413 protein-coding genes, 1 tRNA gene, 18 pseudogenes and 1 riboswitch (1 of these 433 only partly in view) are annotated in these 461,373 nt (G+C 50.6%); of the genes and pseudogenes, 242 read left to right on the plus strand and 190 right to left on the minus strand.

Annotated features, from left to right (window positions below; translation table 11 throughout):
• From EXW94_RS24695 to EXW94_RS24710, 4 genes and pseudogenes are all read left to right on the plus strand, one after another.
• Positions 1 to 538, plus strand: a pseudogene (locus tag EXW94_RS24695) (nucleotidyltransferase); the annotation flags it as partial.
• Positions 535 to 2,268: a ThiF family adenylyltransferase gene (locus tag EXW94_RS24700; RefSeq protein ID WP_174341253.1), complete on the plus strand. Its 1,734-nt coding sequence runs from the start codon at positions 535 to 537 to the stop codon at positions 2,266 to 2,268. The pseudogene EXW94_RS24695 and the gene EXW94_RS24700, both read left to right, overlap by 4 nt.
• A complete protein-coding gene (locus tag EXW94_RS24705) occupies positions 2,261 to 2,731 on the plus strand; it encodes a Mov34/MPN/PAD-1 family protein (protein ID WP_174341254.1) in 471 nt (156 codons plus the stop codon). The genes EXW94_RS24700 and EXW94_RS24705 overlap by 8 nt, the downstream gene beginning before the upstream one ends.
• 9 nt (positions 2,732 to 2,740) lie before the next feature.
• The gene (locus EXW94_RS24710; protein WP_174341255.1) at positions 2,741 to 3,808 is read left to right on the plus strand and encodes an SAVED domain-containing protein; all 1,068 of its coding nucleotides are present in this window, start codon (positions 2,741 to 2,743) and stop codon (positions 3,806 to 3,808) included.
• A 255-nt stretch (positions 3,809 to 4,063) separates the two neighbouring features.
• Here EXW94_RS24710 and EXW94_RS24715 read toward each other — a convergent pair whose 3' ends face one another.
• From EXW94_RS24715 to EXW94_RS24780, 14 genes are all read right to left on the minus strand, one after another.
• Positions 4,064 to 4,429 carry a hypothetical protein gene (locus EXW94_RS24715; RefSeq protein WP_174341256.1) on the minus strand — a complete coding sequence of 122 codons (366 nt, stop codon included), beginning with the start codon at positions 4,427 to 4,429 and terminating at the stop codon, positions 4,064 to 4,066.
• Entirely contained in the window at positions 4,429 to 4,872 is a 444-nt protein-coding gene (locus tag EXW94_RS24720) for a hypothetical protein (protein ID WP_174341257.1), read from the minus strand. Before EXW94_RS24720 ends, EXW94_RS24715 begins: the two co-directional genes overlap by 1 nt.
• On the minus strand, positions 4,859 to 7,171 hold the full coding sequence (locus EXW94_RS24725) for an N-acetylmuramidase family protein (protein WP_174341258.1): 2,313 nt from the start codon (positions 7,169 to 7,171) through the stop codon (positions 4,859 to 4,861). Before EXW94_RS24725 ends, EXW94_RS24720 begins: the two co-directional genes overlap by 14 nt.
• 671 nt (positions 7,172 to 7,842) lie before the next feature.
• Entirely contained in the window at positions 7,843 to 8,367 is a 525-nt protein-coding gene (locus EXW94_RS24730) for a hypothetical protein (protein WP_174341259.1), read from the minus strand.
• The gene (locus EXW94_RS24735; RefSeq protein ID WP_174341260.1) at positions 8,364 to 10,391 is read right to left on the minus strand and encodes a hypothetical protein; all 2,028 of its coding nucleotides are present in this window, start codon (positions 10,389 to 10,391) and stop codon (positions 8,364 to 8,366) included. Before EXW94_RS24735 ends, EXW94_RS24730 begins: the two co-directional genes overlap by 4 nt.
• 11 nt (positions 10,392 to 10,402) lie before the next feature.
• Positions 10,403 to 12,160, minus strand: a complete 1,758-nt coding sequence (locus EXW94_RS24740) for a hypothetical protein (RefSeq protein WP_174341261.1) — start codon at positions 12,158 to 12,160, stop codon at positions 10,403 to 10,405.
• Position 12,161: 1 nt separating this feature from the next.
• Positions 12,162 to 13,592 (minus strand): site-specific integrase, encoded by a 1,431-nt coding sequence (locus EXW94_RS24745; protein WP_174341262.1) that lies wholly within the window; start codon positions 13,590 to 13,592, stop codon positions 12,162 to 12,164.
• A 90-nt stretch (positions 13,593 to 13,682) separates the two neighbouring features.
• On the minus strand, positions 13,683 to 14,177 hold the full coding sequence (locus tag EXW94_RS24750; protein WP_174341263.1) for a hypothetical protein: 495 nt from the start codon (positions 14,175 to 14,177) through the stop codon (positions 13,683 to 13,685).
• Between the two features lie 2,221 nt (positions 14,178 to 16,398).
• Positions 16,399 to 17,424, minus strand: coding sequence for a RepB family plasmid replication initiator protein (locus EXW94_RS24755; RefSeq protein ID WP_174341264.1), 1,026 nt, complete (start codon positions 17,422 to 17,424; stop codon positions 16,399 to 16,401).
• Positions 17,425 to 18,342: 918 nt separating this feature from the next.
• Positions 18,343 to 20,718 carry an Ig-like domain-containing protein gene (locus tag EXW94_RS24760; RefSeq protein ID WP_174341265.1) on the minus strand — a complete coding sequence of 792 codons (2,376 nt, stop codon included), beginning with the start codon at positions 20,716 to 20,718 and terminating at the stop codon, positions 18,343 to 18,345.
• A 246-nt stretch (positions 20,719 to 20,964) separates the two neighbouring features.
• Entirely contained in the window at positions 20,965 to 23,427 is a 2,463-nt protein-coding gene (locus tag EXW94_RS24765; RefSeq protein WP_174341266.1) for an Ig-like domain-containing protein, read from the minus strand.
• A gap of 174 nt (positions 23,428 to 23,601) precedes the next feature.
• Positions 23,602 to 23,787 (minus strand): hypothetical protein, encoded by a 186-nt coding sequence (locus tag EXW94_RS24770; protein WP_174341267.1) that lies wholly within the window; start codon positions 23,785 to 23,787, stop codon positions 23,602 to 23,604.
• 34 nt (positions 23,788 to 23,821) lie between these two features.
• Entirely contained in the window at positions 23,822 to 25,585 is a 1,764-nt protein-coding gene (locus tag EXW94_RS24775) for a DUF4942 domain-containing protein (protein ID WP_174341268.1), read from the minus strand.
• A 63-nt stretch (positions 25,586 to 25,648) separates the two neighbouring features.
• Positions 25,649 to 26,782: a DNA-binding protein gene (locus EXW94_RS24780; RefSeq protein WP_174341269.1), complete on the minus strand. Its 1,134-nt coding sequence runs from the start codon at positions 26,780 to 26,782 to the stop codon at positions 25,649 to 25,651.
• A 334-nt stretch (positions 26,783 to 27,116) separates the two neighbouring features.
• Between EXW94_RS24780 and EXW94_RS24785 the strand changes: the two genes are divergently transcribed.
• Positions 27,117 to 27,938, plus strand: a complete 822-nt coding sequence (locus tag EXW94_RS24785) for a Dam family site-specific DNA-(adenine-N6)-methyltransferase (RefSeq protein WP_174341270.1) — start codon at positions 27,117 to 27,119, stop codon at positions 27,936 to 27,938.
• Between the two features lie 43 nt (positions 27,939 to 27,981).
• On the opposite strand, the gene EXW94_RS24790 is transcribed toward EXW94_RS24785, so the two are convergent.
• From EXW94_RS24790 to EXW94_RS24805, 4 genes are all read right to left on the minus strand, one after another.
• A complete protein-coding gene (locus EXW94_RS24790) occupies positions 27,982 to 28,824 on the minus strand; it encodes a hypothetical protein (protein WP_174341271.1) in 843 nt (280 codons plus the stop codon).
• A 323-nt stretch (positions 28,825 to 29,147) separates the two neighbouring features.
• On the minus strand, positions 29,148 to 29,897 hold the full coding sequence (locus EXW94_RS24795; protein ID WP_174341272.1) for a hypothetical protein: 750 nt from the start codon (positions 29,895 to 29,897) through the stop codon (positions 29,148 to 29,150).
• Complete coding sequence (locus EXW94_RS24800) at positions 29,894 to 30,094, minus strand: hypothetical protein (RefSeq protein ID WP_174341273.1); 201 nt, start codon at positions 30,092 to 30,094, stop codon at positions 29,894 to 29,896. The genes EXW94_RS24795 and EXW94_RS24800 overlap by 4 nt, the downstream gene beginning before the upstream one ends.
• A 15-nt stretch (positions 30,095 to 30,109) precedes the next feature.
• Positions 30,110 to 31,198 carry a hypothetical protein gene (locus tag EXW94_RS24805; RefSeq protein ID WP_174341274.1) on the minus strand — a complete coding sequence of 363 codons (1,089 nt, stop codon included), beginning with the start codon at positions 31,196 to 31,198 and terminating at the stop codon, positions 30,110 to 30,112.
• 241 nt (positions 31,199 to 31,439) lie between these two features.
• On the opposite strand from EXW94_RS24805, the gene EXW94_RS24810 reads away from it, so the two are divergent.
• From EXW94_RS24810 to EXW94_RS24865, 12 genes are all read left to right on the plus strand, one after another.
• Positions 31,440 to 31,793 carry a pili assembly chaperone gene (locus EXW94_RS24810; RefSeq protein WP_174341275.1) on the plus strand — a complete coding sequence of 118 codons (354 nt, stop codon included), beginning with the start codon at positions 31,440 to 31,442 and terminating at the stop codon, positions 31,791 to 31,793.
• Positions 31,794 to 31,841: 48 nt separating this feature from the next.
• Entirely contained in the window at positions 31,842 to 32,159 is a 318-nt protein-coding gene (locus tag EXW94_RS24815; RefSeq protein WP_174341276.1) for a type IV conjugative transfer system protein TraL, read from the plus strand.
• Between the two features lie 10 nt (positions 32,160 to 32,169).
• Complete coding sequence (locus EXW94_RS24820; protein ID WP_174341277.1) at positions 32,170 to 32,949, plus strand: TraE/TraK family type IV conjugative transfer system protein; 780 nt, start codon at positions 32,170 to 32,172, stop codon at positions 32,947 to 32,949.
• Positions 32,950 to 32,951: 2 nt separating this feature from the next.
• Positions 32,952 to 34,178, plus strand: coding sequence for a type-F conjugative transfer system secretin TraK (locus tag EXW94_RS24825; RefSeq protein ID WP_174341278.1), 1,227 nt, complete (start codon positions 32,952 to 32,954; stop codon positions 34,176 to 34,178).
• A 2-nt stretch (positions 34,179 to 34,180) separates the two neighbouring features.
• Positions 34,181 to 34,642, plus strand: a complete 462-nt coding sequence (gene htdO, locus EXW94_RS24830) for a plasmid transfer protein HtdO (RefSeq protein ID WP_174341279.1) — start codon at positions 34,181 to 34,183, stop codon at positions 34,640 to 34,642.
• Positions 34,629 to 35,993, plus strand: a complete 1,365-nt coding sequence (locus EXW94_RS24835; RefSeq protein WP_174341280.1) for a TraB/VirB10 family protein — start codon at positions 34,629 to 34,631, stop codon at positions 35,991 to 35,993. Before htdO ends, EXW94_RS24835 begins: the two co-directional genes overlap by 14 nt.
• Positions 35,994 to 36,001: 8 nt before the next feature.
• Positions 36,002 to 36,499 (plus strand): transcriptional regulator, encoded by a 498-nt coding sequence (locus EXW94_RS24840; RefSeq protein ID WP_174341281.1) that lies wholly within the window; start codon positions 36,002 to 36,004, stop codon positions 36,497 to 36,499.
• A gap of 101 nt (positions 36,500 to 36,600) precedes the next feature.
• A complete protein-coding gene (locus EXW94_RS24845) occupies positions 36,601 to 37,350 on the plus strand; it encodes a DsbC family protein (protein WP_217436582.1) in 750 nt (249 codons plus the stop codon).
• A 9-nt stretch (positions 37,351 to 37,359) separates the two neighbouring features.
• On the plus strand, positions 37,360 to 38,304 hold the full coding sequence (locus tag EXW94_RS24850) for a TraV family lipoprotein (RefSeq protein ID WP_174341283.1): 945 nt from the start codon (positions 37,360 to 37,362) through the stop codon (positions 38,302 to 38,304).
• Positions 38,305 to 38,312: 8 nt separating this feature from the next.
• Positions 38,313 to 40,991 carry a TraC family protein gene (locus EXW94_RS24855; RefSeq protein WP_174341284.1) on the plus strand — a complete coding sequence of 893 codons (2,679 nt, stop codon included), beginning with the start codon at positions 38,313 to 38,315 and terminating at the stop codon, positions 40,989 to 40,991.
• Between the two features lie 423 nt (positions 40,992 to 41,414).
• Positions 41,415 to 42,620 (plus strand): AAA family ATPase, encoded by a 1,206-nt coding sequence (locus EXW94_RS24860; protein WP_174341285.1) that lies wholly within the window; start codon positions 41,415 to 41,417, stop codon positions 42,618 to 42,620.
• Positions 42,617 to 43,585 (plus strand): ParB family protein, encoded by a 969-nt coding sequence (locus tag EXW94_RS24865; RefSeq protein ID WP_174341286.1) that lies wholly within the window; start codon positions 42,617 to 42,619, stop codon positions 43,583 to 43,585. Before EXW94_RS24860 ends, EXW94_RS24865 begins: the two co-directional genes overlap by 4 nt.
• 551 nt (positions 43,586 to 44,136) lie before the next feature.
• Here EXW94_RS24865 and EXW94_RS24870 read toward each other — a convergent pair.
• The 3 genes from EXW94_RS24870 to EXW94_RS24880 form a co-directional block, all read right to left on the minus strand.
• Positions 44,137 to 44,523: a hypothetical protein gene (locus tag EXW94_RS24870; protein WP_174341287.1), complete on the minus strand. Its 387-nt coding sequence runs from the start codon at positions 44,521 to 44,523 to the stop codon at positions 44,137 to 44,139.
• A 517-nt stretch (positions 44,524 to 45,040) separates the two neighbouring features.
• Complete coding sequence (locus EXW94_RS24875; RefSeq protein ID WP_174341288.1) at positions 45,041 to 45,862, minus strand: hypothetical protein; 822 nt, start codon at positions 45,860 to 45,862, stop codon at positions 45,041 to 45,043.
• Positions 45,859 to 46,806 carry a hypothetical protein gene (locus tag EXW94_RS24880; protein ID WP_174341289.1) on the minus strand — a complete coding sequence of 316 codons (948 nt, stop codon included), beginning with the start codon at positions 46,804 to 46,806 and terminating at the stop codon, positions 45,859 to 45,861. The genes EXW94_RS24875 and EXW94_RS24880 overlap by 4 nt, the downstream gene beginning before the upstream one ends.
• Before the next feature lie 319 nt (positions 46,807 to 47,125).
• Here EXW94_RS24880 and parM point away from each other — a divergent pair, with 319 nt between their 5' ends.
• From parM to trhN, 10 genes are all read left to right on the plus strand, one after another.
• Positions 47,126 to 48,169, plus strand: a complete 1,044-nt coding sequence (gene parM / locus EXW94_RS24885) for a plasmid segregation protein ParM domain-containing protein (RefSeq protein WP_174341290.1) — start codon at positions 47,126 to 47,128, stop codon at positions 48,167 to 48,169.
• Positions 48,170 to 48,185: 16 nt separating this feature from the next.
• Positions 48,186 to 48,902: a hypothetical protein gene (locus EXW94_RS24890; RefSeq protein ID WP_174341291.1), complete on the plus strand. Its 717-nt coding sequence runs from the start codon at positions 48,186 to 48,188 to the stop codon at positions 48,900 to 48,902.
• Positions 48,903 to 49,276: 374 nt separating this feature from the next.
• Positions 49,277 to 49,723 carry a transfer repressor gene (locus EXW94_RS24895; protein WP_174341292.1) on the plus strand — a complete coding sequence of 149 codons (447 nt, stop codon included), beginning with the start codon at positions 49,277 to 49,279 and terminating at the stop codon, positions 49,721 to 49,723.
• Positions 49,710 to 50,132: a hypothetical protein gene (locus EXW94_RS24900; RefSeq protein WP_174341293.1), complete on the plus strand. Its 423-nt coding sequence runs from the start codon at positions 49,710 to 49,712 to the stop codon at positions 50,130 to 50,132. The genes EXW94_RS24895 and EXW94_RS24900 overlap by 14 nt, the downstream gene beginning before the upstream one ends.
• Complete coding sequence (locus EXW94_RS24905; RefSeq protein ID WP_174341294.1) at positions 50,129 to 50,701, plus strand: plasmid transfer protein; 573 nt, start codon at positions 50,129 to 50,131, stop codon at positions 50,699 to 50,701. Before EXW94_RS24900 ends, EXW94_RS24905 begins: the two co-directional genes overlap by 4 nt.
• Before the next feature lie 114 nt (positions 50,702 to 50,815).
• Entirely contained in the window at positions 50,816 to 55,108 is a 4,293-nt protein-coding gene (locus tag EXW94_RS24910) for a hypothetical protein (RefSeq protein WP_174341295.1), read from the plus strand.
• Between the two features lie 250 nt (positions 55,109 to 55,358).
• Complete coding sequence (lepB, locus tag EXW94_RS24915) at positions 55,359 to 55,871, plus strand: signal peptidase I (RefSeq protein WP_174341296.1); 513 nt, start codon at positions 55,359 to 55,361, stop codon at positions 55,869 to 55,871.
• Complete coding sequence (locus tag EXW94_RS24920; RefSeq protein WP_302480552.1) at positions 55,858 to 57,480, plus strand: TrbC family F-type conjugative pilus assembly protein; 1,623 nt, start codon at positions 55,858 to 55,860, stop codon at positions 57,478 to 57,480. The genes lepB and EXW94_RS24920 overlap by 14 nt, the downstream gene beginning before the upstream one ends.
• Positions 57,481 to 57,624: 144 nt before the next feature.
• Positions 57,625 to 58,680 (plus strand): IncHI-type conjugal transfer protein TrhU, encoded by a 1,056-nt coding sequence (trhU, locus tag EXW94_RS24925; protein WP_174341297.1) that lies wholly within the window; start codon positions 57,625 to 57,627, stop codon positions 58,678 to 58,680.
• A gap of 18 nt (positions 58,681 to 58,698) precedes the next feature.
• On the plus strand, positions 58,699 to 61,881 hold the full coding sequence (trhN, locus tag EXW94_RS24930) for an IncHI-type conjugal transfer protein TrhN (RefSeq protein WP_174341298.1): 3,183 nt from the start codon (positions 58,699 to 58,701) through the stop codon (positions 61,879 to 61,881).
• A 26-nt stretch (positions 61,882 to 61,907) separates the two neighbouring features.
• Here trhN and EXW94_RS24935 read toward each other — a convergent pair whose 3' ends face one another.
• Entirely contained in the window at positions 61,908 to 62,783 is an 876-nt protein-coding gene (locus EXW94_RS24935) for a hypothetical protein (protein WP_174341299.1), read from the minus strand.
• A gap of 174 nt (positions 62,784 to 62,957) precedes the next feature.
• On the opposite strand from EXW94_RS24935, the gene trhI reads away from it, so the two are divergent.
• From trhI to EXW94_RS25065, 26 genes and pseudogenes are all read left to right on the plus strand, one after another.
• Positions 62,958 to 64,748 (plus strand): IncHI-type conjugal transfer helicase TrhI, encoded by a 1,791-nt coding sequence (trhI, locus tag EXW94_RS24940; protein WP_174341300.1) that lies wholly within the window; start codon positions 62,958 to 62,960, stop codon positions 64,746 to 64,748.
• Positions 64,749 to 65,134: 386 nt separating this feature from the next.
• Positions 65,135 to 66,025, plus strand: a complete 891-nt coding sequence (locus EXW94_RS24945) for a hypothetical protein (RefSeq protein ID WP_174341301.1) — start codon at positions 65,135 to 65,137, stop codon at positions 66,023 to 66,025.
• Positions 66,026 to 66,078: 53 nt separating this feature from the next.
• On the plus strand, positions 66,079 to 66,456 hold the full coding sequence (locus tag EXW94_RS24950; RefSeq protein ID WP_174341302.1) for a hypothetical protein: 378 nt from the start codon (positions 66,079 to 66,081) through the stop codon (positions 66,454 to 66,456).
• Between the two features lie 61 nt (positions 66,457 to 66,517).
• The gene (locus EXW94_RS24955) at positions 66,518 to 67,507 is read left to right on the plus strand and encodes a hypothetical protein (protein WP_174341303.1); all 990 of its coding nucleotides are present in this window, start codon (positions 66,518 to 66,520) and stop codon (positions 67,505 to 67,507) included.
• Positions 67,508 to 67,562: 55 nt separating this feature from the next.
• Positions 67,563 to 68,624 (plus strand): AAA family ATPase, encoded by a 1,062-nt coding sequence (locus EXW94_RS24960; protein ID WP_174341304.1) that lies wholly within the window; start codon positions 67,563 to 67,565, stop codon positions 68,622 to 68,624.
• 47 nt (positions 68,625 to 68,671) lie between these two features.
• Positions 68,672 to 68,923: a hypothetical protein gene (locus tag EXW94_RS24965; RefSeq protein ID WP_174341305.1), complete on the plus strand. Its 252-nt coding sequence runs from the start codon at positions 68,672 to 68,674 to the stop codon at positions 68,921 to 68,923.
• 81 nt (positions 68,924 to 69,004) lie between these two features.
• Entirely contained in the window at positions 69,005 to 70,117 is a 1,113-nt protein-coding gene (locus tag EXW94_RS24970; protein ID WP_174341306.1) for a DUF3150 domain-containing protein, read from the plus strand.
• A 68-nt stretch (positions 70,118 to 70,185) separates the two neighbouring features.
• Positions 70,186 to 72,075 carry a VWA domain-containing protein gene (locus EXW94_RS24975; protein WP_174341307.1) on the plus strand — a complete coding sequence of 630 codons (1,890 nt, stop codon included), beginning with the start codon at positions 70,186 to 70,188 and terminating at the stop codon, positions 72,073 to 72,075.
• Positions 72,076 to 72,143: 68 nt separating this feature from the next.
• Positions 72,144 to 72,362, plus strand: a complete 219-nt coding sequence (locus tag EXW94_RS24980; RefSeq protein ID WP_174341308.1) for a hypothetical protein — start codon at positions 72,144 to 72,146, stop codon at positions 72,360 to 72,362.
• Between the two features lie 56 nt (positions 72,363 to 72,418).
• Complete coding sequence (locus EXW94_RS24985) at positions 72,419 to 73,711, plus strand: toprim domain-containing protein (RefSeq protein WP_254797890.1); 1,293 nt, start codon at positions 72,419 to 72,421, stop codon at positions 73,709 to 73,711.
• Between the two features lie 70 nt (positions 73,712 to 73,781).
• Positions 73,782 to 75,140: pseudogene (locus EXW94_RS24990) on the plus strand (IS3 family transposase).
• A gap of 282 nt (positions 75,141 to 75,422) precedes the next feature.
• Entirely contained in the window at positions 75,423 to 75,947 is a 525-nt protein-coding gene (locus tag EXW94_RS24995) for a hypothetical protein (protein ID WP_174341309.1), read from the plus strand.
• An 81-nt stretch (positions 75,948 to 76,028) separates the two neighbouring features.
• Positions 76,029 to 76,907 (plus strand): hypothetical protein, encoded by an 879-nt coding sequence (locus EXW94_RS25000; RefSeq protein ID WP_174341310.1) that lies wholly within the window; start codon positions 76,029 to 76,031, stop codon positions 76,905 to 76,907.
• A gap of 102 nt (positions 76,908 to 77,009) precedes the next feature.
• Complete coding sequence (locus EXW94_RS25005; protein WP_174341311.1) at positions 77,010 to 77,930, plus strand: hypothetical protein; 921 nt, start codon at positions 77,010 to 77,012, stop codon at positions 77,928 to 77,930.
• A gap of 67 nt (positions 77,931 to 77,997) precedes the next feature.
• The gene (locus tag EXW94_RS25010; RefSeq protein ID WP_174341312.1) at positions 77,998 to 78,930 is read left to right on the plus strand and encodes a hypothetical protein; all 933 of its coding nucleotides are present in this window, start codon (positions 77,998 to 78,000) and stop codon (positions 78,928 to 78,930) included.
• Between the two features lie 106 nt (positions 78,931 to 79,036).
• On the plus strand, positions 79,037 to 79,984 hold the full coding sequence (locus EXW94_RS25015) for a hypothetical protein (RefSeq protein ID WP_174341313.1): 948 nt from the start codon (positions 79,037 to 79,039) through the stop codon (positions 79,982 to 79,984).
• A 271-nt stretch (positions 79,985 to 80,255) separates the two neighbouring features.
• A complete protein-coding gene (locus EXW94_RS25020; RefSeq protein ID WP_174341314.1) occupies positions 80,256 to 80,528 on the plus strand; it encodes a hypothetical protein in 273 nt (90 codons plus the stop codon).
• Between the two features lie 43 nt (positions 80,529 to 80,571).
• Positions 80,572 to 81,162 carry a hypothetical protein gene (locus tag EXW94_RS25025; RefSeq protein ID WP_174341315.1) on the plus strand — a complete coding sequence of 197 codons (591 nt, stop codon included), beginning with the start codon at positions 80,572 to 80,574 and terminating at the stop codon, positions 81,160 to 81,162.
• Between the two features lie 336 nt (positions 81,163 to 81,498).
• Positions 81,499 to 82,026, plus strand: a complete 528-nt coding sequence (locus tag EXW94_RS25030) for a hypothetical protein (RefSeq protein ID WP_174341316.1) — start codon at positions 81,499 to 81,501, stop codon at positions 82,024 to 82,026.
• 18 nt (positions 82,027 to 82,044) lie between these two features.
• Positions 82,045 to 82,488, plus strand: coding sequence for a hypothetical protein (locus EXW94_RS25035; RefSeq protein WP_174341317.1), 444 nt, complete (start codon positions 82,045 to 82,047; stop codon positions 82,486 to 82,488).
• Positions 82,481 to 83,101 carry a DUF2913 family protein gene (locus tag EXW94_RS25040; RefSeq protein ID WP_174341318.1) on the plus strand — a complete coding sequence of 207 codons (621 nt, stop codon included), beginning with the start codon at positions 82,481 to 82,483 and terminating at the stop codon, positions 83,099 to 83,101. Before EXW94_RS25035 ends, EXW94_RS25040 begins: the two co-directional genes overlap by 8 nt.
• A complete protein-coding gene (locus tag EXW94_RS25045; RefSeq protein ID WP_174341319.1) occupies positions 83,070 to 84,020 on the plus strand; it encodes a DNA replication terminus site-binding protein in 951 nt (316 codons plus the stop codon). The genes EXW94_RS25040 and EXW94_RS25045 overlap by 32 nt, the downstream gene beginning before the upstream one ends.
• A gap of 9 nt (positions 84,021 to 84,029) precedes the next feature.
• The gene (locus tag EXW94_RS25050; RefSeq protein ID WP_174341320.1) at positions 84,030 to 84,830 is read left to right on the plus strand and encodes a hypothetical protein; all 801 of its coding nucleotides are present in this window, start codon (positions 84,030 to 84,032) and stop codon (positions 84,828 to 84,830) included.
• Between the two features lie 15 nt (positions 84,831 to 84,845).
• Complete coding sequence (locus tag EXW94_RS25055) at positions 84,846 to 85,190, plus strand: hypothetical protein (RefSeq protein ID WP_309232522.1); 345 nt, start codon at positions 84,846 to 84,848, stop codon at positions 85,188 to 85,190.
• Between the two features lie 64 nt (positions 85,191 to 85,254).
• On the plus strand, positions 85,255 to 85,698 hold the full coding sequence (locus tag EXW94_RS25060; protein WP_174341321.1) for a hypothetical protein: 444 nt from the start codon (positions 85,255 to 85,257) through the stop codon (positions 85,696 to 85,698).
• A 17-nt stretch (positions 85,699 to 85,715) separates the two neighbouring features.
• On the plus strand, positions 85,716 to 86,069 hold the full coding sequence (locus EXW94_RS25065; protein WP_174341322.1) for a hypothetical protein: 354 nt from the start codon (positions 85,716 to 85,718) through the stop codon (positions 86,067 to 86,069).
• Between the two features lie 72 nt (positions 86,070 to 86,141).
• Here the strand turns inward: EXW94_RS25065 and EXW94_RS25070 are convergent, their stop codons facing one another.
• Positions 86,142 to 87,311 (minus strand): tyrosine-type recombinase/integrase, encoded by a 1,170-nt coding sequence (locus EXW94_RS25070; RefSeq protein WP_174341323.1) that lies wholly within the window; start codon positions 87,309 to 87,311, stop codon positions 86,142 to 86,144.
• Positions 87,312 to 87,487: 176 nt separating this feature from the next.
• Between EXW94_RS25070 and EXW94_RS25075 the strand changes: the two genes are divergently transcribed.
• Positions 87,488 to 87,697 (plus strand): Hha/YmoA family nucleoid-associated regulatory protein, encoded by a 210-nt coding sequence (locus EXW94_RS25075; protein ID WP_174341324.1) that lies wholly within the window; start codon positions 87,488 to 87,490, stop codon positions 87,695 to 87,697.
• Between the two features lie 155 nt (positions 87,698 to 87,852).
• Complete coding sequence (locus EXW94_RS25080; RefSeq protein WP_174341325.1) at positions 87,853 to 88,926, plus strand: hypothetical protein; 1,074 nt, start codon at positions 87,853 to 87,855, stop codon at positions 88,924 to 88,926.
• Between the two features lie 54 nt (positions 88,927 to 88,980).
• Here the strand turns inward: EXW94_RS25080 and EXW94_RS25085 are convergent, their stop codons facing one another.
• Both EXW94_RS25085 and EXW94_RS25090 read right to left on the minus strand, forming a co-directional pair.
• The gene (locus EXW94_RS25085) at positions 88,981 to 89,676 is read right to left on the minus strand and encodes a hypothetical protein (RefSeq protein ID WP_174341326.1); all 696 of its coding nucleotides are present in this window, start codon (positions 89,674 to 89,676) and stop codon (positions 88,981 to 88,983) included.
• A 90-nt stretch (positions 89,677 to 89,766) separates the two neighbouring features.
• Positions 89,767 to 90,537, minus strand: a complete 771-nt coding sequence (locus tag EXW94_RS25090) for a hypothetical protein (protein ID WP_309232523.1) — start codon at positions 90,535 to 90,537, stop codon at positions 89,767 to 89,769.
• Between the two features lie 380 nt (positions 90,538 to 90,917).
• Here EXW94_RS25090 and EXW94_RS25095 point away from each other — a divergent pair, with 380 nt between their 5' ends.
• The 4 genes and pseudogenes from EXW94_RS25095 (at position 90,918) to EXW94_RS25110 (ending at position 94,820) form a co-directional block, all read left to right on the plus strand.
• On the plus strand, positions 90,918 to 91,301 hold the full coding sequence (locus EXW94_RS25095; RefSeq protein WP_309232524.1) for a hypothetical protein: 384 nt from the start codon (positions 90,918 to 90,920) through the stop codon (positions 91,299 to 91,301).
• 461 nt (positions 91,302 to 91,762) lie between these two features.
• Positions 91,763 to 92,169, plus strand: a pseudogene (locus EXW94_RS25100) (IS5 family transposase); the annotation flags it as partial.
• 1 nt (position 92,170) lies between these two features.
• Positions 92,171 to 93,112: pseudogene (locus EXW94_RS25105) on the plus strand (IS630 family transposase); the annotation flags it as partial.
• Positions 93,113 to 93,704: 592 nt separating this feature from the next.
• A complete protein-coding gene (locus tag EXW94_RS25110; RefSeq protein WP_174341328.1) occupies positions 93,705 to 94,820 on the plus strand; it encodes a J domain-containing protein in 1,116 nt (371 codons plus the stop codon).
• Positions 94,821 to 94,973: 153 nt separating this feature from the next.
• Here the strand turns inward: EXW94_RS25110 and EXW94_RS25115 are convergent, their stop codons facing one another.
• The 8 genes from EXW94_RS25115 to EXW94_RS25150 all read right to left on the minus strand — a co-directional run bounded on the left by EXW94_RS25115 (position 94,974) and on the right by EXW94_RS25150 (position 103,750).
• The gene (locus EXW94_RS25115) at positions 94,974 to 95,540 is read right to left on the minus strand and encodes a hypothetical protein (RefSeq protein ID WP_174341329.1); all 567 of its coding nucleotides are present in this window, start codon (positions 95,538 to 95,540) and stop codon (positions 94,974 to 94,976) included.
• 207 nt (positions 95,541 to 95,747) lie between these two features.
• Positions 95,748 to 98,138, minus strand: coding sequence for a DEAD/DEAH box helicase family protein (locus EXW94_RS25120; protein ID WP_174341330.1), 2,391 nt, complete (start codon positions 98,136 to 98,138; stop codon positions 95,748 to 95,750).
• Between the two features lie 152 nt (positions 98,139 to 98,290).
• Positions 98,291 to 98,650, minus strand: coding sequence for a type II toxin-antitoxin system HigA family antitoxin (locus EXW94_RS25125; protein WP_174341331.1), 360 nt, complete (start codon positions 98,648 to 98,650; stop codon positions 98,291 to 98,293).
• Between the two features lie 3 nt (positions 98,651 to 98,653).
• Entirely contained in the window at positions 98,654 to 98,956 is a 303-nt protein-coding gene (locus tag EXW94_RS25130; protein ID WP_174341332.1) for a type II toxin-antitoxin system HigB family toxin, read from the minus strand.
• Between the two features lie 556 nt (positions 98,957 to 99,512).
• Complete coding sequence (gene ltrA / locus EXW94_RS25135; protein WP_174341333.1) at positions 99,513 to 100,844, minus strand: group II intron reverse transcriptase/maturase; 1,332 nt, start codon at positions 100,842 to 100,844, stop codon at positions 99,513 to 99,515.
• A 632-nt stretch (positions 100,845 to 101,476) separates the two neighbouring features.
• A complete protein-coding gene (locus EXW94_RS25140) occupies positions 101,477 to 102,298 on the minus strand; it encodes a hypothetical protein (protein ID WP_174341334.1) in 822 nt (273 codons plus the stop codon).
• 74 nt (positions 102,299 to 102,372) lie between these two features.
• A complete protein-coding gene (locus EXW94_RS25145) occupies positions 102,373 to 103,263 on the minus strand; it encodes a hypothetical protein (protein WP_174341335.1) in 891 nt (296 codons plus the stop codon).
• A 49-nt stretch (positions 103,264 to 103,312) separates the two neighbouring features.
• Positions 103,313 to 103,750: a DUF6530 family protein gene (locus EXW94_RS25150; RefSeq protein ID WP_254797891.1), complete on the minus strand. Its 438-nt coding sequence runs from the start codon at positions 103,748 to 103,750 to the stop codon at positions 103,313 to 103,315.
• Between the two features lie 209 nt (positions 103,751 to 103,959).
• On the opposite strand from EXW94_RS25150, the gene EXW94_RS25155 reads away from it, so the two are divergent.
• From EXW94_RS25155 to EXW94_RS25185, 7 genes are all read left to right on the plus strand, one after another.
• The gene (locus EXW94_RS25155) at positions 103,960 to 104,520 is read left to right on the plus strand and encodes a recombinase family protein (RefSeq protein ID WP_174341336.1); all 561 of its coding nucleotides are present in this window, start codon (positions 103,960 to 103,962) and stop codon (positions 104,518 to 104,520) included.
• 49 nt (positions 104,521 to 104,569) lie between these two features.
• Complete coding sequence (locus tag EXW94_RS25160; protein ID WP_174341337.1) at positions 104,570 to 107,578, plus strand: Tn3 family transposase; 3,009 nt, start codon at positions 104,570 to 104,572, stop codon at positions 107,576 to 107,578.
• A gap of 558 nt (positions 107,579 to 108,136) precedes the next feature.
• A complete protein-coding gene (gene ltrA, locus EXW94_RS25165; protein WP_174341333.1) occupies positions 108,137 to 109,468 on the plus strand; it encodes a group II intron reverse transcriptase/maturase in 1,332 nt (443 codons plus the stop codon).
• 617 nt (positions 109,469 to 110,085) lie between these two features.
• Entirely contained in the window at positions 110,086 to 110,484 is a 399-nt protein-coding gene (locus EXW94_RS25170) for a hypothetical protein (protein ID WP_174341338.1), read from the plus strand.
• Positions 110,481 to 110,855, plus strand: a complete 375-nt coding sequence (locus EXW94_RS25175; RefSeq protein WP_174341339.1) for a hypothetical protein — start codon at positions 110,481 to 110,483, stop codon at positions 110,853 to 110,855. Before EXW94_RS25170 ends, EXW94_RS25175 begins: the two co-directional genes overlap by 4 nt.
• A 1,100-nt stretch (positions 110,856 to 111,955) precedes the next feature.
• Positions 111,956 to 112,759: a DUF4942 domain-containing protein gene (locus EXW94_RS25180; RefSeq protein WP_174341340.1), complete on the plus strand. Its 804-nt coding sequence runs from the start codon at positions 111,956 to 111,958 to the stop codon at positions 112,757 to 112,759.
• Positions 112,756 to 113,964 carry a hypothetical protein gene (locus tag EXW94_RS25185; protein ID WP_174341341.1) on the plus strand — a complete coding sequence of 403 codons (1,209 nt, stop codon included), beginning with the start codon at positions 112,756 to 112,758 and terminating at the stop codon, positions 113,962 to 113,964. Before EXW94_RS25180 ends, EXW94_RS25185 begins: the two co-directional genes overlap by 4 nt.
• On the opposite strand, the gene EXW94_RS25190 is transcribed toward EXW94_RS25185, so the two are convergent.
• The 4 genes from EXW94_RS25190 to dcm are packed head-to-tail and all read right to left on the minus strand — an operon-like array spanning position 113,961 to position 117,362.
• Entirely contained in the window at positions 113,961 to 114,395 is a 435-nt protein-coding gene (locus EXW94_RS25190) for a hypothetical protein (protein ID WP_174341342.1), read from the minus strand. The genes EXW94_RS25185 and EXW94_RS25190 overlap by 4 nt on opposite strands.
• Positions 114,396 to 114,437: 42 nt before the next feature.
• Positions 114,438 to 115,727, minus strand: coding sequence for a DUF1173 family protein (locus tag EXW94_RS25195; protein ID WP_174341343.1), 1,290 nt, complete (start codon positions 115,725 to 115,727; stop codon positions 114,438 to 114,440).
• A gap of 27 nt (positions 115,728 to 115,754) precedes the next feature.
• The gene (locus EXW94_RS25200; RefSeq protein WP_174341344.1) at positions 115,755 to 115,931 is read right to left on the minus strand and encodes a hypothetical protein; all 177 of its coding nucleotides are present in this window, start codon (positions 115,929 to 115,931) and stop codon (positions 115,755 to 115,757) included.
• 12 nt (positions 115,932 to 115,943) lie between these two features.
• Positions 115,944 to 117,362, minus strand: coding sequence for a DNA (cytosine-5-)-methyltransferase (dcm, locus tag EXW94_RS25205; RefSeq protein ID WP_174341345.1), 1,419 nt, complete (start codon positions 117,360 to 117,362; stop codon positions 115,944 to 115,946).
• Positions 117,363 to 117,644: 282 nt separating this feature from the next.
• Here dcm and EXW94_RS25210 point away from each other — a divergent pair, with 282 nt between their 5' ends.
• The 4 genes from EXW94_RS25210 (at position 117,645) to EXW94_RS25225 (ending at position 119,866) form a co-directional block, all read left to right on the plus strand.
• Positions 117,645 to 118,169: a thermonuclease family protein gene (locus tag EXW94_RS25210; protein ID WP_174341569.1), complete on the plus strand. Its 525-nt coding sequence runs from the start codon at positions 117,645 to 117,647 to the stop codon at positions 118,167 to 118,169.
• Between the two features lie 128 nt (positions 118,170 to 118,297).
• Complete coding sequence (locus EXW94_RS25215; RefSeq protein ID WP_174341346.1) at positions 118,298 to 119,110, plus strand: hypothetical protein; 813 nt, start codon at positions 118,298 to 118,300, stop codon at positions 119,108 to 119,110.
• A gap of 40 nt (positions 119,111 to 119,150) precedes the next feature.
• Complete coding sequence (locus EXW94_RS28105) at positions 119,151 to 119,474, plus strand: hypothetical protein (protein WP_217436575.1); 324 nt, start codon at positions 119,151 to 119,153, stop codon at positions 119,472 to 119,474.
• Positions 119,475 to 119,521: 47 nt separating this feature from the next.
• Positions 119,522 to 119,866: a hypothetical protein gene (locus EXW94_RS25225; RefSeq protein ID WP_174341347.1), complete on the plus strand. Its 345-nt coding sequence runs from the start codon at positions 119,522 to 119,524 to the stop codon at positions 119,864 to 119,866.
• A gap of 890 nt (positions 119,867 to 120,756) precedes the next feature.
• Here the strand turns inward: EXW94_RS25225 and EXW94_RS25230 are convergent.
• The 5 genes and pseudogenes from EXW94_RS25230 to EXW94_RS25245 all read right to left on the minus strand — a co-directional run bounded on the left by EXW94_RS25230 (position 120,757) and on the right by EXW94_RS25245 (position 128,613).
• Positions 120,757 to 122,025 (minus strand): ISL3-like element ISKpn25 family transposase, encoded by a 1,269-nt coding sequence (locus tag EXW94_RS25230; protein ID WP_174341348.1) that lies wholly within the window; start codon positions 122,023 to 122,025, stop codon positions 120,757 to 120,759.
• 4 nt (positions 122,026 to 122,029) lie between these two features.
• Entirely contained in the window at positions 122,030 to 125,287 is a 3,258-nt protein-coding gene (locus tag EXW94_RS25235; protein WP_174341349.1) for a type I restriction endonuclease subunit R, read from the minus strand.
• Positions 125,288 to 125,908, minus strand: a complete 621-nt coding sequence (locus EXW94_RS28615) for a restriction endonuclease subunit S (RefSeq protein WP_375336654.1) — start codon at positions 125,906 to 125,908, stop codon at positions 125,288 to 125,290.
• Positions 125,894 to 126,589 (minus strand): annotated as a pseudogene (locus tag EXW94_RS28620) (restriction endonuclease subunit S); the annotation flags it as partial. The pseudogene EXW94_RS28620 and the gene EXW94_RS28615, both read right to left, overlap by 15 nt.
• The gene (locus EXW94_RS25245; protein WP_174341351.1) at positions 126,586 to 128,613 is read right to left on the minus strand and encodes a class I SAM-dependent DNA methyltransferase; all 2,028 of its coding nucleotides are present in this window, start codon (positions 128,611 to 128,613) and stop codon (positions 126,586 to 126,588) included. The gene EXW94_RS25245 and the pseudogene EXW94_RS28620, both read right to left, overlap by 4 nt.
• A 266-nt stretch (positions 128,614 to 128,879) precedes the next feature.
• Between EXW94_RS25245 and tssB the strand changes: the two genes are divergently transcribed.
• The 32 genes and pseudogenes from tssB (at position 128,880) to EXW94_RS25400 (ending at position 168,388) form a co-directional block, all read left to right on the plus strand.
• Positions 128,880 to 129,377, plus strand: coding sequence for a type VI secretion system contractile sheath small subunit (gene tssB / locus EXW94_RS25250; protein WP_174341352.1), 498 nt, complete (start codon positions 128,880 to 128,882; stop codon positions 129,375 to 129,377).
• Between the two features lie 36 nt (positions 129,378 to 129,413).
• Positions 129,414 to 130,964: a type VI secretion system contractile sheath large subunit gene (tssC, locus tag EXW94_RS25255; protein WP_174341353.1), complete on the plus strand. Its 1,551-nt coding sequence runs from the start codon at positions 129,414 to 129,416 to the stop codon at positions 130,962 to 130,964.
• 13 nt (positions 130,965 to 130,977) lie between these two features.
• The gene (gene tssK / locus EXW94_RS25260) at positions 130,978 to 132,327 is read left to right on the plus strand and encodes a type VI secretion system baseplate subunit TssK (protein ID WP_174341354.1); all 1,350 of its coding nucleotides are present in this window, start codon (positions 130,978 to 130,980) and stop codon (positions 132,325 to 132,327) included.
• Positions 132,324 to 133,013, plus strand: a complete 690-nt coding sequence (gene tssL / locus EXW94_RS25265) for a type VI secretion system protein TssL, short form (RefSeq protein WP_174341355.1) — start codon at positions 132,324 to 132,326, stop codon at positions 133,011 to 133,013. Before tssK ends, tssL begins: the two co-directional genes overlap by 4 nt.
• Positions 133,013 to 134,692 (plus strand): OmpA family protein, encoded by a 1,680-nt coding sequence (locus tag EXW94_RS25270; protein WP_174341356.1) that lies wholly within the window; start codon positions 133,013 to 133,015, stop codon positions 134,690 to 134,692. Before tssL ends, EXW94_RS25270 begins: the two co-directional genes overlap by 1 nt.
• A gap of 2 nt (positions 134,693 to 134,694) precedes the next feature.
• A complete protein-coding gene (locus EXW94_RS25275) occupies positions 134,695 to 135,186 on the plus strand; it encodes an Hcp family type VI secretion system effector (protein ID WP_021241774.1) in 492 nt (163 codons plus the stop codon).
• A gap of 164 nt (positions 135,187 to 135,350) precedes the next feature.
• Positions 135,351 to 138,023 (plus strand): type VI secretion system ATPase TssH, encoded by a 2,673-nt coding sequence (gene tssH, locus EXW94_RS25280; protein ID WP_174341357.1) that lies wholly within the window; start codon positions 135,351 to 135,353, stop codon positions 138,021 to 138,023.
• Entirely contained in the window at positions 138,020 to 140,377 is a 2,358-nt protein-coding gene (locus tag EXW94_RS25285) for a type VI secretion system Vgr family protein (protein ID WP_174341358.1), read from the plus strand. The genes tssH and EXW94_RS25285 overlap by 4 nt, the downstream gene beginning before the upstream one ends.
• Positions 140,378 to 140,383: 6 nt before the next feature.
• Positions 140,384 to 140,929, plus strand: coding sequence for a DUF3828 domain-containing protein (locus EXW94_RS25290; RefSeq protein WP_254797892.1), 546 nt, complete (start codon positions 140,384 to 140,386; stop codon positions 140,927 to 140,929).
• 73 nt (positions 140,930 to 141,002) lie between these two features.
• A complete protein-coding gene (locus tag EXW94_RS25295; protein WP_174341359.1) occupies positions 141,003 to 141,473 on the plus strand; it encodes a DUF3828 domain-containing protein in 471 nt (156 codons plus the stop codon).
• Positions 141,474 to 144,251 (plus strand): glycoside hydrolase family 104 protein, encoded by a 2,778-nt coding sequence (locus tag EXW94_RS25300; protein ID WP_254797893.1) that lies wholly within the window; start codon positions 141,474 to 141,476, stop codon positions 144,249 to 144,251.
• A complete protein-coding gene (locus tag EXW94_RS25305) occupies positions 144,241 to 144,690 on the plus strand; it encodes a hypothetical protein (protein WP_174341360.1) in 450 nt (149 codons plus the stop codon). Before EXW94_RS25300 ends, EXW94_RS25305 begins: the two co-directional genes overlap by 11 nt.
• Before the next feature lie 46 nt (positions 144,691 to 144,736).
• Positions 144,737 to 145,240 (plus strand): hypothetical protein, encoded by a 504-nt coding sequence (locus EXW94_RS25310; RefSeq protein WP_174341361.1) that lies wholly within the window; start codon positions 144,737 to 144,739, stop codon positions 145,238 to 145,240.
• Positions 145,241 to 145,462: 222 nt separating this feature from the next.
• The gene (locus EXW94_RS25315; RefSeq protein WP_115197487.1) at positions 145,463 to 145,726 is read left to right on the plus strand and encodes a PAAR domain-containing protein; all 264 of its coding nucleotides are present in this window, start codon (positions 145,463 to 145,465) and stop codon (positions 145,724 to 145,726) included.
• Between the two features lie 2 nt (positions 145,727 to 145,728).
• Positions 145,729 to 146,937: a hypothetical protein gene (locus tag EXW94_RS25320; protein WP_174341362.1), complete on the plus strand. Its 1,209-nt coding sequence runs from the start codon at positions 145,729 to 145,731 to the stop codon at positions 146,935 to 146,937.
• Positions 146,930 to 150,301: an ImcF-related family protein gene (locus EXW94_RS25325; RefSeq protein WP_174341363.1), complete on the plus strand. Its 3,372-nt coding sequence runs from the start codon at positions 146,930 to 146,932 to the stop codon at positions 150,299 to 150,301. The genes EXW94_RS25320 and EXW94_RS25325 overlap by 8 nt, the downstream gene beginning before the upstream one ends.
• Before the next feature lie 2 nt (positions 150,302 to 150,303).
• Complete coding sequence (locus EXW94_RS25330) at positions 150,304 to 151,317, plus strand: hypothetical protein (protein WP_174341364.1); 1,014 nt, start codon at positions 150,304 to 150,306, stop codon at positions 151,315 to 151,317.
• A 55-nt stretch (positions 151,318 to 151,372) separates the two neighbouring features.
• Positions 151,373 to 152,557 (plus strand): tetratricopeptide repeat protein, encoded by a 1,185-nt coding sequence (locus EXW94_RS25335; protein ID WP_174341365.1) that lies wholly within the window; start codon positions 151,373 to 151,375, stop codon positions 152,555 to 152,557.
• 69 nt (positions 152,558 to 152,626) lie between these two features.
• Positions 152,627 to 153,490, plus strand: coding sequence for a PASTA domain-containing protein (locus tag EXW94_RS25340; protein ID WP_174341366.1), 864 nt, complete (start codon positions 152,627 to 152,629; stop codon positions 153,488 to 153,490).
• Positions 153,491 to 153,537: 47 nt separating this feature from the next.
• On the plus strand, positions 153,538 to 155,145 hold the full coding sequence (gene tssA, locus EXW94_RS25345; RefSeq protein ID WP_174341367.1) for a type VI secretion system protein TssA: 1,608 nt from the start codon (positions 153,538 to 153,540) through the stop codon (positions 155,143 to 155,145).
• A 33-nt stretch (positions 155,146 to 155,178) separates the two neighbouring features.
• Positions 155,179 to 156,948 (plus strand): type VI secretion system baseplate subunit TssF, encoded by a 1,770-nt coding sequence (tssF, locus tag EXW94_RS25350; RefSeq protein ID WP_174341368.1) that lies wholly within the window; start codon positions 155,179 to 155,181, stop codon positions 156,946 to 156,948.
• Entirely contained in the window at positions 156,912 to 157,994 is a 1,083-nt protein-coding gene (gene tssG, locus EXW94_RS25355) for a type VI secretion system baseplate subunit TssG (RefSeq protein WP_174341369.1), read from the plus strand. The genes tssF and tssG overlap by 37 nt, the downstream gene beginning before the upstream one ends.
• Before the next feature lie 35 nt (positions 157,995 to 158,029).
• Positions 158,030 to 158,554 (plus strand): type VI secretion system lipoprotein TssJ, encoded by a 525-nt coding sequence (tssJ, locus tag EXW94_RS25360; protein WP_174341370.1) that lies wholly within the window; start codon positions 158,030 to 158,032, stop codon positions 158,552 to 158,554.
• Between the two features lie 4 nt (positions 158,555 to 158,558).
• A pseudogene (locus tag EXW94_RS28385) lies at positions 158,559 to 160,787 on the plus strand (type VI secretion system Vgr family protein); the annotation flags it as partial.
• 540 nt (positions 160,788 to 161,327) lie between these two features.
• Positions 161,328 to 162,170 (plus strand): annotated as a pseudogene (locus tag EXW94_RS28390) (S-type pyocin domain-containing protein); the annotation flags it as partial.
• Positions 162,171 to 162,174: 4 nt separating this feature from the next.
• Positions 162,175 to 162,462 (plus strand): bacteriocin immunity protein, encoded by a 288-nt coding sequence (locus EXW94_RS25370; protein WP_103771521.1) that lies wholly within the window; start codon positions 162,175 to 162,177, stop codon positions 162,460 to 162,462.
• Positions 162,463 to 162,530: 68 nt separating this feature from the next.
• Positions 162,531 to 162,848 carry a bacteriocin immunity protein gene (locus EXW94_RS25375; RefSeq protein WP_302480553.1) on the plus strand — a complete coding sequence of 106 codons (318 nt, stop codon included), beginning with the start codon at positions 162,531 to 162,533 and terminating at the stop codon, positions 162,846 to 162,848.
• A gap of 93 nt (positions 162,849 to 162,941) precedes the next feature.
• Positions 162,942 to 163,478, plus strand: coding sequence for a hypothetical protein (locus tag EXW94_RS25380; RefSeq protein ID WP_174341373.1), 537 nt, complete (start codon positions 162,942 to 162,944; stop codon positions 163,476 to 163,478).
• A 19-nt stretch (positions 163,479 to 163,497) separates the two neighbouring features.
• Positions 163,498 to 163,947, plus strand: a complete 450-nt coding sequence (gene tssE, locus EXW94_RS25385) for a type VI secretion system baseplate subunit TssE (RefSeq protein ID WP_174341374.1) — start codon at positions 163,498 to 163,500, stop codon at positions 163,945 to 163,947.
• Between the two features lie 51 nt (positions 163,948 to 163,998).
• A complete protein-coding gene (locus EXW94_RS25390) occupies positions 163,999 to 165,345 on the plus strand; it encodes a VasL domain-containing protein (RefSeq protein WP_174341375.1) in 1,347 nt (448 codons plus the stop codon).
• Between the two features lie 515 nt (positions 165,346 to 165,860).
• Positions 165,861 to 166,766, plus strand: coding sequence for a hypothetical protein (locus tag EXW94_RS25395; RefSeq protein ID WP_174341376.1), 906 nt, complete (start codon positions 165,861 to 165,863; stop codon positions 166,764 to 166,766).
• Between the two features lie 941 nt (positions 166,767 to 167,707).
• Entirely contained in the window at positions 167,708 to 168,388 is a 681-nt protein-coding gene (locus EXW94_RS25400) for a CPBP family intramembrane glutamic endopeptidase (protein WP_174341377.1), read from the plus strand.
• A 79-nt stretch (positions 168,389 to 168,467) separates the two neighbouring features.
• Here the strand turns inward: EXW94_RS25400 and EXW94_RS25405 are convergent, their stop codons facing one another.
• Genes EXW94_RS25405 through EXW94_RS25435 form a run of 7 tightly spaced genes read right to left on the minus strand, consistent with a single transcriptional unit; the run spans position 168,468 to position 175,188 of the window.
• On the minus strand, positions 168,468 to 168,935 hold the full coding sequence (locus tag EXW94_RS25405) for a tellurium resistance protein TerW (RefSeq protein ID WP_174341378.1): 468 nt from the start codon (positions 168,933 to 168,935) through the stop codon (positions 168,468 to 168,470).
• A 2-nt stretch (positions 168,936 to 168,937) separates the two neighbouring features.
• Positions 168,938 to 170,161: a DUF4236 domain-containing protein gene (locus tag EXW94_RS25410; RefSeq protein WP_174341379.1), complete on the minus strand. Its 1,224-nt coding sequence runs from the start codon at positions 170,159 to 170,161 to the stop codon at positions 168,938 to 168,940.
• A gap of 10 nt (positions 170,162 to 170,171) precedes the next feature.
• Positions 170,172 to 171,128, minus strand: a complete 957-nt coding sequence (locus EXW94_RS25415; RefSeq protein ID WP_174341380.1) for an HpcH/HpaI aldolase/citrate lyase family protein — start codon at positions 171,126 to 171,128, stop codon at positions 170,172 to 170,174.
• A complete protein-coding gene (locus EXW94_RS25420; protein WP_174341381.1) occupies positions 171,128 to 172,210 on the minus strand; it encodes a cysteine protease StiP family protein in 1,083 nt (360 codons plus the stop codon). The genes EXW94_RS25415 and EXW94_RS25420 overlap by 1 nt, the downstream gene beginning before the upstream one ends.
• Positions 172,211 to 172,984 (minus strand): hypothetical protein, encoded by a 774-nt coding sequence (locus tag EXW94_RS25425; protein WP_174341382.1) that lies wholly within the window; start codon positions 172,982 to 172,984, stop codon positions 172,211 to 172,213.
• The gene (locus EXW94_RS25430; RefSeq protein ID WP_174341383.1) at positions 172,977 to 174,119 is read right to left on the minus strand and encodes a phosphoribosyltransferase domain-containing protein; all 1,143 of its coding nucleotides are present in this window, start codon (positions 174,117 to 174,119) and stop codon (positions 172,977 to 172,979) included. The genes EXW94_RS25425 and EXW94_RS25430 overlap by 8 nt, the downstream gene beginning before the upstream one ends.
• Before the next feature lie 10 nt (positions 174,120 to 174,129).
• A complete protein-coding gene (locus tag EXW94_RS25435; RefSeq protein ID WP_174341384.1) occupies positions 174,130 to 175,188 on the minus strand; it encodes an ATP-grasp domain-containing protein in 1,059 nt (352 codons plus the stop codon).
• 324 nt (positions 175,189 to 175,512) lie between these two features.
• On the opposite strand from EXW94_RS25435, the gene EXW94_RS25440 reads away from it, so the two are divergent.
• From EXW94_RS25440 to EXW94_RS25470, 7 genes are all read left to right on the plus strand, one after another.
• The gene (locus EXW94_RS25440; protein ID WP_174341385.1) at positions 175,513 to 176,094 is read left to right on the plus strand and encodes a TerD family protein; all 582 of its coding nucleotides are present in this window, start codon (positions 175,513 to 175,515) and stop codon (positions 176,092 to 176,094) included.
• On the plus strand, positions 176,094 to 177,254 hold the full coding sequence (locus EXW94_RS25445) for a TerD family protein (RefSeq protein ID WP_174341386.1): 1,161 nt from the start codon (positions 176,094 to 176,096) through the stop codon (positions 177,252 to 177,254). Before EXW94_RS25440 ends, EXW94_RS25445 begins: the two co-directional genes overlap by 1 nt.
• 22 nt (positions 177,255 to 177,276) lie before the next feature.
• Positions 177,277 to 177,732, plus strand: a complete 456-nt coding sequence (locus EXW94_RS25450; protein WP_174341387.1) for a tellurite resistance TerB family protein — start codon at positions 177,277 to 177,279, stop codon at positions 177,730 to 177,732.
• A gap of 23 nt (positions 177,733 to 177,755) precedes the next feature.
• On the plus strand, positions 177,756 to 178,796 hold the full coding sequence (gene terC / locus EXW94_RS25455; RefSeq protein ID WP_174341388.1) for a tellurium resistance membrane protein TerC: 1,041 nt from the start codon (positions 177,756 to 177,758) through the stop codon (positions 178,794 to 178,796).
• A 48-nt stretch (positions 178,797 to 178,844) separates the two neighbouring features.
• Positions 178,845 to 179,423: a TerD family protein gene (locus EXW94_RS25460; RefSeq protein WP_174341389.1), complete on the plus strand. Its 579-nt coding sequence runs from the start codon at positions 178,845 to 178,847 to the stop codon at positions 179,421 to 179,423.
• 69 nt (positions 179,424 to 179,492) lie between these two features.
• Entirely contained in the window at positions 179,493 to 180,068 is a 576-nt protein-coding gene (locus tag EXW94_RS25465) for a TerD family protein (protein ID WP_174341390.1), read from the plus strand.
• Positions 180,069 to 180,125: 57 nt separating this feature from the next.
• Positions 180,126 to 181,376 (plus strand): VWA domain-containing protein, encoded by a 1,251-nt coding sequence (locus EXW94_RS25470; RefSeq protein WP_174341391.1) that lies wholly within the window; start codon positions 180,126 to 180,128, stop codon positions 181,374 to 181,376.
• A gap of 25 nt (positions 181,377 to 181,401) precedes the next feature.
• Here EXW94_RS25470 and EXW94_RS25475 read toward each other — a convergent pair whose 3' ends face one another.
• Both EXW94_RS25475 and EXW94_RS28625 read right to left on the minus strand, forming a co-directional pair.
• Positions 181,402 to 182,088, minus strand: a complete 687-nt coding sequence (locus EXW94_RS25475; RefSeq protein ID WP_174341392.1) for an HAD family hydrolase — start codon at positions 182,086 to 182,088, stop codon at positions 181,402 to 181,404.
• A 53-nt stretch (positions 182,089 to 182,141) separates the two neighbouring features.
• Positions 182,142 to 182,285, minus strand: a pseudogene (locus tag EXW94_RS28625) (ISNCY family transposase); the annotation flags it as partial.
• A gap of 86 nt (positions 182,286 to 182,371) precedes the next feature.
• Between EXW94_RS28625 and EXW94_RS25480 the strand changes: the two are divergent.
• The 3 genes from EXW94_RS25480 to EXW94_RS25490 all read left to right on the plus strand — a co-directional run bounded on the left by EXW94_RS25480 (position 182,372) and on the right by EXW94_RS25490 (position 185,162).
• A complete protein-coding gene (locus tag EXW94_RS25480; protein WP_254797894.1) occupies positions 182,372 to 182,995 on the plus strand; it encodes a DUF2913 family protein in 624 nt (207 codons plus the stop codon).
• Positions 182,996 to 183,065: 70 nt separating this feature from the next.
• Positions 183,066 to 183,860: a hypothetical protein gene (locus EXW94_RS25485; RefSeq protein WP_174341394.1), complete on the plus strand. Its 795-nt coding sequence runs from the start codon at positions 183,066 to 183,068 to the stop codon at positions 183,858 to 183,860.
• 366 nt (positions 183,861 to 184,226) lie between these two features.
• Complete coding sequence (locus EXW94_RS25490; RefSeq protein WP_174341395.1) at positions 184,227 to 185,162, plus strand: hypothetical protein; 936 nt, start codon at positions 184,227 to 184,229, stop codon at positions 185,160 to 185,162.
• Positions 185,163 to 185,242: 80 nt separating this feature from the next.
• Here the strand turns inward: EXW94_RS25490 and EXW94_RS25495 are convergent, their stop codons facing one another.
• From EXW94_RS25495 to EXW94_RS25505, 3 genes are read right to left on the minus strand one after another with little or no spacing between them, the layout of a single operon-like run.
• Positions 185,243 to 186,052: a hypothetical protein gene (locus EXW94_RS25495; RefSeq protein WP_174341396.1), complete on the minus strand. Its 810-nt coding sequence runs from the start codon at positions 186,050 to 186,052 to the stop codon at positions 185,243 to 185,245.
• 36 nt (positions 186,053 to 186,088) lie between these two features.
• Entirely contained in the window at positions 186,089 to 186,889 is an 801-nt protein-coding gene (locus EXW94_RS25500; protein WP_174341397.1) for a hypothetical protein, read from the minus strand.
• Between the two features lie 58 nt (positions 186,890 to 186,947).
• Positions 186,948 to 188,294 (minus strand): ISNCY-like element ISLad2 family transposase, encoded by a 1,347-nt coding sequence (locus tag EXW94_RS25505; RefSeq protein WP_174341573.1) that lies wholly within the window; start codon positions 188,292 to 188,294, stop codon positions 186,948 to 186,950.
• 221 nt (positions 188,295 to 188,515) lie between these two features.
• Here EXW94_RS25505 and EXW94_RS25510 point away from each other — a divergent pair, with 221 nt between their 5' ends.
• Together EXW94_RS25510 and EXW94_RS25515 are read left to right on the plus strand one after the other, a co-directional pair.
• Entirely contained in the window at positions 188,516 to 188,833 is a 318-nt protein-coding gene (locus EXW94_RS25510; protein WP_050862635.1) for a hypothetical protein, read from the plus strand.
• A gap of 25 nt (positions 188,834 to 188,858) precedes the next feature.
• A complete protein-coding gene (locus EXW94_RS25515) occupies positions 188,859 to 189,128 on the plus strand; it encodes a hypothetical protein (RefSeq protein ID WP_050862636.1) in 270 nt (89 codons plus the stop codon).
• Between the two features lie 114 nt (positions 189,129 to 189,242).
• Here the strand turns inward: EXW94_RS25515 and EXW94_RS28395 are convergent, their stop codons facing one another.
• Complete coding sequence (locus EXW94_RS28395; RefSeq protein ID WP_174341398.1) at positions 189,243 to 189,773, minus strand: hypothetical protein; 531 nt, start codon at positions 189,771 to 189,773, stop codon at positions 189,243 to 189,245.
• 168 nt (positions 189,774 to 189,941) lie between these two features.
• On the opposite strand from EXW94_RS28395, the gene EXW94_RS25525 reads away from it, so the two are divergent.
• The gene (locus EXW94_RS25525) at positions 189,942 to 190,619 is read left to right on the plus strand and encodes a DUF6884 domain-containing protein (RefSeq protein ID WP_174341399.1); all 678 of its coding nucleotides are present in this window, start codon (positions 189,942 to 189,944) and stop codon (positions 190,617 to 190,619) included.
• Positions 190,620 to 190,723: 104 nt separating this feature from the next.
• On the opposite strand, the gene EXW94_RS25530 is transcribed toward EXW94_RS25525, so the two are convergent.
• Both EXW94_RS25530 and EXW94_RS25535 read right to left on the minus strand, forming a co-directional pair.
• Complete coding sequence (locus EXW94_RS25530) at positions 190,724 to 194,068, minus strand: hypothetical protein (RefSeq protein ID WP_174341400.1); 3,345 nt, start codon at positions 194,066 to 194,068, stop codon at positions 190,724 to 190,726.
• Positions 194,069 to 194,282: 214 nt separating this feature from the next.
• Positions 194,283 to 196,673 (minus strand): Ig-like domain-containing protein, encoded by a 2,391-nt coding sequence (locus EXW94_RS25535; protein ID WP_174341401.1) that lies wholly within the window; start codon positions 196,671 to 196,673, stop codon positions 194,283 to 194,285.
• A gap of 782 nt (positions 196,674 to 197,455) precedes the next feature.
• Between EXW94_RS25535 and umuD the strand changes: the two genes are divergently transcribed.
• Together umuD and umuC are read left to right on the plus strand one after the other, a co-directional pair.
• Positions 197,456 to 197,872, plus strand: coding sequence for a translesion error-prone DNA polymerase V autoproteolytic subunit (gene umuD, locus EXW94_RS25540; protein WP_174341402.1), 417 nt, complete (start codon positions 197,456 to 197,458; stop codon positions 197,870 to 197,872).
• Between the two features lie 7 nt (positions 197,873 to 197,879).
• Positions 197,880 to 199,133 (plus strand): translesion error-prone DNA polymerase V subunit UmuC, encoded by a 1,254-nt coding sequence (gene umuC / locus EXW94_RS25545; RefSeq protein ID WP_254797895.1) that lies wholly within the window; start codon positions 197,880 to 197,882, stop codon positions 199,131 to 199,133.
• Between the two features lie 132 nt (positions 199,134 to 199,265).
• On the opposite strand, the gene EXW94_RS25550 is transcribed toward umuC, so the two are convergent.
• Both EXW94_RS25550 and EXW94_RS25555 read right to left on the minus strand, forming a co-directional pair.
• Entirely contained in the window at positions 199,266 to 199,754 is a 489-nt protein-coding gene (locus EXW94_RS25550; protein ID WP_174341404.1) for a hypothetical protein, read from the minus strand.
• Positions 199,755 to 199,830: 76 nt separating this feature from the next.
• Positions 199,831 to 200,724, minus strand: coding sequence for a DsbA family protein (locus EXW94_RS25555; RefSeq protein ID WP_254797896.1), 894 nt, complete (start codon positions 200,722 to 200,724; stop codon positions 199,831 to 199,833).
• Positions 200,725 to 200,829: 105 nt separating this feature from the next.
• Between EXW94_RS25555 and EXW94_RS25560 the strand changes: the two genes are divergently transcribed.
• Positions 200,830 to 201,441: a hypothetical protein gene (locus EXW94_RS25560; protein ID WP_174341405.1), complete on the plus strand. Its 612-nt coding sequence runs from the start codon at positions 200,830 to 200,832 to the stop codon at positions 201,439 to 201,441.
• Between the two features lie 11 nt (positions 201,442 to 201,452).
• Here EXW94_RS25560 and EXW94_RS25565 read toward each other — a convergent pair whose 3' ends face one another.
• The 3 genes from EXW94_RS25565 to EXW94_RS25575 are packed head-to-tail and all read right to left on the minus strand — an operon-like array spanning position 201,453 to position 203,057.
• A complete protein-coding gene (locus EXW94_RS25565) occupies positions 201,453 to 201,887 on the minus strand; it encodes a hypothetical protein (RefSeq protein WP_174341406.1) in 435 nt (144 codons plus the stop codon).
• A gap of 15 nt (positions 201,888 to 201,902) precedes the next feature.
• Positions 201,903 to 202,280, minus strand: a complete 378-nt coding sequence (locus EXW94_RS25570) for a hypothetical protein (RefSeq protein ID WP_174341407.1) — start codon at positions 202,278 to 202,280, stop codon at positions 201,903 to 201,905.
• 27 nt (positions 202,281 to 202,307) lie between these two features.
• Entirely contained in the window at positions 202,308 to 203,057 is a 750-nt protein-coding gene (locus tag EXW94_RS25575) for a thioredoxin fold domain-containing protein (protein ID WP_174341408.1), read from the minus strand.
• A gap of 145 nt (positions 203,058 to 203,202) precedes the next feature.
• Between EXW94_RS25575 and EXW94_RS25580 the strand changes: the two genes are divergently transcribed.
• Entirely contained in the window at positions 203,203 to 203,733 is a 531-nt protein-coding gene (locus EXW94_RS25580) for a lytic transglycosylase domain-containing protein (protein WP_174341409.1), read from the plus strand.
• Between the two features lie 209 nt (positions 203,734 to 203,942).
• Here the strand turns inward: EXW94_RS25580 and EXW94_RS25585 are convergent, their stop codons facing one another.
• From EXW94_RS25585 to EXW94_RS25605, 5 genes are all read right to left on the minus strand, one after another.
• Positions 203,943 to 207,908 carry a conjugal transfer protein TraG N-terminal domain-containing protein gene (locus tag EXW94_RS25585; RefSeq protein WP_174341410.1) on the minus strand — a complete coding sequence of 1,322 codons (3,966 nt, stop codon included), beginning with the start codon at positions 207,906 to 207,908 and terminating at the stop codon, positions 203,943 to 203,945.
• Between the two features lie 8 nt (positions 207,909 to 207,916).
• A complete protein-coding gene (locus EXW94_RS25590; protein WP_174341411.1) occupies positions 207,917 to 209,332 on the minus strand; it encodes a conjugal transfer protein TraH in 1,416 nt (471 codons plus the stop codon).
• Entirely contained in the window at positions 209,322 to 210,368 is a 1,047-nt protein-coding gene (locus tag EXW94_RS25595) for a thioredoxin family protein (protein WP_174341412.1), read from the minus strand. Before EXW94_RS25595 ends, EXW94_RS25590 begins: the two co-directional genes overlap by 11 nt.
• A 442-nt stretch (positions 210,369 to 210,810) precedes the next feature.
• Positions 210,811 to 211,341 (minus strand): hypothetical protein, encoded by a 531-nt coding sequence (locus EXW94_RS25600; RefSeq protein WP_174341413.1) that lies wholly within the window; start codon positions 211,339 to 211,341, stop codon positions 210,811 to 210,813.
• A 14-nt stretch (positions 211,342 to 211,355) separates the two neighbouring features.
• The gene (locus EXW94_RS25605) at positions 211,356 to 212,147 is read right to left on the minus strand and encodes a trhR (protein ID WP_174341414.1); all 792 of its coding nucleotides are present in this window, start codon (positions 212,145 to 212,147) and stop codon (positions 211,356 to 211,358) included.
• Positions 212,148 to 212,920: 773 nt separating this feature from the next.
• Between EXW94_RS25605 and mobI the strand changes: the two genes are divergently transcribed.
• The 8 genes from mobI (at position 212,921) to EXW94_RS25645 (ending at position 222,871) form a co-directional block, all read left to right on the plus strand.
• Positions 212,921 to 213,391, plus strand: a complete 471-nt coding sequence (gene mobI / locus EXW94_RS25610; protein WP_174341415.1) for a conjugative transfer protein MobI(A/C) — start codon at positions 212,921 to 212,923, stop codon at positions 213,389 to 213,391.
• 10 nt (positions 213,392 to 213,401) lie between these two features.
• Positions 213,402 to 214,121 (plus strand): hypothetical protein, encoded by a 720-nt coding sequence (locus EXW94_RS25615; RefSeq protein ID WP_174341416.1) that lies wholly within the window; start codon positions 213,402 to 213,404, stop codon positions 214,119 to 214,121.
• A gap of 3 nt (positions 214,122 to 214,124) precedes the next feature.
• Entirely contained in the window at positions 214,125 to 217,061 is a 2,937-nt protein-coding gene (gene mobH / locus EXW94_RS25620) for a MobH family relaxase (RefSeq protein WP_174341417.1), read from the plus strand.
• Between the two features lie 198 nt (positions 217,062 to 217,259).
• Positions 217,260 to 219,146, plus strand: a complete 1,887-nt coding sequence (gene traD, locus EXW94_RS25625) for a conjugative transfer system coupling protein TraD (RefSeq protein WP_254797897.1) — start codon at positions 217,260 to 217,262, stop codon at positions 219,144 to 219,146.
• Complete coding sequence (locus EXW94_RS25630) at positions 219,146 to 220,267, plus strand: hypothetical protein (protein ID WP_174341418.1); 1,122 nt, start codon at positions 219,146 to 219,148, stop codon at positions 220,265 to 220,267. The genes traD and EXW94_RS25630 overlap by 1 nt, the downstream gene beginning before the upstream one ends.
• Positions 220,260 to 220,922: a DUF4400 domain-containing protein gene (locus EXW94_RS25635; RefSeq protein WP_174341419.1), complete on the plus strand. Its 663-nt coding sequence runs from the start codon at positions 220,260 to 220,262 to the stop codon at positions 220,920 to 220,922. Before EXW94_RS25630 ends, EXW94_RS25635 begins: the two co-directional genes overlap by 8 nt.
• Positions 220,923 to 220,931: 9 nt before the next feature.
• On the plus strand, positions 220,932 to 222,128 hold the full coding sequence (locus EXW94_RS25640) for a S49 family peptidase (RefSeq protein WP_174341420.1): 1,197 nt from the start codon (positions 220,932 to 220,934) through the stop codon (positions 222,126 to 222,128).
• Positions 222,129 to 222,133: 5 nt separating this feature from the next.
• Complete coding sequence (locus EXW94_RS25645; RefSeq protein WP_174341421.1) at positions 222,134 to 222,871, plus strand: nuclease-related domain-containing protein; 738 nt, start codon at positions 222,134 to 222,136, stop codon at positions 222,869 to 222,871.
• A gap of 18 nt (positions 222,872 to 222,889) precedes the next feature.
• On the opposite strand, the gene EXW94_RS25650 is transcribed toward EXW94_RS25645, so the two are convergent.
• The 6 genes from EXW94_RS25650 to EXW94_RS25675 all read right to left on the minus strand — a co-directional run bounded on the left by EXW94_RS25650 (position 222,890) and on the right by EXW94_RS25675 (position 227,040).
• Positions 222,890 to 223,264, minus strand: a complete 375-nt coding sequence (locus EXW94_RS25650; RefSeq protein ID WP_254797898.1) for a hypothetical protein — start codon at positions 223,262 to 223,264, stop codon at positions 222,890 to 222,892.
• Between the two features lie 26 nt (positions 223,265 to 223,290).
• Complete coding sequence (locus EXW94_RS25655) at positions 223,291 to 223,617, minus strand: hypothetical protein (protein ID WP_174341422.1); 327 nt, start codon at positions 223,615 to 223,617, stop codon at positions 223,291 to 223,293.
• A gap of 451 nt (positions 223,618 to 224,068) precedes the next feature.
• Entirely contained in the window at positions 224,069 to 224,323 is a 255-nt protein-coding gene (locus tag EXW94_RS25660; protein ID WP_174341423.1) for a DUF905 family protein, read from the minus strand.
• Between the two features lie 59 nt (positions 224,324 to 224,382).
• Complete coding sequence (locus EXW94_RS25665; RefSeq protein ID WP_174341424.1) at positions 224,383 to 224,820, minus strand: hypothetical protein; 438 nt, start codon at positions 224,818 to 224,820, stop codon at positions 224,383 to 224,385.
• 43 nt (positions 224,821 to 224,863) lie between these two features.
• Positions 224,864 to 225,160, minus strand: a complete 297-nt coding sequence (locus EXW94_RS25670; protein WP_174341425.1) for a hypothetical protein — start codon at positions 225,158 to 225,160, stop codon at positions 224,864 to 224,866.
• 617 nt (positions 225,161 to 225,777) lie between these two features.
• On the minus strand, positions 225,778 to 227,040 hold the full coding sequence (locus tag EXW94_RS25675; RefSeq protein ID WP_174341426.1) for a DNA-binding protein: 1,263 nt from the start codon (positions 227,038 to 227,040) through the stop codon (positions 225,778 to 225,780).
• A 357-nt stretch (positions 227,041 to 227,397) separates the two neighbouring features.
• Between EXW94_RS25675 and EXW94_RS25680 the strand changes: the two genes are divergently transcribed.
• Positions 227,398 to 228,006, plus strand: a complete 609-nt coding sequence (locus EXW94_RS25680; RefSeq protein ID WP_254797899.1) for an HAD domain-containing protein — start codon at positions 227,398 to 227,400, stop codon at positions 228,004 to 228,006.
• 38 nt (positions 228,007 to 228,044) lie between these two features.
• Positions 228,045 to 228,476 carry an ATP-binding protein gene (locus EXW94_RS25685; RefSeq protein ID WP_174341427.1) on the plus strand — a complete coding sequence of 144 codons (432 nt, stop codon included), beginning with the start codon at positions 228,045 to 228,047 and terminating at the stop codon, positions 228,474 to 228,476.
• 118 nt (positions 228,477 to 228,594) lie between these two features.
• Here EXW94_RS25685 and EXW94_RS25690 read toward each other — a convergent pair whose 3' ends face one another.
• From EXW94_RS25690 to EXW94_RS25700, 3 genes are all read right to left on the minus strand, one after another.
• Complete coding sequence (locus EXW94_RS25690) at positions 228,595 to 229,014, minus strand: hypothetical protein (protein ID WP_174341428.1); 420 nt, start codon at positions 229,012 to 229,014, stop codon at positions 228,595 to 228,597.
• Positions 229,015 to 229,484: 470 nt separating this feature from the next.
• Positions 229,485 to 230,054, minus strand: a complete 570-nt coding sequence (locus EXW94_RS25695; RefSeq protein ID WP_174341429.1) for a hypothetical protein — start codon at positions 230,052 to 230,054, stop codon at positions 229,485 to 229,487.
• Positions 230,054 to 230,272: a hypothetical protein gene (locus tag EXW94_RS25700; RefSeq protein WP_174341430.1), complete on the minus strand. Its 219-nt coding sequence runs from the start codon at positions 230,270 to 230,272 to the stop codon at positions 230,054 to 230,056. Before EXW94_RS25700 ends, EXW94_RS25695 begins: the two co-directional genes overlap by 1 nt.
• Before the next feature lie 752 nt (positions 230,273 to 231,024).
• Between EXW94_RS25700 and EXW94_RS25705 the strand changes: the two genes are divergently transcribed.
• Complete coding sequence (locus EXW94_RS25705; protein WP_174341431.1) at positions 231,025 to 231,351, plus strand: hypothetical protein; 327 nt, start codon at positions 231,025 to 231,027, stop codon at positions 231,349 to 231,351.
• Positions 231,352 to 231,407: 56 nt separating this feature from the next.
• Here EXW94_RS25705 and EXW94_RS25710 read toward each other — a convergent pair whose 3' ends face one another.
• The 4 genes from EXW94_RS25710 to EXW94_RS25725 form a co-directional block, all read right to left on the minus strand.
• Positions 231,408 to 231,866, minus strand: a complete 459-nt coding sequence (locus EXW94_RS25710) for an RES family NAD+ phosphorylase (RefSeq protein ID WP_174341432.1) — start codon at positions 231,864 to 231,866, stop codon at positions 231,408 to 231,410.
• Complete coding sequence (locus tag EXW94_RS25715; RefSeq protein WP_254797900.1) at positions 231,863 to 232,312, minus strand: antitoxin Xre/MbcA/ParS toxin-binding domain-containing protein; 450 nt, start codon at positions 232,310 to 232,312, stop codon at positions 231,863 to 231,865. The genes EXW94_RS25710 and EXW94_RS25715 overlap by 4 nt, the downstream gene beginning before the upstream one ends.
• A 290-nt stretch (positions 232,313 to 232,602) precedes the next feature.
• Positions 232,603 to 234,276 carry a group II intron reverse transcriptase/maturase gene (gene ltrA, locus EXW94_RS25720; RefSeq protein WP_174341433.1) on the minus strand — a complete coding sequence of 558 codons (1,674 nt, stop codon included), beginning with the start codon at positions 234,274 to 234,276 and terminating at the stop codon, positions 232,603 to 232,605.
• Positions 234,277 to 234,832: 556 nt separating this feature from the next.
• Positions 234,833 to 235,012 carry a type I toxin-antitoxin system Hok family toxin gene (locus tag EXW94_RS25725; protein WP_174341434.1) on the minus strand — a complete coding sequence of 60 codons (180 nt, stop codon included), beginning with the start codon at positions 235,010 to 235,012 and terminating at the stop codon, positions 234,833 to 234,835.
• A gap of 185 nt (positions 235,013 to 235,197) precedes the next feature.
• Here EXW94_RS25725 and EXW94_RS25730 point away from each other — a divergent pair, with 185 nt between their 5' ends.
• The 4 genes from EXW94_RS25730 to EXW94_RS25745 are packed head-to-tail and all read left to right on the plus strand — an operon-like array spanning position 235,198 to position 240,954.
• Positions 235,198 to 236,505, plus strand: coding sequence for a site-specific integrase (locus EXW94_RS25730; RefSeq protein ID WP_174341435.1), 1,308 nt, complete (start codon positions 235,198 to 235,200; stop codon positions 236,503 to 236,505).
• Between the two features lie 3 nt (positions 236,506 to 236,508).
• Complete coding sequence (locus EXW94_RS25735; protein WP_174341436.1) at positions 236,509 to 238,044, plus strand: tyrosine-type recombinase/integrase; 1,536 nt, start codon at positions 236,509 to 236,511, stop codon at positions 238,042 to 238,044.
• Positions 238,041 to 240,500 carry a hypothetical protein gene (locus EXW94_RS25740; RefSeq protein ID WP_174341437.1) on the plus strand — a complete coding sequence of 820 codons (2,460 nt, stop codon included), beginning with the start codon at positions 238,041 to 238,043 and terminating at the stop codon, positions 240,498 to 240,500. The genes EXW94_RS25735 and EXW94_RS25740 overlap by 4 nt, the downstream gene beginning before the upstream one ends.
• Entirely contained in the window at positions 240,493 to 240,954 is a 462-nt protein-coding gene (locus tag EXW94_RS25745; protein WP_174341438.1) for a hypothetical protein, read from the plus strand. Before EXW94_RS25740 ends, EXW94_RS25745 begins: the two co-directional genes overlap by 8 nt.
• 28 nt (positions 240,955 to 240,982) lie before the next feature.
• On the opposite strand, the pseudogene EXW94_RS25750 reads toward EXW94_RS25745, so the two are convergent.
• Both EXW94_RS25750 and EXW94_RS25755 read right to left on the minus strand, forming a co-directional pair.
• Positions 240,983 to 242,188 (minus strand): annotated as a pseudogene (locus EXW94_RS25750) (IS3 family transposase).
• Positions 242,189 to 242,613: 425 nt separating this feature from the next.
• Positions 242,614 to 243,645 carry an IS630 family transposase gene (locus tag EXW94_RS25755; RefSeq protein WP_174339222.1) on the minus strand — a complete coding sequence of 344 codons (1,032 nt, stop codon included), beginning with the start codon at positions 243,643 to 243,645 and terminating at the stop codon, positions 242,614 to 242,616.
• Between the two features lie 216 nt (positions 243,646 to 243,861).
• Between EXW94_RS25755 and EXW94_RS25760 the strand changes: the two genes are divergently transcribed.
• The 9 genes and pseudogenes from EXW94_RS25760 to EXW94_RS28405 form a co-directional block, all read left to right on the plus strand.
• Complete coding sequence (locus tag EXW94_RS25760) at positions 243,862 to 245,127, plus strand: metallophosphoesterase (RefSeq protein WP_174341440.1); 1,266 nt, start codon at positions 243,862 to 243,864, stop codon at positions 245,125 to 245,127.
• 30 nt (positions 245,128 to 245,157) lie between these two features.
• A complete protein-coding gene (locus EXW94_RS25765; protein WP_174341441.1) occupies positions 245,158 to 246,240 on the plus strand; it encodes a GTPase-associated system all-helical protein GASH in 1,083 nt (360 codons plus the stop codon).
• 12 nt (positions 246,241 to 246,252) lie between these two features.
• Entirely contained in the window at positions 246,253 to 246,534 is a 282-nt protein-coding gene (locus tag EXW94_RS25770) for a hypothetical protein (protein ID WP_174341442.1), read from the plus strand.
• Positions 246,522 to 247,250: a hypothetical protein gene (locus tag EXW94_RS25775; RefSeq protein WP_174341443.1), complete on the plus strand. Its 729-nt coding sequence runs from the start codon at positions 246,522 to 246,524 to the stop codon at positions 247,248 to 247,250. The genes EXW94_RS25770 and EXW94_RS25775 overlap by 13 nt, the downstream gene beginning before the upstream one ends.
• Positions 247,251 to 247,313: 63 nt before the next feature.
• A complete protein-coding gene (locus EXW94_RS25780; RefSeq protein WP_174341444.1) occupies positions 247,314 to 248,162 on the plus strand; it encodes a hypothetical protein in 849 nt (282 codons plus the stop codon).
• Positions 248,163 to 248,178: 16 nt separating this feature from the next.
• Positions 248,179 to 248,655, plus strand: a complete 477-nt coding sequence (locus EXW94_RS25785; RefSeq protein ID WP_174341445.1) for a hypothetical protein — start codon at positions 248,179 to 248,181, stop codon at positions 248,653 to 248,655.
• A gap of 146 nt (positions 248,656 to 248,801) precedes the next feature.
• Positions 248,802 to 249,560: a hypothetical protein gene (locus EXW94_RS25790; RefSeq protein WP_174341446.1), complete on the plus strand. Its 759-nt coding sequence runs from the start codon at positions 248,802 to 248,804 to the stop codon at positions 249,558 to 249,560.
• Positions 249,553 to 250,179, plus strand: coding sequence for a hypothetical protein (locus EXW94_RS25795; RefSeq protein ID WP_174341447.1), 627 nt, complete (start codon positions 249,553 to 249,555; stop codon positions 250,177 to 250,179). The genes EXW94_RS25790 and EXW94_RS25795 overlap by 8 nt, the downstream gene beginning before the upstream one ends.
• An 81-nt stretch (positions 250,180 to 250,260) precedes the next feature.
• Positions 250,261 to 250,380 (plus strand): annotated as a pseudogene (locus tag EXW94_RS28405) (IS5/IS1182 family transposase); the annotation flags it as partial.
• On the opposite strand, the pseudogene EXW94_RS25800 reads toward EXW94_RS28405, so the two are convergent.
• Both EXW94_RS25800 and EXW94_RS25805 read right to left on the minus strand, forming a co-directional pair.
• Positions 250,373 to 250,667: pseudogene (locus EXW94_RS25800) on the minus strand (transposase); the annotation flags it as partial. The pseudogenes EXW94_RS28405 and EXW94_RS25800 overlap by 8 nt on opposite strands.
• 918 nt (positions 250,668 to 251,585) lie before the next feature.
• Complete coding sequence (locus tag EXW94_RS25805; RefSeq protein WP_174341448.1) at positions 251,586 to 252,470, minus strand: hypothetical protein; 885 nt, start codon at positions 252,468 to 252,470, stop codon at positions 251,586 to 251,588.
• Positions 252,471 to 252,952: 482 nt separating this feature from the next.
• Between EXW94_RS25805 and EXW94_RS25810 the strand changes: the two genes are divergently transcribed.
• On the plus strand, positions 252,953 to 253,342 hold the full coding sequence (locus EXW94_RS25810; RefSeq protein ID WP_174341449.1) for a hypothetical protein: 390 nt from the start codon (positions 252,953 to 252,955) through the stop codon (positions 253,340 to 253,342).
• A 412-nt stretch (positions 253,343 to 253,754) separates the two neighbouring features.
• On the opposite strand, the gene EXW94_RS25815 is transcribed toward EXW94_RS25810, so the two are convergent.
• The 8 genes from EXW94_RS25815 to EXW94_RS25850 form a co-directional block, all read right to left on the minus strand.
• Positions 253,755 to 254,051 (minus strand): hypothetical protein, encoded by a 297-nt coding sequence (locus EXW94_RS25815; protein WP_174341450.1) that lies wholly within the window; start codon positions 254,049 to 254,051, stop codon positions 253,755 to 253,757.
• A 41-nt stretch (positions 254,052 to 254,092) separates the two neighbouring features.
• The gene (locus EXW94_RS25820) at positions 254,093 to 254,593 is read right to left on the minus strand and encodes a DUF3085 domain-containing protein (protein ID WP_174341451.1); all 501 of its coding nucleotides are present in this window, start codon (positions 254,591 to 254,593) and stop codon (positions 254,093 to 254,095) included.
• A gap of 2 nt (positions 254,594 to 254,595) precedes the next feature.
• Positions 254,596 to 254,907 carry a DUF957 domain-containing protein gene (locus EXW94_RS25825; protein ID WP_174341452.1) on the minus strand — a complete coding sequence of 104 codons (312 nt, stop codon included), beginning with the start codon at positions 254,905 to 254,907 and terminating at the stop codon, positions 254,596 to 254,598.
• Positions 254,908 to 255,084: 177 nt separating this feature from the next.
• On the minus strand, positions 255,085 to 255,630 hold the full coding sequence (locus EXW94_RS25830; RefSeq protein ID WP_174341453.1) for a hypothetical protein: 546 nt from the start codon (positions 255,628 to 255,630) through the stop codon (positions 255,085 to 255,087).
• Between the two features lie 36 nt (positions 255,631 to 255,666).
• Entirely contained in the window at positions 255,667 to 255,927 is a 261-nt protein-coding gene (locus tag EXW94_RS25835) for a hypothetical protein (RefSeq protein ID WP_174341454.1), read from the minus strand.
• A gap of 163 nt (positions 255,928 to 256,090) precedes the next feature.
• Entirely contained in the window at positions 256,091 to 256,384 is a 294-nt protein-coding gene (locus EXW94_RS25840; RefSeq protein ID WP_254797901.1) for a hypothetical protein, read from the minus strand.
• Complete coding sequence (locus EXW94_RS25845; protein ID WP_174341455.1) at positions 256,384 to 256,746, minus strand: hypothetical protein; 363 nt, start codon at positions 256,744 to 256,746, stop codon at positions 256,384 to 256,386. Before EXW94_RS25845 ends, EXW94_RS25840 begins: the two co-directional genes overlap by 1 nt.
• Before the next feature lie 239 nt (positions 256,747 to 256,985).
• Positions 256,986 to 257,519: a DUF262 domain-containing protein gene (locus EXW94_RS25850; RefSeq protein WP_174341456.1), complete on the minus strand. Its 534-nt coding sequence runs from the start codon at positions 257,517 to 257,519 to the stop codon at positions 256,986 to 256,988.
• A 215-nt stretch (positions 257,520 to 257,734) separates the two neighbouring features.
• Between EXW94_RS25850 and EXW94_RS25855 the strand changes: the two genes are divergently transcribed.
• Positions 257,735 to 259,135 (plus strand): hypothetical protein, encoded by a 1,401-nt coding sequence (locus tag EXW94_RS25855; protein WP_174341457.1) that lies wholly within the window; start codon positions 257,735 to 257,737, stop codon positions 259,133 to 259,135.
• A 2-nt stretch (positions 259,136 to 259,137) separates the two neighbouring features.
• Positions 259,138 to 259,473 (plus strand): hypothetical protein, encoded by a 336-nt coding sequence (locus EXW94_RS25860; protein ID WP_174341458.1) that lies wholly within the window; start codon positions 259,138 to 259,140, stop codon positions 259,471 to 259,473.
• Between the two features lie 77 nt (positions 259,474 to 259,550).
• On the opposite strand, the gene EXW94_RS25865 is transcribed toward EXW94_RS25860, so the two are convergent.
• From EXW94_RS25865 to EXW94_RS25910, 10 genes are all read right to left on the minus strand, one after another.
• Positions 259,551 to 260,441, minus strand: coding sequence for a hypothetical protein (locus EXW94_RS25865; RefSeq protein ID WP_174341459.1), 891 nt, complete (start codon positions 260,439 to 260,441; stop codon positions 259,551 to 259,553).
• On the minus strand, positions 260,431 to 261,543 hold the full coding sequence (locus EXW94_RS25870; RefSeq protein ID WP_174341460.1) for a toxic anion resistance protein: 1,113 nt from the start codon (positions 261,541 to 261,543) through the stop codon (positions 260,431 to 260,433). The genes EXW94_RS25865 and EXW94_RS25870 overlap by 11 nt, the downstream gene beginning before the upstream one ends.
• The gene (locus EXW94_RS25875; RefSeq protein WP_174341461.1) at positions 261,540 to 262,325 is read right to left on the minus strand and encodes a toxic anion resistance protein; all 786 of its coding nucleotides are present in this window, start codon (positions 262,323 to 262,325) and stop codon (positions 261,540 to 261,542) included. Before EXW94_RS25875 ends, EXW94_RS25870 begins: the two co-directional genes overlap by 4 nt.
• Before the next feature lie 198 nt (positions 262,326 to 262,523).
• Complete coding sequence (locus EXW94_RS25880; RefSeq protein ID WP_174341462.1) at positions 262,524 to 263,132, minus strand: DUF6012 family protein; 609 nt, start codon at positions 263,130 to 263,132, stop codon at positions 262,524 to 262,526.
• 41 nt (positions 263,133 to 263,173) lie between these two features.
• Positions 263,174 to 263,395 carry a hypothetical protein gene (locus EXW94_RS25885; RefSeq protein WP_174341463.1) on the minus strand — a complete coding sequence of 74 codons (222 nt, stop codon included), beginning with the start codon at positions 263,393 to 263,395 and terminating at the stop codon, positions 263,174 to 263,176.
• Between the two features lie 50 nt (positions 263,396 to 263,445).
• Positions 263,446 to 263,649 (minus strand): hypothetical protein, encoded by a 204-nt coding sequence (locus EXW94_RS25890; RefSeq protein WP_174341464.1) that lies wholly within the window; start codon positions 263,647 to 263,649, stop codon positions 263,446 to 263,448.
• A gap of 94 nt (positions 263,650 to 263,743) precedes the next feature.
• On the minus strand, positions 263,744 to 266,125 hold the full coding sequence (locus EXW94_RS25895; RefSeq protein ID WP_254797902.1) for a phosphoadenosine phosphosulfate reductase family protein: 2,382 nt from the start codon (positions 266,123 to 266,125) through the stop codon (positions 263,744 to 263,746).
• 215 nt (positions 266,126 to 266,340) lie between these two features.
• On the minus strand, positions 266,341 to 266,790 hold the full coding sequence (locus EXW94_RS25900; protein WP_174341466.1) for a hypothetical protein: 450 nt from the start codon (positions 266,788 to 266,790) through the stop codon (positions 266,341 to 266,343).
• Between the two features lie 43 nt (positions 266,791 to 266,833).
• Positions 266,834 to 267,634, minus strand: a complete 801-nt coding sequence (locus EXW94_RS25905) for a hypothetical protein (protein ID WP_174341467.1) — start codon at positions 267,632 to 267,634, stop codon at positions 266,834 to 266,836.
• Between the two features lie 412 nt (positions 267,635 to 268,046).
• Positions 268,047 to 268,376: a hypothetical protein gene (locus EXW94_RS25910; RefSeq protein ID WP_174341468.1), complete on the minus strand. Its 330-nt coding sequence runs from the start codon at positions 268,374 to 268,376 to the stop codon at positions 268,047 to 268,049.
• A 237-nt stretch (positions 268,377 to 268,613) separates the two neighbouring features.
• Between EXW94_RS25910 and EXW94_RS25915 the strand changes: the two genes are divergently transcribed.
• Positions 268,614 to 269,063, plus strand: coding sequence for a hypothetical protein (locus EXW94_RS25915; RefSeq protein WP_174341469.1), 450 nt, complete (start codon positions 268,614 to 268,616; stop codon positions 269,061 to 269,063).
• Positions 269,064 to 269,106: 43 nt separating this feature from the next.
• On the opposite strand, the gene EXW94_RS25920 is transcribed toward EXW94_RS25915, so the two are convergent.
• The 5 genes from EXW94_RS25920 to EXW94_RS25940 all read right to left on the minus strand — a co-directional run bounded on the left by EXW94_RS25920 (position 269,107) and on the right by EXW94_RS25940 (position 272,757).
• Positions 269,107 to 270,357, minus strand: coding sequence for a site-specific DNA-methyltransferase (locus tag EXW94_RS25920; protein WP_174341470.1), 1,251 nt, complete (start codon positions 270,355 to 270,357; stop codon positions 269,107 to 269,109).
• Between the two features lie 93 nt (positions 270,358 to 270,450).
• Entirely contained in the window at positions 270,451 to 270,711 is a 261-nt protein-coding gene (locus tag EXW94_RS25925; protein ID WP_174341471.1) for a hypothetical protein, read from the minus strand.
• 195 nt (positions 270,712 to 270,906) lie between these two features.
• Positions 270,907 to 272,088 carry a flavin reductase gene (locus tag EXW94_RS25930; RefSeq protein ID WP_174341472.1) on the minus strand — a complete coding sequence of 394 codons (1,182 nt, stop codon included), beginning with the start codon at positions 272,086 to 272,088 and terminating at the stop codon, positions 270,907 to 270,909.
• A 9-nt stretch (positions 272,089 to 272,097) separates the two neighbouring features.
• Positions 272,098 to 272,394, minus strand: a complete 297-nt coding sequence (locus tag EXW94_RS25935) for a type II toxin-antitoxin system RelE/ParE family toxin (RefSeq protein WP_174341473.1) — start codon at positions 272,392 to 272,394, stop codon at positions 272,098 to 272,100.
• 48 nt (positions 272,395 to 272,442) lie between these two features.
• Complete coding sequence (locus EXW94_RS25940) at positions 272,443 to 272,757, minus strand: hypothetical protein (protein ID WP_254797903.1); 315 nt, start codon at positions 272,755 to 272,757, stop codon at positions 272,443 to 272,445.
• Between the two features lie 558 nt (positions 272,758 to 273,315).
• Between EXW94_RS25940 and EXW94_RS25945 the strand changes: the two genes are divergently transcribed.
• From EXW94_RS25945 to EXW94_RS25995, 11 genes are all read left to right on the plus strand, one after another.
• Positions 273,316 to 273,666, plus strand: coding sequence for a hypothetical protein (locus EXW94_RS25945; RefSeq protein WP_174341475.1), 351 nt, complete (start codon positions 273,316 to 273,318; stop codon positions 273,664 to 273,666).
• 181 nt (positions 273,667 to 273,847) lie between these two features.
• Positions 273,848 to 274,630 carry a hypothetical protein gene (locus tag EXW94_RS25950; protein WP_174341476.1) on the plus strand — a complete coding sequence of 261 codons (783 nt, stop codon included), beginning with the start codon at positions 273,848 to 273,850 and terminating at the stop codon, positions 274,628 to 274,630.
• A gap of 167 nt (positions 274,631 to 274,797) precedes the next feature.
• Complete coding sequence (locus EXW94_RS25955; protein WP_174341477.1) at positions 274,798 to 275,562, plus strand: hypothetical protein; 765 nt, start codon at positions 274,798 to 274,800, stop codon at positions 275,560 to 275,562.
• Positions 275,563 to 275,624: 62 nt separating this feature from the next.
• Entirely contained in the window at positions 275,625 to 276,374 is a 750-nt protein-coding gene (locus EXW94_RS25960) for a class I SAM-dependent methyltransferase (RefSeq protein ID WP_174341478.1), read from the plus strand.
• 96 nt (positions 276,375 to 276,470) lie between these two features.
• On the plus strand, positions 276,471 to 276,695 hold the full coding sequence (locus EXW94_RS25965) for a hypothetical protein (RefSeq protein WP_254797904.1): 225 nt from the start codon (positions 276,471 to 276,473) through the stop codon (positions 276,693 to 276,695).
• Positions 276,696 to 276,877: 182 nt separating this feature from the next.
• Complete coding sequence (locus EXW94_RS25970) at positions 276,878 to 277,087, plus strand: hypothetical protein (RefSeq protein WP_174341480.1); 210 nt, start codon at positions 276,878 to 276,880, stop codon at positions 277,085 to 277,087.
• A gap of 189 nt (positions 277,088 to 277,276) precedes the next feature.
• Entirely contained in the window at positions 277,277 to 279,697 is a 2,421-nt protein-coding gene (locus EXW94_RS25975; RefSeq protein WP_174341481.1) for an Ig-like domain-containing protein, read from the plus strand.
• Positions 279,698 to 280,030: 333 nt separating this feature from the next.
• A complete protein-coding gene (locus EXW94_RS25980; protein WP_174341482.1) occupies positions 280,031 to 280,240 on the plus strand; it encodes a hypothetical protein in 210 nt (69 codons plus the stop codon).
• A gap of 380 nt (positions 280,241 to 280,620) precedes the next feature.
• Positions 280,621 to 280,947 (plus strand): hypothetical protein, encoded by a 327-nt coding sequence (locus EXW94_RS25985; protein WP_000829091.1) that lies wholly within the window; start codon positions 280,621 to 280,623, stop codon positions 280,945 to 280,947.
• A 42-nt stretch (positions 280,948 to 280,989) separates the two neighbouring features.
• Positions 280,990 to 281,475 (plus strand): hypothetical protein, encoded by a 486-nt coding sequence (locus EXW94_RS25990; RefSeq protein WP_174340091.1) that lies wholly within the window; start codon positions 280,990 to 280,992, stop codon positions 281,473 to 281,475.
• Positions 281,476 to 281,496: 21 nt separating this feature from the next.
• A complete protein-coding gene (locus tag EXW94_RS25995) occupies positions 281,497 to 281,913 on the plus strand; it encodes a hypothetical protein (protein ID WP_174340092.1) in 417 nt (138 codons plus the stop codon).
• A 107-nt stretch (positions 281,914 to 282,020) separates the two neighbouring features.
• On the opposite strand, the gene EXW94_RS26000 is transcribed toward EXW94_RS25995, so the two are convergent.
• Positions 282,021 to 282,826 (minus strand): IS5 family transposase gene (locus EXW94_RS26000; RefSeq protein ID WP_174339605.1). Its coding sequence is split into 2 segments (ribosomal slippage): positions 282,021 to 282,473 and positions 282,476 to 282,826, totalling 804 coding nucleotides; the frame shifts between segments, so codons are not numbered across the junction.
• Positions 282,827 to 283,370: 544 nt separating this feature from the next.
• On the opposite strand from EXW94_RS26000, the gene EXW94_RS26005 reads away from it, so the two are divergent.
• Genes EXW94_RS26005 through EXW94_RS26020 form a run of 4 tightly spaced genes read left to right on the plus strand, consistent with a single transcriptional unit; the run spans position 283,371 to position 287,684 of the window.
• The gene (locus EXW94_RS26005; protein WP_174341483.1) at positions 283,371 to 284,414 is read left to right on the plus strand and encodes a nucleotidyltransferase; all 1,044 of its coding nucleotides are present in this window, start codon (positions 283,371 to 283,373) and stop codon (positions 284,412 to 284,414) included.
• Positions 284,411 to 286,144 (plus strand): ThiF family adenylyltransferase, encoded by a 1,734-nt coding sequence (locus tag EXW94_RS26010; protein WP_174341253.1) that lies wholly within the window; start codon positions 284,411 to 284,413, stop codon positions 286,142 to 286,144. Before EXW94_RS26005 ends, EXW94_RS26010 begins: the two co-directional genes overlap by 4 nt.
• Positions 286,137 to 286,607 (plus strand): Mov34/MPN/PAD-1 family protein, encoded by a 471-nt coding sequence (locus EXW94_RS26015; RefSeq protein ID WP_174341254.1) that lies wholly within the window; start codon positions 286,137 to 286,139, stop codon positions 286,605 to 286,607. Before EXW94_RS26010 ends, EXW94_RS26015 begins: the two co-directional genes overlap by 8 nt.
• Before the next feature lie 9 nt (positions 286,608 to 286,616).
• Positions 286,617 to 287,684 carry an SAVED domain-containing protein gene (locus tag EXW94_RS26020; protein ID WP_174341255.1) on the plus strand — a complete coding sequence of 356 codons (1,068 nt, stop codon included), beginning with the start codon at positions 286,617 to 286,619 and terminating at the stop codon, positions 287,682 to 287,684.
• Positions 287,685 to 287,939: 255 nt separating this feature from the next.
• Here the strand turns inward: EXW94_RS26020 and EXW94_RS26025 are convergent, their stop codons facing one another.
• The 16 genes from EXW94_RS26025 to EXW94_RS26100 form a co-directional block, all read right to left on the minus strand.
• Entirely contained in the window at positions 287,940 to 288,305 is a 366-nt protein-coding gene (locus tag EXW94_RS26025) for a hypothetical protein (protein WP_174341256.1), read from the minus strand.
• On the minus strand, positions 288,305 to 288,748 hold the full coding sequence (locus EXW94_RS26030) for a hypothetical protein (RefSeq protein WP_174341257.1): 444 nt from the start codon (positions 288,746 to 288,748) through the stop codon (positions 288,305 to 288,307). Before EXW94_RS26030 ends, EXW94_RS26025 begins: the two co-directional genes overlap by 1 nt.
• Positions 288,735 to 291,047: an N-acetylmuramidase family protein gene (locus EXW94_RS26035; RefSeq protein ID WP_174341258.1), complete on the minus strand. Its 2,313-nt coding sequence runs from the start codon at positions 291,045 to 291,047 to the stop codon at positions 288,735 to 288,737. Before EXW94_RS26035 ends, EXW94_RS26030 begins: the two co-directional genes overlap by 14 nt.
• A 671-nt stretch (positions 291,048 to 291,718) precedes the next feature.
• Positions 291,719 to 292,243, minus strand: a complete 525-nt coding sequence (locus tag EXW94_RS26040; RefSeq protein WP_174341259.1) for a hypothetical protein — start codon at positions 292,241 to 292,243, stop codon at positions 291,719 to 291,721.
• On the minus strand, positions 292,240 to 294,267 hold the full coding sequence (locus EXW94_RS26045) for a hypothetical protein (protein WP_174341260.1): 2,028 nt from the start codon (positions 294,265 to 294,267) through the stop codon (positions 292,240 to 292,242). Before EXW94_RS26045 ends, EXW94_RS26040 begins: the two co-directional genes overlap by 4 nt.
• An 11-nt stretch (positions 294,268 to 294,278) precedes the next feature.
• Positions 294,279 to 296,036 (minus strand): hypothetical protein, encoded by a 1,758-nt coding sequence (locus EXW94_RS26050; protein WP_174341261.1) that lies wholly within the window; start codon positions 296,034 to 296,036, stop codon positions 294,279 to 294,281.
• A gap of 1 nt (position 296,037) precedes the next feature.
• Positions 296,038 to 297,468, minus strand: a complete 1,431-nt coding sequence (locus EXW94_RS26055; protein WP_174341262.1) for a site-specific integrase — start codon at positions 297,466 to 297,468, stop codon at positions 296,038 to 296,040.
• Between the two features lie 228 nt (positions 297,469 to 297,696).
• Positions 297,697 to 298,089, minus strand: coding sequence for a DoxX family protein (locus tag EXW94_RS26060; protein ID WP_010435893.1), 393 nt, complete (start codon positions 298,087 to 298,089; stop codon positions 297,697 to 297,699).
• A 255-nt stretch (positions 298,090 to 298,344) separates the two neighbouring features.
• On the minus strand, positions 298,345 to 298,641 hold the full coding sequence (locus EXW94_RS26065) for a YqjK-like family protein (protein ID WP_010435892.1): 297 nt from the start codon (positions 298,639 to 298,641) through the stop codon (positions 298,345 to 298,347).
• Positions 298,638 to 299,036, minus strand: a complete 399-nt coding sequence (locus EXW94_RS26070; RefSeq protein ID WP_010435891.1) for a phage holin family protein — start codon at positions 299,034 to 299,036, stop codon at positions 298,638 to 298,640. The genes EXW94_RS26065 and EXW94_RS26070 overlap by 4 nt, the downstream gene beginning before the upstream one ends.
• A gap of 2 nt (positions 299,037 to 299,038) precedes the next feature.
• The gene (locus EXW94_RS26075) at positions 299,039 to 299,344 is read right to left on the minus strand and encodes a YqjD family protein (protein ID WP_010435890.1); all 306 of its coding nucleotides are present in this window, start codon (positions 299,342 to 299,344) and stop codon (positions 299,039 to 299,041) included.
• A gap of 29 nt (positions 299,345 to 299,373) precedes the next feature.
• On the minus strand, positions 299,374 to 299,742 hold the full coding sequence (locus EXW94_RS26080; RefSeq protein ID WP_010435889.1) for a DUF1090 domain-containing protein: 369 nt from the start codon (positions 299,740 to 299,742) through the stop codon (positions 299,374 to 299,376).
• Positions 299,743 to 299,885: 143 nt separating this feature from the next.
• Positions 299,886 to 300,269, minus strand: a complete 384-nt coding sequence (mzrA, locus tag EXW94_RS26085; RefSeq protein ID WP_010435888.1) for an EnvZ/OmpR regulon moderator MzrA — start codon at positions 300,267 to 300,269, stop codon at positions 299,886 to 299,888.
• A gap of 2 nt (positions 300,270 to 300,271) precedes the next feature.
• Complete coding sequence (yqjA, locus tag EXW94_RS26090) at positions 300,272 to 300,934, minus strand: DedA family general envelope maintenance protein YqjA (RefSeq protein WP_010435886.1); 663 nt, start codon at positions 300,932 to 300,934, stop codon at positions 300,272 to 300,274.
• Positions 300,935 to 301,278: 344 nt separating this feature from the next.
• Positions 301,279 to 302,055, minus strand: a complete 777-nt coding sequence (gene exuR, locus EXW94_RS26095; protein ID WP_010435883.1) for a transcriptional regulator ExuR — start codon at positions 302,053 to 302,055, stop codon at positions 301,279 to 301,281.
• A gap of 197 nt (positions 302,056 to 302,252) precedes the next feature.
• Positions 302,253 to 303,551 carry an MFS transporter gene (locus EXW94_RS26100; protein WP_174341484.1) on the minus strand — a complete coding sequence of 433 codons (1,299 nt, stop codon included), beginning with the start codon at positions 303,549 to 303,551 and terminating at the stop codon, positions 302,253 to 302,255.
• 475 nt (positions 303,552 to 304,026) lie between these two features.
• Between EXW94_RS26100 and uxaC the strand changes: the two genes are divergently transcribed.
• Together uxaC and EXW94_RS26110 are read left to right on the plus strand one after the other, a co-directional pair.
• Entirely contained in the window at positions 304,027 to 305,439 is a 1,413-nt protein-coding gene (gene uxaC, locus EXW94_RS26105; protein ID WP_108416155.1) for a glucuronate isomerase, read from the plus strand.
• A 17-nt stretch (positions 305,440 to 305,456) separates the two neighbouring features.
• Positions 305,457 to 306,944, plus strand: a complete 1,488-nt coding sequence (locus EXW94_RS26110) for a UxaA family hydrolase (protein WP_174341485.1) — start codon at positions 305,457 to 305,459, stop codon at positions 306,942 to 306,944.
• A gap of 83 nt (positions 306,945 to 307,027) precedes the next feature.
• Here EXW94_RS26110 and sstT read toward each other — a convergent pair whose 3' ends face one another.
• The 4 genes from sstT to EXW94_RS26130 form a co-directional block, all read right to left on the minus strand.
• Positions 307,028 to 308,269, minus strand: a complete 1,242-nt coding sequence (sstT, locus tag EXW94_RS26115) for a serine/threonine transporter SstT (protein ID WP_126815499.1) — start codon at positions 308,267 to 308,269, stop codon at positions 307,028 to 307,030.
• Between the two features lie 256 nt (positions 308,270 to 308,525).
• Positions 308,526 to 309,491, minus strand: coding sequence for a TerC family protein (locus EXW94_RS26120; RefSeq protein WP_174341486.1), 966 nt, complete (start codon positions 309,489 to 309,491; stop codon positions 308,526 to 308,528).
• Between the two features lie 250 nt (positions 309,492 to 309,741).
• Positions 309,742 to 310,740 (minus strand): Gfo/Idh/MocA family protein, encoded by a 999-nt coding sequence (locus tag EXW94_RS26125; protein WP_120158575.1) that lies wholly within the window; start codon positions 310,738 to 310,740, stop codon positions 309,742 to 309,744.
• Positions 310,741 to 310,810: 70 nt separating this feature from the next.
• Positions 310,811 to 311,314 carry a YgjP-like metallopeptidase domain-containing protein gene (locus EXW94_RS26130; protein WP_047347756.1) on the minus strand — a complete coding sequence of 168 codons (504 nt, stop codon included), beginning with the start codon at positions 311,312 to 311,314 and terminating at the stop codon, positions 310,811 to 310,813.
• 83 nt (positions 311,315 to 311,397) lie between these two features.
• Between EXW94_RS26130 and rlmG the strand changes: the two genes are divergently transcribed.
• The gene (gene rlmG / locus EXW94_RS26135; protein WP_032640477.1) at positions 311,398 to 312,534 is read left to right on the plus strand and encodes a 23S rRNA (guanine(1835)-N(2))-methyltransferase RlmG; all 1,137 of its coding nucleotides are present in this window, start codon (positions 311,398 to 311,400) and stop codon (positions 312,532 to 312,534) included.
• Positions 312,535 to 312,673: 139 nt separating this feature from the next.
• Here the strand turns inward: rlmG and EXW94_RS26140 are convergent, their stop codons facing one another.
• The 3 genes from EXW94_RS26140 to lsrR all read right to left on the minus strand — a co-directional run bounded on the left by EXW94_RS26140 (position 312,674) and on the right by lsrR (position 317,466).
• Entirely contained in the window at positions 312,674 to 314,695 is a 2,022-nt protein-coding gene (locus tag EXW94_RS26140) for an NADPH-dependent 2,4-dienoyl-CoA reductase (RefSeq protein WP_174341487.1), read from the minus strand.
• 185 nt (positions 314,696 to 314,880) lie between these two features.
• Entirely contained in the window at positions 314,881 to 316,461 is a 1,581-nt protein-coding gene (lsrK, locus tag EXW94_RS26145) for an autoinducer-2 kinase (protein WP_174341488.1), read from the minus strand.
• A gap of 33 nt (positions 316,462 to 316,494) precedes the next feature.
• Complete coding sequence (gene lsrR / locus EXW94_RS26150; RefSeq protein ID WP_174341489.1) at positions 316,495 to 317,466, minus strand: transcriptional regulator LsrR; 972 nt, start codon at positions 317,464 to 317,466, stop codon at positions 316,495 to 316,497.
• 215 nt (positions 317,467 to 317,681) lie between these two features.
• Here lsrR and lsrA point away from each other — a divergent pair, with 215 nt between their 5' ends.
• The 6 genes and pseudogenes from lsrA (at position 317,682) to lsrG (ending at position 323,368) form a co-directional block, all read left to right on the plus strand.
• Positions 317,682 to 319,169 (plus strand): autoinducer 2 ABC transporter ATP-binding protein LsrA, encoded by a 1,488-nt coding sequence (gene lsrA / locus EXW94_RS26155; RefSeq protein ID WP_174341580.1) that lies wholly within the window; start codon positions 317,682 to 317,684, stop codon positions 319,167 to 319,169.
• Positions 319,166 to 320,198, plus strand: a pseudogene (gene lsrC / locus EXW94_RS26160) (autoinducer 2 ABC transporter permease LsrC). The gene lsrA and the pseudogene lsrC overlap by 4 nt, the downstream one beginning before the upstream one ends.
• The gene (lsrD, locus tag EXW94_RS26165) at positions 320,199 to 321,176 is read left to right on the plus strand and encodes an autoinducer 2 ABC transporter permease LsrD (protein ID WP_063432331.1); all 978 of its coding nucleotides are present in this window, start codon (positions 320,199 to 320,201) and stop codon (positions 321,174 to 321,176) included. It begins immediately after the preceding pseudogene.
• A 1-nt stretch (position 321,177) separates the two neighbouring features.
• The gene (lsrB, locus tag EXW94_RS26170) at positions 321,178 to 322,179 is read left to right on the plus strand and encodes an autoinducer 2 ABC transporter substrate-binding protein LsrB (RefSeq protein WP_042715406.1); all 1,002 of its coding nucleotides are present in this window, start codon (positions 321,178 to 321,180) and stop codon (positions 322,177 to 322,179) included.
• 11 nt (positions 322,180 to 322,190) lie between these two features.
• A complete protein-coding gene (gene lsrF, locus EXW94_RS26175; RefSeq protein WP_108416166.1) occupies positions 322,191 to 323,078 on the plus strand; it encodes a 3-hydroxy-5-phosphonooxypentane-2,4-dione thiolase in 888 nt (295 codons plus the stop codon).
• A complete protein-coding gene (lsrG, locus tag EXW94_RS26180) occupies positions 323,075 to 323,368 on the plus strand; it encodes a (4S)-4-hydroxy-5-phosphonooxypentane-2,3-dione isomerase (RefSeq protein WP_003862606.1) in 294 nt (97 codons plus the stop codon). Before lsrF ends, lsrG begins: the two co-directional genes overlap by 4 nt.
• 91 nt (positions 323,369 to 323,459) lie before the next feature.
• Here the strand turns inward: lsrG and EXW94_RS26185 are convergent, their stop codons facing one another.
• Together EXW94_RS26185 and EXW94_RS26190 are read right to left on the minus strand one after the other, a co-directional pair.
• A complete protein-coding gene (locus tag EXW94_RS26185; protein WP_120158581.1) occupies positions 323,460 to 324,308 on the minus strand; it encodes a dihydrodipicolinate synthase family protein in 849 nt (282 codons plus the stop codon).
• 12 nt (positions 324,309 to 324,320) lie between these two features.
• Positions 324,321 to 325,007 carry a B3/4 domain-containing protein gene (locus tag EXW94_RS26190; protein ID WP_120158582.1) on the minus strand — a complete coding sequence of 229 codons (687 nt, stop codon included), beginning with the start codon at positions 325,005 to 325,007 and terminating at the stop codon, positions 324,321 to 324,323.
• A 42-nt stretch (positions 325,008 to 325,049) separates the two neighbouring features.
• Between EXW94_RS26190 and EXW94_RS26195 the strand changes: the two genes are divergently transcribed.
• Positions 325,050 to 325,652 (plus strand): helix-turn-helix domain-containing protein, encoded by a 603-nt coding sequence (locus tag EXW94_RS26195; RefSeq protein ID WP_108416169.1) that lies wholly within the window; start codon positions 325,050 to 325,052, stop codon positions 325,650 to 325,652.
• A 41-nt stretch (positions 325,653 to 325,693) separates the two neighbouring features.
• Here the strand turns inward: EXW94_RS26195 and EXW94_RS26200 are convergent, their stop codons facing one another.
• Positions 325,694 to 326,665, minus strand: a complete 972-nt coding sequence (locus EXW94_RS26200) for a hypothetical protein (RefSeq protein ID WP_174341490.1) — start codon at positions 326,663 to 326,665, stop codon at positions 325,694 to 325,696.
• Positions 326,666 to 326,761: 96 nt separating this feature from the next.
• Positions 326,762 to 328,141, minus strand: coding sequence for a putrescine aminotransferase (gene ygjG / locus EXW94_RS26205; RefSeq protein ID WP_042715413.1), 1,380 nt, complete (start codon positions 328,139 to 328,141; stop codon positions 326,762 to 326,764).
• Between the two features lie 428 nt (positions 328,142 to 328,569).
• Between ygjG and EXW94_RS26210 the strand changes: the two genes are divergently transcribed.
• Complete coding sequence (locus EXW94_RS26210) at positions 328,570 to 330,090, plus strand: PAS domain-containing methyl-accepting chemotaxis protein (protein ID WP_174341491.1); 1,521 nt, start codon at positions 328,570 to 328,572, stop codon at positions 330,088 to 330,090.
• Positions 330,091 to 330,418: 328 nt separating this feature from the next.
• Positions 330,419 to 331,978, plus strand: coding sequence for a methyl-accepting chemotaxis protein (locus EXW94_RS26215; protein WP_148400534.1), 1,560 nt, complete (start codon positions 330,419 to 330,421; stop codon positions 331,976 to 331,978).
• Here the strand turns inward: EXW94_RS26215 and EXW94_RS26220 are convergent.
• Positions 331,975 to 332,469, minus strand: a complete 495-nt coding sequence (locus EXW94_RS26220) for a PadR family transcriptional regulator (RefSeq protein ID WP_174341492.1) — start codon at positions 332,467 to 332,469, stop codon at positions 331,975 to 331,977. The genes EXW94_RS26215 and EXW94_RS26220 overlap by 4 nt on opposite strands.
• Positions 332,470 to 332,616: 147 nt before the next feature.
• On the opposite strand from EXW94_RS26220, the gene EXW94_RS26225 reads away from it, so the two are divergent.
• The gene (locus tag EXW94_RS26225) at positions 332,617 to 333,381 is read left to right on the plus strand and encodes a siderophore-interacting protein (RefSeq protein ID WP_174341493.1); all 765 of its coding nucleotides are present in this window, start codon (positions 332,617 to 332,619) and stop codon (positions 333,379 to 333,381) included.
• Here EXW94_RS26225 and EXW94_RS26230 read toward each other — a convergent pair whose 3' ends face one another.
• Positions 333,382 to 334,551 (minus strand): DNA repair ATPase, encoded by a 1,170-nt coding sequence (locus tag EXW94_RS26230; RefSeq protein ID WP_010435825.1) that lies wholly within the window; start codon positions 334,549 to 334,551, stop codon positions 333,382 to 333,384.
• A 287-nt stretch (positions 334,552 to 334,838) separates the two neighbouring features.
• Here EXW94_RS26230 and EXW94_RS26235 point away from each other — a divergent pair, with 287 nt between their 5' ends.
• Together EXW94_RS26235 and EXW94_RS26240 are read left to right on the plus strand one after the other, a co-directional pair.
• Entirely contained in the window at positions 334,839 to 336,488 is a 1,650-nt protein-coding gene (locus EXW94_RS26235; RefSeq protein WP_217436590.1) for a ShlB/FhaC/HecB family hemolysin secretion/activation protein, read from the plus strand.
• Positions 336,489 to 336,497: 9 nt separating this feature from the next.
• Positions 336,498 to 346,277, plus strand: coding sequence for a hemagglutinin repeat-containing protein (locus EXW94_RS26240; RefSeq protein ID WP_254797905.1), 9,780 nt, complete (start codon positions 336,498 to 336,500; stop codon positions 346,275 to 346,277).
• A gap of 303 nt (positions 346,278 to 346,580) precedes the next feature.
• On the opposite strand, the gene EXW94_RS26245 is transcribed toward EXW94_RS26240, so the two are convergent.
• Positions 346,581 to 346,766 (minus strand): SymE family type I addiction module toxin, encoded by a 186-nt coding sequence (locus tag EXW94_RS26245; protein ID WP_174341495.1) that lies wholly within the window; start codon positions 346,764 to 346,766, stop codon positions 346,581 to 346,583.
• A gap of 14 nt (positions 346,767 to 346,780) precedes the next feature.
• On the opposite strand from EXW94_RS26245, the pseudogene EXW94_RS26250 reads away from it, so the two are divergent.
• The 3 genes and pseudogenes from EXW94_RS26250 to EXW94_RS26265 all read left to right on the plus strand — a co-directional run.
• Positions 346,781 to 347,713: pseudogene (locus tag EXW94_RS26250) on the plus strand (VENN motif pre-toxin domain-containing protein); the annotation flags it as partial.
• Between the two features lie 440 nt (positions 347,714 to 348,153).
• Positions 348,154 to 348,402, plus strand: coding sequence for a hypothetical protein (locus EXW94_RS26260; RefSeq protein WP_174341496.1), 249 nt, complete (start codon positions 348,154 to 348,156; stop codon positions 348,400 to 348,402).
• Positions 348,403 to 348,609: 207 nt separating this feature from the next.
• Complete coding sequence (locus tag EXW94_RS26265; RefSeq protein ID WP_174341497.1) at positions 348,610 to 348,966, plus strand: hypothetical protein; 357 nt, start codon at positions 348,610 to 348,612, stop codon at positions 348,964 to 348,966.
• A gap of 44 nt (positions 348,967 to 349,010) precedes the next feature.
• Here EXW94_RS26265 and EXW94_RS26270 read toward each other — a convergent pair.
• Positions 349,011 to 349,385: pseudogene (locus EXW94_RS26270) on the minus strand (SymE family type I addiction module toxin); the annotation flags it as partial.
• 361 nt (positions 349,386 to 349,746) lie between these two features.
• On the opposite strand from EXW94_RS26270, the gene EXW94_RS26275 reads away from it, so the two are divergent.
• Positions 349,747 to 350,430 (plus strand): outer membrane protein, encoded by a 684-nt coding sequence (locus EXW94_RS26275; RefSeq protein WP_174341498.1) that lies wholly within the window; start codon positions 349,747 to 349,749, stop codon positions 350,428 to 350,430.
• 92 nt (positions 350,431 to 350,522) lie between these two features.
• Here EXW94_RS26275 and EXW94_RS26280 read toward each other — a convergent pair whose 3' ends face one another.
• Positions 350,523 to 351,098, minus strand: coding sequence for a phage repressor protein CI (locus EXW94_RS26280; RefSeq protein ID WP_109081686.1), 576 nt, complete (start codon positions 351,096 to 351,098; stop codon positions 350,523 to 350,525).
• A 227-nt stretch (positions 351,099 to 351,325) separates the two neighbouring features.
• On the opposite strand from EXW94_RS26280, the gene EXW94_RS26285 reads away from it, so the two are divergent.
• From EXW94_RS26285 to EXW94_RS26400, 26 genes and pseudogenes are all read left to right on the plus strand, one after another.
• Positions 351,326 to 351,664, plus strand: a complete 339-nt coding sequence (locus tag EXW94_RS26285; protein ID WP_174341499.1) for a DUF5347 domain-containing protein — start codon at positions 351,326 to 351,328, stop codon at positions 351,662 to 351,664.
• Positions 351,665 to 351,732: 68 nt separating this feature from the next.
• Positions 351,733 to 351,960: a DUF2732 family protein gene (locus EXW94_RS26290; RefSeq protein WP_174341500.1), complete on the plus strand. Its 228-nt coding sequence runs from the start codon at positions 351,733 to 351,735 to the stop codon at positions 351,958 to 351,960.
• The gene (locus tag EXW94_RS26295) at positions 351,960 to 352,181 is read left to right on the plus strand and encodes a TraR/DksA family transcriptional regulator (protein WP_010435809.1); all 222 of its coding nucleotides are present in this window, start codon (positions 351,960 to 351,962) and stop codon (positions 352,179 to 352,181) included. Before EXW94_RS26290 ends, EXW94_RS26295 begins: the two co-directional genes overlap by 1 nt.
• A gap of 1 nt (position 352,182) precedes the next feature.
• Positions 352,183 to 354,095 (plus strand): replication endonuclease (locus EXW94_RS26300; protein ID WP_254797906.1); only part of this gene is annotated, 1,913 nt, incomplete at its 3' end.
• Positions 354,096 to 354,097: 2 nt separating this feature from the next.
• A pseudogene (locus EXW94_RS28410) lies at positions 354,098 to 354,375 on the plus strand (replication endonuclease); the annotation flags it as partial.
• A gap of 109 nt (positions 354,376 to 354,484) precedes the next feature.
• Entirely contained in the window at positions 354,485 to 354,925 is a 441-nt protein-coding gene (locus EXW94_RS26305) for a DinI-like family protein (protein ID WP_089601086.1), read from the plus strand.
• A gap of 178 nt (positions 354,926 to 355,103) precedes the next feature.
• Complete coding sequence (locus tag EXW94_RS26310) at positions 355,104 to 355,307, plus strand: tail protein X (RefSeq protein WP_174341583.1); 204 nt, start codon at positions 355,104 to 355,106, stop codon at positions 355,305 to 355,307.
• Positions 355,298 to 355,519, plus strand: coding sequence for an HP1 family phage holin (locus EXW94_RS26315; RefSeq protein ID WP_006178624.1), 222 nt, complete (start codon positions 355,298 to 355,300; stop codon positions 355,517 to 355,519). The genes EXW94_RS26310 and EXW94_RS26315 overlap by 10 nt, the downstream gene beginning before the upstream one ends.
• A complete protein-coding gene (locus EXW94_RS26320; RefSeq protein WP_174341502.1) occupies positions 355,503 to 356,012 on the plus strand; it encodes a lysozyme in 510 nt (169 codons plus the stop codon). The genes EXW94_RS26315 and EXW94_RS26320 overlap by 17 nt, the downstream gene beginning before the upstream one ends.
• Positions 356,009 to 356,434 carry an Rz-like lysis system protein LysB gene (gene lysB / locus EXW94_RS28415; protein WP_108416186.1) on the plus strand — a complete coding sequence of 142 codons (426 nt, stop codon included), beginning with the start codon at positions 356,009 to 356,011 and terminating at the stop codon, positions 356,432 to 356,434. Before EXW94_RS26320 ends, lysB begins: the two co-directional genes overlap by 4 nt.
• The gene (lysC, locus tag EXW94_RS28115; protein ID WP_010435787.1) at positions 356,322 to 356,567 is read left to right on the plus strand and encodes an Rz1-like lysis system protein LysC; all 246 of its coding nucleotides are present in this window, start codon (positions 356,322 to 356,324) and stop codon (positions 356,565 to 356,567) included. The genes lysB and lysC overlap by 113 nt, the downstream gene beginning before the upstream one ends.
• Positions 356,530 to 356,997: a phage tail protein gene (locus EXW94_RS26330; protein ID WP_174341503.1), complete on the plus strand. Its 468-nt coding sequence runs from the start codon at positions 356,530 to 356,532 to the stop codon at positions 356,995 to 356,997. Before lysC ends, EXW94_RS26330 begins: the two co-directional genes overlap by 38 nt.
• A 121-nt stretch (positions 356,998 to 357,118) precedes the next feature.
• On the plus strand, positions 357,119 to 357,760 hold the full coding sequence (locus EXW94_RS26335) for a phage baseplate assembly protein V (RefSeq protein WP_174341504.1): 642 nt from the start codon (positions 357,119 to 357,121) through the stop codon (positions 357,758 to 357,760).
• The gene (locus tag EXW94_RS26340) at positions 357,757 to 358,107 is read left to right on the plus strand and encodes a GPW/gp25 family protein (RefSeq protein WP_010435782.1); all 351 of its coding nucleotides are present in this window, start codon (positions 357,757 to 357,759) and stop codon (positions 358,105 to 358,107) included. Before EXW94_RS26335 ends, EXW94_RS26340 begins: the two co-directional genes overlap by 4 nt.
• A gap of 5 nt (positions 358,108 to 358,112) precedes the next feature.
• Positions 358,113 to 359,021 (plus strand): baseplate assembly protein, encoded by a 909-nt coding sequence (locus EXW94_RS26345; RefSeq protein WP_108416189.1) that lies wholly within the window; start codon positions 358,113 to 358,115, stop codon positions 359,019 to 359,021.
• On the plus strand, positions 359,014 to 359,544 hold the full coding sequence (locus tag EXW94_RS26350; protein WP_010435777.1) for a phage tail protein I: 531 nt from the start codon (positions 359,014 to 359,016) through the stop codon (positions 359,542 to 359,544). Before EXW94_RS26345 ends, EXW94_RS26350 begins: the two co-directional genes overlap by 8 nt.
• 11 nt (positions 359,545 to 359,555) lie before the next feature.
• Positions 359,556 to 361,808, plus strand: a complete 2,253-nt coding sequence (locus EXW94_RS28420; RefSeq protein ID WP_242436457.1) for a phage tail protein — start codon at positions 359,556 to 359,558, stop codon at positions 361,806 to 361,808.
• A 67-nt stretch (positions 361,809 to 361,875) separates the two neighbouring features.
• On the plus strand, positions 361,876 to 362,337 hold the full coding sequence (locus tag EXW94_RS26360) for a tail fiber assembly protein (RefSeq protein WP_254797907.1): 462 nt from the start codon (positions 361,876 to 361,878) through the stop codon (positions 362,335 to 362,337).
• A 146-nt stretch (positions 362,338 to 362,483) separates the two neighbouring features.
• Positions 362,484 to 363,677 carry a phage tail sheath protein gene (locus EXW94_RS26365; protein WP_174341505.1) on the plus strand — a complete coding sequence of 398 codons (1,194 nt, stop codon included), beginning with the start codon at positions 362,484 to 362,486 and terminating at the stop codon, positions 363,675 to 363,677.
• A gap of 11 nt (positions 363,678 to 363,688) precedes the next feature.
• Positions 363,689 to 364,207, plus strand: coding sequence for a phage major tail tube protein (locus tag EXW94_RS26370; protein ID WP_014833332.1), 519 nt, complete (start codon positions 363,689 to 363,691; stop codon positions 364,205 to 364,207).
• A 57-nt stretch (positions 364,208 to 364,264) separates the two neighbouring features.
• Positions 364,265 to 364,558 (plus strand): phage tail assembly protein, encoded by a 294-nt coding sequence (locus tag EXW94_RS26375; protein ID WP_010435764.1) that lies wholly within the window; start codon positions 364,265 to 364,267, stop codon positions 364,556 to 364,558.
• Positions 364,555 to 364,713, plus strand: a complete 159-nt coding sequence (locus EXW94_RS26380; protein WP_309232527.1) for a GpE family phage tail protein — start codon at positions 364,555 to 364,557, stop codon at positions 364,711 to 364,713. The genes EXW94_RS26375 and EXW94_RS26380 overlap by 4 nt, the downstream gene beginning before the upstream one ends.
• Complete coding sequence (locus EXW94_RS26385; protein WP_174341506.1) at positions 364,703 to 366,982, plus strand: phage tail tape measure protein; 2,280 nt, start codon at positions 364,703 to 364,705, stop codon at positions 366,980 to 366,982. Before EXW94_RS26380 ends, EXW94_RS26385 begins: the two co-directional genes overlap by 11 nt.
• 11 nt (positions 366,983 to 366,993) lie before the next feature.
• The gene (locus tag EXW94_RS26390; RefSeq protein WP_108416194.1) at positions 366,994 to 367,458 is read left to right on the plus strand and encodes a phage tail protein; all 465 of its coding nucleotides are present in this window, start codon (positions 366,994 to 366,996) and stop codon (positions 367,456 to 367,458) included.
• Positions 367,455 to 368,605, plus strand: a pseudogene (locus EXW94_RS26395) (phage late control D family protein). Before EXW94_RS26390 ends, EXW94_RS26395 begins: the two are co-directional and overlap by 4 nt.
• Positions 368,606 to 368,672: 67 nt before the next feature.
• The gene (locus tag EXW94_RS26400) at positions 368,673 to 368,873 is read left to right on the plus strand and encodes an ogr/Delta-like zinc finger family protein (RefSeq protein ID WP_100166454.1); all 201 of its coding nucleotides are present in this window, start codon (positions 368,673 to 368,675) and stop codon (positions 368,871 to 368,873) included.
• 85 nt (positions 368,874 to 368,958) lie between these two features.
• On the opposite strand, the gene EXW94_RS26405 is transcribed toward EXW94_RS26400, so the two are convergent.
• A tRNA-Ile gene (locus tag EXW94_RS26405) sits at positions 368,959 to 369,034 on the minus strand.
• Positions 369,035 to 369,158: 124 nt separating this feature from the next.
• Between EXW94_RS26405 and mug the strand changes: the two genes are divergently transcribed.
• Complete coding sequence (gene mug, locus EXW94_RS26410; RefSeq protein WP_089601111.1) at positions 369,159 to 369,665, plus strand: G/U mismatch-specific DNA glycosylase; 507 nt, start codon at positions 369,159 to 369,161, stop codon at positions 369,663 to 369,665.
• A 30-nt stretch (positions 369,666 to 369,695) separates the two neighbouring features.
• Here mug and EXW94_RS26415 read toward each other — a convergent pair whose 3' ends face one another.
• The 5 genes from EXW94_RS26415 to rpsU form a co-directional block, all read right to left on the minus strand.
• Positions 369,696 to 371,693, minus strand: coding sequence for a TonB-dependent receptor domain-containing protein (locus EXW94_RS26415; protein ID WP_174341507.1), 1,998 nt, complete (start codon positions 371,691 to 371,693; stop codon positions 369,696 to 369,698).
• Between the two features lie 10 nt (positions 371,694 to 371,703).
• Positions 371,704 to 372,753 (minus strand): YncE family protein, encoded by a 1,050-nt coding sequence (locus EXW94_RS26420; RefSeq protein ID WP_174341508.1) that lies wholly within the window; start codon positions 372,751 to 372,753, stop codon positions 371,704 to 371,706.
• 162 nt (positions 372,754 to 372,915) lie between these two features.
• Complete coding sequence (gene rpoD / locus EXW94_RS26425; protein ID WP_260662717.1) at positions 372,916 to 374,787, minus strand: RNA polymerase sigma factor RpoD; 1,872 nt, start codon at positions 374,785 to 374,787, stop codon at positions 372,916 to 372,918.
• 123 nt (positions 374,788 to 374,910) lie between these two features.
• Complete coding sequence (gene dnaG, locus EXW94_RS26430; protein ID WP_174341509.1) at positions 374,911 to 376,656, minus strand: DNA primase; 1,746 nt, start codon at positions 376,654 to 376,656, stop codon at positions 374,911 to 374,913.
• 115 nt (positions 376,657 to 376,771) lie between these two features.
• Complete coding sequence (gene rpsU, locus EXW94_RS26435; protein WP_001144069.1) at positions 376,772 to 376,987, minus strand: 30S ribosomal protein S21; 216 nt, start codon at positions 376,985 to 376,987, stop codon at positions 376,772 to 376,774.
• Between the two features lie 236 nt (positions 376,988 to 377,223).
• Between rpsU and tsaD the strand changes: the two genes are divergently transcribed.
• Positions 377,224 to 378,237: a tRNA (adenosine(37)-N6)-threonylcarbamoyltransferase complex transferase subunit TsaD gene (gene tsaD, locus EXW94_RS26440; protein WP_010435734.1), complete on the plus strand. Its 1,014-nt coding sequence runs from the start codon at positions 377,224 to 377,226 to the stop codon at positions 378,235 to 378,237.
• 72 nt (positions 378,238 to 378,309) lie between these two features.
• On the opposite strand, the gene ureG is transcribed toward tsaD, so the two are convergent.
• From ureG to plsY, 10 genes and pseudogenes are all read right to left on the minus strand, one after another.
• A complete protein-coding gene (gene ureG / locus EXW94_RS26445; RefSeq protein WP_014071813.1) occupies positions 378,310 to 378,927 on the minus strand; it encodes an urease accessory protein UreG in 618 nt (205 codons plus the stop codon).
• Positions 378,928 to 378,936: 9 nt separating this feature from the next.
• A complete protein-coding gene (locus EXW94_RS26450) occupies positions 378,937 to 379,611 on the minus strand; it encodes an urease accessory protein UreF (RefSeq protein WP_174341510.1) in 675 nt (224 codons plus the stop codon).
• On the minus strand, positions 379,611 to 380,150 hold the full coding sequence (locus tag EXW94_RS26455) for a HupE/UreJ family protein (RefSeq protein ID WP_029741751.1): 540 nt from the start codon (positions 380,148 to 380,150) through the stop codon (positions 379,611 to 379,613). The genes EXW94_RS26450 and EXW94_RS26455 overlap by 1 nt, the downstream gene beginning before the upstream one ends.
• Positions 380,151 to 380,159: 9 nt before the next feature.
• Positions 380,160 to 380,620 (minus strand): annotated as a pseudogene (gene ureE, locus EXW94_RS26460) (urease accessory protein UreE).
• Between the two features lie 9 nt (positions 380,621 to 380,629).
• Positions 380,630 to 382,333: an urease subunit alpha gene (gene ureC, locus EXW94_RS26465; protein ID WP_174341511.1), complete on the minus strand. Its 1,704-nt coding sequence runs from the start codon at positions 382,331 to 382,333 to the stop codon at positions 380,630 to 380,632.
• Positions 382,326 to 382,640 (minus strand): urease subunit beta, encoded by a 315-nt coding sequence (locus EXW94_RS26470; protein ID WP_174341512.1) that lies wholly within the window; start codon positions 382,638 to 382,640, stop codon positions 382,326 to 382,328. The genes ureC and EXW94_RS26470 overlap by 8 nt, the downstream gene beginning before the upstream one ends.
• 10 nt (positions 382,641 to 382,650) lie before the next feature.
• A complete protein-coding gene (locus tag EXW94_RS26475) occupies positions 382,651 to 382,953 on the minus strand; it encodes an urease subunit gamma (protein ID WP_006811999.1) in 303 nt (100 codons plus the stop codon).
• 10 nt (positions 382,954 to 382,963) lie between these two features.
• Positions 382,964 to 383,791 carry an urease accessory protein UreD gene (locus tag EXW94_RS26480; RefSeq protein WP_174341513.1) on the minus strand — a complete coding sequence of 276 codons (828 nt, stop codon included), beginning with the start codon at positions 383,789 to 383,791 and terminating at the stop codon, positions 382,964 to 382,966.
• Between the two features lie 187 nt (positions 383,792 to 383,978).
• Positions 383,979 to 385,445: an MFS transporter gene (locus EXW94_RS26485; protein WP_089599625.1), complete on the minus strand. Its 1,467-nt coding sequence runs from the start codon at positions 385,443 to 385,445 to the stop codon at positions 383,979 to 383,981.
• Positions 385,446 to 385,538: 93 nt separating this feature from the next.
• Complete coding sequence (gene plsY, locus EXW94_RS26490) at positions 385,539 to 386,153, minus strand: glycerol-3-phosphate 1-O-acyltransferase PlsY (RefSeq protein WP_010435699.1); 615 nt, start codon at positions 386,151 to 386,153, stop codon at positions 385,539 to 385,541.
• Between the two features lie 107 nt (positions 386,154 to 386,260).
• On the opposite strand from plsY, the gene folB reads away from it, so the two are divergent.
• Both folB and bacA read left to right on the plus strand, forming a co-directional pair.
• Positions 386,261 to 386,629, plus strand: a complete 369-nt coding sequence (gene folB / locus EXW94_RS26495) for a bifunctional dihydroneopterin aldolase/7,8-dihydroneopterin epimerase (RefSeq protein WP_148400548.1) — start codon at positions 386,261 to 386,263, stop codon at positions 386,627 to 386,629.
• 106 nt (positions 386,630 to 386,735) lie between these two features.
• The gene (bacA, locus tag EXW94_RS26500; protein WP_010435693.1) at positions 386,736 to 387,557 is read left to right on the plus strand and encodes an undecaprenyl-diphosphate phosphatase; all 822 of its coding nucleotides are present in this window, start codon (positions 386,736 to 386,738) and stop codon (positions 387,555 to 387,557) included.
• A gap of 13 nt (positions 387,558 to 387,570) precedes the next feature.
• Here the strand turns inward: bacA and EXW94_RS26505 are convergent, their stop codons facing one another.
• Both EXW94_RS26505 and EXW94_RS26510 read right to left on the minus strand, forming a co-directional pair.
• The gene (locus EXW94_RS26505; protein WP_174341514.1) at positions 387,571 to 388,812 is read right to left on the minus strand and encodes a multifunctional CCA addition/repair protein; all 1,242 of its coding nucleotides are present in this window, start codon (positions 388,810 to 388,812) and stop codon (positions 387,571 to 387,573) included.
• 60 nt (positions 388,813 to 388,872) lie between these two features.
• A complete protein-coding gene (locus EXW94_RS26510; RefSeq protein WP_010435686.1) occupies positions 388,873 to 389,493 on the minus strand; it encodes a TIGR04211 family SH3 domain-containing protein in 621 nt (206 codons plus the stop codon).
• 237 nt (positions 389,494 to 389,730) lie between these two features.
• Between EXW94_RS26510 and EXW94_RS26515 the strand changes: the two genes are divergently transcribed.
• The 3 genes from EXW94_RS26515 to hldE are packed head-to-tail and all read left to right on the plus strand — an operon-like array spanning position 389,731 to position 395,413.
• A complete protein-coding gene (locus tag EXW94_RS26515) occupies positions 389,731 to 391,065 on the plus strand; it encodes an inorganic triphosphatase (protein WP_174341515.1) in 1,335 nt (444 codons plus the stop codon).
• Between the two features lie 21 nt (positions 391,066 to 391,086).
• Positions 391,087 to 393,942, plus strand: coding sequence for a bifunctional [glutamate--ammonia ligase]-adenylyl-L-tyrosine phosphorylase/[glutamate--ammonia-ligase] adenylyltransferase (gene glnE / locus EXW94_RS26520; RefSeq protein WP_174341516.1), 2,856 nt, complete (start codon positions 391,087 to 391,089; stop codon positions 393,940 to 393,942).
• Between the two features lie 40 nt (positions 393,943 to 393,982).
• Entirely contained in the window at positions 393,983 to 395,413 is a 1,431-nt protein-coding gene (gene hldE / locus EXW94_RS26525) for a bifunctional D-glycero-beta-D-manno-heptose-7-phosphate kinase/D-glycero-beta-D-manno-heptose 1-phosphate adenylyltransferase HldE (protein ID WP_032642099.1), read from the plus strand.
• Between the two features lie 113 nt (positions 395,414 to 395,526).
• Here the strand turns inward: hldE and ubiK are convergent, their stop codons facing one another.
• Complete coding sequence (ubiK, locus tag EXW94_RS26530) at positions 395,527 to 395,823, minus strand: ubiquinone biosynthesis accessory factor UbiK (RefSeq protein ID WP_013098757.1); 297 nt, start codon at positions 395,821 to 395,823, stop codon at positions 395,527 to 395,529.
• A gap of 121 nt (positions 395,824 to 395,944) precedes the next feature.
• Positions 395,945 to 396,095: riboswitch (FMN riboswitch) on the plus strand.
• A 106-nt stretch (positions 396,096 to 396,201) separates the two neighbouring features.
• Between ubiK and ribB the strand changes: the two genes are divergently transcribed.
• Entirely contained in the window at positions 396,202 to 396,855 is a 654-nt protein-coding gene (gene ribB, locus EXW94_RS26535) for a 3,4-dihydroxy-2-butanone-4-phosphate synthase (protein ID WP_010435670.1), read from the plus strand.
• A gap of 44 nt (positions 396,856 to 396,899) precedes the next feature.
• Here ribB and EXW94_RS26540 read toward each other — a convergent pair whose 3' ends face one another.
• From EXW94_RS26540 to zupT, 5 genes are all read right to left on the minus strand, one after another.
• The gene (locus EXW94_RS26540; RefSeq protein WP_148400553.1) at positions 396,900 to 397,964 is read right to left on the minus strand and encodes a fimbrial protein; all 1,065 of its coding nucleotides are present in this window, start codon (positions 397,962 to 397,964) and stop codon (positions 396,900 to 396,902) included.
• Positions 397,948 to 398,709 (minus strand): molecular chaperone, encoded by a 762-nt coding sequence (locus tag EXW94_RS26545; protein WP_174341584.1) that lies wholly within the window; start codon positions 398,707 to 398,709, stop codon positions 397,948 to 397,950. Before EXW94_RS26545 ends, EXW94_RS26540 begins: the two co-directional genes overlap by 17 nt.
• A 9-nt stretch (positions 398,710 to 398,718) precedes the next feature.
• On the minus strand, positions 398,719 to 401,157 hold the full coding sequence (locus EXW94_RS26550; RefSeq protein WP_375336653.1) for a fimbria/pilus outer membrane usher protein: 2,439 nt from the start codon (positions 401,155 to 401,157) through the stop codon (positions 398,719 to 398,721).
• Between the two features lie 74 nt (positions 401,158 to 401,231).
• A complete protein-coding gene (locus EXW94_RS26555; RefSeq protein WP_126815535.1) occupies positions 401,232 to 401,792 on the minus strand; it encodes a fimbrial protein in 561 nt (186 codons plus the stop codon).
• 273 nt (positions 401,793 to 402,065) lie between these two features.
• Entirely contained in the window at positions 402,066 to 402,839 is a 774-nt protein-coding gene (gene zupT, locus EXW94_RS26560; protein ID WP_108416215.1) for a zinc transporter ZupT, read from the minus strand.
• Positions 402,840 to 402,970: 131 nt separating this feature from the next.
• On the opposite strand from zupT, the gene ygiD reads away from it, so the two are divergent.
• Positions 402,971 to 403,759, plus strand: a complete 789-nt coding sequence (ygiD, locus tag EXW94_RS26565; RefSeq protein WP_148400556.1) for a 4,5-DOPA dioxygenase extradiol — start codon at positions 402,971 to 402,973, stop codon at positions 403,757 to 403,759.
• A gap of 120 nt (positions 403,760 to 403,879) precedes the next feature.
• Here the strand turns inward: ygiD and EXW94_RS26570 are convergent, their stop codons facing one another.
• The 4 genes from EXW94_RS26570 to tolC form a co-directional block, all read right to left on the minus strand.
• A complete protein-coding gene (locus tag EXW94_RS26570; protein WP_174339330.1) occupies positions 403,880 to 405,037 on the minus strand; it encodes a DDE-type integrase/transposase/recombinase in 1,158 nt (385 codons plus the stop codon).
• A gap of 102 nt (positions 405,038 to 405,139) precedes the next feature.
• Entirely contained in the window at positions 405,140 to 406,300 is a 1,161-nt protein-coding gene (locus tag EXW94_RS26575; protein ID WP_174341517.1) for a glutathionylspermidine synthase family protein, read from the minus strand.
• Positions 406,301 to 406,302: 2 nt separating this feature from the next.
• Positions 406,303 to 406,968 (minus strand): DUF1190 family protein, encoded by a 666-nt coding sequence (locus EXW94_RS26580; protein ID WP_108416218.1) that lies wholly within the window; start codon positions 406,966 to 406,968, stop codon positions 406,303 to 406,305.
• Between the two features lie 194 nt (positions 406,969 to 407,162).
• The gene (gene tolC, locus EXW94_RS26585; RefSeq protein WP_174341518.1) at positions 407,163 to 408,629 is read right to left on the minus strand and encodes an outer membrane channel protein TolC; all 1,467 of its coding nucleotides are present in this window, start codon (positions 408,627 to 408,629) and stop codon (positions 407,163 to 407,165) included.
• 203 nt (positions 408,630 to 408,832) lie between these two features.
• Here tolC and nudF point away from each other — a divergent pair, with 203 nt between their 5' ends.
• From nudF to parE, 5 genes are read left to right on the plus strand one after another with little or no spacing between them, the layout of a single operon-like run.
• Positions 408,833 to 409,465: an ADP-ribose diphosphatase gene (gene nudF, locus EXW94_RS26590; protein ID WP_174341519.1), complete on the plus strand. Its 633-nt coding sequence runs from the start codon at positions 408,833 to 408,835 to the stop codon at positions 409,463 to 409,465.
• On the plus strand, positions 409,462 to 409,884 hold the full coding sequence (locus tag EXW94_RS26595; RefSeq protein WP_003862516.1) for a DUF1249 family protein: 423 nt from the start codon (positions 409,462 to 409,464) through the stop codon (positions 409,882 to 409,884). Before nudF ends, EXW94_RS26595 begins: the two co-directional genes overlap by 4 nt.
• A gap of 27 nt (positions 409,885 to 409,911) precedes the next feature.
• The gene (cpdA, locus tag EXW94_RS26600; RefSeq protein WP_042714985.1) at positions 409,912 to 410,739 is read left to right on the plus strand and encodes a 3',5'-cyclic-AMP phosphodiesterase; all 828 of its coding nucleotides are present in this window, start codon (positions 409,912 to 409,914) and stop codon (positions 410,737 to 410,739) included.
• Positions 410,739 to 411,320, plus strand: a complete 582-nt coding sequence (yqiA, locus tag EXW94_RS26605) for an esterase YqiA (RefSeq protein WP_042714984.1) — start codon at positions 410,739 to 410,741, stop codon at positions 411,318 to 411,320. Before cpdA ends, yqiA begins: the two co-directional genes overlap by 1 nt.
• A gap of 28 nt (positions 411,321 to 411,348) precedes the next feature.
• Positions 411,349 to 413,241, plus strand: coding sequence for a DNA topoisomerase IV subunit B (gene parE / locus EXW94_RS26610; RefSeq protein ID WP_029740698.1), 1,893 nt, complete (start codon positions 411,349 to 411,351; stop codon positions 413,239 to 413,241).
• A 126-nt stretch (positions 413,242 to 413,367) separates the two neighbouring features.
• Here the strand turns inward: parE and EXW94_RS26615 are convergent, their stop codons facing one another.
• The gene (locus tag EXW94_RS26615; protein WP_174341520.1) at positions 413,368 to 415,497 is read right to left on the minus strand and encodes a TonB-dependent siderophore receptor; all 2,130 of its coding nucleotides are present in this window, start codon (positions 415,495 to 415,497) and stop codon (positions 413,368 to 413,370) included.
• A gap of 383 nt (positions 415,498 to 415,880) precedes the next feature.
• On the opposite strand from EXW94_RS26615, the gene EXW94_RS26620 reads away from it, so the two are divergent.
• The 5 genes from EXW94_RS26620 to EXW94_RS26640 are packed head-to-tail and all read left to right on the plus strand — an operon-like array spanning position 415,881 to position 420,543.
• Complete coding sequence (locus EXW94_RS26620) at positions 415,881 to 416,693, plus strand: ABC transporter ATP-binding protein (protein WP_108416529.1); 813 nt, start codon at positions 415,881 to 415,883, stop codon at positions 416,691 to 416,693.
• Positions 416,690 to 417,673 (plus strand): iron ABC transporter permease, encoded by a 984-nt coding sequence (locus EXW94_RS26625; protein ID WP_174341521.1) that lies wholly within the window; start codon positions 416,690 to 416,692, stop codon positions 417,671 to 417,673. The genes EXW94_RS26620 and EXW94_RS26625 overlap by 4 nt, the downstream gene beginning before the upstream one ends.
• A complete protein-coding gene (locus EXW94_RS26630; protein ID WP_174341522.1) occupies positions 417,670 to 418,710 on the plus strand; it encodes an iron ABC transporter permease in 1,041 nt (346 codons plus the stop codon). Before EXW94_RS26625 ends, EXW94_RS26630 begins: the two co-directional genes overlap by 4 nt.
• Positions 418,711 to 418,720: 10 nt before the next feature.
• The gene (locus EXW94_RS26635) at positions 418,721 to 419,671 is read left to right on the plus strand and encodes an iron-siderophore ABC transporter substrate-binding protein (protein WP_108416224.1); all 951 of its coding nucleotides are present in this window, start codon (positions 418,721 to 418,723) and stop codon (positions 419,669 to 419,671) included.
• The gene (locus EXW94_RS26640; RefSeq protein ID WP_174341523.1) at positions 419,668 to 420,543 is read left to right on the plus strand and encodes a MurR/RpiR family transcriptional regulator; all 876 of its coding nucleotides are present in this window, start codon (positions 419,668 to 419,670) and stop codon (positions 420,541 to 420,543) included. The genes EXW94_RS26635 and EXW94_RS26640 overlap by 4 nt, the downstream gene beginning before the upstream one ends.
• Before the next feature lie 29 nt (positions 420,544 to 420,572).
• Here EXW94_RS26640 and EXW94_RS26645 read toward each other — a convergent pair whose 3' ends face one another.
• On the minus strand, positions 420,573 to 421,412 hold the full coding sequence (locus EXW94_RS26645) for an AraC family transcriptional regulator (protein ID WP_010435622.1): 840 nt from the start codon (positions 421,410 to 421,412) through the stop codon (positions 420,573 to 420,575).
• Between the two features lie 166 nt (positions 421,413 to 421,578).
• Here EXW94_RS26645 and EXW94_RS26650 point away from each other — a divergent pair, with 166 nt between their 5' ends.
• The 3 genes and pseudogenes from EXW94_RS26650 (at position 421,579) to EXW94_RS26660 (ending at position 425,907) form a co-directional block, all read left to right on the plus strand.
• Positions 421,579 to 423,393 (plus strand): DUF2264 domain-containing protein, encoded by a 1,815-nt coding sequence (locus tag EXW94_RS26650; protein WP_174341524.1) that lies wholly within the window; start codon positions 421,579 to 421,581, stop codon positions 423,391 to 423,393.
• A gap of 32 nt (positions 423,394 to 423,425) precedes the next feature.
• The gene (locus tag EXW94_RS26655; RefSeq protein ID WP_089599592.1) at positions 423,426 to 424,691 is read left to right on the plus strand and encodes an oligosaccharide MFS transporter; all 1,266 of its coding nucleotides are present in this window, start codon (positions 423,426 to 423,428) and stop codon (positions 424,689 to 424,691) included.
• 27 nt (positions 424,692 to 424,718) lie between these two features.
• A pseudogene (locus EXW94_RS26660) lies at positions 424,719 to 425,907 on the plus strand (glycoside hydrolase family 88 protein).
• Between the two features lie 32 nt (positions 425,908 to 425,939).
• Here the strand turns inward: EXW94_RS26660 and lysM are convergent.
• The 5 genes from lysM to qseB all read right to left on the minus strand — a co-directional run bounded on the left by lysM (position 425,940) and on the right by qseB (position 429,558).
• Positions 425,940 to 426,380 (minus strand): peptidoglycan-binding protein LysM, encoded by a 441-nt coding sequence (gene lysM, locus EXW94_RS26665; protein WP_174341525.1) that lies wholly within the window; start codon positions 426,378 to 426,380, stop codon positions 425,940 to 425,942.
• A gap of 153 nt (positions 426,381 to 426,533) precedes the next feature.
• Positions 426,534 to 426,848, minus strand: a complete 315-nt coding sequence (locus tag EXW94_RS26670; RefSeq protein WP_010435613.1) for a putative quinol monooxygenase — start codon at positions 426,846 to 426,848, stop codon at positions 426,534 to 426,536.
• A 30-nt stretch (positions 426,849 to 426,878) separates the two neighbouring features.
• Complete coding sequence (locus EXW94_RS26675; RefSeq protein ID WP_108416232.1) at positions 426,879 to 427,460, minus strand: NAD(P)H-dependent oxidoreductase; 582 nt, start codon at positions 427,458 to 427,460, stop codon at positions 426,879 to 426,881.
• A 104-nt stretch (positions 427,461 to 427,564) separates the two neighbouring features.
• Positions 427,565 to 428,902 (minus strand): quorum sensing histidine kinase QseC, encoded by a 1,338-nt coding sequence (gene qseC / locus EXW94_RS26680; RefSeq protein WP_174341526.1) that lies wholly within the window; start codon positions 428,900 to 428,902, stop codon positions 427,565 to 427,567.
• Positions 428,899 to 429,558, minus strand: coding sequence for a quorum sensing response regulator transcription factor QseB (gene qseB, locus EXW94_RS26685; RefSeq protein WP_174341527.1), 660 nt, complete (start codon positions 429,556 to 429,558; stop codon positions 428,899 to 428,901). Before qseB ends, qseC begins: the two co-directional genes overlap by 4 nt.
• Positions 429,559 to 429,697: 139 nt before the next feature.
• Here qseB and EXW94_RS26690 point away from each other — a divergent pair, with 139 nt between their 5' ends.
• The 4 genes from EXW94_RS26690 (at position 429,698) to ftsP (ending at position 434,851) form a co-directional block, all read left to right on the plus strand.
• Complete coding sequence (locus EXW94_RS26690) at positions 429,698 to 430,099, plus strand: YgiW/YdeI family stress tolerance OB fold protein (RefSeq protein ID WP_174341528.1); 402 nt, start codon at positions 429,698 to 429,700, stop codon at positions 430,097 to 430,099.
• A 118-nt stretch (positions 430,100 to 430,217) separates the two neighbouring features.
• Positions 430,218 to 432,476: a DNA topoisomerase IV subunit A gene (parC, locus tag EXW94_RS26695; RefSeq protein ID WP_089599583.1), complete on the plus strand. Its 2,259-nt coding sequence runs from the start codon at positions 430,218 to 430,220 to the stop codon at positions 432,474 to 432,476.
• A gap of 165 nt (positions 432,477 to 432,641) precedes the next feature.
• Positions 432,642 to 433,379, plus strand: a complete 738-nt coding sequence (gene plsC / locus EXW94_RS26700) for a 1-acylglycerol-3-phosphate O-acyltransferase (RefSeq protein ID WP_010435607.1) — start codon at positions 432,642 to 432,644, stop codon at positions 433,377 to 433,379.
• Positions 433,380 to 433,438: 59 nt separating this feature from the next.
• Complete coding sequence (gene ftsP, locus EXW94_RS26705; protein WP_010435605.1) at positions 433,439 to 434,851, plus strand: cell division protein FtsP; 1,413 nt, start codon at positions 433,439 to 433,441, stop codon at positions 434,849 to 434,851.
• A gap of 30 nt (positions 434,852 to 434,881) precedes the next feature.
• On the opposite strand, the gene EXW94_RS26710 is transcribed toward ftsP, so the two are convergent.
• Positions 434,882 to 436,357, minus strand: coding sequence for a TrkH family potassium uptake protein (locus EXW94_RS26710; protein WP_174341529.1), 1,476 nt, complete (start codon positions 436,355 to 436,357; stop codon positions 434,882 to 434,884).
• Positions 436,358 to 436,556: 199 nt separating this feature from the next.
• Between EXW94_RS26710 and EXW94_RS26715 the strand changes: the two genes are divergently transcribed.
• Positions 436,557 to 438,731, plus strand: a complete 2,175-nt coding sequence (locus EXW94_RS26715) for a YgiQ family radical SAM protein (protein ID WP_174341530.1) — start codon at positions 436,557 to 436,559, stop codon at positions 438,729 to 438,731.
• A 97-nt stretch (positions 438,732 to 438,828) separates the two neighbouring features.
• Here EXW94_RS26715 and dkgA read toward each other — a convergent pair whose 3' ends face one another.
• The gene (gene dkgA, locus EXW94_RS26720; RefSeq protein ID WP_174341531.1) at positions 438,829 to 439,656 is read right to left on the minus strand and encodes a 2,5-didehydrogluconate reductase DkgA; all 828 of its coding nucleotides are present in this window, start codon (positions 439,654 to 439,656) and stop codon (positions 438,829 to 438,831) included.
• A gap of 105 nt (positions 439,657 to 439,761) precedes the next feature.
• On the minus strand, positions 439,762 to 440,925 hold the full coding sequence (gene yqhD / locus EXW94_RS26725) for an alcohol dehydrogenase (RefSeq protein WP_174341532.1): 1,164 nt from the start codon (positions 440,923 to 440,925) through the stop codon (positions 439,762 to 439,764).
• A gap of 195 nt (positions 440,926 to 441,120) precedes the next feature.
• On the opposite strand from yqhD, the gene EXW94_RS26730 reads away from it, so the two are divergent.
• Entirely contained in the window at positions 441,121 to 442,020 is a 900-nt protein-coding gene (locus EXW94_RS26730) for an AraC family transcriptional regulator (RefSeq protein WP_010435596.1), read from the plus strand.
• A gap of 38 nt (positions 442,021 to 442,058) precedes the next feature.
• Here EXW94_RS26730 and yghB read toward each other — a convergent pair whose 3' ends face one another.
• Together yghB and metC are read right to left on the minus strand one after the other, a co-directional pair.
• Positions 442,059 to 442,718, minus strand: a complete 660-nt coding sequence (gene yghB / locus EXW94_RS26735; protein WP_089599576.1) for a DedA family general envelope maintenance protein YghB — start codon at positions 442,716 to 442,718, stop codon at positions 442,059 to 442,061.
• A gap of 142 nt (positions 442,719 to 442,860) precedes the next feature.
• Positions 442,861 to 444,048 (minus strand): cystathionine beta-lyase, encoded by a 1,188-nt coding sequence (gene metC / locus EXW94_RS26740; protein ID WP_089599575.1) that lies wholly within the window; start codon positions 444,046 to 444,048, stop codon positions 442,861 to 442,863.
• A gap of 252 nt (positions 444,049 to 444,300) precedes the next feature.
• Between metC and exbB the strand changes: the two genes are divergently transcribed.
• Both exbB and exbD read left to right on the plus strand, forming a co-directional pair.
• Positions 444,301 to 445,032, plus strand: a complete 732-nt coding sequence (gene exbB / locus EXW94_RS26745) for a tol-pal system-associated acyl-CoA thioesterase (protein WP_100166417.1) — start codon at positions 444,301 to 444,303, stop codon at positions 445,030 to 445,032.
• A 4-nt stretch (positions 445,033 to 445,036) separates the two neighbouring features.
• On the plus strand, positions 445,037 to 445,462 hold the full coding sequence (gene exbD / locus EXW94_RS26750) for a TonB system transport protein ExbD (protein ID WP_174341533.1): 426 nt from the start codon (positions 445,037 to 445,039) through the stop codon (positions 445,460 to 445,462).
• A gap of 53 nt (positions 445,463 to 445,515) precedes the next feature.
• Here exbD and EXW94_RS26755 read toward each other — a convergent pair whose 3' ends face one another.
• Complete coding sequence (locus EXW94_RS26755; RefSeq protein WP_120158633.1) at positions 445,516 to 445,965, minus strand: cytoplasmic protein; 450 nt, start codon at positions 445,963 to 445,965, stop codon at positions 445,516 to 445,518.
• Positions 445,946 to 446,350 (minus strand): hypothetical protein, encoded by a 405-nt coding sequence (locus tag EXW94_RS26760; protein ID WP_010435585.1) that lies wholly within the window; start codon positions 446,348 to 446,350, stop codon positions 445,946 to 445,948. The genes EXW94_RS26755 and EXW94_RS26760 overlap by 20 nt, the downstream gene beginning before the upstream one ends.
• 104 nt (positions 446,351 to 446,454) lie before the next feature.
• On the opposite strand from EXW94_RS26760, the gene EXW94_RS26765 reads away from it, so the two are divergent.
• Entirely contained in the window at positions 446,455 to 446,958 is a 504-nt protein-coding gene (locus EXW94_RS26765; RefSeq protein WP_042717810.1) for an ESA_00282 family adhesion-associated protein, read from the plus strand.
• A gap of 81 nt (positions 446,959 to 447,039) precedes the next feature.
• Entirely contained in the window at positions 447,040 to 447,528 is a 489-nt protein-coding gene (locus EXW94_RS26770) for a TIGR00645 family protein (RefSeq protein ID WP_010435582.1), read from the plus strand.
• 62 nt (positions 447,529 to 447,590) lie between these two features.
• Here the strand turns inward: EXW94_RS26770 and EXW94_RS26775 are convergent, their stop codons facing one another.
• Complete coding sequence (locus tag EXW94_RS26775; protein WP_174341534.1) at positions 447,591 to 448,631, minus strand: aldo/keto reductase; 1,041 nt, start codon at positions 448,629 to 448,631, stop codon at positions 447,591 to 447,593.
• 230 nt (positions 448,632 to 448,861) lie between these two features.
• Between EXW94_RS26775 and EXW94_RS26780 the strand changes: the two genes are divergently transcribed.
• Complete coding sequence (locus EXW94_RS26780; protein WP_174341535.1) at positions 448,862 to 450,406, plus strand: methyl-accepting chemotaxis protein; 1,545 nt, start codon at positions 448,862 to 448,864, stop codon at positions 450,404 to 450,406.
• A 37-nt stretch (positions 450,407 to 450,443) separates the two neighbouring features.
• On the opposite strand, the gene fucR is transcribed toward EXW94_RS26780, so the two are convergent.
• Entirely contained in the window at positions 450,444 to 451,160 is a 717-nt protein-coding gene (fucR, locus tag EXW94_RS26785; protein ID WP_108416243.1) for an L-fucose operon activator, read from the minus strand.
• 142 nt (positions 451,161 to 451,302) lie between these two features.
• On the opposite strand from fucR, the gene EXW94_RS26790 reads away from it, so the two are divergent.
• Complete coding sequence (locus tag EXW94_RS26790; protein ID WP_174339222.1) at positions 451,303 to 452,334, plus strand: IS630 family transposase; 1,032 nt, start codon at positions 451,303 to 451,305, stop codon at positions 452,332 to 452,334.
• Positions 452,335 to 452,448: 114 nt separating this feature from the next.
• Here EXW94_RS26790 and EXW94_RS26795 read toward each other — a convergent pair whose 3' ends face one another.
• Positions 452,449 to 452,781 (minus strand): YMGG-like glycine zipper-containing protein, encoded by a 333-nt coding sequence (locus tag EXW94_RS26795; RefSeq protein ID WP_042717804.1) that lies wholly within the window; start codon positions 452,779 to 452,781, stop codon positions 452,449 to 452,451.
• Positions 452,782 to 452,941: 160 nt separating this feature from the next.
• Positions 452,942 to 453,808, minus strand: coding sequence for a glutathione-dependent disulfide-bond oxidoreductase (yghU, locus tag EXW94_RS26800; protein WP_174341536.1), 867 nt, complete (start codon positions 453,806 to 453,808; stop codon positions 452,942 to 452,944).
• Positions 453,809 to 453,991: 183 nt separating this feature from the next.
• Between yghU and gss the strand changes: the two genes are divergently transcribed.
• Positions 453,992 to 455,851, plus strand: coding sequence for a bifunctional glutathionylspermidine amidase/synthase (gene gss, locus EXW94_RS26805; protein WP_174341537.1), 1,860 nt, complete (start codon positions 453,992 to 453,994; stop codon positions 455,849 to 455,851).
• 45 nt (positions 455,852 to 455,896) lie between these two features.
• Here the strand turns inward: gss and EXW94_RS26810 are convergent, their stop codons facing one another.
• The 4 genes from EXW94_RS26810 to pgaB form a co-directional block, all read right to left on the minus strand.
• Entirely contained in the window at positions 455,897 to 457,426 is a 1,530-nt protein-coding gene (locus EXW94_RS26810; protein WP_174341538.1) for an HD domain-containing protein, read from the minus strand.
• Between the two features lie 518 nt (positions 457,427 to 457,944).
• Complete coding sequence (pgaD, locus tag EXW94_RS26815) at positions 457,945 to 458,379, minus strand: poly-beta-1,6-N-acetyl-D-glucosamine biosynthesis protein PgaD (protein ID WP_174341539.1); 435 nt, start codon at positions 458,377 to 458,379, stop codon at positions 457,945 to 457,947.
• Positions 458,376 to 459,707: a poly-beta-1,6-N-acetyl-D-glucosamine synthase gene (gene pgaC / locus EXW94_RS26820; protein ID WP_174341540.1), complete on the minus strand. Its 1,332-nt coding sequence runs from the start codon at positions 459,705 to 459,707 to the stop codon at positions 458,376 to 458,378. The genes pgaD and pgaC overlap by 4 nt, the downstream gene beginning before the upstream one ends.
• On the minus strand, positions 459,700 to 461,373 hold the 3' portion of the coding sequence (pgaB, locus tag EXW94_RS26825; RefSeq protein WP_174341541.1) for a poly-beta-1,6-N-acetyl-D-glucosamine N-deacetylase PgaB. Its footprint extends 264 nt past the window's final position; only the last 1,674 of its 1,938 coding nucleotides appear in the window; its start codon lies beyond the right edge, outside the window; it ends in the stop codon at positions 459,700 to 459,702. Before pgaB ends, pgaC begins: the two co-directional genes overlap by 8 nt.

A 461,373-nucleotide genomic window follows, 5' to 3' on the forward strand; every position in this document is an offset into this window, starting at 1 on the left:
CGCTGATGAAACTTATGGTTCGAATAAGCATGACCAGTTTCGGCGTATTGTCAGATACCTCAAGCGCTGGAGAAATTTTACATTTGGCGATGATGTGCGTCGTAAAGTCTACTCAATTGGTATCGCGGTCATGGTCAAAGAATCCTTCGACTCCTCCATCAACGATGAAGGCTTCCCGGATGACCTCACTGCACTGAGAAAGACAATCAACCACATGCTTAACTATCGTAGCTATTTCACTCAGGTTGGTGTAGATAAATATAGTGTTAATGTTACGCTTCCAGTGAGCCCCTACAGAGATATTTTTCATAGCAGCAGTATCGTTACGGGAACACAGTTTCGCAATAAGCTGAGCGCACTGTTGAAAACCCTGAATAAGGTTGCTGATGAAGATCAAGAGTCCAAACAGTGCGAGTTGCTACGAAGTGTATTCGGTGAAGATTTTCCTGAGTGCGCAGAAACATCATCTGCATCGTCAACTGCTGTTAAAACTGTTTTCGCATCTGCCGGAGTAGTGGGGACATCGCAAGGCGCATGAATTATTCAGTCATCCTGGCTCACTTGAATGAATGCGGATACAAGGTATCCGCAATTCCATCAAAGACGGCAGAGGTCGGATTTTTAACCGTCGAACTGGAGATAAACGATATGCCAGTTACTCTTTGGCATATCGCTGTTCCTGAACTCACAAAAATGCCCAGTTTTCTCCTGGCCGATCCATCTGCATTGCCCAGACTTGCGCACACTGCGTTCTATCCTGAAAGCAAATTTGCAAGCATTTGTGTGAATGTACCAGACGCAGTATCAGTGAATTTCGAGTGCCCTGAGCTGGCCTTCGAAGAATCGCTAAAACGCCATGTCTCTTTGTTAAGCCAGGCTTTAACCGATAGTGAATGGAATACAAAGGAATTACTTCGGGAATTTGAAGCTGGCTGGTTGAATATCGTAGAGCCGGACACAACCCCTTTTCTCTGTTTAACTGAAAGCGAAACACCAGAAGAATTGTGTGTTCTGAAGCCGAGAAAAGGCAGCGTAGGTCTGGGAAAATATCATTTAGGGTATGCTGAGGGGGCAGTCCAGGATAATATTTTTTCACCTATCAATCAGCTTCTAAAAGATCGTCAGGCTGCAAAAGGTAACGGATTCGTCATACCGTTGAGCGTGACAAAACCTGCACCATGGAAAAAAGATGAACTTACTGATTGGTATCTAGACCTGCTGTCAGATCTACCGACGAATGTTCAAATGAAATTGACTCAAAAATTTGCTCAAAAGCGATCACATGAATTTTGGTTAGTCTTTAATGCCCAAACCCCCTCTGGAATCACATGGTTTGGAATTCATTTTTCCCAAAAGAACTCCAGCAAAGGTCGAAAAACCTTGCCTTTTAAGCATTCACATATGGCTGAATGGACGCTTGAACCGGTCATCGTATTAACTTTTAATAAAGAAAGGATTATGCCCCGGAGTGGAGCGGAACAATCCCTTACTAGCAAAAAAGTTATGCTTGTTGGATGTGGTTCCGTAGGAGGCGATGTTGCAGATAAACTCGCAGCCTCTGGCGTTGGCCATATAGATTTATATGATCCAGAGACACTTTCACTGAATAACCTTTATCGCCACATTCTGCCACCTCAGTATGTCTCATTCCATAAACCGAGTGCGTTATGGCACAGTCTCACCAGCAAGTACCCATGGCTCGAGATTGGAAGCTACACTGGTAAGCTACTTGATTTGAGGCGTCGTGACTTACTAATGAAGTATGATCTAATCATCATAGCGATAGGAGCACCGACCCAGGAACGATTGTTTCATGATTATTTAATTAAAGAAAAAATTAATGTCCCAGTTATTAACACATGGGTTGAAGGGTATGGCATAGGGGGGCATGCCGTTCTGGCGATCCCTGGAACAAAAGGATGTTTACGTTGTTCATATGTTGACCCAGCTGATTTTTCAAGAGGACTAGCCTCTAACTTGAATTTTTTGGCTCCGAATCAAGATTTGACTAAAAATCATGCTGGGTGTGGCGATGCGTTCCTACCTTACTCATACATAGCCTCGACTCAAACTGCTCTTATTACCGCTAATCTCGGGGTCCAATATCTTCTTAATAAAATTAGAGAATCATCCAGAGTGAGCTGGAAGGGGAGCTCTGAGGATGCGATAGCAAATGGATTCAAATTAAGCGGAAGGTATTACGCATTTACCCGTATATTAGAAGTGCTTCCTTTGTTTAATGAAGAGTGTGATATCTGCAATGGATAATGCTGATGCGCTAATTGTCGATACTGAACATTTTAGTCTCCAGATTTCAAAGAAAGTGATTGGGATCTGGCAGGGATTTCGACAGTTTAAACCAATGGATTCCGAGGCATTTGGAGTGCTCGTTGGCGATAAAGAACTTGAGATTGAACGTTACGGATTAGTTGAAATCACGGTTCCACAGAAAGAAGATCGATGTTCAAGAATGAGTTTTACTCTCAGAGATCCCGAACATCAGCGTATTGTTGATCGCTTGTATAATGACTCTGAAGGTCAATTGATTTACTTTGGTACGTGGCATACACATCCTGAAAAAAATCCCCATGCTTCATACATCGATATAAGGGACTGGAAACAATGTCGGTTACGAAATCCTGTACAAAGGCTTTTTTTTATAATAATCGGAACAGAGAAAAACGCGCTTTACTATTTTGAAGGTGAAAATATTTTGCGACAGGAATTCTGAGGAGGGGAAATGAACAATGCAACACTCATGTATCTGATAAAAATTATTTTTAGGCCGAAAGATCAATTGTCCCGACTGACGTTTGGGGTGCTTAAAATTGGAATGGCGGGATTGGTTGGAGGATGGGGAGTAAATCTTGTTTTCTCCGAAGAATTTCTTAAGAAACATGTTAATATAATCGATGGATTAACGTTTACTTATCAAAAATGCTCTGATCTTGCTCTTTTTTTTGGTGTGATTTTTCTGGTTGCTGGGTTTTGTCTTTGGGGAATTTGTGCTTACTTCGCTCTTCGAGATTTGAATAAGCGAGACATTGCTCTTATTCGTGCGTATGGGTTCGAAAATACGGATTCACAAGCTGCGGAGAAAATACTCTCTTCCAGAGAAAAAGCAAAAATATTAAATGTGGACTTTAAAGCATTTGATTCAAGGGACAAAAATAACAATTTATCCAATGCAGGTTTTATTCGGCAGATAATTCAAGAAAGAATATATCACACCGATGCGACAATTGCTTATGTTGCTGCACTTGGCAGTGTGCCATATCTGTATATGGTTGGTAGCTTCATGACGGATGGGCACTTACCATTAAAGTTGTTTGATTTTGACCGGGATAAAAGAACTTTTCACCCTCTTGACGCACCGCCGACAAATGCAAAGTTAGTAAAATGCTACAGCGGTCAGAATATTCATGATAGTAAGTGTGTGCCATCAAATAATGGAAAGGTTATCGGTCTTGCAATTTCATTCACGATGGAAATTTTAGAAAAAGATCTTCCTGTTGAATTTATTGGCCATACTTTACATGTTCAACTGAATACAGGATTCCGATTTGATAATCTCCCTGCGGAGGACGAGCAAGAAAAAATAGTGAAGGAAATTAGCTATATTATCTCTGAATTAAAAAAACAGGCAGACGAAGTTCATCTTTTTGTCTCTGCACAAGCATCAGTAGTCGTTCGGCTTGGTACTCTTTACCAGGAAGGCTTGCATGGTGTTATAAATATTTGGCACTGGAATTCTATTGCTAACCAATACGAGTGGCACCTAAAAGTTACCAGTAAACATATAAATTAATAATTTTAGCAATATTGGCTGATACTTGTATAAAAAGACTGATAAGCCCTAAGGCAATACACTTGAGGATGAAAAAGAGCCCATTTACATGGGCTATTCCTCTGATGAAGCCTCGAGTGTTCTGCCAGGCTATTTATGGCAGAACACAACCGAGGTCATCCGTATGTCTAGTCAAGGTTACATTAGTCTCTTATCTGCCAAATAGCAAGGAGAAGGATAGGGATTTTATGCCTATCTACTGGAATTCCCAACATATTACTGTAGCATCGTATCGAAATACTTCATTTCTTCCTGGTAGCTTTTTATAAGACAGTTGCTGACTTCGGCCGTTTCTGCATCAGTTCCTTTCGAATCAATCGTTTCCAGTTGGCATTTTTTATCAATCATCTCTCCCCATGATTTTTTCAGACCCAGAATCAATGGTTTATATTCTGGGTTGTTACCAATCTGTGCATCAACCGATTTATTCAAACTCTCTAATGCCGCTTTTACTTCCTCTGCGCTCTTTTGATTAATACTCGCAAGCTGGCTATTTTCTTCCCCGGAAAATGCAGCAGCACTTACTTCCGAATACCCAGTGAACAACAAAAGTAAAGCAATGCTATATTTTAGATGTTTCATTACTCACACCCCAAAGCGGAATCTTTATCACAAGCTATTTTTGCCGACAAATCACTAAGACGATCAATGCCAACGGACTTACAATCATAAACAAATTCCTTTTTGCTATTCAGGTTCGTAACACTAACTCCACGGCTTTCACTCTCATTCTCATAGTTACTAAATATCGTGTACTTATACTCTGCATTTACAAACGAGACATTGAAATAATCGGTTTGAAATCGTGAGTAATGGTTGTATTTAAATCCTGAATAATCACTACCTTTCGATTCATAGTTAAATTCAGTTTTGCGGTCTTTCGATAAGGTGTACCGAAGTACACCTTTGTTTTCATCTAGTTTGATTGTTCCTTTTGCTGTGTTGCATACAAAATATGCATCACTCGCAAACGATGAACCACACAAAAGCATTGCAACCAATGCTAAGAACTTATAATGATGCATTGTAATTTCTCCCCATTTTCAAATCATATCCTTTCTGCCTTGGCCCGTTATATCTTTTAGCAAATGAAAGCCAATCTTTAGTCCGAATAGAGCGCAGTAATACTCTATCAGCCTTAATGAAGCTAACGAATGCTTTTAACTGATTTTTCTCAGACTTACTTAATGCAAAAACGAAATCCTCAGGGCTAGCGTAGCCTGCTGTGGCGTAGTTCGACGCTAAAATCTGAAACTTACCCCAGGATGCTGATTTTAAAGCTGCTTTTTTGTCTAAAGTATACGCTTTAACTAGCTTTGCATACTGTATTGATGTTGCACCATATCCACCCGCAACAGGGTTTGATATAACTTCGAACTGATCATACTTTCCATTTGTATATTTATGAAAATGATGCCTTTCAAATAATATCGCTGGAACATAATCATCGTTATCTTCAAATTTAAAATAGGAGCCGTAAGAACCAGTTTCTGTTTTTGCTACAGCTTTAATTGCTGCAACTTCGCATTCTAATTCTTTTGCTGCCTCTTCATAATCAGTATCGTCAATTTTGTCCCCATTATAGAAGTGAATAAATTCTATAGGAGTTAACACCCCATTAACAGGAGTCCTGGGAAACTCTGCACTTCGTAATATTTCCGGAAACTCAAGCGGATGAAAATGCCATACTGACCGCTGGCTGGCGAACGGCGGCACCTTATCCATCCAGCGCGTCGCATCCAGAAATCCCCCGTTGGCCATCTTCACAACCGGGCTTTCATCCCTGACCTTAAATACCGACGACCAGCGTGTATCATCGCGGGTACTGTGCCAGTCACTGTCGTGTTTCACTATCAGCCGCCGCGCATATTCCGGGATGTTCATCTGATTGGTATGCAGCGCACCAAACAAATACTGGTCCTGTGATTTATCGGGATACGGGCTGGGTGGTCTTCTCTTTTCAGCGTTGTGGATCAGGCTGTCATAAAACATTTTTGCCTGCGCGAACTGTGGTCCTTTTTCACCGTCAAAGTGCGAACTGATGCTTTTCAGGGCGTCAATGAGCCAGTGTTCATCCAGCGTGCGGGTATAATCGGTCGTGTGTTCAGCCTCAATACAGTGAAAGTTTAGCCCGGCTAAATCATGCTGGCTGAGCTGCTCCACATCGTCCTGGTGCATCCACGTATGCGGGCGAGTCTGAAAGTACGTGACCCCGGTTTTATCCGTAAACGGATACGTAGCATCACGCGGGATAATTTTTCCGGCATCGGCACGGGTAATGGCGCTCATCTGCTCAAAGGTACTTTCCTCGCCCTCCCCGTTTCTCAGGTACATCGGGCGTTTCAGCTTCAGCTTAATAAACTGTTTGCCCGTTTTAATCCCCTTCACGTTTGCCACGAAATCAGGCACATGCTCGTCGAGGCTCAGCAGCTCGATATGGGCTTTATAGTCTGTGGTGATAATCTGCGGATGGTTATCTTCGTCAGCCAGATCCTGAGCGCCGAGGAACCCGACCGCATCCCCTGCTTTCACCGTCACTTTCAGCGGCGCAGGTGGCACCACCACATCATCAAACACGCCGTGATTCAGGGCGCTGTGCATCCAGTCAGGCAGACACACGTAACATTCGCCGTCAGGCTCCAGATATTCCGGGCGCATCGAGACCCAGAACAGCTTCCCGGCGGGCTTACCATCCTGAAGATGCTGCACCAGAGCGAACGGCTCCTGCCGTTGTTCCAGCAGAAACGATTTTTGTTGCAGTACGGCAAGCGTGTCGCCCTGAACGAGCGTTCTGGCGTGGCCGTGTTTGTTTGCCAGCACGTCCGGCGCAATTTCGCGGCTGTCATCGTGGCGGGAGTGTTTACGCATCCGCACGCCGTGGCCTTTCTGCGTGACCCGGTAAAGCGGGCGTTTCGGAAATTCTGCCAATGGCGCGATGTGCATGTAAAGCTGGTACAGCGTCAGCCAGGAGGATTCATCCTGCTCGTCAGGCTTATACACTGATTTGACCAGCACAAAGGTGCCGGACTGGCGCAGGGGGCGTTCTTGGTAACACTCGATAGCCGCGTAATCCCGGTTAACCCGCCATGCCACCACCTCGCCGTCCATCATGAACTGGAGCGGTACCGATTTTTCCGGCGTGTCCTGACTCAGCACCGAGGCCGGGGACGATGACATCCCGACATGGATCCCCCCGTGCCAGTAACGATTTACGCCGAGTAACCACCAACCGTGGGCGTTTTTGCGGATGTCGGTCAGCAGCTCGTCATAGTTCTTATAGTCCCGTCCGTCGGCTTTCCGTACCGGATAACGAATGTTCATCATCTTTCCTTAAGTTAAATCCCTCAAAACCTCAATCATCGCAGGGAGTTAAGAAGAAAGGGAGTGAAATTTATGCAAATTTTATTACTAAGATAACTCGCACGTCGTCAGATAAGGTATTGATCGGTTTCTAAGAGTATGACGCTGTAGCCGCCATGTTTAACGAACTCTCTGGAATGTAGGGCGCGGTCAGGGGGCGGTCACTAAGCCCAAAGAGCTTCTGGGAATTAAAAAATACAGAATAACGCGAACTGAGTTTTGCTGGCTGCTCTGTATCTCTAATCTGAGTGACAACGTAAGCAATAGAAAGATGATAGGTGGTTCGCGATAGTGTGCATGAAAGTTTATTCTTAATAAGTACCATCACAGCTAATATTCAACTGATGGGGGATATTATAAGAAAAAGGTGGTTGTTGCGCGTAAAGAATTAAATATGCATGTGGGAATAGATTATCATGGTTATATTTTCATTCCGGATTAATGTTCTACGATATAAAGCAAAACCATTTTTCGACCATACTAATCTTATGCTTTATGTTTCTTACACTGAACTGTCGCTCAGTTGTGTCCCCTTCATCCTGGTGTTGATGCAGCCAACTTTTTTTGGTGATGAACAAATCATTTGCATGCTGCTGTCAGGTGACATGCAATTATGACTTAACATCATATTTCTACTACCTTTGTTGAAGGTTTCGCGGTAAAAAGGTTATGTTCTTGAGACTTCCCATTACGTAATTATCGGGATGCGTGCCAGTTAGTTTTTCAAATTTCTGTTCCAGTTCAGCAATGCGCAGCATTGCCTGATATAAAGCATGTTCAGTCGTTCCTCGTTCAGCACATAGACGTTGAAGCTGTGCTTTCAATTCACTACAGGATTTCCGGTATTGTATTTTTAGCCTCTTCTCATTGTCCCGCTCATTTCGCAATGATTCCAGCGCTTCATGATGATGAGTATTTGCTGTGCTGACCTTGGTTGTTCCAGAATTATACCGGGATATGCATTCAGCGGCCCGCTTGCGAAATTCAGAGTAGGGTTTGTAATACAACGTTCCGCTTCCTACTTTAGCTTCTTTTGCCAGCCTGGCCATGGAAAGTTTTGTTCCGGGTGTAATATTCTTACCTTCGTTTCTGAGCAGGCGAGCAAGTGCCTCTTCAAAGAGCTGCAACTGGATTTCTGTTTTACATAATTTGTTATTCATTTTTCACTCCACTGAATATTAATACTGTTTGCCGGGGTATACGGTTCGAAGTCGATGTCATGATCGGCCATGATTTTTTCACAGGCGCGGATCCCGACCAGTGTTTTAGCAAGCAAGTTTGGTTGATTCAGATTTTGATTGAGTGCCTGCTTATGGCGTCTGATAAGGCGTTCGCGCAAATCAGCCCGTAGCTGGGCATGCTGAGTCATGACGACATCGTGGCCACATAAAACCGGATTGATTAGAGGGTCAATTGTACAATCCAGCCGTTCACAACGAGGGTTAAGGCACAGGCTATGTCCGTTATCTACTATGGTTAATTCACCTTTACGGATAGCCGTATTGATTTCCTCCCGGCTATGAAAAATGATATTGCCCTGGGCTATTTGTTCCCGGATTTGAGTTCCTGCCTTTCCCGAAACAGGTTCGTCTGTAAGATAGAGTCTTACTGCAATATCAGTCATTAGCAACATGTTCATTTCAGCGAGTTCGGCCTGAATTTCGGGATCCTGTTCCATATCAAATGTTCTGGCAACCTCAGCATTGTTCCCATACCAGGCTGACATACTGATGTTTGTATGTGCAAACTGCTGTTTCACCTGTAAAAAAGAACCAAAATTATTGCGCAACAGAAAAATAGCAAAAGTGCGTCTGAACTGATGAGTTGCGATTGGCCAGAGCTTATCCAGGGGGATGCTGATAGTATTCCACTGGCTGTTTAGTGTCTTAAATTCGGCTAAGTGTTCTTGCCTCAGGCAGGCTCCCTGCGAACCATCCTTTGTCGGGGCTGTTGCCACGAGCCTGTCCAGTGCATTCTTCATACTGGATTTTGTCACAACAATATTTTTTCCTCTGACTCCCAGAGCCAGGAAAAGAGATTGCCCATGTTCAATCAATTTGTTTGCAGCGTTGTATCGCCCGGCCTCACTCAACGTAGTAGATTGCGTTTTGAGTTGGGCTCTGCGTGGTTCCGTTATTGCCGCCAGTAAGTCGATCGCTGTTTTTGCTACCGGGGCTGTAACCCAGGCGTGGCGGATCGGAGTGCCCTTATTGAGCTTACTGGTTTTTCCTGCCAGAAGACTGTGAGTGATACCTTTATGTGTTTGTTCCTGGTAAGAATCAGCATCAAGCTCAAACCATTCACCGTAGCGCATGCCGCTGACAGCACCAATAACAGTGCCGCAGGCTGCCAGAATATCGTTATAGAGGACGGTAAGAGTATCTGTGGGGGCATAGATATAATCAGCTTCTTTCGCCAGAGCCATCAAAAAGGGCCTGTGATCGGTCAGGATATTCTTCAGCGCTTTTGATTTGTGTTGTTCTCGTAGCGTCAGGTAGTGACTAAAAAGTGAGACCAGTTTCTGGCGTGAATGGTGCCAAATTTCTATACGGTGTATTGCATGAGAATAAATTTGTACTGCCACAGGTTGTGGGATAGCGAGTGTTTGTTGTGATGTTTTGCTCTTGTCAGCGAGTTTATCGGCAAGTAATGCTATGTTTGTATATGGGAAATTGATAAAACCGTAGCGATGTGCCAGTGATAACGAGGCGAGGAGATGTACAACCCGCCCGACAGCCATTTTTCGGGTACTGACTTCCGCCATTAACTTTTGTTGCATGTGCGGCAATGAAAGCGCTGACATCTCTGGTATTCCACACTGGATACAAAGTTGTGAAAGTTCTGCCCATGCACCGAATCTTCTCGATACACCGGCAATACCTTCGCTGGCGGTACGCCGTTTTTCAAACAGATGGATGTACATTAAGTGCCTGACAGCATTGCGAAAACCTTCCGAAATCCTTTTCCAGTTCCAGATGGCGCTTCCCTGGCTGTTACCCGAGCGGGTGTTAACATAGGCTCTGAAGTCCCAGATATCACTCGTAAAGTAGCTAAGAGGCTGATTATCAACATCGAAACTCACAATAATTTCGTTTAAAGGAAACGACTTATTGCGATGGAGCTCCACCCATTCTGGGGTTGTTATACTTGGGTTATTCTTTCCTGGTTTAAATCGTGCCTGCATTATCAGTTCCCCTACCAGATATCGTACAGGTCTGCCACAGAGTTCTCATCGTCCCACAGAGGATGCGCCTGAACGTTTAATTTGCCGATGGCTTTTGCATATACATCAGGGTAGTCGCGCTCAACTTCTGCGAGCATAATCTGAATTTTGCCCATGACATCATTAATCCGTGTAACCGGAAGGTGGTGATTAATGGCCGGACGCTGAAGACTTTCGGTAAGACTTTCACGGAAGCTCAGCATGCACCAGATATCGTCTACTTCCGCTACCAGTGCCTGAAACTCACACCCAAAGCAATCAAGAAATTTGAAACAGGCAATAGACTCGTCCTGGGCCAGCAGGCCGCTGGCGACCAGTTCCCGTTTCAGACTTTGTGCTTTATCCCCGAAAGGTTGCCTGCACCTGCTCCCCATTTTGGTCGGGGCTGGCTCTGCATCTCCTTTGGCAATGATTTCCATTGCCCTTAGGGGTCTTCCATATTTTGCCTCAACAACTTTTCTCGCCTCATTAATGCTGGCTCCGCGGGCAGTGAGCTCAAGCGCCTCGGCTGCACTGCCCAGTCGATTGCGATTATTATGCGGATTGCCATTCATATAATGCCTTGCCGCAGTTCCTTTAAGGTTGTTAAGCCCCTCAGCAACGGTAGCAATGGAATTAGTATCCGCCATCAACCCGTCGCTCTTACTTTGCCTGAAGCGACCGATTACTGGCCTGACCTGGTGGGGAGCGCGAGCCATGAACCAGTTAATGTAGCTGGATATATCTGCTGAAAAGACAAATCCATCGTACTGACCGTTGTCAAAGCGAGGAAAAAGGTAAGCCTCTTCCGGAAGGTTGAAATATTCAAGGCAGTTAAGATAAACACTAAAGAAATCTTTTCCTCGCCGGGTGAATCCCATATCCCATGTATTTTCTTGCCCTCCCTGCCGATCCTTTTTACTAACCAGTCGATAGAGATTAATTGTTTTATCGAAATGGAACTCCCGCTCTGTAACGTCTCTCCGAAGTAATTTTCTAAGAGGTGAATTATTATCTCCGGTGAAATTAGCGGTGAGGAACAACGCAGTTATCGTGAGTTTATTAAACCAGAGGGTACTGTTATAACTGGAAATATCCCAGTTTGTTTTGGGCTGGTCAAAAGGACAGGTAATTGGTTCCCCCTTTTTTAGCCGACTGGCGAGCACATTAAATACTCTGAACAGGTCACGTGAAACGCCGATTTGTTCTTCATCTGAGTAAGCCTGCGTCTTCTTTTCCATCACATTGTGGCGGGCAACTTTTGGCATCAGGTTGGCCAGTGCTTCGTACCCTGCCCAGGACAGAAATGCTGAAAATCGATCGCTCATCCCACGAATGCATGCATGAGATTTAGCATTATTATTCACCTGGTTGCTTATATGTTGTGCGTAAGAGCTGACAGTTGACTCGGTCAACTCTGCCATACGCAGGGTTGTGTCGCAGTAGCGGAAAAAAAATATAACCATATTGAAATCGGTAAATATGGTGCTTCCGCTTAATATATGAACGCGAGTCGCCAGCCATTCGTAAATGAGCAACACCAGGGGTAAACGTTCGTTATGCTTTTTTGCATTGTTGATGTAGCTTGCCCTTGGAACACCATCATAAAGTAAACGAAAGACGTAAATCGGCCTGCATGCATTGTCTTTACATGCATGGTGCGCTACAGAAAGGATTAAATCATCATCGCCTGGCGTACCAGAATGAATTTGGGGGGAGATTTGCAACGTTCGTGAGGTTAATTTCTTCATCTTAGCCTCTGTGAGGGGAATGCAAATGACTCCATACACCAATGGTGTTGTCGTCTCCGTATATCCGATCCAGACCCTCCTGGTGGATACGGTCAGATTGTCTCGCCAGGTAGTTATCTTCCCAGAATTTAACGTAGAGTGAAGTTGTCTGAGGTGATGAATGACGCAAACGAGCCTGAACTTCTGACTCAACCTGGTCTCTGGTCATGACGGGTTCACCTGGATTCCTTGGATGGCTACCGGGATAAGTAAGTTGCATTAAAGCAATTGTCAGGTACGTGGCATAGGTTGAACGAAGATTATGAAATTTATGCGAAAATGTGGGCATCTTAAAGTCGATGCGAACAGCATTGCGGATTTCGCCCCAGCGGGCATTGAGCGAGTTTTCGTTGTATGGATCTCCCCGGTTATTCAATAATAACGGTGGATACTGACGAGCTAAGGAATCCGGGGTTAACTGGAGGTATTTTGACAAGCGTTTTCTGTATCGTGCGCTTTGCTTATAAGCGTATAACTGCCTCATCAACCAGACCGGTATTTTTATTTCACCTGACTCGCCGCGTTTAGTATGGCAATGATTACCAGGCCCAATCATTACGGTTATTGTGTTTTCATCTACAGAGGTTGGCTGAATCAGTGTGCTGCTAAACGTAAGCACCTCCATTCTTCGCATTCCTGTATATAAAGCGAGGTATATGGCTATTCGAATCTCAGGAGCAATAGTCTTTGGAATATATTTATCATTTATTTTAGTATAACTTCTTCCTTCTTTAAGAACGCCTAGCAAAGATTGTAACTCAGGTCGTTGTTCTTTCAGCAAAGGGCGTAAATGATTCGGGAGCCGGGATTGTTTTACTTTGTCACGTGCAGTAATTTTCAGGTCAGTTGTTTGAACCTTTATATAACGATTTATATGCCCCAGCATCCGCTCATCAGCAATATTAATCTCACTGAACTGGCATGGTGGTCGTTGAAACACATCACCATATCCCATCCAGTAGACATACATGCCGACAACGGCTCCCCGATAACTCTTTGCGGTAGAGCTTGCGAGTCGTCGTTTACCGCTCTGTGGGTCAACTTCATCATGCTGAGCCTGGAGATAATCACGGAACCGATAGAGAGGGCGCATGTGGCTTGCCCTTGGCATATCGCTCCAGGAAAGTTGTTCCCTTTCTAAAAAGGAAAAAAATAGCGTTAACGCTTTGGCAATACAGGAGAGATCCTGGTGCTTATCAACTGCTTTACAATGAATTAAATACTCATTGGCAGCGTTAATTGGGCGATCTTGTGAATCAAAGAGGAGGTACATATTTTTAAGATGTATGCCATCCTGGCCCCAGAATGTTAAGAGCTCACTATCTTTAGACAGGCTAAAGGCAGGTGTTGCCTCAATAAACATATCTCCGACGTTTAAATAACGTACAGGCATAGTAACCTCCCATCGATCCTAAGTTCATTTGAGTGTAGGAGGCTTTGCATCATTACTCGAAAAATTTTTGAGAGATCAAATGTGGGGGTTTTATCTGAGAGAAAAAGTGTGGGGGTGCCAGATATCGTGCCACGCAGAATCATAGGTAACCCCCGCTGGTGGACAATACAGAAAGGCATCAGCGTGAATGATTTCGACACGGGGATCGGAGCTGAAAGCATCCCCGACAAGTTTAATGACATCCAGCTCTCGCTCAACGACTGTTACCTGGGTTACCTCAGGCAGCTGCAATACAGCGTGCAGCACCATGCCTAATCCCAGTCCGTTTATCAGGAGCCTGCCACGGGCATTCTCCAGAAACTCAGCGCAGGTTCGCACTTCCATAGGGGTATTTGACATGACAACATCGCCCGACTTCACAAGGCGGCGATAGCATCCTGCCGGAATAAACGCGTCATTATCCCTCGTATAATCGGCTCTCAGACGTGTTTTATCTGATTCGATCTCGCCGACTTCAAATGTCTCTATCGCCCAGTCTCCCGACACGCCGTCGTGAACAGGAAGGTTGTGAAAATCGAAATCCATATAACCTCTAATTATGTATGGTCAAATGTTCTGCCAGTGAAGCTAGTTTAACCCAAATGACGTTCTGACCTAACAAGGAGACGATTCATGAATTGCAGCTCCATTGAGGATGGGGATCAGCCCAGGTAACTTTGATTAACCTGGTGGAGTATTGAGACCAGTTACATACATCAGTTAAGAAAACCCTTGCCGCATACAAACGCCGGGATTCTTGACTGATGTATGTGAGCTCGCATACATCAGTCAAGAAATGACTGAAAACCATCACATGCTGGTTTGCATACCTCAGTCATAATAGATAGAGGGAAGCCCTGCCGGGAAAGTTACTTTCGGGCCACTCCTGGGGTGTAAGCCTTGTCGACAAGGAGATTAAGACAGGCTGGCTCTCATTTCGATAGACCTCCCCCACCCAGAAGAGCAGATCTTGACTGAGATATGCAGTTTTACATACCGCAGTCACGCAATATAAGGCATCCAGGCGAGCCCAAAGTCACTTCAGCGTCCTCGTGAACTGGCCTTTCATTGACTTCAACCACAGCAGGTATTCTCCAGGACGATGTCCGGTCATGCTGAAACGCTGATCTTGACTGAGATATGCAGCTTTACATACCGCAGTCACGCAATATGAAACATCCAGACGGGCCAAAAGTCACTTCAGCGTCCTCGTGGACTGGGCTTTCATTGACTTCACCCACTACAGGTATTCTCCTGGACGATGTCCGGTCATGAGAAAAGCTGATCTTGACTGAGATATGCAGTTTTACATACCGCAGTCACGCAATATGAAAGATCCAGACAGGGTCCAAAGTCACTTCGGTTCCTTCATGAACAGCCCCTTCATTGACTTACACCAGCGCAGGCATTCTCCAGGACGAGACCCGGTCACACTGAAAAGCTGATCTTGACTGAGATATGCAGTTTTACATACCTCAGTCACGCAATATGAAGCATCCAGATGGGGCCAAAGTCACTTCGGCTCCCTCATGAACAGCCCCTTCATTGACTTACACCTGAGCAGGCATTCTCCAGGACGAGGCCCTGTCATGCAGACACGGGGATCTTGACTGAGATATGCAGTTATACATACCGCAGTCACGCACTATGGAGCATCCAGACAGGCCCAAAGTCACTTCAGCGTCCTCGTGGACGGCCCCTTCATTGGCTTATCGCAGAGCCGACACTCTCCTGGACGAGACCCGGTCACACAGAAACGGGGATCTTGACTGAGATATGCAGTTTACATACCGCAGTCAAGCAATGTGAGCCGACAAGATGGTGCCAAAGTCGCTTCGGCAGCCTCGTGAACAGCCCCTTCATTGACTTACACCAGAGCAGGCATTCTCCAGGACGAGGCCCGGTCATACAGAAAAGCTGATCTTGACTGAGATATGCAGTTTTACATACCGCAGTCACGCAATATGAAAGATCCAGACAGGGTCCAAAGTCACTTCGGTTCCTTCATGAACAGCCCTTTCAGTGGCTTACACCAGAGCAGGCATTCTCCAGGACGAGGCCCGGTCACACAGAAACGCTGATCTTGACTGAGATATGCAGTTTTACATACCGCAGTCACGCAATATAAGGCATCCAGGCGGGACCAAAGTCACTTCGGCTCCCTCATGAACAGCCCCTTCATTGACTTACACCTGAGCAGGCATTCTCCAGGACGAGGCCCTGTCATGCAGACGCGGGGATCTTGACTGAGATATGCAGTTTGCATACCGCAGTCAAACAATATGAAGAGACAAGATGGTGCCAAAGTCGCATCGGCAGCCTCGTGAACCACCCTGCATTGAGTTACACCGGGACAGACGGTGGGGACCGATCTTATAGAAAAGGAGATCATGACTGAGACATGCGGATCTACATACCGCAGTCTCGAAATAAGAAGAGTGCATATGGGGTGAAATTACTCCGACTCCATCGTGAACGGCCCTTGAACTGACTGAAACCAAGACAGGCATCTTCATCAATTAGGTCCAGACACAGAAGAAGGAATCTTGACTGAGATATGCGGATTTACATACCACAGTCACGAAACGCGAAGAGTGCAGGCTTGGCTAAAGTAACTTAGGCTGTGATCTTTGACAGGCGTTTCATTAACCTACATCTGGGCAGGTATTTCTCAGGCTCGGTTCAGCCACACCAAAGCAACGATCTTGACTGAGATATGCAATCTACATATCTCAGTCAAGTCAACGGAAAGAGCTGGCAGGTAAAGCTACTTTTCTGATTTTATTTTGGCCAAAGCAGCGGACAGTTCCTGAGGATTGACACCGGCAAGCTCAAGCGCTTTGATAATTTCGTCATAATCCTGCTGTGGTTCACCTGCCGGATCTTGCGGCTTCTCCGCCGACTTTCGCTTACCGGTCTTGGCGGGAGGAATAAGTTTGGCGTTGCGATAGTGTACATTAAAATACACCGACTTACCGCGCTTAACCTCGGTAAAATCGAGGTAGCCAATTTCTTTAAGTTGATCCATCGCCTTACGCACTATGTGGTTCTGCGTGTATACGTTCGACGTGAGATTGAGCCGGTCACGCAGCCGCTTCATAGATAATGGATACAGGTCAGCAGGCAGGCTCTCAATGAACGTGTAAAGGGCCTGAGCAGACTCTTTACGCTGTAAGGCATCTATCGCTTTCAGACGCAGTAGGACTCGATGATCCATGTTATAGAGTTCAAAAAGCTTTGGCTCTGCTTCTATCTCCACTGTATCTTCAACGACATCGTAAGTGGCCGACTGTACCAGGTGCGTAGTCCAGCCTTTGGTCTCATTTTGAAATTTGAGCGTGACGGATGCCAGCTTAAACAATGCGTTGCCTATCCGGTCTCGCATGATTTTATTGGAACGACGAGTATCAAATCCGCACATCTTTACGAATTCAACGAATGAGAGCTTCAGCCGCCCCCCTACTACGCCATGTTCTGACATAGAGCGAATGATCCCAAGCCACACCTTAAAGTCTGTATCCATGTCGAGGCGCAACCCGGTAATCTGAACATCCTTGTAGCCTTCCGTCTTCGCAATTGACAGCTGGATCAATTCTTCAGTGGCGTCCGTCACATTACGTCGATTGGTTTTGCTCTTGCTCGTAGTTTTCAGTGTGGGGACAAAAAGGCCGATACGCATGAGTGCAACAGGTTGAACAGTTGCCGCACTGTTAACAACAAGACTAACAACTTCGCCCGTCGACTTATTCACTTCCTCAAGATTCAGAGTTAACTCTTTGTTTTCCTCATCCATTATGACACCTGTAGTTGTTCACCCCGGGTAAGTGTAGCCGCATATTCCAGTCAATGGAATTACATATTTCAGTCAATGTTGAAGCATACCACAGTCAACAAAGTGCGTATTGCAGTCAACAATTTGCATACGTCAGTAAATATCGATCCTTTCTCAGCCCAGTAATGGCGAGGTCTACAAGCGATCCGTGATCTGTTTATGATCTCGTTGGGATCGTTATATGGAACTAACTATTGGATCGTGGCTGTGGATTAAAAGGATAAATATCAAGATATGAGAGCACCTGCTCAACAACAGGATCCGCAGAAGACTCCAAAACGGTTCGAGCCAGTGAGTCTTCTCAAAATGAACACGCAGGCCTGCATGTTCTGAACCTGACTCTGTGCATAAAAAAAGATAAGACAAGCCTAACTAAGCATACGTGGTCTCACTTCAGGCATTGAACACCAGCCATACAAGGAAACGCCAGGCTATCTGCCCTTTCCGTTTTATGCACATGATAAGCAAATCATTACATACATCAGTCAATGAAAAGTACATGCCTCTGTCAATGAAATACATACATCAGACAATATTCTTCATATCGCAGTAGACATTTTACATATCTCAGTCAATATGAATTGCCTCTCAGACCAGTCACTGGAAGGGTTGTAGCTGATCACTGATCTGTTTTGATCTTGTCATTGATCGATGTATGGATCTTTTTATTGGATCGTCCCTGTGAATAAAGGGGATAAGTATTAGTACGATACAGCAGAGCATCACAAGGCCATGGAGTAACCATCTACTTGAGCGGATCCTTTTCTGCTAGTCGACGTTACTGTCTGAGTGACAAAAGAGACTTAAGTGCCAGAAGGGGCCCTTTTGCACGCTCAATCCAAGAGGTGCAAAAGGTAGACGGAAAATAGGGGGAAAGGGTCATTCGACCTGGGGGAGCTCTACCATAAAGTCTGCGGCACCACTTATACCGGACTCATTCGGAAATACGGGTATCAGAATGCCATCACCGACACCGAAATTGAGAACGAAATCTTTCGACTCGCCAGGACCTACGTTAACGCCGTTTACAGATACACCAAACTTTGCATCGCGACGAACAGACAGAACGGCATTTTGATTACCAGTTAGCAGTGCACCGTCTTTCTTGCGAATACTGTTTGACTGGATATAGGCCAGCGGTTTGTTATCAGACGTTTTTAGTGACTCACCTACGGCCAGTGTTTTGAGTGTGTTGAACTCAATCATGTTATCCGGCACATAACGGAAATGGCTCGTTTTGGTTGTCGTGTTACCCGCTTCATCAATGGCGATCACGCTCAGATTGTATGCGTCATTTTCGTCACTTGACGGGAAGACCCTGGGGTATTGCAACGCAAAGCTATTTGCTCCGGTCTGATACCAGCCGACATTCACCTTATCAGATGTTGGACCACCATCTAACGTAATGGCGGAGATTGATGGTTTAGTCAGATCGTCCGTAACCTGGATGACAAGATTCTCCAGTCCTTTCACCAGCTGCCCCTCAGCAGGCTTACCTTTGAAGTCAATCGAGATAACTGGAGCGACCGTATCATGAAGAATACCTCCTGGCAGGGTCATAGTGGACACATTTCCATAGCTGTCCTTAACGGCTACCGTGGCGGTATATCGGCCTGATGGAAGTGCTGCATAGTCAAAGGTGAGGATCTTTTGCTGATAGTTAATAACTTTAGTTACAGAGGGCTTCAGTACAGTTTCTTTACCGGTGGCATCTTTCAGCGTCAGGGCAAAGTCCTCTGTCACCCACATAAACTTACGCCAATCGTTCACAGTATCTTGATCTGTGATCTGTAACGTTACTGATTTTGATAAGCCATTGAGTGTCAGCGAGTCGATAGTCGTGGGATTAAAATCCCAGTAAGTATAGAGATAAGAGCTAAGTCCACCCAGGTTCGCCTGTGCACCTGTACCTGTCACGATAGTTTGACTTGGCTCATACCCCCGCCCCGCCGTCTTGCAATAATTCAGCGCCATTGTGCATGAGCTGCCTCCGATTTGAACAGAGCAAGCTCCGATCCCAGAGATCGACACATTTTGGACGTAAGTACGGGGTTCAACACTGATTTTGACGGCATCAACACAATCTGGTGTCACCATTCGCACTGTATCGCTCCCTGTCCAGCTATTTGCCTTCTTTAGGTGGACATCCCCACCTATGTACTGAGGAGCCAGCACAACGCCACTGGCAGGCGTAAATTTGAGGGTCTTAAACTGGAGGGTCCTGTAGATCCCTGCTTTGGTAACCATATCCACGTATCGATAACTTTCGGGATAGCTCAGGGTATGGTCCCAATAGGCAAAATTGCTGTCAGAGCTCGTAGCATTGCCATACCATCCAAACTCGGTGCCGTTAAAATCCGCATGATCCTGGCGTCGGAATTTAATCCTGAACTGAAGTGGATTCGCATATATCGTCATACCGGACGTATAGTCTTCCCACACACCGGTCTGAGCATTCCGAACCTGATACTGGGAGTAAGCAGGTACAGTTCTGTCGATAGCAGAACGATGGCTGATCTCTGAATAGTTTCCTGCCAGATCGTAGATTCGAAAGCCAAAAGTATAAAAATCCTGATCCTTTGGAGCGACCTCTGTCCCCGCAGCAATGGCTGCTGGGGCGAGCGCTGTTTTAGTCTGAGTGTTGAGGTCAGCATTCACCGACCTTCGGGTCCCGCTTGCGTCAATAGCAAACCATTCCGCCTTACTCAGACCTGAACCAGTGTCCGACAAATCCGTCAGGGAAAGTGCCTGGGTTGCTCCCCAGTTACTGAATATATCTATGCTGCCGTTGACCCACCCTGCCCGAATCCACGTTATAGGGCCAGGAATGGTCGGTGGGGTAACGTCGATTGAGAATTTCGCTGTTGTGGTGGAAACGAGCCCGTCTTTATTATCCAGAGTTTCGTTTCTTATACTGAAGGCGCCGTTCCCGAGGATCGGCAGCGAAATTGATTTGCCGTAATACTCGCTACCGTCAGCTGCCGTAATCCTGTCTTTGACGGTCACGATCTCGGTAGTGCCCCGAAACACTTCAACTTTGTCGCTATCCCTGGTAACAATCAGCCGCTCTTTCCTGTCCAGGCCAGAGATAAGATTTACCTTGATGGGGGACGATGGGTTCATCCAGGTACTGGACGATTCCGCATTTGTCACAACCCCACGAGTATTGGTATAGGTGTAATTATAGATCTGAGCCATCGAGCTGAATGGTATTGCAGCAAGCATGGCGGCTGATACGATTGATTTTGCGTTCATATTCCCTCCGGTTAAGTGGGAATATTTTATCGAACAAGCCTTTTTCCCCGGGCTGCTATAGGCACATGATTCAATGCATACAGGTCAGTGAATTGACGAACAAGGCATTTGAACAGTTATCCACATTTCCAGGGGATAACTGTGTGATTAACCTTGTAGATCAAAATTGCAGGGGATATAGGCAGAAAGGATCGCTGTTTAGACGAGGTGCTAGTTGAAAAAAACCGCCCATTCAGGCGGTTACCATTACTTCTGGCTCGCCAGTTCAGGAATTTCGATGATGAACTCGGAAGTCCCTGTTTTGCCAGACTCTGCCGGATAAATTGGAAACGTTCGGGCATCACCCAGCCCCAGATCAAGCACCAGTTCTTTGCTCTCTCCTGGCATGGCCGCAGTTCCGTTGAGGTTAATGCCATACTGAGCATCACGTCTGACGGTTAAAATCGCATTTTGAACGCCGGTTGCCAGCTGGCCATCTTTGCGCCGAAGCGAACCTGTATTCAGAACGGCAAGCGGAATGTCTGTTGAGGTTTTCAGGCTGGAATTGACGGCCAGAGTGCGCAGGTTGTCGAGACGCACCAGGTTATTTGGTAGGTATCCGAATTCAGCTTCATAATCCTTTGCGTTGTTCATCTCATCGGTAGCCGTCATCGTCAGCCGGTAAGTCTCACCTTCGTTAAGTGAAGGGAAAATTCGCGGGTAATTCAATGAATACACGTTATTCCCAAGACTTGCCCAGGACAGTTCAACAAAATCGCTGGTGGGACCACCTCGCATGACAATCCTGCTGATCTTTGGCGTCGTGAGTGCATCACTAAGATTGATGCGCAGGTTTTCCAGCCCCATGACTGTTACGTTCTTATCTACTGGCTTACCTTCGTAGCTCACATTAACCACGGGAGGGGTGCGATCCACGATAAATTGCCTGAATGGCAAAGAACTTGCGTTGGCATAGGTATCCACCGCGTTAATGATCAGGTTATAGCTTCCCTCCGGAATAGATTTCATGTCGAACCGGAAAGTGTTATTACCTGTCGAGACATTTCGGGAGATCTGGGTACCGGTAAGTATTTCTTTGTCTGCCTGGTTCTTGTCACTCAGCCAGACCTTTTTGGCCTTAACCCTGTCGAAATAGCTCCCGTCACCAGGTATGTTGACATAGGCCTCCAGCAGGCTGGTTTTGTCGGTGTACTCGTACCCTGTAACCGTAGTTTTCAGGGCATGCCAGGAGATGTTCTCCCATGCCGGAGTATTGAAAGTCGTTTCCTGAGCGGCTCTGATAGCAAATCCGTCGTGCATGTAGCCAGATGTATTAGGTGCAAGCGTTCGAGAAAGGTTCACAGTACAGGACGTAGCTCCTGCCGGGATATTACAGTTCGTCACGTTAGAGATAAACTGTGCGTAAGGACGGGCTTCGACCGTAAAACGAATTGCTTTGAACTCGATAGGTAGGTCCGCTGCCGTAAACATACTCCAGTTAAAACTGTCAATCCATGTCCCGTCTGCTTTCTGACGTTCAATCTTTTTTCCTGCCCAGGCTGGTGATTTCACTGATGCCGGGTCCCAGCTGAGCTGATTGCCTATATAAGTTAAGTCTCCGCCGCCCCATTGGTAGGTGTTATCCGGGCGGAAAAAGTTACCATCGAGCGTACCCTGGGGTAGTTTTGCTTCCAGATAGATGTAGGCAGTGTCACTGGCGATAATGGTATTGCCGCCGTAGGTATTAACTACCGAAAGTCCGCCGTTTCGGTATTCCTTCCAGTTTGTTCTTGGAATACGGAGCACAACGCGATAGGGATTTTCCAGAACGGAAAGACCCGCTTTGTAAGGTACATATCCGCTGGATATACCGGGTACGTTACTGGTGGCTGAGCGGGAGTCATGCACAGCAAAAGCCGTAATCTCGCCCAGCTGATCGTCATATTTAAACGACTGAGGCGGGACAGTTCTGATATTTCCTGCTTTGTCACTAATAAAGACGTTGAAGGTGAAAGTTTCATTGAGATCGCTTGTGGGCATCGTTTTCGCTGAAGCCATGTCTTTAGCCCAGGTATAGAAGGCTCTATCCTTGGCAGGATCGTAACTCATGGGCTGGTCTGACACGATTGTTCCGTCGGCACGCTTTATAACCAATCTCACCGACTCGATGTCATTTGCATCTGTGACGCCGTCAAGGAAGATATCATATTGACCAGCACCTGCACGTCCAAGCTCCCAGAGAGAGCCATTAAGCACCATGCCATAACCGGCGTCCTGCCGGGGATAAAACGACGTATATGCAGGCTTGGTGACATCAATCTTCACCTTATAGGTGGCTGAACTTACCACCACTTGGTGGATGTCCAGAGTCTCATCCACGATGGTATAGCCGCCTTCACCCAAAGCAGGCAGAACCATGTTTTTTCCGTAATATTCGCTACCGTCTGCCGCAGTGACGCGGTCTGCCACGCCAACTAATGACGTCATCGCCGAATACATGACACTCTGATCGCTGTCGCGGGTGATTTTGATTCGTTCATAGCGGTCAAGCCCGGAGATCAGGTTAAGCGTTAAGGTGCCTGCCGGATTGAGGTAGGTCAGCGAGACAGGCTTAACACTACGGTCTGCCTGGTTGGTGTCTTTGAAGGAGAAACTAAAGACCTGTGCATTCGCCGCACAGGATGTGGCTAGCGCCGTAACTAACATACAGGCCAAGGTCGTTTTACGCATGGTTTACTCCCGGAATAAAGTTTTTCCTATGTTAGCGATTAACGGCGGGCTGATTTGGCAGTAAAAGCAGGAATTTCAATGCGGTTTCAAGCGGAGAAAAAGTAACTTTTGGTGGTAAGTGACCGGGTATGGGGGAAAAGCGCGCCATCGGTCAGTGATGACGCGCTGTTGTGATCAGATTACATCCAGATCGTTGTTGCCATCAACTTCATGGCACTGCGGAGATTCCCCTTTTAGTTGCACGTCTGGCACTTTTTTTCGACTGGGACCGTTACGCTCAAACGTGTCCATGATAAAGGGAACTTCCCCCTCATCCCCCGGCTTCTGCACTTCTAAATTGAGGCTCTCATTTTGGGTCATTGTCTCTCCATTTGGGTCATTGTCTCTCCAGAGGTTATTGGCGTTCGACATAAAGTACACGTACAGAAATTGCGGTATCGTCAAATTGCTTATGAAAAATCTCCCCCCACTGCATAAAGAAGTCATTGGCAGGTAAAAGCTCAAGATTCACAAGAGATAGCGGCAACACTGCGGCCAGACGTCCGCCGGATTCAAGATGTCCAGCAGCTGCTGAAAGATGGAGCTGTGCCCGCTTATCTGCATACGGTGGGTTAAGTGCCACGCAACTGAATTTGCGGCCCGGGTTTTTACTTGACCATGCAAGGAAGTCGTCTTCAATCACGTTCTCATAGCCCTTTGCCCGCAGAACCGCGCAGTTCAGAGCATCGAGCTCAATGCAGACAGTACTCACTGTCGTAGAAACTGCCTGAAGCAAACCACCCTGACCAGCGCTTGGCTCAAGAATTGAATCGTCCTCTCCGGGGCTTAGTAACGACTCAACATACTCGCTGATTGAGCGTGAGGAGGGATAAAACTGATGAGAGACAACGTCAGGAACGTAACCCATTTGAGCGACATAACGTAACGGCTCTTTTGGGTCGTAATCAAACTCAGCGGTGAATTTGTCCAGTCTCGCCCCCATGAAGCGGAGAACATCAGATACGGTTTTCTGGCTTAGATTGTCAGCTGATGATGAATGTGACAGCCAGATAGACCAGACGGCTTTATCTTCCCGGTATCTCTGCTCCACTTTGAGATCACCGATGAGCATTCGGGAATGAAAATCGATGCACTTCTTTAAGGCTGGAAAGGATTTAACTGTTTTGCTGGAATGCGCTGAGCGTTCGGCCGGAAGTGCCAGCGGGACGTACGCCGCCAGAATGTTGTTGAGCTTCTCCGCGATGTCAGGATGTACCTCAATATGCAAAGAACCGTTTTTATACAGGCGAAAACGAAGGCTATTACCGTCGAGAGTGGCCCACTGACCGAACCCCTCGCGTTCCAGTGCCAGTTCCACCATCTTTTTGGTGTCATGGACGGGCATCAATTTTTCACCTCTGAAGAAAGCGCAAACTACCCGAAGCTCGGAAAGTGGTTCGATTCCGGATTTTTTAATATCGGTGACGATATTACCGGATGGGTATCTGTCCCGGGTGCAGGCGCCGGTTGTGATCATCCGCGTTGAAAACCCGAATGATTTGTTCGTTTTGTGATTGGTGCTGAGCGATTTGAATACTCCGTAAACTCGCTCATGCATGAACTGATTACGGTCATTCAGCAGGCTGACAACGGTACTGGTCACAGCTTCAAGCGAAAATTCTGGGATAACCTGCGGAGGGCTAATGTGACGGTCAGCAGTGAACTGTTTGTCCCAGGCGTTTCTGGTTTCGGTATTCATGACGGATAAAACGTCTGTTAGTGCCATGACACGTTTCCAGTAATCTGAACGAAGAGCGTTTTCGGCAAAGAGAGCATCTTTGTCGGTGATCTGGTGGTTGTAGCCTGAAAGATAGCTATAAAAGTTACGTGTTTTGCCAAGCGAAAACAGCGCTGTCAGGCTTTTCAGTTCGATAAGGTCATCATTGTACTCCTTGACCAGGGACGCAATGATATTGAGCTCTTCACGCATTTCAGGAAGTGAGTCTGGCGTTTCCGCAATGGACTGAAGAGACAGACCTGTTGCATGGGGTCTGGAGGGGATGAGTGCAAGAGAGTTCATTATGCTGCCTGATTTGTAATGGAATAAAGCCAGGTTAGCAAATTGATAAAAATCTCTAATAACCAAGGTGAAAAAAAGGCCCCATAACGGGGCCAACACACAGCTTCTGGACAGGACTTATCGAGGTACAACAAATAACCTTGCTACAGGTTGGGGTATAAGTTACTCAGTATCGGAACCATTGTTCTGATCATTGGCTGAATCATCATTTCCGGAATCTGATCCGCCATTTAATTTAGCCTGACGCTTTTCTGCACGCCGCAGCGCTTTGTTTTCAGACGCGGAGATTTCGCTGGCCAGAGAACGGAGCAGCTCAATAGTACTACGGTTCAAGGTCACCGGGATTTCCACATCAACACTGGAATCAGTGATTTCAGGCAGCTCAATGTTGTTCAGTTTCTGCAACAGCTGATCGTTAATCACTTTCACACCTTCCACTACACGCGTAGCGAGAACCGGTGGAATGCGAGGGGCTTTGAAGTCGGACGGACGAAGGCGAACCTGGCCCTGGCGGGTCTTGCGGACAACAACACCTTTGGAAGAGGCTTCTTCAAGCTCGGCGATTAACTTTTCGATTCGCGAGATGGCTTCGGTTTCACCGAACTGGTCCAGCAGGTCGAGGACAGCAACGTAAGAGATGGCATCGGCGTGAATTAGCTTCTTCAGATACACAGGGATAGAAGTCAGACGGATGAGTGCTTTGATTGCTGTTGCACTTTTCCCTTCACGCTGGGCAATGCGTTCCAGTGACCATCCACCCATATCATACAAGCGACGGTATGACTCACCGAGAGCAACTGGTGATAGTGCCATTCCCCGATTGCCGTCGACTGTAGCCAATTCGCAACCAATCTCATCCTCTTTGATTTCAGTAGCACGGATCGTGATGTCATGACCCTCTGCCAGAGCGCCCTGTGCGGCCAGTAAACGGCAGTGGCCCTGTCGAACAAATGGGGTGCCATCGATAATGCGAATACGAATCGGGTCAACATAATCACCGCGAATGAAAGCAGCTTTGATGTTAGCGATATGTTCAGCAACTTCCGGCAGCAGGTAGTAGTCCATGCCCATTCCCATTTCACGGGAGTTAAACCCTGGGGTGATCTGGATAACTCCAGGATGAAGGGCATAAGCTTTCAGCTCAGAAACCTCTGAGCACAGATCAATGTTCATATCACGAAATTGCTTAAGTCCCGAGATGACACGGCCTGTCCCGGTTGTGTTCTGACACGCAACCATAGGTAGTTGGGAGGTGGAAGAATTGGCAGGTTTAACTTCTGTCATAAGGTCACTCATAGTAACTCCGGCGATGATTTGGTGGGGTTTGATATGAGGCGATGGTACATAAAAAATGTGAAATGCAAGTTTGGATAAAAGGGGGTTTTGGTGGTTATTACAGATTTACAAAAAAAAAGTTACTTTATGATGACACCTGCGGCAAAAAAAAGAGTTTTAAATCAATAGAGTAAGTAACATGGTGTAAGAAGTGTAAATTTTGTAAAGACCTGAGAAAAAACAAAATTAACTTTTGGTCGTGAAGTTCACCGGAATTTGTCCTCGTAGCATATTAGCTATCTCATTGGTTTCGTTATGATTGAGCTATGACTCATACTTATATGCGGAGAAATAGGTGAACCAGAGACTGCATCAACCTGTGTTGAAGTGGGCTGGGGGGAAAACAAAACTCATGCCCTTCATACGTACACATTTCCCGCGAGATGAACAACGGCGATGGGTCGAGCCTTTCATTGGAGCCGGGTCAGTTTTTCTGAATATGTTTGCGACAGATGCCCTGTTGTCAGACAGCAATCCGGATCTGATTAACTTTTACCGCTGCGTCAGGGAAAGAAAAGCTGAATTTCTCTCTCAGGTGAAACGACTTGCAGAGCGCACCTTTACAGAGCCGGATTATTACGCTTTGCGCACGGAATTAAACGCCTCATCAGACAGTCTACGAAGAGCCGTTCTTTTCTTTGCACTCAACCGGCTCGGATTCAACGGCCTGTGCCGCTACAATCTGGCCCGAGAGTACTCGGTACCATGGGGACACAGGTCTGGATTCAAAGTGAATGCAGCCAAAGTTGATTACCTCGCATTTCGGCTGTCCGGAATTGAATTGAAGCAGTGTGATTTTGAAGATGCGCTGGTTGATGCGGGTAATCAGGACCAGATTTACTGCGACCCACCGTATGACAAGATTACTAAAAGCAGCTTTGTTTCGTACGACGGGAAACCCTTTGACCAGGCAGCTCATATACGGCTGGCTGACCGGCTGGTTACCGCGTTCCAGAACGGAGCCCAGGTTGCTGTCTCGAACAGTGATACGCCCTTCACCAGAGAGTTGTATGAGGAACGTGGATTTAAGCTCCATAAGCTGAGTGTGTACCGGTCAATCAGTTCTCACAAGGAAACCCGACAGAAAGCAGATGAAATCTTAGCCGTGCTCGAATAGGCCAACATTACCGTAGCTGCCAGGCCAATCCGCTATTAATAGGTCAGGCAGCTGCGCACGACATCTCTTCGATAGTCAGCACATCACAAAATGTGCGCTGTGCATAGGGGATGATCTCCAGCTCTTCAATTACACGTGAATCCCCTCTTCCATCACTCACAAAGCTGATCAGTCCAATCTCAGCCAGAAAGACAAGAGAAGGCATGATGCGGACTTTTTCGAACCCCGGGTGCATGCATTTTGTAAGCTCGCATACCCGGTGAGTGCTTCTGTTCGATTGAAGTAAATAGCTATAAAGTGGAAAAAGGATGGCCCTGCGATTTAAGAGACGTTCGGTAAGGTGTATTTGAATTAGCTCACCGGTAACGTCAAGGAGTGGTAGAATGCGAACAGGGAAAGTCAGTGTGTACGTATCAGAAACTTTGGAATAGGAAAATGCCGACAGGAAACTAAATGAATAGCGCTTTCTGGAATATGGTGAATATTCAGTGAGGGTTGTAGAAAGGCAAGTCAATAGTTCTTCAAGATGGCTGTGCGTAATAGAACCCATCCTTTTACTGCTTCGCATAGAACTGTAGTCTGAAAATGCTAACCGTGACCTGCTTAGCCATTCATTAGACTTGATGTTAATTTCGAAGCTAACGTCATCATGAAGAATGTGCGCATTTAAGCGGATCTGATTATGTGCATGCATCATCAGTTGTAAAAGTGGATAGCGACAGTTTGGGTTACCCTGAATTCCGGTCAAAGAGATGGCAGTAGTGGAAGCTATGGATTGTGAATCCGGCTCATCAATGGCTGTGGGAATAGTAATCTTTCGTTTAGATAACTTACCAGAATATCTTACCGATTTAGCAATAAATCCAAACGTGAGATCCTTATTCATAACTTTCTCCATTCATTTCGTTAGCCATCAATCATCAGTTAACACGCTCAACGTCACCAATCAGACTATGTCTTAACTCTATCCGTAAATGATATCTCATTGCTGAGTGGGAATTCCTGTTTAAAGGCTGGTGGAATTTAGATAATAAATAATCTGTTTTATTTAGATTATCAGTTTGAAGATAATTAGTTTTTCTCATTGAGCATAATTAAAGAATAAATAAAAACTGATTGGGGAAGGGAAAAAGCGGGTTAGATCAAGTGCGTAGCCTGGATAACCGTGAGTGAGTCGGCACGACAGTGCCAGCCAGACAGCATGCACTGTCAGGCTGGCGGAGCGTTTCTCGTCAGACGGCTAACTGAAATGACCGCATACGGGGTCGATTCGAACGAATAAAAGTGACGGAACTTTCCTGCTAAAGAGTAACTTTCACCTAGTTCAACAGCATTCTGACTTTTATCTGTGAAAGCAAATCCTCCAAGGCTCGTCATCCCGGTGTAGGTAAAAAATTTACATCCACTCGATTTAGAATAATGAGCCCTTATCTCCGTAAAGGAAATAATAACTTTGACAAGGTCGCCCTTCTTATACCGGCTGTTAGAATGTTCATCAGACAGAGGTATAGTTGGGGTCGCAGGCGTAACCACTTTAACAATTGCAGGTTCTTCAACATATTGATTAAAAGATGAATTAAAGCTATCCAATTGCTTCGTCGTAAGGAAAAGCCCAGCATCAATCTGGCGTTTCAATCCAACAGCGAAATTCGATTCATCCCCATAAAGTAACTTTAACGCCCCCGAATTTGACTGCTTCCAGTGGTCAAAATCAGGGCACTTCCAAAATGCAGGAATTTCATCAAAAATGCTCAGGCTCTCCATTTTAATCAACCGTTCAATTTCAGGAGTTCGAATGCCGGAACCATTGCATGTAATGCAATTCCCGACATGCCGTTGCTGCCCAAGACAATCCGGACACTCACGTGCAATCAGGGCATAAAACTCCCCTTCTTTTTCGAACACCTTTAATGAAGAGGGAATTAAATAATAGTCATTGGTGAAAAAATATTCTTTCACTTTTCTAGATTCTCCAGACGTTTATTCACTACAGAAAGTGACTTGTAAATAACTTCAACAAACTCCTCATGACCACCATCACAATGATCAAAACGATGACCTGCATTAATCAGTTCAATATTACGTTCTAGAGCCTCTTTCGTAATAAACAGAGACTTCTGGGTTTCAATTACAGAGAATTTTCGAGCTTTAGCCATTGCATCCACCATTTGTTAGTTATTCGTAAGCAGCATATTTCGAATTTCATTTAACTCCGCTACCTTGGCGCTGGGAATGACAATCACAGTCGAATCATCATTTAAAACAGCCAATAAAATTTTTAGTTTGTTTTCATTTAGCCGTAGATTAATTATTTCACCTTCATCATGTAAATCCTTGCAATTTAAATCAGAAAACAGTGACTTATGTTGCTTACTGATTTTTAATTCTGTCACGCAATCATTATTAGTGACGGTAGGAGATAGGTCAGTAGTCAGAGTTAGAAATTCTGACTTCAAGCGTTCTGCCTTTTTTTGTGAAAGGCGCTTAATCCCAAGAGATGACCGAGTTACCGCCTTCTTGGCCCCTTCCCGACCAATCTTACTGCTTTTGATTTCACTGTCACCGCTACATTCGGACTTACCTTTATCAGGATCGTCACTACCGTTATCCGTGTCGAGAGCTGGTTTTGAGTTTGAGCCTGTCTGTACCGGCAAATTAAGATGTGATTTCAAATGTGAGACAACTTTTTCATGGTCATTTGAATACCTGAGCATAATTTCAATGGCGAGTGTCTTTTTCATCTCCCCCATGCTGATCAAGCGTTGCAGTTCGACGGGCATCTCAAGGATTTTGAGCATATTGCGAATCGCGGTTGTTGAACGTTGATAGCGCTGGGCCAGTGATTCTACGGAATACCCAAGGGCCACAGCTTGTGAAAGAGCATGAGCCTGACCAACAGGGTTGAGTCCATTACTACGATTGCCATCTATGTTTTCAAGATACTCTTCGATCTCGTTGTCATAGGTGAGTAGTACGACTGAGATGCTCGGAATATCAGCACCCTCAACGATAGCAAGTCTAAGGGCAAGCGTTCTGCAATGGCCCTGACGTACAACATACCGCCCCTCTTTAAGCACAACTTTAATCAGATCGACGCGTCGGCCCTCTTTGTAAGCTTGTTTGATTGAGGTAATTGTTGATTTTACCGGTTCCAGCTCATAGCAAAGTTTGCCAATGACCGCTTCGCGTGGGTTAAAGCCATTTTCCACTACCAGGGACAATGGATCGACCTCGACAATTTTGTACTCGTCTTTGTTCATGAGGATCTCCTTTTTTTTCAGCATACACGTTCGCGTTCCTTACCTAATAACCCCTGTACACCGAACGTTAAATGAAATGGGCTCACCTCCATAAAGTAACTTTTTTCGCTCAGATTAAGGTGTACAGAATGCGGGATGCTATGCAGTAAAAATGAGGGGGTTTAATGAAATCACTCTGGTAATTAAAAAAGTATCATTCAAATGCAAGAGACTCTACCCAAACCCAACTAGCGGAGTGTTTATGGAACTGACGTTGAAACACGGTATTAATACCGAGAAAAATGTATTTGAAAAATTCATTCAATCAAAAGCCGGGAAAGTTGCGTTATGCCTTATTCTCACGCTTTGTATTTGCTCGTTATCTTATGCAGGCTCAGATGATGGTGCTCTGGGTGATGTCTGGTCGTATATGAGTGAAAGTATGACCGGTGCTCCAGGTAAGATTATGGCAGCGGCAATGCTGTTCTCAGCATTCTACTTCTCTATCATCAAACCAAACCCAGGTATTGCCCTGGTATCAGCATTCATGATGCTGGTAATGGCGAATGGGGAAAAAATTATCAGCACATTTATGGATGCGGGTATCGCCGTTTAAGAAAACCATTCATTGCGATGAGGGGGATCCCCCCCTCTTTGGAAAAATATGTCTGAGCAACAAAGTATCCCGAAACACACGTACCGGTTTCCGTACCGAGTAAATATGCCTCTGTTAATTCTCTTCTGGGATGCAAAGAAACTGGGGGTGGCCTTTCTGTTATTGGCGATTGGAAATATTTTCGAGTGTTTCACTCTCGCAACGTGTCTGGCTGTCGTTTACTGGATAGCTTACAACAAAGCGGCAGAACTTGGGGTCAGAGGCGTGCTCAGACATAAAATGTGGTGGATGGGATTTTTCCCGGGGAAATCGGTATTCAATAGTCGATATTTCACAGACCCATTTATCAGAAATCTTTATTCCTAAGGAGTCTGTTTTGGATATTTTAAAAAGTATAAAGACTGCTCTTGGGTCTACTTCAAACAAAAAAGAAGAAAGTGAAAAAGATAATAAAGAAAAGAAACCTGTTTTTCGTGGCCGTTTTTTTGACACCAAAAAGAATTTTAGCCCGCAAGCGCAAAAATCAGGAGCGGGCATTGCATACAGTGAATTGATTACCAGAAGCAGCAGAATTGTCACGACAAATCAATTATGTGTTGGGATTATCGGGATACTTGTGGTGAAAATCGCATTTCTGTCAAATCCTGTAACGATAGTAACGCCTCCAAACATGACTGAAGAAGTAACTTTGGTGGGTAATAAGGCCTCCGAATCCTACAAAACACAGTGGGCGATGTTTTACAGCACGATGCTTGGGAATATCAACCCTAAAAACATCCAGTTCGTTATGAATTATATACTGGACTCTTTGTCACCTGAATTACAGGCGAAGACGGGAGAGGCGCTTGAAAGCCAAATCAGCATTATGCAAGCCAGGGGCGTAGATCAGACCTTCAGAGCCAATGACATCTATTTTGATCCCAAAAATGACATGGTTTATGTCTGGGGCACGAAAACTACAACGCTTTTGAATGTACCGGACAAGTCGGAATCGTCGAAATGGACGTTTGAATGGGTGATCGGTATGAAAAACGGTCGTCCGCGTATTGCTCACGTAAACCAGTACGCTGGTACGCCAAACATCAAAAAAATCACTGTTAATGGCAAAGAGCAATTGGCAACACTGGATAACCCGCCTCCGTCTACAGGTAAATAGTCATGAAATTAACCAAAATATCGAAGTTTAGTTCTTTGGCCATGGCGGTATTGCTGGCTTCTACCTACTCAGCGAAGGCAGAGGAATACAAACTGCCTGCAACACTTAACAATCCTGTCGTAATGCCTGTTGGTGCTGATGAATTTAAAAACGCATTAACTGAATCAATAGCCCCAAAAACTCAGCCAGCAGCACAGCCAAAGCCGACAACCGATCTCCCAACAGTGACATTGTCCAATGAAAGTAAAAGCTCTCCAGCGGTAACTGCTATTACCAATGCCCTTGAGAAAAACCCGAGCCTTCCGGGTTACACGGCGCAGCAACAATCAGGCCAATTTGATTCCTATGGCCGTGCTGCAAAAGGTGATGCCCAGCAAAATGCCCAGAGTACAGGTGGAGGGTCTAAAGCTGATGCGTTGTATGTGGAAGCCCGAAATCGATATAAGGAAGTACAGCGGGTAAACGTACCCCCTGGTGGAAATATTGTTCTGCCGGTATCGCGCGGTCTTCAGAACAGAATTTCAACTTCCTTTAAGAATGCGTCTGTTAGTACATCTACCTCCGAAGCAGATGCCAATATATTTGTAAATGGTGGGGACGTATTCATTTCCACTAATACTGACAAACCTATTGGCATCATGCTTTCAGAAGACTCTGTACCGGAGTCGACCTACAACTTAACGTTGGTTCCTCTGGATGTTCCTGGCGCGATGATTTCCGTCACGACCGCGTTAAGTCCTAACATGAAGGAAAAGCGTGAAACATCGCTTGACCAGCAGCAATACGCGGAAATGCTGGAAAAATCCCAGCAGAAAGAAATGCAGCCAAGTGATCCAAAACAAGATGATCATAAGCAGCGGGTCATTGATATTCTGACGCCGGTTGCACTTGGAGAAGTGCCGTCAGGATTTAGTCTTCAGCAAGAAAGACTCTCACGTATCCCTGCATCAGAGCAGTCTCCTTGCCATTTCAATATGTATGCCAAATTAGGCCAGCGGCTTGTTGGTGCACGTGAATTGATTGATGTAATTCTCGTGAAGAATGACCAGCCCTATAGTCAGGTAGTCCCGGATCAGCAGTGTGTTACCGAGGGGGTCATTGCGAGCGCTATCTTCGACAAAGCCTTTTTACAGCCAGGAGAAGAGACTGAACTCTATATTGTCCGCGATAAGCTTTTCAAGGAACGTGAATCTCGGGTAACGACACGGCCAAGCCTAATTAAGAGATAGGGATGAGAAAAGTACCTTTTTTGATGGTTATTCTCTTCATATCTTTCGGCGGTGCTGTTTATTGGTGTACAAGGCTTTATTACGTAAGCACATATATTCCAAAGGGTTCTGTGACAATTATACCCAGTGAGTATTGGCATGAAGACCCAGCAACTTTTACAAATAACAAGCCAACGGTCGTACTAAATGACCCGACACTTGAAAGTAAATTTGTTGGAAGCCCGACATCTAATAACCGATTGGCCGGAAGGGATCTGGAAATCAAAGATCATGATGATGAAAAAAGTAACGTTCATCGAGACACTAATTTTGAAACAGTTCCTGTTGAAAGTAATCGCATCCAGGATTCCTGGGTGAAAGCTGGGACACCATATGTAGTCCCACAAATGTCAAAAGCAGAACGAAGTATCAAAATCAAACGATTATTGCCACCAGAAAGCGGAGCGGGACATGGAAATAAATAAGGCATGGGAAAATAAAACAGTCCGTTACTGCACGATGGGTGTGGTAATAGTAATTTTGATTTATATCATCAGCCAGTCAATTTTCAGTGCACCTGAAAAGAAGCAGCCAAGGACGCAAAAGAAAGACCTTGTTACTAATATGCTTATCGATGATACCCAAGCGGATAAGCTCAGCAGTGATGAAAGCAAAAAAATTTACGACGAAATGATTAAGCAAAACCGTCTTGATCAGAATGAAGCAAAGAATGATCGGGAAAAAGCTGAAAAGGCCCAGCAAGAAACAAAAATGCAGGTGGCGGCATTGCAGGCCCAGTTACAGCAAGTCACGCAGCAGCTCAGTGATATGCAAAATAACAGGGGTAACAATAACCGCAATCTTGACTCTGGCTCTGCCAGGGGGACACAACAACTTGTGAATGAGCAAGCCCCTGCCCCATACCAGTTAAATAATAACTCCCCTGTTAACAATCGATATTCCGGGAGTGGGATTATAGAGCCAACTCGAAATAGCCCAATGCGTACTATTACCCAGCATTCTATTAAGACCAGTGGTAATGATGGCGTGATTCAGGTTACTCCCGTATCCGAGACTCGAATTCGGGAAGGTAAAGTCGACAATAGCACTTCAAGCGCTTCAAAAAGAGGCTCAACAACTGATGGTACAAACCCAATCGACAGTAAGGCGAGACACGCAGCAAGGAAAGATGAGCAGTTCCTTCCTGCTACCTCAATCATCACGGGAGTGCTGATTAATGGGCTGGAGGCACCAACCAGCCTTTCTTCAAAAGCCGAGCCCATGCCGGTGACTATGCGAATTAAGAAAGACATCATCATGCCGAATAACTACACCATGGATTTACGTGACTGTAATCTGATGGGATCGGCAGTAGGTGATCTTGCCTCTCAGCGAGCATATATCCGTGCAACATCAATATCCTGTGTTAACTCCAAAGGGAAAGCGTTTGACGTCAAGCTTGAGGCATATGCGGTCAGTGAAAATGACGGTAAGAACGGGATTCGCGGAACGCTTATTAGTCGCAATGGTAATGCGATTGCAGGTTCTGCATTTGCGGGTGGTTTGTCAGCGTTAGCAGGAAGTCTTAGCCCAAGTAAGGTTTCTTCACTAAATATTGACCCTAATTCACAGGCTCAATATCAGACGCCAAATTTTGGTGCTCTGGGAGCTCTGGCAGGGTCTGGTGCCGCAACTGGAGGGCTGAATCGGCTTGTTGACTACTACACGTCGCTTGCTGAGCAGCAGTGGCCAATTGTGGAAGTGAGTCCAGGCCGTGCTATTACCTTCATTGTACAAACCGGTGCAACGATCCCTACAAATCTAGTCAGTCGTTGAGGCATTCCATGAGCGAAGAACATAAAAAAGAAGTGCCCGAAATTAGCGTAGCCGACAAGGAAGTAAGAATCAGCGGAGTAAAAATCCCTAAAAAAGTAGCTTTTGAAATTGATGTCGAGAAGACACTTCGACGCGTACTTTTGTTATGCCTCGTGCTTGCTATTGGGATTTATGCCTATAAAGGCATAAAGAGCCTCGATCTTTCCTCTGTTTTTGAGGCATCACCCAAAATCGCGGTGCTGGACTTACCTGGTCTTAAAAAGGAGTTTTTCACAGCTACCAGGAATACGGATAACAGCAATAATGCGAATACTGAGTTTACTAAGTATTTTACGAAGTTGATGCGGTATTACCGAAATGCAGGTTATTTGGTTATTGATTATTCATTAACCTACTCAATTCCTAATACGGTGAAAATCGTTACTTATATTGACGACGAAGCTCTGAATCAGGGCGTAACATCAATTGATGCTTCCACTCATGATGAAATTGAGGCGACACATTGAAAAAGTTACTTCTATCTTTGGCTCTGACATCAGTTTTAGTCTCACCATTTGCAGTACAGGCAGCGGACGGTATCTTCAATAACACTGATGCTCAGGCTCTGATGTCTAAAGCCAAAGAAGGTGGTGTTACGCCTGATTTAAATAAAATGCTGTCTAAGATGAATAGTTATAAGCCGCGTGACGCAATTTATATTCCGACAGGCGGTCTCTATTTATTTGAAGATGAACGTTCTCAATTAATGGCTGTTACTACAGATGGGCGCTATTCAATTACTGGTGGCAGTCTTCTCGACGTGGTCAAGAGAGCACCAGTTTTGACTGTGGATGAAGTGCGGAAAAGCTATTTCATTAAACTTAGTGATGCGCCATTTCAACTGGACACTGTAGCGTCAATTCCACTTGGAAACCCAAATATTGCCAGACAAGCCGCACTGTTTATCACTCTCGACTGTGACGGTTGTCAGGAACTGGTAAAGTACTTTTACGACAACCGTGAAAAATATCGCGTTGATCTCGTTTTAATCCCCTCCCCCGGTGAGCCGAAGGAAGAATTGCGCCAATTGTGGTGCAGTAAAGAAAAAGGAAAGATTAATAACCTTGATATTTTACGCTGGGTAATGGGCAATAAAACTGGTGTTGATAAGCGTTTGATATCCAAAAAAGAGGCATTGCAGTGCGATGCACAACCTTTGGTGGCTTCGCTAATGCTGGCCGGTATATACAAATTACAAGGAGTTCCGTCTGTAGTTCGTGAAGATGGATTAGCCGGAAATGGCGTACCTAAGGATTTTGACGCCTGGTTAAAGCAGTCGATCACTCCCCTTCTAAAAAACCCTTTTGAGACAAAATAAGGCCACGGTATGAACTTTAAAAAATCACTATTTGCGCTTCTTGTCGTTGGTTCTTCATCTTATCTTACCGGTTGCATCGGCAATTCTGAATCGGAATGTCCTGGAGTCGAAAAAGGCGTCATCTGTAAGGGTCCTCGCGAAGTTATGGAATTGACCAATAATCGTGATGATCTTTTTGGTGATGGGGAGGAAACTGCTGCGGGAAAGGAGAATGGCAATGCCAATGATGGCAAATATCCTACAGAAATTACGCCGCCGGGAGAGATTAAATATCCCAAATCACCAGTACTGATGAATCAGCCTGTAACGTACACAAAGACCACATTGACCCCTGCTGGGCAGTTGCCAGTAATGTACGACAAGAATTTGAAAAATGGTGCACCAACCACCACCATTTCTCCCCGTGCCATTACTGGTACACCTGTATCTGCATCTGCACAAAGCGGCTATTCATACGTAAGCGCTTCGCCATCTGCAAACCCTTTCAACCATCCGGCAGCTGAGATCGTCGATAAAACAACGCGGCCTTACCAGCCAGCTCCTGTACCTCGATACGTGGCACCAAACTCAGATATTGCGCCCGGGAGAGATTTGTACTCAAAAAATAATGGGCAGCCGGTCAATCCCAGCTTAAGTTCAGGCCAAATACAACAGTACAGAACTCAGGGCTACAAACAGGCTGTAGTCGCTCCTGAACCTCTCGCAGTACTTCAACAGGGCAAGGTAATGCGCATTACGTTTGCCCCGTATACAGATGACAATGATGCTCTCAATTTACCCGGATTTGTCTACGTTAACGTGAAACCACAAACATGGATTGCAGGGAAAAATTCCACTGCCAACCCAGCCAGAATAGTGCCCCTTGAGGTACAGGATGCGGCGCGAGAAAACATGCAGCAGCAGCAAAGAGCAACGCAAGCAGTTTCCCCGAATGGTGTGGTTAGACAACTCTGAGGACGAAAATGGAAGCGATTAAGAAATATAACGATGGCCTGGCTCGACACCAACTTGGGGCCTACGTACCCGTTTTCGACCAACTTATAGACACTAATTACTTTCTGATCGATGGTAATCGTCTGGGGTTTATGTTTATTTGTAACCCTTCGCCGGGTGTTTTTGACAATCAGCAGGATGTACTCGCTGAGCTGTTTAAAATGGATTTCCCAACTGACACCATTTGTCAGGTTTCCCTTAGCGCCCTACCCGACCTGACTTTGCAACTCAGCGCCTGGTCGTCAGTTCGTGGTGGTCGAATGACTGGGGAAGATAAGCTTAAAACCGACCTGCTCAATGCTTACCAACTGGATTACTTTGAAAGGAGTATGCATAAGCCGCTTAAACCGGATCACGATTCGCTTTCCCTTCGTGATTTCCAGGTTTGGATCTCATTCTCAATCCCTTTAAAGGGTGCATTGCCGACTGAATCGGAACAACGTCGCGTTGATTCATTGTACTCAGACTTGAAAAGCAAACTGCTGACTATGGGTATGCCTGGCCATAGTGCTAATGCAGAGAGCTGGCTTTATTGCATCGATAAGCTGATCAATCCTGGGCAAAGTTCCCGGTGGTCTGATGGAACCATTGAAGTGAATACGTTCCGACGGCTAAATGAGCAGCTGAATGTCCCTGGACGACGCTATAAAGTTTCAGAGGGGGATTTCTCATCTACTACTTTGAGTGATGATAAAACTGAACACCGCTATTTTAAGCAGCTCTCTGTGGTCAAATTCCCTGAGTACGTGAATTTTGGCTGTATGTACGAGCTGGTCGTAAATTGGCTCAATGGGCGGAAAACGGTCTTCAGTCCTTTCATGATCACCCAGACTGTACTTTTCACTGATCCTTTGAAGTTACAAAAGGAAAATGTTCGGTATAAAGCAATCACGAACAAGCAGGCCAGCATTCCTTCGGTTGTGACCTTTTGTCCACGTTTAAAAGACATGGATAACGATTACATGGCGGTGACTCGCGAACTGGAAGATGGGGCGAAACTTCTTCACAACTACCTTACGTTCACAGTAATGGGAAACAGTGCAGAAGAAGCAAGTGAAGCGGCTGACCAGATGCGTTCATTTTACTTAGAAAGCCGCGTGAATATTGCTGACGATTCATACATTGTATTCCCATCGCTAATGTCCTGTTTGCCGATGTGTAACGACCCCAAAACAATTCATGAGCTGGACCGTTTTGATGTCGTTAGTAACCTCGGAGCTGCCCATATGTCCCCGATATTTGGGCCATGGAAAGGTAATACCGACCGCCCTGTTCTGTCATTAGTCTCTCGTGAAGGCCAAATGATGGGCCTGGATATTTTCAAGACATCTGCAAGTTACAACATGGTCATTGGGGCCACATCTGGTGCCGGTAAATCGTTCTGGACTGCGTATCTGATTAACAATTATTTGGGTGCGGGGCCACGATGCAACAATCTGGTTCACTTCCGACAGGCGTATGAGCACCTTCGAAATAATGATTACAATGCCAATGATCCTGATGGTGCACAGGTTTTTGTCGTCGATGTAGGGCGTTCATACCAGGGTATTGCTGAACAGTACGGTAACAGCCAGTTTATTGATTTTGGCAAAAGCCCGGACTTTACGCTAAATCCATTCGCGTTTCTCACCGATATAGTGCAGGACGAGCGAGCGTTTGCCGATGCTCCTGAATACGGGGGAGAACAAACAGCGCAGGATGCCGAGAAGGACAAGGTATCCCAGACAATCATGGTTCTGAACCAGCTTAAAATAATGGCTTCAGAGAAAGGACAGATCGATGATTTTCAGCAGTCGGTCATGCTTCAGTTTATTGCCGAGGAGTACACCGAATCCCGCAAACTTGGGAAGTCAGGCTCAATTACTGGGTTTGCTAAGCGTTGTAGCGGTCATGCTGACCAGCGCATCAGGGATATCGGCGACCAATTGAAGGCCTGGTGTGATGGTGGGATATACGGTCACCGGTTCACAGAAAATCTGCCACCAATCAATTTTGATAGCCGTTTTGTAGTTCTGGAACTTGAGGAGCTCAAGGGAACACCACACCTGCAAACCGTGGTACTGATGTCAATTATCCAGGCTGCGCAACATGCCATGTTTATCAAAAAGGATGGCCGTCGCAGACTTTTCATCCTTGATGAGGCATGGGAATACATCCGCCCTGATGATTCGACCGGCGCTGGTAACAATGCAAACCAGTTCTTCTCTTCATTCCTTGAGGCCGCATGGCGCCGTTTCAGGAAGACGAACTGTGCAGGAATTTGTATTACTCAGTCGTTTGAGGACTACTTCTCATCTTCTGTTGGGCGTGCGCTTACTGCCAACTCTCCATGGAAGATCATCATGAAGCAGGAGAAGGAAAGTATTGAAGCGATGAAAGCTAAAAAGTACTTCTCTACTTCGGATGCTGAATATGAGCGAATGAAAAATATCCGGACAGTCAAAGGGTCATTCTCTGAGATGCTGGTTCGCTTTGAGAACTACCAGGAAATCTGCCGTCTTTATGTGGACAGGAAAATGGAGCTCTGTTTTACAACTGATTCCACAGATCGTAAAAAACTTTGGGATATTCAGGATAAATACAGTTGTAGCTATGGCGAAGCCATTGAAATTCTCTACGAGCAGGAAATGTCTAACATTGCTGCATAAGCAGTCTTTCATAGCGGGCAAATCAATATAGCGGCCATTCATGGCCGCTTTTTTGTCTTCCTTCCATTCACCGGCTTCAATGGTAGCGAACTTTCAGTTTGTAACCGAAACTATCGGCAAGCCCAATTTCACACCACTTTGATGAATGAATGTACCCTGCATGGTTGCACATTGTACACAGCATGATTGCAACGGGGAGCGTGCGATACTGATTTCTGGGTAATTACATTTAAAAAAGCCTGCTTGATACGGTGTCTGTAACCAAAATGGTTACAAAACCGGTGCCATTCTCCTGCCTGTTGCACATCAAGGTTCGTTAACGCATTTCTTGCACGAGCAATAAATTTCGCACATATCAAAAATATTGCACGTAACAGAAAAGCACGTACAATTCACGTACGCGAAACTAATAAGGGAATTGTGATGAAACGTGATTACGGTGGTGTTGGTACTATTGCTCTTCGTGCAAGCGCTTTACTGAAGTCCATGAGTCAGGACATTGAAGAGCAACGTAAAGAGTTCAATCTGACTGAGTATTACCAGACGTTTACACGCAACTCTGTTGCCAAGCTCCCGAAGTTGAGCCGCCGCATTGTGGAATTGGCCATCAAAGAGATGGAAGACAGTGGGTATGAGTTCAACAAAAAGAAGGTTGGCAATGTAGAGCAGTATGCGTTGACCATTCAGAACGTCATTGATATTTACGGCCATCGCAAAATCCCCAAATATCGCGATATTCATAAAAAGCCGTACGTCATTTTTGTCGTAAATCTAAAGGGCGGCGTTTCCAAAACGGTATCTACTGTGACGCTGGCTCATGCAATGCGTGTTCATCAGGATTTGCTGCGCCATGATCTTCGTATCTTGGTCATTGACCTGGATCCACAAGCTTCCAGCACGATGTTCCTTGACCACACACACAGTATTGGGTCTGTTCTTGCTACCGCCGCTCAAGCCATGCTAAACGATCTGGACACTGAGACGCTTCGTCAGGAAGTAATTCGACCGACTATCATTCCTGGTGTAGATGTTATTCCGGCATCCATCGACGATGGCTTTGTAGCGAGTCAATGGAAAGAGCTTGTTGATGAGCATCTTCCGGGACAGAACCAGTATGAAATACTTCGACGCAATATCATTGACCGGGTTGCTGAAGATTATGATTTCATTTTCGTGGACACCGGTCCGCACCTCGACCCATTCTTGCTGAATGGATTGGCTGCAAGTGACCTTCTTCTCACTCCTACCCCACCTGCTCAGGTCGACTTCCATTCCACCCTCAAATACCTCACGCGTCTGCCTGAAATGCTGGAGCAGTTAGAGGAGGATGGTGTAGAGCCCCGTCTGAGCGCAAGTATCGGATTCATGTCTAAAATGACAGGAAAAGCTGATCATCTGACATCCCATAGCCTGGCTCGCGAGGTTTATACCAGTAACATCCTTGATTCTTCTTTGCCTCGTCTCGATGGTTTTGAACGCTGTGGGGAAACGTTTGACACGATTATCAGCGCAAATCCTTCCTCCTATCCCGGCAGTGCCGATGCTCTTAAAAAGGCGCGCACAGAGGCCGAACGATTCACCAAAGCTGTTTTTGACCGAATTGAGTTTGTCAGAGGAAGTGCAGCATGAAAAAGATAGTTTCTCGTGGACGCGTACTGGGCAATGGGAGTAGTTCAGAATTTGCCCGTATGCTTGAAGGCAGTGAAGGCACCAAAACCTTTACTCTGAAATCTGGGCGTCAGGCAACGTTCATGCTTACCGTAGTGTTGAGTGGGGAGATAGAATCACGCACCTTTGTTGACCCAGGTATTAATGGTCGCGATCAGTCAATGCTCACCCCCGAGTCAGTTAGCGACATTTCACGAACCATTAAGTTACAGCAATTCTTCCCGGCGATTGGGCGCATGGTTGGAGACCGTATTGAAGTTCTTGACGGATCTCGCCGTCGCGCTTCTTGCATTTTCAATGAAACGAAGTTTGAGATTCTGGTAACAAAAGACGATATCAGCCTTGAAGATGCCCGTCAGTTGGCCGTTGATATTCAGACAGCACGAGAGCATACGTTACGCGAACTGGGGAAACGGTTTGAAGTGATGTATGACAAAGGCATGACTAAAGATGAGATTGCCCGGGCAGAAAATATGTCTCCGGCCAAAGTAACACGAGCCTTCCAGGCGGCAGCTGTACCGGATAAAATGATTGAAGTCTTCCCGGTTGCAAGCGATCTCTCTCTTGCGGACTACCAGCTCCTGCTACAAGTTGCCGAAGATGCGAACAGCAAAAGTGTTCATATTGACGATTTGGTTGCGACAGTCCGTAAGCGTATTGCTAAAATCGATGGCGCTGATGGAGACAAATCGAAAATACTTTCGCTCTTCAAGGCGGAAAGTAAAAGCCTTAAACCAGCCCCGGTTAAATCAGTAGCAACGGAAAAATTGTGTGATTTCTCCGACCGTCGTCAGTATGCACGAAAGAAAACAGATCCGAAAAAGCGCCTGGTTGTGTATGAGTTCTCCCGTATTTCATCTGAGATTCAATCTGAAATCGATGAAGCGATTAAGAAAATCATGGCAAAGGTCCCAACCAGCGAGTAATTTGGCAGTCGGGGGGGGAATTGCCCTCCCCTCTGTATAGTCCCACGAAGATTTCACTGTTAAGTCATTGAATTAAAGGGGTTTATTAAGATTCTTTCATAGTGAAAGTCCCACGCTACTACCCCCCTACCCCACCTTTTTAATTACTTATCCATTCTCTTTCAACTTCATCCAGAATCGCCTTGTCACTGAAAGAATGTATGCAGGTATCCAATCACCCAAGGGCAGCAGCCAAGCCAAAGTGGTGACAGACAAGTGAAACATTATGATGTCATGCGAATGCATTTCACCTCGTAAACTTGAGCCATGTAAACGTAGTTGAAAAGTCAGAACAGGCTGTTCAGGAAACGTTAGATATAGTTCTTAGCAGGAGTACTGAGAGTTCAGTTATCGAAGTATTCAATTTAGACATAACTAATTTATCCGAGACACAATCCTATACGGATAGAAGTTGTAGAACTGGAGGGATTTGTGGTGTGAGCGAGAACAGGAAGTAAGAATATGAAGAGAAGAAAAAGGCGCCTCATTTAAGGCGCCAGAGCAATGAAATACTAATGTCCGTTTAAGGCAGGCTCCGACATAAAGGGCCTCAGTTCAATATTAACAACTGAGGCATTGGCATCATTTGTGACCTTCAGAGGTGACTTTCCGGGAAGAGCCATAGTTGCGACATCAGGCCCTGCTACTGCGAAATTATTTTCTGCGCTGGGCTGGACAGTGAAAATCTTAATGGCAACATTCTCATGCCTGTACATTGATAACCCGAACGTTGAACCAGCATCAGAATTGCTAACTTCCACCTGAATTGGCGTAATACCTAAGACTTGGTTAGTTAATATGTTTTTAACAAGCGCACCTTCCGGCTGCGAGACAATCTGATACGTGTATGCATTTGCTGAAAATCCAATAACCAGCAAAAGAAGAAGAGTTAATCTCATTGTGAGTTCTCCGAATCATTGAAATTTAGATACAGTGTCTGGGAAATAGTTACTGGCTTAACCGATTGCACTCCAGGAGTGCTATAGGAAATGATGAAGAACAAATTAAGATACTCACTGCTTTGCTTTTGATAGGAAATCCCGTTAAATGTTTGATTAATAAAATGAGACTGGTCCTCATTGGTGAAGCATAATCCCAGCAAACCAAGAGTAGGTATTTGATAAGTCTTTACGGAACCTGGGGGAATGAAGATCTTACCCCTGCTCGTATATGTGCATCGTGTGCCGGATAAATTTAGGCTGCTGATCTCAAGAAAATTGTGAGTTCCATTTTTGACAACCACCCATGCTTCGGTTCCTGCACTAGCTACCTGAAAGGAAACCTTATCATCAACAAATGATGAGGTATTCCCAACCAATACAGGGTCATAATCAATAGTTGGAAGGTTTTCGATCCTTGATTCAATCGACTGACATGCAGTCAAAAGTAAACATAAAAGCAGAAATCCTGAAAGTTTCATTTCGCACCTATAACTGTAGTTCTCAGGGCTGGTATAAACTGAAGCTCTTCGTTTGGTGATAGAAATAAATTATTTGTCCAGAATTTACTGCCACCAATTTCATCATTCTTGTGAGGAACGAATACCGGCTTTGAAAGCTTAATATGCCTACCCACCAAACCGCTTTTCACGGCGACCAGTCGGTTTCCCGATAGACCTCTGCTTTTAATACGGTCAAAATCCTCTACATTACTGTCTTTAGCGGCTAGATCATTTTGTTCGATAAAACCAAAATCTGAGTAGACCGTTTTGACACCAGGTTCAGCAGAACTGGACAGCTTGAATTTTCCACCCTGATCGGGACCAAAAATGGCCAGTACTTTCTTTGTGTTTTTAGTAACAGATACGATTGCCTGTAATGGCGTATCTCCGAGGTCATTTCTGAAAGCAATGGATAATGTAGACATAGGTTCTACCCACAGAAGCGTTTTGCCGGAATTCGCCTCAGCGACTTTTATTGGTTGTCTGAATAAAAAATTGTTTTTAGCGATGACAGTAAATTCAAATGAAGGGATCACTAAGTTAAGTGATTTGGAATTAGAGCTGTTTTCAATTGTTATAATGTTCTCGTTTGTCATGCTGGTCTTGAGAATTGGCAGATTACGACCATCGAAAAGCCAAACCCCATTTGATTCGTTTGCACTGATTATCATCATGTTGGGACTATTACTTGATTTTGAGATCATCGAGGACTGATTGCCGTCTGCGTTTGCCATTTTTGCACAGGAGAACAAAAAGCTTAAAAGGACTAGAGGCATTGAATGAGTGCAGTAAGTCATAATAGGTCCATTACATGGTTATCGATAGAGTAGAGGTCAAATGTGGAGGTTCTGATATTAAAAATGCCTGGATATCTATTCGTTAATTGATGCAACACTAATTTGTGATCTGATGAAGAACGATACTCAACTAAAGTTAATGCTGGGTGGTGTTCTTTAGTTATTCCCGGGGCAAGATTAGAGAGTCTTGTTGTGGTTAAAAATTCTAGTGATCCAGTGTTGATATGAAGACAGTTGCCAACTAAAAGTGGCTGATTAGACAATGGCTTATCATGAACTTTCCTGATGCTGTTGACCGGATTTCGTCCTAAAATCATCAGGTTGACACCATCAATAAGCTGAGGCGTCATTGCATGGTCCATACCAAAGATAAATTGCCCACGATAGCTGTTGATATTGGATTTATTGAATGATTTCAATGCGTTATATGTATCTGAAAAGGATTTTCTGACGGAGCAGTAATCCGATGAACAGAAGCCGATACGAATAGAACCCGGCAAATCAGCACGTAGCATCAGCGGGAGCTGTGCGGCCATCAGTTTAGAAATCAACTCTTCTAGATAAAATCGATTCACGCTTTTGTGCCATAAACCTCCGTGGCTGCTCCAGCGGTCATTTTCGTACGTGCTTGGATAGAACTTACGTCTGTCAGGATTTTCGGGAAGCAACTTCATAAGCATGACTTCACCAGCACCGGTTGCAGAGTAAAATTGAATTCTCCGTCCAGCAAAAAAGTTACTTTCGATGGCTGTTAGAAGATCCATAGGTTCCGGACCGTAGTCAAAAAGGTTGCCAGTTGCCAGAATTACAACATCCTCGTTTTCTGTCGTAATTGAAGTGATCAGGTGGCAAAGGGCGGAGTAGTGCGCATACGGATCGGCAAGAAAGAAAATCCTTCCTGTGAAATTTGTTAAATCTAACGTTTGAACATGTTCAGCGGCCATAACTTCCCCTAATGCAAGTCAAACAATCATACCTGACCCGAAATAAGAAAATTTTCGCTAAGGCTTGAAATATTGGTCCTTACAGATATTTATGGATGACTTTTATTAAATATTAATCCGCTTATTTTAATTGAAGAAACCAAAGTGGTTACATTAAGAAATCGAGAGAGTAGGGGAGGGGTGGTAGAATGGACAGATTCAATTATAACAATGAGTTACGATATTTTATTGCGTACAAACTGTTGTCAACAAGTACACAATAACGTATAAATAGGAGGTCAAAACTGTGATTGATTAATTAAATTCTGGGGTACTAAAAATGACCGAATTACAGAAAGCAAAACTTGTTGTGGCTGCTTCGGAACAAAATAAATATAAATCTGAGCCCTTGAAAGTAGTCATTGATGATGGAAGTAAAGCTGCGAAATTTGTAATCCTTGATGCTAATGATGAGCTTGTACCTCAGCTTACTCATAACAGCTTCGTACAGGGCTTTCGCGTAAAGCATGAGGGCTTGAATCCATTCAACTATATCGTCGATGGATTAGACCAATATTCGTACCACAGTGAGGCAACTAACGCCCTTGAAACAACTGATGTTTCGCATCAGTATGATGAAATCAGTCGATTGAATGTGCATCATGCGTTACATTATTCTGGGATCAAACCACAGGATGTGCATTTATTCGTGACATTACCTCTGAGCCAGTTTTATACCTCACTCGGGGAAACCAATAATGAAAATATCCAGCGGAAAAAAGATAATCTTTTGAAGCCCGTTGACCGTTATCTCAATGGTGAACGGCACGCATTCAATGTCGTAGCTGTCACAGTGTTCCCCGAATCCTTACCAGCGGTCACACGAGCAGAAGAAATCAATAGCCTTGAGTCGTTTGAAGTCAGTTTAGTTGTGGACCTTGGTGGTACCACACTTGACGTTGCAAGCATTACAGGAAAGCTTGAGCAGATCTCTAAAGTTAAAGGGTTCGACCGCATTGGTTGTTCTATTGTTTATGATGAAATTCGGCGCAAACTTGAGTCCTGCAATTTGAACAGCAGCAATGCATTCATACAGCATCTCATTGAAAAAAGGCAGAATATCGATGAAATCAAAGTTGGAGCTACGCACAGGACTGAGGTTTACGAAGCAATTCAGAATGCAGTAAGTAAACTTCAGACCAAAGTCATTAAAGCAGTCACCGAGGTTGAAGAATTTCCCCATTATGTATTCCTGGTTGGCGGCGGTTCATATTTAGTTTCTTCCGCAGTTGAAAGTCATTTTTCAAACTCTAAAGTTGTAATGGTCGAGGATCCACAGTTCGCACTTTCTCTCGCGATGGCCGACTCTGTTTATGCCAATTAAAGAGTGGATGTATTAGATGCAAGGTGAAATTAATAAAGCTGAAAGAGAAAATGAACGAATTCAAATTCGTGCATTTTGGATTTCTAATAAGCAGACACCACTTGTTTACAAATATTTTAAAAACAAGTCCTTCGCTAATAAGGGGGACATGGTATTTGAAATTAGAGATGCCCTTGCAACAGGAGTTATGTTGAATAACCTTGTTCCTGGATTGGCAAGTTTTATTGGTTCGCTTGGGGATAAGTTAACTCTGGAAAAAGTCATGAGTTTTATTACTCTCATGACAGAACATACAGAGCCTAGTAAAGGATTGAGTAATCATGAGATTGAAGAAATAGTAAACAGACTACATAGTAAGCTGAGTATGGATCGGCAAACGGGTCCTGCGTTAAGTCAAGATGATGAACATCTTCGTCGTTGCACTGGTAATACCAGTTCATCAGAAGGTGCTGATTCGCATAAAGAATCGTTCGATGGTGGCAATAGTCCCTATCCTAAAATTGCAGTGCCTGTCACAATTACAGATAAAGCAGATTATTCGCATTCTTTTAGTAAGAACGATATAAACAGTGAAAATCGCACCAGTCACAGTTCCGAATTTGGGTTCAGAAATGTTGAATCTGTCTCTGGTAATCAGATAGATAGCGCACCCAGTCAGGATGCTTCCTTGAAAAGAACCATTGTTAGGAGAAATCGCCAACCATTGAATCAATTGGGGAATCTAAGCAAGTGAGTAAGTCAGGAGCAGAATAAAAATCTGAATTGCTCTCAAATGCTCCAGCTCTTTGCCGTAAATACCAGCTTACATGCTGGCATTTTTAATGCTATATTCTAAGAATTCCAGACTACTAAATTTTGACCTTCCCAAAACCTGTTCTTCCATGATTAAGTCCAATTGATTGTGGCTTTTTGAATAGTAAGCTCGCAGTAATATTAGTTTACGTTTCAAACTACATATTACATCCATCTTAATTTTAAGGGATTGATACTTTGTTTAATCATTCTTAGTTAAAAGGTTTTAATCTAGAGTTTAGGCAGAAACAAAGAATCTTAGGTACACATTGCATTTTGTGTAACCTGATGATAACTAGAACAAAGGCTGGATAAATGTTAACTCGAAATTCTCTTTTGCATGGTTTGAGGCGAGATCAATTACTCGAAGTTCTTGAGATCTCTGAGTTTCCGATTGTCCCTATCGAAAGCCCGTTCATACAGTCTGAATCGTCTGGCATTACTCCAGTCACCTTTAACATTGATGAATTGCATGTGGCAATTACCCCGATTTCAAACCTTAACTTTGATTGGGCGTGGGCTCCAGTTGATACAATACTCATAGAAGTGATAATTCCACCCGTCGATTTTGAGCGTGTTAAGACAGAAGACAGATTCCTGAGAGATTCAGGTATGGGGTACATACAGTGTGAGCCGGGAGGCGCTTCGATCAGAAGAACAGTAACTTTCGTCGGTGGGATCACTATCGATAACTTATTGCACCAATTGAAACTGATGTGTGTTAGTGCATTATACCTTTTAGGAGAAAATGTTGAGCACTAAATCGACCTTAATTACCGTTGCAATTGGACTCAGTCTTGCTGCAACCCTAGTAATTTTTTCCAATGTTGCTTCAACGAAACCTGATCTGCTGGATTTCACGTCTAGCAAACTGGAAAAAGCGGGTGATTTTAAAGCTTGTGATAAAAGTACTCCCTCACTAAACATACAAATCACAAAAAGTGATGCCATAAAGGTAAATGGTATCAATTCCAAAGTTACTTTTTCCGCAAAAGCGAACCTGCCAGCAAGCGATCTCACCTGTACGGGACTAAAAGCTGAAGAGAGCAGGGAGGTTAGAACTCCTGTCTATTCATTTAATATCAGCAAAAGCGCCGGGGCTCTGGTAATTTCAAACCTAAAATCCTTGCAAACTGAAGAGTCTATGCCGGGCGTATGGGTGTATCGATGACAAGTGAAAAATTGAGCGAAAATCCACTACATCCAAAAAATCACAAAATTCGAATTTTTGGGAAATCTAGCGCATTGGCGTTTGAGATAAATTCGGATAATTCTCAGGGCTCAATTCGCTCTGAATACACTTCTGCATATGACGGCTTCTATCTGAACCTGGAAATTGCCCCCGCAAAAGACCATGGCGAGTTTGACTGGAATTCAGCAAACAGTATTTTTTTTAAATTAACAGAAAATGAAGTGCTGTCATTGACTTCCGTTTTCTTACGAGTCAAACCCACTCTCGAATTCAGAAACAGGAAGACGACTCATCGGGGACACCCCGCCTACAAAAATCTGAACATTACCCCGAACAAAGGGGAGGGGTTGTACTTTAGTGCTGGTGTAATACCAGCTAACGAAAGTAACTTTCATAAGTGTATACATCACATACCAATTAACCAAATGGACTGTCTGAAAGTCGGAATGTTTTTGTTAGGTTACTTAACGCTGAAGATGCCCTGGATGAGCTCAGATTCTATTATCACCGCCTTACGCCTCTCGGAATCAAAACAAATCTCTGTATAAAACCCCGTCATTTCTCTTGGGAGTTTACATAAATTTAAAGCTCCAAAATCCAGATACTTCTGAATTCTTTCGCGTAATGTTAGAAAAATTTTGCGTGATCTACAGGAATTCATCATGAGAAGATCAGGAGTCGGGTTAACCCTGTTGTTATCGTTAATTGCGCCGCTTAAAATTGCCCACGCCGAAGCCATAATGATTTCTGGTAAGTTGAAGGCTGAGGTGCCTGAATTGGGGTTTGACTCGGGGCCCGGTGACTTTGTCGCTTTTGTAAACAACAACACAATTACCGCAACCGGTAACGGAACTGCCTGCAACGTGACCGTTGATGACCGGGCGACCTCCTCGGTTGATAATCTTGCCTGCTTCTTCGAATGGCTACCTAATACATACGGATTGACCTCTAATGGGTTTGCCTTATCAGGTATACCAAATGCATCTGGTGAGTTAAAACTGCCATATCGGGTGTCATATTTCTCAGGATCAGAAAGAAAGAAAGTTGAGATACTCACCGGTGAATATTCAATCAATGCCGTCGTTCCTGTAAAACCAGTCATTCTGGATGTAAAATCCACCGTGAATGGAAAGGTATTGGATGGTAATAATATCTACTCTTATATTAAAGATGAGGCGATCAAGGACATTGCAGTCACCGTCGAACCACGCAATTATGTTCAATTTGTATCTATCGGAAATGGTTCTGCGTGTGAAGTTCCTCTGGGCGGCTCATCTTGTACGATTGATTTAGGAAGCGTTAAATTTAGCGACACAGACGAGCTTCTTGGCAACCGAACGATTTCTATTACTTCAAACTCAAAAAATAACTATTTTGCCCCTCCAGCAGACTACCCCATTGTCCTGAACTGGGACTACCGGCCGCCGGTAGTTGACCACACTTTGTGGAATTTCACAGATGAAGCCAAGACGATCAGCGTCGGCGGAACTGAGGTTTACACGGGCTCGAAAACAGTGGCGGTGGCAGTTAAGGCGCCCCAGCAGGGGCAGGATGGTGAATGGTGGTTACCAACCACTATGACACTTGATTTGGTCCCCGATGGTGTATTTAAACCCGTAACAAAAGTCACTTTAGATGATGGGACTGTAATCGACTTTAAACAGTCATGGGCAACGCCGCTCAGACGAACATTACAGCCTGTTAGCGGGCCTCAAAGGGTCGGTGATGAGTATTTGTACATTTTTGATATTACTGACCTGATAAACGGTTCCTATGCGGCCAGTTTCTCTATTGAGAATAAGAGCAAAAACTCTTCAGTCTATGAAGAGCCCGAAAGCAAACTGATGTTATCCGACGACCCCACGCTGATGGTACTTAAGGATGGTAAGACCCTCGGTAAGCGTGAGCCGGTCTACTTCCTGAATGAAATTATCGTGGCGGCTTTCCAGGGCCAGGCTGGGGTTGCTGATATTAAAATGGTTACCATTGACAACAAGGCTGTCAAATTAACCCCAACAAATTACAAGGGAATCTACTACCTGCCAGCCGGTGACGACCTTGCCGTGAATGAAGACCATGTAATCACCGTCGTGGCCGAAAACCTCTATGGGAAGAATGTTAGCTTCAGCACTGTGTTTACCTATCAACCTACAGGTTTCACGCTCAAAGGGTTGGAGAAGAAAGATCTGAAGCTTTACTCAAGAGTTCGTCAATATACAGAATTACTTAGCCAGACGGCGGGTGAAAAGTGCACGTTGTTCACTACTGAAGAAAACGCCCTGGCGTATCTATCCTGGTATGGTGAAAAGTCAGAGGTTACGGCCTGCTATCCACAGTGGAATAACGTGCCAGACGGTATGGAATTCTATTACAAAGGCAGAACACCTGGACTAACTGGTTTCTTCAACTCAACCGGAGAAAACCTGCTTGATTACTATGTATTAATGGTCAACGGGAAGGGGTCCAAAGCTGTTTCGGCCAAGAACCGCTTTACTTTGAATGCGGAGCTGCCGTTTAACCCGATCATTTCATACAAGAAGAGTAAGACGATGGCGGGTATCAATGCAAATACCGCTTTGGTGTATACAACGGGGGGGGAAGCTGCAAGGATTTTGGCGAAAGTAGTACCTGCTGATATTGGAATTTCCATTTCGCAAAACGGTAGTGATCCAATAAAAACAGCATATAAGAATCGCTCTTCTAGCAGTGACTCCACAACGTTCACACAGCGCATTAAGGTCGCAGCCGCGCCATTGTGGACCAAGAATGTGATGGATATCGATGTAGTCTATACAAAAGACCCGGCACTCCAGACGAAAGATACGCTGAACATCTACACTGTCCCCGATTTCAATATCCGGGCTTCAATGGTTGTGGATGATAAGAAAATCGCAACTACGATGGAGTTACCATTAACGGTGAGCCTGGGAAGGTATTCTAATGCAACCCGCAAGAGTACGTTTGACCGAGTGAACATGGGTGACTGGGATGTAACCATTTACTCACAAAAAAGTGTGTATGGGAAAGACCCAGTAACTGGCCGCTACAAAACAACGTATGAAAGAACACCTTTAACAGATGCCCTGCCGGTGAATGATGCCGGAGAGGTTAAAACGTCCATAAAAATTGAGAACATGGACCTCGGTAATATCCGTCTGGTTGCAGTGGCACAAGTACGATCTCCGTTCTCGGATTTCGTAATGAAGCGTGAGTCCAGTGCTATTGGGATCAGAGTGTATAAAGGAGAAGAGCTGGAGGGGAATCTCTCAAAAAGCCTGATCATTGGCCGAGTTCCGCTCAGTACACTGGTGTCATTCAAGACCAAGAGCACTGCTAACGCCGATGCACTTGCCCCAACGGAATGGCAGTCATCTGCTGATAACGGTACAACATGGCAAGCGCTGGAGGATATGAAAGGTAAGCGCAGCGTTAATATTCGGAAAACAGAAGTAGGTAAATGGCTGTACCGGGCAAAAATGACCAACAAATTTACGGCAAAAGAATCCTACACCGACATTTTAACTGTAGTGACTTATAAGGAGCCGAAATTAAGCATAGATGTTGCAGAAACGCTTGAAGGAAGCGATGTACCGGTGTCACTGATGGATAATGACGAACCCATTCCAGAAGGGACGGCAGAAGTCTTATGGTCTGAAGATAAGGTTAACTGGACTGAAGGTGGCCCGACGTACACTGTGGCAGGCGGGGACGCATTACCTGCGTACATTTATGCCCGTATGCGTTACCTGGATTCGGACGAACTGGCTGAGGAGTCCTCATGGAAAGAGACCTCATCCAAATTGTCGGCCGCAAAACCAAAACGTTTGTCGGTAACAGCAGCTGGTTCGTCTAAAACTGAAGTGGGTGAAAAAGTAACTTTGACTGGCAAGTTCACGAACCCAAACAGCCGCCTGCAAAATGGGAACAACGTCACCGAGGAATGGAAGACTCCTGATGGACAAATCATCAACGGGTCAAATCTCTCAGTCGTCCTGACAGAGGCAATGCTCGATAAACAAGGCTATGCGGCGTTTGAATACAGCGCTTGGCTGACAGATAACAAAGAAAAAACCATCTCGACACGTAAGATCTCGGTTAAGTCGTGGATTTACAAATTCCCTGAAATCAAGGTGAATACAAAACTCAAATACGCAATGTCACCAACGACACTGCATGTGTCGCTAAGTGGGGCGGATGATAATGATTACCCTGGCGTTGCCTACTCCCGAGAGTGGATCTACGATAATGAAAACCTGATTCTAACTAAAGATGATGGCGACGTTAAAGACTTCGCTATTGGTAAACCGGGCAAGTACACGCTCATCGTTGTGTTCAAAGATAACCGCAACAATGAGCAGCGGATAGAGAATACCTTTGTCGTTGATGAGCCTGCACCAATGAAGGTTGAGATGACACCGAAATTCTCAAATAAATTTATGCGAGCACCACTTGATGTCACATTAAGGTCGAATATTAAGCTTTCACATTCGGCAGATAAAATTGATACCGTAACTTATAAAGTTAACGGTGTGCCGGTAGATGGGAGTAAGAATTACTGGTCTCAACTGATCTCTGGTTTAACGGAGAATAAATACACGGTTACGATTGACGTTATAAGTAAGCTTGGGCAGCGGGGTTCAGCAAGTGTTGACTTTGATGTCGTTAAGAATGCTCCGCCTGTTTGTACGCTTAATTACACTGAGACAAACTTGAGTTGGAATTTCACAAATAAGTGTGATGACCCGGATGGGAAGATTTCCCGATTTGAATGGTTTATCAACGGGGAACTTCGGAATGTCTTCGGCAGTTCTGCGACTCTGTCTAAAAATCTTAATCGTGGTAAACAAGATTTGCGTGTAGTGGCATATGACGATAGTGGCGATTCAACTACGCAACACTTAACTGTATATGGACCGGAAGAGCAGGATGCATCAGCCCAAAATGAAGCAGAGTAGACTGTAGATAAATAAGGCATAAGTAAACATAAGCCCGGGCAAAGCCCGGGTTTTTTTCAATTATCCCATTGCAAAAGTAACTTTTAATTGAATGGATTGTATTAAGCGATCAAAAATTTCTGGGTAGGTGAGCATCAACACAACATCGAACTGGTTGGAAATAGGGTGCTTTAATGAAAAATTTTGGCCATATAAAAGGAGATAATAGAGCCAACTAAGAATATTTATATTCCGGGGTGTCGAAAACGTCATGAATACACTGATACCAAACAGGCACGGCATTCTGAAGTTAGAATGGTATTCAGCCCTGAATATTGGGGTGCTAATTCTAGTCACTGTTGCGTTCTTTTGCCGGTTTTCTTTTGGCTATGGTCTTTTGTACGGCTGTCTCCCGGCTGATTTCTACATGATTGATCACAATGATAAGTCGATTCACGAAGGCCAGTTGATCGCCTTCAATATGCCTAAAACAGTCCCGTTTATTAATAAAGGGGAAAGAGTTATTAAAATTGTTGCTGGTGTCGGTGGGGACAAACTTAGAATTTCGATGGATGGAGTGAAGAACGGAAATCGGTTTTATAAAGTTAATGCCGGTAAGATATCCTCTAAATATAAGATCAAACCAGAAGAAATAGAAAGAGAGATTGTAGTTCCGCAGGGAGAGGTTTTCCTTGTCGGACAGACTGAACATTCATGGGACTCGCGATTTTGGGGGCCTGTAAAATTTAATTCTGTAATCGGGAAAACATATGCAATTTTTTAAAGTGAAGTCAGACCGCAAAGCTCTGATTACGGCAATTATTATTCCTTTTGTTGCTGGTGATGCTATTGCTAATTCGCAATATCAAAATGACGCAACGTCTATTTTAAACCAGTCAGCGATCCTTAACTCAAAGCTTTCAGAGAAAGAAAGTCAATCACAGGTACGACTGGCACAAGACGAAACGAAGGCCATGCCAGACAACAAGTACACCTTGGATGCCGAGCGTATAGCGCAGCAGGCTAAGAACAACCAGCAAGATACGGAGGGGGATACCTCACTTTCTTTAGGGCAACTAAAACCCACTGTAGTTGACCGATATATTCAGCAGGCAGAAGAGCTGAGAAAGAACGCGGATATCAATCAGGGTGTTAATCGTGGTTACGTACCCTCAATGAATGCCGATAGTGTACAGGCCGTAATTAATCATACGCAAGATATCCGAGCTCAGAGCAATCAGTCCGAAGCAGTAACTGAAATTATTCAGAAGCGGGACCAATTGCAAAAAGATGCATCTCTACAGGAATCTGCGTTAGAAGCGGTCCAAGATAAACCGCAAGCAATGAAATCTCAATCACGAAACATTGAGAAATTGTTTGGTACTTCTGGAATTACTGCCTCTGATTGGGAAAATAAAATCGATCAGGGTCGTAACGAGGTTCTGTCTACGGAAACAGGAATCACAATCTTTGCATCATTCAGCTTGCCTGATAACGTACTGGAGGATCTATTAAAGACTGCAAGTGAAAATAAAGCGCGTGTTGTTTTCAATGGTCTTAAGAAAGGAACAACCCGTATTACGGAAACTCAGGCGGCTATCAATCAGGTTCTTGTTAAAGCAAAAGTAGATTCGCCTTTAGTTACAATCGACCCAGACAGCTTCAGCCAATATCCAATAAATCAGGTTCCAACCATTATTTCTCGTGAAGAAAACCGTTATGCGAAAATGGTTGGTTCATTCAATGTGGATTATTTCAAGCAGGAAATAAAAAATAAGCCAGGACAGGATTTATTCCCGATTGCGGGTCCTACTTACCCAGTTGAAGAAAAAAGCATTATTACGGAGCTCGAAGAGCGGTCGCAAAAATATGACTGGGAAGGTGCTAAAAAGCGCGCAATTGCCGATACGTGGAAAAATCAATGGATGACCAATCTCCCACCGGCTGCTGAACACAAGGAATGGTTGATTGACCCGACAGTCAGGGTAACGCAAGACGTAAAAGATAAGCAGGGGCGTGTGATAGCCACTGCTGGGGAGCTGATCAATCCGCTTTCCAGATTCCCACAGAGTTTGACCATGATTGTATTCGACCCACTAAATCCCGGCCAGCTTGAATGGGCTGAAAAGCAATATAAGACCCGATTAGGTAGCGGTCAGGTGATGCCTATGTTTACACGAATCGGCCAGGAGAATGGATGGGATAACCTCAATGACTTGAGAGAGAAGTTTAACGGCAAAGTCTTTAAGGTAAATGAACAAATTATTAATAGATTTCAGATTAAAAATACTCCTGCCCTGGTCACAACCGAAACAAACAGATTTCGTGTCACGCAGTATTCAGAAGCAGAAGTTCGCGGTATAGCGACTCAGCAAACAGGGGAGGGGAAATAGAATGAAACTGGGATTTATTATTGGGGCAGTTTTGGCGACATGGCTGACATTAACGTACCCGGATCAAATGCGGATTGCCTTCAATAAAGCGATGGCTTACGTAGAAAGCAGTATGACGTTTTTCAATTCATAGAGAGCTTATCAGTGCAGAACCTTAAAAAGTTACTTTTAGAAATCGTCATAGCGATAGTCTTGTCGCTTTCTTTGCCAGCAATAGCTTCAGCTGCCGGAACAGGAGTCCCTGGGGCAATGTGTCAGTCGGCGGGGGTCTGGCAGGGGCTGATCAAAAATATCTGCTGGAGCTGCATATTTCCGATGAGGATCATGGGCATTGGGGACGCTCCTGAAGGTGCGGCTCCGTCACGGCCTGGGTGTTATTGCACTGACCAGAACGGTATCCCAGAAGTTGGGTGGCAGCTCAGTTTCTTCCAGCCAGTAAAAATCGTTGAGGTTGTAAAAAGCCCGTGGTGCAGCCCGTTCCTTGAAGGGACGATGTTGCAGAAGTCTCAGTTTGATATTGGAAAAAGTAACACCAATCAGCCAATGACGGCGACCGAGGCGGGGTTTTACGACGTGCATTTATGGGAATTCCCCATTATGACGATGTTAAAGCTTCTGATCATTGGTGAGTGTACGGCTGAACCCTACATTGACGCGAGCCTGACATACATAAGCGAAGTGGACCCCATGTGGGAAAGTGACCTTCTGACACTGGTATTGAACCCTGAAGCGGTTGTATTCGCGAACCCAATCGCCTCGATGGTCTGCGCTGCTGATTGCGTTGCAGTCACTGCTGGTAAAGACAATCTAGCGGCCTACTTTTGTGCCGGATGCGATGGGAATCTCTATCCACTTACTGGCCACATCTATGCAAATGATGATGCCGTCAGAACAAGCTCCCTCATCACCCAGAGGCTTTTGACCAAGCTTCATCGCTCAGGGATGTTAATGCGAACAATGGGGGCTGATGCGATGTGCGAGAAGTCCTGGGAGTACTTCACTCCACGCTCTCAATATCGATTATCGATGTTGTTCCCTACGCCTGAGGCCAATGGGCCTGACTGTTGTCACCGCTTAGGTGACTCTGTACATGATTGGTCAACATTAAAGGGCGGAAGGAAGAAAATAGGCATTGATAACTACGTTTATATGCTGTGGCGCTACAATGATTGTTGCGTAAGGTTCATTCCCGGCGCTTAAGAAATCAAGGGGTTAGGTGTGAAATCTAATAAAATTATAGCCTCGGCAGTAATTCTGTCTCTGGTGACTAATACACTGAGTTGGGCATTCTATGTCTCACTCATCAACATTGTAATGACGCCGCGAATTTATGCGGCGGACCAGATTTTTGACCAGCTCGAAAGCAACTTTAACCTGGCAAATCCGAACGCGAACCGTAACGCGACTACCAGTACACAGGAAATAGTTGAGAAGTACAAAAATGCCGATTCGGGTAAAGATATCAGCAGCACGATCACTGAGAAGTATGCGGGAAAAGGCGATTCTCCAAACCTCAATGTCGGGAAGTATGGCTCCTCAAATTCTAACGATAGCGTGTTGGGAAATGCTGCATCAGATGGTAAATCGATAGGTAAAGCCGTATCGCTGCCAAGCATGTCTGGGAACTCGATCAATTCAAATTACACCAAAGAAGGTGCAAAAACCCTTAGTCGCGGGGCTGATGGAAAAATATCAATAAGCAATAACCCAAGTACTACACCCGGGACTAGGACTAACACTGGGGAGATTTTTAGCTCCGAACAAAAGCATAAAGACATTAAGTTTAATGCTGGAGGTCGATATGGGGACGAGGACGGATTCATAGGTGATATCAAAAATAGAAAGAGTCAGTTGTTTGATGCCCAGAGCATGGATGGCGTTGCTTACAGAACACTGGTGAATGCGAATAAAGATAATCCTGCACCGAATGTAAAGCCTAATGACCCAATGTTTAATGCCGGTCGCAATGAAATCGGTAATGCTGTTGCTGGCACAGGCAACTGGCTACAAAATTGCAATACGGAAACTAAAAAAAACACAATCACAACGCATTATCCAGATTATAAGGAGTTTTACTGTAATTCACCTAAAAAGGATAATTTCAACAGTTGCACTATTACTCGCGATTTTTCAGTTCCGGTCTATATTTCGGGCGGTAATGGTGAGATGTCCATGTGTGGGGACAATTGTGTGAGGGTATGGTTTGGCCGTCTGGATGATAACTACTGGACTGACGGTGTTTATGATAATGCCCTGACACTTAAATTTCATAAAGATGCAAAGTTAGCATCAGCAACTATTATTGCGGCAGAATGGGATGACCATATGAGAGTCACCCTTGATGGAAAACAGATCTTTGCTCATATCGATGGCGATTACAGAGAAAATGATTATGAGCAACCGAAAGGTCCATGGGAGTTAAAGAAGTCATGGAAGTTAAAAGCTCCTATAGATATTACTGATAAAGTAGCGGCATCAGTTTACGACGAAGAGGACCATGAAGTAACCATGGCTTCCAGAGTATGGGTCGGCGGTGGTGGGGAAGGCTATTTTCAGGTTGAACTTAAATTTGAAAATATGAAGCTCGAAGATAATCACATCCAGGAACCCGCAGGATGTTATGATGCAGTAAAAGTTAAAAATTCATTTTGTAGGTTTAATAAATTTGCCGATATGGATGTGGGTACTAAGCGATTGCCCAATACAGTCCTTGATATGGCCAAACCACTATATGATGGTGATAAAGGGTATTTAACCTGGAAAACTAATTTAGAGGGTTATTTCTGTGACCCGTTAGCGGAGGATAAAATCTGCTCTTATGATGCAAAGGGGCAGATTATGAAAGACGGGAACGGAAAGGATCTTTGTTATAATTATGATGATATTAAGAATATGCCTGATGCATGTGGGGTATATAAAAATGATGCCGCATGTGTGTTGGATAAACAAACCTGTGCCGAAGGTTGGTTCGATGAAGGCACGAACTCCTGCTACATGTATGAACAAAAATACACGTGCGACAGGGGGCATGATGTAACCCGGGAAGTCGAGTCTGAAACCAACTCCTGCATTGGTATGATTCCCTGCTCAGGCGGAACTTGCGAAACCGGGCCAAAGGAAGAAAACAAGGACTTTGGAAAGGTTGTAGCATATTCAAATATGGTCCAGTACATGCAGGGTGAAGCCAAATGCATTGATCCCAATGACCCGAATACCTGCTCAGTTTTTGAAGGTAAGCAAGAATGGTGTGGCCGGTCTGTAGGCTTTGTAAATGGGTTAGCCAAAACTGACTGCTGCGAAGCACCACAGGGAACTGCGGGCAGCCTGGATGCGATTATGCTGGCAGGTTCTATGATGCGAAATACTAACTGGGAAAGAGTGAACTCGACCTTGGTCAGCTGGACCGGTGGTGAATCAGGTACATGGTCAACAATGGCCAATTCAGTAGGCGAATGGACTGCTTCAGCTGGCAAAACTGTCGGAGAGATGTGGAGCAATGTGACTAGCTCACTGACAAGCGTCTATGAAAACGTTGCAGGTAACCTTGGTCGAACCGTTGGGTCGGCCTCGGGTGGCGCAGCTGGTACCGGTCAATTAGCCCAGGATACTATGACAACCTTTGGTTTAGGTCAGCTTAAGCAAATGGCTATGAACAAAGCCTATGATCTATTGCCCGGAGCAATTAGAGATTTTGTATTTGATGCGGCAAAATCTACTGCCCAAAACGCAGTATTCTCCTCCGTAGTGACGAACTTTATGCTTGCCCTCAATGTCATTGGCTGGATATATACTGCATACCAGGTCACTAAAATGCTTCTTGAAATGCTTGTTGCATGTGACCAGAAGGAAATGGAAGCATCGATACACAAAAATCAAAAGTCCTGCTTTACACTTGATACAGAGCGCTGTGTAAAATATTTAAATGTCGGCTTTACAAAGAAATGCGTTAAGAAAGCAACGGATATGTGCTGCTATAATTCGATGTTGTCCCGTGTGATCATGCAGCAGGCCTATCCTCAATTAGGCATAGATCCAATGAAATCTCAGTGCGTCGGTTTATCGATCACCCAGATTCAGCAACTCGATTTCGATAAGATTGATTTAACTGAGTGGATTAATGATGCTGTCCAAGTTGGCGAGGTACCTGATCAATATAGTACATTTACGGAAGAATCCGTGATGGGGAATCTGCCATTTAAAAATAAAGATTACCAGTTACCGTCTGAGCGAGCTAAAGAGGCTATGGGAGGTGAGGACAATATGATTAAAGCCAGACAGGAAAATTCCCAGGCAATACAGGAGCAAAATGTCGATTGTAGCTATCTTCCAAGACCAGCAATTTGTGAAGTTGGTTCTACATCTGTAGACCCTGTTACAGGAAGAGAGATACCTAAATATTAAAAAAAGGGGCGGAAGCCCCTTTTTAATTACCAGAATTTCTTAATCAGCTTTTTTTCCGGAAAACCTTTGTAACCTAGCTCACCTTTGAACAAGTAGTAGTCCATACCGTTAATAGAAATAGATGGAAGTTGTGGCGAAGTGTAAGGAACGTTTGGACGCATAATGAAACCCTTATACCCCAGTGAGGTTTGGGCTAAATCAGTTTGCATCAAACCATAACGGATTACGGTGTAAGACCCTTTATTCAGTCCTAATAAAGAAATTTCAGTCCCTGTTGCGGGCCGGATTGCCTGGAATTCAAATAAGCGGGTATCAAATGCAACATCTTTAGTCGGCTTGGTCGGAAGAATACATTCGTCGAATTTTGCCATCACAGAATGATTGATTTTGCACTGATCGACAGCTTCAATTCGTTTTGCACTATCAAATCCCCGCTTTGCTGAACTGTCCTTAACAAATCCGAATGTATAACGTGCACCAGCTTTCACGAGAGACTCATCGTCAAATGGCAAATTGTTTGGATTAGGTACGAATGCGACATATTGCTCAGTAGTGATGAATTCCGCATCTTCGGTACTATAAAGGGAAGCCAGAGACATGATGCTAAGGCCAGTCAAACCGCCGGTTACAGCACCCATAGAACCATTGATAAGATATTTGGAAATGCCAGCTTCATCGGAACTACTCGGTGTAACTTCTGCATCTTTAAAAGTCACATCAACACCGGCTAAAGAGTAGGCATTTTTAGCAATGGAATTTTGGGGATTTGCTTTCCAGAAAACGCCGTGTTCAGTGGTAGTCATGGCCGTTTCTGGCGTTTTGCCGGTATTAGTAGAACAACCGGTGAGGGCAGTGGCGAGAACAGTGACAACAGCCAACGTCGGTTTGCGGCTCAGTTTCATTAAAAATTCCTCTTAGGGGCACTGTGATTAATGAACCTATTATTTCATACGGCGCATAATTTCGAATAACCCCCTTGTAAAAAAATTGAAGTTAAGCCGATTAAAATCCTGCAAGTTGGAAACTGGGGAATTTGAAGAGGGTATAATCCGAACAGAATCTGAAATGAGGTAGGTATGGCCAGTCCAACGGCGGAACAACAAAAAATTATTGATAATATCAGTGCAAATAACATGGTTATTGCGGCGCCCGGAAGCGGCAAGTCATTCACAATGATTCAGGGGGTGGTAGCGATTCTGGCCAAGTTCCCGTATGCAAGCATAGGTATGGTCACATTTACACGAGCTGCGACTAATTCTCTTGCAGAGAAATTGAAGAAGCAGCTCAGCCCTGAACAATGCAAAAGAGTCTCAGTTGATACTTTCCACGGTTTTGTTAAAAAGCAGCTGGATGCAGTAAATTGGCCTGGAAAAATGCTTATCAGTTCCGCTCAGAGATCTGTCATCCATCGAGCCATCAAAGAATCAGGTGTCGTTTTTAAATACCCTGAGGCCGAATTTGCAATCGATGCTATTGGCAGGGAAATGGATCCGGATATTATTTCTGTAAAACATACACGGCAACAAATTCATCTCTTTAACGTTTATCAATCGCTTTGCCAGAAGGACAATGTAGCTGATCTTAATGCTCTGTCCAGATTCGTTGTAAGCCAAATGTATTCGGGCAAAATGAGACCTTTGGATTTCACGCATCTAATTGTGGATGAAGTGCAGGACACTGATTCTATCCAGTATGCATGGATTACTCAGCATACCCGGTCCGGTGTGAACACCTGTATTGTGGGTGATGATGACCAGGCAATATATTCATTCCGAGCTTCGGGAGGTGTCAAAATCTTCCAACAGTTCGAAAAAAACTTTAGACCAAATATTTTTTATCTTAACACATGCTTTCGGTGTGAGCCTGAAATATTAGAAGTTGCAGACGCGCTAATAACAAAAAATGTATACCGTTATGCCAAAGATTTGAAGTCATCTAAAAAGGGTGGGGGGAAGGTAATATTCCAGAGTTTTGTGAGCATGGAGGACCAGATTCAGGCTGTGCTTAGATTAATAGAGAAAGACCCCTACGGGTGGGCAATTCTGAGCCGTGGCAATGCTCATCTGGACCAGATAGAAAGCTTCATCACGCAACCAGTAATCAGGTATGGCGGCAAATCCTTTTGGGATGAGAAAGAAACAAGTGATGTCCTTCACCTGATGGCCTTCTTCAGGCATGGGAACGATAAGCGCCTGATGAAACGTGTACTCGCACTTTTTGGTGAACATGAACAGATTCTGGATCAGGTTCATGACAGCATGAAATCGAGAAAAGTTACTTTTGGCGAAGTGAGTATTCCGGGTGAGAGCAGCGTTGAGTCCAGAACACTTCATTCGCATTTCGGCAGGTTTACGCAGAACAGCAATGACAAAAACGAAATATCTAGACGCATTGGAAATCTCGTAAAGTGGATGGAAATGGCTTCGATTAAAATGAAGACAAATAAGGGGACTCCCTCATTAACGCGAATAGCATTAGACACATGCCAACAATGGGCCGAAAAATCCGGATGGGAAAACATGATAAATAGGGCGGCCGCAATGTGTCTTGGACCAAAACAAAAAAATCAGGAATACACTCCGGATAAAGTAGTGCTTTCAACTCTACATGGGTCCAAAGGTTTGGAGTGGCCTAAAGTGATTATTTTAAGTTGCAGTGCTGAGCAAATACCAAGCAAGCGCTCAGTTGGTCCTGAAGCGATTGAGGAGGAAAGAAGGCTACTTTTCGTTGGTATGACTAGAGCGGAAAAAGAACTTTTTGTAATGTGGTATGGCGAACCCTCATTTTTTCTCAGCGAATGTAATGAAGGTAAAGTCAAATCCGCTGCTATGAATCACACTCAGCCGGAAATAAGTGAAAATAATTAGAGAATCATTTTACTTGTCTCTTATATTAAGCTATAAAGTATTTGAACAGATATTTGTTCACAAATTTTCCTGTAGCGCTTGCTACACTTCCAGTTTGCGCTTCAGCGCCAAAATGCCGTGAAAAGCGGCCAGCTTGAACAAAGCTGCATAACATCACCGGAAAAGTTACTTTTTTCCGTTGGTGCGAACTTTCACGTCTATTGGTCATCCGATTTACCAAACCGTAACCATGAAAGCTCCTTCTGGAGCTTTTATAGTTGCGTACTTTTAATGCCAGAAAGTATAAATCAGGCGGTTCATAGCTTACGGGAGATGAATGACAGGCTTTGCCTAAGCGTTGAAATATTAATTATTTCTTCCTTCTAAAATTATAAGGTGACTTGAATATGGCTAAAAATACAGCTCGCAGCAATGTTTTGCTCTCTACTTTTGTTTCTCTTATTCCTGAATTGGAATTGGCAGGTAATGAAAGTAAAAAAGAAGACTTGAGGTCTGTTTTGCTAACGCATGCAGAGAACGATAATGACATTGTTATTATTCATTCCGACGAAGCCCCAGTTGCAATTGAACTTCGGGCTTTGAAGCCACTGTCAAAATTGGGAGAGAATCTTGCCGCAAATGCCCAACTATTTTATGTGTGTATGACTGAAATTACTGTCCAGAAAATCGGATATACAGAGGCTTTGCAGTTACTTAAGGAAACTCCAGTTGTACCCTCATTTAAAACGTTGGACGATCTAAATACTTTCATAGTGAGTGAGTTTGCAAACTTTGGATTAGAAACATTGCTTGATGTCGAAAATCTGGAGTACTCGCTGGAAAAGTCAAACGAACTGCGTAGTCCGCAACTTAATAATTGGCTGTGCGATATCATAGCTCAACGAGACGTTTTATTCTTACGTCAGAGATTTGATAATGCAACTAAAGCTCATTATGATGATGTTGTACAACTCTATGCAGCTGTACGCCCGTTAATGTCAGAACTTGGATTCCCGGATTCACTGAAGGAACATACCTTCTCTGAACTGGTTGTCTTCAGTCCTAAAGGGTGGGATAACGCAATAATGCCAAAAATGGAGTTCCTCGCTAAACGAGAGGCTCAATTTAAAGAAGATGCGAAGAAACAAGAACAACTGGAAATTATCCAGTTAGCCTCGGATCATCCACTTGTCCTGCAACATAGTACCAATGTTGCTCCAAGCAAGTATAAAATGGTTGCACAAGCGGCTCTTGCCCTTGTTGTAGCGGTTTTAGTCTTCAATAAATTTATTTTCTAATCCTGTAAAGGGGAAACCCTTATGGGCTTCTCTTAAGCCTGTAAGGAGATAATATGTCATTTCTTGAATATATAAATGAAGTGAAGGTTTCTGGCATCGTCATAAGTGCAACAGAACGAGAAGTATCTGGTAGTTCTACCGGTTTACTAATCAAACTGAAAAACAGAATGAAGACGGAAAGCGATGGTGAAATTACTGAGAGAGAATATTCTATTCAAATCAAGGTGTCACCGGAACTGTATTCTGAATGTTTCTCAGATGTGCACGCCGGAGATGAGTTGATGGTTGCTGGATATATCGTAGTAGACACAGTGCAATTACCCGGGAGAGAACAACCTCTTGATTATATGCGTGTGACAGCAATCAGCAAATTGGCGCATATTCCAAAGCCAACGAAGGGATTTAGCGCAAGTAGCTTCAGGCAGAATTGATAAATTAATTAACCCAGTGGGGGAGACATCCCTCATGGGATGACTCCCCTCAGGAGATCCCATGAGATTGAAATTCAACAACCCAACAACTAACGTAAACCAGCTAGATTTTTTCTCATTATTTAATCTTTCAAATGAGGATGAAGAAAGTTCGACTGTTATAATTAATAATCGAGTTAATTATAACAAAATATCTGACACTGAATCTGATGGGGCGATTGTTAAATTCGTCCAGCAGTCAGAGTCGCCACTTTCATTTTTGCCTGGTGAAATTCATGCAAAATCGAAAGATCAACATCTGCCTTGCAATGCAATCATCCATAAGATGACTCGGGCATCTGAAAATGATTATCTTTTCAGGATGCCTGAATATGATGCAGATATTGATGCTGCCGTTTTTGATTGGAATTCCGACTCTGTTTTAACGATTTATATCGCTGCAATGGAGGAGTCATTCGAATTTTTACGGTTGATGGTCCTTCAAAAAACACTCTTCTTTGTTAATGAGAATGGAGCAATAGAGGTAAATCCAATACTCATAGCAGAAACACGATGGTATATGTCGGAGGTATTTGAGTTGGCCTGTGCTGCAAACGGAATTGATCCAATTGAATTTCGTCTGCACCTTCGGGACTTCTTGTATAACGAAACTCATCGCTATCGTGAAATGAAAGAAAAGAAAGCTTTGTATAAATCCGATCAATCAATGGTTTTTCATGATTGCTCAGATGGAACGGATTGGGATACCTTTTTTGACCCTGACTATTTCCATTCAACCAGGCAGCTGGCAATAAAATGGAAAGACGCAGATGTTTTAACCCTTTTCATCAAAGCATTTAACGAAACAATGAACCTGTTTGAAACTCTTGTGGTTTGCAACAGGATCACTACGACAGGTACTGACGGCAGTGTCCAGGTCAACCCTGTATTCGAGGTTGAATTCGAATGGATACAGTCTGATGTATTTGAAATTATAGGAAAGCATCTTGGGTATGATGTTGCTGCTGTTAGAAAGCAGATCGCAACAGTATGCAAAATGCAATTCCACTAACTTGCCCCGGCAAACACTCGCTGGGCGCGGTGTTTGCTCATTTTGGAGATTTAAGATGAATAACACCGCAAACGCTAAAAATACTGTTGAGACCAAAGCAGAGGTTGTTAATGTGCCAGCGGATATACTTCTTCCGGCTGCATGTCGTGAACCTTTGCGCAGTAATCAAAAAGAGTTGTTCTACCTGGTATATGCAACTGACCTTTTCGGTATACCAGAAATGGACCCAAATATGATTGTGCCAGTATTTAAAAAAGAGACACCTTACCGCGCCCCTCTGAATAAAGACTATATCCCGAATCCACGGATCCTTGAGCAAGTTGTAAAGCTTTTGGTGACGAAGAATTTGGATTTAAGTCTCTGTCTGAAAGGAGAATCAGGTTCTGGTAAGACCGAAATGGCAATGTACATCAGTCATATGATGAACTGGCCTCTTACTATTAAGCAAATCAACAGCAACATTCGTGCTGATGAGCTTGAAGGTGAGCGGAGTCTAATTGATGGAAATACTGGATTTGTAATGAGTGAGTTGGTGAAGGGCTTTCGTGATGGTCATCTGATTCTTCTTGATGAAGTAGACAAAATCGACCCTGATACTGCCGCAAAATTACACATGCCCATAGAACGCAAACCCTGGTCTGTAAGTGCAAATGGCGGTGAGATAGTTCACCCAAGTGAGTTTACTCGCTTTATGGGTACTGCCAACACGAATATGAACGGGGGGGCTCGTCGGTTTGTTTCGTCGCAGCGTCAGGATGCAGCTTTCATTAAGCGGTTTCTGATTGTTGAAATGGAAAAACCTGATGAGGTTTTTTTGACAAGTGTTCTTATGCAGCGATTCAATCATATCCCAGCAGCGGTTATCGCGAAATTTGTATCGACTGCTGTTGCTGTTAATAATACCGGAGTAGAAGATTGTGTGATGGATCTGCGGCAGATGGTTACATGGGTTGCAACGTCACTGACATTGTCGAACATGACACTGCTCAAGACCTTTGAAATCGCGTTTTCCTCTGCACTGGCACCACATGCGAATGAGCTCGTAACTCAAGCCATAGACCTCACTCTTGGCGAGGTCAAGAACTCGACGTTAGGAGATTTACTCTCAAAAAAGTAACAATTGATGGGGTTAGTTATTCAAGAGCTGATCTTGATTTAAACAGCTTGTCCCATCTTAAATTCCATTATCTTTTAAGTTCAGATGGTGCTTCATCTATAGCGATTGCAAGGGACAATGATGATCTTATTGTTCTTTCACCGTTAACTGAAGACAAAACACGTTATGAAGTTTTGAATTGCACCAAAGATATTCACGATGTTGTAAAGGAGTATTCTGAAGGCGGCTATTCTCCTCAGGGCTACGTCGATTTAGATGTGCTTTTGACTGAGTTTGGTAGCGAACTCATTATTCCTTAAACAATAATTGTCTTAAACCCTCTCGGGAAAACATTTCCCGTATGGGGAGTTTTCCCTTCTTACTTATGTTGGAGAAAACTCATGACTCTTAATACTTCTACTTTAACCTCAGAAAATGCAGCAGTTATTAGCTCAAATTTCATTAAGAAATATCCTGAGCTTTCTGAAGGTGCAGTGATAACTAAGCTTGAAATTAGTGGCTGCCAGGGTGCTCGTCGTACAGGAGAGATTGAACTTTCTTATGATGGGACTGATGTCACAAACCAAAAAAGTGTCGCTAAAAGCGAAGTCCGCTGGATCGATGCTAAAGCACTAAGTTTCAAGAGCACAATTACCAGTAGAATATCATCACTCTGCTCTCGTCTGTGCATTCGCTACAGTCATATGTGGATTTTGCCAGTGAGCAGCATGGAGGAATTTCTTGAGGAAGCTCAGGAGATTCAGCGTGAGTTCGAAGCCGGTATTGAAAAAGTGCTTGAGAACTATGAAGTGCATATTCAGGCTGAGAAAGATCGCAGTCCGAAAATGTCAAACCTGATAGACCAACTCAAGTTATCAAAGGAAGATTTTAAAAAGTCATTCCGTTTTAATCTTGCGCATTTCATACCATTCAATCCGATAAGTGTTGAAGGTGATGAAACTGAAGGGGTATATCAGAATCAATTGCTTGTTGACCTTGCTGATGAAGCTTCAAAGGTTTATTCCAAAATAAGCAAAAATGACAATATGCGATCTAGTACCATTACCCGATTAAAGCAAATGCAAAGCAAAATCATCAGCTTTATGTTTATTCATAAAGAGGCGGCTGTTCTTGCAGATGCTATTAATCATATTATAAGTAATTTACCAGCGGGTGCTATTAATGAGCCGCGTGATGTAGCAGTATTGCATCAATGGTTTTTATTTATGAGTGATGTTTCAATGCTGAAGCGAATCATATCTGGAGAGCAGAAGATTACCGACTGGTTAGAGTCAATTACCCGGTCGTTCAACATGCCAGCAGGTATTACTTCGCAAGCTGATGATATGGACCCTGCGAGTTCTTTACTGAACGCAGATGTATTTGGTTCAAACTCTACAGCTTTGATGTCCGATCCTTCAAAGGCAGCTACAGGTTCTAATTCGATGCAGGTATCAGCTGGTTCCTCAGTTGACCTTGTAGAGGATAGTGGTTTGACCCTTCAAGGTTGGTAGTAAATTAATTTCCCCGGACGGGTACTTCACCTTCCGGGTGAGTACCCTTTTTTTATAAAGGTACTCATATGAAATTTGATTTAAAAAACTCACCACGGCATATTCAGCGGTTAAAAAACATTGCAAATGTTATAAGTGGCATACCAGGGATTGATGTTTATATCTCTTCTCAGGTTAAGGGCCCATATTTTCAACCTTCTAGTAATCTCATTGTTCTTCCTAATGGTGATTACAGTGAAGAGAAATTTGTGAATTTAATCGAGGGATTTATTTGTCATGAGGCAGGGCATGGCCGATATACGGATAATGTTCAGTGGCAATGTGAGCTGGATACTATCCTTACTTCGGCGCCGGGCTTCGTGGAATTTGATAACAACCATGAGGGCGTTTTTGACTCTTTACCTCTTAAAAAAGCGGCGTATGCGAAAGCACGTCGGCTAGGGGGGTTGATCAACCTTTTCGATGATATCCAGATGGAGAGGCATGTTGCAGCAGATTATGCACAGGCAGGTCCGCGTCTGGCAAAAACGTACGAATTGATGGTAGAGGCTGGTTTCATGACCTGCGATATACGGTCTGCCAGTCCTGATCCGGTACGTTTCCTTGAATCCTTTTTGCTTAACACTCTGCGAATTGAGGTTCTAAACCAGGAAGGCAATGCGGCAGTTCTTAACCCGTTTTTCGAATTCGCCAACACACTGCTTGAGCCGATAAAGTCCGAAATTATGAATATCACTCATGCCGCACGCAACAGTTCGTGTACGCAGGATGCTATTCACCTTGCTAAGGAAACTCTGGCGCTGATCGAACGTATGCGTGATGAAGCTAAAGAGCAGCAAAAGGGGAAAGATAAAAGCCTTGATGCTGATAATTCTGATAGCCAACAAGAGCCAGGTACTGAGTCAGATAATGACGCTGGTGATAATGGTGATCAGGATAGTGAGGAAAATGAAGACGAGCATTCGGATAAGTGTGAAGGTGAGACGGACGAAGGTTCTGACGAAGCTGGTAGGGATGATTCACAGGCAGTGACCGGCGAGACAGAGGAAAGTAACTTTTCCTCTGAGCAATGGGAAAAGCTTGAATCACTTCTCAGCGAATTTCTGGAATGTGCCGAAGACAGCCCAGATTATCATGAACACATAGCCGCGATGATTGAAGAAATAGCAGAAGCTTGTCCTGCTGATGTGAAAGCTGAATTTGGCGGCAGTGATTGGGATTTGCCTGACCTTCCAATTGATATTGATGTGTATAACGAAGCTTTGCGTCTGAGTCAGACGGTGAGCGGTGATTTAGCCATGCTTCAACAGGCTAATGTAAGGAACCTGAACAAGACGCGGGATCGCGGTGTAAGCTTTGACCCTGGACGTTTGATTCAGGCGCCTATGGGGGTTCGTGATGTATTCAGGACCCCAGGTACCTCAAAAAGCCGTGGCCATATTGGAATTGTTCTCGTCAGAGACATCTCCGGTTCAATGCAAAGTGAAGATCGTTACATCCATGCTATTAAAGCAGACCTTGCATTGTCTCTTGCTCTGCAAAGTTACTCTAATATGCATGTTTCAAATATACTTTTCCCATACAGGGACAAAACGAGTGAAGTCATAAAATCTTTTGACCAGACTGTTGAAGAAACGATTTCACGCTTTAGCCTCGGTAAGACCGGCGGTAATACTCCGACTGGTGATGCCTTGATGGCAGCCCATAATTTGTTATTAGAAAGTCAGTTCGACAGAAAGATCATATTACTTATTACTGATGGGGAACCATCAGTTACAGCATATTCGGTCAAAGATGTACTGTCATTGGCAGATAGTAACGGAATAGAAATCGCGGGTATTGGCATTAACACCTCAGAACTTGAAGGTTTTAATGAGGGTACTTTCGTAAACGTCGAGGATATATCAAAACTTGCTGTTGAAGTTAACAGGCTGGTTATGAGCGTTCTCACAAATTAAAACTCTACCCAATTGGGGCAAAATGCCCCTTGGGGTTATTTGCTCCTTGACGGTTAATGGAGCAAATTATGAGTAAGATTAAAACCTACCGTGTTGTGCATGAAGTTGAGGGTCCTAAGCATAAGATCCGTATTTTTGGTCGCGTAGGCGAAGTTATAAACGACACCGAACCGAAGGAATTTATTCTCCGTGATGTTTCCATTAACGAGAGTGAAATCCATAAAAGCCAGGTGCTCGTCGGTGACTTTATTGAGCGATTAAAAAAACAGGGCTTCACTGAAGCTTAATTTTATGAGGGCCTTAACCGGCCCTCTTTCTTAAATTCTGCGTTGTGGGTTTCTCCATGTCCTCTGATACGCAGATGGCATTGAGAAACCCACAATGTCAGATAAGAGAGAATAAAATGACTTATGCATCCTCAGCAGTTCAGCGCAGCCCCCAGGAAATTTCGGAACACTTTATTACACTCGTCCATGCCCGTGTAGCGGAAGTGGGTGGGTGGCGTTCAGTGTTCGAACGTATCCCTGCTTTTGATTCAGCTGTCGCCAAAGCGCCTGGACAGGTAGCTTGCCCCTTCACTAATGCGGGTAAGTCGAAATTCAGGTTCCGGAAAAAAGATATGTATACGGGTTGTGCAATTCACAACGACTTCCCGATTAATGCCTTTTGTGACGGTATCGACGTACTGGCTGAATTTTACAAATTGAGCAAAACACAGACGTGCAAGAAGATCCTTTCTGAATTTTTTGGTATGGATTTGACTGCGCCCTTAACCCGTTCTGACATTGAAAGTGAACGGAAATATCACGAAGTCGTGAAGCAAACCGCAGAGCTGTCTGCTGAAGAGATTGCTGATCGTTCTCGTAAACTGGAAGTTATGTATCACTATACTCGCGAGATTAACCTTCAGTCGCCGGTCGCTGCATATCTCAGGAAGCGTGGACTTTCACGTATCCTGGGTCATCTGCCTGCCGATTTGGGCTTTAATCCTCGCATTTACTACTGGGATAAAGCTACTAGTTCGAGTTTGATTTATCCGGGTATGGTTGCCATTCTGCGGGATACTCGCGGACGGGCACTTACCCTTCACAGGACGTATGTAGAGCAGAATGGTGATAAGGCAAATGTAGAGAATCCGAAACTGATGATGAAGCCACCTGCTGATCTATTGGGAGCTTCCATTCAGCTGTTCGACCCACACTATGCGAAGGGCTCAAAGACCTGGACGCTGGGTGTGGCCGAGGGGATTGAAAACGCGCTTTCGGTGACTGAAGCGACCTCAATGCCATGCTGGGCTGCAAGCTCGGCGTGGAGTCTTGAGAACGTAATCATTCCTGATTCCTTACTGCCCCCTCCGGATGTAAAAGCCATACAGTTTTACATCTGGTCGGATAAGGATCGTGCAAATAGCCAAGGCCTGTGTGCCGGTCGTGAAGCTGCAAATAAGCTTCAGACCCGTATGACAGAGTTTCTGGCAAAGCGCTATCCATCTTCCGTGCTGACAGTGACGGTGTTCGAGCCAGGTAGTGAGATCCCTGAAGGTAAAAAAGGGATTGACTGGAACGATGTACTGAATCTGGCTGGTTCTGAAGGATTCCCGATAGTCTGGGAACCTTCAATCCTGGCGCAGCTTTAAACACGATAACTCCCCCGCTTGTGAACTGCACCCCAAAAGTTGGACACCCAACTGAGTAAGGTGCAGATTCATGAAGCATTCATTAGAGCTAAAACTTGCTGTAGTAATGCACTACACGGAAGGTCATGGTGGGCAGGGGGAAACCGCTGCCTACTTCAATGTTGAAATCACATCAGTAAAGAAATGGATCAGGGCTTACCTTAAGCATGGTCTTGAGGGACTAAAGCGAAAGCGAGCCCACACTCCTTACGAAGAAAAGCTAAAGATCGTTCTTGCCACCATCAACGAGGAGTTGTCCCCTCGTGAAGCTGCCGCACGGTTCAATGTTTCTGATGCCTCGGTAATCAGAAAATGGGTTAGTCTGTATAAAGATTATGGAGCTGAATCACTCAACTCCCGCAGAGGAATGCCCAGTACCGTGAGCAATAAAACCCCTTCAGACAGAAAAGAAACAGCGCGTCCTCCTGAGCAAATGACACTAGAGGAACTTGCTGATGAGCTCCGCTATCTGCGAGCTGAGAATGCCTATCTAAAAAAGTTGGAAGCCTTAGTTCAAAGCAAAAAGCTAAAGAAAAAACGCAAATAATCAATGAACTAAGGCATGAACACGGCCTGCGTGACTTACTGCGTGCAGCAAAACTGCCACGTAGCACCTGGTACCATAATCTAAAGCGGCTCACGCTGCCTGACCCTTATGCTGACTTAAAATCTCAAATTAGCGAGATTTACCAGTATCATAAAGGGCGCTATGGCTATCGTCGGATCACTGTCTGGCTGAGAAGGCAAGGCCTCAGGATCAACCATAAAGTCGTACAGAAACTGATGGAAGAGCTGGAACTGAAGGCTCTCATCCGGGTGAAGAAGTATCGCTCATGGAAAGGTGACGTGGGCAAAGTTGCTCCGAATCTCCTTCAGCGGAACTTTGATGCCGAAAAGGCAAATGAAAAATGGGTCACAGACGTAACGGAGTTCGCCGTAGATGGGAAGAAGCTTTATCTTTCCCCTGTGCTGGACCTCTATAACAGAGAGATAATCGCCTACAGCATGTCTGAGAGACCCAGAATGCAGATGATTAACTCGATGCTTGATCAAGCCATGTCGAGGCTTGGAGAACGCGATAAACCGGTGCTGCATTCAGATCAGGGCTGGCAGGCAGTACCAGATGAAACATTATCAGAATGTTTTGCAGTCAAACGGGGTTGTTCAAAGCATGTCACGCAAAGGGAACTGTCTGGACAATGCAGTGATGGAAGGCTTCTTCGGGATGCTCAAGTCAGAGTGTTATTATCTGAACAAATTTAAAAGCACTAAAGAGTTGCGAAGAGCTATCGAGGAATACATAGATTATTACAACCATGAGCGAATCAGCTCAAGGTTAAAAGGCCTGAGCCCGGTAGAATACCGGACTCAGGTTCACTTAGCCGCCTAGCAAATTACTGTCCAACTTTCGGGGGTCAGTTCACTTGCGGGGGGGGGTTATCCTTTTTAATAAATATTTACGAGTCTTTATTAAATAGGAATAACCGCTTTTCTTCGTGAAAATTACCCACAGCTTGGGTGAAATTCACGGCTGAGATGCCTGCTCAGTTTAATAAATGTGCGGTATAACTGGCTACGGTCGGTCATGCGACATGGTTTATCCATTAAATATAAAACCCATAACGGGAGCTTACCGTTATGGTAATGCTCTCATTTTATTTAGGAGAGCATTATGAAAGAAACAATTAAAACTGAAATATTTAATAAACTGGCATCTGTAATTAATTCTCATATTGTTCACAACCCTTCTTCGTTATATCACTTATATGACAATGAAGTTGATATGCGGATTTTGCAACAGAGCCTGGATGAGAATGACAGCACACTGCTTTATATAGTAAGGCCTTCCGGCACCTGTATGTTGCGCTGTGACCGTTATTTCTTCCCTGCATATTATGTTACCAGTCGTGGGAATTATCGGGAGTTCGTATATGTCCACCTTGATCTACGGACTGGTGAAAGTCGTAATATAAGCTGGGAAGAAGCACAAGAGATGCTGTCGAAACCAATGCCACTGCCTGTACGGAATGGCTTAGGTAAATTAGAGTATCTGACTAAAGTAGTAGACGATTTACGTGACAAGGGTTATGCGGATTATTTACCTGCAATCAGCCTTGACCAATTACGTAAATTTGCAAAAGAAGATGAACGACCATCACTTGTCAAATATATTGATAACGTGATGACGTTGATGTGATTTTATTTTGCAGTACTACGTAAAAAGTAACTTTCCCTGATGGGCTCTCCATCAGGAGGCCCTCTTAACTATGGTGGCCTTATGAAATTTACAACTGATCTGGTAACCGCTGTGTTGGTTCAAAATGGCGTCAAACCAGTAAACGTGGATGTAATAACGAAATGCTCGTTTTATCAACCTATTGAAGACTATACCTTCAGAGTGTATTGCGCTGTGTCTCAACTGGTTGGTTACCTTCCCGGCTACATCGCATCATTTGAAGGAAGTGCATTGGCTTTCGACATCGAGCTTGAACTCCGGCAGTTACTCGTGGGGGCTCAAGATCTTTGTGATGAGTATGAGTCGCTCGGCTTTATTTCAGTATGGTTAGAGCTGCACCGTCGCCCGCAAGATCGCCAAGCTTTCTTGAAAAGTACCTTTGATTTACCAGAAGCTCAATGCCACCTGGCAAATCAATTGATAACTGCGTCTGAACCGAAAGTCAGTCAGATGGCCAGTTCCTGGCTGCTGCATATGAGTGATTTTTTAACCTATGTTCGAAATACTTTGGCCGGAGAGATGTTGTTTATGTTTTCTCTTTTCGATGAACTGCGGCAGCTTGCCCTACATCGAAAAAGAACGCAGACCATCAAAACCGTGACTCATGGTTCGGACGTACTGAAAGTCATGCTGGCAGCGCTAGACATTGAGTCCATTGACATGCATCTGCGAAACACTCCAGCAGTGTGGACCAGAAAAAATGCCTCTGATTATATCCGACGGATTCAATCGTATGCTCATTCAGGCGCCCGTACCGGTTACGTTACCTGCCATCGTTTCAATTCAGGTAATGAAATCTGTAGATCACTGCCTGCCTATCTGCGAGCAGGGGAGCACGAAGGGGGCCTGAAGAAAATTAATCGGCTGATAGCTGACACGGTTGTAGGGCGGAACAAAGACATTGGCTTAAGTGATTTCTGATGATAGTCAGGTCTGATTTCTACTGAAATAGCTAACTTAAATTTAACTCTCCTGAGGGACTCTCCCTCGGGGAGTAGTTCCTCATTTTTTGAGGAATCAAAAATGAAATGTATCCAAAATCTGATAGCAGCGACTTTGATTAAAAATGGTTTTGCACAGTGTTCCAGCATCAGCATTAAGCAGGACCTCTTTAAGGCAAACCAATTTGTCGTCGACGTCGATGTCCCCGTCAGTCATTTACGTTCATTTCTTGCAAAATACCTGGCGGCACACTGTCCGGACTATTCAGGTGGTGTCGATGACCATCCTTTAGGGATGTACTGCCGGGAAGCGCATTTACTGTCAGCTGGGCCGATAACTCTGTCGTCGTTGAGATTTTCGGTCCCGTTATCACTGACCCACTTGCGCTTGCTTGGCCATCCACCTGAGCTCTTACATTCAGGACCAAACCGTGAACGTCTGGAGTACGTTTATTATCGTGCTTCGAATGCCGGGAAGGATCTGATACTCGGGCTGGTTGAAAACGGGAGTGGCTTTCTATCCTACATTTTTGACCGGTTGCAGGCATGTCTTATGGCTGTAATGCCATTGGCCAGATTACTGTTGACCAAGGTAGTGGAAAACAGCGAGACACGGGAGCTGTGTAAGTTCTTTAGCGAACGGTCAGCTGTCACAGCCAGAATAATGGTGGTAAAAGTAGGGGCCGATATGGTTGACGATATACTCTGTAAAGGGTGGATTGTAGATACCTTGTCTGAAGCTGATAAATACCTCATCCATCTGAAGCGATATATTTCTGGTCGCGTAATGAAACGCCATATCTATGCTGAACTTCTACGGCCGGATGTGGGGAGACATACAGACAGTTCCTTATCTGGACAATTTTCAGCACCGGTTATTGCGACTGAATATCTTTTGACTGGTGTAAAACGTGATTCAATATTTCAAAAGGCTGTTAACAATTCTGTGAAATCTGTAGAAAGATTACAGAAGTCACGTGAAGAAGATGCCCTTTACATGTAATGCCCACCTAACCCTCAAGGGAAATTGCTTCCCTTGGGAGGCATTCCCATTTTAAAAGGAAGTGCCTATGTTTAGCGGGAACGATATTAAGCATTATATTTGTGCTCAAATTAATACTCTGGGGTTCAATGTTCGCACTGAAAAAACGCGAGTTAACCTTTCGCAATCTGGCGATAATTATGTTGGATTACGGGTAGAGTTTCAATGTACCGAACTGAATAAACTGGTAGATATGTATGTCGACGAGTTGATTAAATCGAATGCTCCTTACCTTCAAACAGAACCTTTAAGGGTGAAGTTGAAGTATTTTCTTCAAGTGTTCGAGACTCTCGGTTATGGCACATTTATACTTAGCCAGTCTGAAGGTTCAAAAGCGGACATCGGATTTTATGACATTTGTGATTTTGTTATGAAGCGAATAGAACTCCTTTGTTCGACTCCTGAATCTATAAGAGATAAGTATATAAGTATGATGGCTGTTGATGGCAAGGTTTTGATTGCCAAACATGCGTTAAAATACTTTTACCGTTCTGAATTTTTAGATTTCATTGGATACTGTCGAGGTAAACTGGTTGAGTTGCTCGGAATTGTTTATTGGACGCTGGTGGATGTGTCGCGCACTTATTCACTTTTGAGTAAGTATGACTACTCCAGAAAGCTTAACGATAGACTGACACTTACCATTAGGATTGATGTTGCGACTTATTCACAGAGTATTCAAAATCAATATGTTGATTGTTCCCTGGTAGATTGGGTTTATCAGCATTCGCGCAACAATGAAGTAATTATTGCGCTTTTTCAAAAAGCTGCTTCAGGTGATTCAGTGCCTGTCGTTATCGATGTTGAGGTAACGACAATAAAGGGTGAGGTGGTTTATTCTACGTCACTTGAAGCTGATGCAGCCTATAGTCGTAAAGCAGTTAAAAAAATCCTTAACCGAAAACAGGTTTTAAAAGATAGTTTTTCGGTAATAAGAAGTCTTCTGGAAGAACGGTGCTGATAAGTAAAGCCGTAATTTCACGACCAACACTTAAAATCTAAACTACCCAGCGGGGAAGCTGCTTCCCCGTGGGGAGCACTTCCTTGCAATTTAGAAGGAAGCCAATATGTTTCATATTAATGATGTTCATAATTATGTTTATGCGGAACTAAGCGGTCTGCCAATCGACTTTAGTGAATCAAGTGTGATTGCATCTGTGCATCACTGTCAGGGTGATGAAGTTTCAATAATTTGTCGACTCAAGGGTTCCGACTTAATGGATGCTGTAGATCTTTATATAAAGAGTACATTCATAGAGTCTCCGCAGAGTTTGACAACACTTGCTCTCAGTAAGAAAATTAAATCCCTTCTTTCGGTTTATGATCAACTAGCTTATGAAGAAATCAGAATAGAAGGAAAACATTATGCCAGTAGCCTGGTGGAGTTCGAACCGATAGTAGATGAGATACTGGCACATAGTAACGATTCAAGCCAAAGGTCTGGTTACGACCTCGTTGCTTACAATAATCTGATGCAAGTAGATGGAGAAGTGCATATTGCACGCTTTGCACTTCAGAAATTCTGGGATACTGAATTTAATGCATTCGTTGAATATCTACAGGAATATTTGTCAGACAGTTTGCGACGGGCTTACGAAACATTTTCAAGTATTTCTTTGGCCTTCTATAGTCTAAGTGATTATGAGTATAGCCGTCGAATTAATAATGGCTTAACTCTGACAATTACTCTGGAAGAAGAGGATCACCCATTGGATTTAGTTGATTGTTATATGGATGAAGAAACTTTGCCTAGCGGTAAGGTCATTCAAAAACGTAACGATGAAACTATTATCAATATTTTTAATAATGTCGCAGATGAGTCTTATGTACCGGCTCTGATGTATATATTATTCACTGATGAGGATGGGGCTGAAATTTCATCTTCATACATGAACACGTATGCCTCAAAAGGAAAAGACGGGAAGGTGAAAATTTCTGACCGTACTATGCTTTTGCGCGAAGCGTTTCATGAACTTAAGGAAAAATTCACACCTGACACTGCACAGGCAGCATAAGCAGGTAGTGACTTCGTTTTAAAATTCTAAAAGGCACGAACTTCCAGTCATGGAGGATCGTGCCTTTTTTTTTGCCCTCAGGCAGGAACTGATGACTCCAGGGGCCAACGGCTGAGCCAACGTCATGGTTTTGTGTCCCCTGTTCGCGCATTGAGGGCAGAACTAGTGAAATTTCGCTGAAGTTGCTTGTGCATCAAAATAGGTCAGGTTAGTAGAAAAAATCCGTTGCCGGGATTTGTATACTGTTTTTATCGAAGTCAAAGGAGCTTTTATGACCCGTTCCAGTACGCAAACTCTGCCTGATTCTGAAAATGCATTTGCGCCGGTTTCGAATGATTTCCTCTATCAACATATAGCATTAAGCATTGAGCGTTTGCTGAATAATCCCGATGATGCTCAACTTGAATACCTGTTTGAGAGGCCTGCTGATATGGTCCGGGAGGACCTTATAGTCAGGCTCCTCCGGGGTGAGCAATATATAACAACAGCAACGTGCAACAATTTCTGTTCAGTAAAGGGTTGCCTTGGGCATGTTCCGGAATAACGTGAGCTATTGCGATGTTAACTTCATTGAGAACATTAAATAAATGTTGAGTGAATCGGTTTTTAACTATGTGATTTATGCCATTACGTCCGTGATAATTCTTTCGGCTTTTTGGGAAAACAAGCAAACACGGTATGCCTCAGCTTTCTTTTGGGGAAGCGTTGTTTTAACAACCATTCTGGTAGCCGCAGCTGCATTGAACTGGTGGCTTTACCGTTCTGCTCTGGGGGGGGTGATCGTTATATTCATCTTTAGTGGGCTATGTATGACACGTTTCCGATTAGTTATATATGCCTTACGCTTTCGAAAACTGACTTTAGAACTCTCCCAACGGGTCCGTGAAGGTTACCGAATTGCTTTAGTGCTTCCCGAAGGTGAAGACGAAAAAGCGGTGCTTCTATCCCGGCTGCAAAGGGTGTTGCCAGTTGGCACTTTCTTGCATGCACCAATGGCTTTGGGTCCGCTGTCGGGAGAGTTGTTAAATCGTCTATCACAACATCATTCAGCATCTACCGGCTATCTGATGGCGTGTGAAGGCCAAATTGCGGCAAGAAGCTGGCTAAGCGTTGTCGAGAATGGTGACCCGGCCACATCCATTGCAGTTAATTTTCATTTGATCCCGGATTTGGAGTGACAAGAGATGACAAGTGAACTCGACGCCCTGCGTGATGAAGAGGCTCCATTTGATACCCGTAATCAGGTTCGCCTGCATTTAAGCCGCAGTACTCACAAAATGCTGGCCGGGGCCAAAATATTCTTCATACCCGGGGGCTAGAAGATGTGACCATCGAGGATTTGCTTAGAGCATGCCTGGAAGAGCAACAACCCATAGACTTGGCCAGCATCTACCTTGAGCACCGCTTGAAGCAACGTGGTGGAAGCATCTGCGACTATTAAGGTGACGGAAGTTATTAGAAGCTGCGCTGGCTGTGATTAGATAACGGCTATATCCGGTAATTCAGGGATCAATATGCAAAATAAGGGTAAAAGAACCGTGGTAGAGCGCATTTTTAAAGAGGAATTAGCGTTGTCCTTGTCATGCTGGATTTTCTCGTCTTCTTTATGCCAGTGGGAGTCACGCATTTTTTATGGCGTGGAGGTTGCTCCAGGGGAGGAGGTCGGTCCCGATTCATGTCGTGAAGCTTTTTTTCGTTTTGTGGTGAATGACGACGGGTTTGATGCAGGTCAGAAAGTTGATGGTCTGGATTTATGTTGTTTTTCGATGCCGGTTGATTCAATCCCTGGCAACGATTCCTCTGACTTTGAACGTATGACGGTACTGACGGGGGAGCTGGTAAACGGCCTGTTGTTGACGCTGCCTGAGTATCTCGATCTGCCAGAGCAACTTGCGTATCAGGTACGTGACGAAATTAACGGTTTCAACAGGCTGGCGGGTGACGGTGTATTCCACGGGTGGGGGACTTCATCTGAGTTGTGGAAAAACGAAATCTATCCCCGCACAACTATTCAACTGATGAATACGGCCGCAATCCATTAGCCTAAAAAGGGGGGAGGCATGCAAAAAAATCTGTTTCTTCTTGAGTGGAAACTTAGGCAATCGCGAGCCTGGGCGGGCTGGATGCTGCTGTGGGCAGGGGTTAGCTTTATTCAGTTGTCAGGGCTATTGATGACTAGCTACCTTCTTGGCCATTCCATTTTGCCGCCAGTCTGGTTGCTGATCTGGCTTTCCCCTTTACTTGGATACCTGATTAAGGTTAGGGCCATTGAACTGAATAACACACTGGTTCAGTCGTTTTACCTGGCAGGCACAAAAGCATTTAGTCGGAAAATCCCGCTTCCACCTGGTAGCTGGTCAGTTGACAGAGTCAACGGTCGCTACCGTCTGAATCGTATAATGCTGGACGGGAAAACCCTGCATTATCCTTATCGACCGCTTCAACTGCCGCTATTTTTGACGCCTGAATTTATAAATTTCCAGGGAGACGGTCGCGATGAGTGACAGCGAAGAGGTTGTCAGTGCGGCAACTTCCTGCCTGTTGTATGTACACCAGCATAAAGAGAGTGCAGGAGCTGGCCATCACAGCTCGAACACCCTGATTCAGGACTGGGTGAATTCAGCAGAACGCCGTAGGCTATGTTCACGCTTCGCCCTGAAGTGCCTTCGGAACACCCTTAAAAAGGCCCGTAAAAATAGAGTGAGTGATTTGACGGGCATCCTCCAATTGCTCATTGAGGGGAAAGGAGTGATACCTGATATAGCCGATTCTGCTTTGGCTCGCATGCAGGATCTGCGCGAAGCATTGACCCGCCGAGGCTGGTGGGTAAAATTCGGCGACCAGAATGACTGGGAGAGGATTGAGCTGCATAAGCAACCAGTCTGTTTCGGACTGCTTTCTGATGTAGAACGGTGCTTTGATTTCCGGGGTCAACAAATCGAGCCACTGACTCTGTATCACACAGGGGAATGCCGGGAGTTTGCTGAATTGGCTTTAAACTACGGATTTCACAATCAGGTTGGTCTGCCGGAAATGGTGGACAATACCCTTGTCTGTCGTTGCTTTATTCATGCAGGAGTGAATCATGACGACCGAAAGACTGACAGAGCTGCATGATGCGATTCTCACTGAGATCGACCGGCTTGGAGAATATCTCGATGCTCATCTACCCGTCCGTTCGACGTTGATGAAGATCCACCCCGTAACACGGCATAACGAGCGGATGCAGGTAATCAACAGTCTGGATGTTGATACCACTGATGATGCATCACCGAAAGCGATCCTGGATGCTCTGAAGCATTTTCAGGTATCAGATATCGCAACACTGTCGACCGAGTCGACCAAAATCACCCAGAAATACCCCGGTATTATTATTGTGCCGGGTGATCCTAAGGTACTTAATCGGCACATCGAAGCTATTAATACAGCCAAAAATACTTTTGCTTCGGCCTTGAGAGCAGTGGCGGCAGATAAATCCCGTCGCTTTGAGAGGGTACACCAACAGTTCCCGGGGCTTATTGTCCAACAGGCAATGCGAAAAATTTACTTTGTAGAGGGGCAACTTAATAAAGTTACTTTTTCATGGCGAATGCACCGTAATCAGGATGTGAAAGACCATTCTCAGCTGATGAGTCTTCTGGAAAAGCGTCTCGCAGTGGCCAAAATGTCCCCTGTAACCAACAGCCCCGAGAAGCTGGGCGAGATTGAGAATGCTATCGAAGCTCTGGAAAATCGTGTGCTGAAACAGGGAGAGTCATTTCGCCTACGTCGCGATAATGCTTTCCCTGTTCCGATTGCCCATCTGTTTGTGAAGCGTCCAGATGATCAGCAACGAGCTGGTGGAAAGTACCTCGATGTGAATTATTTTGTTAAACCGGCTTCGCTGCCGTTTTTCGCAACGGATAGTGACCCGTCAGTGACAGTTCTGAAGACGTGGTATCCGCGAGAACCAGGCAAGGCGCGTAAACAAGATCTGGAGTACACCGACCTCCTGCCCGGGGTGGAGACGGGTATCTATATTGTCAGGGATGCTTGAGGAGAGCATATGCAGTGGATTTCAACCGTTAGCCAGAAAATCGACGAACGCCTGTATATGGTGTTTTTATGGGCCAAGAAATACCATGCTGATTCCATTCACCGGGTGGTTTATACCGTGGATCTGCAAAAGGCCAGACATCCCGCAGACGAAGACCAGGTAAGGGCTGAACTGCTGTGCGGGAACTACTTCATGCTACGCAAAGAGAATCAAATTGCCCGACTCTGGAACGGGCATGAACTAAGCTGGCAGGCCTTCACTCTTGATCTCCAGACGTTGCTCCTTGGAAAAAACGTGCCGGAATCATTACGACCGTTAGCCGACTATATGCAAATGCGCTGGCAGGGGATCACGATGGTACCCATGACCGGCACACTTCGGACGTCGGCAATGGAAGACGGTATCACCTGGGTAAAAGTGGACATGCACTATTACTGGCGTAACGAAGTGGTGGAATCGGTACTGGGACCGGTGCAGGTGACGCAAAAAGCCCTTGTTCGCTTTGGGAATCTTGCCAAACATGATGCCAATGCGAGTGCGCTGCGGATGCTTAGCCGCAGACTGACCTCGGAGTTCTTAACAGAGTTTGAGATGGATGCCGGTGAGCTCAGACGCAAGCAGGAGATGTTTCGGACACCGGACGTCAAAATGTTCTTCCACACGCACTACCCCAGTCAGAAATTGCTGTTGGTTCGCATTCATGGTCAGGAATGGATGATGGTCGATGCGTTTTTGTTCCATCATACCAAACCAAAACATGTCGATAAGACGGCCAAGCGTAAACCCAAAAACAACGTCGCGGTTAACTAAAAAAGGAGTGTATTAGTGCAACTGGCAATTATGATTGGCATTGTCATCTTCATGGCAATCGGTGCATCCATTCTTACCAATTATTGCGTCACGGCGCTGGAAAAACTCTATTTTAAACGAGCGCTGAGCATGGAGTACTTTGCCTGGCTTCGGGTTATGTTCGCGGGCATTTTGTATGTCTTCGTACTGGCTATTCCCACCGTTGAGCTGATCTACACCCTGAAACTGATTTCACTGGCCAATATTGCAATACAGACCATGAAGCTTAATGGGGTCTACAAACTTAAGCGCAGGAATGGCGCTATGCCGGTCAAACCCGTTTCGCCGTTGGCCCGGTTTAATCCCTTTAAAAAGAAATGAACGTCATAACTGCCAGCTCCTGTAAGTATTGGCGTTTAATTGTTAAAAAAATAAAGGGGGAAGCATGAATAAAAGATGCTTGCTAATGTCCATGAGTTTATTGCTGTACGGCTGCGATCAGTTTAGTGAAACTGGGGTGAATACCCTGAAGCAGGATATCGCTCGTGATGCGATGAAGATCCCCTCCATTGTCATCTATCCTGGCTGGACGATGGACGATCATGGCAAGCCTGCAACGGTGTTCGGCACCAACCTCTGTCCGGAGGGTATATTCAGCAACGTGAGTGAGAATGGATGTCTGGTAATTGAACCTGCTGATAAAACCGTCACGGTCAGTGTTCTTGCTGCTAATTCCGGGATCAATAAAGCACAACATGAAACCTGGCTCGTTGAGCGGTCGGGTGCTGCTCCTGATGATGTTATCAGGCTGATGCGTCCGGATAAGACGTATATCAGTGAGTGGAAAGGCACCAGCGGTCAGTGGAGCATGTTGTATTCTGCTGAATGACAATTAAGGCTTGGAAGATGAATAACACGGTATCAGTGGTCAGAAAAAAGCAATATTTAAAAGCGCTGCTAAAAACGATAGTGGCCATCTATGTGGTCATTTTTATAGCCTCTTTTACAGAGTTCCAGATCTGGGTTCATGCCGATAAATACCCGTCGTGGCTGGCAAAACCTCTCGCTATAAAGAATTATCCGCCGTCCATGACCGATGGGGGATTGTTCGAGTATGTGGATAAAGTGTGCGGCCCTACACGGGGTATGATTGCCTTTTCGGAAAAGACCAACGGGCACTTTGTCCGTTGTGATCATGCGCTCTCCGCTACCGCGTTGTGGCACGGTGTGTATCGCATCGTGCCTGAGTCATCGGATTAAAAAACAGGGCAGTACAAGTTACTCGCCTGGAAAAAACGGGCCATCAACCGGGCCCGAACGCGATTTGCCATTTCACGCCTCCCGAAAGGCCTCACGCATAAACAGCGTCATTGCCTTGTTCCCGGCTTCGATATTGCGAATATATCGAAGCACCATTTCCTGACTCGACCAGTTCCCCATTTCCATAATTTGCACCAGCGAGTAACCGTTTTGTGCAAGCTGAATGGCACCGCCTACACGAACGCTGTGACCGGTCCAGCACCGGATCTCGTCCTCATCGGGGTTCAGGGTGAGCCAGAGATCGTAAAACGCCCTTAACAAGGTGTCTTTGCTAAGAATTCCTTCATCATCTGCCTTTTCCTCCTCCTCTTCCTGAACTACCGTCCTGCTGGCCCGATAGGGCATGTTGTGGCGCTGAAGCAGCGTATCGATATCGTTGCCCCGGCTGCGAAGTAGCCAGCCTTCAGGCATATAACCGGTGTCGTGCGCGTTCACCGCCTGAAAGAGAAATTCCGTCGGGTGGGTGCGCCCATCCTTGCCAACCAGGTTCATCAGTCGCAGGAGGCTGGTGGAGAGCTGCGGTGACAGGCGATAGGACAGATTGGTGCTGGCAGTGGTTTTAGTACGGTATACTGACAGGGTGAATTCAAGAGACATATCATCCAGCCGGAGATCCTGGAGCCGGATCCGGCGGATTTCTACTGAGCGGAGGAGCGTCTCAAATCCCAGCCAGATAAGGCACAGGTCACGAAGCTTCCTGACGGAGTGGGTCCCGGCATAGAGGGCTATCAGTTTTTTGAGATCGGGAAGCATAAAGGGCGTTGCCTGACGCGTTACCGTCTGACGCCGGGTTTCATCATTTTTCAGGGTTTCCAGAATGAACCAGATTTCTGAAGAGAGAACGCCAGGTGCATCGAGCCCTTTTTTATGAATGCTGTTTAAAGCCTGGACGCAGCTGACGACGCTACTGCGGCGAAGCCTGCCTCCCAGGTGCTCGACAAAGGATTCAAAGGCTTCCGGGTGTGCCGGTATAGCGCTGGCGGGCCAGCTGGTTTCGTGGGCTGCATTAGCGTAATACCAGTCCCCCCAGACTCGCATCCAGTGCAGGTATGTCTTGGCTGTGTTAAATTTGAGATGAGAGAAATAGCGGACCAGGCGGGTCATTAACCGGCCGTCGGTGTTTAACCGGGCAACCTGCGTTAGCACATCGGCCTCCGCAATACGGTGGGTTATTTCTTTCATAAATCGCGTTGCCTCGCCACTGGATGAATCAACAGTAATGATAACACTGCCTATATCCAGATAAAACAAGCTGACAGCACCAAAAGTAGGATATGCTAGGTGCATAAGACTATGGGACCGGGCATCGCTGATGCGAGAATTAATTATGACGGACAAGTACTAACATAAGGCCAAACATGTCTGAAAGTAAGCAGCAATATCTGATGAAATTCCGTAAATGCTCTACCTTTGAAACTCTCGATCTTGTATTTGAACGCATTAGTGAGAAAACCGCGAATGTCGATTCAATGGAGTTATCCGGCGCTTACGATCACCGTAAGGCCGAGCTGACCATGAAGAAGCTTTACGATAAAGTCCCAGCCAGCGTCTGGGCATTTGTCAGATAATAGGAATGTCGAAAATTAATATATTTTGCATCCGAATAATAAAAAGTAACTTTTTTAATATTCAAACACTGAATTGTGAGTACAAGAATATTGACCCCCTGAGAGAAAATATCTAACTGCCCATTCGATATACTGTCTCCGGAATGAAGAGGGGGATGGCGAATATGCGAAAGAGTTACACCTACGGCATACCGTTCGGTATACACAAAAAAACAGGGCAGATCCTCGATATCACCGAGGTGGAGCGGGGAACGGATTGCGGCTGTATCTGCCCCGGCTGTAAGACAGAGCTGGTGGCCAAGCAGGGAGAGGTCAACCTCTGGCATTTCAGTCACTTGACGGCGCTGCTCGGCGACTGTGATGGACTGATGCAGGCTATCCGGGCCAAGATCATCGAGATCCTGAACGAACAATGTCAGCTGGCGGTGCCGCACGTGCTCGAAGGGTACGAAGGTGGAACCGTCACGCTGGACAAAGTAGAAGAAAGCCAGCATATGTTTGGAGCTACCGCCGATCTGGTGGTCACTATTGATAAGCTCCGGGTCGGGGTATTTCTGGATCTTGACCGAACGCTGGCATCCCGCCTGTCCTTTGAGCAACTCCATCCTTCTGAGCCGGTCGCCGCCCTGCGGATAGACGTGCCTGATCTCGAATTCGAGCTGGGCCGGGTACAACGAGGCGAGCGGCACTGTACTTACAGCGAATGTATCGAGGAGCTCATCACCGGGGATGCTGCGTCCCGCGAGTGGTTGTATCATCCGGTGCTTCATCAGCTCAATGGTGAAAAGCAAAAAATCTATCATGGCCGGGAGCCAGCGGCAGCCGGTCCACTTCGGCAGCGGCTGGCCGACCATGCCATTGTCATGCGGGACACCTTACCTGCCAGCAAGAATGCGTTAATCATGCAGCGTCGGGCGACGATAACCTGTCTGAGTCGGCTGACGGTACGGGGTACCGAGATAGCTCAGACCGACGAGTTTCCACTGTTCCTGCGTTACTTCCGGCTGCACTGCTTTGAGAATTGCGACACAGTGAGCATCGAAAAACTGGCTACCTTCTCAGACATGATAGCAGCCACCGAAGAGGGGCAGCGCCTCACTCAGGAGGAGCGGGACTATCTGGGGGAGCTGGTCCGCATCGGGTACTTTAACCAGCGGCTCTGCGAGGCATTTGTTACGAAAAGCGATGACCCACAACCGGAAAAAGGGTATTCCGGGGAGCTTTTTTAGCGCCATCGGGGCCATCATCTGCCGGTCTGACAGGGATGATGGCCGGTAGCCCCCTTAATTCCACCGGATACTGCGCAGTGCGTCACGCAGCTGCATCCTGACCTTGTCATCGCCGCCCGATTTAAACGAAGTGGTCACGATGGCGGTGGCGTTCCCGGTGGGAACCTGCTGCATCTCAACCTGCCAGACAGCATTTGTTTTGCCATCCGTTCGCTGATAGCGTGTCACGACACTGGCTTTGCCTGCCAGTTCGCCGACCGAGCAGGCAGGGGCGGTGACGATCTTCATTCCCCATTTACCAAGGGATTCCTCCAATGGACCCGCCATAAGGCGGCACATTTCATCCAGATCCGCTTTGCTGGCGCCTTTGATATCTGCGTCGGTCAACCTTGCGGATGAAAATGAGGCCCGAAAAATTCCGGAATTCCTTCGTGCGTCGGAGTCTGAATTAGCGGCAATCGGCGTCAGACTTGGGGGAGTGCCGTCAGCCGGTACACGCGTTTTAATCGCGGTTATCTGGTCAGAAGACAACAGATGCCAGCTTTCAGGAAGCTCAACACTCATGCCATTGCCCACCACATAACGATGATGGCCCGGGGACGGGAGTGCTTCCGGTGCAGGCAGCGGTGAAACCGGAGTGGAGGGTTCAGCCTGCACACGGTCGCGTTGCAGTTCTGCGGCGAAGGAAAATAAAATCTTAAAGGCAATAAAAACGCCGACCACAAACAGAATTTTCTTTAACGTTTTCATTCAGTGTTCCCGGTCATGTACGGAAGAATGGCCCGATTGTGTTCGGGTCAGGGCAGTTAAATAGCGGAATGAAAAAGCCAGACTGGCCAGTTACGACACCTTGTCCCTGAGCCATCGGGTCAGCCCGGTGGACACGATGAGTTCTGCCAGCCGGTTGGGGCCAATCAGGGTGACGCCATCATGCTCACGATCCTCACGCAAAGCCCCCCGGTGCCAGACAAAGAACATCCGGCTGTAGCTGTGGCTTGCCTGGAACAGCGACAGGTATTCAGACAATACCGACTCGTCGGCGACAGACTTCACCTGGACGAAGGCCCGCTCCTGGGTGGTAGGCAGCTCCAGTTCAATATCGACCATCTTCTGTGTCCTGCCAAGGGCGCCGGTTCTCCGCCAGCCACTGGCGGAAAAAATCAGATCCACCAGAAGCTCAAAATCCTGCCAGGTCAGCAAACTACACAGCCCGGAGATAGCCTTCAGGTACTGAGCTTCAGCAAGGTCGGCGGCGATAATCTCTGGTGACAGCTCGTCATTGATTTTGCGAAGAGCGTAGCTGGCGAGGCGCACATCGCAAATGGTCCCCCGGTAGTTCTGGGTCGCGAGAAGCTCACCGCTGAGGACGCTGTGGGAAAGAAGGTGACCGGCCAGACTGATGCTGTGCCAGCCGTTAACTGTCGGTCGCATCCTGCTGCCATCTTCCAGTTCGATGACGTCACCGCAGGGCTGGCACCAGTGCATTAATCCCTGGCTGAAGGTGATGAAGACTATGTCGGGGGTGGCGGTGTAAAACGCCTTTATCTGCCTGACATCACTGGTGGCCGTCGACGGATTATTATTCCTTAGCGGTAACCAGACTTTATGCACGTCCTCCCACTTACCCTCAAGGCACATCTGGTGGGGCGTATCATGGTATCCGAACCGGATAGTGCCGGTAGCAAGACACTCGGGCTCCCATTCACCCCCTTCGCCCAGTTTGATGTATTTCACTTCCCGTGCCTGGACCTTTTCCATTTAGCCTCACGTCGTTGACTGGATTGACTGACTGAATGTTTCAGATTTTACGCCTGAATTCGAATTGACGCTTACTTTCGCATGATCGGTTTAACGGGACCTCACGCGGGCAACCGGCAGATGGAAAGAAACTTCCTGATAGCGGCCAATCCGGGCCGGTAGCGAAAAAAACGGCGCCAGCGAACCAGTACAATGGACGCTGTCGGTTTTCACATTTCACAGAGGGGAAGCGAGTGACGATTACGGAACAGTTTCAGCAGCACGTTGTGGCTCATATGCAAAACCTGAGTGCTGAAGCCCGGGCGGTATGGGCGGCATTTTCTGAAGAGGGCGAGTGTGTCTCGATATCCTGTGAGGTGTACCGGGGATATCTGGGGCGCCACACCAATGCCGAATTTGTTGAGATGGCCACGTCGCACAACGGCATCCGGCCGGAAGAATATTTCATCCCCTGGCTGGCGGGTCAGCACGAGGTCATCGGGACTGTGGCCCGGGATGATGCTTCTCCGGCTCCGGTGTATTTTTTCCAGCACAACGGGGTTTATGCCATGGCCATCAGTGAAACCCAGGTCATGGATATGTGGCTGAGCTGGCCTCGTTATCCGGAAGGCTGGTAATCGGATGCGATACCCGATGCAGACCCGGGCGCCAATCCAGCAGCGGACCCGGGGAAGGGTAAGCAATCTGCATGTCATCATCCCACAAGCCCCTGCTAAGCCCAAGGGAGCTGTCAGGCTTCGCCTGATTTTGACTTTTCCGCCGGTCTTTAAGACGATATCTCTTTGTTTTTTTTATTTCCTCGTTATCTCCTCGAAACACGCGGGGCGCTCGTCAGGGTGACAGTGTTGCATTTTGGGGGAGGTCAGGTACGGGCGAAAATGGTGAAGTTTCTGACGGTGTTGACCTGCTTCTCCTTTACTTGGGATGATGACATGCAAAGTACTAAAAACCTCATGAGCGCGAAACAGTCTGCGGTGCCGGTGACATCGGATATGCTGCGACTAATGAACAGAACTTAGAACCTATCCAAGAAGGGATTGTCAGAATGTCGTAACTGATAATTTCTGAAGGTGAAAAGATGACAGGCAGCAAATGGCGGATCAGCGATGAACTTTGGGAAAAAATGGCACCGCTTATCCCTGAGCACAAAACCTGCCATCCACTCGGTACGCACCGGAAACGCGTTGATAACCGCGCTGCCATGGACGCCATATTCTTCGTCCTCAGGACCGGTTGCCAGTGGAACGCCCTGAACGCCACCGGGATATGTTCGTCGAGTTCTGCACACCGGCGCTTTCAGGAATGGCGCGATGCCGGAGTCTTCGAGCGCTTCTGGCAGAACGGTTTGCTTTCCTGCGGGCATCTGGACAGCATTGACTGGTCCTGGCTGTCAATGGACGGCTGTATGACCAAATCGCCGCTGTCAGGAACAAAAAAACAGGCCGTAACCCCACTGACAGAGGGAAACAAGGCGTAAAGCGCAGCCCTCACCGCTTTGCTCATGTTACATCGCGGTGACCGTGTCAGTGATGTTGCCAGAACGCTCTGCTGTGCCCGTTCATCCATTGGGCGCTGGATTAACTGGTTTACGCTTTCGGGTGTCGAAGGTCTCAAATCATTGCCTGCCGGGCGTTCCCGACGCTGGCCCTTTGAACATATCTGCACGTTGTTACGTGAACTGATAAAGCATTCTCCCGGTGATTTTGGTTATCAGCGCTCGCGCTGGAGCACAGAACTACTGGCAATAAAAATCAAAGAGATAACGGGATGCTGTTTACATGCGGGAACAGTCCGTCGCTGGCTGCCATCAGCCGGGATAGTATGGCGCAGAGCAGCACCGACCCTGCGTATCCGCGACCCGCATAAAGATGAAAAAATGGCGGCAATCCATAAAGCACTGGATGAATGCAGCGTGGAGCACCCGGTATTTTATGAAGATGAAGTGGATATCCACCTCAATCCGAAAATCGGTGCAGACTGGCAGCTGCGCGGGCAGCAAAAACGCGTGGTGACTCCGGGGCAGAATGAAAAATATTATCTGGCCGGAGCGCTGCACAGTGGTACAGGAAAAGTAAGTTACGTAGGTGGCAGCAGCAAAAGCTCATCTTTATTTATCAGTCTGTTAAAGCATCTGAAAACGACATACCGGCGGGCGAAAACAATAACCCTCATCGTGGATAACTACATCATCCATAAAAGCCGTGAAACGTTGCGCTGGTTGAGTGCAAATCCGAAGTTCAGAGTGATTTATCAGCCGGTTTACTCGCCGTGGGTGAACCACGTTGAGCGACTATGGCAGGCACTACACGACACGATAACCCGGAATCATCAGTGCCGGACAATGTGGCAACTACTGAAAAAGGTTCGCCATTTTATGGAAACCGTCAGCCCATTCCCCGGAGCTAAACATGGGCAGGCAAAAGTGTAGCGGTATTCGGCGCAGCTATTTAGCCCGCCAACAACATCCGGAACGCTGGGGTAAAGGAATTCGCAACTGGAGTCCTATATATGAGGTATACCTTAACCCCGAACACGTAGCGGCATAACGTAACTTTATTACAAAAAGCGACAACTACCTTGAAAAACGCCGCCAAACCGTGATCGATTCAGATGCCATTTTGCAGGGGGGAGAGAGTAAAGGAACAATAACCGCTGTTAAGCGGTTACTTTTAATGGCCATTTTAAGTTAAAAGATTTTCATGTCCGGTTAATCCTCTGAAATTGACTCACTTTTTATGTAAAATTATATACGATCTATACTGCCACACCTTTTTCGTTTTTAAGAGGCCTGACCACCACGGTTTCTGTGTTGTCTGTTCCGCGCCAGCACATATCGTCAATATTGCATATCCCCTGAGATTTGTAGCCCAGAGGTACAAGGTAATGCTCCCTGGTGTGTCTGTCACGCACCGGATGCAGAACACAGTTTTGCCCAGTTTTCGGCCATGGGCTGGTATTTTATGGTAAACTTTTGCCCTGATGACAACTCTCTTCAATCTTGGTCATAACAGGGCAAACGAATGGTACAAGGCAGACTCATCAACACCACTCAGGAACAAAACGTTCCGCTCAGTGCTTCCCGACAGCAATACCATATCCTTCAGGCAATGATTGATCGTCTGACAGAGGATATTTCCCGTTGCCGTCTTCAACAGGAGCGGGTCGTCTCCCGTTTTATGCAGGACATCCTGCCGCTGGAGCACCAGTACCTTCAGGCCGCCTATGACAAAACATTCCGGCTACTCACCTTCGCCAGCAAAAAATCCCTCAGTAAACGCGACAGGGCAGCACTGTATATCTGGCTCGACGAAGTGCTTGAAGAACTTTTTTATCACCCGTTTAATGAGCAGCTGGATTTACATACGCTGCGCCAGCAACTAAGCGCCCTCAGTGACCTCCCGGAGAACAAACCAGCCGACAGTGACATTGATGATTTCCGCCGGGAGCTCAGGGACATCTTTGGCAGCGATAATGACCTCAGCGACGATGACCTGTTCAGAATGATGAATGACCCGGACATTATTTTCGACACCATGTGTGGCAAGTCAGAGAACACTACCGAAACCAGTGATGACGATTTTTTCGGGGATGGTGGTTTCGCTGGTGAACACGAACGTGTCCCCGCGGACGTTCCCGACATGATGCTGAAATCTGCGGAAATCACCCGCATGTATAAAAAACTGGCGAGCCAGTTACATCCGGATCGTGAACCCGACCCGGTAAAAAAATCGCACCGTCATGATCTCATGGTCGAGTTGTCAAAAGCCCGCCAGTCCAATGATATCTGGACCATCATGGAGATGTTTCGCGAACACGTTGATCCTGACTATGCGTTCAGCGATACGGCCCTGCCGACCATCAATGCGCTGCTACAACGTCGCATTGATGAGCTTCAACATGAACTGGCTGGCATCACAGATCCCCGCTCACTGTCCGGGATGATATGGGAAAAACTGGGCGGAAAAACAGACAAAGTCATCAATAACCGGTTCAAAAAACATGCCAGTGCACTTTTACGTATGACAGAAGAACAACACCAGCAACGTGATGCGCTACGCTCACTGAAGGTACTGCGGGAATACCTCATCCCATGGCGAGAAGAACTGCAATGGGAGAGTGAATTTGAGTTTTACTGAGCACTGACATATTCATTCCCTAAATGAGTGTAGTGGAAAATACGCACGGAGAGGGAGTAAGGCTGTGGCTATGTGGCTACCGCCGCAGCCACAGGCCATCACCTGATCCAGGTGATGGATTTCATTGGTACAGTTTATTGTGCGACTGGCTAATCACTGTACCTGGACACTGCACTGACGCATCACATCGCGACCACGAGGACTGTTTTGCCATGTCGGTTCGGCATAGAGCGCTATTGCTTCCATCGCTTCCTGGTAGCTTTCTGCGCCCAGAGCGGCGACAGCTTTGCCACCATTTTCAAATGCCAGAAGAGCACCAACAATATTTACCGGGTCCCCACCGGGTTCATGGTCATAAACCTCAGCACTGCCGATACCACAGGTGATCATCGATTTAATGTATGTTGTTACTCCGCTTCCCGGCTCACCATATACAACAACCAGGCGAGGACCCTCCCCCTCAAGAAGGTTTGCTGATACGTCAGGTTCTGGCCATTGCACGGTTGCTGTATGCGTAATCTGATTCTCAGGGCCAAAACAAATCACGCCTTTTTCAGGTAATTTACGATCACTCCTCGTGGGCATAAGGCTGTCTGCACGCTCCAGTAGCATCCCGACCATCTCTTCCCGACTGGCTGAGGTTTTCCCTTCCATCTTGCGCAAAAACTGATGTTTCAGGACGATATTAAGGGCGTTTTTTGACACAGTTATTTTAGGCATTGTGCTTTCTCCGAAAAATTAAGAAATGTCCTGTATTCTGATAAAGTTACAGCAGAACGGCAAATGGCCAATTATTTCTGTCAGGACTTGTATTGAGCAATCAGAACTCTTTAAACCTCGGGCTTCAGCATTCTGCCCGTCCATTAATATTAACATCGCACCAAATCCTTTTTTCATCCTGCCATTCCATTATCTGCTGTCTGCGTCTTACCATAACGTTAATCCGGACGGGATTTCCGGGGCGGACTTTGTTTCATTTTCAGTCTCGATCCGGTACCCCATCGCTTTATAACCCCGCTGACGTTTATCCCACATTCTGAGCAGTGCAGGATAACCTGTATCCACAAAATCGATTATCCTGACATCCGTTTTTCCCGAGTGCTCCCTGTGCAGGCGGCCAGCATACTGTTGTAATGTCCCTTTCCACGAGACAGGCATGGCGAGAACCAGCGTATCCAGTGGAGGATGGTCAAACCCCTCACCGACCAGTTTTCCTGTTGCCAGCAGAATACGTGGCGCATCAGGTGGCAGGGCGTTCAGCTCAGAAATAATCACCGTACGCTTTTTTTTCGATAATCGGCCATGTAGGACAAATGGTGATAGTTTCAGTGAGACCAGTGTGGCTGCTATTTCATCCAGGTGATCTGTGCGTTCAGTCAGCACCAGAACCTTACGCCCCTGTCCGAAAGCGTTCAGGACCTCATCAGCAATAGCCACAGTTCTGTTGTGATCCAGTACAATTTCTCTGAAGACATCCTGTATTCTGGCATCCGATGGCAAATTGCCGTGTGTGGAACGGGTGCGGGATATGACTTCCAGATTATGAGGGCTTTCTTTCGGGCGGGCGGCTGTATGACGAATAGGCCCACAGTGCATAAATATGACGGGATGTAAGCCATCCCGTCTAACCGGTGTTGCTGTGAGACCGAGTACATATCTGGCATGTGCCTCTTTCAGTATCGCATCGAAAGAAACCGAACCAATATGATGGCATTCATCAACGATGATTTGACCATAATTTTTAACAAGCGGGTCTACCTCACCATGCCTGGAAATTGACTGCATCACCGCAATATCAATGTTACCGCCGGGTTTGTGTTTACCACCACCGATAACACCAATACCGTTACTGGTTTGCAGAAACAGCCTGAGACGCTCCTGCCATTGTTTCAGTAATTCAGTCCGGTGTACCAGCACAAGTGTATTGACTTTCCGGTGGGCGGTCACTGCCGACGCAGTGACCGTCTTACCAAAAGCGGTTGGCGCGCAAAGCACACCACAGTCATGGAGCAGTAATTCAGAAACCGCAGCATCCTGATCTGGCCTCAGTTTTCCCAGGAAAGTCACATCACATTCTGTACCTGCGAATCGTTCATCGATTATTTCACTGGTAATGCCGCTGTTGTGCAGCAAAGACAACGCACTGTCCAGGCATCCCCGGGGCAAAGCAATATGCTGAGGATAATTCTCAGCACAGCCTATTACACGGGGCTTGTCCCAGACCGACATACGCATGGCCTGGGCTTTATAAAATTCAGGATTCTGGAATGCTGCCAGCCGGATCAGTCGGTTGACCAGTACCTGAGGTAATTGTGCTTTTTCGAAATAGACCAGATTTGCAAGCGTGATCTTCAGAGGGGCTGGCAAACAAATGTTCAGTCCGGTATCTGATGATTTTTCCGGTTTCCATGGTGTGGCCAAATCTTCTTCGTTGATAAAGGTGACATCCAGAGGGTGGGTATGTCCGGTTGCCTGTAATATCGTCGGTTCAATATCATGCGCGTTCATCGGTACTACCGATGCCAGGAAAGCCCATTGATCAGGATAAGGCCGAAGGGAGGCATCAACAAAAATGCTTCCTCCCGATTCACGCGGCCCTTTTTGCAGGGGCAACGCAATCAGGTTACCGAATCCACCTTTTGGCATACTGTCCTGATTAGGAAATAACCGATCATAAGAGCCCAGTTTGAGCTGTCGGGTCCGGCTACAGGTATGACTGATAATAGCCGTCCCCAGACGGCGGGCATCCCGTGCCAGAACGCGGGACGCAAAAAATACCCAGATATGAGCGCCCTGACGTGACCTTGATACCTCCAGTGCAGCTGGCACACCAAGTTCATTGCAGGACAGCATGAACGCTGAGGCATCGGCCTGCCATTCTGCTTCGTCAAAATCAACGGCTAGAAAATAACAGAAATCGTCTTCCAGCAAAGGATATACACCAATGGTATGTTCTCCGGCCAGATGCCGGTATAAAACTGGATCCGATACAGGAATAAGCTGGCGGTGAGAGCAGTCTCCACATTTTATCCGGGGCTTACCACATATGCCCGGCTGCCATTCATTGGCACAGGCGGGAGAATAGCCTGCTTTACCACTGGTTTTGCTTTCCCATCGCAGGGCCCATACATCGTCCCGTCCCCGGAACAGTCGTCGAAACAGCGCAACCTTGTCATCAGTGGATAAGGCTGATAATTTTTGCACCGGTCCCTGCGGCTTAAGTCGCCACTCAATCCCATGGGTTTCAAGTAACGAAATCAACCGGGCATTTTCTGCCCGCAGTGCCGATAATTCATCGCTGTCAGGTTTGTGAACCATGCTCTGCCGTAAATCCCCGCATAGAATTATGTCTGCCTTACCTCAGGTATTAAGTATCTGGTGATGACAGGAATACCACAAAGTAAGCCGGGAAGAAGTTTATGGAATATGTAAAAAAGGGTGCGCTTACGCGTCACCCTTTTTTAGCACAGTCATAATCCAACCAGGCTTTCCAGCGGGATACCAAGCTGGGAATGCAGGCGACGAATCATCGGTAGAGTAAGCGTACGGGTTCCGTTAAGGATTTCGTAAACCCGGTTAGATTTACCGATCGCCGGTTCGAGATCCTTTGCGCTCAGACCTTGCTGGTCCATGCGGAATTTTATGGCCTCAACTGGTGAAGGTACCCCGACTGGATAGTGTTTTTTCTCGTAATCTTCGATTAAGAGGCACATCACTTCGAAGTAATCGCCTTCCGGGGTATTCAGCTCAGGTTCATTATCGAACATCGGTTCGACTGCCCGGAGGGCGGCTTCATAGTCTTGTTCAGTTCTGATAGGTTTAATGTTCATGGTTCACTCCAGTTCAATCGTATCCGCGTTTATGGCGTCATATTCCTTATGAGTTCCGATAAACTTAACGAAAATCCATCCACGCTGATACGCAATTGCAACTATTAACCGGTAACAGTTTCCTTTGATATTGAAGACCACTCGCCTGTCTTTAAGAATGCTGGCACTGCGGTATTGTTCTTTAATCTCTGCCGGGGTTTTCCAGTCAGCCTTTGTTGCCTCATCCACCCAGGCCCTTAGCGACTGTTCAGCATCGGGGTTCTCCGCCCAGAAGTCCCTTAGTGTTTTCACTGATATTATCTTCATGAAAAGATAATAGTCCCATACTGGGACTAGTGCAAGTCTTTAGTCCCGATATGGGATAACAAAACAGAGCCGTAACTTCGCCAAATATTATTGCCCCTGATGACTGCTGCCACGCTATCCTGCATGTGCTTTTCTCCGGTCTGGGTGTCTGAACAAATTCGACCAAATTGGTGAAGCTCACGAGGGGCTCAAAATGATGCATGCAACAAAATGCTGCCTGTGTATCCATCCATGGTTCCACAAACATTTCACCTTTCGCAAAGGGGAAATTGCTCGTGACAGGTCCACAACCCTCCATTGTTGGGCATTAAGCTACAAATTTTTTTGTCCAAGTAATGCGTCATCGACTTGCTGGAACACATCGACCGAATTTAAGTGAACATCGCTGAATATGACCGGATCCTGTCTATGGACGGCAAAGACTGATCACCGCAGTCAGCGATTAAGGGGGTTGAGTTGAGTAGACCTGCCAGTTACCTGTGCAGGCCCCTCCTCAGAACCGGACGTGCGGAACTACCGCATCCGGCTCCCGACAGACCCGTGTCCCCACACATAATCAGCGTGAATCGAACATTGATCGGGTTTTCCATTTAGCTGGATAACCCAGCAGTTTCAGGATGAGATCCAGTTTTACCCATGTTAACGGATGTCGGCCTCCCTTGCGGTTGAACCATCTGTAGATTATCCGTCTGCTCTGGTGAATAAACTGCCCTACGCGCCGCTGATTATCAGAGATGCCGTGATAATTTATCCAGCCTCTGACTACTCTGATGACGGTATTCAGGGTTTGCCGTCTGTTAGCATTAAGGTTCTTCCACAGGAAATCCCTTAGCCCTTTCAGTTTGGCTGCGAAACGGTCTTTACGGCTGGTAAATTTCAGCCTCCAGTATCCTTTTCGCGTTTTCCCCCAGTAACCGGTAAACCCCAGAAAATTGAACGTCGGCAGACGTTTTCCTGACTGGTTGGCTTTCATTGCTGCAACATGGCCCGCAGGTATTAATTGCGATTTGTCGCCGTGCAACTCCAGACCATACTTATTCAGCCGCTTAGGCAACACTTTGTAAAAGCGTTTAGCCTCACTCGGATACTGGAAGGTGAAAACCATGTCATCGGCATATCTCACCATTTCAGCCCGCCCATGGATCACTGACTGGCTGATTTCATCAAACCACTCATCGATCACATAGTGAAGGTAGATATTGGCAAGTATCGGCGACAGGATTGAACCTTGTGGGCATCCTCGTTCGTTGCTGGATAGTTGTTTACCTGATATGACGGGTGCCGTTATCAAGACCTCAATCAGTCTTAGAAAGCGGCGATCTGCTATCTTCTTCCGCAGCAACTCCAGCAGTTCCCGGTGTGGGATCATGTTGAAATATTTACGGATATCGATTTCTACAATAGCACCGTTCCAGTTACGAAACGTCTGCTGCTGCAAAGCCTTCAACGCTGCATGACAGTTTAACCCCGGACGAAAACCATATGAGCAAGGTATAAATAGCGGTTCGTAGATCCTGCTGAGAATATCGCTGGCAGCAAGCTGAACCAGCTTGTCTTCTATGCAGGAGATAGCTAATGGCCGTTTACTACCGTCCTCTTTGGGTATCTCCGTGATTCTGGCTGCTTTAGGGTGATATGTCCCCCGGCGTATCCGCTTGATGAGATTATTAATATTATCATCAAGATGTTCACCGTAAGCGGTCTTTGTCATACGATCAATACCAACGGCTTTATTCCCGTCCAGCCTCTGGAATTGTCCTTTGAGCATGTCACTACTGAGCAAATGTCCTAAATTATTGAATATCTGCTGTTTGTTGCATGCCGATTTCTCGCCTATGCGCTCAAGTTTCGTTAACCATGATTGCCCGTCGTTGCTGAGTACGGTCATTGTTTCCCCTTTTACGCTCAGTCTGTCTGCCAGCCCTTCGCTCCACGGTCATTACTCGTTTCATCGCTACTATGACTGACTCCGACTTCCAGAAGGTCATCTTTCAGGTCTTGTGTTCGGCACTTGCACCCGAAATACTCAGATTCCGTTGAGAATCTTCTGGATCTCCTGGGTTCCGTCACTTATCTCTGCAAACTCGCTGACGCCTGTGTCCCCGGTGGATACTCTCTTTCGGCAGTTCGCCAGTTTGGCCTCCAGAGAGTTATTGCTTGCCAGATGGACTAATCTGTCAGCACCCACAACCAGTACGATTTCGGGGGTATCACGTTCACCATTTGGTTTCGGCTCGAATGCTTCGCTGTCTACGCTTCACCATGCCAGTTACCTGTCACGGCGCAAGACTCGCTACCCAGTGGCGCTGGCTGCGCCTTCCGGGGCAGGACTTTCACCTGCAAGATAAGTGCAGCTTTTCCCAGCGCACAGCCCAATCGTACGAAAACGTACGCTAAGTACACTTTTTAACCAATGGTTGCTTTCGCCGCATGTGGACATACGGACACAATCGTTCAAACTTCTGAGTTACTGGCATCAGTATGGCTGGAATGCCATGATTTTTCTCTCTAACGCTTCAATTAATCATATTTGTCTGCATGGTATTTCCCTGAGCAATAGTAACACCGGGCTTCAACACTACCATTTTCTGTAGGCCAATAATCAAGTTCTCCCTGAGTTGAAGGGGTACCACATATATCACAGCATCCAGGCAATTCGTCACTTTCCTCATTATCACAAAACGTACAACAATACCCCGTAGATGATTCATTATTAATTACCAATGTATAATGGCCACATTCAGGACAATCAAAACGAATGGGTTCGGCATCAGGGTCCATGCAATCTACTGGATTTTCATTTTCTATTTCATCTGCTTTTTTTATTGCCGTCTGAATTGAAAATGCATACTCATCGGATAATATTTCAAAAGACTTTTTCATATGTGTCGGTATGTATGTCTTTACATCAATTTCTGTGTGCTTATTCAGGAATTCAATTACTGACCTAAATAAACGCCCTAAAGTAGATCTAACATCTGCTACATCCATAGTAAACTTATAATGTTCTATATCATTTCTAAGTTTTTTGACCCACTCCAGATCTTTTCTTAAATCGAGAGATATTGTGTTTGAGTTTTCATTGTTAATAAAATTAACGCATTCCCAAAGGCCAATCGTTTTATCTTTATTTAATTTAGGTGAAAAAGGATCTTTGTAAATCAATAATTCATGCTTGGATGCAACATGATGTTTAAAAATAAGCTCGATGAAATGGGCTAAGTGAAGCACAGCAAATTTATACGATTTATGATCACCATGCTCACCTTCTTCAAATTTCGATAGTGCTTCAGATAAACTATCTAAAGCGTTCTCCAACAAATCTAGTTCATGAATCGACATACCCCCTCCTATAATCAAAAATATCATTTCTTAAGGTAATGCTTTTGGCCGATGAAACTTTCGAAAAGATAAATTTAGATTATAAGGTTCAAGAGTTCATATAACGCATTCAATTCATTATTATCAACGCAAACCCCTTTTCTATAAAGCTCGGGGAATAATTTCTCTGGGGATAGACATGTTGTATGCATCAACTTGCCGTCATCAGTTTCCCCAAGAACTAGAGTCTTCAGATAAGAATGCATGCCCTCAAGGCCAGCATCTTCAGTACGAAAAATAACTTGGGCAGAGGGTATATTAGATGAAATCATGTATTGGGCGTTAGCTACTCTGTAAAAAGACATAATATCACCTAATCGATTACTAGGATTGAAGCAACTGCCATCCTCTTTTATTTTTAGAATCTTTCTCGCATCTATGCAGCCATAAATTGAAGCAACACAAATTGTGATAGTCGGATACCCTTTGTTTAGTTTTAATCGTTCACCTTCCTCTGCAACTGCCCTGGCTAGATTGAGGCGGTCTTCTGGGGGAGGTGTTTTAGAAATTTTAAGATTATTGTAAAACTCTAATAGAGATATGCTTGCAGGGATAGACAGTTCAGCCCTTTCAGCTTTACTATAATCTTCATCCATCAGAATCGGAATCATAGTTTCTAATGCTTCAATTGGCTCAACAATATTATCCTGTCCGATGAAATCAACTATTTGTTGATAGTCATCTTTAAAAGCGAGAACCATTTCATCTGCACTTAATGGATTGATGTAGTCTGTCCCTTTTTCTAATATGGCTAATAGAAAGGAAAAACGATATTTACGACTTTCAATTAAATTAATTAACTGTTCGAGTCGCTCTTTTTTTCTCTCATCTTTATGAAGAGGGATCTTTTTTCGGTCTTTAATGTAGGATATGCTACAAATATCTAACAATACAATCGGGCGAGGGGTGGGGTTGTTTGATAGCATGATAATGGCTCTTGCAATTAGTTAATAGATAGATGCTCAGGTTTATCGATTAGTAGCCAATTTTCTTCAATTCTGAAGATAGCCGTTTTAAACTATTATCCAAGTACTCCATGTTTTCTTTAATCTCTTTTTTCATTAGTTCTATATGATGCTTGAGGTCCGGATTATCTGTTGAACGATGAACCGGGAAATCATCCGTAGATGTAAGGTTGTTATTATTACGACAGTAATCCATTGCAATACAGATCAATGATGCTAAATCTATAACTCGGTGAAGTGGTAACTCTTCTGATTGACGGGACCATTTATCCCCTGGGTTTCGCCAGACCTTGGCCGACAGTTCTGTCCAGCCCGCAGTATTCCATTGAGCGATACCAATGGACAAGCCCATAGCATCGGTATCATCGACATAAGGCCCATCAATTTTGTCGTAATTTGGAACTTCAAGAATTGGCTTGTGCTTAAGGTGTGTTGGGATTTTCATCATTGCCCTTACTTAGTGATGTTTGTGGATTTTATAATTACATAAATTATAAACATTTGTAAAATGAAATTAATGTCAATATAAGCTATACCCTAACCTGACGTCAGGCCTGATAATGAAAAACTGTCAGAGTAAAGTCACTATGACTATTTATTGACACAAGTAATTAAAGGTCATAGATTCTTTTCTGACACATTCAGTATTGGAGGCGTATGAAAGGTCAACGTATTGGCTATATCCGGGTAAGTAGCTTTGACCAGAACCCAGAACGGCAACTGGATCAGACTCAGGTGGATAAAGTCTTCGTCGATAAAGCATCGGGGAAAGATACTCAGCGGCCAGAGCTGGATTCACTGTTGTCATTCGTGCGTGATGGAGACATCGTGGTGGTTCATAGCATGGATAGGCTGGCTCGTAACCTGGATGATTTGCGCCGTCTGGTACAAAAGCTTACCCATAAGGGAGTGCGTATCGAATTTGTTAAAGAATGCCTGACATTCACTGGCGAAGATTCACCCATGGCAAACCTGATGCTCTCAGTGATGGGGGCTTTTGCCGAGTTCGAACGTTCTTTAATCCATGAACGTCAGCGCGAAGGGATCGCTTTAGCCAAGCTACGTGGAGCTTACCGTGGACGGAAAAAATCACTGTCCTCAGAACAACAAATTGAAGTTCGACGGCGAGCAATGGATGGTGAGAAAAAAGCCCAGCTTGCTCGCGAGTTTGGTATTAGCCGTGAAACGCTGTATCAATATCTGAAACAGTCTGATTAACATCTCATTTTTATGTATTCGTATGTGATCCGTAGCCAGGGAGGCACTTTTGGCAGCAGATTTTTTAAACGCGGAACAACGTGCCAGTTATGGTCAGTTCTCTGGTGAGCCTAATGACATTCAGCTTGCTCGTTTCTTTCTGCTGGACGAAGTGGATATGGATTTCATTAACAACCGGCGCGGAAGGGCAAACCGTCTGGCAGTGGCATTGCTGATTGGCAGCGTTCGATTTCTTGGCACATGGCCTTATGACTTGTCAGCGATCCCGACCAACGTACTGTGGTTTGTTGCCCGACAGTTGGGAATATCCGATACGAGCGTTCTGTCCGACTACTCCAGAAGAGAAACCACGCTGCGTGAACATCAGGCACTGATCCGTCGTCAGTATGGCTATCGTGATTTTTCGTGGCCGTGGACTTTCAGATTGAGCCGGTTGCTGTTCACCCGCTGCTGGCTCAGCAACGAACGACCGGGTCTGCTTTTCGATCTGGCTACCAGTTGGCTTCTGCAAAATAAAATACTGTTGCCGGGCGTCACCACGCTGACCCGTCTGATATCCGAAATACGTGAAAAATCAGCAGACAGGCTCTGGTCACGTCTGTCCGGGCTGGCATCAGGCGAACAGTGCTCATTACTTGAAGAACTGTTATTGGTGCCTGATGGAGTACGTACCTCACGTTTTGATCAGTTAAGAAAAGGTCCTGTTGCCATCAGTGGCCCAGCATTTAATCAGGCTGTTGCGCGCTACCTGAAACTGAAAGCATTTGGCATGCAGGATCTCGACTTCACCGGTATTCCTCCGGTGCGTTTCAATGCACTCGCCCGGTATGCTGATATGATTTCAGTGTACAAAATAGCCCGGATGCCGCCCGCAAGACGAACAGCTATGCTGGTTGCCTTTGTCCGTTCCTGCGAAATATCGGCACTGGATGACGCGCTGGACGTTCTGGATGGGATTATCGCTGATATCGGCCGGGAGGCGAAAAAAATTGGGCAGAAAAAACGACTACGGACACTGAAAGACCTTGATAAGTCAGCATTAGAACTGGCACATATCTGCTCGGTGCTCCTGGATGAAAATATTGACAGTGAGTTGATCCGCTCGACGATATTCGGGAAATTTCCTCCGGCTAGGCTGGCCGATACCATCGCATTTATAAACACCATCGCCCGACCTTCTGACGCCAGTTTTCACGATGAAATGGTGGAGCAGTATGGGAGAGTCCGTCGATTTCTTCCCTGTTTGCTGGAGAATATTGAATTCAGCGCCGCTCCGGCAGGTGAAACAACGCTGGAGGCTATACGCTACCTTGCGGCGATCAGGTCAACCCGTAGGCAGTATATTGATGATGCGCCAATGGCGATAATTACCGGCCCCTGGAAACGACTCTGCTATGGCAAAGACGGCCATTTATCCCGACAGGGCTATACCCTTTGTGTTATGAATAAGTTACAGGACAGTCTGCGACGTCGGGATATTTACGTCGCACGGAGCGAGCGCTGGGGAGATCCGCGGGCTAAACTTCTCCAGGGGCTGGACTGGCACACCAACAGAGTGCAGGTATATCGCTCCCTTGGGCATCCTCTCAACGCCGGAGAGGCCGTCAATGCACTGACCCGGCAGCTTGACACTGTGTACCGCCAGGTCGCTAAAAATTTTGCCGATAATCAGGCTGTTTCACTGGATTTCACCGGTAAACGCACGAAGCTGACCATTGCTCATCTGAACGGACTGGATGAGCCGCCGACACTGAAGTTACTCTCGAAACGTATATCTGACCTGCTGCCAATTGTCGATCTGACAGAACTCCTTCTTGAGATTAACGCGCATACAGGATTTGCAGATGAATTTACCCATGCAAGCGAGGCGGGCGCGCGTATGGATGACCTGACCGTCAGTATCTGCGCGGTATTGCTGGCTGAAGCCTGTAATATTGGCATGGAGCCCTTTATTCGACCCAATATTCCGGCGCTGACCCGTTATCGTCTGAGCTGGACCAAACAAAATTATCTCAGGGCAGAAACGCTGGTAAAAGCAAACGCCAGACTGGTTGATTACCAGTCTATTCTGCCTCTGGCTCAGAAATGGGGTGGTGGTGAGGTGGCCTCTGCTGATGGCATGCGGTTTATTGCCCCGGTACGAACGGTACATGCAGGCCCCAACCGAAAATATTTTGGCTCCAGTCGCGGGATCACCTGGTACAACTTCATTTCAGATCAGTACTCCGGATTTCATGGCGTTGTCGTTCCAGGCACGCTAAGGGATTCCATTTTCGTGCTGGAAGGGCTACTGGAGCAGCAAACCGGACTAAACCCGACTGAGATAATGACAGATACAGCCGGTTCCAGTGATCTGATCTTTGGCCTTTTCTGGCTGCTGGGCTATCAGTTTTCTCCCCGTCTGGCTGATGCAGGAGCCTCTGTATTCTGGCGTGTGGATAAAGATGCAGATTATGGCGTGCTGAATGATATCGCCCGCAATGCTGCGAATGCCCGGAAGATAGAGCAACACTGGGATGACATGATGCGCATGGCCGGCTCCCTGACGCTGGGGACAATTCGGGCGTCAGTTTTGATCCGTTCGTTGCTGAGCAGCGATCGCCCTTCAGGATTAACACAGGCCATTATCGAAGCTGGGAAAATAAATAAGACACTGTACCTGCTGAATTACATTGATGATGAGGATTACCGACGTCGCATCCTGACCCAGCTTAACCGGGGAGAAAGCAGACATGCTGTCGCCAGAGCAATTTGTCACGGACAAAAAGGCGAGATCAGAAAGCGCTATCAGGATGGGCAGGAGGAGCAACTGGGCGCTCTGGGGCTGGTGACCAATGCCGTCGTGCTCTGGAATACCATTTATATGCAGGCCGCACTGGCACATTTGCGTGATGAGGGCGAAGTCATTAATGAAGAAGATGAAGTCCGGCTTTCGCCACTGCGGCATGCGCATATCAATATGCTGGGGCACTATACATTTACGCTTGCAGAACAAGTAACAAAGGGTCAGCTCAGACCTCTTAAGCAGGCGGACGAGGCGGATGATTGGCCTTTATGACGGCCTAGTTATCAAGACAATAAAACGCCGATATGGTTAAAAAATATACTTATCGTACGTTTTCGTACGGTTGGGCTGTGCGCTGGGAAAAGCTGCACTTATCTTGCAGGTGAAAGTCCTGCCCCGGAAGGCGCAGCCAGCGCCACTGGGTAGCGAGTCTTGCGCCGTGACAGGTAACTGGCATGGTGAAGCGTAGACAGCGAAGCATTCGAGCCGAAACCAAATGGTGAACGTGATACCCCCGAAATCGTACTGGTTGTGGGTGCTGACAGATTAGTCCATCTGGCAAGCAATAACTCTCTGGAGGCCAAACTGGCGAACTGCCGAAAGAGAGTATCCACCGGGGACACAGGCGTCAGCGAGTTTGCAGAGATAAGTGACGGAACCCAGGAGATCCAGAAGATTCTCAACGGAATCTGAGTATTTCGGGTGCAAGTGCCGAACACAAGACCTGAAAGATGACCTTCTGGAAGTCGGAGTCAGTCATAGTAGCGATGAAACGAGTAATGACCGTGGAGCGAAGGGCTGGCAGACAGACTGAGCGTAAAAGGGGAAACAATGACCGTACTCAGCAACGACGGGCAATCATGGTTAACGAAACTTGAGCGCATAGGCGAGAAATCGGCATGCAACAAACAGCAGATATTCAATAATTTAGGACATTTGCTCAGTAGTGACATGCTCAAAGGACAATTCCAGAGGCTGGACGGGAATAAAGCCGTTGGTATTGATCGTATGACAAAGACCGCTTACGGTGAACATCTTGATGATAATATTAATAATCTCATCAAGCGGATACGCCGGGGGACATATCACCCTAAAGCAGCCAGAATCACGGAGATACCCAAAGAGGACGGTAGTAAACGGCCATTAGCTATCTCCTGCATAGAAGACAAGCTGGTTCAGCTTGCTGCCAGCGATATTCTCAGCAGGATCTACGAACCGCTATTTATACCTTGCTCATATGGTTTTCGTCCGGGGTTAAACTGTCATGCAGCGTTGAAGGCTTTGCAGCAGCAGACGTTTCGTAACTGGAACGGTGCTATTGTAGAAATCGATATCCGTAAATATTTCAACATGATCCCACACCGGGAACTGCTGGAGTTGCTGCGGAAGAAGATAGCAGATCGCCGCTTTCTAAGACTGATTGAGGTCTTGATAACGGCACCCGTCATATCAGGTAAACAACTATCCAGCAACGAACGAGGATGCCCACAAGGTTCAATCCTGTCGCCGATACTTGCCAATATCTACCTTCACTATGTGATCGATGAGTGGTTTGATGAAATCAGCCAGTCAGTGATCCATGGGCGGGCTGAAATGGTGAGATATGCCGATGACATGGTTTTCACCTTCCAGTATCCGAGTGAGGCTAAACGCTTTTACAAAGTGTTGCCTAAGCGGCTGAATAAGTATGGTCTGGAGTTGCACGGCGACAAATCGCAATTAATACCTGCGGGCCATGTTGCAGCAATGAAAGCCAACCAGTCAGGAAAACGTCTGCCGACGTTCAATTTTCTGGGGTTTACCGGTTACTGGGGGAAAACGCGAAAAGGATACTGGAGGCTGAAATTTACCAGCCGTAAAGACCGTTTCGCAGCCAAACTGAAAGGGCTAAGGGATTTCCTGTGGAAGAACCTTAATGCTAACAGACGGCAAACCCTGAATACCGTCATCAGAGTAGTCAGAGGCTGGATAAATTATCACGGCATCTCTGATAATCAGCGGCGCGTAGGGCAGTTTATTCACCAGAGCAGACGGATAATCTACAGATGGTTCAACCGCAAGGGAGGCCGACATCCGTTAACATGGGTAAAACTGGATCTCATCCTGAAACTGCTGGGTTATCCAGCTAAATGGAAAACCCGATCAATGTTCGATTCACGCTGATTATGTGTGGGGACACGGGTCTGTCGGGAGCCGGATGCGGTAGTTCCGCACGTCCGGTTCTGAGGAGGGGCCTGCACAGGTAACTGGCAGGTCTACTCAACTCAGACCCCTTTTTAAACAGATCACCACTTCTTTGTAAAGAACCAAGATGCGGCAAATCAGCGAAGAGATATGGCCCGCCGCATTTCGGTTTTCTCACCGACTGGAAGACCGGACCTTTGCACTGCGCACATTTGAATAGCCGCTGTGGCTGTTATTCCCTCCCAGGTCAACAGCACAAATAACGGCATTATTGTGTTAATGCTGGGCCGGACAATTTATCATTTTGGAACAATGGTTCAATAACAGATAACAAAGCCAGGACTCCTCTGTGGGGTCCGCTTGGAAAACGGACAAAATCCTACGTTATGCCGGTTTTTTAAGTAGGAATGACGGGCCGCTTTGTGCCAGAAGCGGACGCGAAAAGGTGGCAAACCGCTTTTTACTCCGCTGTAAATCGCACACGGTCGCCAAGTAAAATGCAAATGGGTCCATTGAAAATGAGCTTTTCATACAGTGTTAAAAGATTATAATCTTCTTGTAAAATTCAATCTCACACTGACAGTGAAGGTAATCAAATGGCTAAATGTTACTATCCTGGCTGCACATCTCATGCCAGCACTAAGGAACATATTCCTCCAAAGTCGTTTTTTCCTGATTCAAAAAAATTAAACCTTATGACTGTTAAATCATGTAAGGTTCATAATAATGAAAAAACAAAGGATGACATTTACGTACTCGCGAATATTTGTTTAAACACAATTGTTGATGGTGGCAGTGATGCGCAGGAAGTATTTGAGTCCAATGTCAAGCCACAGTTAATGCATAATAACGAATCTCTTCTTAAGAAAGTATTGAAAAATAGATCAAAAAGGCAAGGTGGAATTAATACTTTTGAAGTTGATGTTTTACGTCTCAATTCTTTCTTCGAATGCCTGACTTATGGCGTTATCCAAAAAAAACAGGACGGGAATTGAATATTGAGAACTATTCCGTTAAACACATTTATCTTAACCTTGAAGAAAGAGATAATGATGGGAATTTGAGCCAAATTCATTTAGCCATGAAGGATTATTGGAAAGATAACCTGCTACATAGCACTGAAATTTCTGAAATATTAGAGTTTAAAATTGAGCCAAAAAAAGGGTATAGCACAGAAATTTATAGCGTAAGATTCATGGGGGCCGACTTCATGAAAGCTTTTGAATCAGGTGAATTTAATTCCTCTATAACGGTAATACACAAATTCTACGATCATTTTGTAGTCATATCTTTGCTTACTCGTGTCGCATCATTTAGTAAAACACCTATACATATCAGGATGCCTGATTTTTCTGAGGAAAACTAAATCGTTAGGTGGCATGCATAACAGCCTGCCATCTAATAAAGTCTGTTTTGGAACATATCTATCAATAACGTTCCCTATTAATATTTTTCCCTAATTTTATGACTAAAAACATTCCAAATATAATAATTGCGGTCGAAATGAATACCCTTAAACTTATCGACTCGTTTAAGAAGGGGTCAGTTTGGATATAGAGAATTATTGTACGGCAAGCCTGTTTTTTGAACAGGCCTACCTCTCGCAAAGGGGGGTGCTCCCGCGCTATACGCCGTTTTCCGTGAATTTTCCTTAATCGGATAAGCTAAATGCGATAAAGCAAAAGCGATAGTGGCTGACGCAAAATCAATCCCTCACACACCAATACTGGTTAAATAATGCGCTTAACGTATAAAAATTTCCGATATCCAAACTGACCACTTTAAGGGCAATCATGCCGTTCCTGGCTGTAGCACTGATGTCCATCTTTAGCATTTTAGGGCGTGGGGGCCGTCCAGTGCCAAATTCCGCTCCTCGCTCAAAGCAGCCCGTCACGCCTGCTTATGAAGCAAGCTTAACGTAGGATGTTGTCCGTTTTCCAAGCGGCCCCCCTTAAGCGAATACAACGACCGCATGTGTCAAAATGTCACGCACTTGTCATGTTTAGTAATTTCCTTACTAATTACTAAATACTAAACCTAACCATGATTTGCACACCCTTTACGTGACAATGTCACTTTTTCGCGTTCGGAAAGCATACAATGAGATTTAATTACAGGTAAGTCGCATCACTTGACATTTATTTACATATAACACACTGAAAAATAAGAATTTCACAAATGATTCAATTTAATCCCGTCAGGTCTCTTAGATCTGAGCCGGGAAGTGATAGAATTATGATGAATAGTAAATAGTAAAGCAGTGACTAAAGGCGCGTTTATGTGAAATCTAAAAACATCACCTGATGATTTACGCTGGATTTTAAATTTCAACGCGATGAATGCAGGTGCTGAATTCCGCGCCTAAAAGTCATACGGCACGGCACGCAGCAGCCGGTTGCCGAACCGGGCGGAGCTGGACTGAATTGGCAGTCAGCCCGTGCCAGAAAGATATGAGGGTGATAAGTGATGGCTGAACAACAACTGAAGATGCAATCGCGAGCCGAGCAGCTGGCAGCAATACGCGATACGGCAATGCAGAAATTTGAAGAGGGCATGCAGCTCATTGCAGAAGCCTCAACAATGGCCGGGGTCTGTCTCTTTAGCAGTGAGATCATGAAGCCAAACGCTTTTGGCCTGCCGCAGTCTCTGCCGGGGTCTATCGAGACCGGCCGCAAAGCGCTGGACCGGGTGACGTGGAATAAGCTGCTTAGTGAAACAGGGCTCGACCGGTGCTGGAACCACAAACAGCGCGCAGCGTTTAGCGTGTCACTTCGTACCGATCCGCCGATTGCCTCCATTTCGGTTATCCGTGCAACTCTGCGTGCAGCAGCTGCCAACCGGCCACAGACTCTTGCTGATGGCTTTGTTGGCCTGTTGACCGAACTGGACCGGGGTTTTATCCGTAACCGGCAGAAAAACACCATGCCATCGCGGTTTGTTCTTCGCGGTGTATTCCAGCACACTGATCCGTTAACGTATAACGGGTATAATCCTGACAATCTTGTTTATATTCGGGACTTTGAGAATATCGTGTGCATCTGTACCGGGGTCAGTACGCCAGCCAATGGCACCGATATGGCCGGTAGACTGACCGCTCTGAGAACACAAGAAACTGCCGGTACGCTGGTTAACTCTCATGGCTGGCGCTGCAAGCTGTTTCAGAACGGCAACGTGCATATTCACATTGATTCCCCATCATTGCTGAATGCCCTTAACGATCTCATCAGCCTCTACTTTGCCGGTCAACTCCCGGCCGGAGAAATCGCATGACCTCAGAATTAGATCAGTCTCTTCCCCAGGAGCGTGACGCCGAAGGTAACAAAGCAAAGCAGCCCCGGAACACCGCCACTGGCATGCTTACCTACTTCAGTGCTATCGAGCGCCTTTGTGAAGAGAAAAATATTTCGCCCGAGAACCTGGACCAGTTCTTTAGGGTTCATTGGCTGAGAGATGCCGTCGGCGGTTCGTTCAAACGGGCTCAGGAAATGTTCCTGAAATATATTGAATACGTTGAGACGGTCCCTGAAGAAGCCCGCCAGCTGGCGATACCTAAAGGGATCACTACGGCGGTAGACGACCTGATGTCACTGATAACCTGGTATTACCGAATGAGCTATGAGGAAATTCAGAGTGATAAAGTGAAAGAGCTGGCCTCCCACATCCAGGCGTTGCAGACAGACATTGGAAACCACGAAACGCGACACCGTACGAATGAAGAAGAGATCGGTCACCTGAAAAACATCAACCGACAGCTGACTGAGGAACTGGAAAGATGCACACTGTCGCTGAGTGACACCACTTTAAAATATGAGCAGTCACGGGATGAGAATCTCGAACTTGAGCAACAGAGGAATAAAACACAGTCCGAAGCAGACCGGCTAAAGCTGTCGAATGACAGCCTGACCAGTCAGCTGAAAGAACGTCGACAGGAACTGGCCACTCAGCAGGACTACCTCAAACAACTGGTCAGCGAATCCCGCACCCAGCAGGGTGAGATTAGCAGTCTTCGCAGTGAACGGGATACCCTGAATTCAGCGGTAGCTGAGTTAAACGACAAGTTAGAGGCTGCGGCCACAGCGATGGTCACACTGAAAACGGAACATGCACGGGAGCTCGATTCAGCCCTCAAAAGTCAGGCACAAGCCGAAAGCCAGCTGCGTGACCTTGGTGAGCAATATGAAACGGCAACTTCTGAGCTCGACACGCTGAAAGACAATTACAGGGAAGCCCTTGTTCAGAACGAAACCCTGTCGGGTCAGTTGAGTGAAAAATCCGATATTAATAAGGATCTTGTCGAGGGCATGCAGACACTGAAAGAAGAGTTGTTAACAACCAACTCGCTGTTGACCGCAGAGAAGGCTATTTCGGCCAGTCTGAAAGAGACCGTAGCCATGCTTTCCGGTGCCGCAGCAACACGCACTGTTAAGCCGGTAAAGGGTGTCAAAGCGGGCAGCAAGAAGAAAGATACGCCTTAAACCGGCAAGCTCATCGCTATTTCCGCCAGATGGGATTCGACCAGAGCCTGGTTGCCGGGAACGTAATTGCTGCATGTATCTGCATCAGCAACGAGTACCGGCGCTTCCCCAAACTGATCGGCCGTGATATCAAGAATGAAGTTTCCAGCACAGGTCCGAACCTCAAGCCAGTAATGTCCGTGACCTTTCCCTGCGCTATCAAAATACCCTCCGTCAGCAAGACCGTCACCACCGCGTGGTAACGCGTTGTAGTCGGTGTATTGTTCGATCATGGTTTTCAGTAAGAGCACCGCATAGGCACAGGTCCCGGCAGTCTGCCCGCCCGGTGTAGTCGCTATTAGAATTTGCATAAATATTTCACGCAATCGACTGGCCATGGCGGACAGCTCAGCGGAAACACCCGCAATCGTTTCAGGCTCGTTAATGTTCATCACTATGCTCATGATTAAGGCAGTGGCACACAGTACCGGATGTTATTTCCGGGCAGGAAAGGGCGGCAACTCATCATCGGGTCCCGCTACCGTCGCATCCCAGAACCACCAGCCATACGGCCCGAAGTTACGATTGTAATAGTCGGTTTTAAGTGCTTTTCTCGCCAGATAGGCCGGTGAGGTCATACCAAATACCTCCATCGGAAACGGATCTTTAGCCCGCGTGTCCAACAGGCAGAAATCCGGGAACACCTCACTGAGACTGGCATCATAGTGTAGAGGTTTGACGTAGCTCCGTTGCTCCGCATCCAGTTTACTTGCAACCGTCGCTTCGTAAGATGAGTCCAGTGGTATCCAGTTGTCACTGACCATCATTAAAGCGATTTGCTGCGCACGGACAGAGACTCCTCTCTTCGTCTGTGTCGGTGGGGACGTTACCACGAATACCACAATTTTTCCGCCCTTTCGCCAGGCCGCATATTCTGCCGGAAAACGCTTTTTAACGCTTTGCCATTGGCCCGTTGAAGAGAAAAAGGTTAATGGCAGTCCGCCAAAATAGCGGTAGGGCAGAAACTTCAGTTCGGCTTCGTGTTTGGCTTCATCATATCGGGGGAGGAGCGAAAGCAGAAGCAGGCGCTTGTCCTGACCGTCAGGAGCAGACAGCCTCGCATTTTGCTGTTCTGCGGCTTTTGAATTTGGGTCGGTCCCGATAAAGAGCCGATCTGAAATAGCGGTGCGCCCGCTGCGAATATGGGTACTGGCATCGTTCAGCCTATAGCGAACCAACGAGAAATCCCGCTTACCGGCCATACCGGGGTACCAGAAATTCAGTCGAGCCTCGGACCAGAGAAGACTCAGCAATCCCAGCAACGACATGGTGCTTTGCCCGTTTGCAGGGCGTTGAATGGCTGGCGGCGGTGGGCAATCAGACTGCACAGGAGGATCTTTTTCGGTCAGTCCAATGTCGAGTTTGATAGCCAGCATGCCGTCTTTAGTATCCCGGATAACCCCCGATTCATAACCTTTAAGACCGGTGGATTTATCATCGAGTCCAAAATATTCACACAGGGGATCGTGGTCAGGACCGGAGGAGGGAAAGCGGGCAAGATAATAGCTGTCAGAGCCGGAGATATGGCGGACTGATAGTGATTTTTTCCCCGCCCCGCGACAACAGCAGGTAACGGTGATGTTTGGGCCGTTTCGGTGATGCGACTTCTCCAGCACCGATTTCCAGCTTCGGGCAAATTCATCGCTCGTCTGGAATTCCGGCGTGTACCGTTTCGGTTTATCTCCCTTACCGTCGTCAATCAACACTGCATGTTTCTGGCTCACTGGTGCCTCCTTATTTACGCTTCGCGACTAATAGCCCAACCACCTTAATACGGCCTGTCCGTCATATAAGGTATTTTGCCCGAACTCCTCAAAGAATTCTGCCCATTCGCTTTCCGGTATACCGTGTTGCCTGAAGAGCCGAATCACCTCATCTCTGGAAATGCTCTCGCCTTCAGCCGAATCATAATATGTCAGGTAAGCCATCTTCTTCCCCTTTCAGGCAACACGCTTTAAGGCTGCTTCGCGTATCTCAGCGGCCCGGACTATCCGGGTCTCCAACATTCTGGCCACGGCAGCAAATACCGGAACGATAACGGAGTTACCGAACTGGCGATAAGCCTGCGTTTCCGATACGGGTATCCGAAAAGTTACTTTTCCCGGCTGTTCAAATCCCATCAGGCGGGCGCATTCCCGGGGGGTTAACCGACGCGGACGTCGTCTCATATTATCCGGGTCGCGGAAGTTTTTGCTGCCGATTATGCTATCCCAGCCTCTATCAACCAACGCTTCAGCGCCATCTTTGTGGTACCTTGCAGAGATGGTGCGGGATATAGCGTTTTTATCCGACGGATTCACCAACCCATACCCGAAGCCATTTCCTTTGGCTTTATGCTTTTCGGCGTAACGATACAGGTACTCCCAGAGCTTTTCGCTCAGGATGTATTTGTCATCCACGGACTCATCCAGCAGCGTATGAAACGCAGGCCGATCCGTCGGGAACTCGCTATGGATGTTCTTCAGGCTGAAACCCTCACTCAGGCCCAGATCGCGGCGAAAGCCTACCAGGACGATGCGCTCGCGGTGCTGAGGCAGAAAATGCTGTCCATCAATGATTTTGGGATCAGCTACTCCTGTCACCCCGGCGTCCGCCACGTCATACCCAAGTTCATCCAGTGTCTGCATAATCACCCGGAAGGTATTGCCCTTATCGTGGCTTTTCAGATTTTTGACGTTTTCCAGGACGAACACGCCGGGTAGCTTGGCCCTGAGCACACGGCAGACATCAAAGAAGAGGGTTCCCTGCGTCGAATCCTCAAATCCGTGCTTGCGCCCCAGTGAGTTCTTTTTGCTGACTCCGGCGATGCTGAAGGGCTGGCAAGGGAATCCAGCCAGCAGAACATCATGGTCGGGAATATGGCTGTCGATATGGGCGTATGCCTGGTCTTCACTGATGTCATCCTGGTCGCTCAGCGTCAGTTCCCGGATGTCAGCGTTGAAGACGTGTTCCTGCTCATCGCAGTACCAGTTGGCCCGGTAGGTCCTTGCGGAAAATGCATTCCACTCACTGGTGAGCATACATTTTCCGCCAATCGCCTCAAAGCCGCTGCGGATACCCCCAATACCGGCAAAAAGGTCGATAAACCGAAATTTTGGCCGGGAATACCAGGCTGGGCGTTTCGGGAGCAGGGAGGAGAGCAGAGTAGACTCATCAGGCGATACGACAACGCTATCGGGTGCGGCCGAAAGACACTTTTTGACGCGGTCTCGTGTCCATCCGCTCCCGGTGACTGTATTCAGTACGTCGGCCAGCTTATTCAGATCATAAATAACGGCGAGTTTGTGGAGTAATTCATAATATCGGGCCGCATCCGAGACCTGCTCGTGCGCCGAGTTTGTTAATGCATTCTCAACCATGATATTTGCACCTGCTATTCAAGATGAGCAAAAGGCTAACACGGCAGAATTGGTCGGGATTTCACGATAGCCCGCTAATTTAGCTGTATTTCCTGATGAGCAGTGAGCGGATTAGCTACTTATTAGCGCTCAATCTGTCTGGTTTATCTACACCATGATTTTTAGGGATAAATCTGGGGTCCATAGCCACCTCGGGAACCCTAATCAAGTTGATATAATTGCCATCACGCCGATAGCCGTTTCCGGTCCGCTCACTCAACAGAAGGATGGTCGACTGTGAAAATGTTTCCAAAGTTACTTTTTATATGCCTACTGGGGACCATCCCTGTCGCGGCTTTCGCGGCAGTAGAGTCGTTTGAGGGCAAGGTCGTCAAAGTCATTGACGGCGATACCCTACAGATTCTGGACAATCAGAACTCCAATATCCGTGTACGCCTCTATGGCATCGATGCCCCTGAAAGCAAACAGCCGTGGGGCCAGAAGGCAAAGCAGGCACTCAGCAGTGCCGTAGCCGGTAAAACCGTGAAGGTTGTGGAGCATGGCCTCGACGTATACGGACGTGAGCTCGGCACTATCTGGCTGGATGGATACGACATCAATGCGTCGATGGTCGACAGTGGCCTCGCGTGGGTCTACAGGTTTCAGGATGAAGCTATCGTGCCTGCTTATATCAAGTTTGAAACCGGGGCCAAAAATGCATCTCTGGGTTTGTGGTCTGAAAAATCTCCGGTCCCTCCCTGGGAGTGGCGGCAGATCAACAAGAAAAGTGATAAGCAGGAGAAGAAAACACCGAGGGCAAGCTGGTGAAAAGCGTCTCGCCGTTTGAGCGGTTCTACCAGACAGAGGGAGGCCTGCTTGTCAGCTCTGTCAACGGGATGCAGACGCTGGTATGCCCTACATGCCTGAGGTCTGTCGTGAGGTCAGAAACAGGGGCTATGCTTCCACATATTACGAGCAATGGCCAGGCATGCATTCCTTCTCCGACTGTCATCATCACCAAAGCCATTATCCAGTGTATATCCGCAGGTCAGCGGGTCTTCGTGCGTCCTGTGATGGATGGACAGCGGAAAGTGGTACCGGCGCTCGTGGTGGCCCCTTTAGGCCTTGCTGTGAATTCATATATAAACACTGCCTACGAACCAGCCGGAGCCATCTGGAAAAGCCCGAAGGGATCGCGTATGGGTGTGTTCTTCATGCCAGACAGAGCGGGGCAGGTGAATAAAGTACTCTTCGATTACATAGCCGTGATCAATCCGGAGATCTTCATACCCTACTTCAAAGAATGCTGGGCAACCGGGGAACATGACAATCCACTTACTTTGCTTAATACCCTACTGATGTCGACTAATGCAGCCGCAGAATGGATTAAGTGGCCAGATAAGATTGGCAACACGTCTAAGTGGCGTACGCCAGCGTCTGAATGGTTTGCATGCGATATGATGGCCACAGGAGGGAATACGGTCAGTGCAGCCGTAACCGGCATTGAAAACAGCCAGCTCGGCGAAACTATCTTTATCCTTCAGGTAACAGCAGAAAAATCGACGCACGAATTTCAGCTGGTTCGCTCCCTGGGAAGCACACTTTTGCTAGATAACACGGGGAATGCTGTTCCTCCTGGCTACCGTTCTTTTGAATCCATTCGCTTAGCCTGTATTAATGCGGTACGGTCTTATGCAAAATACAATAAGCCTGTCCAGTCGGAAGACAACCTGGCCATTGCGCCGGAAGTTACCGCCAGCTCGAACTGACTCGTATATGCCAGAGCGCTACCTGGTTCCAAGGAGAACTATGTCACATAATATCGTCACTGTTGAGTTTGGGGATGGATTCAGGCTGTACGCCATAAATGACGGGGGAGGTTGCCACCTATACCGTTTCCTGTTGCGAAAGCATGAAGAGGCTGAAGCCTGGATTTTTGATTCAAAAAGAGTTATACGCGCTGAGCCAGAAAATGCGGAGCTCAGTGAAGAAACTGTAATTCTTGATCCTGATGAGCCATGGGCATTCGTATCCAGGGCATCCCGGGACCGGCTGTGGATCACCGGACCTCGAAATAGTGATGAAGCCATAGCGGAGACTGGCTGGAAAACAGGCGACATGTATGACATCTAACAGGCATGTTTTCTCTTCGCCATCCCACAAAAGGGCACTAACTGAAAATGGCATCGCATTTCATTCACGCGATTTATCAATGCCGCCGTTTTGGTAATCTTTATTTCCGTTTAGCGGACGGTAACTGGTATTGTCGCTTTGCCCGCTCAGGGATTGATGACTACCCATTTCGCGACAGCCACTGGGTGGAACGTATTGCGGGATCTGAAGCTGCCCGAGAATGCGAAGCCCATTACCAACGGCGCTTGCAGTTGTTACCCAATCTACGGATGCACTGGCAACCTGTAGCCTGCGCACTTGGTCGGGAATTTACGGATGCTGAACTACTGGGACTAGATGAAATCTCCGATTTTCAAGGCTCTCACATGGACGGGTTTATAATCACAAAATGACCGCTAAACGTCTAAAATCAACCACCGAGGACGGCTACACCTTCTTCATTACGCATGATGGCACTGAGTATTGCCTTACGGTTGAACCTGCTTATAGGCGTAACGGCACACAAACTTTTGATGGATTTTTCCCACGTTTTTACTCTGAGGTAAAATTTGCAAAGGGTGCTCTGACAAGATTTCTGGGTAAACAAGTCGTTTGGACCGAAGTGGATATCTCATAGGATTTCTGCTCAATCCATAATTACTATGGTTGCTTCAGCTTTAGAGCAGCTGTTATCAGCAGGTGTGCGATAAAAAAGTCTTCAAGCTTTAAAGAATTAATCAACTGAACATTCGAAACAAGCTCCAGATCAGCCCTATCGACTTATAGTGTGAAATCCTGCCTATCAATTCCATATCTGCGATTGAAAAGAATCAATAACATTCATTGCGCGAATGAATTGAATCATTTTGTTGCACATTAAATCGTTAATTAGCAGCCATTTTTTTAGGAATTTTCATCGGTATTTTTTATTAAAATGTAAACCCGAAAAAATTCAACTCTCCTACGAACCCCGTCGTATCTATACGCTCAACTAACCATGACTTAGATCAATTTATTTTCATTTAAGCAACGTTTAACTACCCGTTTGTTTACTGGCAGTTAAAACCTCTGGCAGAACTGTAGAAATCAGGTTGTTTGGGGTTTAAATGCGCAATCTACGGCGCTCTCTTCCGTTAACATTTAGAAGAAAATTCGGCTATTTGCATTCTAGGGTTGGAATTCATCCATTCTAACCCTTGATTCTTAGTCGGACAAAAAGCAGCTTCTGGTTGGATTTTTCTGTTTTTCACCACCCTGCGAAAATCTAACATTGGTTGGATTCTCAGACGCGCCCTCTCTCGCGTTAATCCAACTCTCCACCTTCTGCCTGCTTCAACAATGTCGGAATGTGCGGCCCATACTCGACCTTGCCTCGTCCTGCTCGAATACCACTGCCGACCTTGCGGGCTTCTTTGGAGTACAACGTCTTTGCACGGATGATGTCATAGCTGTAACCCCGACCTAACCGGTTGGACATCTTGATCAAGCCGTTGAGCCCTTCGGTATACCCATTGGTGATTGAGAACGGCGCATCCCAGTAGGCAAAGATGTCGTCGTAATGGTTGTGTACCGTTTTCACCAGTTTTTTGAAAGGCTCCATGCCATAAGGCGGCAGGCTGTTCTCCCAAGCCATAAAGGCGTTCTGAGCGCTCTGCTTGTCGGGTTCGTCGTAGATGCAGAAGAAGGCTTCCTTGAAGTCATAGGCCACGGCAAGTTCTGGGATCGCCTGCTTTACAACCTCCAGCGCCTTTTGCTCCGCGGGCGTCAGGTTGCCGGGCCGCTTCAGGGTTAGCCAGCGAATGGACTTTTTGACGTAAATCCGATCTTCTTTGCTTAACTGTGCCTGATAGTTCTTGCGCTCCGCTTCTAGGGCTTCAGAGGCCATCTTGACGACATGGAACTTGTCGATCACCAGTTTGGCGTTGGGCAGATACTGAGCAAAGGAACGCTTGAAGGGGCGCCACATATCCGTACAGACCCATTCAACCTTGTCAGCATCCGGCAAATCCTTGAAGAAGGGCTTCAAATGCTCTTGAGTACGATGCTCCAACATATCAAAGACGTTGTTGGTTGCCAGATTGGTGATTACACAGCGATACCCGCCGGCCAGGTTCACTTCGTCGATACCCATGATGACCGGGGTTTCGTAACGAACGGTTTGGGAGAGTTCCTCAATGAGATCGTGAGCGATGTTCTTGACGGTGTTCACCGCCACACCGGTTTGCTCGGCTAAAGCATGGAAGGTGGTTCCCAGGCACTGTTGCCGAATAACATCGACCAGCCGTTTGGTGGCTCGGCGTTTGTCATCCAGAAAACTCAACTCCGGCATGGACATTTTTCCGCACGACTCACAGCGAAAGCGCGGGCGCTGAACTTCAAGGCGGACGGGCTCCATGTACAACGGCGTGTCCATGAACTTGTTTTTGCGCGTACCGTGTCTGTGCATAGGGGTGTTGCAGTCCCCACATAACGGCACCTCGACCGTTACCGGCTCAGCAACTATCACAAGGCACTTGCTTTCGTGGCGCATATCGACCGGCTTGATGCCTGGCAGATTCAGCAGGTCAAGCATCGGCTTAATCCATATCCAGGTCGATGTCTTTGCCTTCGCGCAGCAGGTCATACACCATATCAACCAATGCGGTCATGCCCTGACGGTCAGACTTGAGCACCTGGGTTGCCAGCTTCTGATGACTGGACAAAGCACGAACAACCGCTTGCTGCACAGCACCGGGGAGGTTGCCTTTCATAGCCTGCTCACGGGTGTTGCTTTCCACCTGAGCCATGACGACATCGCTTTCACCGGTAATCGCTGAAATCTGATTAACGAAAGCCACCTGATCCTGGATCGGCGTCGCCTCACCAAACAGGCTGTTGAGCCTCTCGATAATCTCTTTGACGAATTTCGGCTTGTCGCCTGCCGCGCCACCACCGCCTGCACCTGCTGGTTGCAATACCGGGGTTTTGCCTTCGTCTTCTACGTCATCGGGTCGAGCATTGATGTCAAAGCCAGTAAGCACCAGGCCTGTCAAGTCCACGGTTTCCGGTGCTTCGTGCTGAAGGCGCTTTTGCAGCAGCTTGGCGAAAGCGGCAAAGTTCTCCAACTCCGGGTCGCCAAAATCAATCAGTTGGGCGATATAGGAATAGGTACGGCAGAAGCGCCCCAGGTCCGACTTGAAGCCCATCAGCGCCTTGATTTGCTCGGCATACTCATCCTGGTGGTGATCGGCAGACTTCATGCCCGCCTCATCACCCTTGGCGCGGGCCTTCTCAAACGCTGCTTCCCAGGTTGCCATGCCATCGCGCAGCATTTTCATCTTGTCGTTATACAAGGCCGTCGCTCCAGCCGTAGCGGCATACAGCGCCTTGTGCTGTGGCGATTTAGTATGGGTGATGTCGCGTATGGTCTTGAAGCGGGCTTCTTTGAACGCGGCCAAGTCCTTCTCGTCGTACAGGCCGTGCTCGTCCAGTCGCTCCTTGATCTCGTAGACCACATTGAGGTCTTGCACTTCGCCGATGTGAGCGCCCTTGTCATAGGTGGCAAAGGCCTTGCGCACGTTCTCCGGATCGTTCACGAAGTCGATGATAAAGACCTCATCTTTCCCAGGTGCCGTCCGGTTCAGGCGGGCGAAGGTCTGCACAATCTCCACATGGTTGGCGATTTTCTTGTCCACATACATGGCGACCAGTTTGGGTTGGTCAAAGCCGGTCTGGAACTTGTCGGCCACCAACATCACCCGGTATTCCGGGCGGTCAAAGGCAAAGCGCAAATCCTGCCCGTGGACATCCGGGTTCATGCTCTGCTCGGTGAACTCCTCGTTCTCATCGACGATAAACACATCATCCTTGAACTCGCTGTCATCCTGGTGCATCACCTGCTTACCGGTCATCTTGCCGGAGAAGGCCACCAGTGAATGAATAAAGCCGTACTCGCTGTGCTGCTCGATATAGCGGTCAAACGCGTTCTTGTAGCGAATGGCAGCGGCACGGGAGCTGGTCACGACCATCGCCTTGGCCTTGCCATCCAGCCGGTGGGCGACGTTCTTGGTAAAGTGCTCAACGATAAACTGTACCTTCTGGGTCACATTGGTGGGGTGCAATGACATCCACTGTGCCAGGGCGCGTTTGGCGGCCTTGCCGCTTACCCGCTTGCTGTCTTCAAGCTGCTTGGAAAGGTTGAAGGCCGTTTTGTAGGGCACATAGCCGTTCAACACATCGAGAATGAATTTCTCCTCAATGGCCTGGCGCATGGTGTACAGGTGGAAGGCTTGCGGCGGGTTATCGTCCGAGGCCGGTTGGCTTGGATCTGTCGGGCGACCGAACAGCATCAAAGTGGTGTGCTTGGGCGTGCCGGTAAAGGCGAAGTAGCTGATATTGTCCGGGCGGGCGCGGGACTTTTGCAGTTGCTCCAGCAGTTCATCCACCGTCATGGTGGACATCTTGCCTTGTCCGCTCATCCCCAGCGCGGCTTGCAGCTTAGCGGCGGTAGAGCCTGTCTGCGAGTTATGCGCCTCATCAATGATCACAGCAAAGTTTTTCCCTTTCAGGGCCTTGTCAGTGATGATGGCTTCCATCGCGTAGGGGAAGGTCTGGATCGTGACCACCACAATCGGCGTGCCAGACAACAAGGCCTCCGAGAGCTGCTTGCTCTTGGACTTGGATGACTTCTGCCGGTCAATGGCGGCGATCACCCCAAACTGATGGTCAATCTGCTTCACCGCGTCCTGAAGCTGGCCGTCCAGCACATTACGGTCGGTGACAATGATCACGCTGTTAAATACCGCGTCGCCGTTATCTTCGCGCAGTTTCACCAAGTCATGGGCCGTCCAGGAAATGGTGCTGGTCTTGCCGGAACCGGCGCTGTGGTCACACAGGTAGGTCATGCCTGCGCCGTTTTCGCGGGCATCGGCCAGCATCTGATTCACTGCCGTCCATTGGTGAAAGCGCGGGAAAATCAGGGTTTCTTTCTTCGACCAGTTGCCCTGAATATCCACCACGTCCTTTTTCTCGACGTAGACAAAGCTATGGAAAATCCGCAGCCAGGCATCCGGCTGGCAGACCGCCTCCCAGAAGTAGGCTACCGGGTATTCCTGGGTACCATCGGCCTTAATCTCACCTGGCGGGTTACCCGCATGTACCGTGCCACTTTCGTCCTTGCGCCCCTTATTGAACGGCAGGAAAAAGGTGTTTTCTCCATCCAGCTTGGTCGCCATCATGATTTCAGAGTCGGACATGGCGAAATGCACCACCGCCCCACGCTTGAAGGTCAGCAATGGCTCCCGGCGTTTGGTCTTGGCGTCATACGGCAGGCGATCATTGCGGTACTGATCCATGGCCGCTTCGCAGGACTGGGTGAAGTCGGTCTTCAGTTCGACGGTTGCCACCGGCAGACCGTTGATAAACAGCACCAGATCAATGGCAAATTCACGGGCCGGGTGATACTTCAGCTCCGGCACCACGCGCAGGATATTGGCCTGGTAGCGCTCAATGACTGCTGCATTGCGCTTGTCTTCCGGTGCGGCCTCGGTCATCTCGATCAGGCCGCAACCGGCAATGGAAAAGCCCTGGCGCAACACCTGCATGGTGCCTTGTTTCTCCAGTGCTTTATCCAAGCGATCCATCAGCACTTCAAGGGTTTTGGCCCCGTTGAGCCGTTCCAGCTTGTCCCATTTTTCCTGCTGGCCGCTGGTTTTGATCCAGCTTTCCAGGTCTTCGGGGTACACCGCCCGCTCGGTGTCGTAGAACTTGGAATCACCCAGCTTCCAGCCCTGCTCTACCAACCGGTCGATGATGTATTGCTGGAAGTGTTTTTCCTGATGTGCTGCTGATTGCATTTATTGTTTTCCTCGCAAATCAATCTGGCCGGTGACAGCGGCGGTGATAAAGGCGGCGCGGCGTTCTTTGAGCAGGGTGATACTTTGTTCCGCCTTGCTAATCAGAGCATCAATGCGGGCGGTTTCGCGGTCAAGGGTGGCGGCGATGGTGGCTTGTTCATCAGGGGCTGGGGATGGCACCCAAAGGCTGGCTATCACCTCTTGATTGATATTCGGCTGGCCCCCGCCCTCAGAGAAGAAAGCCACGATATCGGCTCTGAATGCCATCAACCAGTAATACAAAAACTGGATATTCAAATCGCGTTCACCAGACAGCACACAGCAAGCTTGGTTGGTTGTTGCTGGGATTCCAAGAAACCCTAGGCGACCAATTGTTGCACCATACATGGCAATAGCTAATGAGCCAGCGGGAAAAATTTTCAAGGCTGAGAATTTCTGCATGGCATCTGAGGTAACACACTTCTTTGTTTTAACGACGGTGTTTTCTCTAAGCTCACTTGTTGTTATCCACGGAATGGTTCCTCCCTGATACCATTCATGCTCCTTTGACGGTGGCGTTGTTCCACTCCCAATGGCTTGGAAAGCATGAAAAACCTTCCTATTTAACCACTCCTCTGGCACCTGCCCAATCCACTCAATGCCGGAATCCTTCATCTTGGCGTTGGGGTCTAGTCCCTTTGTGACAGCATGGGTAATCAGCGCCTGGCGCTTTTCCTTCAGTAGCTCGATAAAGCGGGTTTTCTTCTCGATAAGCGCATCAATACGGGCGGTTTCGCGGTCGAGGGTGGTTAGTATTTGCGCTTGCTCAGGCTGATCTGGGTATACAACTTCAATTGAACCGATATGCCACCAATCTGCACGAGGCATTTTGGCTCCCTCGCATCCTGACTCTATTTGATGCGTTACATCAGGAGTTAAAAGCCATTCTTGCAGCCATTTGGGTTCTGTTTTTTCAGCCCTCAGAACCAAAAATTCTGTTGAGCAGCACCCTGCCATCTCTGAAATAATGGCTTTTCGCAAATATGGACGCAGCTTACCGTACAGGACATCCCCTTCATAAAAGATGCCTACAGTTGAATCTTCTGATTGACGAGAGCTTCCATTCGTTGGCTTGTACTGCCCTGATCCTGCTTCTACATCCTCAAGTCCGATATAAATGGTATCAGTAGATACATCATTTCGTCGTTCATTGCGCAATGACGCCAGTCGCTTGACTCTCGCCACCTTCCAATGCTCAGGCACCTGCCCAATCCACTCAATACCGGAATCCTTATACGCGGGATATGCTCTGTACTGGCTCATTCGCTGGCCACCTCCGCCAGTAGCGCGGCAATCTCGGCTTCTACCTGCTTCAGGTCTTCATCAATATCATGCAGCTTGCGCGGCGGCTGGTACTGGTAGAAGAAGCGGTTGAAGTTGATCTCGTAGCCAACGCGGCCCAATTGACCATCCCTGGCATCGGTAAAGCTCTCATCCAGCCAGGCATCCGGCACATGAGGAAGCACTTCGCGGGCAAAGTAGTCGTCGATGTCCTCCAGATAGGGGACGTTCTCGTAATCAGTTAAATCTGTGTCTGGCACCAGCTCGCCGTTGGAATCCGTGACTGGCTCGGCTTTCGGGTCTTTGTGACCAAAGGCGTTGATCAGCGCGGTGATCAATGTCTTGTTGGATTTGACCTTGAGCTGCTTGGCTTCGTCGGACTTGATCGAATTCCTAACAAAGGTTTCTGCCCAGCTATAGGGCTGCGTTTGCCCGATTAGCGGCTTGAGGGCTTCGCGCCAGAATGTCTGATGCGCGTCAGAGAGCTTTTCCCAGGCAGCTTCGGCTTCCAGCCGCTCCATGCCCACCTTATCCAGCTCCAGGGTCATGCGCAGCGGGCGCAGGACCTTGATGCGGCGGTAGCCAAAGGTACGGTAGTCCAGCATCCGGGAAAGCGCACCGGTTTCGCCTGCGGCGTAGATGTCCAGAATCTGGCGGCGCTGCTCATCGCTGACAATACGGCGCTTGTTGCCCTCGTTTCGGATTGAAGTCCACAGGTCGGTGGCGTTGATCAACTGCACCTTGCCTTTGCGCTCCTGCGGCTTCTTGTTGGACAGAATCCACAGGTAGGTGGCGATATTGGTGCGGAAGAACAGATCCGTTGGCAGAGCTACAATGGCTTCAATCAGGTCGTCTTCCAGCAACCAACGGCGGATTTCCGATTCGCCAGACGCGGCACCGCCGTTAAACAGTGGCGAACCCGACAGCACGATAGCGGCGCGGCCACCGCCGTTGATCGGCAGTTCTAGCTTGCTCGCCAGGTGCATCAAAAACAGCATGGAGCCATCGCTAATTTTCGGCAGGCCCGGCCCAAACCGGCCCAGCTCGCCTTTTTTGTGTTCCGCTTCGACGGCGGTTTTGTCCTTCTCCCATTTCTTGCCAAAAGGCGGATTGGACAGGCAGTAGTGGAAACGCTCACCGGCAAACTGGTCGTTGGACAGCGTGCTGCCCTGACGAATGTTCTTCGACAGATCTCGGCCAGGGTCGGACTCCAAACGGCGAATCAGCATACCGGCCACACAAACCGCATGGGTTTCCGGCTCCAACTCCTGCCCGTGCGGCACCAGCACTGGCGGGATCTTGTCGCGGTTACCGTAGTCGCCCACATGGTTCATGGCATCGGTGAGGAAGCCACCCGTGCCACAGGTCGGGTCATACAAAGTACGAATCAAACCGGGGCTGGCCTCAAACAGGGCATCATCCGGGTCAAGCAGCAATGCGGTCGCTAGGTGAACGATGTCACGCGGCGTCATGAAGTCCTCGGCCCCTTCATTGACCTCGGCACCAAAGCGGCGAATCAGGTGTTCGTAGATGTTACTCATCACCCGATCCGGAACCACGTCCGGGTGCAGGTCGATCTTGGCGAAGTTCTGGCAAATCTTGTACAGCAAGCCCGCTTTCTCCAGCCGGATCACCGTATTGCCAAACTCAAACTCCTCGAAGATAGCGCGGGCGTTATCCGAAAACAGGGCGATGTAGTCTTCCAGATTGCGGCGCGTCTTGGTGCTACCCAAGGTGCCGAGGGAGTATTCAGAGGTGTTGTAGAAGGGGTATTCAGCGGTTGAGCGCAGAATGGTATCCAGCTCAACATCGGCATCCTTGAAAGCGTCATGCGCTTCTCTCACCGCCTCGCGGGTCGGCTCCAGCGCACACTCCAGGCGGCGCAGCAAGGTAAACGGCAAAATGATCTTGCCAAAGTCCGTATGCTTGAAGTCCCCCCACAGGTCTTCCGCGTTCTTCCAAATAAAGTCAGCCTGTGAAGCTGCCGATCCCTTAAATTCGTTCATTCTGGACTCCAACCACCTTTTGCACAGAACGGTACTGTAGTCAATCTGCGAATGTCAACCAGATTTTGCACAAAAGGGAATGGATTTCAATTCTTGGCTAAATTTGCGATCCTACCTCAGAATGCAAATAGCCGAAAATTCTTAGGAATTTTCCAATGGAATATTTTGATCTGTCAATTTGATCTCTGTGAGCGTTTTGCTCTATCATCCTTTTGTAAAGAAACTCCATGGGATCTGTCACAACTGTTAAGCATTAAGGGAATGAAATGGCTGAATCGACTTTTCAAAGCGAGATACCGAAGGCTCGCGTTAACATCCGCCTGGACCTGCACACCGGATCTGCTCAGAAGAAAGTAGAGCTACCTTTGAAACTTTTAGCTTTGGGCTCATTTTCTAATGGGAAAGAATCCCGCCCGCTTTCAGAGCGTGAACCTGTCAATGTAAATAAACTGAACTTCGATAATGTATTGTCTGAGTTAAAACCTGAAGTCAGCTACCCAGTTCGCAACACGCTAATAGGTGACGGTTCTGAAGAAAATATTCACCTCAGTTTCTCTGAGATGAGAGACTTTGAACCTGAAGCGGTAGCGAAACAGATCCCACAATTACGCGCCCTGATGGCAATGAGAAATCTGCTTCGTGATTTAAAATCAAATCTGCTTGATAACACAGAATTCCGTAAATCGCTTGAGTCCATTCTAAAAGACCCCGCCCTGAGTGAAGAATTAAGAGCAGAACTGAACGCCCTTGCCCCTGCGGAGTAAGCACAGGGTTCTTACATTAATGGATTAACAGAGAGAATGCTGATGTCTGTAAATACTGAAACACAATCAGTGCAGGGGAATGCGACTGTACTTAAAACTGAGTCTTCTGACAGCGTTTATGCTTCGTTGTTTGAAAAGATCAACCTCACGCCGGTGACAAAGCTGAGTGATATCACTGAATTTCAGGATAACAGCGCAATGGCAGATGCCTCTGCCGATGAGCGCGTCACTGCGGCAATTCAGGTTTTCATGCAGGTCATTACGAAGTCTGGCCAGAAAGTTGAGAAGCTGGATAAATCATTGCTGGATACGCATATCGCGGAGCTTGATTATCAAATCAGCCGCCAGCTCGACGAGGTCATGCATCATCCCGAATTTCAACGCGTAGAATCACTCTGGCGGGGACTGAAGCACACCGTTGACCGCACAGATTTTCGCCAGAATGTGAAAATTGAAGTGCTTGATGTCTCTAAAGACGATTTGCGCCAGGATTTTGAGGATGCCCCGGAGATTATCCAGAGCGGTCTTTATCACCATACATATTCTATGGAATACGATCAACCTGGCGGAGAGCCAATTGCTGCAATAATCTCGTCTTATGAATTTGATTCATCCCCTCAGGATGTCGCGTTGCTGCGTAATATATCAAAAGTCTCAGCAGCTGCGCATATGCCGTTTATTGGTTCAGTGGGACCGAAATTCTTCCATAAATCCAGCATGGAAGAGGTTGCCGCCATCAAAGACATCGGGAACTATTTTGATCGGGCTGAATATATTAAATGGAAAGCGTTCCGTGATTCAGAGGACTCCCGCTACATCGGTCTGACGATGCCGCGTGTACTGGGCCGCTTACCTTATGGCCCGGATACCGTACCGGTGCGTAGCTTCAACTACGTCGAAGAAGTAAAGGGCCCTGACCACGAGAAGTATTTGTGGACCAATGCGTCATTTGCCTTTGCCGCCAATATGGTGAAAAGCTTTATCAATAACGGCTGGTGCGTACAAATTCGTGGGCCTCAGGCTGGCGGCGCGGTCCAGGACCTGCCAATCCATCTGTACGATCTCGGTACCGGCAATCAGGTAAAAATCCCGTCAGAGGTAATGATACCTGAAACCCGTGAGTTTGAATTCTCTAACCTGGGATTCATACCGCTAAGCTATTATAAAAACAGGGATTATTCCTGTTTCTTCAGTGCCAACTCCACCCAGAAGCCTGCATTATACGACACTGCGGACGCGACGGCTAACAGCCGTATTAACGCTCGTTTGCCTTACATCTTCCTGCTATCGCGTATTGCACATTACCTGAAGCTTATTCAGCGTGAAAATATCGGTACGACTAAAGACCGACGCCTGCTGGAGCTGGAGCTGAACAATTGGGTCAAAGGGCTGGTCACTGAAATGACCGATCCGGGCGATGACCTCCAGGCCTCTCACCCTCTTCGCGATGCAAAAGTCATCGTCGAAGATATTGAGGATAACCCAGGCTTCTTCCGCGTGAAACTCTTTGCAGTCCCTCATTTCCAGGTCGAGGGTATGGACGTCAATCTGTCGCTGGTATCTCAGATGCCTAAAGCAAAAGCATAAGGCGGTCGCAGGGATGAAAATTTATCGTCCACTGTGGAACGAGGGGGCTTTGCTGTCCCCTCAGCAGTTCCAGCAGCAGGCAGAATGGGAATCTTTTCGCAGCGCCGGTGCAACAGCACTGGCATCAGCATTTCCCTGGGGTGTGGAAAAGATTGAATTTAATGACAGTCTTCTTTCATCGGGTCTGATCCAGATTACGCAGTTACGCCTCTGGCTGGAAGATGGTTCGCTGATTGATGCACAAAGGAGTGATTTGCCTCCGGCACCACGTGAGTTAGATGCCAGTCATCTGGCAGGTCTTGATGCGGTAACTGTAGTTATCGCACTCCCTCACATGCAGCCGGGTGTGATCAACGTTGAGCAGGAAGGTGTCTCGCCGGATCGACCGCTTCGCTATCGCGAGGAATGGGTAACATTACAGGATGCTTTCGGATCTGAAGAAGAATCCATGGCAGTTGCCCGGTTCAATTTCACCATCCGGTTTGCCCATGAAAGTAATGACTCGTGGAAAGTTTGCCCTGTCGCAAGACTGATCCGGGATGGACATAACGCATGGCGACTGGATCCGTCTTTCATTCCTCCTGTTGCATCATTTGCGGCAAGTCCGGTTCTTCGCGAACGTCTGGTGCTGCTCAATCGCCAGCTACGCTCCCGACGCCAGCGTCTGATGACAATGCGCCGTGAGAGCAACGAAAGACTTGCCGATTTTGCCGTCGCCGATGTTTCCCTTTTCTGGTTGCTGAATGCGCTGAATTCCCACGCCAGGGTGCTGACGGAATACGAACGTTTTCCCTCCCGTCCGCCTGAACAAGTGTGGGCTGAGCTCGCACGTCTGGCCGGAAGCATGCTGACCTTTTCCCTGGACCATGATCTTGACGCCATACCGGGATATGACCACGAGGAACCTGCCAATGCGTTTCCACCGTTGTTTGACTTGATCACGGGTTTGCTGGAAGCAAGTTTGCCGTCCCGTGTCATCGCACTGGAAATGTCTCGTCCGGACGGGCAGACCTGGAAAGCAAACCTTCACGATATTCGTCTGCGTGAAGAAGCCGACCTCTATCTCTCTGTTCGCTCTGATATCCCGGCCTGGCAGGTTGCCGATAAATTCCCGGCTCTTTGTCAGGCAGGTTCGCCTGATGACGTCAATGAGATCTATGGTGTTGCACTCAAGGGTATCCCTCTGATCCCTGTCAGCAGAGTTCCGGCCGCGTTGCCTGTACGTATGGAAAATCAGTACTTCGCGCTTGATATGGAAAGCCCCGCTGCGCATGAAATGCAGGAGCAGGGAGTGTGTATGTTCTACGTGCCTGAGATGCTTGGCGCACTGGAACTTGAACTGTTTGCGGTATTGCGCTCATGAGACAGGATATCGATATCGACCAGCTGATGACGGATACCTGGCTCACCGTCACCATGCTGAAGAAAGGCGCCGTCACGCTCAATGGCAGTGCGCTTTACGACAAGTGCGTTAAACAGGTTGAAAGTGTGCGGGAAGCGCTGGAGCGTGCCGGTTACGACGAGGCCAGCGTCGGACATATTTCCTATGCACAATGTGCTTTGCTGGACGAGGCGGTAATGAGCCGTAAGCCTGAAAAGTGCGAGGAAGGAGAAGAGCCGAAAATTGATGAGGGCCAGGTTGCATGGCGTAAAGCCCCGCTTCAGGCCCGATTTTTCGGATCACTTCGGGCAGGTGAGGCGTTATGGGATCGCATTGCAGAAGTTCTGCGTCAGCCCTCACCGAACCCGGCCGTTTTGACGTGCTATCACCGGGTTATTGCACTGGGTTTTCAGGGGTTATATGGCCTGAAGGCGGTCAGTCAGTCACAGCGGGATGAAGTCGTCAAAGCCCTTTCTGAGCGAGTCTCTCCGCCTGATGCAGGCCTGTCTCTGATTGTTCACCGGATGGGGAAACATCGCTGGAGTCTGATGCGTTCAGTCTGGTTCTGGATAACGCTTGCCATCATCCTGACCGGCGTTATCTGGTGGGGTGGTCATCTGTGGCTTCAGGCACTGTTGTCAGCACAAATACCGGAGCTGCATGGCTAATGCGTAGATCAGTCATTATTCCGGTTGCCCTGCACACCTTAGCAGCTGTTGCCACATTGCTGTGGTTGCTCTGGTATTTCATCCCAACAGGAAACGTGTTTAAAGGCCTGACCACGGTGCTGATCCTCCTGCTGGCAGGCTGGACTGTTTTTAAGAACTGCCGCCGGGAGCAGCCGGTATCCGACACCACCGTTTCAGCTGCTGATCTGCCACTACTCGACACCCAGGGCCCCGTTGTACTGGTGTGTGGTGACAGGCTGGATGCGCTGTTTCAGGAAGGTCCTCTGCGTAAAACAGCTCAGGGCTGGTGGCTCCGGGCCGATGACGTCAGCCGGTTAACAGATGTTGTCCGCAGCATACAGACGCAGTTCCCACGCCAGGTCGGTCAGCTTTCGGTGATGTACCGCTGCCTGCCAGACCATCATCAGGATGAAGCGGTTCTGCGCTCCACACTGAAGACGCTCCGCCAGCAGAGTAAACAGATAAAATCCCTGACGGGTTTTACACTGCCGGTGGTGGTGAGTGCCGAATTCTCCGGACCTGAGACACCGTGGATAATTGTTCGGGGTGACAAGCCGATTGCGTGTCCGGCAAATGATTCGCCGCAGGCATTCATCGACTGGCAGCAGACTGATGACAATATTACGGCGCTTCCCGCGATCAGTCAGGCATTTTCATTTATCCGTAAAACCCTGACTGATGAGCTTGAGAAGCCAGATCGGTTAACGCCCCCTGAACGAGCATTTTCCGTGGTAATGCGCCTCGGTACCGTCCTTCCCGAAGCACAGTCAGTCTGGTCCGACTGGCTATATTCCCGCACCTGTTTGCAGTTTTCCCGGAAACCAGGGCAGACAGCCCCGGCAAGTCTGTTTCCGGATGCGGTTCTGCCGCTGCTGGCTCCTTTTGCATCGACTGTGCAGGGGGGGCACCGTACCCGTCGCCTGATCCTGCTGATGTGGCTGTGTGCCCTGACCGCATTGGGTATTTCTGCACTCAATAACCGTGACCTGATCCGTCAAGTGAGTGCCGATTTACAGCGCTGGAATGCAATCCCAATGAACCACTATCGCCCTAAGGCAGAATCACTGGCCGCCCTGAAGCAGGATGCGCTCCTGCTTGAACGCTGGCAGCGCCAGGGTGAGCCTTTGCGTTACAGCCTGGGCTATTACCCGGGCCAACGACTGTGGCTGGCCTTGCAACAGGCTATCGATACCTGGACGCCTCCACCAGCACCTAAACCAAAACCAGTACCGAAAATTGTTCGTCTCGACAGCATGTCGCTGTTTGATTCCGGTAAGTCCGTGTTGAAACAGGGCTCCACCAAAATGCTGGTCAACTCGCTGGTCGGAATCAAAGCCAGACCAGGCTGGCTTATCGTGGTCAGCGGCCACACAGACAATACCGGCAGCGTTCAGTTAAATCAGACTCTGTCTTTGCAAAGAGCAGAGGCCGTTCGTAACTGGATGCGTGATACCGGAGACGTACCGGAAAGTTGTTTTGCCGTGCAGGGTTACGGTGACAGCCGACCGATTGCATCAAACGACACGCCTGATGGCCGTGCGCATAACCGGCGTGTCGAGATCAGTCTGGTACCGCAGGCCGACGCCTGTCGTCTGCCAGGCGCAAAACATACGTCACAGGATGTACGTGACGTTTCAACTCAAGAAATGGAGAAGTAAACATGGCAATCCCAGTTTATCTGTGGCTGAAAGACGATGGCGGCGCTGACATCAAGGGTTCTGTAGATGTGAAAGATCGCGAAGGAAGCATCGAAGTTGTTGCTCAGGAACATAACCTGTACATCCCGACTGATAACAACACTGGCAAGCTGACCGGAACCCGTATTCACACGCCGTTCCTGTTTACCAAAGAAATCGACTCTTCCAGCCCGTATCTGTACAAAGCAGTGACCACTGGCCAGACCCTGAAATCTGCTGAGTTTAAGTGGTACAAAATCAACGACGCCGGTCAGGAAGTTGAATATTTCAACACCAAACTGGAAAACGTCAAGCTGGTGAAAGTCGCACCGAAAATGCACGACATCAAGGATGCCTCCTTCGAGAAGCATAACCACCTTGAGCAGATCGAGCTGCGTTACGAAAAGATCACCTGGACCTACAAAGACGGCAACATCATTCATTCCGATTCCTGGAACGAACGCACCACCGCGTAAGACCCTGGCGGACAGATCCCCTCTGTCCGCCATTTTTGTTTTGCTCCGCACAGCGCCTGCCAGACGGACGCTTTGCAGAGCAGTCTCACAATTTATCGGCATGAACCTTATGGGCATCGGTTAACGGCCATGGGCGGTAGCGTGCCTGAACAAGAGGGAACGACATGGAACATCATTCAGCAGTCCTGCTACGACGACTTAATCCTTACTGCGCCAGGGCGCTGGAAGGTGCAGCCTCTTTATGCCAGACCCGCGCGCATGCAGAAATCACGCCGGAGCACTGGCTGTTAAAGTTGCTGGAGCAGGGCGAAGGTGACCTGACCGTTCTTGCCCGTCGCTATGAATGGGATATGGATGCCGTCTGGCAGTCACTCCTGAGCTGGCTTGATTCACAGCCACGTTCAGTACGCAGCCGACCAGAGCTCTCTGCCTCTCTCCAGACCCTGCTGAAACAGGCCTGGCTTGCCGCCACGCTCGCCGGAGATGAGCAGATCCGCAGCATACATTTGCTCACGGCCATGATTGATACGTCAGGGCTGACGCGCTGTGAGGGCCTCTGGCCCTTAATGACGCTGACCACCAGCCAGCTGGAAAGGTTACGTCCCTTGCTGGAAACCCAGTCAGATGAGCGTCGTGACGCGGCTCTCGGCGAATCAGCAGGCAATGTCACCATGATGGGTAGAGCAGCGCCATTGGCACGGGAAGGGCAAAACCCACCTGAAAGCGAAAGTGCTCTTCCCGCCGTTTCACAGGAAGAGGCCGTGCTCAATCGCTTTACAGTCGATGTGACTGCCCGTGCCCGGGAAGGAAAGATTGATCCCGTTTTTGGACGTGATAACGAAATCCGTCAGATGGTGGACATTCTCTCCAGACGCCGTAAGAACAACCCAATCCTGGTCGGTGAACCCGGCGTGGGTAAAACGGCCCTGGTTGAAGGCCTGGCGCTGCGCATCGCCGAGGGCAATGTGCCCGAAAGCCTTAAGCCCGTCATCGTCAGGACTCTGGATCTGGGCTTGCTTCAGGCGGGTGCAGGTGTAAAGGGTGAATTCGAACAGCGCCTGAAAAATATCATCGACGCCGTCCAGCACTCCCCGGTGCCGGTGCTGCTCTTTATCGATGAAGCACACACCATCATTGGGGCCGGTAATCAGGCGGGCGGGGCAGATGCCGCCAACCTGCTGAAACCGGCTCTGGCTCGCGGCGAACTGCGCACCATTGCGGCCACCACCTGGAGTGAGTACAAGCAGTATTTCGAACGTGATGCAGCCCTGGAGCGCCGCTTCCAGATGGTCAAGGTTGATGAGCCGGACGATGATACGGCCTGCCTGATGCTTCGTGGCCTTAAATCCCGCTATGCCGAACACCATGGTGTACATATTACCGGCGAAGCCGTCCGCGCAGCGGTGACACTTTCCCGCCGCTATCTGACCGGACGCCAGCTGCCTGATAAAGCGGTGGACTTACTGGATACCGCAGCGGCCCGGGTACGGATGAGCCTGGACACGCTGCCTGAACAGCTTACCCGATTGCAGGCCCAACTGACTGCGCTTGCCATGGAGCAGCAGGAGTTGCTGGAAGATATTTCCCTGGGTAACACCGTTGATGCCAGCCGTCTGCCGCAGATCGAACAACTCACACTGGAGCTCAATCAGCAAAAAGCTTCTCTTCACTCACAGTATGAGACCGAAAAGCAGCTCACCGACTCGCTGAAAGCCTGCCGGGAAGACATCAGCCGCCAGAAAGAGATCTCCGCCTTCCAGCAGGAGCTCTCCCAAATTCAGAATAACAGCCCATTACTGGGTCTGGATGTTGATGTCCGCACCGTTGCGACCGTTATCGCAGACTGGACAGGGGTTCCTCTCTCGTCGCTAATGAAGGATGAGCAAACCGAATTACTGACGCTGGAAGAGCAGCTGGCAACACGGGTTGTCGGTCAGAGTCCCGCTCTGAATGCCATCGCCCAACGACTGAGGGCGTCAAAAACCGGCCTGACGCCGGAGAACGGGCCACAGGGCGTGTTTTTACTGGTGGGGCCAAGCGGGGTAGGCAAAACAGAAACCGCGCTCGCACTTGCTGACGTTATGTATGGGGGTGAGAAATCGCTCATTACCATCAACCTGTCTGAATACCAGGAGCCGCATACGGTCTCGCAGTTGAAAGGCTCCCCTCCGGGGTATGTCGGATATGGCCAGGGCGGCATTCTCACCGAGGCGGTCCGTAAGCGGCCGTACAGCGTGGTGCTGCTGGATGAAGTGGAGAAGGCCCACCGGGATGTGATGAACCTGTTTTATCAGGTCTTTGACCGGGGCTTTATGCGGGACGGGGAAGGGCGTGAAATTGATTTCCGCAATACCGTGATCCTGATGACGTCCAACCTGGGCAGTGATCAGTTGATGCAGCTGCTGGACGAGCAACCAGAAGCCACGGAGAGCGATCTGCATGAATTGTTACGACCGATCCTTCGCGATCATTTCCAGCCAGCACTGCTTGCTCGCTTCCAGACGGTGATATACCGCCCGCTGGCAATAGATGCCATGCGTACCATTGTCGACATGAAACTGGCACAGGTGAGCACGCGTCTGCAACGGCACTACGGGATCTCCACTCACATTGGCGAAAGCCTCATCGACACCCTGACGACAGCCTGTCTGCTGCCGGATACCGGAGCCCGCAACGTGGACAGTCTGCTTAACCAGCAGATCCTGCCGGTTCTTAGTCAACAGTTGTTAAGCCATATGGCGGCGAAACAAAAACCGTCCTCACTACAGCTGACCTGGGATGACGAACAGGGCATTGTACTGGAATTTGATGAACAGGCAGAAGGAGAGGCGTCATGAGCGGAACACTTATCAGGAAAGCAACCGACGCGGTGCAACAGCTGTCAGGCCAGTCTCGTTACCGGGTAGATGTGCATGAATGCAGCGATTTCCTTGATGTTCTGCGTTACAACGCCGTTGAATCCCTTAGCCAGCCATGGCGTTATGACGTGGCGGTTACCTGTTCCTCTAAAGATATCGCCTGTGAGTCGTTATTGCTGAAACCGGCGTCATTTACCTTCCAGACCCCGGTATTTGACGGGACACCGGCTCTGCCGGTACGGACGGTTTTTGGCGTAGTGGAGTCCTTTCGCCGCGTGTCCACCTCGAATGATGATACCCATTACGCGTTGACGATCGTTCCCCGTATTGCCCTTCTGGGCTATACGAAAGGGAGCGAGATCTACCTCAATCAGTCGGTTATAGAGGTGGTTGAACAGGTATTGCGTAAGCACGGCCTGGAAGGGCCTGATTTTGAGTTCCGGCTCTCCCGGGAGTATCCATCCCGGGAGCTCATCACCCAGTGGCGTGAAACCGACCTTGAGTTTATCCAGCGTTTGCTGGCTGAAGTGGGCATTTACTGGCGCTATGAAATGGACAGCCGTCTTGAACAGGATGTGGTTATTTTCCAGGACAGCCAGCAGCAGTATGAATTTGGTGTCACCCTGCCATTGCGTAATCAGGCCGGGATGAGCGACAGCGGGCAGGAGAGTATCTGGAATATTCAGACTGGCTACCATGTCGTGAGCGGGAGTGTGGCCACGCGTGACTACAACTACCGTGAAGCACTGAAACCTCAGGACAGTTCCGAAAGCATTTTCAGTAAGGAAGGGATCACCACCGGGGAAACGTACCATTATGCGGAGCCCTTTCTGACAGAAGGTGATACTGAAAGCACAGAGACCGGAGCGTATTTCGCCCGTCTGCGTCACGAACGCATTCTGAATGCGCAATATCACGTCACCGGGCATTCCTCCAGCCCACATCTGGCTCCAGGTCAGGTACTGGAAACTGACGGAACGCTTCCAGATACCGTAAAAGAAGGCATCGTCATCACCACTGTGCGCACCAGCGGCTCACGAAAAAGTAGCTTTACTCTGACCTTTGAAGGCATCCCGTATAGCGAATCCGTCTGCTACCGTCCGGCTCTACTCAATCGCCCGGTGATATCCGGAACGCTTCCAGCCCGGGTGGAAAGCACACAAAAAGGGGACACCTATTCCTGGCTCGACCCGGAAGGGCGCTACCGTGTGAAACTGGACTATGACCGTAACAGTCCTGAACAGGGTTATGCCTATTTGTGGCTGCGGCTGGCTAAACCCTATGCCGGTGATACCTACGGCTTCCACTCTCCGCTTATCGACGGAACTGAAGTGGCCGTCATTTTCGACAACGGGGATCCTGATCGCCCCTATATCGCCTATGCCCTGCACGACTCAGAACATCCGGACCATGTCACCAGTGACAATCATACGCGGAACGTGTGGCGTACCCCGGCGAACAATAAGTTGCGGATGGAGGATAAGCGCCAGGAAGAGCATATCAAGCTCGCGACGGAATATGGCAAAACGCAACTGAACATGGGACACCTGGTCAATGGCCAGCGAGAAAAGCGCGGCGCCGGTTTTGAACTGCGTACAGACGAGCATGGCGCAGTTCGGGCTGCAAAAGGGCTGTTCCTGACAGCTGATGCCCAGTCCAAAGCCCAGGGGCCGGTGCTGGAAATGGCCCCTGCCATTAATCAGATTAACCAGGCCAACAGTCAGATGCAGGCGCTGAACAGCGCAGCTGTTGCCGCCGGAGCGCTGGTCTGCGACATCAATACCCAGATTAGTCTCGTGACCGACAAAATCAAAGACCTCCAGTCTTCGGTCCTGCTGGGTAGTGCTCCGCAAGGTGTGGCATTTACCTCAGGTGAACATCTTCAGCTCAGCAGTACCCGCAATACCATGATCAATGCCGGTCAGCATCTTGATATCGGTGCGATGAAGAATCTGTCTGTCACGGTAGAAAAAGCCCTGGGGATGTTTGTACATAAAGAAGGGGCTAAGCTGGTTGCTAACCAGGGAGACATCGAGATTCAGGCTCAGCACAACACGATGGCACTGTTTTCTGAAAAACAGCTGACGGTGACCAGTAGTGAAGATGAAATTATTATCAGCACCCCGGAAACGCTTACGCTTAACGGTGGCGGGTCTTACCTGAGGCTGAGTAAGAACGGCATTGAGCATGGTTCATCAGGTGAGTTCATTATGAAGACGTCGGACTATCTGGTACCAGGATCGGGCGCAAATCTCCCCAACGAAACACCCAATTTCAGCCTGACGGATATCACTCAGGAAAGCAAAATCAGCAGCAAATCCTTTAACGACTAAGGGCTGATGATGAATCCATTAATTCCTCATATGCGTAATGTCTTTTTGTTTGCATTTTTGCTTTGTTTATCAAATTTTACACTTGCATCCGGGCAAACGAGCCCAGAAAGCATCGTGTACAATTTTTATAAGTCATATTTGAAAGAAGAATCATCGGACGACAGTCGACTTCTCAGCCAATATGTTTCTGATGAATTAATGAAAAGCATTAACGACTCAATGATGTGTAATTATGATTCTGATGATTCAGTGTCGGCAGAAGAACTCGAAGGGAAATGTTCACAAAAGCGCGAATGCCAGCAGTTTAAAGAGCGTTACATTTGTAACTGGCATGGTGCTTGGGTTGATACTGACGTTGATTATTTTACAAAATCACAAGATATTTATCCTTCATGGAAAGCAAGTATAAGTACCTTTGATGTATCTCAGAAAGAGAATGACTCTTCAGTCAACGTTATTTTAGGGGCGGGTTCCGAGCCTAAAGTTAAATTTAAAGTTACGCTAAAGAGAATTGATGGGAAGTGGAAAATCACCAGCGTAACGGAACAATAATAACGTGGTCACTTACTAAATTTCTCACCTCGACTACTTATACAAACACCAACATATCTACGGAGAGACGTTCATGTTGAAGAAGATTATTTTTGCTTGCTGCTTATTCTGCGTGGCCAATATAGCCTCAGCTTCAGCAAACGATAGTTCAATGCCTCGGGAAATTGTTGCAAATTTTTATCATGATTACCTTGTCGCGTCTGAAGTACCTGATATGGAATCAGCTAATAAACTGACTCAAAAAGCTATTTTTGAATATACAACTGAGCATCTCAGAAGCTTGCGGGATAATGATGAATCGGGTGCTGATTATTTTGTCGATGCTCAGGACATATGTGAAGAATGGAAAGACAGCATTAATGTGGAAACTGTTTCAGAGAATAACCAGGTCGCACAAGTGAAGCTAAAATTAGGATATGGTAAGGGCGTAAACCTGTATGCCGTTAACCTGGTTAAAGAAAACGGGAACTGGTTAATGGATTCTGTTAAGCCCATATCCCATAGTAGTATTTATTGCCCTCGACAAGCAGAGGGGGGAGAATAAATGCTGGACAAGAATGTAGCAGTTAGTGTTTTAAACACTCAAGCCCTGGCCAGAGCGAAAATTAACGCTGAAAATTTTAAAAATGGCATAGATAAAAAGCTTAAGTATGGCGAGTCAAAATGTGCCCGCTATGTTAAAAAAGCATTAATTGCTGGAGGGGCCTCTGTAAAAAACTCAGGAATTGAATCAGCTAAAAATTATGGTCCATGGCTGCTTGAAAATAACTTTAAAGTGGTTGATAACGTCACAACAGTTCGTAGTGGCGGTATATTCACAATTTCTGATCAGCAAGCGGGGGATGTTGTCGTAATCCAGGCAGCACCACATCATGTACACGGTCATATGGCGATGTTTAATGGTACACACTGGGTATCTGATTTTGTCCAGGAAAGGGGGTTTTATCCTGCTCAGGTATACCGAGACCAAAATATAGCCTACAAACTATACCGTTATTCAGACAACAATAGTGCAACCCAAAGCTCTCCTAAAACCCAAAAAGGGAAGATCAACATTGTCTGGCCGATCCCCTCCAACAGTCGGGGAAGTGAGTTCAAAAATCAGGAAGAGATCCTCTCTCATATCGGGGGGGAATCCACCGGGCAGTATATGATTGGTCGCAGTGGGATGTGGCATGGCGGGATCCATATCACGGAAGCAACGACCCCATGGTGCGCTCTTAGTGGCAAGTCGCCTCTCGAAGCACTGGATTTCCCGGTCCCCTTTAAAGGTGAGCAGGCTGTGCGATGCATGGCTGACGGTGAAGTGGTTGCTTATCGTGTCTGCAAGGATTATCTGACGCTGGGATGGGAATCCGGCCCACTGAGCTTTTCCGGTTCATTCGTTCTGGTGAAACACTATATCCAGCCAGGTGAAAAAGAAACCAGCGGGTTACATTTCTATACCCTGTACATGCACCTGGCCCCATATTCTGCTTACACCGTCAATCCGGCAGAAACAAAGTGGACTCTACAGGACTCACTTTCAGCCTACGATCCAGAGTGGGTAATGTCTGCCAGCACAAAGAACAAAGAAGTCAGCGACAGCTATTCAAAAGGCACGATGCCGAAAGGTGCAATTGTAGAATGGAATAAGTCTGACGGAAGTCTCCATACCGTCGCGTTCAATAACCGCGAGTACGGACTGGTGACCTTTGTCAGTCTGTCAGAAGATGCTGTGAAGAAAGGCAAGAAAACATCCTTTAAGCCCGGTCAGCAATACTGGATATTGGTTGATAAGAACAATATATCTCCGGGTACCAGCGGTGTCTCCCAGCCTTCCTGGTGGCAAAAACTAATGCCACCAGCGAAAGAGGCAATGAAATTCGATGAGGTTGTGTGCCCGACACCCTACGCCATCTGCGCCGGTGACCCTGTTGGTCACATGGGGTATTATCAGGCACCTAAGGACGGCGGATATGAAGCGCGATACCAGGTACATATCGAATGCACGAGTATGGATGATAATCTGGAAAAGTTCCTGACCAACCCTGAGCAGGTGGGAGAAAAAAATCCGCTCTGGCTGAAGTACTCGCCGGGCCTTGTGTTGTACAAAAAAGATGTTGCAACAGGAACATTCACAAAGGATACAAGGGTAACAACCAGAGCGGGGACCCTTCCACTGAGTCAGGTGCAAACGGAAGTCGATAAGTCAACCAAACAGGAATACTGGCAGCTACGACCAGAAAATGCCTATGTCCCCAAAGGCCAGGCAGAGCCTCAACTGTTGTCGCAGTATGATCTGGCAAAGCTGGGCTTCAGAACTGAAACCGCAGAACCTTCCAGCTTTGATTATCTGGATGGGAAAAACCAGCCTACTGGATTCTTCCGTAACCTCATCGACTCACTCTATCAGGCCGCGACCGAAGACACGCGGACCAGTCATGCTCTCGTGAAGCATAATTATCAGCGCCTGCTGGATAAAATTGACAGCGGAAGCGACCGTTACTCTCCAATGGAATACTGGAGAGCACTTCATAATCCTGACTATCGTGACGTCGTTCAGAAAACAATCGTAAAACATCCCAGCGACTGGTATTTCAAAAAAGGTGATGCTATCTGGCAACCGTTCCTGAATGCGTTGAAAAAAGACGCTCCGGAGTGGAAGAAATACAGTGAAGATTTTCTTGATAAAATGGCGTGGATGCAAGATGTGACCACGGAAAAACTCGGCCCTTCATTATGGCATATGCATCCAATTGTTTTTTTGAGTTATTTATTCTCAAAAAATATAACTCTAGAAGAAGCCAGAGTAAGGGCTTTCATGAGAATGATCAGGGTATGCGAAGGAACTACGGGTGAACAGGGCTATGAACGATTATTTGGTGGTGAATCATTCATAAGGGATTATCATAAAACTTTCTCAACACATCCACAGATTAAAATCACGAGGACTAATAAGAAGACAGGTAAGATATATATATCTTCCGCAGCTGGTGCATATCAAGTTATGGGATATACTTGGGATGATCGGTCTACTGCCTTTTGGAGAAAGAAATATGGCATTGCCGATTTTAGCCCTGAATCTCAAGATTTACTTTGTGTTGTAATACTCAAGGAAAAAGTACGAGACAATGCATTAAATATGATTATTCAAGATAAAATTAAAGAAGCTATTGAGAATAGTTGCAGTTATGAATGGGCAAGTCTACCACCAGGCAGACATGGTCAACCAATTAAGTCTTTGAACGAATGTTTAAGGAACTATGATGTATTCCTCAAAGAGGAATTGGAAGGGAAAACAAATTTACATATAAAGCGTGGGTTTTTAAATGATTTCTAAAATTATAAAATCAATTATTTTACTAGTATGCGCATTACCAGCTCTAGCATTTGCAAATATCGAAAAAGAAGTGGGCTATTGGGCTGTGAAGTGTGGTGGATTTGGTGGAACTGTGGAAATTGAGCCATCAAATGAAGTAAAGATAAATGTAAATGATAATAATCTTTATATTTCCGGTATTATACAAGAGGATCACAATGGTCAGTTAGAGCTATTTTACAAGGATGTGATTGAAACAATGAACGAGACTATTGACTGGGCTGTTATTTCTCAGAATAAGCCCATTGCTGATATTACATTCAAAAATGGTATCATGCATATGAAATGGATAGGATTCTTTGATACAAAGAATAATAATTACATCTGGAAATCAGAACCGGATTTTGTTGTCGCTTCCGGCGATCGATTTAATGTTGAAATGAATAAGTGTGAGTTTTAAAAATAAAAAAAGTCAATATTATAATGTCATTTGATAGGAGAGCAGGATGGATTTTATCTTTTCTCACAGCCTGATCTGTTCAGGCTGGGTTTCAAAATTGAAACCGCGAGCCTGCCAGGTATTGTTAATAGTTGCGTTTTTACCTATGTATGGCATGGCCAACAGTTTCGACTTGCCCACAGTTCACTCACTAAAAAATGGAACCCAATGTGAAATATCTTTTAATGATAAAGTTGTTTCGAGGCATGAGTGTGAGTATGAATCTCCTTCCTATTTGACATCTTACTCTCTCCTTGCTGACTCTTGGACTGGAGTTTGGATATTCCAGGATTCCCCAATGGGAAATGCTTGTGAGGCTGGAGCAATAAGAATCATCTCCATGGATTCTGAAAATAAAATCCAGGTGCATAAACCAATAGATTACTGCATGGGGTCTGTTGTGGTTAATAATGACGATGATAAAGTTAAAATTAATATTAAAGATGGTAATGATTCTAAAAATTCTGAGGTGTGGATATTTAAAGACAACAAGCTCGCGAAGTTAAAATAGCTACACTTATTATAACCACTGGTCGACTTGATATGTTTTCCCAGCATTACCTCAATTGTATAATTAATTACTTCCATCAGTTGATGGAGCGTGGTTTTATAACACAAACATTTCAATACTCAATGAGTTAAACGACTTTTGAAATAAATTAAATGCTAATAAAATATCCTTATGTTTTTATACTGACGCTATCATTTGAATATTCATGAAAGGTTAAACGTAATGCTCCAGATTATCCGTAAAGGCGATAAAACCACTCACGGCGGCTCGGTACTGACTGCTTCCGAAACGATGAAATTCGGCGGTATTGGCGTTGCCCGAAAAGGCGACAAAGTGTCCTGCCCGGTCGAGGGGCACGGGCCAACAACCATCGTAGAAGGTAATCCTGATTACCTTGATCATGGTATACCGGTTGCATTTCACGGTCACAAATGTGCCTGTGGTTGCACGTTGATCAGTTCATTTGCCGCTGCAAAGGTTGCCTGATTATGCCCGTCTGGCTGGATGCCATCCCTGAAAAGGCCCCTAAGATACCGCGTCCCGGTACCGGGCGTTGGCTGCTCTTCCTCGCGTTTGTCATGCTGGGGGGCATAGCACTGACACTGTGGTGCTGGACATCAGAGCGAACCGGATTTGTCTTCTGGTTCACCGCTCTGGGCCTCCCGTTTTGCACATGGGGGCTTCTTTTCGGTTTACGCAGGGTTGCCTATAAGGCAGAGCAGGTCGGAGCAGAGTCGCGTAATGTCGACCGTGAAACGCTCATCGACAGTGAAATTCTTCGCGGTCAGCGCTGCGCATGGATCCTCGGTACATACATTCAGGCCCCGGCCGGAAACAAAACCGATGACCTGCTTGAGGCAATGAAAGTTGCAGCACCCGCTATCGACTTCTCCCGCCCAAGAGGATGTGACAAACCGGTCAGATACGCGGCATTAACAGAATACCAGGCTGATTTAACAAAAGCCCTGACAGCGGCAGTGACTAAACTGACCACGCGTGTAGAAGGGATCGTTCAGCCGCTTCCGCCGGATCTGCCCTGCTGGCTGGTGCTGGATTGTGATAACGACCTGTATCCACTAATTGAAGAGCAGCTTAAGGTCGAGCTTTCACTAAAGACCGGCAGAATTTTTCGCCTGATGTCCGGAAAAGGGCTGAGCGCATTCGATGCCTGGCTGGACAAGCGATGGGACAATCCGGGCATTCTGGTTGCCATCACGCTGTCGTTACCGGCGTCCCCCCGGGAAGATGACGCAGATGCCGTCTCAATGGTGGTATTGAGCAACCGCAAAGCCCACGCCTGGCCGGATGCCCTCCGCCTTCATCGCCCCGAAAGGGGAGCAGAAACAACGCTCACAAAGACACTCACCCGGGCGATGCTCTGGGCGAAGACCAGCCCCGATGAACTCAAAGGAAGCTGGATCTCCGGTCCTACATTGACCTCTGGAAGCGGCTGGAATAATGCCTGCGAGCAGAGCGGGGTGGCATTTAGTCTTTCTGAGGACAACTTCAGTATCGATCCAGTGCTGGGATACACAGGCCATGCGGCTCCATGGCTGGCTATCACGCTTGCCAATGCTGACGTTGAACAACGCGGGCCGCAGGTTATCGCCGCACAACCCGCCGCTGACAAGGACGACATCTGGGTTGCCGTCATCACCAAAGAAGAAGTTCGCAAGGAATCGCCTAAGAATGTCTAAGGTAAAAGTAAAAACACTCATCGGCTCAGTTGTGACTGTCGCCTTTTTCCTGACAGTCATCGTGGCATTTTTGTTTTATGCCTTTCCGGAAAATGTGGCCTCTGCCACCGGCTTCGGGCCATATGATGGCCAACGGATACTCACTTTCTGCGCCATACTGGTTGCCGCGATATTTTTACTCGGCTGGCTGATAGAGAAGGCTTTCGACCACGCGGGTAAATCCGGGTTGTATTTCCAGTGGGGGCAGAAAAAAGCTGAGAGTGCTGCTCCGTTGACGAACCCAATTCCCAGTGAAGAAGACGACGATGAACCCGTTTTCAGCGAAGACGTCGTGTCCGAACACCTGCGCTTTCGCTATGGACGCCGCTGGAAGCGTAAAGTGCGTCTCCTTTTGGTTATGGGCAACCAGGACGACGTTCACAAAGCTGCTCCCGGCCTGTGTCATGACCTCTGGCAGGAAGGCGACGGCAACGTACTGATTTATGGTGGTGACGCACAATCGCTCCCGGATGAGATCTTCCTGTCAAAACTGAAACGCCTGCGGCCCGATCACCCGCTTGATGGCATCATTCAGGTGATGAATACTTCAACCCTCCCGACGGATAGTGAACGGGATGCCTTTTTGCGTTGCCGCCAGAAAACAGACCATCTGCTTGGCTGGCAGGCCCCTGTCTGGCTGTGGTTGACAGACAAAGCGACAGGCGCTCAACCAGACGCGGAAACGACGCCAGCAGGGGTTATTTTTGGTCCGGAAGGCACGGTAAAAGGGGCACATGAAGCGTTTTCTACACTGGCACAACGCCTGCAAAAATTCGGTATGGCACAGATACTGAAGAATCCGGCACATGACGGCCTGCTTCAGTTGTCCTCACGCCTGCGACACGAACTGAAGGCCAGCCTGACCGTTTTACTCAGCGGGCTAATGCAGGGATCTGCGGCCTGGCGTTTACGCGGGGTCATGTTCAGTCCAGAACTGGCCGGTGCCGGAACGGTGCCGAACACACGTCTCGACACCCCGACATGGAAGGCAGTCATTGATGACTGTGATGCCGTCAGCGGCAGAAAGCTGGGCTTCAACGGGCTGAAGGTTCTGCGATTACTCCTGCTTTCCCTGATCCTTTTATGGGGAGCCGGTACTCTGCTGTCGCTCGTCGTTAACCGGGCTCAGATTTATGAGGCGCAGGAGACGGCAAGGCAGGCAGCGGATACTGCAAAACCCCTGGCTGAACGCCTGCACAACCAGCTCGTACTACAGCAATCTATCGCCCGTTTGCAACATCGTGAAGTAACCGGCGCTCCGTGGTACACCCGATTTGGTCTTAATCAGGACAGCGACACGCTGGCCGCGCTCTGGCCGCTGTATGCGAAAAACAACGCACAGCTGATGAGGGATGCCACCGCAGAGAGTCTCAGGCAGCAGCTGAATGCCTTTGTGCAACTTCCTCCTGCCAGTGATGCCCGTACGCAGGGCACACAGCACACCTATGATATGCTGAAAAGTTATCTGATGCTGGCCCGTCCGGATAAAGCGGACGCAGGCTGGCTGGCAAAAAACGTATTGGTCGCCTGGCCGAAACGTCAGAATGTTCCGGATGGCACATGGCAGGACCTGGCACCGAAACTGCTGGGCTTCTACGCACAGAACCTCCCGGCTCATCCGGAATGGAAAATTAAGCCCGACGCTGAATTAATCAGCACGGTCCGTCAGATCCTGCTCAAGCAGATAGGCCAGCGTAACGCTGAATCCGGGTTATACCAGGACATGCTGAAGCGCGTTGCCAGCAACTGGCCTGATTTGACCCTTGCCGATATGACCGGCGACACCGATGCCTCAACGGTATTCAGCACTGACGAAGTCGTCCCGGGAATGTTTACGCGTCAGGCCTGGGAAGAGCAGGTTCAGGATGCGATTAACGAGGTTGTCAAAACCCGTCGCGATGAAATTGACTGGGTACTCACGGATAAGACGCACCAGTCAGGGAGCGACATCTCCCCGGAGGCGCTGAAGGCCCGTCTGACAGAACGCTACTTTACCGATTTTGGTAATGCATGGCTGAACATGGTCAACAGCATTCAGTGGCAGGAAGCCACATCACTTTCCGAAGCGATTGCCCAGCTCAATCTGATCGGCGATGTCCGCCAGTCACCGCTGGTTGCTCTGATGAACACGCTGGCCTGGCAGGGAAAAACAGGGCAAAAGGGTGAGGCACTGGCTGATTCGTTAGTGGACTCAGCCAAGAAGCTGATCGGCCAGAAAAAAAATGCCAGACAGTTTATCGAACAGGCGCAGGGCCCTAAAGGTCCGCTCGATGGTGTATTTGGACCGCTGATGGGTCTGATGGAAGGTAAAGAGGGAACCGGTAGCAACGGTAATCTCAGTTTCCAGTCCTGGCTTGCCCGTGTTACCCAGGTGCGACTGAAGCTTCAACAGGTCACCAGCGCCCCGGATCCGCAGGCTATGTCGCAGATGCTGGCCCAGACCGTGTTCCAGGGTAAAGCCATCGATCTGACGGACACCCGCGATTATGGCAGTCTGGTTGCGGCAAGCCTGGGGCAGGAGTGGAACGGATTTGGCCAGTCGTTGTTTGTGCAACCGCTGGATCTGGCCTGGCGGCAGGTGCTTGCCCCGGCGGCGGGTAGTCTCAATGCCCGCTGGCAGACAACCATTGTCGATCAGTGGAATAAGGCCTTTGCGGGACGGTATCCATTTAAAGCCACCGGCAGCGATGCCTCACTGCCGTTACTGGCACAATTCCTGCGTAGCGACTCGGGTCGAATCACGACCTTCCTGAAAACTAATCTTGGCGGGATCCTTCATCAGGAAGGAAATCGCTGGGTCGTTGACCCTTCTGCAAGCCAGGGGATGGTGGTGAGCCCGGATTTCCTTCAGGCGATTAACCAGCTGGCAGAACTGTCAGATATTGTGTTCTCTCAGGGCGATGCAGGTGTTCACTTCGAACTGATGGCGCGTCCTTCGAGGGATGTCGCCAGAGTGCAGCTTACCCTTGATGAGCAAAACCTGGATTACTTCAACCAGATGGAAAGCTGGCAGAGCTTCACCTGGCCGGGGAATACCTGGTATCCGGGCGTGTCGCTCAGTTGGCGGAGTGTGAACAGTGGTATGCAACTCTATGCAAACAACCAGGGCAACTGGGGTTTCATTCGCCTGCTGGATAAAGCTCTCATCACCCCTCTGGATGCCAGTCGGACGCAACTGGTGTGGATCACGGCCGACGGCAACCCGCTGAAGTTTGTCATGCGCAGCGAGCTCGGCAACGGCCCGCTTGCATTACTGAAGCTACAGGGATTCACGCTGCCCAGCGCTATCTTTAACGTCGCCGCTGGCGCAGACGAGCTCCAGTAACGATGGGCGGGAAACTTCATCCGGCACTCGCTTTCGCAAAACAGGTGGAAGGCTGGTCCCCGGGCATTTTCAGCAAGGTGGATAAATGGCGGGAGCCTGAATCAGCGGCCCCCTGGCGCTTTATGACGTTTCAACAGTGCCGGGCCTGGATTACTGACTGGCTGAAGCATAATCCGGCGCCCGCAGAAGGGTTTCTTAGCCCCGTACTCATGAAGCGTTTCCCGCCACATATCGTTTATATGGCGCTTGCGGCCTGGCGCACTGGTAAAACACTCCTTCACTGCGATGAATCCCTCTTTCGGATCCTGGGTGAAACCCGTCAGACAGATGCTCTGTCAGGTGAAATGCTTCGCCGCCTGCCGTTCTGGGGATTCTGGCTCGATTTCCCGGCTGACACGGTCTTTGCGGAAGGTCAGGGCGCCCTGATGGGCGCTTTCTTCACCCTTGCCGATCATGATAACCAGACGGATGCGCTGCTCGCCCTGACGCTGGCTCAGGATCCGCTTTCCCGGCAGAACATTCCGTTAGGGATGGAGTACCTCGCCTTAACCAACCCTGTTTCCACGGCCATCAGTCAGCAGGAGAAGGGGATCCATGGATTCTGGAACGCGGTACTGCCGGTGCTGTTCTGGCTCTGCTCTGAGAACAGTGAATGGGGCAGGCAGGGGAAACCCGTCCGGCCAGCCCCCAGACGCGTCGGAAAGCATCAGCGCTTCATTCCTCCGGATAAACCCGTGCAAATTTTTGCGGGTGTCCGGGCCGGTTCGGCACTGAGACAGGCACCGCGAGTATCGGAAGCAAGTCCCTCAGGGGACAGATCCTCCGCGCCCCATCGGCGCCTTCGTCCCCATGTCCGAAAGGCCCACTGGCAAAGCTACTGGAAGGGCAAACCCACTCAGGGTGAAGAGAAAAGTATGTTGCTGAAATGGAAGCCACCGCAAATCGTCAATGGTAAGGATGACGATTCTCTGGAAGCCGTCATCAGATTCATGAAAGACATCGACAAATCCTCCTGAATTAAGATGTGTCGGTTTAATTATATTGAAATATAGAAGTTATTTAAGGATAAACATGAAGGGTGTAATTAAATTAAGTTTACTGGCCTTATCAATCTCATTCAGTTTTGTTGGTTATGCAGAAAGTAAATCTGTAGAGGTCTTAAGTGCTGTCGTTAAAGATCAAAAAATACCTGGAGCGCAGGTTGTTATTCAGCGAAACGGCGAACAATCCATTTCGTCTTTGAGTGATGGCTCTGGGAATGCCCAGATTGGGAATAATGCATCCGATACAAATGACAGTCTGATAATTATCAAAAAAAGTGGATATTCAACCCTGGTGGCGAAATGTCCATGTGGTGGGATGAGCTATGCATTAAGCCCAACAATGAAAGGGCTAGATAGTATGCGCGTGGTTTTGGGGTGGGGAAGTTCACCTTCTGATCTTGATTCACATATGGTATATCCGGGAAATCATATCTTCTTCGACCATAAGTTGGGCGATAATGGAAATCTTGACGTTGATGATACAGATAGCTATGGACCTGAGACTATTACGTTAACCAAACGAGAGAATGGGAAGCCCTATGTTTATGCTGTTCACGACTATAGTGATAAGTCTGATCCAGATACCAAGAATCTCTCCAACAGTGAAGCAAAAGTGTTTGTTTATGTTGGGGAGTCGTTAGTTCGGACATATTATGTTCCTAAAAACCAGTCGGGGAATTTATGGACTGTTTTTAAAGTTAATGAGAATGGTGCCATCGAAGATGTGAACAATATAAAAGGTATTTCTGTCGGTGCCGGTGATATCGATAATGATTTAACGCCACTTTTGAATAGCAACGCAACGTTGCCTCATCAAAACTGGGGAGCTGAGCAAATTGATATTTCAAATGCGCTGAATCTTAAGGGTGAAGAATCATACCGTCGGAAGCAATATGAGGATGCAATTTCGTTTTTCACAGAGTCAGTCAATAACTATTCAGAAAATGGCAAGGCATATGGCAATCTCGGGTTGGTATATCAGAAGGTTGGTCGTACTGCTGAAGCTATATGGGCAAACCGCAAAGCTATTACACTGGCCTCTGGTAAAAATGCAGCAACAATCCGGGCTGGTGCAAATTATAATATAGGGAAAATATACGAAGGCGAAGGCCAGTATAATGAAGCCCTTAATTATTATAAGGCGGCAAAAAATGAAAAGCAAAACCCTGTTTACGATAATGCGATATTAAGAGTAAGCAGCAAAATAAATTAAATGTTAATATTCTTTCCGCATAACGTTTCACATGCGAAACGTTATGCTTTTAAAAACCATGTGGCATCTATGATTTTAAAATATACCAGTCGATTTACACACTGTTTAATATGTGCTTGCAAATTGTTGTTTTTAACAACCACCTTTTCATCCAGTGCGTCGGAAAATATACCTAAAGTATCATCAACGGTAGATGGCTTGCATATTGTCGCCATTAATAAATTGCCAGCAGCGCCTCAGAAAACACCTTCTGATGAGCCTGTATTAAATTGTGATAGAGATCCACCCAGGACTATCGAGGGAAAAGCCGTTTCATCTCTGGGATGGAGAGTGATTAATGAAATCTCTAACGGTGATCTGACTATCGTTGGTTTTTTCAGCAAAGGTGAGGATGGGACAAGCGGATCCTGCTTTGTCAAAGATGGAAATGTGGCAATTTATAGCAAGGGTTCTCTCCAGGCTTTAATTTATGGTGATAAAATCACCGATGGCTCAAATTCGCCTTTGGGTGCAGTTTCCAAAACCAATTTAAATAACACATTTCGTCTGAGAGAATTTTTCCCGGGTATGGCCGCAGTTGCTGATTTGTTTTATGACGGTAATATTGCTCGTGTTCAGCCAATTGCACCGATAGAACCATTCTGTAATGGGATAGCACCTGTACCAAACATTTACGGAAAAGATATTAAAAGCGCCAGAAAATTGCTCAAAGATTATGGATGGAAGCCTGAAAATACCGAAGCGGATCAGAGCGACTCCATTGCCAAAGAGCTAAATTCCGAAGGAATAACCGAAGTGGATTCTTGTTCTGGAACTGGATTTGGATTCTGTAACTTCGATTATCAACGTGAAGGTGGGATCTCTTTGAATGTCATAACAATGGGGGATGATTTTACAGTAACCGATTACGGTGCCCACTGTCCGGAACAATGATCAATGGAAGCGTTTAACTTTTCATTTAGTAATGAATGGGGAAATCAATGAGTTCACCGGAAGATCTGTTAACCGCCTGCGCCACCAGCGAAGAAGAAAGGCAGCGTCTCATCTCCCGGGCAAATGACGCCCTGTCACTCTGGGATAACTGGCTGCACCCTTTCACCTCCGGCCCTGAAACCGGCGACGATCCCGCATACGATGATAATTTTCAGCTGATGCGTGAAGAGATTAATAAGCTTTCGGGTACCGATTCAGCACGGTTGTGCGAACTGGCCCAGAAGTGTCTTTGCGAAAGTGCCAAAGATATTCGTGTTGTCACCTGGTACGTGCAGGCCCGACTCAGCCGCGACGGCGAAAAAGGCTTGTCTGAGGGCTTACTGCTTCTTGTCGCGATGTTGACCCGCTTCGGGCAGGCCTGCCATCCACAACGCCCGGTTGCCCGTAAGGCAGCTCTGGAATGGCTGAACAGTACAAAAATTATCGACACTCTCTCTTTATGGCCGGAAGTCGACAGTAATGATGCCGGTCTGACGGTCGGCGCCATAAACCTGCTTGAGTCTGCCGTTGCCAACTGGCCGGAAGCTGAAAAACCGTCTTTTGCTGGCCTGTGTACTGCACTGGAAAACCGCCTGGCTCGCTCAGGCGGTATGGAGGCGCTGGTCCCCCAGAACAGCAGCGCCCAGGAGCATGGACGTGAACCAGCCCACTCAGACTCACCGCAGCTGTCAGCCGTGAAATCTGGCCGCGATTTGCTCGACCAGGCAAAGTTACTTTCCCGCTGGCTGAGTGAACAGCCGCAGGGCTGGCTTGCCTCTCACCGGCTGATTAAGACTGTGCGATGGGACACGGTCGATCAAATCCCTCCGCTGGACAGTAGTGGGCGCACCCGCCTGGTACCGCCGAAGGCCGAGTACCGGGCCCAACTCAAGCGGCTCTACCTTCAGAAAAACTGGACTGAACTGGTTGAGCAGGCCAGCCAGATGTTTTGCGAGGGAGTGAATCATTTCTGGCTCGATCTCCAGTGGTATCTCTGGCAGGGGCTCAGTCATGCCGGTCACCCGTGGGATGCCTGGGCAGACTCCGTTCTTCTCGATCTGCGGCTGCTCCTTCATCGCCTTCCGGGCCTTGAAGGGCTGGCATGGAATGACGGAACTCCCTTCGCTGATGAAGTCACCACCGCCTGGATCGCTGAAAAAGTGAATGAGGAAGGCCTGCTGTACGGTGATGAACCCGCTACCGTTGTTAACAGCCAGTCAGACGATGTGCTGCTTCTTGAATCTGAAGCTATGGAAAAAGGTGACGCGGAAGGGCCCGAGGCGGCGCTTGCCTGGCTCCAGTCCCGACCGGGGATGGACACACCGCGCCATCGCTGGCTGATACGCCTGCTGATGGCCCGGGTGGCAGAGCAGTACGGACGAAACGATATGGCGCTTCACCTGCTTGGCGAACTGACCACCAGCGCACCACAGCTGACGCTGGAAGACTGGGAACCCGCTCTGTTGTTTGAAGTCCAGGCTCGCCGCCTGAAACTGCTGCGCCTGAAAGCCGGTCGCAGCGAATCCGATAAAGCCCGTCTGATGCCTGAGATGGATACGCTACTGGCGGGTCTGATCGCCATCGATCCGGCCCGTGCCATGGTGCTCTGTGGCTAATGTTTTATTTAATCATTTTCAGGAATGCCGTGCATGGATGATTTAACCCTACGCTACTATGAAGCTGAGATGCGCTACCTGCGTGAGGCGGGTAAAGAGTTTGCCCGAGCCCATCCTGATCGGGCAGCGATGCTTAATCTGGATAAACCCGGCGCCCGCGATCCCTATGTAGAACGTCTGTTTGAAGGCTTCGCCTTCCTGATGGGCCGTTTGCGTGAAAAGCTGGATGATGACCTGCCGGAACTGACCGAAGGGCTGGTGAGTCTGCTGTGGCCGCACTATATGCGGACCATCCCGTCGCTGGCCATTGTCGAATTCTCGCCAGACTGGCGTGGCCTGCGTCAGGCCGAAATGCTGGCTGAAGGCTTCTCCGTGCTTTCACGCCCTGTCGGGCCGCATAAAACCGCCTGTCAGTATCGGACGACCCGCGATGTTCCCCTGCAACCACTGCATCTTGCGGACGCCCGCCTGCATACTGAAACCGATGGCCGCTCTGCTATCCGTCTGCGCTTCGAATGCCCGGAAAAAGTGGACTGGAGTAAAGCCGGGATCGACAAAGTCGCCATATTCCTCAACGCAGAGAGTCCGATCAGTTCAGCACTGCATCTGGCAATGACCCGTCGCGTCCACGCCATGTATGCCCGCCATGCAGGGACATACACCGAACGCCATCAGTTTGATGGCTGGTGCAAACCCATGGGCTTTGATGACAATGACGGCCTGTGGAAGAAAGCAGATACAGCCTTCAGCGGCTACCAGCTGCTGCTGGAATATTTCAGCTTCCGTCCGAAATTTATGTTTGTTGAGCTGCGCGGTCTCGACACCATCGGACTCACTGAAGCCAGCTCCTGGTTTGAAATCGACATCGTGCTCAGTGAGGCCTGGTCATCCGATCTGCCTTTTGAGACGGAAAACTTCCGCCTGCACTGTGCGCCGGTCATCAACCTCTTCACCCTGGAAGCCGACCCGCTGACGCTTAACCCGCTGGATAACGAATACCTGCTCAGGCCGTTGCGTCTTCAGGATGGTCACACCGAGATTTACAGCGTCGATAATATTCATGGCGCGGTGAAGAATGGCAAACACCCCTATGTGCCCTTCACCAGCTTCCGGCACCGTGGCGGAATGATGCGCCACGATGCACCAGAGCGTTATTTCCATACCCGTGTGAAGCGGGGTCCATCCGGGCTGTATGACACCTGGCTGATCCTCGGCGGCCGCTCGTTTGAACTGGAGCAGCTGTCTGAGAAACCAGAGTCGCTCTCGATGCGGATCACCGGTACCAATGGTCAGCTTCCGCGTAAGGCACTGGAGAGTACCCTTCTGGACAGGGTGGTCAAAACCGGGAAGGTGCCCGTCAGGGTACTGAACGTCTCCGCGCCGACAATGCCGCTGTACCCGCCCGCCAACGACCGTTTTCACTGGCGAGTGATGAGCCACCTCGGCTCAAACTTCCTCAGCATGATGGACAATCCTGAGGTGCTGCGGGGAACACTGGCGCTCTACGACTGGACCGATGATGAAATGAACCGCCGTCGGCTCGAAGCTATCGTCGCGGTGAAGCACACCCTGATCCGACGCTTTGAGAAGGGCTTTATGCTTCGGGGCGTGGACATAGAAGTCACACTGAACATGGACAATTTTGCAGGCGAAGGCGATGTGAATCTCTTCGGCGAGATGCTGCATCGCTTCTTCGCGCTCTACGCGGATATTCACCTCTTTAACCAGCTCACGCTGGTGCTGCAACCGACAGGAAAACGACTGAGATGGCGCGAGAATCACAGCCAGCACGTACCGGGCTGACATTAGTCCTGAGCAAAGATATCTGGCGGGCCAATTTTTATCGTTTCTGCCAGTTGCTGGAGCAGGAAAATCCGGACGCGCCGAAACTGGGCACCACCAGCCATCCGGCCAACGATCCGGTACGATTCAGGCCCTGGCCTGGTATGGGATTCCCGGTCAGTACCCTCAAAGCGGTGGAGACCGACGAAGACAACCCGACATTGCCCCCAACGGTCCGTACGACATTTTTGGGGATGTATGGCGTGGACTCCCCTCTGCCAACGTCCTATCTGGACGACATTGCGCAGCGCCGCGAAGGGCACGAGGCGGTCACCTCGTTTCTGGATATCTTCAGCCACCGCATTACCACCCAGTACTATCGGATCTGGCGAAAATACGCCTATCCGGCCACCTTCGAGGCAGGTGGCCGTGATGCCACATCACAGTGTCTGTTGGGACTGGTCGGCCTTGGAATACCGGGCACGGCTGAGCAGGTGGCAACACCGGTTTCCCGCTTTCTGGCCCTGCTGGGCACCATGCGATTACCCACCCGCAATGCAGAAGGCATCCGGGCCCTGGTGAGCCTGCTGGCACCGAATACCCGGGCAATTATCACCGAACCCGACCCGGTTAAGGTCCATATCGATAACCGCAGCGGACTGGGTGCCCAAAATCGGATCCGTCTTTCTCAGCGAGCCACGCTGGGTAAAACGGCAAAAGAAGCATGCAGTCGGGTACTGGTGACACTTGAGACAGAAGATCCGGAGGAAGCAGAAGGGTGGTTACCTGGTAGTTTTCTCCATACCGATTTGCTGGTCCTGCTGCGCGTTTATCTCGGCTACCGCAGTGACGCCCGACTGCGTCTCACCATACCCGTACGATTGCTGCCTGAGCCTCGCCTTGGGAAAGGCAGACGTATCCAGCTGGGCCGCACCGGTTTGCTGGGTCTGAAAGCTGGCAAGCTCAGCAACAGTCGGGAGAGTCTGACCGTCAATCTGGGCTGCTATGAAGGGTTGCAATGTTCTGCGTTACCGTCCGCTGAAGACGGACACTACCGCTTCGAATAACCACGTACTCCCACTCTCAATAAAGGAACTTTTGAATGGCAACAGTAACCCGCTGGTGGGCGCTGACGCTTATTGCCTGTAGCCTGCTCGCTGGCTGCGGTCTGACTCAGACTGTCACGGACGGTACGGTCAGCATCACGAAATCCATCTTCTACAAGAAAATCAAAACGCTGCATCTGGATTTTACCCCGCGTACGGCCATTAACGCCGATGGCGCACAGACACCGCTGGCGACGATGGTGAGAGTCTATCAGCTCAAGGATCGTAAAGCGGTTGATGCCGCCGATTACCAGACACTGTTGCGTAATGCCGATACGGTACTTAAAGACGACGTACTGGCGTCAAAATCGCTGCTGGTGATGCCCAAAGGCAGCGTGACGCTCAATAAGCCCATGGATGAAGACGCTCAGTTCGTGGCTGTGGTGGGATTGTTTAACCGCCCGGATCAGAAGGACAACCGCTGGCGTCTGGTGCTGACCCGTGACGACCTGGATCCGGACAAACCCCGCACGATTGAACTGGGTGATGGCTGGCTCAGCCTCGTGCCGGTGAAGGAGTGATGTGATGGATAACTGGTTAGCGCTTTTTGACGGACAGACCCGATATTTTCTGGATATCAATGACAGTTCAGTGAAGCCGGATGTTCTGCGCTTTTACGGCAGGGAAGCACTGAGCGAACCCTTCCGCTGGGACATCGAGTTCACAACGCTTCAGGCGAACATCCCCCCGGAAGAGGTGCTGATGAAATATGCCTCTTTCCGGATGCGGAGTGGTAAAAGTGTTCACGGCATGGTGACCCGCCTGGAATGGCTTTCCACATCAAAGGACCAGTCTCACTACCGGCTTACGCTCAGTTCGCGCCTGGCGCTCCTGGGATACACCCGACAGTGCGCGGTATATCAGAACCAGTCCGTTCCTGAGGTGGTTGAGCAGGTGCTGCGTAAACACGGTCTGGAAGGTCCTGATTTTGAATTCAGACTGGAGCATACGTACCCGCCGCGTGAAATTATCACCCAGTGGCAGGAAACGGATCTGCAATTCATCCAGCGCATTCTATCTGAGGTGGGCATTTACTGGCGCACGATGATGGATGACGTGCGCGGTCTGGATACCTACATACTGGCCGACAGCCAGCTTAACTACCAGTTTGATGTGCATTTGCCCTACAGCGAGCCCTCGGGGTTGTTCGACGGCGCAGCAGAATCGGTCTGGGATGTCCGGACCTGGCACAACATTGCCACCGGCACTGTCACCACGCGTGATTACAACTACCGGACAGCCACTACGCCGATGAATGCGGCGGTCAGCGTGCGTAATAATGCTGTCACCACCGGAGAGCATTACCGTTACGCGGCACCTTATCGTGAAGCGGGTGATGACGCCAGCCCTGAGCCGGAAACCGAATCTGGCGCGTTCTACGCCCGACTTCACCACGAGCGGGAGCTCAACAGGTCGGCCCGTATTCACCTGTTCAGCAATGCTGCACACCTCACACCCGGGCAGGTGCTGGAGCCGCAGGGCGACGTCATTACGGCCCTGCAAGAGGGTGTGATCCTCACGCTGGTGACATTCCGGGGAGCGCGTGATTCCCGTCTGCATGTGTCGGTCTGGGGTCTGCCTTACACCGAACGTTACTGCTTCCGTCCGGTAGAGATCCCGCGTCCGGTCATTCCGGGTACGATTCCGGCCCGGATCGAAAGTCGTGAAAAAAATGATACCTACGCACACCTGGACGAGCAGGGCCGCTATCGGGTGAAGCTTGACTTCGACCGGGAGGGGACGGAACCCGGTTACGGTTATCTGTGGCTGCGGATGGCGAAACCTTATGCCGGTGAAACACTGGGATGGCATACGCCGCTCATTGATGGCACCGAAGTGGCGATTGCGTACAGCAATGGCGATATTGATCTGCCGTACATCGCCTATGCCTTGCACGACTCCGAACATCCCGACCTCGTGAACCGGGACAATCACACCAGGAACATCCTCCGGACGCCTGCCAACTCAAAATTACGCATGGAAGACAAGCGTGGTGAAGAGCACATCAAACTCGCCACGGAATACGGCAAGACGCAGCTCAACAGCGGAAACCTGGTGGACAGCAAGGGACAACTGCGCGGTAAAGGCACAGAGCTGCGCACCGATGAATGGGGAACCCTGAGAGCAGGAAAGGGACTCTTTGTCGCTGCGGATGCTCAGGCGAAAGCCCAGGGTGATGCTCTTGATATGGATGCCGCGCTAAAGGAAATCGACAGGCTTAATCAGCAACTGCAACAGCTGGAAATGGCCGCTGAAAAGGCTCTGGCGCTGAAGGGGGATGTCGACAGTCAGATACAGATGTTTGAGCAGCGGCTGAAACCGCTCAATGAAGCGGTGCTTTTCTCAGCGCCGGAAGGCATGGCTTTGACCAGCGGTGAAGATATGCAGCTGGCCGCTGGCCGGAATCTTGCGCTTAACGCCGGAGAAGACTTCAGTGCTGGAGTGATGGGCAATGCGACCGCTTTGACCGGGGAGAAGCTGGGGCTCTTTGCCCGCACCGGTCAACTGAGCCTGAAATCCGGAGAAGGGCCAATCGATGTCCAGGCGCAAAACGCTAACATGCGGTTATTTGCTGAGAAGAAGCTGACGCTGAGCTCAGCGAGTGACATCTCCTTTGCAGGAAAAAAACGTATCACCCTAATTGGTGGTGGCAGTTACCTGAAGCTTGAGGCCGGGAAGGTCGAGTACGGCACGACAGCGTCGTATTTGCGCAAAGTGAAGCGGACGATGGCTGCATCGGCCAGTGCTAAACCTACGGAGGCCGTATCCTTGCCGCCTCCGGCGACCATGCGAGAATTCAATCCCGAAACGCTCACCCCGTGGGTGACGCCGGTGTATGCAAAATCCTGCCTGAAGGAGAAAGGCTGCACGGATGCCGGTACTGCGGAAGAGCCCGTTGATAACTTTGGACAGATGACAATTTTTGCCCAGCCTGTCGAGGACGACTGCTGCGGGTACGGTCATCAACATGAGCATGCAGATGATGAAGTCGTTCAGCATGCCCAGTCTGCCAAACGAAGAAAACCTGGCAGCGAGGGGGCAATAGCACCGGCTGAAGCATCTGTCGCGCCGATTGCATTAGGCAGCGGGGCACTCGCTGCCCGAACGGCTACAGGTGTGATGACCCAGGTCTGGGGAGAATGGTCCCTGACCGGCGTATTGGGCGCGGCCCGGGGAATTCCGTATGTAGGCGCGATGATGTCTGCGCTTTACGTTCCTTCTGCGGGTGAGGGGAGTGACAAGGTTCCAGGTCGTGACGAATTCTGGTACGAGGACGAGCTGCGGCAGAAAGCCATCACCGGGGCAAAAGCGACAACCCGGGTGAGGTTCTTCTGGCGCCAGGATGAGCAGGGCAACATGCGGGTCTATGGCGTCCATACGGGTGAAGGTACCCCGTATGAAGGTGTCCGTACGGCAAACATGGTGTGGAATAGTGAGCATAATCAATATGAGTTCACTCCAGCCCACGGTGCCGATGGTCCGCTGATTACCTGGACGCCTGAGAAACCTGAAGGCAGTGACCTTCCCTCACATACCGGCAGCGACATTGAGCCAATAGACCAGGCTACAATACTCGTCACGCCAATTCCTGACGGCAAAGATGAATACACGATTCCTCCTTTCCCGGTGCCGGACGAACGCGATCTTAACGATTACATTCTGGTGTTCCCTGCGGACTCCGGGATTAAGCCGATTTATGTTTATCTGAAGGATGACCCAAGGACTCAGCCGGGAACAGCAAGTGGGACTGGTTCTCAAATTGAAAATGGGAAAAATTGGCTCGATTTATCAGTTACCAATAGTGGCGAGGGCGCTAAAATCCCAGCTCATATTGCTGATAAATTACGAGGAAGGAATTATACTTCTTTCAATGGGTTACGCGAAGACATATGGATAGAAATAAGCAATGACCCAGAGCTCATGGCTCAATTTGGAGAGGATAACCAAGAAAGAATTAGTGGCGGTTTAGCTCCATGGGTTCCTTCTGCTGGATATTATCATGGTCCAAATGAAGTTGTGAAAAAATTTCAGATACATCATGATAAAGCCATAGAAAATGGTGGCGGTGTATATGACATTGATAATTTAAGAATAGTTACGCCGCGATTGCATGATGAAATTCACTATAGAAGGTAAGATGATGTTAGAATTTAAAAACACAATTAACGATTATACTGAAGATGAATTCATCGAATTTCTGCATGAATTCAGACGAGCAACCAGGAAGGATAAATCTCTAAAAGGGAAAGAATTAGATACTTACTTAGATAAGCTCATGGACCATTTCATAGTTATTACTGAGCACCCTAAGCAAGGAGACCTAATAGCCTATCCTGAATCACCAGAAGCTAGGGAACCAAAGAATATTATTAAAATTGTGAAGGAGTGGAGGAAATCGCAAGGGCTTCCGCTTTTTAAAGATAGTTAAAAACCAATGCCAGAACTAAATGTAAATGTACGATAGGCAAATTAACCTAACATTTCCGCTTGCACATTATGAGGAATGCCAAGCTTATTATTATTGACATTAATTGTGTTAAAGATAGATTGGAAGGCTATACCAAAAATGAATTTATGAAAATCTTGAATGAATTCTATTCAGATTTAAGATCCACTCCTTCGCCTAAAGGGCTAGAGCTTGAAGAATATTTAGATACGATCTTGGATAAGATAATATCAGTAGTGGGAACAGTCAAAGCTGGTGATTTTATCTATCACCCAACAAAACCTGAAAATGATTCACCAGAAGGGGTTGTAGAAGAGATAATTAAATGGAGAAAGTCTCAAGGGCTTTCTTTATTCAAAGACTCATAGGACAAACAAAATCATGAACAGAAAATTAACATGGTTGCCGCACAGCAGCCTTAAGTTATAAATTAGCATGACAGTAATGTATATGAGGTTATTATGCCATTGCCAGTTAGATTACATCCATCTGAAATTCATCATGATAAATTGCAATCTATGAATGCAATTGCAGAAGAATTATCGAATCTCATAGATACTGGGTCCGACGAAAAATCTAGCAAAGTGAATGCATTGATAGAAAAATGGAATATCTCTGCTGTTTCTAAGTTTGAATTTAGCGATTTTCGTGACTACCACTCATGGATTTCCACAGAAAATTTTGTTAAGACGGCCCTTTATCAAGCTAAATATCAAGAGGACTTATCTTTCCGTGAGGCGAAACAAATAATAGAATTTATAAGTACAGCTGAAGGTAATGAGGCCTTACAAGGTTATGCTCTTAGTCTGATAGAATTGAATTTCTCAGAGCCACATGCCTCAGACCTATTCTACTATCCTGAAGACTGGTTCAAAAATGATTCAATGTCTGACGTCAATTTAACTAATGATGAGATTTTGGGTTATTTAATGAAAAAATCAGGCCGTTGGTTATCAGACGCACCCGAAATTGATTTGCCTTATCCATTACCAGCATAGAGTGTGGAAAAAAATCAATATGGACCGAAAATCACCTTCATTGTATGAAATTCTTACGGGCAACTTTACAGGGGATCTTCCCCTTGAAGTTGTAAACGAAGAAGACCAGGTCATTTTATCCGTACTGGATAACATCCAGCGAATTTTGAACGCCCGGGCCGGTACCGTATCCCATCTGCCAGATTATGGCTTACCCGATATGACCAAAATTCTGCAAGGCATGCCCGGGACAGCCCACGAGCTGATCGAAACGCTGGCCGGTGTCCTGCTCAAGTATGAACCCCGTTTGCAGTCCCTCAATGTAACTTTACTCGAACAGCAAGTGCCCGGGGAGTTGCGCTACGCCATCGATGCGGAACTGAGAGGTATCGGACTTGTACGGTATGGGACCGAGTTTATGCCAGAGGGTAAAGTGATGATCAGGCATTTGAAACAACAGCAGCATCTGGAAAACCATCAGTTTATCTAATCCATCAGTTTATCTAATCAACTTAGACCCTCATTCGATACGGATTTCACAATGTCCCACACAACCGAACGCCACCTTAAGACCGGAAACGATCCACGCACAATGCCTGATTATTCAGTGCTACGTGAAGAGCTCGCTAAACTATCCCATCCTGCCCGTCCGGATGTGAACTGGGGGAATGTTGAAAAACTGGCATTAAATCTTTTCGATACCAATGGTGTCGAGCTTCAGACGGCGGCGTGGTATACCCTGGCAAGGGCACAGCAGGCAGGTATACAGGGTTTCAATGAAGGTATGGCGATTCTGGATGCCCTGATACGCTATCAATGGTCAGCAATGTGGCCCGCTTCTGCACATGCCAGAATAGAAATACTCAGCAGCCTGAGTAAGCGTCTTCAACAGCTGTTCCGGACTTTATCCCTCCATAGGGCGGATTTACCAAGCCTGAACCAGGGAATAAGGCTTTTGAGCTCAACTGGTGAAGCCTTGCAACGGCTCGAACTGCACAGTGCAAGTGGTTTTGAGCCGCTTCGTCAGATGCTGCAAAACACAATTATCAGGCTGGAAAATAGTGATGTCACGTCAAGCCAGACGGATAGCAATCTAACAGACGTAGCACTACCGGTTAGGGCAGAAAGGCAGAATAGTCAGCGCTGGGTATATGTGGTGAATTCTGAACCAGCAGTTGAAGTTGAAGTAATCAGAAAATCAGCCTCAAGGGTCACTCCATTAGTGGCTTATTTCGGCGGTATTTTAACAGCTGCCGTACTGGGCATAGTCACCTATATTTTCACGCCAATAGTATTCAGCCACCCCGGAGAAGATGCGTTGAATAACTCTCTCGCAGCTTTACCGACCAGTATGCCTCTTCCGGCTGTCGATCAGCTACGCCAGGACGCTCCGGCGTGGCTTGAATCCAGTGATACCTACGCCAAACAATTAACTTCCCGCCTGAACGAACTGAGCACTCTTTCACCGTATTGGCCATTGCAATACGGTAATCAGTTGGTAGAACAAACTCGCCATCTTTACCCTAACGCCAAATTTACAGAGGAGCTGTCGGCGGACTGGCGGTCAAAGCTGCAAGCCAACAGTTTGCCCAATGCCACCATCTCAGGTTGGTACAGGGGAGTATCTGAGCTTCAGACGCTTCAGGACAGACTTAATCAACTCGATGAGAAGAAGGGCAAATACCTGACCGTTAGTGAGCTTAAAACGGCTGTGTTCTCTATATCAAAGTCCTTAAACGAAAGCGTGCCAGTTGAAGAATTAATCCGGCAACTGCAAAATTCACCGCAAGATCAACCGCTGTCCCGAGACCTGCTTAACCGGGCAGATCTACAGCTCAGGCAACTGAATAACTCCTACATACTTGTCACAACCGGGAGTAGGAGATAGGGGGTAGGTAAATTCATAACTTTAAGGTCAGGTATTACGATTTCGATTGTGCATTGGGATACTAAAGCTTCAGATTAAGCAAAGAGATAGACGATTTGACACCACCATATCAAACGCAGACCACCGAGGAACTGATTCATCTTTCTAGGTGCTTTCTGGTCCATATAGCATGGAAGAGAAACGGTCAAGTTCTGGTTTGGCATTAAAGAATCACATTTTGAGCATGAAGCGGTTAAAAGAGGCCATACGTATTAAACTATTCCTTAAATTGTTTTAGTCGTTTCTTGATCTGACTCTGTTATGGCACAGGGCTAAACTTAATTTGACAGGCAGCTCTGTGCCGGGAGCGGACATAGACGGCCCTCGACATATATATATGTTTTTGAGAAAAACTTAATACATTGCATAATTTTTTTTTGATTACATGCTTTATCCTTTCTTTGCTGCTTGACTATTTTTTAGTCAAAAAAATATAGACTATACATCTAAGCCCTCATTAAATAAGGAAATTTGAAATGCCCTTAAGCCACCAAGATATAAAAAATCAGCGTCTACCACGCCCAGTCGTTTTACTCGATATCTGCATCATTTCCCATATAAAATCTCGCACAAATTTAGAAAGTAAAGGAAAAGAGGTTATAAAACGTCTGGATGAGTTAAGCGAGATAGCTAAAAGCGGTAAGTATCGTTTTTCTCTGCTAATGGCCATTCTCGAAAAAGGGACTGATTATAGAAATATGCTAAATGCTAAAAAAATGATTGATATATTTAAGAGTGATTACTCTCAAATCGTCGAGTTCCTTGGTTCTAATAATCTAGTAGAATCTCCAGAGGCTCTGGAGAAGTTAATACCAATATTAATGGATGAGGACACTCCATTGGAGTTACGTGCAGAGTTATCTTTACCAGCATGTATTAAGCTTCTCGACTTCTTTAATCGTGAATTGAGAGTTTATCAGACCCCAGGGAGAAATGAACGTCTTAAATATGCTGAAAGAGTCGCTGAAAAGGCTGAATATTTGGGGCTGAATAAAGGGCATCCCACTATAGCTATATGTATTGCCTCTATTTATGGCTGTCAGGAAGCGCAAAATATTCTGAAAATTAAACCTGACGTTAACGATTTTAATGCCAGTAATGCTCAAGGTGATATTCAATCTTTTTACCGGGTGGCTAAGACTCGCTCTCATCTTGAAAGAATGATTCCAGGTGATAATCTAATATTCTTCACGGCAGATGCTGCGCTTGATGATATGCATACTTGGTTCAAAACAACGGCAATGGATGAATCAGAAGAGGGAACGTTAATGAAGACAACGATTGTGCCTGAAAAATTATTGCCCGCGTTGTATAAAAAAGGAGAATGTATAGACCAGAAGCAACTTGCGAGAATTTATGAGCTCATGGATTATAAGGTGTGAATGAGGATACTGAAATGGCACACTTGGTGGCGGAAAGCCTTGCGTTATAAGCTAGATAGCTTCATGCCTTATTGTGGGTGCATCCAATTTCGCCATGACCTGCTTCTTTTTTTATTGATTTAGAATAGTGCAACAGATTGGTTTGCAGCTTTGTGTAATCTGGGTATTCTCATCATGGATTGTTTGGCCTGGCTGGTAACTGGATTGCGATGAAATTATAATGAAATACTTCCGAATTCCGTTAAAAGTCAGAAAGTTTGCAAAAAATTAAACGTCAGCTCATCGCTCATAGCAGTCCCTTCGTGTTGTTTCGGCAACCAGGTGCCAGCAGCGGACCTCAAATCCCATTTACGCGATTAGCATAATGCGTTTGTGCAACAGACGGTGGCTGTATTACTTGTGTTTTCCGAGAAACTGATGGCAATATTTCCATCCATTATGTCTATCTATCGTTCATACGGACGTTTGAGATGCCATAAATGTAGCATTTTCTGAAATGAAATCAACCTCTGTCAGGGGCGCTCGAAATCCTTTTCTAAAACAATTCTTTGATTAATTAAGCAGGGTGAAGTATAAAGGGCTTAAGCACAACCATTCAAAAATAGTTACTTTTCTTCATCAATCCGGACAAAGTGATTTATGGGATAAAAGCGACAGTTACAGACTTTTGTTTTACTTCGAAACTTAAAGATCATTGGAATGGAGTGATTGAAGCGAATTAATTAATTTTGCTCGCGCCAGCGCTTTACACTCCATTTGATACACTTCACATCGTTTTAACGATAGCAATGGACGGTTAAGCTCAGATCTGGCATCATATTTTATCGATAACACAAGACTATCTGACCTATTGTATAAACGCATGTATAACTTTATTACTGCCAGGGATACATCAGGACTGAGAAACATTGCATTACTCTGCACAAACAATATGGATACTGATGTTGATGTTTAAACAAAGACTTACTATTATTTTATTCACTTTAATGGCTTATGTATTATTTAAATGTTTAAGCAATGCATCTGTTAGCATATATTTCTTTTTGAATATACAAGATCTAATTACCCACATCACCAGTCAGTATTTTTCCTATAACTCTATTTTCTCGTATGCCATAATTTTCATTACCATGGTGATTATGGGGTTAATGTATAATACCGGAATGAATAGAATGGGTCTGGGTGAAGCAGGTGCAAACGGATTTAGACTGGCCCTGATTGTTGTGTTGATACAAGCCCTTTCCTTCCTACTGCCAGAACAAAGTTTTACCACAAACTATTTAAACGTGTCTGCTATCGAATGTATTGGTAAAATTGTTATGGCATTGGTTATGGCTCCTGTAGCTGAAGAAATATTGTTCAGGGGTTTGATACCAGAAGCGTCACACTTCATTTTTGGTGAACGGTACGGTTTATGGGTAGGGGTTGTATTCTCAGCTGTGTTGTTTGCAATGTCACATACCCAGTATGATTTGCCAACTCAGGGTTCTTTCATTCTGCTTTCGTTAGTTTTAGGTTATGCCAGAATTAAAAGCGATGGTCTACTATTGCCCATTTTGCTTCATTCACTGGCAGGTGCAATTGCCATAACTGGCGGGTATATACAACTTACTTTGAACTGACACTTTGGCATGTTACTGAACCGGCATTCCTCTGGTGGAGCCGAAAACCGATGTGCCAGTTCGGGTTCAAACCATTAATTCATGATTTTCTGTTTTTCAAATCACTTATCAGTTCATCAACGATTTTTTCCGCTATATGCTCAACCGCCTCACTGCGTGACACACCTGAAAGTTCGGCAACTTTATCTATTTTTCTGAGAATTCTCATACGTAAAGACAACGAAACAGCCGTTTTTTTATCCTTATCCAGCACGACTTTCCCACCCGACTTACTGGTTTTCAGCTCGGCGTTTAAAGCGAGAGCTTCATTCATACGACGCAGCGTCTTCTTATCCAGTTGTCCCGGGATAACCAGCTGATATGTATGGTTAGCTTTACTGTATTTAATTTCAGCCGAGTAGGAATCCCTGAGTTCTTTGAGTGCCCGGGTGAGTGTTGGTTCAGAACATTCAAGGCGGTTAATAATATCGTGCGCAGCGACTGGCTTTCCTGAGCCGAGTAGGTTAGCAAGTGTAAATATTCGTGCCTGTCTGGTGTTTAGTTGCATGTTCAGTTAAAGCCTGCATTCAAAGTCAGTGGTTCAATTGGCTGAAAAATGAATGTTGAGCTCATCTTTCTGATTACCGTGTGGCTATTCAGTGCTTCCACAGGGTCCACATTTTGTATTCCCATAAAATTAATATTTTCCATCGCCTGACGATTACACCGGCAGGAAATAATGTATTCATCTTCCAGATACCCCGTGCGTTTACTTACCCGTTGGGTAAATCCTGAAATAATCACCGTATCGAAGGGTAACGCATTGAAGGCGATACCAGCCAGACGCATCAGGCATCCATGCACATGACGTGCATAATTTTCTCTCTGTGCCTTCTGGCCCATGGCTTTCTCTGTAATTTCGGTCCCCCGGGCATTCACGCTGTAAATTTTATCAGGCATATCTTCAATCTCGGGTAAATCAACATCAAGCATGACGACGGATTGCTCAGGTTTGACTTCAAATGCCACCAGCGTTTCACGCGGCCATTCGGTCTGTGACAGCACCTCGGACAGCACTGACTCAAACCAGGCGCTGTCACTCAAAAATTGTTGCTGTGCATTTACCTGGGATGCTTCCAGCTTTACTGCGTGTTCATTTGCCTCATGCTGCCAGTTGGCATATTGTTCTGCCCACGCGGCTCGTTGCTGTTGATATCGTTGCAACTGCAATGCATTTTCGCGCTCCGTGTCCGCCAGCTCTTGCTCCCAGCGCAAAAGATTTTCAGCATGACGAGCTGTCCGGGCTGATTCAGATTCAAATAACTTGCCCAGAAAACCTACCCCCTCGTTTTCCTCAGGTTGTGCAGGCATTACCTGGCTTTCCGGTTTAACCGGGCGAACCGGGGCCGGGACCTGAAACGGCTCCATACGATTTCGCAGATAGAGAGACTCCAGTTCGGTCAGTGTTGTGCCCATGGAGGGATCTGGCGTCAGTTCATGAATATTGGTTATCGCGTGTACGGCTGACATTAACGCCAGCACTTCCTCTTCGAGGGCGTGACGCAATGCCGGATCGGATTGGGTGCGCCCTCCGCTTCGTGAACGTGCGGAACGGTCCAGACGAGTACGATAACTGAGCCCCGTTCCCGGGACACCCAGGTTTGCATAGGTACCACGGCTCCCAACAGAAACAGACGCACCACGAGGCCCCACACTCAGGCTGGGGGAACCATTGCTCAAATTAACCCGGACCCCCGGAAGAATGCTGATAGATTTACGGAATCTGAATCCCATTATGACAACCTTATTTTTGCTGAGACATAGGCATCAGTCTGATACCGTCCGGATTTTTCTCGGATGTCAGACCATAAACCCGGGCGCGTTCCAGAATACCTGCGGCCCAGCGTCTGTGCGTTGCGGGTTCACACATTGCGCCCTGGGATTTAAAAACAGCCTGGGTCGAATTAAGAATACGCAGGGCGTCAGAATGCTCACCCGGGGAGACCATTAACGCCTGTTCAATAACATCAATCTGCCCTGGATGGATAGCAGTTTTGCCTACTAGGCCATGCGCCATATCCAGCGACAACTCACGTGCCATCACCGCGTGATCGTCAATATGCTCGCAGACCGGCGCCGTCAGTGCAAAATCACGCGGGGCAAAAACAGACACCAGCATTTTGATGACATACCCCATCGGGCTGTCGTACAGCGTGAGATTACGAGGGCGTCTGAGTGAAACGACATTCATCAGGTCATTACCGCCAATACGTAACGCTATAATTCGTTCGTGGCACGGATGGGACAGGAGCGTGGTTGCCAGTTCGCGCATCTGCACAACATCAAAAACCTCTTCCGTCTCAAGAGTCGGCATCAGGCACAAATGTGTATCGGCCATGATGCCCCACCATACTGGCAAAGAGGAGAGCGTAAATTTCGGCAATACAAAGCCGTCTATCGCACTAAGGTCAAGATTCTCAGCCAGCCATTGACCCATATCAGGATGGCGGGGGCGGATAAATACCAGCGGCCATTCATTATTGCCACTGTTAACTTTTGCGGCATTCAATTGCTGTAGTAATCGTTTAAGATTTTGCAGTGCCTGAGGTATGTCACCCTCGCTGACGGCATCTTCCAGACAGATAACCAGAGATCGCAGACCCGGGATTTTTCTGTGCAGGACAGCATCGGCAATATCCAGTCGGGTGGCAGGCATATAAAGTGTGGCCCCCAGATTCCAGGGCGAAAGACGTTTGTCCATCAGAGCACCTTTTTAATGATTGTGACGGCCCTGTACTGGCCGATAGCGTTACCCATCTCGGTCACCGGGATACCTTTATCCCGGGCCAGCCCAACCAGCAGTGCAACATCGGGATCATCCACCGAGCGGACGAAGACATGGTCAGGCACCCGGCGCAAAACGGCTCTGGTGGCTTCTGCAATCCCCGGCTTGATACGATTGATGCTGTCTACCGAATAATTATTTGCCAGGCTGGAAATAACGTTACGGCTTTGCTGCCATAACCCGGTGTTTTCCCCAGTATCCCAGACCAGCGCCGGTAATTCCTGACCATCAAGCTGTTCACGGAAACGCGCCACGGTTTCGACCAGCATCCGGCTGCATTCATAACCAGTGAGATGATCGCAAACGACACACCCGTGTAGCCCTTCATCGGTCCAGACTGAGCGGGAGATAAGCCCTGAGACGGGTGCGCCCATAATCCCAAAGGGGATAAGCCAGTCATCTGCGCTTGCGGCAAGCCATGAGCATCCACAGGGATCGGCCAGCACGACAAGGCGCGGTTGTTCAGGATACCCGTTCCGACCTTTCAGCGAACGGAGCAGCTCGCCGGTAATCGCGCCTTTACCGGTCCATCCATCGACAAAGACAATGCCCTGTGTACCGTGTCGGGCCTCAATCAATTCCAGTGCAGCAGTATCAATCCCCCTGTCACGGATGATACTTATCCCGTAATGAAAGGAATTCTTCCCCATGGCCCGGAGTGCCTGCTGTAACATCACTCCTAACGGCACACCGGCTCTGACCAGGCTAGCAAGAATAATGGGCTCATCACCAAATCGCTTAACAAGTTCCCGTGCAAGCTGCGATACCTCTTTTGCCAGCCGTGCCGCGCCCATATCAAGGGCGCGTGAAAACAGCTCAAGATGCCACTGCGTAGGAGCAGGCTCCTGACTCAGCATATCGGAGTAATGTTTTTTACCGGACTGGATCAGCTCTTCTTTCAGATCAACAGGCGTCATTTCCATGGTCACTGGCTGGAGTAAAAACTGCACATCGTCAGGCGAGTAGGAGCCTGAGAAGGTCGATAATTCAGGCTGCATTTATTTTTCTCCAAAAATACGGTGTGAAATGGCTTCGGCAAACTGGCTCTGACGAGGCAGACCATACCAGCTACATAGCTTCATGAACCGGTGGTCGCTCAGGCTGTCGCCGAGGCCAATCACCGGGAAAACGCCGTGTTCAGTTCGGAGTTTTTCAAGGAGCCAGGTCACGGCCAGGCCTTTTTCAACCGGATGAGGTAACCAGGCAACATTGTTACTGTTGCGGTGGATATAAAAACCATCGGTTGGGAACAACTGTTCTATTTCGTCTGCAATTGCATTGAGTTCATCAAGGCGGGTGCTGTCGCGATGTTTCATCACCAGATAAATCGGTACGCCGTCATACTCATAATTCAGTCGCGCCCACGCATTAATCCCTCTGGCCTCCATCAGTTCAGTGATTTGTCTTTGCATTCCCGTCAGCCTTTCGTCATACGGGGCAAGACTATGAAGCATATGGGCTTTCCATTCTTCATCCGGTTGCCCCTGAGGAGTAAGGATGACCGCACCGTGAGTGGTGATGGCCCAGGAGCTAAAGGGAATTTGCACACGACTGATTTCTTCCGTACCACGGGCCGTCACCGGGATCAGTTCAGCCTGTTCCAGTAGCCAGTCAACCAGCATAGACTGTTCTTCCGTCATGTAACTGCGGGGGGTAAGGCTGCGGTCCAGCGCACCGGTCCGGAAGGGCTCAAGCGCCAGTTCATCCACCATTTTACGACGGGTCTGGAAAAGCGTGTCATCGAGATCGCTCAATACAACAGGTTTATTCATAGGTCACAATCTCCACAACAGGGGCAACATCGGACAGCGCGGTTAACAGATGCTGATCCACACTTTCAGCTGGCGTCTCGGTACACAGCAAGATACGGTCAAACTGCTGATGAGCAACGTTATAAACAAAGTTAGGGATACCCAGTCCATAGTTATCGGTGAAGGCAATGGCCGACTGGATAGCGAAGCCGGTTGCGATAGGTGAGCGGGTCGTGGAACTGTAGTGAACCGTTGCTCCCTGCGTTTCAAGACGCTCGGATAACAGGAAGGGCTCCCAGACAAACTCTCCAGTGCCCAGAACCAGAATACGTTCTCCCGAAGACGCCACAATATGGCGACCTAAATCCCTGGCAGGGACCGTCATGCCGAGTCTGCCCCAGGACTGCTTGCCCGTCACCGGGACTGCACCACGCGAGGTGACATTGACAAAGGGCATAACAGGAACAGGTGCATCCGGGATCGGGGTCCATTGCCACTGACCACTGACCAGTGAAACGGGGGTCACAGGGAGGGGGCAGCGTTTTGTGAGGGCTTCACCACTCCAGTCAGTGAGTGTCACGGTGACCACCTGCTCAAGGTTTGCCAGGCGCTGAGTACTCCGCAACGCAGCCAGTAAATTGATAAAGGTATTCCCTGTGGTGGCTTCATCATCGATCAGGACAATTGTACGAGCTTCGCAAACACGACGGCGCATTTCCGGCTCATCTGGTAAGTAAATCAGATGATCTGTTGCATGGCTGTGCTCTTCTTTAAATTCGCACAACAGCTCACCATCGACAGGATGACGAGTGGACGTCAGGTAGACAGACTCACTGAACCGGTGACGGAGTTCATCAAAGACACCCGCCCCCAGGCCCACGGCAGTTTCAGCCATACCGATAACGAGAACGGGCCCCGCCATACATTCAGGGATCTGCTCAGCTAACTGGCGATACACCTGGCGCATGACTGAGGGGGACACCGGAATATGACGGCCAAGCACTTTGCTGACAAAGAGAAAAGCGCGTTTGGGATTGCGTCGTTCTGCAATATCAAACAGGTCGTCTAACAAAAAATTCTGCTGCCTGCCTGTGACCTGAATCGTGCCGCAGGAAAGCGTACGGCGATATACAGTCTCATCATTCACTAAAGCCATATTCAATCCTTCAGTTCAGTCGGTTAGTCAGGTGAGTGGGGTACGCGATAACATCAGTTACGGATCGCACAGTGGCCGCAGCGAAATCGCGCTTTGCCATCTCAATAACGTCACTTTTCGACATCAGGCCCAGCTTATGGAAGGCAAACAACCCCGGTAAATTAACCCCACTGTGTTGGGTATAACCAATGCCGCCAGACGGCCGCATATTAGTTTCCAGCAGAACGGGGTTGCCAGTGACGTTATTGCGGGTTTGTACATTGACCAGCCCATCAGCCTTCATCCCACTTGCACAGGCGCAGGCAAGTTCAAATGCTTCACCGCTATTTTCAAGATACTGAAGGGGGCCTTCTTTACGACGGGCAACCGCTGCGAGCACTTCGCCTTTGTCCGCCAGGATATCAACAGAATATTCAGGGCCAGGAAGATAAGGCATTAAAACCAGGGGCGTAAACGTCTCTGTACCGGACAGTGCCGCCAGGTACTGGCGTGGGTGAACAACACGGTTTGCCGGATGGTTAAAAATGTCCATTGACGATGCCGTGTCATCAAAGCGCCAGAAACCCATGCCATAAATACCGGTAACGGGTTTTACGCAGAGCTGCTGGCCTTCAAAAGGGGAATGACTGAGATGATGCTGCAATTCTTCAATGGAATTGATCCGCAGAGATGGCACCACAGGGAGGCGATTTTCTTCCATTACTTCAGCAAAAGTTACTTTGTCATCTGCCATTTCCAGCCATTCTGGTCCGGATGCACCGGTAGTCAGTGATGTACCTGAAGCCTCGATGTCCACACGGTGGTTTCCAAACCACTGACCATGACGTCCGGCATGAAGGGCATTAATACCGCACTGTGCAATCGTGGAAAGGATAAAGGGCAGGCGCTGTTCGGCATCATTAGGCTCTGTCAGTGAAAAGTCTGCGACAGAAAGAATTTCGTTACGTTCATTACGGTGTGAGGCGTAAACCGTCAGGTCAGTCTGCATTTTTGCTGCGAAAGACTTTATTCCCTGGATGATGTCTCTTTGAGACGATAATCCTTCCATTAGCCAAATTTTATTATTCATATTTTCAAATTAACCTGCGGTGAAGAATCTTTTTGGAGAGTGTAATGAGTCTAAAAAGGTCCGCCAAACATGTCAATCATATTATGATTTCTTAAAGCATCCAGAAATGCATAGAGAGACACAGTAATGCAATCCTTGTTTATTCAAAAATTTCAATATCATAACAAAGTTATATTATTTTAAATCCGACCAAGGAAGATAAAAAGTCACAAATCTTTTCCAAAATTGGCTTGCGAGTGAACTACATCATGATATGATTTTCTTCGCAGTCAAAATTTCTTTATTTCTCCTTGTTTCAGTCAATACCATTTTAAGGAAATGAATATGGTTTCATTAAGCAAGAATCAGACGGTATCACTCAGCAAACAATCCACCGCGCTCAGCCAGCTTCAGTTTGGCCTCGGGTGGGACCCCATCAAGAAAAAAGGGTTATTTGGCGGGATGTTCGGTGGCAGCGACTCTATTGATCTGGATGCCGGTTGCGTCTTAATGGACAGCACCGGTAAAACTATTGATACCGTCTGGTTCCGCAAACTGAAATCAACGTGCGGCTCTGTGGTTCACAGCGGTGATAATCTCACAGGCGAAGGTGACGGCGATGATGAGGTTATCAATGTCTACCTCAGCAAACTCTCCCCAAATGTTGAATATCTGGCCTTCACCGTAAACAGTTTCCGTGGACAGTCTTTCAATGATGTCGCTAATGCCTTCTGCCGCGTTGTTGACCAGTCGAATAAAGAACTGGCTCGCTACCAGTTGACCGAGCAGGGCCCTCATACCGGTATCGTTATCGCATCACTGCATCGCAATAACGGTAACTGGGACTTTACTGCTCATGGTCATGCATGCCGCGGTCGTACTATTGACGACATGCATGCTGACATCGTGGCTACGGTGGTCCGCTAATGAACCTGACGCCGGGGGGTAATGCCCCCGTTCCTTCAGAGGAGCTTCGCGTCCGTATTCTCTCCGGGGGACCTGTCGATGCATCCGCTTTTCGTTTGTTTGCAAACGGGAAAGTGCAGGGTGATGCCGATATGGTCTTTTATGGTCAGCCCCGAAATGACGACGGAACCATCAGTCTGGTCAGTGAAGGACATAACACCACCTTTACCGTTTCGCTTAATCGCCTGAAAGCAGATGTACAGAAAGTCGCTTTTACTGTCACCTGTGACGGGGGGCAGGTCGTCGCTGGTCTGCGCAATCTGTCCATACAGGTGGAAAAGGGCAATGACGTTCTGATTGCCGGACCAGTAGAACTGACCGGACGCCAGGAAGCCGCTTTGATTCTGGGAGAGTTTTATCGCCGCAATAATGACTGGAAGTTTCGTTTTGTCGCCCAGGGATTTAACGGCGGTCTTAAACCACTGGCAGAACACTTTGGCGTCGATATTGCTGACACCCCAGCTCCGGTGTCCACCCCACCGGTCGCGACTCCGCCTCCTGCTCCCGCTGCCAGTAAAATCAGTCTGAGCAAGGTCTCTCTAACCAAAGAGAAACCGGCTATCAGTCTTGCCAAGCGCGACAACTTCGGGGAAATTCGCATCAACCTGAACTGGAATCGTACTAACAGCTCATCCGGGCTGCGTAGCATGTTTGGCTCCAAAGGTGTGGATCTGGATTTAGGGGCATTTGTTGAACTCCAGGACGGATACAAATCGGTCATCCAGGCATTGGGTAACGCCTTTGGTAATTATCATCATGAACCTTACGTTCAACTCCAGGGTGATGACCGGACCGGCGCAGTTTCAGAAGGTGAGTGGCTGCATATTAACGGTAAAGAATGGAAAAACATCCGTCAGGTGCTGATCTATGCCTTTATCTACGAAGGTGCAGCCAGCTGGGATAAAACAGATGGCGTGGTCACACTCCATGTACCGGAACAACCACCGATTGAAACCCGTCTGACTGAGGGGGAAAACAAACGCACATTGTGTGCGATTGCCCGTCTCGTTAACGAAAATGGTTCCATTAAAGTCGAGCGAATTAACCAGTACTTCAAAGGGCAGTCCGAGATGGACCGTGCATTTGGCTGGGGCTTTCGCTGGAGTGCGGGTTCTAAATAACACAGCAACCAAGGATTCAAAAATGAGCTTTCTCAACAAAGTAAAAGGTGCTCTTAATTCAGGCCGTGAAGAGCTGACCCGCCAGGTGGGTCGTTTTAAAAATAAGAAATTCATGCAGGGTACCGTCGCGGTATGCGCACGTATTGCGGTTTCAAGCGATGGCGTGAGTGCAGAAGAAAAACAGAAAATGATTGGTTTTCTTCGTTCCTCAGAAGAGCTGAAAGTTTTCGATACCACTGAGGTTATCGAATTCTTCAACAAACTGGTGACCAGTTTCGATTTCGATATGGAAATCGGGAAGGGCGAAACCATGAAACATATCCTTGCACTCAAAGATCAGCCTGAAGCAGCACAGCTGGCTTTGCGAGTGGGTATTGCTGTCGCCAAAAGTGACGGTAATTTCGATAAGGATGAACAGCAGGCAGTCCGTGAGATTGCGACTGCGCTGGGTTTTGATCCAGCTGAATTTGGTCTTTGAGTCCAGACCTTTAAGAGGTAGTTATGGTTTCAACACACATCGGTTTTCCGGCTGAAACGGTCATTGTTTTCATTGTACTGTCAGTCGGGGCCATCTTCATTGACTTGTTTATGCACCGTGACGACAAGCCAATCTCGTTGAAAAGTGCCGCCCTTTGGTCCCTTTTCTGGGTCGTCGTGGCGATGGCTTTTGCCGGATTCCTCTATATTCATCACGGTGCTGAAGTTGCAAGTCTGTTTGTTACCGGTTACGCGCTGGAGAAAGTCCTCTCCGTTGATAACCTGTTCGTGATGATGGCTATTTTCTCGTGGTTTTCAGTGCCGGACCGTTATCGGCACCGGGTGCTTTACTGGGGCATTATCGGGGCCATCGTATTCCGAGGCATCTTTGTTGCTATTGGTACCAGCCTCCTGAGTCTTGGACCGTATGTTGAAGTCGTCTTCGCGATCATTGTGGCCTGGACTGCTGTCATGATGCTCAAAAGTGGCGACGATGAAGATGAAGTTGAGGATTATTCCCAGCACCTTGCCTACCGTATGGTGAAACGCTTCTTCCCAATCTGGCCGAAACTGAAAGGGCATGCATTCCTGCTCTCGCAGAAAGAAGTTGATGCAGAACTGGCGAAACCAGAAAACAAAGACGTGACCATCGGTCGTGGTAAGAAAGCCGCGATGTACGCCACGCCACTGTTTTTGTGTGTCGCGGTTGTTGAGCTTTCAGATGTCATGTTTGCCTTTGACTCCGTCCCGGCCATTATTGCCGTCAGCCGTGAGCCATTGATTGTCTACAGTGCCATGATGTTTGCCATCCTCGGCCTGCGTACCCTTTATTTTGTTCTCGAAGCGCTGAAGCAATATCTGGTCCATCTTGAGAAAGCGGTCATCGTGCTGTTGTTCTTTATCGCTGTAAAACTGGGGCTGAATGCAACAGATCACATCTGGCACCATGGTTACAGTATCGCAGCCACCACAAGTCTGTATGTTGTCCTTGGCGTCCTGGCTGTGGGTATTGTTTTGAGCATTATGTTCCCTGGCAAACCAGAAGTTGAGAAAAAGGAGAGTTAATCTCCTGATATAATTAGATAAATTTAATTAAACGTAAGAGGTTAATGTATGAGTGTTTCTCTTTCCAAAGGCGGAAACGTATCCCTGAGTAAAGCAGCACCTACAATGAAAAATGTCCTGGTCGGCCTTGGCTGGGATGCGCGTTCGACCGATGGTCAGGACTTTGACCTGGATGCTTCCGCTTTCCTTCTGTCACAGAATGGTAAAGTACGCGGTGACGCTGATTTTATTTTCTACAACAACCTGAAATCGACCGATGGTTCAGTGACGCATACCGGTGATAATCGCACCGGTGAAGGTGACGGTGATGATGAATCACTGAAAATTAAACTGGATATGATCCCGGCTGATGTCGATAAAATTGTCTTCGTGGTCACGATCCACGATGCACAGACTCGCCGCCAGAGCTTCGGACAGGTTGCCGGGGCATTCATTCGCCTGGTGAACGATGATAACCAGACTGAAGTGGCTCGCTACGATCTGTCAGAAGACGCGTCGACCGAAACCGCAATGTTATTTGGTGAACTGTACCGTAACGCGGGTGAGTGGAAATTCCGTGCGGTAGGCCAGGGCTATGCGGGTGGCCTGTCTTCCGTTTGTGCTCAGTACGGCATTAATGCGTCCTGAGAAAAGTAACTTTTTACATAGATGGGCCAGTAATCTGGCCCAAACTAAAATGATGAACAGGAGTTTACAATGGCAGTTTCTCTCGTAAAAGGCGGTAACGTTTCTCTGACTAAAGAAGCCCCAACCATGAATGTGGCGATGGTTGGCCTGGGCTGGGACGCGCGCGTGACTGACGGGCAGGCATTTGACCTCGATGCATCTGTATTCATGGTTGGTGACGACGGTAAAGTGTTGTCTGATTCACATTTCATTTTCTTCAACAACAAAATCAGCTCCGATGGCGCTGTTGAGCACCAGGGGGATAATCGTACTGGTGAAGGTGACGGTGATGATGAGCAGGTTAAAATCGACCTGTCTAAAGTCTCTGCTGATGTGAAAAAAATGGTTTTTGCCGTTACTATCTATGATGCGGATGCGCGTAAGCAGAATTTCGGCATGGTGAGTAACAGCTTCATGCGTGTCTACAATAATGACAACGGTGCTGAAATTGCCCGTTTCGATCTGTCTGAAGATGCATCCACCGAAACGGCCATGGTCTTCGGTGAGCTTTACCGCCACGGGGCTGAGTGGAAGTTTAAAGCAGTAGGCCAGGGTTTTGCAGGCGGTCTGTCCGCACTGGCATCCCAACATGGCGTGAATATCTGATAAGTAGAAATGATCTCAACCCCGGATATCCGGGGTTTTTTTATGCAAGGAATGACGATGAAATTGCAATCAGGACAAAATTTACTTCTGCAAACTTCTACACTCGTCCTTAATCTGGATTATCCCACTTCTGCTGGATTTTCAGGGGAACCAGACACCTGCCTGTTTTTACTCAATGAGCATGGCAAGGTAAGCAGCGATCTCGACTTTATATTTTTTAATAACCTGTGCTCGCCTGAAGGCGCCGTATCGCTAACCCCCGAGGCTCAACAGTCAAAGATTTGCATAGAACTGACCAGAGTCCCTGCGAACATCCATAAAATCGCTGTCACTGTTGTCATAGACGGGAATGACACGATAAGTGGTTTACGCCATCTGAATCTGAGTGCGGAAGGTGTGGCATCCTTTGAGGCCGAAACACTGGGTCGAAGTGAGAAAGCGATCATTCTTGCGGAGGTTTATCGCTATCAGGGGGGCTGGAAGATTCGTGTTCTGGGTCACGGCTTTAATGGTGGGCTTGAACCCCTCGCAGTCAGCTACGGCGTTGATGTTGCTACGCCATCTGAACCAGTACCACAGCCGGTTAAGACAATCAGTGTCAGCCTGGAGAAGAAACTTGAAGCCCGGGCACCGAGGCTGGTCAGCCTTGCGAAAAAGGCAACGGTCAGCCTGACAAAGCATAAACTTGATACTGTAGAGGCTAGCGTGGCATTTGTTCTGGATGCCTCGGGTTCGATGACCGGCCAGTTTAAACGAGGGCATGTCCAGTCTGTTCTTGATCGTATAGCGGTACTGGCGGCTCAGTTCGATGATGACGGAGATATGGATCTCTGGGGCTTTGCGGAGCGCCATCGCAAGTATCCGGATGTGACGCTGGATAATCTGGATGGATACATCGCAGCTATCCAGAATACCGGCAAACGCTCAATGTGGGAAATATTGCCAGGGCTTGGCGGTACTAACAACGAGCCACCGGTTATGGAAGAGATTGTTGATTACTACCGTGACAGTAAAATCCCAGTCTATATTGTCTTCATCACTGACGGGGGCATCAGTAAAACCCGGGCTATTAAAGATGCTATTCGCCGCTCAGCAAACTATCCCATTTTCTGGAAGTTTGTGGGCCTTGGTGGCTCTAACTACGGCGTCCTGAAAAACCTTGATGATTTTACCGACCGTAAAATTGACAATACGCATTTCTTCGCGATGGATGATTTTGCGTCAGTGAGTGACGATATGCTCTTTGACCAGTTGCTCGAAGAGTTCAGAACCTGGCACGAAGAGGCGAAGGTTCTTAAGCTTCTTTAAAATTAAAACGTCCTGCGGGGCGTTTTCAATCTTTGAAAGAGGTCGCTTTAAGGCGGGATATCTCCGCTTTCTTCCTGTCCCAGCGGGAATGGAAATGCCGCCAGTGGGCATCTTTCGCCGCCGCCAGCAATTCATAATCACCCCGAGTGTCTCCCCATGCCCGAAGATGATACTGATCCAGAGACCCGTATATAGATTCCAGCCGGTTGATCTTTTGTATGCAACGACAATTGTGCCCTGTAATGCGCCCGGTCAGAATCCCATTTACACTTTCAAGTTCAGTGCCAATCAGCTTGATCCCAAGCCGCTCTGCGAAAGGCGATAGCACAAGCCTTGGTGAGGCTGAACATAGTGTCACCTCTACGCCGGAAGACACTTCGGAAGCTACAGCCAGCAAACCTGACGCTCGCATTAAGCGCTCCCAGTAAAAATCACAATAGAGTTCAGCTTTTTCCTGTACCCATGTTTCCTCGATACCCGTGAGAAACGTTGATATCAACGTCTCTTTGAGCTCATCCCGCGTCAATTTACGCCCCAGACACCTGAGGGAAGGCATAGCAAGTTTAACAAGCCTGCGAGTAAAGCAACGATTACCAAAGGCAAAGCGCAGAAAGGGTATAAAGCTGTCATGGCGGGTAAGGGTTCCGTCAAAGTCAAAAACGGAAAGAACCTTTGTTTCAGCACGAGTTGACGTATTCACATGTAAATTCATTTAGAAGGAGAAAGTTAATCCGAATTTTATCACCTTCTGAGAGGGACAAAAAGTTCACTGACCCGCGTCGGACCGAAATCATTATAGTGCTCGCGATAAATATTCAGTGCGTATACGGCCAGCCCCTGAGGCAACTGATTGCTGGATTTACCACGATGACGGCTGGGCATGCCAGGCGGACCATCTCCATGATAACGTGTGGAAATGATATAGCTGAGTCGTCCCGATTTTCATGTTATCCTTCGGTTTTTCAAAATTCCTCCTGACAGTCACGGAGAATGTATTGTCTGAACCATCAACTAAACGTCCTGATACGGAACTCGCACATCTGGCCTGGTGCATCATCGTTGCTGTAAAACTTGCACGAAAAGAAAGAAAATCACTCACTTCATTGCAAACACACATGTTCATAATGCAATGGCTGGCAACTGCTCAGAAACGCAAACTCTTTCCGAAATCGCTTGCGTCGGACATTATCTGGTTACAGGAACAGGGAAGACTTTATGGCCCCTCCGCACGTCTTTTTAGCAAAGTGGAATACATATGGCTGGCAAGTTCAGGTGAGTTAGCCAGTCAGAGCACACTGTTTCGATTTACCTGCATGATTGACACGCTACGCACGATGGGCTGGCAGGACCACCTGTTATCGGATGCTGAGTGGCAAGATGGCTGGAAATCCGGCACTGAAGTATCAGCAGTGTATACGCAAAAATCCCAACTCCATTGCTCATTTACAGAAACGGGAGAGCTAATTCACCCACTTGAGGTGCGCGTATCTGGTGTTCCTGACGGGATATTTCCATTGCTGGAGCAATGCAGGCTCACAATGGAGAAACATCCTGTAAGTATGGGATATACGGTTTTGATGCTACAGCCAGAAACTAACAATATTCCCGAAGGGATTTAGGTGCTTTATGGCGTCGATTTAAGTATTTTTTAACTAGCCCCGGTATAGAGCGTCGAATTAGGAGAAGTATGTGAGCTTCGATTATGAACTAGCTTATCAACAGGTAAAACAATATCTTGGCAGGCATCAGGACTCATTTATCCAAGAAATTAACCTTGAGAACGATATTAATAAGCGATTATCATTTCCTTCCGAGGTTTTTTTTGCATCTATTCTGCAAAAATGCATTGGTAAAAAAAATGGGCTGATTGAGCAAACTGGAGAAAACCATCCCGATATTATAATGAAGATGAATGGCATTCGTTTTAATTTCGAAGTCACCTTAATGACCCAAGAAGATGAAAGATTCCGATATAAAAGTATCAATGCAAGAGAAAATGCAGTTACGGACAAGCCCAAAACACAACTAACCTCCAAAATACTTGATAAAACAAGACAATATGAGCGCTGGTTCAAAAAAGGCATTGTAAGCAAGAATGATGTAAATATCATAGCTGTTGATTTAGGTGACATTTTTCCTTTTACACCAACAGCAACGCTACTTGACGCAGCGATATTTATGAAAAGTGATGAGTATGAGATACTTAATGATAATTACGGGCGTAAATTTAAAATACCTCAGTCTCGCGGACACTTGGTTAAAACAGACTGTGATGGTAGAGAGTCTAATATACACTTAGACCATGTATATGATGGGTTAAAACACATAGATGCTTTGCTTACTTTCACTAAAATCAATATTCCTGAAAGTAGTAATAATTTCAACATCATAAATATTAACAACAATGAAAATATTAATAGGCTCTCATCCCTGATTTCACCACATTACCAAACTACAATCAGCCGCTGGGGAATATTATGGTGAAATACCTAATGTTTGTTATCGACAATCTACCCCTGATCGACACTTTTTTGTGCTTCAGCCAACAAACTGCTAATTCACCCCTTAGGTGGTAAATTATGCTGTAAGTCATTAAATGGTATCACGAAGTACTTTAACTTACAGCTTCAACCGATGTTCACCACAGGAATGGAAATGAATCACAGGAAATGGATCAGCGATTAAATCTGTTGCTCCGGTGTAAATCCCAGTGCGCACCTCAAAATAAAATAATCATATAAATCAATGACTTTGTCAATGCAGTTTTAAAGTGTCACCTCTTGGTACAAGATAGAAAGGGCACTTTCTGTTAGTATGTTCCTTCATTATTTAAAATGAGTTGATTGAGAGATGGAATATCAGTTAGGTTTAAAAGAAAATGCATTGGATAGTTTCAATGAGGCTCTGGTCAAGTTTGAGTTGGGGCAAAGTGGGGATATACGACAGTTTAAATTTGCCATATTGCACATATCCCATTTCTTAGAGCTCGTATTAAAGCTTTATATTACATCTGTAGATGAAAATATTTTATTCAGCAAATGCTTTAGGCATGTTGAGAAACGTTCGAAAAAAGATGCAATTGATCTTCTTGATGCATATAATTTGCTCTGCGAAGAAGGATTTGATTTTGAAGAACTATTAAGAGACATCCCGTTCCCTCATACTATAACACTTGATCAAGCACTGTCTTTTTCACAATGTGAAAAGTGTAGCAAAACTGGCGTCCAATTTGTAGATATTGATTTCTGCAAAGATATAGAGTGGATTAAAGGCCTAAGAAATAATATCGAACACTATCAATTCAGATTACCTCCTAAAGAAGCAAGATTGTGCATAGGTCGACTTGTTCGGGGTGTAGCAGAGTTTATTGATATCTTTGATTTATTTGACTTGGAAAGTGAAGTTGGCGCACATAATTATAAAATATTTTCTATTTTAGCTGACGAGTACACTCATTTATTACAAGAGGCAGAAAAAGAGGTCGAAGAAAAAGAGGCTGAGGCATTTCGTGGGGTCAGGCATAAGTTTTATGCTCTTATCGAATGGAATGTATATGAATGCCCCGAATGCTCTAACAACACTATGATACCATCAGAAACATCGAGCACTGGATACAAATGTACATTTTGTGCTAATGAAGAAAGCGATGAAATTGAAATCCCGTGTGATTGTTGTGGAACAATGGCTGTTGCTGACGAAATGGAAACATGGCAAATGGATGATGGGTTAGTAGAAAATCGCTGTTATTTTTGCTCTGGTCAATATTACGCTGATAAAGATGATTGATTTTAAGGCCAAATAACTTCTTCTGTTGCATCGCAGAAGCTATCCAGTCATCCACTAACACATTATTATTTCAGATGATTTTATAGCCAGGAAAGCTCTTTCTTGACCTTTCCTCTCTCTGTTGATCCATTATGTTTTTTGATAAAAACTTTATACGCTTTCGAATCAAGAGAAGGGCTAGCAAGAATGGTAATAGGTGAGTGGCAGAAAAATGGTTTCACCGCTTTAGATAAATCCAAATGAAAATCGAACGATGAAATAGAGAAGAAAAATTGACCATCCTGTTTTTTATTCGCTGGGAATATTGCACCGAATCGTAATGACCAAAAGGCAGGAACAACTTCGACTTTAAAATTTAATGGGTGTTTATCTTTATCGTAAAGATATAACCTAATTTTCTCTTTTAATTCATCTTGGATTTTTATTGGAATATAATGTTGCTTCCATTCAAATGTTCCTCGCCAAAACATACTTATGGCGAAATAATACAATTTATCTATATCTATATCTATATCTATACCGTCAGAGAAACCTTGCCCTATAGATATTTGAGGAGCTAATTTCCCAGAGGCATTCCAAACCGGAATTAGTTTTTTATACAATATTTTGTACAACTTAGATACATCTGATTTGTCAGTCTTGGGAAGGCACATTTCAGAGAAGTAATCTTCTCCGTTCACCTTAAGCTTAAGCTTAAGTTCACATTTAGAGCATAGCAAATTACTCGTGAGTTCCATAGGCAATACATAGGTATCGAATTTACTATCAATATAATTAAGTTTATTCCCTTCCTCTACCATACGTCTAAAACGCCGATATACGTGTTGAGGCATAAAATGACTCTTACAAACCTGCGAAACAGTGAGTTTGCACATAGGACATTCGATCATGTTTTTTCCTTATTAATATAAACTATTGTTAATATCTTATTTTTCACTCTTAATATTTGCTAACCAATCTATTGCACCAGGCGTCCTTATCCATGGTTTCATATTATGGTTTACATAATCAATGGCTTCATCCATTTCGCCTAAAGTTATATATCCCGAGTTAGATTTAGGCTGCAAGCGGCACTTTGATAACAAACCGGGGATGTGTCTATTGGAACCGATCGCAATCTTAGCTATATCATCTGCATCCGGGGATGACTGCCTGTAAGCGAGGAGGGCTCGCGCGTACTGAAGATACGGGCGCATATCTTCTGAATAATCATCCAGTAGTAAGACTAGATCGTCCACCATCTCCAGTTCAAGGTAATAACTCGTTAATAAATGACGAATCCCCTGGTTATCATTGGGATTAAGTTGCAGCATTTCGCGGCAATGAGCCATGGCCGGGTAGAAGTTACCAGACTCCCACAATGCATCAGCCAAGCCTGCTTTTGCTCTCATATATGGACGTGTTTCGACAAATCCCCAGAAACGTCCTGCGAACTCCTGAAAATCCTCGCCCAGAGCAATGCTGGCTGCGTACAAAGCCGTCTCCAGATTCCCGATTTTTGACTCAGGAGGTTCTTGAGATATCTCGCAGTAGAATGAGTATGCGTCAGCACAGAGCGGGGATTTCTTGATAGCTTTTCTGATGAGTTTCAGCACAACGTCCAGGTCATCCGTTTCCCAGGCATCGAACATGAACTCCTGAGCCGCAGCCAGATCCAGATGTAATTGCTCAGAACTGACAGCATTTTTATACAAATCAACGCGCTTTTTAGTCGGGAATTTAATCATCTCAAGTATCCTTTTGGGGGCTCACTGTTCCGGTACTTTGCAGCACTGATGGTCGATTCTATCGCTTTGAACTTGCCACAAACAAGCTCGGGTCTGCCAGAACGGGATTGATAGCCCGGAGCTGTTCCTGGACGCGAACCTGAGCCTTACGGCTGGGCGATTTTTTGCTTCGTTCCCGTTTGCCTTCGCTTTCCCGCTCATCCTGTTTTACCTGAGCCAGTCTGAGTACTGTCCCGAGACGTTTGTTATCAACAATCTGCCCCTGGTCGACACAGGCCAGCTTATCAAATGCCTGGCACTTAAGGCTCCGGTGCCCATAGTGGAAGGCGAGGGTGCCATCGGGATAATCCAGTACTTTAATTTTTTCACCGGCAAGACGGCTATTTTCTTCTGTTGGGTCCATGAGATAAAGGATCTTATCGTACTGGAATGTCAGTGATTTCGACACGGTACGAACATCATGCCAGGCAAAGATGTCTCTTAACTCACCGGGGCTTTCCTGCACCGGACGATGCAAATCTTTCGGGAACCTGGCCGGACGTGAGAATCGGCGGTTAAAGTCTGCAATGAAAGTGGCAAGCCAGGCATTTGCAGCCTCAATGCCGGTAATACCTTCCAGACGCATTTCTTTGATCAGTCGATCCTGAAGAGTCTGATTCGCACGTTCCACGCGGCCTTTAGCTTCAGAGCTGTTGGCACATATAAGCTCGATTGCCAGGTCATAGAGCACACGTCCGAACTGGGTAACGGTGGTATTGCGGTTCTCCGGACCACTGACGCGAAATATTGCGTGTTTGTCACTGTACAGCGATACCGGTTTCCCATGCTGCTCAATGTATTCCCGGGTTGCCAGCATGTAGTCAAAGGCTGTTTCTGACTCGCTGAACCGCAAATGCATCAGGCGGCCGGTGGCATCATCGATAAATACCAGAAGGCAGCATTTTGGCGCACGGCCTTCAAACCAGTCATGGTGGGAGCCGTCGATCTGGATAAGTTCACCCAGGCAATCACGCCGATGCCGGGGTTGATAAACCCGTGACTTGCGACGAGCATGCGGAACCCAGAGTCCGTCCGACGTCATCCAGTTGCGGACAGTCTCGATTGAAAGCCGGATATCATGACGCTCTCTGAGTTTTTCTGCGGCCAGTGTGGGTCCAAAGTCGCTGTAGTTTTCACGTATCAGCGTGAGTACGCGTAGTTTGAGAGATTCGGTCAACCGACGGTTGCTGGGTTGACCGCGTTTGCGGCTGACAAGTCCTTCAGCACCAGAAACCCGGTAACGATTGATAAGCCGTTGCGCCTGACGTTCTGAGATGCCAAGCTGTGACGCTGCATCGCGACGACGTAGGCGCTTTTCACAAACAGCCTGTATCACTGGCAAGCGATGAATCTCTTTATCTGACATGGTCACCAACATCCGTTGAGTCCCTTAGAATTGCATTCAGTTTAGCTTACTCTAAGGTGACGTTTCTATCTGGATAAAAAGTGACATTACTAAATAGTTCTAACAGACTTAGTGCGCATAACGAGGATTATGTGAAATCATCGTTAAGTAGTCGATTTATTTGGAAGAGACGTCGCCTTTAAGTTAAAATCACCCATACACAATATCGACTGGAGCAACTCATGGCTGACACCAACCTCCCCCCGGGTTATAAAAAATGCAAAGCATGTCAGCAAGTAAAACCCTTTGAACAGTTTGGAAAAGAGCTCAAGGGCAAATTTGGCCTCAAGAGCAAATGCCGAGCGTGTATCAGCGAGAAAAACAAAAAGTACGCAGCAGGCCCAGGGGCAGAAATAAAGACGCAAAATAATAGGACCTATCAGGCCGATAACAAGACTGAGCTCGCGCAGAAAATGCGCGTTAAGCGTGCGAAGGAAAAATTTGGTGATAGGTATTATTCCCACCTCGCATCTTTAGAGGCCATGAAAAAGCTCAAATAATGTAGATAAAACTAAGGACTTCACGATGAAAGTAAAAGAGCTACAGGCAATGTTAGCTGGGTACGATCCGGACGCTACTGTATTGATTTCTGGTTTTGAGACAACCGCTAGCCTTTGGGTTGCTGAAGCTGATACCGTAACTAATTGTGCTTCAGTGTTGCAGCCAGAAACGCCAATGCTTGGCAACCGGAAACTCTCTAGTGATGGTGATGCATCGGTGTGGATCGGGTGGCGCAATGACTATAGAACAGATACTTTTCTCCATGCTTTAGCTACACCAGAAGACTATGAGTAAATTCCTTGTAGGAACTAAGACTCAAAGCCTTGCGTGTCAACGCAGCCCGATGGCGGCGTTGACGGGACAAACTGCTCTACAGTTACTTGATAACACAGCTTACAAAACACCCGATTAACTGAACCACTCCGGATGCTTTTGCTTATCGCCTCCCAAGACATGGGCCGTGTACTCCTCAACCTCTGCCGAACTAAGCATGACCCCATCAGCATTAATAATAAATGGCCGGAACTTCACCGCATCTTTATTGAATTTAGAATCCGCATAAACATTAATGATAAAATGCAATCGCTGTTCAGAAGAGACCTGACGTCGCCACGCCTGAAAACATTGTGTCTGCTTAATGTAGTTGGTCAGCAAAGGGGCATACGCTTTGTTTTCCTCAGGACTCAACTTCTGGCTTCTTACAACTTTATTGATGATTGTAGCAACCCCCGCAACCACCTCTTCAAAATTTACCCTGGTCGTGACTCTCGTGTTATTAAAATCATTTTGAGATAACGACACTAACCATGTTTTCTTAAAACGCCAATCTCTGAAATACACGAAGTGCGATGATACAGGCGTTGCATGGTTGAACTCGTCCAAATTCCAGCCAAATCCCTCCATCGTACATTTGCTAATCTCTTTATCAATTAAATCCATAATACAACCCCTGCGTTTTGCTTTGCTTAAATATTGAGTGACTTATATTCCCGACCTAATAGATATGCTAGCATAATCGAAATAATCACAAACACTATCTGCACACCGAAATTTAAAATAACTTATACAGAAGTTAATAACGCAGGCGTCTAATTTAATGGAGTTAGCATGGTTAACATTCATTTAATAACAACATGTGCGAAAAGTAAAAATGGCGACGTGAAAGACTCTATATTTCCAAATGATATTACTGATATCCGCAAGGCATTTTCAGAATGGTCATCGATGGTCAGACACCGGTACCAGCAACGCAAAGACATTACTGACGCAAAAAATTTGTATCGCGGTGCTCACTGGAAAACAGCGTTAGAAATAAGCAATCACTTTCCGAATGTCTCACTTTGGGTTATTTCCGCCGGTCTCGGACTTCGCCATAGTTCCGATCCCACGATGCCCTATGAGGCAAGCTTCTCATTCATGCCCCACGACTCGTCAGACGTATGGGCATTGCATATTCGTGAACCGATTTTGCCAGGCCGCATCTGTTCGCTTTCTGAACTTCTCGGCACCCACAACGCAGATCGGTTTGTTCTGGCAGCATCCCCCCTCTATCTGAAGGCGATAGAGCGCGACCTGCTTGAAGGTATCAATAAGTTATCAGATCCGTTTACGCAGATTACTATTGTCACAACTAAAGCCTACGCCGGTAACCTGCTGCCGTATGTGAAATGTGCAAATCAGTCCATGATGGGCGAGCTGGGTGCAAACATGACGACCCTCAATATCAAACATGCTAAGCGCATTCTTGAAAGCAACGCCTTCGAATCAGTTCTGTACATCAGTTGAAACGCCAGTAGGTGAAAAGTAACTTTTCACCTACTGGCCCGGTAACCCGTCATTACCAGGTGGCAAAGCGGGAAATGACGTCCAAACAGATAGGATGAAAATGTTTACCACGCTCGTTTAATGACCCTGGTAACTCCGGGTGCAGGCTGGTGCCATTCTACGTTTTCAGCTGAGCTACGGATTCGGGTTGATCCCCGCCCGATATTTCTTAAGGCTTGCTCCTCTGAATCCATTCGGTATGTTCGTACTTCAAAATCGTCTGGGCAGATACTCCCGAGTACTTCCTGGATCGTCAATTCTTGCTGGCTGATATCGTACCAATGCGATAGCAATACTGATTTACCATCCCGGTCCACCGGCTGTTTATTGAAATGGTCACGTTCAAACTCCCACACGGTAACCGGCGATAATCCCTGCGGCCGAGGGTTATGAATAACCTCATCAATCATAATCGCACCATCGTCATCGATGAAAGACGGAGTCAAATATAACTGGCCATTTTTGCTGAAATTAGCCTCCAGCCAGCTCCACTGATCATTCAACATCGTTGGCATCTCATGAGTTCCTCCCGCTGCCCAGAGGCTATAGGAAGCCTTTCTGTTACTGTCAAACAAAGCCGACTGTACCTCTCCTTCCGATTTTGTAAAAATGCCCAGAACTGGTGGCACTCCGGCTTCTAATTTGGCCAGCATTTTCTTCTCTACTTCATCTGCATACTTAAAGTTAGAGAGGTACTCTTCAAGAAACAGCTTCCGGAGCTCCTCATTCGGGGCATAGTGCAGTAACCAGTCTTGTGGCGATTTGGTACCAATGTAGAGCAAGTGTGCCTTTCCTCGCACCCGCTCTACGCCAACAGGAATCATCAGATTTGGAAATTCAGCTGCTGTTGTCTCTTCATTAATTTCTTCAAATGCCTCAAACCATTGCCTCATCACCTCAGTGAAGATGTCAGGATCTGAGATCCCCACAAAACGCTGAAGGGCCTCTGGGCCAGCACTGCAAAGGTCAAACCATGATTGTTTTTCCTGATAACTCGCAAATGCCGTTTTCTTACCAGCCCATTCCGCCACCAGCTGTGGCTCTTCATACAGGGTATTTTCCGACGGCGTGATGTTATTCATTTTGACCCAGTCCTTACTGACCTGGCGGATGGAACCTTTTGTGTTTGATGCGAGCTGTAACTTGTGAACCCAGGCATGTGCTTCCAGGCGGTTATCGCATTCATATGCGGCAGGCGTGGCATATGCCAGTAACTTTCCAGTGGCATTTACCGATAAGCGAATAAGCCTGAAGCCCTGCTGTTCCAGGAAATATTTCACGTCAGGGTATCGAGCCATAGCAGCTCCACCAAGCTGGAAAAGCTGATTCAGCAGACCTTCCCTACCCTTTTGTGTTCCCATCGCCACAGAGAGTGGCTCACCACGGTTATTTGCACGAAACGTGATGATGCACTTATCGATGAGGCCCGGGCGGCTTTCAGGTGTGCCGATATGGCCATCAATGAGTGCCTGGTTTAGTTCCATACGATAGCTATGTTCTTCCAGGCGCTCCTGATGGATGAATTTCAGCGCCATTTTAAACATCCGGATGTAGAAGATGTGATTGCTGCGGAACTTCCGACGTCGGATATACCACTCAAGGTCTTCCGGAAGAATGGTATCCATGCACAGATACCCCATGGTCTCCCTGACCTGGTACTTCGACATGTTAACCTTACAGCTAATGATTTTGTCTGTTGAATACCGTCTGCACGAAACATTAGCGATAACGTCCTCGCCCTGACGGCTGGCAATGACGATCTCGTAATCCTTAAGCGGTTTCGCTTTCCAGCTCCAGCCCCGATAGCTGCTATAAGCACTGTCCTCCTGAGTGGCGCCCGGTGCTGTTTGTGGCGAAATAAGCTCATTCCAGGCGCAAAGTACCCGTGATCCGGACTGCAATGCTGAATTAGATCGGGCGATGAACTCTGAAAGAGACGGCCGAAGTTCAGGGGCGGCCAATAAACCACTGCCATCATTGTCGTGGAGGAAGGTCATGAATTGCCCCTGGAATTCCATACTCAGGAAGCTATAAGGGGTTTGTTTATCATAGAAAGACCCAAACAGCTTCAACCGATGATCCAGCCCGCAAATGAGGATCAAAAAACGACGATAGTGCAAGGCCATCAGGTCATGAGCCTTAAGCCGGTCCGTATAACTGACATCTTCAAATTTAATGGTGCTCCCATCCATACCCCGGAAGTGCGATTGCTGTTCGCTTTCGGATGGAAACAGTTGGTTTGCCCCGAGATGGCTTTCTACTGATGAAAAGACCTGATAAATGTTCTGCCCATCCCTTACAAGAAGGAAGACCACTTTATTCTGACTATTTCGGGCCTGATTCTCCCAAGGATCGCGATAATCAATATAACGACGTGTAGTTGCCATACAGACAATAGAGCGCTCCGACGGGAAAATTTGTTCCACCAGCGAGGTGTTTGATTTCAGTACCTGATGGAATCGCTCCATGCTGGAAAAATCAAACCATTCATCAAGGTCTGCCCATACTGCAAGCTCTTCGTCGACCATGAGTTTGCTCTGAACGATCTGAAGCGGAATGCTCTCAGGTGCTGACTCACCTTCGCAAATCGTCACCACTTCCACATCTTTGCCGATGTAGAGCTCCAGACTACCTACTCCATCCTGAATTTTCTTCACATGCTCCCGGGATGCTTCGGACGTCGCGATCATCGCGGCGCCCTGCTCCTCAAAATATGGTGTCATTCGCTGAATCGCCAGGGTGATATCATTCGACCTGGATGAGATGGTTCGGCTGATAATCTCGTTGATCCGCCCTTCCTGTCTGGCCGCATTACGGATTTCATCGATACGTGCTTCGTTCAAATCCGATGACAACGCATTTTGGACACTCCCCACTGCAATCGAGGCAATCGCCTGGGATTGAGTAGTAAGCGCAAGAGCACCACCGTTCATGCTCGCCGGTTCTGGATGACTCTGTTCCTTCTCAAACTGTTCAATTGCAAAGCTTCTGAGTGCTTTGGGGTTGCCTACAAGCCCGGTGAGATCAGCCTGAAGTCTGGCTACTTCTTCCTGCACATGCAGCAGCTCGGCCGCACGGATCTGCTTATGTTCAGGCTGGAACTGGAATCGGTTTAAAAAGTCCTGTGTCAGAAAGCGATGCTCTGTCATCGTCTTTCCTCTTTCATGAACCTTCCCCTGACTATCGGTTACCTGAATGGTAATTGTCTTGCCAAACACGCGTGGGTGAGAGCGCAGAATGACGGTATGCAGTTCGTCCTCGACATAGCGTAAGGAGACAATAAGCAATGTCTCACCGGCTTTAATTCCTTCCTCCGGGATATCGTCCAATGCTGACCAGAACTCACCTGAGACCAGAGATTGAAAACGTTCAATGCGTTCTACGCCATGTTTGATGACCAGCTCACCCATCGTAATCTTCCTTACCAAACAATATTTGAAGGAAGTCTATCAGGATGAGCCTAGCCTCTAATAAGCTGTGCGGCCCTAAATGCCTATCCTGCTGCGTATAAATATCCTGTCAGGGTGTGCAACAGACATATCAGCCACGAGTGAGAGGGTCCAGAAGTGTTTATTGATGCATGCATGGAAGGTGCGGCCAGAGACCGCACCCAAAATGATGGACCTACAACTGAGGGAACTCGATTGCAAAAGTGGCCGTGCCGGAATAGCCGCTTTCAGCAGGTATCACCGGATAGGATCGCTCCTCTCCATTCCCCATATCTAACGACAGTGACTTTGTCTCTCCCGGCTGAACAGTAACTCCGGCAACGGTGACACCGAACTGAGCATTTTTCTGAACGGTCAGAGTCCCGTTCAGCAGCCCAGTGATGATTGAACCGTCCTGCCGACGCAATACGCTGGTTCGAATAATGGCAAGCGGTGTATTGTCTGTAGCTTTCAAAGCGACAGCTGTAGCCAGCGTCTTTAAGTTATCCAGTAATATCAGATTGGCTGGCTGATACGTGAAGTTAAGCGTTTTAATAGTCTGGTTTCCCGACCCATCAATCGCCAGAGCCTCAAGATGATACGTTTGGTCTGACTCATCCGTATTTGGGAAAATTCTAGGATATTCAGGAATATAGACATCTTTGCTAATGGATGTAAAAGCCAGTGTGACCTTTTCTGAGTTAGGGCCGCCTGCCAACTTGAGTGACGTTAAGGAGGCATCCCCAGAGGCATCAGTAACGCTTATCCGCAGGTTCTCAAGCCCCTTTACCAGTACTCCCTCAGCATCGGCACCATTGAAAGTAAAGCCGATAACGGGAAGCGTAGTATCGATGTTCAGAGGTGTATTTAGCGATTTGGTACTCTTGTTTCCAACCAAATCCGTAGCTGTCACATCGAGCACTGTATAATTACCATCCGGCAGACCGGCATAAGAGAACGTAGCATTTTTCGTTTTAAAATCGCTCTCCGTCACAGATGTTGGCGTCAGCGTTAAAATTTCTTCACGAGAATTTTTAAGCGTAGCTTGAAAAACTTTGGTGTCCCAGTAACTGATATTCCAGGCATTGACCCGATCATTATCGGTTGCAGTCATGGAAATTGTTTTTGCTGCTTTGTTAATCTGAGCACTGTTAATGACTGGAGCATTGTTATCCCAGATTACGGAGAAATTACCGGCCAGCGAGTCGTAAATATTGCTACCATCTTTTCCGGAATAAAGATGGATATATTCGAATCCCTTACCGCTGGTGTACGCGAAATTGACCGCCATTTCGCAGCTGGTTTGCCCCACAGGTATAGTACAAAACCAGTTTGGTTCCTTAACCGTTCTGAATTTCTGTACATAATTTCGTTGCTCTGCGGTGACCTTAATGCGTGAAATAGTCCCCGTCTGTATGCTGATTGACGCTTGCTTCAGCCACTCGTTTGTTTCACTGCGATACATTTCCTTAGCCACTATCTTAGGAGCCATCTCCAAAGAAGATGCAGGGGAGAAATTAAAATAATTGTTATGAATTCGTCTGACCCCACCGGCCAGAGTTTCAAACTCATAATAGGTATCACCAACGCTGGGATAGATATATTTAAATGTGAAAATGTTATAGTTATTATCTGAAGTCTGATACTTGCTGTCAGCCCAGCCATATTTTGTTCCATTAGTGGAAACAAAATCACTTTTCTTCCTTAAAACTCTGATGGAAATTGGATTTTGATATACCTCCATACCAGATTCATAGGTCTCCCATAAGCCAGTATTCGCATTCTGTACCTGAATAAGATCGTCTGGTTTAACCCTATCAATTACACTCCGTCGACTCAGTTCACTCCTGTTACCAGCTTTATCATACAGGTATATGCCTATCGTATACTCAGACCGGGCATCCGGGGCCATCGCACTACCGCTTGCATCATCAATCTGTACAGTGACACTGCCATCGACAGTGTTAATTTTTGCCCCCTTTCTGCGCTCCACTCCAGCAGAGTCAGTAATAAAATACTCTGCTTTATCAAGCCCAGAGCTTTTGTCGCTCAGGCCATTGAACACTATTGCCTGAACACTTGCGTACTGCATTCCAGGTGGGAGCGAGGTAAAGATCGCTTCACTTCCGTAGGTCCAGCCATTTCTCGTGTAGGTGATGGTGCCTGTTACTGGCGGGGTACGGTCTATTGCAATTGGATAATCCTGGCGAGAAACCTCTTTCCCTTGCAAATCGGTGATGATTTCTCTCAGCGTAAAATTATCTTCACCCATTGCTGGCACCGTAAGAGTCTTACCATAATAATCAAACCCGCCAGACGATGTTGCTCGGTCATTAACAGTGATCAGGCCGCTTTTTGTACTCCAGATAGTACTACCATCACTTCTCAGCAAGGCCAGGGTGATGTAACGATCAAGCCCCGAAATAACCGAAACATCAAAGCTCGTTACCGGGTTGATCCATTTCACTGCCGGGGTTACGGTTTTCTTTGCATTTAGCGTATCTTTAAAACTCAGTTCTGCAACCTCAGCTAAAGCACTAATACTGAAGCTTGAGAGAGCAACAAACAGCGCCACGTTCTTTTTCATGGGGGTTCTCCTAATATTGCCCTCATGATACGTATTTAAAGTTTGAGTTTTGTTAGATATAGGCTTTAATTGGCCCGTCAAAGCGGGAGCTTTCGTTAATTTGATAAAGCTGAGTTATCTACCATTTAAGTTACGTCTTACACAAGTTTTTAATGAATATGAGCCATCTACCCGACCATCTTAATGACCTTCACCGTGCACTGCTTCAGGTGGATGATGCACCTCTCGAATGTGATGGTCATTCTCTGATGGTCAGCCTGGCCCTGACACGTGAAAACATTCCTCACCAACGCGTCATAGGCCAAGTTAGCGGGCTGGATAGTGACTTCGTGCTCTCTCCCCATTGCTGGATAATGCTGGACGGGTATATCGTGCATTACCGGCTGCGTATGTGGATTCACCTGCATTTTGGTGTAGAGATGGCAGCCAAGGCACCGCACGGCATATTCCCCTGTAGTTCATCCCGGATGCAGTATCGCTACCAGCAGATACAGCACCTACCCGCGACACCTATGGACGAAGGTCTCCTGGATATAATAACTGATGGATACTCCAGCAGGCTTAAGATCCCTCAAAGTTGTATCAGCTGGTTCTCACCGAAAGCTGGCTACCCGCTAAAGACGTGATCAATCAGTCTGCTGGCGCCGGGCATAGTGTTAAACACTGCCCTAATTTCACCAACCATGAACCACGTCTTTCAGGCTGGATCGGTGAGAAGGTTTGATCTTTCTGCCGATGGCGGCGATACTGTTTATATATACAGTTAAGTTCCGGACCTTGCCATGAAAGTTACTTTTGAAATCCCCGCAGCCCTACCCCCACTCCATTCTCCATTCTTTTCTGACCTCATCAGCTGTGGGGTAATGAGTCCCTGTGCCGGACACGAGGATAATGAGCTTAATCTTCATGAGCATGTAGTAAAAAATCGGCCTAGCACTTTCTTTGTCCGTGCAAACGGAAACTCCATGAAAGATGCCGGTATTTGCGATGGGGCAATTCTGGTTGTCGACCGCTCACTGACGGCAACAGAGGGCTCAATCGTCATTGCGCTGGTAGATGGAGAATTTACTGTCAAAATGCTTCAACTGCACCCTGAGCTCATGCTGATGCCCTGCAATCCTGCATTTTCACCTATCCGGGTTGATCCGGAAGAGCTGGAGATCTGGGGGGTTGTAACCTTTGCGGTAAACCAATACTAATATGTATATGCACGTTGACATCAATGGGGCTTATGCCGCATTTGAGACAGCAATGGCACCACAACTTAGAGGTAAGCCATTGATTGTATTGAGCAATAACGATTCAATGGTGATCGCGATGAATCAATTCGCCAAGGACCTAGGAATCAAAAGAGGGGCGCCTCTCTTTAAATGCCAGGACCTGATCAAAAGGCACCACATCGCCATTCGAAGCTCAAATTTTACTTTATATGAGGACTATTCCAACCGGTTCCACGAGACTCTTGAGGGATACGCCAGCAGAACTAACCGATACTCAGTTGATGAAAGTTTTATGTCGCTTGCCGGAATGTCTCACCTCGTCGATTTTGAGCAGTATGGGCGGGAGATAAGGGCAACGCTACAACACAACCTTTCTCTCACCTGCGGCGTCGGAGTGTCAAAATCAAAAACATTAGCAAAATTAGCAACATACGCAAGCAAAAGATGGAAGGCGACCGGTGGGGTCGTAGTGCTGATTGATCCACACCGGATACAAAAATTGCTGTCGCTGGTGGAAGCAAAAGACATTTGGGGGATCGGCAGAAAACTCAGCGAGCGCCTCGGCGAGATGGGCATCAAAACCGGTGCTCAGTTCATCAATACTGACGTGCGCCTTATAAGAAAGAAGTTTGGCGTACAGATGGAAAGGACCTGGCGGGAGCTCCATGGTGAAGCTTGTTATTCGCTGGACGAATCCCCTCCTGCCCGACAACAAATTATCGTTTCCCGCAGCTTTGGACGCCGTCTGACCGAGCGTCACGAACTGCATGAGGCTGTTTCATTTTTTACCGCCAGAGCAGCAGAACAACTGAGATTAGATGGTTCATGGGCGCGTCAAGTAATGGTGTTCATCCAGAGCAGCCATTACGCAAAAGGTGCGGAGCGCTTTAGCACCAGCGGAATTGAACTTATTACATCCACACAGGACACCCGGGATCTGAACAACGCAGCTGTTTCTATCCTGAACCGCATATACCGGCCTGGAATCGCCTACGCAAAAGCAGGAGTTGTGCTGTCATCGATGACTGATGGCACTGAGCAACTTAGTCTGTTTGATGAAAGACCGGTGAGAAAAGGCAGTGATGCCCTGATGAAGGTGATGGACCGTATTAATCGGCAACATAGGGGCTCCGTGTTCATGCTGGCTGAAGGCATCGAACAGCCATTCAGGATGAAACAGGCCCTGCTATCGCCACGCTACACCACACGCTGGGATGAACTGCCAATCGCCCGCTCTTAAGTGAGTATAAAGTGTGGGCAGGGTCCGGGTTGAAGCAGAGCCGATGATCGGAAGTACCAAACAACCTGAACCCAAGCTTGATCAAATGAACTATTATGGTAATTAAAATCTGTGGTTTTACTCTAGAAACATTCAGTTATCGTTACGCCTTTCTAAATACCATCCTTGGTTCTCACAACCTTTACTCAGTATTAATAGCCATTGGATATTGCTTCCATCTTTCTCGCCCATATCTACCTTTGCCTCTCTATTGTCAGGTGATTCCAACGGGGCCAAGTATAAATAACGTTCTCTTGCTATATAACGAGCAACCCGTTTGCTGGTATCAGCATCTAATTCCGCCGACCCGATTGGTGTGCGTGTTAAATTATATCCTTCGCATCTCAATCCATAATCAAGTACACCGAGCAAGTGTAGATACATTTGAGTATGCGCAAAACGTTGAACTTCCAAAGCAGTTTCCCGACTTCTGAATTTCGGTCGGAATTCTTTTTGATCTCTTATCCGTAATAAATCCTCATATTTATCGCGGCAAAGTTGATTTAGTACTATTCCATCATGATACCGGCCATACGCCAGTGCCATCACCGCCAATGTCAAAAAAACCAAAAATATCGTCATCCACGATCCTTCCAAGCCTGAACGTTTAGTCAGAACACAACAAAAAAATTATGCGTGATTGTTTACCCTGCCTTAATCAGCCACGGGCCTTTTGAATAGCGGCCTGCAATGCTCCTATATCAAGAGCGCCTGGGATAAACGACGTTGTTTCAGCAGTCGGCTTCTTCATATTGATGATGATGAATCCTGGTGTTCCGGATACACCCAGCGAGTCACCGAGTTGCATGTTTGCTGAAATTACGTTCTCAAATCGCGTTTTATCTTTATCCGTTAGCGCAACATCAAAACCAGATTTCTTCACAACCGCGTCAAATTCAGCGAGGTTGAATTCGCGTTTAGATGTATAGAATGCGTATGCACTGGTCATAACGTTGTTGTGGTATTTACGGTAACCGTCTGCACCATATTTATGAAAAATATAGAGACCGGTAGCAGCCCCCATTGCGGAGACAGGATTAGTCCCGGCAAAGATCGGGAATTCCTTGAAGAAGAGTTTCACGTCTTTATTCTGGTCTAAAACCGTATCTACGACCGGCGACACACGCATACAGAAATGGCACTGATAATCAAAGAACTCAATTACGGCCACGTCAGCATTGTCCGGTCCGATATTTGGCGTTTCAGTTGTATCAAATAGTGCTGGGGCATATGGAATCAGTCGCTCAAGTGATGCGGTCGCTTTTGCATTTTCCAGCGCGTTGCCTGCCTCCACGAGTTTCTGCGGATGCTTGATCAGATAATCAGCGGCAATTTCCCCAATTTCTTCCGGGGTAAACATCCGGGCTCCGGTTGAGGGCGTGAAAGCGTTGCGATTAGCGGATGACTCAAGTTCCGATACCATCTTCTGATTACTGTTTACACGTTCCATAATGAGTTGCTGCATAAAAAACGTGGCAGTGGCCGTGACGCCAACTGTAATTAAAATGGGCACAATCAGTTTTAATGGACTTGCCGGTTTAGATTCTTTCATACGCACCTTTATGTCATTCAGACTATTAGAGAACAATGTGAAAAGATTATACTCAAGCTGAAGCGACTAATTATTCGCTATAAAACGAATTTAAGGGTCTGTGAGATGCTCAAGAAATGGCTGACACTATTGCCTGCAATGTTTTTAAGTGGCTGCGGTTATCACTTCCAAACCGAAATGGAAGCCTATGACCTAGTACCCCGACCGGTTGGTCATAAGCAGATCGAGATAATTGCGCCTGATGATTCAATACAGTCCCGGGTGTTTGAAAATGAATTGGCTACCGGTTTAACTAAAAAAGGATTTGTCATTTCCAGCGGACAGTCTGATTACGTGCTGTCGTTCACATATTCCCGTCCTGTGGAAAATAAGCAATACAGTACTGAACCTGTAACTGGGGTGATCGGATATGTGATGACGAAAAAAAAACAACATTCGGATAAAAAACGAGAGTCAAACACCGAATATGAGTATGAACCCGTAGAGGGCGTGGTAGGTACGGAAACCTATTCACGTCTTCATTACGTGCGTCAGTTCAGCGTGAGTATGCGCGTAGGTACTCCTGCCGGAAAAGAAGTGCTATCCGTCATCATGAAAAGCAACGCACCCGTCCCGTCTGATAATGCCGCATACACTGCCATGATCAATGCATTAATCGATAAAATGGATACGCCACTTCGTTCTGGTTTTTACAGTACCGTCATCCCCTGGAACTGATGTATGCAGGGCTAAAACCGGGATTGGTGATTGATGTCGTAAAGTCGATAAATGTCCCCCCACGATATCTCAGTGGACTTATTTATATGGATGTACTGCAACTGTCTTTTTACCCCCGAAGATACAAGAGGATTGGACATAATGTCCCGAAGCTTGGCGTCACTTACGCCCTTTTCCGGGTGCAGGCTATGCATTTTGTTCAGAAGGACTGCCAGAATGGCCATCAACAGGAATAACATACCCACCAGATAATCAAGTCGAGCTGGCAGGACAAAGCTCACGATCCCTGTGAGGGACATGCAGATAAACCAACCAACGAGTAGCAAAGGCACTTTTTTCCGCGCAGATTGAAACTGCAAGGCAATCACCGGGTCATTGAGATACTCCCGGTCAGGCAGGCCTGTGGCTTTTAAAACAAGGCTATCAAGTGCCAGTGCAACATTCATTGAAAGTCCCTTTTTTCAGGCGAATCGAACGTTCCCCGTCTGCATCAAGTGTAACAATGGCGTTTGTACCAATTCAGGTCGAATCACCTTCAGCTGACGGATCGGCGCCAACTCATCAGATTGATGTATCTGGCTTGTCCCGGGGCCTTTATGAGTGCTGTCGTTATTGACCTTGAGCTTGTCGTTCTTCAGATAACTTTCCAGCTTACGAGCCAGATCTTCACTGGTTTTTGATGATACCGTTAAGTTCTCTGAAGCAGCGGTAGTCGCCGATACTTCACGGATCTGAACGCTGTCCGACAGCTGGCATGCGCCGTTCGCACAGACAGTGGCCATAACGGGTTGTGAACTTACGGCCATCAACAAAAAGATATTCAACATTTTCACTTTCATAATCACCTCATGACGTCGTTCATAAAGTTACTTTTTATCCGAGCTCATCTGATTAACCAGATTATCGGCACTCACCCAGCCATTGAAAACCAATGGCTTCCCGGTCAGCGAGACCATAGTTGGCGTTCCTCTGAGCGGAATAGTTGAAGCAATCTGGAATTGCGATTTAATGGTTTCCAGGCATGACTCACTGGCCCTGCCAGCCGGTACCGTCGAAGGTACGCTCATCGCATCATTCAGCGCTTTGTTTGGTGTAGGCGAACACCAGACTTTGGCCATGTTATCAGCAACAACAGAATTTAAGCCCGCCCGGGGATAGGCCAGAAACTGAATAGTGATCCCGGCATCAAGATAGGACTGAATATCATGATGCAACTTTTGGCAAAACCCACACGTTATATCGGTAAACACCGCCAGCTTATATTTTTCATTAGTGGACTTATACTCAATAGTTTTGGTTTTTGACGCAAACGAACGAACAGCCATTAATACGGCCTGCTCAGTCGTGTTTTCTACTTCCTTTCCATTCACATGGAATAAACTCCCCGTAAAAATATAATCACCGTCGCTGGTAACATAGCTGATACCCTCACGCGAGACGACCGTAAAAATGTCATTAACCGGAGAGGGTTCAATATGCTCCACTGACAAGCCGACATTTTTAAGTTTACTGAGCGCCACCTCTGAAAGGGTTGAAGTGGATGCTCCAGAAATACCGCTAAAAGCTGAAAAAGATAAAGCCAAAGTGAGGGTTGCTCTTTTAAAAATGCGCTTCATACCACCTCCATAAATGTGATGAAGATAGTACCATGCGATATTTTTTCGCCTTTCCGCTTACGGAACAAATTCAGGGGTTATTCTGCCGGATAAGGAAATCTACCTGTGGGAGAATATACCTATTCGCTACCCAGTGGAGATACCCGTGTTTAGTCCTCCTGATGATGTGAAACCAATCCCCGTCCCGGTTGAGATACGGACACAGTGCATACGCGATGCCGCTAACTACTTTGGTATCGACTCAGAACTGGTTTATACCCTTTTCGATAATGAAGGTGGAAAAGTCGGTACGTTCAGCCGCAATACAAACGGCAGCTATGATATTGGGCCGATGCAAATTAACTCATCAAATCTGCCGGAGATAGCGGAGCATTTTCCGACTGTTACCTGGAAAGTACTGGCCTATGATGCCTGTGCCAGCTTTTGGGTAGGCACCTGGTGGCTGTACCGTAAAATTGTCGACCGAAACGGGAATGTATTTGAAGGCATCGGAGACTACAACAGTAAGACCCCCAAAGTTCGGGCAAAATACATTTTCAATTTTATGGTGCGCTATAACCGTCGGATCCAGCAACGAAACGGTATGAATGAGCTCTATCGATGGACTCAACCAATCACCACATACCAGGGTCATATTGCAAACAACGGTGATATGCCTCCAACAGCCCCTCAATAGCGTCAGGCTGGCGTATTAACCAGCCCCTTCCGCCCCATCCGGCAGCGGCACACATGACATGTTATACCCGATGCATTGAACCCTTTGCTTTACACATAATATCCGGATTTTTCTTCCAGGAACCCAAAGTAACTTTGTAAAATTCACCAGCCCTTTACACATAAAAAAACCGCGCTCTTGCGCGGCTTTTCCCATCATGATAACTAAGCCTACCGTTTGTTTTCTTCGAGCCAGTTGCTCAATTTGTCCATTCGGCTTGAATAGTTTTCGTTGTAATTGGATAAATTTGATTTAGCAAATTCTTCAAATCGACCGGCCGCATTCGGACCATAATCAGGCGAGTCTGACAACTGCTGCTTAATCGCCATCAGGCTCACATGCTGTCCTTCCTGATAATTCCCGATGGCCGGTTGTGAATTAACACCAGAGAAGCGATCTGAAAGGGAACTCACAGCATCAGAGTTTTGCATGTACTTCATCACCTTCCCTCCGAGGTCCGCAGGCATTTCACTCACATTGCTGGCGCTGGTGGCCAGTCCTGTTGAGTTTTGAATCAAGTCACCGCGTTCGAGGAATTCACTGGCCCCTTTTGCGCCAATTTGAGTCAGCCCATTTGAAACCGCCTGATTACCATCCCGCCAGGCGTTCCCGAGTTTATTTGTAAAAGAGCCGTCCGTAGCATTTTTCTGAATAAGTTGCCCCACCGCGTAATCAAGTGCGTTCGTACCACGTCCTGTCCCGGAACTGCCGTCTGAACCCACCCCGCCAATGCTGCTGCTCACTACAGACAGTAAACTGCTGCCATTACGATTGTAAGTATCAAAGCCTTTATCGATGGCTTTCAGGTCCCCCCGCTCCAGATTTACTCCCCTGCTATGAAGCGTATCCAGAAGTTTTTGTGCGTCGTTCTCGTACTGACGCTTCTCATCTCCGGTTGCCCGGTTTGCAGCCCCCTGAGTAAAGACTGCCTGCTGAGCCAGCTCAATGTTTTTATCTTTATCAGACATATCCTTGTTATTCAAAATCCTGTCGGTAAAAGCTGGAATATTATTGCTCAGGAATCGTTCCTCGTTGTTTCTATACCGATTATTGAGGAAATTGCGATTCGCATCGCCACCAGAGTTAACAGGGATTCCGACCGTTGCTTCTGCGGCATTTTCAAATGTTGACTCAGTACGTGCAGATGCTTCTCCTTTTGCTCCAAGTTTGCTGAGTGATCTGTCTGAAATGGCAGGAGCAGAAGACGGTAATTTATCAGCCACAGATCTGTCGCTTTCTGAGAAATTCTCATTTTGACCATCCCGATGGTTCTGTCGAACGGCGCGTTCTCCGGTACCTCCAACGTTCTGCGCTGTAACTCCACTCCTGCTACTGCCCATCGGTTGCTGGTTTGCTGCCTGCTGCCCACTCTCTAGAGTGGTGCCGACGGCACCTTTCATATCGTTACCCAATCCTTCAACTGCACCAGCTCCCATGACGTTGCCAGTACCGATGCTTTGAGGAACTTTAGACTCCATACCGGCGATAGTTTCCGTACCGGTGCTTCCTCCTCCCAGCTTATCAAGCTGGTTGATAACCGGATTAAGTTGTTGAGCATTGGCTCCAAAGTCCGCAATAAAGTTCTTCAGCAGCCCGGAGGTTTCATTCAGGTCTTTCACGTTGCTGGCCGCAGTCTCACCACGGGCCGTATCGATGGCAATTTTGTCATCACTGAAATCGCGAACGGTCGCGACAAGGGCATCGCTGCGTTGTAAATTTGAACCAAGTTGGTTACTGGCTTTAAAGGTGTCATTGTAACCAGTGAACTTGGACATAAAGGCGTTTTCATCCAGCCCATTTTTACGCGCAAAACTACGGACATCATCATCGCTGAAGCCCTTGTTACGCAGAGAGTCCGACAGCATATCGAGGTTGATAGACTGCTTCGTATCGATACCAGCCTGACTGTTTGCATTGGCATTTGTCGCGACAGATGTGGACAAATTCTGAGCCATGGATTGAGAGGCCTGATTCATCTGAGAGAAGCCTTCTTTAAATGCACTGGTTTGTGCAAAGGCATCCGACCGCACATTAGAAATATTCTGGGAGAATTGCTCTGTCGCCTTGGCGTTTTCTGAAAATTTCGAACTGATTGCTTTGCTAAGGTCTGAACTCATTTGGCTGGATTTGGTATCAACACCAGAAACGCTACCAGTAGCTCCCAACTGAGCACTTACAGCTGATCCTATTCCCGCTGAACCAGCATTCCCGGATAAGCCAGCATTCAACACTGCTGAGCTAACCGTGTTAGCCACTTGCTGTTCATTAAGCCCATATTTTGATGCAATATCTTTCGATACGCTGCTCCCAACTTCATCAGCGTACGATTTCGCATTTTGCAGGCTTGTTGAGAACTGGCTGTTTGAGCTGCTCGATCTACCTAATTCATTCATACGGCTATAAGCAGACTGATAAGAGTTTTGAGCTGAGCTCATAGCTGCTGATGTCTGACTGGCAGACTGCCCCTGTGCAGCGCTAAGCCCACTCCCGACGTTCCACGATCCAAGACGTTCCAGATTGGATTTCACTGATCCTCCATCAAGGGAACCCTGGCCCGTGCTCATCAGATTTGTGCGGCTGACATCACCGAATGCGGATTTCCCACTATTTGGTGCATCCCAGACCTGAGGGGTCAGGTGACCATTGTTAACAGGAGCATCCGGCGTAACACCCTTCGTGGCGTTCATCATTGGATGAATTGATTGCGTCATCAGGAAAAGAGTCAGAACCGGGATCAGAGCATAGAGTGCTGAGGCTACTGATAGGTAGGAACTATACGTTTCGGCCAGCCCAGGAATACCCATCCATGTTACGGCATTATTATCTGCGCTCATCGAGCTCCATGTATCAAGATCGGCGGTGACTACTTTTTTGACGTAGGCGTTAACCATCACTGCTGTCAGTGGCCAGATATTGACGAATACAATCAGCTGAAGATACTTCGCGGCTGCGGCCACACCATTCCCACCCAGAGCGAGCAACATCAGGAGTGCAAACGGGGCGACCATATAGCTGAACATTTCAAGGAAGGCAATGGCTGCACCTGACAGCTGCATCCAGAGCTGCCCCTGCGATGCCATATTATTGGTGCGCTTCAGCGAAGCCTCAAAGAGCTGCATATCCGAAGAAATACCCAAAGGAGTCCGGTATTTGCTTGCGCCACTTTTTAGTTCGTTCATCACAAAAAGTGCCGTCACGGCATCGTGAGATGACATCACATTACCGTGCATCCCATTAGCAGAAGCCATAACATCAGCAAAGCTGGTTCCACTGCCACCGCCACTCGCCTCGTCCGGGCTAATAATCCCGTTAACCTGAGCCAGTTTGCTCATTGTATTCTTGGCCTCCGGCGTCCCGGTGATGCGCAAGACCGTAGCCCAGGTATCTTTGCACGGCTTAGAAACGCTTCCGTTGGCGCCGACGACATTGGCGCTGGCATTTTTTAGACCAGAGTTAACAGCCATCGTTATCTGAGCAAGACTGTTTTCAACTTCCGAGGAGAAGATCGTATTAAAAATTGTTTCTTTACCGGCAATCTTTGCGCTGGAGTTTTGCGTTGCATTCAAACAGTTGTAGGCGACTGACTGGATGGTGGCACATAAATTCATTGGCCCAAGCCCAGATTCCGGTTCCGGGAAAAGTGAACAATAGCCCTGAGAATCACCACCCCACTGCATGAACTTCATAAACTTGATCATTGGCCCAAGCGTCAAATCATCATCCAAAGTGGACGCGGACAGATTTACCGGTGAGAGCGGGTCGAACGCACTTTTATAATCCTTAAGCAGTCCCTGGCTAAGATTGGTCGTTACCGTGGCCGTTGCCGCAATGAAGATCGGAATATCATCAACATTCCTGACCTCACCCGATTTGACAGATTCAATCGTCACATCGACACGCACAGTTGCCATCATGAAAAGGATAAGACCAAGAAACCATGAAAATACAGGTAGCTCAGTCTTAGTCGGATTCAATACCCACAACCAGGTCTTGTAAAAGAGATTCACACCGGCAAGCACAGCGGCGGTTGTCATGAACTCTTTGACGCCGGTATATTTTGAAAAGATAAGAGCTATCCCGTTGAATGCCGACCAGACAAAATCGATGTCGCCCAACGTATAAATATTATAATCCATAGCAGGCCTCAGTAACGTTGTGCGCGTTTGCTTTCCGCATATGCCTGACGCTTAAGGCGTCGGTCATCCCATGTAGAGATAACTTCGGAGTCGCTCCCTACCGCGTCTTTATTCAATTTCGAGGCCGCATCTATCTGCTTACGCAAATTATCGACCATCCGGTTGAGGTCATCTTTGCGGCTGGCAAGCGCTTCTACTGGAATGCTCATCGTGGTAATTTTTGCTTCAACCTGCCGGAGCATGTTAATGACGAGGCTGGTCGCAGCCACAGAACTGATGTCCTGGATATAGGAATACCCTTCGGGGGTTTCAAACGTATAAAGAGACTCCAGAATGGTAGGGATTCCAATGAAATTAATAATGCGTAACTCTTCATCAGAAACCTGCTGGTTCTGAATCACCTTCGTCTGCACATTGAGCAACAATTCTGCGATAGTGTCTTTGAGTCCTTTAAAATTCGCATCCACAACTTCTTTCATGACCAGACACTGAGCCTTTTTGTCCTTTGTCGTATCCGGGGCTGGTGCACACTTCAGCATTTTCACGCTGCCACCTGTCGGAGGACCCATTATAAAATCACTCACCGTCATGGTTGATGGGCGGATCTCAAATCCGGCGCGCTCACCTTTGTCATCCCAGTTCACGATTGCGGTACCGGCTAAAGACATCAATTGTTCAGCAAGGCGATAGCCTGAAAGCTCGGTAACACCTCCGATATTCATCGAGCCCTTGTCGATCTCCATAAACGCCATATAGAAAAGATTGCCTGAGAATTTCTCATTGAAACCATCAGGGTCTTTGGCTTTGGCCTGCCTGGTTATTTCTTCCGGTGCCTTCGTCATGGAAGAACCGAAATCCGGGATCAACCCATTGACGGAGTTCAAAATGGAGGCAGGTCCGGAACTGACTTTGTTTGCATAGTCTGAAGGAGGACCAGCTGTCTCAGCGAGGAAGGAGTAAGTCGCGTTACAGCTGTCTTTCGCAAATTTATTCAACGCCTGAAGTTTGTTTTGAATATCATTAATTGTGGCTGCACAGTCGGCGCAGATTGCAGAGACTGCGACATTAAATGCATAGATCGCAGCCCCCTGTGCGATGCCTCGTGCCACCTGAACTAGTTGGTCACCATTGATCATGCTGAAAGAACCAAGAAATACGTCTATCCCGTTACAGCCTACTGAGGCTTTAGGAAATGACATAGATATGAGGTTCGTATTGACGTTGGTTTGACGATAAGAGAAGGACCCACCTACCACGCCAGTACGAGTTGCCGTTTCAAACGTAGCCGGTGAGGTTGTCGTCATCATGCCATTAAAAATATTTCTCATGGCGTTATCTGCATATGCACTCTGATTACTGCTGGAGGCCAAGATAAGCAATGGCAAAAGTAACTTTTGCACACCACGGCGTAAACTATTGGTCATGACCGCCCCCGAACGTACCAGTTGCATTCATGTAATGAACTGGATCAGCAGTAGGCATGTCATAACCTTCCAGTTTTTGATCCATAATTCGCTGTAACAGGAATGGGTCGGTATCCAGTTCTTTCTTCTCCACGGAAATCACGCCATCGTCGCCGATGGTATATTGGCGCTTAACATCGAGTGTGGACTGGAAAGCTACATCGTCAATCAGCTTCATGCCTTTGGCCGCCAGGATAATGGTGCTTTTCAATTCATCTGCCGAAATCATTCCTTCACTTATTCTTTGTGCGCTCGTTCCGTCTTTTGATACCAAAAAGATTGTCGGAACTTCACGAATTTTGAACCGTTCAATAATCTGAGAATTAGGGACTGAAAAATCGGGGAAGAGACCATTATGCAGAGCCATCCCATCCATACTGATTGGTAAAATGTCTACAGAGTAATAGTTCTGCATAAATGAAAGAATATTGCTTTCTTCATGGCAAAACTGGCATGTGCTTTGGAAAAAGAAGAACAGTCCCGATTTAGTGAAAATATCCTTCATTACCGACTGTTGGTTTTTTTCAACAATTTCCCGGTGAGCATCCAGAGCAACCTTTTCAACCGGCTGCCTCCTCTTCTCCGACATCATTGGATTTTTTAAAAAGTAATCTTTTGACTTATCTGAGAAACGGGTACTGATGTCGAGCATTAACCGCTGGGCCGTATAGTAACGCGACAAGTTCTCTGGCGTCGGGTTATCCATAGCCTGGGTCAGAAGGTGCGGCATATTTTCTTTGAGCCACTTTGAGTTTAAATCAATTTTCTCATCTTCCGATTTAGATGACGAAGCAGTCGGTGGAACAGTATCTTTTTCCTCTTCAGGAAATTCTTTACGCACCGGGTCGTCATACCAGAAAAAACCTTTTTTAAAAGCCTGACCGGAAACAAAAGGTGTGTCTTTTATCAGAGGTTGATCCGGTGCTGCATGTACGCCATGAATAACAACAGACAACGCCAGTAGTAACTTCGAGGGCAAAGCCTTATACGAAACCATAACAACACTCCTCATTTCATGATGCCTCATTGTGACACACAAAAAAAAGCGGATTATCAGTTATGGACCTGTGATTCTATGCGCAAAGGGTAGGAATTCAGTGGGTGCCAATCCGCCACAGTGACATCATAAAGGGCGTCGGAGGATCAGGAATTAAGTAGCGTTAAACAATAAGGAGTAGCTTAAAAGAAGAGCAAACTGAATTACCACTGCAACGGGCTTTGGACATTTAAAAAGTCATGATAAGACAGAATGCCTAACAGAACAGATTTTTATTCGAACAGAATACAGGGAGGATTGAAAGTCTTATCATTAAGGATCCAACATAGGCGCAAGCATCAGAACTTATTCAGATATGGAATATCCCAGAACGTTAATGCCCTGCCTTAGAGTGTGTAATGTTGAAAGTAGTAATCAGATGATTACATGCTGATGATATCTTCTAATTAGCACCTGTATCGTATTCGAGTTCTTCCGATGTATACCTGGACAATGCAGAAGAGATTGTTGTCAGTCGACAACGTGAACAATGAGAATCATTTGTGGAGGAAACAATATACGGGCGCTCACATTGCTCGCACCTGCCCAGCCCTTCAATATCATTAAGTGAACATAAGGTTTCGATTAATTTGTTCAGCTCCGGAGCACGAATATAATAGCCCAAAGCACCCATAACGCTCAATACGCGGTTGAAATCGATGTGTCGAAAACTCATTTGGGGATGAAGTGGGTCAAACCCGAAGTAATTTACTGATATATCGATCACAGCGGAAAAAACCCGGCGATTATAGGAACTTTTACACCACGTCCGTACGCCTTTTTTGAGAATAGTTTTACACGCATCGTTAAACTCAATTCCCTCGGCAACATTGCTTCCGTACAAGATTCTTATTGTGCTTTTATTTGCACCCATCTCCATAGTTCTGGTTGCATTAAGCATTGTCGTTGCTTTGTTAAAATCAACCTTTGCCATTTTTGTTGATAATCCTACAAGTTTATTTTATGGGAGAGAGAGTCAAACACGTCATGACGATGACTTGTAAAAAGCGTGTCATAACGAAGAAGCTCAATTAAGTCTTCACTGACTATACCAAGTTTTACATCTGCTGCAATTTCATATGCCCAGGCAAAAATCTTTGTATTTATCACAACGCCATCTTCTCTTGGGCCCTGGCCTAAAGTAATAACGCGCGGGAAAAGATAAAGGTCATTAATGTTTTTCAAAGACGACATGCCTAAATCTTTAATTGCCTCACAGGTACCCGGCTTGAGTCCAAATAAAATACTCACGAGCTCTGGTGAGATCACAGTGCAAAAAATGATTTGCATTAGGTAATCATTCTGCACGTCGACACATTTTTCACGCAGTTCCTGAAGTCTTACAGGATTGTAATCACCTTTACTGCCATTTAAATATGTAACAGACTCACCAGCACTAAAGATGCTTGAATTAATTTCATCTGGATCAATTGAAGAGATCACATTAGAGTCGTCTTCCGTAATCGCTTTAAAAAATGTATCCCACTTAATTTCTCTTCCGTTTGAACGTGGAGTGAGAATACTTCCAGGCCGTCTGATTAGTTCAAAAGCTGAATCCGACGCAAACCTAAAGTTCGGCCCAAATAAGCGTTTTTGCAGTACCGGTGTTCCAGTTTGATAACAGGCCGACCCATGCAAAGGCAAATGCATAAGAAATGATCGATAGCTACGAAGAATTGAAACTTCAGTACGAAAAAGTCGACTAAGCAAACTATGCATTAAGTTATCTGCGTCAGCCATGCGGTTAACCCCTTCCAGCAATATCAACCCGTATCCCGAGGTGGGTTGTAATTTTTTTGGTTTGCTAATTCTACGAAAAGTAACTTTGGAATTTGTTTGAGGCCACAAAATGTCGCAAATCATACAAACTACCCATTGACATTACTTGTAGCACTTATTTACCAAAAACGATACATAATTTTAAGATTAATCCCAAGTATCTTGCGAAGTGTGAAGTAGATAAAACATCCCCCCCAACTATCCCGGTTGATATGATTTCAGATAAGTAATCTCACGGTCAAAACAAACAATCCCAAAACATCATATATAAACCCACCAAAAAATTAATAACATAGAGTTACTTTATTGTTATTAGTCACACTATATGTGCCTCAGATAGAGACATTTTTATCAGAAAAGTGACTCTATGCACCGTCACACATAGAGTGACTTTTCAAAAAAATCACACTATGCATCGAAACCTATAGAGTGATCTTTCACCAAAAAATCCTACTAGATATATATGTAATTTATTGGATAACACCACAAACAAAATTCGCTGCTCTTCGACAGGAGGCAGCACATCAAAAGTTACTTTTCTTTTCCGTTCACACAACTGGGTTTTCAGCTGCATTCCCCGAAGACGGTCCGTCATTAGAGGGCGTTCATGATACCGGCATTAAGTCTCTTGAATCCGGCAACTCAAATAGACCAAAAAATTCACGTAAAAATCTATCGATACTAAAAATTATGACGTTGGGATTTCTGTAGAGTATCGGGAAATGGGAGGGATTATGGTTAGTGCAAATTTGATTGAAACAATCGAACTAACGCGTAAAACGCTGAAAGAAAATATCAACGCCTTGTATGCGGAGGCAGAGTCTGTAGTTAATGATTATTGGGTCGCGTGGAAAGAACGCAACAAATTAGAAATTAATACCCCCCACCCCAGCAGTGAGTTGAAGCGATCATATCTGGGTACGTATGCACCACGACTGGTTGTCATTGGTCATGGGAAAAAAAAGACTGTTCACTGGTATCAATTCAAACCGTTTAAAAAAAATGCTCCAAACCATATGTCCAAAAAGGTGGATTGCAAAGCAGGCGGTTATACAAAAAGTTGTTTTATTAATCACGCAACATGGGAATGGGAGATGATTGAAAGTACCGAGAATAAACTCAAGCCTTACAGAGATCTTCTGGAGTATTACCATGTGCAATATATCGAGTTAGGTAGAAAACTTCGACACTTAAACGCAAACTAAAGGTGACCCTATGTCAGATGCAACTTTGAATAATGTAAAAGATGCCGATGTTGTTACAGTAAAAGCTAATCGTAACCAAGTGCGGTACGATGTTCATGCCACTCGTAATCAACCAGGAATGGCGTCCGTTGTAATTGTGCCTGGAACGCCAGAATTCAATCGTTTCCTGATCTCAAAGGCCGGTTCTGCCGTTCGAGGATTTAATGATGTAAGCATTGCTATTTCAACACTGTTCAAAACTGTTGACCCTATTAAGCACCCAGAACTTGTTACATCTATTCAGGAATGGTTTGACACCCTTCATTCAGAAAATGATCAACTGCGTGAAAAACTTGTTTCGTTTTTACAAACCATTACCACAGACAACAATGACCCCTTCTTATCCTCAATTCACTATACTCCGTATAAATACGACCCTATTCAATTGAACTTCAACAACGCAAACACAATGCGCTTCTATAAATACATTCATGATATGAATTCGCATTTAACAACAATGGCTAAATACAATGCATTAGGCCTGCTGGCCATAAGCGATTATAACGTCATGGCTCACAATATAATCAAAAGCATCTCCATGTATGTTGAACGCGTGAAGCGCACCCTCAATGTATCCCGACGCAATGAAGGTCCTTATAACCCGGAAGTGTTCATTGAGAAGGTGAAGCAATATAAAAGTGTTCAGGCATACATTGGAGCCGAATTGCTTTCAAAATCTGTTAAGGAGTAAGTGATGAGCTTCAGGACCACACTTAAAAAAATTGGGATGATGTGGACAGGCCGGATTTCTATTCGTGACGAGGTCGCTGAGTATTCGGCTGATTTGGATTCTCCATTTGCTCAAATTAATGGGAAAGACAAATATTCCGTTCCTGTTCATCCGAATCAGGAGGTCCTGAAGCTAATTGAATACCCTGCCCGACCAAGCGGCATTCAAAGTTTTAATGAGCAGTCTATTCTTTCTCTGTACAGAGAAAAGCTGCAAACTGTTCAAATGCTATTAGCCATCGGCGATAGTGATATCAGGGAAGATGCCTTTTCATTTACTAATCTCGTGCTGAAACCGCTCATCGAATTTATTCGATGGGTTCATCTTCTACCCGCATCTGAAAACCATCATCATAACGGTATAGGTGGACTTTTCTCCCACAGTCTGGACGTGGCAATACTGTCTTTAAAAAATGCTTATCACTCTGAACTTCGCCCAATAGGTTATCAGGATGAAGAAGTTCAACGTCGAAAAATCTATCTTTATGCAGCCTTCATTAGTGGGCTCGTTCACGATGCAGGAAAGATTTATGACGTCGACGTAATAAGCGTAAATGTAGAGCCACCACAAACGTGGACACCCAGCAAACACAGCCTTCTGGATTGGGCACGTGAAAATAATATTTATGAATATGAAATTGTCTGGCGCTCGCGCATACATAATCAACATAATATCTGGTCAGGGATTTTCCTTGAGCGAATTTTAAACTCTGTGTGTCTCGCATATCTGGATTTGGTTATCAAAGAACGTGTTTATTCAAAGATGCTCTTAGCTCTGAACTTTTATAACGACGGAAATGACTACCTCTCCAAATGTGTAAGAAAAGCTGACTATTTTTCTACCGGCACTGATTTGAATGTTATGCGAGACCCAGTAATGGGTCTGCGTTCGAACGACGCGGCAGCTCGTGCTTTAGGGTCGCTTAAGCATAATTTCCAAAAGCTAAATATTAATGATTTTAAATCCAAACCCATGCACCTGATCATCATTAATGGTGAGGTGTATTTAAACGAAAATGCATTTCTGGATTTCGTCCTTGCCGATTTTGAGAAAATGAATTTCAACTTTCCTCAGGGAGATGCGGGAAGAACTGTACTTACGGAAGCACTGGTTCAACGTGGTTATGTTGAACCATACAATGATGAACGGGTTGTCCACTACTTCATTCCTGGCGTTTTTAACGATGATGATATTGCCAGGATCTTTGTTAAAGGGATAGCGAATCTTGAGTTTTATAACCTGCTTAAACTTAAGTGGGTAGGGCTTGTCTTTGACTCCTACAAAATCCCCGACTCTGTCCCGGGATTGTTTAGCATTAACGCTAACAAAGATTTCCTTTATGTTGACGAAAAAAGGTCATTGGCTGAATTCAGGAGACCCGTACCCGGCCGGGAGGACGTCACTAAAATATCTGACACTGTTGAATCATTGGCAGCGGATATACGCACAGTCAATCCCGCACCTCTCGAACCTGTAAACGAAATTATAGATGAGAGCCTACAGTCGGAAGAAGGGACTTTGCATTCTCAACCTGAAAATGTTGACACGGCTCCTCACTATGGGAACACCGATATAAACGCCAATGATGGCCATTGCGATGCCATGTCTGCCCTTGGCGAAGATCTCATCACCAGTAGTGATGGTCAAAATTGCGAATTGCAACCTGATGATGCAGTCGAAGAACAGGACACAGCAGCAGCCAGTCTACAGGCGATGATTACAGCGGCACCGTTACCGCAGCAACTTCTCAAGTTCGTTGATTCAGTCCCGTACCTTGTCGTGGATGAAATCAAGACACTTCTGCCAGCCCTTGAGGACAAATCTTTTTGTGCCGAGCCATTTTTCCAAAAAACCTACAGAGATGGAGCATTATCAGGGCACTGGATTGTCAGGGATGTTCATGAGGTTCGCCTGGTCCAATTGGGCGACTGCTGCGCAGGCATCCATATCGGGGAACGTTCTTCTCAAAACACCACTGAACTGAAGTCACTCCTCGAATCATCCATGTATCAAACTCTGAGCATCGAACCCCAAACCTCAGATAATTATGACGACGACTATTCTCGTGATGCGGCTTTGGAGCTCCCCCCTCAACGCCTGAATAGTGATACTGCCAGCAATATGCATTTAAACAATAACCTTGCCGAAGTCAGCGAGCAATTCACGACGGACTACGAGTATTACGCCGTAGATCAGGCGGACGAAGAGTGCAGTACTCCTGAAGATTCATATCAAAGCTGCTTTAACTCCTCAGATATACCACCAGCACACGGACCTGAATTAAATACTGCTCCTCACGACCCCATAAGTCCGGGTGATGGCGCTATCCAACCGGCAGAACAGACCACCGTTGAAATCAGCCACAAACCGCACCTGAGTCCTGCATTGGCTCGCCTGTTTGCTGTGCCAACAGCCTGTTTAACTGAAACACAGGAAGACGCTGCTAAAGACATGGCTGGCTCAATACCTGAAATGCAACGCCCTTCTTCTGAAGTCGAGAGCACCAAGTTAACTACCCCTGCATCTGAATCGGCAGTAACTGGAACATTTACCTTACTGACAGAAGGGTCACCGACGCACGAAGAATATGAGCAGATCGCGCACCAGCTAGCTTCCGTCGTTATCAAAATGAAAGAGTTCTTTAACAGTACCCGAAAAAACCGATTTACCCTGCTGGTAGACGAAATGCTTTATATCACCCAGGCCGGTATCAAGCGATTTGAAACGGAACTGGAAGAAGGGAGCGCCAGTGTATTTATTCAACTCCCCGTGTACCGGGTCAACAGTGGTGTTATCAAAAACACGAAGTGTTTCCAGTTTGATATGAACCAACTGCTTGCCGCATCAGACCGTATAAACATTGACCTCTCTTCACTTCTTGATGATTTGCTGGAGCAATAATGGCCAACTCAAAACGAACAAACCTTCATGCACAAGAGAACCTGTACAGGCCGGTACTCGAATACCGGAGTGCTACAATTTTGCTTTTCAGCGCCCTGGTGACCCTCATTCAGGGTTATCAGTCCGACGGTTCTGCACCGGCGCCCATTGTACTGGTGACCGCCACCAGCCTCTTTCTCTTGTGCCTATGGCGTTGTTATGCTGCAAAACCCTATTTCAAAGCCCACTGGCGGATCTTTAAGCGACAATTTTTGTTTATTAGCCTTGCGCAACTTAGGGGGATTAACAAAAGTGACTTTTTCTCGAACGAGAGAAAATACAGAACGTTGGCTGAAGAGTATGCGAAAGAAAATAAGGCAATGCCTGAGCGAAAAACCTATTTGTGTGATGGCTACCCTTGGGGGGGCCGAGCACGCAGACCGGGCTTACCAGATCAACAACCTCTCAAGCGATTTACGGGAGATAGCGTTACCATTCGTTTTAAAACCTATCACCCGGCATTTTGCCTCATTGGCACGGTCAATGGGTGGAAGCAATGCGTTATTCGCAGTAGATGAAAGAACCCCGACGTTTGTTACCGAAAGCAACTGGTTCGGCCATACGCTGATAACCGGAAACGTGGGTACCGGCAAAACAGTACTGCTACGTCTCCTCAGCGCCAGTATGCTGCACATGGGCCATGTCGTCGTTTTCCTGGATCCCAAGAACGATGCCGACTGTCGTGAAGGGCTGAGAAAAGAGGCTGAACATTTAGGGTTACCTTTCTATCAGTTCCATCCAGGCAGGCCATCAACTTCAGTTTGCATTGATGTCTGTAACTCGTTTGTGAACGTCAGCGATCTTACCTCTCGCATACTAAGCCTGGTTAGTGAACCCGGGAAGGTTGACCCGTTCGTGCAGTATGCCGAATCTCTGATTTCGACGATCATCTCAGGGATCCGTATGATTGATAAGAAGCCATCAATCAAACTCATTTACCGTAATATGATGAACCAGCAGGCCATCATCAATTTAACGGTCAAGGCGCTTGAAAGTGCCTACGCGAAGTTCTATGGGCACGATCAGTGGGTAGAGAAAGTGAAGTACACGCCTAATGAGCCTCTTCCCCTGCGAGCAAAGCGCTTGTTTGAATGGTATACCGCACACTTCATGAATTACGAAGGTCAAGAAAAGCTGGAGTGGCTTGATACTGTCGCAAAGCTCATTGACTACTCAACCTCAAGTGCCGAGCACATGGGTAAAATGACGGCCGGTATAATGCCTCTGTTCAGTCGCCTGACTGAAAGTCCCCTGGATGAGCTGCTGTCGCCAAATGACAGCACAAACAATGGACGCGAAGTCGTCACCAGTGATGGTATGTTCAGTTCCGGTGGGGTTCTATACATTTCGTTAGATGGCTTATCAAACCCAGAAACCGCACGTGATATCTCCCAATTGATAATGTCAGACCTTACAGCCTGTGCAGGCAGTCGGTACAACTCCGGCGATGGTGACCTCTCAGCCCATTCACGGATCAGTATTTTTGTTGATGAGGCACATTCTGCCATCAACAACTCCATGATTAACCTTCTGGCACAGGGGCGAGCAGCCAAAATTGCGCTCTTCATTTGCACCCAAACCATTTCCGATTTTATCGCATCAGCTAATGAGGAAACCGCTAACCGAATTACGGGTTTGTGCAACAACTACATCAGCCTGCGTATAAATGACAATCCAACCCAGACTTTAGTCGTCGAGAACTTCGGAAAAAGCCCTATAAGCACAAATATGGTCTCTTATTCGACCGGGACCGGGACAACTTTATCGCATAATGATTTCAGCGGTTCTATCTCGGAAAGAAAGCAAACAACGCTTGAAGAAAGCATTCCGAAAGAGCTTTTGGGGCAGGTGCCAAACCTGCATATTGTGGCAAGACTCCAAGATGGTCGAAAAATCGTCGGTCAGATACCCATTGCGGTATCAGAAAAAGCGATGAAACCCTCAACGAGACTTATCGAGATGATTATCCGGAGCCCTCGAAAAGTTACTTTGCGAAAAAATCTGAACATTGCCGAAATCGATAAATATCTAAGGAAAATGCATTGATGGATGATTTCATTACTCTCAGTTGGCAACAATGTTTCAACGGCCCGATGAAAGTCAGCAAGAGCAAATCACTCATTAAACGGCGATTCCAATCTATTGGGCTGAATTTTATTACCGATGAGCAAACTCTTCATCGAATTGGCCAATTAGAAAAAGGTGTCACCAGGCACGTTGGGCAATTCTGCTTATCCAACAATGCAGACTCGCTTATGCAGGCGGCAATCTTGCTATCAGACCTTTTTCTGCTGAAGGGCGAATTGAAGGCCCGTGATCGGTACGGCGATATCGTGACATTCTATTGGTCAATTGCTCTTGGACCTGCCCAGGAGTGGATGCAGACACATCTCAACGGCGAGCGATTTGATCATCAGTTTGTCTCGTTCAAAATATTCTTTGACGAGCCACCAGCACGCACCGAGCCACCAGCACGTGCCTTGATTGTTAATAGCAATCAGTTGAAACTGGGTGGCTATCTTCTTCCTTATTTTGTCGATTTCTCCAAAGCTGCTTCAGCATTCATCAATGTGCCCGCAGATCTGACATTTGCACGGCAGCAACGTTTGAAATCACCCGTGCATCCTTCCACTACATTCGACCATATTGTTGCGATTGAGGACTCTCCATTCCTCTCGCGACTGAAGTATAAGTTGGTCGATGCTATAGATAAATTGCCGGATCAGGCTTGCCAGTATTCCAGTACTTTCAATTACATTATCGACAAAATCGTGATCGCCCAGCTGAATTCTGCACACGAACCGTTTAACAGCCCGGACGTTTGCAGTGCAGTTGTATCAAAATACACTGACACACTGCTGACCCTTCCAGTGTTTAATACCAAGGTTAATGAGCGGTACCGCAGCTGGACGCCCTGGGAGTTCAACTTTGGCGAGTTTGCGAGAATGGCATCAAAAAGCGAAAGTTCAGTCTACTTACCTGTAGACGGGCAGATAAGCTGGAAAAGTGAAGCATTGAAGCAGTTCGCTGAACACACATTAATCCGCCAAATCATCCCAAGCGAATTCCACTGGCATTTGGGCATCCCGACTATGTGGCGCAATGAGTACCATGACCATACTCATCGTATAGCCATGATGAAAGAATGGGGGTCTAATCATGTCTGATCCTACGGCCTCAAGAGGCTATGTCATTCGTTTAATGGCATGCATGTTGCTTTTTGCCTATCTCGTTTACAACGTAGCAATCCAGCCTACGGAGGAATTGAGCAAACAAATTAGTCTGGAGATTAATGCCAGCCAACGCATTATCCCATCAGATAGATGGAAATCTGTCCTTTCTAACACAGAGGCTTCATACAATGTGCTGGTTGAGAAGTATCGCCTTATCGATAACCTGAACAATATTCTTATCCCCGACAACACAAAGCCAAGTCGGGGAATTAACCTGACTGTGGACAAAGCCTCATCATTTCTCTACACAATGGCAAAGAACATTCCGCTTCTTATTTTTCAGACATTGTATCGCTGGAATTTGCTGGTGGGATGGCTACTGATCTTCCTTCCATTTTTAATTGCCATGCTGGCAGACGGCATGTACCAGTGGAAGCTGAAACGATATGTATTCGGCAAAGTGACAGTCCAGTTCTACCGGGTATGGTTCAGGGCATTCTGGTTGATAGGTTTTCTTACAACCATCTATCTGGTTACGCCAAATATGTCGCTATTTAACAATGTCGCGCAGCTTTTCCCACCAGCAGCCCTCTTTATACTGGGCATTTCCTTGAATCGCCTTTGGGCCAATTATCAGAAACTCATGTAAGGTTGATAAATGTTCAAACATAATAAAGAAACACCTGCCAGTCTTAAGCAAGCATTCAATCATCAGGCTAACCGATTCTATGGGATGTTTCGTGTCAGTGCGACGGCAAAGATTGCAATGTCCGGACTGGCTATTATCGCTGTAGGTTACTCCTTCTATAATCTCTACGATCAATATCAGGAGAATGAAGGATTGCGTGACCATTTCGCAGTCATTCGTTTGACCGGTGAAATGTCTACGGGTTCAGATACCGGTGACGGCACCGTCATCGCCACAGCACTTGGAAAGGCTTACCGAAACCCTCATGCCAAAGCAATCATCATTGAAGCAGAATCCGGGGGAGGTAGCCCGTCTGATGCTATAACCATTTATCGGCAGATTAACGCACTGAGGAGCCACCAGCAAAAAATCAGCGTGGAAAAATATGTCGGCGGGCGGTATGTTTCGGACGATGAGGTTGACGTTCCTAAGCCTCCTGAGTCATTTAGCCAACAGAAACGAAAGCAGGACGAGCTGGAGAAGGTGAAAGCTAATACCCTGTCGATCATTGCCACCGGGCAGGGTACTTTTATCAAAGACGCTCGCTATCCTTATAAACCAATCATCGTCAGTGTGAAATCTATCTGCGCATCAGCCTGTTATTACGCGGTCTCCCCGGCTGATGCTATCTACGCTGATAACAATGCCCTGATTGGCTCAATCGGAGTCCGTATGGACCACTGGGATGTCTCTCAAGTGATGAAAACCATTGGCCTTAAAAATGAGCCACTGATTGCCGGTGAGAATAAGGACTCACTCGATCCCTATCATCCTATGAGTGAAAAGACTCGCGACTTTATGCAAACGCAGATCCTGGACAACATGCATAAACAGTTCATCGCCGATGTAGAGCAGGCCCGGGCCAATAAAATTCTCAGCCCTTCTGATGCAGAATCTGTAGCGCTCTACAGCGGACGGGTCTGGCCAACACCCACGGCTATCAAATACGGACTGATCGATGCCGATGTGACTCCGGTCGAAGTGCGCTCTCGCCTCTCGGCGATGTACGGCATTCAGCGCTTCAAGAACTACAACGAGCCTCAACGAAATCTGCGGTCCGCACTCGGTATGTTAGCTTCACTGACAACGTCGGTAGAAAGTCTTACCCAGAGCGCCAGCAAGCTCGCAGATTCAGTTGATGCCACCAGCCACCCCAAACTGAGGTAAGAGTTATGGACTATCTCTTTCAGGTATGGCAGCTGCTGGGGGTAGTTCTTATCGGTTTACTCTTGACCGTTCTAAACTGCCTGAAAAGCTTTATCCTGACGGATATTGTTGAGCGGAGAGCCGCCAGGCAGATCGCCAGAAAACTTCCTCACTGTGCCGATGGGTTAATGAGTGATTTGACGCTCAATCTTGAGTCCGTCGGTACCACGCAGATTGACCACATCCTTATCGCTCCGCATGGGCTCTATGTCATTGAGCAAAAGAACTATAGCGGACGTTTGTTGGGGAATGTGACTGACAGGCATTGGACGAAGTTTGGCGGCTCAGCAAAGGTCTTAAAATTACAGAATCCGTTCCGCCAAAACTACAGCCATATAAAAGCGATTCAGAACGCGCTCGTAGGTATTGAGTTCGAGTGCATCAACGTGGTGATTATCAACGGTAAGTGCCAGTTTGCGGGCACATCGAAGCCTGATTGGCTGTGTATGGGTATTGAAGATTTTGTCAGAAAAGTAGAGGTGCGAAGAAACATCATAATCTTCCGGCCTGATGCGCTTAAGTATATGAAAGACCAGCTGGCAGTTATGCGTCGACCACCGGGCTTATACACCGATTTAAAGCATATCCATTTTTTGAGTCAGAAATTTAAGACAGGAATGAAATTAGATCAGGCCATTACGTTGAGCGTACTGAATTTTCTGGCGTCAATTATAATTCGGCTAAGGCAAATATTGAAACCCTAAAGGCCCAGGCAAGGGCCTCTAAGGGTTTAGTGCGGGGATTTTCTGCCACGCAGCCTGCATCGATTGCATAACCTCTCCAATGGACTGTGTGGGCCTCAGCACGGTACTGGTCAGTTCCACATCGACCTGTTCAAACTCTACCGGTACCAGCATTAAATACACGCGAGTCCCTTTTAGCTGGTAGGCCAGCAATACAACCGGCGCCGTCTTTCCGTCGCTTACAAACTTCTCTACATCATTAGCCCAGTCCCGAACCATCGCATACGCCTGCGGCATGTAGCGGCTATCAAGATCGCCTTTAGGTCGTTTGAATGGCACAATTTCTGGCGATTTAAATACAGATTTTGTATTAACCATTTTGTTGTCGCCCTTAAATTCAAAATTCTGATTCAATCAATTTCACTACGCAAAGGCCATTATTAATCCCTATCCATACCATAAACATGATGAAGTGGATTAGCTGAGTTCCCAATTGCATCAATCATGTTCATGTGGTCTTTTAAGGCTTGTTCAGTCATTTCATCACCCAATGACTTTACGCGTACGGCAGGTTCGACCTGATTTTTAATAATTGGTTGGTCAAAAACCACCAACGGCTCCACTTCGATAATGCGCCCCTTGCTGATTAAGCGAACCGTCTGCGGATTTGAGGTAGCGTCACCTGTTTTACGGGCTTTCAAAAAACGGATGACTCGACGTGCAACGTAACAAATGATGATGAATAAAATGACGTTCGATACACTCATGATGACCTCCCCTTTTGCTCTATGGTTATTATACGCAATCTCTGTCTCTGGCTAACAATCGCTGCGCATTAAACATAACCACCCTGCCAGATTCTGCACGTGTCGTCATCACCCATTGATTTTTCTACCGGCTGCACGCTTCCATTCAAACCAAACCGACAAGTTTACACCCGTCCAGTTTAAGCCAGATAGCACGACATGCCGCATATGGATGCACCTTTAATATGGACGGTCACATTTTTAGGTTTACTGCCGCAGCGCGATCCTCCCGCTCCGTCAGCCAGCTGCATGCTTATGGGTGCCCTCCATCTGCATTCGCACAAAGCATCGCGAATTAGGGCCCCTGATTGGGGAAGGACGTCTGATAACCAGCGCCTATCCTATGCAACCACTCTATATACCATGAAAGCTCTCTTCACGGTTGCGGGGGGTTTATCCCGGGTTCATAAGGCTAATCCTGAGTCTCATCTGTACAGGCTTTGATCCCATCCTCTTTTAAATGGTGATTTAAGTCCGCTGACGCATCCGGGGCAAAATTCCAGTAACGCCACATCATCGGCCTGCACTCAAATGCGTGATTGCGGATAACGATACAAAAATGGCCAGCTGGCTGTACATCCTCAATTGTAACGTTCCGATAGTGCGCCACGACCGCTTGCGCTTCGCTCATTGAAATTGTGGAACCATGCTCAAACAAATGGCTCATTACAAACCTCTGATTCAACTTTAATTGTCACACCAGCTGACAGGTAACCGGCCGGATCCTTAATAGGACAGGTACAGACCGGTCGCTTCATAAAACGCGGTACTAAGATACATACCAGCAAGATTCAGACGGCAGGCGAGCAGTTCCGCTTTGTCTTGCTGTGCATTAAAGAAATAGATGTCATGACAGTCCTGACCTTCCTCTTTGAAAATGCGAAAGACGTTAATCTTTTCGTCGCTGTAGAACTCGACGTGAACGCCATAGCGGACTGTGCCATCATCAAACTGAGCCACCCGGCGAGCGGATTTCAACTGAACCCAGCGGGGAAACTCTGTCACATAATCACGCCCTGGCATTAATTCGTTAAAAATGTGGTCGACGGTTTCAACCTGCTTCTGACGGTCGAAATCAAAAAGGCCAGCCCCGGTATTACGGTAGACCGGCTGAATGACGCTGACGTGCTCCAAAAAAGTCGTGTCACGATCTTTACTGAACATGGCAAAGCTCCTCTCGGGCCGGGGCCCGGTTGTGTATACGGGGTTATCTCCAGCGTTCCACCAGCTGGTTAAATGCGGGTCTGGTGAGCACCGGTCTGAAGAGCAGAGGTATGACGGCCACGTTGGGCAGTTTGTTCTCACACCAGGCATTGAAGATCTCCTGCCAGACACCGGCATACCGCCCCGCTTTTGCGCGGATCTGCTTTTGCGTCGTGCAGTTTGCAATGGCGGCTTGATACAGGCTGTCGTTTTCAGCGCCAGAGAGTTTCTGCAAAGCCCGGTAAATAGCGCCGTATTCAGCGTCGGTTGAATCATTGGCAAACGTAAGTGATGTGCTCATATCGGCTCCTTTCTCTTAATTTTACCGGTACCGACGGTCTGGCTAACAAGGCGATATAAAAATTGTTGAAATAAATTAGGGGGTTAATTCGGACAGCTATAAAAATAAGGATGGAGCATCGACCTGACAATTCAGTGCCGATAGCTCGTCTTTCCGCTTTTAGCTGTCTGACCGCTTGCCAGCCTGCCCTGAACAAATCTTCACATTGCCGGTTGCTGGAGTTCCCTATGGCGCCAACGGGTCATTCTGAAGTGGAGATATCGGACAGACATACAAAGCGTGGTAAGTTTTTGTCTGAGGGTGGATCTTGCCCTGGATCCAAGCCATGAGAGATGGGCAGGCTTGTCCAGATGAAAGCGCCCTTTCCCGGATGCGCCATCGATGTGCTGTTGTGCTTTTAATGCAGGGGGAGAGTCTGAGGAATGCAGGAGGAGAGTCTGAGGAATGCAGGGGCAGGCTAATGCGTGCCTTTGAGCACGGGCTGAGTTGATACAGCGGCTAGCCAGACCAGTGGCTATTTTTCTCCTGGTGTCACGTTGTTCATGGTTCACAACTTTTAAAGTGCGAACAACGGGAAAATGTTCCGGCCCATCCAACTGACTGGACCGGAGTCTGCTTCATGCTTTCCCTTTGTTTTGCTTTTCCTTATGCTTGCTCAGGAAGGTTTCCAGGTCAGCATGGGCGTTGATAATTGCCGTCATTTCGTCATGCGAGAGTTCCAGGGTATAAGTGTCCTTGCTTACTGACTCACCTTGCTTAAGAACAGCTGCTTCAGCGATGCGTCCAAACAGCGGGATCGCGGTGTCCGCAATAGTTGTCACGGTTTTCTTATTCAGCACACTGGACAGGGAAATGGGCTTGTTTTCCGCTGGCGGGGTAGGCTCTTTGTTCGCTGGAGGCGTGTGCCCACCAGCAGTCATACCATCAGAGTTCTGCCCGTTTTCTGAGTTCGGTCCGCTTTCGTCTTCAGCACCATTCTGATCATCATTTCCGCTGACGTTACCGGCGTTGATGTTCCCGGTTTCGTTCTCACCGTCCAGGTTTTGTGCCGGTAGATTGTTTTCTTCATCATTCGGCTGCTGAACGGGCCCTGGCTTCACCACGGTTTCCTTAGTACTACCGGTAGTGAGGCTGACGGCTTTGACATGCTTCAGGGTGCTAGCAGTGGCTTTACCGTAGACTTCAATGGCTTTGCGAATGTTATCAATTGCCGCCTCGCCGCTAAACAGGTATTCATCGATAGCGACGTACATGGCGACTTCTTCGGCCACCAGCATTGCCTGAAGCTCAATTGGCAGGTCCAGAACGCGGACCATCTGGCGAAGATGCTGCTCAGACTTCCCACGTTTTTTTGCCAATTCAGCAAAAGTGTACGGTTCTTCCGGATCGTCCAGCAGACGTTTAATCGACACGGCCTCAGCCACTACTGACAATGACAGGGAGGTGTTGCCACCCAGAGTGAACAATTCTGCTTTAGCGGCGCTACCACGGAATTCCTCCGTGCGGATTTCACTGATACGCGGACGGCCTTCAGCCTCAAGCCGACGGTTCGCAATAGCAATGCCACGGATTCGGCAATGACCCTGACGCAGAGCAGGCTTACCATCGATGATTTGCAAAACGACAGGCGTTACCGACATCGGGTCTTCGATGTAAGCCTCAGCGAGACTGTTCAGATGATCAACCACGGCTGGCATCGAGTAATAGGCTTCGCCCATCCCGGCAGTACGGGTGTTGAATCCTTCAATTTCTACGATTACCGCAGGGTCGATTACCAGTCCGTTGGCTTTACGTTTGCCATTGCCTGTACGTTCGATATAGCCACGCAGGCTTACTTCGGGGGTGGAAGGTTTGGTTGCTTCAGGTGCGATTGCAGTCATTTTCGTGTTCCTTAATTTCAGTGGTTTGTGTAACCACAATACACAGTCAGACTCATTCTCTAATAATGTGTGCCGAAAAAAAGTTACTTTTTTTCTGATTAGTAAACGGGCAAATAATACTGCATGGCGCCAATCTAAAAATCGACGTTAAGTGCCTGTTTTTGCATTGTAGCGATACTCGCCCAGAAGAGCTCTGCCAGGGAGGTGTCGAAAGTTACTTTTCCGGTTGCCTGCCTGACCAGCTTTACAAGGGTAGATGGCGATAATCAGGCCTCTTCAGCCCTTGCACATAGTTGGTGTAGGGGCTGAAATGCAGAAAAAATGCCCACTCTGTGGCACCGGGAACTCCTCGTCAAAATGATAACCTGTTTAAAACGTCATGATGAGGCCTCGCTGATGATTTCCACCGTTATCAAACCGTTATTACGCCTGTTCCAGTCGTCAGGGTCTTCGTCCCTGCCCCCGGCGACATCCGCTTTAAAAGTGGAAATGCCTGTTGCAGGTCTGTGGCGACCTCTTCCGGCGAAGCACGTCGTGTTGTTCCTTGATTTTGACGGGGTATGTCACCCTTGCCAGAATGAAACCTTTGATAGGATGCCCTTGATAGAGCGTCTGCTGACCCAGTGTCCATACATGGTCATCGTCATTTCCAGTTCCTGGCGGGAGTCTGCCAGTGTGGGCTACCTGAGGTCATTATTTCCGAAGACGTGTGTCGACCGGGTTATCGGGGCGACTGGCTCGCTTTATCTCAGACCGGGTCAAATCGGGGTTCGGGCGGCGGAGTGCGAAGATTTTGCCTTTACGCACCGGATCAAATCCTTCATCTGTCTGGATGATGATGCGTCCTTGTTTCCTGCGGGATACTCTCACCTGCACCGAACGGATTATTACAGCGGACTGACGGAAGCGGATGTCACGAAGCTCAGTGCCCGGTACCTGACGCTGATGCGTCGATGGGGCAGTTGAATTGATAGTGGGAAAAAGGAATTTCACCGGAGGCTGTTATGCACCAACACGCTATTGATGTATTGCAAAATCTTGACCGTCACATCCTGGTCACGGGTGTTTCGGGTTCAGGGAAAACTACTCTGTTAGCAGAACTGCGAATGGTCGACAGTGACACCCGGTATTATCACTTCCCGGATTTGAATGCCGGAAAACAATGCTGGGAGCTTTGTGACGACAACTTTGATGATTTTGATTTCCTGAACACGCCAGAGCGAACCTTAATTCTTGATGGCGTCACGGCAGGAGATACATCAGGTAATTCAAAGGTTCTGCACTTTATCAGGACAGCCAGAAAGCACGGGAAGCGCCTTATTGTTGTCGCATACCCGACAGATGCCATGCAGATAAAACCGCTTTTCGGTGCGGTTATTACTTTATCCGACGGTATTAAGGGCGAAAGAAACTGCGCTGTAGAGCTCCTTTCCTAAAGAATGGCCCCGTAGTTTGTACGAGGCCATTGCCAAATGCGCGATGATGGTCATTTACTGAGACGCGATGTTCTTTCCGGTTGCGAATAAACCCTTCCCTGGCTGGCAGGAAACCCTGTCAGCTGGAGAGGTGGTTAAAGTTACACCACGCTGAGAAGGGCTCAGTACTTTTAATGCCCCAGGTATATGAGATGGTGCTGAGCAGATTCTCCCCCTGATCCATCATCGCTTTCTGATGTGCCAGCGTGGCATTGGCATCCGTCGCTTCGTAGGTTGCCCTGTCCATGACGGCCTTCAGTTCTGGTGAGGCATGGCGGTACTGCGGGGAATTTCTCATCACACGGGTAGCTTCATTCCGGGCGTCCTCCGGCGGCACAGTATTGGCCAGCATGTTTTTGAACTGCATCGCAGCCACTGCAATTGGGGTCCGGGTGGTTTCACAGAATTCTTTCACCGTCTTCTGGTCAGAAGAGGTCCCGGCTTGAGCCTGGAATGCACACATCGATACGAGTAAAAATCCGGCAAGTTTACGTTTCAAATTTCATTTCCCTCTGGTTGTGGTCGTTGCCGAATGTTTTCCGGCGGGTACGTCATATCTATCGGCAGCAGCAGGTCTTCTCTTCAGCCTAAAACGCTGTCCCCCTGCCTGTCTGATTGGGTTACGTCATCCTGCATGTCGCGAAGACGCGCCTCATATATCTCACCCCCGACGGTGAGGCCGTCGATGCTCAGTCCAACAAGGAGTTTCAGGCTCTTGCTGTACGAAAGAATAACCAGCTTGTGCACGGCCATCGTGTGGCACGAGGCTCTGAAATTTGAGCTGTGAATATCCTGCCCTCGCTGGCCATTAATGAGCGACAGCAGTCGAGTACTCGCTACAGACGAAGTGTGTCCCCTGACCTTAAGGGCATAGAGGACGAAGAGTATGTCTTTCTGTATTGCGGAAATTCGCATAATTGATGGGCAGGCCTCTGTGTGTTCGTACCGATACGCCAGCAAGTCAAAACGTTAATTGGCACGCTGGCTGGCCGTGGTCAGTCTGAATTTATAACCGCACCCGCTCTCAAATCTCGCGACAGCAGTGGTCCCGGCATCGATGTCCTTTGCTGCGTCGTCCAGATAGTCAGCTAAGCGACTTATCGGGAATGACATCGTGCACTGGGCGGACAGCGTGAGCAGCGAATATGGCTGGGGGGCAGTGATGCCGACAGGATGAAGCGGTGGGAATTGCTCAGTTTCGTCCTGCGGGAAATCGCTGCGTATTTCAGACAGATTGAAAGTTAATATTGCCCGCTGCTCATCGAGTCCAGAATGACCGGTAGTGCTGCGTTCAACCAGATCGTCACCAGGGGTGGGTAGTGGCAGCTGCCTTACCATCACAGCTCTGGCCCGCATACTCTGCGCAATATCACGTGAGAAGCATCCGGCATCGGCCGTTATTACGAGCTGAAGGCGTTTTAGTGGGTAGACCTGTGACCGGCCGGACGAGGGGATGATCGGCGAACTGACGCGCTTAACCAGGCAATAGCCGGTCAACCACACAATTGCAGCAGCTGACCACACAAGCTCAATCCACATTAACGAACAATTCCCTTACTGTATGTCATCGGGAAAGGCTCACCGTCAGTACTGGCTACATCAAAAATCGGGTCATTAATGGGTACAACCTTGCTCTCTGAGTCCGTATTTCCGGTCAGGCGGCGGTACTCACTTTCACAGAACTCCGCCAGACGTCCCATGACTTCGTTCAGCATGTCACCTATGACGTCGTTCTTCACTACGCTAAATTTTGGCATAATCAGATGCGCCTTCTTCTGTTAACACTACCTGTCTGTCCATGCTACCAACACCCGTTTCACGGCTAACAACCGTGCCGAAAAATCAGGGAAAATTCTGTTTCCTACCCGGAGATCTTACCGGATGAAGCGAGCAACTTTTTCCGGATTAGGGCCGAATTTAGTGGATATAACGGACGCATACAAAATCAGGAGGGCCTTCCCTGCTATTGACCAAGTTCGGGCCACCGAATACCAACTGGCGGTTTAACCGGATTCTTTCTCCGTCTGCTACATTCTTCCTGGGTAGAAGGCAAATGTTCCGTTCGGTGCAACCAGAAAAAGATGGTGTTCGTGCGTGGTTCAGCTGTGTTTCGGCCCAAACGGGCACCACAAAATGTTGCATGCGCCAAAATGTTACGTGTTTATTTATGCCAGAAGTGCATGGGAGGCGCGGTGCGCCGGAGGCTTCGCAGCGCCAACGAGGGCATAGAAACGCAATAGCTTCAGCCGAAATCATCTCCCGCACTGTAAAGCCAGTTTTTGGCAACAGCAGACCAGAAGCGGAGCATAACCGTCCGGTACTCGCCACTTTTCGCCCGAAACGCACCAGAAAGACCATTTTCTCCGCCACTTGGACAAACAGGTTGTTCTGTCCAGATCTGCTGGCAGTGCGAGATCTCGCCTGGTAATCTGGTAATATTAAGTCTGTGTTCATTATTTAAGCGGTGAAAATGATGGAATATTTCAAGATTTTCAGTAACGGAAAACAGATGTGGTGGAGTCAGGACGGGGCAGCATACACCGATGAAGATAATGCCGGTTTCTGGCCTGAAAGTGCGCTTGCGGCAATGGGGCTGGATGATATACAGACCGCCGTCCGATTTGAGCCTCCCGCGCAGACGTTAGCACTTATTGAGCGTGGCCTCTATGAGTTTGGCGATCTATCCCCCGTTGACGGTTGTAGTAAAGGTGAATCTGAGCGTATCGAGCTGCGCCGGGAACGGGATGAACGCTGGCAGAGTGAAATAGACGATATGGAAACTGAAACCATCTTGCCCTATAACCCGGCATGGATGCATCAACTCCCCCACAACTGAGCCGCAAAAGCGGCCTTTACAAGTAGGCCGCAACTCTCATCCGGAACAGGACCGGGCTACTTCAGACGGGTGTCAAAACTGAAGGGGATCGTTCGGACGGTTTTCATCAGGCCCGGTACATCTGGGTGAGCCGGATTAAGCAGGAAGTTGTATTCGACCGGGGACAACGCACTGGGTATCCGCAGGGCCACAGATTGTGCATCCTGCACCCAACTGTCGCCGTAGTGAGCCAGAACGGCTGGCGCGTCTTCATCGGCCCAGCCGGAAGGAAGCATCGCCATATCAAACGTCATTATCTGGTCTTCTGGTACATCTATACTCAGCAGCGTGAAACTATCGAGCAGCTGCGGGGCATTCAGATGCACCAGTGTTTCCAGCATCGTCAGTGACGCGGCCTCGGAAAGATAGACCATTGCTGTACCCACACTGTTCCATCGTCCACCGGCCTCTTTCGCACCCAACCCGGACCACGCCGAAGTGAGATAGCGGGTCTTGGTCAGCCGGTATAGGATCATGAATACACGCCATGTTCGATGCGGGTAATAAGACGCATCACTTCCAGCGCCCCGGTTTCCGATGCCAGAACGTCAGCGGGCTTTTGCCAGTTCAGGGCCCGGTTTTTCTCGTTCAGCCATTGTTGGGCTTCCTCTTTATTGCCCTCAAACAGTTCAACGGCCTTCGCGAGTACCCGGATAATCCGAACAATTCGCTCACTCTGGTCGGCTGTAAACCGATCCTTTATACTGCGGTTAAACGTAGTGTTCGGAATTCCCGACATTTTGCGCAGTTCGCCCGGGGATATATGTGCCCAGACAGAAATTTGCTTAGCAATTTCGCCTTCCAGACCCAGGTTGATTTTATCCATCAGAGCGATGCCGTCCTGTTCCTTCAGGCCGGTGACGCTCCAGAGATCATGTGGCGGATTGCGAGAGACTGAAGGGGTAAACACTTTCATAGTCATAAGTGGCCTCCATTTGGTAATTTGATTATACCATATGGGCTAAGAATGGCGAGATATTCAGCAGCGAGTGACTTCAAAAGTAAAAAGGGCTTCCCCGAAGAGAAGCCCTTTCAAAAGGTGCCACAGGACTTTGCCAGACAACATCTTGACCGAAAAGCGGGGGGTTACCCCCCCACTTTCAGCTATTTACCGGATGTCGGGTAGCAGCAGCACATTGCTATGCCACCGCCCCCTAAGAACGGTACGTGCGAGTTTCCCCGCATACCGCTCAAGCCTTTGAAAGCCCTCTTTCAACTGGGGCCGACTTCATTACTGTGTAGTTGCCGATGGCAATTTGGATGCAGCAGGACTAGGTTTTCCAGATTGTCACTTCCGCCAAGAGATTTCTTGAGGATGTGATGAATGTTCCATCCAGTCTTTCGAGTTATAGGTTGTTCACACAGAGGGCAGCGTGATCCTTGTTTTCTCCATATTACGAGGATCTTCTTCTGACCTTGTCGGGATTCTCTCCAAGAGTAGTCTAGTCTCTTTTCAAAATATTCTTCCCATTCAGGATCATACGGATTTGCAGCACCCTTGATTTTCACATGGTGGTACATATTCACGGCACCTGCCCGTTGGAGTACGTATTTTCGTCCATCAGGGTCGACGCCATAAAACATCCCGTTCCGCCTTTTGATAGTCGTATGGTATTTACGAAATATCCATCGGCGACTCCGTCCGGGATGCCTTCTCGCGCACCATTGCCATATTTTCCGCCAGATTTGATGATCAGCATTGTTGAACGCTTTTGCCGAGGCCACATGTCGATGATAATTCGCCCACCCTCTGATCAAAGGGTTTAGCTTATAGATCAGCAACCATGCAGGAACGGTTTTATTATCTTCAATAATACCTCTGACCTTACCGAGGAAGGATTTCACGTTTTTCTTCGCTGGTCTGATAATAAGCTTCCTATCAAAGCGTCGAATGTGTTGCCCCAGAAAATCAAATCCATCAGTGATATGCGTGATGACTGTTTTCTCATCCGATAGTGTCAGTCCTCGCTTACGCAGGAAGGATTGCACTAAATGAAGCACCTCATTTTCCAGAATTTCTTTTGAACATCCGGAAATGATGAAGTCGTCCGCATAACGAACCAGGTGGACTTTATTCTTCCATGATTTCTTGGAGCGTTTCTTTCCAAAACGAATTTGAAGTTCTCCCTCCAGCCCATCCAGGGCCATATTTGCCAGCACCGGAGATATAATCCCTCCCTGTGGCGTTCCGGAGAGCGTTTCGCTGAAAGTACCTTTCTCGATGGTTCCGGCTTTCAACCACTTACGAAGTATGCGCTTGTCCATAGGGATATGTTCAAGTAGCCATTCGTGATTGATGTGATCGAAGCAACCTTTAATGTCGCCTTCTAGCACCCATTTCGATGCGTATCGGGAGCTGTACATATTGCATACCTGCTGAATGGCGTCAGCCGTGCATCGCGCAGGTCTGAAACCATAACTGTTGTGGTCTGCAAGTGTCTCCGATACGGGTTCGAGTCCGGATAGGTGTAAGGCCTGCATTGCCCTGTCCAGCATTACGGGAATTCCTAATGGCCTTGTTTTGCCATTAGGTTTTGGTATATGGACTCTCTTGAGTGGTCGGGGTCTGTACCCCTTACTTTCGAGTCTAAACACCGCAGCCCATTTTGCTTCCGGGGTGTTCCAGATTTGTCCGTCAACTCCGGGTGTATTACGCCCGTTGTTTTCAGTAACTCTTTTCACTGCCAAAGCTCTGGCACTGAAGGAGCGAACCAACAATCGCTGCAATCTTTTGACTGTGCGCCATTGCTGGTTACATGTTGCCTTCGCGATCCTTGACTGAATAGTCTTAACGTGCCGGTGGGCTTGTTTCCAGTTGATGGAATGCCATCCGGTATCGTTGATGGCCGCAGTTACGCTTTTCGTCGTAATTTCCTTACCTGCCATCCCTGAAGACCTTCTCAGATGTCACGCGAACAAAGACCCGATGGAAGTCTGCCCGGTTTCCCGATGAGGCAAATTTTGAACCTCTATCCACACGATTACAGTATGGCATTCGCTTTCTCCATCCTCCTTTACCTGCATCCACATCAGGTTATCTTACGATTTCCCTGCCCATAGGGCGTAAATACAGGCTTACCAAGTTCCGAACAACATACAAACGAACGGGTTAGATTCTGTCTATCCGCCGGGGGAGTTATAGTCCATGTATTCCCACTACGAACAGGAATAACCATACCCCTTACCTTTTGGTGCAAGCCTGACAGCATCTTTGGCTTGTTTCATGTCACGACGTTTAAACGACAGTTCACTATGTTAATCGTACCGTTCAGCCTAGCGCCTTCGCCGCACGATGCTAGCAGCGATCAGTTCCTCTCGCGATTTACTGAAGCAATGTTTGCTAAGCTACATTGTTCCAAGGGCTTCAGACAGAGCCGTTGCCAGCTTTGCCTGCCTCGGTAGGCTACAACTAATGGAATAGTTGGTTTTGTATAAATATCTATCAAAACAATATGTTGAACGACTTCTTGTCGCACTCGTAGTCCATTACAGCAACAAATTCCCGTCCTCCGTCTTTCAGCCGAACTTCGCAGAGCGAAGCTCGGGTAAGCCAGGTGAATACCAGCAGTGTTAAGCACACTATCAGTAAGCACAGTAAGACGGTTAGTTGCGGCTGTTTCATGGTCTACTTCTCCTTGCCATTTGGCAGGTGAAAAGCTATCCTGGATGGTTAAATTCTATAGATAATGTAATGAAATTCTGTAACCCCAACCATAAAGGCATACCAAGAAGACAAACCTAAATTCGTTTGTCTTTTTTTGTTGAAGCTATAATTTGGTTTCACATTAGATATTAATGGTAATTCATATGCGTCAATTTAGTGCCAAGAGGAACTACCTTCTGCTGCACGACGACGGAACGATTCATTACCCCTTCAGCAAGTTTCTCACCGACGAATTCGACAATCCAAACACTCAGGAACTGGTGGGCCAATCGCTGCGAATTCTGCACCGATTTTTTGTGGCCCACGGGATTGAATTGGCAATCCGTATGCTGGAAAAGCGCTGCCTGACTTATGACGAAATTAAGCGTCTCTCAGGGCTTTGCTACCGACCACTGGGAGAGATTGAAAGACTTTCCAATGCCAGGGTCGTGTTAATCACCAGTGCTAAAGCAGGCAGGCCACCGGAAGATATGCTCGGTGCCGTAGAGGCAAACACAGCTGCAAAGCGCCTAAATCACATTGCCAGCTACCTGAAGTTTTATCGGGAAGTGTTTTTAGATCCGCACATCCAGTCCGACACTTTACGTAGTGAGTTGATCACCGCTTATGACCAGACGCAGGAAAAGTTGAAGCGTGAGGTTGCTGGTACCACGCAGAACCATTACCTGACAATCCAAAGCCTTCCGTCTCATCGCTTCCTGCAAATTATCCAAGCCGTTGTCCTGGAGCCGGAGACACTGTTTCTGACCGAGGGGGGCAAACCATCAGCTACCCTCCTCCGGGACAGAGCCATGTTTCTGCTTGCGTGTGAAGGCTTGCGTCCCGGCGCTCTTGGCAACCTTACACGTGAAGACTTCCGCCTTAACAGTGGTCACCTCGTCCTCAAAGACAACTCAAAGAAACGACCTGGGCGGCCGACAACAGGTATGCCGGTTCTGAAAGGGGCCAGTAGCAAAATGGTTGCTTATGCCTCCGAGACGATGATCTCGCTATGGCCTTTTACAGTGAGTGCCATCACCGAATACCTCGATAAAGAACGCGCCCCGGTCCTTGCCAAACATTTGAAAAACAGAAGTCTCACTTTTCTCTTTCTGAATGAAAAGGGCGACCCCATTAAGCACCGCTCCACGCTTACAAGTATGTTCAATCGGGTCGGCAAGCGGCTAGCTCAGCTAGGAATGCTGGATGTTGGTGACGATCCCTTTTTCCACAGTGAAAAACAGTACAATTTTTATGCTTATGTCTTGCGCCATTCAGCTGCTAGTCTCTTTATTGAGCTAAAAGGCACTGACGGTGACGCATTGGATAAGATGAAAAGTCGATTTGGCTGGACGCTGCATAGTACACAGCCTCAACGCTATGCCGCTCGCGCCTTAAGTGAGCAAGCTAACATGGAGCTAAAGGCGTTATACCGTCAATTGGTAGCCGATGTGCAAAAAAGTAAGGGCTAATCCATGAGCATAATGCACCAACTAGTCGGTAACACGGTTGCGGAATGGGATGAAGCAGTTCCGCTTGTTTGGACCATGAGTGAGACCACCGGCCCGAAGAATGATCGGCGAACTCAGACAGAATCTTTCGATCTGAGAGAACTATGTGTCGGCTATGAGAATACCTTCCTCCTCACGTTAAAAGAAACCTTGATTGCACGTCGGAAACGCATTGCGTTCTTAACGGTAAAACAAGAGATAGATCAAATTCGAGTCCTGCTGCGAAAAATTCAATTACAACAGGTGGGTAATCCCAGAGTCACTCATATTGATCACGCTTTTCTTCTCATCCTACGCGCAATACGCCAGGATGTTTCCATTCGAGGCCTCACATCGTTCAGACAACTGTATTCCGAAAACCGCGAATCACCGCTGTTTGCCCATGACCTCTCCCCTGACGATTTCCCGGTGAGGAAGCCCGTTAAGGGTTATCAGGGAGTTAAAATCGATGCGATCCTTTCCAAAGCGCTCTCACGCACCGCACAAGTGGAAATTCTGCGGCGAAGCGAAGATGCCTTCGAAAGCGGTACCATCGACATCGGACATTTCGCCTTTCTGCATCTGGCCTTTCACACATATTGCAGGCCATCCAGCTATCACCGCCTGACGCTGGCCGATCTTCAAATCGACGTTAACCCCGAAACGCAAGTCAAAACCTACTCTCTGTTAGTCATTCCCAGGAAAACCGGCATAAGTACCAACAGCCTAGAAAAGATTACCTACCAGCTCGATAGCACTGTAGGTGAACTGCTTGAAGCACAACGCATTCAGGTCATCAAAGTCTGGGGACATCTGGTTACCAACGATGAGATAGGCAAATTAGCTCTGTTTCCGGCACGCGGGGTTGGCCCAGATAGTCACTGGAAAGCAAACCACGCTCGGGCGCACTTCGGCGAAACAGACGACTCCACCTTCCGACGTGGATACCTGGAACCGATTCTGAAATTACAGGAATCGATCACCTTTGATTTCAACGGGCTGCGACATACTGTCGGAACACAACTCGCCGTCGCTGGCTGCTCGGCAACAACTATCGCAGCAGTACTCAAGCACGCCTCTCCTAAGAACTGCCAGACATATGTCGATATTGCCTTTCAGGGTCTGATAAACACGCTGAGCGAGGCGATGGAACCGGCCTTTGAAACTCACTTCCCGGTATTTAGATCAAAAAACGACCCAGTGCCTCCAGAAAAGGCTATCAACAGCATCGAACTGGCAACTGGACACCGTGAACTGACTGGCGAGTGCGGCAAGACCAATGCCTGCCAGTACGCACCACTTGCCTGTTACGCTTGCATTCGCTTCACGCCCTGCTTTGATGCCGATCACAGCATCAACTTACGTCTTGTAGAGTCAGAGATCATCAAATATGAAAGCGGCAACCTCCCTTTTCGCGAGCTTGCCAGACAGTTCAAGGAAGCAAGACGCTACATCATACTGGTCGTGGCGGCGGCCAGTCAGTATCAAAATAGCCTCGCTATACAGAAGGCGATCCCATGAACGGACACGTTGCACTTGACCGCTTTAAGTACGAACAGGCTCTAAAGACATGGCAGTCCGATTGCCGACAACGTATGGCACAGCGGTATCCTACTGTTCCGTTTGATGCAGACTATTGGCTCCTGAAAGGCGTCACCGTTACGGACTCACCTAATTTTTCCTTCACCCCGGCTCTACTCGCCTTTCCCGACAAGCACTCAAGTTTTTCCGAGGTGTTGAGATGTGTTGTCGCTGAACTCGTGCTCGGAGAGAAAATCAAGGACATAAGAGATTACGCTCGTAAGTTCAGCCTGATTCGGTTTGCCCCTGTAGACACTGTGTTTGACCTCGATAATGCTGCCCTACGATCAATCGAAATGACCGTACTTCAGCGAGCCCGGAACAATCCGAGCTCAGCCCAAAGAACATTGGTATCGCTTATTCAACTCGGCCGAATTCTGGATACGTTTGCAACCAAAGGCATCACACCGCGCCTGCGATACCGCATGAAGCTGGAAACCCAGCGGGAACTGAATGCATTGCGAAAATCCTATGTGACGCAATCACGGCAAGCCAAAGCCGCCGCGCTCGACAAGATGATCGAGGCGCTTAATGAAGCTTTTAACGCCCTGTTTGCCAAAGATCCACGTCTGTCTGCTGGGGATCGAGTCGCACTTGCGACGATGGGTATGGAGCTGTGTGCCCCATCGCGCATCAATGAAATTCTTTGTATGAGCGTTGAGGATTATGTGACTGTCGACGACTACGCTCAACGTGTGGCGGATAAGGAAGTCGACAAAGTGCACGCGGCGCATCAGATGTTGCTCGTTACCATGAAGGGCAGCAAGGGTGCGCAGTGGAGCGCGAAGCCAGTGCTTAACTTTATGATTGAGCTTTTCCACTATTGCCTGAAGGTCATTCAGGAACATGGAAAGCGCTCCCGAATGCTTGTCGAGTGGTATCAACAACACCCCGCTCAGCTCTACCTCCCTACCGAATTGGAGCATCTGCGCAACACTAATCTCACAACACGCTCTCTCGCTAAAATATTGGCCTTATCTGCTCAGGAGGCCGATTCATCGCAATATATGGCGAGGTATCTGATGAGAGGGCTCGGAAACAAGCGATTCAAAGTACCGAATCCGGAACCTATAACAAAATACGGAACATTGGCCACAATGGCAGAAGTTGACGCGGTCCGCTGGGACGACATTGAGCCGCTTCTGCTAACCAAAGTCCACAAGGCACTGGAGAACTGTCGCGTCGTTACGGACGGAAACCACTACAGAGGCGATCTGGCGAAAATGCTTTTCCTTTTTGATCACAATGGATCGCTCTATCTACCCGGCGCGATCAAATACGACTATCTGAAGCGACGATTAAAGCAAACGCCAGCAGAACGACAAAACATTAAGCAGCCCACTCTCTTCGAAAAACTCAAGATAATGATGCCCATTAACGGGGTCACGCAGTTTGCGGAAATCAATACCCACGACCCGCGATTCTGGCTGACAACCATGGCCCTGACCTACGGCGAAAAGCTCTCTAATGTGCTAATCAATAAGTGGGCCAATAGACTTAGCGTCGCACAGCTATGGCACTACGACTTCCGCTCAGCGGAAATGAATGCAACAGCGAGTACTATGCCCACTCCACTAGAGCTGACAGAACTCTCGAGAGGACTTACGTCCTGCCATCAGTTGGAAGACAAGTATGGGCCTAGGCTCGATATTGTAACCGTCCAAGACGCGGGGATCAGCGGGACGACTTTGGACGCTATATCAGCCGCGACGGAAGATAGGCCGGTTGCCAGGACAAGCGAACAAATTATTATCCTTTACCCTACCTGGTACGGATTCTGCTCACATCAGCACCACGAGAAGCCCTGTCGCGCCTACACCTCATGCTTACCCTGCAATAATAGTCATTTGGTCAAAGGGCACATACCCACCAATGATCGGACGAGGGCTCGAGCAAGCGAACTACACGCTGCCATTCTGAACATCGTTGAACAAACAATAACCATCCACAACCGCGAGGTTGCTGATGACCAGGAAGCCCTGACCCAGCACATTTATCACCTGGTTGAACGTGGGCTGACCCATGAACAAATGACTGATGAACTGATCGCGCGCTTCCACGAAATTAAGCACCTTATCAAGGATACTGTGCTTAAAAACATGCTCCATGAGGCATTTGTGGCTACAGGCTTTGTTGAAAAGCTCGATGATCCGATGTACGCCAGCGGTGCCTTGATGAAGTACCACAACCCAACACATCATGCCGCGCCCGGAGTGGAAAGGGCGATGGATGCCCATGGAGGACATGAACAGGTTGAAAAGGAGCGACTTGCCATGATTGAGAAGTACCCACAGTTTGATCCAACATCACGGGGCCTAAAAGATCAGCTTTCCCATATCGCACATACTGACGATAACAACAAATATGATAGTAGCGAGGACACCACAGATGAGTGAGTCTACCGGCAAGCCAGGGCGTAAGGAAATTCTGACCGAAGAGTTGGCATTGAAGATTGCCAGAATGGTCTCACTATTCCCGGACTCACAGATACCGGTCACATGGGAAAATGTCATGATCCACTCGAAGAAAAAGTATGGTCATGCATTCAACCGACAAATGCTCAGCCAGAAAGAATGGCATGGACGCAAGCTCATTGCCGAAGCTTTCAGTGAAGCTAAGCACATCCAGCGCCGGATGCACAACGACACAGCTCCGAAATACAAGACTGCGGCGCGCTCCGTCCTTCAGAAGAAGATAGGTGAACTGGAAGCAAAAAACTTGGCACTTCGCGAAGAATTGGAAATGGTCAGATCGCAACAGGTCGATAAACTGGATGCTTTTCTGAATACCACAAGTAAGGAGATCGACCTGCGTAAACTGCTTAGCGCATTTTATGAGGCAGAGAAATGAGAGAAGAGCTGTCAAGGGTATGTAGTGGTCAACTAATACTGGCCACCGCATTAGACTGTAACCAATACAGTCGCTCTGATTCATTTGGCGTTAAGCCGCCGTTGTACCAGTGAGGCCGCACGGCGCTGTAATAGCCCGTGATATAGCGGATAATCGCGCTCTGGGCTTCGCTGAAGCTGTTATAGCCCTTCGTCGGCACCCATTCGTTCTTCAGGCTCCGGAAGAACCGCTCCATTGGGGCATTATCCCAGCAGTTTCCCCGTCGACTCATGCTTTGCTTTATCCGACAACGCCACAGCGCCTGTCGGTACTGGCGGCTGGTATAATGGCTGCCCTGGTCGCTGTGGAACATCACATCTGTCGGGCGGCCTCGTAGCTCCCAGGCCATTTGCAACGCTTTGACCGTCAGCGTTGAGTCCGGCGACGTCGACATCGCCCAGCCCACAGGCTTGCGGGAGAACAAGTCCAGCACCACCGCCAGGTAAGCCCAGCACTTACCTGTCCAGATGTAGGTCACGTCGCCACACCAGGTCTGGTTTGGTGCCGTAGCCGCGAACTGACGGTCGAGAAGGTTTGGTATTTCAACGTGCTCGTTACCTCCGCGCTTGTATTTGTGGGCAGGCACCTGACAGCTGGCGATATCCAGCTCTTTCATCAGTTTACCGGCCAGCCAGCGGCCCATTTTGACGCCAGAGTCCCTGGTGACGATGGTCGCGATGCTTCTGGCACCGGCAGAGCCGCCGCTGGCGTTCCAGGCCTCCATGACCTGGCTGCGCTTAACCACGCGCTCCCCATCGGGTTCATTCGAGGTGCTCTGCCAGTGCCTGTAGCTGCTGCGGTGCACCTCAAAAATGTGGCACAACGCGCTGACCGGGTATCGCGCCCTCAGTCTGTGGACTACCGTAAACCGTTGAGTGAGTCCGACATTAAGAGCGCCGTAGCCTTTTTTAGGATTTCGTTTTCCATTTCAAGGCGTTGAACTTTCTTCTTCATCTCGCGCAGCTGAATCTGCTCAGGCGTAAGCGGCAACCCGGCGGGAGTTTTACCCTGCCGCTCGAGCCGCAGTTTAGTGACCCAGCGGGTAATGGCCGAATGGCTGACATTAACCGCCTCAGCGGCTTTTAAGTACGTATACCCATGGTCGAGAACCAGCTTTGCCGCTTCGAGCTTAAATTCTGCCGTGAAATGTTTACTCATTAGGTCACCTGTCGTGTTGGTGAGGTGAGCATATCACCTCCGATCAGGTGGCCAGTATCAGTGTGCCACTACAGTATGTGGAATAAATGGGGGGGTCCATAGCGATTATGTCACGGGATAAATGCCACAAAAGCCCTTGGCTGTTCGCAGTGACCAAACGCTTTCAACTGCGTGTGAGTTATTACTGAACCAGCCTAGACTACCTCATGGTAGAGCAGTATTTCACGCTCAAAGTCACCCGATGTTCTTTGGGCCGCACAGTGCCTGAAGCTGAAGTTGCTACCTGCCAGCTCTTAACATGGACCTGCCCATCCTGAAGCCATAAAGCGTGTTGAATATTTTAAAGCATGAAGTGAACGTTTTAAACTCTATTCAGATGGACAAATTACGCAAACCACTACAGCCTCCAGCATTTTTTCAGCCAGAGCAATACTTTAGGCTAAATAGCTGCGCCTAATACCGCTACACTTTTTCCAGTCCATGCTGTCCTCCCGGGAAGGGACTGACGGTTTCCATAAAATGACGAACCTTTTTCAGTAGCTGCCACATTGAACGGCACTGATGATTACGCGTTATCGTGTCATGCAGCGCCTGCCATAACCGCTCAACATGGTTTACCCACGGTGAGTAAACTGGCTGATAAATCACTCTGAACTTCGGGTTCCCTTTCAGCCACCGCTGTGTTTCATGGCTTTTATGGATAATGTAGTTATCCACGATGAGCGTGATGGTTTTTGCCCGTCGATATGTGCCTTTCAGGTGCTTCAGCAGGCTGATGAAGAGTGCCGAACTCTTGCTGTTTCCACCCACATAGCTGACTTTGCCCGTGCCGCTGTGCAGCGCTCCGGCCAGATAGTATTTTTCATTCTGCCCCGGCGTTATCACGCGTTTCTGTTGTCCGCGCAACTGCCAGTCTGCACCGATTTTGGGATTAAGGTGGATATCCACTTCATCCTCATAAAAGACCGGGTGTTCTGCGCTGCATTCGTCCAGTGCTTTATGGATTGCCGCCATCTTTTCGTCCTTATGCGGATCGCGGATACGCAACGTTGGCGCAGCCCTGCGCCATACCAGTCCGGCAGAGGGCAACCAGCGACGCACAGTGCCTGCATGCAACTGACACCCGGTTATCTCATTGATTTTTATTGTCAGTAATTCGGTGCTCCAGCGTGAACGTTGATAACCAAAATCGCCGGGAGAGTGCTTTATCAGTTCACGTAACAAGGTGCAAATATGCTCAAAAGGCCAGCGTCGGGAGCGTCCTGCCGGTAAGGATTTGAGGCCTTCCACACCCGATAACGTGAACCAGTTAATCCAGCGTCCAACAGATGAACGGGCGCAACAGAGCGTTCTGGCAACGCAACTAACACTGTTACCCCGGTGCAGCATCAGCATAGCGGTGAGTCTGCGGGCATAATTTTTATCGCGTGTTTTATGGATAGCTTTTTGCATCAGGCGGCGTTCGTCGCGGGGTATTGGTGCTATGATTGGCATCGCTCAGTCCGGTTGGTGATTTGTTTTGATTTGGCGATTGATCAGATCGCACAATTCGGGCTGAGTTCCCTTTAAGTGATCTACTATTCGGCGCAGCTATTTAGGATGTTGTTATTTTATTAACCTAGAAAGCATATCCATAGACTTAGATTTGTTCATGAACACGCAGCTTTAGTTATCAATTATTTGATTTATAAGAATCTTAAGAGGGCTTCTATGTTACTCCTGCACTTATCTGATATCCATTTTCGGCTCGATGAGATAAACACCCCCATGGATCCCAACCGACATCTGCGCAACGAATTGGTTATGGACGCGAGGGATATGTGCAGAAAACTGGGCAAGTCACCTTCTGCAATATTGATATCAGGAGATATTGCTTTTGCAGGACATCCTGAAGAATACAAATTTGCCTTGACATGGCTTGAAACACTGGCGCAAGAATGTGGAACGAACATTGAGAGTGTCTTCGTTATCCCAGGGAATCATGATGTTGTTCGCAAAACTGCCGGAAGGCCGATAGTGCAGATGTTGCACAATACGATCAAACAATCTCCTCCATTTGCACGTGATGGGCAGATGCGAAGCCTGCTTATGGATGAGGAAACAAGTCATCCTCTCTACTCATCATTGGATGAATTTAACTCATTTGCAGTTCAGTTTTTTTGTGACGTCAAAGCGCCTCTTAGGACTATCGCTACACGTGATCTAAGGATGAACGATGGTTCGATACTGAGACTTAATGGGCTAAACTCTGCTTTGGTATCAAGTCATGCAGATAAGAAAGGTGACTTGTATGTGGATCCTGCGTGTTTTCAAATAGCGAGAGAAAGGGGGGTGGAACATGTTGTTCTCTGCCACCATCCATTTACTTGGTTAGGACACGGGGAGGAGTTAAAAAGCCACTTGAATGATGTTGCTCGAATTCAACTTTTTGGCCACGAACATTCTAGTCGGATTGAACTTCAAGATGATACTGTCCGAATTGCGGCTAGTGCGGCCCACCCAGACCGTGTCGAGCCAGGCTGGGAGCCTGGATATAATCTCCTAGAGGTAAGTATAGGAAGTTCGATCAGTGGGGAAAGAGAGTTGGATATAGCTGCACATATTCGAATATGGCAGTCAACTCCTGGTCAATTCAGAGCCAAAATGCGCAGAAATGACGATGTTTACAGAAAAAAGATCCCTCTAGAAAGCTGGGCTCCTGCCGCCCAATCAGTGATTACATCAAACAACGAGTCCATGCCACTATCTAAGGTTCCGGATTCAGCGAGTGATCCTATGGATAATTTACGAAATGTAAGCATAAAGTTTTTTAAACTTACATTAAGCCAAAAATCTGCTATAGCTGGAAAACTTGGCCTTCTAGAAGAGGAAGACAGAGATCAACCTGATTTTGAGCGGTTCCGGCGAGTCTTCATAAGAGCTCGAGATCGAGGTATGATTGAGGAGTTGGAAAAGGAAATTCGTTCTATATCGTGAATTTTACCCTCAGTGATGGAGAATATAGAAATGGGTAGTTATAGCTTTGCCGATCAATACAGAGCAGCAAATATTGCTCCCGGCCCAGAAATTATTAGGCTTCGCCAAGAGGCTGTTGAGAAAATTCTGCCAGATTTAGATGATGATAAGATATTAGATTTGACCAGACTTTATTTTGGAATGGATTGTTCCACAGATAATAATTGGTTTAGAGATGCTTTTCTTGAAACAGATTCTAGCTTCAGTCTGATTGATAATAAACGCGAGGCATCTGTATTATCAGTTTGTTTACTTTCAGCAGCAATCGCTCAAGGTGAAATAAATGCCGCTTTGATTCCAGTCGTTGCATCAGCATGCGGACATAGAGTGCCGTTGTTACAAGCAGATTTTATTCAGGAAGCTAAACAAGCCCTAATAGATCATTCATTTAATTCAAGAAATTCTGCTCGTGCAGATATAAATACAATTAAATCACCAGCAAAAAGTAAAGCTGGAATCGAGATTGATAAGTTAGCGGAAGCAATAGATATAGCAGCTTTAGCTGATATTGTAAAAAACTCATCAAACGAAGCAAATGAGGCTCTTCAGAAAAGTGTTACTCAGATTTTTGGTGTTCTAAAGCCATTAGTTAATCAAGTATCCGAATTGAGAGAAGAAGTCAGCATGTTGTGGTGGCTTATTGGTAATCATAGCCGAATACTTGATAAACCATTTGCGGATCTAGATATCGGAGTTGCTGCTATTATGGCAGGACTGGATTTAGCTGCATTAACACATGGTGATAATGGTCCTGTTGCAGCCCCTGCTCTACTACAACGAGTTATAAACTCTCGGACAAAACCATCAAAAAAATCTCTTTCTATAGATCACACTGTAAATTTACTTCCTTCAGATTTACATCAGTCATTAGAGATTATTGATAATTACTCTAAAATTTCCGATCTTTGCGTAATCACTACAGCAATCATTAAATCTCAAGAGATAGGACAAGGTGAGGGATGGTACCAAGCATTTAAGAAAACAACATCTTTAGATGCACAAATTCAGCTGTCTCCTTTAAATCTTGCAGTACAAATATATCAAGAAGCGCTGCTTATCTCCAAATTAAGCTGAGGTGTGTTCATAATGGATGCTAATTCACCGTGTGCTAGAAACGACTGTAGTTATTCGACAACAGGAATCTGCCTTGAGGGTCACTCCCCCCCTGAATCATGCTCATTTATCGGTATAGATGATTCCCATTTAGTGGATTTAGATGGATATGAAGGTGACGAAAACGAAGACGAAGTTGTCGATGAAGCACTGTTAGATAATGATTTCGTATCTTTATCATCGGGAGAGACTTTAACAATTCCTGATGTAGATCATTTTTATTGTCTAAGCCTGCAAAGTTTGTGGCAATTATAGGCGAGCTTGACAGTGGTAAAACCACTTTAATTTGTTCTTTGTACGAGTGTTTCTTGAAAGGGAGATTTTCTGATTATTCGTTTAAAGGCAGTAGAACTTTGATTGGTTTTGAGAAAAGAGCTCATCATTCTCGTATTGATTCTGGTAGGGTTATGCCGGAAACATTACGCACATCTTTTTTTGATGGTTTGAGATATTTTCATCTTTCTATTGTAAAAGAAGAAACAGAAAATGTAGAGAATAAATATGTTGATTTAATGTTATCAGATAGAGCTGGTGAACAATATCAGCAAGCAAGAAGCAATACAGAAAGTATAAAAGAGTTAATTGAAATTAAAAAATCTGATTACATTGTATTATTACTCGATGGCGCAAAACTAGCCAATCCATTTCAGCGGCATAGCGCCATGCAAGCTGTTCGAAGAACATTATGGTCCTTTCTTGATGCGGATGCATTGTCATCAACCTCCAAAGTTCAAGTTGTAACCACTAAGCTTGATTTATTACGTGACATACCGCAAAAAGAAACATTTGATGAATTAATTCAAGAGTTTAAAAATAGTCTAATTAATGATTTAGGATCAAGATTAGGTGAATTATCTTTTAGTGAGGTATCTGCGAGAGATCCTTCAGCACAGTTTCCATTAGCCAGTGGGCTTGATAACTTAGTTAAGGAATGGTGTTCTGCGAAACCAATTACAGTTAAAAAGAAATAAAATATCAAAAGTTTGTATCTGAATTTGATCGTTTATTTCTACGAACAGTTATGGATTGATTTTATGATCACGATGCAACATACAATTATTGGTATGCCAGGTTCAGGTAAGACAACTTATCTAGCAGCCTTATGGCATCTATTAACATCTAATGAAGTAAATAGTAAGTTTACCTTAAATCGTTTAGTCGGGGATCGTACATATTTAGATAAAATTGCTGAGCTTTGGCAAAATTGCGAGGAAGTGCCTCGAACCTCATTAGCCGCAGAGACGAAAGTTTCAATTGAGGTAAAAGATTGTAATACCGGTAAAAATGCCCTTTTAAATTTCCCTGAATTTTCTGGTGAATCATTTGAGCTGCAACTTGCATCTAGGAAGTGTAAGAAGGATTATGTTGAGGGATTTGATGGCAGCGGAGGGATATTATTATTTGTTACAGCCGATAAAGTTACTGATGGAATGTCAATTCGTGATGTTGCACCTGTTATTCAGGGTCAAGATATAACGGAAGTTCCAGAGGAGCATACAGAGTGGGATCATAAAATGGTTCCTAGTCAAGTAAGTCTGGTCGAGTTATTACAGTTTTTACAAAATAAGCCATTCAAAATCTCAAATAGAAGGTTATCCATTATTATATCTGCTTGGGATGTAGTTGAAACACAATCATTAACATTATCACCTTCGGTATGGTTAGAGAGAGAGTTTCCATTTTTTTTCCAATTTCTAATGAATAACCGAGATCATTTTGATTTTCAGATATTTGGCATTTCAGCACAAGGGGGAGATGTAACCAGCGATTCAAGAAACGAGTTGGCACTTAAAGTTCCCAGTAAGCGTATTGTTTGTATTGGTGAAGATACTGAGCCGCATGATCTTACAAGTCCAATTGCTTGGCTAATGTCGAAAGAATAAAATGGTAGGTAATATAATGAAAGAGATAGAAATCCATCAATGTATTTATGGATATGAGAATGGACATCGTTTGTTAGCCACTTCAATGAGCCTGCCTCCAGATGTGGCTACAACTCTTTTATTATTAAGTGATTTAGCTCCCGGTTTGATGTTGCCATCAAATGGGGGATATTGGACTGGAGTGCCACTCTCAGGTGCGAAGGTTTACGCCTTAATGTATACTTGGATGGCATACGAAATGCCAAGGCCTGGGTGCGTGTGGTCGCATGTATTGTTAATTCCATTTCCTGAGATGGCAAGATTACGCGACTTATCCATTCTTATTAAATATATATCACGGCCTAATCTTGATTTGGGATTTGATATTTACAACAGCTCAATAACTTTAAATCATAAAGATATTGAAAGTATTAATAATAAAAAAATATCAGCACTGAAAGTATTGGTGAAGTTATCAATGCAGCATACAATATTAGCGGTAAGGTTAAGATAGAATCTTCCATTAATGATTTGGATGAATCTATTTTTTGCATATGGTCACAGCAATGGCCCAGACTAAGACGTTCTTTCTCATTTAGAACTGCATCATATCCATATGAAAAAACCTTAGATAAGAATAATAGGTTTGATGTTTCAATTGTGAAAAACTCGAGTAATATTCCATTTAAAAAAGTGACTTCTACATTAGAAAAACCAGCCGCTTGGGAAAAAATCGCGATCAATGATGCTATGTCTTCAGATGGGACGATATTTAGACAATATTTATGGCGCTATGGCACAGATATTCTATCTGGACGAAAGAGTTTTAAATGTATTTCTGACCTATATTCTTACACCTTTGAGAGTGAGTTGAAAGGTGAGCTTCTTTTTAACTTCCTAAGGAAAGTGATTTATTATTTCCCTTCTTTAAATGAAGCTAAAACTCTAAAATCTGACATTGTATTCAATGGCAGGCTCTCATATTTCCCATCCGTAGACAAGTTAGACTTGGTCGTCTTTTATATACTAAATAATATTCAGGAGTCATTGCCGTCATTAACTGATGATATTTTACACTCTATCAATTTTGATTGTGATAGAGTAGATGAAATACTAAATATTGGAGAAGTTTGTGTTGGTAATGAAAGTGTTCTATCTGCTTCATTGTTGAATGTGATTTCACTTAAATTTAAAAGTGATAACTTATTTTCTTTAACAAGACCAACTCCAAAGCTGAGAGGTTATTTATTATCAAATAAACCTTCATTAATGGATGGCAATGAATTTGCAGATACAACAATAGATGAGAAAATGAATTGCATTGATTTAATACCACTTGATGATTTATCATTGGCAAAATCCATGATGTTAAGAATGCTAAATATCGATGATAATAAATTAGTATTAAAAAATGTATAATCGTTTTAAAACGTCAATTTCTGATTCTGTTTTTTCATCTTTTGAAGAAAATTGCCTGAATAAATCAAATGTTATTTCTGACGCTTGGGTTAAAATTATTGATGATAATCCAGAGTACATTATTGAACATGGTTTAATATCAAAATCAAAATCAACAACAGCATTGTGCAAATACTTTACTGTACTAAGGTATTCTGATTTGCTTTTATCTGTTGATATAAAAGACTGGTCTGCGTGCTTAAAGTTTGCTGTTGATAATGCAGAAGGAAAGAGAAGAGTTGAGTTAATACTATACCTCTTCGAATTAGGACTTAAAAAACCCACTAGAGATTGCGAAGTAATATTTGAGAGTTTCTTTGATGAAGTTCATGGCTATTTTGAAGGCTATGATTCTGAACACTATAATCATTTTATAGATAAACTTCCTGATCTGGGATGGTATTCAAACTGGGATAGTTGTAAGAGGCTACGCGTTGCTATTGTAAATACATATGTATTGAACAAACTGAGTCCCTCAAGCTTTATGCATTTGACTCGTAGTAAATATATATATTCCGAGCTTTTGAGGATTTTATTGGATACTACAGAAGGCAAGGATTACCTTGATAAGTTAATTTAATAATTGGCTATGTTGAATCAATTAAAATTTTTCTGAGTTGGGGGAGTTGATCATGCATCCCCTGACAAAGCAGGCAATACCGTGTCAAAGTTCAGAACCACCAACTGGCACAACTAGAACAGAGCCCTTATCAGCAGTAGTTCCATAACTTTCTGGCTGGATGATGAGGCGGTTCAGGCTTGTTGTGAGCCCGCAACTCCACGGCTTCCCGCTTCTGGCCTGACGTCAGTACTTTCTGCTGAGGGCCACCTGAAGCACCTCCTTATCTAGGATGGCTCCGGCAAGCAACTTCTTGAGTCGAGCGTTAGCCTCTTCAAGTGACTTCAGTCGCTTCACCTCAGGGACGTTCATACCGCCAAACTTCTTACGGCAAGTATAGAAGATAGCGTCTGGAATAGCGTGCTGCGGCAGAGTTCCCTGAAAGAAACCCCAGCTTCGGCCTCGTGGAGAACACTGATGATCTGTTCGTCGGGAAAACGCTTCTTCATAGAGATGTCCTCACGTCGCTGATGAAGACATTACTATTAATCAACGGGGAGCAGGTCATATCCAACAAAACTATGGCTCACATTAAAATGTAAAAAAATAGAGTTTTTTGCACGTGAGTCGTCAATTAAATAACATTGAGTACCCTATACGTAATAAAATATACATATAAAAATCGACTCACGTACCCGTTCTATGTATCTCACAGCCAGTGGGACAACTCAAATTCACACTATTTTTCCGCCATACCGTTTTGATGTTGACTAGACATAGGGATTGCCTCGGGTTAATTGAAAAATTACTCGGGGCTTTCTTCTTTATGCTACAACCAACAGTAAACCGCAGACCGGAGCACAAAGCCTCCAGCACCGTCGCTATTATACCCTTTTGCTACTCATCCCTAACACTATTTCTGCAAATAAATCAAAATTATGACTGAGTTAAGGCGAGATGGTTTGCGCCAAAAAAACCTGCTTTGCACTCACAGGTTAAAGTGGGCTGCGCCGGATTTAACTCGCAACCACATCGTGAAACACGCTGATGAGATCGCGAGGTTGGGCATACCCCTCGTGAGGCATGATAGCTGCGAATTACGCCCCTTTCCCATTTTTCTCGGCCAGCTGATGCAGTTCTCTGTAGAGCCGGTTAGTTAAATGCCAGGTCAGGCAGATACAAGCTGCAAGCACCGCAAGCGCCCCGCTGTCAGGCATAGTATTGCCATGCTTTCCCTTCGTTTAAGCCAAAAGCCAGATAGCGGAAGGGCGATACCATTCGCCGCTCCGCCTGAGGTGTAGCACACCTTACTTTTCCCGGTTGCAAATTGGTGTATTTAGAGTTACCTGACTACCTGATTATCTTTTACGTCTACATAACAAAAAAGTAAGATTACGGGTAGCGAACAACGCACATGATCAGCGATTTTAAATAATACGTCCTTGCTTGTTGTCCTGCATGTGCTTCCAAATCTCATCGAAAACTTGTCCATTTGCATAACCCATATAACCTATAGAAAACCTGTCGAATTCTTTCCTGAGAGATTCTTTGCTTTTTAAAGAGTCATTCAGTAATTGGCGAGCTCTCTTAAGATAATTACGTTTTTCGGTTGGATTCATTTTCTTCCATGTATCACCCATTAAACTAATGGCCTGCGTAATTAAGGCCTCTTTTCTTTTCTGGAACGCTTTACCTTTATGGTTTCGTTGCATGGCTTCATGAAATGCCCGATGAAACATATAATCAGAATTATACGTATAAAGCTTTGATGAATCCAAAAGGTTCGCAGATTGAGTTAAATCTCCTGTTAAGAGTACGCTTTCGTAAAATGCAAATGCTGCATCCTCAACATCGCCAGCAGGAATAGAATCCAAGGGAGCTATACAAAAATAAACTGGTGTGAAATTTTTGATTGTGTGATTTTTGAATATAAAGTGATAGCCATGACAAGTCCCAATAAATGTGACCAGTTCATTCCCCATTAACTGATTTATTTTCCTGAATTCATTCGCAAGCTCGCCCCATTGGATTGAGCTTTTGTCAGGAAGTACCATTGACTCAGGATTCCCATGAGCTTCAATGTGGATGATTGGTCGAAATCCCATATCAGAAATTGAAAACCTAATATCGTCTATTGCTTCGCGGATCGACTTCGAATCTTGAATTTTTATGTAGGAGATACCATCTCGATAACCTTTGTCGGATAAGTTTTCGTGAAGGTGTATAGCCGTTTGGTACTCATTATCGGATAGGCAGTCTAGAATAATAATTTTGTTGAATTTAATGTTCTTCTGGAATGAAGCATGTTTCATTTTCTCCCCCTTAGAAATATGCTTGCAAGATTTTCGCTAAACGTCAGTACAAAACTATGTCATTTGTTAATGATTCATATACTATTAAAATTTAGTTGCTTTTTGTCAATTTTTTAATTGAAATTTACAACCTCCATAGTTAGCACAGGGATACAATCGGCATAGAAGTACTCATGCACTAAATCGGGCTTTCGCGTGGTTGCACTCCATCAGGAAAGTTGCAGTCCTTCGTTTGATTGCGAATAAGGGCTATGTAATATCATCCCAGACATACCGTTTTTAGAGTAAATATCACAACAGCCCGACATTGTGATGTTTAAAAAGACATAAACCGAACTCAAAGATATTAAAGAGCTCTGAATAACAACAAGACGACAGCTTTTTGAATAATATTTCTCTTTTATTTTGGTTTCACTATTAGCCAGTTCGACCTAATTGGTATGCTCTTTATCAGAAGCAAACAACAAGTACTGGGGATAAATATGAGTCAATTAAAACTGCTAACTCGTGAACAGTTCGAAGCATTATCATGGTCCGTCGGCGACGTCGTCCTAAACGGTTTTGAGCACAATGAAGAGGCGTCGTCCGCCTGGGGCAGCGTCTTTATTAAACGAACTTCTGATCTACTCAGCGAAGAGGATGATGAAAATCTCCCTCTGATTTGGTTTGATTTCACGGTAAACTTTACTAAAAATGAGAAGGACATCGTTAACATTGAATTTGAGGAGCTTCAGGAAGATCCATATGCCCTCAATTTAATCACATTTTGCGATGCCGATATTTCGCACACACCACAACTCATTGAAGCGGTGGTTTTGAATTCAAACTGGCAGGAGCATGTTATCCAGAATATTAAAGCTGAAATTTTCTGACAGTAGATCCTGCCCAAACTCCTCGCAAACATCAGATATTTTTCAATTAGGGAGGCAGCCCCAAGGTAATTGGGGCTGTCACCAACTTAAAATTCAAATGGGTAGTTTTTTCAGAGCCGATTACACAGCCAGCTACAGGCGGCTGGCAACGTGCTCGACTCATTATGATGAAAGATACGCCTATGCTGAAACCCGCAGGACGGTGGCGGTCCAGCGGCCATCACTGCAAGGTGGCTAAACTGGATCAGGATGGTGCGAGCTCCATGGACTGTTGATTTGCCATTTAAGACAGGCGTGCCTGATAGGCCCAGAGTGAAATCGGAAGGGGAAAACTTGTCAGCCAGGCTCGCCTCGGCCGGGAAAAGTATGTCCCGGCCTTCAGCACAGCACTTTAAAATGGACCAGAACCGGTTTAATCGGATCTGTCCGCGTTTTCATTGAGCGCTTCATATCCGGCTGCGCTCAGCGCAAGCATGTAATATTGCCCTTTCTCCAGACATTCCGGCCGCCTCACCAGCTCGATCAATCCCAAACGAAACAGCACCGGGGAGCTGCGGCATGAAACGTGATCGGGTTGCCCCATAAAGCTACGATGTTCAAGGCAGCGTCTGAAGTCACCTGAAATTGAATATTTCGTTCCGGATGCCATCCGTCGCAGGACATAGACCTGTGCCATTGTCAGCCTTTTCGTACTGGATTGTGCTGCCATATTCCCCTCTGATTCGATGGCGGGTCGCATTCCGCACGGTATTAGGGCCCTTCCGCGCACAACAGACTGACCGACGTTTCGGTGACCTTTACCCGCAGTTCGCTGGCCCCGGTCCCTACGACATGCTCAAGCCAGGCAACGGGAATGGTCATACTCCCATCATCCCCACCCATCGTCGCTACTGAGGCTGTGTGCCAACCGCTATCCGTACGGGGATCCATGCCTCGAGCATAGGCCAGCGAGCCACGGGAAGCTGGTGAGCCAGGCAGGATCGCATTCGTCAGCAGGTAAACTCCATTGCTGTTCACCAGAAGCACTCTGGGGCCCAAAGCGTCAGGCTTAATATACTTCGCTGAAGGATCGAAAATCGTCCCTGCCCGTACAGCCTCGTCTTCGGTCTGCCCTTCGGCATTACGCCTTAACCCATCGTGAAAGCAGGAGGCGTCGGAGAGCTCGTCTACAGTTGCCTGAAACGCTGTCGATGAATGCAGCTCATCGAGCAGCTTTTTAACATCAGCAGTGGTGAAGACCAGTGTGCCCATGGCTACTCTCCCGCTTGAGGGCTAAGCAACAGGTGGCGTGTCGCCAGAAGCAGCGCTGCGACATCATCAGGCGACATTGGCCCCTTTGAATCCACAGCGAGCTGTAATCGCTGAACACAGGCATTAACAGACTGGGATGAAAGCAAGCTCAGCTTCTCCAGGATCGCCTGAGCTTTGACAACTGCCGGATATAACGCTTCTGAATTAGTGTTATTTTCGTCGTTATCAAAAATGATTTCGGACTCACAATGGATATTATCTTCGAGCCAGTTTTCGAGAATATTAAGAATGGCCACTACGCGTTCAATTTGCATATTATCGTCCTCTGTTGAATTACAGCAACGATAACAAAGTTACTTTTCTGCCTAATAACCCAAGCTAAAAATAGAGTAATGAAAAGGAGGAAACCGAGGATGTTTTATTTCAGACGCATCAGGTTTTATCTTGCAACCGTACCATCAGACTTAAATTCAGGAAAACACCGTAATACATCAGGTGAATGCCAGGACACATAATCCTTCTGGCGAGATACGCATTTCTCCCGACAGACGCGTCAATCCCCAGTAGGTAATAAGGCCCGAGAGTTCGAGCTGGCGGGCAATGCGGGTGCAGGATTTCCGGCCCTTGTACCACCTGAAGTGTTCAGGCTTCTCTTCTGTACGTCTGACGGATACTCCCGCTGCAATGGACTGGAGTAGGTCCCTCTGAGCCTGCGTCAGGGTGACACTGAACAGTGCTTCCGATAACACCCCACGTTTGGCCAGTGTGCGGCAGCGCCCCTGCATCCATTCTTTAAATTCCGCTGTGGACTCGACCTTTGCCACATCAACTCGACGCCAGGCCAGCACGGGACCAGCATCCCTGGGTGGGCGAAGAAATTCGGTAATCGCTTTGTCGGTCCAGAGCCTGTCTTTTAATCCGGTTTTGCTGATCCAAACAGCATGCCATTTTTCACGTTGAGCCTGCCGTTGAGCTTCCCCGTATGCCTTGCGTTCAGCTTCGCTGTAGAGATGCCAGCGTCCATTATAATAGGTCATTGCGTTTCCTCAGGCGTTCACCGGCTACCGTGGTTCTCATTCACCAGCAGGGTCGAAGACGAAGTCCTGCTCAAGCAGCAGCAATCCTTTTTCGGTTATCTCGGTTGGGTGGGCAAACAGCCTGGTAGTTTTTCCGGTATGGTCCAGGTCGAACGCACAGCCACATTCGCTGCATTCATCAGGTCTTCCATATAAACCCATTTCTTTAACAGTCTCAATCTGCACGTTCACTACAGATTGACAGCCAGGACAGTTCGCCGACATTACGGATCCTTCAGGCCACTTCAGTTTACTCATGGTTTCGTCCTTGCTGGTATGCGGTGTCAGATGGCACCGCAGATAGATTTCAGATTCAATGAGTATATCCGGATTGGCAAAGAGAAAATGGGAATTAGACCCATCCTCTGATCCGTTCCCGTACGTGAAAGTCATTAGCCCTGAGTAATGGTCAGTGCGGGGGTCAGGCCTCTGAGAACGCAGCAACGAGCTGGTCGCATGCCTGAGTCAGCCCTGCCCTTGTATGGCTACGCAAAGCAACGGCCAGCGATTCCCTGAGCAATGTTTCATCGCAGCCGTCCGCCGTAAATTGCGCCACCTTAGTTTCAAGACGAGTCCTGGCCTCATAGAGCTTCGAATCTGGATTGTTGCGCATAAACCGCAGCATATAATCGGCGATGATGCGCACCGCTGCACGTTGAGGATCAGGGATTAAACGGGCCTCACGCGGCGCTAATGGCAGGGATTTAGCTGACATCAGTTTACCTCCGGGCAAAACGGCTTTGACTGGTCTGCCTGAAGGGTCTCTGCACTTACGAATTTTTTCTTCATAAAGAGATACATTGCCCCTTCATGCGAAAACCGGCACTGATTTTCCTGAATAACCGCGTCCAGATAAGTCATGTCGCCCCGCAGGCGTTTCAGAGACAGCAGGCGTGAGACAATCCGGGGGATATGGTGGGCACTGTTTATCACCGCATGCAGGTTATGACGGTAGTCTGACTTTGCGAGCTTTAGGCTGGTTTTGAATACCATGTGTTCGACCGCAATTACGCTGGCACGGGCGACTACCTGCTGTTCTGGGGTAAGTTGATTAAATTCGAAAAGTTCCGGGGCCATCTGGCTCTCCTTTGGTGGTCTTTTCGATATTTTAAATGACGGCTTATTCTGGCTAATAACCTCTGGATAAAAAACCGGAATTATTGCCATCCAATATAATCACACACCCACCGCACCCATTTGTTTGACGAGCTAATTAGATCAGAGCCGGTCCAGATTAAATAAGTATCTCAAGGTAAAGTAACTTTCCCGTGAACATTAACTTCATTCGCGAATGCCTTCATTACCATTTGCCCGGTCTATAGCGAATCAAGCAGGTCCATTACGTGTTTTCTATGATCCGTGCTTTGGGCAACTCCGGTGAAATTCACGCGGACGAAGTACTCTACGATGTCACGACGAGTGGCATTGCCAAGCTCAATTGCCGGGAGTGAAGCTCGTCCAAAGGACAGCTGCTCGCCCCGTGTCAGTTCGGACCACTTTACCGGACCATCAGGCAGCATAAGGCTAATTTTATCGGTGATGAACAGCTGTAGCGTCGTGATACGTTGCTTTCCGTCTACCACTTCGATGTAAGGCCCGTCAACGTTGCCCCAGTTTGCTTTTTTGGCCAGTGCAATATGACCGAGTGGAAAGCCCAGAATCGCCGTCATCAGGAAGTCCTGCTGCTCTTTTTCACCCCATACATAGTCACGCTGGTAGCCACCCTCTAAAAAAAGCGCACCATGCTGTAACCAATGAATATAACTGTCAATACAGACGGCCTTTTGCGTAGGGGAAAAGCGGTGTAATGCACGAATGCGGTTTTCCGGAATACTCTCTGTGATGGCCATATGTCGTCCCGTTAAGTTCCATCTTGATTGCCTGGAGTATGAGCATAACAAATCAGGCCCAAAACCAAACAGTGCAAAGCCTGTTTCCGTAAAGTCTCAGGGTCAAAATAAGGATAATTTTGCTGAAATCGGGAAAATATAAGTTAGCGTCCGGGACATTATCGGCCTTATCGCTATGATGACCGCATCAGGTACTCACCAGAGAAGGCAATGAGATGATTAACAGCAACAACGCCACAGAGCGCGAAGCGGGTACGCAGTTCTTTGGGCGGCCACCGCTTTTAAACGATGACGCCATCCTGGATAAAGCTAACGCCTTGGTTGTGCTTCTTGCACCGCAATTTCCAACGGCGAAAGCTGACGTTCAGGTGACTGACACACATAATGCACGTAAGTCCGTTAGGGAAATGGTCGCCTATGGGATAAACGAGCAACAATACCCTGGGTATGTTACGACTGAATCCTACAAAGAATTGGTGGCTTTGGTCGCGGCACTGAATTTGCTCGCCCCTAAATGGAAGCTGCAAATCAAAAAATACCAGACTGAGAAAGATCTGACTCTGGGATTCTATGATTACCTCTATCAAGCGGATCATCCCAGTCGGGTTGCCGGTGACGTATTAAAAAGCCATTTTTACCTTCTAGGCCAATTTAATGAATCAGCAGCAGTAAGCCTCAGTAATACTGAAGCCTTTCTTGTTGAAATGGAGCGTCTTTGGCCACGAGTTAACAAGGACCTCTTTAGCCCTTACTTTGATTACAACACCGGAACGGCAGAAATCCGTCAACAGCTGGACAAGGTCATTGACCATCGGCTCCAGGCCTATGCAGTAACGGTGCACAGTGTGCAGGAAGAAAACACTACCCTCGCTTTTCACCGGCACATGAGCAAGAACATGGTATTAAATGGATTCATTAACAGCGGTCTCTACCACCAATGGGAAAGCGTTCAACTAACCAGCATTATCAGTGCTTTCAATCAATGGGCTGAAACGGAAGAACCGTTTGAAATTTCAACAGCGGATGAGAACGATTGGCGCATTGCGTATTCATTTGCTGCTATCCATGCAGTAGATCGCCCTAGTGGCTTTGACTGGTGGGCGCAAATCCAAAGAAATCTTCAACAAAAATACATCCAGCGCATGCTGCAATACGTGCGTTACGTCCGGTATGCCAAAACCGAAAAGGGTAAAAGCCTTTCGCTACGGCTGATAAGTCGGGGCAGCACAAACAAAGACCTGGTGCTTTACCCGGCACTTCTGAGGATCAGCGAGAAAATCTACGACCCCGATGCTCAGGTGATGTGCGAAAACGCTGCCAAGGTACTGGCTGAAATGAGCACCAATGCTGAGCTGATAAAATTCATGGGCAATATTTTTGGCGTTCTGTCTTGCTTTGAAGGAAATGAGGCAGACTTAAATGTTCAGATGATGTCCTACTGCGAAAATCGCAAAAAGCACTGGGAGTTCAGGACAAACTTCATGTGCAAACTCCTGCGCCTGGATTACGACCAAATGGAATCCTTTCTTCAAGAAATGGATGAAATTCTGTCTCCCGACTGCGCAATTCTTCAATCAATGCTTGATCAAAAACTCGAATTATATCAGAGGAATTAGTTATGAATCTTAAAGGCAGTGTGACCATTGAAGTATTCGACGACAAAGGAGTGGAACTGGAGGTTCTTGAAATTAATGCCTCTGAGTTCGGCCTTGAGGAAAGCGGCACCCGCAATTATGACGGTGTTCGTGCCTACAGAGGACTGTTCGTCTACTTCAACAACGAGTACGAGTTCGATGTGCTGGTGGAAGCAGAGGAAATGAACCATTCTATTACTTCTTTTGAACACAGTCTGAACAAGCACAATAGTAAGTTCGGGGTGAGACTGGGCATGGATAATCTGGAAGTTTATCCAACTAGTGCTGAAGTGGAATACGACGAAGACGACTGGCATTGATTTCTGAAAGGCTACCCGGCCAGTGCCTTGGCCGGGTAGCCTGACAGCAAGCTGCTACATTAGCAGACTACCAGGTATCATATACTCAGGCTTGATTTCAGGAAGTTAACGCGACGACTCATCTGCCTGAACCACAGTAAAATACTTGCCCCCAGCAGTAATAGCCCACTACCGGTCAGCCCTCCCTGCTTACCTGTCTCAGAGAGATAGGCTGATTTGGATCGCTGGTTTGCCTGATATTGCTTAGCCTCGTCCGTCACAACGTCATTGAAGGCCGACATCTCCAGCGCATAGCGAACTGGTCCCGGCACCGTAGCAAAAGGTTTCATGGTGTTATATCCGTCAACCACTCGTTTGATAACGGGAACATCCGGCTTGTCCTCTTTCACACCCGCCTGTGCAACCACATAATCAAATGGTAGATATCCGGCCTGTGCTTTAGAGTTTGATGACTTGAGATAACTGATAAGTTTGGTGTAATCACCATCATCAATCAATTGCTCAACTGTTTTATGAGCATTCCCGCCCGTGCTTTTAAAGGAAGAATCCTCAAGCAAAACTCCAAAAATCTTTGGTACAATTAACAATGAGCCAGCCATTAGAATTAAAGTAATATCGAATTCGCCTCTCGTAATTTTATACAGTGACAAAACAAAAAACAGGGTAGCCGGTATATACACGACAGGCCCATCCATAATAGAACTGAGCGAATCAAAGACCGAACCGAATTCTTCAAACCCACCAGCGAAAGATGATTCAGAACTTAAAACAGATGCAGGGACATCCAATTTAAAATCAGTTATTTTGAGATTAAATATAAAAGAGCAGATTATACCGGCCAGTCCTGCGGCTGCCGTCAGTCCGCCGATAACCGCAAGCGAAACCCCCGCCCGCTTAATGTACGAGGTCCGTTTAGTAAGTGCCTCAACCTCTTGCACAATATCGCTACTCAGGATACTACTCGCCATGTCTGACCCCTTTGGCAGTCAAACGGGCACGAAGGTCTTCACGCATGGCCAGAACCTGTTTTTCGGTCTCCCGAAGCTTAGTGGCACCTTCCTGTTGGATTTTAATAACATCACCGACTGTCTGGATCAGCGTATCCTGAACTTCTTTCAGTGTGCTGACGTCGATGACCAGGCGCTGATTAGCCTTCATGGTCATCACCGCATTTCGCTGGAGCAGCTTCGCATTACTACGGAGCAGTTCGTTATTAGCGTCGTCGATGTCATTGGCCAGGTTCACAGCGTTTTTCTGGCCGTTTAACGAAATGGCCAAAATGAACTGACGCTTAAAATTCGGAACAGTGATTTCCCTGACGCTATGGAATTTGTCGATGAGACTCTGATTGTTGGCCTGGATGATACGCACCATCGGCAGCACCTGCATGGCGGAGTGCTGGGTGACGACCAGGTCGCCAATTCTCTTATCGAGGTTGGCAATAAGCGTATCAAGGTCAGCGAGCTCCTGGTATTTCGCCGGATTATTGCCAATGTCTGCTCGACGAGCATCCGCCGTCTGTTGCAGTTCGGCCAGACGCATCTTTCCTGCGGCAATATGCAGACCAATAAGGTGATGCTCTTTGACCACTTCATCAAACATATTCTGAAGCGCACCGTTATTGTTACTCATGGCATTCTGCGTAACAGCGACCTCGGAAACCAGCGCATCAATCTGCTCACGGGTTGACGCAAACTGGGCTGCAAAGTTCTTTCCACGGGTGCGGATTTTGTCAATCAAGGGCCCGATAACCGGTAACGTTGAGCGGCTTTCGGTCAGGTTGGTAATGTTCACGTTACGGGCGAGGTTGACGATTTCCGTCAGTTTTGTGCCGCTTTCGTCCAGATCCTTATTGCGGATCTGGTCCAGCAGGCTGTCAGCATAGCCTGCCGTGTTCTCAGCAACATCGCGACCAAACTGATAGACCGTATCGGGATCTGCTGCGTTAATACGTTGAGCAATGGCCTGAATTTCTGGCTCATCCTGAACCTGAAGCCCAAACTTCTCCAGCTCGGAGGCCGTCAACACAAATGGCGCAACTTCACTACTACGCGTGGATTGTCCGATCATTTATCCATTCCTTCTAAATTAGTATGCAGGCTCGACAGCAACGCCTGGTGCGCCTGAGAGGCCTTTGCGATGACGGTGGGATCGATGTTCTTTATCGTTAACAGAGACAGGGTGTGCTGTCGCCACACAGGAACCAGCACTTTTGTGGTTTCAATGAAGCGATCGACCAGGTCGAGACACTGGGCCCGCGTCATTTTCATCTGCATGACCGCCATTTCATTGGATGCCAGCAAGGTTGCCAGATTGGCTACCTTACGGGCGAATCGCTCCCGGGGACGGTCAAAGCCGAAGTCGCCATGGTCCTGGGTTTCCCCAGCGGATCCAGCACTGAGATAATCACGACCGGCCTGAATGTAAACCTGAAGCCGTGCAATTTCGACATCATAGATTTCTTGCAACTCATCCAGTACCGCGAGCGTTTCGTTGACCCGCCCAAGGTGTTTATTCCCTTCCACAAGAAGCCCTTCGACAGTATCGCGGGCTTGCTGATAGCGAACACGTTTCTCGATATGCTTTCCTGTGAAACGCGCATACCACGAAGGGTTCTTCGCGATGGTGCGGGGATCTGCTTGTGTCAGCGCACTGACAATACTGCTGATGGTTTCGGATAAGCCGGTTACGGCAGCGGATTCCATCAGGGACGAATAGCGATCCATCGCGCCAGAGGAGACAGCCGAATCACCGTAATGGCCTACCGCTTCTGCATCCAGTAGCAGTCCGGGGATTATCTCTTCTTTCAGCTCAGCGACTGTAGGAATGCCTGAGTCCTCTGTACCGTTCATAATGACCTCAAAAGTAAATTCAGTTACACCAGGCTCAGCCGCATCAGATAACCGGCATCCCGTCAGCCCTTTGTGGTGCTGTCAAATGTAAAATGATGTTATCAGAGTAAAAAAATTCTCAATTAACCCGCATGACCCAATAAATGTCGGTATCAGCGGGATTGCGAGGATTGACAGGTCGGCATTACTTCCCCGCCATCACCCGGCAATAACGATAGCGTCCTCGAGCTGGGGTAAGCGGCTTCCGCGCAAAAATTTCGTATGGTTGAGGCGCTTTGAAGACATCGTCATAGCCCGGAAACCCTGCACTCGCGAGCGAACCAGTTCGCCCCAGTAATATGTCTCCCAGACATCATTGACGAGGTCTGGCTGACCTAGCAGCCTGGACTCCATTTTTGGTTCTATATCGACCGGAGCCAGACCTTCATAATCCCTGTGGACCCGGCGTCCTTCGGGTTCGTCTACTTTATAGAAGGCTTCAGCCAGCAGAACATCATGTGAGACCAGATCAAACTCTGCATCGTCAACGTAGGTCTTCAGGCTGTAAGTGAGCTTGCCAAACCCTTCGATAGCCCAGACCGCCTCCATCGTAAATTCCGCCAGGGGCCGGGGGACCTGTACCAGAAAACCGTTCAGGGCTTTTCGCCCCTTCAGCATCCCAACGCTGTAGGTCTTGTTGGGGTATGGCTTCATGGTCGTCAGTTCACGGGTCGTGAGACTGAGCGAAATTTCCGGAACCGACACCGACTCCAGCGTACAAAGGTTTGCCATAGGGTGAAGAATTTTGGGAACCAGATGCAGATACACAATGACCTCCTGTTCAGCGTCGGGGATATTTAAGAGCCGTATCAGACCTGCTCTTCGGCTTCAGGCTGGTTGATAAAGCCGTACTTCACACCGCCAGGGATACCCAGCGCACTGGCGACGGAGTCACACAGGCGAGACAGATCGTTGAGAGTCATCGGATATTCAATATCGACCGAAAACAGCTCGCCTGCGTTGGCAGCATCTTCCACGTTTTCATGACGTGAGCTGAAAATGGCCACGATTTGAGAATCAGGTGCACACATGATTTATTTCCTTCTGAGTAAATAGCCTCCCACCAGCGGGAGGCTATTGATTAAGATTCGGGGGCGTCTTCAGCGGGCTTTTTACGTTCCACAGCACGGGCGAACAGCGTCCCGATGACGATGAAAAGCACCACGAGACTGTAAAAAACAGAGTCTGAAATATTGTTCGTTAACTCAGTAAAACTGCGGAGTCCAAGCAAAAGCAGACACAAAAAAAGCACACCACGGACCAGGGGAGAAAAGTAACTTTTCATAGCGTTTACCTTAACGGGTTAGATTGCGTCACAATTACAACACAACGATCTGAATGAATTTTTCGCTATAACCGGTCATATTGGTGCTATCCCATCACCGCTCAGGCTTTCTTGCGTTATGCAGGTGAATTAGCCGCTTAAGCAGCGGCTTTAGCAGACCTGACAGGGCTTCAGGTTGCGCATCTACATTGCGAAATCCCGTTCGGTTTGAGCGCCCTGCCTGAGTCAGAAGACGCAGATCCCAGAGCGTTTCCGTGAAGGCCACTTCTGACCCGGCCTGAAGGCACTGCATAACCGTGGTGAGGGAGAGTTTTCGCATCAGCCGGAAGTACCGCCGGTCTGCCGGTGGCTGATGGATGGATCCCTCTCTCTGAAGCCGCAAATTGCTGTACGTTAAAATGGCGTCCATCAGTCGCAACTTGATGGCGGCAGCGTCGGCTACTGCGTGCTGTTGCTCTTCCCGCTGGGACTCCTGCCTAAGCCAGTTGCCAAGCGCGGTATGGTTATACCGATGCAATTCGGCGCACAGCGCCACCCAGCACCAGAACCGCCACTTCTTCATTTGTCCCTCAATCCGTCGGGCAACCAGCATCCGGTATGCGGCATCATCCAGAATCTTGTACTGCTGGCTGTGTAGCAGTTCCGGGAGAGTGCGGTTATCGGTCAGCCCCATTCTCTGGTAGCGTTGACCCCGCTGGGCCAGCTTGTGATAAAGCGACCCCTTCCCCTTCGCCAGACGAATTGCCCCATATCGCAGCAGATAGTGAGCCGCATAGCAGGCTGTCAGTCCCCCACTGGAGATACGCTGACACAGGCCATCGTACTCATGCCAGATGATCCACGACGCGGTCGCGGCATCCACCGTGACTTCATCTTCCTCATCAAACGACACGATGGATTTTTTTCCGGTTGCTGTGGCGAGGGTTCGGGCGGCTCGTTCGTCACGCTCTCCCTCGAAATAGGTGGAGGCAGTAAGCGGATCGGTCAGTCCGTCGCGGTCGGTGTCATGCTGGCTTCCAGGTACACGAAGCCAGAGAGGCGCAGGCATAGGGGTCCGGGGAACAGCGGTCAGGTCGGGTTCATCATCGAGAAGGTCGAGCTCCCCGTGCTCCCAGACCCGGCGGTAGATGGCTATGGCCCGAAACGGTTCCGGGTTATAGCAGTGCAGGGACCAGAGGAAATCAATGTAGAGAACGATCTGCTCTTCCACCAGGCGAAACTGTGGCGAGCTCATACGACGGTTGTGCGGCGTATCGGGCAGTTCGCCAGAGTGGAGCTTCTCACTTACGTCATTGGCCCTTCTGGCTTCGGCGTAGTCCAGGCTGCAACACACATGGAACAAACGTTCGGTCAGTCCGGAAGAAAACACATTGGGCTGAAGGCGAATATAGCCGCCTTCAAACAGGGTCCGTCCGACATAGTCACGCAGGCTCCAGTCATACTGGATTTTTGTCAGGTAGCGTTGCAGTCGATTTAATCCGGCCTGATACCCGTACTTCTCCGGGTTGGTGTTGATCAGGGTCTCCATCGAGCGGTCAATACCGATGGCGGTACACAATGAACATCCGTAACGGGCCCCACAGGCAGACGGAGAAGAGGTAGTTTTCTCCGGACTCCAGATACATTCTCCGGTCGCATCCTTGTAGAGCTCGGCCAGGACAAAATTATCCGGCTGAAATCCCGGCAGCGGGAACCGGGCATCCGACCCGCTGGCGGTGAGGAATGTCCAGATGTCCTGTGTCGTCCACTCCTTTACCGGGTACAGTTCACCGCCGTGGGCGGTACGGGTCACGTGGGTTGCCTGTCCGCCCATACGGGCAATGTTACCGGCTCGCTGGTGGCCTTCTGCATCACGGGAACCCAGCATCAGACAGACACGACCACGCACTGATTCAGGAAGACCTTTCAGGTAACGGGCCTTCGCCTGCCGCATCGGGTTGATTTTGAAATCGTTTGAGCACAGCCGCGAGGCAGAATTGGTGTACGTAGGGAGACCACGCCCGGTGAGAACGCGACCTACCCAGCTTTGGGTCAGCGAAGGGCGAGATACGATGATCGTCACCGGCAATGCCTGCGCATCAATAAACGCCTGGAGTGAGGCGAGCATCTGCGTGGCATGGTAATGCATCTCAGGATTCTCGATGAGCGTGTCGGCGGTCTGGATGAAATGGTGCTGGCTGACGTTTGTGCCGCTGCGGACAGCCCGCACCAGTGCCATGAGAAACAGGTGCAGTACAGCAGTAGAGTCTTTACCTCCGCTAAAACCTACAGAGCAGGTCCAGCCGTCAGTGATGGCTTCATAGATGGACGCTGTGGCGAGGCTTATCCGGGAAGCAATACTGACCGGCTCCCGCGCATCGGTATAATTCAGATCTACGTTGGTTTGCAGCGTGTGCCAGACAGCAGACCATTTATCCTCAATTAACAGTGGTGCATTCGCCACCGTATTAACGAAATGGTCTGCTGTCTGATTCATATTATATAAAACCGACTCAGTGTACATATTTCACCATTCACAAATAACAGCTCTGTGCATTCCATTTATTTAATCTTGCAGCACGAAAGATAGCAATAGCACATTAAACAAATAGTTAATTTAGCAGGCGTCTTATTTAATAATTAGAACTCATGGGATTTGCCGATGAAATATACGGGCGCATTTTAACCCGTATATTTCAGACGAGTTTGAAATTATGCGTAAACCACTTCGTTGAATAAATACTCAGGGTTATCCAGTGCAGTAAGTGGAATACTCGGGGTATGCAGTGCCATATCATCACCGCAGTGGCGAGGTGTTGCCGCCAGCACGAAGCTCGACGCAAACACCCGGATAAGCGGAGCATCCACCCGTACTACATCATTTTGCAGTAACGTGTTTAATGCGGCATGTTGCTGGTCATTAATCAATAACGCCAGACTCTCGACCTGCATGGCGTCAAGCGCGGTGTCTTCATCGCAGTTAGACCAGACAGACCCATATTCCGACACCTCCGCCAGCAACAGATTGTTGTCTTTCACCCAGGCGGCAATATTACGGATGCGTGAGGCCAGTGCATCATCGACCACGATGGAAACCAGCTCCGGGTAGCCAGAGGCAAATTCATTCACACAGGATACGGTTGATACGATGAGCTTTTGCATGTGTTCTCCATAGCCCGCCAATGTCGGCGGGCGCGTTTAGGGATTAGCAGGTGACAGGGCAAAGGGAGTCGAACGACGGCAGCAGCTTGCAGATCCCGTCGTACTCAAACGCAGTCAGTTCGGAGACTTTATCGAGTCCGAGTGAGGTGTTTTCTTCTTCGTCCAGAACGAAATAATCATTCTCCCCTGGCTGTGAACCCGTCATACTGACGAGCTTCGCCAGTGCGACAGCACGAGCGTCATCGGTCACTTTGTAGGTCAGCAGGTACGATGCCGGAATGCTTCTTTCATTCTGATAGTGCATCACGTTGCAAAGGGCGTATTTCACTTCATCAAGGTGAGCCTGCTGCATCGTCTGAAGGTAGCGATAGCGATTCAGATAATCATGACCCTGGGCAGTGACAACGACATCAACACCACCAAATTCGTTAATACGCGGCTTGTCGCAGGTGAATGCCGCACTGATTACTACCATCTCAGGCCGTTCAAACACAGCCAGGACAGCAGTGGTAACTGCAATGGCGACATCCACATCAATAGACTGCTCATGGAACACATTAAGTCCGTCGTTGCAGACTTCCGTACCCAGCTCCATACACAGGTTATTTTCGGGGCAGTCCGGCTGGGTAAAAGTCGGATCCTGGCTATCAACCTCAGGATGTTCCAGCACAATACGGGTAATGAGCTTTTCCAGCACCGTCATGGTGTCAGGTGATTTGTTCAGCAATGCATTGCCTTCTTCAGGGGACGCTTCAACAATAAAGGCAATTGCCTCTTGCGCGATTTCTGCTTGCTCAGCGCTGCATGGAATAAGGAAAGAAGCTGATGTGTAGTTATTAGCCATAATAGTGCCCTTATATGTAATTGTCGTTGTTTCGATAAGTTCATATTACCGGGAGTTGATCGATGGCTAATAACAAGAGGGGGAAATAGTTAAAATAATTTCAGCATTGAATTCACCCTATTATCTCCATGCCACCCTGAATGATTTAACCGCGATGGAACAGGAGAATCATGAGACTGAGTATTTAAAACTGACAGCGGCATACGTATATTTTCTTTACCTCGCCAGCACTCGAATAATTAAATGCCTTGAGGTATGGGACTTGCTGAGTCCGCTTCAGGTAGGCTGTCTTCTGTGACTTCGCCAGTTCTTGCAAAATCGGGCAGGCGCTGATAGCAATTATTGCATCAACATTTCCTTTTCCGGATGCCTTCCTCTCGCTTCCCGACTTCGACTAAATAATCGGACTTGCTCAACTCGGACGGTCAAGCGTATCCAGATAGTTGAGGGGGTTTCCGAGCGCCCCCATCAGGCGCATGATTTCGCCCGTTGTCACAGTTTGCAGCGTTTCAGAACGCCCGAAGCGACGGTAATCCTCAACGGACATCGTGCGCCAGTCAGGATGCGGCGTTTTACTGCAAAGCATCCAGTTTGCGCTGGCATCTGGCCTGCGAAGCACATAGAAGTCAACGGAGCGAGTCAGCCCGGAACCAAAAGCCACCTGAGCAACAATTTTGGCCTGTGATCCGTCCTCACGAATGAGGGTCTGAGTAATTTTAGTGATCAGTTCCGGCGTATCCATGACAGCTCCTGTTAGTGAAAAATATCTAAGGATGCACGTATCGCTGAGCTTGATGACCATCGCGAGCAACCCTGTGCTGATTATGTCAAAACGAAAACGTCAGCTAATAACCCCGGACGAAAACAAGCAAACTATATAACTTGCGGGCAGCAGAGTGCCTTTGGCGTTACGTCCACTGTGCTAATATCCGACTTAGTTTGATTTCGTAGGCTTTTTACAGAGTAATCGGGGATGTCGATGGATTTATGGGCATGGTTAGACGAAAAATATCCGCCGTTCGATCCACTCGCCAGGATCGACGTTGAAGGTCAGTCAGTGAGGTATCTTTCCGCGCCTGACGCGCTGAATTATGAACATGAGCCGGACTATGAGGCGTTGCAGAAAATCCCTTCTCTACTGCCACCAGAAGAGCACATGATAAGAAAAGCCGTCAGTATTAATGTTGTGCATACGTTGTTGAAACAAAACCGCCATGTTCTGGAATACATTTTCGCGTTATCAGAAACTTTGTACACCAACAGGCTTTTACGGCAATCAGAGCGGTATCTGACAGACTGTCTGACCCTATCGCCCGTGCATAGAGCTTCTCTTGTCCGCGTCCTGAAAGAGAATAGTCCGGGACGCATAAATTTGATGTCGCCTCATTTGCAAAAGCTGGTGGCTGAATTAAATAAAACCGACTCCTGATACAACAGCCTGGCAAAAGGCCAGGCCGGGTCTGCCTTAAGGGTTATTTCTGGTAGTCGAGCACCAGAGCATCGAGCAGCGGGCTGGACTGATACCCAGGCGCACCGATGAAGAGATTGCGAGAAATCGCCAGCCATTCCATGATTTTCTCGGTTGCCAGCCAGCGTCGTCCGAGGCGCTCTGCGGCAATTGGGGTCTTAAAGAGACCAGCGAATGGTTCAACAACCAGATCGCCCGGTTCACTCAGAAACTCAATCAAAAATGACGCAAGCCGGGTAGGCGATGATGCCCCATGCAGCGGCATTCCGGACTCACGGGCAATTTTGTGGCAAAACCGCGTATCCGCACAGGCATTACCAAACTGAAAAGTATTTTTGGCAATAGTCCCTTCCGTGCTTGCGCCGTAGGAGCCGTGACGGAGCTGGTAGGCTCCATCGCCGTAATTCGTCACACGCTGTTCTCCGCCCGCTGCCAGCAGCTTCAGGTGTTGTTCAGAGTGAGGTTGCAGAACCCGGCGGTTATCGGATTTTACGTGCGTGGCATCGTTGGTAAACCACAGAACATATTCATAGGATACCGCGAGCTGGACGCGATGTTTGCAAGCCCAGTGGGTCGGTGACGGCGGCTTGGCGCGGTTTACCCAAATCAGCCTGTCCATCAGCTCCAGCCCAAGATTTTCGCACAGCGCCAGTGTGAGCTTTTCGACATACAGTGATCGGGAAGGCCTGCCCGGATTGAAGGCGTCCTGCGTAATATTCAGCGTGATCGACCCACCCCTGACCAGCCGTTTTACAATAGGCTCCAGCGTCTGCAAGATGAAGTCGATATACGCCTGCTCCCCCCTGGCTGAACCTGCTCCGTATGCCCTTGCATGTCGCAACAGGTAGGGTGGTGAGGTGACACACAGCGTCACTGGTTCATCTAACTGGGTAAACACTTGCTGGGCATTGCCGAAGATAGCGACACCGAGATCGGTTGAAAATCCGATCAGCGCCATTTTCTTCCAGCATTCATGCAACTTCTTCTCTGTTTTGAGTGCATAACGCCACACACCCCGATCACCAGGGACATGCTCGATTACACCGGCTTTACGTAGCGTCTGCTGATACCAACGCACTTTGTGTTTAACGGCACTGGTTTTCATCTGGCTGCTGCCAAAAGATTTCTGCGCCTTCAGTTCATCATCGGTCAGGCCGATAGACTGCTGTAGCATTGAATACAGCTCTTCATTCGATACCGGAGCATCCGCCTGTTCATAAAGGTGGGCAATCAGGTCAGTCGTTATTGATTTCATAAATGCTCGCGACGGCAGCGGGGAAATACACCCGAACACCGGTTTGATGATCGGGTACAAAATTGCCCGGAATTATATCCGGGCGCGGCATTTCTAAAGGTAAGTGCGGAGTACGGTTGCATGGTCGGAGGAGATCTCAACACAGCGTTTGACGCGATATAAATACTCGCCGTTGAGATCGGTAACACAGGTGTCATCTTCCCAGCAGACATCTTCGTCTTCCTCGTGACATTCAGCTTGCAGAGCCATTTTAGAGGCTTCATGTGCATCCTGTGCATCAACTACGTGAAGGGACGATTTTTCTACCTCGCCGGAAATGATGCAGAGTTTTACAGCAAAATGTTTGATACTCATGATTGGCCTCGGATGTTAGTCGGGGTTAAAGGCTGTTTCTTATTGTTGATCTTACCTGCCCACCTTTGCTGGCTAATAACCCAGACCAAAAATTCTCAGTCGTTTACCGAAAAAAAATCATGTGGTCTGCTGACTAACTGGCAGAACCGGAACGATGAAAAGTAACTTTTCCGGCTGCTGCAAGGGCATTACGCCCTACTCCCATCGGTAGAGGGAAAAGTAGTCATGATTTGCTGCCAGGTAGGCCAGCAAGGAATCCATGGTTTCACGGGCATAAGCCGTGAGGATAAAACGAAAACCGTCAATGGTTTCGATATAGCGCACACCGTTCGCGGTTAGTCCTGCATTGACTACTTCAGCGGTCATCATAAACTGCCCCTCCGGGAAGTCTGGCGACAGATAAACGAACCCGGTGGTTCCACCTGAAGGCGTAGCGTTAAAAATGACGCCGTTGAACATAACCCCATGTCGAGCAGGCGTCAGGTCGGTTGCATCCTGTCCTTTTTTCAGGAGTGCCTGTATGAGGCTTTTTTCCTCACTGGATGCATATGGACGTCGGTCGTCTTCAGTACCTGGACGGGAGTAAATCCCCACCACGGCCAGGAGACGAAGCTCATTCCTGATAGCAGGATGACAGCTTGCCCCTGCCCTCCCCTGAAGCTGGACGCCATAATCCTCACACAGCATCAACACCAGACGCAGTTGCTCCTTACTGACCACGGTGGAAAGCGTCAGACCCTGGCTACAAACCGTCAGTTCCTGAATCTCTTTGCCCGTGTCAGAACGGTAGGACTCCAGAGCAATCTGTGGCGGCTTATTTAACAGCAGCCTCTCCCCGTTAAGCCGGTAGCGCCGATTCGGGAAAGACTCCTGCAAGACCGTGTTAATTACCGCTGACGACTCTTCGCCAGCGGGGGCGACGACATAAATTTGAAAAGGGATGTCCGTGTAGGGGTCGAGCTGAACAGGATAGAGGCGGGGTGGGTTAAGTCGGGCGCATTCCGCATTGATCATGGCTGCCCATTCTGGATCGGTAGCTGCCTCACTGAGTGGCAGATTTAGATCATCACAGAAGGCCACAATTTGTTTCATCTGCAACGGTGAAACCGTTCCGGACAAATTCAGCCCGTGAGTGGACATGACAAGTTGCCGGGAGCTTATCAGTGGCTCTTGCGACAGCGAATGCAACGACAGCGTGGTGCGGCTGATTGTCGGGATGACCATTGTGCTTGCCTGCCCCATCAGCTTAAATCGCCCGTCATGCGCCTTTTGTAACAATTGCGAAAGAACGAATTGAGCCTGCTGACGTGAGCTGGCCTGGATATAAAATAACGCATCCATTTTAAAATCAGTTGCTGAAATCCCATATAGTTTCATTTTATATTCTCAGTGAATGAGCGATTTATAATCATGTGCAGATAAATGCACGTTATGCGCTCCGTCCTGCCATTCAAAAAAAAGTCTATATTTTGAATTTACTCGAATGGAAGAATACCGATTACAGGTCATTCTCAAACGTTCATAACGGAGACTGTTGGATGTCAGTTCCTTTTCAGAACTGACCTCATCAAGCGTTTTAAGTCGGCTCAGAATAGAGTTCGTAATATCTGATGGGATACCTGGCTGACCTTTCCCTTTACGGAAGATTTTCTCCAGACGGCTATCTTTAAATGAATGGATCATGTTGACCTCCATAAAGTAATACTAATGAATAAGCACTGATGCTTAGGGTTATTTAAATCCGAGGATTTTTTCTGCTACCGCAATTTGCTTATCAGACAGCGGGTGACGGCGGGAGAGTGTGTGCTTCAGGCTATCCAGGAAATTACTTTTCCCCGAATGCGCTGAAATCGCATCCAGAAGCGTCTGGTGAGTCTCACACCAGATAGAAAACTGGGAGTAGCGAGCCTGAGCCGCGTTCTGACGCGCTTTGAATTCTGCATCAGCCACCTTACGGGCAGCGGCAGGGTAGCTCCTGCGAAGGGCTTCCGGCGTGTATGCAGTGCGGGTGGTAATGAGGCTGTAGCCGGTCGCATTACATGCCATGCAGCGGCTTTTATAAAAGTGCTTACGCTCACCACGCCCATTGCATTTACTGCACAGAACCCGAAAGGTATATTCTGCCGTGCCCTTTACATCATCAATGCACTGAATGGATGATTCTAAAACTTCAATTCCACTGCGATCATAGTATTTTGTCATTTTTCATCACTCCGGCATCCGCTTTGATATGTACAGAATGTCAGAGGCGTCGCGCTGGCTAATAACCAACACGGAAAATAAATAAAATAAATCGTAAAACATTAAAACCAACGCCTGCTATTTTAATTCCTCACTCACACAGCGAATTCCTGAAAAAGCAACTTACACATACATTAATAAATGTTCTATAAATATCCCCAGTGAACTTTCAAACATTAAAAGCATATAAATGGCGTAGTGAATTTATATACATCGTCCGGTGAAAACATCATGCTGAACACGCCTGACATCACCGGTTATAAAGGTGACACGAGAAATTTATGCCTTTTCCCGGTTGTAGTTCCCTATACGTCTGGCAGTGACCTGGCAGGCAACCCCAAAGTAGAAAATCGGAGATAACCAATGAACGCAGATGAACGTCACCTGAAAGAGCAGCTAATAGCCCGGGCGGCTGCAACCGGCATTGTTGATGCTGGCTTTCGAGTCTCAGTGAATGACGGCGAGGCCACTGTACTGGTGAGGTCTGATAGCGTGGAGGCCATCCTCGCCGCCATGTTCTCGACAGATACGGATACCCTTCAGGCTTATGCTCCGCCGGAAGAGCCGGGGGGGCAATGGACGCGTATCGGGTTTGTTGAATTTATCTACGGTAACGATGGCTGGGACGTCATTGCCGATAACTCCCTCACACTCGAAGGTTGCCTTAAGGACGCCACTGCCCTGTCAGCCCGATTAGAGCGCGAGTCCAGCTGATTACAATGGGGAAGGTAGCTCCCTCCCCTATAATTACTTTCCGTATATTCACGGCGGATACTCTGTCTTAAAAAAGACGTATCGAGATATAATTTAATTTCCGACTATATTCCACGAAGGTTATTAGCCAGAAAGTCTGAAATGGTAGCGTGAAGTTATCAGATCAATGGAGATAACCAACATGCCTAAATATTTAACCCCTTCTGACTTTGCTGAGATTGTATGCGGATTGCTGGTGCAACCTGCTCGCCTCGATGCATTTTCCACACCAGAAGCTCACCAGGCTTTTCTTGAAGAGATGGGCCAGCTCGTTACCCGTCACTGCGGCGGGAAGATTGACGGCGTCATGATGCCGGTTGGAGTTAGCGAAGAAGAAAGCAAAGCGGCGTACCTGTCATGCCCTGAAACCACGCCGTATCTCGTTGTAAGTCCGGATGCGTCACTTCCCTCTCTGACACACAATGTCTGGCGCTACAGTAATCCTGCGGGATGGCTGGATGTGGTGCATGGAACGCCGGATACCTCTCCCGATGATCTGCCATCCACGACAGACTGCACTGTAGTGAGAACTGCATTACAACGCCTGCTCATCCCGGTTGAAACGGCTCAATGCAACCTGAAACAGCACGTTGTTAGGATGCAGGACTGCCGCTACACCGAGAACGATGAGCAGCCTGCGGAAGATAAAATTTTTACGGTTACTGCCGCGCTGGGGGGCAACGCGCAAATCGTCGTTCAGAACCATCACGGGAGATGTGTCTTGGGCGCTGTTCTGACCATTGAAAACGACACTCCGGCACTGCACATTAATCCCGGAGATGCGGATTTGACGCACCTCCATATCCATGCGGCCCACGGCGGGCTTGTGCTGGCAACAGGTTCATCTGACACCAATTTTGCTCTGGCCCCCGTGGATTGCTTCACCTACGGACGTTCCGGGTTGCTGGTCAGGACCGATTCATAATTATCGTGAATGCTAAACCTTTATTATAAATCTTCGGGTCCGAATTAATTCGGGCCTTTTTTATGTCCATTCATTCGTTTTTTTTATTTATTTTTTGCAAAGGTTATTAGCCGCCAGACTCTTTTTCTTAAAATAGCGATATCGAAACAAACCAGGACAGAAATATCATGGCTAAATTAGTAACCCCACTTGAGCTTACCGAAATTATCGCAGGGCTGTTATTAAAGCCGGAGCTACTCGGCGAACTGGATACCCCGGAAAAACACCGCGCCCTGTTTCTGAACCTGGGTGAAGTTGTGGCCACGCACTGCGGTGGACTGATTTCAGATGTAACCATTCCGGAAACGGACGGCACTGCTGTTGATGGTGGTCTTCTGAATGGCAAGCCGGTCCACTATCTCGAAAAACCGGAAAGTACACCGTATCTGGTTGTTCACGAAAATGAGTGCCTTCCTTCGCCTGATCAGAACGTATGGATGTATGTGGATACGGAGGGCTGGGTTGAAGAAGGACAGGATCTGTCCGTTATTCCAACACCCGAAAAATGCGAGTCCGTCCGTCGTGAACTTCGCCAACTGGTTTCCCCCACGATTGAGGGCGAATTAATGCTGACGATGCAGGACTGGCGGCTTCAGGAAGAAGAACTGCCGGTGGAAGACAGTAAGGTCTACACAGTGAAAGCGACTGCGGGTGAAAACCTGAGCGTGGAGGTTTGCGGACCGGACGGAGAGTCATGCTTTGGTTTTATGCTCGAAGTGAATCAAGGTGTTCCGGCGCTGCACATCAACGACGGCCAGAATTGCGCCCTGCATCTCCATGCCGCCCATGGTGGAGTCGTTATCGCCCCTGATGCCTCTGATGGCCGCTTTGACGTCGCCCCGGTAGACCGTTTCTCGTATCAACAAAAAGCAATGCTAATCGCATTTAACTGATCTGCCCCCCAATGCCTGTCACCTGCCTTCCGGCAGGTGAATAACCTTTAACTGGAGACACTATGCAAATTGCAACTGACGTACTGACGGCCCTGGGCCAGGCCCGGACTGAGGACAACCGATTGTTTCTGTCCGCACAGCTTGATCGGGCGCTGTACCTGAAAACCAACAAGGTGCTGGATGCCGCCGGGGGGAAATGGAATCGTAAGGAAAAGGCCCATATTTTCCCTTCGGATGCAGGTGAGCGTATTGACCAGTTACTGATGACCGGCGAAATTACCATTCCCCGGGACGAATTTAATTATTTCCCTACACCGCCAGACATTATTGCCGCCATGATTGCCGGTGCTGCACCGGTATCCGGTGACCGAATCCTTGAACCAAGCTTTGGCGATGGTCGAATCATTCGTGCATTGCAGACAGCGGCCCCGGGCGCTCGCATCACCGGCATCGAGCTGATGTCCGAACGCTTTGAACTGGCAAATACGGACGCGAAGCTTCACGCATCCGCTACGCTAATCAATGCTGATTTCCTCAGCTGGCAGCCCGAGCAGAAATTTGACGTCATCCTGATGAATCCACCATTTTTTAAACGCTCAGATGTGAAACATGTTAATCATGCTCTTGATATGCTTGTAACCGGCGGGCGCTTCGCCTCGGTCATGCCATCGAGCATCAAATTCCGCGAGGACAGCATGACGGTTGCGCTGCGTAAGCGGATCATCGCACTGGGGGGGAGCATTACAGACCTGCCTGCCGATACGTTTAAATCCGTCGGCACCCGGGTTAATACTGTGATGGTAAAAATCTGACGCGACAACTACCGCAACCGGAATAAGCGGGTCTCGATACCCGCTCATCACGTGCGAGAGAGCATATTTATGGATAATGTAGAATTAGAGACGAGCGTGTCCCCAGAATTTCAGCAGGTATATGACTTCCTTAAAACCCACTACAAACCCTCCCGTTTTGAAGAGCGTAACGGCGAAATCTGGGGCTATGACTATTCTCGCCGCATTACCCGCAATGCCCTTGTAGATCTGGAGAAATACGGTAAGTCGTTTGTCTCCCGGTTTGAGGACCGGGCCGGAGAAGGCTTTTCGTTCGGGCGTGAGCTGGTCGCTTTGCGGTGAAGGCTTTTCACTAAGCCCCTTAGCTATGGAGGCATATACTTTGCCTGCACCAAACGGCAAGCATTGCAGCCTCCTTAATCATGCGGCGCATGATTAAGGAGGAATGCTCATAAGGCTGTCCAGGTCTGCTGGTAGCGTTGCCAGGAATGGTATAATTATTTTGACCAATAAAGGAGTCTCTGATGGCTGATGATCAACAACAACGAATTGACCGGGCTATCTCGCTGGCCTGTCAATGGGGCGGTACAGACGAACTACATCATTTGCAATGGGTCGTGGATCAGATGGTGCGTGAGCTGGCTGGCGACCGTTATGACCAAATTGTCGCAGATGCTATTGCGGGAGAAAATGGCCCTAATACCTATAAGTGGAATACCGGTATCGCGCCATAACACATCAGTCGAATAGTTGCACCTATTCCTCCTGAGTGGTGCATATGGCCTTTTATATACGTCTTGATTAAAACCCACACCTATCCGGCCATTGAATTACAACGTATTTGGCCGCCTTGCTGACTTTGGCTGCTTTCTGACTTGTTTACAATGTCGTCAACAAAAGACGACTTTAAACGGAGTCAGACGATGAAGCACATTTTTAAGTTGGGTGTTGTGACAGGGCTTTTGGCATCAACCCAGGTATCAGCACAAATTTATGAGTCAACGTTTACCGATACCAACAACGTAGTCGTTCACGCCCCGTCCACACAACTTCTGTTGAACCCGGCGTCTACCGTAACGCTGACGCTGATCTCCGGACTGGATCGCTTTGTGAACGTCAAAGTGACCCGGGATACCGGGGCACAGCTCTACAATACCACCACCACCCGTACCGGCGTGGCTGATCGCCTGAAGGCAGCTGACGGCAGTGAATTCTATGGGAAGAAAGTAACTTTACCCGCGCTCGGGGAAGGGAAAGTAAACGTACAGGTAAATATTCTGGATCTGAGTCAGTCCGTTGTGGCCACGTATAACTACAACTGGACCATAGACACGACTCCACCGGCTGCAAATGCCCTGACGGCATCCGCCTCACTGGGCACAGGCACTGGCACTGTATTCAAATTGGGGCTTGAAGCAGTGGCGCAGTACAGCTTTTTATCAACGGGCATCAGTGATGCAGTGGGGATCGATAAAGGCATCTTTGAAATCTATCGTGCTAATGGAACCCTTTTCAGCTCGACTCCGATGAAATACAACGTCGGCGACAAGACGATGTACCTGCCCTACACCTTCGCAAGCGTGAAGCAACCTGGTATCCCTGACAGCAACCTGGACGAAGAATTTCAGGCAAAGGCAAAAATCTACGACACTGCCGGGAATATCCGCACATTACCGACCCAAAAATTCCGGTTTGATAATACTGTCGGTGAGATAACGCTTTTCGCCGTTCATGATCCCAATGACACAACGAGCGTGGTACCCGGGTTGAAAAACTATCCCGCTTATAAAGCCGGTATGATGGTCAATGAAAACCCTGTCAGGCTGGTTTATAAAATTCCTAAATCCAACTACCGGGCATATGCAGAGGGTGGACTGGAATTTATTAACTCTTACTCGGCTGCAAAAGAAATCGCTTCTGATGCCACCTACAGCTATGTCGAAATGACTCTACCATTTGGCGCCTTCAATGGGGATATGGCGCGTATGGCCAACTTCGGTCAGTGGGGAGGCTACTTCCCGGCCTACACGATGACGCTGAACCCGAATGCAAACAAGACACCTGCATTTACCGGCACCTGGGAGGACTTTCAGGACAGCAAAGGTACCTGGTATAAGTCGAAGGACTTCGAGACAGTTCTGTCTTCCAGGCTGCCGATTAAAATCGTCCGGGCAAGATTTAATGTAGAAGCCCGTCCATTTGAGCAGGAAGTTGGAGGCCGTCTGACCTGCCGCATCCCGGCAGGCCAGACAAGCTGTGAAGCCCCTGAGAATTTTGATATGGCAGTAGGCACACAGGGGTATAACCGGACCCTCTATTACGTGCGCAGTGTCGCCAATCCTATTCTTCGCTCCGAGCAGTGGGTGATGACACGGTGGAACAACCAAATCGTTCCTGAAATCGGAGCGATCACCTACAGCCCGACATCGAAGATACTGACCGTTGAGGCGCACCTCGACAAAGATAATGACTGGTTCGACGGTTTCAGGCTCCTCGGGTTCTACCTCACCGATAAGAACACCAATCAACGCATGACGCCTGTGGGAGTTGAGAAGTCCAGAAATGCAGGGAATTACACGATTGAGTATGACCTCTCCCGGCAGTCTGAAGGGCAATATAACGTTGAAGTTAACATTCAGGATCGCTTTGGCAACCAGACAAACAAAACCTTCGGTGTGATTGCGCTCGATGCCACGGCCCCAACGGTCGCTATCTCCTTCGACGGAAAGCCGGTTACGGATGATACCGTCGTTTATGGACTGGAAAACCTGCGTATTGCGCTGAGCGACAACTTAACCACACCGCGCATTACCCGCCTTCAGCTGACTGGCGGACCAACTTCAGATAATGTTGAACTCAGTTGGTCCCCAGTGGGCAAAGACATCTATTCGCCTGAATATCCACGAATTTTCCCCAATTTTGAACCCTCTGAAAACTATGCCCTCAGCGTGACGGTATCGGACAGCCAGTCCAACACAAAAACCTACACTCAGAAGTTCAGTTATCTGCCGAACAACCTGGTTCAGTTGCATAACCTTCGGACCCTGGCAGTAAAATCGGCGCTCAAAACCTCTGATAACGTGCCGCTCGCGTACCTGTCCACCAATATGCTGCGCAAGACCAACGGTGAAATAGCCAAAGGCTTGCAGAACGCGACCCTCTCAGTGCGTAAGGATGCTGACTTCGGGATTGCGTTTAATGGCGCGGAAGCGGCTCCAGGGGAGTCAGTGGATGTCAGTATCGACATGGGCCTGGGCGATAATCTTCTCATGCCGGTTTATCCGTCAGAGAACGGCAAGACAGGAACCGCAGAGTTCATGATCCAGATTGATGAGTTGAAGTAACCACTAAAAAGCCGTCAGCCAGCCTGACGGCCCCATCCTTTGGTTGATCTGTTTCCCACATTTACTTGTTACCCCATCCAAACCAGCGCCTTCTCTGCTTACGCGGAAACATATCTCCGGGATTGCGTCCTACAGAGTCTGCACACAGTGTTGCGTTAAGGTAACCATCTGAACTTCCCCATGACAGGATAGCTGGAAAAAGCACCAGCAAAATCAGAGCATTGGCAATACGGAAAGCACTGAAAATTTGCATTAAGTTATTTTGCATGTAACAATTTATTAACGGCGAGGATTAAAAAACCTCGCACTTTCTTCGACCTTTGGAAAAGGATCATGCGCAAACTCTATAAAGAAGAAATGGCTTTTGCTAAGAAGAAGCTGGCACAGCTGGAAAATATTACTCAACGGATCGATGACATGAACGATCAGTGGGAAGCGGAGATTGGACAGGAAAATCCGGGACTGTCCGACATAAAGAAAACCCTTCAACAGGTCCAACGTAATATTTACGAGCAAATAGGCCAGTGGAATCGAACAGCCTGACAATGACCGGCAGCTTGCACGGCAAGCCGCCGCCCTGCTCTACGCTTTCACGTACGCGTTAAGCCTTTTATCCAGTTCCTGTCTCTGTAAAAGATTCTGCTCGCACTCGTGCTTCCCCCAGCAACCCTGCCAATTCGCCAGATAAAGATACTTCTGTTCAAGCGCCTCCATACCATCAAGATTACTGGCGGAGAGGTCGTGCCAGACTACCCCAACACTTTTTTAAAAAAAGCTCTCGATTATTAAGAATATCAATGCAATGGTTTAATTTTGTATCTCGATTTTGGGATGGTGCAGCTCTCGAAAATCTGAGTTATCCTGAGATACCCTTATACATGAAAGGGGTTTAACAGTGCTGGCCCCCCTTTGAGATAAATGGAATGAAGAGACGTAAACTCGATAAATGGCTTAAAAAATTCGAAGATAAACACGGCTTAACAACAGGCGATCCAAATGTCGTTGGTTATGCCTTGTTCAACAAGGATAAACGTGCATTTGTGAGCCTTACTGATGGCGATTACGAACCCACCGACATTTACACCGGTGATCTTGACGACGCCTTCCTGACTGACAATATGGGTGAAGCCTTCGGTGTCATGATGGCGTTGGAACATTATGATAACATTAGCATTGTTCCGGTGATCTATAACGAGTTGTTCGGTTTGACTGTGAAACCCGGTTCACTAGATGCATTCAAACCAGACTGAATATTTCAAGACTATTTGTTGAATAATTGTAAAGGACTGAAAATGACTTCCAAAGATGACCTGATGAATATGTTACACCAGTCTGCTTCTGATCAAGAAGCTGGTGTGGCACGAGAAGCCAATGACATCAAAGAGTTTCAGGAAAGTGTACGTACTCTTTTCATCGAATTACGTTCATGGCTTGAAGACATGCCTGTGAAAATTGAAAGAAATCGTACGAATATTCATGATGTTACGACGCGAAATACAAATTCTTACCCGATGGATTTCATGAAGATCTCAAACGGAAATAAGCACCTGGAATTTCGTCCAGAAGCGCTTTATCTGATGGGGTCGAAAGGCGAAGTTGAGGTTCGATTTACTGGCGTTAGTCGTAATTTGAAATTCAATCTGTACATGCAGGATTCATTTGGGGGCGGTAAGAGTGAACCAGGTGTATGGTCACTCGTTGATGGTAACAACCGGGCAGGAAATCGTCGCCCGTTTACTAAAGAGCTGTTCTATTCATTGGTATCAAATCTGGTGTAAAAAGGCTTATAGAAGGCAAAAATGAATCGTTCAAGTAATAATGAAATTGGTGGGATGCTTGTAGTGCTGGGTGGTTTACTGCTCGTCGGTTTTGCGGTCTGGATCATGAAGACGTTTGATGTACCATTTGGCATAGCAACTGAAAGTGGCATCAAAATTGTTGTCTGGGCGCTGGCAGTCACTGGTGCCCTTTTCTGGAGCCACCACTCAGATTTTAACGTAATCAAATTCACAGCGCCGTTTATGGTTAGCATGTTCTGGTACAGCCTTTTTCCGGTGCTGGATTATAACGCCGGCATTCGCGATGACTTCCCTATTCAGATGAACATTAGTTGGTACGGTACCGCGTTCTGGCAGTTCGTAATCTTCCTGGCAATAAATGTGATCGGGTACGGAATTATTTACTATTTCCACAGACGTAACAATTATTACTGGTGATTTGGTTCGCGCAATGACTTTATATGTACATAGGCCGGTGTTCGATTCTCGCAGTGGCCTATTTAACTATTCTGGGTTTGATGGATGTACATAATTCAGCTTAGAGCCTATCTCAATAGGACTTTATTCCAGACAATAAGACCACAGGCAAAATGCAACATGGCCTCGTAATTTTCAGTCTTCTTTTCCCATCGTGTCAGAACCCGGCGAAAGCGATTCATCCAGCTATGAGTTCTTTCGACAACCCAGCGATGGGCTTTGAAGTCCGTGTTTTTACTGGCATCTGACTCTTCTTTACGGGACTGGATATGCGGCTCGTAGCGGCGGCTCTGCAGATATGTTTTCAGCCAGCCTGCATCGTAACCTTTGTCCAGGCAGAGTCTGAGTTTTTGCCCCGGACGACCCGTCTGAAGGGCATCGAGCGTATCCGCAACCAGTTTGATGTCGTGCGTGTTCGCTGCTGAGACAACCAGCGACAGAGGAAGCCCGCAGGCGTCCGTCAAAAGGCTGCGCTTTACGCCTTGTTTCCCTCTGTCAGTGGGGTTACGGCCTGTTTTTTTGTTCCTGACAGCGGCGATTTGGTGATACAGCCGTCCATTGACAGCCAGGACCAGTCAATGCTGTCCAGATGCCCGCAGGCAAGCAAACCGTTCTGCCAGAAGCGCTCGAAGACTCCGGCATCGCGCCATTCCTGAAAGCGCCGGTGTGCAGAACTCGATGAACATATCCCGGTGGCGTTCAGGGCGTTCCACTGGCAACCGGTCCTGAGGACGAAGAATATGGCGTCCATGGCAGCGCGGTTATCAACGCGTTTCCGGTGCGTACCGAGTGGATGGCAGGTTTTGTGCTCAGGGATAAGCGGTGCCATTTTTTCCCAAAGTTCATCGCTGATCCGCCATTTGCTGCCTGTCATCTTTTCACCTTCAGAAATTATCAGTTACGACATTCTGACAATCCCTTCTGGGATAGGTTCTTATTGCTAAAGCAATCATAACCAATTGTATTGAAATGATTTTTTTGAATGCTCATCAAACTTTTTTGAGCTAATTTTTAGTTCATAACTATGTAAATCCCCAGCTATAGCCTTGAAATTCTTGATTTTCCTTTGTATATCAATGCCATTGAAGTGATTTTCTTATACCGAAATCTTCGTCAGAACGCGACTCTCATGTCTTTAAAACATCTACCATATCATTGCCATTCAGTGAGCACTGGTTTTTTTTGGATTTTCTGCGCCGCCACGGAGAACCATCACCTACAGAGATAGTTTGTAGCACTCTGAGGTAAATTTCGCTTTAAGCAAGAAGGGGTGAGACCAGATGAAAAGTAATGTTAATAATTAACAATGCAAACTATTACTTATGTAAATCAGAATTAGACTAAATTTTTCCTTATCACTTGAAATCAAGCGAAGCGGCTCCATTTGAGGTTATGTTCACAACTAATGCGGGGCCAATATGAGTCTTCAAAACAAATTTAAGAATTTTCATGATGCTATCAAGTTAGGAAGGAAGGACCTGGAGTACACGACGGCCCGCCTCAAGGACGATAGCATTACTGCCGATATCGTTGAACGATTCAAAGAAGATGGATATCCGGTTATTGAGGATTTCATTCAAGGGTCTTTGGCGACCTTCACAGGGATCCGGGAAAAAGGGCAGGATTTCGATATTGACCGTGCAATCGTAATCGAAGCGGAGCTGGCTCCGGAAAACCCAATAACGCCTAAACTCGCTGTACTTGAAGTGCTGGAAGGCCGAGGTTTTAAAAATGCTAAGATCAAAAAACCTTGTGTGACTGCTGATTACAAGGCTGATGACCTTCATATCGATATCCCAATTTACCGCAAGTACAATAACGGCGAATACGAATTGGCCGTTGGCAAGAGACATTCAACTGAGGATAATCGTGAGTGGGCCAGAGCAGCGCCACGTGAGCTTATCGACTGGGTGAATAATTATGACGCTGATGAAACTTATGGTTCGAATAAGCATGACCAGTTTCGGCGTATTGTCAGATACCTCAAGCGCTGGAGAAATTTTACATTTGGCGATGATGTGCGTCGTAAAGTCTACTCAATTGGTATCGCGGTCATGGTCAAAGAATCCTTCGACTCCTCCATCAACGATGAAGGCTTCCCGGATGACCTCACTGCACTGAGAAAGACAATCAACCACATGCTTAACTATCGTAGCTATTTCACTCAGGTTGGTGTAGATAAATATAGTGTTAATGTTACGCTTCCAGTGAGCCCCTACAGAGATATTTTTCATAGCAGCAGTATCGTTACGGGAACACAGTTTCGCAATAAGCTGAGCGCACTGTTGAAAACCCTGAATAAGGTTGCTGATGAAGATCAAGAGTCCAAACAGTGCGAGTTGCTACGAAGTGTATTCGGTGAAGATTTTCCTGAGTGCGCAGAAACATCATCTGCATCGTCAACTGCTGTTAAAACTGTTTTCGCATCTGCCGGAGTAGTGGGGACATCGCAAGGCGCATGAATTATTCAGTCATCCTGGCTCACTTGAATGAATGCGGATACAAGGTATCCGCAATTCCATCAAAGACGGCAGAGGTCGGATTTTTAACCGTCGAACTGGAGATAAACGATATGCCAGTTACTCTTTGGCATATCGCTGTTCCTGAACTCACAAAAATGCCCAGTTTTCTCCTGGCCGATCCATCTGCATTGCCCAGACTTGCGCACACTGCGTTCTATCCTGAAAGCAAATTTGCAAGCATTTGTGTGAATGTACCAGACGCAGTATCAGTGAATTTCGAGTGCCCTGAGCTGGCCTTCGAAGAATCGCTAAAACGCCATGTCTCTTTGTTAAGCCAGGCTTTAACCGATAGTGAATGGAATACAAAGGAATTACTTCGGGAATTTGAAGCTGGCTGGTTGAATATCGTAGAGCCGGACACAACCCCTTTTCTCTGTTTAACTGAAAGCGAAACACCAGAAGAATTGTGTGTTCTGAAGCCGAGAAAAGGCAGCGTAGGTCTGGGAAAATATCATTTAGGGTATGCTGAGGGGGCAGTCCAGGATAATATTTTTTCACCTATCAATCAGCTTCTAAAAGATCGTCAGGCTGCAAAAGGTAACGGATTCGTCATACCGTTGAGCGTGACAAAACCTGCACCATGGAAAAAAGATGAACTTACTGATTGGTATCTAGACCTGCTGTCAGATCTACCGACGAATGTTCAAATGAAATTGACTCAAAAATTTGCTCAAAAGCGATCACATGAATTTTGGTTAGTCTTTAATGCCCAAACCCCCTCTGGAATCACATGGTTTGGAATTCATTTTTCCCAAAAGAACTCCAGCAAAGGTCGAAAAACCTTGCCTTTTAAGCATTCACATATGGCTGAATGGACGCTTGAACCGGTCATCGTATTAACTTTTAATAAAGAAAGGATTATGCCCCGGAGTGGAGCGGAACAATCCCTTACTAGCAAAAAAGTTATGCTTGTTGGATGTGGTTCCGTAGGAGGCGATGTTGCAGATAAACTCGCAGCCTCTGGCGTTGGCCATATAGATTTATATGATCCAGAGACACTTTCACTGAATAACCTTTATCGCCACATTCTGCCACCTCAGTATGTCTCATTCCATAAACCGAGTGCGTTATGGCACAGTCTCACCAGCAAGTACCCATGGCTCGAGATTGGAAGCTACACTGGTAAGCTACTTGATTTGAGGCGTCGTGACTTACTAATGAAGTATGATCTAATCATCATAGCGATAGGAGCACCGACCCAGGAACGATTGTTTCATGATTATTTAATTAAAGAAAAAATTAATGTCCCAGTTATTAACACATGGGTTGAAGGGTATGGCATAGGGGGGCATGCCGTTCTGGCGATCCCTGGAACAAAAGGATGTTTACGTTGTTCATATGTTGACCCAGCTGATTTTTCAAGAGGACTAGCCTCTAACTTGAATTTTTTGGCTCCGAATCAAGATTTGACTAAAAATCATGCTGGGTGTGGCGATGCGTTCCTACCTTACTCATACATAGCCTCGACTCAAACTGCTCTTATTACCGCTAATCTCGGGGTCCAATATCTTCTTAATAAAATTAGAGAATCATCCAGAGTGAGCTGGAAGGGGAGCTCTGAGGATGCGATAGCAAATGGATTCAAATTAAGCGGAAGGTATTACGCATTTACCCGTATATTAGAAGTGCTTCCTTTGTTTAATGAAGAGTGTGATATCTGCAATGGATAATGCTGATGCGCTAATTGTCGATACTGAACATTTTAGTCTCCAGATTTCAAAGAAAGTGATTGGGATCTGGCAGGGATTTCGACAGTTTAAACCAATGGATTCCGAGGCATTTGGAGTGCTCGTTGGCGATAAAGAACTTGAGATTGAACGTTACGGATTAGTTGAAATCACGGTTCCACAGAAAGAAGATCGATGTTCAAGAATGAGTTTTACTCTCAGAGATCCCGAACATCAGCGTATTGTTGATCGCTTGTATAATGACTCTGAAGGTCAATTGATTTACTTTGGTACGTGGCATACACATCCTGAAAAAAATCCCCATGCTTCATACATCGATATAAGGGACTGGAAACAATGTCGGTTACGAAATCCTGTACAAAGGCTTTTTTTTATAATAATCGGAACAGAGAAAAACGCGCTTTACTATTTTGAAGGTGAAAATATTTTGCGACAGGAATTCTGAGGAGGGGAAATGAACAATGCAACACTCATGTATCTGATAAAAATTATTTTTAGGCCGAAAGATCAATTGTCCCGACTGACGTTTGGGGTGCTTAAAATTGGAATGGCGGGATTGGTTGGAGGATGGGGAGTAAATCTTGTTTTCTCCGAAGAATTTCTTAAGAAACATGTTAATATAATCGATGGATTAACGTTTACTTATCAAAAATGCTCTGATCTTGCTCTTTTTTTTGGTGTGATTTTTCTGGTTGCTGGGTTTTGTCTTTGGGGAATTTGTGCTTACTTCGCTCTTCGAGATTTGAATAAGCGAGACATTGCTCTTATTCGTGCGTATGGGTTCGAAAATACGGATTCACAAGCTGCGGAGAAAATACTCTCTTCCAGAGAAAAAGCAAAAATATTAAATGTGGACTTTAAAGCATTTGATTCAAGGGACAAAAATAACAATTTATCCAATGCAGGTTTTATTCGGCAGATAATTCAAGAAAGAATATATCACACCGATGCGACAATTGCTTATGTTGCTGCACTTGGCAGTGTGCCATATCTGTATATGGTTGGTAGCTTCATGACGGATGGGCACTTACCATTAAAGTTGTTTGATTTTGACCGGGATAAAAGAACTTTTCACCCTCTTGACGCACCGCCGACAAATGCAAAGTTAGTAAAATGCTACAGCGGTCAGAATATTCATGATAGTAAGTGTGTGCCATCAAATAATGGAAAGGTTATCGGTCTTGCAATTTCATTCACGATGGAAATTTTAGAAAAAGATCTTCCTGTTGAATTTATTGGCCATACTTTACATGTTCAACTGAATACAGGATTCCGATTTGATAATCTCCCTGCGGAGGACGAGCAAGAAAAAATAGTGAAGGAAATTAGCTATATTATCTCTGAATTAAAAAAACAGGCAGACGAAGTTCATCTTTTTGTCTCTGCACAAGCATCAGTAGTCGTTCGGCTTGGTACTCTTTACCAGGAAGGCTTGCATGGTGTTATAAATATTTGGCACTGGAATTCTATTGCTAACCAATACGAGTGGCACCTAAAAGTTACCAGTAAACATATAAATTAATAATTTTAGCAATATTGGCTGATACTTGTATAAAAAGACTGATAAGCCCTAAGGCAATACACTTGAGGATGAAAAAGAGCCCATTTACATGGGCTATTCCTCTGATGAAGCCTCGAGTGTTCTGCCAGGCTATTTATGGCAGAACACAACCGAGGTCATCCGTATGTCTAGTCAAGGTTACATTAGTCTCTTATCTGCCAAATAGCAAGGAGAAGGATAGGGATTTTATGCCTATCTACTGGAATTCCCAACATATTACTGTAGCATCGTATCGAAATACTTCATTTCTTCCTGGTAGCTTTTTATAAGACAGTTGCTGACTTCGGCCGTTTCTGCATCAGTTCCTTTCGAATCAATCGTTTCCAGTTGGCATTTTTTATCAATCATCTCTCCCCATGATTTTTTCAGACCCAGAATCAATGGTTTATATTCTGGGTTGTTACCAATCTGTGCATCAACCGATTTATTCAAACTCTCTAATGCCGCTTTTACTTCCTCTGCGCTCTTTTGATTAATACTCGCAAGCTGGCTATTTTCTTCCCCGGAAAATGCAGCAGCACTTACTTCCGAATACCCAGTGAACAACAAAAGTAAAGCAATGCTATATTTTAGATGTTTCATTACTCACACCCCAAAGCGGAATCTTTATCACAAGCTATTTTTGCCGACAAATCACTAAGACGATCAATGCCAACGGACTTACAATCATAAACAAATTCCTTTTTGCTATTCAGGTTCGTAACACTAACTCCACGGCTTTCACTCTCATTCTCATAGTTACTAAATATCGTGTACTTATACTCTGCATTTACAAACGAGACATTGAAATAATCGGTTTGAAATCGTGAGTAATGGTTGTATTTAAATCCTGAATAATCACTACCTTTCGATTCATAGTTAAATTCAGTTTTGCGGTCTTTCGATAAGGTGTACCGAAGTACACCTTTGTTTTCATCTAGTTTGATTGTTCCTTTTGCTGTGTTGCATACAAAATATGCATCACTCGCAAACGATGAACCACACAAAAGCATTGCAACCAATGCTAAGAACTTATAATGATGCATTGTAATTTCTCCCCATTTTCAAATCATATCCTTTCTGCCTTGGCCCGTTATATCTTTTAGCAAATGAAAGCCAATCTTTAGTCCGAATAGAGCGCAGTAATACTCTATCAGCCTTAATGAAGCTAACGAATGCTTTTAACTGATTTTTCTCAGACTTACTTAATGCAAAAACGAAATCCTCAGGGCTAGCGTAGCCTGCTGTGGCGTAGTTCGACGCTAAAATCTGAAACTTACCCCAGGATGCTGATTTTAAAGCTGCTTTTTTGTCTAAAGTATACGCTTTAACTAGCTTTGCATACTGTATTGATGTTGCACCATATCCACCCGCAACAGGGTTTGATATAACTTCGAACTGATCATACTTTCCATTTGTATATTTATGAAAATGATGCCTTTCAAATAATATCGCTGGAACATAATCATCGTTATCTTCAAATTTAAAATAGGAGCCGTAAGAACCAGTTTCTGTTTTTGCTACAGCTTTAATTGCTGCAACTTCGCATTCTAATTCTTTTGCTGCCTCTTCATAATCAGTATCGTCAATTTTGTCCCCATTATAGAAGTGAATAAATTCTATAGGAGTTAACACCCCATTAACAGGAGTCCTGGGAAACTCTGCACTTCGTAATATTTCCGGAAACTCAAGCGGATGAAAATGCCATACTGACCGCTGGCTGGCGAACGGCGGCACCTTATCCATCCAGCGCGTCGCATCCAGAAATCCCCCGTTGGCCATCTTCACAACCGGGCTTTCATCCCTGACCTTAAATACCGACGACCAGCGTGTATCATCGCGGGTACTGTGCCAGTCACTGTCGTGTTTCACTATCAGCCGCCGCGCATATTCCGGGATGTTCATCTGATTGGTATGCAGCGCACCAAACAAATACTGGTCCTGTGATTTATCGGGATACGGGCTGGGTGGTCTTCTCTTTTCAGCGTTGTGGATCAGGCTGTCATAAAACATTTTTGCCTGCGCGAACTGTGGTCCTTTTTCACCGTCAAAGTGCGAACTGATGCTTTTCAGGGCGTCAATGAGCCAGTGTTCATCCAGCGTGCGGGTATAATCGGTCGTGTGTTCAGCCTCAATACAGTGAAAGTTTAGCCCGGCTAAATCATGCTGGCTGAGCTGCTCCACATCGTCCTGGTGCATCCACGTATGCGGGCGAGTCTGAAAGTACGTGACCCCGGTTTTATCCGTAAACGGATACGTAGCATCACGCGGGATAATTTTTCCGGCATCGGCACGGGTAATGGCGCTCATCTGCTCAAAGGTACTTTCCTCGCCCTCCCCGTTTCTCAGGTACATCGGGCGTTTCAGCTTCAGCTTAATAAACTGTTTGCCCGTTTTAATCCCCTTCACGTTTGCCACGAAATCAGGCACATGCTCGTCGAGGCTCAGCAGCTCGATATGGGCTTTATAGTCTGTGGTGATAATCTGCGGATGGTTATCTTCGTCAGCCAGATCCTGAGCGCCGAGGAACCCGACCGCATCCCCTGCTTTCACCGTCACTTTCAGCGGCGCAGGTGGCACCACCACATCATCAAACACGCCGTGATTCAGGGCGCTGTGCATCCAGTCAGGCAGACACACGTAACATTCGCCGTCAGGCTCCAGATATTCCGGGCGCATCGAGACCCAGAACAGCTTCCCGGCGGGCTTACCATCCTGAAGATGCTGCACCAGAGCGAACGGCTCCTGCCGTTGTTCCAGCAGAAACGATTTTTGTTGCAGTACGGCAAGCGTGTCGCCCTGAACGAGCGTTCTGGCGTGGCCGTGTTTGTTTGCCAGCACGTCCGGCGCAATTTCGCGGCTGTCATCGTGGCGGGAGTGTTTACGCATCCGCACGCCGTGGCCTTTCTGCGTGACCCGGTAAAGCGGGCGTTTCGGAAATTCTGCCAATGGCGCGATGTGCATGTAAAGCTGGTACAGCGTCAGCCAGGAGGATTCATCCTGCTCGTCAGGCTTATACACTGATTTGACCAGCACAAAGGTGCCGGACTGGCGCAGGGGGCGTTCTTGGTAACACTCGATAGCCGCGTAATCCCGGTTAACCCGCCATGCCACCACCTCGCCGTCCATCATGAACTGGAGCGGTACCGATTTTTCCGGCGTGTCCTGACTCAGCACCGAGGCCGGGGACGATGACATCCCGACATGGATCCCCCCGTGCCAGTAACGATTTACGCCGAGTAACCACCAACCGTGGGCGTTTTTGCGGATGTCGGTCAGCAGCTCGTCATAGTTCTTATAGTCCCGTCCGTCGGCTTTCCGTACCGGATAACGAATGTTCATCATCTTTCCTTAAGTTAAATCCCTCAAAACCTCAATCATCGCAGGGAGTTAAGAAGAAAGGGAGTGAAATTTATGCAAATTTTATTACTAAGATAACTCGCACGTCGTCAGATAAGGTATTGATCGGTTTCTAAGAGTATGACGCTGTAGCCGCCATGTTTAACGAACTCTCTGGAATGTAGGGCGCGGTCAGGGGGCGGTCACTAAGCCCAAAGAGCTTCTGGGAATTAAAAAATACAGAATAACGCGAACTGAGTTTTGCTGGCTGCTCTGTATCTCTAATCTGAGTGACAACGTAAGCAATAGAAAGATGATAGGTGGTTCGCGATAGTGTGCATGAAAGTTTATTCTTAATAAGTACCATCACAGCTAATATTCAACTGATGGGGGATATTATAAGAAAAAGGTGGTTGTTGCGCGTAAAGAATTAAATATGCATGTGGGAATAGATTATCATGGTTATATTTTCATTCCGGATTAATGTTCTACGATATAAAGCAAAACCATTTTTCGACCATACTAATCTTATGCTTTATGTTTCTTACACTGAACTGTCGCTCAGTTGTGTCCCCTTCATCCTGGTGTTGATGCAGCCAACTTTTTTTGGTGATGAACAAATCATTTGCATGCTGCTGTCAGGTGACATGCAATTATGACTTAACATCATATTTCTACTACCTTTGTTGAAGGTTTCGCGGTAAAAAGGTTATGTTCTTGAGACTTCCCATTACGTAATTATCGGGATGCGTGCCAGTTAGTTTTTCAAATTTCTGTTCCAGTTCAGCAATGCGCAGCATTGCCTGATATAAAGCATGTTCAGTCGTTCCTCGTTCAGCACATAGACGTTGAAGCTGTGCTTTCAATTCACTACAGGATTTCCGGTATTGTATTTTTAGCCTCTTCTCATTGTCCCGCTCATTTCGCAATGATTCCAGCGCTTCATGATGATGAGTATTTGCTGTGCTGACCTTGGTTGTTCCAGAATTATACCGGGATATGCATTCAGCGGCCCGCTTGCGAAATTCAGAGTAGGGTTTGTAATACAACGTTCCGCTTCCTACTTTAGCTTCTTTTGCCAGCCTGGCCATGGAAAGTTTTGTTCCGGGTGTAATATTCTTACCTTCGTTTCTGAGCAGGCGAGCAAGTGCCTCTTCAAAGAGCTGCAACTGGATTTCTGTTTTACATAATTTGTTATTCATTTTTCACTCCACTGAATATTAATACTGTTTGCCGGGGTATACGGTTCGAAGTCGATGTCATGATCGGCCATGATTTTTTCACAGGCGCGGATCCCGACCAGTGTTTTAGCAAGCAAGTTTGGTTGATTCAGATTTTGATTGAGTGCCTGCTTATGGCGTCTGATAAGGCGTTCGCGCAAATCAGCCCGTAGCTGGGCATGCTGAGTCATGACGACATCGTGGCCACATAAAACCGGATTGATTAGAGGGTCAATTGTACAATCCAGCCGTTCACAACGAGGGTTAAGGCACAGGCTATGTCCGTTATCTACTATGGTTAATTCACCTTTACGGATAGCCGTATTGATTTCCTCCCGGCTATGAAAAATGATATTGCCCTGGGCTATTTGTTCCCGGATTTGAGTTCCTGCCTTTCCCGAAACAGGTTCGTCTGTAAGATAGAGTCTTACTGCAATATCAGTCATTAGCAACATGTTCATTTCAGCGAGTTCGGCCTGAATTTCGGGATCCTGTTCCATATCAAATGTTCTGGCAACCTCAGCATTGTTCCCATACCAGGCTGACATACTGATGTTTGTATGTGCAAACTGCTGTTTCACCTGTAAAAAAGAACCAAAATTATTGCGCAACAGAAAAATAGCAAAAGTGCGTCTGAACTGATGAGTTGCGATTGGCCAGAGCTTATCCAGGGGGATGCTGATAGTATTCCACTGGCTGTTTAGTGTCTTAAATTCGGCTAAGTGTTCTTGCCTCAGGCAGGCTCCCTGCGAACCATCCTTTGTCGGGGCTGTTGCCACGAGCCTGTCCAGTGCATTCTTCATACTGGATTTTGTCACAACAATATTTTTTCCTCTGACTCCCAGAGCCAGGAAAAGAGATTGCCCATGTTCAATCAATTTGTTTGCAGCGTTGTATCGCCCGGCCTCACTCAACGTAGTAGATTGCGTTTTGAGTTGGGCTCTGCGTGGTTCCGTTATTGCCGCCAGTAAGTCGATCGCTGTTTTTGCTACCGGGGCTGTAACCCAGGCGTGGCGGATCGGAGTGCCCTTATTGAGCTTACTGGTTTTTCCTGCCAGAAGACTGTGAGTGATACCTTTATGTGTTTGTTCCTGGTAAGAATCAGCATCAAGCTCAAACCATTCACCGTAGCGCATGCCGCTGACAGCACCAATAACAGTGCCGCAGGCTGCCAGAATATCGTTATAGAGGACGGTAAGAGTATCTGTGGGGGCATAGATATAATCAGCTTCTTTCGCCAGAGCCATCAAAAAGGGCCTGTGATCGGTCAGGATATTCTTCAGCGCTTTTGATTTGTGTTGTTCTCGTAGCGTCAGGTAGTGACTAAAAAGTGAGACCAGTTTCTGGCGTGAATGGTGCCAAATTTCTATACGGTGTATTGCATGAGAATAAATTTGTACTGCCACAGGTTGTGGGATAGCGAGTGTTTGTTGTGATGTTTTGCTCTTGTCAGCGAGTTTATCGGCAAGTAATGCTATGTTTGTATATGGGAAATTGATAAAACCGTAGCGATGTGCCAGTGATAACGAGGCGAGGAGATGTACAACCCGCCCGACAGCCATTTTTCGGGTACTGACTTCCGCCATTAACTTTTGTTGCATGTGCGGCAATGAAAGCGCTGACATCTCTGGTATTCCACACTGGATACAAAGTTGTGAAAGTTCTGCCCATGCACCGAATCTTCTCGATACACCGGCAATACCTTCGCTGGCGGTACGCCGTTTTTCAAACAGATGGATGTACATTAAGTGCCTGACAGCATTGCGAAAACCTTCCGAAATCCTTTTCCAGTTCCAGATGGCGCTTCCCTGGCTGTTACCCGAGCGGGTGTTAACATAGGCTCTGAAGTCCCAGATATCACTCGTAAAGTAGCTAAGAGGCTGATTATCAACATCGAAACTCACAATAATTTCGTTTAAAGGAAACGACTTATTGCGATGGAGCTCCACCCATTCTGGGGTTGTTATACTTGGGTTATTCTTTCCTGGTTTAAATCGTGCCTGCATTATCAGTTCCCCTACCAGATATCGTACAGGTCTGCCACAGAGTTCTCATCGTCCCACAGAGGATGCGCCTGAACGTTTAATTTGCCGATGGCTTTTGCATATACATCAGGGTAGTCGCGCTCAACTTCTGCGAGCATAATCTGAATTTTGCCCATGACATCATTAATCCGTGTAACCGGAAGGTGGTGATTAATGGCCGGACGCTGAAGACTTTCGGTAAGACTTTCACGGAAGCTCAGCATGCACCAGATATCGTCTACTTCCGCTACCAGTGCCTGAAACTCACACCCAAAGCAATCAAGAAATTTGAAACAGGCAATAGACTCGTCCTGGGCCAGCAGGCCGCTGGCGACCAGTTCCCGTTTCAGACTTTGTGCTTTATCCCCGAAAGGTTGCCTGCACCTGCTCCCCATTTTGGTCGGGGCTGGCTCTGCATCTCCTTTGGCAATGATTTCCATTGCCCTTAGGGGTCTTCCATATTTTGCCTCAACAACTTTTCTCGCCTCATTAATGCTGGCTCCGCGGGCAGTGAGCTCAAGCGCCTCGGCTGCACTGCCCAGTCGATTGCGATTATTATGCGGATTGCCATTCATATAATGCCTTGCCGCAGTTCCTTTAAGGTTGTTAAGCCCCTCAGCAACGGTAGCAATGGAATTAGTATCCGCCATCAACCCGTCGCTCTTACTTTGCCTGAAGCGACCGATTACTGGCCTGACCTGGTGGGGAGCGCGAGCCATGAACCAGTTAATGTAGCTGGATATATCTGCTGAAAAGACAAATCCATCGTACTGACCGTTGTCAAAGCGAGGAAAAAGGTAAGCCTCTTCCGGAAGGTTGAAATATTCAAGGCAGTTAAGATAAACACTAAAGAAATCTTTTCCTCGCCGGGTGAATCCCATATCCCATGTATTTTCTTGCCCTCCCTGCCGATCCTTTTTACTAACCAGTCGATAGAGATTAATTGTTTTATCGAAATGGAACTCCCGCTCTGTAACGTCTCTCCGAAGTAATTTTCTAAGAGGTGAATTATTATCTCCGGTGAAATTAGCGGTGAGGAACAACGCAGTTATCGTGAGTTTATTAAACCAGAGGGTACTGTTATAACTGGAAATATCCCAGTTTGTTTTGGGCTGGTCAAAAGGACAGGTAATTGGTTCCCCCTTTTTTAGCCGACTGGCGAGCACATTAAATACTCTGAACAGGTCACGTGAAACGCCGATTTGTTCTTCATCTGAGTAAGCCTGCGTCTTCTTTTCCATCACATTGTGGCGGGCAACTTTTGGCATCAGGTTGGCCAGTGCTTCGTACCCTGCCCAGGACAGAAATGCTGAAAATCGATCGCTCATCCCACGAATGCATGCATGAGATTTAGCATTATTATTCACCTGGTTGCTTATATGTTGTGCGTAAGAGCTGACAGTTGACTCGGTCAACTCTGCCATACGCAGGGTTGTGTCGCAGTAGCGGAAAAAAAATATAACCATATTGAAATCGGTAAATATGGTGCTTCCGCTTAATATATGAACGCGAGTCGCCAGCCATTCGTAAATGAGCAACACCAGGGGTAAACGTTCGTTATGCTTTTTTGCATTGTTGATGTAGCTTGCCCTTGGAACACCATCATAAAGTAAACGAAAGACGTAAATCGGCCTGCATGCATTGTCTTTACATGCATGGTGCGCTACAGAAAGGATTAAATCATCATCGCCTGGCGTACCAGAATGAATTTGGGGGGAGATTTGCAACGTTCGTGAGGTTAATTTCTTCATCTTAGCCTCTGTGAGGGGAATGCAAATGACTCCATACACCAATGGTGTTGTCGTCTCCGTATATCCGATCCAGACCCTCCTGGTGGATACGGTCAGATTGTCTCGCCAGGTAGTTATCTTCCCAGAATTTAACGTAGAGTGAAGTTGTCTGAGGTGATGAATGACGCAAACGAGCCTGAACTTCTGACTCAACCTGGTCTCTGGTCATGACGGGTTCACCTGGATTCCTTGGATGGCTACCGGGATAAGTAAGTTGCATTAAAGCAATTGTCAGGTACGTGGCATAGGTTGAACGAAGATTATGAAATTTATGCGAAAATGTGGGCATCTTAAAGTCGATGCGAACAGCATTGCGGATTTCGCCCCAGCGGGCATTGAGCGAGTTTTCGTTGTATGGATCTCCCCGGTTATTCAATAATAACGGTGGATACTGACGAGCTAAGGAATCCGGGGTTAACTGGAGGTATTTTGACAAGCGTTTTCTGTATCGTGCGCTTTGCTTATAAGCGTATAACTGCCTCATCAACCAGACCGGTATTTTTATTTCACCTGACTCGCCGCGTTTAGTATGGCAATGATTACCAGGCCCAATCATTACGGTTATTGTGTTTTCATCTACAGAGGTTGGCTGAATCAGTGTGCTGCTAAACGTAAGCACCTCCATTCTTCGCATTCCTGTATATAAAGCGAGGTATATGGCTATTCGAATCTCAGGAGCAATAGTCTTTGGAATATATTTATCATTTATTTTAGTATAACTTCTTCCTTCTTTAAGAACGCCTAGCAAAGATTGTAACTCAGGTCGTTGTTCTTTCAGCAAAGGGCGTAAATGATTCGGGAGCCGGGATTGTTTTACTTTGTCACGTGCAGTAATTTTCAGGTCAGTTGTTTGAACCTTTATATAACGATTTATATGCCCCAGCATCCGCTCATCAGCAATATTAATCTCACTGAACTGGCATGGTGGTCGTTGAAACACATCACCATATCCCATCCAGTAGACATACATGCCGACAACGGCTCCCCGATAACTCTTTGCGGTAGAGCTTGCGAGTCGTCGTTTACCGCTCTGTGGGTCAACTTCATCATGCTGAGCCTGGAGATAATCACGGAACCGATAGAGAGGGCGCATGTGGCTTGCCCTTGGCATATCGCTCCAGGAAAGTTGTTCCCTTTCTAAAAAGGAAAAAAATAGCGTTAACGCTTTGGCAATACAGGAGAGATCCTGGTGCTTATCAACTGCTTTACAATGAATTAAATACTCATTGGCAGCGTTAATTGGGCGATCTTGTGAATCAAAGAGGAGGTACATATTTTTAAGATGTATGCCATCCTGGCCCCAGAATGTTAAGAGCTCACTATCTTTAGACAGGCTAAAGGCAGGTGTTGCCTCAATAAACATATCTCCGACGTTTAAATAACGTACAGGCATAGTAACCTCCCATCGATCCTAAGTTCATTTGAGTGTAGGAGGCTTTGCATCATTACTCGAAAAATTTTTGAGAGATCAAATGTGGGGGTTTTATCTGAGAGAAAAAGTGTGGGGGTGCCAGACATCCTGCCAGACGCCGTCTACGAGTTGTCCCATTTTTTACTCCTCCGTCAGATAGCAAAAGCGAGGAGATATCTCCTCGCTTTGGGTTCAATCAGTATAGCGTGCTTACCACTTCTTATTCAGAAGGCGGTCGATGCTGTATGCGCCTGGGCCAGTGATGGCCAGCAGCAGGAAGCCACCCGCGATGGTCAGGTTTTTCATGAACATCAGAGAGTTCACGCCTTCCGCAAAGTTGCTGTGGAACAGGAAAGCCGTCAGCAGGGTGAAGCCTGCGGTGAACAGCGCGGTGGTACGGGTCAGGAAGCCGAACAGCACTGCCAGGCCGCCGCCGAACTCAAGCAGGATGGTCAGAGGCAGCAGGAACCCCGGCACGCCCATGGCTTCCATATATTGCTGGGTACCCGCGTAACCGGTGATTTTTCCCCAACCTGCTACGATGAACAGAATTGGCATCAGAATACGTGCTACCAGTACACCAACATCTTCTAATTTTTTCATTTTACTCTCCAGAAAACCACATAAGCGGCTGAACTTTATTTGTCTGCAATTCCGGGTAGATACCGCGGCTCTGCTGTCGATGGAGAGGATAATAAACGGGGCGGGGGACAATTGTTAGCAAGGAAAACTGTCAATCTTTATCAAAGATATTGAGTAAGCGTGGGGAGGGATTTTTGCCGGGTGGCGGCTGTGCCTTACCCGGCCTACGGATAAAATGTAGGCCGGGTAAGGCACAGCCGCCACCCGGCAAGAAGGCTAGCGTAACTGCTGCTGCCGCAACGTTGCTTTCACCAGACGCCAGGCGCTCCAGGCACCAAAGCCGCGACGTGCCCAGCGGATCAGCATATTAGGATGACGAACCGTCCAGATAGCCATCACGCTGCTGCCCACCAGCGCCCAGGAACGCAGGCTCAGGAAGGTGTTCCAGCCCCGGTCGAACGGACGTGTTGCCTCGATCCAGTCGCGACGACCGGCGGACAGATCCAGCCGTTGCTGTTGGATCTGGCTTAGCAGATACGCTTTTCGCTTTTGACGTTCGGCTTTATCGCTCACGGCTTGTCATCCTCCAGCAGCGAACGATCGTTAGCCAGCTCCTGACGCGTGTGGCGCAGGAAGGTGGACCTGCGTGCTTTACGCATTGTCCAGATGCCGCCAATCAATGCCGCAACCAGTAACACCACCGTGGTGGCGATCATCGCGTTAAGACGATACTGCGGGTCGATAGCCCAGATGATTAATACCATCAGGCTCATCAGACCGAACGCGGCGAAGAGCATGGTGAGCCCGAGCATGAGCAGCATCTGGAAGAGATTGGCTTTCTCCTCTTCCAGTTCAACCACTGCCAGCCGGACGCGCGTTTCGGCAATGCCGACCAGCGTGGTTAATATACGCTGGCCGATACCGAGGACGTTATTAGCAGGCCCTTGTGCGTGACGAGGATCTTCCATAATCAACGACGCGTCAGCAGGACACCCAGCACTACACCAACGGCAGCGCCAATACCCACACCCGTCCACGGATTGTCGCGAACATATTCGTCAGCGCGCGCGGCGGCTTCACGGGTCTGTTTAGCTAACGCATCGCCGGTTTCACCGAGGCGATAACGGCTCTCTTTCAGCGCCTGCTCTGCTTTGCTACGAAGTTTGCTGACCTCTTCTTTCGACTTATCGGCAGAAGAGCTAAGTACCTCTTCCAGGGTGTCCGCCAGTGATTTCAGTTCAGCGCGCAGGTTTTCTGACGTAGTATCTTTTGACATGATTCTCTCCTGTTGAGATTTCCGTTAACTCAATAATCGCGAGCTTCCAGCGCTTTCAGGTCGTCCTGCGCTTCTTTCAACTTCTTCTCGCGCTTGGCAATTTTTTCCGCATCCCCTTTCTCTTTCGCTTCCTGCAGGTCTTGACGGCGCTCGGCTATCTCGTCCTTCTGTTCAGCGATTTTTTTCTGGTGATCGGCACGCAGCTTACTGTCGGAACAGTTGGCTTTCACTTCGCTTAACGCTTTCTTCAGGCCATCAACGCGGTGCTGATTGTTATGCTTTTCGGCATAGCCGATCTCGCGCTGAATATCCTGTTCTTTCTCCTGACAGAGAGAGGTGGCGTATGAAGCTGTGCTTAAAGACAAAAGGGCCAGAGCCAGGGTAATGCGGAATTTCATTATCGAAACCTTCCATTGTGTTACGGCGTGAGCCGTGATCCAGAACTATGCGGAGAACATCTGAGGGGTGCTCCGCGTACTTAAGCATAGTAAGTAAACGGCGTAATCACCAAAGTGAGTGAAAAGATTCGGAATCCTGGTAATTAACCAAACCGATGCGACGTATCGCGTAGCAGCGACATCCAGGAGGCAACATGGCTGTCGTCTTCCTGCTGCGCAATGATATAACCCTGCGGCAGCGTTCTGTCGAGCACGGCTTTTGCCGCTGCACTCTGCGCGCTGGAGTCAAATTTTATCAGCAGCACGTCGTCTTGCGGCGTAATGCTTTTAAAGCGGATCCCGTTGGCGTCCAGATGATGCCAGATGGAAAAACCATCCGGCACGCTGGCGCCCTGATTCACCGGACGTATTGCCAGCGTCGATTCCTGATGCTGCAGCGCAGCCCATGCCAGGATCAGGACGCTGAACATCATCAGCGCGATCATGGCGTAAGAGACGCGACGCAGGGCGAGCGGGGAGATAACCATGGTTAACCCCTGGCGCCGTATTTCTTTTTCCACAGGACAACCAGCGAGCCCACCAGGCCAAAGACCAGCAGGACCACCGGTAACAGCATCAGGCAGGACATCAACTGATCTTCATACTTCATGAAGACCGGGGTTTTGCCCAGCGCGTAGCCCAACGTGGTGAGGATCAGTACCCATAACAGGCCGCTCATCCAGTTAAAGAACTGGAAGCGGGTACTGCTCAGACCGGACAGCCCGGCGATGGTGGGCAGCAGAGTACGGACGAAGGCGATAAAACGGCCCATCAGCAGCGCCGAAAGCCCGTGCTTATGGAAAAGATGGTGCGCGCGCTGGTGGTAATGCGCCGGAAGATGCGAAAGCCAGTTTTGTACGATCCGCGTGTTGCCCAGCCATCGCCCCTGAATGTAGCTCACCCAGCAGCCCAGGCTGGCCGCAATGGTTAACAGCAATACGGTTTGCGGGAAGGCCATCGCCCCTTTCGCACAGAGTACGCCGACCAGCACCAGCAGACTGTCGCCCGGTAAAAAGGCGGCAGGAAGCAGTCCGTTCTCGAGGAACAGAATCATAAACAGGACAAAATAAAGCATGCCAATCATGGAAGGGTTGGCCAGCGTTTCGAAATCCTGAGCCCACAGGGCATTCAGTAGTTGGGTCAAAAGTTCCATTCAGTGTTCCTGGAAATCGGTTAACGTCACGCCTGTAATCCGGGAAAAACAGCACGGCGACATTGTTATGATTTCATTATGGTCGCTCGCGGACACATTGGTGTGTGGCCAACACTGTTCCCTGTTAATTGGCTGGTTAGCAAGCACTAACTTACAAAATAACGAAGTGAATCCAATTGTAACAAAGCCCGACGTTCTGCGTCACAGAATTTGCAGGGGTGAAGTGATTTTGGCGTAAGGCCTGGAAGGGAGCGAGGGATTTTACAAAGGCTGACACTATATATGTTTTGCTTACCCCTGTTCGCCATCAGGCGCAGCGAAGCGCCTGCCAGCAGAAAGGGAGACTATTTTGCCTGACTGGATGCGGTATCGAGATGAACCACGGGATTATCGGCAAAAAGATAGCGGTCAGCGTTAAATTCGAAGTCGTCGCTGGTCTCGTTGAACAACATCAGTTTGGTGTTTTCCAGGTGCTGCCACATTGCCAGTTTTGCCGCATGCGGATCTTTGCGAATCAGTGCCTTAAGGATTTGATCGTGATCGTCGCACCAGTTATCCACGGTGCGCGAATCGATATGATCGTGCAGTTTCTTCCAGTACGGGTTATGAACGCGCTGAGTCCACATTTTTTCCACGATTGCGGCCAGCGCCGTATTCTGCGTGGCCAGCGCCACCTGGACGTGGAACTGAAGATCCCATTCTGAATCGCGGAAACATTTTTCTTTACGCGCGTTTTCCTGGATCTCCATCAGCTTCATGATGTCCTGCTTGGTGACCTGCGTAGCGGCGAATTCGGCAATATTACTCTCGATCAGCTGGCGAGCCTGGAGCAGCTCAAACGGACCGTAGCTGGCAAATTCCAGATTTTCGTCCGGTGCCGGGGAGTGCTTTGCCTGGTTGGAGATCACATGAATGCCGGAGCCTTTGCGTACCTCAACGTAGCCTTCCACTTCCAGCATGATGATGGCTTCGCGCACCACCGTACGGCTCACGCTCTTTTCATCCGCAATAAAGCGCTCAGCGGGAAGTTTATCACCGACAAGATAGACGCCTTGCTCGATGCGATCTTTCAGCTCGGCAGCAAGTTGTTGATATAAACGACGTGGTTCGGTGATTTCCATATGCGCTCCAGGCAGGGTACGGCGGATGATTTGTTATACCACTTTTGCGAGCCAGTCTCCAGATTTCGCCATGAAAAAAGCCGCTACTGAGCGGCCTTTAAATGCCGGGTGGCGCTGCGCTTACCCGGCCTACGATTTTATTGGGTTTTGTAGGCCGGGTCAGGCGAAGCCGCCACCCGGCTCCCGGCACAACAATGCTAACTCTGCGTAGCCGGTCCCCCAAGGGACTCTTTCGCCAGTTCGTCTGCGGATTTACTTTTCAGCACCGTCCAGATAACCACCGCACCCATCAGGTCGAAGATAGCCAGCACCGCGAACAGCGGGCTAAAGCCAATGGTATCTGCCAGGGCACCGACCACCAGCGCAAACATGGTGCTAGCGGTCCATGCCGCCATACCGGTCAGGCCGTTGGCCGTTGCCACTTCGTTACGACCGAAGACGTCAGACGAGAGCGTAATCAGCGCGCCGGACAGGGACTGGTGCGCAAAGCCACCAATACACAGCAGGGCGATAGCCACATATGGGCTGGTGAACAGGCCGATCATGCCAGGGCCGATCATCAGCAGGGCGCCCATGGTGACGACCATTTTACGGGAGACAATCAGGTTCACCCCAAACCAGCGCTGGAACAGCGGTGGCAGGTAGCCGCCCACGATACAGCCCAGGTCTGCGAACAGCATTGGCATCCAGGCGAACATCGCGATCTCTTTCAGGTTAAAGCCGTACACTTTAAACATGAACAGCGGGATCCAGGCGTTGAAGGTACCCCAGGCCGGTTCTGCCAGGAAGCGCGGCAGGGCGATACCCCAGAACTGACGGGTGCCCAGGATCTGCCAGACGGTCATTTTTTTGCCGTTGTTGGTCTGATGCTGTGATTCCTGACCACCAATGATGTATTCACGTTCTTCTTCAGAGAGTTTTTTCTGGTCGCGCGGGTGTTTATAGAACACCAGCCACGCCATTGCCCATGCAAAGCTCAGTACGCCAGAGATAATGAACGCCATCTGCCAGCTGTGCATCACGATGGCCCAGACCACCAGCGGCGGCGCAATCATTGCACCAATCGACGAGCCGACGTTGAAGTAACCTACAGCGATGGAACGCTCTTTTGCCGGGAACCATTCGGAGCTTGCCTTCAGGCCCGCCGGGATCATGGCGGCTTCAGCCGCACCGACCGCACCACGCGCCAGCGCCAGGCCGCCCCAGCTGCCTGCCAGTGCAGTTGCACCGCAGAAAATCGCCCATGCTACGGCGAAGAAGGCATAGCCGATTTTGGTACCCAGAATATCCAGAACATAGCCTGCAACAGGCTGCATGATGGTATAAGCCGCGGAATAAGCCGCAATGATGTAGGAGTATTGCTGCGTGGTGATGTGCAACTCTTCCATCAACGTTGGAGCCGCTGCTGCCACTGTGTTACGCGTCAGGTAGCCCAGCACGGTGCCGAGCGTCACCAGTGCGATCATATACCAACGTAACCCTTTAATTTTACGCATGTAAAACCTCATCGTTATGTTATTTCCGTGCCAGAACACGGTAACAACTCAACCGTTGCCGGGAGTTGTTCAGTAACGGGAGGGGCATAACCGGGAGATGTCCCGGAACGGCCCGAACCTTGCCATAAGTCATCGTGCATAAGTCGGTTTCCGTACCGTTAAATCTGATGTTCTTGACACCAGCAATGCATTCCGTCGGCGTAGTGTTTGCGACGGCGAAACGATAACTTGTCATACAACTTTAAAAGGTGAGTGACATCACAAATGTGTGAATCTTTGTAGGGATATTCCGCGGTGCGAGCAAAGCCAGCATTGGCGCGGTCTGTGAGAGGGTTTACTCCATTTGGGGTAATTTTTTTGTCGACGTTTATTGATCTGACTCACGAAAAAAACTTCGGCGGGTGGAAATTGGTGTGATAACTTTGCAGCATATGAACATACGCTTTCTGACGCTCCCGTAATGAGGAAGACGATAATGACGCCGTTTATGACCGACGATTTTCTGTTAGATACCGAATTTGCTCGCCGCCTGTACCACGACTACGCAAAGGACCAGCCGATTTTCGACTACCACTGCCATTTACCGCCGCAGCAGGTTGCCGAAAATTACCGATTCAAAAACCTGTATGATATCTGGCTGAAGGGTGACCACTATAAATGGCGCGCGATGCGCACCAACGGCGTCGCTGAGCGCCTGTGCACCGGCGATGCCACCGATCGCGAGAAGTTTGACGCCTGGGCGGCCACCGTTCCGCATACCATCGGCAACCCGCTATACCACTGGACGCATCTTGAACTGCGTCGTCCGTTTGGTATCACCGGTAAACTGCTTTCTCCCGCGACTGCGGATGAAATCTGGGATCAATGCAACGCGCTGCTGGCGCAGGAACAGTTCTCCGCACGCGGCATTATGAAGCAGATGAACGTGAAGATGGTCGGCACCACCGACGATCCTGTCGATTCGCTCGAGCACCACGCCGTCGTTGCGAAAGACACCTCTTTCGACATTAAAGTGCTGCCAAGCTGGCGCCCGGATAAAGCCTTCAACATTGAGCAGGCCACCTTCACTGACTACATGGCGAAGCTGGCGGAAGTGTCCGATACCGATATTCGTCGTTTTGCTGACCTGCAAACCGCGCTGACCAAACGCCTGGATCACTTTGCGGCGCACGGCTGTAAAGTCTCTGACCACGCGCTGGACGTGGTGCTGTTTGCCGAATCAAACGAAGCCGAGCTGGACAGCATTCTGGCGCGTCGTCTCTCCGGCGAAGACTTGAGCGAGCACGAAGTGGCGCAGTTTAAAACGGCGGTGCTGGTGTTCCTCGGCGCGGAATACGCGCGTCGCGGCTGGGTACAGCAGTACCATATCGGCGCGCTGCGTAATAACAACCAGCGCCAGTTCAAACTGATCGGTGCGGATGTGGGCTTCGACTCCATCAACGACCGTCCGCTGGCGGAAGAGCTGTCCAAACTGCTGAGCAAACAGAACGAGCAAAATCTGCTGCCAAAAACCATCCTCTACTGCCTGAACCCGCGCGATAACGAAGTGCTGGGTACCATGGTCGGCAACTTCCAGGGCGAAGGGATGCCGGGCAAGATGCAGTTCGGCTCCGGCTGGTGGTTCAACGATCAGAAAGACGGCATGGAGCGTCAGATGACGCAGCTGGCGCAGCTTGGCCTGTTAAGCCGCTTTGTCGGCATGCTGACCGACAGCCGCAGCTTCCTGTCCTATACCCGTCATGAATATTTCCGCCGCATTCTGTGCCAGATGATTGGCCGCTGGGTGCACGCGGGCGAAGCGCCAGCGGATATCCAGCTGCTGGGCGAAATGGTGAAAAACATCTGCTTTAACAATGCGCGTGACTACTTCGCCATTGAACTGAACTAAGGCCGTCTGAGGTTGATATGCAATACATCAAAATCCATTCGCTGGATAACGTGGCCGTCGCGCTGGCGGATTTGACCGAAGGAACGAACGTCACGTTCGACGGTCAGTCGGTCACGTTGTGCCAGGCCATTGGGCGTGGACACAAGTTTGCCCTGATCCCCATTGCGAAAGGGGAGAACGTGGTGAAGTACGGTTTGCCCATCGGTCATGCGCTGGCGGATATTGCACCGGGTGAATATATTCACTCCCACAATACCCGCACCAATCTGAGCGATCTGGACGAGTACAGCTATCAACCTGATTTCCAGGCGGAAGCCGGACAGGCGGCAGATCGTGACGTGCAGATCTACCGTCGCGCCAGCGGCGAGGTGGGGATCCGCAATGAACTGTGGATCCTTCCGACTGTCGGCTGCGTGAACGGGATTGCGCGTCAAATTCAGACGCGTTTCCTGAAAGAGACCAATGATGCCGAAGGCACTGACGGCGTGCATTTGTTCAGCCATACCTACGGCTGCTCGCAGCTGGGTGACGACCACATCAATACCCGCACCATGCTGCAAAACATGGTGCGCCACCCGAACGCAGGCGCGGTGCTGGTGATTGGCCTTGGCTGCGAGAACAATCAGGTTGACGCTTTCCGCGACACGCTGGGGGAATTCGACCCTGAGCGCGTGCATTTTATGGTGTGCCAGCATCAGGACGACGAAGTGGAAGCGGGCGTGGAGCAGCTTCATCAATTGTATGACGTCATGCGCCATGACAAGCGCGAGCCGGGCAAGCTGAGCGAGCTGAAGTTTGGTCTGGAGTGCGGCGGGTCTGATGGTCTTTCAGGCATTACCGCTAACCCGATGTTCGGCCGTTTCTCCGACTACGTCATCGCTAACGGCGGCACCACGGTGCTGACCGAAGTGCCGGAAATGTTCGGCGCGGAGCGTATTCTGATGAGCCACTGCCGCGACGAAGAGACGTTTGAGAAAACCGTCACCATGGTGAACGACTTCAAACAGTACTTCATCGCCCATAATCAGCCGATTTATGAGAACCCGTCGCCGGGCAACAAGGCGGGGGGGATCACCACGCTGGAAGAGAAATCCCTCGGCTGCACCCAGAAAGCGGGCGCGAGCCAGGTGGTGGACGTGCTGCGCTACGGCGAGCGCCTGAAAACGCACGGGCTGAACCTGCTCAGCGCACCGGGCAACGATGCGGTCGCCACCAGCGCGCTGGCGGGTGCGGGTTGTCATATGGTGCTGTTCAGTACCGGTCGCGGTACGCCGTACGGCGGGTTTGTGCCGACGGTGAAAATCGCCACCAACAGCGAGCTGGCGGCAAAGAAAAAGCACTGGATCGATTTTGATGCGGGCCAGCTGATCCACGGCAAAGGGATGCCGCAACTGCTGACGGAGTTTGTGGACACTATCGTGGAATTTGCCAACGGTAAGCAGACCTGTAACGAGAAGAACGACTTCCGCGAGCTGGCGATTTTTAAGAGTGGTGTGACGCTGTAAATGTTATGTCGGGTGGCGCTAGCGCTTACCCGACCTACTAAACCCTGTAGGCCCGGTAAGGCGTAGCCGCCACCGGGCTTTTTTTACCCGCGCAATGCGTTCTTCGCTAAACGCGCGTCTTCCGCCTGACAGGCCGCTGCGGTGAACAGCACGTCGGTAGAGGAGTTCAGCGCGGTTTCGCAGGAATCCTGCAGCACGCCGATGATAAAGCCGACGGCCACAACCTGCATCGCGATCTCGTTCGGGATGCCAAACATATTACACGCCAGCGGGATCAGCAGCAGCGAACCGCCCGCCACGCCCGATGCGCCACAGGCACACAGCGACGCCACCACGCTCAGCAGCAGTGCGGTCGGCAGATCCACCGGAATACCCAGCGTATGCACCGCCGCCAGGGTCAGCACGGTAATAGTGATTGCTGCGCCCGCCATGTTCACGGTTGCACCCAGCGGGATCGATACGGAATACGTATCGCGGTCCAGGTTCAGCTTCTCCGCCAGCGCCATGTTGACTGGAATGTTCGCCGCCGAACTGCGGGTGAAGAAGGCGTACACGCCGCTCTCGCGCAGGCAGGTCAGCACCAGCGGATACGGGTTGCGGCGGATCTGCCAGAACACCAGCAGTGGGTTAATGACCAGCGCGACCAGCAGCATACAACCGACCAGAACAACCAGCAGTTGCGCGTAGCCCCACAGCGCGTCGAAACCGGTGGTTGCCAGCGTCGAAGAAACGAGACCAAAGATCCCGATAGGCGCAAAGCGAATCACCAGTTTCACCATAAAGGTCACGGCGTTCGACAAATCGTTGACCAGGTGTTTCGTGGTGTCGTTACCGTGGCGCAGCGCGAAGCCCAGACCAATCGCCCAGACCAGGATGCCGATGTAGTTTCCGTTCATCAACGCCGTGACAGGGTTAGAAACCATGCTCATCAGCAGGCCGCGCAGAACTTCCACAATGCCGGATGGCGGCGTGATATCACCGGCCGCGCTGGTCAGGTGCAGCGTGGACGGGAACAGGAAGCTAAACACCACGGCCGTTAAGGCAGCAGAGAAGGTTCCCAGCAGATACAGGAACAGAATAGGGCGAATGTTGGTTTTTTGTCCGTGCTGGTGGTTAGCGATTGACGCCATCACCAGCATCAGAACCAGTACCGGTGCGACGGCCTTCAGTGCGCCCACGAACAGCGTCCCGAGCAGTCCCGTGGCTTCCGCAGCGGGTTTTGACACCATCGCCAGCAGAATACCCAGTACCAACCCGACCAGAATTTGTTTTACAAGACTGCCCTGCGCCAGGCGCGCGAACAGACCGCGTGATTGTGTGCTCATACGTTATTCCTGAGTGAAATTGCGTTCCATCCTGGATGTGCTCTAAGTCACATTTGTGTCCGGATGTAAGTATTTGTTTGCCTGGTTGAGTATCAGGGAAAGCAGCGAAAGGCGGAAGCGTAAAATGCTGGATTTTACGTGTTGCGTCATGTTTTTTAACTATTGGTTAACGAAAATGCCGGGTGGCGCTGCGCTTACCCGGCCTACGGAGTGACGTTGTAGGCCCGGTAAGCGCAGCGCCACCGGGCAAAACGCATTAAGCCTGCTGCTTCTTATCGTGCTGGCGGTTAACCCAGGTATTGATAATCAGCGTCACGATCAGAATGCCGAACACCACGCCGAGCGAAATGGCGATCGGGATGTGGTAGAAATCGACGATCAGCATCTTGATGCCGATAAACACCAGGATCACCGACAGACCATACTTCAGCATCGAGAAGCGTTCTGCCGCGCCCGCCAGCAGGAAGTACATCGCACGCAGGCCGAGGATCGCAAACAGGTTAGAGGTCAGCACGATGAACGGGTCGGTAGTGACCGCAAAGATAGCCGGGATGCTGTCCACCGCAAAAATCACGTCGCTAAGCTCAACCAGGATCAGCACCAGCAGCAGCGGGGTGGCAAACAGCAGGCCGTTTTTGCGCACGAAGAAGTGCTCGCTCTCAATCTTGTCCGTCATGCGCAGATGGCCGCGGATCCACTTCACCAGCGGCTTATCGCCGATACCGGTATCGTCTTCTTTCGCCAGCGCCATTTTGATACCGGTGAACAGCAGGAACGCGCCGAAGACATACAGCAGCCATTCGAACTGGGTAATCAGCCAGCTGCCGGCGAAGATCATGACGGTACGAAGGACAATGGCACCCAGCACGCCGTACACCAGCACGCGACGCTGCAGGGCTGCAGGCACGGCAAAGTAGCTGAACAGCATCAGCCAGACGAAGACGTTATCAACCGCCAGGGCTTTTTCAATCAGATAGCCGGTGAGGAAGGCGAGCGCCTGAGGATCGGCCACCGCGCGGCCTTCGGTCGAGGCCAGATACCACCAGAAAGCGGCGCAGAAGAGGAGTGAGAGGGTAACCCAGACCAGCGACCAGACGGCGGCCTGCTTAACGCTCATGCCGTGCTCGCCACGACGACCCTGCAAAAAGAGGTCGATCGCCAGCATGATGAGCACGACAACCGCGAATCCGCCCCACAACATTGGAGTGCCGACAGAATGCATACTATTTTCCTTACACATAAAAAACAAAAACGGCCATGGTCAGAAGACGATAGCCGTTAGCTTTTTATGCATAGACCTCGCCTTCCGGCAAGGTCTCACTTACAACCACGAGGGTTGCCCGGCGACCGGATGCGTGTTTAACGCATCGTAATGACGATCCACCGGCGAAGAAGTTACTCCCCTTTGCAGGTAACAAAATATGTCAGACCATTGGTTTCGTCAATGGTCTGCACGGTTTCATTACACAGTTTTACGCGATAGCTTCCGCGCTCACGTCGTCTGCCGGAAACACCACGCCGGTCTGACGGCGGATCTCCGTTTGCAGTTTCGCCGTGGTGCGGCTCACCGCGAGGCCCGGGTGATTCACTTCGTTGTCTTCCACCAGACGGGCGAAGACCTCTGCCTCATAGAGCATAGTGTTAATATGCTGAGGCTGCGTCAGCTCCTGCGCTTTACCGCCGCGCGGCACAAAGCTCACTTTCTGACACTCGGAGATCTTCTCGATAACCAGCGCGCCCGCTTCGCCCTGAATTTCGCTCGGCAGCACCGAATCGCTCACCTTGGAGTGCTGCAGCGTCACGCTGAAATCGCCGTAGTCCAGCACCGCTAAACCGTGCGCATCCACGCCGCTTTCCAGCAGGCTGGCGGTGGCCGTTACGCCATGCGGCTCGCCCCACAGCGCCACGGCGGAGGCCAGACAATAGAAACCGATATCCATAATCGAGCCGTTAGAGAAGGCCGGGTTAAAGGTGTTCGGGTTCTCGCCGTCCAGGTAGCGCTGGTAGCGCGACGAGTACTGGCAGTAGTTGATAAAGGCTTTACGCACTTTGCCAATTTTCGGCAGGGACTGCTGCAGCAGCAGGAAATTCGGCAGGCTGGCGGTTTTAAACGCTTCGAACAGCACCACCTGGTTTTCGCGGGCAAGCGCAATGGCCGCTTCCACTTCCTGAATATTCGATGCCAGCGGCTTCTCGCAAATCACATGCTTTTTATGGCTGAGGAACAGCTTCGTTTGCGGGAAGTGCAGGGAGTTCGGGCTGGCGATATAGACCGCGTCAATGGCGTCGCTTTGCGCCATCTCGTCGAGCGAGGTGAAGAGATGCTCAACGAGGTAGTCGTTAGCAAAACTCTGCGCCTGCTCGAGGCTGCGGGAATAGACCGCGGTAAGCTTATATTTGCCGGTTTCGTGGGCGGCGTCGACGAACTGGCGCGTGATCCAGTTCGTTCCAATGACTGCGAAACGTATCATAAACGTTTACGTACTCCGTAGCGGGGAACCTTTAGCCACTGTAGCACGTCATCATGACAATTCGCGTGCGCTATTCCGCATTACTATTTAACGATAAATGCGTAAGCCATAGCCGGGTATCAAACTCCAGCTGGTGGTACTGCGGCTCCATGTGGCAGCACAGGGAATAGAACGCTTTGTCGTGCTCTTTCTCTTTCAGATGCGCCAGCTCATGGACGACGATCATCCGCAGAAAGGCTTCCGGCGCGTTACGGAAAACCGTCGCAACGCGGATTTCGGCCTTCGCCTTCAGCTTGCCGCCCTGCACGCGGGAGATGGCGGTGTGCAGGCCGAGCGCGTTTTTCAGCACGTGGATCTTGTTGTCGTACATCACCTTGTTGATCGGCGGCGCGCTCTTGAGATAACGGCTTTTCAGATCCTGCGTATACTGCCAGAGGGCCTTATCGGTCGCGAAATCGTGCGTGCCCGGATAGCGTTTTTCCAGCACTGCGCCGAGCTTCTGCTCGGCAATCAGGCTGCGAACCTGAGTCAGTAAATGCTCCGGATAGCCCTGGAGATAAGTAAGTTGGTTCATCAACGCCCCAAATCGACAATAAAACGGGTATACTCACGCACCCTTTTCAGGGATACGCCAAATTTTACCATTCAGGAGGGCCGATGAGCCACTTAGACAACGGTTTCCGTTCACTCAACCTTAAACGTTTCCCGGAAACGGACGACGTTAACCCGCTCATGGCGTGGGAAGCGGCGGATGAATATCTGCTGCAGCAGTTGGATGAGACTGAAATCCGCGGCCCGGTTTTGATCCTGAATGACGCGTTTGGCGCGCTGGGCTGCGCCCTGGCGGAGCACACGCCATACAGCATCGGCGATTCCTACCTGAGCGAGCTGGCGACGCGTGAAAACCTGCGTCACAACGACATCGAAGAGTCCAGCGTGAAGTTCCTCGACAGCACCGCGGACTACCCGCAGGCGCCGGGCGTGGTGCTGATTAAGGTGCCAAAAACCATGGCGCTGCTGGAGCAACAGCTGCGCGCGCTGCGTAAGGTCGTGACGCCGGATACGCGCATTATCGCGGGCGCCAAAGCGCGCGATATTCACACCTCGACGCTGGAGCTGTTCGAGAAAGTCCTCGGCCCAACCACCACCACGCTGGCGTGGAAAAAAGCTCGCCTGATCAACTGCACCTTCAGCGCGCCGGAACTGGCCGACGCGCCCGAGACGCTGAGCTGGAAGCTGGAAGGGACCGACTGGACCATCCACAACCATGCGAACGTTTTCTCCCGCACCGGGCTGGATATCGGCGCGCGTTTCTTTATGGAACATCTGCCGGAAAATCTGGAAGGTGAGATTGTCGATCTGGGCTGCGGCAACGGCGTGATTGGCCTGACGCTGCTGGCGAAGAACCCGGACGCCAGCGTGGTGTTCAGCGACGAATCGCCTATGGCGGTGGCCTCCAGCCGTCTGAACGTGGAAACCAACATGCCGGAAGCGCTGGACCGCTGCGAGTTTATGATCAACAACGCGCTGTCGGGCGTAGAGCCGTTCCGCTTCAACGCCGTGTTCTGCAACCCGCCGTTCCACCAGAAGCACGCCCTGACGGATAACGTCGCGTGGGAGATGTTCCACCACGCGCGCCGCTGCCTGAAAATCAACGGCGAGCTGTACATCGTGGCGAACCGCCACCTGGACTACTTCCACAAGCTGAAGAAGATTTTCGGCAACTGCGTCACCATTGCGACGAACAACAAGTTTGTGGTGCTGAAGGCGGTGAAGCTGGGACGTCGTCGTTAAGATTGTTTTGCCTGGCGGCGCTTCGCTTGCGCAGGCCTACGTAGTGTGCGGTCTGATGCCCGGTGGCGCTTCGCTTACCGGGCCTACAATGGCCTCGGACTCGTAGGCCCGGTAAGCGAAGCGCCACCGGGCGATGCAGTTAAATACTCAGCGCCAACTTCGTCCCCTGCGCAATCGCCCGCCGCGCGTCCAGCTCCATCGCCACATCGCACCCGCCGATCAAATGCACCGTTTTACCGGCTTCGCGCAGCGGATCCGCCAGATCGCGCTTCGGCTCCTGCCCGGCACATAAAATGACATGATCCACGCGCAGCAGCTGCGGTTCGCCGCCGATCGTGACGTGCAGCCCCTCGTCATCGATCTTCTGGTAGCTGACCGCCGGGATCATCTTCACCCCGCGTGATAGCAGGGTGGTGCGGTGGATCCAGCCCGTGGTTTTGCCCAGCCCTTCGCCCGGCTTGCTGGCTTTGCGCTGCAGCATCACGATCTGGCGCGGGCTTTTCGGCAGTTGCGGCCCTTCCGGGCGTAGCCCGCCGGACTGGCTCAGGCTGGTATCGATACCCCATTCCACGCAAAACTCGGCAATGTTCTGGCTGGTGGCCTCGCCCGGCTGGCTTAAGTACATCGCGGTATCAAAACCGATCCCGCCGCAGCCGATAATCGCCACCTTCTCGCCAACCGGCGCTTTGTCGCGCAAAACGTCCAGATAGCTCAACACCTTCGGATGATCGATACCCTCGATCGCAGGCAGGCGCGGTACGATCCCGCTTGCCAGGATCACCTCGTCGAAATCGATCAGATCCGCCGCGCTGACAAACTGGTTAAGCCGCAGATCGACGCCTGTAAGCTCGATCATCCGGCGGTAATAGCGCAGCGTTTCATAGAACTCCTCTTTGCCGGGGATCTGTTTGGCGATATTAAACTGCCCGCCAATCTCCGCCAGCGCATCAAACAGCGTCACGCTGTGCCCGCGCGAGGCGGCATTCACCGCAAACGCCAGCCCCGCCGGGCCTGCGCCCACCACGGCCAGGCGTTTTTTATTGACCGCCGGAACGACCGGCATTTTGGTTTCATGGCAGGCGCGCGGGTTAACCAGGCAAGAGGTCACCTTGCCGACGAAGATCTGATCCAGACAGGCCTGGTTACAGCCGATGCAGGTATTAATCTCATCCGCACGGCCGCTTTGCGCTTTGGAGAGCAGTTCGGCATCCGCGAGGAACGGACGCGCCATCGACACCATATCGGCATCGCCGCGTGAAATCACATCGTCCGCCACCTGCGGATCGTTAATGCGGTTAGTGGTGACCAGCGGAACAGACACTTTGCCCTTCAGCCTGCGCGTTACCCAGCTGAACGCCGCGCGCGGTACCGGCGTGGCGATGGTCGGGATGCGCGCCTCGTGCCAGCCGATACCGGTGTTGATAATCGTGGCACCTGCGGCTTCAATCGCCTGCGCCAGCTGCACGGTTTCGTCGAACGTCCCGCCGCCTTCCACCAGGTCGAGCATCGACAGGCGGAAGACGATAATAAAGTCCGCGCCCGCACGTTCGCGCACCGCGCGAACCACCTCCACGGCAAAGCGCATCCGGCGGGCATAGTCGCCGCCCCATTCGTCGTCGCGCTGGTTGGTGCGGGCGGCGAGGAATTCGTTGATCAGGTAGCCTTCTGAGCCCATCACCTCAACGCCGTCGTAGCCCGCCTCGCGGGCCAGCGCCGCGCAGCGGGCGAAGTCGTCAATCAATGCCAGGATCTCGTCGTGGGTGAGAGCGTGAGGTTTAAAGCGGTTAATCGGTGCCTGAAGAGCCGACGGCGCGACCAGGTTCGGCTGATAGCTGTAGCGTCCGGTGTGCAGGATTTGCAGGGCGATTTTACCGCCCTCGCGGTGGACCGCGTCGGTCACAATGCGGTGGTGCGGCAGCTGTGACGCATCGTTCAGGACCGCGCCGCCCTCCATGCCCACGCCGGAAGGGGCAGGGGCCACGCCGCCGGTGACTATCAGCGCCACCCCGTGGCGGGCGCGCTCGGCATAGAAGGCCGCCAGACGCTCGGCCCCGTCCGGATGCTCCTCCAGCCCGGTGTGCATCGAGCCCATCAACACGCGGTTTTTGAGTGTGGTGAACCCCAGATCGAGGGGGGCGAATAACGACGGGTAGCGGCTCATAGTCTCTTCCAGTGTAAAATTATTGTTATGTGGTCGGATGAGTTACTAATTTAGCCAGCGGCAGCGGAAAGGTAAAAGCGGGATCGAATGATTGTGATAGATCTCAAAGAACTTCCCCGGTGGCGCTGCGCTTACCGGGGCTACAAAACCGTAGGCCGGATAAGCGCAGCGCCATCCGGCGTTTTTTACGGCGCCGTTGCCCGCACCAGCCCCGGTGCCTGCCACATCGACGTCGTCAGCCCGCTGTCCACCAGCCCCAGCTGGTCGGCGTACACCGCCTGCCACTTCTGCATCATGCCGTCGTACAGCTCGCGGTGCTGCGGGTTCGGCGTGAACTCGCGGCTCCACTTCACCAGCCGCTCGCCCGTCGAGGCCATATCCGCAAACAGCCCCGCGCCCGCGCCTGCCGCAATGGCGCAGCCGAGCGCTGTCGCCTCTTTCACCTCCGGCACGCGCACCGGCAGCCCGGTGACGTCGCTTAATATCTGGCTCCAGAGTGCGCCCTTAGCCCCGCCGCCTGCAAACACCAGGCTCTCAAATGTCACGCCGGAAAAGTGCGAGATCTGCGCCAGGTTGCAGGCCGAGACAATCGCCGCGTTCTCTTCCAGGGCGCGGAACAGCGTCGCTTTGTTGCACTTTTCCGGGTCGATGGAGAGATTAATAAACGACGGTGCGGCGTGGTACCACTGCTTAAAATGCATCGCGTCGGAGAAGATCGGCATCACCCCGTGGGAGCCCGCCGGCACGCGGCTCGCCATCTCTTCCAGCAGGGAATAGGTGTCCATCCCCATCCGCTCGGCAATCAGCTTTTCCTCCGCGCAGAAGGCGTCGCGGAACCAGCGCATGGTCAGCCCGGTAAAGAAGCTGATCGACTCCGCCTGCGCCATGCCGGGGATAACGTGCGGGTTCACGCGGATGTTCATCTCGGGGTCGGTGCGCACCTGCGGCAGGTTTACGACCTGCTGCCAGAAGGTACCGCCCAGCACCGCCGTTTGCCCGGCGCGAACCACGCCCAGCCCCAGGCAGCCCAGCTGCACGTCGCCGCCGCCCATCACCACCGGCGTGCCTTCGCGCAGGCCGCTCTGCTGCGCGGCCTCTTTGGTGATAGCGCCCAGCACGGTGCCGGTCTCTTTCACCGGGGAGAGGATATCGGCGCGCAGGCCGGCCATGTCGAGCAGCGCCGGCCGCCAGTCGCGGGAGAAAAGATCCAGCATGCCGGTGGTGCCCGCGTTAGACGGGTCGACCGCCAGCTCGCCCGAGAGCTTCGCCGCCAGCCAGTCGCTGATCATGGTGATGGTGGCGGCCTTGCGGTAAATATCCGGACGATGGTGTGCCAGCCACAGCAGGCGCGGCATGGCGCTCAGCGCCAGCGTCTGGCCGGAAACCTCATACACTTCGGATTCAAAACGGTCGTCGTGGATCTCTTTGAGTTCGGCCACCTCGCGGCTGGCGCGGGCGTCGACGTTGGCGCAGGCCCAGATGGCCTCGCCGTTGCGGTCGTACAGCACGATCCCTTCGCGCATCGAGCAGCAGGCGACGGACTGAATATCCGCCGCGCTCAGGTCTGCACGCGCCAGCGCCTGATGAATACACTGGCAGGCCAGCCGCCAGTTGGTCTCGAGGTCGAACTCCATCGACCCCGGCACGTTCTCCACGCTCAGGTGCTTCCACTCGGCCTGGCCGACGGCAATCTGGTTGCCCTGTAAATCGAAAATCACGGCGCGAACGCTGCCTGTCCCTGCATCTAACGCTAAAAGGTAACTCATGAGCTTGCCTCATTGTTAGCGCAGGGCAGACTCTTATCCGGCCAGAGCCAGCACCGCGCGGGCTGTCGTCTCCTCCGTCACCAGGCCATTGATACGGCGGCCCTTCAGTGCGGCATAAATCGCATCGGCTTTCTCTTCCCCTCCGGCCACGCCAACGATGGTGGGCAGCTGCGCCAGTTCATCGAGCGTAACGCCCAGCAGTTCTTTATGGATCTCCAGCTCCTCAACGCATTCGCCCTCGGCATTGAGGAAATAGCCGAGAATGTCGCCGACCGCGCCTTTGCGGGCGTACATCAGCTGTTCACCTTCGCTGATATAGCCGGAGCGCAGTATCGTGGCGTCACGGCGCTGGTTCACCGAACCAATGCCGACTACCGCCACGTCGGCGGCGGTGGCGGCGAGGATCACGTCCCGCACGCTGGTCTCGCGTTTTAAGATCCCGGCCACCTCGGCAGATGACACGCGAAGCGGGGCGGGGATCATGCTCACGCTGCAGGCCGCGTCCAGCTGGCCGATACCGGTCATATAGGGCCCCACGCCGCCGGAGAGCGTCACCAGGCGGATCTGCTGCGAGCTGATAAAGCCGCTCAGGTGCTGGAGGCTGCTCATGGTGGTTTCACCAAACCCCACCGCCAGCAGCTGGCCGGGCTCCAGTACGCCCATCAGCGACTGCGCCGCGCCAATACCCAGCCGCACGTTCATCGGCGGCGTATTTAACGCCGGCATCACGCGCACCAGCTTCAGGCCAAAGCGCTGCTGTAGCTCGGTCTCCAGCGCCAGACAGCCCTCGTAGCGGGAGTTGATCTGTACGCGGATCACCCCGGACTGGCGGCCCTTATCCAGCAGGCGAGAAATCTTCAGACGCGGCAGCCCGAGCCGCTCGCCGATGTCGTTCTGGGTCAGCCCGTCGTGGTAATAGCACCACGCCACGCGCGCCACGAGTTCCTCTTCCGCCAGTGCCAGCCCGGCAAACCGTCCTTCTTCCGCAGTGCGTTTATCGCTCATAGTTGAACTCTTATAAAAATTTAGATCATATGTTCGTGATGGCGCGGAGGGAAAGTGTGAGCCACGCGACAAAACGGATCTTTTAGATCGTTTCTGGTTTATCTGTATCTCAATCGATAAAACTGTGATCCCTGCACGGTTGTAAATATAGTTCACCGTCTACGCTTTTGAACATTATTAAATCTAAAAATCATTTGTTCAATAGCGGAGCGATGATGACACCACTTCTCGACGCGCGAAATATCAGCAAGCAGTTCTCAGGCGTGCCGGTTCTGAAAGGCATTGATTTCACGCTGCTTGCGGGCCAGGTGCACGCCCTGATGGGCGGGAACGGCGCGGGAAAATCGACGCTGATGAAGATCATCGCCGGGGTGGAAACGCCGGACAGCGGTGAACTTTCTGTCGAGGGGCAGTCATATGCGCGGCTCACGCCCGTGCAGGCGCACAGGTTAGGCATTTACCTGGTGCCGCAGGAGCCGCTGCTGTTCCCCAACCTGACGGTGCGGGAAAACATCCTGTTTCGCCTGCCGCGCGAGCGCGATCGGGAAAAGCGCCTGGCGGAGAAGCTTCAGCAGCTCCAGTGCCAGCTGAACCTCGATGCCGCCGCCAGCACCCTGGAAGTGGCGGATCAGCAGATGGTGGAGATCCTGCGCGGCCTGATGCGCAACGCCAGGATCCTGATCCTCGACGAACCCACGGCCTCCCTCACGCCCGGCGAAACCGAGCGGCTATTTCGCCAGATCCGCGCCCTGCAGGCACTCGGCGTCGGGATTGTTTTTATCTCGCACAAGCTGCCGGAAATTCGCCAGTTGGCGAGCCACGTCTCGGTGATGCGCGACGGCGCGGTGGTGCTGAGCGGCGAAACCGCGCAGTTTGACGACAGCGCCCTGATCGCCGCCATGACGCCGGTAAGCCGCGATAAATCTCTCAGCGATACGCAGAAGCTGTGGCTGGCGCTGCCGGGCAACCGCCGCACCCAGCCGCAGGATTTCCCGGTGCTGCGGGTGGACGTTCTCACCGGGGAAGGGTTTATCGATCTCAGCCTTGAGATCTACGCCGGGGAGATCGTTGGCCTGGCCGGGCTGGTGGGATCCGGGCGCACTGAGTTTGCGGAAACGCTCTACGGCCTGCGGCCTGTGCGCGGGGGCCGCGTCTGGCTGGAAAATCAGGAGATCACCGGCGAGCCGGTAAGTTCACGTCTGGAAAAAGGGCTGGTCTATCTGCCAGAAGACAGGCAGGTGTCCGGCCTGTTCCTCGACGCGCCGATCCGCTGGAACACCGTGGCGCTGAACGAACCGTCTCTCTGGCAGCAGCGCAAGCGGGAGTCTGCGGTGGTGGAGCGTTACCACCGGGCGCTGGGGATCAAGCTTAACCATGCGGATCAAACCGTACGCACGCTCTCCGGCGGCAACCAGCAGAAGGTGCTGCTGGCGCGCTGTCTCGAGGCTAATCCTTTACTGCTGATAGTCGATGAACCGACGCGCGGGGTGGACGTCTCGGCGCGCGCCGACATCTATCAGCTGATAAAAAGCGTGGCGGCGCAGAACGTGGCGGTGCTGATGATCTCAAGCGATCTCGACGAGTTCCCGGGCCTTGCGGACCGGGTGCTGGTGATGCATCAGGGCGTGCTCAACGGAGAGCTGCCGCGTCACGCCGTCAGCCTCGACAAGATGATGGCGCTGGCGTTCGGAGGGCAATCATGAAGACCTTACTCAAAAACCGCGAGCTGAGCGCGTTTCTCGCCATTCTGGCGCTGTTCGCCGTGCTGGTGGCGCTGAACCCGTCTTACTTCAGCCTGCAGACGCTGGGGATGATCTTCGCCAGCGCGCAGATCCTGATCCTGCTGGCCATCGGTGCCGCGCTTGTGATGCTGACCCGCAATATCGACGTGTCCGTTGGCTCCACCGTGGGGCTGTCCGCCATCGCCGTGGGTGTAGCGCTGAACAGCGGCTACAGCCTGCCCGTTTCCATTCTCTTCGCGCTGTCGACTGGCGCGCTGGCCGGGGCGTTCAACGGGTTTCTGGTGGTGGGGGCTGCGCATTCCGGCGATTGTCGCCACCCTCGGCACGCTGGGGTTGTACCGCGGGGCGATGCTGCTCTGGACGGGCGGGAAGTGGATTGAAGGACTGCCGCAAGCGCTAAAATCCCTCTCTGAGCCTGCCGCCATCGGCATTTCACCGCTCGGAATAGTCGTGTTGATTATCGCGGCCACAGGCGCGTGGACGCTGTCGCGCACCGCGTTCGGTCGTGATTTCTACGCGGTGGGGGATAACCTCGCCGCCGCGCGCCAGCTGGGCGTGGCGGTGAACCGCACCCGCATGCTCGCCTTTACCCTCAACGGCATGCTGGCGGCCTGCGCCGGAATTGTCTTTGCCGCGCAGATTGGCTTTGTGCCGAACCAGACCGGCAGCGGGCTGGAAATGAAGGCCATCGCCGCCTGCGTGCTCGGCGGCATTTCGCTGCTGGGTGGCACGGGCACGCTGGTTGGTGCGCTGCTCGGGGCCTTCTTCCTGACGCAAATCGATACCGTGCTGGTGCTATTCAGGCTCCCGGCGTGGTGGAACGACTTTATCGCCGGGCTGGTGCTGCTGGGCGTGCTGGTGCTCGACGGACGTCTGCGCCAGGCGCTGGCGCGTCACCAGCGGGCGCTGAAGTATGGCCGCTTCCAGCCGGGCAACAGAGGGGGAAAGCACGTGACCCCTTTTCCAAAACGCAAAAAAGAGGTGGCGTAAATGAGGCTTAACTGGGAAAGCGCGCTGCTCATTTTACTGGTGCTGGAGATCCTGCTCTTTGGCGCCATCAACCCGCGCATGCTTGATATCAACATGCTGCTGTTCAGCACCAGCGACTTCATTTGTATTGGCATTGTGGCGCTGCCGCTCACGCTGGTGATTATCAGCGGCGGGATCGACATCTCCCTCGGATCGACCATCGGCCTGTGCGCCATTGCGCTGGGCGTGATGATGCAGGCGGGATGGCCGATGGCGGTCGCCGTTCCATTGACGCTGCTGCTCGGCCTGCTGTGCGGATTATTTAATGCCGCGCTTATTCACTACACCGGCATCAGCCCGCTGGTGATCACCCTCGGCACGCTCTACCTCTACGGCGGCGGCGCGCTGCTGCTCTCCGGCATGGCGGGGGCGACGGGCTACGAGGGCATCGGCGGCTTCCCGGACAGCTTCACGGCGTTCGCTAACCTCACGGTGTTGGGCATGCCGATCCCGCTGGTGCTGTTCGCGGTGATTACGTTTTTCTTCTGGCTGATTACCCATCGCGGGCGCTTTGGTCGTCACCTGTTTTTAATCGGCCAGAATCCTCGCGCGGCGCGCTATGCGGCGCTGTCGGTGAACGGCATGCCCTATGCGCTGTACGGCCTGGTGGGCGTGGCCTCGGCGGTTGCCGCGCTGGTGATGGTCTCCTATTTCGGCTCCGCGCGTTCGGATCTGGGGCGCGATTTACTGATGCCCGCGCTCACCGCCGCCGTGCTCGGCGGGGCGAATATCTACGGCGGGTCAGGTTCGGTTGTGGGTACGGCGCTGGCGGCGCTGCTGGTGGGCTACCTGCAGCAGGGTTTACAGATGGTCGGCATCCCTAACCAGGTGTCGAGCGCGCTGTCAGGGGCGCTGCTGGTTGTGGTGGTGATGGGACGTTCGCTGAGTCTGCACCGCGAGTGGGTGCGTTCTCTCTTTAGAAAACTATCCGGAGCGTAAGATGAAAACAAAACTGTTCGTCCTGGCAATGGCCCTCAGCTTCGCCTCGGCGCAGGCGGCGGACCGCATTGCCTTTATCCCGAAGCTGGTGGGCGTGGGCTTCTTCACCAGCGGCGGCAACGGCGCGAAAGAGGCGGGGAAAGATCTCGGCGTGGACGTGACCTACGACGGCCCGACCGAGCCGAGCGTCTCCGGCCAGGTGCAGCTCATCAATAACTTCGTCAACCAGGGCTATAACGCCATTATCGTCTCCGCCGTGTCCCCGGACGGCCTCTGCCCGGCGCTGAAGCGCGCGATGCAGCGCGGGGTCAAGGTCCTGACCTGGGATTCCGACACCAAGCCGGAGTGCCGCAGCATCTACATCAACCAGGGAACGCCGGAACAGCTGGGCGGCCTGCTGGTTGAGATGGCGGGCAAACAGGTCACCAAACCGAACGCTAAAGTGGCGTTCTTCTACTCCAGCCCGACCGTTACCGACCAGAACCAGTGGGTGAAAGAGGCGAAGGCCAAAATCGAGAAAGATCATCCTCAGTGGCAGGTCGTCACCACCCAGTTTGGCTATAACGATGCCACCAAATCTCTGCAAACCGCCGAAGGGATCTTAAAAGCGTATCCGGATCTGGATGCCATCATCGCCCCGGATGCCAACGCGCTGCCAGCAGCGGCGCAGGCGGCGGAAAACCTGAAACGCGAAGGGGTGGCGATTGTCGGCTTCAGCACGCCGAACGTGATGCGTCCGTACGTTGAGCGCGGCACGGTAAAAGCCTTCGGCCTGTGGGATGTGGTGCAACAGGGCAAAATTGCGGTCAATGTCGCCGATCGCCTGCTGAAAAAAGGCGATCTTAACGTCGGCGACAGCGTGGACGTAAAAGACATCGGCGCGCTGAAGGTCGAGCCGAACAGCGTGCAGGGCTACCAGTATGAGGCGAAGGGCAACGGCATCGTGCTGCTGCCGGAGCGCGTGGTGTTCACCAAAGAGAACATCAGCAAATACGATTTCTGACGGGGGAGCAAATGGCTGATTTAGACGACATCAAAGACGGCAAGGATTTTGGCATCGGCACGCCGCAGCAGAATGTGCCTTACACCCTGAAGGGCTGCGGCTCGCTGGACTGGGGCATGCAGTCCAGGCTTTCGCGCATCTTCAATCCGCAAAGCAACCGCACGGTGATGCTGGCCTTTGACCACGGCTACTTTCAGGGGCCGACCACCGGCCTTGAGCGTATCGATCTCTCTATCGCGCCGCTGTTTGGTGAAACCGACGTGCTGATGTGCACCCGCGGCATCCTCAGGAGCCAGGTGCCAGCCTCGACGAACAAACCGGTGGTGCTGCGCGCCTCCGGCGGTAATTCGATTCTGGGCGAGCTGTCGAACGAGTGCGTGGCGGTGGCGATGGAGGACGCGCTGCGCCTGAACGTCTGCGCGGTGGCGGCGCAGGTGTACATCGGCAGCGAGTTTGAGCATCAGTCGATCAACAACATCATCAAGCTTGTCGATGCGGGCGCGCGCTACGGCATGCCGACGCTGGCGGTGACGGGCGTCGGCAAGGAGATGGCGCGTGACGCGCGCTATTTCTCGCTCGCCAGCCGCATCGCCGCCGAAATGGGGGCGCAGTTCGTCAAAACCTACTACGTGGACGAGGGCTTTGAAAAAGTGACCGCCAGCTGCCCGGTGCCGATCGTCATCGCCGGGGGCAAAAAACTGCCAGAGCACGAGGCGCTGGAGATGTGCTGGCGCGCGATCGACCAGGGGGCATCCGGCGTGGACATGGGGCGCAACATCTTCCAGTCCAGCGCGCCGCTCGCCATGCTGAAGGCGGTGAAGAAAGTGGTTCACGAGAACTGGAACGCCCGCGATGCGTTCCAGTTCTGGCAGGAAGAGAAACAGGGAGAAGCAAAATGAACGTGACGCTGGTTGAGATCAACATCAAGCCCGAGCGGGTGGACGAGTTTCTGGAGGTGTTTCGCGCCAACCACGAGGGGGCAATCAAGGAGCCGGGAAACCTGCGCTTTGACGTATTGCAGGACCCGAGGGTGAAAACCCGGTTCTTTATCTACGAGGCCTATAAAGACGAGGAGGCGGTGCTGGCGCATAAGCAAACCCCGCACTATCTGGCGTGCGTGGATAAGCTTGAGGAGTTGATGTCGGAGCCGCGCAAGAAACGCAGTTTTGTGGGGTTGTTGCCGGAGTAGCGGATTTGCCCGGTGGCGCTGCGCTTACCGGGCCTACGGGGGGCGGGACGGTGCGGTAGGCCGGGTAAGCGTTAGCGCCATCCGGCGTTTTTCAGGCCAGCTCAAGAGCCGCAAGTATCCCGGCGAGCGCTTCACGCGGCTCACCCTGAACCGCCTGTAACGGGAACGGCAATGCAGGTGCAGCTACTTTCCCCATCATCTCTGCTGCCGCCGCGATAACCCGTAAGCTGCCGTATCGACGGAACAATTCCCACAGCGGCTCCAGCCGCTCGGATAGTGCCGCCTCTTTCGAACGGGCAATCGCCAGCGCTGTTTGCGGAAACAACCCGCCGACCACCGAGTACCAGACGTCAAACCCGGTATGCAGGGCGGAGGCCGCTCGCCAGTCACCGGCGATGCCCAGCGTGACGGTATCAGGAAGACGAGCGCGTACCTGCGACAGGTCTTCCGGCACGCGGCCAAGCTTTATGGATCCAATATTCGGCAGGGCCGCGACGGCAAATAACAGTTCATCGCTAAACGAAAAACCGGTAGTAGCGGGATTATCGTAAATGCACAGCGGTACGGAGATCTGGCGGGTCACCGTTTCATAGAGATTAAACACTTCGTCTTCCGTTAATCGCTGGTACGACACGGGTGCCAGCAGCACGCCGGAGACGCCTGCCGCCTGCGCGTCGTCAGCCAAACGCAGAATATCGTCCAGCCGTAATGCCCCGATGCTGACGATGACCGGAATGTCATCAGCATGCGCCACCGCGCAGCGTGCGATCCGGCCGCGCTCTTCTACGGTCAGATAGGCATAACTTCCCGTTGAGCCCAAAATGCCCAGTGAATCCACGCCAGCGTCGACCACGGGGCGCAGAAGATTGATGAAGGACTGCTCGTCAAACGTTCCCTCTTTCAGGGGCGTTAACGGAAACGCGCTTAACCCGTGAAACATCGTGTTGTCCTCTTACAGCGTCAGCAGCTGAACCTGAGCCGTGGCTCCCGGCATCAGCCGCTGCAGGTTGTTGACCAGCTCTTCTCCCGCCTCTGCCAGTGCCTCAAGCGGCATCGACGGCAGGCTTTCAAGAATAAACCACATAGATTGCGCCCGGCTGTCCAGACGGGTACGCACTCCCTGTCGCCAGTTCCAGCGGCGGCAGGTGACGCCGAGGTCGTCGCGCCAGATAACCTCGCCAGCATCCGGGTATTCCACCACCGGCTGGCCCTCTTTAAAGGTATCAAACGGCTCGCTGCCGTCGGCCAGCGTCAGGCGTGGCGCACCCGAGTACGCCGCCAGATTTTCCCCACCCACCGGAATGGCATAGCGAATGCTCACCGCATTATAGATATCCACGACCGGATCCAGCGATGGCAGCGAACCGTCTTTCAGCACCCTCTTGCGCAGGGCCGCGGCGGAACAGGGCGTGCGTTTCGGTTTCGCGCCGAACGCTTTAAACACCTCATCCCAGTCTGAAAGGTGTGCATCAGCCCACTGCACATCGTCATTCAACATCTGCTGGCTGGCCTGCGCCAGCGCGGCGGGCGCAACCTCCGGTTGGGTAATCGGCGCGGCTTCAACCAGAATGCTCAGCGCCCGAAAGCCGGGCGCAATGTCGGCAAGTCGCGAATCTATTGACGGCGTAACGAGAGACATAAATAATCCTGTATTGACTGTTTTATACTATGGTAGTGACCAATGACTGAAAAAGTCAATATAATGACTGATTCGGGTGCCGATGTTGCCCAGGTAAGCCTGGCCGTGGCGAACCGCATCCGCAACTGGCGTAAAGAGAAAAAGCTGTCGCTGGACGAGCTGTCCCGCCGAGCCAGCGTCAGCAAAGGCATGCTGGTGGAGATCGAAAAGGGCGCAGCCAACCCCAGCATCGCCATTTTGTGCAAGCTGGCCGCCGCGCTCGGCATCTCGGTGGCGGATATCGTCAACGTCTCCAGCGAGCCGCTGGTGCACATTATTGAAGAAGCGGCGATCCCGGTTCTGTGGCAGGGCGCACAGGGCGGTTACGCCAGGCTGCTGGCAGGCACCGCGGGCCCGGACATGATTGAATTATGGCAGTGGGAGATGCAGCCGGGGGAGCGCTTTACCTCTTCGGGGCATCCGGCGGGAACCTTTGAGCTGCTGCACGTGAACGAAGGCGTGTTGACGCTGACGGTGGACGAGACGGTTACGCAGGTGAATGCTGGCGCGTCGGCGGTGGCGAAAACCGAAGCGGCGCACGGTTATGCGAACGAAGGGGAGAGCGTACTGCGCTTCACTATGACGGTGGCGGAGTTTCACCGTTAAAAAGCAGCCCGGTGGCGCTACGCTTACCGGGCGAACGTCTTTCAGGAATGATGATTCTGCAACGTAGCGAGCAGGCTGTCTGCACTGTATTGTCTGAGGAGTTTTTCATCTCTTGCAGGCAGGTCGCTTTGAAGAAATGCGTCCAGACCCTCGGTATCGACTCCGTTATAAATAAAAATACGGGCGGGATCGTACAGCGCCATCGTTTTAATCGACGCATTGGTGGTGATCAGCTTCTTATTCAGAACCAGTGCTTCCAGTGCGCGGAGTGTTAAACCATTTTGCTCAGGTTTGTTTATTTCCAGCATAATTGAGCAGTGTTTGGCTTTTTTAATATTGTCCAGATAGCTGAGTTTTTTATTCTGACAATTACTGGGATAGTTATCCTGATTATTGTACTTATCCAGCAGGTAAAAATCTGTCTCATAACCGCTATTTTCAAGTACCGGTGTCAGGGTACGAAGAACATCTGCCCGAATGGGTTCATAGCCACCGACAAAAAAGCAGCTTTTATTTTCAGCTGCGCTCTCTTTTTGAAATTGCTGGATTTCTTGCCAGCTAAACGGCAAAAACTGCTCGATAGCACGCAAGTTATAGCGCTCGCAATCAGCAGGATCAAAGCTATAAATAGCATCAAAGACGGGCCGAACGGTCTCGATGTAATCCGCATCCTGCGCCAGTTGTCCAAGAAAACGACGTTTGCGCGTCAGGGCATCAATGGAGTCGCGCAGAATCAACACTTTTTTACATGGCATGCTGGCGACATAATCCAGGAAAGGAAAGACGCTGTAGCCATTACAAATCGCGATATCATCCCGTTTGATTGCCGATAATTTAACGGCACAGTGCGTGCGTTTATGCCATTTTTTTAACGCCTCGCCTGGCAGTAGGGCATTGATCGATTTGTAGCGTCGCATAATGCGATTAATTTGCTTTACGGGATGATCCTTAGCAAGCGAGTTAAGCATCATGATTTCGAAAGGATTGACCCATTCCAGGAAAAAATAGCGCATGGTCCCTCAGGAGAAGATAGCCGATATTGCAGGAATGATATCGTATTCTGCCAGACGGGTCATTAAACACCCCCTCCCGCGGAGGGGGTGTTTATATTACGCCTCTTCCACACTCACCCTGAGCGCTGCCAGCGCTTTGCGCGCCGCTTTCAGCACCTGCTCACACTGCTCAATCGTCAGCGTCAGCGGTGGCTCAATGCGGATGGTTTTCGAGTTGTTGAGCGTCCCGGCCACCAGCACCCGCTGGCGGAACATCTCGCTCGCGAAGCTGTAGCCGATTTCGTTGTCGACAAACTCGATTGCCATAAGCATCCCTTTACCGCGCGCCTCTTGCACAAGGTCCGGGTATTCCCTCCCCAACTGGCGGAAGCCGTCCAGCAGCATGTCGCCTTTCTGCTCCGCCTGCGCGGGCAGGTTTTGCTCCAGCAGCACGTTGATGGTCGCCAGCGCCGCCGCACAGGCCAGCGGGTTGCCGCCAAAGGTGGTGGTATGCAGGAACGGGTTGTCGAACAGCACCGAGAACACCTCTTCCGTTGCTACCGTTGCGCCTATTGGCATCACGCCGCCGCCGAGCGCCTTCGCCAGGCACAGGATGTCCGGCTGAACGTTTTCATGCTCGCAGGCAAACATCTTGCCGGTGCGCCCCATGCCGGTTTGCACTTCGTCGAGGATCAGCAGCGCGCCAAACTCATCGCACAGCTGACGCACGGCGGGCAGATAGCCCTGCGGAGGCAAGATCACGCCGCCTTCACCCTGAATCGGCTCCAGGATCACCGCTGCCACATCGTCGCCGGTTTTACGGCATTCACTCAGCACGGTGCGCATGGCGTTAATGTCACCGAACGGCACGTGGCGGAAGCCCGGCAGCAGCGGCATAAACGGTTTGCGGAAGGTGGATTTGGCGGTCGCCGACAGTGCACCCAGGGATTTCCCGTGGAACGCGCCGCTGGTGGCGATAAAGGTGAATTTCCCGCGCGGCGACTGGTACGCTTTGGCGAGTTTAATCGCCGCTTCGACCGATTCCGTGCCGCTGTTGCTAAAGAAGCTGTACTTCAGTTTGCCGGGCGTTAAGGCCGCCAGCGTTTTCGCGAGCATGGCGCGAAGCGGGTCGAGCAGTTCCTGGCTATGGAGAGGTTGTTTCGCAAGTTGATTCTGTACGGCGGAAACCACAACTGGATTACGGTGCCCCACGTTGAAAATACCAAAACCCCCCAGGCAATCGATAAATTCCTGTCCCTGGGTGTCGACAAGCGTGTTCAGACTTCCCGCTTGCCACTCTACGGCTCCGTAATCCCCGCCGGCGGTAACAGATTTGCGATACTCAAGAAAACCAGGATTCACATGCTCTTTAAAGTAATCGATGACCTCTCGGTTAAGTTGTTTCATCTCCTCATGATCGAGCGTTCGCTTCTCAATGAGATTCAGTGCGTGCGCGGTACAGGCAAGAGCCGAGGCGCTGGAAGGTAACCTGTTCAAAATGTGCTCCCGGGGATCGCGTATCACATGATACTGCGTTAAGTATTGCAGGGATTACGCCACTTCAGCGGACTTAACGAAAATCGGGATAAACACCAGGTTAAAATAATGTTGCGCAATATTTAATCATGCCGATACCAGCCTGATGGGATGAAGGGGAGAGAGGGGAGAACGCGATGGATGGGGGTCAATTGCACCGGAGTGGTGCGAAAGATGCCACTTAAGTGGGCGTTAATAGATCATGCTTTGCGGGTAATTTCTCTACGAAAGTATTTTAAATCAATCGATTAGAAAAGCGTACAGAAAGTGCGGTTTAGCCGAAATTTGCGATCTCGATCGAATTTAACAACTAAAGATAAATTTGTAACCGCCGAAAAAACAATAAACCACAAAATTAACACTCGAATAACCTGCAAGGAATGCCCGCCATGTCCTCTCCATCCTTTGTCACCCAGAATGAATTCCCTCTGGATAGTGACACCACGCTTATGTCGACCACCGATCTCCAGAGCTACATGACCCATGCCAACGACACCTTTGTGCAGGTTAGTGGCTATACGCTCCAGGAACTGATGGGACAGCCGCACAATATGGTGCGTCACCCCGACATGCCGAAAGCGGCCTTCGCCGACATGTGGTACACGCTGCAACAGGGGGAACCGTGGAGCGGGATTGTCAAAAACCGCCGCAAAAACGGCGACCACTACTGGGTGCGAGCGAACGCCGTGCCGATGGTGCGCCACGGGAAAATGACCGGCTATATGTCGATTCGCACAAAAGCGACGGCGGAAGAGATTGCGACCGTGGAGCCTTTATATAAGGCGCTCAATGAAGGCCGTTGTAAAAAACGTATCCATAAAGGGCTGGTGGTGCGCAAAGGCTGGCTCGGGAAGTTACCGGCTATGCCGCTGCGCTGGCGGGTTCGTAGCGTCATGGCGGCGCTGTTTGCGGTGATGGCTGCCACGCTGGCGTTCACTTCTGCGGGGTGGCCATCGCTCGTGGCTGCTGCCGTCGTGATGGTTGTCGGGACGATGCTGTTCGAGCAGCAGATTGTCCGACCGGTGGAAAATGTCACGCGTCAGGCACTGAAGGTCGCGACCGGTGAGCGTAACAGCGTGCAGCACCTGAACCGCAGCGACGAGCTGGGGCTGACGCTGCGCGCGATCGGACAGCTGGGGCTGATGTGTCGCTGGTTAATCAATGATGTTTCAAGCCAGGTGGTGAGCGTGCGCGATGGCAGCGATAAGCTGGCGCAGGGGAATGACGATCTCAACGACCGCACGCGTCAGACCGTCACCAATGTGCAGCAGACCGTGGCGACGATGAATCAGATGGCCGCCTCGGTACAAAGCAACTCTGAAACCGCTGCCGAAGTCGATAAGCTCTCCGTGGCGGCCAGCAACGCGGCGACCAAAGGCGGAAATGCGATGCAGACGGTGGTGAAAACCATGGATGATATTGCTGACAGCACCCAGCGGATCGGCTCAATCACTTCGCTTATCAATGACATCGCTTTCCAGACCAATATTCTGGCGCTGAACGCGGCAGTGGAAGCGGCACGAGCGGGCGAACAGGGCAAAGGCTTTGCGGTCGTGGCCGGTGAGGTTCGTCATCTCGCCAGCCGCAGCGCCAGTGCGGCCAACGATATCCGTAAGCTGATTGACGCCAGCGCCAGCAAGGTACAGTCCGGCTCCGATCAGGTTCACGCGGCAGGCCGCACAATGGATGACATTGTTGAGCAGGTGAAAAACGTCACGCAGCTTATTGCCCAGATTAGCCACGCCACGTCTGAGCAGGCTACCGGGCTGTCCGAGTTAACCCGGGCCGTTGCCGAACTGGACAGTATCACCCAGAAAAATGCGGACCTGGTAGAGGAGAGCGCGCAGATCTCCGCCATGGTGAAGCACCGTGCGGGACGTCTCAAAGATGCCGTGACCGTGCTCCATTGAGCCAGTAATGTTCCAGAAAAGCCGTTTATGCCACCAGGTATAAACGGCGTTTTAATGTGATTATCTTTAATGTTTATTGTTAATATAATATTAAATAACTAAAAAAATCCCCTCAGTTATTTATGCCTGCCTAAGTCAGTTTTCCCCGATGCTATTTCAGAAATGCCCTCTCTGGTGGTTACGCAACGATCGATGCGCCAAAATTAATAGGCTGTACCTATCCATTGTGATGGTTATGAAATAAAAAAACGATCAAAGTCATAAAGTTAGCGCGCTCGTTACCGATAACGGTGATCGTCTGAGAAATAATCACATCGATGGAGTAAATATGTTCTTACATGACGTAAAGATCGGCACGAAATTATTTCTGGCGTTTGGGTTCTTTATTGTTCTGATGATCGTCAGTGCGAGTGTCTCATTGCTGAGCCTGAATCGGGCGAACAACGGGATGCAGACTATCATTACCCACGATTATCCCACCACGGTAAAAGCCAACCAGCTAATCGACAACTTCCAGGAATTTATAAGCACGCAGCAGCTTATGCTGCTGGACGAGCAGGGCACCTACACGGGGCAATCTCAGCAGCGTCTGAAAGAGATCAGCGAGCACATTACGGTGATCCTGGGCGAGTTGAACAACGCGTTGCAGGATCAGAAGTCTCAGCAGGTACTGGCGGATATCCGCAGCGTGCGCCAGCAGTATCTGGACTCGCGCTACCGCATTTTGCAGGCGGTACAGAACAACAACCGTGCGGGCGCTATCCAGGAGATGATGACCAACACCCTCACCGTGCAGCAGGCTTACAAAGCGAAGGTGCAGGCGCTGATCGCCATCCAAAACAACGAGATGCAGAGCGCGGGCGCGCAGGTGGACGGTGATTTCCGAACCAACCGCATGCTGCTGCTCCTGATCACGCTCTTCAGCGTGGCGGCGGGCAGCCTGATCGGCTGGTTTATCGTACGCTCCATTACCCGTCCGCTGGGCGAGGCGGTGAGCTTTGCAGAAGCCATTGCCGATGGCGATCTGACCGGCAGCATTACGTCTCACGGTAAAGACGAAACCGGCCTGTTGCTGCATGCGCTGATGGAGATGAAAACCCGTCTGCTGGAGATTGTGCAGCAGGTGCAAACCGGCTCGGAAAACATCTCCAGCGCCGCCGCGCAGATTGTCGCAGGCAACCAGGATCTGGCCGCGCGCACCGAAGAGCAGGCCAGTTCCGTCGAGCAGACGGCAGCCTCGATGGAGCAGATCACCGCGACGGTGAAAAACACCGCGTCGCACACTGGGGAAGCGACCACCCTCTCTGCCGATGCCGCCACGGTGGTGAAAAACAACGGTGAGATGATGAAACAGGTGACCAGCAAAATGCGCCTGATTAACGAAACATCCAACCGGATGTCCGACATTATCGACCTGATCGACGCCATTGCCTTCCAGACCAATATTCTGGCGCTTAACGCGGCGGTCGAGGCGGCACGTGCGGGAGAGCACGGGCGTGGCTTTGCGGTGGTCGCGGGCGAAGTGCGCCAGCTGGCGCAGAAAAGCGCCTCTTCGGCGAGTGAAATCCGCCAGCTGATTGAAAGCTCCACCAGCCAGACCCAGGACGGGATGAACCTGGTCGAAAAAGCCAGCGGGCTGATCAACGGGATGGTCGGCAACGTGGAGGAGATGGACCTGATTCTGCGTGAGATCCGTCAGGCCAGCCATGAGCAGACGGAAGGCATCTCGCAGATCAACAGTGCGATTGGCCTGATTGACGCCACCACCCAGCAGAACTCTGCGCTGGTGGAGGAGTCCGTTGCGGCGGCGGCATCGCTGAATGAGCAGGCGATGCACCTGAAAGAGCTGGTAAAAGTGTTCCGCGTGAGCGAACGCGCGCTCGCTTAATCCAGCTGGGAGATCTCCAGCGCCGCGCGGTCGATCACCCCGACGATCTGCTTGAGCTGCGCGTCGCTGAGCTCTCCCTGATTCACCTTCAGGTCCAGCACCGCTTTGAAGTTTTCCAGCGCCCGCTTCATCTGCGGGTTTTTGCGCAGTTGGAAGCCGACGCTGCGCGCTTTGATGCGCATCTGGATCTGTTCCAGCTGTTCCCGGTTTTCATCCAGCCAGTTTTGCCCTTCAGCAGTTATCGCAATTTTCTTACGACCGCTCTCTTCTTCCGTAATGGTGATAAACGTCTGATCCTGCAGATAATCCAGGGTTGGGTAGATCACGCCCGGGCTCGGCGTGTAGTTCCCCTGCGTCAGGTTCTCGATCTCTTTGATCAGCTCATAACCGTGACTGGCATTGCGGGTCAGAATATCCAGGATCACCAGCCGTAGATCGCCGTGGCCGAAAAAGCGCGGTCGGCGTCCACCGCCTTCATGTTCGTGTCGCATAGTGACTCTCTTTATTTGATATATCTAAACTATATCTTAGATATATTCAGATGCAATCTAAAAGATCTTGCATTCCTGGTTAATAGCAATCATTATCATTAAAAAATCAATTTCGATATATCGTATTCACCTGAGAAGGGCATAAAAATGACATCAACCCGTTACCCTCAACGTGTCCGCAATGACCTGCGCTTTCGCGAGCTGAACGTGCTCCGCGTCGAGCGCGTCAGCGCTGGCTTCCAGCGCGTTGTCCTCGGCGGTGAGGCGCTGGAAGGCTTTAGCTCCCGTGGTTTCGACGACCACACCAAGGTCTTTTTCCCTGCGCCGGGCGCGACCTTTGTTCCGCCCGTTGTCACCGATGAAGGCATCGAGTGGGGCGACGGCGTGCGCCCGCAGGCGCGTGACTATACGCCCCTGTTCGATGAGGAGAAAAATGAGCTGGTGCTGGATTTCTTCGTTCATGATGGCGGCGTTGCCAGCAGCTGGGCGGTAGCGGCCAAACCTGGCGACAAACTCACTATCGGTGGGCCGCGCGGATCGCTGGTGGTGCCGGAAGATTACGCCTGGCAGCTGTACGTGTGCGATGAGTCCGGGATGCCCGCGCTGCGCCGCCGTTTAGAAGGCATCGCAAAACTGCCGGTACGCCCGGACGTTCATGCGGTCGTGACCGTGGGTGACGGATCTTATAAGGCCTATCTGGCGCACCTGAGTGAATTCAACATCACCTGGATTGTGGGCCACAACCCGCAGGCGGTGGCCGATCGTCTGGCGACGCTGGCCGTGCCCGAAGAGGATTACTTTATCTGGCTGACCGGGGAAGGGAAGGTGGTGAAAAACCTGAGCCGCCAGTTTGAAACCGACACGATTGACCAACAGCTGGTGCGTGCCAGCGCATACTGGCACGCTAAATAGTCAGGCTGCGGACTCCAGCTGCGCTTCGCTCACCTGATGTTCGAGCGAGGCGCGGACCTCATGCAGCGCCTTCTCCTGCTGGGCAAAGTAGGCTTCCATATTGTTCAGCGACGACACCAGCAGCCAGGATTCTTCTTTCTCCAGCTCCGCCAGCTCGTTCACTAAGGTGTCGATTTGCTCGCGAACCTGCGCCATTTTTTTGCGGATACGCTCCAGATCGTTCAGCCTGTCGCTCGCCATCATTGGCTCAAAGCCCTGCTGCAGGCGTGCCACCAGTGAACGGATCGCTTTCACATCCCCGCGCTGTTTGGCCTGGTTGAGCTGCACCATCATGGTGTTAGCTTCTTCTTTCAGATCGTCTGCCACCAGATCCGGGTGGCACAGCTTGCTCGCCTGACGCCACAGGCGTTTCAGCTCGTTCCGATCCTCTTCCGAGAGATCTTTCCCTTTGCGTAGACGCACTTCGGCATCGTGATGCTGCTCGCGATACTTCTCGTACTCTTCGTTAGCCTCATCGCGCGCCTGGCGCGCGGGCTCTTCTTCACGCGTTAAGCCGCTCTCCAGTTCCAGCGCTTCGGCCAGAAGATTGGCAATCAGGTTGCTTTGCTGCTGCAGCTGTTTACGCGCCTCGGCAGCCTGTACGGAATCGGCCGGGAGATCGCGCCAGCGCTGGGTGAGCGTTGCCAGCACCTCCACGGCCTGCGCCATATAGCGCTGACAGCGGCGATAATCTTCTTCACGACGACGCGCCTCCGCCTGCTGACGACGCAGGTTTAGCTCCGCCAGCGTTTTACGCAGGGCGAGGATCTGCTGCATCAGCGGCCCGAGACGGGAGAAATAGAGATCGTTGAACTCATCAAGCTGCTGCACGCGGGCGTTGCGGCGGTCAATCAGATCGCGCAGACGCTCTTCCAGCGCCTTCAGCTCCAGCTTGCTGGCGGCCACCTGCGGGTCACGCCACGGGGTCACGGCGCGCTGGCCCTGCAGCCACGCGGTGATGGCCCTGATGGCTGCGGTGTAGTTCTTATTCTCAAGCGCCACGACGATTGCCTGTAGCTCCTCGTCAAACGCTTCATTTTTCAGCCGCGTCAGCTGGCTCTGGATGATGTCGTCATCTTCCAGTTCGATGGCATTTTTTATGATTTCTAGCCGTTTGATCGGTGTGCTCATGATGCCTTTCGCTTTGGCGCTTAAGTATTTGAGTTAAGGTTAGTTGTTGTAAAAGCTACAGGAAATAATACACACGGATGATGATCGGCGCGACAGGGGATTTCTTTAATCTTGCTTCAGATATACCCCTACAAAATCTGAAAATGCGCCAGAAATATCCTTATTCTCTTTGTTGATATTTACACTATTTACTTTTTGAAATAAGTTGCTCGTTTTTTAACAGTCAAGTTTGAAAACGGACTTTAAGCGGAGAGTAAAGAGTGTTAGGGAAAACATCAGCATGCGCGCTGTTGGCGGCCATCCTGTTACTGGCGCCAGGGATCGCACTCGCCGCCCCGTTGTCACCGACTGACCGTAATACCATCCAGCAGCAACAGCAGCAGCTGCTGGATGAGAGCCAGCGTCAGCGTGAATCGCTGGAGCGCAGCGTGGTGGTACCGCGTCCCGTTCAGCCCGACAGTACCGCGACTCCACAAGGCCCCTGTTTTGCTATCTCGCGCATCGAACTGACGGGTGCCAACCTTCTGTCTCCGTTAGCTAAAGAACGGCTGGTTGCGCCGTGGCTGAATCAGTGCCTTGATATTGCTGGCTTAAATGCCCTGACTAACACCGTTTCCGACTGGTACATCAGCCGGGGTTATATCACCAGCCGCGCGTTTTTAACCGAGCAGGATCTCTCCGGCGGCGTACTCCATCTTGCCGTGCTGGAAGGAAAGCTTCAGCACATTCGCCTCGAAGGTGTACCGGACCGCACATTGAAAATGACCTTCCCCGGGCTTGAGGGGAAGATCCTTAATCTGCGCGATATCGAACAGGGCATGGAACAGCTCAACCGGGTACGTCAGCGGCCCGTTGAGATTGAAATTTTGCCCGGCGACAGGCAGGGCTACTCGGTGGTTAATCTGACCGCCACGCCAGAGTTCCCCCTTAGCGGCTCCGTCAGTTTTGATAACAGCGGACAAAAGAGCACCGGGACCGGGCAACTTACTGGCGCGTTGTACGGAAATAACCTGCTGGGTCTGGCGGATAAGTGGTTTATCAGCGGCGGGCGCAGCAGTGATTTTTCCAACAGCAAGGATGCTCAAAATTTTGCAGCAGGCGTCAGCATCCCTTACGGCTACGGACTGCTGGACTACAGCTACAGCTGGAGCAACTACCTCAGCACTATTGATAATAACGGCTACCTCTGGCGGTCAACGGGGGATACCGAAACACACCGTTTGACGGGCTCCTGGGTATTGTTCCGCAATGGCGATATCAAAACCGGCGTGTCGGCGGGCATCACTCACCGCATCAACCGGAACTATCTCGATGATGTTTTGCTGGCCACCAGCAGCCGCAAACTTTCCAGTGTTTCATTGGGCATTAACCACACGCAAAAAATCGCCTCGGGCGTGGCGACCCTGAACCCAACCTTTACGCAGGGCGTGCCGTGGTTGGGTGCGGAAGACGATAACGACAAACAGGGTGATGTGCCAAAAGCCGAATTCCGCAAATGGAGCCTGAACGGCAGCTTTCAGCGTCCCGTGGCGGACAAACTCTGGTGGCTCACCAGCGTCTATTTTCAGTGGTCGCCGGACAGGTTGTACGGCAGCGAGCGTCTGACGCTGGGCGGCGAAACGTCCGTTCGGGGCTTTAAGGAGCAGTACATCTCCGGGGATAACGGCGGCTACTGGCGAAACGAGCTGAACTGGTCGCTGTTTACGCTGCCGTGGGTCGGCGATGTTGGCGTACTTGCCGCAATTGACGGCGGCTGGCTGAAGAAGGACGGCCAGGATCGTTACGCCTCCGGCACGCTGTGGGGAACCGCGTTGGGGCTTACCGCGACGAATCGCGGGTACTCTAGCCAGTTTACCGTCGGCACACCGGTGGACTATCCGGACTGGCTGGCACCGGATCACCTCGTGATCTATTACCGTTTTTCAGTGGCTTTTTAAGGGACAGGGATGATGGAAAAGGATCAGGTTCGTTTTTCACAACGTGCGCTTAGCGCATTACTGAGCGTATTGCTGGCAACCCAGCCGCTGCTGCCTGCGGTGGCCGCCACGATCGCCCCGTCCGGAAATACGCAGATGGATAAAGCGGCCAACGGTGTTCCGGTCGTGAACATTGCCACGCCGAATCAGTCCGGTATTTCCCATAATAAATACCACGATTACAACGTCGGCAAAGAAGGGCTGATCCTGAATAACGCCACGGGACAGCTGAACCAGACCCAGCTTGGCGGGATTATCCAAAACAACCCCAACCTGAAAGCCGGGCAGGAAGCCAAAGGGATCATCAACGAAGTCACCGGCGCGAACCGCTCACATTTACAGGGCTACACCGAAGTGGCGGGCAAGGCGGCAAACGTTATTGTGGCGAACCCCTACGGTATCACCTGTAACGGCTGCGGATTTATTAATACGCCGAATGCGACGCTCACCACGGGGAAACCGGTGCTCGACGCCCGCGGTAAGCTGCAATCGCTTGATGTGACGAAAGGTGCGGTCACCATCGAAGGCGCCGGGCTGGATGGCAGCCAGAGCGATGCCGTATCGATTATTTCCCGCGCGACCGAGATCAATGCCCAGCTGCATGCGAAAGAGGTACGTGTGGTCGCCGGGGCGAACCGCGTCGCGGCGGACGGCAGCGTCAGCGCGTTGAAAGGGGAAGGTGACGCGCCGAAGGTGGCGGTAGACACGGGTGCGCTGGGCGGGATGTACGCCAACCGTATTCGTCTGGTGTCCAGCGAAACAGGGTTGGGGGTAAACCTGGGGGATCTTAACGCGCGTCAGGGCGATATTACGCTCAGCAGCGCGGGGAAAGTGGTGCTGAAAAACACGCTTGCCAGCGGCAGCACCCGCGTTTCTGCGAAAGAGGTGATGTTAACCGGCGACCATAAAGCAGGGGGTAACCTCACTGTCTCCGGGCAGAGCGCCCTGACGCTCGACCAGGCCCATATCGCCGCCGAGAAAAATCTTCAGTTAGCGACCAACGGTACCCTCACGCAAAACGGCGGCGCGTTCACTGCGGGAACCGACACCACCTTGACGGCAAACGCCCTCACCCAGAGTGCGGATGCCCAGGCCGGTGCCGGTCGTAACCTTGCCGTGAACGTGGCAGAAAACGCGGCGCTTAAGGGGAAAAACATCGCCGGGCAGGATGCCACGGTTAACGCGAAAACGCTGGAGACTGGGACGCAGCTGACCGCATCACGCCATATTTCGCTGGAGGCGTCCCAGCGTGCCGCGATTAACGGCTCTGTCGTTGCGGGTCAGCAACTGTCGGTGAAAGGCGGTGAGCTGATGCAGCGCGGAAACGTCAGCGCCTCAGATATCTCGCTCAGCGGTCAGGCGCTGACTCAGGAGAGCAGCAGCAGAACCAGTGCCAGCGGGAATATCGCGCTCTCCACGTCAGGGAACACCCTGCTGAAAGGCAGTACCATTGCCGGAAAATCTCTTGCCATAAACACGGGGAACCTGATCAACAGCGGGACGCTGTCCGCAGGGACGGATGCCACGCTGAAGACCGGGACATTCAGCAATACCGGCACCGTTCAGGGCAACAGCCTGAACGTTTCAGGGACCGACATCACCAGTTCCGGCACCCTGAAAAGCGCCTCCACGCTGGGTATCAACGCGCGCAACGCCACGCTGTCTGGTGACACCGGCGCGAAAGGTAAAACGACCGTTATCGCGAGCGGTAAGCTGGATAACAGCGGCGCGCTCGTCAGCGATGACACGCTGACGCTGAAGGCTGCACAGGTGACAAACAGCGGCACGCTTTCCGGTGCCCGAGGGCTTGCTGGCTCAGCAGACGCGTTCATCACCACCGAAAAGTCAGTGACCCACAGCGATGGCGATCTGGCGCTGAACAATACGGCTACCGCCCTTGCAGGCGAAACCAGCGCGGGCGGCTCCGTGAGCATTCGGGGTCAAAGCCTGACGACCACGGCAACGGCACAGACGCAGGGTAACAGCGTCAGCATGGACGTACAGAATGCGCAGCTTGATGGGACGCAGGCTGCGAAAGATGGGCTTATCCTGAACGCCACTGACGCTCTCAGTCACGGGGGGAAATCTTCTGCGTCAGCCCTGAAGATTGAAACCACGAATCTCAATAACAGGGGGACGCTGACGGCGTCTTCGCTCGCCATCAGCAGTCCTGCGGTCATTAACAGTGGTTTGATCCACGCGGGGCAGACGCTGTCACTGGTTACCCGTCTGCTGGATAACCGCAGCAGCGGCGTGCTGTACAGCCCGGCGGCACTCACCCTTTCAGTTTCTGACGTGAAAAACAGCGGCATTATCACCAGCGATGCCGGGCTGTCCCTTTCCGGTTCGCGCCTGTCCAACCGCGGTGAGCTGAGTGGCGCGTCACTCCTTGTTGATTACGATACGCTGAATAACAGCGCGGGAGGCCTGCTGCTGGCGCAGGGGGCAAACCGCATCACGGCACAATCGGTGTCCAGCACGGGCAGTATCGTGGGGAACACGCTGACGCTGAATGCCGATCGCCTCGACAGTCGCGGTCTCTTGCAGGGGGATACCGCGTTATCCGTGACCGCCGGAGTGCTGGATTTAGCGGCAGGCTCGCGCACGCTTACGGGCGGGAACCTCACCTTTTCAGGCACCACGCTGACCACCGCTGGCCAGCTGCAGGGGCAGAACGTCAGTCTTCGCGGCCGCGACTGGAATAACAGCGGAAGCTCGCTGGCGACCGGCTCCTTTAATGCCTTCACCACCGGGACATTCAGCAATACCGGTGAACTGATGAGCCAGGGCGACATCACGCTGAATGCGGGCAATACCGTTAACAACGGCAATCTGTTATCGGCTGGCACGCTCTCGCTCACTGGGAATACGCTGCGCAACAGCGGAGCGGTTCAGGCGAACCGTGTCACCGCGCATCAGGACAGTATCACGAACAGCGGCACGCTCACCGGGATCGCCGCACTGACGCTGGCTGCTCGTCTGGAGATGGCTGCACCGCTCCTCTCGCTGGTGAATGAAGCATCGGGATCGCTGCTGACGGCGGGTGAGTTGACGGTGACGACCGGTGACCTCAGTAACGCCGGGCAATGGCAGGGTAAACGGGTACTTATTCATGCGCAGGCGCTTACGAACGGCGGTGCGATCCAGGCGGCAGATGTACTGGATGCGCAGATCGACACAAATCTTATCAGTACGACGGGCAGCAAAATCACCTCAAACGGAGAACTGGCGCTCTCAGCACTGACGCTTGCAAACAGCGGGCAGTGGATAGCCAAGGATCTGACGCTGAAGGCGAATACGCTGACAAACAGCGGTGAAATCACCGGGGTTGATGCGCTTTCCGTCGCGCTGAACCAGACGCTGACCAACCAGGCAGGCGGGAAATTACTCACGGCTGGCGTCCTGTCGATGAATGCCGGTAATGCGACGAACGCCGGACAGATTCAGGGTAAAACGACCGCAATCACAGCCGGGCAACTGATCAACAGCGGACGGCTTCAGGGTGAAGCGCTGACGCTGGATGTTTCCGGGGCGCTGAACAACACCGCTGGTGGTGTTCTGTTGAGCCAGAACGCGCTAAAGGCCTCGTCCGCCACGCTGAATAATCAGGGGACGGTGCAGGGCGGCGGTGAATCCACGGTGAACGCCACCACCCGTTTACAGAATGACGGCAAAATTCTCTCCGGTAGGAAGCTCACGCTGACCGCGCCAGAGCTGGCAAACGGTAGCGGCGGGCTGGTTCAGGCCGTCACGCTGCTGCTGGATGTGGTGAACGCCGTGAATGGCGGAAATGTCCTGGCGACGGGCAGCGCTGAGCTGCGTGGCAGCTCGCTCGATAACCGCGGCACGTTTCAGGGTGCGGATTTGGGGGTGAAATACCGGAACATCACCAACAGCGGCACGGTGCTGGGTACTGCCTCGCTGACGGTAGCAGGTGACGCTCTCACCGATACCGTCAGCGGTAAACTCTACAGCGGGGGCAACCTGCTGCTTGATGTCGGCCACTTCAGCGGTCATGGTCAGGTGGTTTCCCTGGGCGACGCGACGCTGAAGCTGGTCAATGCGCTCGTGAACACCGGTACGCTGGCCGCAGGTAAAACGCTGTCGGTCTCCTCGCAAAACGCCATCATCAATAGCGGCGTGATCCAGGGCAATGCCATCGCCCTCAGCGCGGGCGGAGCATTCACCAACAGCGGTACGCTCACCACCGGTAACGGCAGCAGCACGTTCAGCGCGCAAAGCCTGCTGCTGAATGCGTCCGGCTCGCTTCAGGCGGGCGGAGACGTGCAGCTTACCTCGCGGGAAAATATCACCATCAACGGCTTCACCGGTACCGCGGGCAGCCTGACGATGACCGCAGCAGGTACGCTGCTTAATACAGCGCTGATTTATGCGGGCAATAATCTCTCCCTGTTTGCTGCGCGTATTCACAATATTTACGGCGACATTCTTGCTGATAACAGCCTCTGGATGCAGAGGAATGCTGTCGGTGAGGCAAATGAAGAAGTGATTAACCGCTCCGGTACGATTGAGACCACACGCGGCGATATCACCGTGAATACCCGCCATTTGCTCAATGAAGCCGATGGGCTGACTGTCAGCCAGTCAGAACGGGAATACCCTGATGCCATTCCTGCCGCAGATGAACACTACATCAGTTATGACCTCAACGGCAGACCTTCGGATTTTGTCCTCTTGCTTGAAGACTGGAAAAACGATGGCAGTAAGGTTGTTTTTGACAGGTATGAGCGTTGCGCCGGAAGTGGTGCAAATGGCAGTGGACAGTGCAGTGACAGGGTTGATTACCGCCTCACAGGGGAAGATATCCGGCAATTCCTGCTGAGTGAGTCCGTTGTGTCCGTATCAGCCACCGGCAGTTCCGCCCGAATGGCTGCCGGACGCGACATCATAATCAATGCAGGGACGCTGGATAACCGTGCTAGCCATATTCTTGCGGGACGTAACGCCGTTCTTACGGGAGGGACGCTGAATAACCTCTCTGCCGAAGGTGGACGTCGCGTTACCTACGTTCAGGCTGAATATCGTTGTGAGTGGTTTTATCAGGACTGCAACGACAGCAAATGGCAACCTCTGACGCACTATGCAGACGGAAGTTGGGGCTGGTTTGATGAGGACTATGGCTGGTATGGCTGGGTGCCTTATCTCCTCGGTGAACGGACGACAGAATTTGTGGCCGATGGCGGAGTATACCGCTCGGTTATCAGTGCTGGCGGTAACGTCAGTGCGAACTTTAAGAGTGACATCAGCAATACCAACGTCACTGCCAACGCGGGGGGATTCAATAACACTATTCATGCCCCAACGCTGAATACACTTACGCCTAAAGCTATCGGTGAGGGGTTGAACAGTGAGGCATTGACTCCAGGTAGCAGCACAAACATGAGTGCCCCCGACCTTCTGGATAATCTCACCGACGCCCTGAAAGACATCGTCGGCGGTTCATCCCTTTCCGACCAGAACGGCAGCAGCGGTAACTATCCGCTGCCGTCCGGTGATAACGGTTACTTCGTGCCATCTACCGACCCCGATAGCCCGTATCTGATAACGGTGAACCCTAAGCTTGATGGCCTCGGGAAGGTGGATAACAGCCTGTTTGATGGACTCTATGGCATGCTCGGCATCAAGCCTGGCGATGCACCGCGTGAGACCAACAGTGCCTACACCGATCGGAACCAGTTCCTCGGCTCGGCGTACTTCCTCGACCGTCTGGGGTTGAACCCGGATCGCGATTACCGTTTCCTCGGCGACGCGGCATTCGATACCCGTTATGTCAGCAACGCCATTCTGAACCAGACCGGCAGCCGGTATATCAACGGCATCGGTTCCGACCTCGATCAGATGCGCTATCTGATGGACAGCGCCGCCACGCAGCAGCAGGCGCTGGGCCTGAAATTTGGCGTGGCGCTGACGGCCGCGCAGGTTGCCGCGCTTGACCACAGCCTGCTGTGGTGGGAAGCGGCGACCATTAACGGCCAGACGGTGATGGTCCCGAAAGTTTATCTGTCACCGAAGGATGTCACCGTTCACAGCGGCAGCGTGATCGGCGGTAATAACGTGCAGCTGGCGGGCGGCAACGTCACCAACAGCGGCAGCACCATCACGGCGCAGAATGTCCTGTCCATCGACAGCAGCAACAGCATCAGCAACCTCAACGCCGGGCTCATCAGCGCGGGCGGCGGGCTGAACCTGAGCGCGCTGGGGGATATCAACAACATCGGCTCCGCCATCAGCGGTAAAACCGTCGGGCTTGAGAGCCTTACCGGCAGTATCAACAATGTCACCCGTACCCAGCGGTGGAATGTTGATGCGGGGAACGTGCATGTTGGCGGTACGGATGTGGGCACGACGGCGTCCATCACCGCGATAGACGGGCTGGTGATGCGCGCCGGACAGGATATCAACGTGACGGGCGCAAACGTGTCGGCGGGCGGTAGCCTGGGCATGGCGGCAGGGAACGATATCATCATCACCGCCAACGAGATGGCGACGAGCGAGGGACGTTCCGGGCGCAACCGCACGACAACAGAGACGGCGTCCGTCACGCATCAGGGCAGCACTTTGACCGCAGGCGGCGACCTCACCCTGCAGGCGGGTAACGACTTGAATGCCCGCGCGGCGGCGATGGCCGCAGAGGGTGATGTGGGGATTCAGGCCGGACGCGACGTGAACCTGCTGGCGGAAGCCACCACCACGCGCAGCAGCAGCCAGGGCGGTAAGAAAACCGTTATCGATGAGTCCGTACGCCAGCAGGGCACGGCAATCGCCAGCGGCGGCAACACGGTCATTCTTGCCGGGCGGGACGTGACCGCACAGGCGGCAGAGGTGACGGCGCAGGGTGATATCGGCGTGGCAGCAGGTCGCGACGTGAACCTGACCACGGCGACGGAGAGTGACTACCACTTTAAGGAAGAAACCAAAACCAAAAAAGGGTTCCTCAGCAAAAAGACCACCCACACCATCGAGGAAGACAGCGCGACGCGGGAGAAGGGCTCACTGCTGAGCGGCGACAACGTGACGGTGTCGGCGGGGAACAACCTGCGGGTGTCAGGCTCGGCGGTGGCGGGTGACGGCGACGTGGCGCTGTCGGCGGGCAACAACGTGGACATCGTGGCGGCCACCAACACGGACACCTCATGGCGCTTTAAGGAGACCAAAAAGTCCGGACTGATGGGCACGGGCGGTATCGGCTTCACCATCGGCAGCAGCAAAACCACCCACGACCTGCGCGAGCAGGGCACGACCCAGAGCGAAAGCTTCAGCACGGTCGGCTCGACGGGCGGCAGCGTCAGCATCACGGCGGGCAAACAGGCACATATCGGCGGGGCGGATATCATCGCGCAGAAGGATATCCATCTTACCGGCGACAGCGTGGTGATTGAGCCGGGGCACGACAAACGCACCCGCGATGAGACGTTTGAGCAGAAGAGCAGCGGGCTGACGGTGGCGCTGTCGGGGGCGGCGGGGAGCGCGGTGAATAACGCGGTCACCACGGCGCAGAGCGCGAAGCAGAGCAGCGACTCGCGCCTTGCCGCACTTCAGGGCACGCAGGCGGCGCTTTCCGGCGTGCAGGCGGGTCAGGCCGTGGCGCTGGACCAGGCGAAGGGCAGTTCGGACAAACGCAATAACAACACCATCGGCGTCAGTGCGTCGGTGGGGGCACAGTCGTCAAAATCCTCATCCCATATGCAAAGTGAGACGACGACGGGCAGCACCCTGAGCGCGGGCAATAACGTCACAATAAAAGCCACCGGAAGCGACATCACCGTGGCGGGGAGCCAGATTAAGGCCGGGAAGGACGTGACGCTGGATGCGGCCCGGGACGTGAACCTGATTGCCTCGCAGGACACGCAGCAGACAACGGGTAAAAACAGCAGCAGCGGCGGCAGCCTTGGTGTCGGCGTGGGTGTCGGCTCCGGTGGGGCGGGCATCAGCATCTCGGCGAACGCCAACAGCAGCAAAGGGCATGAGAAGGGCAACGGCACCTGGCAGAACGAGACCACGGTGGATGCGGGTAACCGCGTGACCATCAACACCGGGCGCGACGCGACGATTGCCGGGGCGCAGGTGAGCGGCGAGGCCGTGGTAGCGGATATCGGGCGTGACCTGACGATAGCCAGCACGCAGGACAGCGACCACTACAACAGCAAGCAGAACAGCGTCAGCGGCGGTGTGGGTTACACCTTTGGTGCCGGCACGGCTTCGGGCAGCATCAACGTCAGTCGCGATAAAATGACCAGCGACTACGACTCGGTGCAGGAGCAGAGCGGGCTGTTTGCAGGCAGCGGCGGGTTTGACGTGACGGTGGGCAAGCATACGCAGCTCGACGGTGGGGTGATTGCCTCGACGGCGACGGCAGATAAAAACCACCTCGACACGGGGACGCTGGGCTTCAGCGATATCCACAACCAGGCGGACTTTAAGACCGAACATCAGGGCGCGGGCATCAGCTCGGGCGGCAGCATCGGCGAACAGTTTGCCGGGAATATGGCGAACGGACTGCTGGCCGGGGGCGGCCACAGCGGACACGCGGAAGGGACGACGCAGGCGGCGGTGAGCGAGGGCAGCCTCATCATCCGCGATAAGGAGAGCCAGAAGCAGGATGTGGCTGACCTGAGCCGCGATGCGGAGCACGCGAACGGCAGCATCAGCCCGATATTTGACAAGGAGAAGGAACAGCAGCGCCTGCAGGAAGTGCAGCTGATTGGTGAGATTGGCTCGCAGGCGGCGGATGTTGCGAACACTTATGGAGAGACAGAAGGGCTGAAGGCGGCCAGGGAAGAACTGGCGAAAGAGGGCGTGACTGAGCCGGGAGCGGATGCCAGCGACGCACTGAAAAAGGCCTATCAGGATGCGCTGCGCGGGACCGATGCGTACAAAACCACGACGGCGAAATACGGCACAGGCAGCGACCTGCAGCGGGGTATCCAGGCGGCGACGGCAGCGCTTCAGGGGCTGGCGGGAAGTGACCTGACGGCAGCGCTGGCGGGGACCTCGGCACCGGAGCTGGCAAACTATATCGGACATGGTTCCGGACTGAGCGATGAGGCTGCGGTGGTGGCGCATGCTATCCTGGGCGGTGCGGTTGCGGCGCTGCAGGGGAACAGTGCCGCAGCGGGTGCTGCGGGCGCGGCGACGGGAGAGCTTGCGGCGAAGGCGATAGCGGGTATGCTGTACCCTGATGTCAAAGATTTGTCGACGCTGAGCGAGGAGCAGAAGCAGACGGTCAGCGCGCTGGCAACGATATCGGCCGGGATGGCTGGCGGGCTGGCGGGAGACAGTGCGGGGTCAGCGGTTGCCGGGGGGCAGGCCGGGAAGAATGCGGCTGAGAATAACTCGCTGAGTAAGAACAAGCCGCCGGTCAATATCTTTGACATCAACCAGTTGAAACCAAATGCGCTGGATGCTGACGGGGATCCGCTTAAGGGCGGTGGTGGAAATTCGGGAAGCGCTTATAACCCGACTGGAAGAAGCGGTAATCCTATGAATACAAAAGGCTCTAATTCACCAGCGGTAATTGGTGAACGAACCTATTCAGCTCACGCAGTTGATCGTATGCAAGGGCGCGGTGTACCACCTTCTGCTGTAGAAAACACAATCAAGGCCGGAGTAACCTACCCAACAAATTCTGGAACTACAGGTTATTATGATTCGACCAACAATCTCCGTGTGATCATTAACTCTAAAACAGGCGATGTTGTAACAGTAATACCCGGAGCACCAACAAAATGAGTAATCGAATATTATATGAGAAGATTAGAGCTGTTTTACTAAACGAATGGGATCCTATAGGGATCAACGGTCTAATTGAAGCTAATGATGAATATGACGCATATGTACAGCCTATCTGCGAGTTAATATGCTCAGGAAAGGGCGTTGACGATATTTATTACTATCTACACTGGGTTGCTACTGAGTATATGTGCTTGGATGGCGATAGTGATTTGGATCGTAGGGTTGCCGAAAAGCTATTTTATTTACCAAAAACTCATTAGAAAGGAAGATCCCGGCCCCAGTGCCTGGATCTTTTGATCGTCAGTCTTTAACCGGCTCGATCACCAGTCTTCCCTGCTCAACGCTGACCGTGACCGGCGTGTCGGTGCTGAATCCTGCTTCTTCCAGCAAGTTGCCATTCAGGCGCAGGCTGGGGCTACGGGAATACCAGGTGGCGGTGTAGTTGTTGTGGTAAAAATGCCGGATGCTGACATAACCGATTTTCATCCCCCTCTGTGCTCCAGGCGGACTTTAAGACGTAGCACCAGGGCGCTGGCATCAGTTCGGGCGGCAGCATCGGCGGGCAGTTTGCCGGGAACATGGAGAATGCCCTGCTGGCCGGAGGCGGCAACAGCGGTCACGCGGAAGGGACGACGCAGGCGGCGGTGAGCGAGGGCAGCCTCATCATCCGCGATAAGGAGAACCAGAAGCAGGATGTGGCTGACCTGAGCCGCGATGCAGAGCATGCGAACGGCAGCATCAGCCCGATATTTGACAAGGAGAAGGAGCAGCAGCGCCTGCAGGAAGTGCAGCTGATTGGTGAGATTGGCTCGCAGGCGGCGGATGTTGCACGTACTCAGGGCGAGATAAATGAGCTGAATGCGGCCAGGGAAGAACTGGCGAAAGAGGGCGTGACTGAGCCGGGAGCGGATGCCAGCGACGCACTGAAAAAGGCCTATCAGGATGCGCTGCGCGGGACCGATGCGTACAAAACCACGACGGCGAAATACGGCACAGGCAGCGACCTGCAGCGGGGTATCCAGGCGGCGACGGCCGCGCTTCAGGGGCTGGCGGGCAGCGACCTGACGGCAGCACTGGCGGGGGCATCGGCGCCGGAGCTGGCAAACTATATCGGACATGGTTCCGGGCTGAGCGATGAGGCTGCGGTGGTGGCGCACGCGATACTGGGTGGCGCGGTTGCGGCGCTGCAGGGGAACAGTGCCGCAGCGGGGGCGGCCGGAGCGGCGACCGGTGAGCTTGCGGCTAAGGCGATAGCGGGTATGCTGTACCCTGACGTCAAAGATTTATCGAAGCTGAGCGAAGAGCAGAAACAGACGGTCAGTGCGCTGGCAACGATATCGGCCGGGATGGCAGGTGGGCTTGCCGGAGACAGTACGGGATCGACGGTGGCCGGGGGGCAGGCCGGGAAGAACTCGGTTGAGAATAATGCGCTGGGTGATAAGGATAAGAAGCTTCCGATAATAGATATCCGTCCGGGCTGGCTGAAACCGGGGGTTCTGGATGGGGATGGAGAGCCTCTTGGCGCAGGTGGTGGGATAGCTAAAGGTGGAAACCGTGCTGTTAGTTCCCTGGAAGGGGCGAAACTAAAAGAATACTATCGACAGGCTGAGAAATATGGGCAGGCTGGAGTTAAGGAGTTGGAGAATGGAAATTATCGCTTTTATGGTGATATGACGCCTTCCAGAACAACTGGAGAAATGGCAGGGGCCAGACTGGTTAGAGAGTGGGATCCAAAAACAGGCCAAACCAGAACCTGGTATGAAACACTCGATCATGCTGGAAATATTCGTAGTGTGGCTCCGAAACCTGTTACCAATGATAAGAACCACCATATTTTTGATGCTGATGGTAATTATCAAGGAAGGAGATAAGTATGAACGCATTTCCATCGCGTTATGAAATTGCTAGCGTAATTAATAAGTTAAAATCGGGTGCGCTAGACAGAACCAATGTTGCTCAATGGGCTTTTTCAATTATTGATGCGGATGATATTCGAATCACAGATCAAGTTGCCTGGAAAGTGATTCAAAGCTTAGGTGCTGTCGATCTTCCTTCCTCAGATCGAGATTACTTGTATGGTATTGATGATTTTGATGATTGGTTGCGATTATTAGAATCATGATGTTAGAGATCCCGACCACCGAGCCGGGATCTTGTTTTTAATCGTCAGGCTTACCAACAATGTCCGTTCCCGTGCTTAATTATTGGCAGATAGCCGGTGTTGTTACGTGCTCCCGGAAATCATCCTGCTACAGGTGTCAATGGTACACATGGTGAAACATATGTACCACCAGAGCAGACTCTATGCTGCCAAAAAGGTAAGAGCAAAATGATTACTGATGTTGAGCTTCATGAATTTGAACAATCCATATTTACCGGGGTAACGGTGGGTGTGGGATCTTTAGTTTTGCTGTTTTCATCAGGCGCTAGAGTAATGATCCAGTGCCCATTTCAGTGTTGGGAAAAAGATCGTTTGCTTACAGGGCATGGTGAGGACTTATCAACCAGTAAGTTTTTATTTCCCTTGCTTAACCAGGTAGTCAGGAGGTGTTCTGTTCTTGATGGTGAAATATTGAGTCTATTCTTCGATAATGAAAAATATATAAATATCTATCCTGAAAATAACGGATTTGAGTCTTATGTTATTACTACCAGTCACGGAGATTATCCGGTAATTATTTACTGATAGTGATCCCGGTACTTACGCCGGGATCTTCTTTTAAACGTCACTTACTCTCGCTTAATCACCGGCACATCACCCAAATCATTCAGCGCTCCAGGAAATGTCTTCAACCACTGCGCCACTTTCTTTTTATTGATATTCACCACACTCATGCCTTCAAGGCATCCCCATAACTCACGCGTATGTTGCGGCGTAATGACAATACAATCCTTCATGACCCGGATTTTGACTGGCATGCCGTTGATAAAACCTGCATTTGCGAGCCATTTTCCACTAAGGGGAAGGTATCTACAGTCCACCCGTGAATAAAGCTCACAACAGGCAGAACTGTCTTCCTGCGTTTCCGCACGAGGATGAAAAGGGGCAGCATCAGTCCGGTTGCCGTGCGAACGGCAGATATCATTTTTGCGTATCAGATCGCGGACTAAATAAAATTCAGTAGATGATAAAAAGTTAATTATGGAGAATTCGAGGCAGCTTCAGGAAATTTAATTGTCTACCGTCGCCTTACTCGATAAATATCAATAACACCCATTTCGTACTGTCCATCTATCCTGGCAGTGCTACCTTATCACCGTTAATCGAATCTTGTAACTGATTGAAATAGCAAGAAACAGAGTAAAAAATGAGACAAATCCCTACGTAAAATTACCAGGTAAAACGCGTATTCATCCTAATAGTTTGCCCTTTCGGGACTGCCTATGATTCGTCTCACTGAGTGTGTTTTCCTGGCATCGGCGAACGAGGGTTCGACGAGCGGAATAATTTTCCAACGGAGTGAAGATGAATATGAAAGCGATTTTAGTAGCCCTGCCGATCGCAGCAATCCCGGTTACCGTTATGGCGGCAAATACTGAAGCAGGCTATTACGGTTCTGCAAAATACCTGCAGATCGAGCAGCGAGCGAAAGAGATGGATACCAGCGCTCGCCCGGGTGTCGGGCAGTTCACCGGCGGTAAAGAAAAAGAGCATTTTGGCGGAGCGGCGATTGCTGCGGGCTATCAGTTTGGTAACGGCTGGCGCACCGAAGGTGAGTACACCTTTAAGCAGAAAACTGAATACACCAGCGGCTCCAGCACATTCGCTAATAGCTATAACCATCTCCAGACCGAAACTGAGCTTCTGATGCTCAACGTGTATCGCGATTATGAGCTGGGTTACGGTGTTTCCGTGTACGGTACCGCAGGGCTCGGCGTGAGTAAGATCAAAGCGGGCGGCTGGCAGGGCAACGCCGGACGTGAATACGCCTCAACGACACAAAGCAACCTGACCTACGCGTTAGGCGCGGGCGTCAGCTATATGCCGGTTGAGCGTCTGTATGTTGATTTGGGCTACCGCTATATCGATATGGGCAAGATCGAAAGCGGATATAATAACTTCACTAATGCGCGTGGCTTAAAAGACGAACAGATGAAAGCACACATCGTCTCTAGTGAATTTACCCTTGGCATGCGTTATGTCTTTTAACCTGTTGTAAGCGTCACTGCCTTAAAAACAGGGCCAACGCCGCGGGAGTGCGGGGTTGGCTTTTTTTCTTGCGTGCAAATACCTGCACGCCCTCAGTTAACCTCGCTGTAAATCCCCACCACGCGACCCACCGTTTTGATCTCGTCGATACCGCATTCAAAGGGAACCTTGCCCCCCGCCACGTGGAGCTTTTTACCCGGCAGCAGCGTTAAGTCGCGGATGCTGGTGGTGCCTTCAATCTCAACCAGCCACAGACCGTCGGTTAACGACGCCTCTTTCTCGATAAAGTGCAGCTTGCCCTCCGCCCGGACGGCGATGCCGCGCGCCAGCGGTTTGCTAAAGACAGCAGAATCGATACTCAAAATAGTATTTTCTTCCAATCTTCCATCACTAAGGGTGAACGTGGAAACCGAAACGGGATCTCCCGGCGCGGGGTTACCTTCAAACTGCGCACCTTGCCCGGTCATTAGCCAGCGAAGGCTGGCACCGGTGTCCAGTGCACACTGAACCGCAAAGTCGTAAGAGACGGTACCGCGCGCGTAGCGGTTCTGAAGCGAGCTGGCGGCGATATTAAAGTGCCGGGCCAGCTGGATTTTCTGCGTGAAACCATATACCTGACAGATTCTATCGAGTAACTCTTCATTATTCACTTGAGAATCTAAAATCAAAATACGTTCCTTTGGGTGTTTACTAATACTCATTTGGGTATTAGTATCATTACAAATTCGGGCAATCAGCGGCAGACGTTGGCAAACAGAGGCTAATGATTGCAGACAGTATCAAAATGGGAATCATGCAGCATGGCTTGTGAAATCGCAATCCTCAAACGGCGGAAAAAGCCGTGCTGTGCCCGTTATCAGCGCATTAGCGTGCGTGAGTTTACGCGAGGGGAAATATGGCGATAGAAGCTGCCCGTGCAAGGGTTCCACTTAGCGTGGGGGCGCGTCTTAGCGGGCTTAACCACGTCGCTGAACTGCGCGCCCGATACGGGTGCGATAGCGGAAAAGAGCTGGCGCGGTTTATGGCCGAGCTGCGCGATAAGCGCGATCCCTGTTTTGAGGAGAACTGCAGGGCGCTGGCCGCCATCTTTTTCCTGGCGAGATTGCCCGTCGCCCGCCACGATTGTGATATCAGCGAGCTGACGACCGAGGAGAAACGGGCGCTGATTACCGCCATGAACCATTTTCGTGCTGTTGTGAGTTTATTTCCTGAACGGCTGACCATGCCGATGTAACCCAACCCAAAAACGAATGGCGTAAGCCCGCCGGGCACCCTATTGCCTGAAATTAAGGAGAACGCGTGATGCGAAACAGTGAAAACCACCCTTATCCGATCGGAAATGAAGAACTGAAACGCCTGCTGAAGGAGGCAAAAACAGAGGAGCGATGCGCGCGAGCCCGCGCGGTCTCCCAGCGCCTGGAGGCGCTGGCAAGCCATATCTTTAAAACCGGCATGAGCGGAGAAGACGTTGCCGAACTGCTGTGCCTCGAAGCGGCCCGCTACGAGCGTGAATCACAGGAGCTGCACTGATGGCCGATTTTATCGATCTTGCGCAGGCGCGCGAGCAGGAAGACAGAGAGCGGCACATTAATCACGCCCGCAGACGGCCCGCATCACCTTCGCGTTTCCTCTGCGAGGACTGCGAGGCCCCGATACCCGAAGCGCGCCGCATGGCGGTGCCCGGCGTGGCGCTGTGCTTCACCTGCCAGGAGATCGAGGAGATGAAAAATAAACACGTTCGGGGAGGATGAGTTGGCTACGTCATTTGAGTATCCATGGAACGCTCCTCGGTCGGCCGTTGTCAGCCCCTACCTTACCCATGCCCAACTGCAGCGCCGCGATCGCCTTTTCGCGGCGCTGCAGCAGGCAAGAATTGCCCTCTCACAGCAACCTGACTGCGTGCGCGTTGACGTCTGGCGCACGGTCGACGCTCTCGAACAGCGTCGGGGCAGCCCGCAGGCCAATGCCTTTTTGATCCGCTTCTGCAACAGGATACTGCCCCGCCTGCGGCAGGTTTCTGAACGCTATGCCTGCGCGGGCCTGCACGATGCGGTCTCCCGGGCTGTATTTGAAGGCCATTTCGACACCCGACTTCTGCAATACCTTGCCTCGCGGATGGTCGAGCTGGTTGCCCGCTATAACCGACTTCCCGATATGTCCCGTGCGGATATCGACCTGCTGGCCGCCGATATCGCCAGCTTTATTCGCGGCGAGCTGGCGAATATTAACGATGCTGACATGGGTGAATACCAGACGCTGTACGTCTGGTATCAGCGCGCCGGACTGATCGCACGGCAGTTTAACGTATCGCCCCCGCACTGGGAGCGGGTGACGACGACGTTTTTCAACAAAGATGATGTTGCCGCGGCGGTGATCCGCCTGTTTTCCGAGGCGTGGTGGCGCGGGCGATTGCGTCGGATCGCGGCCGCCTGGCGCGAGCATGTGCAGATTGCCCTCGGCAACGTCAGCAAAAAGAGAACGGCGTATGCGAGCAAGCGCTGCGTGACGGAATGGCGCGAGCAGAAGCGCCGCACCCGCGAATTTCTCAAGGGCATGGAGCTGGAAGATGAAGAGGGCAATCGCATTAGCCTGATTGATAAATACGACAGCTCGGTAGCCAATCCGGCGATACGTCGCTGTGAACTGATGACCCGCATTCGCGGCTTCGAAAACATCTGCCAGGCGCTGGGCTATGTGGGCGAGTTCTATACGTTAACCGCGCCCGCGCGGTATCACGCGACCGTGAGCGCGGGCTACCCCAACGCGAAGTGGGACGGGGCGAGCCCGGCGGATACGCAGCGCTACTTCACGCGGCTGTGGGCGCGCATTCGCGCAAAGCTGCACCGGGAGGGGCGGCGCATTTTTGGTATCCGCGTTGCGGAACCCCATCATGACGGTACGCCCCACTGGCACATGCTGATGTTTATGCTGCCGGAAGATGTCGAATGTGTACGCCAGATTATAGGGGACTACGCGCGGGAGGAGGATGCCGCTGAGTTGCAGAGCGAAAGCGCCAGACGGGCGCGCTTTCACGCGGAGGCGATCGATCCGCAAAAAGGCAGCGCTACCGGCTATATCGCCAAATACATCTCAAAGAACATCGACGGCTATGCGCTGGATGGCGAAACCGATAATGAAAGCGGCGGGCTGCTAAAGGAGACGGCGTGCGCCGTGTCGGCCTGGGCAGGGCGCTGGCATATTCGCCAGTTTCAGTTTATCGGCGGCGCGCCGGTAACCGTCTACCGCGAGCTTCGCCGACTGTCGGACACCGAGGCCGCGTGCGGTCTGAGCGTCGAGTTTGCCGCCGTCCATGACGCGGCGGACGCCGGGGACTGGGCGGGTTACGTCACCGCACAGGGCGGGCCGTTTGTGCGTCGCGATGATTTGCAGGTGCGCACGCTGTATGAACCGCGCGCCGAATGTAACCAGTACGGCGAGGAGACCGTTCGCATCCGCGGCGTGTACGATTCCGCCGTCGGTGCGGGCAGCCCGGTGTTGACCCGGCTCACGCAGTGGAAAATTGTGCCGAAGCGGGCCGCTGAGCTGAAGGATGCACCTGCGCCTCCTCGGAGTTCTGTCATTAACTGTACGGTGAGCGATCCCTCTCAACCCCTTAACCGGCGTGCGAGACGGGCATTAACCGAACGCATCAAACGCATCCGGCCNNCCGGCGCAGCGGCACCCTTTGTCTATGAGCGGGATCCGCAAAACGGGGTCCCGGAGAGGGTGATTGACGAGATAAGGCTTGCCACCGGCATAGCCATCTCCCGGGGAGAGGCCCTGCATCTGATGGCGGGCGGCGTGAGCCGCTTTAACGACAAATGGTGCAGAGGCGCCGCTGACGGATCGCTCTTTCCGGCGGCGCGTTCTTATCAGGAAAAGGCGCGAAAAATCCTTGAACGTATTGGGCATTTAACGGAACTGCTCACCCAGCGGGTGCGCTAATCTCCATCGATATCATGTACATACCGTGAAGGGTTTTGATTTTTCGCTTCACTCTTTTTATGAATACGTGATACTGTATGTTTATACAGTATCACGTGGTGGAGGTTGTGTGGACAGAGAGTTGAACGAGCAGGTCATGATTGAACGAGTCGAGATGATTGCGCGACTGACGACAGAAGGAACCTGTCAGGAAAGAGATCGTGAAATTGCCCTGAATTTAATTGCTGAGATTGCGAGAGGGAATTTAATCAAAAACAATGCGTTTACCGTTGTTTTCTCGGCATCGCCTGTTCCAGAACGAATCAAAAAAGAAAGCAATGTGCGGGTTAATATCACGCTGGATAAAGATCAGCACGTTGGCCCGTCCATCGTGGCGGCATTCCAGTGCGAACTCACCCGCAGGATTAGGCCCCTGTTCCCGTCAACGCGGGTGACGGTGAAAGAAGGCTCCATGACCGGCGTTGAGCTGCTCGGCGTTGACGGCGAGGCCGAACGCGAAGCGCTGGACACCATCCTCCGCGAAGTCTGGGAAGACGAGAGCTGGCGCTAGCCTCAGCCTCTTTTACCGGCACGACGCGCGTCATTCAGATTTTGTGCTCGCCAGGCGGCCGCTCGCGGCTCGTGGACGGCCTGTTGTGTCCGCGATTGTCCATCCGCCAGCGCTAGCGGAAAGGGCGCTGGCTCTGGAAACTCTACCGTACCTGGTAATCCGGATGTTGGAGCGTCTGATGAAGATCTATGCAATGCAGGGCGATACGCTTGATGCCATCTGTGCCCGTTATTACGGGCGCACGGCAGGCGTCGTCGAAACCGTTCTGAAAGCCAATCCTGGCCTCGCTGAGTACGGCGTTGTTCTGCCTCATGGCTGCGAAATAGACATGCCTAAGGTGGATAGCGCACCCAGAAAAGAAACCGTGAACCTATGGGACTGAGTCTGGAGAAAATCACCACGTTTATTGCCTACTGGCTTGCCGTGGCGTTGGCCTGGTTTGGGGCGATGTCTCCTGAGAAAGTCGCGCTCTACGTGGGAAGTCTCTGCGCCATTTTTACCGCGCTGACGAATTACTGGTTTAAGCGAAAAACCTGGCGCTATCTCAAATCGTTAGGCCTCGATAAGAAGAGCATTCGTGAACTCAATCATTAAGCGTTGCAGCATCGCCAGCGTGCTTGCGCTGGCGGTGCTCATGCCGGACTTTCGGCTACTGAAAACCTCGCCCGAAGGGCTGGTGCTGATCGCCGATCTCGAAGGGTGTCGTCTGTCGCCCTACCGGTGTAGCGCGGGCGTATGGACGTCAGGCATTGGCCACACGGCCGGTGTCGTGCCGACGAGAGACATTACCGAACGTGACGCGGCGGCGAACCTGATTGCCGACGTCATGAAGGTTGAGAAACGGCTTGCCGCCTGCGCACCGGTGGAGATGCCGCCCCGTGTCTATGATGCGCTGGTCAGTTTTGCCTTTAACGTGGGAACCGGCGCCGCCTGCCGTTCGACGCTGGTGTCGTTGATAAATCGCAAGCATTGGCCGCAGGCGTGCGGTGAGCTGACCCGCTGGGTGTACGTCAACGGGAACAAAAACGCTGGGCTTGAAAACCGTCGCGCCCGTGAAAAGGCCTGGTGTCTGAAGGAGGGCCGATGAGAACGCTTCTTCTGATGCTGGCCGCGCTGGTGGCCATGACCCTGTGGTATCGACATGACAATCAGAACCTGTCCCGCTCCCTGACCAAAACCAACCAGATCGTCCGCGAACAAAAAAGCGCGATCAACACGCTGAACCAACAGCTTAGCGTCTCGCAGCGGCTGGCCAGAGAAAATGAAAACGCGCAGGTCAGGCTCCGCGATGAGCTTGCCGCTGCCGGAGAAACGTTGGCCAGACGCGAAGTGGCCATTGGGAAGTTGATAAATGAAAATGAAGAGTTACGCCGCTGGTATACCGCTCAGCTGCCTGATGCTGTCCGCAGGCTGCACGTCCGCGCCGCCTGCGCCTCCGCCGCACATTGTTTACCACGCTTGCCCGAAGGTGAGCCTCTGCCCGATGCCGGCAAGCGAGCCCGCCACTAACGGCGATCTGAGTGCCGATATTCGCAGGCTTGAGCATGCCCTTACTGCCTGCGCGTTGCAGGTTGAAACCATTAAAGACTGTCAGGATACACGCGATGCACAAACTCAAGAGCCTGCGTCAGGCCTTAATTGACGCTGTTCCACAACTGCGCGCAAACCCGGAGCGCCTGGCGATGTCCGTCGGGAGCGGGAATATCGATGCACGCCTGGCGTCCTCGCTCTCGTTTGAAAAGAAATATGAACTGAAGGCGAAAGTCAGCGGTTTTTCCGGCGACAGCGAGGGCATTTTTGTTCCGGTGCTGGACTGGCTTCGGGAAAACCAGCCGGACATGTTTACCCTCGAACAGGGGCAAAAAAATGGCTTTCTCTTTCAGGTCGCCTTAAATGAGGATGAAACGGCAGAGATCGGCTTTAGCCTGCAGCTGACCGAGCGCATTCTGGTTTCCCAGGAGGAGGGGACCTTGCTCGCCACCTATTCCCCGGAGCCGCCGCTGCCGGAACCCGTCACGCGCCCGATGGAGCTGTACATCAACGGTGAGCTGGTGAGCCGCTGGGAGGTGTGACTGCGCTGATGGCCAGCCCGCAGCCCTGTTGGCTGGCCAGTCGGCAATACTGCTTGTTGTTTCATCCCGCATCAAACCCCGTCTCGTTGCTGCCGAACGCCCTGCGCGGCATTCTCTTCTTATGAATACATTAACCTCCATACACGGCATCGCTCGCGCGATCCGCAATCTTATTCGTGTCGGTGTTGTGACCGATGTCGACCTCAAAAGAGGGCTCTGTCGCGTTCAGTCCGGTGGGATGAACACCACCTGGCTGAACTGGATGACCTGCCGCGCTGGCCGTTCGCGCGTGTGGTGGGCACCGTCCGAGGGCGAACAGGTACTGCTGCTGGCCATCGGCGGAGAGCTGGATACCGCCTTTGTGTTGCCGGGCATTTTCTCTGACGAGCATCCGGCACCGTCGACGTCACCCGATGCGCTTCACGTTAGCTTTCCCGACGGGGCGGTTATCGAGTACGAGCCCGGGAGCGGGGCGCTGACGGTAACCGGCATCAAAACGGCAGCCATCACCGCATCGGAATCACTGAGCGCGACCGTACCGGTGGTGCTCGTGAAATCCGCGACCCGCATCACGCTTGATACACCCGAAGTAGTGTGTACCAACAAGTTAATTACCGCCTCGCTTGAGGTGCAAAAGGGCGGGGTGATGGCAGGAAATATCCAACACTCTGGCGGTCAATTCACCTCCAATGGGGTACAGGTGGACAACCATGCCCACGGCAGTGTGCAAAGCGGCGGAAGCTGGACTAAGGGGACACAATGACGGTGCGCTACACGGGAATGAACAGTCAAACCGGGCTCAGCATTTCAGAAGCTGAACATATCAGGCAAAGCGTGCGCGACATTCTGGTTACGCCCGTTGGCTCGCGGGTCATGCGTCGTGAGTACGGCTCCTTGCTGGCGGCGATGATCGACCGGCCCCAGAGTCCGGCGCTGCGCCTGCAAATTATGGCCGCCTGTTACTCCGCGATCCAGAAGTGGGAACCGCGGATGACCCTGACGGCAATCGCGTTCGAACGCTCGGAGAATGACGGGACGTTGTATGTCGATATCACCGGCACGCGACCAACGTCCGATCGCTCCTTTTCTATCACCATTTCACTGAGTTAAACCCTATGGCTATTGTTGATCTGAGCCAGCTCGCCGCGCCTGATGTCGTGGAGGAGGTGGATTATGAGACGCTGCTGGCAGAACGTAAGGCCACCTTTGTCTCGCTCTATCCTGAGGCGGAGCAAGAGGCGATCGCACGCACGCTGACCTTAGAGTCAGAGCCGATCGTGAAGCTGCTGCAGGAAAACGCGTATCGGGAAGTTATCTGGCGCCAGCGCGTAAATGAGGCCGCGCGTGCGGTCATGCTGGCCTACGCCGCGGGCAGCGATCTCGACCAGATTGGGGCAAACGCTAATCTTCAGCGTCTGGTGATTACGCCCGCCGACGACACCACGTTCCCGCCCACGCCAGCGGTCATGGAATCCGATACCGACTTTCGTCTGCGGATCCAGCAGGCGCCGGAAGGGCTAAGCGTGGCCGGTTCGACGGGCGCTTATCAGTTCCATGGCCGCAGCGCGGATGGGCGGGTGGCGGACATTTCCGTGATTAGCCCCCAGCCTGCGAACGTTACGGTTTCCGTGCTCTCCCGGGAGAATAGCGGCGTGGCGTCCGAAGCGCTGCTCACCGCCGTTCGCAATGCACTGAACGATGAGAACGTCAGGCCCGTCGCCGATCGCGTTACCGTCCAGTCAGCCAACATTGTCGACTACAGCATTGTGGCCTCGCTGTTCTTATTCCCTGGCCCTGAAAGTGAACCCGTGCTCAACGCGGCCAGAGCCCGGCTGCAGGCCTATATCACGGCGCAGCACCGGCTGGGGCGCGATATCCGCAAGTCTGCTATTTACGCTGCACTTCATGTGGAAGGGGTGCAGCGCGTGGAGCTGACGGCGCCGGCAGCCGATATCGTGCTCGATGAGACGCAGGCCTCATGGTGCAGCCAGTACAGCGTAACCGTAGGGGGGAACGATGAGTGATACCCGTCTTCTGCCGGTTGGTTCGTCGCCTCTTGAGGTGGCTGCCGCGCGCGCCTGCGCGGAGATCGAAAAAACGCCGGTGCCGCTGCGCCATCTCTGGAGCGCAGATACCTGCCCGGCAAACTTGCTGCCGTGGCTGGCCTGGGCGTTCTCGGTCGACCGCTGGGATGAGAACTGGCCGGAGGCCACCAAGCGTGACGTGATCCGCGCGGCGTGGTTTATCCATGCCCACAAGGGAACGATAGGCGCCGTGCGTCGCGTAGTGGAGCCGCTGGGTTATCTGATTAACGTCACCGAGTGGTGGCAAACCAACGATCCGCCCGGCACCTTCCGCCTTGATATCGGCGTGTTAGACACGGGCATCACCGAGGAAATGTATTACGAGATGGAGAGGCTTATTGCTGATGCAAAGCCTGCCAGCCGTCACCTTATCGGCCTGAATATCATCCAGGACATCCCGGGTTATCTCTATACCGGCGCCCTGAGCTATGACGGCGACATCATCACGGTTTACCCCGGATAAGCGAGAGCACAATGACAGTGAAATATAAAACGGTTATCACCAAAGCCGGTGCGGAAAAACTGGCTGCAGCAACCGTCCCGAACGGGAAGAAAGTGAACTTTACAGCGATGGCGGTCGGCGACGGTGGCGGAGCGTTGCCGGTGCCTGATGCCAGCCAGACAAAGCTGGTGAAGGAAGTCTGGCGCCACGCGCTGAATAAAATCAGCCAGGACAAGAAGAACAAAAACTACGTTGTGGCAGAGCTGCTAATCCCGCCTGAGGTTGGCGGTTTCTGGATGCGCGAGATGGGGCTGTATGACGATGCCGGAACGCTGATTGCCGTCGGGAACATGGCTGAAAGCTATAAACCCACGCTGGTGGAGGGCTCGGGGCGCGCGCAGACGTTGCGCATGGTCATCATGGTCAGCGATATCGCGTCCGTCGAGCTGACGATAGACACCTCAACGGTAATGGCGACGCAGGATTACGTTGACGGGAAGCTCGCGGAGCACGAGCAGTCGCGCCGCCATCCGGACGCGACCCTTGCTGCGAAGGGCTTTACACAGCTCAGCAGCGCCATTGACAGCGCCTCCGAAGTGCTCGCTGCAACGCCGAAAGCGGTGAAGGCAGCGTACGACCTGGCGAAAGGGAAATACGCGGCTCAGGACGCCACCACGGCGCAAAAGGGGATTGTCCAGCTTAGCAGCGCGACTGACAGTGTGTCTGAGGTACTGGCGGCGACGCCAAAGGCGGTAAAAGTCGCTAACGACAGCGCCGCTGCGGCCAATAAAAATGCCAGTGAGCGAGTCAGCAAATTCGGCGACAGTATGACCGGAACGTTGAATCAGGACGCCATAACACAGTCAACCTATAACTTAACGGCACTTTCTAACGCGACGACAGGCAATAAAAATTATCTGCGTAAAATGCGCGGCGGAGCGACGGACACTATCTGGCATGAAACCGTTCAGGGGGGCGAATACCGTCTGGCGACAGGCAGTACCGATTCGCAGGAGGAGCTGGCGATTAGCACTAATACCGGCCTGAGAGTGAGAGGTAATTTAACCTCACAACTCGGTGGATTTTATTCAGGGAATACGAAAAAACTCTCTTTTTATTCATCTAATACCTCTGACAAGAATGCAGCCTTGCGACTCTGGGGTAATGTAGACCGGCCATCTGTAGTCGAACTGGGGGACGACACCGGCTACCATTTATACTCACAGCGAAATAAAGACGGCTCGCTGTTGTTTCAGACAAACGGTGCGGGGCAATTCAGCGGTTATTTACGTTCAAGTGGGGAAGTGCAATCTCTTTCAGCCAATAGCTATCGGATTGCATATGGGGACTACGGCTGCTTCTGGCGTAATGATGGTTATAATCTTTATCTGATGCTGACCAATAAGGGCGATGCCTACGGAAATTACAATGCGCTGCGTCCTTTACGTGTGAGTCTTGAAACCGGGGCGTTGCAATCCGAAACACCTTTTACTGTAGGCAATACCATCTACGCCTCGAAGGAAATTACAGCGGGTTATAGCAATTCATTTGCATGGGCCGAGCAGTACAAAACAAAGGCACCATTTTATAATACCTATTCAACAACTGGAGCGAGTGAATACCACCCGGCGTTCAAACAGCAGGCAAGTATTACCGGGATCAATTCATGGGCTTTTTCCATGGGGTCTCTTGTTGCCGATACCGCTCTTTCATGGCATCTGCACATGAAAGGCAGCGGCGGTCAGGATGTTAACTATAAATGGGATACCAGCGGTAATTTTTCTGCGCCAGGACAAATTATACCGGGCAGTTTTGCTAATTTTGATGGGCGTTTTTATACCAAAACGCTGGCTGATACGCGCTTCCTGCTACGCGACAGTGCCTCTTATGCTGGCTTTGCGAACGGTGATGCGTCAAGGCCGTATATGAGGCATGAAGCCAGTAACGCTGTTGTTACATTGTTAAAGGTGGGAGATTCGTATACCAAAGCTGAAAGTGATGGGCGTTATTACACAAAAGCACAATCTGATGCAGGTTATATGCCTAAAACTAGCGCATATACCAAGGCTGAAAGCGAAGCTCGCTATCAAGGCAAAGGCAGCTATATAACAGGCATTCGTTTTGGTGCATCCGCTGAATATCAAGAGCGTGGGAACACTGAGCGCCTGACCGGTGGGGTGATGACATCTTTTGCTGACCGGGGAAGTTCTAATTACTGGATTCGTCTTCGTCCGTTGCAATATCAGATCAATGGCGGCTCATGGGTTACTGCGGCCTACGCATAAGGATAACTAATTCGATGTTAATGAAAAATTTCACTGCCTCAACAAAAAAATGGATGGCTTTACAGTCATGGTATTCACTGATGAGGATGGAAATGACTGGTATGCATCACAGACCAAATTTTCGGCCTCCTCTTTAAAATTTATGTTTGATGGAAAAGGCAATATTGTTGCCGCTTCATGGGATGCCTCCATGCTGGCACCTGAAAATCTGTCCGTTTCGGAAATTGAAAAAAATAGTGTGCCGGAGAATTTTTTCGAGCCGGAAATACGCTGGGTATTTGATGGTGAAAAAATCATCCCGTTTGTTTATTCGCATGAAGAACTGCTTCAACTAGCAAAAGACGAGCTCGAACGCTTACTTAGCGAGGCAAGAGAAAAAATAGTTGTACCTCAGACCAGGTTAATGGCAGGCAGAACGCTGACGGAGGGACAGTTAAACCTGTTAAACGCCTGGCTTGATTATATTGATGCTCTGGAGGCCTGTGATATCACCGTAATACCCGTTAGTTTCCCGGATCCCCCGCAGTAATTTAATTTGAAAAGACGAAATAACTCCAGCCCTCTGTTAAGAGGGCTTTTTGTTTGTTGTGTGAATGACAGATGGAACATGATGAAGTGCATGGAATGAGAGGGTGGCAGAAAATAGTTTTACACCTTAACCACGGAGTTAAACAGATGGGCGACTATCACCACGGCGTGGAAGTCATCGAAATCAACGATGGCACGCGCACCATTTCCACCGTCTCGACGGCAATCATCGGTATGGTCTGTACGGCCAGCGATGCTGACGAACAGACATTCCCGCTTAACGAGCCGGTGCTCATTACCAATGTGCAATCCGCCATTGCGAAAGCCGGTAAACAGGGGACGCTGTCCGCTTCCCTTCAGGCTATCGCCGACCAGTGCAAGCCGTTCGTTGTGGTTGTCCGCGTGGCCGAAGGTATCGACGATCCGGAGGATCCTGAAGCGGCACAGAAAGAGACTATCTCTAACATCATCGGTACCACCGACGAAAACGGTAAATACACGGGCCTGAAGGCGCTTCTGACCGCAAAAACCGTCACCGGCGTTAAGCCGCGTATTCTCGGCGTTCCGGGGCTGGATTCGCTGGAAGTGGCCACCGCGCTGGCCGCGACGTGCCAGAGCCTGCGTGCGTTTGGCTATGTTAGCGCATGGGGCTGTAAAACCATTCCTGAGGCGATCGCCTACCGCAAAAACTTTAGCCAGCGTGAGCTGATGGTCATCCATCCGGACTTCCTGGCGTGGGATACCGCGACGAACGCCACTAAAATGGCCTGGGCAACCGCGCGCGCGCTTGGCCTGCGCGCCAAAATCGACCAGACCACCGGCTGGCATAAAACCCTGTCAAACGTGGGCGTCAACGGCGTCACCGGCGTGAGCGCTTCCGTATCCTGGGATCTGCAGGAACAGGCCACCGATGCCAACCTGCTTAACCAGGCTGGCGTGACGACGCTGATTCGCAATGACGGTTTCAAATTCTGGGGCAACCGCACCTGCTCTGACGACCCGTTATTCCTGTTTGAAAACTACACCCGTACCGCGCAGGTACTGGCCGACACCATGGCGGAAGCGCACGCATGGGCAATGGATAAGCCCATTACTCCAACGCTGATTCGCGACATCATTTCCGGCATTAACGCCAAATTCCGCGAGCTGAAAACCAACGGCTACATCGTTGACGGCTCCTGCTGGTATGACCCGGAATCCAATGACGTGTCGACCCTGAAAGCGGGGAAACTGTATATCGATTACGACTACACCCCTGTTCCGCCGCTGGAGAATCTGACCCTGCGCCAGCGCATCACCGATACCTATCTGGCCGATCTGTCAGATTCGGTTAACAGCTAAGGAGCTGAAGTATGGCGTTACCACGCAAACTTAAATATCTGAATATGTTCAACGATGGCCTGAGCTACATGGGCGTGGTTGAGTCCGTCACCTTACCGAAGCTGACCCGCAAGCTGGAGAAGTATCGCGGCGGCGGTATGCCGGGCTCGGTCTCCGTCGACCTCGGCCTGGACGATGATGCCCTGGCGCTGGAGTGGACCATCGGCGGTCTCCCTGACGTCGCGCTGTGGGCGCAGTATGCCTCTCCGGGCGCGGACAGCGTGCCGCTGCGTTTTACAGGCTCTTTCCAGCGTGACGACACCGGTGAAATCTCAGCGGTCGAGATTGTGATGCGCGGCCGTCACAAAGAGTTTGACGGTGGTGAGAACAAGCAGGGTGAAAGCGGCACCACCAAGATGTCGACCGAGTGTGCTTATTACCAGCTCACCATTGATGGCAAAGAGGTCATCGAGATTGACATCATCAACATGGTGCTGAAAGTCGACGGTGTCGATCGTCTGGCGGAACATCGTAAGGCCATCGGCCTGTAACTTCTTAACCGGCCAGAATTGCTGGCCGGTTACTCCCCTTTTTTTGAGAGTAACGAGATGGAAAATATCAACGAAAGCGAAAATCCTCACACCGTCATGCTTGATAGCCCCGTTCAGCGCGGTGAACAAAAAATCGAAAAAGTGACCGTCGTCAAACCCAATGCCGGCACCCTGCGTGGCGTCTCGCTGGCGTCGCTGGCGCAATCCGATGTGGATGCCCTGATTAAGGTACTGCCACGGATGACCTCTCCCGCATTAACCGAGCATGAGATTGCGCGTCTGGATGCCTCCGACCTGCTCTCTTTTGCCGGGAAGGTGGTCGGTTTTTTGTCACCGACTTCGGCTCGCTGAAATTTCCTGAAAACCTGTCGGTCGACGACCTGATGGCGGATATCGCGGTGATCTTTCACTGGCCGCTGTCAGAACTGTACTCCCTGAGCGTGACCGAACTCCTTATATGGCGCGAAAAGGCGCTGCAGCGAAGCGGAAACCACCATGAGCAATAATGTCAGACTTCAAGAGCTGCTGAGTGCCGTTGACCGGGCCACCCGGCCGCTCAAGGCTATCCAACATGCCGGCCTCTCTCTCGAGGGCGAGATCCGTGATTCGCAGGCGGCGCTGCGCGCGCTTGATGAGCAGGCGGGGCGTATTGACGGCTTCAGGAAAGCAAACGCCCGGCTCGCCATGACGGAACAGTCGCTTGACCAGGCCAGACAGCAGGCCGCGGCGCTGGCGGTGCAATTTAAGAACACGCAAAACCCCACCCAGGCGCAGGCAGATGCGCTGTCCGCTGCCCGAAAATCAGCAGCCGACCTTAAGCTCGAGTACAACAGTCTGCGCTACGCGGTACAACGGCAGCGCACTGAACTCGCTCAGGCGGGAATAAATACGCGCACGCTCTCGTCGGACGAGCGTCGTTTACGCACCCACATCAGCGAAAAAACGCAGCAGCTTAACCGACAGCGTGATGCGCTGGCCCGCGTCAATCAGCAGCAGGAGCGGCTGAATACCGTTCAGACTCGCTACGAGTCAGGCAAACGCGTGGCCTCGCGGGTGCATCAGTTGGCTAATGCGGGCGTGGGTATGGCAAAGGCAGGTTTTGACCAGACGTCCCGGTTTATGGCCCCTGGCATCAGTTTTGAGAAGCAGATGTCATCCATTCAGGCGAACCTTGGTCTGGCGAAGGGCGACGCTCGGCTTGAGGCCATCCGACAGCAGGCGCGGGAGGTCAGCGCCAGCACCGGCGTCCCTGTCGATACGATCGCGCTGGCGCAGCGCGAGCTGGCCCAATCCGGTTTTGACGCCGATGGGCTGCTTGCGGCCACCGCGCCAGCGGTCAACCTTAGCCTGGCGGGGAATGTCGACGCGGCAAGAGCGGCCGATATGATCGCCAGTACGCAGGCCGCGTATGGTCTGGCCGATCAGGATGCGGGGCGCATCGCAGACGTTCTGACGCGCGGTTTTACCTCTTCGAAGACCAGCCTCGCTGAGATGCAGGACGCCGTCACCTCCGCTGCGCCCGCTGCGGAGGCTTCCGGTCTGGGGCTTGAAGAGACCACCGCGCTGCTCGGCGTCCTGGCGGAAAAAGGGATGAAAGGTGCCGCTGCCGGGGACGCGCTCAGCGCGATGCTGCGCCATGTTCAGACTCCGGATGCCATAAAAGCCGCAGGGGTGCTGGCTTCCGCTGCGGGTGATGGATCGCTTAATGAAAAACGTCAGCAGTTGCAGGCGGCGAAGGGCAGTACCGCGCTCGCGGCTTCCGTACAGACCGATAATCTTGACGGCGATATCAACCGGTTCCAGGCCGCGTGGAGCGGGTTAAAGATAGATTTATTTGATAACGCGGACGGTGCCCTGCGCACCCTGATCGCCACCGCGACCGGGTGGCTCGGTACGCTCTCTCTCTGGGCGAACGCTAACCCTGAGCTGACGCAAGGTCTGGTCGGCGTCGTTATCGGCGCGCAGGCGTTTGCAGGCGTACTGGGCGGGTTAGGCATGGTCGTCGCGCCGGTTTTGTCTGGCCTGAATATGATCATCACCGCCGCAGGAATGTTGGGTACGGGATTCAGCGTGGTGGGGGGCACAATCATGACGGTGCTGGGAGCCCTTAGCTGGCCGGTTATTGCCCTTGGCGCGGCGATTGCCGCCGGTGCCTTGCTGATCTTTAAATACTGGGAGCCCATCAGCGCCTTCTTTGGCGGCGTGATTGAGGGGCTTTCTGCGGTCTTCGCGCCGCTGGGCGAGCTGTTCTCCCCGCTATTAAAGGCGTTTGATTTCATCGCAGAAAAACTGAGCGGGATCTGGCAATGGTTCACCGAGCTGATTGCGCCGATCAAGGCGACGCAGGAAACGCTCGACAGCTGCAAAAATGTTGGCGTGGCGTTCGGTCAGGCGCTGGGAAATGCGCTAATGGCTCCGCTTGATCTCTTTAACAGCCTGAGCGGCAAGGCCAGTTGGCTGCTGGAGAAACTCGGCGTCATAAAAAAAGAGTCGGGCAATATCGACCCGGTCGTGCCGAAAGAGGGTACCTCCTCTGCTGACGCTGGCAGTGCCTGGGACCCGGCGTCACCGGTTTACGGCGGCTTCATGGGATACCAGCCAACGGCTGCCGTGGGAGGGCGTTCATACGTCGATCAGAGTAAAAGCGAATACAACATTACGCTGCAGGGAAGCATGGCCTCCGGAACGGATCTGACTCGTCAAATCCAGGAGGCAATAGAGAACAGTGAACGTGAGAAAGCGAGAAAGCAGCAAACCAGCTTTACGTACGGTTGAGGAGAGAGAAAATGTTAATGGTGCTGGGTCTGTTTGTCTTTGAACGACGAACCTTACCGTATCAGACAATGCAGTTTACAAAGGGCTATCGTTGGGCATCCAACGATCGCATCGGGAAGCCCAAAGCCTGGCAGTATCTTGGCGAAGGTGAGACCTCCTTCAGCCTGTCCGGGTTACTTTACCCGGAGCTCACGGGAGGGCGGCTTTCTCTTAAGGCGCTTGAGCTGATGGCCAATGAAGGGCGGGCATGGCCGCTGATAGATGGCACCGGCATCATTCACGGCATGTTTATCATTGAGAAAGTCACGCATACGCATTCGGATTTTTACAGTGATGGCACTGCGCGAAAAATTAATTTTACGCTGGAGCTGAAACGCGTGGACGAATCGCTAATGGCGATATTTGGCGACCTGAAAACGCAGGCTGAAGAGCTGGTGACGAGCGCACGCAATAGCATTGGAGGGCTGGTGGGATGATCACCGAAATGAATATCCGGGCGGGTGGGAAAATCGCCCCTGATTTTATGCTCAAGCTTGACGATCGTGATATCACGCAAAACGTCAGTCCTCGTCTTATCAGCTTATCCATGACCGACAAACGCGGGCTGGAAGCCGATCAGCTGGATATTCAACTCGATGATTCCGATGGACGGTTAGTGTTGCCTGCCCGGGGGGCTACGCTCTCGTTATGGCTGGGATGGGAGGGCGCCCCACTCCTACAAAAAGGGAACTTCACGATCGATACGATTGAATTTCAGGGCGCACCGGACAAGCTGACCATTAGGGGATGCAGCGCGGATTTCCGCGGGAAGCTAAACGTTCGGCGCGAGCAGTCGTGGCATGACACGACGATCGGCGCGATCGTTAACACCCTCGCTCAACGTAATCAGTTGACCGCCAGCGTCGCGGCGGAACTTTCATCCATTGCCATTTCGCATATCGATCAGTCTCAGGAGACAGACGCGGCGTTTCTCACCCGCCTGGCTGAACGCAACGGTGCCTTTGTTTCAATCAAAGCCGGCAAGGTTATTTTATGAAGGCGGGCCAGGCCGTGACGGCCAGCGGCAAAACGATTCCCTTAATGGTGATCGAGCGTGGGGATGGCGACCGGCATCTTTTTTCCGTCGCCGATCGTGAAAACTATTCTGGCGTGACGGCCAAATGGCTGCAAACGCGCGATCCCAAAAAACAGAATACTCAATTGAGTATCAATCGGTTACCTGACGGGCAGGTGCCAGAAGCATTAACGCACCCGGAGGCCGCCGCGCCGACAGCAGGAGCAGGAAAAGCGCAGCCGCCGCAGGAGATGCTGGTGGGATCGGCGGAGAACGTGTTTGAGCTCACTACGGTCTATGCCTCTGAAGAGCAGGCTCTCAGGGCGGCAGAGGCAAAGTGGCGTGCGCTCCAGCGGGGGACCGTGAAATTTTCCATCCAGCTGGCGCTGGGGCGAGCCGATCTGTTTCCCGAAACGCCGGTGCTTGTAAACGGTTTTAAACGCGTCATTGACGAGCAGGCGTGGATCATCAGCGAGGTGGTTCATACCCTCAGCGAGAGCGGATTTACCACCAGGCTTAACCTCGAGTTGAACGCCACCGACGAACGATTTTCTGTCGACAGTGAGTAATTGATTTGCCTTTACGTTGTTTTTGAGTATTATAAATTCACAAAATGTGAATTAAACGGAGGGGTACATGTTTCATTGTCCTAAGTGCAAGCATTCCGCGCATGCGCGTACCAGTCGCTATTTAAGTGAAAACACCAAAGAGCGCTATCACCAGTGCACCAATGTTGACTGCAGCTGTACGTTCGTGACGATGGAGTCCGTGGAGCGTCTGATCGCAACCCCTGGAGACGCTGGGAATGCGCGAACGGCTTCGCTGGCTCACGGTTAGCGGCTTCGCTTCCGACCGTTGAAAAAAACCAATAAAAAAGCCACTCGCTAGAGTGGCTTAATTATATGATTCTACAGCTAAAATTTGGTGGCCCCTGCTGGACTTGAACCAGCGACCAAGCGATTATGAGTCGCCTGCTCTAACCACTGAGCTAAGGGGCCGTGGCGGTGAATTATAAAGTAACTCCCCGCAGCAATCCAGCCATTCACTCCTGCCTGCTGTTTTTATAAACAATGCATAATCAATCCTTTATACTTCCATAACGATGTATCAGTGGGAGTAAAGATGATTAACGACATTCTGGCCCCTGGCCTGCGGGTAGTATTTTGCGGTATCAACCCGGGGAAATCCTCGGCGCACACCGGTTTTCACTTCGCTCATCCGGGAAATCGCTTCTGGAAGGTGATCTATCAGGCAGGTTTTACCGACAGGCTACTTAAGCCAGAAGAGGAGCAACACCTGCTGGATACGCGCTGTGGGATCACCATGCTGGTCGAGCGTCCTACGGTGCAGGCAACCGAGGTCAATCTGCATGAACTACGCAGCGGCGGGCGGGAACTGGTCAAGAAAATAGAGGATTATCAGCCCGCTGCGCTGGCTATCCTCGGCAAGCAGGCTTATGAGCAGGCATTCAGCCAGCGCGGGGCGCAGTGGGGTAAACAGAGCATTCGCATCGGTGTAACGCAGGTGTGGGTGCTGCCAAACCCAAGCGGATTAAACAGGGCAACGCTGGATAAGCTGGTTGAAGCCTATCGCGAACTGGATGAGGCGCTGATGGTGCGCGGGCTGTAGCTGCCGGAGCCAGAGGCTCCGGCAACACTGTCAGAACTCGAAGCGTGCGCCCATGTTGTAGCGGCGTCCTTCCAGCAGGGAAGACTGGTTATAGGACGTTTTGTAAATCGGGTTCACGTCGAACAGGTTGTAAACCCCCGCCATCAGCGTGATGCGCTTGTTGAGATGGTAGCGTGCGCCTAAATCAACCAGCGCATAGGCCTCTGTGGATGTCGATTTCCCGGTGTTCGGCGTGTTGCTGCGCCAGCTGGCTTTGGTCCACAGCTCAAGATCGTTAAGCGCGTTCCACGTCAGGGAGAGGTTGGCCATGCTGCTCGGGAATTCGTTCAGCGCTTCCCCCTTGTACTGACCGCTCTTTTGCTCGCTGTGTGTATAGGTGTAGTTCGCGTTAGCCTTCAGCGCGGGCGTGACCTGCCAGTCACCGTTCAGCTCCAGACCATAAATTTCCGCGTCGCTGACGTTGAAGTACTGGGAGACCTCTTCCGCTTCATAGCCGTTGTACACACACTTCTCCGTAGCCGTTGCGGTACAGATGGTGTAGTCGCTGATCTTGTCTTTAAATTTGGTGAAGAACACGGTGGCATCCAGCGCCAGCGCGTCCTCTTGCCAGTAAACGCCCAGTTCGGTGTTGACGCTCTGCTCGGGCTTAAGGTCGTTGTTACCGATGCCAATATAGGAATAAGGATACGAACCGTAAACGCTGGTGAAGCCTTCGTTGTTCTGGCGCAGATCCGGTTTTTTATAGCCCGCAGAGACGCCACCTTTCAGCGCCCAGCTTTCATCAATCGTCCAGTTACCGTAGAGTTTTGGCGTCACGTGGTAGCCAAAATAGCTGTCGTGATCGAGACGTGCTGAGGTGGTGAGGGTGAAGTCCGGCACCATCATCCAGGCGTCTTCGGCGAAGACCGCCCAGCCGTTACGCGTGATTTTGCTGACTGGCGTGACGCCCGGTACTTCCTTGTCTGCAATACCGAAGGTGTCGTCCAGCTCGTTGCGGGTGAAGTTAATCCCCAGCGTCAGCTTGTGATCGCCAAGCGTAAAGGTGTTCGCGCTATTGGCCTCGTAGTTACGCTGTTTGATGAACTGCGAGCTCATCCCCGGAACGCGATATTCGGTTTTGGCGTTCTCGTAGCTGACGAAGTTCTTCGCTTCCAGCAAATCGTCACCGTACCAGGCGTGCTGAGAAAGCGACGCAGCATCGCGGTCAAAATCCCATTCCCAGGCTTTATCGTTGTGTGATTTTACCTGATGTCCTTTAACGACATTTAAATCCCACAGTTGGGTATCGGTCGGCGACATGTTGATGGTCGCGTCCAGATTTCCGGCCTGGTGCTTTACAAAGCGCTCATCGTTCTGGCTGTCGTCATCGCGACGGTCCAGATAATCCGCCGCCACGCTCACCCCGAGTTTGCCGGGAATAATCGGCCCCATCAGGAAGGCGTTGGTCTGGTTGGTGTTGCCGTACTCGCTCTTCTCCTGCAGGAAGTAGTTATCTTCCAGTACGCCGGTCCATGCATCCAGGTTGTAGCCTTTTTTGGTGATGACGTTCACCACGCCGCCAATGGAGTCAGAGCCATACAGGGAGGACATCGGCCCACGGATCACCTCAATGCGCTCGATAGCGGCAAGCGGAGGTAAAAAGGCCGCTTCGGTGCCGATATGGTGCCCGTAAGGGCGGGATTCGCGGGTACCCTGTTTGATACCATTGACCATATAAGAGGTGTAGGTCGAGTCCATGCCGCGCATTTGCACATCACCCGTTGCCAGGCTTCCGTTACCGTTGCCCACTAATACACCGGGCATCTCACGAAGCGCCTCGGTGACGTTCTGGTTCGACCGGGTGTTAAGCTCTTTTTCACCGACGACAGAGATGGTAGCCGGTGCTTCGCGGCGTTCCTGCGCGAAACCGGTAGCGGTGACGACAAGCTGATCTTCATCTGCCGGGGTAGTTTCCTCGGCGAAAACAGCCGCAGGAAGGGTGGCGAGGGCGAGCGACATCGCCAGCGCCGTTCGTGTCTGGTTCATCACATCGCACTCCTCAGAATGGGGTTAAATCGAGTTTGAGCACATAGTCAGCCTTGTTGGCCTTTTCATCCTGTTTCACGCTGACGAACAGCGTTTTGTTGTCAGGGGAAAGCACCATGCTGTTTGGCATCGCCGCCGTTGTGACGGTGTGTTTCAGGCTGTAGGTGTTGGCATCGATAACGCTTATCTGACGGGCATTGCGATGGGTAACATACACTTCATCGCGCGCAGGGTTGTAGACCGCGGCAATAGAGTTCGGTGTTGGAACGCGATGAACAATTTTGCCGGAGTCGAGCTGGACAACCAGCACGTCAGGGGTGTTGGTATCCGCAATAAAACCAACGCCTTTGGTGGTGTTCAACGCGATGTTCAGGAAGTAGTGTTTAGGTTCAGCGGGGTCAACCTTTACGCGGGAGAGAACCTGAGAGGTTTTGCCATCCAGGGTAATTAGCTCGCCTTTGCCGGTTACAGCGTAAACTTTATCGCCTGCTTCATCGACCGCAAAACCGACCGGATCCATCTGTTTGTGGGTCAGCAGCAACGTCTGTTTTTGCGTGTCGACGACCCACAGCACGCCTTTGCCTTCGCTGCCGATGCCGGAGACATACAGGCGGTGGTGTTTCTTATCAAGAACCACTTCGCGGACGTGTGCTTTATTCTCAGCATCCGCAAGCTGGAGGGTTTTCACTTCTTTGTTGGTGCGGGTATCGAGCAGTGTCACTGAGCCATCAAGCGCGTTGCCTAACCACAGGATATGACTGGCATCATCCAGTGAAACCGCAAACGGGCGGCGCTGGGTAGTAATGCGCTCATTAACGTTTAGTGAATCGACCGCAAGCTGGAACACTTCACCGGCGGTTTTGTCTTTCTCGAAAGAGGGGGCAGAGGCCGCGTAGACTGCCTTTTGTCCAGCGTCATAAGCCAGTTCGTAAACGCCGTGACCCAGCGGCTGAGAGATAAACTGATCTTCCGTGAAATCCTTTGCCAAAACAGAACCCGCGTGAAGTGCCAGGGAAATCGCGAGCGCACAGAGGGATTGATTTTTTAATGTTTTGAAATTCATGTAATTTTTCTTTACAGTAGTTTACGAAAAGAAAAATGATAATGAAAATAAATATCATTTACAATTGCATATGTAAGCGGTCACCCCTACTAATTTTTGTACTCCCGGTAGAAAATCCCCAAAAAAAAACTCCCCGCAGGGAGTTTTTGCTGTCAGGACAGATTAGTCGTCCAGGAAGCTACGCAGCACTTCAGAGCGGCTTGGATGACGCAGCTTACGCAGCGCCTTCGCCTCGATCTGACGGATACGTTCGCGGGTAACGTCGAACTGTTTACCCACTTCTTCCAGCGTGTGGTCGGTATTCATATCGATACCGAAACGCATACGCAGTACTTTTGCTTCACGGGCGGTCAGGCCAGCCAGAACGTCGTGCGTGGCAGCACGCAGGCTCTCGGTGGTGGCAGAGTCCAGCGGCAGCTCGAGGGTGGTATCCTCGATGAAATCACCCAGATGCGAATCTTCATCATCACCGATTGGTGTTTCCATGGAGATTGGCTCTTTGGCGATCTTCAGCACTTTACGGATCTTGTCTTCCGGCATCAGCATGCGTTCAGCCAGCTCTTCCGGCGTCGGCTCGCGGCCCATCTCTTGCAGCATCTGGCGGGAGATACGGTTGAGCTTGTTGATGGTCTCAATCATATGCACCGGAATACGGATGGTGCGCGCCTGGTCTGCGATAGAGCGGGTGATCGCCTGACGGATCCACCATGTCGCATAGGTAGAGAACTTGTAACCACGACGGTATTCAAACTTATCTACCGCTTTCATCAGACCGATGTTGCCTTCCTGAATCAGATCCAGGAACTGCAGACCACGGTTGGTGTATTTCTTGGCGATAGAGATAACCAGACGCAAGTTCGCTTCAACCATCTCTTTCTTCGCACGGCGGGCTTTCGCTTCGCCGATGGACATACGACGGTTAATGTCTTTTACCTGCTCAATGGTCAGGCCAGTTTCTTCTTCGATCTGCTGAAGTTTCATCAGGCCGCGCTGCACATCGTCTTTCACATCATGCAGTTTTTCTGACCACGGTTTGTTCATCGCGATAGCCGCGTTGAACCAGGTCTCGCTGGTTTCGTTGCCGGTGAAGAGGGTGATGAAGTTCTTCTTCGGCATTTTGCACTGTTCAACGCACAGCTTCATGATGATACGTTCCTGGGTACGCACGCGATCCATCATAACGCGCATGCTGTTCACCAGGTAATCGAACTGTTTTGGCACCAGGCGGAACTGTTTGAACACTTCAGACAGCTTCAGGATCTCTTCCTGAGCGGCGGCATGACTGCGGCCTTTCGCTTTGATGGTGTCACGCGTGACTTCGTACTGGGTACGCAGCTCACCGAACTTCTCACGTGCCAGCTCAGGGTCGATGCTGTTGTCGTCGTCGCTGTCGTCTTCTTCTTCCTCATCTTCGTCTTCGTCGTCATCCATCTCTTCCTGAGACAGTTCTGAACCGACGTGAGTGGCGGTAGGCGCCATATCTTCTTCAGCGTTCGGATCGACAAAGCCGGTGATCAGATCGGACAGGCGAGCTTCTTCAGCTTCAACGCGATCGTACTGTTCCAGCAGATAGGTGATGGCTTCCGGGTATTCAGCAACAGAACACTGAACCTGGTTGATCCCGTCTTCGATGCGTTTAGCGATGTCAATTTCGCCTTCGCGGGTCAACAGTTCAACGGTACCCATTTCGCGCATGTACATGCGGACCGGGTCAGTGGTACGCCCGATTTCAGATTCCACGCTGGACAGTACCTGTGCAGCAGCTTCTTCCGCATCTTCGTCAGTGTTGTTGGAGGTTTCAGCCAGCAACAGATCATCGGCATCCGGTGCTTCTTCCATCACCTGAATACCCATGTCATTGATCATTTGGATGATGTCTTCGATTTGATCTGAATCGACGATATCTTCCGGCAGATGGTCATTGACCTCGGCATAGGTCAGATAGCCTTGCTCCTTACCGCGTTGGACAAGAAGTTTCAGCTGTGACTGCGGGTTTTGCTCCATAAGACGGTATCCACACTTATTTCGTTTGATTGGTGTCGGCGATGGGGCTGCCAACCTTTAAAGCGAGGGCGTACTTATATTTTTGCCGCTGCCTCTCAGTGCGGCTGCCGGGGGCTTCCCGATCGATATTCGGCACTTAAGCCGTTAAATTTTTTATTTCTTCGCCAGTTCCTGGTTAATCATCCAGAGCTCCCGGCGTTCTTCGCTGCTCAAACCGTGTGTGCGCTCGCGAGCTATCAACTCTTCCTGGCGCAACTCAAGCATCGAATCAAACATATGGTTGAGCGAGTCGGTGAACGTTTTTTCTGCAATGTCCTTATCTGCTATATCGTCCCACATCGACAATTTTTCAAGGGTAGCGGCCTCTTTTGTGCCGCGATAATGTTCTAAAAGTTGTCCGGTGGTCAGACCTGGCTGAGACAAACAAGTGTTGACCAGTTCTGAAAATAAGCCAAGTCCGGGCAATTTTTCGTGGTTCAAACCCGCCAGCGACGGCACTTGCGGAGCAAGCTCGGGGTTTTGCACCAGTAACCCTATCAGTATACGCATGGTTGTGCGTTTTAGCTGAGGCGCGGCGCGAACCGCACCGTTTTCAGCCTGTTTAGGCATTAAACGTTCAAGCTGGCTATCGTCCAGAATGCCGAGCTTGTTGCCTAGCTCCTGACGCAGATAGATGCGCAGCGTTTCGCCAGGCACCTGGCTGATTAACGGCAGCGCCAGCGTACTGAGCTGCGCGCGCCCGTCAGGGGTACTCAAATCGACCTGCGGCATCAGGCTGTTAAACAAAAACGTGGAGAGAGGCTGAGCCTGCTCCATCCGCGCTTCAAACGCCGCTTTGCCCTCTTTACGCACCAGCGTATCCGGGTCTTCACCGTCGGGCAGAAACATAAAGCGTAGCTGACGCCCATCGGTCATATAAGGTAGCGCGGTTTCCAGCGCTCGCCAGGCGGCGTCACGTCCTGCGCGGTCACCGTCGTAACAGCAGATGACGTTGTTGGTCACCCTGAACAGCAGCTGAATATGATCGGCAGTCGTGGACGTACCTAACGACGCAACCGCGTAGTTGATGTCGTACTGCGCCAGCGCCACGACGTCCATATAGCCTTCGACGACCAGCAGACGCGGAGGTTCCGCATTATTCTGCTGCGCCTCATAAAGACCGTACAGCTGGCGGCCCTTATGGAAAATATCGGTTTCCGGGGAGTTGAGGTACTTCGGCAGGGCATCACCCAGCACGCGACCACCAAAACCAATTACCCGGCCTCGCTTGTCGCGGATCGGGAACATCACCCGTTCACGGAAGCGGTCGTAGCTTCGTCCCTGGTCGTTGGTGACCAGCATGCCTGCATCGATGAGAGACTTACGATCTTCGCTATTGCCGCCAAAACGCTTTAACACGTTGTCCCAGCCGGGCGGGGCGTAACCAATAGCGAAACGCGCAATGACATCGTCGCTCAGTCCGCGCTTGTTCAGATACTGACGCGCAGGCTCAGCCGCAGAGTGCTTAAGAGACTGTTGGTAAAACGAATTCAGGCCATCCATCAGTTGATACAGCGTTTGCCGTTGATGGCGCTCGATCTGACTTGGCCCACTGCCTGCTTCATACGGCACTTCAAGGTTATGCATCGCCGCCAGCTCTTCGACGGTTTCAACGAACTCGAGCTTGTCGTAGTTCATCAAAAAATCGACGGCATTACCGTGTGCGCCACAGCCGAAGCAATGGTAGAACTGCTTTTCACCGTTTACGGTGAAGGAGGGGGTTTTTTCGTTATGGAACGGACAGCACGCATGGTAGTTCTTGCCCTGCTTTTTTAGCTTTACCCGCGCGTCGATGAGATCGACGATGTCGGTTCTGGCAAGCAGGTCATTGATGAAAACGCGTGGGATTCTTCCGGCCATATGCCCCAAAATTTTAAGCGACTTATAAACGAAAACAAGCCGCGCATTCCTTCCGGAAGCACGGCCTTACGACTATTACTCTGTCTGTCAATTGAGGGCTGAGGCCCTCAACCAATTAGTACAGACGAGTACGGCGTGCGTTTTCGCGAGCCAGTTTCTTCGCGTGACGTTTCACAGCGGAAGCTTTAGCGCGCTTACGTTCGGTCGTTGGTTTTTCATAAAACTCACGACGACGAACTTCAGCCAGAACACCTGCTTTCTCGCATGAACGTTTGAAGCGACGCAGTGCTACGTCGAACGGCTCGTTTTCACGTACTTTAATTACCGGCATGTAACTCTCACCTTTAATAAATTCGGTTTGCCGCTGGCATCAACGCCAGCTTATTTCAAAATGGTGCGGAATTTTACTGCAAATGCTGCTGCTTTGTAAAGCACCGATGCGATTTTGAAAGGGACTTTAATAAGGGTGAGGAGTATACACGAGCCTTCTTCCTGGGGCGAACAAAGTTTTACATCAACCCGCCCAGGCTCTACACTGCGCGGTATTGAAACGAGGTAAAACAAGTCATGCGTGTACTGGGTATTGAAACATCCTGCGATGAAACCGGCATCGCCATTTACGACGACGAAAAAGGGCTGCTGGCCAACCAACTGTATAGTCAGGTGAAATTGCACGCTGACTACGGCGGCGTCGTGCCGGAACTGGCCTCTCGTGACCACGTGCGTAAAACGGTTCCCCTGATTCAGGCGGCGCTGAAAGAAGCCGGATTAACGGCAAAAGAGATTGATGCAGTGGCATATACCGCAGGCCCGGGCCTGGTTGGCGCGCTGCTGGTTGGCGCGACGGTGGGGCGTTCGCTGGCCTTCGCGTGGGATGTGCCGGCCATTCCGGTTCACCATATGGAAGGGCATCTTCTGGCGCCGATGCTGGAAGAGAATCCGCCTGAGTTCCCGTTTGTGGCGCTGCTGGTTTCCGGGGGGCATACGCAGCTGATTAGCGTAACGGGCATTGGCAAATACGAGCTGCTGGGCGAGTCGATCGACGACGCCGCCGGTGAAGCGTTCGATAAAACCGCCAAGCTGCTGGGGCTGGATTACCCGGGCGGCCCGATGCTGTCAAAAATGGCGTCGCAGGGAACGGAAGGGCGCTTTGTCTTCCCGCGCCCGATGACCGACCGTCCGGGGCTGGACTTCAGCTTCTCCGGGCTGAAAACCTTCGCGGCCAATACTATCCGCAATAATGATAACGACGAGCAGACGCGTGCCGACATCGCCCGTGCGTTTGAAGATGCGGTGGTGGATACGTTGATGATCAAGTGCAAGCGCGCGCTGGATCAGACTGGCTTTAAGCGTCTGGTGATGGCGGGTGGCGTGAGCGCTAACCGTACGCTGCGCGCGAAGCTTGCAGAGATGATGCAAAAGCGTCGTGGAGAAGTGTTCTATGCGCGTCCTGAATTTTGCACCGATAACGGCGCGATGATCGCTTACGCGGGTATGGTGCGCCTGAATGCGGGTGCAACGTCCGACCTCAGCGTGTCCGTGCGTCCGCGCTGGCCGCTGGCGGAACTGCCTGAGGCGTGAGTTTTTTTGCCCGGTGGCGCTGCGCTTACCGGGCCTACAACATCCACATGTGCCAACGTGCAATAACCCACACTACACCCGCAGCATCCCTTTCTCTTCCAGAAACGCAATGATCGTCGCCAGCCCGTCACCCGCCTTCAGGTTGGTAAACGTCCATGGACGCTCGCCGCGCATGCGGTTGGTGTCGCGCTCCATCACCTCCAGCGACGCACCGACGTACGGCGCGAGATCGGTTTTGTTGATCACCAGAAAATCGGATTTGGTGATCCCCGGTCCGCCCTTGCGCGGAATTTTTTCCCCTTCGGCCACGTCGATAACGTAAATGGTCAGATCCGCCAGCTCCGGACTGAAGGTCGCGCTCAGGTTATCGCCGCCGCTTTCCACGAAGATCAGATCCAGATTGCCGAACTTCTCGCTTAACGCTTCCACCGCCGCCAGGTTCATTGAGGCATCTTCGCGGATGGCAGTATGCGGGCAGCCGCCCGTCTCCACGCCCACGATGCGCTCCGGCTCCAGCGCGCCCGCCTCGGTCAGGATGCGCTGATCTTCTTTGGTGTAGATATCGTTGGTCACCACCGCAAGATGGTAGGTATCGCGCATCGCCTTGCAGAGCGCTTCCAGCAGCGCGGTTTTGCCCGACCCTACCGGGCCGCCCACGCCCACGCGCAGGGGATGTTTGTAATCAGCCATATTGACTCCTCAGGAACGGAATAGTCGTGAATATTGGGTTTCGTGGCGCGCGGAGGCGATGGCGGACAGCGGCGTTGCTGCCCCCAGCGCGTCGTCGCGACGTAAAAATGCCTGTTCAAAACCAGCGGCGTAGTCGTCGCTCAGTTCGATAATCAGCTGCTGCGCGGCCTGTTGCCCAAACGGCACCAGCTTGACGCCCGCCATCACCGCGCTCTCCATCCAGCTGTAGCCGAGGCTCAGCGCCAGCTCGCGCGCGCCAATACCCCAGCGCACGCCGAGCCAGGCCATGCCGCAGAGCTGGCTTTGCATACACAGCGGCAGCCATTCGGGCGGACAATCCGGCTCCCAGCGCTTAATCAGCCGCGTAAAGGCCGCCCCGCGGTTTCGCTCTTCTTCTCGCAGCTCGCGCGTTTCCCGGCAGGCGAGAAGGTATGCCGTCCAGCGTTTTGCACTTGTAAGATCGCGTTGCTCACAGGCCTGATAAAGACGGATAAACAGCGGCAGATCGACGCAGAAAAAGCTCTGTTCCATCTGCTGGATTTGCCAGCGTTTGAACGCGTCGGCGTCCGTGACCCAGCCCGCCTCAACGGCCCACTCCAGCCCCTGCGACCAGGTAAACGACCCGACCGGCAGGCTGCTGCTGGAGAGCTGCATCAGGCGCAGCCTCTGACGGGCGTGCTCCATCAGCTCATCAGCGCCAGCAGGGCGGAGACAATCAGCCCGCCGCCGAAGGTTTTACGCAGGCCGTCGTGACGGCGCAGCAGCAGCCCTGCGGCAAAGCTGGCGCACAGCACCGTGGCGCTGGCGAGCATGAAGCCGCTGGTGAAGAGCCAGAAGCTGTGGCCGGACATCTCCACGCCGTGCGCCCAGCCGTGGAACATCGCCAGGGCAGGCACCGCCAGCAGCAGGCGGTTTTCAGTTTTAAACATCATCACGCCGGATACCGCCAGCGAGGCGATAATCAGCATCTCCATGCCGCTGAAGCCGCCGAGCAGGCTGCCCGCAATCGCGCCGACAAGCATCATCCCGAGGGTGGCAAACGGCAGCAGAAGCTTGCGTCCGCTCAGGGCAGAGAGCACGCCCGCACCGGTGAGCATCAGCAGGTGATCGAGCCCGGTCAGCGGATGCAGAAAACCGGCCTGAAAGCTGTCGGTGCCGTGGCCGGGGTGGGCGAGCGCCGGAACGGAAAAGGCCAGCAGTAACAGCGGTAAATACTTGCGCATGATTAATCCTTAATGTGAATGAGCGTGAGAATGACTGTGGGCATCGCTGGTATAAGCGCCCGCTTCCGGTTCAAACGCCAGAGTAGCGAACGTTACTTCCAGCCCGAACTGGCACAGCATGTCGTCGAGAACGTGGTCGTGGTGATAGCGCAGCTCGCCGGGCATGATCTGCAGCGGCACGTGGCGGTTGCCCAGGTGGTAGCAGGCGCGGGCGAGCAGGAACGGATCGGCGCAGCGCACCACGGAAACCGACTCCGGAGCGGCGATCACCTCGACAACCTCGCTGCCGTCGTCGGTAGTCAGCAGGTCGCCCCCGCGCAGCAGCAGGCCGCGCGCGGCAGCATCAGCCCGGCTTCGCGGCCGTCGTTCAGCGCTACGCGGGCGCGGCTTTTCACCCGTACGTCAATCGGCAGCGTGACGCTGGCGGTGACGGGGTGGGCATGGTCCAGGCGTTGGGTTAAGTAGATCATCATTACTCCTTAAAACAGGAAATAGCGTTGCGCCATCGGCAGAACGTCAGCCGGTTCGCTGGTTATCAGTTCACCGTCGACGCGCACCTCGTAGGTTTGTGAGTCGACGGTGATATTCGGCAGCAGGCCGTTGTGGATCATGTCCGCCTTTTTCACCGTCCGGCAGCCTTTCACCACCGCGGTGGCGCTCTGCAGGTTGAGCTGCTGCGGGATGCCGTTCGCACTGGCGGCCTGCGAGATAAACGTCAGCCGGGTGGCGTGGCGCGCGGCGCCCAGCGAGCCAAACATCGGGCGGTAATGCACCGGCTGCGGCGTAGGGATCGAGGCGTTGATGTCGCCCATTGGCGCGCAGGCGATCATCCCGCCCTTGACGATGGTGGCGGGCTTGACGCCGAAGAACGCCGGGGACCAGACCACCAGATCCGCCAGTTTGCCCGCCTCAATCGAACCGACTTCGTGGGCGATGCCGTGGGTGAGCGCCGGGTTGATGGTGTATTTGGCGACGTAGCGCTTCACGCGGACGTTGTCGTTCTCGCCGGTCTCTTCCGGCAGCGCGCCGCGCTGGACCTTCATGCGGTGCGCGACCTGCCAGGTGCGGATAATCACTTCCCCGACGCGGCCCATGGCCTGCGAATCTGACGAGGTGAGCGAGAATGCGCCGATGTCGTGCAGCATGTCTTCAGCGGCGATGGTTTCACGACGAATGCGGGATTCCGCAAACGCCACGTCCTCGGCGATATCCGGGTCAAGGTGGTGGCAGACCATCAGCATGTCGAGATGCTCGTCGATGGTATTGACCGTGTAGGGCAGCGTCGGATTGGTGGAGGAGGGCAGAATATTCGGGTGCGCGCAGGCGGTGATAATATCCGGCGCGTGGCCGCCGCCCGCCCCTTCGGTGTGGAAAGTGTGGATGGTGCGCCCGGCGATAGCTGCCAGCGTGTCTTCGACAAAACCGGACTCGTTCAGCGTGTCGCTGTGCAGCGCCACCTGAATATCCATTTCTTCCGCGACTTCCAGCGAGCAGTTAATCGCCGCAGGCGTCGCGCCCCAGTCCTCGTGGATCTTCAGCCCGATAGCGCCGGCGGCAATCTGCTCGCGCAGGGCGTCCGGGTTGGAGCCGTTACCTTTGCCGAGCAGGCCGATATTCACCGGCAGCGTATCGGCAGCCTGCAGCATGCGGGCGATATACCACGGTCCCGGCGTGCAGGTGGTGGCGTTGGTGCCCGCCGCCGGTCCGGTACCGCCGCCGATCATGGTGGTGACGCCGGAGACCAGCGCCTCTTCCGCCTGCTGCGGGCAGATCCAGTGGATGTGGGTGTCGATCCCGCCGGCGGTGACGATCTTCCCCTCGGCGGCAATCACTTCCGTTGCCGCGCCGATCGGGATCGTCACGCCGGGCTGAATGTCCGGGTTTCCGGCTTTGCCGACGGCGAAGATCCGCCCGTCCTTGACGCCGATATCGGCTTTTACGATCCCCCAGTGATCGACGATCAGCGCGTTGGTGAGAACCAGATCCACGCAGCCGTCTGCGGTCATCTGTCCCTGACCCATGCCGTCGCGGATCACCTTCCCGCCGCCGAACTTGACCTCTTCGCCGTAGATCGTGAGATCGTCCTCCACTTCGATCCACAGCTCGCTGTCGGCCAGCCGCACTTTATCCCCGGTAGTGGGGCCGAACATATCGGCATACGCCCGGCGTGAAATCTCAACCATGTTTTACCTCTCCCATCACGTCACCGCGAAAGCCGAAAATCCGCTGGGCACCCGCGACCTGCACCAGCGTCACTTCCCGCTTCTGGCCGGGCTCAAAGCGCACGGCGGTGCCCGCCGGGATGTTCAGCCGGTAGCCTTTGGTGGCTTCCCGATCGAACTTCAGCGCGGGGTTGACCTCGTAAAAGTGGTAGTGCGATCCGACCTGGATCGGCCTGTCGCCGTGGTTTTCGACAACCACGCGTTGGGTTTCACGCCCGACGTTGAGGGCAATGTTTCCGGGCTGGACCTGATATTCACCTGGGATCATCACGCGCTCCTTAAACGATCGGGTTGTGGACGGTGACGAGCTTGGAACCGTCCGGGAAGGTGGCTTCGACCTGGATATCCGGGATCATCTCCGGCACGCCCTCCATGACCTGGTCGCGCCTCAGGACGTGGCGGCCCGCCTCCATCAGCGAGGCGACGGTTTCGCCATCGCGCGCGCCTTCCATAATGAAGGCGCTGATCAGCGCGACCGATTCCGGATAATTGAGCTTTACCCCGCGCGCGAGGCGGCGTTCGGCAACCAGCGCGGCGGTGAACAGCAACAGCTTGTCTTTTTCTCTGGGGGTCAGTTCCATAACGTTTCTCTTATGTCTGCCAGATACGCGGCGAACAGGCGGGTTTGGTAGTGAGAAGCGGGCGAAGCGACTGCCAGATATCGCGCATCACCCGCTGGCAAATCAGATTGTCGTGGGAGAGAAAACGCACCGACAGCAGGCCATCGGTGAGCGTTGCCCCGGCATAATTTTCCAGCGGTGCGAGCCGCTCGCGCACCGCGTCGAGATGTTCTTCCCGGGCTGGGTAGAAGAGCAGCGTGCCGAGCCACGGATGCCCGGCGACGGGCGAGAGATCGCCGTCGCTAAGATGCTGGCGCTCAATCAGGCGCGGCTCGTCATCTACCCACACCTCAAGGCGGCTCTCCAGCGTGCCGTGGCTGAAGGTTTCGTTTATTACCGGGCGTCCCAGGCAGTACAGCTCCCAGGCCAGCAGCGTGCTGGAGGCCTTCAGGTGGAAGACGGAGCGCAGCGCGGCGTTCGCGCCGGGAAAAATAATCGTGTCCTGCGGCAGCCACTCGAGTGTGGATCCATCATCGAGATAAAAGTGCTGATTGAGGCAGGCCTGCGGGCCGCTGCTGCGATAGAACTTACTGGCGCCGGGCATGGTGATAAGCGTATGGCTTTTGGCGTCCAGCCGAACGGAAATGTCCAGCGTATCGCCGCCCACAATCCCGCCGGGCGGGTGAAGCAGATAAAGGTGGCAGGTTTCCCCTTCGGGGTAAAACGGACGCTGGACGGTGAGCGGCCCGACGTGATGAGCGGAGTACAGGAGGGTTTTCTCAGGGGTGTGACAAAACTGCAGGGCAAGCGATGCCTGCCAGCCTTTGTATGAATTATCAGTGACCTGAGCTGCTAACATGCTGCATCCATCTGCTCATCATCGGGGTCGTTTCAGTATGCCCTGGCAGAAATGAAGGCTGTCATATGAGTCGCTTATGGATAAAAAAGCTCATGTGATTTTCGCCCGGCGGCGCTACGCTTGCACGGGCCTACAAGATAATGCGCAGTGTAGGCCGGGTAAGCGCAGCGCCACCCGGCAGGAAAGGCTAGCGATAATCCTCCGCATCCACATCATACCCGGACGGCTCCCAGCGGATCGCCAGCAGCGACGCCAGGCCGATAAACGGCGCCAGCGCAATCACCCAGAACACAGCGGTGTCGAGAGACGCAACGAGCAGCGGGAACAGGAACAGCGACAGCGTGGAACTGCTGCGCATCAGCGTCTGGTTGAGCCCCACGCCGACGCCGCGCAGCGAGGTCGGGTAGCTCAGGGAGGCAAACGTCATGGTATGCGCACCCGGGCCAAAGCCCTGACCGAACAGGAATAGCGCCAGCATCGAAACAGCAAGCACCCCTTCAGAGGCACCTTCCGGTCGGCCTATCAGCGCCAGCCCGAGCAGTGCCACAAGCTGGCAGGCATAGCCCGCGAGCGACATCCGCCACGCGCCGAAGCGTGGAACATAGCGCACCGCCAGTAATCCGCCAACAAACGCAAACAGCAGGTTCAGCACCAGCGAGATCAAAATGGTGGTGAGCATCGACTGCACGAAGAAGCTTGAAATAATCACCGGCAGGCCAAAGGCCACGGCGTTATAGGCAAACGAGGAGACCACCGACAGCAGCGTGGCGAGGGTGGTACGCCGCAGATAAATGCCCCGGAACAGGTTGAGGTAGTTCGACCATTTTGCCTTGTTAACCACCGGCGCGGGCTGGTCAAGGGCATCCTGCGGCACGTGGGCGTTGATGTTGTACGACTGCCGCAAAATGGATGCCGCCTCTTTCAGGTTGCCCTGATTCGCCGCCCAGACCGGAGACTCGCTCATGTAACGGCTGCGAATGGCGATAATCACCAGCGCGGGCACCGCGCCAAAGCCAAGGATCAGGCGCCAGAGCCAGTCGCTGTGGCTTTCCGGTAGCACGGCGTAGAAGAAGAGCACCAGCAGGTAGGAGACGCTGATGGCCGCATACCAGGTAGGGCACCACATCGCGACGCTGGAAGCTTTGTTTCCCGGACCTTTCAGTCTGGCGAACTCGCTGAGAAACGCCATCGCCACGGGAAGGTCGATCCCCACGCCGAGCCCCATCACAAAGCGCGCGCCCGCCAGCACATATTCGTTCGGAGCGAGAGCACAGGCGATAGCGGCGACGACGAAGAAGACCATATCGGCCATAAACACGCGGTAGCGCCCGATTTTATCCGTGAGATAGCCGCCGAGCAGCGCCCCGACGATGGCACCGAAGGTAATGGCCGACGCCACCATGCCGGTGCCGGCAGGGGTTAAATTGAATTCGCGGGTAATGTCCTTGATGCCAAACGCCAATGCGCCGAGATCGTACGCGTCGAGAAAAATACCGCCCAGCGCGATACCGACCACGATACGGGCGTTGGCCCGGCCCTGAGAGCCGTCGTTAACCAGACGTGAAACGTCCGATGCGCTGCGCACCCACTTGATGTCGCCGTCCGGGGTGCTTCCTGCCGTTGAAAGGGGAGTTGTATCTGTGATTTCTGCCATTTTTCTTTTTGTGTGGTTGTGTTGTGTCTCTAACAGTTACCACAGGCAGAAGGTGACCAAAATCACATTTGGTTATAAGGCATAACGAACGCTTTATTTAGCGTCTTTCTTCTTACGCTTGAGCTTCGTCCAGATCTTGGTTTCCTGACGACGCCACAGGCGCTGAATATTGTCGTGATGGCGCAGCAGGATCAGGCAGGAGAGCATCGACACCGGGAAGGTGAACTGGGGTTTAAACCACCAGACGTAGAACGGGGCAATCAGCGCGCTGACGATCGCGCCCAGCGACGAGTAGCCGCTCAGAAGAATGGTGAGCAGCCAGGTCCCGGCCATCACGCCGGTGAGATCCCAGCCGATAGGTGCAATCGCACCGAAGGCCGTCGCAACGCCTTTCCCGCCTTTAAAACCAAAGAAAACGGGCCAGATATGGCCGACGCAGGCGGCGATGGCGATAAGACCGAGCCAGAACGGCGTGACGCCCAGCGCATACGCGCCCCAGACGGGTAGCATCCCTTTCAGAACATCAAAAATCAAAACCGCTACGGCTGCTCCCTTGCCGCCAATTCGTAGTACATTGGTCGCCCCCGGATTCCCGGAACCACTTTCGCGTGGGTCAGGCAACCCGGCGATGCGGCAGACCAGAATGGCGCTGGAGATTGAGCCGCAAAGGTAGGCGAGGATAATCATTCCAGGCGCGATTGCACTCATAACGCTGTTCCGTTTTGAAAATGTATCTGTATTCTCAGCATCTGTGGATAATACGCATAATTCGCCGGAAGTGGTATCCGGTTTAGCCAAAAAGCAGGCAGGTCGTGATGGATATTGTATTTATAGAGCAACTTTCGGTAATCACCACTATTGGTGTTTACGACTGGGAACAGACCATTGAGCAGAAGCTGGTGTTCGATATCGAAATGGGCTGGGATAACCGCGCGTCGGCAAAAAGCGACGATGTGAATGACTGTCTGAGCTATGCCGACATCAGTGAAACGGTCATCAACCATGTGGAAGGGCAGCGTTTTGCGCTGGTGGAACGCGTGGCGGAAGAGGTGGCGGAGCTACTGCTGACCAAATTTAACTCGCCATGGGTACGCATCAAGTTAAGCAAACCGGGGGCGGTAGCGCGCGCTGCCAACGTAGGCGTGATTATCGAGCGTGGCAATAATCTGAAAGCAAAGATTTAACGTCATAATCGCTAAACCATTTTAGGTTATACCGGTCATAAAGCTGTATCTTTCACGGTTGTCCACGTGGGACACCGTTTTTTTATATCTTTTTAGGGGTTTATAGATGAGCGATATGCACTCGCTGCTGGTGGCGGCAATACTGGGTGTGGTCGAAGGATTGACGGAGTTTTTGCCGGTTTCCAGTACGGGCCATATGATTATCGTCGGCCACCTGCTGGGCTTTGAGGGCGATACCGCAAAGACGTTCGAAGTGGTGATTCAGCTGGGTTCTATTCTGGCGGTTGTGGTGATGTTCTGGCGTCGTCTGTTTGGCCTGATCGGCATTCACTTTGGACGTTTGCCGCAGCGTGAAGGGGAAGGCAAGGGCCGTCTGACGCTGATTCACATTCTGCTCGGCATGGTCCCGGCGGTCGTGCTGGGGCTGGTATTCCACGACACCATCAAATCGCTGTTTAACCCGATTAACGTGATGTATGCGCTGGTGGTTGGCGGTTTCCTGCTGATTGCAGCAGAAGTGCTGAAACCTAAAACCCCGCGTGCGGAAGGTCTGGATGATATGACCTACCGTCAGGCGTTTATCATTGGTTGCTTCCAGTGTCTGGCGCTGTGGCCGGGCTTCTCGCGTTCAGGGGCGACCATTTCTGGTGGCATGCTGATGGGTGTGAGCCGTTATGCCGCGTCGGAATTTTCATTCCTGCTGGCGGTGCCGATGATGATGGGTGCCACCGTACTCGACGTCTATAAGAGCTATCACTTCCTGACGGCTGGCGACATTCCGATGTTCGCCGTGGGCTTCATCACCGCCTTCATCGTGGCGCTGATTGCCATCAAAACCTTCCTGCAGCTGATCAAGCGTATCTCGTTCATTCCGTTCGCGATCTACCGCTTTATCGTCGCGGCTGCGGTGTACGTGGTCTTCTTCTGATGACCAACGGCCCTCAGTCTTTTGGCTGAGGGCAACGCTTTTCCTTCCATGCCGCAACGGCTTCTGTCCTGCGTTTCGTCAACTCTTCCCGAATTTCCGGTCCTTTGAATCCTGCTTCAACAACATCTTTCGTGGGTACGGCTTTCGCCACGTCCCAGGCTTCACGCAGCAAACGGCCTTGTGGGTAATCGCAGGCCTCAAACCCGGTGCGACCGAGCACGTCGGCTTCGCTGGTCAGGGCGATCTGCTCCACGCGCTGGGGTTTACGCCAGGCGTCGATATTATCGAACAGCTTAACGATGGTGGCCGGTTTCAGGATCGGGAAGGTATGGATGAGATCGTGGAACTCTGCCACCAGTTTTGCCAGGTCGCGGATCTCATTCGGCACGCGCAGCCGCTGGCAAATGCCTTCGACCAGCTTCACGCCTGCCGGACCGTGTCCGTGATGGCGCGGCCAGAACGCCTTCGGCGTTAACCCTTTGCCGAGATCGTGGCACAGAGTGGAAAAACGCACGTCCACGTCCGGGCTGAGCATGGCGGCCATGCTGAGCGTCATCAGGGTATGAATACCGGTATCAATTTCCGGGTGCCATTTCGCCGGGGCGGGGACGCCGAACAGCACGTCGATTTCCGGGAACAGCACTTTCAGCGCGCCACAGTCGCGCAGCACCTGGAAAAAGACCTGCGGGTTGCGGGTCGTGAGGGCGTTTTCCGTCTCTTTCCAGACGCGTTCTGGCGTCAGGTGTTCCAGTTCGCCCGCTTCGGTCATCGCGGTCATCAGCGCCATGGTTTCATCAGCGATACGGAAACTGAGATGCGCATAACGCGCGGCGAAACGCGCCACGCGCAGCACGCGGAGCGGATCTTCAGAAAAAGCCGGGGAAACGTGACGTAAAAGACGGTCGCGCAGATCGTCCTGACCGCCGTAGGCATCAATGATCTGGCCGTGCTCGTCCTGCGCAAGGGCGTTGATGGTGAGATCGCGGCGCAGCAGATCCTGCTCCAGCGTCACATCCGGGGCGGCATAGCAGGTAAAACCGGTATAGCCAGAGCCGGATTTTCGTTCGGTACGCGCCAGGGCGTACTCTTCACGGCTTTTAGGATGAAGAAAAACGGGAAAATCGCGGCCTACCTGCTGGTAGCCCGCGTCGAGCATCTCTTCGGGGGTGGCACCTACCACCACCCAGTCTTTATCTTTGACCGGCAGACCTAACAACGCATCACGTACCGCACCACCGACCAGATAACTCTTCACACCAACGCTCCCGTTTTCTCTTTTCGCAAGATAATACGTAAGTGTGGCAGAGAAGACGAGTTAGTTCATCCAGCGGTCTTTGCGCTTACGGCTTGGGATCAGCATTGGCAGCACCAGACCCAGCACCAGACCGACGCCCAGCACGCCGCCGCCATACATGAACCACTGCATGATGATGGTGCGCTGTTTATCATCAAGCTGCAGGTTGGCGGCATTCACTTTCTTCTGCGCGACAATCAGCTCGTTTTTCAGCTTCTGGTTCTCTTCCTTCAAACCGTTGATCACACCGTCGCTCTGGGCCACTTTCTGCTGCATTTCTGCCGTGCGCTGGTTCCAGGTGTTATCGATGTTGGTCAGCTTATCGGTCAGGGTTTTCACCTGGTTTTCCAGGTCCGGCACGCGGGTGCGCAGGCTTGGCACGTTGCTCAGCTCTTTCAGCGGGATCCAGGAGGTGCGGCCGGAGCTGTCGCGTACCTGACCGTAGTTGGTGTCTGCATTGGTTTGTAACAGAACCACTTCCTCGCCGGCATTTACCGTGCCCACGAGGCGATAATTGTCCCCAGGGCCACTGCGTACCCAGGTGTTCAGTTCATCAGAAACGTAACGCTTCTCTTCAGCGTGGACCGCGGTTGCGGCGCTAAAAGCGAGTAAAGTAAGTCCAATCAGGCGTAATTTAAGCATATCAGTCGTTATTTTCATAAATAGTGGAACGATAGTAGTGGTATCAGTGTCTCTACGCAAAGGATTCGTCATCAATCGGAATCATCTGTGTCGTGATTTCCACCTCTTCAAACTTTTACGCCCGTCAAATTGCTCATTGCGTGGTAATTTGGCGCAAAATACTATGTACTGACAAACAAATGGCGAGGAAGTTCGCCTTCATCGACGCGTCTGTGACGCAGGCAAAAGTACAAGGCTATGGCACAAGAAATCGAATTAAAGTTTATCGTCGAAAAAGACAGCGTTGACGCGCTCCGTCAGCATCTGCACACGCTTTCCGGCGAACACCATGAACCGGTACAACTGCTTAATATCTATTACGAAACGCCGAATAACTGGCTGCGTCGTCACGATATGGGCCTGCGCATCCGTGGCGCGAGCGGGCGCTACGAGATGACGATGAAAATTGCCGGTCGCGTGGTGGGTGGTTTGCACCAGCGTCCGGAATACAATATCGACATCAGTAAGCCAGAACTTGAGCTTGAACGTTTTCCGGCTGAGGTCTGGCCGGAAGGTAAACTCCCGGCAACCTTATCCGCAGAAGTACAGCCGCTGTTCAGCACCGATTTCTGGCGCGAAAAATGGCTGGTGACGGAAGGCAAAAGCCGCATTGAAATCGCCCTCGATCTGGGCGAGGTGAAGGCGGGGGAGTTCCAGGAACCGATTTGCGAACTGGAGCTTGAACTGCTGGAAGGCGACGCCAACGACGTGCTGAAGCTGGCGCGCAAGCTGGTGAACCAGTCTGGACTGCGTCAGGGAAGCCTGAGCAAAGCCGCGCGCGGCTACCACCTGGCGGCGGGGAATGCGCCGCGCGTGCTACACCTGGCGGCGGGGAATGCGCCGCGCGTGCTGAAAGAGACGACCATTTTGCACGTTGCACCGAAAGCCAGCGTTGAACAGGGTCTGGAAGCCGCGCTGGAGCTGGCGCTTTCCCAGTGGCAGTACCACGAAGAGCTGTGGGTGCGTAATGTGAAAAACGCGAAATCCCACGTGCTGGCGGCTATTGCCCTGGTACGTCATACCCTTGCGTTGTTCGGCGGTATCGTTCCTCGCAAAGCGAGTGCTCACTTACGCGATCTGCTGACGCAAACCGAAGCGCTGATGCTCTCGGACGTATCCGCGCAAACGGCGATCTACAGCCCGCAAACCGCCACGGCAAAACTGGCGCTGACCGAGTTTCTGGTGACGCGAGGCTGGCGTACTTTCCTTGATGCAAAAGCGCAAACCAAAATCGCGGAAAACTTTAAGCGTTTCGCGGATATTCATCTTTCCCGCCATGCCGCCGAACTGAAGACCACGTTTGCCTACCCGCTGGGCGATCAGTATGGCGATCAGCTTCCCCGTCTTTCGCGCAATATCGACAGCATGGTGCTTCTGTCTGGAGCCTATGACGGCGTGAAGGCGCAGGCCTGGCTGGAGAACTGGCAGGGGCTGAAACACGCCATTGAAACCCGCCAGCATATTGAGATTGAGCATTTCCGTAACGAGGCCATTTCGCAGGAGCCGTTCTGGCTGCACAGCGGAAAACGTTAACTCTGGCAAGGAACCCCAATAATGCCGCTTTCTTCGCAATTACAGCAGCAGTGGCAGACCGTTTGCGAACGTCTGCCCGAGTCATTACCGGCCTCATCGTTAAGCGAGCAGGCAAAGAGCGTGCTCGCCTTCAGTGATTTTGTGCAGGAAAGTATCGCCGCCAACCCGGACTGGCTGGCAGAGCTTGAGAACGCACCGCCACAGGCGGACGAGTGGCGGCATTATGCTGGCTGGCTGCAAACCGCACTCGAAGACGTAGCGGATGAAGCGACGCTGATGCGCGTGCTGCGCCAGTTCCGCCGTCGGGTCATGGTGCGTATCGCCTGGGCGCAGTCCCTGGAGCTGATAAGCGAAGAGAGCACCTTGCAGCAGCTAAGCGAGCTGGCGCAAACGCTGATTGTCGCCGCGCGCGACTGGCTCTACGCCGCCTGCTGTAAAGAATGGGGTACGCCGTGCAGCGAGGAAGGGGTTCCTCAGCTGCTGTTGATTCTGGGAATGGGCAAGCTCGGCGGCTGTGAGCTGAACTTCTCCTCCGATATCGATCTGATTTTTGCCTGGCCCGAGAACGGCTCCACGCGCGGCGGCCGACGCGAGCTGGACAACGCCCAGTTCTTTACCCGTCTCGGCCAGCGTCTGATTAAGGCGCTGGATCAGCCCACGCAGGACGGTTTTGTCTACCGCGTGGACATGCGCCTGCGTCCGTTTGGCGACAGCGGCCCGCTGGTGCTGAGCTTTGCCGCGCTGGAAGATTACTACCAGGAGCAGGGGCGCGATTGGGAGCGCTACGCGATGGTCAAAGCGCGGATCATGGGCGACAGCGACGACGCTTACGCCAACGAGCTGCGCGCCATGCTGCGCCCGTTCGTGTTCCGTCGCTATATCGACTTCAGCGTGATCCAGTCCCTGCGAAATATGAAAGGGATGATCGCCCGTGAGGTGCGTCGTCGCGGTCTGAAGGACAACATCAAGCTCGGCGCGGGCGGCATTCGCGAAATTGAATTTATCGTGCAGGTCTTCCAGCTTATTCGCGGCGGGCGCGAGCCATCGCTGCAGTCCCGCTCGCTGTTGCCGACGCTGAGCGCCATCGAGCAGCTGCACCTGCTGCCGGAAGGCGACGCGCAAACCCTGCGCGAGGCCTATCTGTTCCTGCGCCGTCTGGAAAATCTGCTGCAAAGCATCAACGACGAACAGACCCAGACTCTGCCGGGCGACGACCTGAACCGGGCGCGTCTGGCCTGGGGCATGCGCGTGAATGACTGGGCTGCGTTAACCGAGCGGCTGGATGCCCATATGGCGGGCGTGCGCCGCATCTTTAACGACCTGATTGGCGATGACGAAAGTGAGTCGCAGGACGATGCGCTTTCCGAGCACTGGCGCGAGCTGTGGCAGGACGCGCTTCAGGAAGATGATACGACCCCCGTGCTGGCGCACCTGAGTGACGATGCCCGTCATCGCGTGGTGGCGCTAATCGCTGATTTCCGTCTTGAGCTGAACAAACGCGCCATTGGCCCACGAGGCCGTCAGGTGCTGGATCACCTGATGCCGCACCTGCTGAGCGAGGTCTGCTCGCGGGCGGACGCGCCGGTGCCGCTGTCGCGCATGATGCCGCTGCTGAGCGGGATTATCACGCGTACCACCTATCTGGAGCTCCTGAGCGAGTTTCCGGGGGCGCTCAAGCATCTGATTTCCCTCTGTGCCGCGTCGCCGATGGTGGCGAACAAGCTGGCACGTTACCCGCTGCTGCTGGACGAGCTGCTCGACCCGAACACGCTGTATCAGCCCACGGCGACGGATGCCTACCGCGACGAGCTGCGTCAGTATCTGCTGCGCGTGCCGGAAGAAGATGAAGAGCAACAGCTTGAGGCGCTGCGCCAGTTTAAGCAGGCGCAGATGCTGCGCGTGGCGGCGGCGGATATCGCCGGAACGCTGCCGGTGATGAAAGTGAGCGATCACTTAACCTGGCTTGCGGAAGCGATAATCGACGCGGTGGTGCATCAGGCGTGGATGCAGATGGTGGCGCGCTACGGCCAGCCGAAACACCTGGCCGACCGTGAGGGTCGCGGCTTCGCGGTGGTGGGCTACGGCAAGCTTGGCGGCTGGGAGCTGGGATACAGTTCTGATCTCGATCTTATTTTCCTGCACGATTGCCCGGTTGACGTGATGACCGACGGCGAGCGTGAAATTGACGGGCGCCAGTTCTACCTGCGTCTGGCGCAGCGCATCATGCACCTGTTCAGCACCCGCACCTCGTCGGGCATTTTGTATGAAGTGGATGCCCGTCTGCGTCCGTCAGGCGCGGCGGGCATGCTGGTCACCTCGACGGACTCCTTCGCCGATTACCAGAAGAATGAAGCCTGGACGTGGGAGCATCAGGCGCTGGTGCGTGCACGCGTGGTGTATGGCGATCCGCAGTTAAAAACGCAGTTTGACGTCATCCGCAAGGAGGTCATGACCACTCCGCGTGACGGCAGTACGTTGCAGACCGAAGTGCGCGAAATGCGCGAGAAAATGCGTGCGCATCTCGGCAATAAACATCGCGATCGCTTTGATATTAAAGCCGACGAGGGCGGGATTACCGATATTGAGTTTATTACCCAGTATCTGGTGCTGCTGCATGCGCACGACAAGCCGAAGCTGACGCGCTGGTCGGATAACGTGCGCATTCTGGAACTATTGGCGCAAAACGACATTATGGACGAGCAGGAGGCGCAGGCTTTAACACGCGCCTACACCACGCTGCGCGACGAGCTGCATCACCTGGCCTTGCAGGAGCAGCCGGGGCATGTGGCGCTGGATTGTTTCATCGCTGAACGCGCTCAGGTAACGGCCAGCTGGCAGAAGTGGCTGGTGGAACCGTGCGTAACAAATCAAGTGTGATATTATCGCGCGCAAATTGTGAATCTTTCTGGAGTCAGGAATGAAAGTAACACTGCCAGAGTTTGAACGTGCTGGGGTAATGGTTGTTGGGGATGTGATGCTGGATCGCTACTGGTACGGCCCGACCAGCCGCATATCTCCGGAAGCACCGGTACCGGTGGTTAAGGTCGACACCATTGAAGAGCGTCCCGGCGGCGCGGCAAACGTGGCGATGAACATTGCCTCTTTGGGCGCGCAGTCGCGTCTGGTGGGCCTGACCGGCATCGACGATGCGGCGCGCGCGCTGAGCAAGTCGCTGGCGGACGTGAACGTGAAGTGCGATTTCGTTTCTGTTCCGACCCACCCGACGATCACGAAACTGCGCGTGCTGTCGCGTAACCAGCAGTTGATCCGCCTCGACTTTGAAGAAGGTTTTGAGGGCGTCGATCCTGAGCCGCTGCACGAGCGTATCAATCAGGCGCTGGGCAATATCGGCGCGCTGGTGCTGTCCGACTATGCGAAAGGTGCGCTGGCAAGCGTGCAGACGATGATTCAGCTGGCGCGTAAAGCCAACGTCCCGGTGCTGATCGACCCGAAAGGGACCGATTTTGAGCGCTATCGCGGTGCGACGCTGCTGACGCCAAACCTCTCCGAGTTTGAGGCGGTAGCGGGCAAGTGCAAAACCGAGGAAGAGCTGGTTGAGCGCGGCATGAAGATCATTGCTGATTTCGAACTGTCCGCGCTGCTGGTGACCCGCTCCGAGCAGGGGATGACGCTGCTGCAGCCGGGCAAAGCGCCGCTGCATATGCCAACCCAGGCGCAGGAAGTGTACGATGTGACCGGTGCCGGTGATACGGTAATTGGCGTCCTGGCGGCGACGCTGGCGGCGGGTAATTCCCTCGAGGAAGCGTGCTACTTTGCCAACGCGGCGGCGGGCGTGGTGGTCGGTAAGCTCGGGACGTCTACCGTTTCGCCTATCGAGCTGGAAAACGCCGTGCGCGGTCGTGCGGATACCGGTTTTGGCGTCATGACCGAAGACGAGCTGAAGGTGGCCGTTGCCGCCGCGCGCAAGCGTGGTGAAAAAGTGGTGATGACTAACGGCGTATTTGACATCCTGCACGCGGGCCACGTTTCGTATCTGGCGAATGCGCGCAAGCTGGGCGATCGCCTGATTGTGGCGGTCAACAGCGATGCGTCGACGAAACGCCTGAAGGGTGAAACGCGTCCGGTGAACCCGCTCGAGCAGCGCATGATCGTGCTCGGCGCGCTGGAAGCGGTGGACTGGGTGGTGTCGTTTGAAGAAGACACGCCGCAGCGCCTGATTGCCGGTATTCTGCCGGATCTGCTGGTGAAGGGCGGCGATTATAAGCCGGAGCAAATCGCGGGTAGCGAAGAGGTCTGGGCCAACGGCGGTGAAGTGATGGTGCTCAACTTTGAGGACGGGTGCTCAACCACCAACATCATCAAGAAGATTCAGAAAGACAGTCAGTAAAAAACGGGCCAGCTGGCCCGTTTTTTTATGTCGGGTGGCGGCTGCGCCTTACCCGACCTACGCGTTCATGTAGGCCCGGTAAGCGAAGCGCCACCGGGCATATCAGGCCGCACTTACGCCTGGTCATCCACTGGCGGAATCGCCGGTGCCGGTTTCACTTCTTCCGGGGTATTGCGGTTTTCCAGCTCGGTCAAACGCTGTTCCAGCAGTGCCAGCTTTTCGCGGGTGCGCAGCAGAACCTGCGTCTGCACGTCGAACTCTTCACGGCTCACTAAATCAAGGCGAACCAACTGCGCCTGCAGCGTCTGGCGGATTTTCTTCTCAACGTCATCACCAAATTCACGAATGCCTTTTGGCATGGACTCGTGAACCTGACGCGCAATTTGCTCAATTTTCTTCGGGTCAATCATAGTGGCTTCCCTTGATAAAACGGTGTTGATGAACATTGTAGCGCGTCATGCTCCAGGATAAAGCAGATTTGTTTGAAGCTTATGCATTGCCCAGGTTAATCAATAGCGTTATAGTTATCTCGCTTATTCTCAGGGCGGGGCGAAATTCCCCACCGGCGGTAAATCAGCTTAACGCTGAAAGCCCGCGAGCGCTTTGGGTGAATACTCAAAGGTCAGCAGATCCGGTGTAATTCCGGGGCCGACGGTTAGAGTCCGGATGGGAGAGAGTAACGATCCAGTCGGGCATGGGCCCGCTCACGTTATCTTTTTGCCGCTTATACGGCGCTCCTAAGACTGCCCTGATTCTGGTAACCATAATGTTAATGAGGTTTTTTTACCATGAATCAGACGCTACTTTCCTCTTTTGGCACTTCAACTCAACGTGTTGAACATGCACTGGATGCACTGCGCGAAGGCCGCGGTGTGATGGTGCTTGACGATGAAAACCGTGAAAACGAAGGCGACATGATTTTCGCCGCCGAAAACATGACCGTTGAACAGATGGCGCTGACCATCCGTCACGGCAGCGGCATCGTATGCCTGTGTATTACCGAAGATCGTCGTAAGCAGCTCGAGCTGCCGATGATGGTCGAAAACAACACCAGCGCCTTCGGTACCGGTTTTACCGTGACCATTGAAGCGGCGCATGGCGTGACCACCGGTGTCTCTGCGGCTGACCGTCTGACCACCGTACGTGCAGCGATTGCCGATGGTGCTAAGCCGTCCGACCTGCATCGTCCAGGCCACGTCTTCCCATTGCGCGCGCAGGCGGGCGGCGTGCTGACCCGCGGCGGTCACACCGAAGCGACGATCGACCTGGTAACGCTGGCAGGCTTCAAACCTGCAGGCGTGCTGTGTGAACTGACCAACGATGACGGCACCATGGCGCGCGCGCCGGAGTGCATCACCTTTGCCCGTCTGCACAATATGCCGGTGGTAACGATCGAAGATCTGGTTGAGTATCGCCAGGCGCACGAGCGCAAAGCCAGCTGAAATGGCTGATGTGAAAAAGCCGGGGAAACCCGGCTTTTTTGTGTCTAGTGATAGTTAATTTTGAACAGCACTACCGTTTCGAACGGGCCGGACTGAATGGCTTGACCCTCTACGGGCGATAGCTCTGCCGTGTAGGTTTGCTCATATTGCAACGTGCTGCCCGTAAAATCAGCATACTCTTCATAGTGGTTGAAGGTGTAGGGCTGCTGCGTTTCGTTAAGGATCCGCAGCTTTAAGCCGTTCCCGACCAATAACGCCGTATCGTCGGTGCTGAGTGACTCTGTGGTATAGAACGACGAATCCATTTTGAACCCATCTGAACATTGCGCATCCTGCACTTTGGTTGTTCGTACCGAAAATGTGCGAGTGCGCGTCTGCTGATTCACAATGTCGCGCGCGCTAAAAGTGCCGAAATCAATCTCCTGGTTCTCAGGGTAAATACTGAACGTCGCCCCGCAGTCCAGAACGGTAATATTTTGCAGGCCGTTAATATGATATTTGAGGTTTTTCGCGTCCACCATCTGGTTAACCCCACCTTTTCCGTCAAACTGCACGACGATGTAATCCCCCAGAGAGCTGACGTAGCCGTGGGGCGGCATCGCTTTGATTTTGACGTATAAACGCAGGCGAGCGACAAAAGTACGTGAAGTGTGAATATCGTCCGGGTTACCGGAACAGATGCGATTTTCCCATCCCATTTGTCGAATCTGGTCAGGGGTATAAATTGTGATGTTTTGGTTGTCCAGACACTGTCGGGTATCGACGCCGTTGGGCTGGCCTGTTGCATCGTAGTCTATCCCTTCATAGGTTACCCCAAGTTCATAATAGGGATCGGTAGCAGAAGGATATGGGTTCACCCAGCCAAAAACGTCTTCAGGTTGAAAACTGCTTGTGACGTTGTGATCGCACGTCACCGGGATTTTGATGTCATCTGACTCCCAGATTTTTTCACCCACCTGCGCATTACTGGGAATAGCAAACGGAGAGATCGTTTTGACCTCTTCAACGGGGCCGCCGGAACCGCCCAGGTAGCAGTCAAGTGCCAGCGCGTCTTTTAAAGGCAGCACTGAGAGCAGCAATATAAACAATACCTTAGCGAGATTTTGCATCTTTTTCGATCTTCCTTTCGCTGAGCGTGCACTGCGCCGTTCCCGCACACTGCACGTCGACCTTTTTCAGCGCACCGTAATCGTCGATGTAACCGATGCTGTAATAATTACCGTGATAGTCACCCGTAGACGTGGTTGCTGTAGCGAAAGGCGCGATCATCAGGCTGTCAAAGCCCGGGAGCATGGTCTTAGCATTCTTGCTGAGCCACGCGAGGGTGATGTAATACGGCGTGGGGTTATGCACGGTCATCCCTTTGGCATTGGCTGAAATTTCCATGCGCATTTCCGCCAGCTCACCGGGCTTTTTGGTAATCGCTTTTGGACGCCAGAACAGTTTGATCCTGCTCTGCATCGCGACCTGCATGACGCTGCGTTCCTCGCTGGCGCTGCTGCTTTTCGGCGGCACTTCGCGCAGGTTGAAATAAAACAGGGATTCTCTGTCTTTCGGCAACTGGCTGGTGGCTGCTTGCTTAACGAACCTGATCTGCGACGCGGAGCCCGCTTCAAGGCGTTGAATGGGAGGGAGCGCCATGAAATGCGTGTCTTCTTTCCGGCCTTTTTCATCTTCAATCCAGGAGAGCGCCAGATAAGGCAACGCCTTGCTCTGGTTTTCAACCTTCAGGCTGCTGGCTTTGTCGCTTTCCGGGAAGACAATGCGCGTGCGGTCGAGGTTTACGGCCGCGTGGGTGGTGAATGCTGCGCCGGCCAGCATCAGGCACAGGCTTTTGAGTAGGGTTAATTTCATCATGGTTTCTTACTGACATGGCAGTATCAACTGCATACTGTTTTCAAGGTGTGAAGGTAACGCGAAGCGACACTGCTGATTGTCTCCCCACGTTACGCGGAACTGTTGTTCTGGCTCTACGGCACCGAGCCAGACGTGGCCGTCATCGGCGACCATGGCAATCTGCCGGTCGTTTTCCTGCAGGCGAACAACCGCACCCAGCGGCGGCGTGCCGGATGCGGTGCGTAAGATGCCTGTAATATCGTTGCCTGCACGCGTGGCAATCTGACGGAATCCAATCGCGCCTTCTGTCCAGGTTGAGGTGACGACGCGGGTGTCCACGTCCACGCCATCGGGCAGGTTGTTCATATTGACCTGCACGCTGGAGGGCGAATAGCTGGAGATGGACGGTAAAACGCCAATGCCAAACCGGTTTGTTTCATCCCGCGACATGTTCAGCGGGATGTTGCCTACGCCGTCGGTGCTGACCATCACGCGCGGTTCATTACCGTAGCTGCGGCGGTGCAGGGCGGCACCTTTCGCCGTTGCAGTAAACGAGCCGTTCCAGCTGGCGCTCAGGGAATTGTATTCATTAGCCTTATAGCTCCCGGAAAGATTCAGATCGCCATAAGGGGAATAATGTTGATAGTTGCCGCCCACCTGCGCACCAGCATCTGACTTCTCGCTCTCGGTGCCTGCGGAAACACCCCAGGTATTATTGCGGTCTGATGTGTCATACCACGATACGTTCTGGCTGAGACTGTCGCTGTTGCGCAGGTCGTAATTCAGTCGATGATCGGGATCGAGCGGCACGCTCAATGAGAGATAGAACTGCGTATCGTCGTCTTCATCTTCATAATGCGTTTTACTCCACGACAGGGTGACGCCCAGGTTTTTCCAGCGACCCAGGTCAAAGTTGTAGCCAGCGGTCACGCTGCCCGTTGTGGAAGGCGAGTCGTTCCACCAGGTTTGACGCAGCATGTTTACATAGAGGTTGAGTGATAACGCCGAAATGTATTGGCTGGCCGTCACGCTGAGCGTCTGTTTTTCGGACTGCCGATCGTTATTGTCATCATCCAGAAAACGGGCGTAGCTCAGGAACTGAGGGTCTGAGTAGCGATAGCTGGCGAGCGTAAGCTGACTGCCTGTGGTATCGAAACGTTTACTGTAGTTAAAGCGGTAGCTGTAGCCCGTCTGGCTATTCTGATTGGGCAACTGGCTGGTAGCCTGTGTGACGTCAAAAGAGAGGGCACCCAGGTACTCCATGTTTTGTCCGATGCCGGCAGCGACGGAACGGTAATGGTCGCCATCGGCGAGCGTACCGCCATAGAGGGAGGTTTGTGACAGCATCCCCCAGGAGAATTCACCGCTCAGAAACGCGTTATCTTCAACGTCATGCGAAGCGTCTTTGCGCGCTTTCCCGGTCGCCAGCTTGTAGCGAACCTGACCTTTGCGGGTTAAAAACGGGACCGATTCTGCGGAGACCTGGAAGGTGCTGACGCGCCCGTCTTCTTCCGTTACTTTGACGTCCAGCGTGCCCTGGACAGACTGGTTAAGATCCTGAATTACAAAGGGACCGGGCGGGACCTTGCTCTGGTAAATCACGCGATCGGCAAGGCTGACGGTGACCGTGGCGTTGGTTTGCGCTATCCCGGTAATTTGTGGCGCGTAACCCCGTAGCGACCACGGCAGCATGCGCTCATCGCTAATCAGGGATGCACCGGTATAGGTGAAAGCATCAAAAATAGCGGACTGGAAATCTGTTTCCCCTAGCGTAAGTTTGGCGCCGAGCGACGGGAGAGGGCGGAACATATAGACACGTGAAAAGCGACCATCATTTTCTGAACCCGTGTCAGTATGGGTTTGCGTGTACTGATAATCGCTGCGCAGCCGCCAGGCATCCATATTGGCACCCACCGTTCCGTAAGTGTTCGCATTGTCGGTACTGCTGCCATCATTTGGCTGATAATGGCTGGCAAAAATGTTGTAATCCAGCAGCACGCCGGGCACGCCGTTTTCCCAGGTTGAGGGCGGCATCCAGTCGGCAGCGCGGTACTGTAGCCACGCCTGGGGGATAGTGACTTTTAATGTTTGGCTGGCTTGCTCAAAGGTAAATTTAATATCCGGTTTGGACGTAAAGTCGACGCACCCGTCTTTTTCAGGCAATGCGCTACGGATGGAGTCTTGAAGTGCAAACGTATCGGCCAGCTCGGGTGGAATACAGACTTGTATGCTATTTTTTATCTCCCGCCAACGAAGCTCCCAGCCGTTCGCCAGCGGAATATCATTAATTGAAACGCTAACGAAATAGTTGCCTGGCGTGACGGATATTTGATCTTTAAAAAGGGATAAATCAACGCTGCCACGCTGATCTTTATCAATGGCATTGATGTTGAATTCGGTAGCGGAGCCAAGTTTCGTCATTAACAGGGACGTAATAATAATTATCCATTGTAATTTATATGTCATCGTCCTGTTACTCAAAAAATATAGATTGCCGGCTGCATTAAATGCCAGCCGGTTTATACCGTGACGTGATGTTATTATTTGTACATCAGAACATAGTTGGCAGTTGCTTCAACCTGACCCGCCGTAGCGGTTTTGCCTGCAAGCACTTCCATTAATGCTTTGAAGTGAAGAGTCTGAGTCGTTGAACCTGCCAGCAGGGCAACTTCATTAGCTGCACCCAGCGTAATGTTGGCTTCGGCGTTATCCAGCAGACGAACGCCAACGTTCTGAGCACCGCTTGCATAGGTGTTGCTCATCAGGCTGGTGTCAGTTGCGTCTGTTGCTGCGCTGGTGAAGGTGACATCGACTTTGGTAATTGGAGTGTCAGTCTCATCGGCCGGATCGTCAAGCTGGCAGTTTTCCAGATTGATATCAACCGGAACAGCGGTAGATTTCTTGTTGGCATTGATAACTGCTGTGGTCACTTCACCGAGATCCACTTCTTTATCAACGCTATCTGGTGCAATGTTGCAAGGCGCATCAATAACTACACCTTTGAATTTGATTTTGCCAGAACCCTGATCGTCAGCAAATGCAGAACCCGAGACAATGGCAGTCATTGCAACCGCTAACAGTAGTTTTTTACCCATATGCATGAAAATATCCTTTTTCAAATGAATTCATAAACTGAATATTAAATTTCAGAATACTCGCAAAGTATACGGGCTAAAGAGGTGAGGGGGCGATTAAATTGGCTAAAACTCATTTTAAGGAAATATTAAATTATAATTACTGGTTATTGTAAGCGGTGCATATAGTTACTGTTTTACCCGGAGATATTCGAAATAATTAAAGAGAATAAAAATAATGTAGATTGTCTTCGACAAAATAAGGAAATAATGCCTCCGCGTTTAACGGAGGCAAAACGCTCAACCAATACCTGCTGTTTGCAGCAACACCAGGCTCAGGCCCATCACCGACATCCCGCACAGTACGCCATAGCTGGGGTTGTTATTCGGATCGATCTCTTTTGCCAGCGGCATCAGTTCATCCACAGAGAGGGCGACCATAATCCCCGCGACCGCCGCCATAATGGCTGCTATCACGACCGGAGACACCAGGCTGCCGAGGATCAGCCACGCCAGCACCCCGCCGAGGATTTCGGCCATCCCGGAGATCCCCGCCCAGAATACGGCCGTGCGTTTTGAGCCGGTCGCAGCATAAACCGGTCCGGCAACGGCCAGTCCTTCAGGGATATTGTGTAAGGCCACCGCCAGGGCGATGCCAAAGCCCATCTCCAGATTGCTGCTGGCCGTCACGTAGGTGGCGACCCCCTCCGGGAAGTTATGCAGGCTGATACCGAGCGTCAGCAGAATGGCGGTACGCTTGATATTGCGCGGCAGGGGGGTAACGTTTTTCTGCATTAAATCCTGCGGATGTGCATGAGGCAGCATGCGGTCGAGGGCAAAGTAGCCCAGCAGGCCCAGTACAAACATGCCGTAGCCCAGAATGGGCGACATGCCCCTGGTACCCAGTGCCGCAGGGAGCATCTCCATTAACGAGATGAGCAGCATAATCCCGGCGGCAAAGCCCAGTGAGAAGGCCAGCACGCGATTAGACGGTTTTTGTCCGAGCACGCCGAGGATCGCGCCAATAAAGGTGGCTGCCCCCGCCAGTATTGTCAGAATTAAAGGTACTGACATTCATCCCTCCTTACGCTGTACCTGATATTCAAATTTCCTGATGATGATCTTCATGCTTATCTGCGTTTATCTGCACGCGATCGCGCGTAATGTAGCACCATCAAATTGCCAATATCTCTAAGGATATCACCATGACTTCTTCACGTATGCCAGCACTGTTTTTAGGCCACGGTAGCCCAATGAACGTTCTGGAAGATAACGTCTATACCCGCGCCTGGCGTCATCTGGGCGAGACGTTGCCGCGTCCGAAGGCGATTGTGGTGGTATCTGCACACTGGTTTACCCGTGGTACGGGCGTCACCGCGATGGAAGCACCAAAGACCATCCATGATTTCGGCGGCTTCCCGCAGGCGCTGTACGACACGCATTATCCTGCGCCGGGTTCGCCTGAACTGGCGCAACAGCTGGTTGATTTACTGGCTCCCGTTCCGGTCACGCTGGATAAAGAAGCCTGGGGCTTTGACCACGGCTCCTGGGGCGTGCTGATTAAGATGTACCCGGATGCCGATATCCCAATGGTGCAGTTGAGCATCGACAGCACCAAACCTGCCGCCTGGCATCTGGAGATGGGCCGCAAGCTGGCAACCCTGCGTGATGAAGGCATCATGCTGGTGGCGAGTGGTAACGTGGTGCATAACCTACGTACGGCGCGCTGGCACGGTGAGAACACGCCGTACCCGTGGGCAACCTCGTTTAACGACTACGTCAAAGCAAACCTGACGTGGCAAGGCCCGAGTGAGGCGCATCCGCTGGTGAACTATCTGGATCACGAAGGCGGTTCGCTCTCTAACCCTACGGCGGAACACTTCCTGCCGCTGCTTTATGTATTAGGCGCATGGGACGGTCAGGAGCCGATTACCATTCCGGTTGATGGTATTGAGATGGGCAGTTTGAGTATGCTGTCGGTGCAGATTGGGTAAAAACATGCCGGGTGGCGGCTTCGCCTTACCCGGCCTACATGTCGCGCGTAGGCCCGGTAAGCGTAGTGTATGACCGGATACATAGGTGACAGATCAGACCGGGAACATAGGTAACACTTTTCAGTCTATCCGGAGCACACTCTCGGTTTTTCGGTCGTAGTACGCAAGCGTTATTCCGTTAAAGATGATGGCCTCAAGGCCATCATCCTGTTCTTCCAGCATGATGTACTCATCAGTCAGCGCTTCACTCAGGAACACCGTCCCCTTTTTCCCCATATAGAGTGTCCCCCGCGATTTTACCCTGTAGACCGTACCGCCTTCCGGATACGCGTATTCAGGAACACGGCCATCCCAGTGTCGGTTCGAGGGGTGCCATACCGTTCCGGGCGTTGCACCCGCCAGAGCTTCATGCGGCCTTTCGTGGTTAAATTCTTCCCGGTAGTCACTGAACCACCGCTGTTGTTCTTCCATCGTCATGAAGGTGTTGCCCTGTTTCACCGCACTTTTCAGGGAGCGGTGCATTCGCTCATGACGGCCATTTTCTTCCGGATGCCCCTTCCTGATACGCTCAGGCCTGATGCCCAGCTTGATTAGCCAGACGGCAAGACGACTTAGTCCGGCTATCCCTGTTCCCGCGAAGGGCTGACCGTTATCGGTTCTGAGCACTTCCGGCAGACCGTATTCCAGGAACGCATCCGTCAGGCACTGTCTGACGAAGGGCTCACTCTCCCGGTCGGTTCCCCGGCAGCTCAGAAGATACCGGCTGTGATTGTCGGTCAGGGTGAAGGGATGGCAGTACTCTCTGCTCAGCAGCCTGAACTTGCCTTTAAAATCAGCGCTCCAGACCTGATTGTTCTCACTGATGGTGGTCAGGGGCTGGCGATTGCCCGGGGTCCTGCGTTTTCGCTTTTTATCCGGAACCAGGCCTTCACGCTTGAGGATATCGCCGATAGTGCTGGCAGCAGGTACGGTAAAATCGACATGATGATTGAGCAGCCACATCCGCAGTTTTTTCGGACCCCAGTCAGGGTGTTTTTGCCTCAGGGCCGTAAGCTGTCCGGCGATATCATCAGGAACCGTCCGGGAGTGGGAGTGTGGCGCGCGCGACCGGTCAGAGAGAGATGACAGGTCAGCGGGGTCAAAACGCTGAAGCCATTTATAGCCGGTTTTACGGCTGATGCCAAAAAGACGGCAAAGCGCGGAGAAGGAGTCCGTACCTGCATGGCAGGCACGGATAAAATCAAGGCGTTGCATAGGTCGGGTCTCAGTCCAGGGCATAGCGAGTCTCCTCTTCTATGCCAGTTATAACTGTTACCCATGTATCCGGTCTAAAGTGTTACCCATGTTTCCGGTTCATACCGTAGCGCCACCGGGCAAGTCTTACTCCACAAAAATATGCGGATAAAACCGTGACAGATCCTGGGTGATCAGCGCGCGATCTTCGCGAATACCAATCCCGGCTGGCTGATCGTTGATGAGCCAACTGCCAATCAGGGTATAGCTGTCGCCAAACTTCGGCAGTTGCCAGAACTCCTGGACGATCATCCCTTCTTCGCCGTAAGGTCCTTCAACCGCTTCCAGCGTTTTGCCGTTTTCGATGATGGAGACGTTTGCCCCCTCGCGGGAGAAGATCGGCTTAACGACGTATTTTTCCATTTGCGGGTGATCGTCTTCCGCAAAGTACGCCGCCAGCAGGTTCGGATGGTTCGGGAACATCTCCCACAGCATCGGCAGCAGGGCTTTGTTGGAGATAATGCTCTTCCACGCTGGCTCCAGCCAGCGCACGCCAGCGTCTTCCAGCTTGGTGGAGAACATCTCGCGCAGCATGTACTCCCACGGGTAGAGCTTGAACAGGTTGCTGATGATCTGGTCCTGCGTGTCGGTAAACTGACCTTTCTCCCCCAGACCAATATCTTCGATATAGAGGAACTCTGTCGCCACTTCCGCTTCTGCTGCACAATCCTGCAGATACTGCACCGTTCCACGGTCTTCTTCCGTGTCGCGGCAGCAGGCGAGGTGCAGCAGATTGAAGCCGTGCTGTTCGCGCAGTTCGGCGAAACGCTCAATCAGCTTTTCCTGCAGGCTGTTGAACTGGTCGCTTCCTTCCGGCAGGTTTCCAGCATTGATTTGATCTTCCAGCCAAATCCACTGGAAGAATGCCGCTTCATACAGGGAGGTTGGCGTATCGGCGTTATTTTCCAGGAGCTTAGGTTCACCCACGCCATCCCAGGCGAGATCGAGGCGAGAGTAAAGTGAAGGTTGGTTCGTTTTCCACGACTGGCGTACAAAGCTCCAGGTGTGCTTCGGAATGCGGAATTTGGTCATCAGCTCATCGCTGTCGATAACCTTCTCAACAACCTTCAGGCACATCTGGTGCAGCTCTGCGGTGACCTCTTCCAGCTTTTCAACCTGGGCAAGCGTGAGCTTATAGTAAGCATCCTCACACCAGTACGGCTCGCCGTACATGGTATGGAAGTTAAAACCGTACTCGGTGGCTTTTTCGCGCCAGTCCGGGCGCTCAACAATACTGACTCGTTCCATGATCAGCCGCCCATTGAGCGAGTAGAGGTACCGGTCGCGCTACGCTGCATGGTGGTTTGTTTCGCCACAGACTCACCGAAGCCGCCACGGGTGATGGTGCTGGTGGTCGCTGGCTTAGGTGCCATCGCCGTTTTAGGCACGGTAGTGGTACGGCCAGGCGTTGCTGCACCGTAGTTTTTACCGGTGGCGTCGGTGTATTTACCGTATGCCGGGCTGTTTGGGTTTTTGGAGCTAAACAGCGGCTGCTGCTGGTAGCCCGCGCCGCCGCTCATCATGCGGCCCATCATGTAGCCCGCCATCAGCGGCATCCAGAAGCTGCCGCTGGACTGCGCCTGCGCCTGGTTTTCCGGTGCCATGCCTGCCTGAGCAGGCGCCTGCTGGCACTGGCCTTCGCCGAATTCCGCCACGCAGTCTTCGCGCGAAGCATATTTCGGTGCGGTACGTTCCGCTTCTTTCAGCGCGCTGTTATAAGCCGTCGTACATTCCGCGGCTTTACCGGTTGCGGCCGAGCAGTCGTCCGCGTTTTGATACATCGAGACCGTTTCGTCGCTTTGCTCACAGCCTGCCAGCATAAAGACGGCGGTGACCGCCAGTGCAACTGGGGTGAGGTGACGTGCGTTCCAGCTTTTGCGGAACGACGCGTGATTCATCGTTTTTGTCCGTTTCATGTTTGTCTTCCAGGACCCAGTGGTAATAACGCTCAGGATAGAGGATGAGTGGTTGAAAATGAAGCGAAGAGGGGCGGAATCAGGGGGATCTTTACGTTGGCTTACGTTCGGATGTGATTTTGCGCCGGGTGGCGCTGCGCTTACCCGGCCTACGATCAAGTAGGCCCGATAAGCGAAGCGCTATCGGGCAATGCTTAGTTACGGAACGGATTACTGCCGGTGTTGGTACGTGCTGCCGCTGGTTGTGCAGCAGGCGCGCCACCTTCAGCGTTGTAGTTATCCACCGCGGCAACCTGCTGCGGGTTCTCCGGTGCAACGCTTTCCGGTGAAGTCGACACTGGTTTGCCCAGCGTGCTGTTCAGCATTTGCAGATCCTGCTCGTTAAGCGTACCCAGCGCCTGCTTGATATTCAGCTGGTTAATCAGGTACTGGTAACGTGCGCTGGAGAGCTGCTGTTTCGCGTTGTACAGCGTGGTGGTTGCGTCCAGGACGTCAACGATGGTACGGGTACCGACGGAGTAACCCGCTTCGTTCGCATCCAGAGAGCTCTGGGCAGAGACAACGGCCTGTTTATACGCGTTGATGCTGCTGATCGAGGCGTTCACGTTGTTGAAGGAGGAACGCACGGTCTGCACCACGTTGCGGTGGGCGCTTTCCAGCTGCTCGCTCGCGCCAACAAAGTTGTACTGCGCCTGTTTCACCTGCGAGTTAACCTGACCGCCCTGGTACAGCGGCAGAGAGAAGCTCAGGCCCACTTTGTTCTGGCCCATATTGCTGTCGTCATACTGGGACGTATTGGTTTTAGAGCCGCTATAGCTGGTATCAGAGACACCGGTTGACGCGCTCAGGCTCAGGGTTGGCAGGTGGCCGTCCTGCGCCTGACGGATTTGTTCGCGGGCCAGGTCCTGGCTCAGACGCGCCTGCAATAACGCCAGGTTGCGGTTTTCCGCCTCTTTCAGCAGGGCGTTTACGGCCTGCGGTTTATCCGTTTTAAAGCTGTCCACGTTCAGGGACGCCAGCTCTGGATAGTAGTTACCGGTGACCTGACGCAGGGATTCCAGCGCGTTATCGAGGTTGTTACGGGCAGTCACCTCGTTAGCCAGCACGGTGTCGTACTGTGAGCGGGCGTTCTGCACGTCAGTAATCGCGACCAGACCCACGTTGAAACGCTGGGTCGTTTGATCTAACTGACGGTAAACCGCCTGTTTCTGCGCTTCGGTATAGGAGAGTGCGTCAATCGCGCTCAGCACGTTGAAGTACGCGGTGGCGGTATTGAGGATCAGCGTCTGCTGATCGGTCTGATACGTCACATCCTGAATACCCGCGCTCTTTTCCTGCAGGGTCAGGGCGCGCCATTTGGACATGTCAAACAGCGTCTGGGTTAACTGCAGTGATGCGCTGGTGGCATTGGAGTTAACGCCGTTAGCGTCGCGAAAACCGTTGCTGTAGGTGTAATCTGCACCTAAACCTAACTGCGGCAGCAGCGGGCTACGCGCTTCGTTAATCTTTTCAAACGCAGCATCACGATCGGCCGCTGATTTACGTAAATCAGGGTTGCCCAGACGTGCCTGCTGGTAGACCTGTAACAGGTTTTCCGCCTGGCTCATTGCACTGAAGCCCGTCAGGCTCAGGCCGATAAGGATGGGGAGCAATTTCTTCATTTGCATTCCTTGTTGTGAAGCAGTATTAGCGCTGATCTAATTAAAAATAATTGCCGATTCTAACAGAATCATCCACACCAAAAGGTTGGCGTTACGTGCCATCTGGCGGTAATTTGCACCAATCTATCATATAGCCTTACAAACGGCAGCCAAACAGCCTTGAAATTCATCATTTCATCACCATTGCTACCAGGACATGATTTATGCAAAAAACAGAGAAGTTGCCCGTCACATTCGCCAAAAACGATGTAGAAATTATTGCACGAGAAACGCTTTATAGCGGTTTTTTTTCAATGGATCTTTACCGTTTCAGGCATCGCCTGTTTAACGGCGAGATGAGCGGCGAAATCAGACGCGAAATTTTTGAGCGCGGGCATGCTGCAGTCTTGCTACCCTTTGACCCAGTGCGCGATGAAGTGGTGCTGGTTGAGCAGATCCGCATCGCCGCTTATGACGTCAGCGAAAGCCCGTGGCTGCTGGAGATGGTGGCCGGGATGATTGAAGAGGGCGAATCGGTCGAGGACGTTACCCGGCGCGAAGCGCTGGAAGAGGCGGGTCTGGTTGTCGGCAGAACAAAGCCCGTGCTCAGCTATCTGGCAAGCCCGGGTGGCACAAGTGAACGCTTATCCATTATGGTGGGCGAAGTGGACGCCACGACCGCGGAAGGGATCCACGGTCTGGCAGATGAAAACGAAGATATTCGGGTTCATGTGGTGAGCCGGGAACAGGCTTACCAGTGGGTAGAAGAGGGGAAAATCGACAACGCAGCGTCTGTCATCGCCCTGCAATGGCTGCAACTGCATTATCAGACATTACGAAACGAGTGGAAAAAATGAAGCGCTATACGCCTGACTTCCCAGAAATGATGCGCCTGTGCGAAACCAATTTCGCACAGCTGCGCCGCCTGCTGCCGCGAAACGACGCACCCGGCGAAACGGTAAGCTATCAGGTGAGCAACGCGCAGTATCGGTTAACGATAACAGAATCAACGCGCTACACTACTCTGGTAGAGATTGAGCAAACGGCCCCCAGCATTAGCTACTGGAGCTTGCCGTCGATGACGGTGCGCCTTTATCACGACGCGATGGTCGCTGAAGTGTGTTCGAGCCAGCAGATCTTTCGCTTCAAAGCGCGGTATGATTACCCGAATAAAAAGTTGCATCAACGCGACGAAAAGCATCAAATTAACCAGTTTTTAGCCGACTGGCTAAGATATTGTTTAGCACATGGAGCAATGGCGATTCCGGTTTGTTAGCGTCATAAACCTACCTAAGGACACCATTTGGAAAGCCTGTTGAACCTGACTGTTGCTGGTGGGGCGCCAGTCAGGATATTACAAATCACCGATACCCACCTGTTTGCCGAAAAGCATGAAACGCTGCTGGGCGTGAATACCTGGGAGAGCTATCAGGCTGTACTCAACGCGATTCACGCCGAAAATCGCGCCTGCGATCTGATTGTCGCAACGGGCGATCTGGCGCAGGATCAGTCCTCCGCGGCCTATCAGCATTTTGCTGAAGGCATCGCGAGCTTCAGCGTGCCCTGCGTATGGCTGCCCGGCAACCATGATTTCCAGCCTGCCATGTACAGTTCGCTCCTGGAGTCGGGTATCTCCCCGGCGAAGTGTGTTTTTGCAGGGGATCACTGGCAAATTTTACTGCTCGACAGCCAGGTCTTTGGCGTCCCGCACGGTGAGTTAAGCGAGTTTCAGCTTGACTGGCTCGAAACCAAACTGGCTGCCGAACCGGCACGCAATACGCTGCTGTTGCTTCATCATCATCCGCTGCCAGCGGGCTGCAGCTGGCTCGATCAACACAGCCTGCGTAACTCAGCGGCGCTGGACAGCGTGCTGGTGAACTTCCCTCGCGTGAAAAATCTGCTGTGCGGACACATTCATCAGGAACAGGATCTCGACTGGAATGGCCGCAGAATGCTCGCCACGCCGTCCACTTGCGTGCAATTTAAGCCGCATTGCGCCAACTTCACCCTGGACACCATCGCCCCAGGCTGGCGCTGGCTGGAACTGCATGCCGATGGCAACCTGACGACAGAAGTGTGCCGTTTGTCAGGCGCAAAATTCCGCCCCGATACCGCTTCAGAAGGCTATTGATGTCTACGCTTCTCTATCTTCACGGGTTCAACAGCTCGCCGCGCTCCGCGAAAGCGACGCAGTTTCGCCACTGGCTGAGCGAGCATCATCCGCACGTTGAGATGATTGTCCCGCAACTGCCGCCCTACCCGGCGGAAGCGGCGGAGATGCTGGAATCGATCGTCCTCGAACACGGTGGCGAATCCTTTGGCGTGGTCGGTTCATCGCTGGGAGGATATTACGCCACCTGGTTGTCGCAATGCTTTATGCTGCCCGCAGTGGTGGTTAACCCAGCGGTACGGCCATTTGAGCTACTGAGGGACTTTCTTGGCGAAAACGAGAACCCCTACACCGGCCAACAATATGTGCTAGAGTCACGCCATATTTACGATCTCAAAGTTATGCAGGTCGACCCGCTTGAAGCGCCGGATCTCATCTGGCTGCTGCAGCAGACGGGTGATGAAGTGCTGGATTACCGCCAGGCAGTGGCGTATTACGCATCCTGCCGCCAGACTATAGAAGAGGGCGGAAACCATGCTTTCACGGGCTTTGAGGATCATTTCACCCAGATTGTCGATTTTCTTGGACTGCACAGCCACTGACAATCAATGCGAATTGCTAGTTTAAATCATGACGCAAACCTATAACGCTGATGCCATTGAGGTCCTCACCGGGCTTGAGCCGGTTCGCCGCCGCCCGGGGATGTACACCGATACGACGCGCCCAAACCACCTGGGCCAGGAAGTTATTGATAACAGTGTGGACGAAGCGCTGGCAGGCCATGCCAAACGCGTTGACGTTATCCTGCACGCCGATCAGTCGCTGGAAGTTATCGACGACGGGCGCGGCATGCCGGTGGATATCCACCCGGAAGAGGGCGTGCCTGCCGTTGAGCTGATCCTCTGTCGTCTGCATGCGGGCGGTAAGTTCTCCAACAAAAACTACCAGTTCTCCGGTGGCCTGCACGGCGTGGGCATTTCCGTCGTGAACGCCCTGTCCAAACGCGTGGAAGTGAACGTTCGTCGCGACGGCCAGGTCTATAACATCGCCTTTGAAAACGGCGATAAGGTGCAGGATCTGCAGGTTGTCGGCACGTGCGGAAAACGCAACACCGGCACCAGCGTCCACTTCTGGCCTGACGAAAGCTTCTTCGACAGCCCGCGTTTTTCCGTTTCTCGCCTGACGCACCTGCTGAAAGCCAAAGCGGTGCTGTGTCCGGGCGTGGAAATCACTTTTACAGACCACGTTAACAATACCGCGCAAACCTGGTGCTACGCCGATGGTCTGAACGACTACCTGTGCGAAGCGGTAAACGGCCTGCCAACGCTGCCGGAAAAACCGTTTGTCGGTAACTTTAGCGGCGATACAGAAGCCGTGGACTGGGCGCTACTGTGGCTGCCGGAAGGCGGCGAGCTGCTGACCGAAAGCTACGTTAACCTGATCCCGACCATGCTGGGCGGTACGCACGTCAACGGCCTGCGTCAGGGGCTGCTGGACGCGATGCGCGAATTCTGCGAATACCGCAACATCCTGCCGCGCGGCGTGAAGCTGTCTGCGGAAGATATCTGGGATCGCTGCGCCTACGTGCTCTCCGTGAAGATGCAGGATCCGCAGTTTGCCGGTCAGACCAAAGAGCGTCTGTCGTCACGTCAGTGCGCGGCGTTCGTTTCCGGCGTGGTGAAAGATGCGTTTACCCTGTGGCTGAACCAGAACGTTCAGGCAGCAGAAATGCTGGCTGAAATGGCGATCTCCAGCGCCCAGCGTCGTCTGCGTGCCGCGAAGAAAGTGGTGCGTAAAAAGCTGACCAGCGGCCCCGCGCTGCCGGGCAAGCTGGCGGACTGTACCGCGCAGGATCTCAACCGTACCGAGCTGTTCCTCGTGGAAGGAGACTCGGCGGGCGGATCGGCCAAGCAGGCGCGCGATCGTGAATATCAGGCGATCATGCCGCTCAAGGGTAAGATCCTGAATACCTGGGAGGTCTCTTCTGATGAAGTGCTGGCCTCGCAAGAAGTTCACGATATCTCGGTGGCGATTGGCATCGATCCGGACAGCGACGATCTGAGCCAGCTGCGCTACGGCAAAATCTGTATCCTCGCGGATGCGGACTCCGATGGTCTGCATATCGCCACGCTGCTGTGCGCGCTGTTCGTGAAGCACTTCAAAACGCTGGTGAAAAACGGCCACGTTCACGTGGCGCTGCCGCCGCTCTACCGTATCGATCTCGGTAAAGAGGTTTACTACGCGCTGACGGAAGAAGAAAAAGCGGGCGTGCTGGAACAGCTGAAGCGCAAGAAGGGCAAACCGAACGTGCAGCGCTTTAAAGGGCTGGGCGAGATGAACCCGATGCAGCTTCGCGAAACGACGTTGGATCCGAACACGCGCCGTCTGGTACAGCTAACGATCAGCGACGAAGACGAACAACAAACCAACGCCATGATGGATATGCTCCTTGCCAAGAAACGTTCGGAAGACCGACGTAACTGGCTGCAGGAGAAAGGCGATATGGCGGATATCGAGGCCTGATGCTGAAAAAGCCCTGCGATGCAGGGCTTTTTTTTGCCCGGTGGCGCTGCGCTTACCGGGCCTACGATCGATCCCCTCGCCCCTCTGGGGAGAGGGTTAGGGTGAGGGGAACGCCTCGCACTGACGTCAAAACTCCATCTTCACCGTAAACTGCACTTCGCGCGGATCGCCAATCTGGTTGCCCAGGTTGTTGGTCGCAATGGACGACGTGTAGTAGGTCTTATCAAACAGGTTTTTCACGTTCACCTGCAGCGTCACCGGATACTGCAGCTTCATCTTATACGCCGCAAACGCATCCGCCACGAAATAGCCCGGCAGATAGTAATCCGCACCGTTGGTTGCGGAACGACGGCTTACGCCATGCCCGCCGCCGCCCAGCGTCAGCGTATTCCCGGCAAACGCATTGTGAATATCGTAGGTCAGGAACAGGGAGCCGGTATGGCGCGGCACGTTTGGCAGCGGTTTGCCCGCATAGTCCGGGTCTTCCAGCACCTTCGCGTCGGTATAGCCGTAGCTGGCAATAATGTTGGTGTTCTCAGTCAGCGACCCCGCAAGATCCACTTCTACGCCCTGAGATCGCACGCGGCCTGCGGTTTTGGCGATGGTTTCATCACCCACGCTTTCGGTGTACAGCACGTTGCGCTTGTGGATATCAAACAGCGCAATATTGGCGGTAATGCCGTCGAACAGGTCAAACTTAGCACCGATTTCATACGCATTAGACGTTTCCGGCGGCAGGTCGCCGATGTAGCTCGCAATGGACGACTGCGGCATAAACGTCTGGGAATAGTTGGCAAATAGCGAGACTGCCGGGGTGAGCTTGTACACCAGCCCCAGCTTCGGCGTCCATTGGTCGTCGCGGCTGTCGGTATTCACGTTAAACGGACGGCCTTTGCCCGCGTACTGGGTGTAATACTGGTAGCGCAGTCCGGCGACGGCGATCCATTTATCGGTCAGGTACAGCGCGTCCTGCGCGTAGGCGGAGTAGCTCTCCTGCTTGATGGTCTGGTCGCTGTCGGACGCCGAGACGGTGGTGCACTTGTCGAGATTCCCATACGTCGGATTGTAGATATTGAAACCTTTGACGTTTTTACAGCGCATCATATCCGTGCGCAGCAGATCGTAATTCTCATACGACACACCGGTCAGGATCTCGTTGTAGAAACCGGCGATATCCACGTTCCCCTGCAGATCCGCCCGCGTCGTATGCATCCGCTGGGTTGAGCCCTGGGTGGCATCCACGCGGCGGGTCAGGTTGCCGGTTTTTGAATCGTAGGCCATCACGCGCGCCTGGTTATCGCTGTACTTATCCTGGCTGTAGCTGTAGTCGAACTTCGCAGTCCACTGGCTGTTAAGACGATATTCCGCGTTGAGCTGCGCGAGATCGGACTGCCCGTCGGTGACGTTAAACGATTCGTCAAAGCGGGTTTTGCGATCGACGTCGACAGCTTTTTTGGTGTTGAGATCGAAGATCGTTCCGCGATCGAACGGCGTTTTATAGTCGCGATGCGAATAGAGCACGGTCACGGTGGCGTCATCGCCAAACCAGGTGAGCGACGGGGCGATAAAGGTGCTGCGTTCGGTGCCGAAATTGCGCCAGTAGTCTTCGTCCTGATATTCCCCCGTCAGGCGATACGCCAGGCGCGTGCCGTCAATCGGGCCGGTGACGTCAAACTGACCGGTGCCGCCGCCAAAGCTGGATGAGGTGGCAGAAATTGAGCCGCCGAAGGTTTTCTCCGGGCGTTTGGTGACGACGTTAATCAGGCCGCCGGGGTCGAGAATACCGTACAGGGTCGAGGCCGGGCCTTTCAGCACCTCTACGCGTTCGGTTGAGGCGTTAAAGCTGCGCGGCAGCACGGTGCGCAGGCCGTTGGTCATGATCGAGCCGTCACGGTTCGCGCCGAAGCCACGGCGCACAAAGGCATCCTGCGTGCCGCCCAGGGTGTTGGTCTGCACCACGTTGCTGACGTTATACAGCGCCTCGTCGAGCGTGGTCGCGTTTTGGTCTTCCAGCACGTTATTGCTGACGGTATTGACCACCTGCGGGATGTCCAGCATCGGCATGTTGGTCAGCGTGGCGGTGGAGGTGTTCAGGGGCTGATAGCCGCTGGTGGCGTCGAGGGTCGCATTCGGATCGGCGGTAACGGTCAGGGTCTCGCCGTCGTTTGCCGCTGCGTGTACCAAAGGTGCCATAAACAACAGAGAAAAGAGCGCGCGCCCTTTTACCCCAGAGAATGAAGGTGTGAACTTAGCCATTACATCTGTTTTCCCAGAATATCCGGCGAAACAATCTTCGCGGAAAAATGTGTGAGTCATTGCCCTTACGGTCTGTTCGTTAGCCTGAATGGCATCGAACTTGTAATTGAGAATCATTCAATCATGCGGGATTGTAGTAGTAAATGGAAAAAGTAAAAAAATGACTACAGTGATTTCCGTACCGTTAAAATCAAAGTGATTGATATTTAACTTATTGAAATGGATTGATATTTATTGATTTAACTTTGCTTTACCTGTTGCGTTCACCCCTGGTTTATCCAGGGCTTTTATTCACTTGACTACTACATGGCGCAGCGGCAAACTTCTCAAAAGAGAATGAGTTTTATTTTTATTTATTGGTTTTTCATTACGTTGGCATTCACGTGGCGCATAACACGACAAAACCGGGACTGGTTCTGGAGAATCTTTCTGCGGGTTATCACAAAAAAATCATCGTTGATGATATCTCCCTCGCGATCCCGCAACGGAAGATGACCGTTCTGGTGGGGGCGAACGGCTGTGGCAAATCCACGCTGTTGAGCACCCTCGCGCGTCTGCTACAGCCGCTTGGCGGCAGCGTCGTGCTGGATGGCAAAGCCATTCATGAACAGCCGACCAAAGCGGTCGCCCGTCAGCTTGGCATTTTGCCGCAGTCTCCGCTGTTGCCGGAGGGGTTAACCGTTTTTGAACTGGTTTCGCGCGGGCGCTTTCCCTGGCAGAACGTTATGCGTCAGTGGAGTGATGAAGACGAGCTGGCGGTGGAGGAGGCATTACGCCTGACCGGAACGGCAGAGTTTGCTCATCTGCCGGTTGAAAGCCTGTCCGGCGGTCAGCGTCAACGCTGCTGGATCGCCATGGCTCTGGCGCAGCAAACGCCGTATATCCTGCTGGATGAGCCCACGACGTATCTCGACCTTCGCTATCAGGTGGAGATCCTGGAACTGCTGCACACCCTGACCCGCCAGCACGGGCGCACCGTGGTGGTGGTGCTGCACGATCTCAACTTCGCCGTGAACTACGGCGATTCGCTGGTCTTTTTACGCCAGGGCAAAGTCGAGGGTGTATTACATGAAGGTGACACCTGCACGCCGTCGCTGATCAAAACGGTGTTTGACGTCGACGTACATATGTCCGTTAACCCAATGACCGGAAAGCCGTTCTTTATGCCGTTTCGAAAGGTCGCAGAACAACCATGATGCGCACCTCTCTGGCATTCCTTGTATTCACATTGCTGCTGGCGATGGGCGCGATTGCACATCTGGGCATCGGCGCGCGCTTTATCGCTCCCCGGACGGTAGTGGATGCATTCTTCTATTTTGATCCGCGCAATTTCGACCATAACGTGATTATCAGGCTCCGGCTGCTGCGTCTCTGCGCCGCAATGGTGACGGGCGCCGCGCTCGGCGTGGCGGGCGTGCTGCTGCAGTCGGTGATCCGTAACCCGCTCGGCGAGCCGCATATTCTGGGGCTGAATGCAGGGGCGGCGCTGGCGGTAGTTATCACCAGCGCGCTGGGGCTGTCGCTGCCGTTTGGTCGCCCGCTCGTTGCCGCCGTTGGCGCCGCGGCGCTGTTTCTGCTGGTGCTGACGTTCTCCTCGTCTGGTCGCACCGGGCTGACGCCGATGAAAGTCACGCTGTGCGGCGTGGCGATGTCGGCATTTGCTTCATCGGTGACTGCCGCGATATTAATCCTTGATGAACAGACGCTGCTCGCCATGCGCACCTGGCTGGCGGGAGATTTAGCGGGGCTCAGCGCCGGGACGATAGGGAGCGCTGCAGGGGTTGCTGCCGCTGGCTTTGTGCTGGCGCTGTGGCTCTCGCCCTCGCTCAACATGCTGGCGCTGGGCGACAGAATGGCGCAGGGGCTTGGCGTCTCATTGCTGAAGACGCGCCTGTTCGCGCTGCTGGCGATTGCACTGCTCTGCGGCGCGGCGGTCTCCATCGCCGGACCGATTGGTTTTATCGGCCTTGTGGTACCACAGCTGATCCGCCGCCTGGTGACGGTGGACATCCGCGCAATGGTGCCGCTTTCGGCCCTGTGTGGGGCGCTGGTTCTCCTGCTGGCGGATGTTGCCGTCCGCACGCTGTTTACGCCGTATGAGCTGGCAACCGGCGTCATGACCGCGCTGGTCGGTGCGCCCGTCTTTATCTTCCTGGCGTCGAGGATGTTCAAATGAGCCGGGCGGGACTGCGTGCGCTACGCGTCGGCCCCCTTTCGGCGCTGGTTCGTCCAAAAGCGCTGGCATGCCTGGCATTGTTATCGCTGGCTGCCTTCTTGCTGCTCAGTTTTGGTCTGACCCACGGCTCGCTGCCCATTCCTGCCTCTGCCATCGGGCGCGCGCTGTTTTATCCGCAGACGCTGGAAGCAGAGACGCATTACATCGTGATGGATATCCGTCTGCCGCGCCTGCTGATGGCGGTGCTGTGCGGCGCGATGCTCGGTATGGCGGGGGCGGCGATGCAGTCCATCACCCGCAATGGCCTTGCTGACCCCGGGCTTATCGGCGTGAAAGAGGGCTGTAGCGCGGCGGTGCTGTTGCTGATTTTTCAGTTCCCGGCGCTTAGCCTGTACTGGCGACCGCTGGTTGGCATGGCCGGTGGGCTGCTGACCGCGCTGCTGGTGGTGGCGCTGGCACGCGATATTACCCGTCCGCGATTCATCCTGGCGGGTATCGGCGTGTCATGGGCGTTTGCCGCCGCAATGGGCGTTTTTATGACTACCGCGGACGTGCGCGACGTGCAGACCGCGATGCTGTGGCTGGCGGGAAGCCTGCATGCGGCAAACTGGATGCTGGTCAGCATTGCGGCAGCCTGGACGCTTCCCGCGTTCGCGCTGCTGCTCTTTACCGCACGCGCCGCCGACGTGGCGTTGCTGGGTAACCACACCGCGACCGGGCTTGGCGTGCGCACTTCACGACTTGCCTTGCTGCGCGTGCTTGCACCGGTCGTGCTCACCGCGGCCTGCGTCTCCTGTGTGGGGAGTATGGGTTTCGTGGGGCTGATTGCGCCGCATATGGCGCGCCTGCTGCTGCGCGGTGGGCAAACAGCATTGCTGACGGGAAGCGCCGTGCTGGGCGCGCTGCTGGTGCTGCTGGCGGATAACGTCGGGCGTCTGGCATTTTTGCCGCTACAGCTGCCGGCGGGGATTGTGATTTCACTGATTGGCGGGCCGTTTTTCCTGCTGCTGCTCTGGCAGCGTCGGGACCGATTTTAGAGGGAGTGTGATGCGCGTACTTTTGACAATGCTGTTGCTGGTAGGGTTTGTAGCGAGTGCGGCGGAACCGACGCAGAGGTTTACAGACGATCTGAACCGCAACGTGGTGGTGCCGGTGCATCCGAAGCGGATCGTCTCGTTGCACGATTTGGATATAACCATCCCGCTGATTGAGCTTGGGGTACCCCCGGTTGCCAGCCATGGCCGCACCCGACCGGACGGCAGCCATTTTCTGCGTTCCAGCGGCATGTTAACCGGCGTCGATTTTGATAATTCCGATATCAAATTCATCGGCACTGCGGATATCGACATTGAAGCCATCGCCGCCGCGAAGCCGGACCTGATCATCACCGAGCCGACCCGTAACACGCCGGTAGAACAGCTGGAAAAAATTGCCCCGACGGTGAGCATCGATCACCTCGACGGCGGTGCGCCCGAAATCTACCGCAAGCTGGCGCAGCTCACCGGTACGCAGGCGCGGCTGAAGGTTCTGGAGCGTCGCTATCAGGAGCAAATCAAGGCCCTGAAAGCGACTATCGACACCCGCACGTTAACCGTGTCGGTGATTCAGGCCAATCAGGGAAAAATCAACGCCATGCACAGCTACCACTCGCTTGGACGCGTGCTGCGCGACGCAGGATTCACGTTTCCACCGCTGATTGAGAGCATCCCGGACGGTGGGCGTATCGACGTCAGCGCCGAGCGCCTGCCGGAGCTGGATGCCGATTTCGTCTTCGCCACCTGGCGCGGCGATACCGGCGGCAAGCCGCAGGACGAGCTGGCGGCGATGGACGCGGTGATGCCGGGCTGGTGTCAGTTCCTCAACGCCTGCCGCACCGGGCATTACGTGCTCATCTCTCGCGAGGAGGCCATCTCGAACTCGTTCGCCTCGTTAGGCCTGATGGTCGCGCAGGTGCAGTCGCAGATTGCGGGACGTCCGCTGCCGGAGGCATCACGGTGATCCGCAAAGTCGATGTGTACGGTGACCGCTTCCGTTCGCGGGCGAACCAGCTCACGCCACGGCTGCTGCTGGTGGCGCAATACATCAATGAGAACCGGGAAGCGGTCATGGAGCAGACGGCGATGGAGATCGCGACGATGCTTAACACCTCGGATGCCACCGTTGTTCGCGCTATCCAGGCGCTCGGTTTTGCCGGATTGCGCGATCTGAAGCAGACGCTCGAGCAGTGGTTCGGCCCCGTGGTGACCTCCAGCGAGAAAATGTCTACCACGGTGAATACGCTGACCAGCGATGTGAATACGAGCATCGATTTCGTGCTGGAGGGGCATCGGCACACCTGCGAGGTGCTGTCTGAACCACACAACCGCTATGCGATGGCGCAGGCCGTGTCGCTGCTGGCACAGGCGAGGCAGGTCGCTATTTTTGGCATTGGCGCATCCGGTATTCTGGCCGATTACACTGCCAGGTTGTTCAGCCGTATGGGACTTCCTGCGATCCCGCTCAACCGCACCGGGATAGGGCTTGCCGAACAGCTTATTGCGCTTCAGCGCGGCGACGTGCTGATCATGATGGCGCAAAAATCCGCGCACCGGGAAGGGCAAACCACGCTGCGCGAGGCGAAACGTCTGGGCATTCCCACCATTTTGCTGACTAACGCGACCGACTCGCGATTCAGCAAAGAGGCCAGCGTGGTGATCCACGTTCCGCGCGGCGGCGAGAAGGGCAAAATCCCGCTCCACGGCACGGTGCTGCTGTGCCTTGAAATGATTATTTTGTCCGTCGCCTCCACCGAGCCACAGCGCACTATTAAGTCGATGAAGCGCATCAACGAGTTACATCGTGGATTAAAGCCCGGGAAGAAGAGTGGTTGATTTTCCCCCTCTCCCTGTGGGTGAGGGCGTCAAACCGCACGATGGTTCTTCCTGTACTGCAGCGGCGTCTCGCCAATCCCTTTTTTAAACGCGCTGATGAACCACGTCACGTCGGAGAACCCCGTCTGCGCCGCGATGTCTCGCACGCTCGAATCCGTGTGAAGTAAACACTCGCAGGCCTTACGCAGCCGTAACGTGTTGAGGTAGTCGTGGATCTTCTCGCCCGTCTCCGCATGGAATTTTCGCGACACGTAGCTGCGCGATTTGCCCAGCTCTGCGGCCAGCGCGTCCAGGCGGAACTTCTCCTGATAGTGCTCATCCAGCCAGAACATCACCTGGCTGGCGATCCCCTGGCTGCTGCCCGGCGTGCCGTCGCGATCGTCGGGCAGCATGGCAAACAGGCCGATCAGCAGCCCGGCAATGGCCTCGCTGTTCATGGGAGACTGATAACAGCCCAACAGATGATCGACATGGTGATGGCAATGCGCCAGGTCAGCGACCCACGCCTCACCGCCGCGGCGTGAAAGCCGCTCCAGACGCTGCCGGGTTTGCGGGAAATCACGCAGGTTTTTCAGCACGGCGTGATGATCGAGATGAATGATGGTGCGACGGTAAATGGCCTCCGCCTGCGCGTCCACCATCACCTTGTGCAGGGTAAAGGGTGGGAAGAAAAACAGCCGGCCGGGGCGCATGGTGTAATGCCGGTTGTCGACAATCGCGACGCCAAACCCTTCTTCCACATAGAGAATTTCCAGACACTGGTGCCAGTGGTGGTAACGCACGGTATTGGCGAACAGGCGGCTAAACGACACCACGGTGTCGTTTAGGGTAATCAGCTCAAGATGATCGGACGTTGGCGTGTCGCGCATAGTGCAATAGATCTCAACTTTTTCCCGTCAGATGCTATTTATAAACCACCTTTTTAAATTTTCTTAACTGTAGGTTTATTCATCGTTCTCACCTGTGACGCGGCTAACATTTCTGCCCCTTGCGGATTCTCTATGCTTTGCCGCAGTTGATTACGAGGGCAAACCTATGTGGGCGGCAAACAAAGAAAAATCAAATCCGTTGTCTTCACGCCGGGACGTGGTGGCGTATTTAAACGGGATGCTGGGCGCGCTGGATAAGCAGTTTCCGCCGGGCAGTTCACGTTTTTCGCTGGGCGAGACCTGCGCGCATTACGCGACGGATATCGCGCAGATGGAAGGGCTTTCCCGCGCGCTGTGGGGGCTGTTTCCGCTGATGGCGGGCGGCGAGGGCGAGTCGTGGAGTGAGAAATACCTGGACGCCATCAAACTGGGCACCGATCCGCAAAGCGCGGGCTACTGGGGTGAAACCGGCCCCTACGATCAGCGTCTGGTGGAGATGGCGGCCTACGGTCTGGGGCTGTCCCTGCTGGGTGACAAACTCCTCAAGCGCTTCACCGAGCGCGAAGTGATGAACCTCCACGCCTGGCTCAGCCAGATTACCGACGCGCAGATGCCGGACAGCAACTGGAACTACTTCGCCATCATGGTCCAGCTTGGATTCAAGCGCGCCGGGCTGCCGTATGATCAGCGCGCCATCGACCATCGCTTTGCGCTGATGGACGCGTACTATCTGGGCGACGGCTGGTATTCCGACGGTCCGGGGCGTCCGAAAGATTATTACATTTCAATGGCCTTCCACTTCTACGGGCTGATCTACGCCGCCCTGAGCGGCGACGAGGCGAGGGCGGACGTGCTGCGCGAGCGCTCGCGTCTGTTCGCGCAAGACTTTATCTACTGGTCCGCTGCTGATGGTGCCTCGGTGCCGTTTGGCCGCAGCCTGACCTACCGTTTTGCGATGGTCGCGTTCTGGAGCGCGGTGGCTTTTTCCGGGCTGGATGTGTTCACGCCGGGCATCGTGAAGGGCATTATTCTGCGCCATCTGCGCTGGTGGCAGCAGCAGCCGATTACCGATCGCGACGGCATTTTGACCCTCGGCTTTGCCTATCCGAACCTCGCGATGTGCGAGGACTATAACTCGCCCGGTTCGCCGTACTGGGCGCTGAAAACCTGGCTCATTCTGGCGCTGCCGGAGACGCATCCGTTCTGGCTGGCCGATGAAGAGCCGCTGCCCGCGCTGGCTGAAAAGCACGTGATTCCGCATGCCCGGCAGATCCTTATCCATGCGGAAAAGTCGCAGCACGTCACCATGCTCACCGCCGGTCAGCTTGAGCTGAATAACTACGTCAATACCGACGCCAAATACACTAAATTTGCCTACTCCAGCCGCTTTGGTTTCACCATTGAGCGCGGGCGCTTTGGCCTGAAGCATGCGGCCTGTGATTCCATGCTGCTGCTGGCGGACGGAGACGATTACTACCGCGGTCGCCGCGAATGCGAAGCGGTGCGGGTGGATGAAAATTACCTCTACTCGCGCTGGTCGCCGTGGCACGACGTGCATATCGACACCTGGCAAGTGCCGTTCGGGGAATGGCATCTGCGCCTGCACCGCATCAACAGCGCACGCGCGCTGCAAACGGCCGAGGGCGGGTTTGCGGTGATGAAAACCGAACACCAGATCCGCGAGCGTGGCTGTTATCTGGCAGCCGAGAACGGCAGCAGCGTGATTGTCGATCTGTCGCCTGCCATCACGCGCCTGCCGGACAGCATCGTTACGCCGCCGAACAGCAGCATCATGTTCCCGGCGTGCGCCACCATTCCGCTGTTAAAAACCGATATCCCTCAAGGCGAAAGCTGGCTCTGCTGCGCCGTCTTTGCCAGCGAAAAGCAAAAACTTGCGGCCAGGCCGCACCTGAATATCACCCAAAACCAGGTCGAGATCCGCGAACCTGGAGGCGAACGTCTACTGTCGTTCACATTATAACAATTCTGACCCTACACCTCGGCGAGGATGGTATGAAAAATACATCGATAACCAACAGAACCGAATATTACAAAATCAGCAGCTTTATTTTTCTCTATTTCTTTACCTGGTCCGCCAGTATTGGTCTGCTGGCTATCTGGCTCGGTCAAAAAGCGAATCTCAGCGGGGCGGTGATCGGAACCGTATTCGCGGTGAACGGTATTTTCTCCGTTATTCTCAAACCCATCTACGGCTATATTCTCGATAAAATCGGCATGAGCAAATACCTGCTCTATTTTGTGGTCGCCATGTCGGCCCTGATGGCGCCGTTCTTTATTTACGTCTATCAGCCGCTGTTAATCTCCAACACCATGTTGGGGATAATTATCGGCGCGCTCTATTTGAGCTTTGCCTGGTATGCGGGCGTGGCGGCGTGTGAATCCTATTCTGACCGCTTCAGCCGCCTGAACGGCATGGAGTTCGGGCAGATCCGCATGTGGGGCTCGCTCGGCTGGGCGGTGGCGTCGTCCTTCTCCGGCCTGCTGTTTAACCTCTCGCCTGCGTATAACTTTATTATGGGCAGCGTGACCTCTGTGGTGATGCTGATTGTCCTGCTCAGCCTGAAAGTGAACACTAACTCCGTTCACGCCGGTGAGGTGCTGACCAAAGAGAAAATCGCCCCTTCGGACGTGTACGCCCTGCTGCGCAGCCGTAAATTCTGGGCGTTCTGCCTGTACGTGGCGGGCGTGGCGTGGATGATGTTTATCGCCGAACAGCAGTTCTCGCGCTATTTCGTCACCTTCTTTGACGATATCCACCAGGGCAACGCGGTGTTTGGCTATTTGGGCACCGTGCAGTCCGGCATGGAGTTCGTTATGTATATGGTGATCCCGCTGTTCGTCAACTTTATTGGTGCCAAGCGCGGGCTGTTAATTGTCGGTCTGGTGGTGGGTGCGCGTCTGATTATTTCCGGCATGTGCGATTCACACCTGTTAATTTCCGTGCTGAAGCCCCTATACGGCCTGGAAATCTGTCTGCTGCTGGTCTCGGTGTTTAAATATATCGCCGAGCATTTCGATAAGCGCGTGAACGCCACCATGTATTTACTGGGCTATCAGGCAATGCTGTACGTCGGTAACGTGGTCATCTCTTCGCCTGCGGGATATCTGTATGATCGCATCGGCTTTGAACAGACCTATATCATCATGGGCGCCACGGCGCTGACCTTTACCCTTATTTCTGCCTTCACGTTATCCGCCTGTCAGAGCAAATGGCGCGGGCCCCGCACGCTGAACGTAGCAGAAACCTCTACCCGATAATTACGCCGTCAAAGAAGGAACCGAAATATGTTAAGTCGTATCAAAGAGGAGCGCCTGCCCGCGATTGCCGCGCCCGTTGACCCACGCGCATTTAGCGATGAACTGAGCGCGGCTCGCGGCCATGTCCTCGACCTGATTAGCCGTCATTTAACCGAATTCGGCGAGCAGTTCCCGGCGGAAACCTGTAAGGACGGTTTTTACCCGCTGACCGATAACGTGGAGTGGACCACCAGCTTCTGGACCGGCCAGCTCTGGCTGGCGTGGGAAATGAGCGGCGAGGCGAAATTTCGCGCGATGGCGGAAAAGCACGTACGCTCGTTCGGCCTGCGCATCGCCGGACGCAATGACACCAACACCCACGACCTGGGCTTCCTGTACACGCTCTCCTGCGTGGCGGCCCTGGCGGCTGACCGGGAACCGCGAGGCGCGCGGGTTCTCCCTGCTGGCGGCGGAAGCCCTGCTGGAGCGCTTCCATGAGAAGGCGAAGATCATTCAGGCGTGGGGCGATCTGGCCGATCCGGAACAGGCCGGACGGATGATCATCGACTGCAACATGAACCTGCCGCTGCTTTACTGGGCGACGGAACAAACCGGCGATCCGCGCTTTGCCGAGGCTGCAAAAGCGCACGTGATGCAGGCGGCGACGTACCTGATCCGTGAGGATGCCTCGACGTTCCACACCTACTATATGGATGTGAACACCGGCGCGCCGCGCTACGGCAATACCCAGCAGGGCTATGCCGACGACTCGTGCTGGTCGCGCGGGCAGGCGTGGGGCATTTACGGCTTCCTGCTGAGCTATATCTACACCGGTGACGAGACGATGATCGCCCTGTCGAAGCGGCTGGCGAACTATTTCCTCAACCGACTGCCGGAGGATTCTGTCTGCCACTGGGATCTGGCGCTGGTGGGCACCGACGCGCTGCGCGATTCGTCCTCGGCGGCCATCGCGGTATGCGGGCTGCTGGAACTGGTGAAGCATCTGCCGGTTACGGATCCGGATCGCGAGCGCTATCTGGAGTGGGCGAAAGGGATCATGTCGTCGCTGACGAAGCACTATCTGATGGGCAAAGACGAGAAGGGCAACGGGCTGCTGAAGCACTCGGTGTATCACCTGGCGAGCAACAAAGGGGTGGATGAGTGCGCAAGCTGGGGGGATTACTTTTACGTTGAAGCGCTGGTGCGCTTTACGCAAAGCTGGAAATCGTACTGGTAAAACAGTCGGGGGAGGTGCCCCCGACTCTGCGGTTACGCTTTCGGGATGCGCAGCGTCTGGCCTGGATAAATTTTATCCGGGCTGGAGAGCATCGGGCGGTTCGCCTCGAAAATCTTGTTGTACAGGTTGGCATTGCCATACACCGTTTTGGAGATGGCGCTCAGGGTGTCACCTGATTTAACCGTGTAGTAGGTCGCTTCATCTTCGGCATCGGTGGCGGTGATGTTGTTCTCCACCTCGCTCACCCCTGCGATGTTCCCCACGGCAACCTGAATCTTCTCTTTCTGCTCTTGCGTCAGCCCGTCACCCGTCACGCTGGCTTTGCCGTCGGTAACGGTGACCTGGACTTTATCCGCGCCAGGAATATTCAGCTTTTTGAGGTGCTCGCTGACTTTGTCGCTCTGACCTTTATGATCGGTCAGGTTATCCCATAACTTTTCGCCTGCTTCTTTCACGAAGTTAAAAAGACCCATTCCATCCTCCTGTTAACAATGAAGTCAGAATAAGCATAGCAGTTGGGCTTTAAGGTGATAAAAAAAGCCCGGTGGCGCTAGCGCTTACCGGGCCTACGGGGCAGGTTTTGTAGGCCGGGTAAACGCAGTGCCACCCGGCAAATTCCACGAACCTTAAACCCCTTGCTCCAGAATACGGATATGGGTATCCAGCACGTCACCTTTTACCGCCTCACTCCACGCTTTCATGTGCGGAGTCTGCAGGTGCGCCTCGAGGTGCGCCACGGTTTCCCACAGTTCAACCATCATTATTGAATCCGGCGCGGTCGCCTGGAAGCTGGCATCAGTGGCTGCATCCACCAGCGGCGCATAGCCGTGGCAGCCTTCCTCTTCAAGTACAGTCGGGATAATCTTCGCGAACTGATCCAGCACCGCCTGGCGGTGATGTTGACCTGGACGAGTACGAATTTCAGCAATTACGGTAAGCATGGTTAACTCCTTCTAATTCCAGGTTACCAGTTAAGCAAAAATTTCCGCGAGATGCTTGCGATATTCTGCGATATAGCTCGGGACATCAGGCATTTTAATCACGTCGTTAACGATAAACGTCGGCAGCGGATCCATGCCCAGGAACTGGTTCGCCTTGTGGAACGGCAGATACGCACCGTCTACGCCCACGCCTTCGAAGAACTGATCTTTCTCGGTGAAGGCTTCCATCGGGGCGTTCCAGGTCAGGGAGAGCATATATTTTTTGCCCTGAATCAGGCCGCCGGAACCGTATTTTTTGGCGGCGTCTGAACGGGTACGACCGTCGCTGGCATACAGCGAACCGTGGCCTTCAGTGAACACGTCATCCATGTATTTTTTCACGGTCCACGGCGCGCCCATCCACCAGCCCGGCATTTGCCAGATCACCACGTCGGCCCACAGGAAGTTCTGCACTTCGGCTTTCACGTCATAATCGCTGTCCGCGCGCACGACCTTAACATCATGCCCGGCGTCGCGCAGGAAACCGTCCGCGACCTCGGTCAGGGTGTCATTCAGCTGGCCTTTAGAGTGCGCGAACTCTTTCGCGCCGTTGATAATCAGAATGTTGCTCATTATTTGTCCTCGGTGTTGAGAGTATGTCGGGGATTCTACGCGCGAGGACGGAGCGGAAAAATAAGCAAAATGTGCAAAGTCTTTTGCACACAGCGCAATAATGCCTACCAGCTGACGTTGACCTCAACGCCCCCTTCAGCCGCATTAGCCAGCGAGACGCGCATACCGTGGAGGGTGGCGATGCGTTTAACAATCGATAACCCCAGCCCGCTTCCGGTGGCATCTTGCCCCGGTGGACGATAAAAGCGCTCGCCAATACGTGCCAGCGCGTCGGGGGAAATCCCGGGGCCGTTGTCACGCACGGTGAAGCGGTGACCGTCCAGCGTCACGTCCACCACGCTACCGCGCGGGCTGTAACGTACTGCATTATCCAGCAGGTTACGTACCAGCAGGCTCAGGAGCAGCTGTTGACCCGCGCGTTTCACCTCTGGCGCATGGATATTCAGGCGCACATCAATGCCCGCCTGCTGCGCCGGATGATAAATATCCATCACCGCGGACTGCAGTAAATCGGCCATGACAATCGGCTCGACGCCGTCCAGGTTATCCAGCGAATCCAGGCGCGACAGCGTAAGGAGCTGATCCACCAGCCGGGAGGCGCGGTCGATACCCGCATGAAGCTGAGAAAGGGCCTTGGACTGCGCCTCGGGATCGTCCTGATACAGCTGCGCCACGTCGGTTTGCACCTTCAGGGCGGCTAACGGGCTGCGCAGCTCGTGGGCGGCATCGGAGGTAAAGCGGCGCTCGCGGCTCATCATCTCTTGCGTGCGCATAAACAGGTGATTCAGGGCGTCGAGCAGCGGACGCACCTCAGTGGGGACACCCTCCGTTGGGAGTTTATCGGTGGCATCCGGCGTGCGGGAGCGCAGGGTTTGCGCCAGCTTTTTCAGCGGCTTCAGCTCGCGGCTCAACAGCAGGATCAGCAGCAGGAGCATGACGGGCAGCGCCACCAGCCACGGCGTAAGCTGAGAGCTCACCACGTCCAGCGCCATGTCCTGGCGGTACTCCCACTCCTGCCCGACCACCACGCGGTATTTACCGTCCGGCGACGTCAGCCATAAGAAGCGCCATTCGTCGTTGTCGTCCTGAAGCCGTCCGTCAGTAAACCCGTCGCGGCGGTAGTGATACGGAATATCGCGCCCGTTTTCACCGTCGTTGAGGATCATGCTGCCGTCGGCGCTAAAGATGGCGAAGGCCAGCGCGTCATCGTCCAGATGCCCGTGTTTGGCTTTTTTGGGCACCTCGCGCATGCGCTCCGGCGCGCGGAGTTCGTCAAGATCCATCGTCAGCAGACGTTTGGCAAACAGCATCTGCTGGGTATCAAAGAGCTTGTCGAGCTTATGCGTCGTTTGCTGCCACGCGACAAGACTGGCGGCAAACCAGGCCGTCAGGGAGAGCAGCAGGAAGAGCAGCGTCAGGCGGAGTTTCAGGCTCAGTTTCATGCGTCACCCAGGGTGTAGCCGATGCCGTGCACGGTGCGGATAAACGCGCTGCCGAGCTTGCGGCGAAGATGATGGACGTGAACTTCCACGGCGTTGCTGGAGACGTCGTCATCCCAGTTATAGAGCTTTTCTTCAATTGCTGTGCGGGGGAGCACGCGGCCCGCATTGCGCATCAGCAGCTCCAGCAGGGCGAACTCTTTTGGCTTGAGGGTCAGCGTTTCGCCGTCCAGCGTGGCGACCAGGCTCGTCGGGTCGAGCGTGACCTTACCGTGACGCAGCTCGCTGCGGGTCTGGCCGTGGCTGCGGCGCACCAGCGCTTCAAGGCGCGCGGCCACTTCGATCAGGGCAAACGGCTTGCAAAGGTAATCGTCCGCGCCCAGGCGCAGCCCCTCGACGCGCTGGTTCAGCGCATCCCGCGCCGTCAGAATCAGTACCGGCTCGCTGCGCCCGCTTTCGCGCCAGGCGCGCAGGATCTCCAGCCCGTCGATCTCCGGCAGCGTCAGATCCAGCACTACGGCATCATAGGGCGCGCTATACAGCGCGGCCTGACCGGTTTTCCCGTCGGTAAACCAGTCCACGTTAAACCCCATTTTGCTCAGGCCCGCTTTGATGCCGTCGCCGATGAGCCTGTCGTCTTCTACCAGTAAAATGCGCATGTTCCCTCCTTGATGCGGTCAGTAAACCCTCTGAATCAACATGCTGTACAGTAAAAATAAATAAATTTTCCCCTTAAGAAGTTGTTAAGGATTACCCTGTTTAATGGACTGCGAAACCACATTAAAGGGAGAGATTAAGATGAAAAAATTCGCTGCACTTGCTGCCATCATGATGATGACCACTGCCCCTGTTTTTGCCGCGCAGGGCGGATTTAACGGCCCGTCCGCAACCGCGACCCAGACGCAAACCCAGCAGGGCGGTTTTGTGGATAACAATGCCAACCTGACGACGGTGGCAAAAGTGAAGGATCTGAAGGACGATGCCTGGGTGAAGCTGCGCGGGAACATCACCGAGCGCCTATCCGATGACCGCTACACCTTCCGCGATGAAACCGGCACGGTGGTGGTTGAGATTGACCACAAGCGCTGGAACGGCGTGACCGTCAGCCCGCAGGATAAGGTCGAACTCCAGGGTAAAGTCGATAAAGACTGGAACGAGTTTGAAATCGACGTGAAGCAGGTCATCAAGCTGAACAAATAACCCGAAAAGGGCCGCCTGTGCGGCCCTTTTTCTTTGTGACTCAATTCGTCAGATGAGGTAGTATCTGCGGCAATATTGCCTGAAACCCTTCGGTTTCTGAGTTGAGGAATCACACGTAATGAGCGATATGGCAGAGCGCCTCGCGCTACATGAATTCACGGAAAACGCCTACCTGAACTACTCCATGTACGTCATCATGGACAGGGCGTTGCCGTTTATCGGGGATGGCCTGAAGCCCGTTCAGCGCCGCATCGTCTATGCGATGTCCGAACTGGGCCTGAGCGCCAGCGCCAAGTTCAAGAAATCCGCCCGTACCGTCGGTGACGTACTGGGTAAATACCATCCGCATGGTGACAGCGCCTGTTATGAAGCGATGGTGCTGATGGCGCAGCCGTTCTCTTACCGCTACCCGCTGGTGGACGGGCAGGGGAACTGGGGGGCGCCGGACGATCCGAAATCCTTCGCGGCGATGCGTTATACCGAATCCCGCCTGTCTAAATATGCCGAAGTGCTGCTGGGCGAGCTGGGTCAGGGAACCGTTGACTGGGTGCCAAACTTCGACGGTACGATGCAGGAGCCGAAAATGCTGCCTGCGCGTCTGCCGAACATCCTGCTGAACGGCACCACCGGTATCGCGGTCGGTATGGCGACGGACATTCCGCCGCACAACCTGCGCGAAGTGGCGAAAGCCGCCATCACCCTGATTGAACAGCCGAAAACCTCGCTGGACGAGCTGCTGGATATCGTGCAGGGGCCGGATTACCCGACCGAAGCCGAGATCATCACCTCGCGCGCGGAAATCCGCAAAATCTACCAGAACGGTCGCGGCTCCGTACGCATGCGCGCGGTGTGGAATAAAGAAGACGGCGCTGTGGTGATCACCGCGCTGCCGCATCAGGTCTCCGGTGCCAAAGTGCTGGAGCAGATCGCCTCCCAGATGCGCAATAAAAAACTGCCGATGGTGGACGACCTGCGCGACGAATCGGATCACGAAAACCCGACCCGTCTGGTGATCGTCCCGCGTTCTAACCGCGTGGACATGGAACAGGTGATGAACCACCTGTTCGCCACCACCGATCTGGAAAAAAGCTACCGCATCAACCTGAACATGATTGGCCTTGACGGTCGCCCGGCGGTGAAAAACCTGCTGGAGATCCTCACCGAATGGCTGACGTTCCGCCGCGATACGGTGCGCCGTCGTCTGAACCACCGTCTGGAAAAAGTGCTTAAGCGCCTGCATATCCTCGAAGGTTTGCTGGTGGCGTTCCTCAACATCGACGAAGTGATTGAGATCATTCGTACCGAGGACGAGCCGAAGCCCGCGCTGATGTCGCGCTTTGGCATCAGCGAAACCCAGGCCGAAGCCATCCTCGAACTGAAGCTGCGTCATCTCGCCAAACTGGAAGAGATGAAGATCCGCGGCGAGCAGAACGAGCTGGAAAAAGAGCGCGATCAGCTGCAGGCGATTCTGGCGTCCGAGCGCAAGATGAATACCCTGCTGAAGAAAGAGCTGCAGGCGGATGCTGAAGCCTTTGGCGACGACCGTCGTTCTCCGCTGCACGAGCGCGAAGAAGCGAAGGCGATGAACGAGCACGACATGCAGCCGTCCGAGCCGGTGACCATTGTGCTGTCGCAGAGCGGCTGGGTGCGTAGCGCCAAAGGCCACGATATCGACGCGCCGGGCCTGAGCTATAAAGCAGGCGACAGCTTCAAAGCGGCGGTGAAAGGCAAGAGCAACCAGCCGGTGGCGTTTATCGATTCCACCGGCCGCAGCTACGCCATCGACCCGATCACGCTGCCTTCCGCGCGCGGACAGGGTGAACCGCTGACCGGCAAGCTGACGCTGCCGCCGGGCGCGACGGTTGACCATATGCTGATGGAAGCGGATGACCAAAAACTGCTGATGGCCTCCGATGCGGGCTACGGCTTTATCTGTACCTTTAACGATCTCGTGTCGCGTAACCGCGCCGGTAAAGCGCTGATTAGCCTGCCGGACAACGCCCACGTGATGACGCCGCTGGTGATTGAGAACGAGAGCGACATGCTGCTGGCGATCACCTCTGCCGGACGTATGCTGATGTTCCCGGTCAGCGACCTGCCGGAGCTGTCGAAAGGTAAAGGCAACAAGATCATCAACATCCCGTCAGCGGAAGCGGCGAAAGGCGAGGATGGCCTGGCGCACCTCTTCATTCTGCCGCCGCAGAGCACGCTGACGATTCACGTCGGCAAGCGTAAAATCAAACTGCGTCCGGAAGAGCTGCAGAAGGTTGTTGGCGAGCGCGGTCGTCGCGGCTCGCTGATGCGTGGCCTGCAGCGTATCGACCGCGTGGAGATTGACTCTCCTGCGCGCAGCACCGCGGGCGACAGCGAAGAGTAACGTAACGCCTCCCCCCTCCGTTCCGGAGGGGGGCATTTCACGAAAATTTCCCGTAAAATCGTTGTTAATTCGTGCGTTGCGATTAACAATACGCGCTCGTAATAAAGTCCTTACCTGGCCACAGGTGAAGTATAATTGTCAGCTGTCAGGGCTTCAGAGGTCGCTATGCTATACATTGTTCGTCTCATTCTTACCGTTATCTACTGCATTCTGGTTTGTGTTTTCGGCTGCATCTATTGCCTGTTCAGTCCGCGTAATCCTAAACATGTCGCCACCTTTGGCCATATGTTTGGCCGCCTTGCGCCGCTGTTTGGTCTGAAGGTGGAAAAACGCCTGCCGGAAGGCGCGGAGCAGTTCGGCAACGCCATCTATATCGCTAACCATCAGAACAACTACGATATGGTGACCGCCGCAAACATCGTACTGCCGCCAACCGTGACGGTGGGGAAAAAGAGTCTGCTGTGGATCCCGTTTTTCGGTCAGCTCTATTGGCTGACGGGTAACTTGTTGATTGACCGTAATAATCGAGCCAAAGCACATGGCACTATTGCGGAAGTGGTGAATCACTTTAAGAAACGCAAAATCTCAATCTGGATGTTCCCGGAAGGGACGCGCAGCCGCGGCCGTGGCCTGCTGCCGTTTAAGACCGGTGCGTTTCATGCTGCAATTGCGGCAGGTGTTCCAATTATTCCCGTGTGTGTTTCTAATACTTCTAATAAGATTAATCTTAACCGCCTGAATAACGGGTTGGTCATTGTCGAAATGCTGCCGCCGGTGGATACCAGTAAATATGGCAAAGATCAGGTGCGCGAACTGGCAGCCCATTGCCGTGAGCTGATGGCTCAGCATATTGCGTTGCTCGACAAAGAAGTCGCAGAGAGAGAAGCCGCCGGTAAGATCTAACCCGGCGTTATAAGGGAAAACGAATTCCCGCGTTGTTAGTCGTTTCAGATGGAGCTTATATGTCATTCAGTCGGCGTCAGTTTATTCAGGCTTCGGGGATCGCCCTTTGTGCAGGTGCGATACCGCGGACAGCCAGCGCCGCCGGGCAGCAACAGCCGCTGCCCATTCCGCCGTTGATTGAATCCCGTCGCGGGCAGCCGCTTTTCCTCACGCTACAGCGTAGCCACTGGTCCTTTACTCAGGGAACGCGCGCGCAGATATGGGGAATCAATGGGCGCTACCTTGGCCCAACCATTCGCGTGTGGAACGGCGATGACGTTAAGCTGATTTACAGTAACCGGACGACTGAAAATGTTGCGATGACCGTCAGCGGGCTGCAGGTGCCGGGGCCGCTGATCGGCGGCGCGGCGCGCATGATGTCGCCAAACGCCGACTGGGCGCCCGTCCTCCCTATCCGCCAGAGCGCGACCACGCTGTGGTACCACGCCAATACGCCGAACCGCACCGCCCAGCAGGTCTACAACGGCCTCGCCGGGATGTGGCTGATTGAGGATGAGGTGAGTAAATCGCTGCCGATCCCGAATCACTACGGCGTGGATGATTTCCCGGTCATTATTCAGGATAAACGCCTCGATAACTTCGGTACGCCGGAATACAGCGAGCCGGGCAGCGGCGGCTTCGTCGGCGATACGCTGCTGGTCAACGGCGCGCAAAGCCCGTATGTTGAAGTCTCGCGTGGCTGGGTGCGCCTGCGTCTGCTGAACGCCTCCAACTCGCGCCGCTATCAGCTGCAGATGAGCGACGGCCGCGCGCTGCACGTGATTTCAGGCGATCAGGGTTTTTTACCCGCGCCGGTTTCCGTTAAACAGCTGGCGCTCTCGCCGGGTGAACGTCGTGAAATCCTGGTGGATATGACCAACGGGGATGAAGTCTCCGTCACCTGTGGTGAAGCGGCGAGCATTGTTGACCGCATTCGCGGATTCTTTGAGCCGTCGAGCATTCTGGTCTCTACGCTGGTATTAACCCTGCGCCCGACAGGTCTGCTGCCGCTGGTGACCGATAGCCTGCCAATGCGTCTGCTGCCGCAGGAGATCATGAGCGGCTCGCCGGTGCGCAGCCGCGATATCAGCCTGGGCGACGATCCGGGTATTAACGGCGCGCTGTGGGACGTCAACCGCATCGACATTACCGCGCAGCAGGGGACCTGGGAGCGCTGGACGGTGCGTTCAGACATGCCGCAGTCGTTCCACATTGAAGGGGTGTCATTCCTGATCCGCAACGTCAACGGCGCAATGCCGTTCCCGGAAGATCGCGGCTGGAAAGACACCGTCTGGGTGGACGGTCAGGTTGAACTGCTCGTCTACTATGGTCAGCCTTCATGGCCGCACTTCCCGTTCCTGTTCCACAGCCAGACGCTGGAGATGATGGACAGGGGATCTGTGGGGCAGATGCTGATTAATCCGGCACCTTAACCCCAACATTCCCGGTTCGCCGGGAATGGTTTATGCCCGCCAGAAAAAGCGCGAGAACAGGATCAGCACCGGGTAAATTTCCAGACGCCCTAAGATCATCGCCGCGCACATCAGCAGTTTTGCCCCTTCTGTTAACGTGCCAAACGTTGACGCCGTCTCGCCAAACCCCAGCCCCATGTTGTTGATGCAGGCGGCAACCGTTGCGAATGACGTAAACAGGTCGTAGCCCATCAGATTGAGCGACCAGACAAAAAAGCCTGTGATCATCACGTAGAGAAAAAAGAAGCTCCATACCGAGCGCACGACGCGGTCATTCACCACGCTTTTGCCCACCTTGACGCTCAGCAACGCCCGTGGATGCGCCAGCTGGTTCATCTCCTGGATAGACTGTTTGAACATAATGAGAAAACGCAGGGCTTTGATCCCGCCGCAGGTCGAGCCTACGCAGCCGCCAAAAAAGCTGGCGCTCAACAGCAGGAAAATGGTGTGTGCAGGCCATTGGGCATAATCGGCTGTCGAAAGGCCGTTATCGGTCATCATCGAACTGGCAAGGAAGAAGGCGTGCACCAGGCTATCGGTGGCGTTGTACATCCCGGCGTGCCAGACCTGCCAGGCGGTGATGACGATAATTACCGCGGCGGCGCTCAGAAAGAATTTAACCTCAGGGCTGCGGCGAATCGGTTTCAGGGTGCGTCTGACAATGGCGACGTACCAGAGGGTGAAGTTGAACGCGGAGAGCAGTGAAAACGCCCCGGCGACAAGCTCAATGGCATGGCTGTCATAAAACCCAATGCTCTCGCTGCGGGTGGAGAATCCGCCCAACGACACGGTCGAAAGCCCGTGACAGAGGGCGTCAAAAAAGGACATCCCCGCCAGCCAGTAGGCCAGGGTGCAGGCCACGCCCAGCGCGAAGTAGGTCACCCACAGGGTGCGCGCGGTATCGGCAAGGCGGGGAGTCAGACGCTCCTCCTTGAACGGCCCCGGCATTTCGGACTGATAGAGCTTCATGCCGCCGATGCCCAGCAGCGGCAGGACCGCGACGGCCAGCACGATGACGCCTAACCCGCCGATAAAATTCAGCTGAGCGCGGTAATAAAGGTACGATTTGGGCAGGGCACTGACGTCCCCGATCACTGTTGCCCCTGTGGTGGTGATCCCGGATACCCCTTCAAAGAGCGCGTCGGCAAAGGAGAGCTGCAGCCCGTCATCCATCCAGAGCGGCATGGCGCTAATGACTGAAAACAGCAGCCAGAACAACACGATAATCACAAAACCGTCGCGGGTACGTAGCTGTATGCCCGCGTGACGTGTAGCCCGCCATGCCAATCCGCCAAGGCTAAAAAAGGTTAAAAAGGTGGTCAGAAAGGCAAAGTAGGTCCGCTCTTTATTCAGCAGGGCGATAACCATCGGCGGCAGCATGGAAAGGCTGTACAGCAGAACCAGAAAACCGCAGAGGTGAAGGACAACCCGCAGCTGGGATACATGTAACGAATCGTTGGGCTTCACAACAGAGCTCCGCGCAATAACACGTTCCGGGGCAACTCACCGGAAAATAGAGTGAATATTATGATTCAAAATTATCAGGGCGCCGTATTTTAACGACTTCTATGAATATCTGCCTGCTTCATGCATCCTTTTCTTCAAATCTGGCGGATGAACAGCGTATAATCCCGCTCCTTTTGTCTATTTTTTCTTCGGAAGCATTATGAGCGCAATTTCCCTGATCCAGCCGGATCGTGACCTCTTCTCCTGGCCCCAGTACTGGGCGGCCTGCTTTGGACCGGCGCCGTTCCTGCCGATGTCCCGGGAAGAGATGGACCAACTGGGCTGGGATAGCTGCGACATCATTCTGGTCACGGGCGATGCCTACGTTGACCACCCGAGCTTTGGTATGGCGATTTGTGGTCGTATGCTCGAAGCGCAGGGCTTCCGTGTGGGGATCATCTCCCAGCCTGACTGGAACAGCAAAGACGACTTTATGCGTCTGGGTAAACCGAACCTGTTCTTCGGTGTGACCGCAGGCAACATGGACTCGATGATCAACCGCTATACCGCCGACCGTAAGCTGCGCCATGACGACGCCTACACGCCGGATAACGTGGCGGGAAAACGCCCGGACCGCGCCACCCTGGTCTATACCCAGCGCTGTAAAGAAGCCTGGAAAGACGTCCCGGTGATCCTGGGCGGCATCGAGGCGAGCCTGCGCCGCACCGCGCACTACGACTACTGGTCAGATACCGTTCGCCGCTCGGTGCTGGTGGATTCCAAGGCCGACATGCTGATTTACGGTAACGGCGAGCGTCCGCTGGTGGAAGTGGCGCACCGTCTGTCGCAGGGTGAACCGGTGAGCAGCATCCGCGACGTGCGCAATACCGCGCTCATGGTGAAAGAGGCGCTGCCGGGCTGGAGCGGGGTGGATTCCCGCATCATTGATATGCCGGGCAAAATCGACCCTATCCCGCACCCGTACGGCGAAGATCTGCCGTGTGCCGATAACAAACCGGTTGAGCCGAAAAAAGCGGAAGCGAAGGCTATCGTTGTGCAGCCGCCGCGCCCGAAACCGTGGGAAAAGACCTACGTGCTGCTGCCGTCCTACGAGAAGGTGAAAGCCGACAAGGTGCTCTACGCGCACGCGTCCCGTATTCTGCACCATGAAACCAACCCGGGCTGCGCCCGCGCGTTGATGCAGAAGCACGGCGAGCGCTTTATCTGGATCAACCCGCCGGCGATCCCGCTCTCCACCGAAGAGATGGACAGCGTCTTTGCGCTGCCGTACAAGCGCGTGCCGCACCCGGCGTACGGTAACGCCCGTATCCCGGCGTATGAGATGATCCGCTTCTCGATCAACATCATGCGCGGCTGCTTCGGCGGCTGTTCCTTCTGCTCCATTACTGAACACGAAGGCCGTATTATCCAGAGCCGCTCTGAAGATTCGATCATCAATGAGATCGAAGCGATTCGCGACTCGGTGCCGGGCTTTACCGGCGTGATCTCCGATCTCGGTGGCCCAACCGCAAACATGTACATGCTGCGCTGCAAGTCGCCGCGCGCGGAGCAAACCTGTCGTCGCCTCTCCTGCGTCTATCCGAGCATTTGCGAGCATATGGATACCAACCACGAGCCGACGATCAACCTCTACCGCCGCGCGCGCGACCTGAAGGGCATCAAGAAGATCCTGATCGCTTCCGGGGTACGTTACGACATCGCCGTGGAAGATCCGCGCTACATCAAAGAGCTGGCGACGCACCACGTCGGCGGCTATCTGAAAATTGCCCCGGAGCACACTGAAGAAGGCCCGCTGTCGAAAATGATGAAGCCGGGCATGGGCAGCTACGATCGCTTTAAAGAGCTGTTCGACACCTATTCGAAGCAGGCGGGTAAAGAGCAGTATCTGATCCCGTACTTCATCTCCGCCCACCCGGGCACGCGCGATGAGGACATGGTCAACCTGGCGCTGTGGCTGAAGCAGCGTCGCTTCCGTCTGGATCAGGTGCAGAACTTCTATCCGTCACCGCTCGCCAACTCGACGACCATGTATTACACCGGCAAGAACCCGCTGAGTAAGATTGGCTACAAGAGTGAAGAGGTGGTGGTGCCGAAAGGGGATAAACAGCGTCGTCTGCATAAAGCGCTGCTGCGTTACCACGATCCGAAAAACTGGCCGCTGATCCGTCAGGCGCTGGAAGATATGGGTAAAAAACACCTGATCGGCTCGCGACGCGACTGCCTGGTACCGGCCCCGACGCTGGATGAGATGCGCGAAGCGCGTCGCCAGAACCGCAATACGCGCCCGGCGCTGACCAAGCACACGCCGATTGTGCATCAGCGTTCGAACGGTGGGGCGGGAACGAAGAAGAACGTAAAACGTAAGACGGGTTAAACCTGTAACAATGCCCGGTGGCGCTGTCGCTTACCGGGCCTACAGGTCAGCGCGTAGGCCGGGTAAGGCGAAGCCGCCACCCGGCTTTTTTACGCACTTAACCGCCAAACTGATCCGGATCCGGGCCTAAACGTTTACCTTTATCCAGCTTCGCAATCTCACCCAGCTCATCTTTATCCAGCCGGAAGTCCCAGACGTCGAAGTTCTCGGCGATGCGCGACGGCGTGACCGATTTCGGGATCACCACCAGTCCATTATCCAGATGCCAGCGAATGACGATTTGCGCCGGGCTTTTGCCGTATTTATCCGCCAGCTCACGGATAATTTTCTGATCGAATACCCCTTCGCCGCCCTGCGCCAGCGGGCTCCAGGATTCGGTCTGGATCTTATGCGTGGCGTTCCAGGCATGAAGCTGGCGCTGTTGCAGCAGCGGGTGCAGCTCAATCTGGTTGATGACAGGCGCAACACCGGTTTCATCAATCAGACGCTGCAGGTGATGCACCTGGAAGTTACAGACGCCGATGCTTTTCACCAGCCCCTCTTTTTGCAGGTCAATCATCCCTTTCCAGGCATCAACATAGTGATCGATAGCCGGAACCGGCCAGTGCATCAGCCAGAGATCGACGAAATCGAGCTGGAGCTTTTCCAGGCTCTCCTGCAGGGCTTCGCGAGGGCGCTTTTGATCGTCGTTCCACAGTTTAGTCGTGATGAATAACTCATCGCGGGGGATGCCAGCGCTGGCCAGTGCGGTCCCCACGCCGTCCTCGTTTTTGTACGCGGCGGCGGTATCAATCGACCGATAGCCGACTTCCAGGGCTTTATGAATGGCGGAGACGACCTCGTCGTTACCGGCTTTCCATACACCTAGCCCCAACTGGGGCATCACGTTGCCGTCCTGCAGCTTGATTACGGTTTGGTTTGCCATTTTTCCTCCTTCAGGTGCGCATCGTCAGAGGGGGACTCCGACGATGGGGTGTGCATTAAGTCTGGACGAAATGTCAAAAAACGAAAGTCGGGAGGGCAAAAACGCTTAGCGCGCCGCTTCGTAAATGCGACGGCTGACGTCCAGCGTAATGTCGCCGTGCTCGCCCAGTTGGGTCATGCCGTGCTCTTCAAGTTTTGCCAGCAGAGCAGGGATGGAGCTGCCGTCCAGACCGTAGCCAGACAGACGCGTTGGCACGCCCAGACCTTCAAAGAAGCTGCGGGTCGCTTCGATGGCGGCATCAATACGCGCATCGTCAGAACCCTCGGTGATGTTCCACACGCGCTCGGCGTACTGCAGCAGCTTGGCACGCTTGGTGTCGCGTTTTTCATTCCACAGGGCAGGCAGAACGACCGCCAGCGTCTGGGCGTGATCCAGACCGTGCATCGCCGTCAGCTCGTGGCCCAGCATGTGGGTCGCCCAGTCCTGCGGCACGCCAGCGCCGATCAGGCCGTTCAGCGCCTGGGTTGCCGCCCACATCACGTTGGCACGCACGTCGTAGTTTTCCGGTTCTTTAAGCGCTTTCGGGCCGTCTTCGACCAGCGTCAGCAGAATGCCTTCCGCGAAGCGATCCTGGATTTTGGCATCGACCGGATACGTGACGTACTGCTCAACGGTATGAACAAAGGCATCGACCACGCCGTTCGCCACCTGACGCGCAGGCAGGGTGTAGGTATACACCGGATCCAGAATGGCAAACACAGGCTGAACGTGTTCGTTCATAAAGGCCTGCTTGTCACCGGTCGTTTTACGGGAGATCACCGCGCCCTTGTTGGATTCAGAGCCGGTCGCTGGCAGGGTCAGCACGGAGCCCATCGGGATGGCGCTTTTAATGTCGCTGCCGCGGGTTTCCAGAATGTGCCACGGATCGATGACGTCAGCGTAGTGCGCTGCCGCCGCGATGAATTTGGTGCCGTCCAGCACGGAGCCGCCGCCGACCGCCAGCAGGAAGGTGATGTTGTCTTCGCGGGCGATTTTCACCGCGTTCATCAGCGTTTCATAAGACGGGTTTGGCTCGATGCCGCCGAACTCACGCACGTCCAGTCCGTCCAGGGCGCTGTAAACCTGATCCAGCACGCCGGTTTTTTTCACGCTGCCGCCACCGTAGGTGATCAGCACGCGGGCGTCAGCGGGGATTTGCGCGCGCAGGTCGGCGATGGCGTCTTTACCAAACAGAATGCGGGTTGGGGTGTGAAGATTAAAGTTGTTCATTGCTCGTTCCCTTTAGTGGGTGAAAAACCGTGGTGGCGCAGAGGGCTACCTGATGCTGCACATTGTGGCCGCCCGGGGCTATCCTCTCAATGCACATTCCTGCCGATGTCTTGCCCATTTCTACAGAGCGCTGGAGAAAGCGCGGAAAACGACGCACACTGTCAGCGTCGGAAACCGTACCCGGAGTAACGTAATATGAACCGTGAAGCGATCTGCCATCAGCTCACTACGCAGATTAAAAGACTGATAGATAACGAAAAGGGTGTCAGTAACCTGCTTCCTGACATTCGCCTGCTCTACGGCACGCAGCCCGGGACGCGCACGCCGGTGATGTACCAGCCGGGCATCGTTTTTCTCTTCTCGGGCCATAAAATTGGCTATATCAACGAGCGCGTGTTCCGCTACGACACCAATGAATACCTGCTTCTGACAGTACCTTTACCCTTCGAATGTGAAACCTTCGCGACAGAGGCGGTTCCACTGGCCGGTATTCGCGTCAACGTCGATATTCTTCAGCTGCAGGAGCTGCTGATGGAGATTGGTGAAGACGAGTTTTTCCAGCCTTCAATGGCGGCAAGCGGGATTAACTCAGCGACGCTGTCGGAGGAGATCCTCTGCGCCATTGAACGTCTGCTGGACGTGATGGAAAGGCCGCTGGACGCGCGTATTCTCGGCAAGCAGATTATCCGTGAAATTATTTACCATGTGCTGCTGGGGCCGGGAGGCGGTGCGTTACTGGCGCTGGTGAGCCGACAGACCCACTTCAGCCTGATCAGCCGCGTGCTCAAGCGTATCGAAAGCCAGTACACGGAAAACCTCAGCGTCGACCAGCTGGCGGCGGAAGCGAACATGAGCGTCTCGGCGTTTCACCATAACTTCAAATCGGTGACCAGCACCTCGCCGCTGCAGTACCTCAAAACCTACCGTTTGCACAAGGCGCGGATGCTGATGATCCACGACGGCATGAAGGCCAGCGCGGCGGCGATGCGGGTGGGTTATGAAAGCGCGTCGCAGTTCAGTCGGGAGTTTAAGCGCTATTTCGGCGTCACGCCGGGAGAAGATGCGTCGCGCATCCGAACCATGCAGGGAGCTTAGGCTTTTTTCCCTCTCCCTATGGGGAGAGGGTGAGGAGATCAAGCGCTGCAGTACTTTTTCTTAATCACCACCGCAATCGTCCCTACCAGCCCCGCCACCAACAGGAACATCGGCAGCACCATCAGGAAGGTCATCACCTGGTCTTCATGCTGTTTCACAAACGGGATCATGTTCAGCGCGTAGCCGAGTGTGGTGACTACACCAACCCACAGCAGGGCGCTCAGCCAGTTGAAGAACTGGAAACGGCGGTTCGACAGGCCGGAAATGCCCGCCATGGTGGGCAGAAGCGTGCGAACAAATGCCAGGAAACGCCCGGCGAGCAGCGCCAGCAGGCCGTGCCGGTCAAACATGCAGGTCGCACGCTGATGATATTTATGCGGCAACTGCGCCAGCCAGCCTTTTACGACGCGGGTATTCCCAAGCCAGCGGCCCTGTAAATAGCTCAGCCAGCAGCCCAGGCTGGCGGCTGACGTGAGGATCACCATCGTCGGCGTGAAGTCCATCACTCCCTTGCCGATTAACGCGCCTGCGAGCAGAAGCAGGCTGTCACCGGGGAGAAACGAGGCTGGCAGTAATCCATTTTCCAGAAACAGCGTCGCGAACATCACGAAGTAAACAATCCCCACGACGTGCGGATCCGCCAGCGCGGCAAAATCGTGTTGCCAGAGCGCCGCAATAATATCTTGAATAACAGCCATGGACTTTCCTGTGGAACAGCAGATATAACGCTATTGTACTCCCGAATTGGCCCGCTGGGGTTGATCGCGGACGCAACTCATGCAGACTTTTCTGCTTGCAGTGTTCACAAAAACGTCCAGGAGTACATTTTCAGCCTGCACTCTACACGATACGTTCAAACCCTGCTGACAAATCCGCAATTAAATCGTCCACATTTTCTAAACCAATATGCAATCGAATCAGCGTGCCGCTGAAGTCCACTTCGCCGCCGGGGCGCAGGGCCGCAATTTGTTCCGGCTGGTTAGGCAGGATCAGGGATTCAAAGCCGCCCCAGGAGTAGGCCATGCTGAAGAGGGTAAAATTATCCAGATAGCTTGCCAGCTCGTCGTTGTTCAGCCGCTTTTTCAGCACGAAGGAGAACAGGCCGCTGCTGCCCGTAAAGTCACGTTGCCAGAATTCGTGACCTTTACTGCCCGGCAGCGCAGGGTGATTCACGCGCTCCACCTGCGGATGCTGCGCCAGCCACTCGGCAACTCTCAGGCTGCTTTCATGGTGTTGACGCAGACGAACTCCCAGCGTGCGGATGCCCCGGCTGGTCATGTAGGCCGTGTCTGCGTCCACCATTTGCCCCATCAGATAGGCGTTTTCACGCAGCTGATCCCAGCAGCGCGCGTTGGAGACCGCCGTGCCAATCATGCCGTCCGAGTGCCCAATCAGGTATTTTGTCGCCGCCTGAATCGAAATATCAATATCGAATTCCAGCGCCTTAAACAGCACGCCTGCCGCCCAGGTGTTGTCGATCATGATAATCGCATCCGGCGCTTTGCTGCGCACGGCCTTCACGATGGCAGGCACGTCGTGCACTTCCATGGTGATTGAGCCGGGAGATTCCAGGAACACAATGCGCGTGTTTGGCTGAATAAGTTCGGCAATGCCTTCCCCGATCAGCGGGTCAAACCAGCCGGTGGTCACGCCGAGCTTACTGAGGATTTTGGTGCAGAAATCCTGGCTTGGCTCGTAGGCGGTGTTGGTCATCAGGATATGATCGCCCTGTTCCACAAACGCCAGAATGGTGTTGGCAACCGCCGCCGCGCCGCAGGGGAACAGTGCACAGCCCACGCCGCCTTCCAGCTCGCACATGGCTTCCTGTAGAGAAAAATGGGTTAGCGTGCCGCGACGACCATAAAACAGGCCGCCTTTCGCGCGATTGCGCGTGGCGATTTTTTTCTCCTCAACCGTATCAAACACCAGCGAGGAAGCGCGTTGAATCACGCTGTTTACCGATCCCTGGGTGTATTTCTTGCTGCGTCCTGCCTGCACCAGCGTGGTATCAAGATGCTTCTTTGTCATGTTCGCTAACCCTGTTTTTTATACGTCTGGACGTCCAGACTACCACGATTGTAAAAATGTGCACCCGGATGCTTATCGAATAAGCAGAAAATATTATGAAAAATACGCATAAGAAATTTTTACTGCGTAAGCGCAAGGAATGTGAGCGAAAATTACGGCACTATGTAAATACTAATGAGAACTACTATCAATTCGACGACGTTTTGATATTATTACGCTCAGATTTTGTGATTTGCGTCCTGGAGATACAGAGTGGGTAATAATTTGATGCAGACGGATCTCTCCGTTTGGGGCATGTATCAACATGCTGACATCGTGGTTAAGATTGTGATGATCGGCCTGATTCTGGCGTCCGTTGTCACCTGGGCTATTTTCTTCAGCAAGAGCGCCGAGCTGCTTTCTCAGAAGCGCCGCCTTAAGCGCGAACAGCAGCAGCTGGCCGAAGCCCGCTCTCTGGATCAGGCTTCTGATATGACCTCATCCTTCCATGCGAAAAGCCTGACCAGCATGTTAGTTAATGAAGCACAGAACGAGCTGGAACTCTCCGCAGGCAGTGAAGATAACGAAGGCATTAAAGAACGTACCGGCTTCCGTCTGGAACGCCGCGTAGCCGCCGTCGGTCGTCATATGGGCCGCGGTAATGGTTATCTGGCGACCATCGGGGCGATTTCTCCTTTCGTCGGCCTGTTCGGTACCGTCTGGGGCATCATGAACAGCTTCATCGGCATCGCGCAGACTCAAACGACTAACCTGGCGGTGGTTGCACCAGGCATCGCAGAAGCGCTGCTGGCAACGGCCATTGGTCTGGTTGCCGCGATCCCTGCGGTCGTAATCTATAACATCTTCGCGCGTATGATTGGCAGCTACAAAGCCACGCTCGGTGACGTTGCTGCACAGGTTCTGCTGCTGCAAAGCCGTGACCTGGACCTCAACGCCAGCTCCGTTAAACCGGTGCATGCGGCCTCTAAACTGCGCGTAGGTTGATCGTATGGCAATGCGTCTAAACGAAAATCTGGACGATAACGGTGAAATGCATGAGATCAACGTGACGCCGTTTATCGACGTCATGCTGGTTCTGCTGATTATCTTTATGGTGGCAGCGCCGCTGGCGACGGTCGACGTGAAGGTGAATCTCCCGGCCTCGTCCAGCCAGCCGCAGCCGCGCCCGGAAAAGCCTATCTATCTGTCGGTGAAAGCGGATAAATCTATGTTCCTGGGTAACGACCCGGTAACGGATGCGTCAGTCATTCCGGCGCTGGATCAGCTGACCGGCGGCAAGAAAGACACCACCGTCTTCTTCCGTGCAGATAAGACCGTCGACTATGAAACCATGATGAGGGTGATGGACACGCTGCATCAGGCGGGGTACCTGAAGATAGGTCTGGTCGGCGAAGAAAAAGCGACCGCGAAATAAAACGAAGAGCTGACGAAAGTCAGCTTTTTTTTGCAAAACGCTAAGCCTGTCGTTTACTTCTGCAAGGGGTCGGCGTGCACGTCTTCGTCAAGCGCGACGTGGGTGACGTTTGAGGTGTGATAATCCCCCTCAGACAGTTTACGGGTCAGGCGCAGCGTCGCGGTCTCTCTCGCCAGCAGATACTGATAATTGGCCTCCAGACGTCCCAGAAGCTTCTCTTTCAACTCCGGGCGCTGCTCGATGATGGCATTCATCACGGCACCGTAGATCTCTTCTTTCACCTGTAACGGGTATATTTCGCGGCGGTTCTGCCATTTCAGGCGCACGAGCGTGGCCGGGATCGATACCAGATCCTGGGTAATACGCGTCATCTCTTCATTTTTACTCTTTTTTAATGCTTCGAGATTTTGCTTTAAGATAAATTCATCGCTTTTTTTATCATCTAAAGTCAAATAGACATTATTATCATTAACTGGTTTCACGTTAATCTTCCCCGAAGTCATAAAAAATTGGGGCATTTTTTTCTCGAGTAATTAAATTAAGCCAAATTTCATTACCCATTTCGTTTATTTCTTTGGTCTTTTCAGCCATTATTTGACTGAGCTGCTGGGCATCTATTTCACCTTCGGCTTGCAGGTCATTCAGCAGGTGCGCTAAGGCTTCAATTTTCACAGCGCGAAATAAACGGTCTTTAATATGGCGGTCGTGCTCCTCCAATACCATATTACGGGATTTGCCCGTTCGGGAAACACCAATTAATATGTCAGACTCGAAATCGGAGAGCTTTCTTTTTCCCTGAGTAAAATTAGCCTCTTTTTCTTCTTTCGTCGGTTGCTGTTCCACAGGCGCAATGTGGTACTTAGCCGGGACGAGACTGTCGGGCAGCATTTTTTAATTTCCTTTAATTTCAACAGGGTGGGGTTGGTAAAGGCGTGAGATTCGTTGACAATAACATGAGGCAATTTTAAAATCAAAAAAAATGGAGCCTACCCATGAACAGCATTTTCTTTACGGTCATCACATTACTATTACTGACCGCTGGTGTGCTTTTATTGATGCAAGAGTTCAATAAAACGAAAGTGTCGAAAGACGCCAGTGAACCGCCGCAACCTGAGTTGATGACAAAAGAGGAAGGAGAAGATCATTTCTCTGTATTGATGAACTCGGTGACACCGGTTTGGTACTGGCGGGTGAACCATGAATATATCGACTTTTTGCACGCGACAATTAAGCGGATGAAAATGTCAGAAATTAATGACACGCCGGGGTTGTTTGAAGCGCAGCGTCGTTGCAGCGACCTGAATTCCGCTGTCTATAAATATTATGACAATATCAAAAAGCGCTGTCTTAATGGCGAGAAAGTCTCGTATTCCGACCTGGATGTATTAAACCTGCGTCAGTGTTTTCGCGAGTTCAGTCTGGAAGCCTACCCGGAGCTGGTGGTATTGGTCTGGCCGGAGTACGCGCGACCGGAGGTTAACCCGGAAGAGGTGTAGGCGTGGTGTTGGTTAGTTGTTGCAAACAGTAAGCGTCGTTGAGATATACTGCCCGCTGGTTTCGATTGCAGACAGGACTCTATGGAACGCTTTTTTGAAAACGCAATGTACGCCTCTCGCTGGCTACTGGCACCCGTCTATTTTGGCCTTTCTCTGGCACTGGTCGCGCTGAGCATAAAGTTCTTCCAGGAAATTTTTCACGTCTTACCAGACATCTTCTCCATCGCCGAAGCGGACCTGATTCTGGTGCTGCTGTCGCTGGTGGACATGACGCTGGTGGGCGGATTGCTGGTGATGGTGATGTTCTCTGGCTATGAGAACTTCGTTTCCCAGCTTGATATCGCCGAGCACAAAGAGAAGCTCAACTGGCTGGGTAAAATGGATGCCTCGTCGCTGAAGAACAAAGTGGCTGCGTCGATTGTGGCGATCTCCTCTATTCATCTGTTACGCGTGTTTATGGACGCGAAAAACGTCCCGGATAACAAACTGATGTGGTATGTGATCATCCACCTGACGTTTGTGCTGTCTGCGTTTGTGATGGGGTATCTGGATAAGATCAGTAAGAAATAATTTCCCCCTCACCCTAACCCTCTCCCACAGGGAGAGGGCCGGGGTGAGGGCATCAGACCGCACTATTTATCCGACGACGCCTGCCACAGATTCAACTCCCCATCCGCCACATGCTGGTCAATCCGCTTGAGTTCGTCCTGCGTAAAGCGCAGGTTTTCCAGCGCCTGAACGTTCTCCTCCAGCTGTTCCGGACGGCTCGCACCTATCAGCACCGACGTCACGCGTTCATCTTTGAGCAGCCAGCTCAACGCCATCTGCGCCATGGTTTGCCCACGTGCATGCGCCATTTCATTCAGCAGGCGCAGGCTGTTCAGGTTGGCTTCGGTCAGCATTTTTTCCGTCAGGCCGCGCACCTTTTTGCCTTCGCGCTGCATGCGTGAACCTTCAGGAATTCCGTTCAGGTATTTCCCGGTCAGCAGGCCCTGCGCCAGTGGGGTGAAGGCGATACAGCCCGTCCCGTTTGCTTCAAGCGCATCCAGCAAACCGGTCTTGTCGACCCAGCGGTTAAGCAAGTTGTAAGATGGCTGGTGGATCAGCAGCGGGATTTTCCACTCGCGCAGCAGCTCGGCCATTTTCTGCGTGCGCTCGGTTGAGTAGGAGGAGATGCCCACATACAGCGCTTTGCCGCTTTGTACGGCGTGCGCCAGCGCTGAGGCCGTCTCTTCCATTGGCGTGTTTTCATCCACGCGGTGAGAATAGAAAATATCCACATACTCCACGCCCATACGCTTCAGGCTTTGGTCGAGACTGGCGAGCAGATATTTACGTGAACCGCCGGAACCATACGGCCCCGGCCACATGTCGTAGCCCGCTTTGGTGGAGATAATCAGCTCGTCGCGATACGCGGCAAAATCTTCGCGCAGGATGCGGCCAAAATTCTCCTCGGCGCTGCCCGCCGGTGGCCCGTAGTTATTGGCGAGATCAAAATGGGTGATGCCGAGGTCGAAAGCTTTATGCAACAGCGCCCGCTGGGCATCCAGCGGCTGGACGTGACCGAAGCTATGCCACAGTCCCAGTGACAGCGCGGGCAGACGCAGGCCACTTTTCCCGCAGTAGCGGTACTGCATATTCTCATAGCGGCCGGTGTAAGGGTGCCAGGACATGATGTCTCCTTTCTTATAGATGAATTTTCGAAACAGCGTTTTCATTCTGAACTTATCACATCACCCATTACATCACTAAGCGTGGGCATAATGGTTAACGGCAGCTGTGTGACCTGTGAAGCCACACTAATTAAAAATAATCACAAAAGGTTATAATTTCCGCGCTCCCTGCCGATAACGAGAGTAGTACTCGCCTTTGGGCGAACTCACCCTCTCGGCAAGGAAGATTTATGAATATGCTCCGTAATTTCACGATCCGCTTCGTCATGCTGACGATTCTTGGGATCTTTTGTTTAATGTGGGCGGGGGTTGGGCTATACAGCACCTGGTCACTGTCTCGTGTTTCTGATGGTAACGAAGTGGATCGGCAGCTGGTCAAACAGATGACGGTACTCAGTCAGGGTAACGATCAGTATTTCCGATTCGTCACCCGTTTGAGCCGCGCAATGGACGTCAAAGCCGCAGGCGGCACGCCGGACCTGGCCTCTGCCCAACAGGCGCTGGATAACATGAGTAAGAAGCTGGCCGAAATGAAGGCCATCTCCCCCGGTCCCATGGACGAACAGGTTTCTGCTCAGGTCATTAGCAGCTGGCAGGCGCTGCTCGATCGGGGCGTAACCCCGCAGATGCAGCAGGCTAAGCAGTCGCTGGACGGCTATCGTCAGCAGGCCAACAACGTCACGCCACCGCTGAGCCGCGCGTTTGGTGCCGCGGCGGAAAACTTTAACAACGCCGCCGCGAAGTCGCTCGACAGCACCCGCGTGGTGGTGGACGGCCTGACCAGCATGACCCGCACGGTGATTATCGTCGCCACGATTATTGGCCTGCTGATCCTGCTTTTCACCGACCGTTACCTGGTGGCGATGCTGGTGAAACCGCTGGCTCGTATTCGCCAGCAGTTCCGCCAGATTGCCCAGGGCGATCTCAGCCAGCCGATTGAGCCGTTTGGCCGCAACTGCGTGGGACAGCTGGTTCCCTTACTGAGCGCCATGCAGGACAGCCTGCGTGAAGCGGTCAGCACCATCCGCTCCGGCAGCGAAAATATCTGGCGCGGTGCGACGGAGATCTCCAGCGGGAACAACGATCTCTCGTCCCGCACGGAAGAGCAGGCCGCCGCGCTGGAAGAGACCGCCGCGAGTATGGAGCAGCTTACGGCGACGGTAAAACTGAACGCCGAAAGCGCACGTCAGGCCAGCGAGCTGGCGGACGTGGCTTCGACGACCGCCAGCCGTGGCGGTTCGCTGGTAGAAGACGTGGTCACCACCATGAGCGGTATTTCTGACAGTTCGAAGAAGATCGCGGAAATTACCACCGTGATTAACAGCATTGCGTTCCAGACCAATATTCTGGCGCTCAACGCAGCGGTTGAGGCAGCGCGCGCAGGGGAACAGGGGCGTGGCTTCGCCGTGGTTGCGGGTGAAGTGCGTAATCTGGCCAGCCGCAGCGCCAATGCCGCAAAAGAGATTGAAGGGCTGATCGCGGACTCCGTTTCCCGCGTCGAGCAGGGCGCGCAGCTGGTGAACGACACCGGCACGACGATGGAAGCGATTCTGCGCGACGTGACCGAGGTGACGACCATCATGAAGCAAATTGCGTCTGCGTCAGAAGAGCAAAGTAAGGGCATTTCTCAGGTGGGCATCGCTATCACCCAGATGGATGGCGTCACTCAACAGAACGCCTCGCTGGTTGAAGAGGTTTCCGCGGCGGCCGCCGCGCTGGAACGCCAGACTGAAGAGCTTCAGCGCTCGGTGCAAAAATTCCGCCTCACCGCATAGCCTTATCGGGTCGGGTCGCCTGTCGCGGCCTGACCCCTTATCCCCCTGAAAGACGATCCCGCTGAATCACCTGCGTCACCTGTGACAGTTGGCCTATCCTTACCTCACTTGACCGCTGGAATTTGCTTTTATCAATCAGCAGCAGCGACTGGCCTGCGCGGCTTAACAGCAGTGATTTAAAGACCGCGTTATGCTCCACCGGATCCCACAGCGTGCCCTGCTCATCAACGCCTTCGCAGGAGAAGATAAACAGGTCAATCTCCAGCCCTTTAAGCTGTGTAAGCAGCGCCGGATTGACGTAGCAGCGATACTTGCGATCAAGCGTGCCGCCGGAGCAGATAAGCGTGATCCGCTCGCGTTTTGCCATCTCATGACAGATCGGCAGGCTATTGGTAAAGACGGTGAGTTCGATATCCGGGAGCTGGCGCGCCAGGTGAAAGCAGGTCGAACTGGCATCGAGGGCGATGGTCATCCCTTCGCTGATCCAGTCCAGCGCGTGACGGGCGATATCGACTTTATCGGCGTAATGGCTTTTTAAGCGCGCGCCAAACGGCTCTCCGCTGTCGCGGCTGTTCGGATGGATAAGCCGCGCGCGGCCGTGCTGGCGCAGGATCTTACCCTGCTGCTGAAGGGCATTCAGATCGCGACGGATCGTCTCCCTGCTGACGGCGAGTGTTTCTGCCAGCGCGTCAGTGGTTAGCCAGTCGCAGCAGCCCAGCAGTTCAAGAATGTTCTGCTGTCGGGTCAGCTTCATGCGTCAGCCCATTCTGATAGAAATAAAAATGATTCTTGCTAAATAGCTGCGCCGAATAGTAGATCACTTAAAGGGAACTCAGCCCGAATTGTGCGATCTGATCAATCGCCAAATCAAAACAAATCACCAACCGGACTGAGCGATGCCGATCATAGCACCAATACCCCGCGACGAACGCCGCCTGATGCAAAAAGCTATCCATAAAACACGCGATAAAAATTATGCCCGCAGACTCACCGCTATGCTGATGCTGCACCGGGGTAACAGTGTTAGTTGCGTTGCCAGAACGCTCTGTTGCGCCCGTTCATCTGTTGGGCGCTGGATTAACTGGTTCACGTTATCGGGTGTGGAAGGCCTCAAATCCTTACCGGCAGGACGCTCCCGACGCTGGCCTTTTGAGCATATTTGCACCTTGTTACGTGAACTGATAAAGCACTCTCCCGGCGATTTTGGTTATCAACGTTCACGCTGGAGCACCGAATTACTGACAATAAAAATCAATGAGATAACCGGGTGTCAGTTGCATGCAGGCACTGTGCGTCGCTGGTTGCCCTCTGCCGGACTGGTATGGCGCAGGGCTGCGCCAACGTTGCGTATCCGCGATCCGCATAAGGACGAAAAGATGGCGGCAATCCATAAAGCACTGGACGAATGCAGCGCAGAACACCCGGTCTTTTATGAGGATGAAGTGGATATCCACCTTAATCCCAAAATCGGTGCAGACTGGCAGTTGCGTGGACAACAGAAACGCGTGATAACGCCGGGGCAGAATGAAAAATACTATCTGGCCGGAGCGCTGCACAGCGGCACGGGCAAAGTCAGCTATGTGGGTGGAAACAGCAAGAGTTCGGCACTCTTCATCAGCCTGCTGAAGCACCTGAAAGGCACATATCGACGGGCAAAAACCATCACGCTCATCGTGGATAACTACATTATCCATAAAAGCCATGAAACACAGCGGTGGCTGAAAGGGAACCCGAAGTTCAGAGTGATTTATCAGCCAGTTTACTCACCGTGGGTAAACCATGTTGAGCGGTTATGGCAGGCGCTGCATGACACGATAACGCGTAATCATCAGTGCCGTTCAATGTGGCAGCTACTGAAAAAGGTTCGTCATTTTATGGAAACCGTCAGTCCCTTCCCGGGAGGACAGCATGGACTGGAAAAAGTGTAGCGGTATTAGGCGCAGCTATTTAGTTTATCGGGACTTGTAAATATGCCGTTGAAAAACGAGAGGATATAAAGCGAGAGAACGCCGGGCAAGCACCGTAGCGCCCGGCGTAAATTATCAGTGCGTGGCTTCACCAATCAGCGCGCCAGCGCCTGCGCCAACGGCTGCACCTTTCAGTACGCTATTGCCCGTCACTGCTGCTGTACCCGCCCCAACGACTGCGCCCACGGCACCGCCCTTACGCGCATCTTTGCCTTTTTCACCGTTTTTAAACATGGCACCCGTACCCGCACCAACGACCGCGCCGCCTACTGTGGATTTCAGGTCTTTGCCCGTGGCGGCACCAATCGCCGCACCGGCAACGGCGCCAGCGGCAGTTTTGTCCATCGCCATACCCGAGGTAGAAATAATGAGGGTGCTGATAACCAGCGCTGTTTTGATGAATTTCATAACAGATCCTTTGTAATAGCTGTTGGTTGATACTTCGCTTCTCACGGCCAGGCGTGAGAGAAGAGGGCGAATAGTGCCAGTAATACCGGCTCAACCTTTAAGCTAATCATGCCCTGGGCAAGGATCGTTATTACCGGGCGGTGGCCCGCCCGGCAGAGCGTCAGGCCTGACGCTTATCTTCCGTATTCGTCTCGAAGTCGCTCGCCGCGTGGCGTTCGTGGAGCTGCTCGTTCAGCTCGCCGCTGGTGCGGTTAACGATGCGTCCGCGCTTAACGGCATGGCGATTCGCCACGTCTTTCGCCCAGCGCTGCACGTGAGTGTACTTCTCTGCATCCAGGAATTCGGCGGCGTTATAAACGCTGCCCAGCGCCACGCAGCCGAACCATGGCCAGATGGCGATATCCGCGATGGTGTACTCCTCGCCCGCCACGTAACGACCGCGCGCCAGCTGTTTATCCAGCACGTCGAACAGGCGCTTGGCTTCCATGGTGAAGCGGTCAATCGCGTACTCAATTTTCACCGGCGCGTAGTTGTAGAAGTGGCCAAAGCCGCCGCCGAGGAACGGCGCCGCGCCCTGCAGCCAGAACAGCCAGTTCAGCGTCTCGGTGCGTCTCGCCGGATCTTTCGGCAGGAAGTGACCGAATTTCTCTGCCAGGTAAAGCAGGATATTGCCGGATTCAAATACGCGCGTCGGCGGGTTTGTAGAGTGGTCACGCAGCGCCGGGATTTTCGAGTTCGGGTTCACGTCGACAAACCCGCTGGAGAACTGGTCGCCTTCGCCGATGCGGATCAACCACGCGTCGTACTCCGCGCCCGTCACGCCCAGCGCCAGCAGCTCTTCGAGCATGATCGTCACTTTCTGGCCGTTAGGTGTTCCCAAAGAGTAGAGCTGCAGTGGGTGAGAGCCTACGGGCAAATCCTTCTCATGCGTCGCGCCGGAGATCGGGCGGTTAATATTGGCGAACGCGCCGCCGCCGTTCTTTTTCCATTCCCACACTTTCGGTGGCTGATACGTGTTGTCTGACATGTTGGCCTGCCTTTTTAGTGATGTGTTGAGGGAGTTTAGCAGGAGATGAACCGACCGTTTAACGATGTGAGCGCAATGGTCAGGGGAGGTGTATGATAAATCCACCTCTGTCAGGTTAATTACAACGTGCAGACGACGACAACCCTTAAAAATATTGCCGCCTGCCTGTTTTAGGTTGGATACATGCGTAAAGGAAAGTTAAGCAGTGATGCGCCATTCGGGACGTTGTTAGGCTATGCGCCCGGTGGCGTGGCGATTTACTCTTCAAATTACGGCAGTCTGGACCCGCGAAAATACCCGGAAGACGCAGATTTTCGCAGCTATATCGGCAACGAATACATGGGCCACAAGTGGCAGTGCGTTGAGTTTGCCCGCCGTTTCCTGTTCCTCAACTATGGCTTTGTGTTTACCGACGTCGGCATGGCGTGGGAAATCTTCTCCCTGCGCTTTTTGCGTCAGGTGGTGAACGATAACATCCTGCCCCTTCAGGCTTTTGCCAACGGTTCGAAACGCGCGCCGCGCGCCGGGGCGCTGCTGATCTGGCAAAAGGGCGGCGAGTTTCACGAGACCGGCCACGTGGCGGTGATCACCCAGCTTCTCGACGATAGGGTGCGTATTGCGGAGCAGAACGTGATTCACTCCCCGCTGCCGCTCGGGCAGCAGTGGACGCGCGAGCTGCGTCTGAGCGTGGAGAACGGGTGTTACACCATCCATGACACCTTCAACGACACGGAGATCCTCGGCTGGATGATCCAGACCGACGACACGGAACACAGCATTCCCCAGCCGGAAATCGACGGCGAACTGCTGAAAATCAGCGGCGCGCGGCTGAAAAACAAACGTCAGTTCGACGGAAAATGGCTTAACGAAAATGACGCGCTGCAGCAGGCATATATCCGCGCCAACGGCCATGTGATCAACAAAGATCCCTGCCAGTACTTCACCATTACCGAAAGCGCCGAGCAGGAGCTGATCAAGGCCACCAACGAACTGCACCTGATGTACCTGCACGCGACGGACAAGGTGCTGAAAGACGACAGCCTGCTGGCGCTTTTCGACATCCCGAAAATCCTCTGGCCGCGCCTGCGCCTCTCCTGGCAGTGGCGCCGCCACCATATGATCACCGGTCGTATGGATTTCTGCATGGATGAGCGCGGCATTAAGGTTTACGAGTACAACGCGGACTCCGCGTCCTGTCACACGGAAGGCGGGCTGATCCTCGAAGAGTGGGTGAAAAACGGCTATCGCGGCAACGGGCACAACCCGGCGGAAGGGCTGCTGGAAGAGCTGACCGGCGCATGGAAGCACAGCCACGCGCGGCCGTTCGTGCACATCATGCAGGACAACGATGTCGAAGAGGACTATCACGCGCTTTTTATTCAGCGTTCGCTGATGCAGGCCGGGTTCGAGACCAAAATCCTGCACGGGCTGGAGGCGCTCAGCTGGGATGCCGCCGGACAGTTGATTGACGATGAAGGCCGCCATGTCAACTGCGTGTGGAAAACCTGGGCGTGGGAGACGGCGATAGAGCAGATCCGCGAGGTCAGCGAAACCGAATACGCCGCCGTGCCGATCCGCACCGGGCATCCCGAGGGCGAGGTGCGCCTGATTGACGTTCTGCTGCGCCCGGAGGTGCTGGTCTTCGAACCGCTGTGGACCGTGATCCCCGGCAACAAGGCGATTCTTCCGGTCCTGTGGCAGCTGTTCCCGAATCACCGCTACCTGCTCGACACCGATTTTGAGGTTAACGACCTGCTGAAACAGTCCGGATACGCCGTCAAGCCGATTGCCGGACGCTGCGGCAGCAATATCGATCTCATCAGCGCTCAGGACGAACTGCTGGACAAATCCAGCGGCAAGTTTGTTGACCGTAAAAACATCTACCAGCAGCTGTGGTGCCTGCCGAAGGTCGACGGCAAATACATACAGGTCTGTACCTTTACCGTGGGCGGGAACTACGGCGGAACCTGCCTGCGCGGCGATGACTCGCTGGTGGTGAAAAAAGAGAGCGATATCGAGCCGCTAGTGGTAGTGCACGATTAGATATCAATCGTAGCCCAGATGTATCTGGGCTACATGATTCCTTATTTATTTCATGGGTAGATAGTTTTCTACTATTGCGTTGATTTCGGAAGGAAGGCTTTCTTTAAAATAAGAAAAGTTAGTTGCATTTCTATCAATAAATACACGGATTATATAATGGATAGTTTGATACTGATTAAGTTTATACCCACATTCATCAAGACGTTTTGCTGTATAGCTATTGTTAAGGTTTTTAACAAGAAGTTTAACCTCTGTTTTTTGTATATCCTTAAATGCTACATCTGTTTGTATATCAATGCAAAATTGATCTTTATTGAAATGTGAGTTAACTAGTTTATTTAATTCATCTTTAATTGATGCGATGAGTTCTTTCGAAGTTGTATCATTTATAGTAACGTTTTTAACGTAATATTTTTTCTCGAACACTTTTGACCAAGGACGTCTTTCGATAATGTCATTGAGTATTTTTTTATTGCTCGAAATATTGTTTGTTTTATCTATCCACAATCCCAGTTTTTCATTGAGAAAATGGTCGTCGCTACAATCAAGATAGAAATCAGACATTAGATGTTCCGGGTTTTGCCCTGAAGCTTTTTTTGTTCGCAGTTCGTCAATGATAAGATTCTTCTGGGCGGTGGACTTCATATTCTCGCAAAGTTTATTAAGCATTGATGAAATGGAACGATTAGTTTTATGAAAATAAATTTGAGAAAAAAGACTTGATCTTGCTCCAATGAACTCGACAACAGAGTCAATTCCGCTCTCTTTATAAGCTAGAAAAAGTTTACCTTCTGATTCTACAGGTACAATAGACATAAAAAGTCTATTGTAGTCATAAATCCCACTCTTTACACCTGAGAAATAACTGTCTCTTAGCAGATAATCCATCCTGTCGGCATCAATTGGGCAGGATGATATGATAGATGTTAATAAAGGAAGTAAATCAATTTCATTTTTGCCAATTTTGCACGAAATTTTTCTGTCGCCATATTCTTTTTCAATAATTTTTAAAACATTTTCTGTGTTGATGTTTCCCAGAAGATTTTTTTCTTTATTTATGTCAGCGAAAATCATTGATGCAAAAATTAAAGAGATATGCTCATGCTCTACGGGAGTATCGTCTTTTTCTATGAGGTTGAATATTTCATGATGTTTATTTTTTAAGAAAGATTTTAGTTCATTCTTTGTCGGCATAAAACTTTCAAACTGATGCGACATTGGACCATGCCCTACATCATGAAGGAGTGCAGCTAATCTTAATTCTTGTATATGACAACTGGGGATTTCATTGATATAACAAAAGACATGCCCATCTTGATATTTATTATTATATCTAATGGCATTGAGTCGAAGGTTTTCTATTATTTCATATGATAAATGTAGAACACCTAATGAGTGTTCGAATCGGCTATGAACAGCGGATGGAAAAACTTTATACAGAAAAGAGTTTTGTTTAATGTTTCTTAATCGTTGAAATAAAGGGTGGTCAATAACTGCCATTTCTAAATTCGTAAGTCTTATAATCCCGTGTATTGGATCAAGGATTTTACGAGTTAAATCATTCTCGAATTCCATTAATGGCTCCAAAGATATTGGCTGTGCTTTAAAGTGTGATATGTAGAAAACAATGCTTGTCAACTAACTGATTTATAAAATCATTAATATAGGATATGAGGTTTTAAGCAATTTTGAATTCTGGTTATGTGAAGTTGATCAAGATTTTGATGCTAAAAAGTACTTTGTGTATCATTTTTAACAGAGCCTGAGTCACAGGTAACATCTTACAGTGAGTACTTTTTCTAAAAGATGAGAAGTATGATTTTGAGATTTTACGTTTATTCATATGAAAAGAGTGTGTTTTTGAGTCGGTTTTGCTGCATGGATACTTCAGTGAGAAAACGAAATGGTTATTTTGGAAATACTTTTTGACGGTGTAATTTGTTATTTTTGAGTTAGATATATTTATGTTGAAAAGGAGGATTAGCTGGTGGTGAAAAAAGAGAGCGATATCGAGCCGCTGATTGTGGTGAAGGATAAGTAACGCACACCCGCTATAACAAAGCCCCCGCAGGGTATCCTGCGGGGGCTTTTCGTTACTGTTCTTCCTCTTCCAGCTGCCCGCTTACCTTCAGATCGATGATGCGGCCAATCCGATCGTGATACACCGTCAGCAGGTTGTACTGGCTCATCTCGGAGATGATCTGCGGTGAGACATTAAAGCTGCGGGCCAGCTCCTCCTGGTGAAAATAGCCCGGCTGACGACGTCTCACGTGGGCGCGGCGGCGGTTGTACTGATACCACAAAATCAGCAGCCAGCCGTTGAGCGCGGCGAACAGCAGGTAGAGCAACACCGTATTAAAGGACGCGATAATCACGCCCCACCGGTAGTCGCTCTCATCGGTTAGCTGCATCCAGAGCCTGGCATACAGGAAAAACAGAAAGCCTCCCCACGCCACCAGCGTTAACGCGGCATCGAAAAGACGTGGTAAGAGACGATGCTCGGTCAAAATTAAGGTATTTTCGTTCATTGAAGGCTTCCTTTTCCCCGGTCCGGACTGATCCAGCGCGCGCGGGCACGCTGACGTTTAAGCATGACTTTTGGAAATGCGACGAGGGTGGTGAACAGGCCAATCATCCAGTACACCATCGGGAACCAGATCACCCAGAAAAGCGAGCTGGCCACTCTTCGTTCATAGCGCCGCTCGATGTACAGGCTGACCAGGAACTGCAACAGGCACATCACCCCCAGCAGCAGCCCGGTAAACTCCGGTGGAAAAAGGCTCTCCACGGTCAGCCTGGCGGGAATAGGCGCGACATGGCTGATGATGAACAGCAGCACCGTCATCGCGTACGCGAAGGCCCACAGCGTTGACAGCGCGTACTCCATAAATAGCGGCCACATCCGGTGATGCTCCCAGCGCACAATCCTGCGAAGGTTGACCAGAAACACCTCCGCGCCGCCCTGGGCCCAGCGCAGACGCTGTTTCCACAGGCCCTTCAGCGTCTCCGGCATCAGGATCCAGCACAGCGCCCGCGGCTCGAAGAAGATATCCCAGTGGCGCAGCTGGAGCTTCCAGCTGATGTCGATGTCTTCGGTGATCATGTCCGGGCTCCAGTACCCGACGTCCGCCAGCGCCTGTCGGCGAAAGGCGGCGATGACGCCGGAAACGGTAAAGACCCGGCCATAGATCCGCTGTGTCCGCTTAATGAGACCAATGATGGAGGAGAACTCCCCCACCTGAATGCGGCCAATCAGCGTGGAGCGCGTGCGAATGCGCGGGTTCCCGGTCACCGCGCCGACGTGGGGGTACTGAATCAGCGGGGCCACCAGATAAGCGGCGGTATCGCGATCGAGAAGGGCGTCGCCGTCAATGCAGACCAGCAGATCGCCCCGGGCCGCTGCCGCCCCGGCTTTGAGCGCCAGCGCTTTCCCCTGGTTCTCCGCGAGGTTAATCACCCGCAGGCGCGGCTGTTCCTGCGCCAGCGCCTGCAGCACCTCAGCGGTGTTGTCAGACGAGCCGTCGTTGATGGCGATAACTTCGATATTTTCATACCGCTGCTCCAGCGCGGCGCTGATGGTCTCCCGCGCATTTCGTCCCTCGTTGAAGCAGGGGATAAGAATGGAGATGAGCGGCTCACCGGCGAGCGTCGGGGCAGGCGTGTCTTTATCCCACGACCAGTGGCGTTCAAGCTGATACCAGAAATAGAGGCCGCCGGTTATCCAGAGCACCGACATGAACAGCGGCCAGAAGAACACAAAATCCAGAATCAGTTCGCCGGTAAAGAGGGCGGCCACGCCCAACGGCAACCCGAATACCAGACATAAAATAGAGAATGCGATAATGCGATCAGTCATTGTCAGGGTACCAGTAAGAAGAAAATTCAGACCTGATGCGCGAGATATCAGGTTGGTTGTTGAGGAAGTCGTCGGGGTAGTAACCGTAATTTTTGACGCCGTTCAGCTGGAGCACGCGCATCCACTGCGCAAGCTGGCTATCGGCAACGGCGCGCTGCGGTTTCTGGTTCCAGTCCCTGGCCTGCAGCTCAAAAATCGTTTTATCGAGCGCGCCGGGGCGCGCGGCGACCGCGTTAACCAGACGCGTCAGCCAGGCATCGCTCTCGTCTGCCGGGACGGACTCCATCAGCGGCATGGCCATTGGTACCGTCCAGTCATATTCCGCCAGAAAATCATCAAGATTCTGCGCGAACCACGCTTCGCTTTCGGGCTGCAGAATGGGTAAGGCGAACATGTTGCGGGCGGTTTTTATCTGCGGGCCACGGATGTTTTTCACCGCCTGGCTCAGAGTGCGGGTAACGCTGATAAGCCGCTGGCTCTTCTGGCGAGTCGTGTCCTGTCCGGCATCGTCCACGTCCGTCAGCGCCGCATCGTCATGGAACAAAATCCCGTTGAAGCTGGCATAGCGGGCCAGATCTTCATAGATGTCCGTCACCTGCTGGCGCACCTGCGGATCCCACGGGGAGAGCCGGATATAGGGCTCGGTGGCTTCGCGCAGCTGGCCGGTTTGACGATCCCGGCGCTGCACGCGCGGCAGGGAAGGATCGAGATCGAACGAGAGCACCGGCATCCACGCGAAGACTTTTACCCCCGCGCGGGTTTGTAGCTGCCAGGCGACAAAATTAAAGAGATCGGCCCGAACCGGCAAACGACGGTTCGGGAAATAGAGCGCCGTGATCCTGCCGTCGCCCTGCGGGTCGGCAAACGCCTGCAGGAAAACATGGCTGATTTTCATGTCATAGACCCGCTGGATCAGCCTGTTGATGTTTTGGGTCTGCTGGGCCGGATCGGGATCGTAAACGTAGTCGAGATCGACGTGCATGACGCGCACGGGATCGTGCTCCTGAACCTGGCTGACCGTACTGGCAAACGCCTTGAGCGAGGGATTTCCGGCGATCAGCAGGCGGGGGATGTTGCCCAGATCCTGCACATTTCCCAGCCCGTCCTCAAGGGTAAAGGCCAGCTGATAACCCTGCTGCCTGGCGATAGCGAGCGAGGTACCGCTGGCGGCGCCGTAAGGCCAGACCCAGGCGCGCGGCGCTTTGCCCGTCACCTGCGTGATTTTTTCAGTCACTTTGCGAACGTCATCGCCGATCCGCTGGTTGAACTGCTGGTCGGTTTCATAGCGTCCCGTTGCTTTATCATAAAAGCGATTGGCGATCGCCGGTTCGCGGCTGCCCTGCGGGTTAGCCTGAATGCCGTAATGCGAGGCCCAGGTATGCGAGCCAATCTCAATCAGCGGGGACCGGCTAAGCTCGCGCACCATGTCCCACGTTGCGAAGCGATCGCGGGGCGTCATCAGGCCGCCAAAATTCACCTTTTGATTCGCTGGCGTATCGACCCAGCTGCCCACCGGCGCCCACAGCGCAGGGACGTTCCACGCCTGAAGCAGCGGCCAGACGCGGGTGTAGAAGCTGCTGTAACCGTCGTCAAAGCTGAGCAGAACGGCCTTTGGCGGCAGCGTTTTTTTCCCGTCATGCGCATCGAGAATGTCCTGCACGCTGAT

The sequence above is a fragment of the Enterobacter sp. JMULE2 genome (assembly GCF_013337145.1).
Classification (GTDB): domain Bacteria; phylum Pseudomonadota; class Gammaproteobacteria; order Enterobacterales; family Enterobacteriaceae; genus Enterobacter; species Enterobacter mori.

Coding starts and splice junctions, on each gene's coding strand:
- EXW94_RS24700 (WP_174341253.1), top strand. CDS start 535: ATGAATTATTCAGTCATCCTGGCTCACTTGAATGAATGCGGATACAAG.
- EXW94_RS24705 (WP_174341254.1), top strand. CDS start 2,261: ATGGATAATGCTGATGCGCTAATTGTCGATACTGAACATTTTAGTCTC.
- EXW94_RS24710 (WP_174341255.1), top strand. CDS start 2,741: ATGAACAATGCAACACTCATGTATCTGATAAAAATTATTTTTAGGCCG.
- EXW94_RS24715 (WP_174341256.1), bottom strand. CDS start 4,429: ATGAAACATCTAAAATATAGCATTGCTTTACTTTTGTTGTTCACTGGG.
- EXW94_RS24720 (WP_174341257.1), bottom strand. CDS start 4,872: ATGCATCATTATAAGTTCTTAGCATTGGTTGCAATGCTTTTGTGTGGT.
- EXW94_RS24725 (WP_174341258.1), bottom strand. CDS start 7,171: ATGATGAACATTCGTTATCCGGTACGGAAAGCCGACGGACGGGACTAT.
- EXW94_RS24730 (WP_174341259.1), bottom strand. CDS start 8,367: ATGAATAACAAATTATGTAAAACAGAAATCCAGTTGCAGCTCTTTGAA.
- EXW94_RS24735 (WP_174341260.1), bottom strand. CDS start 10,391: ATGCAGGCACGATTTAAACCAGGAAAGAATAACCCAAGTATAACAACC.
- EXW94_RS24740 (WP_174341261.1), bottom strand. CDS start 12,160: ATGAAGAAATTAACCTCACGAACGTTGCAAATCTCCCCCCAAATTCAT.
- EXW94_RS24745 (WP_174341262.1), bottom strand. CDS start 13,592: ATGCCTGTACGTTATTTAAACGTCGGAGATATGTTTATTGAGGCAACA.
- EXW94_RS24750 (WP_174341263.1), bottom strand. CDS start 14,177: ATGGATTTCGATTTTCACAACCTTCCTGTTCACGACGGCGTGTCGGGA.
- EXW94_RS24755 (WP_174341264.1), bottom strand. CDS start 17,424: ATGGATGAGGAAAACAAAGAGTTAACTCTGAATCTTGAGGAAGTGAAT.
- EXW94_RS24760 (WP_174341265.1), bottom strand. CDS start 20,718: ATGAACGCAAAATCAATCGTATCAGCCGCCATGCTTGCTGCAATACCA.
- EXW94_RS24765 (WP_174341266.1), bottom strand. CDS start 23,427: ATGCGTAAAACGACCTTGGCCTGTATGTTAGTTACGGCGCTAGCCACA.
- EXW94_RS24770 (WP_174341267.1), bottom strand. CDS start 23,787: ATGACCCAAAATGAGAGCCTCAATTTAGAAGTGCAGAAGCCGGGGGAT.
- EXW94_RS24780 (WP_174341269.1), bottom strand. CDS start 26,782: ATGAGTGACCTTATGACAGAAGTTAAACCTGCCAATTCTTCCACCTCC.
- EXW94_RS24790 (WP_174341271.1), bottom strand. CDS start 28,824: ATGAATAAGGATCTCACGTTTGGATTTATTGCTAAATCGGTAAGATAT.
- EXW94_RS24800 (WP_174341273.1), bottom strand. CDS start 30,094: ATGGCTAAAGCTCGAAAATTCTCTGTAATTGAAACCCAGAAGTCTCTG.
- EXW94_RS24805 (WP_174341274.1), bottom strand. CDS start 31,198: ATGAACAAAGACGAGTACAAAATTGTCGAGGTCGATCCATTGTCCCTG.
- EXW94_RS24810 (WP_174341275.1), top strand. CDS start 31,440: ATGGAACTGACGTTGAAACACGGTATTAATACCGAGAAAAATGTATTT.
- EXW94_RS24815 (WP_174341276.1), top strand. CDS start 31,842: ATGTCTGAGCAACAAAGTATCCCGAAACACACGTACCGGTTTCCGTAC.
- EXW94_RS24825 (WP_174341278.1), top strand. CDS start 32,952: ATGAAATTAACCAAAATATCGAAGTTTAGTTCTTTGGCCATGGCGGTA.
- htdO (WP_174341279.1), top strand. CDS start 34,181: ATGAGAAAAGTACCTTTTTTGATGGTTATTCTCTTCATATCTTTCGGC.
- EXW94_RS24835 (WP_174341280.1), top strand. CDS start 34,629: ATGGAAATAAATAAGGCATGGGAAAATAAAACAGTCCGTTACTGCACG.
- EXW94_RS24840 (WP_174341281.1), top strand. CDS start 36,002: ATGAGCGAAGAACATAAAAAAGAAGTGCCCGAAATTAGCGTAGCCGAC.
- EXW94_RS24845 (WP_217436582.1), top strand. CDS start 36,601: ATGTCTAAAGCCAAAGAAGGTGGTGTTACGCCTGATTTAAATAAAATG.
- EXW94_RS24850 (WP_174341283.1), top strand. CDS start 37,360: ATGAACTTTAAAAAATCACTATTTGCGCTTCTTGTCGTTGGTTCTTCA.
- EXW94_RS24855 (WP_174341284.1), top strand. CDS start 38,313: ATGGAAGCGATTAAGAAATATAACGATGGCCTGGCTCGACACCAACTT.
- EXW94_RS24860 (WP_174341285.1), top strand. CDS start 41,415: ATGAAACGTGATTACGGTGGTGTTGGTACTATTGCTCTTCGTGCAAGC.
- EXW94_RS24865 (WP_174341286.1), top strand. CDS start 42,617: ATGAAAAAGATAGTTTCTCGTGGACGCGTACTGGGCAATGGGAGTAGT.
- EXW94_RS24870 (WP_174341287.1), bottom strand. CDS start 44,523: ATGAGATTAACTCTTCTTCTTTTGCTGGTTATTGGATTTTCAGCAAAT.
- EXW94_RS24875 (WP_174341288.1), bottom strand. CDS start 45,862: ATGACTTACTGCACTCATTCAATGCCTCTAGTCCTTTTAAGCTTTTTG.
- EXW94_RS24880 (WP_174341289.1), bottom strand. CDS start 46,806: ATGGCCGCTGAACATGTTCAAACGTTAGATTTAACAAATTTCACAGGA.
- parM (WP_174341290.1), top strand. CDS start 47,126: ATGACCGAATTACAGAAAGCAAAACTTGTTGTGGCTGCTTCGGAACAA.
- EXW94_RS24890 (WP_174341291.1), top strand. CDS start 48,186: ATGCAAGGTGAAATTAATAAAGCTGAAAGAGAAAATGAACGAATTCAA.
- EXW94_RS24895 (WP_174341292.1), top strand. CDS start 49,277: ATGTTAACTCGAAATTCTCTTTTGCATGGTTTGAGGCGAGATCAATTA.
- EXW94_RS24900 (WP_174341293.1), top strand. CDS start 49,710: ATGTTGAGCACTAAATCGACCTTAATTACCGTTGCAATTGGACTCAGT.
- EXW94_RS24905 (WP_174341294.1), top strand. CDS start 50,129: ATGACAAGTGAAAAATTGAGCGAAAATCCACTACATCCAAAAAATCAC.
- EXW94_RS24910 (WP_174341295.1), top strand. CDS start 50,816: ATGAGAAGATCAGGAGTCGGGTTAACCCTGTTGTTATCGTTAATTGCG.
- lepB (WP_174341296.1), top strand. CDS start 55,359: ATGAATACACTGATACCAAACAGGCACGGCATTCTGAAGTTAGAATGG.
- EXW94_RS24920 (WP_302480552.1), top strand. CDS start 55,858: ATGCAATTTTTTAAAGTGAAGTCAGACCGCAAAGCTCTGATTACGGCA.
- EXW94_RS24935 (WP_174341299.1), bottom strand. CDS start 62,783: ATGAAACTGAGCCGCAAACCGACGTTGGCTGTTGTCACTGTTCTCGCC.
- trhI (WP_174341300.1), top strand. CDS start 62,958: ATGGCCAGTCCAACGGCGGAACAACAAAAAATTATTGATAATATCAGT.
- EXW94_RS24945 (WP_174341301.1), top strand. CDS start 65,135: ATGGCTAAAAATACAGCTCGCAGCAATGTTTTGCTCTCTACTTTTGTT.
- EXW94_RS24950 (WP_174341302.1), top strand. CDS start 66,079: ATGTCATTTCTTGAATATATAAATGAAGTGAAGGTTTCTGGCATCGTC.
- EXW94_RS24955 (WP_174341303.1), top strand. CDS start 66,518: ATGAGATTGAAATTCAACAACCCAACAACTAACGTAAACCAGCTAGAT.
- EXW94_RS24960 (WP_174341304.1), top strand. CDS start 67,563: ATGAATAACACCGCAAACGCTAAAAATACTGTTGAGACCAAAGCAGAG.
- EXW94_RS24970 (WP_174341306.1), top strand. CDS start 69,005: ATGACTCTTAATACTTCTACTTTAACCTCAGAAAATGCAGCAGTTATT.
- EXW94_RS24975 (WP_174341307.1), top strand. CDS start 70,186: ATGAAATTTGATTTAAAAAACTCACCACGGCATATTCAGCGGTTAAAA.
- EXW94_RS24980 (WP_174341308.1), top strand. CDS start 72,144: ATGAGTAAGATTAAAACCTACCGTGTTGTGCATGAAGTTGAGGGTCCT.
- EXW94_RS24985 (WP_254797890.1), top strand. CDS start 72,419: ATGTCCTCTGATACGCAGATGGCATTGAGAAACCCACAATGTCAGATA.
- EXW94_RS24995 (WP_174341309.1), top strand. CDS start 75,423: ATGAAAGAAACAATTAAAACTGAAATATTTAATAAACTGGCATCTGTA.
- EXW94_RS25000 (WP_174341310.1), top strand. CDS start 76,029: ATGAAATTTACAACTGATCTGGTAACCGCTGTGTTGGTTCAAAATGGC.
- EXW94_RS25005 (WP_174341311.1), top strand. CDS start 77,010: ATGAAATGTATCCAAAATCTGATAGCAGCGACTTTGATTAAAAATGGT.
- EXW94_RS25010 (WP_174341312.1), top strand. CDS start 77,998: ATGTTTAGCGGGAACGATATTAAGCATTATATTTGTGCTCAAATTAAT.
- EXW94_RS25015 (WP_174341313.1), top strand. CDS start 79,037: ATGTTTCATATTAATGATGTTCATAATTATGTTTATGCGGAACTAAGC.
- EXW94_RS25020 (WP_174341314.1), top strand. CDS start 80,256: ATGACCCGTTCCAGTACGCAAACTCTGCCTGATTCTGAAAATGCATTT.
- EXW94_RS25025 (WP_174341315.1), top strand. CDS start 80,572: ATGTTGAGTGAATCGGTTTTTAACTATGTGATTTATGCCATTACGTCC.
- EXW94_RS25030 (WP_174341316.1), top strand. CDS start 81,499: ATGCAAAATAAGGGTAAAAGAACCGTGGTAGAGCGCATTTTTAAAGAG.
- EXW94_RS25035 (WP_174341317.1), top strand. CDS start 82,045: ATGCAAAAAAATCTGTTTCTTCTTGAGTGGAAACTTAGGCAATCGCGA.
- EXW94_RS25040 (WP_174341318.1), top strand. CDS start 82,481: ATGAGTGACAGCGAAGAGGTTGTCAGTGCGGCAACTTCCTGCCTGTTG.
- EXW94_RS25045 (WP_174341319.1), top strand. CDS start 83,070: ATGACGACCGAAAGACTGACAGAGCTGCATGATGCGATTCTCACTGAG.
- EXW94_RS25050 (WP_174341320.1), top strand. CDS start 84,030: ATGCAGTGGATTTCAACCGTTAGCCAGAAAATCGACGAACGCCTGTAT.
- EXW94_RS25060 (WP_174341321.1), top strand. CDS start 85,255: ATGAATAAAAGATGCTTGCTAATGTCCATGAGTTTATTGCTGTACGGC.
- EXW94_RS25065 (WP_174341322.1), top strand. CDS start 85,716: ATGAATAACACGGTATCAGTGGTCAGAAAAAAGCAATATTTAAAAGCG.
- EXW94_RS25070 (WP_174341323.1), bottom strand. CDS start 87,311: ATGAAAGAAATAACCCACCGTATTGCGGAGGCCGATGTGCTAACGCAG.
- EXW94_RS25075 (WP_174341324.1), top strand. CDS start 87,488: ATGTCTGAAAGTAAGCAGCAATATCTGATGAAATTCCGTAAATGCTCT.
- EXW94_RS25080 (WP_174341325.1), top strand. CDS start 87,853: ATGGCGAATATGCGAAAGAGTTACACCTACGGCATACCGTTCGGTATA.
- EXW94_RS25085 (WP_174341326.1), bottom strand. CDS start 89,676: ATGAAAACGTTAAAGAAAATTCTGTTTGTGGTCGGCGTTTTTATTGCC.
- EXW94_RS25110 (WP_174341328.1), top strand. CDS start 93,705: ATGGTACAAGGCAGACTCATCAACACCACTCAGGAACAAAACGTTCCG.
- EXW94_RS25115 (WP_174341329.1), bottom strand. CDS start 95,540: ATGCCTAAAATAACTGTGTCAAAAAACGCCCTTAATATCGTCCTGAAA.
- EXW94_RS25120 (WP_174341330.1), bottom strand. CDS start 98,138: ATGGTTCACAAACCTGACAGCGATGAATTATCGGCACTGCGGGCAGAA.
- EXW94_RS25125 (WP_174341331.1), bottom strand. CDS start 98,650: ATGAACATTAAACCTATCAGAACTGAACAAGACTATGAAGCCGCCCTC.
- EXW94_RS25130 (WP_174341332.1), bottom strand. CDS start 98,956: ATGAAGATAATATCAGTGAAAACACTAAGGGACTTCTGGGCGGAGAAC.
- ltrA (WP_174341333.1), bottom strand. CDS start 100,844: ATGACCGTACTCAGCAACGACGGGCAATCATGGTTAACGAAACTTGAG.
- EXW94_RS25140 (WP_174341334.1), bottom strand. CDS start 102,298: ATGTCGATTCATGAACTAGATTTGTTGGAGAACGCTTTAGATAGTTTA.
- EXW94_RS25145 (WP_174341335.1), bottom strand. CDS start 103,263: ATGCTATCAAACAACCCCACCCCTCGCCCGATTGTATTGTTAGATATT.
- EXW94_RS25150 (WP_254797891.1), bottom strand. CDS start 103,750: ATGATGAAAATCCCAACACACCTTAAGCACAAGCCAATTCTTGAAGTT.
- EXW94_RS25155 (WP_174341336.1), top strand. CDS start 103,960: ATGAAAGGTCAACGTATTGGCTATATCCGGGTAAGTAGCTTTGACCAG.
- ltrA (WP_174341333.1), top strand. CDS start 108,137: ATGACCGTACTCAGCAACGACGGGCAATCATGGTTAACGAAACTTGAG.
- EXW94_RS25170 (WP_174341338.1), top strand. CDS start 110,086: ATGGCTAAATGTTACTATCCTGGCTGCACATCTCATGCCAGCACTAAG.
- EXW94_RS25180 (WP_174341340.1), top strand. CDS start 111,956: ATGGCTGAACAACAACTGAAGATGCAATCGCGAGCCGAGCAGCTGGCA.
- EXW94_RS25185 (WP_174341341.1), top strand. CDS start 112,756: ATGACCTCAGAATTAGATCAGTCTCTTCCCCAGGAGCGTGACGCCGAA.
- EXW94_RS25190 (WP_174341342.1), bottom strand. CDS start 114,395: ATGAACATTAACGAGCCTGAAACGATTGCGGGTGTTTCCGCTGAGCTG.
- EXW94_RS25200 (WP_174341344.1), bottom strand. CDS start 115,931: ATGGCTTACCTGACATATTATGATTCGGCTGAAGGCGAGAGCATTTCC.
- dcm (WP_174341345.1), bottom strand. CDS start 117,362: ATGGTTGAGAATGCATTAACAAACTCGGCGCACGAGCAGGTCTCGGAT.
- EXW94_RS25210 (WP_174341569.1), top strand. CDS start 117,645: ATGTTTCCAAAGTTACTTTTTATATGCCTACTGGGGACCATCCCTGTC.
- EXW94_RS25215 (WP_174341346.1), top strand. CDS start 118,298: ATGCTTCCACATATTACGAGCAATGGCCAGGCATGCATTCCTTCTCCG.
- EXW94_RS28105 (WP_217436575.1), top strand. CDS start 119,151: ATGTCACATAATATCGTCACTGTTGAGTTTGGGGATGGATTCAGGCTG.
- EXW94_RS25225 (WP_174341347.1), top strand. CDS start 119,522: ATGGCATCGCATTTCATTCACGCGATTTATCAATGCCGCCGTTTTGGT.
- EXW94_RS25230 (WP_174341348.1), bottom strand. CDS start 122,025: ATGCTTGACCTGCTGAATCTGCCAGGCATCAAGCCGGTCGATATGCGC.
- EXW94_RS25235 (WP_174341349.1), bottom strand. CDS start 125,287: ATGCAATCAGCAGCACATCAGGAAAAACACTTCCAGCAATACATCATC.
- EXW94_RS25245 (WP_174341351.1), bottom strand. CDS start 128,613: ATGAACGAATTTAAGGGATCGGCAGCTTCACAGGCTGACTTTATTTGG.
- tssB (WP_174341352.1), top strand. CDS start 128,880: ATGGCTGAATCGACTTTTCAAAGCGAGATACCGAAGGCTCGCGTTAAC.
- tssC (WP_174341353.1), top strand. CDS start 129,414: ATGCTGATGTCTGTAAATACTGAAACACAATCAGTGCAGGGGAATGCG.
- tssK (WP_174341354.1), top strand. CDS start 130,978: ATGAAAATTTATCGTCCACTGTGGAACGAGGGGGCTTTGCTGTCCCCT.
- tssL (WP_174341355.1), top strand. CDS start 132,324: ATGAGACAGGATATCGATATCGACCAGCTGATGACGGATACCTGGCTC.
- EXW94_RS25270 (WP_174341356.1), top strand. CDS start 133,013: ATGCGTAGATCAGTCATTATTCCGGTTGCCCTGCACACCTTAGCAGCT.
- EXW94_RS25275 (WP_021241774.1), top strand. CDS start 134,695: ATGGCAATCCCAGTTTATCTGTGGCTGAAAGACGATGGCGGCGCTGAC.
- tssH (WP_174341357.1), top strand. CDS start 135,351: ATGGAACATCATTCAGCAGTCCTGCTACGACGACTTAATCCTTACTGC.
- EXW94_RS25285 (WP_174341358.1), top strand. CDS start 138,020: ATGAGCGGAACACTTATCAGGAAAGCAACCGACGCGGTGCAACAGCTG.
- EXW94_RS25290 (WP_254797892.1), top strand. CDS start 140,384: ATGATGAATCCATTAATTCCTCATATGCGTAATGTCTTTTTGTTTGCA.
- EXW94_RS25295 (WP_174341359.1), top strand. CDS start 141,003: ATGTTGAAGAAGATTATTTTTGCTTGCTGCTTATTCTGCGTGGCCAAT.
- EXW94_RS25300 (WP_254797893.1), top strand. CDS start 141,474: ATGCTGGACAAGAATGTAGCAGTTAGTGTTTTAAACACTCAAGCCCTG.
- EXW94_RS25305 (WP_174341360.1), top strand. CDS start 144,241: ATGATTTCTAAAATTATAAAATCAATTATTTTACTAGTATGCGCATTA.
- EXW94_RS25310 (WP_174341361.1), top strand. CDS start 144,737: ATGGATTTTATCTTTTCTCACAGCCTGATCTGTTCAGGCTGGGTTTCA.
- EXW94_RS25315 (WP_115197487.1), top strand. CDS start 145,463: ATGCTCCAGATTATCCGTAAAGGCGATAAAACCACTCACGGCGGCTCG.
- EXW94_RS25320 (WP_174341362.1), top strand. CDS start 145,729: ATGCCCGTCTGGCTGGATGCCATCCCTGAAAAGGCCCCTAAGATACCG.
- EXW94_RS25325 (WP_174341363.1), top strand. CDS start 146,930: ATGTCTAAGGTAAAAGTAAAAACACTCATCGGCTCAGTTGTGACTGTC.
- EXW94_RS25330 (WP_174341364.1), top strand. CDS start 150,304: ATGGGCGGGAAACTTCATCCGGCACTCGCTTTCGCAAAACAGGTGGAA.
- EXW94_RS25335 (WP_174341365.1), top strand. CDS start 151,373: ATGAAGGGTGTAATTAAATTAAGTTTACTGGCCTTATCAATCTCATTC.
- EXW94_RS25340 (WP_174341366.1), top strand. CDS start 152,627: ATGATTTTAAAATATACCAGTCGATTTACACACTGTTTAATATGTGCT.
- tssA (WP_174341367.1), top strand. CDS start 153,538: ATGAGTTCACCGGAAGATCTGTTAACCGCCTGCGCCACCAGCGAAGAA.
- tssF (WP_174341368.1), top strand. CDS start 155,179: ATGGATGATTTAACCCTACGCTACTATGAAGCTGAGATGCGCTACCTG.
- tssG (WP_174341369.1), top strand. CDS start 156,912: ATGGCGCGAGAATCACAGCCAGCACGTACCGGGCTGACATTAGTCCTG.
- tssJ (WP_174341370.1), top strand. CDS start 158,030: ATGGCAACAGTAACCCGCTGGTGGGCGCTGACGCTTATTGCCTGTAGC.
- EXW94_RS25370 (WP_103771521.1), top strand. CDS start 162,175: ATGTTAGAATTTAAAAACACAATTAACGATTATACTGAAGATGAATTC.
- EXW94_RS25375 (WP_302480553.1), top strand. CDS start 162,531: ATGAGGAATGCCAAGCTTATTATTATTGACATTAATTGTGTTAAAGAT.
- EXW94_RS25380 (WP_174341373.1), top strand. CDS start 162,942: ATGCCATTGCCAGTTAGATTACATCCATCTGAAATTCATCATGATAAA.
- tssE (WP_174341374.1), top strand. CDS start 163,498: ATGGACCGAAAATCACCTTCATTGTATGAAATTCTTACGGGCAACTTT.
- EXW94_RS25390 (WP_174341375.1), top strand. CDS start 163,999: ATGTCCCACACAACCGAACGCCACCTTAAGACCGGAAACGATCCACGC.
- EXW94_RS25395 (WP_174341376.1), top strand. CDS start 165,861: ATGCCCTTAAGCCACCAAGATATAAAAAATCAGCGTCTACCACGCCCA.
- EXW94_RS25400 (WP_174341377.1), top strand. CDS start 167,708: ATGTTGATGTTTAAACAAAGACTTACTATTATTTTATTCACTTTAATG.
- EXW94_RS25405 (WP_174341378.1), bottom strand. CDS start 168,935: ATGCAACTAAACACCAGACAGGCACGAATATTTACACTTGCTAACCTA.
- EXW94_RS25410 (WP_174341379.1), bottom strand. CDS start 170,161: ATGGGATTCAGATTCCGTAAATCTATCAGCATTCTTCCGGGGGTCCGG.
- EXW94_RS25415 (WP_174341380.1), bottom strand. CDS start 171,128: ATGGACAAACGTCTTTCGCCCTGGAATCTGGGGGCCACACTTTATATG.
- EXW94_RS25420 (WP_174341381.1), bottom strand. CDS start 172,210: ATGCAGCCTGAATTATCGACCTTCTCAGGCTCCTACTCGCCTGACGAT.
- EXW94_RS25425 (WP_174341382.1), bottom strand. CDS start 172,984: ATGAATAAACCTGTTGTATTGAGCGATCTCGATGACACGCTTTTCCAG.
- EXW94_RS25430 (WP_174341383.1), bottom strand. CDS start 174,119: ATGGCTTTAGTGAATGATGAGACTGTATATCGCCGTACGCTTTCCTGC.
- EXW94_RS25435 (WP_174341384.1), bottom strand. CDS start 175,188: ATGAATAATAAAATTTGGCTAATGGAAGGATTATCGTCTCAAAGAGAC.
- EXW94_RS25440 (WP_174341385.1), top strand. CDS start 175,513: ATGGTTTCATTAAGCAAGAATCAGACGGTATCACTCAGCAAACAATCC.
- EXW94_RS25445 (WP_174341386.1), top strand. CDS start 176,094: ATGAACCTGACGCCGGGGGGTAATGCCCCCGTTCCTTCAGAGGAGCTT.
- EXW94_RS25450 (WP_174341387.1), top strand. CDS start 177,277: ATGAGCTTTCTCAACAAAGTAAAAGGTGCTCTTAATTCAGGCCGTGAA.
- terC (WP_174341388.1), top strand. CDS start 177,756: ATGGTTTCAACACACATCGGTTTTCCGGCTGAAACGGTCATTGTTTTC.
- EXW94_RS25460 (WP_174341389.1), top strand. CDS start 178,845: ATGAGTGTTTCTCTTTCCAAAGGCGGAAACGTATCCCTGAGTAAAGCA.
- EXW94_RS25465 (WP_174341390.1), top strand. CDS start 179,493: ATGGCAGTTTCTCTCGTAAAAGGCGGTAACGTTTCTCTGACTAAAGAA.
- EXW94_RS25470 (WP_174341391.1), top strand. CDS start 180,126: ATGAAATTGCAATCAGGACAAAATTTACTTCTGCAAACTTCTACACTC.
- EXW94_RS25475 (WP_174341392.1), bottom strand. CDS start 182,088: ATGAATTTACATGTGAATACGTCAACTCGTGCTGAAACAAAGGTTCTT.
- EXW94_RS25490 (WP_174341395.1), top strand. CDS start 184,227: ATGGAATATCAGTTAGGTTTAAAAGAAAATGCATTGGATAGTTTCAAT.
- EXW94_RS25495 (WP_174341396.1), bottom strand. CDS start 186,052: ATGATCGAATGTCCTATGTGCAAACTCACTGTTTCGCAGGTTTGTAAG.
- EXW94_RS25500 (WP_174341397.1), bottom strand. CDS start 186,889: ATGATTAAATTCCCGACTAAAAAGCGCGTTGATTTGTATAAAAATGCT.
- EXW94_RS25505 (WP_174341573.1), bottom strand. CDS start 188,294: ATGTCAGATAAAGAGATTCATCGCTTGCCAGTGATACAGGCTGTTTGT.
- EXW94_RS25510 (WP_050862635.1), top strand. CDS start 188,516: ATGGCTGACACCAACCTCCCCCCGGGTTATAAAAAATGCAAAGCATGT.
- EXW94_RS25515 (WP_050862636.1), top strand. CDS start 188,859: ATGAAAGTAAAAGAGCTACAGGCAATGTTAGCTGGGTACGATCCGGAC.
- EXW94_RS28395 (WP_174341398.1), bottom strand. CDS start 189,773: ATGGATTTAATTGATAAAGAGATTAGCAAATGTACGATGGAGGGATTT.
- EXW94_RS25525 (WP_174341399.1), top strand. CDS start 189,942: ATGGTTAACATTCATTTAATAACAACATGTGCGAAAAGTAAAAATGGC.
- EXW94_RS25530 (WP_174341400.1), bottom strand. CDS start 194,068: ATGGGTGAGCTGGTCATCAAACATGGCGTAGAACGCATTGAACGTTTT.
- EXW94_RS25535 (WP_174341401.1), bottom strand. CDS start 196,673: ATGAAAAAGAACGTGGCGCTGTTTGTTGCTCTCTCAAGCTTCAGTATT.
- umuD (WP_174341402.1), top strand. CDS start 197,456: ATGAAAGTTACTTTTGAAATCCCCGCAGCCCTACCCCCACTCCATTCT.
- umuC (WP_254797895.1), top strand. CDS start 197,880: ATGCACGTTGACATCAATGGGGCTTATGCCGCATTTGAGACAGCAATG.
- EXW94_RS25550 (WP_174341404.1), bottom strand. CDS start 199,754: ATGACGATATTTTTGGTTTTTTTGACATTGGCGGTGATGGCACTGGCG.
- EXW94_RS25555 (WP_254797896.1), bottom strand. CDS start 200,724: ATGAAAGAATCTAAACCGGCAAGTCCATTAAAACTGATTGTGCCCATT.
- EXW94_RS25560 (WP_174341405.1), top strand. CDS start 200,830: ATGCTCAAGAAATGGCTGACACTATTGCCTGCAATGTTTTTAAGTGGC.
- EXW94_RS25565 (WP_174341406.1), bottom strand. CDS start 201,887: ATGAATGTTGCACTGGCACTTGATAGCCTTGTTTTAAAAGCCACAGGC.
- EXW94_RS25570 (WP_174341407.1), bottom strand. CDS start 202,280: ATGAAAGTGAAAATGTTGAATATCTTTTTGTTGATGGCCGTAAGTTCA.
- EXW94_RS25575 (WP_174341408.1), bottom strand. CDS start 203,057: ATGAAGCGCATTTTTAAAAGAGCAACCCTCACTTTGGCTTTATCTTTT.
- EXW94_RS25585 (WP_174341410.1), bottom strand. CDS start 207,908: ATGGATTATAATATTTATACGTTGGGCGACATCGATTTTGTCTGGTCG.
- EXW94_RS25590 (WP_174341411.1), bottom strand. CDS start 209,332: ATGACCAATAGTTTACGCCGTGGTGTGCAAAAGTTACTTTTGCCATTG.
- EXW94_RS25595 (WP_174341412.1), bottom strand. CDS start 210,368: ATGGTTTCGTATAAGGCTTTGCCCTCGAAGTTACTACTGGCGTTGTCT.
- EXW94_RS25600 (WP_174341413.1), bottom strand. CDS start 211,341: ATGGCAAAGGTTGATTTTAACAAAGCAACGACAATGCTTAATGCAACC.
- EXW94_RS25605 (WP_174341414.1), bottom strand. CDS start 212,147: ATGGCTGACGCAGATAACTTAATGCATAGTTTGCTTAGTCGACTTTTT.
- mobI (WP_174341415.1), top strand. CDS start 212,921: ATGGTTAGTGCAAATTTGATTGAAACAATCGAACTAACGCGTAAAACG.
- EXW94_RS25615 (WP_174341416.1), top strand. CDS start 213,402: ATGTCAGATGCAACTTTGAATAATGTAAAAGATGCCGATGTTGTTACA.
- mobH (WP_174341417.1), top strand. CDS start 214,125: ATGAGCTTCAGGACCACACTTAAAAAAATTGGGATGATGTGGACAGGC.
- traD (WP_254797897.1), top strand. CDS start 217,260: ATGCTGCAAAACCCTATTTCAAAGCCCACTGGCGGATCTTTAAGCGAC.
- EXW94_RS25630 (WP_174341418.1), top strand. CDS start 219,146: ATGGATGATTTCATTACTCTCAGTTGGCAACAATGTTTCAACGGCCCG.
- EXW94_RS25635 (WP_174341419.1), top strand. CDS start 220,260: ATGTCTGATCCTACGGCCTCAAGAGGCTATGTCATTCGTTTAATGGCA.
- EXW94_RS25640 (WP_174341420.1), top strand. CDS start 220,932: ATGTTCAAACATAATAAAGAAACACCTGCCAGTCTTAAGCAAGCATTC.
- EXW94_RS25645 (WP_174341421.1), top strand. CDS start 222,134: ATGGACTATCTCTTTCAGGTATGGCAGCTGCTGGGGGTAGTTCTTATC.
- EXW94_RS25655 (WP_174341422.1), bottom strand. CDS start 223,617: ATGAGTGTATCGAACGTCATTTTATTCATCATCATTTGTTACGTTGCA.
- EXW94_RS25660 (WP_174341423.1), bottom strand. CDS start 224,323: ATGAGCCATTTGTTTGAGCATGGTTCCACAATTTCAATGAGCGAAGCG.
- EXW94_RS25665 (WP_174341424.1), bottom strand. CDS start 224,820: ATGTTCAGTAAAGATCGTGACACGACTTTTTTGGAGCACGTCAGCGTC.
- EXW94_RS25670 (WP_174341425.1), bottom strand. CDS start 225,160: ATGAGCACATCACTTACGTTTGCCAATGATTCAACCGACGCTGAATAC.
- EXW94_RS25675 (WP_174341426.1), bottom strand. CDS start 227,040: ATGACTGCAATCGCACCTGAAGCAACCAAACCTTCCACCCCCGAAGTA.
- EXW94_RS25680 (WP_254797899.1), top strand. CDS start 227,398: ATGATAACCTGTTTAAAACGTCATGATGAGGCCTCGCTGATGATTTCC.
- EXW94_RS25685 (WP_174341427.1), top strand. CDS start 228,045: ATGCACCAACACGCTATTGATGTATTGCAAAATCTTGACCGTCACATC.
- EXW94_RS25695 (WP_174341429.1), bottom strand. CDS start 230,054: ATGTGGATTGAGCTTGTGTGGTCAGCTGCTGCAATTGTGTGGTTGACC.
- EXW94_RS25700 (WP_174341430.1), bottom strand. CDS start 230,272: ATGCCAAAATTTAGCGTAGTGAAGAACGACGTCATAGGTGACATGCTG.
- EXW94_RS25705 (WP_174341431.1), top strand. CDS start 231,025: ATGTGGTGGAGTCAGGACGGGGCAGCATACACCGATGAAGATAATGCC.
- EXW94_RS25710 (WP_174341432.1), bottom strand. CDS start 231,866: ATGATCCTATACCGGCTGACCAAGACCCGCTATCTCACTTCGGCGTGG.
- EXW94_RS25715 (WP_254797900.1), bottom strand. CDS start 232,312: ATGACTATGAAAGTGTTTACCCCTTCAGTCTCTCGCAATCCGCCACAT.
- ltrA (WP_174341433.1), bottom strand. CDS start 234,276: ATGGCAGGTAAGGAAATTACGACGAAAAGCGTAACTGCGGCCATCAAC.
- EXW94_RS25725 (WP_174341434.1), bottom strand. CDS start 235,012: ATGAAACAGCCGCAACTAACCGTCTTACTGTGCTTACTGATAGTGTGC.
- EXW94_RS25730 (WP_174341435.1), top strand. CDS start 235,198: ATGCGTCAATTTAGTGCCAAGAGGAACTACCTTCTGCTGCACGACGAC.
- EXW94_RS25735 (WP_174341436.1), top strand. CDS start 236,509: ATGAGCATAATGCACCAACTAGTCGGTAACACGGTTGCGGAATGGGAT.
- EXW94_RS25740 (WP_174341437.1), top strand. CDS start 238,041: ATGAACGGACACGTTGCACTTGACCGCTTTAAGTACGAACAGGCTCTA.
- EXW94_RS25745 (WP_174341438.1), top strand. CDS start 240,493: ATGAGTGAGTCTACCGGCAAGCCAGGGCGTAAGGAAATTCTGACCGAA.
- EXW94_RS25755 (WP_174339222.1), bottom strand. CDS start 243,645: ATGCCAATCATAGCACCAATACCCCGCGACGAACGCCGCCTGATGCAA.
- EXW94_RS25760 (WP_174341440.1), top strand. CDS start 243,862: ATGTTACTCCTGCACTTATCTGATATCCATTTTCGGCTCGATGAGATA.
- EXW94_RS25765 (WP_174341441.1), top strand. CDS start 245,158: ATGGGTAGTTATAGCTTTGCCGATCAATACAGAGCAGCAAATATTGCT.
- EXW94_RS25770 (WP_174341442.1), top strand. CDS start 246,253: ATGGATGCTAATTCACCGTGTGCTAGAAACGACTGTAGTTATTCGACA.
- EXW94_RS25780 (WP_174341444.1), top strand. CDS start 247,314: ATGATCACGATGCAACATACAATTATTGGTATGCCAGGTTCAGGTAAG.
- EXW94_RS25785 (WP_174341445.1), top strand. CDS start 248,179: ATGAAAGAGATAGAAATCCATCAATGTATTTATGGATATGAGAATGGA.
- EXW94_RS25795 (WP_174341447.1), top strand. CDS start 249,553: ATGTATAATCGTTTTAAAACGTCAATTTCTGATTCTGTTTTTTCATCT.
- EXW94_RS25805 (WP_174341448.1), bottom strand. CDS start 252,470: ATGAAACATGCTTCATTCCAGAAGAACATTAAATTCAACAAAATTATT.
- EXW94_RS25810 (WP_174341449.1), top strand. CDS start 252,953: ATGAGTCAATTAAAACTGCTAACTCGTGAACAGTTCGAAGCATTATCA.
- EXW94_RS25815 (WP_174341450.1), bottom strand. CDS start 254,051: ATGGCAGCACAATCCAGTACGAAAAGGCTGACAATGGCACAGGTCTAT.
- EXW94_RS25820 (WP_174341451.1), bottom strand. CDS start 254,593: ATGGGCACACTGGTCTTCACCACTGCTGATGTTAAAAAGCTGCTCGAT.
- EXW94_RS25825 (WP_174341452.1), bottom strand. CDS start 254,907: ATGCAAATTGAACGCGTAGTGGCCATTCTTAATATTCTCGAAAACTGG.
- EXW94_RS25830 (WP_174341453.1), bottom strand. CDS start 255,630: ATGACCTATTATAATGGACGCTGGCATCTCTACAGCGAAGCTGAACGC.
- EXW94_RS25835 (WP_174341454.1), bottom strand. CDS start 255,927: ATGAGTAAACTGAAGTGGCCTGAAGGATCCGTAATGTCGGCGAACTGT.
- EXW94_RS25840 (WP_254797901.1), bottom strand. CDS start 256,384: ATGTCAGCTAAATCCCTGCCATTAGCGCCGCGTGAGGCCCGTTTAATC.
- EXW94_RS25845 (WP_174341455.1), bottom strand. CDS start 256,746: ATGGCCCCGGAACTTTTCGAATTTAATCAACTTACCCCAGAACAGCAG.
- EXW94_RS25850 (WP_174341456.1), bottom strand. CDS start 257,519: ATGGCCATCACAGAGAGTATTCCGGAAAACCGCATTCGTGCATTACAC.
- EXW94_RS25855 (WP_174341457.1), top strand. CDS start 257,735: ATGATTAACAGCAACAACGCCACAGAGCGCGAAGCGGGTACGCAGTTC.
- EXW94_RS25860 (WP_174341458.1), top strand. CDS start 259,138: ATGAATCTTAAAGGCAGTGTGACCATTGAAGTATTCGACGACAAAGGA.
- EXW94_RS25865 (WP_174341459.1), bottom strand. CDS start 260,441: ATGGCGAGTAGTATCCTGAGTAGCGATATTGTGCAAGAGGTTGAGGCA.
- EXW94_RS25870 (WP_174341460.1), bottom strand. CDS start 261,543: ATGATCGGACAATCCACGCGTAGTAGTGAAGTTGCGCCATTTGTGTTG.
- EXW94_RS25875 (WP_174341461.1), bottom strand. CDS start 262,325: ATGAACGGTACAGAGGACTCAGGCATTCCTACAGTCGCTGAGCTGAAA.
- EXW94_RS25885 (WP_174341463.1), bottom strand. CDS start 263,395: ATGTGTGCACCTGATTCTCAAATCGTGGCCATTTTCAGCTCACGTCAT.
- EXW94_RS25890 (WP_174341464.1), bottom strand. CDS start 263,649: ATGAAAAGTTACTTTTCTCCCCTGGTCCGTGGTGTGCTTTTTTTGTGT.
- EXW94_RS25895 (WP_254797902.1), bottom strand. CDS start 266,125: ATGAATCAGACAGCAGACCATTTCGTTAATACGGTGGCGAATGCACCA.
- EXW94_RS25900 (WP_174341466.1), bottom strand. CDS start 266,790: ATGCAAAAGCTCATCGTATCAACCGTATCCTGTGTGAATGAATTTGCC.
- EXW94_RS25905 (WP_174341467.1), bottom strand. CDS start 267,634: ATGGCTAATAACTACACATCAGCTTCTTTCCTTATTCCATGCAGCGCT.
- EXW94_RS25910 (WP_174341468.1), bottom strand. CDS start 268,376: ATGGATACGCCGGAACTGATCACTAAAATTACTCAGACCCTCATTCGT.
- EXW94_RS25915 (WP_174341469.1), top strand. CDS start 268,614: ATGGATTTATGGGCATGGTTAGACGAAAAATATCCGCCGTTCGATCCA.
- EXW94_RS25920 (WP_174341470.1), bottom strand. CDS start 270,357: ATGAAATCAATAACGACTGACCTGATTGCCCACCTTTATGAACAGGCG.
- EXW94_RS25925 (WP_174341471.1), bottom strand. CDS start 270,711: ATGAGTATCAAACATTTTGCTGTAAAACTCTGCATCATTTCCGGCGAG.
- EXW94_RS25930 (WP_174341472.1), bottom strand. CDS start 272,088: ATGAAACTATATGGGATTTCAGCAACTGATTTTAAAATGGATGCGTTA.
- EXW94_RS25935 (WP_174341473.1), bottom strand. CDS start 272,394: ATGATCCATTCATTTAAAGATAGCCGTCTGGAGAAAATCTTCCGTAAA.
- EXW94_RS25940 (WP_254797903.1), bottom strand. CDS start 272,757: ATGGCATGTAATGCGACCGGCTACAGCCTCATTACCACCCGCACTGCA.
- EXW94_RS25945 (WP_174341475.1), top strand. CDS start 273,316: ATGAACGCAGATGAACGTCACCTGAAAGAGCAGCTAATAGCCCGGGCG.
- EXW94_RS25950 (WP_174341476.1), top strand. CDS start 273,848: ATGCCTAAATATTTAACCCCTTCTGACTTTGCTGAGATTGTATGCGGA.
- EXW94_RS25955 (WP_174341477.1), top strand. CDS start 274,798: ATGGCTAAATTAGTAACCCCACTTGAGCTTACCGAAATTATCGCAGGG.
- EXW94_RS25960 (WP_174341478.1), top strand. CDS start 275,625: ATGCAAATTGCAACTGACGTACTGACGGCCCTGGGCCAGGCCCGGACT.
- EXW94_RS25970 (WP_174341480.1), top strand. CDS start 276,878: ATGGCTGATGATCAACAACAACGAATTGACCGGGCTATCTCGCTGGCC.
- EXW94_RS25975 (WP_174341481.1), top strand. CDS start 277,277: ATGAAGCACATTTTTAAGTTGGGTGTTGTGACAGGGCTTTTGGCATCA.
- EXW94_RS25980 (WP_174341482.1), top strand. CDS start 280,031: ATGCGCAAACTCTATAAAGAAGAAATGGCTTTTGCTAAGAAGAAGCTG.
- EXW94_RS25985 (WP_000829091.1), top strand. CDS start 280,621: ATGAAGAGACGTAAACTCGATAAATGGCTTAAAAAATTCGAAGATAAA.
- EXW94_RS25990 (WP_174340091.1), top strand. CDS start 280,990: ATGACTTCCAAAGATGACCTGATGAATATGTTACACCAGTCTGCTTCT.
- EXW94_RS25995 (WP_174340092.1), top strand. CDS start 281,497: ATGAATCGTTCAAGTAATAATGAAATTGGTGGGATGCTTGTAGTGCTG.
- EXW94_RS26005 (WP_174341483.1), top strand. CDS start 283,371: ATGAGTCTTCAAAACAAATTTAAGAATTTTCATGATGCTATCAAGTTA.
- EXW94_RS26010 (WP_174341253.1), top strand. CDS start 284,411: ATGAATTATTCAGTCATCCTGGCTCACTTGAATGAATGCGGATACAAG.
- EXW94_RS26015 (WP_174341254.1), top strand. CDS start 286,137: ATGGATAATGCTGATGCGCTAATTGTCGATACTGAACATTTTAGTCTC.
- EXW94_RS26020 (WP_174341255.1), top strand. CDS start 286,617: ATGAACAATGCAACACTCATGTATCTGATAAAAATTATTTTTAGGCCG.
- EXW94_RS26025 (WP_174341256.1), bottom strand. CDS start 288,305: ATGAAACATCTAAAATATAGCATTGCTTTACTTTTGTTGTTCACTGGG.
- EXW94_RS26030 (WP_174341257.1), bottom strand. CDS start 288,748: ATGCATCATTATAAGTTCTTAGCATTGGTTGCAATGCTTTTGTGTGGT.
- EXW94_RS26035 (WP_174341258.1), bottom strand. CDS start 291,047: ATGATGAACATTCGTTATCCGGTACGGAAAGCCGACGGACGGGACTAT.
- EXW94_RS26040 (WP_174341259.1), bottom strand. CDS start 292,243: ATGAATAACAAATTATGTAAAACAGAAATCCAGTTGCAGCTCTTTGAA.
- EXW94_RS26045 (WP_174341260.1), bottom strand. CDS start 294,267: ATGCAGGCACGATTTAAACCAGGAAAGAATAACCCAAGTATAACAACC.
- EXW94_RS26050 (WP_174341261.1), bottom strand. CDS start 296,036: ATGAAGAAATTAACCTCACGAACGTTGCAAATCTCCCCCCAAATTCAT.
- EXW94_RS26055 (WP_174341262.1), bottom strand. CDS start 297,468: ATGCCTGTACGTTATTTAAACGTCGGAGATATGTTTATTGAGGCAACA.
- EXW94_RS26060 (WP_010435893.1), bottom strand. CDS start 298,089: ATGAAAAAATTAGAAGATGTTGGTGTACTGGTAGCACGTATTCTGATG.
- EXW94_RS26070 (WP_010435891.1), bottom strand. CDS start 299,036: ATGGAAGATCCTCGTCACGCACAAGGGCCTGCTAATAACGTCCTCGGT.
- EXW94_RS26075 (WP_010435890.1), bottom strand. CDS start 299,344: ATGTCAAAAGATACTACGTCAGAAAACCTGCGCGCTGAACTGAAATCA.
- EXW94_RS26080 (WP_010435889.1), bottom strand. CDS start 299,742: ATGAAATTCCGCATTACCCTGGCTCTGGCCCTTTTGTCTTTAAGCACA.
- mzrA (WP_010435888.1), bottom strand. CDS start 300,269: ATGGTTATCTCCCCGCTCGCCCTGCGTCGCGTCTCTTACGCCATGATC.
- yqjA (WP_010435886.1), bottom strand. CDS start 300,934: ATGGAACTTTTGACCCAACTACTGAATGCCCTGTGGGCTCAGGATTTC.
- exuR (WP_010435883.1), bottom strand. CDS start 302,055: ATGGAAATCACCGAACCACGTCGTTTATATCAACAACTTGCTGCCGAG.
- EXW94_RS26100 (WP_174341484.1), bottom strand. CDS start 303,551: ATGCGTAAAATTAAAGGGTTACGTTGGTATATGATCGCACTGGTGACG.
- uxaC (WP_108416155.1), top strand. CDS start 304,027: ATGACGCCGTTTATGACCGACGATTTTCTGTTAGATACCGAATTTGCT.
- EXW94_RS26110 (WP_174341485.1), top strand. CDS start 305,457: ATGCAATACATCAAAATCCATTCGCTGGATAACGTGGCCGTCGCGCTG.
- sstT (WP_126815499.1), bottom strand. CDS start 308,269: ATGAGCACACAATCACGCGGTCTGTTCGCGCGCCTGGCGCAGGGCAGT.
- EXW94_RS26120 (WP_174341486.1), bottom strand. CDS start 309,491: ATGCATTCTGTCGGCACTCCAATGTTGTGGGGCGGATTCGCGGTTGTC.
- EXW94_RS26125 (WP_120158575.1), bottom strand. CDS start 310,740: ATGATACGTTTCGCAGTCATTGGAACGAACTGGATCACGCGCCAGTTC.
- EXW94_RS26130 (WP_047347756.1), bottom strand. CDS start 311,314: ATGAACCAACTTACTTATCTCCAGGGCTATCCGGAGCATTTACTGACT.
- rlmG (WP_032640477.1), top strand. CDS start 311,398: ATGAGCCACTTAGACAACGGTTTCCGTTCACTCAACCTTAAACGTTTC.
- EXW94_RS26140 (WP_174341487.1), bottom strand. CDS start 314,695: ATGAGCCGCTACCCGTCGTTATTCGCCCCCCTCGATCTGGGGTTCACC.
- lsrK (WP_174341488.1), bottom strand. CDS start 316,461: ATGAGTTACCTTTTAGCGTTAGATGCAGGGACAGGCAGCGTTCGCGCC.
- lsrR (WP_174341489.1), bottom strand. CDS start 317,466: ATGAGCGATAAACGCACTGCGGAAGAAGGACGGTTTGCCGGGCTGGCA.
- lsrA (WP_174341580.1), top strand. CDS start 317,682: ATGACACCACTTCTCGACGCGCGAAATATCAGCAAGCAGTTCTCAGGC.
- lsrD (WP_063432331.1), top strand. CDS start 320,199: ATGAGGCTTAACTGGGAAAGCGCGCTGCTCATTTTACTGGTGCTGGAG.
- lsrB (WP_042715406.1), top strand. CDS start 321,178: ATGAAAACAAAACTGTTCGTCCTGGCAATGGCCCTCAGCTTCGCCTCG.
- lsrF (WP_108416166.1), top strand. CDS start 322,191: ATGGCTGATTTAGACGACATCAAAGACGGCAAGGATTTTGGCATCGGC.
- lsrG (WP_003862606.1), top strand. CDS start 323,075: ATGAACGTGACGCTGGTTGAGATCAACATCAAGCCCGAGCGGGTGGAC.
- EXW94_RS26185 (WP_120158581.1), bottom strand. CDS start 324,308: ATGTTTCACGGGTTAAGCGCGTTTCCGTTAACGCCCCTGAAAGAGGGA.
- EXW94_RS26190 (WP_120158582.1), bottom strand. CDS start 325,007: ATGTCTCTCGTTACGCCGTCAATAGATTCGCGACTTGCCGACATTGCG.
- EXW94_RS26195 (WP_108416169.1), top strand. CDS start 325,050: ATGACTGAAAAAGTCAATATAATGACTGATTCGGGTGCCGATGTTGCC.
- EXW94_RS26200 (WP_174341490.1), bottom strand. CDS start 326,665: ATGCGCTATTTTTTCCTGGAATGGGTCAATCCTTTCGAAATCATGATG.
- EXW94_RS26210 (WP_174341491.1), top strand. CDS start 328,570: ATGTCCTCTCCATCCTTTGTCACCCAGAATGAATTCCCTCTGGATAGT.
- EXW94_RS26215 (WP_148400534.1), top strand. CDS start 330,419: ATGTTCTTACATGACGTAAAGATCGGCACGAAATTATTTCTGGCGTTT.
- EXW94_RS26220 (WP_174341492.1), bottom strand. CDS start 332,469: ATGCGACACGAACATGAAGGCGGTGGACGCCGACCGCGCTTTTTCGGC.
- EXW94_RS26225 (WP_174341493.1), top strand. CDS start 332,617: ATGACATCAACCCGTTACCCTCAACGTGTCCGCAATGACCTGCGCTTT.
- EXW94_RS26230 (WP_010435825.1), bottom strand. CDS start 334,551: ATGAGCACACCGATCAAACGGCTAGAAATCATAAAAAATGCCATCGAA.
- EXW94_RS26240 (WP_254797905.1), top strand. CDS start 336,498: ATGATGGAAAAGGATCAGGTTCGTTTTTCACAACGTGCGCTTAGCGCA.
- EXW94_RS26245 (WP_174341495.1), bottom strand. CDS start 346,766: ATGAAAATCGGTTATGTCAGCATCCGGCATTTTTACCACAACAACTAC.
- EXW94_RS26260 (WP_174341496.1), top strand. CDS start 348,154: ATGAACGCATTTCCATCGCGTTATGAAATTGCTAGCGTAATTAATAAG.
- EXW94_RS26265 (WP_174341497.1), top strand. CDS start 348,610: ATGATTACTGATGTTGAGCTTCATGAATTTGAACAATCCATATTTACC.
- EXW94_RS26275 (WP_174341498.1), top strand. CDS start 349,747: ATGAATATGAAAGCGATTTTAGTAGCCCTGCCGATCGCAGCAATCCCG.
- EXW94_RS26285 (WP_174341499.1), top strand. CDS start 351,326: ATGGCGATAGAAGCTGCCCGTGCAAGGGTTCCACTTAGCGTGGGGGCG.
- EXW94_RS26290 (WP_174341500.1), top strand. CDS start 351,733: ATGCGAAACAGTGAAAACCACCCTTATCCGATCGGAAATGAAGAACTG.
- EXW94_RS26295 (WP_010435809.1), top strand. CDS start 351,960: ATGGCCGATTTTATCGATCTTGCGCAGGCGCGCGAGCAGGAAGACAGA.
- EXW94_RS26310 (WP_174341583.1), top strand. CDS start 355,104: ATGAAGATCTATGCAATGCAGGGCGATACGCTTGATGCCATCTGTGCC.
- EXW94_RS26315 (WP_006178624.1), top strand. CDS start 355,298: ATGGGACTGAGTCTGGAGAAAATCACCACGTTTATTGCCTACTGGCTT.
- lysB (WP_108416186.1), top strand. CDS start 356,009: ATGAGAACGCTTCTTCTGATGCTGGCCGCGCTGGTGGCCATGACCCTG.
- lysC (WP_010435787.1), top strand. CDS start 356,322: ATGCTGTCCGCAGGCTGCACGTCCGCGCCGCCTGCGCCTCCGCCGCAC.
- EXW94_RS26330 (WP_174341503.1), top strand. CDS start 356,530: ATGCACAAACTCAAGAGCCTGCGTCAGGCCTTAATTGACGCTGTTCCA.
- EXW94_RS26335 (WP_174341504.1), top strand. CDS start 357,119: ATGAATACATTAACCTCCATACACGGCATCGCTCGCGCGATCCGCAAT.
- EXW94_RS26340 (WP_010435782.1), top strand. CDS start 357,757: ATGACGGTGCGCTACACGGGAATGAACAGTCAAACCGGGCTCAGCATT.
- EXW94_RS26345 (WP_108416189.1), top strand. CDS start 358,113: ATGGCTATTGTTGATCTGAGCCAGCTCGCCGCGCCTGATGTCGTGGAG.
- EXW94_RS26350 (WP_010435777.1), top strand. CDS start 359,014: ATGAGTGATACCCGTCTTCTGCCGGTTGGTTCGTCGCCTCTTGAGGTG.
- EXW94_RS28420 (WP_242436457.1), top strand. CDS start 359,556: ATGACAGTGAAATATAAAACGGTTATCACCAAAGCCGGTGCGGAAAAA.
- EXW94_RS26360 (WP_254797907.1), top strand. CDS start 361,876: ATGGTATTCACTGATGAGGATGGAAATGACTGGTATGCATCACAGACC.
- EXW94_RS26365 (WP_174341505.1), top strand. CDS start 362,484: ATGGGCGACTATCACCACGGCGTGGAAGTCATCGAAATCAACGATGGC.
- EXW94_RS26370 (WP_014833332.1), top strand. CDS start 363,689: ATGGCGTTACCACGCAAACTTAAATATCTGAATATGTTCAACGATGGC.
- EXW94_RS26375 (WP_010435764.1), top strand. CDS start 364,265: ATGGAAAATATCAACGAAAGCGAAAATCCTCACACCGTCATGCTTGAT.
- EXW94_RS26385 (WP_174341506.1), top strand. CDS start 364,703: ATGAGCAATAATGTCAGACTTCAAGAGCTGCTGAGTGCCGTTGACCGG.
- EXW94_RS26390 (WP_108416194.1), top strand. CDS start 366,994: ATGTTAATGGTGCTGGGTCTGTTTGTCTTTGAACGACGAACCTTACCG.
- EXW94_RS26400 (WP_100166454.1), top strand. CDS start 368,673: ATGTTTCATTGTCCTAAGTGCAAGCATTCCGCGCATGCGCGTACCAGT.
- mug (WP_089601111.1), top strand. CDS start 369,159: ATGATTAACGACATTCTGGCCCCTGGCCTGCGGGTAGTATTTTGCGGT.
- EXW94_RS26420 (WP_174341508.1), bottom strand. CDS start 372,753: ATGAATTTCAAAACATTAAAAAATCAATCCCTCTGTGCGCTCGCGATT.
- dnaG (WP_174341509.1), bottom strand. CDS start 376,656: ATGGCCGGAAGAATCCCACGCGTTTTCATCAATGACCTGCTTGCCAGA.
- rpsU (WP_001144069.1), bottom strand. CDS start 376,987: ATGCCGGTAATTAAAGTACGTGAAAACGAGCCGTTCGACGTAGCACTG.
- tsaD (WP_010435734.1), top strand. CDS start 377,224: ATGCGTGTACTGGGTATTGAAACATCCTGCGATGAAACCGGCATCGCC.
- ureG (WP_014071813.1), bottom strand. CDS start 378,927: ATGGCTGATTACAAACATCCCCTGCGCGTGGGCGTGGGCGGCCCGGTA.
- EXW94_RS26450 (WP_174341510.1), bottom strand. CDS start 379,611: ATGGAGCACGCCCGTCAGAGGCTGCGCCTGATGCAGCTCTCCAGCAGC.
- EXW94_RS26455 (WP_029741751.1), bottom strand. CDS start 380,150: ATGCGCAAGTATTTACCGCTGTTACTGCTGGCCTTTTCCGTTCCGGCG.
- ureC (WP_174341511.1), bottom strand. CDS start 382,333: ATGGTTGAGATTTCACGCCGGGCGTATGCCGATATGTTCGGCCCCACT.
- EXW94_RS26470 (WP_174341512.1), bottom strand. CDS start 382,640: ATGATCCCAGGTGAATATCAGGTCCAGCCCGGAAACATTGCCCTCAAC.
- EXW94_RS26475 (WP_006811999.1), bottom strand. CDS start 382,953: ATGGAACTGACCCCCAGAGAAAAAGACAAGCTGTTGCTGTTCACCGCC.
- EXW94_RS26480 (WP_174341513.1), bottom strand. CDS start 383,791: ATGTTAGCAGCTCAGGTCACTGATAATTCATACAAAGGCTGGCAGGCA.
- EXW94_RS26485 (WP_089599625.1), bottom strand. CDS start 385,445: ATGGCAGAAATCACAGATACAACTCCCCTTTCAACGGCAGGAAGCACC.
- plsY (WP_010435699.1), bottom strand. CDS start 386,153: ATGAGTGCAATCGCGCCTGGAATGATTATCCTCGCCTACCTTTGCGGC.
- folB (WP_148400548.1), top strand. CDS start 386,261: ATGGATATTGTATTTATAGAGCAACTTTCGGTAATCACCACTATTGGT.
- bacA (WP_010435693.1), top strand. CDS start 386,736: ATGAGCGATATGCACTCGCTGCTGGTGGCGGCAATACTGGGTGTGGTC.
- EXW94_RS26510 (WP_010435686.1), bottom strand. CDS start 389,493: ATGCTTAAATTACGCCTGATTGGACTTACTTTACTCGCTTTTAGCGCC.
- EXW94_RS26515 (WP_174341515.1), top strand. CDS start 389,731: ATGGCACAAGAAATCGAATTAAAGTTTATCGTCGAAAAAGACAGCGTT.
- glnE (WP_174341516.1), top strand. CDS start 391,087: ATGCCGCTTTCTTCGCAATTACAGCAGCAGTGGCAGACCGTTTGCGAA.
- hldE (WP_032642099.1), top strand. CDS start 393,983: ATGAAAGTAACACTGCCAGAGTTTGAACGTGCTGGGGTAATGGTTGTT.
- ubiK (WP_013098757.1), bottom strand. CDS start 395,823: ATGATTGACCCGAAGAAAATTGAGCAAATTGCGCGTCAGGTTCACGAG.
- ribB (WP_010435670.1), top strand. CDS start 396,202: ATGAATCAGACGCTACTTTCCTCTTTTGGCACTTCAACTCAACGTGTT.
- EXW94_RS26540 (WP_148400553.1), bottom strand. CDS start 397,964: ATGCAAAATCTCGCTAAGGTATTGTTTATATTGCTGCTCTCAGTGCTG.
- EXW94_RS26545 (WP_174341584.1), bottom strand. CDS start 398,709: ATGAAATTAACCCTACTCAAAAGCCTGTGCCTGATGCTGGCCGGCGCA.
- EXW94_RS26550 (WP_375336653.1), bottom strand. CDS start 401,157: ATGACATATAAATTACAATGGATAATTATTATTACGTCCCTGTTAATG.
- EXW94_RS26555 (WP_126815535.1), bottom strand. CDS start 401,792: ATGCATATGGGTAAAAAACTACTGTTAGCGGTTGCAATGACTGCCATT.
- zupT (WP_108416215.1), bottom strand. CDS start 402,839: ATGTCAGTACCTTTAATTCTGACAATACTGGCGGGGGCAGCCACCTTT.
- ygiD (WP_148400556.1), top strand. CDS start 402,971: ATGACTTCTTCACGTATGCCAGCACTGTTTTTAGGCCACGGTAGCCCA.
- EXW94_RS26570 (WP_174339330.1), bottom strand. CDS start 405,037: ATGCCCTGGACTGAGACCCGACCTATGCAACGCCTTGATTTTATCCGT.
- EXW94_RS26575 (WP_174341517.1), bottom strand. CDS start 406,300: ATGGAACGAGTCAGTATTGTTGAGCGCCCGGACTGGCGCGAAAAAGCC.
- EXW94_RS26580 (WP_108416218.1), bottom strand. CDS start 406,968: ATGAAACGGACAAAAACGATGAATCACGCGTCGTTCCGCAAAAGCTGG.
- tolC (WP_174341518.1), bottom strand. CDS start 408,629: ATGAAGAAATTGCTCCCCATCCTTATCGGCCTGAGCCTGACGGGCTTC.
- nudF (WP_174341519.1), top strand. CDS start 408,833: ATGCAAAAAACAGAGAAGTTGCCCGTCACATTCGCCAAAAACGATGTA.
- EXW94_RS26595 (WP_003862516.1), top strand. CDS start 409,462: ATGAAGCGCTATACGCCTGACTTCCCAGAAATGATGCGCCTGTGCGAA.
- yqiA (WP_042714984.1), top strand. CDS start 410,739: ATGTCTACGCTTCTCTATCTTCACGGGTTCAACAGCTCGCCGCGCTCC.
- parE (WP_029740698.1), top strand. CDS start 411,349: ATGACGCAAACCTATAACGCTGATGCCATTGAGGTCCTCACCGGGCTT.
- EXW94_RS26615 (WP_174341520.1), bottom strand. CDS start 415,497: ATGGCTAAGTTCACACCTTCATTCTCTGGGGTAAAAGGGCGCGCGCTC.
- EXW94_RS26625 (WP_174341521.1), top strand. CDS start 416,690: ATGATGCGCACCTCTCTGGCATTCCTTGTATTCACATTGCTGCTGGCG.
- EXW94_RS26630 (WP_174341522.1), top strand. CDS start 417,670: ATGAGCCGGGCGGGACTGCGTGCGCTACGCGTCGGCCCCCTTTCGGCG.
- EXW94_RS26635 (WP_108416224.1), top strand. CDS start 418,721: ATGCGCGTACTTTTGACAATGCTGTTGCTGGTAGGGTTTGTAGCGAGT.
- EXW94_RS26645 (WP_010435622.1), bottom strand. CDS start 421,412: ATGCGCGACACGCCAACGTCCGATCATCTTGAGCTGATTACCCTAAAC.
- EXW94_RS26650 (WP_174341524.1), top strand. CDS start 421,579: ATGTGGGCGGCAAACAAAGAAAAATCAAATCCGTTGTCTTCACGCCGG.
- EXW94_RS26655 (WP_089599592.1), top strand. CDS start 423,426: ATGAAAAATACATCGATAACCAACAGAACCGAATATTACAAAATCAGC.
- lysM (WP_174341525.1), bottom strand. CDS start 426,380: ATGGGTCTTTTTAACTTCGTGAAAGAAGCAGGCGAAAAGTTATGGGAT.
- EXW94_RS26670 (WP_010435613.1), bottom strand. CDS start 426,848: ATGCTTACCGTAATTGCTGAAATTCGTACTCGTCCAGGTCAACATCAC.
- EXW94_RS26675 (WP_108416232.1), bottom strand. CDS start 427,460: ATGAGCAACATTCTGATTATCAACGGCGCGAAAGAGTTCGCGCACTCT.
- qseC (WP_174341526.1), bottom strand. CDS start 428,902: ATGAAACTGAGCCTGAAACTCCGCCTGACGCTGCTCTTCCTGCTGCTC.
- qseB (WP_174341527.1), bottom strand. CDS start 429,558: ATGCGCATTTTACTGGTAGAAGACGACAGGCTCATCGGCGACGGCATC.
- EXW94_RS26690 (WP_174341528.1), top strand. CDS start 429,698: ATGAAAAAATTCGCTGCACTTGCTGCCATCATGATGATGACCACTGCC.
- parC (WP_089599583.1), top strand. CDS start 430,218: ATGAGCGATATGGCAGAGCGCCTCGCGCTACATGAATTCACGGAAAAC.
- plsC (WP_010435607.1), top strand. CDS start 432,642: ATGCTATACATTGTTCGTCTCATTCTTACCGTTATCTACTGCATTCTG.
- ftsP (WP_010435605.1), top strand. CDS start 433,439: ATGTCATTCAGTCGGCGTCAGTTTATTCAGGCTTCGGGGATCGCCCTT.
- EXW94_RS26715 (WP_174341530.1), top strand. CDS start 436,557: ATGAGCGCAATTTCCCTGATCCAGCCGGATCGTGACCTCTTCTCCTGG.
- dkgA (WP_174341531.1), bottom strand. CDS start 439,656: ATGGCAAACCAAACCGTAATCAAGCTGCAGGACGGCAACGTGATGCCC.
- yqhD (WP_174341532.1), bottom strand. CDS start 440,925: ATGAACAACTTTAATCTTCACACCCCAACCCGCATTCTGTTTGGTAAA.
- EXW94_RS26730 (WP_010435596.1), top strand. CDS start 441,121: ATGAACCGTGAAGCGATCTGCCATCAGCTCACTACGCAGATTAAAAGA.
- yghB (WP_089599576.1), bottom strand. CDS start 442,718: ATGGCTGTTATTCAAGATATTATTGCGGCGCTCTGGCAACACGATTTT.
- metC (WP_089599575.1), bottom strand. CDS start 444,048: ATGACAAAGAAGCATCTTGATACCACGCTGGTGCAGGCAGGACGCAGC.
- exbD (WP_174341533.1), top strand. CDS start 445,037: ATGGCAATGCGTCTAAACGAAAATCTGGACGATAACGGTGAAATGCAT.
- EXW94_RS26755 (WP_120158633.1), bottom strand. CDS start 445,965: ATGACTTCGGGGAAGATTAACGTGAAACCAGTTAATGATAATAATGTC.
- EXW94_RS26760 (WP_010435585.1), bottom strand. CDS start 446,350: ATGCTGCCCGACAGTCTCGTCCCGGCTAAGTACCACATTGCGCCTGTG.
- EXW94_RS26765 (WP_042717810.1), top strand. CDS start 446,455: ATGAACAGCATTTTCTTTACGGTCATCACATTACTATTACTGACCGCT.
- EXW94_RS26770 (WP_010435582.1), top strand. CDS start 447,040: ATGGAACGCTTTTTTGAAAACGCAATGTACGCCTCTCGCTGGCTACTG.
- EXW94_RS26775 (WP_174341534.1), bottom strand. CDS start 448,631: ATGTCCTGGCACCCTTACACCGGCCGCTATGAGAATATGCAGTACCGC.
- EXW94_RS26780 (WP_174341535.1), top strand. CDS start 448,862: ATGAATATGCTCCGTAATTTCACGATCCGCTTCGTCATGCTGACGATT.
- fucR (WP_108416243.1), bottom strand. CDS start 451,160: ATGAAGCTGACCCGACAGCAGAACATTCTTGAACTGCTGGGCTGCTGC.
- EXW94_RS26790 (WP_174339222.1), top strand. CDS start 451,303: ATGCCGATCATAGCACCAATACCCCGCGACGAACGCCGCCTGATGCAA.
- EXW94_RS26795 (WP_042717804.1), bottom strand. CDS start 452,781: ATGAAATTCATCAAAACAGCGCTGGTTATCAGCACCCTCATTATTTCT.
- yghU (WP_174341536.1), bottom strand. CDS start 453,808: ATGTCAGACAACACGTATCAGCCACCGAAAGTGTGGGAATGGAAAAAG.
- gss (WP_174341537.1), top strand. CDS start 453,992: ATGCGTAAAGGAAAGTTAAGCAGTGATGCGCCATTCGGGACGTTGTTA.
- EXW94_RS26810 (WP_174341538.1), bottom strand. CDS start 457,426: ATGGAATTCGAGAATGATTTAACTCGTAAAATCCTTGATCCAATACAC.
- pgaD (WP_174341539.1), bottom strand. CDS start 458,379: ATGAACGAAAATACCTTAATTTTGACCGAGCATCGTCTCTTACCACGT.
- pgaC (WP_174341540.1), bottom strand. CDS start 459,707: ATGACTGATCGCATTATCGCATTCTCTATTTTATGTCTGGTATTCGGG.